This is a genomic window from Streptomyces sp. NBC_01471 (assembly GCF_041438865.1).
GTDB lineage: Bacteria > Actinomycetota > Actinomycetes > Streptomycetales > Streptomycetaceae > Streptomyces.
The window spans coordinates 2,577,120-3,038,492 of record NZ_CP109450.1 but is presented as its reverse complement, the minus strand read 5'-3'; the positions used below and the strand labels follow the sequence as shown (position 1 = coordinate 3,038,492).

Genomic DNA, 461,373 nt, shown 5'->3' with positions numbered 1-461,373 from the left:
AACAACCCGCTGTCGGGTCTCACCCACAAGCGCCGCCTGTCGGCTCTTGGCCCGGGTGGTCTCTCCCGTGAGCGGGCCGGCTTCGAGGTCCGTGACGTGCACCCGTCCCACTACGGACGCATGTGCCCGATCGAGACGCCCGAAGGCCCGAACATCGGTCTGATCGGTTCGCTCGCCTCGTACGGCCGGGTCAACGCGTTCGGCTTCGTCGAGACGCCGTACCGCAAGGTCGTCGAAGGTGTCGTCACCGACGACGTCGACTACCTGACGGCCGACGAGGAAGACCGCTTCGTCATCGCCCAGGCCAACGCGACGCTCTCCGAGGACATGCGGTTCACCGAACCGCGCGTCCTGGTCCGCCGCCGTGGTGGCGAGGTCGACTACATCCCCGGCGACGACGTCGACTACATGGATGTCTCGCCGCGCCAGATGGTGTCGGTCGCGACCGCCATGATCCCGTTCCTCGAGCACGACGACGCCAACCGTGCCCTCATGGGCGCGAACATGATGCGTCAGGCCGTGCCGCTGATCCAGTCCGAGGCGCCGCTGGTCGGCACCGGCATGGAGTACCGCTGCGCGGTCGACGCCGGTGACGTCCTCAAGGCGGAGAAGGACGGTGTGGTCCAGGAGGTATCCGCGGACTACATCACCATCGCCAACGACGACGGCACGTACTCCACGTACCGCATCGCCAAGTTCTCCCGCTCGAACCAGGGCACATCGGTCAACCAGAAGGTCGTCGTCAACGAGGGCGACCGCGTGATCGAGAGCCAGGTGCTGGCCGACGGTCCGGCGACCGAGAACGGCGAGATGGCGCTCGGCAAGAACCTCCTTGTCGCCTTCATGCCGTGGGAAGGTCACAACTACGAGGACGCGATCATCCTGTCGCAGCGCCTCGTGCAGGACGATGTCCTCTCCTCGATCCACATCGAGGAGCACGAGGTCGACGCCCGTGACACCAAGCTCGGCCCGGAGGAGATCACCCGGGACATCCCGAACGTCTCCGAAGAGGTCCTCGCCGACCTCGACGAGCGCGGCATCATCCGTATCGGTGCCGACGTCGTCGCCGGCGACATCCTGGTCGGCAAGGTCACGCCCAAGGGCGAGACCGAGCTCACCCCGGAGGAGCGCCTGCTCCGCGCGATCTTCGGCGAGAAGGCGCGCGAAGTGCGCGACACCTCGCTGAAGGTGCCGCACGGTGAGATCGGCAAGGTCATCGGCGTCCGCGTCTTCGACCGCGAAGAGGGCGACGAGCTGCCGCCGGGCGTGAACCAGCTGGTCCGCGTCTACGTCGCGCAGAAGCGCAAGATCACCGACGGTGACAAGCTCGCCGGCCGTCACGGCAACAAGGGCGTCATCTCGAAGATCCTGCCGATCGAGGACATGCCGTTCCTGGAGGACGGAACCCCGGTCGACATCATCCTCAACCCGCTGGGTGTCCCGTCCCGGATGAACCCGGGCCAGGTCCTGGAGATCCACCTCGGCTGGCTCGCCAGCCAGGGCTGGAAGGTCGAGGGCAACGAGGAGTGGATGGAGCGCCTCAAGTCCATCGGCGCCGACGACGTCGCCCCCGGCACCAACGTCGCCACCCCGGTCTTCGACGGTGCGCGCGAGGACGAGATCTCCGGTCTCTTCGAGTCCACCATCCCGAACCGCGACGGCGACCGCATGGTCCTCCCGTCCGGCAAGGCCCGGATGTTCGACGGCCGCTCCGGCGAGCCGTTCCCGGACCCGGTCTCGGTCGGGTACATGTACATCCTCAAGCTCCACCACCTGGTCGACGACAAGCTGCACGCGCGTTCGACCGGTCCGTACTCGATGATCACCCAGCAGCCGCTGGGTGGTAAGGCTCAGTTCGGTGGACAGCGCTTCGGAGAGATGGAGGTGTGGGCGCTGGAGGCTTATGGCGCCGCGTACGCCCTCCAGGAGCTGCTGACGATCAAGTCCGACGACGTGACCGGCCGCGTGAAGGTCTACGAGGCCATCGTCAAGGGCGAGAACATCCCCGAGCCCGGCATTCCCGAGTCCTTCAAGGTGCTCATCAAGGAGATGCAGTCGCTCTGCCTCAACGTGGAGGTGCTGTCCTCGGACGGCATGTCCATCGAGATGCGCGACACGGACGAGGACGTCTTCCGTGCAGCGGAGGAGCTCGGTATCGACCTGTCCCGGCGAGAGCCGAGCAGCGTCGAAGAGGTCTGACGGGTTGGCCGGCCGCCTCGCTCTGAGGCGGCCGGCTCTCCCCGGACCCGTTCAGACCATTGCTGAAGTGCCCATTTTTCTCGCTGACGCGAGGGGCTCGAACCCCCGAAAGAGGGATTGACGACAAGTGCTCGACGTCAACTTCTTCGACGAGCTGCGGATTGGCCTCGCCACCGCGGACGACATCCGGACCTGGTCCCACGGCGAAGTGAAGAAGCCGGAGACCATCAACTACCGCACCCTCAAGCCCGAGAAGGACGGACTCTTCTGCGAGAAGATCTTCGGCCCCACCCGGGACTGGGAGTGCTACTGCGGCAAGTACAAGCGTGTCCGCTTCAAGGGCATCATCTGCGAGCGCTGCGGCGTCGAGGTCACTCGCGCCAAGGTGCGTCGTGAGCGGATGGGCCACATTGAGCTGGCCGCTCCCGTCACCCACATCTGGTACTTCAAGGGTGTCCCGTCCCGTCTGGGCTACCTGCTCGACCTCGCGCCGAAGGACCTCGAAAAGGTCATCTACTTCGCCGCGTACATGATCACCTTTGTGGACGAGGAGCGCCGGACGCGCGACCTGCCCTCGCTGGAGGCACACGTCTCCGTCGAGCGCCAGCAGGTCGAGAACCGCCGCGACTCCGACCTGGAGGCCCGCGCCAAGAAGCTCGAGACCGACCTGGCCGAGCTGGAGGCCGAGGGCGCCAAGGCCGACGTCCGCCGCAAGGTGCGCGAAGGCGCCGAGCGCGAGATGAAGCAGCTGCGTGACCGTGCGCAGCGCGAGATCGACCGTCTCGACGAGGTGTGGAGCCGCTTCAAGAGCCTCAAGGTCCAGGACCTGGAGGGCGACGAGCTGCTCTACCGCGAGCTGCGTGACCGCTTCGGCACGTACTTCGACGGCTGCATGGGCGCCGCCGCCCTGCAGAAGCGCCTGGAGTCCTTCGACCTCGACGAGGAGGCCGAGCGCCTCCGCGAGATCATCCGTACCGGCAAGGGCCAGAAGAAGACCCGTGCGCTCAAGCGCCTCAAGGTCGTCTCCGCGTTCCTGCAGACCAGCAACAAGCCCAAGGGCATGGTGCTGGACTGCGTACCGGTCATCCCGCCGGACCTGCGTCCGATGGTGCAGCTGGACGGTGGCCGCTTCGCGACCTCCGACCTGAACGACCTGTACCGCCGTGTGATCAACCGCAACAACCGCCTCAAGCGTCTCCTTGACCTCGGTGCCCCCGAGATCATCGTGAACAACGAGAAGCGGATGCTGCAGGAGGCCGTCGACGCGCTGTTCGACAACGGCCGCCGCGGTCGCCCGGTCACCGGTCCCGGCAACCGTCCCCTGAAGTCCCTGAGCGACATGCTCAAGGGCAAGCAGGGCCGTTTCCGTCAGAACCTCCTCGGCAAGCGTGTGGACTACTCCGCGCGTTCCGTGATCGTCGTCGGCCCGCAGCTCAAGCTGCACCAGTGCGGTCTGCCGAAGGCCATGGCGCTGGAGCTCTTCAAGCCGTTCGTGATGAAGCGCCTGGTGGACCTGAACCACGCGCAGAACATCAAGTCGGCCAAGCGCATGGTCGAGCGCGGCCGCACCGTGGTGTACGACGTCCTCGAAGAGGTCATCGCCGAGCACCCGGTGCTGCTGAACCGTGCACCGACCCTGCACCGCCTGGGCATCCAGGCCTTCGAGCCGCAGCTGGTCGAGGGCAAGGCCATCCAGATCCACCCGCTCGTCTGCACCGCGTTCAACGCGGACTTCGACGGTGACCAGATGGCCGTCCACCTGCCGCTGTCGGCAGAGGCGCAGGCCGAGGCCCGCATCCTGATGCTGTCCTCGAACAACATCCTGAAGCCGGCCGACGGCCGTCCCGTCACCATGCCCACCCAGGACATGGTGCTCGGACTGTTCTTCCTCACGACCGACGAGGCGGAGCGCAAGGTCATCGGCGAGGGCCGGAGCTTCGGTTCCGCGGCCGAGGCGATCATGGCCTTCGACAACCGCGAGCTGTCGCTGCAGGCGAAGGTCGACATCCGCTTCCCGGTGGGCACCATCCCGCCGCGTGGCTGGGTGCCGCCGGTCAACGAGCCGGGCGAGCCCGAGTACCAGCCGGGCGACACCTTCCGGCTGCGTACGACCCTGGGCCGCGCGCTCTTCAACGAGCTGCTGCCCGAGGACTACCCGTTCGTCGACTACTCGGTGGGCAAGAAGCAGCTCTCCGAGATCGTCAACGACCTGGCCGAGCGCTACCCCAAGGTCATCGTGGCGGCGACGCTCGACAACCTGAAGGCGGCGGGCTTCCACTGGGCGACCCGTTCCGGCGTCACCGTCGCCGTTTCGGACATCGTCGTCCCGGAGGCCAAGAAGGCCATCGTCCAGGGCTACGAGGCCCAGGACGAGAAGGTCCAGAAGCAGTACGAGCGCGGTCTGATCACCAAGGACGAGCGCACGCAGGAGCTCATCGCGATCTGGACCAAGGCGACCAACGAGGTTGCCGAGGCGATGAACGCGAACTTCCCCAAGACGAACCCCATCTTCATGATGGTTGACTCGGGTGCCCGAGGAAACATGATGCAGATGCGTCAGATCGCCGGTATGCGTGGTCTGGTGTCGAACGCGAAGAACGAGACGATCCCGCGTCCCATCAAGGCGTCGTTCCGTGAGGGCCTTTCCGTCCTCGAGTACTTCATCTCCACCCACGGTGCCCGTAAGGGCCTCGCGGACACCGCCCTGCGTACCGCCGACTCGGGTTACCTGACCCGTCGTCTGGTGGACGTCTCGCAGGACGTGATCATCCGCGAGGAGGACTGCGGCACCGAGCGCGGCCTGAAGCTCAAGATCGCGGTCAAGGGCGAGGACGGTGTGCTCCGCAAGACGGAGGACGTCGAGACCTCGGTCTACGCCCGCATGCTCGCCGAGGACGTCGTCATCGACGGCAAGGTCATCGCGCCGGCCAACGTCGACCTGGGTGACGTCCTGATCGACGCCCTGGTGGGCGCCGGTGTCGAGGAGGTCAAGACCCGCTCGGTCCTGACCTGTGAGTCCGCGGTCGGCACCTGTGCCTTCTGCTACGGACGCTCGCTGGCCACCGGCAAGCTGGTCGACATCGGTGAGGCGGTCGGCATCATCGCCGCCCAGTCCATCGGCGAGCCCGGTACCCAGCTGACGATGCGTACCTTCCACACCGGTGGTGTGGCCGGTGACGACATCACGCAGGGTCTGCCGCGTGTCGTCGAGCTCTTCGAGGCCCGTACGCCCAAGGGTGTCGCGCCGATCTCCGAGGCCGCGGGCTCCGTCCGCATCGAGGAGACCGAGAAGACGAAGAAGCTCGTCGTCACCCCGGACGACGGCAGCGAGGAGACGCCCTTCCCGATCTCCAAGCGGGCCCGTCTGCTCGTGGGCGAGGGCGACCGCGTCGAGGTGGGCCAGAAGCTCACCGTGGGTGCCACCAACCCGCACGACGTGCTGCGCATCCTCGGCCAGCGTGCGGTCCAGGTCCACCTGGTCGGCGAAGTCCAGAAGGTCTACAACTCGCAGGGCGTGTCGATCCACGACAAGCACATCGAGATCATCATCCGGCAGATGCTGCGCCGTGTGACGATCATCGAGTCCGGCGACGCGGAACTGCTGCCGGGCGAGCTCGTCGAGCGCTCGAAGTTCGAGACCGAGAACCGTCGTGTGGTCACGGAAGGCGGCCACCCGGCCTCCGGCCGTCCGCAGCTGATGGGTATCACCAAGGCCTCGCTGGCCACCGAGTCGTGGCTGTCGGCGGCGTCCTTCCAGGAGACCACCAGGGTCCTGACCGACGCGGCGATCAACGCCAAGTCGGACTCCCTGATCGGCCTCAAGGAGAACGTCATCATCGGTAAGCTCATCCCGGCCGGTACGGGCCTCGCCCGCTACCGCAACATCCGGGTGGAGCCCACCGAGGAGGCCAAGGCCGCGATGTACTCGGCCGTCGGCTACGACGACATCGACTACTCGCCGTTCGGCACCGGCTCCGGCCAGGCCGTCCCGCTGGAGGACTACGACTACGGTCCGTACAACCAGTAAGCGAGTCGCTCGGCGCAGGGCGGTCATCCTCCGGGGTGGCCGCCCTGCGGCGTACCCGCTCCAGGGCGGCGCGGGGCCCGTACCGGCCCGCTCCGTGCCGGGCCAGGGCGGTCTGTCCGCCCGCGTGGGCATTTGTTTTGACCGCAGCCGATGCGGTAGGTACGCTCTGACCTTGTGCCTGGGGTGTGCCCTGGCTCCTGTGCGTGTCCTCAACCGCATGACGAGCTGTAAGCGACCACCGCAATCTGTGACCTTTCCGCCATCTCGGCGGAGGTCTGCAGTATTCGACACACCCGACCGCGTGGGTCGGAGTGGTTCCAGGTTAGTTCTACACGGCACACAGAAACCGGAGAAGTAGTGCCTACGATCCAGCAGCTGGTCCGGAAGGGCCGGCAGGACAAGGTCGAGAAGAACAAGACCCCCGCGCTCGAGGGCTCGCCCCAGCGTCGTGGTGTCTGCACCCGTGTCTTCACGACCACCCCGAAGAAGCCCAACTCGGCGCTCCGTAAGGTCGCGCGTGTCCGTCTGACCTCCGGCATTGAGGTCACGGCGTACATCCCGGGTGAGGGACACAACCTGCAGGAGCACTCGATCGTGCTCGTGCGTGGTGGCCGTGTGAAGGACCTGCCCGGTGTTCGCTACAAGATCATCCGCGGTTCGCTCGACACCCAGGGTGTCAAGAACCGCAAGCAGGCCCGCAGCCGCTACGGCGCCAAGAAGGAGAAGTAAGAATGCCTCGTAAGGGCCCCGCCCCGAAGCGCCCGGTCATCATTGACCCGGTCTATGGTTCTCCTCTTGTCACCTCGCTGATCAACAAGATCCTGCTGAACGGCAAGCGTTCCACCGCCGAGCGGATCGTGTACGGCGCCATGGAGGGCCTTCGCGAGAAGACCGGCGCCGACCCGGTCATCACGCTGAAGCGCGCTCTTGAGAACGTCAAGCCGTCTCTCGAGGTCAAGTCCCGCCGTGTCGGTGGCGCCACCTACCAGGTGCCGATCGAGGTCAAGCCCGGTCGCGCCGCCACCCTCGCGCTGCGCTGGGTCGTCGGCTACTCCCGCGCCCGTCGCGAGAAGACGATGACCGAGCGGCTCACCAACGAGCTGCTCGACGCCTCGAACGGTCTTGGCGCTGCTGTCAAGAAGCGTGAGGACACCCACAAGATGGCCGAGTCCAACAAGGCCTTCGCGCACTACCGCTGGTAGTCGCTACCCACATCGAGACCGAGAGAAGATTGAGCCTTATGGCCACCACTTCGCTTGACCTGGCCAAGGTCCGCAACATTGGGATCATGGCCCACATCGACGCGGGCAAGACGACCACCACTGAGCGGATCCTCTTCTACACCGGTGTGAGCTACAAGATCGGTGAAGTCCACGACGGCGCAGCCACGATGGACTGGATGGAGCAGGAGCAGGAGCGCGGCATCACGATCACGTCGGCCGCGACGACCTGCCACTGGCCGCTCAACGATGTCGATCACACGATCAACATCATCGACACCCCGGGTCACGTCGACTTCACCGTCGAGGTGGAGCGTTCGCTCCGCGTCCTCGACGGCGCTGTCACCGTGTTCGACGGTGTCGCGGGCGTCGAGCCGCAGTCCGAGACTGTCTGGCGTCAGGCGGACCGCTACGGCGTTCCGCGCATCTGCTTCGTCAACAAGCTGGACCGTACCGGTGCCGAGTTCCACCGCTGCGTCGACATGATCGTCGACCGCCTCGGTGCGGTGCCGCTGGTCATGCAGCTCCCGATCGGCGCCGAGGCCGACTTCAAGGGCGTCGTCGACCTCGTGACGATGAAGGCCTTTGTCTGGTCCGCCGAGGCGACCAAGGGCGAGATGTACGACGTCGTCGACATCCCGGAGACCCACACCGAGGCGGCCGACGAGTGGCGCGGCAAGCTGCTCGAAGCCGTCTCGGAGAACGACGACGAGATGATGGAGCTGTACCTCGAGGGCCAGGAGCCCACCGAGGAGCAGCTGTACGCGGCGATCCGCCGGATCACCCTTGCTTCCAAGGGCTCCGCGGACTCCGTCACCGTCACTCCCGTCTTCTGTGGCACGGCCTTCAAGAACAAGGGCGTCCAGCCCCTGCTCGACGCGGTCGTCCGCTACCTGCCTTCCCCCCTGGACGTCGAGGCCATCGAGGGCCACGACGTCAAGGACCCCGAGACCGTCGTCAGGCGCCAGCCGTCCGACGACGAGCCGTTCTCCGGTCTTGCGTTCAAGATCGCGAGCGACCCGCACCTCGGCAAGCTCACCTTCGTCCGGATTTATTCGGGCCGCCTTGAGGCCGGCACCGCGGTGCTGAACTCGGTCAAGGGCAAGAAGGAGCGCATCGGCAAGATCTACCGCATGCACGCGAACAAGCGTGAGGAGATCGCGTCGGTGGGCGCGGGCGACATCATCGCCGTCATGGGGCTCAAGCAGACCACGACCGGTGAGACGCTCTGCGACGACAAGCAGCCGGTGATCCTGGAGTCCATGGACTTCCCGGCGCCGGTCATCGAGGTCGCCATCGAGCCCAAGTCCAAGGGTGACCAGGAGAAGCTGGGTGTCGCCATCCAGCGGCTCTCGGAGGAGGACCCCTCCTTCCAGGTCCACTCCGAGGAGGAGACCGGCCAGACCATCATCGGTGGTATGGGCGAGCTTCACCTCGAGGTGCTCGTCGACCGCATGAAGCGCGAGTTCCGCGTCGAGGCGAACGTCGGCAAGCCCCAGGTCGCGTACCGCGAGACGATCCGCAAGACCGTCGACCGTATCGACTACACGCACAAGAAGCAGACTGGTGGTACCGGCCAGTTCGCGAAGGTGCAGATCGCGATGGAGCCCATCGAGGGCGGCGACGCGACCTACGAGTTCGTGAACAAGGTCACCGGTGGCCGCATCCCCCGTGAGTACATCCCCTCGGTGGACGCGGGCGCGCAGGAAGCCATGAAGTTCGGCATCCTCGCCGGTTACGAGATGGTGGGTGTCCGCATCACCCTTCTCGACGGTGGCTACCACGAGGTGGACTCCTCGGAGCTCGCCTTCAAGATCGCCGGTTCGCAGGCGTTCAAGGAGGGTGCCCGCAAGGCGTCCCCCGTGCTCCTCGAGCCGATGATGGCCGTCGAGGTCACCACGCCCGAGGACTACATGGGCGATGTCATCGGCGACCTCAACTCCCGCCGTGGCCAGATCCAGGCCATGGAGGAGCGCAGTGGCGCTCGCGTCGTGAAGGGCCTCGTGCCCCTCTCGGAGATGTTCGGCTACGTCGGAGACCTCCGCAGCAAGACCTCGGGTCGCGCAAGCTACTCGATGCAGTTCGACTCCTACGCCGAGGTTCCGCGGAACGTCGCCGAGGAGATCATCGCGAAGGCCAAGGGCGAGTAACTCTTCCGAGTCCACGCTTTAGGCTTATCACCGGAGCCACTGGGGCATTCGACGCAGAGCGCAAGCAATGCGGCGTATGCCCCGGGCCCCGGCATCCCAGCAAAGATCACCTGGCGCCGATGAAGCAAGGCGTACAGAACCACTCCGCAGGAGGACCCAGTGGCGAAGGCAAAGTTCGAGCGGACTAAGCCGCACGTCAACATCGGCACCATCGGTCACATCGACCACGGTAAGACGACCCTCACGGCCGCCATTACCAAGGTGCTGCACGACGCGTACCCGGACCTGAACGAGGCCTCGGCCTTCGACCAGATCGACAAGGCTCCCGAGGAGCGCCAGCGCGGTATCACGATCTCGATCGCGCACGTCGAGTACCAGACGGAGTCGCGTCACTACGCGCACGTCGACTGCCCGGGTCACGCCGACTACATCAAGAACATGATCACGGGTGCGGCGCAGATGGACGGCGCCATCCTCGTGGTCGCGGCCACCGACGGCCCGATGCCGCAGACCAAGGAGCACGTGCTCCTGGCCCGCCAGGTCGGCGTTCCGTACATCGTTGTCGCGCTGAACAAGGCCGACATGGTGGACGACGAGGAGATCCTGGAGCTCGTCGAGCTCGAGGTCCGTGAGCTCCTCTCCGAGTACGAGTTCCCGGGCGACGACCTTCCGGTCGTCAAGGTCTCGGCGCTCAAGGCCCTTGAGGGCGACAAGGAGTGGGGCCAGACCGTCCTCGACCTGATGAAGGCCGTCGACGAGTCGATCCCGCAGCCCGAGCGTGACGTCGAGAAGCCGTTCCTGATGCCGATCGAGGACGTCTTCACGATCACCGGTCGTGGCACCGTCGTCACCGGTCGTATCGAGCGTGGTGTCCTCAAGGTCAACGAGACCGTTGACATCGTGGGCATCAAGCAGGACAAGACCACCACCACGGTCACCGGCATCGAGATGTTCCGCAAGCTGCTCGACGAGGGCCAGGCCGGTGAGAACGTCGGTCTGCTCCTCCGTGGCATCAAGCGCGAGGACGTCGAGCGCGGCCAGGTCATCATCAAGCCCGGTTCGGTCACGCCGCACACCGAGTTCGAGGCCCAGGCCTACATCCTGTCGAAGGACGAGGGTGGCCGTCACACCCCCTTCTTCAACAACTACCGCCCGCAGTTCTACTTCCGTACCACGGACGTAACGGGCGTTGTGACCCTTCCCGAGGGCACCGAGATGGTCATGCCGGGCGACAACACCCTCATGAGCGTCTCGCTGATCCAGCCCGTCGCCATGGAAGAGGGCCTGAAGTTCGCCATCCGTGAGGGTGGCCGGACCGTGGGCGCCGGCCAGGTCACGAAGATCCTCAAGTAATCACTTGATGGTCTGACCTGGTCGCTCACACAGAGCACCTGGTAACAGCAGAGGGCCCCCGGCCCGCCGTTCGCGGCGGACCGGGGGCCCTTCTGTGTGGCCGGCCCGGTGGCGGGCCTCCGGCCGGTTGGTGGGTGGGCCGCGCGGTGCGCGGGTGCGGCTACACGGCCCGGACCGGCCGCCACAGCCAGGGGAGTGCTCCCGGGCCGAGGCCGGCCACGGTCGGGCCGGAGGAGTCCCCGGCGGTCCCGGTCCCCTCGGCCAGCAGGGCGGCCCCCGCGAGCGGTACGACGCCGTCGGTGCGCCGCAGTACCTTGCCGTCCAGCAGGAGCTGGATACGGCCCTGGTCGTCCTGGCCGAGCAGCGCGGGCCCCTGAGGGCGGGCGCCGGAGGGAGTGCCGGGGCGGGTGCCGGGTCGGTTGCCGCCCAGGTGCACGTGGGTCGTCGCGGCCGTCGCGGGCCCGCGGTAGTACACGTCCACGCCGCCGTCCTTGGCGGCGACAGCGGTGGGGAAGTCGCCCGGCAGCGGCAGGAGGGGGTCCGGGTACAGCACCACGGGGCCGCCCGCCGCGGTCTGGGTCCAGTGGTGCACGGTGTCCCGGCCCGAGGCGAAGACATGGACACGGCCCGCCGTGTCGACCGTGGCGGAGAGGCCGTCCTGGATCTGGCCGCCGCCCAGACTCCGCCAGGGGGACCAGCTCCCCCCGGTGGAGCGGACCCGGGTGCTGATGCCCTGGTCGGCGTCGCGTACGAAGAGGTGCACCTGCCCCGCACGGTCGGTGACCGCGACGGGGACGCCTATCCGGCGGCCCCGGTCCGGGTCGCCCTCAGGGTTGCCGAGCCCGGTCCACGCCGCGAACTTCCCGCCGGGCGTGCGCTGTTGGAGCAGCACTATTTCGCGCGTGTTGGTCGAGCCGTGCCCGGCTATCGAGGAGAACCGCAGCCCGAAGAGCAGCTGCCGGCCGTCCTTGAGCGCGGCCGCGCCGAGCGTCGGGGCCAGCGGCCCGCCGCCCAGGTCGTGCGGCGGCCCCCACTGGCCGTTGCCCGGAGCCGTCTCGCGCCAGCGCACCGCGCGCAGGCCGAGGACCCCGTACCCGGCGAGGCGTCCGTCCGGCTCGGTGGCCAGGACGGGTCGCGGGCCCGGATACCGGTAGTGGGTGGAGCGGACCCACCCCTTCTTGTTGGTCAGCGGCCGGCCGATGCCCACGTTGTAGTCGCCGCAGCCGCCCGGGTTTCCGCAGTTCCAGGCTTCGTCACCGCCGTAAGGGAGCAGGTTCGCGGCCTTCTGGGCGAGGACCTTCGGCGACAGGTTCTTCGGCCAGTGGCGGTTGTAGTAGCCCCGGTAGGAGGTGGCGACGAAGGCCGGCACCTCGCCCTTCCCCTGCGTGGCCTCGGCGACCCAGCGGATCATCGCCGCCCAGCTGAAGGAGGCGGTGGCGGTGTGGTCCGCGTGGTCGGAGTAGCCGACCTGCTCGCTGTCCTTGCGGCGGACCGCGTTCGGGCTGTGCTGGATGTCCGGGTCGGGGTCGAGGGTGTGGATGACGGTCGGGCGGTACTGCGCCATCAGCCCGGTGAGCACGTCGACCATCGCGTCGTACGTGTACGCGCCCGCCTCCTGGAGCGGGGAGCCCTCGGCGACCACGGTCCGCAGGCTGAGCCCCCGGTCGGTCCAGAGCGATGGCAGGCCCAGCCGCCCGTGTGCGGTGTGCATGGCCGTGTTGAGGAAGATCAGCTCGACCCTGCGGGCGCCCCGCACCAGCGTGTTGATCTCCGCACGGTGGCCGCCGCGCAGCGCGATGACGTCCTTCTGCCACTGGGTGAACGGCGGGAGGCCCAGCTGTACCGCGTACGCCTGGCGCAGGCCCTGGTGCCGGGCCGACGAGTAGGCGGGCTTGTCGGGGGCGGGGTGCGGCTGTCCTGCGACGACGTTGATACCGGTGGCCTCGCCTGCGGTGACGTACACGCAGATCAGGGGCGTCCCGGAGTCCAGCATCCGCTGGGTGTCCGGGTTCATGAAGTACATGTCGTCGTCGGGGTGGGCCAGTATCTGCATGAGCCGGTCGTGCCTGGCTATGGATATCGCCTTGCCCGGCATCGGGTCGGCGGTGGTGGTGGTACGGCGCGGCGACGCGGGTACGGAGCAGGCGCTGAGCGCGGCGGACGCGGCGGCCGTACCGAGCCCTGCGAGCAGGAACCTCCGGGAGGGGCCGGACCGGTGGGGTGCGGGGCCGGACTCGTGCGGTGCGTGACCGGACTCGTGGTGTGTGGGACCGGGCCCCTGGTGTGTGGGGCCGGGCCCCTGCGATATCCCCGATATCCCCATGTGAAGGTGCTCCGTCCGTTCCCCTGCACGGGTCCTCCCGTGCTCTCCCGGTCTGCTTGACGGGGTTCGCCGACCGGAGGTTGCTTCCGGGCCGGACGCTGTTACGGGAGGTGGGAGCGGTGGTACGGGGATTTCGTGGTACCCGGCGGCGGTACCCGGCCGTGGTGCCCGGCCGCGACGGAGGGCACCACGGACGAGAGCTGGGGAACACCCTTGAGACCCCCGGAGGATCTCCCCTCCCCAGCCCGGGAAAACCTCGTCGGCACCGCCGCCGCACCGGCCGTCCGGCGGGTCGCGGGCCCGCTCGCCGTCTCAGTAACCGGACGGTTGGGCACAGGTGTTCTCGCCGGGACGATCGTTGAGGGGAGACACTGGGTCCGACGGCCGCCCGCCGCACACGGGCGGCCGCCGTCTGCGCCCGACAGGAAGGGACACCTGTGACACCGCCAACCACGAGTTCTTCGAAGGACAAGCTCGCTGCGCTGCGCACCGAGATCGAGCACCGCAACCCGGCCCAGCCCGAGTTCCACCAGGCAGTTCACGAAGTTCTGGAGAGCCTGGCGCCGGTGCTGGCCGTGCGGGACGACTACGCCCAGGCGAGCCTGGTGGAACGCCTCTGCGAGCCGGAGCGGCAGATCATCTTCCGGGTGCCCTGGCAGGACGACCGGGGGAGGGTGCACGTCAACCGCGGCTTCCGGGTGGAGTTCAACAGCGCGCTCGGCCCGTACAAGGGCGGTCTGCGTTTCCACTCCTCGGTGAACCTCGGCATCGTGAAGTTCCTGGGCTTCGAGCAGGTCTTCAAGAACGCGCTGACCGGTCTCGGCATCGGCGGCGGCAAGGGCGGCAGCGACTTCGACCCGCACGGCCGCTCCGACTCCGAGGTCATGCGCTTCTGCCAGTCCTTCATGACGGAACTGCACCGCCACATCGGCGCGCACACCGACGTGCCCGCCGGTGACATCGGCGTCGGCGGCCGGGAGATCGGCTATCTCTTCGGCCAGTACCGGCGCATCACCAACCGCTGGGAGTCCGGCGTCCTCACCGGCAAGGGCCTCTCCTGGGGCGGCTCGTCCATCCGGCCCGAGGCGACCGGCTACGGCAACGTCTACTTCGCCGCCGAGATGCTGCGCCGCCGCGGCGAGGACCTCCAGGGCCAGACCGCGGTGGTCTCCGGCTCCGGCAACGTCGCCATCTACACCATCGAGAAGCTCAAGGCCCTCGGGGCCAACGCTCTGACCTGCTCGGACTCCGGTGGCTACGTCATCGACGACAAGGGCATCGACGTCGAACTCCTGAAGCAGATCAAGGAGGTCGAACGCGCGCGCATCAGCGAGTACGCCGCGCGCCGCGGCGGGTCCGCCCGGTACATCAGCGGCGGCAGCGTCTGGAACGTGCCCGCGGACATCGCACTGCCGTCCGCCACCCAGAACGAACTCGACGCCGACGCCGCCGCGACCCTCGTGCGCAACGGGGTCAAGGCCGTCTCCGAGGGCGCCAACATGCCCACCACCATGGAGGCCGTCGACGTCCTCCACGAGGCGGGAGTCGCCTTCGGCCCCGGCAAGGCGGCCAACGCGGGCGGTGTCGCGGTCAGCGCCCTGGAGATGCAGCAGAACGCGGCCCGTGACACCTGGGCGCCGGAGCGCGTCGAGGACGAACTGCTGCGGATCATGCGCGACATCCACCACACCTGCTACGAGACCGCCGAACGCTACGGCGCCCCCGGCAACTACGTGACCGGCGCCAACATCGCCGGTTTCGAACGGGTCGCGGACGCGATGCTGGCCCAGGGCCTCATCTAGCCGTCATCCAGCCGCCACATCCGGCGGCCCGCCGGAATGTCCGGTGCGACCGGCCCCGCTCCCTCGGTGGAGCGGGGCCGGTCTGCTTCGGCCGCGAGCTTTGCCCGCGGCCGCCGAGTCTTACGTGAAGATCGACCACGAGCTCGCCGACGCACTCCGGAGCACGGACAAGCAGCCCGGGAAGCCCGCGGGATGAGCACCGCCACCGGAGTCGTCGCCGGGGCCGAGGGGGCGTACGGCACCGTGACATCCCTCTGTGACAAGGTCACTGGTTGATGCCGCCACTCACCCCTGACCCGGGAAATCCAATGAACGTCGGCTCGCCCCGGACGACAGCCGCTCCCACGGAGCCCGCACTCAGGCCGGTGGCGATGCGGGGCCCCGGTCTTGAGCTGTGTCACCGGGCCCGACTCTTCCTGGACGGCGGCGAGTTGGTCCTGCGGCGGCGTTCCGGGGAACGCCGGTTCGCGGTCGGGGGTACGGGCGGGATCGCCCGCGCGGTCTTCATCGACACGGTCGGGCCGGACCTGGAGGGGCATATGGGGCCGCCGGTGCGTGGCTCCTGGGGCAGGATCCAGTTCCAGAACGGCGACGGCGGGCTGATCGGCTACCTCGATCTGGACGACTGGCTGCCCGAGTCGGGCGAGCTGCCGAAGGGCGCGGTCGGCGGCGAGCAGCTGCTGGCCCGTACCGGGATGTCCGCACTGCTGACCGCCGCCGGGATTCCGCTGCACACGGTGCGGGACAGGAGCGACCCCAAGGTGGCGGGTACCGATTCCTTCCGCCGGAGCCTTTTGCTGGGGCCCGGCAGCCCCTTCCCGTACTGGTACTGGGGTGTACGTCTGACCGCCGGTGCCGTCTGGCTCGCCGCCTTCACCGTCATCGTCCTCTCCGGTGCACGAACCCCCTGGCTGATCCTGGTCTCGGCCGTCGCGGCCGTGCTTGCGCCCGTGGCCCGGCTGGTGCTGCGTGTCTGGACACGCGTACGGATGCGCCGTTACGTGCCGGGGGCACCCTCCAGAATCGCCCCCCGGCCTTCTGCCGGAACGGGAGCTACGGTCCGGTTCTGCCGGGACACCGAACTGCGCATCCAGGACCGTGATCTCGTACTGCGTGATCTCTCCGGGCAGGAAATCTGGCTGCCGCGCGGCGGGCCGCACCGCGTGGCGTCACTGGTCCGGGTGCTCGACCACACCGGACACCCGCTGGGCGCCGAGCTGCGCGGACCCGACGGGCAGGTCCGCGCGGTACTGCCCTGGGAGCTGTGGTTCGGCGGTCCCGGGGGCGGCGCCGGTTGGTCCGAGCTCCGACGGGGGGCTCGGCTCCCGGCGTCCGACCACCGGCTGAGCCGCCGGGGCGGGTGGCCCAAGAAGTTCTTCGCCGCCGGGCTGGGAGTCCTTCCTGCGAAGGCCGCCGAAGCACGCGGGGCCTCCCGCTTCCCGGGCACCATCGCCGGTATGTCCTCAACCGCTGTGATGATCGTCAGCCCCTTGCTCTCCGTGGGGCAGGGCCTGCGGATCTCGGACACCCATGCTGCTGCGGGCGACACCGCGATCCTGCTCGGATTTGTCGGCTGGTTCCTGCAGGCAGCGCCCTATGCAGTGCATCAGCTGGAAAGCCGCTTGCGCCTCGACCGCCCCATACCGGAAAAGAAGAATGTGCCATGACCGATCCGGACCGGCAGCACCTCAACCTGGACGACGCACCGCCCTCCGCCGCCCCCGCCGACTACCGGCTACTGCTTCCCGACGGCTGGTTCCGTATCGCGCTGGAGCCCGATGAGCGCGACAGTTCGGTCGCGGCGCTCGTGGAGCGGCAGTTCGAGGGGGTCGACAACGCCCCGCACCTCAAGGCCGAACTGCGGAAGGATCTGCTGCGCCGGGCAGCCAAGGCGTACCGCAATGGCGGCATAGAGCTCTATCTGAGCCTTCAGCAGGCCGGCCCTTTCACCGTCCCGGCCTCGCTCCTGGTGACGCTCGCCCCTCTGAAGCACCGGGAACCGCTGCCCCTCGACGCCCTCGCGCGGTCCCTTGCCGAGAACGGCCCTGCCGGTCAGGAGGTCGGTATCGGTGAGCTGACCTCGGGCCCGGCGGTCCGGGTGCGGAAGCAGGTCGAACAGGCCGGTGACGGCTCCGGCGGCGCCGCCCACTTCTCCACATCCGTGGAGTACCACCTGCCCGTCCCGAGGGCGGCGGCGTTCCTGCTGCTGGACTTCTCGACTCCGCTGGAGCCGCTGGCCGACGCGATGGCCGGCCTGTTCGACGCCATTGCCGACTCACTGTGCTGGACGGAGTGACCACAGATGCCGAGCGATCTGACAAATGTCCACCTGGAGTGCTCGGAGGACTGGGTGCCGTTCCCGGTCACCGACAGCATGGACCTCGGCTACTGGGCCGAGCACGAGGCCCGGAACCTCGTCGAGCGCTTCAAGCGCGACGGCAAGCCGGGCGACACCGGGCGCCTGGCGCGGGACCTCCAGCGTGCCGCCGCCGACAGCCGTACCCGGACACCGCTGGGCGCCTTCGGCTGGTACATCAGCGGTCACCACGAGGTGGCCGCCATCCTGGAGATCGACGCGATCTTCCCGGACGACACCGTCCCGGAACTCACCCTCGGGTGGCTGGCCGGGATCATGCGGGCCGGTGACTTCGGTGAGCCGGACGTCACCGAGGTGCGGCTGCCCCTCGGTGAGGCTGTCCGTATCCGGGAGAACATGGCCGGCGAACGCAGGTGGCGCTTCGGTGCCCGTCCGGTGATCCGCGCACTCACCTACGGTGTGCGCCCGCCGGACACCGACGGGCTGCTCACCCTGCACGTCTCATGGACCGAACCGGTACTCGACGAACCGCTGGAGCAGATCGTCGACGCCATCGCCGGAACACTGTCACTCTGAGTGAGCGGCTGCGGGGCCCCGCAGGACCGTCCCGATCGGCTCGCCGGTGGCCCGCGTCCGGCCGGGGGAGTGCTGGGGTACAGTCTCCGGCCGCGATTGGCGTCCGTGGTGACCCGTATGGCAGACTATCGGGGTTGCTCGGTTGAGTGCCGATGCTGCGCGCCTCCCGTCGGGAGGACTGGAAGCAAGTCCCACAGTACTCGTCGCCCCAACTGCCGTAAGGCGGCGCTGAGGCGGACGTACGGGAATCTTCCGGGAAGCGTCAGCGGGGTGCCGACCAGGCGCCCGGTGGGTGTTCGCCCCCGGCTCGCGGTCACTGGCCCGCACCCCTTGGTTGGGAAATCCTTCGGGAGATCTTCGTAGAGGGAATGCGACACGCCCGACCGCGTGGGTCGGAGGCGGATGCAGGACCTGCCGGGTCCCAGAGCGTTACGAGAGACAGGACTACTGAGTAGCCATGGCGGGACAGAAGATCCGCATCCGGCTCAAGGCCTACGACCACGAGGTCATCGACTCTTCGGCAAAGAAGATCGTCGAGACGGTGACGCGAACTGGTGCGTCGGTCGCAGGCCCGGTGCCGCTGCCCACTGAGAAGAACGTGTACTGCGTCATCAAGTCGCCGCACAAGTACAAGGACTCGCGCGAGCACTTCGAGATGCGCACGCACAAGCGCCTCATCGACATTCTCGACCCCACGCCGAAGACGGTTGACTCGCTCATGCGCCTCGACCTGCCGGCGGGCGTCGACATCGAGATCAAGCTCTGAGGTGACGCGCGAGATGACTAAGAACATCAAGGGCGTCCTGGGCGAGAAGCTCGGCATGACCCAGGTCTGGGACGAGAACAACCGGGTTGTCCCGGTGACCGTCGTCAAGGCTGGGCCGTGCGTCGTGACGCAGGTCCGTACGAACGACATCGACGGCTACGAGTCGGTCCAGATCGCCTTCGGCGAGATCGACCCTCGCAAGGTGAACAAGCCCCTCAAGGGTCACTTCGCCAAGGCCGACGTGACTCCGCGCCGCCACCTGGTGGAGCTCCGCACCCCTGACGCCAGCGAGTACACGCTGGGCCAGGAGATCACCGCCCAGGTGTTCGAGTCCGGCATCAAGGTTGATGTCACGGGCAAGAGCAAGGGCAAGGGCTTCGCCGGTGTCATGAAGCGCCACAACTTCAAGGGTGGCAAGGCTTCCCACGGTGCCCACCGCGTGCACCGTAAGCCTGGCTCCATCGGTGGCTGTGCCACCCCGGGCCGTGTCTTCAAGGGCATGCGCATGGCGGGCCGCATGGGCAACGAGCGGGTCACCACCCAGAACCTGACCGTCCACGCCGTTGACGCGGAGAAGGGTCTGCTGCTCATCAAGGGCGCGGTCCCCGGTCCGAACGGCGGCCTCGTCCTGGTCCGTACCGCGGCCAAGGGGGCTTGAGGAACCGATGAGCACCATTGACATCCTTTCGCCGGCAGGCGACAAGGCCGGGACCGTCGAACTCCCCTCGGAGATCTTCGACGCCAAGATCAGCATTCCGCTGATCCACCAGGTCGTTGTCGCGCAGCTGGCCGCGGCCCGTCAGGGCACGCACAAGACCAAGCGTCGCGGCGAAGTCCGCGGTGGCGGTAAGAAGCCTTACCGCCAGAAGGGCACCGGCCGCGCGCGCCAGGGTTCGACCCGTGCGCCGCAGTTCGCCGGCGGTGGCGTCGTCCACGGCCCGCAGCCGCGTGACTACTCGCAGCGCACCCCGAAGAAGATGAAGGTCGCCGCCCTGCGCGGTGCCCTCACCGACCGGGCGCAGAACGCTCGCGTCCACGTCGTCTCCGGCGTGGTCGAGGGCGCTGCCTCCACGAAGGCCGCGAAGTCCCTGCTGGGCAAGGTCAGCGAGCGCAAGCACGTGCTCCTGGTCGCCGAGCGTTCGGACGAGGCCGCGTGGCTCTCCGCCCGCAACCTGCCCCAGGTGCACCTCCTGGAGCCGGGCCAGCTGAACACGTACGACGTGCTCGTATCCGATGACGTGGTCTTCACCAAGGCCGCCTTCGAGTCCTTCGTGTCTGGCCCCAAGGCCACCACTGAGACCGAAGGGAGCGACGTCTGATGGCTGAGGCGACCGTTACCAGCAAGACCTTCACGGACCCGCGCGACGTCCTCGTCAAGCCGGTTGTTTCCGAGAAGAGCTACGCGCTGCTCGACGAGAACAAGTACACGTTCATCGTCGCGCCGGGCTCCAACAAGACCCAGATCAAGCAGGCCGTGGAAGCGGTCTTCTCGGTCAAGGTCACCGGAGTCAACACGATCAACCGCCAGGGCAAGCGCAAGCGCACCCGCACCGGGTTCGGGAAGCGCGCTGACACCAAGCGCGCCATTGTGACCCTTGCCGAGGGCGACCGTATCGACATCTTCGGCGGCCCGGTCTCCTAACGGAGTCCGAGTCGTCCGGAATCGGACGAGGACTGAGAAATGGGTATCCGCAAGTACAAGCCGACGACCCCGGGCCGTCGTGGCTCCAGCGTCGCCGACTTTGTCGAGATCACGCGGTCCACGCCGGAGAAGTCGCTGGTTCGCCCTCTGCACAGCAAGGGCGGCCGTAACAACACCGGCCGGATCACCGTTCGCCACCAGGGTGGCGGACACAAGCGCGCCTTCCGTGTGATCGACTTCCGTCGTCACGACAAGGACGGCGTGCCGGCCAAGGTCGCGCACATCGAGTACGACCCGAACCGCACCGCGCGCATCGCGCTCCTGCACTACGCGGACGGCGAGAAGCGCTACATCCTTGCCCCGGCCAAGCTGGGCCAGGGCGACCGGGTGGAGAACGGCGCAGGTGCCGACATCAAGCCGGGCAACAACCTGCCGCTGCGCAACATCCCGGTCGGTACGACCATCCACGCCATCGAGATGCGTCCCGGTGGCGGAGCGAAGATCGCCCGTTCCGCGGGTGCTTCGGTCCAGCTGCTCGCGAAGGAAGGCGCCATGGCGCACCTTCGTATGCCGTCGGGCGAGGTCCGCCTGGTCGACATCCGCTGCCGCGCCACCATCGGCGAGGTCGGCAATGCCGAGCAGTCGAACATCAACTGGGGCAAGGCCGGCCGTATGCGCTGGAAGGGCGTCCGCCCGTCCGTCCGCGGTGTCGCGATGAACCCGGTCGACCACCCGCACGGTGGTGGTGAGGGCAAGACCTCCGGTGGTCGTCACCCGGTCAGCCCGTGGGGTCAGAAGGAGGGTCGTACTCGCTCGCCGAAGAAGGCTTCGAGCAAGTACATCGTCCGCCGCCGCAAGACGAACAAGAAGCGCTAGGAGCGGGTTTAGATGCCGCGCAGTCTCAAGAAGGGGCCTTTCGTCGACGGACACCTTGTCAAGAAGGTGGACGTACAGAACGAAGCAGGCACCAAGAACGTCATCAAGACCTGGTCCCGGCGCTCGATGATCATCCCGGACATGCTGGGACACACCATCGCGGTGCACAACGGCAAGATCCACGTCCCGGTGTTCGTCACCGAGTCGATGGTCGGCCACAAGCTCGGCGAGTTTGCGCCGACCCGCACCTTCCGCGGCCACGTCAAGGACGACCGCAAGTCGAAGCGCCGCTAAGGCGGGGTGCGAAGACTATGAACGACACCGAAGGGACAACCATGGAAGCCAGGGCCCAGGCGCGGTACATCCGCGTCACGCCCATGAAGGCCCGCCGCGTGGTGGACCTTATCCGTGGCATGGATGCCACGGAGGCTCAGGCGGTCCTGCGTTTCGCCCCGCAGGCCGCGAGCGTGCCGGTTGGCAAGGTGCTTGACAGCGCCATCGCCAACGCTGCACACAACTACGACCACACCGACGCCGGCAGCCTCGTCATCTCCGAGGCGTACGTCGACGAGGGCCCGACCCTGAAGCGGTTCCGTCCGCGCGCCCAGGGCCGTGCCTACCGGATCCGCAAGCGGACCAGCCACATCACCGTGGTCGTCAGCAGCAAGGAAGGAACCCGGTAATGGGCCAGAAGGTTAACCCGCACGGGTTCCGACTCGGCATTACCACGGACTTCAAGTCCCGTTGGTACGCCGACAAGCTGTACAAGGACTACGTCAAGGAAGACGTCGCCATTCGTCGCATGATGACGAAGGGCATGGAGCGCGCCGGCATCTCGAAGGTTGAGATCGAGCGCACCCGCGACCGCGTCCGCGTCGACATCCACACCGCTCGTCCGGGCATCGTCATCGGCCGCCGCGGCGCCGAGGCCGACCGCATCCGCGGCGAGCTGGAGAAGCTGACCGGCAAGCAGGTCCAGCTCAACATCCTTGAGGTCAAGAACCCCGAGGTGGACGCTCAGCTGGTGGCCCAGGCCGTCGCCGAGCAGCTCTCCTCGCGTGTCTCCTTCCGTCGCGCCATGCGTAAGAGCATGCAGTCGACGATGAAGGCCGGCGCCAAGGGCATCAAGATCCAGTGCGGTGGCCGTCTCGGCGGCGCCGAGATGTCCCGTTCGGAGTTCTACCGCGAGGGCCGTGTGCCGCTGCACACGCTCCGCGCGAACGTGGACTACGGCTTCTTCGAGGCCAAGACGACCTTCGGCCGCATCGGCGTGAAGGTCTGGATCTACAAGGGCAATGTCAAGAACATCGCCGAGGTCCGTGCCGAGAACGCCGCGGCCCGTGCGGGTAACCGCCCGGCCCGTGGTGGCGGCAGTGACCGTCCGGCAGCCGGCGGCCGTGGTGGCCGTGGCGGCGAGCGTGGCGGCCGCGGCCGCAAGCCGCAGCAGTCCGCGCCGGCAGCCGAGGCCCCCAAGGCCGACGCTCCCGCCGCCGCTGCTCCGGCTGAGAGCACTGGAACGGAGGCCTGACCGACATGCTGATCCCTCGTAGGGTCAAGCACCGCAAGCAGCACCACCCCAAGCGCAGTGGTATGGCGAAGGGTGGCACTGAGGTCGCATTCGGTGAGTACGGCATCCAGGCTCTGACGCCGGCGTACGTGACGAACCGCCAGATCGAGGCTGCTCGTATCGCGATGACCCGCCACATCAAGCGTGGCGGCAAGGTCTGGATCAACATCTACCCGGACCGTCCCCTCACCAAGAAGCCCGCTGAGACCCGCATGGGTTCCGGTAAGGGCTCCCCGGAGTGGTGGATCGCGAACGTCAAGCCCGGCCGGGTGATGTTCGAGCTGTCCTACCCGAACGAGAAGGTCGCTAAGGAGGCGCTGACCCGCGCCGCCCACAAGCTTCCGATGAAGTGCCGCATCGTGCGGCGCGAGGCAGGTGAGTCGTGATGGCGGCCGGTACCAAGGCGACCGAGCTGCGTGAGCTGAACGACGAGGACCTCGTCGCCAAGCTGCGTGAGGCCAAGGAAGAGCTGTTCAACCTCCGCTTCCAGGCGGCGACCGGACAGCTCGAGAACCACGGTCGGCTCAAGTCCGTCCGTAAGGACATCGCCCGGATCTACACCCTGATGCGTGAGCGCGAGCTGGGCATCGAGACGGTGGAGAGCGCCTGATGAGCGAGAAGAATGTGACTGAGACGACTGAGCAGCGCGGTTTCCGCAAGACCCGTGAGGGTCTCGTCGTCAGCGACAAGATGGACAAGACCGTCGTCGTCGCTGTCGAGGACCGCGTCAAGCACGCGCTGTACGGCAAGGTCATCCGCCGTACGAACAAGCTCAAGGCGCACGACGAGTCCAACGCCGCCGGTATCGGCGACCGCGTCGTCATCATGGAGACGCGGCCGCTCTCGGCGACGAAGCGCTGGCGCATCGTCGAGATCCTCGAGAAGGCCAAGTAAGAATCCCTGAGCTCATCGCTCAGGTCAGTTCCGCCAGGCTCGGTGGGGACCTTCGCAAGGCACTTGCGGAAGTCCCCGCCGGGAACCGGCAGACGATCAGGAGACAGACGTGATCCAGCAGGAGTCGCGACTTCGTGTCGCCGACAACACGGGTGCGAAGGAAATTCTCACCATTCGTGTTCTCGGTGGCTCGGGTCGCCGCTACGCGGGTATCGGTGACGTAATCGTCGCCACCGTCAAGGACGCGATCCCCGGTGGCAACGTGAAGAAGGGTGACGTCGTCAAGGCGGTCATCGTTCGCACCGTCAAGGAGCGTCGTCGTCAGGACGGCTCGTACATCCGCTTCGACGAGAACGCCGCCGTCATTCTCAAGAACGACGGCGACCCCCGCGGCACCCGTATCTTCGGCCCGGTGGGCCGTGAGCTGCGCGAGAAGAAGTTCATGAAGATCATCTCGCTCGCGCCGGAGGTGCTGTAAGCATGAAGATCAAGAAGGGCGACCTGGTTCAGGTCATCACCGGTAAGGACCGCGGCAAGCAGGGCAAGGTCATCGTTGCCTACCCCACGCAGAACCGTGTCCTCGTCGAGGGTGTCAACCGGGTCAAGAAGCACACCAAGGCCGGCCAGACCGCTCGTGGTTCGCAGACCGGTGGCATCGTGACGACCGAAGCCCCTGTTCACGTCAGCAACGTTCAGCTGGTCGTGGAGAAGGACGGCAAGAAGGTCGTCACCCGCGTCGGCTACCGCTTTGACGACGAGGGCAACAAGATCCGCGTTGCCAAGCGGACCGGTGAGGACATCTGATGACTGCCACCACTGCGCCGCGTCTCAAGACGCGCTACCGCGAGGAAATCGCCGGCAAGCTGCGTGAGGAGTTCTCCTACGAGAACGTCATGCAGATCCCCGGTCTCGTCAAGATCGTGGTCAACATGGGTGTGGGCGACGCCGCCCGCGACTCCAAGCTGATCGACGGTGCCATCAAGGACCTCACCACGATCACCGGTCAGAAGCCGGCCGTCACCAAGGCCCGCAAGTCGATCGCGCAGTTCAAGCTGCGCGAGGGGCAGCCGATCGGCTGCCACGTCACCCTCCGCGGTGACCGGATGTGGGAGTTCCTGGACCGTACGCTGTCGCTCGCGCTTCCGCGTATCCGTGACTTCCGTGGCCTGTCGCCGAAGCAGTTCGACGGCCGTGGCAACTACACCTTCGGTCTCACGGAGCAGGTCATGTTCCACGAGATCGACCAGGACAAGATCGACCGGGTCCGGGGCATGGACATCACCGTGGTCACCACGGCGACCAATGACGACGAGGGTCGTGCCCTCCTTCGTCACCTCGGCTTCCCGTTCAAGGAGAACTGACCGTGGCGAAGAAGTCCCTGATCGCTAAGGCCGCCCGCAAGCCGAAGTTCGGCGTCCGCGGGTACACCCGCTGCCAGCGCTGCGGCCGGCCCCACTCCGTCTACCGCAAGTTCGGCCTGTGCCGTGTGTGCCTTCGTGAGATGGCCCACCGCGGCGAGCTGCCGGGCGTGACCAAGAGCTCCTGGTAATTCCCTTTCCGGGAATTATCCGAGGCTCTCGGTAAGCATCAGGTCGGCAGAAGCCCTCCTCCGTATGCCGTAGGCTTGCGGGGTTGGGCCTCTGCCGCCCGACCGCCCGCGGGCGAAGCCCGCTGACAAAACGCTTACTACGCCGTAGGTCCCCGCACCGCACCCGTCCCGCCACTGAGCGGGGAGAGGGATGGCGCATACAGGAAACCCCGGCGAGAGAGGCCGAAGGCCAATTCATGACCATGACTGATCCCATCGCAGACATGCTCACGCGTCTGCGTAACGCAAACTCGGCGTACCACGACTCCGTCGTGATGCCGCACAGCAAGATCAAGTCGCACATCGCGGAGATCCTCCAGCAGGAGGGATTCATCACCGGCTGGAAGACCGAGGACGCCGAGGTCGGCAAGAACCTCGTTCTCGAGCTGAAGTTCGGCCCGAACCGCGAGCGCTCGATCGCCGGCATCAAGCGGATCTCGAAGCCGGGTCTGCGTGTTTACGCGAAGTCCACCAATCTGCCGAAGGTTCTCGGCGGCCTGGGCGTGGCGATCATCTCCACGTCCCACGGTCTCCTGACCGGCCAGCAGGCCAGCAAGAAGGGCGTAGGTGGGGAAGTCCTCGCCTACGTCTGGTAGTCGGGAACGGAGGAAAAGCTCATGTCGCGAATCGGCAAGCTCCCCATCCAGGTTCCCGCCGGTGTGGACGTCACCATCGATGGCCGCACGGTCGCGGTGAAGGGCCCCAAGGGGTCCCTCTCGCACACCGTCGCGTCGCCGATCGAGGTCACCAAGGGCGAGGACGGCGTGCTCAACGTCGTCCGTCCTAACGACGAGCGTCAGAACAAGGCCCTTCACGGCCTGTCCCGCACGCTGGTGGCGAACATGATCACCGGCGTGACCACGGGATACACCAAGGCGCTCGAAATCAGCGGTGTCGGTTACCGCGTCCAGGCGAAGGGCTCCAACCTGGAGTTCGCCCTGGGTTACAGCCACCCGATCGTCGTTGAGGCCCCTGAGGGCATCACCTTCAAGGTCGAGTCGCCCACGAAGCTCAGCGTCGAGGGCATCGACAAGCAGAAGGTCGGCGAGGTCGCCGCTAACATCCGCAAGCTGCGGAAGCCCGACCCGTACAAGGCCAAGGGCGTCAAGTACGCCGGCGAGGTTATCCGCCGCAAGGTCGGAAAGGCGGGTAAGTAAGCCATGGCATACGGTGTAAAGATCGCCAAGGGTGACGCGTACAAGCGCGCTGCCATCAAGCGCCGCCACGTCCGTGTCCGCAAGCACGTCTCCGGCACGCCGGAGCGTCCGCGCCTGGTCGTGACGCGCTCCAACCGCAACATCGTTGCGCAGGTCATCGACGACATCGCGGGCCACACGCTCGCTTCGGCGTCGACCCTGGACACCTCGATCCGCGGTGGCGAGGGCGACAAGAGCGCCCAGGCCCAGCAGGTCGGCGCGCTCGTCGCCGAGCGCGCCAAGGCCGCGGGTGTCGAGGCTGTCGTGTTCGACCGTGGTGGCAACAGGTACGCCGGGCGCATTGCCGCTCTGGCTGACGCCGCCCGCGAAGCCGGGCTGAAGTTCTAAGCCCCGGTTCCGGGACTAACGGACGTAACAGAGAGAGGTAAATCCAATGGCTGGACCCCAGCGCCGCGGAAGCGGTGCCGGTGGCGGCGAGCGGCGGGACCGGAAGGGTCGCGACGGTGGCGCTGCCGCCGAGAAGACCGCTTACGTTGAGCGCGTAGTCGCGATCAACCGCGTTGCCAAGGTTGTCAAGGGTGGTCGTCGCTTCAGCTTCACCGCGCTCGTCGTGGTCGGAGACGGTGACGGCACCGTAGGTGTCGGATACGGCAAGGCCAAGGAAGTTCCCGCGGCCATCGCCAAGGGCGTCGAAGAGGCCAAGAAGAGCTTCTTCAAGGTCCCGCGTATCCAGGGCACCATCCCTCACCCGATCACGGGCGAGAAGGCTGCGGGCGTCGTTCTGCTCAAGCCTGCTTCCCCCGGTACCGGTGTTATCGCCGGTGGCCCGGTGCGCGCCGTTCTGGAGTGCGCCGGCGTCCACGACATCCTGTCGAAGTCGCTCGGCTCCGACAACGCGATCAACATCGTGCACGCGACCGTGGCGGCCCTCCAGGGCCTGCAGCGTCCCGAGGAGATCGCGGCTCGCCGCGGTCTGCCCCTCGAGGACGTCGCCCCCGCGGCTCTGCTCCGTGCGCGTGCGGGAGCGGGTGCGTAATGGCTCGCCTCAAGATCACGCAGACGAAGTCGTACATCGGCAGCAAGCAGAACCACCGCGACACCCTGCGTTCGCTCGGGCTCAAGCGCCTGCACGACGTGGTTGTCAAGGAGGACCGCCCCGAGTTCCGCGGAATGGCTAACACCGTCCGCCACCTCGTGACGGTTGAGGAGGTCGACTGACATGGCGGAGAACAACCCGCTGAAGGTCCACAACCTCCGGCCCGCCCCGGGCGCCAAGACCGCCAAGACCCGTGTGGGTCGTGGTGAGGCGTCCAAGGGTAAGACCGCCGGTCGTGGTACCAAGGGCACCAAGGCCCGTTACCAGGTTCCGGAGCGCTTCGAGGGCGGGCAGATGCCCCTCCACATGCGCCTCCCGAAGCTGAAGGGCTTCAAGAACCCGTTCCGCACCGAGTTCCAGGTTGTCAACCTGGACAAGCTCGGTGAGCTCTACCCGCAGGGTGGGGACGTCACGGTGGCCGACCTGGTCGCCAAGGGCGCGGTACGCAAGAACAGCCTCGTCAAGGTCCTGGGCCAGGGCGAGATCTCGGTGGCGCTGACGGTTTCGGTTGACGCCGTTTCCGGCTCCGCCAAGGAGAAGATTGCCGCCGCGGGCGGCACCGTCACCGAGCTCGTCTGAGACGACTCGATGACCTGAACACCCAACCGGGGATGCCTTTTTGAAAGGGCATCCCCGGTTGGTCGTTCCTAGGGGGGCAGAGTCGCCGGTATGGTGGCGCTGCACTGTCTGCGCTCGGCGTGGTGTATCCGCGCGGGGTTATTGACCGTTACACGTACCGTCCATCGTCGAATTCTCAAGACCGTCACCTCTACGCAGACGCGCGGGGGTCGCAGGAGGCACCGTGCTCACCGCGTTCGCCCGAGCGTTCAAGACGCCCGACCTGCGCAAGAAGCTGCTGTTCACACTCGCCATCATCGTGATCTACCGGCTCGGAACGCACATCCCGATCCCCGGGGTCAGCTACTCGAACGTCCAGCAGTGTCTTGACCAGACGAAGACCAACCAGGGTCTCTTCGGTCTGGTCAACATGTTCAGTGGTGGCGCACTGTTGCAGATCACCATCTTCGCGCTCGGCATCATGCCGTACATCACGGCGAGCATCATCCTGCAGCTGCTGACCGTGGTGATCCCGCGGCTCGAAGCGCTGAAGAAGGAAGGGCAGTCCGGTCAGGCGAAGGTCACGCAGTACACGCGTTATCTGACCGTGGCGCTCGCCGTCCTCCAGGGCACCGGTCTGGTGGCGACCGCCCGGACCGGCGCGCTGTTCGGCAGCTGCCCCGTGGCCAACCAGATCGTGCCCGACCAGTCGATCTTCACCACCGTGACCATGGTGATCTGCATGGTCGCCGGTACCTGCGTGGTCATGTGGCTCGGCGAGCTCGTCACCGACCGCGGCATCGGCAACGGCATGTCGATCCTGATGTTCGTCTCCATCGCGGCCGGCTTCCCCGGCGCCCTGTGGGCCGTCAAGCAGCAGGGCAAGCTGGCGGGCGGCTGGATCGAGTTCGGTGCGGTGATCCTGGTGGGCCTGGCCATGGTCGGCCTCGTCGTCTTCGTGGAGCAGGCCCAGCGCCGCATCCCGGTCCAGTACGCGAAGCGCATGATCGGCCGGAAGTCCTACGGGGGCACGTCGACGTACATCCCGCTCAAGGTGAACCAGGCCGGTGTGATCCCGGTCATCTTCGCTTCGTCGCTGCTCTACATCCCTGGCCTCATCGTGCAGTTCAGCGGTTCGACCGCCGGCTGGGCGACCTGGGTCAAGGACAACCTGGTCAAGGGTGACCACCCGGCTTACATCGTCACGTACTTCCTGTTGATCGTGTTCTTCGCCTTCTTCTATGTGGCGATCTCGTTCAACCCCGAGGAAGTCGCCGACAACATGAAGAAGTATGGTGGCTTCATCCCGGGCATCCGGGCTGGCCGACCGACCGCTGAGTACCTGAGCTACGTGCTCAACCGGATCACCTGGCCGGGGTCGCTGTATCTGGGTGTGATCGCTCTTGTCCCAACGATGGCGTTGGTGGGCTTCGGCGCGAACCAGAACTTCCCGTTCGGCGGGACGAGCATCCTCATCATCGTGGGTGTGGGTCTGGAGACCGTGAAGCAGATCGAGAGCCAGCTCCAGCAGCGTAATTACGAAGGGTTCCTCCGCTGATGCGTATCGTCCTCGTCGGACCGCCCGGGGCGGGCAAGGGAACGCAGGCCGCGTACCTTGCCAAGGACCTGGTGATCCCGCACATCTCCACGGGCGACCTCTTCCGTGCCAACATCAGTGAGGGCACGGAGCTGGGCAAGCAGGCCAAGGCGCTGATGGACGCCGGCGAGCTGGTCCCGGACGAGGTCACCATCGGGATGGCGCAGGAGCGGATGTCCCAGCCCGACGCCGAGGGTGGTTTCCTCCTCGACGGTTTCCCGCGCAATGTCACCCAGGCCCAGGCACTCGACGAGTGGCTGAGCGCCGAGGGACGGAAGCTGGACGCGGTGCTGGACCTCGAGGTCCCCGAGGACGAGGTCGTGAAGCGGATCGCCGGGCGGCGCATCTGCCGCAACGATTCGAGTCACGTGTTCCACGTCGAGTACAGCCGGCCGAAGCACGAGGGCGTCTGCGACGTCTGCGGCGGCGAGCTCTACCAGCGCGGTGACGACACCGAGGCGACGGTGCGCACCCGGCTGGAGGTCTACCACACGCAGACCGAGCCGATCATCGACCACTACAAGGCCCAGGGCCTGGTGTCGACGATCTCCGCGCTCGGCAAGGTCACCGAGGTGACCAAGAGGGCCATGGAGGCCCTGCAGGCCGACAAGGTCTGACGAGCAGTACGTGTACGCACGGCCGCGGTGTCCCCAGGGCGCCGCGGCCGTACTGTTGAGCAGACAGATCCGGTTCGATGCGGAAGGCACATTTCGATGGTGGAGATCAAGACTCCCGAGCAGATCGCGAAGATGCGTGAGGCGGGGCTTGTCGTCGCCGCGATCCACGCCGCGACCCGTGAGGCCGCGGTCCCCGGGGCCACCACGAACGACCTGGACCAGGTGGCCCGCAAGGTGCTCGCCGACCACAACGCGAAGCCGAACTTCCTGGGCTACGGCGGTTTCCCCGCCACGATCTGCACATCGGTGAACGAGGTCGTCGTCCACGGCATCCCGGACGAGAAGACCGTCCTCAAGGACGGCGACATCATCTCGATCGACTGCGGCGCGATCATCGACGGCTGGCACGGGGACGCGGCCTACACCGCGTTCGTCGGCACCGGGCACGCCCCCGAGCTGGTCGAGCTCTCCCGGGTGACCGAGGAGTCGATGTGGGCCGGGATCGCCGCGATGAAGAAGGGCGGCAGGCTCGCCGAGGTGTCGAAGGCGATCGAGGGCTACATCCGCCGCCAGCCCCGCCCGTCGTCCGGCAAGTACGGGATCATCGAGGACTACGGCGGCCACGGCATCGGCTCCGAGATGCACATGGACCCGCATCTGCTGAACTACGTCGACAAGCGCCGCCTCATCGGCCGGCACAACCCGAAGCTGGTCCCCGGTTTCTGCCTGGCGATCGAGCCGATGGTCTCGCTGGGCACGCCCCGCACCCAGGTGCTGGAGGACGACTGGACGGTCATCACGACCGACGGGTCCTGGTCCTCGCACTGGGAGCACTCGGTCGCGCTGACCGACGAGGGGCTGATCGTGCTGACGGCGCCGGACGGCGGCAAGGCGAAGCTGGCGGAGCTGGGTGTGACGGTCGCCCCTGACCCGCTGGGCTGAGTGCCGGGCCCAGGTGCCGGTCGGCCCGAGTGCGGCCGAGTGGCTTAAGGATCTTGACAGCAGGGCATCCTTGCCGGATTCGTCTTTATGGATGCCCTGACGTAGACTGACTCGTCGGCTCGCGTATACCCGTATGTCTTCATGCATGTCATGTCGACATGCGTGCTGTACGGAGTCGATCAAGGTAGCCGATTCGAAGGGCGAAGCGTGGCCAAGAAGCAAGGTGCCATCGAAATCGAGGGCACCGTGATCGAGTCCCTCCCGAACGCAATGTTCAAGGTGGAACTTCAGAACGGTCACAAGGTCCTAGCGCACATCAGCGGCAAGATGCGGATGCACTACATCCGTATCCTCCCGGATGACCGGGTCGTCGTGGAGCTGTCTCCGTACGACCTGACGCGTGGTCGGATCGTCTACCGCTACAAGTAGATCTTGCCCGCACCCCGTCTCACGGCGTGGTGGTGGCACCGACCCGGAGAACCTGACATCCCATGAAGGTCAAGCCGAGCGTCAAGAAGATCTGCGACAAGTGCAAGGTGATCCGCCGTCACGGTCGGGTCATGGTCATCTGCGACAACCTGCGCCACAAGCAGCGCCAGGGCTGACGCACGACCTGCACCTCGCAGTTCTTCGCGCGACGCACGTAAATACGTACATACGCAGGGCCCGCCCAGCTGACACAGCGGGCGACACCTCCGGCGGGGGCCGGGGACCCGGAAGAGTGCCTACGCAACGGTAGGCACTTTCGTCTGGGAGAGGCTCTGCGGAAGACCCCCGATATCAACAGGAGCCATTGAATGGCACGCGTTTCAGGTGTTGACATCCCGCGCGAAAAGCGCGTGGAGGTTGCCCTCACCTACGTCTTCGGCATCGGGCGCACCCGGTCCAAGGAGGCCCTGGCCGCCACCGGTGTTGACCCCAACACCCGCGTTCGTGACCTGGCCGAAGAGGACCTGGTCAAGATCCGCGAGTACGTGGACGCCAACCTCCGCACCGAGGGTGACCTCCGCCGCGAGATCCAGGCCGACATCCGCCGCAAGGTCGAGATCGGCTGCTACCAGGGTCTGCGTCACCGTCGTGGGCTTCCGGTCCACGGCCAGCGCACCAGCACGAACGCTCGTACCCGCAAGGGCCCGCGTCGCGCGATCGCCGGTAAGAAGAAGCCGGGCAAGAAGTAGTCCTCAGCTAGGGACGCTGTTCAGCGGTCTTCGCTGTAGGACCGATCACCTCCACTCCACCGGGAGTAAGACATGCCTCCTAAGGGCCGTCAGGGTGCTACCAAGAAGGTGCGCCGCAAGGAAAAGAAGAACGTCGCTCACGGGCATGCCCACATCAAGAGCACGTTCAACAACACGATCGTCTCGATCACGGACCCCTCGGGCAACGTGATCTCCTGGGCCTCCGCCGGCCACGTCGGCTTCAAGGGCTCGCGCAAGTCCACCCCCTTCGCCGCGCAGATGGCCGCCGAGTCGGCCGCCCGTCGCGCGCAGGAGCACGGCATGCGCAAGGTCGACGTCTTCGTCAAGGGTCCCGGCTCCGGCCGTGAGACCGCGATCCGCTCCCTCCAGGCCACCGGCCTCGAGGTCGGCTCGATCCAGGACGTCACCCCGACCCCGCACAACGGCTGCCGCCCCCCGAAGCGGCGTCGCGTCTGACGCTCCGGCGTCGGACTGTTCCACAGGGTTGCGCGGGCGGTACGGCCTCTTTCCGGCGTACCGCCCGTACCCTTGTAGGACTCGTACTCTTGTAGTACGCGTTTGTGAAAATTGGGGGCGTCAAATAGTGGGCGCCCACGACTGAAGGATCACCGCATGCTTATCGCTCAGCGTCCGTCGCTGACCGAAGAGGTCGTCGACGAGTACCGCTCGCGGTTCGTGATCGAGCCGCTGGAGCCCGGCTTCGGCTACACCCTCGGCAACTCGCTCCGCCGCACGCTTCTCTCCTCGATCCCCGGCGCCGCTGTCACCAGCATCCGCGTCGACGGTGTCCTGCACGAGTTCACCACCGTGCCGGGCGTCAAGGAGGACGTGACCGACCTCATCCTCAACATCAAGCAGCTGGTCGTCTCCTCGGAGCACGACGAGCCGGTCGTGATGTACCTGCGCAAGCAGGGTCCCGGCCTGGTCACCGCTGCTGACATCGCCCCGCCGGCCGGTGTCGAGGTGCACAACCCCGACCTGGTCCTCGCCACGCTGAACGGCAAGGGCAAGCTGGAGATGGAGCTGACCGTCGAGCGCGGTCGCGGCTACGTCTCCGCCGTGCAGAACAAGCAGCTGGGCCAGGAGATCGGCCGGATCCCGGTCGACTCCATCTACTCCCCGGTGCTCAAGGTCACGTACAAGGTCGAGGCGACCCGTGTCGAGCAGCGCACCGACTTCGACAAGCTGATCGTCGACGTCGAGACCAAGCAGGCCATGCGTCCCCGTGACGCCATGGCGTCGGCCGGTAAGACCCTGGTCGAGCTGTTCGGTCTGGCCCGTGAGCTCAACATCGACGCCGAGGGCATCGACATGGGCCCGTCGCCGACGGACGCCGCGCTCGCCGCCGATCTCGCCCTGCCGATCGAGGAGCTCGAGCTCACGGTCCGCTCGTACAACTGCCTCAAGCGCGAGGGCATCCACTCCGTGGGTGAGCTCGTGGCGCGGTCCGAGGCCGACCTGCTCGACATCCGCAACTTCGGTGCGAAGTCGATCGACGAGGTCAAGGCGAAGCTGGCCGGCATGGGCCTCGCGCTCAAGGACAGCCCGCCCGGATTCGACCCGACCGCCGCCGCCGACGCCTTCGGCGCCGACGACGACGCGGACGCCGGGTTCGTGGAGACCGAGCAGTACTGATACGCCTCCGGCCGGGGCCCCGGGATTCCCGGGGGCCCCGGCCGAGGATTTCCGGCGGGCACCTGCCCGTCGGTAGCTGACACCGGTACCTGATACGGCCGGTGCAGATCACAAGGAGAAACACCATGCCGAAGCCCGCCAAGGGTGCCCGTCTGGGCGGCAGCGCCGCGCACGAGCGTCTGCTCCTCGCGAACCTCGCGAAGTCGCTGTTCGAGCACGGCCGCATCACCACGACCGAGGCCAAGGCCCGCCGCCTGCGTCCGGTCGCGGAGCGTTTCATCACCAAGGCGAAGAACGGCGACATCCACAACCGTCGCCTCGTGCTGAAGTCGATCACGGACAAGGGCGTCGTCCACACGCTCTTCACCGAGATCGCCCCCCGGTACGAGAACCGCCCCGGTGGTTACACCCGCATCACCAAGATCGGCAACCGTCGTGGCGACAACGCCCCGATGGCGGTCATCGAGCTGGTCGAGGCGCTGACCGTGGCCCAGGAGGCCACCGGTGAGGCCGAGGCCGCGACCAAGCGTTCCGCCAAGGACGCTGCCCCGAAGACCGAGGCCCCGGCCGAGGTCGTCGAGGACGCCAAGCCGGTCGAGGCGGAGTCGAAGGACGCCTGAGCTTCTTTGAAGCCGGCGTTCTGAGGACAGTCTTCTGAAGACAGCTGAACGGGTTCGTATCTCCCCTCGGGGCGGTGCGGGCCCGTTCTTCTTGTGCGGTGCGGTGTGGATCGGTGCGGTGTGGATCGTGCGGTGCTGATCATGCGGTGTGGTGGGTGGAGTGCGTGAGGCTGAGAGGATGCGCTGGTGAGTGACGAGGTGGAGCCCGGTTCGGTACGGGTGCGGCTGGACCTTGCGTACGACGGAAGGGACTTCTCCGGCTGGGCGAAGCAGAACGAACGCCGCACGGTGCAGGGCGAGTTGGAGTCGGCCATCCGTACGGTGACCCGCTCGGCCACGACGTACGACCTGACCGTCGCCGGCCGTACCGACGCCGGGGTGCACGCCCGCGGCCAGGTCGCGCAGGTCGACCTCCCCCGTGCGGTGTGGGAGGAGCACCGGGAGATGCTGCTGCGGCGGCTGTCCGGGCGGCTGCCCCAGGACGTCCGGGTGTGGCGGGTGGCCGAGGCGCCGCCGGGGTTCAACGCCCGGTTCTCGGCGATCTGGCGCCGGTACGCCTACCGGGTGAGCGACCGGCCCGGCGGGGTCGATCCGCTGCTGCGCGGGCACGTCCTCTGGCACGACCGTGAGCTCGACCTCCCGGCGATGAACGCCGCTTCGCAGGCCCTCATCGGGGAGCACGACTTCGCCGCGTACTGCAAGAAGCGCGAGGGAGCGACCACGATCCGCACCCTCCAGCAGCTGATCTGGGAGCGCGGCACCGACGGGATCGTCACCGGGACCGTGCGGGCCGACGCCTTCTGCCACAACATGGTCCGCTCGCTGGTGGGCGCGCTGCTCTCGGTCGGCGACGGGCACCGGCCGGTGGAGTGGCCCGGGAAGGTGCTCGCCGTCGCGGTGCGCGACTCCTCGGTGCGCGTGGTGCGCCCCCATGGGCTGACGCTGGAGGAAGTGGGCTACCCGGCCGACGAGTTGCTCGCGGCCAGAAGCCGTGAGGCACGTAATATGCGGACGCTGCCGGGGGCCGGCTGCTGCTGAGGCTGCGCGGCCCCCGCTGAGGCCGCGCGGCCCCCGGACGGGGGCGGCTCCGCGGGCCCGCAGGCAAGCCGCACATCGCCGACGTACGGAGATCCCATGCCCCAGCCCTCCGCGACCGGGCAGATCCCCCAGGAGTGGGGCGTACTGCCGCTGACCGTGGTGATGCCGACGTACAACGAGGCCGCCAGTCTGCCGCGCACCGCCGGGGCCGTCATGGCGCTGGGGCTGCCCGGCCTCCAGCTGAAGGTCGTGGACGACGCCAGCCCCGACGGCACCGGCCGGCTGGCGGACGAGCTGGCCGACGGGTACAACGCGGCAGGGGCCGCCTCCGGGGCGCGGCCGCGGATGACCGTGCTGCACCGCACGGAGAAGGACGGTCTGGGGCGCGCCTATGCCGCCGGGATGCTGGCCGCGCTGGACGAGGGCGCCGAGTACGTCGTACAGATGGACGCCGACGGCAGTCACCCCGCGCACGTCGTGCCGCAGCTGCTGGGGACCGCGCTGGCCACCGACGCGGGCTTCGTCGTCGGGAGCCGGTACGTCGACGGCGGCTCACTGGACGAGGACTGGGGCCTGCACCGCAAGATGCTCTCGCGCTTCGCCAACCAGTACGCGCGCACCATCCTGGACACCCGGATCCGCGACATCACCGCGGGCTTCAACCTGTGGCGGGCGCGGACGCTGCGCGCGGTGGACCTGACGACGCTGGGCAGCGCCGGATACAGCTTCCAGGTGGAGCTGAAGTTCCTGGCCGTGCGCCACGGCTACAACGGTGTGGAGATCCCGATCCGCTTCGAGGAGCGCACCGAAGGGGTGTCGAAGATGGACCTGGCGACGCAGATCGAGTCCGCGCTGCTGCCCTTGCGGCTGCGGCTGCGCCACCGGGGCGGCAGCGGCGACCGCTGAGCCCCTTGCGGGATCCCTGCCGGACAGCGCCTGTCCGGCAGGGACAGAACGGGGCCTGGTGCCGGGCTCAGCGCGCCGGTGCGGCGGCCGCCGCCGACGCCTGGGCCTGGCCGCGCGCCACGATCCGGCGGAAGGTGAACTCCGCCACGTCGTCACCCGCCGTGAAGACATTCGCGTCGGACTGCGTGACGTTCTTGCCGCTGGTGAAGCCGCCGACCGTGAAGTAGGCGTAGCGGCCGTAGGCGTTGGCGGTCCTGCGGCAGACCGAGCCGTTACGGCAGAAGGTGGGGACACCCGAGTTGAGCGAGGCGATGCCGCCGGCCGACTGCTTCATCGCCTTCCGGGCCTGCGCCTCGGTGTCGAAGACGGCGACACCGATGGTGACCGCGATGCCGCCCTTGCTGAACGTCGCCCGGATGACCTGACCGCAGCCGTTGTTGACCAGCACCGAGCCGAGCGCACCCTGGGTGACGGACGAGCAGGCCGTGGTGCGGTGCGTGCCCGCCTTCGCGTACGTGTGGTCGCCGACCGCGATCGTCGCGCCGGGGAAGAGGGTGGCAGCGCTGAGCGGCGCCGTGTCCTTCTTCGAGCTGGAGATGAAGTCCTTGGGGTTGGGCGGCGGAGCCGGGGCCTTCGGTGTGAAGGAGGGCAGGGCCTCGCCGCTCTTGCTGGGCAGCGTCTCGGGGGAGGGGAGGTTCTTGCCGGACGTGTCCGATCCGTGGCCCGCCGCCACGACCACGGCAGCGACGAGCGCCCCCACCACGGCGGTCGCCAGGACCCCGCCGCCGATCAGCAGCAGCTTCTTTCGCCGGCCGCGCGCGGCGCTCTCGTCGGCCAGCGCCGCCCAGTCAGGTGTTCCGCCGGGTGTTCCGCCGCCGGGTACCTGGCCGCCCGGAGCCTGCCACCGGCCGCTCGCGTTGTTGTCGTGGTCGCTGTTCCGCTGTGGATCCCCCGGCCCCCAGGAGGGCCCCCCTTGCCCGAAGCTCATGGCGCGCATACTAATCGGGCTTCTTGCGGCCGGAGCCCCCAGGGGCGCCGGAATCCAGTTGTCCTCCAGGGGTGGCCGTGGGCGACAATCCGGTGCATGGGACATCTTGAAGCGGGTCATCTCGAGTACTACTTGCCGGACGGGCGGGTGCTGCTCGGTGATGCCTCGTTCCGGGTGGGCGACGGCGCGGTCGTGGCCCTGGTCGGTGCCAACGGCGCCGGCAAGACCACCCTGCTGCGGCTGATCGCTGGAGAGATCCAGCCGCACGGCGGGACGGTCTCGGTGAGCGGCGGGCTCGGGGTGATGCGGCAGTTCGTCGGCTCGGTCCGCGACGACCGTACGGTCCGTGACCTGCTCGTCTCCGTCGCCCAGCCGCGGATCCGCGAAGCGGCCCGGGCCGTGGACGCCGCCGAGCACCTGATCCTGACCGTGGACGACGAGGCCGCGCAGATGACGTATGCGCAGGCCCTGAGCGACTGGGCCGAGGTGCAGGGGTACGAGGCCGAGACCGTCTGGGACATGTGCACCATGGCCGCGCTCGGCGTCCCGTACGACAAGGCGCAGTTCCGCGAGGTGCGGACGCTCTCCGGCGGCGAGCAGAAGCGGCTGGTCCTTGAGGCGCTGCTGCGGGGGCCCGACGAGGTGCTGCTCCTCGACGAGCCGGACAACTATCTCGACGTGCCGGGCAAGCGCTGGCTGGAGGAACGGCTGAAGGAGACCCGTAAGACGGTGCTCTTCGTCTCCCACGACCGGGAACTGCTGTCGCGGGCCGCCGAGAAGATCGTCAGTGTGGAGCCCGGCCCGGCCGGCTCGGACGTCTGGGTGCACGGCGCCGGGTTCGACACGTACCACGCGGCCCGCAAGGAGCGCTTCGCGAGGTTCGAGGAGCTCAAGCGGCGCTGGGACGAGGAGCACGCCCGGCTGAAGGCGCTGGTGCTGAGGCTGCGGAACCAGGCCGCGAGCAGCCCCGACATGGCCTCGCGCTACCGGGCCATGCAGACCCGCTTCCAGAAGTTCGAGGAGGCCGGTCCGCCGCCGGAGCCGCCGCGCGAGCAGGAGATCAGTATGCGGCTGCGCGGTGGCCGTACCGGCGTACGGGCCGTGACCTGCGAGAACCTTGAACTGACCGGGCTGATGAAGCCCTTCTCGCTGGAGATCTTCTACGGCGAGCGGGTGGCGGTGCTCGGCTCCAACGGGTCGGGCAAGTCCCACTTCCTGCGCCTGCTGGCCGGCGGCGACGTCGCCCACACCGGACAGTGGAAGACCGGCGCCCGTGTCGTGCCCGGCCACTTCGCCCAGACCCACGCACACCCGGAGCTGCTGGGCCGCACGCTCGTCGACATCCTGTGGACGGAGCACGCGAAGGACCGGGGGGCCGCCATGGGCGTGCTGCGCCGGTACGAGATGGAGCGCCAGGGCGACCAGCTCTTCGACCGGCTCTCCGGCGGCCAGCAGGCCCGCTTCCAGATCCTGCTCCTGGAGCTGGCCGGCACCACGGCGCTGCTCCTGGACGAGCCGACGGACAACCTGGACCTGGAGTCGGCCGAGGCGCTCCAGGAGGGTCTTGAGGCGTACGAGGGAACGGTGGTCGCGGTCACCCACGACCGCTGGTTCGCGAAGTCCTTCGACCGTTATCTGGTCTTCGGCTCGGACGGCGTCGTACGCGAGACGGCGGAGCCGGTGTGGGACGAGCGGCGCGTGGAGCGGGTGCGGTAGGCGGGGCGGATGATGCGGTGGTTGTGGCGGGAGCAGCGGCCGTTCCGGTCGCTGTACCCCCGTCCGGGGCCGGCTGTTTTGACCCATCCGGGGCGGCGCGGGTAGTCTCGGGGCTTGTTATACGTATTGGCTTCGTCGTTCTCACGCGAAGGGCCCTTACGTAGGTTCCCTGGAGCAGTTACCAGTGGCTCGCATACGGGCAGCGTCCCCGGCTTTGTGAGCCCCAGCTGCACGATCGCTTCAGCGGTGCCATGTGTCTGGACCCCATCCACTGAAGAAGCGAAGGCTACGACGTGCGTACGTACAGCCCCAAGCCCGGCGATGTCACTCGCCAGTGGCACATCATCGACGCGCAGGACATCGTCCTGGGCCGTCTGGCGACGACCGCCGCCACCCTCCTGCGGGGCAAGCACAAGGCGATCTACGCCCCCCACATGGACATGGGCGACTTCGTCATCATCATCAACGCCGAGAAGGTTCACCTCTCCGGCAACAAGAAGACCCAGAAGATGGCGTACCGCCACTCCGGTTACCCGGGTGGCCTGCGTTCCGTCCGCTACGACGAGCTGCTTGAGAAGAGCCCCGAGAAGGCCATCGAGAAGGCCATCAAGGGCATGATTCCCAAGAACACCCTGGGCCGCCAGGTGCTCTCGAAGCTGAAGATCTACGCGGGAGACCAGCACCCGCACGCTGCCCAGCAGCCGGTCCCGTTCGAGATCACCCAGGTCGCGCAGTAGTTCCGGCCACCCCCTAAGACGTAAAGAAAGATCTGAGGAGAATCGTGGCCGAGACCACTGCAGAGACCCCCACCGACGACGTGGCGGGCACCGAGGGCGAAGAGACCTTCGCCGAGGTGACCACCTTCGAGTCCGAGGTTCCCGTCGAGGGCGAGTACACCAGCGAGTCGCTCGCGGGCCGTTTCGGCGACCCGCAGCCGGCCGCCGGCCTGGGCCGTCGCAAGAACGCCATCGCCCGCGTCCGGATCGTCCCGGGCACCGGCAAGTGGAAGATCAACGGTCGCACCCTTGAGGACTACTTCCCCAACAAGGTGCACCAGCAGGAAGTCAACGAGCCCTTCAAGGTGCTCGAGCTCGACAACCGCTACGACGTCATCGCCCGCATCTCGGGTGGCGGCGTGTCCGGTCAGGCCGGCGCCCTGCGCCTCGGTGTGGCCCGCTCGCTGAACGAGGCGGACGTGGACAACAACCGCGCCACGCTGAAGAAGGCCGGCTTCCTCTCCCGCGACGACCGTGCGGTCGAGCGCAAGAAGGCCGGTCTCAAGAAGGCCCGTAAGGCCCCGCAGTACAGCAAGCGCTAGTCACGGCTTGCAGGGCTGCACGCACGACCCTGTTTGTACGTTCGCCCCGGCGGCACCTTCTGTGCTGCCGGGGCGTTCGTTTATCAGGTCCTCCGGCGTATAACGGATCAAGACGTTCATAGCGCTCAGAGACCTGCGTATTCGGAATTTCTCGGAGCATCTTTCGGAGGACAGCAAGTGGGACGACTCTTCGGCACGGACGGTGTGCGCGGTGTCGCCAACGTGGACCTGACGGCGGAGCTCGCGCTCGGCCTCTCGGTCGCGGCGGCGCACGTACTCGCGGAAGCGGGCACGTTCGAGGGCCATCGGCCGAAAGCGGTGGTGGGACGCGATCCGCGTGCGTCCGGAGAGTTCCTGGAGGCCGCCGTCGTGGCCGGCCTCGCGAGCGCGGGCGTGGACGTCCTGCGCGTCGGTGTGCTGCCCACCCCGGCGGTGGCGTATCTCACCGGTGCGCTGGGTGCCGACTTCGGCGTGATGCTCTCCGCCAGCCACAACGCCATGCCTGACAACGGCATCAAGTTCTTCGCCCGCGGCGGCCACAAACTCGCCGACGAGCTGGAGGACCGCGTCGAGACGGTCTACGACCAGCACCGCACCGGCGCGCCGTGGGAGCGCCCGACGGGCGCGGGCGTGGGCCGGGTCCGTACGTACGACCAGGGCTTCGACCAGTACGTCGCCCATCTCATCGGCGTCCTGCCCAACCGCCTCGACGGCCTGAAGGTTGTCCTCGACGAGGCGCACGGCGCGGCGTCCCGCGTCTCGCCCGAGGCGTTCACCCGGGCCGGTGCCGAGGTCGTCACCCTGGGAGCCGAGCCCGACGGGCTGAACATCAACGACGGCTGTGGCTCGACCCACCTGGCGCTGATCAAGGCCGCCGTGGTCGAACACGGCGCCGACTTCGGCATCGCGCACGACGGCGACGCCGACCGCTGCCTCGCCGTGGACGCGTCCGGCGAGGAGGTCGACGGCGACCAGATCCTCGCCGTCCTGGCCCTCGCCATGCGCGAGGCGGGCACGCTGCGGGGGAACACCGTGGTGGGCACCGTGATGTCCAACCTCGGCTTCAAGATGGCCATGGAGCGCGAGGGCATCGAGCTGGTCCAGACGGCGGTCGGTGACCGCTACGTCCTGGAGTCCATGAAGGAGCACGGGTACGCGCTGGGCGGCGAGCAGTCCGGCCACGTCATCGTGCTGGACCACGCGACGACCGGCGACGGCACCCTCACCGGGCTGATGCTGGCCGCCCGGGTCGCGGCCACCGGCCGCACCCTGGCCGAGCTGGCGGGCGTGATGGTGCGGCTGCCGCAGGTCCTGGTCAACGTGCCGGACGTGGACAGATCGCGGGTCGCCACATCGGCCGAGCTGCGGTCGGCGGTGACCGAGGCCGAGCGTGAACTGGGCTCGACCGGCCGCGTGTTGCTGCGCCCCTCGGGCACGGAGCCGCTGGTGCGGGTCATGGTCGAGGCCGCGGACATCGACCAGGCGAAGACGGTGGCGGCCCGGCTGGCCGACGTGGTGAAGTCGGCGCTGGGGTAGAGACCGCCCGCCCGCGCAGTGGTTCGACCCACACCGCCCGCCCCCTCCATCCCGGAGGCAGGCGGGCGGTGTGCGTGCGGCGTCAGTTCTCCAGCTGCGCCCGACGGCGGCGTACCGACAGCAGTCCCTTCTGGACCAGCAGGGTCAGCGTGCCCGCGAGCACGATCCCGCCGAGGTTCGCCAGCAGCTGGCCGACCGAACCCCACGTCTGGCTGTAGTCGCCGTAGTTGAACGCCACCGCCGCGTTGGCGGCGGCCGGTACGGTCGTCACCGAGATGGCCACACCGATCAACGCACCGGATTTCGCCGAGGTGAGCGAGAGCGTTCCCGCGATGCCGGCGAGGAACGCCACCACGAAGGACACCCGGTCCGGCTGCCAGATGAAGGACGTGTTGGGGCGGTTCGCCTCGATCATCTGCACCGTGAAGAGCCCGAAGGCGTTCATCATCCAGGCGAACCCGGCCGTCAGCACCATCGCGATGGCGAACCCGCCGATCAGCGCCCACAGCGACCGCCCCACGAGGCGCGGAGCCCGCTGCACGAGCGCCGTCGAGATCCCCGCCAGCGGCCCGAAATCGGGCCCGACCGCCATCGCGCCCACGATGAGGATCGCGTTGTCGAGCATCACACCGCAGGCGGCCAGCATCGTCGCCACGGCCATGAAGGCCACATAGCTGACGCTGAACGTGGACTCCTCGTCGGTCGCCCGGGTCAGCTCCTCCCACAGCACCGCGTCCGAGCCCTCACCGGGCGCCTCGGCCTCTGCCTTGTCCGCGTGCGCGGAGAGTGTCAGGTCCGTGTTCTCGACCGTGATCGACCCCGTCCGGTCGATGCCGAGCCGGCGCAGCGCGCCGATCAGATCGTCGCCCGCCTCGCGCGCCACATCGCACATCACCACGTCGCCCCGCGGATTGCGGGCCCGCACCGGGCAGCACCACGAGATGCGTGGTGCCCACGGTGTGCCCCACGAGGTGCAGCACCTCCTCCGTACGGTCGGCGGGCACGATCAGGCGCAGATGCAGCACGCGGGTACTCCCGGAAGGTCAGAGTTTGCGCAGCGAGAGACGCTGGACCGTGTGGTCGGGGCCCTTGCGCACGACGAGGGTGGCACGGCTGCGCGTCGGCGCCACATTCTCCACCAGATTCGGCTTGTTGATGGTCCGCCACATGGTGCGCGCGTACTCCAGCGCCTCCTCCTCGGAGACCTGGGTGTACTTCCTGAAGTACGAGGACGGGTCCTGGAACGCGGTCTCGCGCAGCTTCCTGAACCGGTTGAGGTACCAGCTCTCGATGTCCTCGGCGCGCGCGTCCACGTACACGGAGAAGTCGAAGTAGTCGGCGAGACCGACCCGGGTGCGGCCGTCGCTGCCGGGGAGCGCGGGCTGCAGTACGTTCAGCCCCTCCACGATGAGGATGTCCGGGCGGCGTACGGTCAGCCGCTCGCCCGGCACGATGTCGTAGATCAGGTGCGAGTAGACCGGGGCGGTGACCTCGTCCCTGCCGGACTTCACGTCCGCGACGAACCGGGTGAGCGCGCGGCGGTCGTACGACTCGGGGAAGCCCTTGCGGCCCATGAGCCCGCGCCGCTTCAACTCCTCCATCGGGTACAGGAACCCGTCGGTGGTGACCAGCTCGACGCGCGGGTGCTCCGGCCAGCGGGCGAGCAGCGCCTGCAGGAGACGGGCGACGGTGGACTTGCCCACCGCGACGCTCCCGGCGACCCCTATGACGAAGGGGGTGCCGTGCTGGGTGCCGTGGCCGTTGCCCGCGTCGCCCAGGAAGGTGTTGAGCACCCCGCGCAGCCCGTCCGACGCCTGGACGTAGAGATTGAGCAGCCGGGACAGCGGGAGGTAGATGTCCCGTACCTCGTCGAGGTCTATGACGTCCCCGAGCCCGCGGAGCCGTTCGACCTCCTCGGCGGTGAGCGGCAGCGGCGTCTTCTCCCGCAGCGCGCTCCATTCGGTACGGGTGAGGTCGACGTAGGGAGTCGCCTCCGGCCTGGGCCGGTGGGCGCTCCGCGGCGGCGGGGAGACCGGAGAGATCACCTGTTCATTGTGGCGGCTGTGTTGCGCCGGTGGCGGGTGGGGTGCGTCACTCGGGGTGCGCCGATCGGGGGTTGTGCCCCTCGGGGGAAGGGGGGGGCGGGGCACTGTGGGCTGTGCCACTCGGGTTCGCGGTGTCCCGGACAGGCGGCCACTGCGGACCGTGCGGGCTGCTCCGCCGTAGGCTGCCGGGATGTGCGGAATCGTGGGGTACGTCGGCGGGCAGTCGGCGCTGGATGTTGTCATCGCGGGTCTCAAGCGGCTGGAGTACCGGGGCTACGACTCGGCCGGCGTGGCCGTGCTCGCCGATGGTGGGCTGGCGGCCGCGAAGAAGGCCGGGAAGCTCGCCAATCTGGAGAAGGAGCTGGTCGAGAGGCCCTTGCCGGCCGGGGCGACCGGGATCGGACACACCCGCTGGGCCACGCACGGGGCGCCCAACGACGAGAACGCGCACCCGCATCTGGACAACGCGGGCCGGGTGGCCGTCGTCCACAACGGGATCATCGAGAACTTCGCCGCCCTGCGCGGCGAACTGGCCGACCGCGGACACGACTTGGCGTCGGAGACCGACACGGAGGTCACGGCGCATCTGCTGGCCGAGGCGTACTCCTCGTGCGGGGACCTGGCGGAGGCGATGCGGCAGGTGTGCCGCAGGCTGGACGGGGCGTTCACGCTGGTCGCGGTGCATGCCGACGAGCCGGATGTGGTGGTCGGCGCGCGGCGGAACTCACCGCTGGTGGTGGGCGTTGGAGAGGGTGAGGCCTTCCTCGCGTCGGACGTGGCCGCGTTCATCGCCCATACGCGGTCCGCGATCGAGCTGGGGCAGGACCAGGTGGTGGAGCTCCGCCGGGACGGCGTGCTCGTCACCGACTTCGAGGGGGCACCGGCCGACGTCCGTTCGTACCACGTCGACTGGGACGCCTCGGCGGCGGAAAAGGGGGGTTATGACTACTTCATGCTCAAGGAGATCGCCGAGCAGCCGAAGGCTGTCGCCGACACCCTGCTGGGGCGTATCGATACCGGCGGGCTGCTGACGCTCGACGAGGTACGGATTCCCGCCTCGGTGCTGCGCGAGGTCAACAAGGTCGTCATCGTCGCCTGCGGGACGGCGTTCCACGCGGGGATGATCGCCAAGTACGCCATCGAGCACTGGACCCGGATTCCCTGCGAGACCGAGCTCGCCAGTGAGTTCCGCTACCGGGATCCGATCCTCGACCAGCAGACGCTGGTGATCGCCATCTCGCAGTCCGGCGAGACCATGGACACCCTGATGGCGCTGCGCCATGCCCGCGAGCAGGGCGCGAAGGCGCTGGCCATCTGCAACACCAACGGTTCGACCATTCCACGGGAATCGGACGCGGTGCTCTATACGCACGCCGGGCCCGAGGTGGCCGTCGCGTCGACCAAGGCCTTTCTGACGCAGTTGGTGGCCTGCTATCTGGTCGCGCTCTATCTGGGCCAGGTGCGCGGGACGAAGTGGGCGGACGAGATCCGGGTCGTCATCCGCGAACTGTCCGAGATCTCCTGCCAGGTCGAGCGGGTGCTGGAAACCATGGAACCGGTGAGGGAGTTGGCGCGGTCGCTGGCAGGCAAGGACACCGTGCTGTTCCTCGGCAGGCATGTCGGGTATCCGGTCGCGCTGGAAGGCGCGCTCAAGCTGAAGGAACTCGCCTATATGCACGCGGAGGGATTCGCGGCGGGCGAGCTGAAGCACGGACCCATCGCGCTGATCGAGGAGGACCTCCCGGTGGTCGTCGTCGTGCCCTCGCCGCGCGGGCGGTCGGTGCTGCACGGGAAGATGGTGTCGAACATCCAGGAGATCCGGGCGCGCGGTGCGCGGACCATCGTCATCGCGGAGGAGGGGGACGAGGCCGTCGTGCCGTACGCCGACCACCTGATCCGCATCCCGGCCACGCCCACACTGCTGCAGCCCCTGGTCGCCGCCGTCCCGCTCCAGGTCTTCGCCTGCGAACTGGCGACCGCGCGGGGCAACGAGGTCGACCAGCCGCGCAACCTCGCGAAGTCGGTGACGGTCGAGTGATTGCCGGAGTGGGGACGGGCCTGACAGGGCCCGGAGGTTTCTTGAGGCTCCGGACAGGGCCTGGCGGTCTCTCGGAGCCGGGGGTGGCCGGGTGATTGTCGGAGTCGGGATCGATGTCGCGGAGATCGAAAGGTTCGCCGCGGCGCTGGAACGTACCCCCGAGATGGCCCAACGGCTCTTCCTGCCGGACGAGTTGCTACTGCCGGGCGGTGAGCGGCGGGGTATCGCCTCGCTGGCAGCCCGGTTCGCGGCCAAGGAAGCGCTGGCCAAGGCGCTCGGCGCACCCGGTGGGCTGCGCTGGACGGACGCCGAGGTCTTCGTGGAGGACGGCGGCCGCCCCCGGCTGCGGGTGACCGGCACGGTGGCGGCCCGCGCAGCCGAACTGGGCGTGCAGTCGTGGCATGTCTCACTCAGCCATGACGCGGGGGTGGCCTCGGCCGTCGTGATCGCCGAGGGGTGAGGGGCGAGCGGTGAGGGCTTGGGGCTGAGGGTCCGGGGGTGAGGGTCCAGGGGTGAGGGTTCGCGGCTGAGCGGCCGGGTGAGGTCGGCGTGGCGTGGGCCGCAGGCGGTTGAGAGCGGTGGGGCGACAGTGGAGGGTTGAGGCATGCGTACTGCTTACAGCGTGGAGACCGTACGGACCGCCGAGCGCGAACTGATGGCGAGGCTGCCGGAGGGCGCCCTCATGCAGCGGGCCGCCGCCGGGCTCGCCGCGGCCTGCGCGGATCTGCTGGGGAAGGTGTACGGCGCGCGGGTCGTGCTGCTCATCGGGAGCGGGGACAACGGAGGAGACGCCCTGTACGCGGGCGCTCGGCTGGCGCGGCGCGGTGCGGGGGTGGCGGCGGTCCTGCTGGCACCCGACCGGGCCCATCAGGGCGGCCTGCGGGCGCTGCTCGCGGCCGGCGGGCGGGTCGATGACGTATCGGTGGTCGGCCGGGCCGACCTGGTGGTCGACGGGATCACCGGTATCGGCGGCCGGGGCGGACTGCGGCCCGATGCGGTGGCCGCGCTGTGGGCGGTGTCCGACACGGTGCCGGTGGTGGCCGTGGACCTGCCGAGCGGGGTGTCCGCCGATACGGGCGAGGTCGTCGGCGAGGCCGTACGGGCGGACGCGACCGTGACGTTCGGCGCGTACAAGCCGGCGCTGCTCATCGACCCGGCCGCCGAGTACGCGGGTGCCCTGCGGCTCGTGGACATCGGGCTCGATCTGCCCGTCGTACCGGACCTGGAGTCGCTCCAGTACGCGGACGTGGCGGAGCTGCTTCCGATGCCCTCGGCGGAGAGCGACAAGTACCGGCGCGGCGTCGTCGGCATCGTCGCCGGATCCGCCCGTTATCCGGGAGCGGCGGTGCTGGCCGTGGCGGGTGCGCTGCGGGGCGGGGCCGGGGCAGTGCGGTACGTCGGGCCTGCCGCCGACGCGGTGATCGCACGGTTCCCGGAGACGCTGGTGCACGCCGGGCCCCCGGCGAAGGCGGGACGTGTCCAGGCGTGGGTCGTGGGTCCCGGTCTCGGGGACGACACGTCGGCGGTCGACGACGTACTGGCATCCGATGTTCCGGTGCTGGTGGACGCGGACGGGCTGCGGCTGCTGGACGCGTCGGCCGTACGGGCCCGGTCGGCGCCCACCCTGCTCACCCCGCACGCGGGCGAGGCGGCCGCGCTGCTCGACGTGTCACGGGAGGAGGTCGAGGGGGCTCGGCTCGCGTCGGTACGCGCGCTGGCTTCGCGTTACGGAGCGACCGTCCTGCTCAAGGGCTCGACCACCCTCGTCGCGGCCCCTTCGGGCGACACGCCGGTCCGGGTGAACCCGACCGGCACCCCCTGGCTGGCCACGGCCGGCAGCGGCGACGTGCTCTCGGGCCTGGCGGGCTCACTGTTGGCGGCCGGACTCGAGGCCCGGGACGCGGGCTCCGTCGCGGCCTATCTGCACGGCCTGGCGGCCCGTCGGGCTTCCGGCGGGGCCGCTGTGGTCGCCCAGGACGTGGCGGACGGGATCGCGGGGGCCTGGCGGGATGTCTGCGGGTGACCTGGCGGGATGTCCGAGGGTGACCCACGGGGGGCGTCTGCGGTGACTCGGCGGACGTCCGGTGACCTGGCGGACGTCTGCGGTGACCTGGCGGACGTCTACGGGTGAGGGAGCCGGGCTGTTCGTCCCGTCCCGTCCCGGCAGCTGTTCAGCCCTGGGCCCGGGGCTGGGGGGTGAGGCCTGTGTCCGAGGCGGGGGAGGAGCGGCAGTTCTGTGGGGAAGCGGCAGTTCTGTGAGGGAGTGGGAGTCCGCGCTCTGAGAGACTGGAGCGCGACTGGGGCGCGATGACGGGGACAGACAGATGACTGAGGCACGTAGATGACCGGTACGCGTAGTAACCGGGGCACAGAGGCGGCCGGCACAGAGGCGGCCGGCACGGAGGCGGCCGGCACGGAGGCGGCCGCGGTGGGTGGCGGCCGGGGCACGGGGATCACCGGGGCACCCATGCGAGCGCGCGCCGAGATCGATCTCGGCGCGCTGCGCGCCAATGTGCGGGCGCTGCGCGCCCGTGCGCCCCGTGCGCAGCTCATGGCAGTGGTCAAGGCGGACGCGTATGGCCACGGCATGCTCCCCTGCGCCCGGGCCGCACTCGCGGCCGGAGCCGACTGGCTCGGTACCGCGACCCCGCAAGAGGCTCTGGCGCTGCGCGCCGCGGGCATCCGGGCCCGGCTGCTCTGCTGGCTGTGGACGCCCGGCGGGCCGTGGCGGGAGGCCATCGAGGCCGACATCGACGTGTCCGTGGGCGGTATGTGGGCGCTCGACGAGGTACTGGACGCGGCGCGGGCCGGTGGCCGTACAGCCCGTATCCAGCTCAAGGCCGACACCGGTCTCGGGCGGGGCGGATGCCAGCCCGCCGACTGGCCCGAACTCGTCGGCGCCGCAGTCGCCGCCGAGGCCGAGGGCCTGGCCGACGTCACGGGGATCTGGTCGCACTTCGCATGCGCCGACGAGCCGGGCCATCCGTCCATCGCCGCACAGCAGGCCCGCTTCGACGAGGCCATCGCGTACGCGGAGAAGGCGGGGCTCAGCCCGGAGGTCCGGCACATCGCCAACTCGCCGGCCGTGCTGACGCTGCCCGAGGCGCAGTACGACCTGATCCGTCCGGGCGTCGCGCTCTACGGTATCTCGCCCGTACCGCAGCTCGGCAGCGCCGCCGACTTCGGCCTGCGCCCGGTCATGACACTCAGCGCCCGCCTGGGCCTGGTCAAACACGTACCGGCGGGGCACGGCGTCAGCTATGGCCACCACTACGTCACCCCGACCGAGACCACGCTCGGCCTGGTCCCCCTCGGGTACGCGGACGGGGTCCCGAGGCACGCTTCGGGTAAGGGCCCTGTGCTGGTCGGCGGCCGATTGCGGCGGGTCGCGGGCCGGGTCGCCATGGACCAGTTCGTCGTGGACCTGGAGGGGGACGAACTCCTTCCGGGGGCGGAGGCGGTTCTGTTCGGGCCGGGTGACCGGGGCGAACCGACCGCGGAGGACTGGGCCGGGGCCGCGGACACGATCGCGTACGAGATCGTCACCCGCATCGGGCCGCGCGTGGACCGTGTGTATGTGAATGAGGAACCGGACGATCAGCAACCGGACGATCAGCAGTCGGACGACCGGTAGCTGGACGGACCGGTAACCGGGCGGTCAGTATTCGGACGACCGGCAGCCGGCCGACCAGTAACGGGACGGCCGGCAGCCCGACGACCAGTAGGAGAGCGGCACGGTGAGCGAGAGCACCAGCGCGAATGTGGCCCAGGCCGCCGCGGCGGGCGCCAACTGGCGCAGAGCGGGTGGCTTCGCCGGCGCCGCGATCGGTGTACTCGCGGCCGGTGCGGCGGCGGGCGTGGCGGTCGAGCGGCTGACGGTCGGCCGCGGCATGCGCAAGAAGGCGCGGCTCGCCCTCGACGCGTCGGGCCCGTACGGCTCCCTGCGCGGCCTGCCGGGCCGGGCGATCGCCGATGACGGCACCGGGATCCACTACGAGGTCGACGCCTGCACACCGGGGTCGCACACGGGTGCACGGGACCGGGGCGACGGCGGGGAACCGCATGGAGCCAGGGCGGCCGGGGCAGCCAGAGACGGGGCGGCCGGGGCGCGTAAGCGGCGACTGTCCGGGCGTGGGGCGGCTCAGCCCGTCACGGTCGTCTTCTCGCACGGCTACTGCCTCAGCCAGGATTCCTGGCACTTCCAGCGCGCGGCGCTGCGCGGCATCGTCCGTACCGTCCACTGGGACCAGCGCAGCCACGGCCGCTCGGAGCGCGGAAGGGCACAGGCTGACGGCGTACCGGTCACCATCGACCAGCTCGGCCGCGATCTGAAGGCAGTCATCGACGCGGCAGCACCGGAGGGGCCTCTGGTGCTGGTGGGGCATTCGATGGGCGGTATGACGATGATGGCGCTCGGCGACCAGTTTCCCGAGCTGGTCAGAGACCGGGTCGTCGGCTCCGCGTTCGTCGGCACCTCCTGCGGGAGGCTCGGCGAGGTCAGTTTCGGGCTGCCGGTGGCAGGTGTGAACGCGGTGCGGCGTGTGCTTCCCGGCGTACTGAAGGCCCTCGGCTCCCAGACCGAGCTGGTGGAGCGGGGGCGGCGGGCCACTGCGGACCTGTTCGCCGGACTGATCAAGCGGTACTCGTTCGGTTCGAAGGATGTCGATCCCGGAGTGGCCCGGTTCGCGGAGCGGCTGATCGAGGGGACACCGATCGACGTCGTCGCGGAGTTCTATCCGGCCTTCACCGACCACGACAAGGCGGACGCGCTGGCCGCGGTCTTCGCCGAGGTGCCCGCGCTCGTCCTGGCCGGCGAGAACGATCTGGTGACGCCGAGCGCGCACAGCCAGTTCATTGCCGATCTGCTTCCTGCGGCCGAACTGGTCCTCGTTCCCGATGCCGGGCACCTGGTCATGCTCGAACATCCGGAGATCGTGACCGGTCGGCTGACCGAGCTGCTGGCGAGGGTGGGCGCGGTACCGGCAGACGCTAACGTTGGCCTGTATGGACGCCCCGCACAGCCCGGCAGCTGACACGGCCGCCGCATTCGCCATCCGACTGACCATCGATTCCCCCGACCGTATGCAGGAGTTGGGCCGTCGCCTCGCAGTGCTGCTGCGCCCAGGCGATCTGGTGATGCTCTCCGGCGAACTCGGCGCGGGCAAGACCACCCTCACCCGCGGCCTGGGCGAGGGCCTCGGCGTGCGCGGGGCGGTCACGTCCCCGACCTTCGTCATCGCCCGCGTCCATCCGCCGCTGGGCGCCGGTCCCGCGCTGGTGCATGTGGACGCGTACCGCCTGGGCGGCGGGCTCGATGAGATGGAGGACCTCGATCTGGATGTCTCGCTGCCCGACTCGGTGATCGTGGTCGAGTGGGGGGACGGGAAGGTCGAGGAGCTGTCGGACGACCGGCTCCGGGTGGTCATCGAGCGGGGTGTGGGCGACACGGACGACGACCGCCGCGTGGTGACGGTCAGCGGGGTCGGAACGCGCTGGGTGGAGGAGACGCAGCGGGCGGGCCTCGACGGGCTTCGCGCGCTCGGGGAGGCCTGAGAGAACTCGGCGGGGCCGGGGTTCCGGGGAGGACGCGGCGGAGATTTCCGGTCAGCCCTGGGACTTCGGGATGGCCTCGGGGAGTCCGGGAGTCCGGGAGGAGACCTGGATATTCCGTGGGGCTGGAAAGCCCGCGTACGTCGCGGGAAATTCACCCCGTACTTTCCGACAAGCCGTCGGCAAGGTGTTGCACAGATCCCACCGGGCGTGGTCACATGTATACCAAGACCTGGTTAGGTCTACCTAACCATGCCTGACCGAGGAGGCAGCCATGTCCGCATCGGAGACCGAAGCGCAGTCGCCGTCCCCCATGTCGATGCGCGATCTGCTCGCCTCCTGCGAGGCGGCGAATGCCGTGTCCACACCACCGCGCGCCCCCGCGCCGGAGCCCACCGCCGTCACCGGGGAGCCTGAGGAAGAGCGCGACGCCGCGTAATCCGTTCGGGTTACAGCTCGGGCGTCAGCCGTAGGTAGGCGGGGCCCGCGCGCGGCAGCGGGAAACCCATGAAGCACGGGGGCTCGCACACGGGGACAGGCGAGGCACCGGGGACTGACTGACGGGTGCCGGGAGCGAGTCGTAGGGGACCCCGCCGCGGGCCACCCGGCACCAGGCGTGAGCCATGCGGATTCCGAGCCGGCCGCCATACGTCTGGGGACCCGGCGCGAGTCACATGTGGCCGCGGGTGGTTGGTTACGGCACGACGATGATCTTCGTGCCGTACGTCGCGAGCGGCCACATCGCGTTGCCGTCCGCGCGCTTCATCCGGATGCCGCCGGTCTTCTGCTCCGGTTCGGGGCTCGACATGGAGTTGTCCGTGGCGGCACTGAACCCGACCGTCACCCCATTGACGCTCGCGAACCGCACCACATGCTCGATCGGCACCCCGTCGGAGCCCACCGTGCTGCCTGTGCGCGAAGTCACCTGGTACGTCCCCGGCCGCGGATTCACCGAGCTCGGCATGACCTCGAAGGTCCGCACGCCGGCCCCGGTGTCGCTCACCAGCCACACCCGCTTCGCCCTGAGCGAGTACACGACGCGGGAGCCCGCACCCGAGTGCGGCGGCACCGCGCGGCTGTTCTGCCTTCCCGGCTTCGTCGGGGTGCCCGACGGCTTGGCCGGGGAGGACGCCGAGGACGAGGGCTTGGGGGCCGCGAGGTTGGCGGGGGCGTTCGCCGACGCCTGGTAGGCGAGGAAGCCGACCACGGCAAGAGCTGCCCCGGTGAGCCCGGCCACGATTCCCGAGCTGCTCCTTGACACCTGAGGCTCCCCATTTCTCGTACGTACGAATTCTCGGTGACGTTAGCAGCAGCGGGCTGACGGGACGGGGCGCCGTGCCCCCGTCGCGGGAGCCGTAGGCTGTTTGTGTGCTCCTGCTCGCCGTTGATACCGCCACGCCCGCTGTCACTGCCGCCCTCCACGACGGAACATCCGTGGTCGCCGAGTCCAGTCGGACCGACGCCCGCCGTCATGGGGAACTGCTGCTGCCCGCCGTCGACCATGTCCTCGCCGAAGCCGGTCTGAAACTGGACGCCGTCACGGGCATCGTCGTCGGCGTCGGGCCGGGACCTTACACCGGGCTGCGCGTCGGGCTGGTGACGGCCGCCACGTTCGGCTCCGCGCTGGGCGTACCCGTGTACGGGCTGTGCACGCTGGACGGCCTCGCATACGCGTCGGGGCTTGACGGCCCCTTCGTCGTCGCGACGGACGCCCGGCGCAAGGAGGTCTACTGGGCGCGGTACGACGGATTCCGCACCCGGCTGGGTGAGCCCGCCGTGGACCGGCCCGCGGACATTGCCGCACAGGTCGCGGGGGTGCCTGCTGTGGGGGCCGGCGCCCTGCTCTATCCCGACACCTTCCACGACGCCCGAGCTCCCGAACACGTATCGGCCGGGGCCCTCGCGGCGCTGGCGGCCGAGAAACTGGCGAGGGCAAGCAGTGCCGGCGAGATTGGTGCTGATGGAACCGACGCTGCTGGAACCGGCGCTGACGGAACAGGTGCCGACAGATCCAGTGCCGGTGCCGTCGGGGTGGAGAGGGGCGACGCGGTTGTCGCCGAAGGGTTCCTTCCGGTCACGCCGCTCTATCTGCGGCGCCCCGACGCCCAGGTACCGAAGAACTACAAGGTGGTCACCCCGCAGTGACACCTGTGCTGCGTGAGATGCGCTGGTGGGACATCGCCCCCGTGCTGGAGCTCGAACACGAGCTGTTCCCCGACGACGCCTGGTCCGAGGGCATGTTCTGGTCCGAGCTGGCCCACGCACGTGGGCCGGCCGCGACCCGCCGGTATGTGGTCGCGGAGACCGCTGAGCGGATTGTCGGCTACGCGGGCCTCGCGGCGGTCGGCGGCACCGGCGACGTGCAGACCATTGCTTCGGCCCGGGACCAGTGGGGCACAGGGCTCGGCGCCGAGCTCCTGAGTGATCTCCTCAAACACGCCACCGACTTCGAGTGCGCCGAGATCCTTCTCGAAGTACGAGTCGACAACATCCGTGCCCAGAAACTCTACGAACGCTTCGGCTTCGAGCCCATCGGCTTCCGTCGCGGCTACTACCAGCCGGGCAATGTGGATGCGCTCGTCATGCGCCTCGAACTTCGCCCGGAAATGGGCCTCGCACAAGGAACAGAGATCCATGGCTGACGAACCTCTCGTACTCGGCATCGAGACCTCCTGCGACGAGACAGGGGTCGGCATCGTCCGCGGTACGACGCTGCTCGCGGACGCCGTCGCATCGAGTGTCGACACGCATGCCCGCTTCGGCGGAGTCGTTCCTGAGATCGCTTCGCGGGCGCACCTGGAAGCGATGGTTCCGACCATTGAACGTGCGCTGAAGGAAGCTGGGGTCGTCGCGACGGATCTCGACGGCATCGCAGTGACGGCGGGGCCCGGTCTCGCCGGAGCACTGCTGGTCGGCGTATCCGCGGCGAAGGCGTACGCGTACGCGCTGGGCAAACCGCTCTACGGCGTCAACCACCTGGCCTCCCACATCTGTGTGGACCAGCTGGAGCACGGGCCACTGCCCGAGCCGACCATGGCGTTGTTGGTGTCGGGCGGACACTCGTCGCTGTTGCTGGCACCCGACATCACTGCGGACGTCCGTCCCCTGGGCGCGACGATCGACGACGCGGCCGGCGAGGCCTTCGACAAGATCGCGCGGGTGTTGAACCTCGGCTTTCCAGGCGGTCCGGTCATCGACCGGCTGGCACGGGAGGGAAATCCGAAGGCCATCGCGTTCCCGCGCGGTCTGACCGGGTCGCGTGACGCGGCGTACGACTTCTCGTTTTCCGGGCTCAAGACATCAGTGGCGCGCTGGGTCGAGGCGAAGCGGGCGGCGGGCGAGGAAATCCCGGTGCGCGATGTGGCGGCGTCGTTCCAGGAGGCGGTTGTCGACGTGCTGACGCGTAAGGCCGTCCGTGCGTGTAAGGACGAAGGCGTCGACCACCTCATGATCGGCGGCGGCGTCGCCGCCAACACCCGGCTGCGCGCGCTCGCCCAGGAGCGGTGCGAACGGGCCGGTATCCGGCTGCGGGTGCCACGTCCCGGGCTGTGTACGGACAACGGCGCGATGGTCGCGGCGCTCGGTGCGGAAATGGTGGCGCGGAACAGGACGGCATCGGACTGGGATCTGTCTGCGGACTCGTCGCTGCCGGTGACGGACCCGCACGTGCCTGGGGTCGCGGGGGGCCACGGGGCGGGATCTGGGCACGTTCATCACGATCATGACCACGTGCACGAGATCAGTAAGGACAACCTCTACTCATGACCATCGCTCTGATGTGGGAGGCCCGCGCGGCCGACGGCCGGGGTGCTGAGTTGCTGGCGTGGGTACGACAGCAGGCAGAAGCAGAGGCTCCCAGGTTGGGGCTGGCGGGAACGACGAGCCCACTGCGCCGGGAGTTTCTGCGTGCTCCGGAGGACCGGGTGCTGGTCCTCACCTGGTGGGACGCTCCTTACGATGCAGACCTGCCCGAACTACCCGAACCTGACGCTGGCTTGATCACACGCGCGGTACACCGGTGGCGCTTTGAATCCGTCGGGGTGGAGTAGGCCTGGCTGTGGCTGTGGCTGTGGCTGTGGCTGTGGCTGTGGCTGTGCCGGAGTCCGGTGGATCGCTCGGCCACACCCGTTCCTGGTCATCTGCGCTGACTGTTTTGCCAACTCGCTGAGGCGGCGAGTTGCCTGCACCGAGCCGATTTCCCCTCTGCAGCGGGACCTGGAAGGTGCCAGGCGGGCCGGTGCTGGTGCCGGGTGTCGACGCTGTGCCGAATTGCTGATTCAACCGGCCCGGTTCCTGCCCCGGCTCGCCCCCGGCCCCCTGCGCTGCCACCAAAGGGTGACCGTTGGTCCTTGCTGGCCTATCGCCTTTGCTATTCCGCGTAGTTACGAGGCGTATTGAGATAGATGTGGCCGGTCGGGCTGACCCAAGTGGTGATTCCGGTGACTGAGTCCCGCGTGACCGTCCAGTTGCCGCGATGCTTCATGAGGTGGTGGCGACGGCAGATCGGGATGAGATTCTCCGGGACTGTCTGACCGCCGGACTCGGGATGGGCATGATCGAACTCCTTGACGTGGTCAAGGTCGCATCGCTGTGCCGGCATACGGCATGAAGGGAAGGCGCACTGCTGGTCCCGGGCGACGACATGTCGTTCGGCTTCGGCGCTGGGTCGGTAGGTGGTGGGGTCGGTCTTGATGAGCAGGCCTGTCTTCGGGTGAGTGATCAAGCGCCGCCAGATCGTTCCCTCGGCAAAGGCGATGGTGCGGGCCTGTGTGGCGGTGACGGGGCCATAGCCCTTCAGCTCTGCCGGATCCTCGCTCGCGCCGATCAGTACGTCTAGGGGCACCGTCACGTGCACGAGTGCGGTGGCGGGCGCCGGTCGTCCAGGGACGCTTTGGTGGGGTGTGGGTGCCTCGGGTGTCGCAGGTGTGTGGGAAGGGCCGCTGAGCAGCACAGGCCGGTTGAGAATGAGGTCGGCCAGAGCGTCCACTCGGCGCTGGCTGAGGGTGCGGTCGTCCACGACGAGGGTCGTGGCGTGGGCGTCTACTGCTTGGTCGAAGCGGGCGCCGAGCTCCGCCGGTACCGTGGCACCCCAGGTGACCATTCCGTCGTCCTGTGGGTAGCGGACGATCTCCCGTTCTTTTGTCCCCAGCTCCAGTCGGCGCTGGTAGCCCTCCGGGTCTGCCTTGATTACCTGGCGCCGCAGAGCTCGGGAACTCTGGCCGGTGGCCTGGGTGGGCATCTTCGTCGCCATGGCCGACTCGACTCGGGCGGCGGCCTTCGGTTCGAGGACTCGGCAGGCGTTGGCCAGGTTTCTGGCCTGCATGTAACAGATCTCTCCGCCTTCGAGCAGGCCGAGTGTGTTGGCGTACTGACCGGCCAGTTCCTTGGCGATCTGAAGGCGCTCGGTGGCGGTCGAGTTGCTGATGCGCAGGGCGCAGGCCACTTCTTCGGCCGCGTACTCCCCGTTGTTCAGGAGCTGGGTGTCGATATCGCGTTCGCTGGAGGGCGGCGCTGCCTCGGCATGTGCTGCGATGTCGGCCAGCAGATGGACTTGGCGGGCGGCGAACCATGCTGCGTGGCGCTCCAGGACAGCCAGAGCATCGATCCGTCCGCGTGGCGACAGTTGCTCTGACTCCAGGGCGCCGAGGAGCGCAGCAGTCTGGGCTGAGGGAGCTGCTTGCCGTAGGTGGGCGGCCCAGTCGTCAGGCGTCTGCGGGCCGGCTGGGCTCGGTGAAGCTGCTGGAGCCCCTGGAGTTGAGGGAGCTCCAGAAGTTGGGAATGCCGAAGGAGCGGGTGGGTCGGGCAGGGCAGGTGCGCCGGGCGGCCGACGCTCGGAGGCTCTGTCCTGCCCGCCCTGCCCGTCAGGATCGACCGGCCCCGGTCCGCCCTGCCCGTCAGGATCGACCGGCCCCGGTCCGCCCTGCCCGTCAGGATCGACCGGCCCCGGTCCGCCCTGCCCGTCAGGATCGACCGGCCCCGGTCCGTCCAGCCCCTCGGGACCGACCGGCCCGTAGGGTCCCACCGATGCGCCAAGTGGGTCGAGCGGGCTGAACGAAGCACGTGGTGCGGGCTCACTTCTGTCCAGCACCGCGGTCTGGGCTGCGTACGTCGGCCGGTCGGTCCCCGACCGGGTTGCCTGGATCGCCCGGGTCGCCCGGCCGACCCCTGCCGTTTGGCGCGTCTGATCAGTCTGGATGGTCATGGCCCACACCCCCGTGATTGGCCTCAACTCTCGCCATCCCCTTGGCGAGTCACACGCCCATCGTTCCTCACTCTCCGTAGTAATGCCAGGTCGTGATGGGCTTTCACTCGTATGAATGGCAGATCCGGAACGCGGAACTCAACATTTCGACTCGGCTGTGACCTTGCGCGAGAGGCTGTGGGGCTCCGTCGGCAGTGTGTCTTCCGGGGAGGCCAGGAGGGCCGGGGGGAAGGGCGTGGCGCCGCCGTTCAGGCCCGGCTCAGCAGCCCGTCGACAACCGCCTCCAGTTGCTCCGCGATGTCGTACGACTCCGTTACCTCGACCCAGTGGCCGGCCAGAGCCGTGAGGTGTGGCAGAGCGACCCCGTCCTGATCCGCCAGCAGTTCGGGGAAGGGGCGCCTGCGGTCCGGCTCTTGTTCGGCCGCACGTTTCGCCATGGTGTTACCGAAGACGAGATCGCCGTAGATGCAGTGCCAGATGGTGCGGTACGCGTGCACGGCCCGGGTTTCGCTGAGCCCGCAGGTGAGGCCGGCGCCGATGATCTCGTCGACCATCCACAGCGCGGCCCTGTCCGTCAGATCCCCGAGCGTGAGGATCTCGACGACCCAGGGAATCTGACGCAGTACGTCGTGTATGTGCACCGACACCGCGAGCATCCGCGCGCGTGGGTCCGCGGGAAGGTCGGGGCGGGGGAAGCCGTCCGCGATGCCGGACAGGGTGAGCATCAGCAGCTCGTCCTTGTCGCGAACATGGTGGTACAGCGCCATCGGGGTGACGCCGACCTCTTTCGCGACCCGGCGCATGGAAAGGGCTCCTGCGCCCTCCTTCTCGATGATGCGCCGCGCGGTTGCGACGATCGTCTCCGGCTCGATCCGCCGGGGCCGGCCCACGGCCCGCTTGCCTGCCCGCGCCCCGCCATCCGCAACTTCGTCGTCTGCCACCTGCCCATTCTCCATCGCACCTCGATGGCGTTCGTCCCACTCGCCCGCTCGCTGCCCTTCTCTCTCTTCCTCTGCCTTTTCTGTACGCGTATAGTAATGCCCTTCGGCGTGACTGTAACGAGGAACTCCCCGGAACAGCAAGGTCGTTGGCTGATGCCCGTGCTGCTCACCGTGCAGTTCATGGTGTCGTTGGACATGTCGGTGGTGAACGTCGCGCTGCCGGACATCGGAAGGGATCTCGGCTTCACGCCCGAAGGGCTGCCCTGGGTGATCAATGCCTACGCGCTCGCCTTCGGCGGCCTGCTGATGCTCGGCGGGCGTCTCGCCGATGTGGTCGGCAGACGGCGCGCCCTGCTGGGCGGGTTCGCGCTCTTCGGCGCCGCAAGCCTGGTCGGAGGGCTGGTCAGCAGCCCTGGCGCGCTGATAGCGGCACGGGCCGCTCAGGGGGCGGGCTCAGCGGTCCTCGCACCGGTCGCGCTCATCCTGATCACCGTCAACTACCGGCCAGGGAAACCACGCTCACGTGTGCTGGGCCTGTGGGGCATGGCGGGAGCGGTGGGTGGCGCGGTCGGAATGCTGGCGGGCGGGCTGCTCACCAGCTGGACCGGGTGGCGCTCGGTGATGCTGATCAATGTGCCGGTGGTGGTGCTGGCCCTCTTTGCTGCTCGTACTGCCGTCACCCCTCGTACTGCCGTCACCCCTCGTACTGCCGTCACTGCTCCTACTGCCGTCACCGTTCCTACTGCCGTCACTCCTCGCACTGCTGTCACCGCTCCTGCTGCCGGCACCAAGGGCCGTAGCGAAGGCCCGGTGCCGCGGCTCGATGCGGCGGGGGCGTTCCTCGTCACAGGCGGAACGGCGGCGCTGGTCCTCGCCCTCGTACGGACAGAGTCGTACGGCTGGACCTCCTCCACCACACTGCTCACGCTCGCCGTTGCCGTGGCGCTGCTGGCCACGTTCGTCGTGGTCGAGTTGCGGGTGCGTGGCCCTCTGCTCCGGCTCGGGCTCCTCGCGCACCGGCCGGTTCTCTCCGCGAACCTCTTCTCGTTGCTGATGTCCTCCGGGCAGTTCGCGACCTTCTACTTCACCTCGCTCTATCTGCAGCAGGTGCTGGGTTACGGCCCGACAGCCACGGGCCTCGCCTTCCTGCCGTTCTGCGTGGGCATCGTGGCCGGCTCGCTGGCCGCACCCCGCGCGGTGGCCAGGTTCGGTTCGAGCGCGACGCTGGTGGCCGGGGGCGTGCTGGGCGCGGCGGGCTTCGCCTGGTTCGCTCGGACGGTTGCTGTCGGATCCAGCTTCGTCGGCTCGGTACTCGGCCCGTCGCTCATGGCGAGTGTCGGTATCGGCATGTGTTTCGTCCCGTTGGGTACACAGGCCACGGCAGGGGGGGGCCGCACCGGAGATGGGCATGGCCTCAGGTCTGCTGAACAGCTCGCGCCAGATCGGCGGTTCGCTCGGACTCGCCGTACTCGTCACCATCGCGGCCCACGCGTCGGGCAGCGCGTCGGGCGGAACATCCGGAGAGGCACGGAACAGCGGCACCGGCGTCGCCCTTGACCGTACCGCTCTGGTCGATGGGCAGTCGGCCGCTTTCTGGGCCGCTTCGGCTCTGCTGGTGGTGGCGAGCCTGGCTGTGGCTGCGCTCGGCATGCGTAGCAGAGGGGCCGGACCGGACGGCACACGGACCACAACGGCTTCCCTGCCCACGGGGGCGATGGACGCAGGCGCAGATGCGACGGCAGTGCAGATTCAGGCACAGGCACAGGCACGGGCACGGGCACGCGATCTGGATCAGACATAAGACCCGGACTAGACGTGAGACCCGGACCATGACGTGGGAACCGGGCCAGATGAGTGGGGCCCGGACCAGATGTGGAGCCCGGACCAGACGTGGAACCTGGACCAGTCGCAGGACCTGGACCAGATGCGGTCAGGGCAGCGCAGGGCCGGTGAGGTCGCGGGCGTGACCAGTGAAGTCCTCCGGCCCGTTCCGGCCTGCCCTACGCTGTGGCGCCATGTCACCCACTCCGCCCGCCATGGACCTCGACCCCGTCCGCCGGACCGTCTTCGCTCAGGAACTGCGGATCGCGCTCGCGGCGCAGTGTCCCGGCTCGGTGGCGGTGTTGCGTGGTTCGCTTGCCCGCGGTACGGCGGATGCGTACAGCGACATCGACCTGGCCTGGACTGTCCCCGACGCGCAGTTCGAGGCCTGTGTGGCTGCTGTCGAAGCCTGTCTGGGCGCGGTGAGGCCGGTCGTCTCGCTGCGCAGTGACCCGGATTTTCAACGGTCGTGCAGTCGGCGGCTGTTGTTCCTTGCCTTCCGGGATATGCCGCTGTTCTGGCGGCTGGACCTGGAGGTCGCGGCAGTGTCCGACGAGCAGGCCGGTCCGACGGGTGCCGGCCCGGGTGGGGCCCCGCACCCGCCGGACGGCGGCAGCCCAGCAGTGGTGAGGGATCCCGAGTGGTCTCTCGCGGCCAGTGCACTCGCCAATGGCGTGGCTGTCGTCAAGGCGGTGTTGCGCGGGCAGCAGGAGGTGGCCGCGGGGCTGCTGGAGCGTGGTCTGCGGAGGGTCGGTGCCAGCGGGTCGGCGAGCGGCCGGTGGCGGGCGGACGTTGCACGGCTCGCGGACGCGGCCGCCCGGCACGAACCCGCTCAGCGTCCCCTCGCCGATCAGGTCAGACGTCTCGCGGCGGAACTGCTGGAGGGATGAACGCTCGGCCGGGCCTTCCGCCCCCCCCCGGGGTCCCCGCCCCCCCCGGGGTCCCCGCCCCTCCAAAGAAGCCAGCCCCCTCGGCCTCCCCGCTCCTCCCCCGGCCACCGGTCAGGTCAAGAGCAGCTGGTCCCGTACGCCGGCACCTTCCCGTCCAGCAGATACGCGTTCGCCGTGCCATCGATGCACGCGCTGCCGTCCCCGTACGAGCAGTGCCCCTCGCCGCCCTTCCAGGTGACCAGCACTCCGACTCCCTTTCCGAGCCGCCGCGCCATCGCCTTCGCTCCGCCGTACGGGGTGGCGGGGTCGCCCGTATTGCCGATGACCAGAATGGGCGGGGCCCCCTTTGCGCTGACCTCCATGTGTTTCATGGCCCCCTTGACGGGCCAGTACGTGCACTGGTTCAGCGCCCACGCGAACTGTGCGCCGAACAGCGGCGACGCCTTGCGGTAGGCGGGCAGCCGGCGCTCGATCTCGGCCCTCCCCACCGGTACGCCGGTGTCGGCACAACTGGTCGCCGAGAACACATTGCTGCTGTTCGAGTAGTGCCCCCTGGCATCGCGGCCCGTCATGCTGTCGGACATCGCGAGCAGCGCCGCGGGGTTGTGCGTACGGAGGTATCCGGCGACCGCGCTCGCCATTCGCGACCAGCCGGAGCTCGGTGAGTACAGCGCACCCTCGATCGCCGTCAGCGCGAGCGAGTCGTTGAGCGTGCGGCCCCCTGCTGCGGGCGCGGGATGCTTCTCCAGACCGGCCACGAGACCGGTCAGTACCTTCTCGACCCCTTCGGGAGTGGAGTGGTGCAGCGGACAGAGGTACGTGGCCGCGACACAGGAGCGTGCGAAGTGGTCCAGAGCCAGCTGAAACCCCTTCAGCTGGTAGAGGGCGCCTTGGGTGAAGTCCTTGTCGGGGTGCATGACACCGTCGAACACGGCACGGCCGACCTTCTCCGGGAAGAGGTGGGCGTAGGTCGCGCCCAGCTCCGTACCGTACGAGAAGCCGTAATAGTTCAGCTTCTTGTCGCCCACCGCCGCACGGATCCGGTCCAGGTCCCTGGCCACGTTGGTGGTCGTCAGATACGGCAGGAGAGGGCCGGACTTCTTCGCACACTGCGTGGCGAAGTTCCGGGTCGCGTCCATCCACCGCCGGACCTCGGTGGGGGTGTCCGGGGTGGAGTCGACGGCGTTGAGCGCATCGGTCTCCGGGCCGGTGAGACAGTTGACGGGTGCGCTGTTGCCTACCCCGCGCGGATCGAAACTCACCAGGTCGTAACGGGTGTTGAGCTTCGCGAACGTGGGTGTGAAAGCGGGCAGTGTGTCGACGCCCGAGCCGCCGGGGCCGCCGAAGTTGTAGATCAGTGAGCCGATCCGCCTGCCCGGACCTGTCGCCCGGTGCCGGATCAGCGCCAGCGGGATCGTCTTCCCTCCGGGCTTGGTGTAGTCGAGGGGGACGTTCAGCGTGGCGCAGGTCCAGCCGGTGCCGGGGGCCTTGCCTCCGCCCTCTGCCTGGGCCGGTGCGGGACACGTGGTCCACGTCGGCCGGTCCTGAGCCCGGGGTGCTGTGAGGGTGCCGGGGGCTGTCGACGGCAGGGCGTCGGATGGAGCCGGGGCGGAGGCGAACGCGGGCCCACCGAGCAGCAGCGAAGCGGCAGCGGCGCACCCCACGGCCCGAGCGGCGGCTGTACGGGCCGCGCCGGCGTGCGCCGTACGGGACGGCTCACTGGGGGGCGTACCGAGCGGCGTACGGACCGGTACAGGGACGGACGACCGGGAAGAGCGGGACGAGCGGAACGAGCGGAACGAGCGGGGCGGGTGGAACGGGTGGAGCGACAAACGCGCCGACGGGCGCGACGGCTTACGAGGCGTCATGTCGATCATCCTCTGACGACCCGTCGGATCCCGCCCGGCGCAAGGGCCGTACGGGGGACAGCTAGCCAGCCAGCCATCCGGCCAAGCCAGCCAGCCAGTCAAGCCAGCCAGTCAAGCCAAGCCAGCCGACCAGTCGGGCCCAGCCGACCAAGGCATCCACCCCACCTGCACCGCCGGGTAATCCTCGTCCGGATTACCGTCCGGCCCTACGGCTCCCGGTGCCCGTACGCGTAACCTTGAAGGCACAGGACGCATGGGCCAGGGGGAAGGGGCCGCAAGTGAGCTGGTTCTGGTGGGTATTCATCTTCTTCATGGTCGGTGGCTTCGGCTGGATCGCCGACACGGGGCGCACCGCGCTGCGCACGCGCCATGAGCGCCGGATGGAACGGCTGGAGACGGCCGAGCGGGAGCGCAGGGAGATCGAGGCGGCGCACAGACCGCCCGAGCCGATCTGCGGCTGTACGCATCACCTCGCCAAGCACGACCGGCAGGGCAAGTGCCACGAGACCGTCGAAGTGCCGACCTCCTGGGACGAGAACAAGAAACCGCTGAGCTTCGAGCCCGGGGTCTGCAACTGCCAGCAGTACGTGGGGCCGCAGCCGTTGTCCCAGGTGTACGCGGACGAGCTGACGGACCTGGCCTGAGCTACGGAAGAAGCGCTTGAGGCGAAGCGCCGCCTGTGGAAGTGGCACCTGTGGAAGTGGCGCCTGCGGGGACGAGGCGCCTGCGGGGACGAGGCACTTTCAGAGAAGCATCGATGCCTGTGGGACGAGGTATCCGAGCACGAGGCGGGGCGCAGCAGGCAAAGAGGGCGGCAGGAAGGCGAGGCGGGCGGGGCAGTAAAGCGAGGTGGAGAGCAGGTAAGGCGCGGAGCAGCGGAGCCCGGGCCCGTCAGGGGCTCGAAGGGGGGCTCGCGGGCTGCCCGATCAGCATCGTCGGCGCGCCTGCGACGCGGGTGAGGATCACGGTGGCCGCGTTCGGCCCCTGCGGCTTGACTCGGCGGCGTACCTCTTCCGGTTCGACTGCCGAGCCGCGCTTCTTGACCGTGAGGTTTCCGACCCCCCGCTCACGCAGCAGCGCCTTCAGTTTTTTCAGGCCGAAGGGGAGTTCGTCCGTGATCTCGTAGGCCGTCGCGTACGGGGTGCGGCGCAGTTCGTCCGCTGTGACGTAGGCGATGGTCTCGTCGATCAGCCCGCCGCCGAGCTCCTCAGCGACCTCGGCGACGAGATGGGCGCGGATGACGGCGCCGTCCGGTTCGTACAGATACCGGCCGACCGTGCGCACCGCGGGATCGGGGAGTCCGCGGCCCGTGAGGGTGGCCCCCGAAGGGAGCAGCGTGGCGCGGCGCAGCCCCGGTGCCGTGCCGAACCAGAGCACCGCTTCCTTGACGTCACCGCCGTCGGAGATCCACTCGGCCTCCGCCTCGCCGGGGATCATCTCGTGCGGGATACCGGGAGCGATTTTGATGGCTCCCGCTGTCCGGGGGGACGGACCGGAGGCCGGGCGGCCGGCCACCGCGCCGATGGCCCAGGACAGCGGCGGTGAGTACGCCTCTGGGTTGAAGATCCGGCCGCGACCGCCACGCCGTGCCGGGTCGACGAAGACCGCGTCGTACGGGTCCGTGGCGACCTCCGCCACATCGGTGCACCGCACCTCGATGAGGCTGCCCAGCCCGAGGGCGTCGGCATTGGCCCGTACGACTTCGGCCGTCAGCGGATCGCGGTCGACCGCCAGCACGGAGATCCCGGCGCGGGCGAGCGCCAGGGCGTCCCCGCCGATGCCGCAGCACAGGTCCGCGACGGTGCGTACGCCCAGTTCAGCGAAGCGGCGGGCGCGGTACTCGGCGACGGATTTACGGGTGGACTGCTCCACGCCATTGGGTGTGAAGAACATCCGGTACGCGTCGTCGGCGCCGAATTTCGGGACGGCCCGCTGTCGCAGCCGCGCCTGGGCGAGGGCAGCGGAGACCAGCTCGGTGGGGTAGGTGCGGCGCAACCGGGTGGCGACGGCCAGCTCCTGTGCGGGGTCGTACTCCCGCAGGGATGCGAGCAGGGCGGTGCCCTCATCGGTGAACAGCGCGGTGAAGGCGTCGAGGTCGGTCACCCGACCATTGTGGGCGATCGCCAGGGTGGGGTGACCGGCCGTCCGCCCATTGCCTGGAGGCAGGCGCCGGGAGGGCGGGTGCAGGGGAGGGCAACGCCCGGAAGAGGCCAAGTGCAGGGGGAGGGCAACCCCCGGAAGAGGCCAAGCGCCGGGAAAGGCGAGGCGCTGGGGGAGGCGAGGTGCGGGAGGCGGGCGAGGTGCAGAAGGGGTGGCGAGGTACGTGCCCGGCCGGGAGCAATCAGCAGTACGGCACCTCCGGTCCGGGAGCAGAAGGAAGGCGACATGGCCGGGGCACATTGGCACTCCGCTTGACCGAGTGCTAACTGCCGTCCTAGTCTCAGTTCTGGCACTCCCCACGGGAGAGTGCCAAATATGGCGACGGGCCGGTCCGGCACCCGCGACGACGGATCCATCCGGTCGCCACTCAAACAGTTCACCCCGTGAGATCTCCGAAGGGGGAGACCGGATCGTGTCGACAACCAGCTCCAAGGTTGCCATTAAGCCGCTCGAGGACCGCATTGTGGTCCAGCCGCTCGACGCCGAGCAGACCACGGCCTCCGGCCTGGTCATTCCGGACACCGCCAAGGAGAAGCCCCAGGAGGGCGTCGTCCTGGCCGTGGGCCCGGGCCGCTTCGAGAACGGCGAGCGTCTTCCGCTTGACGTCAAGGCCAACGATGTCGTGCTGTACAGCAAGTACGGCGGCACCGAGGTGAAGTACAACGGCGAGGAGTACCTCGTCCTTTCGGCTCGCGACGTTCTCGCGATCGTCGAGAAGTAATTCACCGACGTATTTCTTGATCTGCGCCCCTGGCCCCGCATCTGCTGTGTTCGCACACCGAGTGACGGGCACTGGGGGCGCAGTTCGTTTTTGAGAGGACTGAATCAGCTCCATGGCGAAGATCCTGAAGTTCGACGAGGACGCCCGTCGCGCCCTTGAGCGCGGCGTCAACAAGCTTGCCGACACGGTCAAGGTGACGATCGGCCCCAAGGGCCGCAACGTCGTCATCGACAAGAAGTTCGGCGCTCCCACCATCACCAACGACGGTGTCACGATCGCCCGTGAGGTCGAGCTCGACGACCCGTACGAGAACCTCGGCGCGCAGCTGGTGAAGGAGGTGGCGACCAAGACCAACGACATCGCGGGTGACGGCACCACCACCGCCACCGTGCTGGCCCAGGCGCTGGTCCGCGAGGGTCTGCGCAACGTCGCCGCCGGTGCTTCCCCCGCCTCCCTGAAGAAGGGCATCGACGCCGCGGTCAAGGCTGTGTCCGAGGAGCTCCTCGCGACCGCCCGCCCGATCGATGACAAGTCCGACATCGCCGCTGTCGCCGGTCTCTCCGCGCAGGACAAGCAGGTCGGTGAGCTCATCGCCGAGGCGATGGACAAGGTCGGCAAGGACGGTGTCATCACCGTCGAGGAGTCCAACACCTTCGGCCTGGACCTGGACTTCACCGAGGGCATGGCCTTCGACAAGGGGTACCTGTCGCCGTACATGGTGACCGACCAGGAGCGTATGGAGGCCGTCCTCGACGACCCGTACATCCTGATCCACCAGGGCAAGATCGGTTCGATCCAGGACCTGCTGCCGCTCCTTGAGAAGGTCATCCAGGCGGGTGGCTCCAAGCCGCTGCTGATCATTGCCGAGGACGTCGAGGGCGAGGCCCTGTCGACCCTGGTCGTGAACAAGATCCGCGGCACCTTCAACGCGGTCGCGGTCAAGGCCCCCGGCTTCGGCGACCGCCGCAAGGCGATGCTCGGCGACATGGCCACCCTCACCGGCGCCACGGTCATCGCCGAAGAGGTCGGCCTCAAGCTCGACCAGGCCGGTCTCGACGTGCTGGGCACCGCCCGCCGCGTGACCATCAGCAAGGACGACACCGTCATCGTCGACGGCGGTGGCAAGTCCGACGAGGTCCAGGGCCGCGTCAACCAGATCAAGGCCGAGATCGAGTCCACGGACTCCGACTGGGACCGTGAGAAGCTCCAGGAGCGCCTCGCGAAGCTGGCCGGCGGCGTGTGCGTGATCCGCGTCGGTGCCGCCACCGAGGTGGAGCTCAAGGAGAAGAAGCACCGTCTGGAGGACGCCATCTCCGCGACCCGCGCCGCGGTCGAGGAGGGCATCGTCTCCGGTGGTGGCTCCGCTCTGGTGCACGCCGTCAAGGTGCTCGACGGCAACCTGGGCAAGACCGGCGACGAGGCCACCGGTGTCGCGGTCGTCCGCCGCGCCGCCGTCGAGCCGCTGCGCTGGATCGCCGAGAACGCCGGCCTTGAGGGCTACGTCATCACCTCGAAGGTCGCCGAGCTCGACAAGGGCAACGGCTTCAACGCCGCGACCGGTGAGTACGGCGACCTGGTGAAGGCCGGCGTCATCGACCCGGTCAAGGTCACCCGCTCCGCGCTGGAGAACGCCGCTTCCATCGCTTCGCTGCTGCTCACGACCGAGACCCTGGTCGTCGAGAAGCCGGCGGAGGAGGAGCCCGAGGCGGGCCACGGCCACGGCCACTCGCACTGAGGCTGACACGCCGCACGCCTGAGGCCCGGTACCCCTTCGAAGCGAAGGGGTACCGGGCCTCGGTGGTTCCTCAGCGGTTCTTCAGTGGTTACTGGCCGAGGCGGGGCGCGGCGGCCCCGGCGCCCCCGGGCGCACTCGGGACTGTGCCGCCCGATGGCAACCGGTGCCTTCGGCTAGGCGGAGTGCGTCAGGTCCGACGGCAGCACCGGGTCCGCGAACTCCTGGCCCGACGCATACCGTTCGAGCTCATCCAGAGCCTGGTCAGCCATCCGGTGCAGCTCGCCGCCGAGCGACCCCGCGACATGCGGCGTGAGCAGGACGTTCGGCAGGTCGTAGAGCGGTGAATCCGCATACGGGGTCTCAGGATCCGTCACATCGAGCACCGCGTGCAGCCGTCCACCCGCCAGTTCCGGAATCAGTGCGTCCTCGTCGATCAGCGAGCCGCGGGCCGTGTTGATCAGCGTCGCCCCGTCCCGCATCGCGGTCAGCTGGCGGGCTCCGATCATGTGCCGGGTGGCAGGAAGCTGCGGGGCATGCACGCTGACGATGTCACTGTGGGCGCACAGGTCGTCCAGTCCTACCGGCTCCACGCCGAGCGCGGCGGCTTCGGCCGTGTCGACGTACGGGTCGTACAGGAGGACCCGCAGATCGAAGGGGCGCAGCAGTTCGATCACCCGTCGGCCGATCCGGGAGGCACCGATGATCCCGACGGTACGGCGGTAGTTGCCCGCGCCGTCCAACTCGTCCCGCCAGTCGTGGTCGCCCCGCATCGCGCGGTACCGGTACGCGGACTGCAGGACACGCTTGTTGGCGAGCAGGATCGTGGCGAGGGTGTACTCGGCGACGGGCAGCGCATTGGCCGCGGCGGCCGAAGCGACGGTGATGCCGCGCTCCCAGCATGCCTCGGTGATGTGGTGCTTGACCGAGCCGGCCGCGTGGACGACGGCGCGGAGCCGGGGGGCGGAGTCCAGGACCGGGGTGGTGAGCGGGGTCGCGCCCCAGCAGGTGAAGAGGACTTCGGCCTCGGCGAGAGCGGCGGCCACCTCGGCCGTGGGTCTCGCCAGGTCGTGAGCGACGAGTCGGCTGTCCGTACGGGCCAGAGCGGTGAGCCGGACGTGATGGCGCTCGGCGAACAGGCGCTCCATGATGCCCGGAGCCATCGCAAGCAGGACGCCCGGCCGATTGTCAGTGACGTGGTGCATGGTGGTCCCAGTGCTCCTTCTCGGTTGCTCGGGGCGAAGCGCGGTCGTCATTTGACGCTTCCGGCGGTCAGGCCGGCCTTCCAGTGCCGCTGGAGGGAGACGAAGGCGACGATCAGGGGGATGACAGCGAGGAGGGACCCGGTGACCACGAGCGGATAGAAGCTCGGCTCACCATGGGTGTTGGTGTTCCACGAGTACAGGCCGAGGCTCAAGGGGAAGAGATCGCGGTCGGAGAGCATGACCAGGGGGAGGAAGAAATTGTTCCAGATCGCGGTGAACTGGAAGAGGAAAATCGTCACGAACCCCGGCATCATCATGGGCATACCGATGGACCAGAAGGTCCGCAGTTCACCGGCCCCGTCGATACGGGCTGCCTCCAGGGCCTCGTTCGGGATGTAGCCGGCGCTGAAGACCCGGGCGAGGTAGACGCCGAAGGGGTTGACGAGGACCGGGATCAGCACCGACCAGTAGGTGTTGACGATGCCGATCTTGCTGGCCAGCAGATACATCGGCAGGGCGAGTGCGGTGGTGGGTACGAGCACGCCGAGCAGGACGAGCCCGAAGAGCTTCTCCTTGCCCCGGAACTCGTACTTGTCGAAGGCGTATCCGGCGGCGACGCAGATCAGCGAGCAGAGCACGGCGCCCACACCTGCGTACAGCAGGCTGTTCCCGTACCACCGGAAGTAGACGCCGCCACCGTAGGAGGCCAGGTCGGAGAGGTTCTGGCCGAGGTCGAAGCCCTTGAAGGAGAAGGCGTTGCCGGAGAGCAGCCCGCCGGTGTCCTTGGTGGAGGCGGTGACCAGCCAGATGAGCGGGAAGAGCATGTAGACGACGACGAGGACCAGTGCGCCGTTGACCGCGGTCTTCGAGAGCCAGCGGTTCTTCGGCGCCGGGCGGGGGCTCATGCGTTCTTCCCCTTGCGGCCGGTGAAGCGGGTGACGAGGAACGACAGCAGTGCGGCGGTGAGAGCCAGGAGCACGGAGGCGGACGCCGCGAGCCCGTAGTCGTTGCGCGAGAAGGCGGCGGTGTACGCGTACATGTTCGGTGTCCAGGTGGAGGAGACGGCCGACCCGGCGCCGCTGTTGAGGATCAGCGGCTCGGTGAACAGCTGGAGCGAGCCGATGACGGTGAACAGCGCGACCATCACGACGGAGGCGCGGATCAACGGGAGTTTGATGCTGATGGCGGTGCGCCAGCCGCCTGCGCCGTCCACCGTGGCCGCTTCGAGAACCGAGCGGTCGATGGCCTGCAGGGCGGCGTAGAAGATCACCATGTTGTAGCCGAGCCACTCCCACAGCGCGATGTTCACGATGGAGGGGAGAGCGCCCGACGAGGAGAAGAAGTCGAAGCCGATGCCGCCCGAGTGCATCGCGGAGACCACCGGGCTCAGACCGGGTGTGTAGAGGTAGACCCAGATCAGCGCCGCGATGATGCCGGGAACGGCGTGCGGCAGGAAGAGTGCGAGCTGGAAGAAGCGCTTGGCACGGGCCAGCGCGGAGTCCAGCAGCAGTGCGAGTGCGAGGGCGCCGCAGACCATCAGGGGGATGTAGACGACGCAGTATCCGAGCAGTACGCCGAAGCCCTCGCGGAAGGCCCGGTCACCCAGCGCCGCCGCGTAGTTGTCGAGACCCGAGAACACGGACTCGGAGCCGCCGAACCCCAGTCCCGACTGCTTCTCGGTGAAGAGGCTGAGCCAGACCGCGTATCCGATCGGCACCAGCATCACAGCGGTGAACAGGACGTAGAACGGGGTCAGCAGGATCGCGGCGGCGCGGGTGCGGGCCTTCATACCGGTCAGCCCTCGACCTTCAGTCCGCGCTTCTTCAGTTCCTGGACGGTCGCGTCATGGCCGGCCTTGACCGACCCGGTGATCGTGGAGCCACCGCTGGCGACCTTGCCGAACTGGTCCTTGATCGCGGTGTTCGTGGTGCCCGTCGCCGGACCCCAGGTCCAGCCCTGCTTGATCGAGGCGGCTGCGGTGCCGAACAGCTGGTAGATGTCCTGGCCGCCGTAGTACGACGCGTCGAAGGCCTTCTTGGCGGCGGGCAGCAGCTCGGTGGCGGCCGGGTAGGCGCTCGACGTGCCCGATGCGATACGGGCCTTGATGCCGTCCTGCGTGGTCGACATCCACTTGGCGAACTCGACTGCCGCGTCGGCGTGCTTGCTGTCCTTGGTCACGGCCCAGGTGGAGCCACCGAGCATGCCACTGGCGGCCTGCCCGTCCCAGGTCGGCATCGGGGCTATGGCCCACTTGCCCTTCTGCTCGGGCAGTGTGGACTTCAGGACCCCGGCGCCCCAGGCGGCCCCGAGGTAGCCGATGGTGCCGCTGTTCTTCAGGGAGTTGGTCCACTCCGGGCTGAAGGAGGCCTGAGACCGGATCAGATCATCCTTGATCAGCCCCTGCCAGTAGCCGGCGACCTTGTTGGTGGCGGAGTCCGTCGTGTTGATCTTCCAGGTGTCCCCGTCCGCCTTGAACCACTGGGCGCCGGCCTGCCAGGCCATCGCCTCGAAGGTGGTCGGGTCATCAGGGAAGAACGTGCCGATCCGGGCCTTCTTGTCGGCCTTCTTGATCTTCTCGGCGGCCTTGCGGAAGTCGTCCCAGGTCTTGGGCACCGCGACGCCGTACTTGCTGAACAGATCCTTGCGGTAGTAGAAGGCCTGCGGCGACGCGTCGAACGGGACGGCCCAGTTCTTGCCGCCCAGCGTCGTCTGCTCGACGGCCTGCGGCAGGAACTGCTTCTTGACGTCGTCGGTCATGTACTTGCTGATGTCCTGGAGCGCGCCCTGGCTGACGTACTCCGGCAGCTGGGGGTACTCGATGGAGACCAGGTCGGGGGCGTTGCCCGCCTTGACCGCGTTGGAGATCTTGGCGTAGCCGCCGGCGTTGCCGGACGGGATCTCCTCGTACTTCACGTGGATGTTCTTGTGCGAGGCGTTGAACGCGTCCACGGTCTCCTTGGACCCCTTGGCCCAGCCCCAGAACGTGATGGTCACGGGCTTGCCGTCCGTGCCCTTCGCGGAGTCGTCGCCGCTGCTGCCACAGGCCGTGAGGACGGCCAGGGCAGTGGCGGCGCCGGCTATGGAAAGGGTCGTTCTGCTCCAACTGCGGCTCACAGCGAGACTCCTGAGCTAGCGGCGACATTGACGTTGGCCGTGATCCTTGGCCCCGCAATGACCGAAGTCAAGAGCGAAAGATTGAATGATCGAAAAAAGATCAGAGTGTTATCGAAATCCGGGCGGAGCCGACGCCGTGCGCAATCTCGGGGGCGGCGTCCTGTGCGACCTACCAGGGCCTGGGCCTCTGTGGCCTGCCGCGGTCTGGTCTGTGTGACCTGCCGGGGCCGGTGCGTCTACCGGGGCGCCCCCGCCCCGCAGGAGGCCCGGACGTGCAGCCGGGGCAGCAGGGCCAGATGCCGGCCCGGCTCCTCCTGCTCCTGGTGCTCCGGTGCCCGGCCGTGCGGTCCCGCGCTCAGCCGCTCGACCAGCATCCGGGTCCCGTGCAGCCCGACCTGGCGTTTCGGCGGAGCCACCGCGGTGAGCGGAGTGTCCGCGAGGGCGGCCACCTCGTCGTCGTAGGCGACCAGTGCCAGGTCCTCCGGCACGCGTACGCCCAACTCGGCCAGGCGCTGCACCAGATGGATGGCGTCCACATCGTTGTGGACCAGGGCCGCCGTCACGCCCCCGGTGGCCACCGCGGCCTGCACGGTTCGTACGGCCTCCTCGAAGCGGCCCCGGTCGAGTTCGGCCGGCACCGAATCGATCACCGGGCGCGGCTGCTCCAGGCCCAGCGCGCCCAGTGCCTCGGCGTAGCCGGCCCGTACCGCGAGCGCGGTCGGGCTGTCCGCGCGCGCGACCAGCAACGGTGCGCCGTGGCCGAGCCGGATCAGATGGCGCACGGCCAGCAGCACCCCGTGCCGGTGGTCTGAACACACCCGGTCCATGTCGTCGAGAGGGCTGCCCAGTGCGGGCTGCCGCTCCAGGAGCACGGCAGGTACCGGCAGCTCCGACATCCAGTCCCCGTAAGCCGCCTGGTCGCCAGCGGCCTGCCAGCCCGGCGCGATCAGCAGCCCCTCGGCGCCCGCCGCCAGCAGCCCCTCGGCGCGGGCCTTGTCCTCCTTCGGGCGGTAGTCGGAGATCCGCAGGATCAGCCGCGCGCCGGCCTGTGCGGCCGCGTCGTGCGCACCTCTGATCACTTCGGCGAAGTAGTACGTCGCTGAGGGGGCCAGCAGCCCGAGCACCAGTCCGCCGCCCCCGGGTGATGCCGCAGTTCCGCCTGCGGCTGCGGCTGCGGCTGCGGCTGCGGCTGCCGCGGACCGGGGCCAGGAGACCGAGCCGTGCACCCGGTCGAGCAGTCCGCGTTCCGCCAGTGCCTCGACGTCCCGCCGGACCGTGACGGGAGAGACGCCGAGCTGCGCCGCGAGATCGGATACGCGGGCCGATCCCTGCTCCCGTACGAACTCAAGCAGTCGGTCATGGCGTTCGTCGGCACTCTCGCGCACGGCGGCGGTCCCCCTCGCGGTCTGGTGGCTGGCTGTGTGATGGCGTGCTGTGTGATGGCTGGTTGTGTGACGACGGGCTGTGTGGCGAAGGGTTTTGTGGTGACGGGTTCTTGGTGGTCGGCTGGGCAGGTCGGATGCCACGGCCAGACCTTAATGCAATCTGATCGAACGATGGCAGTTTCGATCATTCGTCACTCTTGCATTGACGTTCGATCATTCGCGGGTTCAAGATGCCGGGCGACGACGAAGTCCGCCTCCAGGGAGCATCATGCTGAGCCCGAACCTGTCGAGCCAGCCCGGTCCGCACGCTCAGCCCCATCCGCTTGGTCCGCAGGGTCCCGCCGGCCCGCAGGGTCCGCCCGGCCGGCTCAGCCCGTACACCGGCTGGACCCGTGCCGACTGGGAGGAGGCGGCTGATGAACTGCTGCTGGCCGTGCGCCCCTACGCCTCGCCCCGTCATGGTTTGATCAATCTCCCTGGAAACCGGCCCAGTTGGTCGGGCCGGCGCTCCGACGGCCTCGAAGGGTACGCCCGCACCTGGCTCCTTGCCTCCTTCCGGGTCGCGGGTGCAGAGGGCCACGATCCGCACGGCTTCCTCCCGCGATACGCCGAGGGTCTCGCTGCAGGCACGGCGCCGGTACCGGGAGGGGCGGGCCCCGGCGATGCGGACAGCTGGCCCCGGATGGCAGACACCTCGCAGGCCGTCGTGGAATCCGCGTCCGTCGCGCTCGGGCTGCGCCTCACGCGGCCCTGGCTCTGGGACACCCTCGACGACCGCACGCAGCAGCAGGCCGTCGACTGGCTGCTGCCCGCGCTCGGCCCGTCACCCGTGAACAACAACTGGTGGCTCTTCGGCCTCACGGTTGCCGGTTTCCTGCAGGACGCCGGAATCGAGACCGACCGGTCGCGGCAGACGATCGACCGTGCGCTGGAACGTATCGAGGAGTGGTGGCTCGGCGAGGGCTGGTACAGCGACGGCCCCAACCGTTCCTTCGACCACTACAACGCCTGGGCGATGCACTTCTACCCGGTCCTGCACGCCCATCTCGGCGGGGAAGCGGAACTGCTCGCCCGGTACGGGCCCCGGCTGCACGCCCACCTCGACGCGTACACGCGGATGTTCGGTGCGGACGGCGCACCGATGCCGTACGGCCGCTCGCTCAGTTACCGTTTCGCCGCTGCGGCTGCCCCCTGGCTCGGCGCCATGACCGGGCACACCCCACTGACGCCCGGCGCCACTCGCCGCCTGGCCTCCGGAACCCTGCGGTACTTCCTGGACGGGGACACGGACGAGCACAGGGGCACGGACGAGCACAGGGGCGGGGACGGGGGCCGGGACGGCGGGGCCCCGCAACTGAACTCGACGCCGACAGCCCCGTCGGCCCAGGTGAACCCGGCCGTACCCAACCGTCCTGCACACCGTCGCGCGACCGACGAACGTGGACTGCTCGCCCTGGGCTGGCATGGCCCGTACGAACCGATCATCCAGCGGTACTCGGGCCCCGCGTCGCCCTACTGGGCGTCCAAGGGGTTCCTCGGGCTGCTGATGCCCGCCGACCATCCGGTCTGGACGGCGGAGGAGGAACCGCTGCCCGCCGAGACGGCGGACGCGGTGACCGTACTGGGCCCGCCTGCCATGCTGATCCAGTCCACCACGGCGGACGGGCTCGTACGTCTGCACAATCACGGCAGTAACCATGTCGGTGAGGACGACGATCCGGGATATTCCCGCTACGCGTACTCCACTCGCACAGGATTCACGAGCACAGGATTCACGAGCGCCGGATTCACGAGCGCCGTCAGTACCGGGATCACGACGAGCAGTCGCGCGGGCTCCACAAGCTCCGGCATCCCCGTCACCGCCCAGGCTTCTTCGCGCGACAACCACTTCGCACTGGTCATCGACGGCGAGTCCACCCCCCGTGGCCCCGCTACGCCGCTCGCCTCCGGACCCGGTTGGGTGGCGTCCGTGACCACACCGCTTCCCGGGGTACGGATCGTCTCCGCGACGGTGGCCCACGGCCGTGCTGAGCTCCGCGCGCATCTGGTCTCCGGAGCAGCTCCCGGCACCCCCGTACGCCAGACCGGCTGGGCCATCGCCACGACGGCCAGAACCGGCGCTGTCCCCACCACGGCCATCACCCCAGCGACCACCCCGGCCACCACCGGAGCAGAAACCACCGGAACAGAGACCACCGGAGCAGAAACAACAACCGCCACACCGGACGTGTCCACAACGCAGACCGCGCCTGCCCCGCAGACCGCGCCCGCCGCACTCACCCCCGCCGAGCCAGTCACCTCCCGTCCTCCTGGCCACTTGACTGCCCAGCTCCACCCGGTCCACGGCTACACCGGAGCGACACGTCAACTCGACTCCGGGTCAACCCTGTTCGGTCCGAGCTCCCGGATTCTCTCCCTCGACGGGGTCACCACCGCACCCGATTCGCTCTTCGTCAGCCTCGCTTCGCTCACGGCGGAGCCGGCCCCGGTCCCCGCCGCATCCCTCGCGACCATCCACGCCAGCGATCCCCGCACGATTCACGTGACCTGGCAGGACGGCACCACCGCCGTACTGCGACTCCCGGAACTCCCGGAGGAACGATGAGACTTCGCCCTGCGCACACCCCTCTGACCTCCGCGCCCCTCAACGCGGGAGCCCTTACCTCAGCGCCCCTCACCTTCGGGTCCTCCCCCACCTCCGCGCCTCTCACCGCCCTCGCGATGAGAGGACTGGCCGTGACCGGGCTTGCCCTGGCCGGGCTGGTCGTGACGGGACTGACCACAACCGGACTGGCCACCCCCGCCCAGGCAGCTCCCCACTCCGGAGCCCCCAGAGCCCCCAGAGCCCCCGGAATCACCTTCCACGTCGACTGCGCGGCCGCACCCTCACCCGCCGCCGCCAGGGGTGACGGCTCGGCCCGCCGCCCCTGGACCACCCTCGATCAGGCCAACGCCCACACCTACGGCCCCGGCGACCGCCTCCTCTTCAAACGAGGCGCGACGTGCGCAGGTTCCCTCACCCCGAAGGGAGCCGGATCTCCCCGCGCCCCCTTCACCATCGCCGACTACGGCCCGGGCAACGGCCGCGCCGCGATCGACGGTGCGGGCGCACACGACGCCGTACTGCTCTCCAACACCCAGTACGTCCACCTGACCGGACTGGAGATCACCAACGCCGCCGACCCCGGCAGTGAGCGCAACGCCGTCCGGCTCCGCCTCACCGACTACGGCACCGCCCACGGTTTCGAGATCGACCACCTCTATATCCACGACGTGCGCGGCGGCGACGCCAAGACCCTCACGGGTTCCAGCGCCATCCACATCGATGTCGAGGGCACGGCGAAGGCGAGCAGCTACGACGGCCTGGACATCCACCACAACCGCATCGAGAACGTCGACCGCGAAGGGATCTACTTCAAGTCGACGTTCTCCAAGCGCGATCTGGTCGGCCAGCAGCAGGACCCGAACGTCTACCCGGGCGCCTGGACCCCGTCCACCGACGTCCGTGTCCACGACAACACCCTGAAGTCCATCGGCGGCGACGGGATGAAGCTGGACACCACCAGCGGCGCGGTCGTGGAGCGCAACCGGGTCGACGGATTCCAGTTGCGTTCGCCCTCCGCCAACGCCGGCATCTGGACGTTCAACACCGATGACACCCTGATCCAGCACAACGAGGTCTCGGGCGGCGGGAACAGCCACGACGGCATGTCCTTCGACGCGGACGGCGCCTCCCGTCACACGGTCTTCCAGTACAACTACAGCCACGACAACAAGGGCGGCTTCCTGCTGGTCTGCCCGTACAGCGGGGCGAAGACCATCGACACGGTCGCCCGGTACAACGTCAGCCACAACGACGGCACCCGGCTGCTCCAGAACTGCGCGGGTCCCATCCTCAACACCCAGATCTACAACAACTCCTTCTCCAACAAGGAGACGATCCCCGGATATCTGGTCCAGGACGACAACAGCAGCCCTGCCACCACCCAGCACGAGCAGCACATCCGCAACAACATCTTCGTGAGCGGCGGCACCGGCGGTTACGGCTTCTCCAACCCGACGGCCGGCCTGGCGCTCGACCACAACGCCTTCTACGGGATCGACATGAACCGCCCCAACCCGGGAGGCATCACCTCCGACCCGCTGCTGCGCGGCGACTTCCGCCTGTCGAAGGGCTCACCCGCCATCGGCGCGGGAACGGCCATCCCGGACAACGGCGGCGAGGACTACTTCGGTAACAAGCTGAAGCCGGGCACACCCAGCATCGGCGCCTACGCGGGGCCGGGCATCACCGGCTGATCCCGAAGGCCGGCACGGACGACCGGCACGGACGACCGGCGCGGAGGACCGGCACGGACGACCGGCCCGGAAGACCGGCCCGGAAGGCCGGCCCGGAAGGCCGGCCCGGAAGGCCGGCCCGGAAGGCCGGCCCGGAAGGCCGTTACTGAGGACCGTACTTGCGGCCTGTCTTGGAGGTGATTCCCCCGAGCAGGCCGCGCGGTGCCAGTTTCGCCGCGCCCATCAGTGCCTTGTACCGGGGGTCGGGAATCGACAGCGTCTTCCCGCGCGAGAGATCCGCGAGCGCCGCCGTCACCAGTTTGTCGGCGTCCAGCCACATCCATCCGGGAATGTTGTCCGTCCCCATGCCCGCGCGTTCATGGAACTCCGTACGGACGAAGCCGGGGCACAGCGCCATCAGCCGTACCCCCGAGCCGGTCAGGTCCCTGGCAGCGCCCTGGGTGAACTGCATGACCCAGGCCTTCGAAGCTCCGTACGTCCCGCGCGGCAGGAACGCTGCCACCGACGCCACGTTGACGACGCCACCACGGCCCCGCTCCCGCATCCCCGGCACCGCGGCGGAGGTCAGCCGCAGGACTGCCTCGCAGTGCACCTTGAGCATGGTCAGTTCGTCGGCCATCGGAACGTCGAGGAACTGGCCCTTGTTTCCGAACCCGGCATTGTTGACCAGCAGGTCGATCGCGTTCCGGGAGTCCGCGAGGCGCTTCTCGACGAGCGCGATGCCGTCGTCGGTGCCGAGATCCGCGGTCAGCACCTCGGCTTCGATGCCGTGCCGGTCGTGCAGCTCGGTCGCCTGCTCCTGCAACCGTTCGGTATTGCGCGCCACCAGAACGAGATTGTGCCCGTCCGTGGCCAGTCGCCGCGCGAAGGCGGCTCCGATTCCCGCTGTCGCGCCCGTGATCAGTGCTGTCGTCATGAGCGGAACGTTAGTGCCCCGCCCGACCCCTGCGGCGACCCCGTATCCGGCCGTCCGCACGTCGGCATCCAGGGCTGTTCACAGCCCATTCACACGTGCACGCGTCCGTCATGCACACGAACCCCGATCAACATCAACCGCGACCAACATCAGCCCCGACCAACACCAGCACGCAATCACGAGCCACCTCGCCCATCAGTCCGAACTCGCGTGCTTGTCCGTGTAGTCCCGCGCCACGCCCAGCAGCCCCGACTCCATCCACTCCGCCGCCACCAGCGTCCGCGGCAGCAGTTCGCGCTCGATCGTCGCCGCGCGGAAGAGCAGTGCCACCGTGATGTCGTGCTCCGGGCGGCGTACGACCTCGACGGGGTCGCCGGCGCGGAAAGCGCCCGCCCGGATCACCCGCAGCAGCGCTCCGGGCGCCCCGGCCAGAGTGAAGCGCCTGACCCACCCCGGCTCGCCCACGTGCCCCTGGAACGTACGGCAGGGAATGCGTCCGCCGGTGACCTCCAGCACGACATCGGGGCCTACGCGCCACTGTTCACCGATCAGCGCGCCGCTCACATCCACACCGCTGGTGGTGAGGTTCTCGGCGAACGAGCCGTCGGCCAGCGGGCGACCCAGTTCCTGCTCCCAGGTGTCCAGGTCCTCGCGGGCGAAGGCGTACACCGCGCGGTCGTCGCCGCCGTGGAAACGCAGGTCGCAGACCGAGTCACCCTCGACCCCACTGGCACCCACACCCTTGGGGCCCGGCTGGAAAACCCGTACGGGGCCGTCGACCGGCCGCTTGTCGACGCCGGTCCGTCCGCCCTCGGCGTCCGTGTACGCGGCGGTCCTGGCGCGCCCCACATTCACTGACAGAAGTCTCATGGAGAGAGGCTAGAGGCTTGTTGACACCGTGACTCCGTCCGGGACACCGCGGGACACCGTCCGGCGCCCAGTTCCGGTGTCTCTCCGGACTCTCCGGTGAGTCCGGTGCCCCGCCGCGGTACCGGCCCCGGCCCCTGCCGCAGCCCCGGCACCGCATCGCCCCTCGCCGTCATAGCCAGTACGCGATAATCCGCGGCTGCCCCAAGAGTCGCTTATGCTTGCATCATGATCGAGGCCCGCCATCTCCGCGTCCTGCGAGCCGTCGCCGCCACCGGCTCCTTCTCCGCGGCCGCCCGCGAACTGGGCTGCACCCAGCCCGCGGTAAGCCAGCAGATGAAGGCCCTTGAGGCGTCTTCGGGGACGACGCTGCTGATCCGCACGGGCCGCGAAATGCGCCTCACTCAGGCGGGCGAGGCCCTGGTCCGGCACGCGGGCGGCATCCTCGCCGGGCTCACGGCAGCCGAGGAGGAGGTCGCCGCCATCGCGGGGCTGCGTGCGGGCCGGGTGCGGCTGGTGTCCTTCCCCAGCGGCAGCTCGACGCTGGTACCCACCGCCCTGGCGGCGCTGCGGGCCGCCCATCCCGGCACCCGGGTCTCCCTGGTCGAGGGAGAGCCGCCGCGGTCCGTCGAGATGGTGCGCGACGGGGACTGCGATGTGGCGCTCGCCTTCCGCTACGGGCCTGCCACGGACGAGTGGGACGACCTGGTCGTACGGCCGCTGCTCACCGACCGCATGGTCGGACTGGTCCCGGCCGGGCACCGGCTGGCAGACGCGGACGCCATCACCGTGGGCGACCTGGCCGACGAGTCCTGGATCGCGGGCTGCCCGCGCTGCCGCCGACAGCTGGTCGAGGTCTGCGAGAGTGCGGGCTTCACCCCGCGGATCGACTTCGCGACCGACGACTATCCAGCGGTGATCGGCCTGGTCGGCGCGGGTCTCGGGGTGGCTGTGCTGCCGGAGTTGGCGATCGAGTCCGTACGGCCCATGGGTGCCAGGACGGTATCGGTGGAGCCGGCGGTTCAGCGCGAGATCGTCGCACTGACCCTGCCGGATCTGGCCCAGGTCCCCGCCATCGCGGCGACCCTGGACCGGCTCACCCGGGCCGCCGCGCGCTGAGTCGAACGCTGCATGACGGCCTGGCCGCCGCGCCGAATCGCCACCCGGCTGACTGTTGCCCAGCTGTCCGCTGCCCTGTGGGTGGTGCGGACATGGTGTTCAGGGGAGGGCGGGCAGACGTACGGACGCACAGATACCCGTGTTCACGAGGCGGGCGGGCAGGAGGCGGGCGCGCGGGAGGAGGGCATGGGCAAGGTGGGCATGGGTGTGCAGGAACGTTTCGCCGCAAGGTTCAGGTGCTGACCGGCTAAGCGGGGCCGGAACCGTTCGGTGTCGCTGCGGTGATCAGCCTGTTGCGGGCCCGCCCCATCAGCTCCTCGCGTTCGTCCTCGGTCAGGCCGCCCCACACTCCGTAGGGCTCCCGTACGGCGAGCGCGTGCGCCGCGCACTCGGCGCGGACCGGGCAGCGCATGCACACCTCTTTCGCCGAGGTCTCACGCGCGCTGCGCGCTGCGCCCCGTTCGCCCTCCGGATGGAAGAAGAGCGAGCTGTCCACCCCGCGGCAGGCCGCGAGGAGCTGCCAGTCCCATAGGTCGGCATTGGGTCCGGGAAGGCGGGAAAAATCTGCCATTGCTTGTCCCCTTGAAGCCGTTGCTGAGGCGGGGGCGGTGATGTCGACCGCACCCGCGACCGTACATCCACGATGTAAGTAGATGTAAATATGACTCATTACGAATCTAGTCATAGACACCAGCAAAATGGAAGAAAAGCAGCTGAACGGGTCATTACCTCTCAAACTAGACAATTGGTGCGTGGAACTCTCCTCCGCGACCGTCCCCTCACGTAGAGTGCCGAAGGCGGCCGTCCGGCCCGTAACTCTTTCGAGTGACCATCGTTGAGAGTGCGTGGGCGGTTGAAACAAGAAGCGCTCGGGCACATGTCCGAGAGGCGTCGACCGCACAGGTGACGATTTGTACCCAGCCTGGAGGCTCAAGGTGACGCGCATCAGCTGCGGAGGGCGGTCATGACATCCGTCCTCGTCTGCGACGATTCCCCGCTTGCCCGAGAAGCGCTCCGTCGCGCGGTCGCGACGGTGCCCGGCGTCGAGCGGGTGACGACGGCGGCCAACGGCGAGGAAGTCCTCCGCCGCTGGGGTGCCGACCGTTCGGACCTGATTCTGATGGACGTACGGATGCCCGGTCTGGGTGGTGTGGAGACGGTGCGCCGGCTCCTCTCGGCCGACCCCGGCGCCCGGATCATCATGCTGACGGTCGCTGAGGATCTGGACGGTGTCGCGCTGGCGGTCGCCGCCGGTGCCCGCGGCTATCTGCACAAGGACGCCTCACGCGCCGAGCTGCGTGCGACGGTCACGCAGGCGCTCGCCGATCCGACCTGGCGGCTCGCCCCACGGCGACTCCGTTCGGCCGAAATGGGCGCGGCTCCCACGCTCACCGCGCGTGAGATCCAGGTACTCGAAGGGATGAGTCACGGCCGGTCGAACGCGGAGATCGGCCGGGAGCTCTTCCTCTCCGAGGACACGGTGAAGACGCACGCCAGGCGGCTGTTCAAGAAGCTCGGCGCCTCCGACCGTGCGCACGCGGTGGCGCTCGGTTTCCGGTGGGGCCTGGTTCGTTAGAGGATGACCGGCAGGACCCCCGTCCGCTCGGTGGCGGACGGGGTGGCGGACGCCCCAACTCTGTTTCCCGCGCGATGCCGCATCCTTGAGGTGTGGAGTTCCTCGGGGACGAGTCGTTCGAGCGGGAGGGGAGGGCGCAGCGGATGAGTTCCGGCGCACCTGCTCATAACGCTTCAGTGCACAACTACGAGCGTGGTGAAGCGGATGGTTCGGTGCCGAGGCACCATGGACCGATGCGGGACGACGAGGCTGCGAATGCCCATGGGGCCATCGGCGCGCTCGTCCACCTGGCTGTAGACGGAGACCAGCAGGCCACGCACGACCTGCTGGCGCACGTCCATCCGCTGGCCCTGCGCTACTGCCGTACGCGGCTGAACCGGCTGCCCGGCGACGCCCGCCACTTCGTGGAGGACCTTGCCCAGGAAGTCTGCGTCGCGGTCCTGATGGCGCTGCCGCGTTACAAGGACACGGGCAGGCCCTTCGAGGCCTTCGTCTTCGCCATCGCCACCCACAAGGTCGCCGATCTTCAGCGGGCGGCCATGCGCCACCCCGGATCCACGGCCGTGCCGTCGGACGAGATGCCCGAGCGGCCGGACGACTCGCTCGGCCCCGAGGAGCGTGCGCTGCTCAGCAGCGATGCCGCCTGGGCCCGAAAGCTGCTGGCCAACCTTCCGGACAACCAGCGCGAACTGCTGGTGCTGCGAGTCGCCGTCGGGCTGACCGCCGAGGAGACCGGGCAGATGCTGGGGATGTCGCCGGGGGCCGTACGGGTCGCTCAGCACCGAGCTCTGAGCCGGCTGCGGGCACTGGCCGAGCAGTAGGCCCTGGTCGGCGTCAGGTCCTCCTCGGCACGAGACCTTCGTCAGCGCGAGAGTTCGTCGGCACGAGACTTTCGTCGCACCAGATGCCGCGCAGGGACCTTCGTCACAGTCGCAGCCACAGTCGCAGCCGCTGTCACTGGCAGGCGCAGCCACAGTCACCGGCACGCGCAGCGCGAGCCCGGGCGGCCCGGGCTCGGGCAGGCACATCCCGTCGCCGGCAGGCGCCGGGAGACGTTGCAGTTTCCCGCAGGGCGGGCACCCGGGACCGGTCCGGCGGTAGAAACCTCCAAGGATTCCCGATCGGGGCGATCGTGGAATGAGACGCCTCTCCGGCCCGTTAGCATGGACATCCGCACCGATCAAGGCCATTTGGGGAAGGTGTCATGACTGCAAACGTCGACGGAGTGCCCGAGAAATTCGCGACGCTCGGGCTGACATACGACGACGTGCTGCTGCTGCCGGGCGCATCTGAAGTGCTCCCGAACGCCGTCGACACCTCGTCCAGGATCTCGCGGAACGTCACCGTGAACATCCCGCTGCTGTCCGCCGCGATGGACAAGGTCACCGAGGCCCGGATGGCCATCGCGATGGCCCGGCAGGGCGGTGTCGGTGTACTGCACCGCAATCTGTCGATCGAGGACCAGGCCAACCAGGTCGATCTGGTCAAGCGTTCCGAGTCCGGCATGGTCACCGACCCGATCACGGTGCACCCCGACGCGACGCTGCGCGAGGCCGACGAGCTGTGCGCCAAGTTCCGTATCAGCGGTGTCCCGGTGACCGACCCCGCGGGCAAGCTGCTGGGCATCGTCACCAACCGTGACATGGCGTTCGAGTCCGACCGCAACCGCCAGGTGCGCGAGGTCATGACCCCGATGCCGCTGGTGACCGGCAAGGTCGGGATCTCCGGCGCCGACGCCATGCAGCTGCTGCGCCGCCACAAGATCGAGAAGCTTCCGCTGGTCAACGACGCGGGCATTCTCAAGGGCCTGATCACGGTCAAGGACTTCGTCAAGGCCGAGAAGTACCCGAACGCGGCGAAGGACGGCGAGGGCCGGCTGCTCGTCGGCGCGGCCGTCGGGGCGAGCCCGGAGGCGCTGGACCGCGCCCAGGCGCTCGCCGAGGCCGGAGCCGACTTCCTGATCGTCGACACCTCGCACGGCCACAACAGCAACGCCCTCAACTGGATGGCGAAGATCAAGTCGAGCGTCTCCGTGGACGTCATCGGCGGGAACGTCGCCACCCGTGACGGTGCCCAGGCGCTGGTCGACGCGGGTGTGGACGGCGTCAAGGTCGGCGTCGGCCCCGGCTCGATCTGCACCACCCGCGTGGTCGCCGGTATCGGAGTCCCGCAGGTCACGGCGATCTACGAGGCCGCGCTCGCCGCGCGTGCCGCGGGCGTCCCGGTGATCGGCGACGGTGGCCTCCAGTACTCCGGAGACATCGGCAAGGCGCTCGCCGCCGGTGCCGACAGCGTGATGCTGGGCAGTCTGCTCGCCGGCTGCGAGGAGTCGCCCGGTGAGCTGCTCTTCATCAACGGCAAGCAGTTCAAGTCGTACCGCGGCATGGGCTCGCTCGGCGCGATGCAGACGCGTGGCCAGGCCCGCTCGTACTCCAAGGACCGTTACTTCCAGGCAGACGTGTCGTCCGACGACAAGCTCGTGCCCGAGGGCATCGAGGGCCAGGTGCCCTACCGGGGCCCGCTGGGCAACGTCCTGCACCAGCTCGTCGGCGGTCTGCGCCAGACGATGGGCTATGTGGGCGCGGCCAGCGTCGACCAGATGGAGAGCAAGGGCCGGTTCGTCCGGATCACGTCGGCGGGGCTCAAGGAGAGCCACCCGCACGACATCCAGATGACCGTCGAGGCCCCGAACTACGCACGGCGCTGAGGCGTACGTACCACCGCGGAAGCCCGCGGGCCGGACGGCCCGCGGGCTTCCGCGTGCGCGTCGGGGATACTGGAACGGCAGACGTAGAGGGAAAGGCCACACATCGTGACTGAGATCGAGATCGGGCGCGGCAAGCGCGGCCGCAGGGCGTACGCGTTCGACGACATCGCCATCGTGCCGAGCCGGCGCACCCGGGACCCGAAGGAGGTCTCGATCGCCTGGCAGATCGATGCCTACCGGTTCGAGCTGCCGTTCCTGGCCGCTCCGATGGACTCGGTCGTGTCCCCGCAGACCGCCATCCGCATCGGTGAGATGGGCGGCCTCGGAGTCCTGAACCTCGAAGGTCTGTGGACGCGGTACGAGGACCCGCAGCCGCTGCTCGACGAGATCGCCGGGCTCGACGAGGAGACCGCGACGCGGCGTCTCCAGGAGATCTACGCGGCCCCGATCCAGGAGGACCTGATCGGCCTGCGGATCAAGGAGGTGCGCGACTCGGGTGTGGTCACCGCGGCCGCGCTCTCCCCGCAGCGCACCGCCCAGTTCTCCAAGGCGGTCGTGGACGCGGGCGTCGACATCTTCGTCATCCGCGGTACGACGGTCTCGGCCGAGCACGTCTCCGGTGCCGCCGAGCCGCTGAACCTGAAGCAGTTCATCTATGAGCTGGACGTCCCGGTCATCGTCGGCGGCTGTGCGACGTACACCGCGGCGCTGCACCTGATGCGTACCGGAGCGGCCGGCGTGCTCGTCGGCTTCGGCGGCGGCGCCGCGCACACCACGCGCAATGTGCTGGGCATTCAGGTCCCGATGGCGACCGCGGTCGCCGATGTGGCCGCGGCCCGCCGCGACTACATGGACGAGTCCGGCGGCCGTTATGTGCACGTCATCGCGGACGGCGGTGTCGGCTGGTCCGGCGACCTGCCGAAGGCCATCGCCTGCGGCGCGGACTCGGTCATGATCGGCTCGCCGCTGGCCCGCGCGTCGGACGCGCCCGGCAAGGGGCACCACTGGGGCATGGAGGCCGTCCACGAGGACGTGCCGCGCGGAAAGCTGGTCGACCTGGGGATGGTCGGCACGACCGAGCAGGTCCTCTCCGGTCCCTCGCACATCCCGGACGGTTCGATGAACTTCTTCGGGGCGCTGCGCCGTTCGATGGCGACCACGGGGTACAGCGAGCTCAAGGAGTTCCAGCGCGTCGAGGTGACGGTCGCGGACGCCCAGCACAAGCGCTGAGCCGACGCCGCGGCACTGGACCCCACCGGTCTCCGGTTCCCGCATGTGTGGCGCCGTGCACAGGCCCGGACCGCAGTCGCGGTCCGGGCTTCGTGCTGCCTGCGCCGGCCGGAGGGCGGGCGGTGCCCGGGGCGTGGCTGTGCCGTGGAGCGGGCGGTGTCCTGGAGCGGTGCGGACGGTGCCCGGAGCGGTGGCCCGTGCCCGGGGCGGCCCGTGTTGTCAGAGCGCCCGCTTCATGCCTGCGAAGGACGCGGCCACGGCGATGGCGATGAAGAGGTAGCTGATGAAGTCGGAGTCGGCCCGCCAGGCGTCGTTGAGCAGGCCGAAGTGCTGGAAGAACAGTTCCGGTACGGAGATCGGGAGCTGCTTGGCCGCGATGATCGCCTCTCCGAGCAGTTGTCCGAAGTAGACGGACACCAGTGACAGGACGGCGCCCGCGGCTGCCAGGCCCACGTGGTCACCGCCCACCTTGCCCGTGGCGAATCCGATGATGAAGCCCACGGCGACGGCCGCGTAACCGAACTCGTGCTTGGTGGCCCCGAGGATGCCCCCGTACGCCGCGCCCACCACCAGGGCGGTGATCACGGCGACCACGATGCCGCCCGCGATGTTGACCTTCGCCGGGGCGGCCTGCGGCGCCATCGGGAAGCCGAAGCCCGGCGGCTGGTACTGCGCCAGTCGGTCCGAGGACGGATCCGGTGTCTGGGGCGGTGGCGCGGGCTGGGTCATGACGGGGTCCCCCCTGGGACAGATGCGCACGGTTGTGCGAGTGACGAAGGCCGCACGCTAGCAGCCCGCACCGACATCCACACATGACATTCACATCCGGCGGCCGCGGGGACAGCGCGGTGTGCACCCGCCGACGGGCCTGCGGCCGGCGGTCACAGCCGGTGGGCGGCTCCCACCGGGGTGGCTCCCCGGGTGTCGAGCAGCAGCTGCGCCTTCACCGCGAGGCCCTGGAGGTCGTAGGTCCGGTGGTGCTGGAGCAGCACCGTCAGATCCGCGCCCGCAGCCGCTTCGTAGAGGGAGTCCGCGCGGGGGACCGGCACGTCGCGGATGCGCCAGTCCGGGACGTACGGGTCGTGGTAGCTCACCGACGCGCCCAGGTCCATCAGCCGACGGGCGATCTCGCCGGCCGGGGAGTTCTGCTGGTCGGCGAGGTCGGGCTTGTAGGTGACGCCCAGGAGCAGGACGCGGGCGCCGCGCGCCGACTTGCCGTGCTCGTTGAGGAGGGTGGCGCAGCGCTGGATGACGTACTGCGGCATCCGGTCGTTGACCTGCTGGGCGAGTTCGACCATGCGCAGCGGGCGGACGGTGTGCGGGGGGCCCGCGGTGTCGACGGGGACGCCGTGGCCGCCGACGCCGGGGCCCGGCCGGAAGGGCTGGAAGCCGAAGGGCTTCGTCTCGGCGCAGCGGATGACGTCCCAGAGGTCGACGCCCAGCTCGTGGCAGAGCACGGCCATCTCGTTGACCAGGGCGATGTTGACGTGCCGGTAGTTGGTTTCGAGCAGTTTGGTCATTTCGGCCTCGCGGGGGCCGCGCGCTCGTACGACCTTGTCACTCAACCGGCCGTAGAAGGCCGCGGCGGATTCGGTGCAGGCGGGGGTCAGACCGCCGATGACCTTGGGGGTCGCCGCGTAGGGGTGGGTCCGGTTTCCGGGGTCGAGGCGGCTGGGGGAGTACGCGAGGTGGAAGTCCCGCCCGGCCCGCAGCCCGGACCCCTCTTCCAGGAGGGGGCGCAGGATTTCTTCCGTGGTGCCCGGATAGACGGCCGATTCGACGATGACCGTGGTGTGCGGGCGCAGCCTGGCGGCGAGTGCGCGGGTCGCGTCGGTGACCGGTGCCAGGTCGAGTGCCCGGTCCTCGCCCAGTGGGGTGGGTGCGCAGATGACGGCGGTACGGACCCGGCCCAGTTCGGCCGGATCGGTGACGGGCCGGAAGCCCCCCGAGAGCATCCGGCGGATGTCGGCCGCGCTCAGGGAGCCGTCGACGGGGGTGTGGCCGGCGGCGAGTTGAAGCAGGCGGCGCGGGTCGGTGTCGTAGCCGATGGTTTCGAGGCCTGTGGCGACGGCGGCCTGGGCGAGCGGCAGGCCGAGGTGGCCGAGTCCGATCACGGCGAGATCTGCGGGCATGGGTGATCCGTCCTTCCCAATAGCCGGAGGGGGACGAGTGCGCAAGTCCTGTGGACAGCGCAATGTCAGGTTAGGAGTAAATATGACCGATTTGCGGTATTGGGCGGGCCGGGGTGTCCGTGTGTTGTCCACAGGCGGTGGCTGAAGTGGGAGATCGCGGACAGAATCGAGGGTGCACCGGACACCGCTTCGGCGGCCTGATCAACGGGAGGCAGCAGTGAGGACAGCGACACTGGGGCCCGAGGAGCGCGCACAGGCGCTCGCCGGGATGGCCGAGCGTGAACTGGACGTACTGGTCGTGGGGGGTGGTGTGGTCGGCGCGGGGACGGCGCTGGACGCCGCGACGCGCGGACTGGCGACCGGTCTGGTCGAAGCGAGGGACTGGGCCTCGGGCACGTCGAGCCGGTCGAGCAAGCTGATCCACGGAGGCCTGCGCTATCTGGAGATGCTCGACTTCGCGCTCGTACGGGAGGCGCTGAAGGAGCGCGGGCTGCTCCTGGAGCGGCTGGCACCCCACTTGGTGAAACCGGTGCCCTTCCTCTATCCGCTGCAGCACAAGGGCTGGGAGCGCTGGTACGCGGGCTCGGGCGTCGCGCTGTACGACGCCATGTCGGTCTCGTCGGGACACGGCCGCGGGCTGCCGCTGCACCGGCATCTGACCCGTAAGCACGCACTGCGGCTGGCCCCCGCGCTGAAGAAGGACGCGCTGGTCGGCGCCTTGCAGTACTACGACGCGCAGGTGGACGACGCGCGCCATGTGGCGACGCTGGTACGGACGGCCGCGAGCTACGGCGCACTGGTGGCGAACCGGGCCAAGGTGACCGGCTTCCTGCGGGAGGGCGAGCGGGTCGTCGGCGTACGGGTGAAGGACGAGGAGGGGGGCGGGGAGTACGAGATCCGCGCCAAGCAGGTCGTCAATTCGACCGGAGTGTGGACGGACGACACACAGGGGCTGATCGCCGAGCGCGGGCAGTTCCATGTGCGGGCGTCCAAGGGGATCCACCTGGTCGTGCCGAAGGACCGGATCCACTCGACGACCGGGCTCATCCTGCGGACCGAGAAGTCGGTGCTGTTCGTGATCCCGTGGGGCCGCCACTGGATCGTCGGGACCACCGACACGGACTGGGATCTCGACAAGGCGCATCCGGCCGCGTCCAGCGCCGACATCGACTACCTGCTCGAACACGTCAACTCGGTGCTCGCCGTGCCGCTGACGCGCGACGACGTGGAGGGCGTGTACGCCGGCCTGCGGCCGCTGCTGGCCGGGGAGTCCGACGCGACCAGCAAGCTCTCCCGGGAGCACACGGTGGCGCATCCGGTGCCGGGTCTCGTGGTCGTCGCGGGCGGGAAGTACACGACCTACCGTGTGATGGCGAAGGATGCGGTGGACGAGGCGGTACACGGGCTGGACCAGCGGGTCGCCGAGTGTGTCACGGAGAACGTGCCGCTGATCGGTGCCGAGGGGTACAACGCCCTGTGGAACGCGCGAGCGCGCATCGCCAAGCGGACCGGCCTGCATGTGGCCCGGGTGGAACACCTGCTGAACCGCTTCGGCGCCATGACCCAGGAGGTCCTGGACCTCATCGCGGAGGACCCGTCGCTGGGCGAACCGCTGGGCGGCGCGGACGACTACCTGCGGGCGGAGGTCGTCTACGCGGCCTCGCACGAAGGGGCCAGGCATCTGGATGACGTACTCACCCGGCGCACGCGCATCTCGATCGAGACGTTCGACCGGGGCACGCGCAGCGCACGGGAGGCGGCCGGTCTGATGGCCAGGGTGCTGGGCTGGGACAAGAGCCGCATCGAGGCGGAGATCGAACACTACGAGAAGCGGGTCGAGGCGGAACGGGAGTCGCAGCGCCAGCCGGACGACCTGACGGCGGACGCGGCGCGGCTGGGGGCGCCGGACATCGTGCCGCTTGAGTGAGTGAGTGAGTGGGTGGGTGAGTGAGTGAGTAAGTGAGTGAGTGAATGAATGGGATGCGGGTGCCGGACCTTGCGAGCCGGGCCTGATCCAGACGGCAGGCGTTGTGGGTGACGCTGTACGGAGCTGTGGTGGGCTCCGGCAGCGGTTGCCCGTCCGGCCGGGAACTGCTGCGGCAGAGTCCCGGCCGGGTCCGCAGGGTCCGCCGGGTCCGGCGGGTCCGGCGGAAGTCCTCGTCCGGGGGCGGGGGTGAGGGGCTGGGTCTGGGGGCTGAGTCGAGGGGTGGAGCGACGCATGGGTTCGGGATCGGGATGTGAGGGAGAGAACAGGGTCGGGAGCCGGCGGTGAGTTGGGCCGGGCCGGGGCGGTGAACTGGGCCGAGCCGGGGCCGTGTCCGGGTCGAGCCGTTCCGGGCCGGGGTGGTGCCGGGCCGATCCGGGGTGGTGCCAGGGGGGATGGCGGTGTCGGGTGAAAGAGCTGTGTGGGAGGGGCGGGACGCTGAAGTCTGCAGGGGCGGCAGGAGGCGGTCTGCGCGGAGCGGAAGCGTGCCGTACGCCTGCTCGACGCCTGCTTGACCTCGGGTTCTCCGGGCAGGGACTGGGTGGTACCGCCGAGCGGTACCGGGATCCGCCGCAGTGGCGAGCGGCAGATGCGACACCGGCGTGGCAGGAAAAGGCTCCCGCATGGCCCATGATGGTCGCCCACGGACCCGGCACCATCATCGGTGCCGGAGTGAGAGACAATGGACGCTCTGCCAGGGCGGGTTGAACGCAGAGGGGACGCATGTCGGAGGCGGAGCAGGCGAAGGACACCAAGGGGCGCCTCCTGGCTGGGCGGTACCGGCTTGGGGGTGTGCTCGGCAAGGGCGGCATGGGCACCGTCTGGCGGGCGGTGGACGAGACACTCGGCCGCACCGTCGCGGTGAAGGAGCTGCGTTTCCCCTCGGCCATCGACGAGGACGAGAAGCGCAGACTCGTGACGCGTACGCTGCGCGAGGCCAAGGCGATTGCCCGGATCCGTAACAACGGAGCGGTGACTGTCTACGACGTGGTCGACGAGGACGACCGGCCGTGGATCGTCATGGAGCTCGTCGAGGGCTGCTCGCTGGCCGAGTTGGTACGGGAGGAGGGCGTCCTCACACCCGTGCGCGCGGCCGAGGTGGGCCTCGCGATCCTCGACGTGCTGCGCCTCGCGCACCGTGAGGGAATCCTGCACCGCGATGTGAAGCCGTCCAACGTGCTGATCGCCGAGGACGGGCGGGTCGTGCTGACCGACTTCGGGATCGCACAGGTCGAGGGCGACCCGTCGGTGACGTCGACCGGAATGCTGGTCGGCGCCCCCTCGTACATCTCGCCCGAGCGGGCGCGCGGCCACAAGCCGGGGCCGCCGGCCGACCTGTGGTCGCTGGGCGGGCTGCTGTACGCGAGTGTCGAGGGCGTGCCGCCCTACGACAAGGGGTCGGCCATCGCGACCCTGACCGCGGTGATGACTGAATCGCTCGACCCGCCGAAGAACGCGGGAGCCCTGTCGGAGGTCATCTACGGTCTGCTCGCCAAGGATCCGGCCCAGCGCCTCGACGACGCGGGCGCCCGCCGCCTGCTGAACGCCGTGATCCACGCTCCGGACGCGCCGGAACCCGCTGCCGAGACGGTCGCGGCCGACGCGACGCGGGTCGTGCCGCTGCCGCCGGTTCCCGACGAGCCCATGGACGCGGGGGATTCCAGACCCGCGAAGCCCGCCAAGGCGGCCAAGGAGCCGAGGCCCGCCAAGGAAGTCAGGCCGGCCAAGGAGTCCAGGCTTCAGAAGGCCAGGGACACCGCTGCGGCCGACCGGGTGCGCGGCGCGCTGAACTCCGTACGGAACGCCAGGTCCGAGCCGGCTCCGGCCAAGCCCGCCGCCGCACCGGCCGGACCGCCCGCCCGGGTCAGGGCGCCGCTCACCGATGTCGTGCCGCGGCGCACCCTGGTGATAATCGCGGCCGTTGTCGCACTCGCGGTGCTCGGGACCGTCCTCGCCTTCACTCTCGGCGGCGACGACAAGGGCAATCAGAGCAAGTCCAAGAGTGACAAGAGCGCTTCGAGTGGTGCGACGGCCGGTGGCGACAGCAAGAACGACGGCAAGGACACGGGCAAGGGGAAGACAGGCGACCAGGGCAAGAACGGCGATCAGGGCAAGGGGCAGAGCAGCGGGAGCGCTTCGCCCACGCCCTCCGGGAAGCCGTCCGAGCCCTCCGCCGGTGACGCGCTGCCCAGTGGCTACAAGAAGGTGACGGACGGTCGGTTCCGCTTCACGATGGCCATGCCTGCCGGGTTCCACCGCACGGCCATAGCGGGGGTGAGCTCGGGCGGGATCTACAACAAGACCAGCGGCGGCTTCCCGCGCGTCCAGATCGACTTCAACGACTCGCCCAAGGACGACGCGGCCGCCGCCTGGCAGGCGGCGGTCGGTGGTCTGCGGGCCAGTGTCGGCGGCTACAAGCACCTCGGCATACACAAGGTCGAGTACAACGGCTATCCGACCGTCGCCGACTGGTCGTTCGAGCGTGACCAGAACGGCCAGCGGGTCCGGGTGCTGAACCGGGGATTCAAGGTGGACGCCAAGCGCGGCTACTCGATCATGGTCAGCTGCAAGGCGAGCGACTGGAACGACGACGAGTGCACCACGCTGCGTAATACGGCGTTCAAGACGTTCGCTCCCAAGAAGTGACCCAGGACACGTATTGTGAGAGGACGCGGACCGTACGCAGCCGCAATGGGCCTGTAATCGACCGTATTTGACGGATTGATACGGATCGGTGCGGATTAACGTGGCCCCTGAGACCAGGGAACAGCGCGCTCCGGGGAGGCGTCGTGGACGAGTACGCGGGAAGGGTCCTTGCCGACCGCTACCGCCTTCCGCTGCTGCCCGGCGACGAGTTCGAGCCTGCGGAGATCCGCGCGTTCGACACCTACAGCGGACAGGAAGTCCTCGTCCGGCAGGTGCCGCTGCCGGAGGTCGTGGACGCGGAAATGCTCGACGAGAGCGGAGCGGGGACGGGCTTCGGCGTCGGGCCCGATGCCGGGCCGGGCGCCGGGTTCGCCGAGGCACGGCACGCGTCGGCCCGTACCACCCGCAGGCCCGCTGACCCGGCGGTGCGGCGGGCGATGGAGGCGGCGCAGTCCGCAGCGCAGATCCCCGACCACCCCCGGCTCGACCAGGTCTTCGACGTCTTCGCGGAAGGCGGTTCGCTCTGGGTGGTGAGCGAACTGGTCGAGGCCACACCGCTGGCCGCGATGCTCGCCGAGCATCCCCTGAACCCGTACCGCGCGGCGGAGATCGCCTCCGATGTGCTCACCGCGCTGCGCGTCCTGCACGCCCATGGCTGGACCCACCGCAACATCACCGCCCGGACCGTGCTGGTCTGCGACGACGGCCGTGTGGTCCTGACCGGACTGGCGGCGGGAGCGGCGGAGGAGGCGCTCTGCGGTTACGACCCGGTGCCGGCCGCGGAGTTATCGCAGCCGGTTGTCGGGGCAGGCCCGGGCCCCGGGTCCGATTCCCCGGCCGTACCGGGAGCGGACGGGGCACAGCAACCGTATGCGTCGCCCGCGTCGCCCGAGGTGTACGAGTCGGATGTGCCGGATGTGCCGGATGGTCTGGGACGCCCGGTCGGTGAGGAGTTGCCTGCCGCTGAGCGGGGGCTCCCTGCTGAGCAGGGGCCGCCGCCGTCGGGTACGCGGGAGCTCCCGTCCGGGCCTGCGCTGCCGCCCGGATACGCCCAGGACGAGCGGCGCGGACAGCCGGGCGGCCGGATGTACGACCAGCTGCAGGACGCGCCGCCCGCCTCAGGCCAGGAGTCCGGGCTGTCCGCTGCCCCCGGGGTGCCTGATCGCGGGGTGCCTGATCCCGGGCTGCCCGCCACCCGGGGTGGTGGCGCCGTTTCGGCGGGGGACGTCCGTGCTGCCCGGGCCGGTGCCATAGCCGCCTACCGTGCGGGTGCACGGGCCGCGGCGCGGGTCAGCGGGGACGAGCAGGGGAGCGACACCGGGGGTTTCCCCGTTCAGCGTCCCGGGTCCGGTTCGTCGCATTCTTCGCAGCCCGCGCGGCATGAACCGACGGGCTTCTGGCACGGGGCACAGCCGCGTTCCGGCGCCGGGGACGGCATGCGCGCCGATGACCTGCGCGGCGCCCACGACCGGGAGGCGCAGCGCGGCCGGGAGGCGCGGGACCGGGAAGCGCAGGGCGGCAGGGAAGCACGCGGCCGGGAAGCACGCGGCCGGGAAGCCCAGGACCAGGGCACCCGCAACGCCCAGGACCGCAGCGCCCAGAGCCACAACACCTGGGACCGCAGCGCCCAGGACCGCAGCACGCAGAACCACAACACCCAGAACGACACTGCCCAGGACCGGCGCATCCCCAGCCCTCCTGCGGCTGTCGCCGTGCCGGACGGGTGGGACCGGGCTGCGGCGGGACCCGCGGTGACCGCGCGCCGAGGGCCCGGGACGCCGCTCGCGGCCGAGCGGGCCCGGCAGGCGCGTATCACCGTCGTGGGCGCCGTCACCGAACGGTGGGCGCCCGAGCAGGCGGGCCCCGTCCACGGCAACTGGCAGCTCGCCGCCCCGGTCGGGCCCGCCACCGATCTGTGGGCGCTGGGGGCGCTGCTCTTCCGGGCCGTCCAGGGCCACGCCCCGTACCCGGAGGAGAGCGCCGCCGAACTCGTCCAGCTGGTCTGCGCGGAGCCGCCCGCGTTCGCCGAGGAGTGCGGTCCGCTGCGGCCCGTCGTCGAGTCGCTGCTGCGTCAGGACCCCACGGAGCGGCCGGACATAGAGGAGCTGCGCGGCTGGTTGCGCTCGCTGGTGCGGTCGGCGCCCGAGCCCGACGCCGGGCAGGGGATCGTGCCGGTCCCGCCGGTCGACGCCACGCGGCTGCCGATCGTGCGGCGCAGGGGCGAACTCGTCCGCCGGCGCCGTCGCAACCCGGGCGGGGACGGCGTGCACGGCCGCCACCGCCAGCAGCGGAAGGGCGGCCGCCGGAGAGAGCAGGGCCCGGCCGGGTCCACGGGTCCGGCGCAGCCCGCGCAGCCGATGCAGTCGGTGGCGGCGGGCCCGTCCGAGCGGTCCGCACCTGCGGGCCGGCAGCCACGGCCGGACGCGAAGCCGCGCTCCCTCGGCCGGACACTGCTCGTCGTCGTCCTGGTCGTCCTGGTCGCCGCCCTCGTGTACGCGCTGAAGTTCATGCCGAAGGCCGACGACTCCCGGCAGGGCAGCACGGGCGCGCCCGCGCCGCTGCCGACCGCCTCCGCTTCGGGGCAGCGGAACTCCCCGGAGTCCGGCGGGCCCGGCGGGTCGCCGCAGTCGCGGTCGGCCGGGACACCGCAGTCCCCGCAGGGCACGGAGCCCGACAGCGGTGGACCGGCCGCGGGTTATGCGATCCGCAAGGATCCCGAAGGGTTCCAGGTGGCGGTGGCCAAGGACTGGGAGCGCCGTTCCGTCAACGACGCCGGACAGGTGCGCTACCTCGGCGGCGACTTCGAACTCGTCGTCGTCCCCGGCCGCGACAGCGTCAAGGACGAGGGCGCCGATCCCATGGCGTACCAGCGCGACAAAGAGCGAGAACTCAAACCGTTCCGTGACTCCACGTGGTCGTCCGCCGCGGGACTGCGCCGGATAGACGTCGGCAAGCAGGCCATGGCCGAAGGGCAGTTCACCTGGCAGGACAGCAGCGGACGCGAGGTGTTCGTCCGTAATGTGGCCATGATTATCGCAGGCCGTTACCACGTCGTGCAGGTCATCGGACCCGAAGCACAGAGGGACAAGGTCACCGAAATCTACGAACAGGCCGTTGCCACCTACCGCACCGAGAAGTGAGCGGACTGCGCGATTCCCGTCACAGTGCGGTATCACGGCGCGCCCCGAGGTTCCACGACCGAATATCCGTCCGTAACCTGGCAGTCGAGGGAACGGACAGGGGCACGTGGAACACACTCACAGCGCGGACTTGGTGCTCGCCGGCCGCTATCGGCTGGGCGAACTCATCGGTCGCGGCGGCATGGGCAAGGTCTGGCGGGCTCACGACGAGGTGCTGCACCGGACTGTCGCCGTCAAGGAACTGACGGCCGGTCTGTACGTATCGGAGGCCGACCGGGCCGTACTGCACGCCAGGACGCAGAAGGAGGCGCGGGCCGCCGCGCGCATCAACCATCCCGGGGTCGTCACCGTTCATGACGTCATCGAGTTCGACGACCGGCCGTGGATCGTCATGGAGTACATCGACGGTCCCTCACTTGCCGACGTGGTCAAGGAGTCGGGCGCGCTCGACCCCCGCGAGGCCGCCCGGGTGGGCCTGCACGTCCTGGGAGCGCTGCGCGCCGCGCACGCGGCGGGGGTGCTCCACCGGGACGTGAAGCCGGGCAACGTCCTGCTCGCCCACGACGGCCGGGTCCTCATCACCGACTTCGGCATCGCCGCCATCGAGGGCGACTCGGAGATCACCCGGACCGGCGAGATCGTCGGCTCCATCGACTACCTCGCGCCGGAGCGGGTCTACGGCGAGGCGCCGGGCCCCGCATCCGATCTGTGGTCGCTGGGCGCCACGCTCTTCACCGCTGTCGAGGAGCGCTCGCCCTTCCGCCGCACGTCGCCGATCTCCACGCTCCAGGCCGTAGTGAACGACGAGCCGCCGAAACTCACCAGGGCGGGGCCGCTCACTTCCGTCATCACCGGACTGCTGCGCAAGGATGCCGCCGAACGGCCCGGGCCCGCCGAGACGGAGCGCATGCTGCTCGACGCGATGGAGGGGCGCAGGCCCCGGCAGGCGGAGGCGTATGTCCCGACGCAGCTGGTGGCCGAGTCGATGCTCCAGGACGCGACGCCCACGAGCCGGATCAACTCCTCCGGTGCACCGGTGGCGTCGGGGGCGGCCCCGTCCCGGCCGGAACAGGCACCAGCGCCCGGACAGACGGCAGCACCGGCACAGACAGCAGTACCGGAACACACCGCAGCACCGGGGCCGGCAGCGGTTTCCGTGCCGGCACCGGGGCCAGTACCGCCATCAGTACCGGTACCGGTACCGGCTTCCGCGGATGGCGCCCCTCCGGTTGCGCCCGCCGGGCGGAAGCGCGGTCGTAGGCGGACCGGCGCACTGGTCCTGGCCCTCGCGGTGGTCGTCGGTGCCGCGGTCGGCTTCGGCGTCATGAAGTACGAGAACCGGCGGACGGATTCGGGCAGTGACTCGGTGTCGGGTTCCGGCGGACCGGACGCCGGCGCCGGGAAGAAGCCGCAGGGCGGAGGCATACCGGCGGGCTGGCACCGGGTCAATGAGCCCGAGGGGTTCAGCATGGTTCTGCCCAACGGCTGGAAGCGTCAGATGGACGGCTCCAACGAGATCGACTACACGCCGGACGACGGCAACCACTTCATCCGGATAAGCATCGACAACGATCCGGACTACTCCACCCCGTATCTGCATGAACTGGCCCTCGAACCGCAGCTCAAACGGCTCCCCGCCTACAAGCGGATCACACTGCACGTGAACAACTTCCGGGACCAGGACGCCGCGCTCTGGGAGTTCACCTGGACCGAGACCAAGGGGCAGCCGGGCCGGCGCCGTGCCATAGACCAGATCTACAACGTGGACCACGGGCGGGCCGAGTACGCGATCTACATGGGCGGACCGGCCAAGGACTGGGACCGCAGCCGGTTCGACACCGTCCTGCGCTACTGGCAGCCGCCGCACTGAGCCAGGGCGTAGAGAGCTGCCTCACCGGGCTGCCATGCCGGACGCCCTTGCCGGACCCCCGTGCTGACGGCAGCGCACATCCGTCACTCGCTCCCGCCCCGGCTGCCGTGCGGCATGATGGGCCCAGGGGGACGTAGGGGGAGCAGCAGTGGCACAGGATCCGCGTAACAGCCGTCTGATCGCCGGACGTTATCTGCTCGGGGACCGGGTCGGCCGGGGCGGCATGGGTACGGTCTGGCGGGCCTCCGACCAGCTGCTCGGGCGCGAGGTCGCCGTCAAGGAGCTGAACCCGGAGACCGGGGCCGCCACCGCGTCGGCGCTGCGTGAGGCGCGCGCGGTCGCCCAGATCAAGCACCCGCATGTGATCGTCGTCCACGATGTGGTCGTCGAGGACGACGAACGCCCCTACATCGTCATGGAGCTGGTGGTCGGCGGTTCCCTCGCGGGCCGCCTTTCCGAGCACGGGCCCGTGGGCACCCGGGAGGCCGCGCGTATCGGGGTGGCGCTGCTGGGCGCGCTCCGGGCAGCGCACGCCCGGGGCGTACTGCACCGGGACATCAAGCCGGCCAACGTTCTGCTGGAGGGCGACGGCCGGGTGGTTCTCACCGACTTCGGGATCGCGCGGCTCGCCGGGGCGACCACGATCAGTGAGACCGGGGCCTTCGTCGGTTCGCCCGAGTACACCTCACCGGAGCGGATACAGGGTGAGGAGGCCGGGCCCGCATCCGACCTGTGGTCGCTCGGCGCGCTGTTGTGTGCCGCGCTGAGCGGGGAGTCGCCCTTCCACCGGGATTCGCTGGGCGGGGTGCTGCACGCGGTGGTCGCCGGCGAGATCCGCCCGCCCGCCGAGGCCGAGCCGCTGCTTCCTGTCGTCCTGGGCCTGCTCGAACGGGACGCGGTGCGCAGGATGGGGGTGGACGAGGCGGAGCGGCTGCTGGGTGCGTACGCGGCTGAGTACGGACCGTACGGGACTGGGGGCGTCCGTCCGGAGCGCGGAGACGCCTCTTCTGCACCTGGCACCCTTCCCGCACCTGGCACCCTTGCTGCACCGGACACTTCTCCTGCACCGGACACTTCTCCTGCACCGGACATCTCTTCTGTACTTGACACCCCTTCTGCTTCTTCTCCCGCGGTCCGGCGGGCCGCACTTGTCGCGGGAGTGCTGGTCGCCGCGGCCGCTGGTGCCGGGATCGTCCTGCACGCGGTGGGTGACGCGGGATCGGGCCGTACGGACAGCGCAGCGCCGTCCCGGAGCGTGAGCTCCGCGCCGGCCGCTGGACCCGCGGCCACCCCGGATCGCGGTCCGCAGCAGAAGCCCCACCACGCTGCCGTACCCGGCCCGGACGTCAACCCCACAGTGACGCTGACCCATCGGGCGTCGCCGGCACCCTCCGGATACCGCGCAGTTGACGACCCCGCTGGCTTCTCCCTGGCCGTCCCGGTCGACGCCACCCGCTCCACCGACGACAAGCGCGTCTACTACATGACGCCGGGCGAGGTCTTCCGTATCGGTATTCGGATCCACAGCAGCCCCGGCGGCGGCCCGATGGCGACACAGCGCGCGTCGGACTCGGCGGGGCCCCGTACCAACCCCGGATACCGGGACGGCGTGGTCACCGCGACCAAGCACGACGGCCATGACGCGGCGCTCTGGGAGTTCACCTGGAACGGTTACTCCAAGGGCGAGGGCGCCCGGCATACCTACGACCTCTGCTGGGAGCAGGGCGGCCGCCTTTACGACGTCTGGGTGTCGGCCCCGGTCGGCGGCCTCGACACGGCGCAACGGCACTTCACCACGGCCATCGGCACCTTCTCGGCGTCGGCGCCAGCATCAGCATCGACGTCGGCATCAGGACCGGCATCGACGTCGGCATCAGCATCGACGTCGGCATCGCCGGCCTCGGCCGACACCGGAGACCGCCACTGAGCGGAACGGCCGGAACGGCGGAAACAGCCGGAACGCGCCTTCGCCGATCGCGGCAGAAATGGCGAGCAACACCGCTCAGGCAGCCAACCCGCCTGATCAGGGGTTATGTCGCCAGCGATCACTGGCGGTATATGTGGGGACGGTGAAAAGGCATTACTGATGGGTACCGAAACTCTCCGCCGGGGCATAACCTCCCCTCATGACGGACTCGCAGGCTCCCACCGCCACGGCCTCCCACGGCACGAACCCGATCGCCCCCACCCCCTCCGGTGTGCGTACCGCGGCCGATGTGGTCACCCCCGAAGTGGTCGCCCAGCTGACGCGCGGCGTGGTGGGTTCCGGACGGACGGCCAACCACAGCCCCTTCACCGGCGGGAAGCTGGCCGATCTGCCCGAGTCGACTCCCGAGGACGTCGCGACCGCCTTCGAGCGGGCCCGCGCGGCCCAGGGCGCGTGGGCCGCGACCCCCGTCCGGACCCGGGCCGCCGTCCTGCTGCGCTTCCACGACCTGGTGCTCTCCCGGCAGGCCGAGGTCCTGGACCTCATCCAGCTGGAGACCGGGAAGGCCAGGCTGCACGCCCACGAAGAGGTCCAGGCCGTCGCCGTCGCCGCGCGTCACTACGGCCGCAAGGCGCCCTCGTACCTCAAGCCCAAGGGGCACACGGGTGCGATCCCGACGCTCACCAAGGTCACCGAACTGCGCCAGCCGCGCGGGGTGGTGGGCCAGATCGCCCCCTGGAACTACCCCTTCGAGCTGTCCATCGGCGACGCGCTGCCCGCCCTCGTCTCCGGCAACGCCCTGGTGATGAAGCCCGACACCGAGACCGCACTGACCGCGCTCTGGGCCCGCGACCTGATCATTGAGGCCGGACTGCCCGCCGAGGTCTTCCAGATGGTCCTCGGGGAGGGCCCGGTCATCGGCCCCGAGCTGGTCAAGCACGCCGACTTCGTGTCCTTCACCGGCTCGACCCGCACCGGCCGCGAGGTCGCCCGGGGTGCGGCCGACCGGCTGGTCGGTGTCTCCCTCGAACTCGGCGGCAAGAACGCCATGCTGGTCCTGGAGGACGCGGACATCGAGAAGGCGGCCGCGGGCGCGGTCCGCGCCTGCTTCTCATCGGCCGGCCAGCTCTGCATCTCCATCGAGCGGCTGTACGTCCACGAGTCGATCGCCGACGCGTTCCTGGAGCGCTTCGCCGCGCGCACGAAGGCAATGCGCCTCGGCAACTCCCTCGCCTACGGCGCCGACATGGGCTCCCTCGCCGGTGAACGGCAACTGGAGGCCGTGCGGCGACACGTCGAGGAGGCCGTCTCCAAGGGCGCCACGCTGGTCGCGGGCGGTGTGCACCGTACGGACATCGGTCCGCTCTTCTACGAGCCGACCATCCTGGACGGCGTCGAGGCCCCGATGGCCGTCTGCACCGAGGAGACGTTCGGGCCAGTGGTCTCGGTCTACCGCTTCAAGGACGACGACGAGGCCGTCGCCACCGCCAACGCCACGCCCTACGGGCTCAATTCGAGTGTCTGGACCAGGAGCGGCAGCCGCGGCCACGCCGTCGCCGCCCGGCTGCGGACCGGCACGGTCAACATCAACGACGGGTACGCGCCCGCGTACGGCAGCGTGCAGTCGCCGATGGGCGGCATGAAGGACTCGGGCCTCGGCCGCAGGCACGGCTCGGAAGGCATTCTCAAGTACACCGAGGCGCAGACCGTCGCGCACCAGCGGATCATGCCGATGGCGCCGTCCTTCGGTATGGACGACGAGAAGTACGCCGCGTTCATGAGCCGCAGCCTCAAGGCGATGAAGACCCTCCGCTTCCGCTAATTCTCTGACGAGGAGAGTCAATGTCACAGGAGAACTCTGTCCGCGGTGAGGGCGCCGCCGCCGCCGGCGGTGACCCCGGCGCACCGTACGACTACGACGTCCTGGTGGTCGGCTCGGGCTTCGGCGGCTCGGTCACCGCGCTCCGGCTCACCGAGAAGGGGTACCGGGTCGGCGTCCTGGAGGCGGGCCGCCGCTTCACCCCGGGCACCCTCCCCAAGAACTCCTGGGACATCAAGAACTACCTCTGGGCCCCGGCGCTCGGCCTCTACGGCATCCAGCGCGTCCACCTCCTCGGCAATGTGATGGTTCTGGCGGGCGCCGGCGTCGGCGGGGGCTCCCTGAACTACGCCAACACGCTGTACGTCCCTCCGGCGCCGTTCTTCCAGGACCGGCAGTGGGCGTCCATCACCGACTGGCAGGCCGAGTTGGCGCCGTACTACGACCAGGCCCAGCGCATGCTCGGTGTCCGGATCAATCCGACGATGACGCCCTCGGATGTCCATCTGAAGGCGTCCGCCGAGGCGATGGGCGTCGGCGACTCCTTCCACATGGCGCCCGTCGGGGTCTTCTTCGGTGACGGGGAGGACTCGGACGGCACGTCCAGGGCGGAGCCGGGCAAGGCCGTCGACGACCCCTACTTCGGCGGGGCGGGCCCCTCCCGCAAGGCGTGCACCGAGTGCGGCGAGTGCATGACGGGCTGCCGCCACGGCGCGAAGAACACCCTCAACGAGAACTACCTGTACCTCGCCGAGAAGGCGGGCGCGGTCATCCACCCGCTGACCTCGGTGACCGCGGTGGCGGAGCACGGCGAGGGCGGCTACCGGGTCACCACCGTCACGACCGACGCCCGCAAGAAGGCGCCGCGGGTGCTGCGTGCCCGGCAGGTGGTGGTCGCCGCGGGGACGTACGGCACGCAGACCCTGCTGCACACCATGAAGGACCAGGGGCTGCTGCCGCGCATCTCGCCGAAGCTCGGGGAGCTGACGCGTACCAACTCCGAGGCGCTGGTGGGCTCGCAGACCACGGACCGCCGCTACCGCAGGAAGCACGGCACACCGAAGGCCGACTTCACCCAGGGTGTCGCGATCACCTCGTCCATCCACCCGGACGCGGATACCCACATCGAGCCGGTGCGGTACGGCAAGGGGTCCAACGCGATGGGCGCGATGTCCATCATCCAGGTGCCCTTCGGTTCCCGGCGGGTGCTCGGCTGGCTCGGCAACGTCGCCAAGCACCCCTGGCTGACAGCCCGTTCGCTCTCCAACCGGCGCTGGTCCGAGCGGACCATCATCGGTCTGGTGATGCAGTCGCTGGACAACTCCCTCACCACGTACCGCAAACCGGGCGGGATCGGCCGGGGTCTGCTCACGGCCAGGCAGGGCCACGGCGCGCCCAACCCGAAGCAGATCGCCGAGGGGACCCGGGCCGCGACGCTCATCGCCGAGGAGATCAACGGGTTCGCCGGCTCGAACATCGGTGAGCTGATGGGGACCCCCCTGACCGCCCACTTCCTGGGCGGCTGCCCGATCGGGGCGTCCGCCGGTGAGGGCGTGATCGACCCGTACCACCGGCTGTACGGGCATCCGGGCATCTCGGTGGTCGACGGCTCGGCGGTGTCGGCGAACCTCGGCGTCAACCCCTCGCTGACCATCACCGCGCAGGCGGAGCGCGCCATGTCGTACTGGCCCAACAAGGGCGACGCGGACCCGCGCCCCGAGCAGGGACAGCCGTACGAGCGTCTCGCCGCCGTCGAGCCGAGGTCGCCGGCCGTACCGGCGGCGGCGTTCGGCGCACTCAGGCTGCCGTTCCTGGGGATACCCGCGGTCCCGCCGAAGCGGACGGCGGGCCCGGAGCAGCCGAAGACGGCGGAGCAGCCGCGGGCATAGTCCCGCCAGTGGCCCTCATGCATGGCCTTGACGCACGGGCGGCCTTGACGCACGGCCTTCATGCACGGCCTCATGAACGGCCCCCGGACGTGGCCCTCGTGGGTGGCCGGCATACGCGGCGGGAGGGCTGCACCCCCCTCCGAGTGCAGCCCTCCCGAGTCCGTGCCGACCGGCCCTGCTGCGGTGCTGGTGCACACGGGTGGGGCCACTGGTGGGTACGCATGGATGACCGGCCGACGCGCTGAATGGTTGCTTCCGGTCTCGCGGATTCCTCCTGTGAGCTGCGTCACGCAGTGCAGCACGAAGACCAGGGGCCCGTGGAGGTGATTCCACGGGCCCCTGGTCTTCGGCACCGGCGTCAGGGCAGCACCGGTGCCGGGCGGCGGCGCCGGGGGGTGTGCGCCGCGGAGGGGTCGGAGCCGGGTGGCCGCCCGGCTCGCGAAGGGTGTGCGGTGGAGGAGGAAGCGGAGCGGAGCGGAGTGGGAGGGGGAAGTGCGGGATGCGGGCGTGGGACGTGCGGGCCTGGCCGGGATGGGACGGGACTGGTGGTTCGGGGGTGTCGGCTCAGGATCGTCGCTTCAGGGGCGTCGGCTCCGGGCTGTCGGCTCCGGGCTGTCGGCTCCGGGCGTCCCCGGAACCGACGGCCTTGGATGACCGGGCCGCTGTCCCCTGCCGCCCGGTCACACACGCTGAGATGTGGTCCCACGACGCACCTGCAGTACGTCACACGCCTCAGCGAAGCCACGCGTGGTTTTCTCTTTTCCAACAGGCCGCCCCTGGCTGACACGGACGCTTGGACCAACGAAGGGCTGCCGGGCCCGGTCACGCGCCGTACGGGTGAGAGCGGGCCCGAACTCAGATACGGGCTGTCCCCGGCGGGCACGGGGCCCCGGTGGCCTCAGGCCCGTCGGCGGCCTCAGATCCGTCGGACGACCTCAAATCCACCGGGCGGCCTCAGATCCGCCCCCGGCACAGTTCAAGGACGGTCATCGCGAGTCCCGTGCCCGGCTTGCCGAGCGCCTGGCTGTAGTGGCCCAGGACCTCCATCTCACGGGAGAGGTTCACCCGGCGCCCGCCGGATGTCATCCGGGCGTCCTGGATGACGGCGGACACCGCCATCCGCTCCTGGATCAGGCCGATGATCCGGTCGTCGAGGCTGTCGATGCGGTCGCGCGCGCCCGTGATCACGCCAGCCGCCTCACTGCTGTGCGCGCCGGTGCCGTGCAGTTCCATGCCGTGCAGGTCCGTGTGGTGCGTGTCGGTGCTCATGTGTCCGGGCCTCCTGAAGGGATACGGGCCCCGGAGCGGCACGGTCCGGAATGCACAGGCGCCCCGGACCTGGCCGGTCCGGGGCGCCTGGGGAAGTGCTTGTCAGCGGGTGATCAAGCAGCACGACCATGGCAGCCGGACGGGCCGGTGCCATAGGTAAAGACGAAGGTCAGCTGCTGATGCATGAGGCCAGTATGGACGGCCTTCGGAGGGAGAGACAAACCGGTTCCCCCGGCCCCGTTAGAATCGACATACAAGCCCCCCAGTGCCAGACCCCCGTACCGGACCCCAGTACAAGACCCAGTACCAGACCCCCTCCTTTCCCGCCGGAAGGCCGCCCCGTGCCAGCAGCACCCCCCGCCGCCCCCGAGGTCGTCCTCGTAGTCGACTTCGGCGCGCAGTACGCCCAGCTCATCGCCCGTCGCGTCCGTGAGGCGCGGGTCTACAGCGAGATCGTGCCGTCGACCATGCCGGTGGCCGAGATGCTGGCGAAGAACCCGAGGGCGATCATCCTCTCCGGTGGTCCGTCCTCCGTGTACGCGCCGGGCGCGCCCACCGTCGACCGGGCGCTGTTCGAGGCCGGGGTTCCTGTCTTCGGTATGTGCTACGGATTCCAGCTCATGGCGACCACTCTCGGCGGCACGGTCGACGACAACGGCGCCCGGGAGTACGGCCGGACCGCCCTCTCCGTCTCCAAGTCCGCCTCCACCCTCTTCGAGGGCACCCCGGCCGAGCAGCCGGTGTGGATGTCGCACGGCGACGCCTGCTCGGCCGCCCCCGAGGGGTTCACGGTCACGGCGTCCACCGGCGTCGTACCGGTGGCGGCCTTCGAGAACGACGAGAAGAAGCTGTACGGCGTCCAGTACCACCCCGAGGTGCTGCACTCCACCTACGGCCAGCAGGTGCTTGAGCACTTCCTCTACCGGGGCGCGGGCATCGACCCGTCGTGGACCACGACGAACGTCGTGGAGGAGCAGGTCGCCCTGATCCGCGAGCAGGTCGGCACCAAGCGCGCCATCTGCGGGCTCTCCGGCGGCGTCGACTCCGCCGTCGCGGCCGCCCTGGTGCAGAAGGCCATCGGCTCCCAGCTGACCTGCGTGTACGTCGACCACGGTCTGATGCGCAAGGGTGAGACGGAGCAGGTCGAGAAGGACTTCGTGGCCGCCACGGGTGTCCAGCTCAAGGTGGTCGACGCCGAGGAGCGCTTCCTGACCGCGCTCAAGGGTGTCTCCGACCCCGAGGAGAAGCGGAAGATCATCGGGCGGGAGTTCATCCGGGTCTTCGAGCAGGCGCAGGTCGAGATCATCGCCGACGCGGGCGAGGACGTCGCGTTCCTGGTGCAGGGCACGCTGTACCCGGACGTCGTCGAGTCCGGCGGCGGCACCGGCACCGCCAACATCAAGTCCCACCACAACGTGGGCGGGCTCCCCGACGACATCGAGTTCGAGCTGGTCGAGCCGTTGCGGCAGCTCTTCAAGGACGAGGTCCGGATGGTCGGCCAGGAGCTCGGCCTGCCGGAGGAGATCGTCCAGCGCCAGCCGTTCCCCGGCCCCGGCCTCGGTATCCGTATCGTCGGCGAGGTCACCAAGGAGCGGCTCGACCTGCTGCGCGAGGCCGACGCCATCGCGCGTGAGGAGCTCACGGCGGCCGGTCTGGACCGCGAGATCTGGCAGTGCCCGGTGGTGCTGCTCGCGGACGTCCGGTCGGTCGGCGTGCAGGGCGACGGCCGCACCTACGGCCACCCGATCGTGCTGCGGCCCGTCTCGTCCGAGGACGCCATGACGGCGGACTGGACGCGCCTGCCGTACGAGGTGCTGGGGAAGATCTCGACGCGCATCACCAACGAGGTCGCCGATGTGAACCGCGTGGTGCTCGATGTGACGAGCAAGCCCCCGGGCACCATCGAGTGGGAGTGACCCGCAGTTGACGAGCGCCGCCGCACCGGACGTCCGATGCGGCGGCGCTCTGCTGTCGTTCCATGGACGGTGCGAGACCGGCGGTGCGCGACGGGGCGGTGTACGGCCGACGTCGTACGAGCGGCCATGCGCGACTGGGCGGTGCACGACTCTGTTCACCTGCGGTAACGCGCGGTAGCTTCCGGCCATGACTGAGATGCCAGCCCCGATACCGGCCCCTGCCTCCGCCCCCGCGCCCGGCAACGTCCCGGCCGCCTCCGCGCCCGAGCCCGTACCGGTCGATCAGCTCCGGTTCGCGATGCCGCCGGTCCACGACACGCCGGCGGAGGAACGGCAGTACCGCAAGGAGAGGCTCGCGGGGGCGCTGCGGCTCTTCGCGCGGTACGGATACGAGGACGGCGTCTCGGGCCACATCACCGCCCGCGACCCGGGGTATCCCGACTGCTTCTGGGTGAACCCCTTCGGGGCGCCACTGGCGGGGCTGGGGGCGCGCGATCTGATCCTGGTCAACGGCGACGGGCAGGTCGTCGATGGCCGCCACCACGTCAACCAGGCCGCCTTCGCCGTACACGCCCAGGTGCACCGGGCCAGGCCCGCCGTCGTCGCGGTCGCACACGCCCACTCGCTGCACGGGCGGGCGCTGTCCGCGCTGGGCGAGCTGCTGGACCCCATCACCCAGGAGGCCTGTGCCTTCTACGAGGATCACGGGCTCTACGACACGTATACGGGCGTCGTCGTGGACGAGGAGGAGGGCCGCAGGATCGCCGCAGCACTCGGCGACCGCAAGGCGCTCATCCTCCGCAACCACGGGCTGCTGACCGTGGGCGACTCGGTCGACGCGGCGGCCTGGTGGTTCCTCACCATGGAACGCTCCTGTCAGGTCCAGCTCACCGCCCGGGCCGCGGGGAAGCCCGTACCGATCGACCACAGGAACGCGGTCGCCACCCGTGAGCAGCTGGGCAGCGACCTGGTGGCCTGGATCAACTACCAGCCGCTGTGGCGGCAGATCAGCGGAACCGGGCCCGACGCAGGGGCGTGAACGGCACCCGTACGAGCGCGTCCCCGCGGGTAGCCGTCAACTTGACGCGCTGTCAATCACCCTGTCTGACCTGACCTGCTGCCGGTACGGCTCCGCGGGTGCGGCACAATCCCCTTGAACTGCAAGGAAGTTCACGTGTGTGCAGGGAAGTTCACGGGGCGGGAAAAGGGCGGCGTTCTGCGTGGCGGTACAGGAAGCAAGACAGGGCGACGGTCCGCACGCCGGAGCGCACGGTGGCGGGTGCGCCTGCCCGGACTGTCCGCACGGCGCGCGCGAGGGGCACCGGCGCGCCGTTGCCGCGTTCCTCGCCCGGCGGGACGGGCTGGCGGCCGGTGAGGGACTGCCCGCCGGAGTGGCCCACTCGGCCGGAGCTTCGCGGCAGTGGGTCTCGGACGAACTGACGGAGTCGGCACGCGCGGTGGCCGAACGCGGCCGTGAGGCCGGTGAAGCCTGGTTCCAGCAGGTGTGGGTGCGCACGCTGCTGGTGGTGTGGGGGAGTGCGGTGGCTCTCGTGCTCGCCGAGGCGCTGACCGCGATCGGTGCGGGCTGGAGCACGGCGCGTACCGCCGGGCTGATCGCCGCGGTGCTCACCGCCGCACTGCTGACCGGCGCGGCCCGTACACACCGGGCGCGCGGTGGACTCCTGGCCCCCGTGATCGGCGAGGACAACCGGCTCTCCACCTCCCGTGCGGTCGCCGGGGCGTGGGTCCTGCTCGTCGTCTTCTCCGTCCTGGTGCTCTCGCTCCAGCTCGCCGGGGCGTCCGGCCACGGCAGGCGTGATGCGCTGATCGCCGGACTCGACCTGGCACGGGGCGCGGGCATGGTGACCGTGCTCGCGCTGGTCTGTGCCGTGGCGGTGGTGGTGCGGCGCGTGGTCGCGCTGCGGGTGCTGGCCCAGAAGCTCCAGAAGGTGCGCGCCGACCGCCCGCGCGCAGCCGATCTCCTCACCGACGACTCGGGGCGCGGCAGCTTCGCGGACGTGCAGTACGTCCTGGTCAGCTCTGCCGCGGTGCTGTTCGCCGGCGTACGCCTGGCCCGCCGCCCCGATCAGCTGCCCGACCTCCCGTGGGGGCTGGCGCTCCTGGTCGTGGTCTCGGCCGCGACGTACTTCGCGGGCAAGTACGCGGAGGGCGGCAGGCCCGTGGTGCTCTCGGTGGTCCGGTCACGGGAGGCCGGCGACCTGGACGCCCCGATCCGGACCGGCGACGACATCGAGATCCGCGGCGCGGGCTTCGTGCCGCCGGGGGCACGGACCCCGGACCGGCTGGCCCGGATGGTGGTCCGGATCGGCGCGGTGCACGTCCATGTGCCGCTGGTCCCGGTGCCGGGCGGTTTCGCCAACCCGTCGGACACGGTGCTGACCGTGCCCGTACCGGTGGAGGTCGAGCCGGGCCGGGTGGAGGTACGCGTGGTGACGGCCGCCGGGGTGGAGACGGCGGCGTGCGAGATCGACGTGACGGACTAGGTGTTCTGTCCACGGAGGTTGGGTGCGGTGTCAGCGGGCGAACTTCTCGACGGCGTCCGGGGTGACCGGGGTGAAGAAGTTGACGAGGGTGCCGTCGGGGTCGCGGAAGAGCAGCGACCGGTTGCCCCAGGGCATCGTGGTGGGCCCCTGGACGAAGTCGGTGACCAGGTCGGTCAGGTTGCCGTGCACACGGTCCACGTCATCGACGAGGAACTCGATGATCACGCTGTGGTTGTCCGCCGGGCGGGCCGAACCCGGGGCGAACAGCGGAACGGTGCGGGTGCTCGCGATCGCGAGGGTGGCGTGCGGGGTACGGAGCTCGGCGAAGTCCTCGGTGGACCACACCGCCTGTACCCCGGTGGCCTTCTCGTAGAACCCGACGAGGCGCGCGACGTCGCCGGTGATGATGCGGATCGAGACGAAGTCCATGGTGTTCTCCCTGGTTGACGAGCCGTGGTGCTCACTTCGCAGGCTAGGACTAATAGAGGACAGAATCGGCCCGGTATGAGCGTTAGGCTCTGGGCATGTCCCGACCTACCGCACGGGTGCTGACTCTCCTGGAGCTGCTGCAGTCCGGCGGCCTCCGGACCGTGGCCGAACTCGCCGACCGGCTCGGCGTCGACGGGCGGACCGTGCGGCGGTACGTGGACCAGCTGATCGACCTCGATCTGCCGGTGGAGGCGGTGCGGGGCCGCTACGGCGGGTACCGGCTCGCCTCCGGATACCGGCTTCCTCCGCTCATGCTCAGCGACGACGAGGCGCTCGCCGTGCTGCTCGGCCTGGTCGCCGGCCGCCGGGCGGGGCTCATGACGGCGGCGGACACGGCGAGCGAGACGGCAACGGCCAAGATCCGCAGGGTCCTCCCCGCGCACCTGGCCCGCAGGCTCGACACGGTCCTGGAATCCCTCGCGTTCACGGCGCCGCCCGGCGAGTTCGCCACCCCGGACGCCGACGTCCTGCTCACCGTCGCCGATGCGGTGCACCACCGGCGTCCGGTCTCGATCAGGTACACCGACCGCGACGGCCGGCGCAGTGACCGCCCGCTGCACCCGTACGGGATCGTCGCCCACTCGGGCCGGTGGTACGTCACGGGCTCGGACCCCGGGATCGGCGAGGACCGGACCTTCCGGCTGGATCGCATCGCGGCCGCGCGGACCCTGCCCGGTTCGTTCGAGGAGCCCGCCGGACCTGATCCGGCACAGCGCGTGCTGTCCGGGTTCGCCACGGCCGAGTACCGGTACGAGGTGGTCCTGCGGATCCACGCGACGGTCGCCCAGATCCGCGCCCGCCTTCCGGCCACCGTCGCGAGAGTGGCGGAGCTTGCGGAGATGGAGGGGACGGAGCCGACGGAGTCGACGGAGTGCTGGCGGCGCGTGGAGCTACGGGTGGAGCGGCTCGACTGGTTGCCGGCGGTACTCGCCTCGCTCGACCGGCCGTTCGTCATCGAGCGCCCCGACGAACTGCGCGACCTCGTCACCGCGCTCGCCGACCGCCTCGCGTCCTGCGCCCGGCAGACCTGACGCGTACGGACCCGGCGCGCGAGGCCCGAGTGTCCCGGAGAGGGACCCCGTCTGCGGGGCGTCCCGGCGCAGGACGCAAAATCGTAGCTGCGTCCGCCACACCGGCATGCGCCACGCGGCAATCGGAGAGGCAGGACCACACCATGGTTCAGGGATACCGGACGGGCACACCCATCGGACTCGGCGGGAGTATGGGGAGCCGGAAGCGTGGCTGGCAGGAGACCGCCCGTCGGTACTCGCTGCTTCCGCTGCGGATCTTCCTCGGTGTCACCTTCCTGTACGCCGGGATCGACAAGCTCACCGACTCCGCCTTCCTGCACGCGACAGGCACCGGTTCCCTCGGCGAGCTCATGCATTCCGTGCGGGGCTCCGCGGCCTTCCCGGCGCTCGTGGACCTGGCACTGAAGAGCCCGGCCGGCTTCGGCTACGCGATCGCCATCGGTGAACTCGCCGTCGGCATCGGCACCCTGCTGGGGCTGTACGGCCGGGTCGCGGCGCTCGGCGGCGCCCTGATCTCGCTGAGCCTCTGGCTGACGGTGAGCTGGCAGTCCACGCCGTACTACTACGGCAACGACCTCGTCTACCTCATGGCCTGGCTGCCGCTCCTGCTCGCCGGGTCGCCGCTGCTCTCGGTGGACGCCCTTCTGGCTGCCCGCCGCCGCATGCCGTAACCGACCGTGCTGGCGATCCCCGCCAGTACGAGGCCGGCGGCCAGCATCGGCAGTGCGGCTACCGGCGGCGTCCGCCAGAGGCCGCCCGCGTCGCCGAGGTAGACGGCCGCGATGCCCAGCAGCACAAGACCCGCGACCGCCTTTCCCGGCCGGAACTCATGGAGGAACTCCCGCCGCGGCCGGCCACGCTGCGCCCCGCCGGACCGCGTACCGCCGGGCTGCCCCGCACTTTCGGACCGCGCCCCGCCTGTCCGGGCTGGTCCGGCTCCGCCCGTTCCCGCTCCGTCACCGTCACCGTGCACGGGTCACCTCCACCTGTCCCACGCCGACCTTCAGATGGAGGTCGACCGTGCCTCCGGTCCTGCCGCCGCCCCGGGGAGCGAGCGTGATCGTCCTCTCCCGGGCCGGGGAGATGTCGATGTCCTGCTGGTTCTCACCGGGCAACTGGATGTCGCCCAGACCCACCTCGGCATGGAGCCGCACGGTCACGTTCTTCGGTACGACGACCGACACCCGGCCCGCGCCGACCTCCACATGCGTACGGACGGAGGCGCCCGGCGGCACGTTCAGACTCCGCAGGTTCAGCGTGCCGACCCCCGTGCCCACCTCGTACCGCGGGTGCACCGCCGACACCGAGGCGGGCCGCCACTCCGTACGCGTCCAGTGCGAGGTGACGGTCTTCGGCAGGGCGCTCGCGCCCGCCAGCAGTGCCGTCGTGAGGACCACCAGCACGATCGTGCCCGATCCCGTACGGCCGATGAACGAGCTGAGCAGCATCCCGAGGCCGAAGACGGCGAGTGCGCAGGCCAGTCCGATCTGCAGGCTCGGGCCGACCGGCCGGCTGTCCCAGGAGAGGCCCGTGCCGAGTCCGGCCGCGACCAGGGCGAGCAGGAACAGCCGGCCGCCGATCCCGCGCGGCCCCCGGCTCGCGGCGGGGGCGGACCGGGCCGACCTGCGGGACGGCGGCGGATCCGGGGTGGTGTCCGACGGGCCCCAGAGATAGCCGGAACCGACCGGTCCGGTGGTGCCGTCCTTGATGATCGGATCCCGCCACCAGGACGGGCCCCCGGGCGCCGGCGGGGCTTTCGTCTCCGGCGGTGCGTCCGCCACTTTCTGCCCGGCGGGTTTCTGCCCTGCCACCCGATGCCCGGCAGCCGGTTCCGGCGCCTCGGGGGTCGCGAGCCGGCGCCGCTCCGACCAGACCGCGGAGCCCGCGGTGGCCAGCGACAGCAGGGCCGCGAAGACCAGCACCGTCACGTAGTGCAGCATCGACAGGAACAGCCCGCAGCCGATCAGTGCGAAGAGCACCGCGGCCATGGACGCGCCCTCGACCCGGCCGGTCAGCAGTCTGCGCGCCTCGTTCTCGTCCTCACCCTCCAGCTGGATCAGCAGCCAGGCGAAACCGTAGAAGATCAGCCCGACCCCGCCGGTCACCGCCAGCACACCGAGAACGACGCGGAAGATCACCGGATCCAGGTCGAAGTGTCTGCCGAGCCCCCCGCAGACCCCGGCGACCACCTTGTTGCTCCGGTGGCGCCGCAGGTGCGGTCGCGGCTCGTTCTGCGGCGGCGGGGTTGTCATACCCCCATGGTGACGGTCGCCCCGCGCGGGCGGGGGCCGCGACGACCCTGGCCGATCCCTGATTTCGCACCCCGGAACCAGGGGGTTTTCCCTGATGCCCGCGGCGGTCCGTCCATGTGACGATCGAACCATGCCAGTCGCCCCGCCCCGCGCCGCAGGTGCCGCATCCGAAGCCCCGGACGAGCCCGCGCCGCGCAAGCTGTACCGCAGCGCCGAAGGGCGGATGCTGGGCGGCGTCGCGCGCGGGCTCGCCGGGCACCTCGGGGTGCCCGTCTCCTGGGTGCGGGCCGCGTTCATCGTGCTCTTCGCGCTGGAGGGGCTGGGGGCGCTGCTGTATGCCGCGTTCTGGTTCGTCGTGCCGCTCGGCGCGGGCGGGGTCCAGCGGCACGGTGTGCCGTCGCCGTTCGAGGAGTCCCCGGACGGCCGCCGCCGACTGCGCAAGCCCGACCGGGGCCAGATCGTCGCCCTCATCGCGCTGATCATCGGTGTGGCGGCCTTCATCGGGAACGTGGACATCGGCGGCGACGCCAGTCCGTACATCTGGCCCGTCCTGCTCATCGGCGCCGGTGTCGTCCTCGTCTGGCGCCAGGCGGACAACACACGCCGTGCGCACTGGGCGGAAGTCGGCCGCAGCAGCAGGCTGCTCCCGCTGGGCCGGGCGCTGGCGGGCGTCGCGCTGGTCGGCGCGGGGCTCGCCGCGTTCATCGTGATCCGCGGCTCGTCGGCGCAGCTCGGCAACGTCCTGACCGCCGCACTCGCCGTGGTCGCCGGGATCGTCCTGCTCGTGGGGCCCTGGCTCATCCGGATGACCCAGGACCTCTCCCAGGAGCGGCTGATGCGCATCCGTGCCCAGGAGCGCGCCGAGGTCGCGGCCCACGTCCACGACTCGGTGCTGCACACGCTCACCCTGATCCAGCGCAACGCCGAGCAGCCGGGCGAGGTCCGCAGACTGGCCCGCGCCCAGGAGCGCGAACTGCGCGCCTGGCTCTACCGGCCCGAGGGCACCGGCAAGGACAAGGACGACGAACCGGAGACCCTCGCCGAAGCCGTCAAGCAGTCCGCCGCCGAGGTCGAGGACAAGCACGGGGTGCCGCTCGAAGTGGTGGTCGTGGGCGACTGCCCGCTGGACGAGAAGCTGTCGGCCCAGATGCAGGCGGCACGCGAGGCCATGGTCAACGCGGCCAAGTACGGTGGCGAGGGCGGGGCGGTACAGGTGTACGCGGAAGTCGAAGGCCGTACGGTCTTCGTGTCGGTACGCGACCGGGGGCCCGGCTTCGATCTCGACGCGGTGCCCGGCGACCGGATGGGCGTACGAGAATCGATCATCGGCCGTATGCAGCGCAACGGCGGCACGGCAAGCCTGCGTTCCGCTCCCGACGGCGGCACCGTAGTGGAACTGGAGATGGAGCGAGCATGACCGAGCCCACCGACCGCACCGACCGGACCGGGGCCAACGAGCCGCAGGGGGACGCCGGAAGCGGACTGCCCGGGGAGAGCCGCAGGGTCCGCGTCGTCCTCGTGGACGACCACCGGATGTTCCGCACGGGGGTGCAGGCGGAGATCGGCCGCACCGAGTCGACCGGTGTCGAGGTCGTCGGTGAAGCGGCCGACGTCGACCAGGCCGTCACCGTCATCAAGGCCACCCGTCCCGAGGTGGTCCTCCTCGACGTCCACCTCCCGGGCGGCGGCGGTGTCGAAGTGCTGCGCCGCTCGGCCGCTCTGATGTCCGACACGGAGAACCCGGTCCGCTTCCTCGCCCTGTCCGTGTCGGACGCGGCGGAGGACGTGATCGGGGTCATCAGGGGCGGCGCCCGCGGTTACGTCACGAAGACGATCACCGGCACCGACCTGGTCGACTCGGTCTTCCGGGTCCAGGACGGCGACGCGGTCTTCTCGCCCCGCCTCGCGGGGTTCGTCCTCGACGCCTTCGCCTCCACGGACGCACCGCCGGTCGACGAGGACATGGACCGCCTCACGCAGCGCGAGCGGGAGGTCCTGCGCCTCATCGCCCGCGGATACGCGTACAAGGAGATCGCCAAACAGCTCTTCATCTCGGTGAAGACGGTCGAGTCGCACGTCTCCGCGGTGCTGCGCAAGCTCCAGTTGTCGAACCGCCACGAACTGACCCGGTGGGCGACGGCCCGCCGGCTGGTCTGACGGGCGGCCACCCGCCACCGGGGCGGCCACCCGCCTCCGCTACCCGGGCGGCCTCCCGGCCGGACCTGCCGGCCGGGAGGCGGGCCGCACGTACTGCGGCATTCCGTCGGCTGTCAGCCCGTTCCGTCGCCGCGGTCCGGTTTCGGGGGCCTGCCGCGGCGGGGGAGGGCGCCCGTGTCGCGCGGCAGCCGCCCGGCGTCGGAGAGGGCCTTGCGGAGCAGGAACTCGATCTGGGCGTTGGCGCTGCGGAGTCCGTCCGCCGCCCAGCGCGCCAGAGCGTCGTGCACGGACGGGTCCAGCCGCAGCAGCACCTGCTTGCGCGCCCTGGCCGCGCGCCGCGGCGCCGGGCCGGAGGGGTCCGGGGCGCCGGTGCTCTCCTCGCTCACCGGCCCCTCCTCGCCCACCGGCCCGTGCCCGCTCACCGGCTCTTCCCCGCTCACCGGCCCTTCCAGCGCTCACTGGTAGAGGGAACCGGTGTTCAGGACCGGTTGGACGGCGCGGTCGCCGCACAGCACCACCATCAAGTTGCTGACCATGGCGGCCTTCCGCTCCTCGTCCAGGTCCACGATGCCCTGTTCGCTGATCCGGACCAGGGCTTGCTCGACCATGCCGACCGCACCCTCGACGATCTGCTGACGGGCCGCGGCGACCGCCCCGGCCTGCTGGCGCTGGAGCATCGCGGAGGCGATCTCCGGCGCGTACGCGACCGGAACTCGATGATCCGGACGCCCGCGGCCCGGACGCGTGCGGTCAGCTCCAGCGAGAGCTTCTCGGTGATCTCGTCGGCGTTGCCGCGCAGGGACAGCGCGTCCTCGTCGTGTGCGTCGTACGGGTACTCGTTGGCGATGTGGCGGACCGCCGACTCGGCCTGGGTCGCCACGAACTTGCGGTAGTCGTCCACCTCGAACAGCGCCTGTGCGGTGTCCTCGACCTTCCACACCACGACCGCCGCGAGCTCGATCGGGTTGCCGTACGCGTCGTTGACCTTCATGACCGACGTCTCGTTGTTCCGCACCCGGGTGGAGATCTTCCGTGCACTCGTCAGCGGATTCACCCAGCGCAGCCCGTTCTGGCGGATCGTGCCCACGTACCGCCCGAACAGCTGGATGACGCGGGCCTCGCCCGGAGCGACCATCTTCACGCCGGTCATGCAGAACGGGGAGCCGACCAGCACGACGATGCCCACCACGACCAGCGTGGCGCCCAGGCTGCCGCTCGCGACACCCCCGCCGATGAGCAGCCCGAGCCCCACCACGGCGCCGAGCAGGGTCAGCAGCAGTGCGGCACCGCCCGCGATGCCGTGCGCCTGGGTCTCCTGCACATGCGGAGTGGGCATCTCCGGGGCGTCCGCCTCCAGCCCGGCCGCGGTGGTCGTGGTGGTGTGGGGCGTGGCGCGGGCAGTGGGGTCGGTTGTCGCGGGCCTGCCGGTGACTCCGGGTCCTGTCCGGGCGTTCCGGCCGGGCCGCCGACCGCGTACGGGTATGGGCAGGTACGGCCAGAGATGACCAGCGGCAGGCAAGGAAACGGACGTATACCGTATGTGTTGGGTCATCGCCGTACGTGACGACGTAAAAAGGGTGCAAAACAGGTAACCCCAGGCCCCAATAGGGCATCTTTCCCCACGTGATGAGCCTGACGGGAACCCCGTTCTTCCTCACCGCTATCGCCATGATGGGCGTCGCGGTGCTGCTGCCCCTGCTGCTGTGGGGGCGCGTCGCCGGACCCGCGGCCGTACGTGGTGCGGCCCGGCTGGTGATGGTGTTGTTCGCGCAGGCGACCGCGGTGCTGGTCGTCTTCGTCGCGGTGAACAACAGCAACGGCCTGTACGACAACTGGGCCGACCTGCTCGGCACCGGCAATCACGTGGTCGCCGCGCCGGACCTCGGTGCGGACGGGCTCGGCGGGCGGCAGCTCGCCTCCGAACCGCACCAGCGGGCCGTGTTCAAGCCGGTGGCCGACCCGCGCATGAGTGGTGTGCGCAGCACGGTGCTGACGGGGCAGGTGTCGGGGGTGCGCGGTGAGGTGTACGTCTGGCTGCCGCCGGAGTACAACGAACCCGCCTACCGTCACCACACCTTCCCGGTGGTCGAGCTGCTCTCCGGATTCCCCGGTACGGCGAAGGCCTGGTTCTCCAGCCTCGGCGCGGGGAAGCAGCTCGCGCCGATGATGAAGCGGGGGGAGATCGCACCGTTCATCCTGGTGTCGCCGCGCACCTCACTCCTGGGCAGTCAGGACACCGGCTGTGCCAACGTGTCCGGGGTCATCAACGCGGACACCTGGCTGAGCGTCGATGTGCCGACGATGGTGAAGGACACCTTCCGGGCGAAGCGCGGAGCGGCCGGGTGGGCGGTCGCCGGGTACTCGGCGGGGGCGCACTGCGCGGTGAAGCTGGCGCTGGCGCACCCCGACCGGTACCACGCGGCGGCCGGGCTCTCCGGGTACAACGATCCGGCGGCCGAGCACGCCTCCATCACCGCCAGGGACCCCGTGCTGCGGCGTACGAACAATCCGCTGTGGATCCTGCGCCACGCCAAGACCCCGCCGCGCGTCTCGCTGTTCCTCTCCGGCGCGCCCCGCGACGGTTACCGGGACGGCCTCGCCCTGCGCGCCGCGGCCAAGCCGCCGACATCGGTGCAGGTCATCCCGGTGACGGGCGGACACAGTCTGGCGGTCTGGCGCAAGCAGGTGCCTGATGTCTTCACCTGGCTGAGCGCGCAGTTTAGACCGAGGGTCCACACCGGCGCACCGCTCGGTCAGGCGCCCGCCACCGGCCGTGTCGCACCCGCGAAGGGCATCTGACCGATCGGCGCGAGCCTGACCGGGGCGCCGGGGTGCGGGGCGTGGATCATCTGGCCGTTGCCCACGTAGATGCCGACGTGGCTGATCCCGGAGAAGAAGAACACCAGATCGCCGGGGGCCAGTTCGGAACGGTTCACCCGCTGCCCGGAGTTGATCTGGGTGTACGTGGTGCGCGGGAGCGAAACCCCCGCTGAGCGGTACGCGGCCTGGGTCAGCCCCGAGCAGTCGAAGGACGAGGGCCCCGTGGCCCCCCAGGCGTACGGCTTGCCGAGCGCGCTGTAGGCGAAGGCGACCGCCCGCGCCGCCCGGGAGCCGGGGGCGGCGACCGGGCCCCGCACCGCCGACCGGTCGGCGGCCTGCGGGGCGGCGGACCTGCCGGCGCCCTGTGACTCGTACTGCGAGCGCTCGGGCGCCGACAGCCGGGAGAGCAGTGCCTCGGCCGCGCGGATCCTGCTCTGCACGGTGGTCTTCTGCTTCTTCAGGTCGGCCTGCTGGGTCCGCAGCCTGCTGAGGGTGGAGTCCGCCTCGGAGCGCAGCTGGGCGAGCTGCCCGAGCTGCCGGCGCACTCCGGTGACCTCGGCGGCCTGCTGGTCACCAGCGTGCTCCACATAGGCGGCCCGGTCCAGATAGTGCGACGGATCGGAGGAGAGGAACACCTGGAGTGACGGGTCGATGGCGCCGTTGCGGTACTGGGCCGACGCCGTCGAACCGAGCGCGGAGCGCGCGGTGTTGAGCTGCTCCGTGCGGCGGGCGGCCTGGTCGCGCAGGGAGCGCAGCGACTTCTCCGACGCCGCGGTCTTCTCCTTCGCCCCGTCGTACTTCTCGGTGGCGGTCTCCGCGTCCTGGTACAGCGTGTCGACCTGGGCCTTGACCTGCGCGGGGGTGAGACGCGGTGCCGCGTGGCCGACGCCCTGCAAGGCGGTGGCGGACGCGGCTCCCGCGAGGGTGAGCGTCGCGGCGGTCCGGGCCGCGGGGCCGGTGAGCGGGCGTTGCCTGGGCTTTCGGTGAGCGGCCACGAGGGCGTTCACGTCCTTCCGTACGTCCTTGCCGTATCCGCGGGGGGAGCGGAGCGGATACGTGTCCGGCGGCGGCCCGCACAGGGGGAGCGGGCCGCCGCCGGATCTCTCGGCGGTGATGACCGACGGCGGCCCGGTTACGGGACGGCGGTGGGGAGCCGGTCATCTGGGTAAGAACGCTAAACCTGGGGTTATGGGAACGAGACCTCATGGGACATAGTGGTCGAATCTGGCCACTGCTTTGCCTTATACGGTCGGCGATGACCGGATGGGACTGGTTCTGTGGGGCCACTGTGGGACTACCGGTGACGGTGGCCCGGAGGGCGATGGCTAAGGTCGAATCCCATGGACGTACTCATCAATGCCTTCGTCGGCCTGCACATCATCGGTATCGCCGCGCTGCTCGGCGGTTTCCTGACACAGATGAAGGCGATGCGCACGGGCGAGGCCCGGTTCGGCCCGGCGATGCTGCACGGCGCGCTGACGATGCTGGTGACCGGCGTGGCACTGGTCGGCCTGAACCAGGCCGACGGGAACACCATCAACACCATCAAGATCGGGATCAAGCTGGCGATCCTGGTGGTGATCCTGGGACTCGTCTATGTGAAGCGCGACGACGAGCGCATCGACAAGGGCCTCTTCGGGGCGGTCGGCGGACTCACGGTCGTCAACATCTTCATCGCGGTGCTGTGGACCTGACCTGACCTGACCTGGCCTGAGCGGATCTGGCCTGAGCGGGCCTGACCTGATCCGGCCGGATCCGGCCCCGCCCGGCCGGATCAGATCCGGTCCGGCTGACGGGCCGCGCCTGTCCCGGGTACGCCCTACCCCGCCACGGCTGACAGCTCGCGCACCGTCGCCATGTCGCTGAACGGGATCAGCCGGTCGCCCACGATCTGGTACGGCTCGCTGCCCTTCCCCGCGACCAGCACGATGTCGGCCGGACCGGCGGCGGACAGGGCGAAGGCGATGGCGTCACGGCGGTCGGCGATCCGCTCGAACGGGGTGCCGGTGGCCGTCAGCCCCGGCACGATCTGGTCCATGATCGCCTCGGGGTCCTCGTCACGGGGGTTGTCCGATGTGAGCACGCACAGATCGGAGTGGGCTCCGGCGATCTCGCCCATCCGGGCGCGCTTGGTGACGTCCCGGTCACCGCCGCAGCCGAAGACCGTGATGACCCGGGCGGCGGCGAAGTCCCTGATGGCGGCGAGCACCTTGTCCAGGGAGTCGGGCGAGTGCGCGTAGTCCACGATCACGGACGCGCCCTGCGGGGCCTCGAACCGTTCCAGCCGCCCTGGGACCGGGGGCATCCGGTCGAGCGCCGCCACCAGACCCGCCAGGTCATGACCCAGCAGGTGGCAGGCGGCCAGGGTGGCCAGTGCGTTGGCGACCGAGAACCTGCCGGGCACGGGGATCGCGGCCGGATACTTGCGCCCGTCGTGGTGGAGCGTGAACCGCGTACCGAAGGCGTCCATGTCCAGGTCGGTCGCCCGGTAGTCCGCGTCGGCGTCTAGGGCGTACGTACGGACCAGCCCCGGCATCATCGCCGGAATCAGCGCGCCCACCGGGTCGTCCGCGTTCACCACCGCGCGACGGCAGAGCCCTCCGAAGAGCCGGAGTTTGGCGTCCCGGTAGTGCTCCATCGTGCCGTGGTCGTCCAGGTGGTCCTGGGTGAGGTTGGTGAAGATGCCCACGTCGATGAAGGAATGGTCGATCCGGTGGTTCAGCAGGCCCATCGAGGTGGCCTCCAGGACCACGGTGCCCACTTCGTGGTCGCGCATGTGCCCCAGCAGATACTGGAAGTCCGGTGACTCCGGAGTGGTCAGTACCGAGCGCGGCATCGGGATCAGCTCGTCCCCGATCCGGTTCCCGCCCGTCCCGATCACGCCCACCTTCGCGCCCTCGGCGATCCGCAGCACGGACTCCACCATGTACGAGACGGACGTCTTCCCGTTGGTGCCGGTGACGGCCACCATGTCCATCGCCCGGCCGGGCTCCCCGTAGTAGCGCGAGGTGATCAGCGCGGCGGCCTGACGGGTATCGGCCACCCGTACGACGCAGGCGCCCTCCGCCGAGGGCCACACCGCTGCGGGCAGCCCGGGCGCGGGCCCCTCGACGAGCACCGCCACGGCGCCGCGCGCCAGCGCGGATCCGACCGCCCCGGGGCCGCCCTCGCGGTGCCCGGGCACCGCGATGAAGAGCGAACCCGGCGAGACGCGGTGGGCGTCGAAGCATGCTCCCGCGGTGACTCTCGTCTCCGGATCGCCCAGAAGTACTTCGTGGTCGTGCCCGGCCAGCAACTCGCTCAACTTCACAGGGGTCCTCTCGGGTGCGGCCGGCCCGCCGGGGTCGCCGGAAGCGACACCGGCGGTACGCGGGGGGCGTGGGCCGCAGGGAGTAGTGGGGGGAGTGCGGGGGTGTGCGGTGCGGGAGCCCATCGCAGTGGCTCAGGAGGGGGCAGGGGTGCGCGGGGCCCGCCGTGGAGCCACTTCCTGCGGGCGGGTCGGCCGGGCGGGAAGGGGGAGGCGGGTGGAGCGGACGCGTGGGCCCGTCGGGAAGGTTGCTAGCCGTGGCCGTGCAGCGCACGGCAGCGCGCCCGGGGGGCGACGGGACCCGGCGGGCGAGGGGCCCGGACCGGGCTCTCCGTCACCGCATGTGTATGTCCCATACGGAGAGTGTACGCGCCCGGAGTGCCCGGCCCTGCGGGGACGGACCGGAGCCGATCCGCTCCGGCCCCGCTGAACTGACCGCTGACCTGCTGTTATCCGGGCCGCACGCTGCCGTAGATCGGCATGTAGTAGATCGACTCCTCGCGCACATACGCGCCGGGCTTCGGGGCGTGGATCATCATCCCGTTGCCGATGTACATCCCCACGTGGCTGATGTCGTCGTAGAAGAACACCAGATCACCGGGGCGCAGATTCTTCGTCCCGACCCGGGTGCCGGTCTTCACCTGGTCCCAGGTGGTCCGCGGGAGGTTGACGCCCGCGGCTTTCCAGGCGGCCTGGGTGAGACCCGAACAGTCGTAGGAGCTGGGCCCGGTGGCACCCCAGACGTACGGCTTGCCGAGCTGGGCGCGGGCGAACGCGAGAGCCGCGGCGGCCTTGCTCGACGACTTACCGGAGCCGGAGCCCGTACCGGTGCCGCGGCCTGCACCGGTGCCGCCGCTGTCGCCGCCCTGTGCCTTCTCCGTCGCCTTGCGCTTCTTCTCCAGCGCGGCCTGCTCCCGCGCCAGCTTCCCCGCCTTGCGCCTGGCCTCGGCTTCCTTCTTCTTCTCCAGCGCGGCGAGCCGTGCCTTGTCCTCGGCCGTCAGCTTCGAGAGCAGGCCGCGCGCCTCGCCGAGCTTCGACTGGACGGACTGCTTGCTCGTCTTCAGCGCCGCCTGGGCCTCGGTCAGACCCTCCAGGCTGCGTGCCGCCTCGCCGCGCTTCCTGGCCGCCGACCGCTGCTGTGTCTCGTAGTCGGCGACGGCCTTCTCCTGCCGGTCGCCGAGCCGCTTCATCAGCTGGTCCTGGTCGAAGTACGACTGCGGGTTGTCGGCGAGGAGCAGGGCGGCGGTGGTGGAGAGGGTGCCTTCGCGGTACTGGGCCGCGGCGTAGTTGCCGAGGGTGCGGCGGGAGTCGTTCAGTTTCGCGGTGCGCTCGGCGACCTGGTCGAGGAGGGCGTCGACCGTCTTGCGCTGCGTGGTGGTGGCCTCTTCGGCCTGGTTGTACTGCTGGGTGGCGGTTCCGGCCTGGCGGTAGAGCCCGTCGACCTTCTTCTGCACCGCTTCGATGCTCTGCTTCGGCTTCGGCTTCACGGTGGGGGCCGGCGCGGCACCGGCGCTCTGGGCGAACAGCGAGACCGAAGCGAGGGCCGCGGTGGTGATGCCGATGGCGGGAGCGGTACTGCGTACGCGGGAACGCGGTTTGCGGTGCGTTGCCAAGACAGCAATTCCTTCCGTGGACCGCCTGCCGGGTCAGCCCTACGGTCCGTGGGGACATGCTGGGTGGTGCGGACCGATTCGCTCCGGTGGTGCTTGGTGTCCCCGGCTCCACCTGCCGCGCGTCGTACGTCACACGTCGCGTCGCACGTAGTACGGCAGAACGGACCCGGCGTACGGCAGAAAAGACTCGGCGCGGACCACTCGCTCCGGCGCGGTTCGCCGAGGGGGGTACGTGCGGTCCTGAGCGAGCAAGATAGCCAACTCCTGTGACGGGTGGGAAGACTGATGTTCGATATGCCCGATACATGTTCGTGACCTTGCCGGTGGCCGACCCGTGCCCGCCCCGGTTGCTCCGTGCCGCCCGGGTCGCTCTGTGCCTGCCTGGGCCGGTCCACGCCCGCCCCGGTCGCTCCGTACTCGCCCCGCCGATGGGCGGGACGGTCGGACGTCCGGCCCCGGGCTGTCACTGGCTCGGCCTAGACTCGGTAGACGATGAGCAGCCTCTTTGACGACAGCTTCCTGGCGAACCTCCAGCCCCCGGAGGAAGAGCCCCCGCCGCCCGCCGAGGACTCCGCCGGCGGCCACGCCGGAGGGGGGCACCCCCCGGAGGAGGTTTCGCACGACCTGTTCGCCGGTGCGTGGCCCGCGACGGAGGGGGAGCCGCCCAGGCGCGACGGGTACTACCGGGACGGCGCCCCGCGCCCCGCCGTGGACCCCGCCGCGCTGCTCGAAGGTCTGAACGCCGAGCAGCGCGCGGCTGTCGTGCACGCCGGTTCCCCGCTGCTCATCGTGGCCGGTGCCGGATCCGGCAAGACCCGGGTGCTGACCCACCGGATCGGGCATCTGCTCGGCTCGCGCGGGGTGCACCCCGGCCAGATCCTCGCGATCACCTTCACCAACAAGGCCGCGGGCGAGATGAAGGAGCGCGTCGAGGAGCTGGTCGGCCCGCGCGCCCAGGCGATGTGGGTCATGACCTTCCACAGCGCGTGCGTGCGGATCCTGCGCCGCGAGTCGAAGAAGCTCGGATTCACCTCGTCGTTCTCGATCTACGACGCCGCCGACTCCAAGCGCCTGATGGCCCTGGTCTGCCGTGATCTGGACCTCGACCCGAAGAAGTTCCCGCCGAAGTCCTTCAACGCCAAGATCTCGAACCTGAAGAACGAGCTGATCGACGAGGAGACCTTCGCCGGGCAGGCCGCTGACGGATTCGAGAAGACCCTCGCCGAGGCGTACGCGCTCTACCAGGCACGGCTGCGCGAGGCCAACGCGCTGGACTTCGACGACATCATCATGACGACGGTCCACCTGCTCCAGGCCTTCCCGGACGTCGCCGAGCACTACCGGATGCGCTTCCGGCACGTCCTGGTCGACGAGTACCAGGACACCAACCACGCCCAGTACACCCTGGTACGCGAACTGGTCGGCCCGTCGGGTGAGGGCAAGGCGCCGGGCGAACTGTGTGTCGTCGGTGACGCGGACCAGTCCATCTACGCGTTCCGCGGGGCCACGATCCGCAACATCCTCCAGTTCGAGGAGGACTACCCGGACGCGACCACGATCCTCCTGGAGCAGAACTACCGCTCCACCCAGACGATCCTCTCCGCGGCCAACGCGGTCATCGAGCGCAACGAGAATCGCCGCGCCAAGAACCTCTGGACCGAGGCCGGCGAGGGCGCGAAGATCATCGGCTATGTCGCGGACACCGAGCACGACGAGGCGCAGTTCATCGCCGAGGAGATCGACCGGCTGACCGACGCGGGCGATGCGAAGGCCGGTGACGTCGCCGTCTTCTACCGGACGAACGCGCAGTCCCGTGTCTTCGAGGAGATCTTCATCCGGGTCGGTCTTCCGTACAAGGTCGTCGGCGGGGTGCGGTTCTACGAGCGCAAGGAGGTCCGCGACGTGCTGGCCTATCTGCGCGTCCTGGCCAATCCCGAGGACACCGTTCCGCTCCGCCGCATCCTCAACGTGCCCAAGCGCGGTATCGGCGACCGTGCGGAGGCGATGATCGACGCACTCGCGCAGCGGGAGAAGGTCAGCTTCCCGCAGGCGCTGCGCCGGGTGGACGAGGCGTACGGCATGGCGGCGCGCTCGGCCAACGCCGTGAAGCGGTTCAACGTCCTGATGGAGGAGCTCCGCACCATCGTCGAGTCGGGCGCCGGGCCCGCCGTGGTGCTGGAGGCCGTCTTCGAACGGACCGGTTATCTGGCCGAGTTGCAGGCATCCACGGACCCGCAGGACGAGACCCGGATCGAGAACCTTCAGGAACTCGCCGCCGTCGCCCTGGAGTTCGAGCAGGAGCGTAGCGACGAGGAGGGTACGGGCACGCTCGCCGAGTTCCTGGAGAAGGTCGCCCTGGTCGCGGACTCGGACCAGATCCCCGACGAGGACGAGGACGGCTCAGGTGTCATCACTCTGATGACGCTCCATACGGCCAAGGGGCTCGAATTCCCCGTGGTGTTCCTGACCGGCATGGAGGACGGCGTCTTCCCGCACATGCGCGCGCTCGGGCAGGTCAAGGAACTGGAGGAGGAGCGGCGGCTGGCGTACGTGGGGATCACGCGCGCCCGCGAGCGGCTGTACCTGACGCGCTCGACGCTGCGCAGCGCGTGGGGCCAGCCTTCCTACAACCCGGCGTCGCGCTTCCTTGAGGAGATCCCCGCCCAGCATCTGGAGTGGAAGCGCCTGGGCGCGATGGCCGCCCCGGCGGGCCCGACGTCGGGGATCACCTCGTCGCTGTCGTCCTCGCTGTCCTCGTCGCGTTCGCGTGCGGGCTCCGGTGGGGCTTCGGGATTCGCGACGCGGCGGGCCGGTGACAAGCCGGTGATCACGCTGAATGTCGGGGACCGGGTCACGCACGACCAGTTCGGCCTGGGAACCGTCATGCAGGTGACGGGGTCGGGCGCGGACGCCCAGGTCACGGTGGACTTCGGCGACGAGCGCCCGAAGAAGCTGCTGCTGCGCTACGCACCGGTCGAGAAGCTCTAGGCGGTACGGCCGGGCCCGCCGGGGCGGTTCACGCGGGACGCCTCGCCGGGGCCCTCCGGCGGGGCGCCTCAGGTGAGGCCGGTTCAGTCGCGCCGGTCATGCCTGGCCGGCGCGTCTTACGTCGGGTCGAGGCCGTGGCTGCGGAGCCACGGCAGCGGGTCGATCGCCGCGCCGCTGTGGGGCCGTACCTCGAAGTGCATGTGCGGCCCGGTCGAGTTCCCGGAGTTCCCGGAGTAGGCGATGACGTCGCCCGCCTTGACGGGGCCCGAGCGGATCTTGGTGCTGCTGAGGTGGCAGTACCAGGTCTCGGTGCCGTCGGGCGACGTGACCATGGCCATGTTCCCGTAGGCGCTGTTCCACTGCGTACGGACAGTGCCGTCAGTCGCGGCCATGACGGGCGTTCCGTAGGAGACGGGAAAGTCGATACCGGTGTGCACGGACATCCAGTTGACCCCGGCCTGGCCGAAGTAGGCGCTGAGCCCCTTCTGTGTCACCGGCAGGACGAACTTCGGCCGGGCCGCCTCCTTGCGCGCGGCTTCCTCCTCGGCCTTCTTCTTCGCCGTGGCCTGCCGCTGCTTCAGATCGAGGCGTTCCTGCGTACGGCTGGCGCGGTCGGCGAAGTCGTCGGCCTCGTGACTGAGGTCGGCGAGCTGGCTGTCCAGCTTGCTGTTGGCGGCCACCGGCTTGACGGACGACGGGTCGGCGGCAGCCTGGGTGGCCGTGCCGCTGTCCTTGCCGCTCTCCCCGATTCCCCCGACGGTCGCAGCGGCGACTCCGGCCACGCCCATCACACAGACGGAGGGGACGGCGATGGTCAGCAGCGCGGAACGCTTGGCGGGCGTACGCCGACGGCCACCCCGGCCACCCGCTGCGCGGCGCGCGGCGGAGAGGGGGGCATCAAGGTGCGGTGCGGTGGGAACGGGGCCCTGACCGAACTCACCGGGTCCGCCGGATTCGCCCGGTCCGCCTGACTCGGTGAACGCCGCGAATTCGGCGGTGTGTTCCGTCCCCTTGACGTCCGCGTCGCCTGCCGCGAGGTTGCCCGGAAGATCGATGGCGGCGAACTGCTGCGTGGCGTGAGGAGTCGCCTCAGACGCCTCTCCGGTGGAGTTCCGGGCAGTGGCGTCGTGGTCGCCTGTGTCGGCGCCGTACGCACCGGTGTTGTAGGTCCCGGTGCTGTACGTATCGGTGCTGTACGCGCCGGTGTCGTATGCGCCGGTGTCGTACGGGGCGGCGTCATCGGACTGTGCGAGCCACTGCTGGGTGGCGTCGGCATTCTCGAACTGGCCCGCGCATGTCCCGGTGTTGGTGTTCGCGTTCCAGGCGCCGGCGTCCCACTGGCCCGTCGTGTCGTGCCCGGCCGTGTCATGACCAGCGGCGGTCTGAGCCGGGTAGCCGTAACTCTGTGCCTGTGCCTGTGCCTGTGCCTGCGGCTGAACCGGCCACTGGCCGGTGGGCTGGTAGGCCCCGTCATTTCCGAGAGTCTGGTGAGCGCCGGTGTCCCACTGAGTGGCGTCGTACTCCCCGCTGTGTCCTGCCTGGTGGGCCGCGTGCGGTCCGGACGGGTACCCGCCCGGCATATCGCCGAAGAGCGGGTCGACGGCAAAAGTACCGGTGGGGCTGCCGGAGGAGTAATCGTCGTATCCGACGTACCCGGCGTGGGTTTGCTGGTCGTTCACCAACGTCTCTCTCGCCTCGGCAGCAGGGCCCTGCGTCGGGGGCACCCCCGGTGGAAGCAGTGGCGCGACTGTACCCGGCGGTACGCGGCGGCGACAATCTTCGGCAGGTATCGGACGCGTGGGAAACGGGCATTCGGCGGTCTTTCGAGGGGCTATGTACGCAGCCTTGGCCCGGCGTTCGGGAAGCGTTCGACGTGCGGGCTCCTTTCGGGCGGTCTCACTTCCCTTTCTTCCGGTCGTTCATTCGCACGTTTTCCGGCCACGGATCAGGCGACCGAGAGGACACTTTCCCGGGAATCGGCGGACGCCGCCTCGCCGGAGGAGTCGAGTGCCTGCCTGATGGCGGCGGCCACGGCCGGATGGACCGGGAGAGCGAGGTGCCCGATGCCGCTGACTCTGACATTCGTCGTGATCAGGTCGGGATGGTCGATACGGCCGGCCTCGACCGGGATCATCAGATGGTCGAGTTCGCTCCAGAAACTCACGAACCGGGTGCGGCAGCCGGGTGCGGGCCTGCGCAATTCCTCGATCACGTCCGAACGGGGCAGCATCTGCCGTACGAGTGGATGGGCGCTCATCAATTGAGCGATCTGGGTTCCCTCGTGCGGAGTGCCGAGCGTGACGAGCGTGCGCACCCGTCTGTCACCGCCCAGTCGCTGTACGTAGTACCGGGCGATCAGGCCACCGAGGCTGTGTCCGACGATGTCGACGTCCTCGTGCCCCGTACGGGCGCAGATCTCCTCGATGTGGTGTCCCAGCAGCTCGGCCGCCGCGCGGATGTCGCAGGTCAGCAGCGAGTAGTTGAGCGACTCCGGATGCTGCCACCCGTGCCGCAGGAGGGAACGGCGCAGCAGGACGAAGACGGAGCGGTTGTCCACGAAGCCGTGGAGCAGCACGACGGGACGGTGCCCCGGGTCGGCAGGGTCGGGTGAGCCGGGCGACTCGGGCGAGGGAAGGTGCTCGACCGTGGGCTCTCCGGCGCGCGGGTGCCCGAGTGACCGCCCGCGCGGGTTCTGGAGGGGCGTGCCGAGGGTCCCGCCGACCGGCGGCCCCGAGGGGCCGGTCGACGTGTGTCCGGCGGTGCTTCGCCCGCCCACGAGCCCGCCGGGCGGTGCGTCCAGTGGTACGTCGATCCGACGCTCGTCCGCGATGCCGGACGGGTACAGGAGCATATGCCCGGCCAGGATCGCGAGGTCGAGGGCTGTGGCGCGCAGCGGCACGGAGGAGAGCTGGAGCTGGTGCAGCAGCCATTGGGGGGAGAGGAAATCCGGCAGCACCTTCATGGGGCGACCTCCCGAACGGCGTACGGGGGCGACTTTGTCCCCACACGCACTCATGGGTGCCACGGAAGAGTCCCTGGCCGACATCACCGACATGTCAGCTTCCGTGCCATCCACCGTGCAGCCGATGGTACGGGTGATGCGGCGCTCTCGCCTGCGGCTCCCGTCACGCGGCACCCTGGTACCCCTTGCGTGGAGCCGGCATCCGGATTTCCGGCCCGGCGCAGGGTATGACGCGTAGTGAATGTGTCCCATGTGTGATTTCCCCCTCCCCGGCCACCGCGAAACGGCTGGTTGCGGGATGCTGTGGATAACGTTCGTTCACGTTCGTTCGCATCGTGCATGGAGGCAGTGATGGGTGTGGTCGGTCCGATCCGCGTAGTGGTCGCCAAGCCGGGTCTCGACGGGCACGATCGCGGGGCGAAGGTCATCGCGCGTGCGCTGCGGGATGCTGGTATGGAGGTCATCTACACCGGCCTCCACCAGACGCCCGAACAGATCGTGGGTACGGCCATTCAGGAGGACGCCGACGCGATCGGCCTCTCCATCCTGTCCGGTGCCCACAACACGCTCTTCGCGAAGGTGCTTGAGCTGTTGAAGGAGCGCGACGCGGAGGACATCAAGGTCTTCGGCGGCGGGATCATCCCGGAGGCGGACATCGCACCGCTGAAGCAACTGGGCGTCGCTGAGATCTTCACCCCGGGTGCTACCACGACATCCATCGTGGACTGGGTCCACGCGAACGTACGCCAGCCCGCGGGCGCCTGACGGGCCTACGGCCGGCTCCCCGCTTCCCGGTCGCCCCGCCTCTTGTCCGCTCGCCTCGTGGTCATCCCACCTCACCGGCCTGCCTACTGGCTCTCCTCTCTACTGGCAGCCCGCCTGTTTACTGGCTCCGCAATGCCAACGGCCCCCCGTAGCCACAAGGCCTGCCCGGTGCACGGTGTTTGGCGGCTGCGCCGGGCTGGGGTTGCAGCCGTGCGCTTGTGCGCTGCGTTGTTGCTTGCCATGTCGTCGCGTGCTGCGCCATTGCGTGTTGTGCCGTTGCGTGTTGTGTCGTTGCTTGTTGCGGGGAGCGCGCAACAAGCAACGGCATATCCGGGCTGTACACCTGCGGGGCCGTTGGTGAACCGGTTGCTCCGCATCACGCCGGCTGTTCCACTGCCTCTCCCCAGTCCGACTCGTCCGCCAGTTCTGCGGCCATCGCCGCCCGTAGCCTCAACGTAGACACCAGCCGCTGGAATGCCTCCGCCCAGTAGCCTCCCGCCCCCGGCGACGCCCCCTCCGTTTCGTCCGGTATCGCGGTGAGGACCTCGATGCGTGGTGCTTCCGCGGGGTCCAGGCACCGTTCGGCCAGTCCCATGACGCCGCTGAAGCTCCAGGGGTAGCTGCCCGCATCCCGCGCGATCTCCAGAGCGTCCACCACGGCCCGGCCCAGTGGCTCTGCCCAGGGGACGTCGCATATGGCCAGCAGCTGGAACGCCTCCGACAAGCCATTCCCGGCGATGAACTCGGCTACCCAGCGGGCCCGTTCGTCCTCCGGCAGTGCGGCCAGCAACTTGGCGCGCTCGGCGAGGGACGTCGTGCCGGGGCCCGAGAGTAGTGCGCGCGACCATTCGGTGTCCTGCTGCCGCACCGCGGCCCGGCACCACGCGGAGTGCAGTTCCTCGCCCCAGCCGTCCGCCACCGGCAGCGCGACGATCCGGTCGGGCGTGCAGCCCCTCAGCCTGCCGGTCCAGACCCCGAGCGGAGCCGCTTCCACGAGCTGGCCCAGCCACCAGGACCGCTCGCCCCGTCCGGCCGGTGGCACCGCGGATACTCCGTCGCGCTGCATCGCCGCATCGCACTCGTGCGGCGCTTCGACCGATATCCGCACCTGGTCCTCGGACAGGTCCAGACTGACGCACGTCATCGCGCGGACGGCCATCCGCCCGGCCAGCGCGGACGTGGGCAGCGCGGAGAGCAGTTCGGCCGCGGTGGAGCGGACATTGCGGCTCCGGTCGGCCAGGGCCCGTTCCAGGAAGGGCTCGTCCCCATCGGTCAGTCCGGTGCGCAACGAGTCGAGGAACATCAGGCGGTCCTCGGCCCGCTCCGTCGACCACGTGGTGGCGAGCAGATCGATCCCGGTTGCCGGCGCAGCTGCCCGTACGGCGGTGAGGAGTGCCACGCGTTCGGCGAAGAGGCCTTCCTCCCAGAGGCTCTGGACGCCTTCCATGGAAGCGGGCAGTGCCGTACCGCCCGGCGTGCTCCGCAGTGCGAACTTCCACGCAGGGTTGAGCCGGGCGAGCCACAATCCGCGCGCCCCGGCGAACGCGAGTGCCTGCGGCCGCAGATCCGTACGCGCCCGCGCCGCGTCGAGCAGTGCGTCCAGCTGCGAGGCCGGCGCCCGGTAGCCATGCCGGAGAGCTGCCGCCAGCCACTGGGGCAGAAGTTCGGTGAGATCGGGTGCCGCGCCGCGCCGTCCGCCGGAGCCCGGAGGCCCGGACCGGTCGGCCAGCAATTGAGCCAGCCTTCGCCTGGCCGGCTCGGGCGGCTCGGGCCGGGGATCATCCGGAGCCGGAGAGGGTGGCACTGCTGCGGCAGCGGGAAGCAGCCCTGCCCTGCGCCGCACGGTGTGCAGGGCGGCCGCGTCCAGGAGTGGCAGGTCTCCGGCCGGCGCCGGCCTGCGGTCGGTACCGAGCAGAGCCGAGGTGACGAGCTCTTCCCAGGCAGTGGTGCGGGTGCTGGTCATAGGTTCCCTCCGTGAGCGAGAAATGCGTGAGCGTAAAGGTGGAGGTGAGCGTGGTGGGATTGCCTTGGGCAGCATCCCCGGGGCCAGCCAGGTCTGCTCAGGCCGGGCCAGGCCAGGTCTGCTCAGGCCAGGCCAGGCCAGATCTGCTCGGGCCGGGCCAGGTCTGACCTGGTCAGGTCAGCGGCACGGCTTCGGTCCCGCCCGGCGTCCAAGCCGTGAGCGGGGTGAACCCCCGGTGCCCGCACTCACCGAATACGGTGACCGGGCTCCCACCGGAGAGCGCGGTGAGCCTCCACAGTCCGGTCCTGGCCGACGCGTCCGGCGTGATGGGCAGGGCGGAACCTCCCTCGGCGTCGGCCAGTTGCCAGCCGCTGCCTCCGCCGGCACCGGGCACCGGTATGACGGAGGACAGGGTCGCCGGCCAGGAACCGAGCCACGGGTCGGCGCGCAGGGCCTGCCCGTACGCACTGAGGGCGGCGCCGGTTGATATCCCCTCCGGCGGGCCGTCCGATCGTTCCGGAGGGCCGAACCGCTCGCCCAGCGCGGCCCGTAGCTGACCGGACCCCGGATACGGCATCAGGTCCGCATCCAGCGTCCGCCCCACGGGCAGAGCCGTCTCCGGCGCTCGGCCCGCCGCGCCGAAGTCCAGCAGCTGTGCGGTGCGCCCCGATCTGCTCCCGTACAACCAGATGCGGCGGGTGGTGAGTTTCCCCTCTGCGGAGTCCTGCTGCGAGAGGACCAACCACCTGTCCCGGACCGGCGGGCCCTCGGCTGATACGGGCAGGCCCACACGGCTACGGACCGTTGTTGCCAGTGCCTCCGGCAACCGCTCACGGCCGAGCCAGGCCCTGTCCAGCAGGTGCAGCATCGCGCACTCCTCCAGCAGCCGGGCCGGCCATCCCTGGCCGGACGACGGTATGGCCCCCAACTCCCGCACCCGGGAAGCCAGTCCAGGAGCCTGTGCGTCGACCATGCGGGCAGCGGTCTCCTCCCACAGCGCGTACCCCGACTGCTCCGCCCCGGCCAGTCCACTCCGCAGCAGGTCATCGAGGCGCTGTTCCAGCTCCGTGGCGCCCGCGGTGACCCGCTCGGCCCGGCGTGCCGCCCGCCGTCCGGCCGCTTCCGGATCCGCCGTCTTCCCGGAGCCGGAACCCGGACCGGCCGGGGAACGGGCCTCGGGCCGAATGGCCCGGCGGCCTTCGAGCCACTCGGCGGCCCACTCCGGTGGCGCCGGTGTTTCCTTCACTGCCTCGTCCGCGGCCGCCCAGAGCAGCAGCAGACCCATCGCGTGCTTGCACGGGAACTTCCGGCTGGGACAACTGCACTTGTAGGCCACCCTCGCGGTGTCGACGACAGTCCGGTACGGCTTGCTGCCGCTTCCGCTGCACAGCCCCCACACGGCGCCGAACCCGCCCGACCACCCCCCTTCCGACCATGACCCGGACGAGCCCCCGAGCCTGCTCCCCGCCTTGCGTGACGCTGCGTCAGGGGCCAGTGCCAGCACCTGGTCCGCAGACCAGCGCACCCCCTGCTCGGCCCCCTGCCCAACCCCCTGCTGATTCATGGCTCCGAAGGTAGGTGCTGCCACTGACAATCGGCTCTGAGCTGCGAAGACGGTCGATTGTCAGTGGCATGGTGCACGGTGGGAACCACATCCGGCCGAGCGATCTGGAGGGGGATCCATGACCACGTCCGAGAACACCGGTGCAGAGGTTCTGAGGCCGCACGCCGAGGACGCATTCGCCCACGAGCTCACGGCACTTGCCGCTGCGGACGACCGTCCGCGCCCCGAGCGCTGGAAGCTCTCGCCGTGGGCCGTGGCCACCTACCTCCAGGGCGGCACGCTGCCCGACGGCACGGTGATCACCCCCAAATACGTCGGACCGCGCCGCATCGTCGAAGTCGCCGTCACCACCCTCGCGACCGACCGTGCGCTGCTTCTGCTCGGTGTTCCCGGCACCGCCAAGACCTGGGTCTCCGAACACCTCGCGGCGGCCGTGAGCGGCGACTCCACCCTGCTCGTCCAGGGCACGGCCGGGACACCCGAGGAAGCGATCAGATACGGCTGGAACTACGCACAGTTGCTGGCCCGCGGGCCCAGCCGTGACGCCCTGGTGCCCAGCCCCGTCATGCGGGCCATGGCGGACGGCATGACCGCGCGGGTGGAGGAACTGACCCGGATCCCCGCCGACGTGCAGGACACCCTGATCACGATCCTCTCCGAGAAGACGCTGCCCATTCCCGAGCTGGGCCAGGAGACGCAGGCGGTTCGCGGATTCAATCTGATCGCCACGGCCAACGACCGTGACCGCGGGGTCAATGAGCTGTCCAGTGCGCTGCGCCGGCGCTTCAACACTGTGGTTCTGCCACTGCCTTCCTCCGCCGATGCGGAGGTCGACATCGTCTCCCGGCGCGTCGATCAGATCGGCCGTTCGCTCGATCTCCCCGCCGCGCCCGAAGGCATGGACGAGATCCGCCGGGTGGTGACCGTCTTCCGTGAGTTGCGCGGCGGGGTCACCACCGACGGGCGGACCAAGGTCAAGTCCCCTTCGGGCACGCTCTCCACCGCCGAGGCGATCTCCGTCGTCACCAACGGGCTCGCCCTCGCAGCGCACTTCGGCGACGGGGTGCTCCGGTCGGCCGACGTCGCCGCCGGCCTGCTGGGCGCGGTCGTCCGCGATCCGGCGGCCGACCGGGTGATCTGGCAGGAGTATCTGGAGACCGTGGTGCGGGAACGGGACGGCTGGAAGGACTTCTACCGGGCCTGCCGGGAGGTTTCGGTATGACCGGATACACGGCCTGTTCCGTATCCGAGGTGTCCTCGGTGCGGCAGCCCGTCCCAGCCGGCCGGCCCGCCTCAGCCGGCCAGTTCGTCCGAACCGGTCAGTGCGTACCAACTGGCCGGCCCGCCCCCGCCGGGGAGGGCGTCACCCCGGCGCATGCCACACCGTCCGCACCGGCCACGCACTCTGCGTCGGCGGCCGACCCGCTGCTGCTCGGCGTCCGGCACCACGGTCCCGGCTCGGCCCGCGCGGTGCTGGCCGCGCTGGACGCCGTGGTGCCCGATGCGGTGCTGATCGAGGGGCCACCCGAGGGCGATGCCTTGCTACCGCTCGCAGCCGACGCGCAGATGAGGCCACCGGTCGCGCTGCTCGCCCATGTGGTGGGCGATCCGGGCCGGGCGGCATTCTGGCCACTCGCGGAGTTCTCTCCGGAGTGGGTGGCGATCCGCTGGGCGCAGCGCCATGGGGTGCCGGTCCGATTCATCGATCTGCCTGCGGCGCACTCTCTTGCCATGGCCGATGAGGACCCTGCGGAGCGATTCCCTGAGGTATCCGGGGAGGGAGCGGAGGGCGAGGCTGAATGCGGCGGTGACAGTGGGCCCGGCGGGGTTGAACAGGACGGCAGGGGGCCCGGCACCGGCGTCCCCGCTGAAAGCGAAGCCCGGGACGCCTCTGCTGCGGTGCGGATCGACCCGATCGGCGTCCTGGCCGAAACCGCCGGGTACGACGACGCCGAGCGCTGGTGGGAGGACGTCGTGGAGCACCGTGGCTCCGGCGGCTCCGGCGGCTCCGGCGTTCCCGGTGGTTCCGTCTCGGTGACGAACCCCCTCGCGCCATTCGCCGCACTCTCCGACGCCATGGCGGCTCTGCGCGAGACATACGGCGACGCAGGCTTTCCCCGGGACCGGGTCCGTGAGGCCTACATGCGGATCCAGCTTCGTTCGGCCCGGAAGGAGTTCGACGGCCCGGTGGCGGTTGTCTGCGGCGCCTGGCACGTCCCTGCCCTGGCCGTGAAGACCACCGTCGCGGCCGACCGCGCCCTGCTCAAGTCGCTGCCCAAGGTGAAGGCCGAGATGACCTGGGTGCCCTGGACACACCGGAGGCTCGCCCGGTACAGCGGATACGGCGCCGGTATCGAGTCCCCCGGCTGGTACGGGCACCTGTTCAGTGCCGAAGACCGCCCTGTCGAACGCTGGATGACCAAGGTCGCGCGGCTGCTGCGGGACGAGGACCGGATGGTCTCCTCCGCCCATGTCATCGAAGCAGTGAGGCTCGCGGCGACGCTGGCCGCCCTGCGCGGGCGCCCGCTGCCCGGGCTGACGGAGACGACCGATGCCGTGCGGGCGGTGATGTGCGAAGGCTCCGACGTACCGCTCATGCTCGTCCAGGACCGGCTTGTCGTCGGCGAGGTGCTCGGAGAGGTGCCGGACGCCGCCCCTGCCGTGCCGCTCCAGCGTGATCTGACCCGGGCCCAGCGCACGCTGCGGCTGCGGCCGGAAGCCGTGGAACGGGATCTGGACCTCGACCTGCGCAAGGAGACCGACGCCGCACGGTCGCGGCTGCTGCACCGGTTGCGGCTTCTCGGGGTCGGGTGGGGTGAGCCCGGTCGGGGCCGGGTGAGTACGGGCACCTTCCGGGAGAGCTGGCGGCTCAGCTGGGAGCCGGAGCTTGCCCTGCGGGTCGCGGAGGCCGGGATGTGGGGGACGACCGTGCTCTCCGCCGCCACCGCCAGAGCCGAGTCGGAGGCCGTGTCCGCCACCGCGCTCGCCTCCGTCACCGCACTCGCTGAGCAGTGCCTGCTGGCCGAACTGCCCGATGCGCTCCCCGTGGTGATGCGGGCTCTCGCCGATCGCGCCGCACTCGACACCGACGTCGGCCATCTCGCAGGCGCACTGCCCGCGCTGGCCCGTTCGCTGCGGTACGGCGATGTGCGCTCCACCGGCACGGCGGCGCTCGGCGAGGTCGCCGTGGGCCTGGCCGAGCGGATCTGTGTCGGCCTGCCGCCGGCCTGTACGGGACTGGACGCGGACGGCGCGCATGAGATGCGGGGCCATCTGGAGGGAGTGCACACCGCGGTGGCACTGCTGCCGGACACCGTAGGACTGCATGAGCGGTGGACCGAGGCGCTGCGCAGACTGTCCGGACGGGACTCCGTCGCCGGGCTGATACGTGGGCGGGCCGTCCGGCTCCTGCTCGATGACGGACGGCTCGCCGAGGGCGAGACAGCACGGCTCATGAGCCTCGCCCTGTCGCCGGGTGCACTGCCCGCCGACGCGGCCGCCTGGATCGAGGGCTTCGTCGGCGGGGCTTCCGGGGCGGGGACGCTCCTGGTGCACGACGAGCGGTTGCTCGGGCTGGTCGACGCGTGGCTGGCGGGTGTGGCGCCGGATGCGTTCACCGACGTGTTGCCGTTGCTGCGCCGTACGTTCTCGGCGTACGAACCAGGGGTACGCCGCACCCTCGGCGAGCTGGTCAGGCGCACAAGTGCGGCCGGTGAGGGCGGGGCGAGTGGTGTTGCCGGCGGGAGGCCAGGCCGGGCTGAGGAGCCTGCGCCTGGATTCGGGGCCGGGCTCGACGCAGAGGGTGCCGACGCGGTCCTGCCGGTGCTGAGGCTGCTCCTCGGGAGCGGCGGATCCGCTGACGGCCCGGCGGACGGGTGGGGCAGGGGCGATGGGAGCGATCGTGGGGGTGGCGGGCCCGGTGGTGATGCCGGGGACGGGCGCGGGTTCGGTGGGGTCGGCCTGCGCGGGCGTGAATCTGGTGCCGATGGCCTGGGCGAGTGCGGGCAGTCGGGGTCTGCTGGGCCGCCCCGTGCCGACGGGCCGGACGGCGGTGTCAGCGACGGCAGTTGTGGCGGCGGTGCAAGAGACGGCGTATGCGACGGCGGTTGCGGCCGGGGGAGTGGTTGCGGTTGCGGTGAGGTGGGGCTGGGGAACGGCGGGCGGGGCGTTGAGAGCGCGGACGTCGACGATCTGATGGGGGCAGGCGGATGAACGCGGTGGATGAACGGCTGCGGCGCTGGCGGCTCGTCCTCGGGGGCGATGCGGCAGAGAGCACCGGCGTCTCGCTCGGCGACCGGGACGCAGCGATGGACGGGACGCTCAGTGCGCTGTACGGCAGCGGGAAGAAAGGAGCCGGGCGCGGTGGTGACCGGTCGGCGGGGCTCGGGGCGTCCGCGCCGTCCGTCGCGCGCTGGCTGGGTGACATCCGTACGTACTTTCCGAGCTCCGTGGTCCAGGTGATGCAGCGCGACGCGATCGAACGGATCGGTCTGTCGGCGCTGTTGCTGGAGCCGGAAATGCTGGAGGCCGTCGAGGCGGACGTGCACCTGGTCGGGACACTGCTCTCGCTCAACAAGGCGATGCCCGACACGACCAGGGAGACGGCCCGGGCCGTGGTCCGCAAGGTGGTCGAGGAACTGGAGAAGCGGCTCGCGACGAGGACGCGGGCCACCGTCTCCGGGGCTCTGGACCGTTCCGCGAGGATCAGCAGGCCGCGTCACCGGGACATCGACTGGGACCGCACCATCCGGGCCAACCTGAAGAACTATCTGCCGGAATACGGCACGGTCGTTCCGGAGCGGCTCATCGGCTACGGTCACGCCGCTCAGTCGGTGAAGAAGGACGTCATACTCTGCATCGATCAGTCGGGTTCGATGGCCGCCTCGGTGGTCTACGCGTCGGTGTTCGGGGCGGTTCTCGCCTCGATGCGCTCCATCTCCACCCGCCTCATCGTCTTCGACACGGCCGTTGTCGATCTGACGGAACAGCTCGATGATCCGGTGGATGTCCTCTTCGGTACCCAACTCGGCGGCGGTACCGACATCAACCGGGCACTTGCCTACTGCCAGTCGCAGATCACCCGGCCGAACGACACGGTCGTCGTCCTGATCAGCGATCTCTACGAGGGAGGGATACGGGACGAAATGCTGAAGCGCGTCGCGGCGATGAAGGCGGCGGGCACCCAGTTCGTCACGCTGCTCGCCCTGTCCGACGAGGGAGCGCCCGCGTACGACCACGCCCACGCGGAGGCCCTGGCCGCGCTCGGAGCACCCGCGTTCGCCTGTACGCCCGATCTCTTCCCGGACGTCATGGCGGCGGCGATTGAGCGAAGTCCCTTGCCGATACCGGACATGGCGGTGCATCAGTAACAGGGGCCTGCGCCACCACCTGATGCTCGTGCAAACATCATTCCGTCCCCGTGGAGGGGGACGTTCCGGCTGTTCGGGCTGTCCCGGCTGTAAGGACGCGCCTGAACGAGAACGCACTGACACGTACGTCCACGCACGTCCGACACACGCACGTCCGACACACGCCCGTCTGCACAAGTGAAGGCCGTTCCTCATCCTGACTTCCGCCGCTGCTCCGCTTACTGCCACCCGCACGCTGTGCGCGGGGTGACGGGACGGCGCTCGGTCCAGATGCTGCTGTTTCTCGGCGGCCTGCTGGTACTTGTCCTCCTGCACGGGGGCCAGGCACACGCGGCCGACCTGCCAGGGGCGACCGCGCACCTGGTACCGGCCGGGGCAACTGTGTCTGGTGGTCGGGCCGGTGGTGTTCAGACCGGTAATCAGGCGCGCGCCGATGGGCATACTCGCGAGGCTCCGGTACAGGATCCGGGTCCCGGTCAAGGCCGCGGCTCCGGCTACGCGTACGGCTTCCTCCCGAGTGGCGGCGTCCGTGTCCGTGGCTGACGTGGGGCGGATCAGCAAGCCGGTTGTCCGGCCGGTCCGGCACTTGGCGCGGAACCTGGAGTCCGCCGTACCGGTGCGGAGGGGGGGAAGCGCCCACCGGTGTCCACTCTTCCGGAGCCGTCGGCCCACACGGCTTCTGGGCGGAAGGCTGCGGAGCGGGCCGGTGGCCACCACCGTGTGGTTGCCGTAGTTCAGCGGTCCGGGGCCGGGCAGTCCGTGGTGGGCCCGGAACCGGTGCGGAGCCGGGCGGCGGCGGGGTCCACGTACCGCGAGGTGAGGAAGGCTGATTCCGGAGCGCGTTGCGTGTACCTGACGGGACGGCAGCCATGCGGGCCCGAGACCCCCGATGGCATGACCGGCCCCGGCAGAAGGACCGCTGAGGGGTCCGGATCCGGCAGCGGTGTGCCCTGCGCGGCACCCGTCGACGGTGGCGGTGCACGGTTCGCGCTGCTGCGCGGGGGTGGTGCAGGTCTGCCCGCCAGCCGGAGACCGCCGGTTTCCGGACCGTCGAATCATCAGGTGGAGCACCAGGTCCGGCACCAGGTCGAGCAAGCGGCTCCGCACCGGGCCGAGCACTGGATTCAGCACCAGATTCCGGCGACGTCCGGTGTTCTCTCCACCTCCCCCCATCCCGTCCGCCGGCGGGATCGGCGGAGCCGACGCTGTTGACGTGATCGACTACCTCTTCGGTCCGATCGAGCAGCTTCCCGGCTACTCCCAGGCCGTCGGCCAGGCCACCGTTGCCATCGGAACAGCCCACGACGTCCTCCACGACGTCACCCTCTACGACGTCACAGCATGGGACGTGCGGTCCACGACCTCACGGCCCACGGCCTCATGATCCACGGCGCGGCGGCACCGATGGTGGTCGGCCAGGTCGCGGGCGATGTGGTCTCCGACGTCCAGCCGACCGCGCAGGGCGTGGACTCGCAGGTGCGACCGACCGCGCACGGTGTCGTCTCGGCGGCGGAGCCGTCCGTTCACGGAGTGACCGCCCAGGTGAAGCCCCTGGCCCAGGGGCTCGGCGCCACCGTGCGCCGGCACGCACGTCCGACCGTCGGACACGCTGTCTCCGCCGCCTCGTCCAGTGCCTCGTCCGCTGCTTCGGCCGATGCTTCGGCCGCTGTGGAATCGGTCACCTCCGGGGGTGTGGCGGGCACGCTCCTCACGGGCGCTTCGCCGCTCTCCTGACCGCTCCCTGAGCGCGTCGGTACAGCTCACCGGGCGGTTCCCCGGGCCAGAGGGGCCGCCCGGTCCGGACAGGTGAGTTGTGACCGTAATCACCGCGCAGGTGTGATCCGCGATTTAGGGACCCGGCGCCCACGGGGATAACCTGCGAGACGGACATGCCGCGTACTCGGACACCGTCTACGCCTCCCTAGTGACAGCGCAGTCACGTTGCCCTTCGCGGCACGCCCACGCAGACAAGTAACCGCGATCACTACTGCGACGACGATTTAAAGCAAAGGGAGACGGACGCGCGTGGACCTGTTCGAGTACCAGGCGAGGGACCTCTTCGCCAAGCACGGTGTACCGGTGCTGGCCGGTGAAGTCATCGACACGCCTGAGGCGGCGCGCAAGGCCACTGAGAGCATGGGCGGCAAGTCCGTCGTCAAGGCTCAGGTGAAGGTCGGCGGCCGTGGCAAGGCCGGCGGCGTGAAGCTGGCCGCGACCCCGGACGAGGCCGTCGCGCGCGCGACGGACATCCTCGGCATGGACATCAAGGGCCACACGGTCCACAAGGTGATGATCGCCGAGCTGTCCCCGGAGATCGAGGCGGAGTACTACGTCTCGTACCTCCTCGACCGCACCAACCGCACCTTCCTGGCCATGGCCTCGGTGCAGGGCGGCATGGAGATCGAGGAGGTCGCGGAGAAGACCCCCGAGGCTCTCGCGAAGGTCCCGGTCAACGCCGTCGACGGCGTCGACATCGTCAAGGCCCGCGAGATCGTGGCCCAGGCGAAGTTCCCGGCCGACGTGGCCGAGGGTGTCGCCGAGGCCATGGTGACCCTGTGGGACACCTTCGTCGCCGAGGATGCCCTCCTCGTCGAGGTCAACCCGCTGGTGAAGACCAAGGACGGCCGGATCCTGGCCCTTGACGGCAAGGTCTCGCTCGACGAGAACGCCGACTTCCGCCAGCCCGACCACGAGGCTCTCGAGGACAAGGCAGCAGCCAACCCGCTCGAGGCTGCTGCCAAGGCCAAGAACCTCAACTACGTCAAGCTCGACGGCGAGGTCGGCATCATCGGCAACGGCGCGGGGCTCGTCATGAGCACCCTCGACGTCGTCGCGTACGCCGGTGAGAAGCACAGCAACGTGAAGCCCGCCAACTTCCTCGACATCGGTGGCGGCGCCTCCGCCGAGGTCATGGCGAACGGCCTGGAGATCATCCTCGGCGACCCGGACGTCAAGTCCGTGTTCGTCAACGTCTTCGGTGGCATCACCGCGTGCGACGAGGTCGCCAACGGCATCGTCCAGGCACTTGAGCTCCTCAAGTCCAAGGGCGAAGCGGTCACCAAGCCGCTGGTCGTGCGCCTCGACGGCAACAACGCGGAGCTGGGTCGCAAGATCCTGTCGGACGCCAACCACCCGCTCGTGCAGCGTGTGGACACCATGGATGGCGCGGCCGACAAGGCCGCCGAGCTCGCGGCTGCGAAGTAAGGGACAGGTCACCAACACCATGGCTATTTTCCTGACCAAGGAAAGCAAGGTCATCGTCCAGGGGATGACCGGTGCCACCGGCATGAAGCACACCAAGCTCATGCTCGCTGACGGCACCAACATCGTCGGCGGCGTGAACCCCCGCAAGGCCGGCACCTCCGTCGACTTCGACGGCACCGAGGTCCCCGTGTTCGGCACGGTCGCCGAGGCCATCGAGAAGACCGGCGCCGACGTCTCGGTCCTCTTCGTGCCGCCGGCCTTCTCCAAGGCTGCCGTCGTCGAGGCGATCGACGCCGAGATCCCGCTCGCCGTCGTCATCACCGAGGGCATCGCCGTCCACGACTCGGCCGCGTTCTACGCGTACGCCAAGTCCAAGGGCGACAAGACCCGGATCATCGGCCCGAACTGCCCCGGCCTGATCACCCCCGGCCAGTCCAACGCCGGCATCATCCCGGGCGACATCACCAAGCCCGGCCGTATCGGTCTCGTGTCCAAGTCGGGCACGCTGACCTACCAGATGATGTACGAGCTGCGCGACATCGGCTTCTCGTCCGCGGTCGGCATCGGTGGCGACCCGGTCATCGGTACGACGCACATCGACGCCCTCGCGGCGTTCGAGGCGGACCCCGAGACCGACCTCATCGTGATGATCGGTGAGATCGGCGGCGACGCCGAGGAGCGTGCGGCCGACTACATCGCGAAGAACGTGACGAAGCCGGTCGTCGGCTACGTCGCGGGCTTCACGGCGCCCGAGGGCAAGACCATGGGCCACGCCGGCGCCATCGTCTCCGGCTCCTCCGGCACCGCCCAGGCGAAGAAGGAAGCGCTTGAGGCCGCGGGCGTCAAGGTCGGCAAGACGCCGACCGAGACGGCCAAGCTGGCCCGGGCGATCCTCGTCGACGCGTAACGGATCCGGCTCTTCCGGTAGTCCCAGCACTGCGGAGCGGGCCCGTTCCTCCTGGTTTTCAGGGGGAACGGGCCCGCTCACGTGTGGGACGCCAGGGCGGTTCGGGACCGTTCCGGACTGGACCAGACCGGACTGGGCCGGGCCGGGCCGGCTCCGCGCTAGCGCAGCTGCGGCACCAGGCGCTCCGGGCCGTTCGCCGGCTCCGTCTGAAGCTTCTGGCGCAGCTTCCTGTCCTCGGCGGTCAGCCGCTGCGGGCCTCCGCGCGGGGGGACACCCTCCACGCGTTGCGGGGGGCCGGTCGGCCGCGCGTAGTGGGTGGGGGCTGTGGCCAGTGTGAACGCCGTCAGGGCCGTCAGCAGTGCGACGCAACCGATGGTGAGCCGCGTCCAGAACCGGGTCCGGCGCTCGCTCCCCGTCCGTACGGTGCGGGGCTCCGGGAGGGTGGCTTCGGGGCCCGTCAGGGTGAGGACCCCCAGATGTTCGCGGAGCAGTCCGGGTTCCTCCAGATCGGGCAGGGCCCGGGCCACGGCAGCCCGCGCGTACAGCAGCCTGTTCGCGGCCGCGGGTGTGCTCGCCTCTGTTTCGGCCGCGGTCTCGGGGAGGTCGAGACCGAGCCCGTCGTAGAGCAGCAGCGTGCGCCGGTAGGCGGGCGGCAAGCGGAGCACGGCGTCCCGCAGCGGAATCTGTGCGGGATCCGTGGCCCGGCGGTCGGCCTGCCCGCGCCTGCGGCTCGTCCGGCGCCAGGGCGACATCGCGTACTCGTACGCCGCCGCCCGTACCCAGCCCGCCGGGTCGCGGTCCGTCGCGACCTCCGGCCACCTCTGCCAGGCCAGGTGGAACGCGCGCTCGACCGATTCCCTGGCGAGGCGGCGGCGCCCGGTGAGCAGATACGTCTGGTGTACGAGACCTGACGCGGCCCGCACGTAGAGCATGTCGAAGGCCTCGGCGGGCGTGACACCTGGCGGCTGCTCCGGGTCGGGAGCGTTCTGCGGGTCCCCAGAACCCTGAGGGTCCTGCGACTCCTGCGGGTCCTGTGTGTCCTCTGCTTCTGGTGTTGTTGGTTCTTCTCCTGTTTTCTGCGGGTCTGCTGGGTCCGCTGGTGCAGGCGGTGCAGGCGGTGCAGGCGGTGCTTCCGGAGACGCTGCTTCGCGCCGGTCTTCCGCTGTTTTGTCGGCGCCCGGCGACTTCGCCCCGCGTCCTCGGCGCCGCTTCTTCGGGGAGCGCAGTTCCGTCATGAGATGTCCCCAGCGCTGCTCACGGCGGGACGCCAGTCCGAAAAGTGCATAAACGTATATTGAGTGACACGACCGGTCTTTGCCTGTTACGCGGCGAAAGCGCGTGTCGTTGGCAGCATGGCCCGCGTGACCCAGATGACCGACCGCCGCCCGTCGCTCGCCCCCGTGCGGAGCCGATCCGCCGTGCTGGCCGACTGCGTGCTGCGAGGTGGGCTCGCGGCGGCGCTCGGACTCGGCTCGCTCACCGTGCTGGTGATGCTGCTGTGGATCAGCTCGCCCTATCCCGACAGCGGGCCGGGCGGCGCGCTGCATGTCACCGCCGCGCTGTGGCTGCTGGCCCACGGCGTGGAGCTGACCAGGCACGACACCGCGTCCGGCGTTCCTGCCCCACTGGGCATGGTGCCGATGCTGCTGGTCGTCCTGCCCGTCTGGCTGGTCCAGCGGGCCGCGCGGGAGGCGTTCGACCCCGCGAACGGCCGTCCGGGGCCGTCGGTGCCGGGTGCTCTCTGTGCGGTGACCGGTGGTTATCTGCTGGTGGCCGCCGCTGTCGCCGCGTACGCGTCGGGCGGGGCGCTGTCCGTCGAACCGCTGAGCGCGCTGTGGCATCTGCCGCTCGTCGCCGGTGCCGCGGCGGCGGTGGGAGTGTGGCGGGCGCGCGTCTTCCCGCGCGAGCCGTTCAGCGGCTGGGGGCGCATGCGGATTCCCGGCGGCCCGCGGCTTTCCGCCGGCGTACGGCGTGCCTACGCCCACCCCGGGGTGGGCACCGCGCTGAGGGCCGGTGCTGCCGGAGTCGCCGTGCTGACCGGTGGGGGTGCGCTGCTGGTCGGCGGTTCGCTGGTGTGGCACGGGGGCGCCGCGCAAGAGTCGTTTCTGCGGCTGACCGGCGCCTTGTCGGGGCGGTTCACGGTCCTGCTGCTGGCTGCCGCGCTCGTGCCGAACGCGGCGCTGTGGGGGGCTTCGTACGCGCTGGGTCCCGGTTTCAGCCTCGGTGCCGGTTCGGCGGTGACACCGCTCATGGTGACCGGCAACGCCGCGCTTCCCTACTTCCCGCTGCTGGCCGCTCTGCCGGGTCCCGGGAGTGGTTCGCCGCTGAACTGGGCCGTCGCGGGTGTGCCGCTGGCCGCGGGCGTTGTGCTCGGCTGGTTCGTGACGCGGGTACGGGACGTACGGGACGAGAGCCGTGCCGGGACTGTCGGCGTCACCGCGCTCACGGCGCTGGCGGCGGCTGTCGTCTGTGCGGCGGCGGTGGCCGTTCTGGCTGCTCTGTCCGGCGGTCCGCTCGGTACCGGAAGGCTGACGTCCTTCGGCCCGGTGTGGTGGCGGACCAGCGTGGCTGCCCTCGCCTGGACTGTGGGAACGGGACTTCCGGTGGCACTGGTGCGGCGCTGGTGGGCGCTGCGGAGCAGCAGGCGTGTTCACCGGGCCGGGCCCGCTGTGGACGCCGCAGCCGCACGCGTGGAGGTGCCGGTCCCGGTGGAGGTGCCTGCTCCGTTCGGAGTCCCGGCCCTGGCGGAACCGGAGGCGTACGACGACGGGGCGGAAGACGGGGCGGACAGCGGGAACGACCACGGAGTAGACGGGAGAGCAGCGGACGGGGGAGTGGGCGACGGAGCACGGGTGGGGCGGTGGGCCCGGCTGTGGGCGTTTTCCGGGAGGCTGCTGGCGAAGTTCCCTCTCACGGATGCGCAGGACAGGGGTGCTCAGGAGCGGGAGTCGTCCTCGCCGCCTGCCGATTCCTTCGTACCTGTCGCGGCTTCCTCCTCCCCGGGCTCCCCGGGCTCCCCGGGCTCCCCGGGCGGGAACGACACAGGGGGAGAAGCCGGAGAGGCAGCCGAGGCCGGGGACGCCGGGGGGAGCGCTGGGACCGCTGCGAGTGCCGCTGTCCTCCACCCCGTGGAGAAGGAGGACGTTCCGGCCCCTGCCACGCCCGCCGGGGATACCGTGCCGGGCGCGGACGCCGACAGCAAGAGCGGTCTTCCGTCGCGATCAGCCGGGTCGGGGGCCGGGGCAGGGTCCGGCCCCGATCCGTCCCCCGGTGCCGGCGCCGACCCGGACATCTGGCCGCCGATGCCCTACGCGGACGAGGACTGAGGCCGCCCGTCTGTCCCCGTGCCTACTTCTTCGTACCGAGAAGCGGAACCAGCGAGTTCGGCAGCTTCTTGTTGCAGGCGATCTGGCCCTGCTTCGTGAGCGCGTCGTTCACGCAGGTGTAGTAGTCGCGGTACACGAGCTGCGCCGAGAACGTCAGGATCACGATCAGCAGCGCGAGCCCCGCGGTCACCATGCCGCTCACCGCGGCGGTGATCTGCTGCTTCGAGGAGGCTGCCGTCGCACCGGCATACGGGCCCGTATAAGGGCCGGGAGCGGGCGGCGCCGTCGGTGCCGGGGGAACGTCCGGGCCCGGCGGTGGCCCGTCGGTCGGGGCGGCCGGGTGCTGCGGCGCCGCCGTCCGGGATGCCGCGCCCTTGCTGCCGCCGGAATCCGGCTGAGGCTTCGCGCGCAGGGCGCTGATGCCCCAGTACAGCGCGAGCGCGCCCAGGAGCAGGCCGATCTCCGGCAGAGCGAACAGGGCGAAGAAGAAGGCCCACATTCCGGCGAGCAGCGCGTAGCGCGCCCTGCGCTGAGCCGGGTCCTTCGGATCCCAGCGCAGGCCGGGACCGGGACCGCCCTGGCCGCCGTTCCGCCCGTTTCCGGGATCGTTCGGGCCGCCGGTCGGGCGCTGGGGGTCGCCGCCGAACCCGCCGTCGTGGCGGCCCGGCTGAACCGGGCTCCACTGGCTCCCCCGGCCGGGGGACGACGGCGAGGACGAGTCGTCGCCGTCGTTGCCGTCACCGCTCCCGTCACCGCTTCCTTCACCGGATTCGCCGCCGTTGTCCTCGCTGCCCGCCGCGTGCTGCGGCTGCCGCGGCCGCCACGGCTGCTCCGGCCGGTCCGGGGGCGGCGGCGCGAACGGGTTGTCGTCGTCGGGCTCCGTCGAAGAGGGCCGGCGTTCCCGAAGCAGCAGTGAACCCTGCCCGTGCGGCGGGGTGCGGAGAGTCGCGCGGTGGCGTCGGTCCTGCATCTGGTGAACGTCTTCCCCTCATTCGGTTCCTGCCCGGGAGACAGGTCCTGTCCCCAGACGCTACCTCTCGGCCGTGCCCCCGTCCCGTGGGGGCCGTTCGGTGTGCCGGTATCGTTGCCGACGGTCGGCGCGTTCGTAGAGTTCCCCGTATCGGGGGATGCGCGCTATTCGTACGACCGCACAAGTCGTATCCAGAAAGGGCCCCGCCGTGGCCTCCCCGTCCTCTCCCGCCCGCGTGGTCGTGCTGGTCTCCGGTTCCGGAACCAATCTGCAGGCCCTGCTCGACGCGATCGCCGACGACCCGGCCGGCTACGGAGCCGAGATCGTCGCGGTCGGTGCTGACCGCGACGGCATCGCCGGACTCGACCGTGCCCGCGACGCGGGACTGCCGACCTTCGTCTGCAAGGTGAAGGAGTACGCGGACCGCGACGCGTGGGACGCGGCGCTGGCCGAGGCCACCGCCGCCCACGCGCCCGACCTGGTCGTGTCGGCCGGATTCATGAAGATCGTGGGGAAGCAGTTCCTCGCGGCCTTCGGCGGTCGGCTCGTCAATACGCATCCGGCGCTGCTGCCCGCCTTCCCCGGCGCCCACGGAGTGCGCGACGCGCTCGCGTACGGGGCCAGGGTCACCGGCTGCACCGTCCACTTCGTCGACGACGGCGTCGACACCGGACCGATCATCGCCCAGGGTGTGGTCGAGATCCGGGAGCAGGACGACGAAAGCGCTCTGCACGAGCGCATCAAGGAAGTCGAGCGGAAGCTGCTCGTCGATGTCGTGGGGCGTCTGGCCCGTAACGGCTACCGCATTGAGGGACGAAAGGTTCAGGTCGGTGCACACCGAGAACACGGACACCGTTAAGCCCATCCGGCGCGCGCTCGTCAGCGTCTACGACAAGTCGGGTCTGGAGGAGCTGGCCCTCGGGCTGCACGAGGCGGGCGTCACGCTCGTCTCCACCGGATCCACCGCGGCGAAGATCGCCGCTGCCGGTGTGCCGGTCACCAAGGTCGAGGAGCTCACCGGTTTCCCGGAGTGCCTCGACGGCCGGGTCAAGACGCTGCACCCCCGGGTGCACGCCGGGATCCTCGCCGATCTGCGCCTGGCGGACCACCGCAGGCAGCTCGCCGAGCTGGAGGTGGAGCCCTTCGACCTGGTCGTGGTGAACCTCTACCCCTTCACCGAGACCGTCGCGTCCGGTGCCACTCCCGACGAGTGCGTCGAGCAGATCGACATCGGCGGCCCCTCGATGGTGCGGGCCGCCGCCAAGAACCACCCGTCGGTGGCCGTCGTCACCAGCCCCGGTCGGTACGCGGACGTCCTCACCGCCGTCAGGGGCGGCGGCTTCGACCTGACCGCGCGCAAGCGGCTCGCGGCCGAGGCGTTCCGGCACACCGCCGCGTACGACGTGGCGGTCGCCGGCTGGTTCGCCGATGACTACGCGGCGGCCGACGACAGCGGCTTCCCCGAGTTCCTCGGCGCCACGTACGAGCGCGGGAACGTCCTGCGCTACGGCGAGAACCCGCACCAGGGCGCCGCGCTGTACGTCTCGGGTACGGGCGGCCTCGCCCAGGCCGAGCAGCTGCACGGCAAGGAGATGTCGTACAACAACTACACGGACACCGACGCCGCGCGCCGGGCCGCGTACGACCACGCCGAGCCCTGCGTGGCGATCATCAAGCACGCCAATCCCTGTGGCATCGCGATCGGCGCGGACCTCGCCGAGGCCCACCGCAAGGCGCACGCCTGCGACCCGGTGTCCGCGTACGGCGGTGTGATCGCGGTCAACCGTCCGGTCACCGTGGCACTCGCCGAGCAGATCGCCCCGATCTTCACCGAGGTCGTCGTCGCTCCGGCGTACGAGGACGGCGCGGTCGACGTGCTGGCACGCAAGAAGAACATCCGGGTGCTGCGCTGCCCCGACGCCCCGTCGGCCGCGGCCGAGGTCAAGCAGATCGACGGCGGCGCGCTGCTCCAGGTCACCGACCGGCTCCAGGCCGAGGGCGACGACCCGGCGAACTGGACACTCGCGTCCGGTGACGCGCTCGACGCGGCCGGGCTGGCCGAGCTGTCGTTCGCCTGGAAGGCGTGCCGTGCGGTGAAGTCCAACGCGATTCTGCTGGCCAAGGACGGCGCGTCCGTCGGTGTGGGAATGGGCCAGGTCAACCGGGTGGACTCCGCGAAGCTCGCTGTCGAGCGCGCGGGAGAGGAGCGGGCGCGGGGGGCGTACGCCGCTTCGGACGCGTTCTTCCCGTTCCCCGACGGCTTCGAGATCCTGGCGAACGCAGGGGTCAGCGCCGTGGTGCAGCCGGGCGGCTCGGTCCGTGACGAGCTGGTCGTGGAGGCCGCCAGGAAGGCGGGCGTGACGATGTACTTCACGGGCACGCGGCACTTCTTCCACTGAGCGGACTTCCACCGGGCGGACTTCCGCCGGGCGGACACTGACACGGCCGAGGGCCGTAACTCCATGCGCTCTGCGCAGGGGTTACGGCCCTCGGGGCCCAGCAGGACGCGGGTCAGCCGACCTTGACGACCACGGTCGAGCAGATCTTGTCCGCGAACGTCTGCTTCTTGGAGTCCCACGCCGGCCACAGCCAGCCCAGGTAGCAGGCGATGCTGTCCACGAAGTGGGCCAGGTAGCGGACGAACGCCATGCCGAAGCCCAGCGTCTGGCCGTCGGCCTCGCGCAGCAGGCTGATACCGAGGGCCTTCTTGCCGACGAACTGGCCGGTGGTGCCCTCCTTGTAGAGCTTGAAGAGCCCAAGCCCGATGCCGAGGAGGACGCCGACCAGAACGAGGGCCGCGCCCACGCCGCCGCCGATGCCGCGGCCTATGGCGAGGACGATGCCGTACGGGATGCCGATGACCAGACCGTCGATCAGGAGCGCGCCGAACCGGCTCCACCAGCCCGCGAACTGGGGCTGGCCGCCGTAACCACCCTGCTCCGGGTAGCCGCCACCGCCGTAGGGCTGGACCGGCGGGGCCTGCGGGTAGCCGTAACCGGGCTGCTGCGGCACGCCCTGCGGGGCCTGCTGCGGGTATCCGTAACCCTGCTGCGGCGGCTGCTGGGGCTGGCCCTGCGGCTGTCCCGGCGGCGGGCCGTAGGGGTTGTTCGGGTTCGGGTCGCCAAAGCTCATGGCTGAATTCCTCCGTTGATTCATGCGGGGACGGCGCGGTTCGAGCGGAGGATTGGTGAAAGAAACGACAGAGCGGTCTGCCCCCCGACACTGGCCGCGGCACTGCGAACCACATGCTTCTCAATGGCGCGTAAGTTTGTCCAGTCGCAGTGCTCATGTGTTGTGCAAGTGCAACTTGGGCGATCATGCCGCCCCCTGAAAGAATGGCTCGTATGACAGCCCAGATTCTCGATGGCAAGGCCACCGCGGCCGCGATCAAGTCCGATCTGACCGTCCGCGTGGCGGCCCTCAAGGAGAAGGGTGTGGCCCCCGGTCTCGGCACCCTGCTCGTCGGCGACGACCCCGGCAGCCGGTGGTACGTGAACGGCAAGCACCGCGACTGCGCCGAGGTCGGTATCGGGTCCATCCAGCGCGAACTCCCCGACACCGCAACGCAGGAGGACATCGAGGCGGTCGTCCGGGAGCTCAACGAGAACCCCGAGTGCACGGGGTACATCGTGCAGTTGCCGCTCCCGAAGGGCATCGACACCAACCGGATCCTCGGGCTGATGGACCCGGCCAAGGACGCCGACGGGCTGCACCCGACCAGCCTCGGCAAGCTGGTGCTGAACGAGGAGGGGCCGCTGCCCTGCACCCCGTACGGCATCATCCAGCTGCTGCGCCACCACGGTGTGGAGATCAACGGGGCGCATGTCGTGGTCGTCGGCCGCGGTATCACCGTCGGGCGCTCGATCCCGCTGCTGCTGACCCGCAAGTCCGAGAACGCGACCGTCACCCAGTGCCACACCGGCACCCGTGACCTTCCCGCGCTGCTCAAGCAGGCGGACATCATCGTCTCCGCGGCCGGGGTCCGGCACATCATCAACCCCGAGGACGTCAAGCCGGGGGCCGCTGTCCTCGACGTCGGCGTCAGCCGGGACGAGAACGGCAAGATCGCCGGAGACGTGCACCCCGGCGTCGCGGAGGTGGCCGGCTGGGTCTCTCCGAACCCGGGTGGGGTGGGCCCGATGACCCGCGCGCAGCTGCTGGTGAACGTCGTGGAGGCGGCGGAGCGCAGTGTCGGCTGACGCGGCCGCACGGACGGGGCCCGAGGAGTCGGGCAGGCCCGGGGCGCGGCGCAAGGGCGCGAAGGCGGAGAAGCCGGCCAGGCCTGAGCCCGCCACGCCCGAGCCCGCCACGCCTGAGCCCGACGAGGCCGAGGGCGCTGATCGCGAGGGCGCTGATCGAGAGGGTGCTGATCGAGAGGGTGCTGGACCGGACGGGGATTCCGGGTCCGGGAACTCCGAACCCGTGGGTGATGAGTCCGGGAGCACCGAACCCGCGGGTGCCGAGTCCCAGGAGCCTGCCGCGCCCGATGGGGAGGACGCCGTCAGCGCTCCAGGCCCGGACGGCGAGCCGGTCCGGACGACGCGGCGCTTTCCCCGCGTGACGCGGGACACCGCGCGTCCCGAGGGCGGCGGCCGGGCGGCCCCCGGTGACGCGCCCGCGCCCGCCAGGCAGTGGCCGCTGCTCACGGTGCTCGTCACGATCGGCGTCGGTCTGTTGCTCGTTGCCTTCGACGTGACTCGGGTGGGGCTGCTGCTGGTCGGGGTCGCTCTGATCGGTGGCGCCGTGATGCGCTGGTGGGTGCGTTCCGTCGGGATGCTCGCGGTGCGCTCGCGCTTCACGGACATGGTGACGTACGGGGTGCTCGGCGTTGTGATCACGCTGCTCGCGCTCATGGTGCAGCCCGACCCGTGGCTGAAGCTGCCGTTCCTGGAAGGGCTGATGCGTTTCACCGTGCGGTGACGCGGAACTGCCCTGTGGCGGCGGGCCGATGACCGCTCGTACGGCTGTCGTCCGCCGGAAGACCGACCGGGAGACCGGCCGGAGGACCGGTGGAAGCCCGGCGAAAAATAAAAAAGAATCGGGGGGAGTGGTCCGCGATTCCCGGGGCATGCGGATGGCATCCCCCCACGGGTGCTTGCACCCGGCGGTGGCCGCCCGCGTCTCTCCCCCCCCCCCTGGCGCGGACGGCCACCGCCGCTGCAGGTGACAGCTCGGCCGGTGCGGACCGGCCGCACCGCACCGCCCTTGGGTGCCCGTGAGTGCCCGTGATGAGGGGTCCGCAGGGTCAACGCGCTTCCCCGCACGGGGTGTACGAGGCCGGTGTGCGGCGTGCCACACGGGGGCGGGAGCCGGGCACGCGCGGGGTCCGATAGCCTGACGTCGGAAGTCTCTTCACATCAAGATTCAGTTCATGGTGTGAGCATCCGGGATTTCCCGCACCAGGGGCAGGGACCCCCACCGCCAGCTGTCTTACGGAGAACGCCATGACCCGCACTCCTGTGAATGTCACCGTCACCGGCGCGGCCGGCCAGATCGGCTACGCGCTGCTCTTCCGCATCGCCTCGGGCCACCTGCTCGGCTCGGACGTGCCGGTCAAGCTGCGTCTCCTGGAGATCCCGCAGGGGCTGAAGGCCGCCGAGGGCACCGCGATGGAGCTCGACGACTGCGCCTTCCCGCTGCTCCGCGGCATCGAGATCACGGACGACCCGAACGTCGCCTTCGCCGGTGCCAACGTCGCGCTCCTGGTCGGCGCCCGCCCCCGCACCAAGGGCATGGAGCGCGGTGACCTGCTCGCGGCCAACGGTGGCATCTTCGGTCCGCAGGGCAAGGCCATCAACGACAACGCCGCGGACGACATCAAGGTCCTGGTCGTCGGCAACCCGGCCAACACCAACGCGCTCATCGCGCAGGCCTCGGCCCCGGACGTACCGGCCGACCGCTTCACCGCGATGACCCGCCTCGACCACAACCGGGCGATCTCGCAGCTCTCGCAGAAGACCGGCGTTCCGGTATCCGAGATCCGCCGTCTCACCATCTGGGGCAACCACTCCGCCACGCAGTACCCGGACATCTTCCACGCCGAGGTCGCGGGCAAGAACGCCGCCGAGACCGTCAACGACGAGAAGTGGCTGGCCGACACGTTCATCCCGACCGTCGCCAAGCGCGGCGCGGCGATCATCGAGGCGCGTGGCGCGTCCTCGGCCGCCTCGGCCGCGAACGCCGCCATCGACCACGTCCACACCTGGGTCAACGGCACGGCGGACGGCGACTGGACCTCGATGGGTATCCCGTCGGACGGCTCCTACGGTGTCCCCGAGGGCCTCATCTCGTCCTTCCCGGTCACCACGAAGGGCGGAAAGTACGAGATCGTCCAGGGCCTGGAGATCAATGACTTCTCGCGCGCCCGCATCGACGCGTCGGTGAAGGAGCTCTCCGAGGAGCGCGACGCGGTCCGCGAGCTCGGCCTGATCTGAGCCGGATTCCCGTACGTCCGCTCTGCGGACCTGCGGCTCTTCCGCTGTGTGGGAACGCCCCCGGTGACCTGTGGTCGCCGGGGGCGTTTTCGTTCGCTCGAACCGGTGCGCCGGTTCGTCGGCGCGTCCCGGTTCGTCAGCGCTCCGGTTCGTCAGCGTGGCAGCGCGTCAGCTCTTCAGGGCGTTCGCGTCCTGGCGCAGCCGTTCCATCGACTGCCGGTGCAGGCCGGGGCCGAACGTGATGCGGGTGGCGCCCAGCGCGCCCAGCTCCTGCGGTGACGGACCGTCCGGCCGGAAGAGTGCGTTGAGCGGCGCCCCGATCCCGGACGCCAGGCCGGGCAGCTGGTCCGGCGGCGCCATGATCGGGTAGACACCGTCGGCGCCCGCTGCCAGGTAACGGAGGGCGCGGTCGATGGCCTGCGCCGGATCGTGTACGCCACGGATGTACGTATCCACGCGGGCGTTGATGAACAGGTCGTCTCCCGCCGCCGCGCGGACCGCCGCGAGCCGGTCCGCGTTCTCCTGCGGGTCATTGAGGACTCCGCCCGACGAGTCCTCCAGATTGCAGCCGACGGCGCCGGTGTCGAGCAGCCGCTCGGCGAGTTCGTCCGGGGGCAGGCCGTACCCGGCCTCGATGTCCGCCGAGACGGCCACGCCGGAGCCCTCGACCGCCCGGACGATCCGGCCGATCGCGGCGAACATCTCGTCGGCCGGGACCTCCCCGTCCGCGTAACCGAGTGCGGCCGATACTCCGGCGCTCGGGGTGGCGAGCGCCGGAAACCCGGCTTCCGCGAAGACGCGGGCGCTCGCCGCGTCCCACGGGCCGGGAAGCACCAGCGGATCGCCGGGGGGCCGGCCCAGGTGGAGACTGCGGAAGTCCGTCATGGCGGGGTCCTTCAGTGGTGGTGGGCGGGGGAAGCCGGAGTGGGCAGGGTGACGGCGGCCGGTCGGTGGCGGCCGTCAGTGGCGGTGGGCGAGGGAGCCCGGCGTGTAGTGGCCCGGCACCAGGCGGGCGGAGACGCTGAGGCGGTTCCAGGAGTTGATCACGGTGATCGCCGCGATCAGCTGGGCCAGCTCGGTCTCGTCGAAGTGCTCGGCGGCGTGCGCGTACACCTCGTCCGGTACGAATCCGTCGGTGAGGACCGTGATGGCCTCGGTCAGCTCGATCGCCGCGATCTCCTTCGCGGTGTAGAAGTGCTTCGACTCCTCCCAGCCGCTCAGCTGCACGATCCGCTCGACCGACTCGCCCGCGGCGAGAGCGTCCTTGGAGTGCATGTCGATGCAGAAGGCACAGTGGTTGATCTGCGAGGCGCGGATCTTCACCAGTTCGACCAGGGTCGGATCGAGACCGCGCCGGGCTGCCGCATCCAGGTTGATCATGGCCTTGTAGACCTCGGGGGCGAGCTTCGCCAGGTGGAGGCGGGGGGTGTGCTCGGGAAGGTACTCCGGTGCCGGGGCCGAGGCGTTCGTGCTGTTCGCGGAGGAAGCGATGTCCGTCATGTCTCTTATGCCTCTCATGCCTGGTTCGTCGTGCATAGGCAACGCTACGGGAGATATGGCGCAGGGGTATGGTCCATTTCTGTGACGGATTCCTGGGCCACTTTCGGTGTAGACCTGCATCTGGACCTCACCGGACCCGGGCTGCGGGTCGGGCTCGCCGACGCGTTGCGGCAAGCCGTCCGTACGGGTCGGCTGGCGCCGGGGGCCCGGCTGCCCTCCTCGCGTACGCTCGCCGTCGATCTGGGCGTGGCCCGCAACACCGTCGCCGACGCCTACGCCGAACTGGTGGCCGAGGGCTGGCTGACCGCCCGGCAGGGTTCGGGGACGAGGGTGGCCCCGCGGAGCGTGCCGCGCGGAGTGCCGAAGCCGGCCGCTGTCCGGCGGCCGCGGCGGGGCGGGCCCGCGTACAACCTCAGGCCCGGATCGCCCGACCTTGCGTCCTTCCCGCGTACGGAGTGGCTCAGGGCGTCGCGGAAGGCGCTGACCGCGGCGCCCCACGACGCGTTCGGCTACGGCGACCCGCAGGGCCGCTCCGAGCTGCGCACCGCGCTGGCGGGCTATCTGGCGCGGGCGCGCGGTGTCCACGCCGACCCGGACCGCATCGTGGTCTGTGCCGGGTTCGCCCACGCGCTGATGCTGCTGGGGACGGTGCTGCGGGGGAGACGGGTGCGGGACGTGGCTGTCGAGTCGTACGGACTCGATCTGCACTGGAACCTGCTCGTCGACGCCGGGCTGCGCACGCGGGCCCTGCCGCTGGACGGATTCGGCTCACGCACGGACGAACTGGGGCGCGAGGGAGCGGTGCTGATGACGCCGGCGCACCAGTTCCCGATGGGCGTCCCCCTCCACCCGGACCGGCGAACCGCCGCCGTCGACTGGGCCAGGACCACGGACGGGGTGATTCTGGAGGACGACTACGACGGGGAGTTCCGCTACGACCGCCAGCCGGTCGGGGCGCTCCAGGGGCTGGATCCCGAGCGGGTCGTCTACTGCGGTACGGCCAGCAAGTCCATCGCACCCGGAGTGCGGCTCGGCTGGCTGGTGCTGCCCGAGTCGATGGTGGCGGAGGTCGTGGAGGCGAAGGGGAACAGCGACTGGATGTCCAGCTCGCTGGAGCAGCTGACGCTGGCGGAGTTCATCGGCTCCGGTGCGTACGACCGGCATGTCCGCTCGATGCGGCTGCGCTACCGGCGGCGGCGCGACCAGCTGGTGGCGGCCCTGGCCGAACGGGCGCCCGGCATCAGGGTGTCCGGGATCGCGGCCGGACTGCACGCCGTACTGGAACTGCCCCCGGGCACCGAGCAGTCGGTCGTCCAGGCGGCGGCCTGGCAGGGCCTCGCGCTGAACGGCGGTTCCCAGTTCCGGCACGCGGACGTACGGGATGGACGCGACATACTGGTCGTCGGATACGGAACGCCGTCGGACAGCGCGTGGGCGGGCGCGCTGGACGCGTTGTGCCGGGTGCTGCCGTAGGGGTGTGCCGGCCTCGGGCTTGCTGACGCGGCTGGGGCTTCAGGCGTCGGCCGGTGTCCGGGGCGATGCGGCGGGGGCCTCCCCGAACCGGGCCAGTGCGAGTGCTCCCGCGACGGCCACCGCGAAGCCCGCCACCGCAAGCGGGGCAAGGCCCTCCCTCGTACGGTCGCCGAGCCAGACCACGCCGACCAGGGCGGGTCCGATCGTCTCGCCGATGACCATGCCCGCGGTGGCCGTGGTCACCGAACCGCGCTGCAGCGCCGAGGTGAGCAGCAGGAAGGCCGAACCGCCGCCGACGAGCAGGGCGTACAGCGCCGGGTTGGTGAAATCGACGGAGTCGATGAGGCGCACCGCCACTTCGACCACTCCGAAGCCCACCCCGGAACCGAGGCCGAGCACCAGGGCCCGCGCCCTGCCCTTGAGGTGCCCGGCCATCGTGCCGACCAGGAGGACCGCGAGCGCGATCCCGAGCATCGACCAGCGCAGTGCCGACGACCCGGCCGTGTGGCCCTCGGCCCCGGAGGCGAGGCCGAGCATCCCGAGGCCCGCGCACACGACGGCCACCGCGCCCCATTCGGTACCGGAGAGCCGGACGCCGAGGATGCGGGACGCCACCACGGCGGTGACCGCGAGACTCGCGGCGAGTGCGGCACCGACCGCGTAGATGGGGAGCGTGCGCAGGGCGATGATCTGGAGGACGAAGCCGAGCCCGTCGAGACCGAGCCCCACGATGTAGCGCCACTGGCGCAGGGCGCGCAGGAGCAGCGCGGCGTCCACGCCCGAACCGGTTCCCGGTGCGGAGGCGCGGGCCGCGGCGGCCTGGAGCACGGAGGCCGTGCCGAAGCAGACCGCTGAACCGACGGCACAGATCATTCCAAGGAGCACGAAAGGACTCTAGTTGTGCGGGAGAAGGGCCCAGCACCGGCCATCGGCGGGGACGACATCTAGTCTGTACACCGACAGGCCCTACCGAAGGGCCTGTACGACGGGGGAGGTCGGCGGAGATGCGCAAGATGCGGTCGGGTGCTGTGGTGCTCGGGGGGATGGGGATTCTGGCGGCGACGCTCTCCGCCTGCGGTTCCGACGTGGACAAGCGGTGTGTCGATCCGGCTACGCACAAGCAGCTGCCGAAGTACGAGTGCACCGACAGCTCCGGACGCGGCACGTACTACTACGGCGGCTCGTCCAAGCACGGCAAGGTTTCGGGTGGCAGCTTCAGCAAGCCCTCGGTGCACCGCGGCGGCTTCGGCGGCGGGTCCCACGGCGGCGGCTCTCACTCCGGCGGCGGCTGAGCCGGGCACGCACCGGATCAGCGGAACGTACGGCCAGGGCACTGGAACAGCTGGAACAGGCGGACACCATGCAGCGCCACACCATAGAACCGCGCCCCGGCTGGCAGCAGATCGTCGAGGAGCAGGGTCTGGTCTATCCGCTGACCCGCTATCCCGACGACTCCCTGCGCCCGTACTGGGACGAGAGCGCGTACTACTCGTTCTCCCTCTCCGAGGTCGAGGCGCTGGAGGAGGTGGTCGAGGAGCTGCATGTGATGTGTCTCGCCGCTGCCGCCCACATCGTCGACCACGACCGCTTCGCCGAGCTGGGCATCACCGATCCCCGGCTGGCCCGGCTGGTCGGTGAATCCTGGCGCCGGCGGGACGAACTGCCGTCCGTCTACGCGCGGTTCGACCTCCGGTACGACGGCACCGGTCCGGCGAAAATGCTGGAGTACAACGCGGACACCCCGACCTCGCTGGTGGAGGCCGCCAGCCCCCAGTGGTTCTGGATGGAGGACCGCTTCCCGGGCGCGGACCAGTGGAACTCCCTGCACGAACGGCTCGTCGCCGCCTGGAAACGGCAGGCCCGGCTGCTGCCACCGGGACCCCTGCACTTCGTGCACTCCGAGGCCGACGAACTCGGCGAGGACCTGATGACGGCCGCCTATCTGCGGGAGACCGCCCAGCAGGCCGGGATCGACACCGAGGCGCTCTCGGTGGAACGGATCGGCTGGGACCCGCTGTCCGGCCGGTTCGTCGACGAGCGGATGCGTTTCATCCGCAGCTGCTTCAAGCTCTACCCGTGGGAGTGGCTGACGACGGACAGCTTCGGGCCGCACGTCCTGGACACGCTGGACAACGGCGGCTCCACCGGCTCCACCTGCTGGATAGAGCCCGCCTGGAAGATGCTGCTCTCCAACAAGGCACTGCTCGCCGTGGTCTGGGAGCTGTACCCCGGGCACCCGAATCTGCTGCCCGCCTACCTGGACGGACCGCGCGAACTCGCCCTGTCGAAGGGGTACGTCTCCAAGCCGCTGCTCGGCCGCGAGGGCGCGGGGGTCCTGCTCCACGAGCCGAGCACGGACACGGGGGCGGACGCGGGCCCGGCCCCGGGTGCGGGTTCAGGCGCAGGACCCGGTGCGGGTTCCGGCGCAGGACCCTTCGCAGGGTCCGGCGCGGGACCGGGCGCCGGTGGTGCCCGGGCCGACGAGGCCTGCTGCTACCAGGAGTTGGCTCCGCTGCCCGACTTCGACGGCAACCGGGTGGTGCTCGGCGCGTGGGTGGTCGAGGACGAGGCAGCGGGGCTCGGTATCAGGGAGTCGGCGGGGCCGGTGACGGACGAGTACGCCCGCTTCCTGCCCCACGTCATCCTGTGAACCGCACCGCCGGGTAGGCCTGCGCCACCGCCTCAGATGTTCAGCACGCTCCGGAGCTGGGCGAGCCCCCAGTCCAGATCCTCCTTACTGACCACCAGCGGCGGGGCGATCCGGATGGTGGATCCATGGGTGTCCTTGACCAGCACCCCGAGATCCATCAGCTTCTCCGAGATCTCCCGGCCGGTGCCGTGGGCCGGGGCGATGTCCACCCCGGCCCACAGCCCGCGTCCGCGTACGGCCTCCACCGCACCGCTTCCCACCAGTAGTCCCAGTTCACGGTGGAGATGATGGCCCAGTTCGGTCGCCCTCTGCTGGAACTCGCCGGTCCGCAGCATCGCCATGACCTCCAGGGCGACGGCACACGCCAGCGGGTTTCCGCCGAAGGTGGATCCGTGCTCGCCGGGCCGGAAGACCCCCAGCACCTCCGCCGACGAGACGACCGCCGACACCGGCACCACCCCGCCGCCGAGCGCCTTGCCCAGGATGTACATGTCCGGCACGACACCCTCGTGCTCGCAGGCGAAGGTCTTCCCGGTCCTGCCGAGACCGGACTGGATCTCGTCGGCGATGAACAGCACGTTCCTGGCGCGCGTCAGTTCCCGTACGCCCGACAGATAGCCGGCCGGTGGCACCAGCACTCCGGCCTCGCCCTGGATGGGTTCGAGCAGCACCGCCACGGTGTTGGCGTCGACGGCCGCTTCCAGGGCGGCCAGGTCTCCGTACGGCACGATCTCGAAGCCCGGCGTGTACGGGCCGAAGTCCGCTCTGGCCTCGGCGTCCGTCGAGAAGCTGACGATCGTGGTCGTCCGGCCGTGGAAGTTGTTCTCGGCGACGATGATCTTCGCCTGTCCGTCCGGTACGCCCTTGACCTTGTAGCCCCACTTGCGGGCGGTCTTCACCGCCGTCTCCACCGCCTCGGCCCCGGTGTTCATGGGCAGCACCATCTCCATGCCGCACAGCTCGGCGAGCTGAGTGGAGAAGTCGGCGAACCGGTCGTGGTGGAAGGCCCGGGAGGTGAGCGTGACCCGCTCCAGCTGGGCCTTGGCGGCGTCGATCAACCGGCGGTTGGCATGGCCGAAGTTGAGCGCCGAGTAACCGGCGAGCATGTCGAGGTAGCGGCGCCCCTCGACGTCGGTCATCCACGCACCGTCCGCGGACGCGACGACGACGGGCAGCGGGTGGTAGTTGTGTGCGCTGTGCGCTTCGGTGGAGGAGATCGATGTTTCCGTAACTGACACGGGTTCTCCGTTCTCAGGGCGTACGGCTTTTACGGCGTACGGGCCATACGGGCGCGGGTCCTACGGTGTTCGGGTCATCGTGTGCTCATTCCTATCGTCGGCTGCGGCGGGCAGGAAGAAACCTTGTGGACCGGCGCGCCGGGTGGGCGTGGGGCGCCGGGGCGTACCGCACGGCGATCCCGTCGGTGCCCGTCTCCGGCCCGCCCGGCCCCTCGAACCAGTCGAGGCGACTGCGTGCCCAGGCACGGGCCCGTTCGAACCGGCCCGGCTCCGGAGGCCGTGCGGGCTCCCCGGTGGGAGCCTGCACCCCCTCGGCCACGATCCGTGCCAGCACCCGCTCGGCCATCGACGGCCCCGGCACCGGCCCTCCCGGCCCTCCCGGACCTCCCGGTCCGCACTGTCCCCCTCTTGCGCTCTGCGCCCCGCCCGCGCTCTGCTCTCCGCCTGCTGCCCGGTCTTCGTCTGCTCGCTGGTCCCCGCCGGCACCGTGGTCTTCGCTCGTGCCCCGCCCGTCGAGCGCGCGGCCCAGGGCCCGCAGTTCCGCGGGGAGCCATGGATCCGGACCACGCCGTCCGCCCTCGCCCGTACCGCCCTCGCCCGTACGGGGCATGTCCCCACCCGGCATGTCCCTACCGCGCATGTCTCTCGGCTCCCTTCGTGTTTCTCGCGCTCGCGCTCGCGCTCCCGCTCCCGCTCCCGCTCCCGCTCCCGCTCGCGCCCTCGTCCGACGTCCGGTTGCCGTCCGGCGGGGGAAGCAGTTTGCTCAGCTTCTTCAAGGCGCGGTTCAACCGTGACTTCACCGTGCCGCGCGGCCAGCCCAGCGCCTCCGCCGTCTCCGCCTCGTCCATCTCCAGCAGATAGCGGTACGTCACGACGAGCCGCTGCTCGGTGCTCAACCGGTCCAGCGCCGCCAGCAGCAGCGCCCGGCGCTCCTGCAGCAGGGCCGCCACCGCGGGATCCGCCGACTCCGGTATCAGCGGCTCCGCCTCCGCCAGCGCTGCCTCACGTCCCGCCGCGGACCGCAGCCGGCCCGCCGAGCGCAGTGTGTTCCGCGTCTCGTTCATCACGATCCGCAGCAGCCAGGGGCGGAACGACGCGCCCGGCGTGAAGTGGTCCAGTGCCCGGTAGGCCTTGAAGAAGGCCGACTGCACCACATCCTCCGCGTCCGCACCGGCCCCGAACGCGGCCGCCGCGCGCAGTGCGATGCCGGTGTACGCACGCACCAGCACGGCGTACGCCTGTGCGTCACCCGCCCGCACGCGCGCAATCACTCCGGCCTCGTCCGCCGAAGCGTCCTCGGCCCCGCCCACCGCAACGGCTGTGGCTCGGCCTGCGTCTCTGCCTGCGTCTTTGCTTCTGTCTCTGCCTGCGACCGTGTCTCTGTCGTCTGTGACGGTGTCTCTGTCTGTGGCCCCGTCGGCAACGGCGACGTGGCTCCCCTCCCGCGTTCTCACATCTTTCATACACCGCGCGACGGAGATCGGTTCCGCACCTGAGAGAATGCTGTACATGGCCTCAGACCGTCCCCGGGTGCTCTCCGGGATCCAGCCCACGTCAGGCTCGTTCCACCTCGGCAACTACCTCGGCGCCGTGCGCCAGTGGGTAGCCCTGCAGGAGTCGCACGACGCGTACTACATGGTCGTAGACCTGCACGCGATCACCGTCCCGCAGGACCCCGCCGAGCTGCGCGCCAACACCCGGCTCGCGGCGGCTCAGCTCCTCGCGTCCGGCCTCGACCCCGAGCGCTGCACGCTCTTCGTGCAGAGCCATGTGCCCGAGCACGCCCAGCTCGGCTGGGTCATGAACTGCCTGGCCGGGTTCGGCGAGGCCAGCCGGATGACCCAGTTCAAGGACAAGTCGGCCAAGCAGGGCGCCGACCGTGCGACCGTCGGCCTCTTCACGTATCCGATCCTCCAGGTCGCCGACATCCTGCTCTACCAGGCCCATCAGGTCCCCGTCGGCGAGGACCAGCGCCAGCACGTCGAGCTGACCCGCGACCTCGCCGAGCGGTTCAACAGCCGGTTCGGCGCGACCTTCACGGTTCCGGAGCCGTACATCCTCAAGGAGACGGCGAAGATCTACGACCTCCAGGACCCCTCGGCCAAGATGAGCAAGTCGGCGGCCTCGCCCAAGGGCCTGATCAGCCTGCTCGACGAGCCGAAGGTCTCGGTGAAGAAGGTCAAGAGCGCGGTGACCGACACCGACACGGTGATCCGCTACGACCCGGTGGCGAAGCCCGGCGTGTCGAACCTGCTGACCATCAACTCGACGCTCACCGGCACGAGCATCGCCGACCTGGAGCAGCAGTACGAGGGCAAGATGTACGGCGCGCTCAAGACCGACCTCGCCGAGATCGTCGCCGACTTCGTCACACCCTTCAGGGCCCGGACCCAGGAGTACTTGGACGACCCGGAGACGCTGGACTCCCTGCTCGCCAAGGGTGCGGAGAAGGCCCGTACGGTCGCCGCCGAGACCCTGGCCCAGGCGTACGAGCGGCTGGGGTTCCTGCCGGCCAAGCACTGACCCGGAGCCTGTGACCTTGGACTCTGGCCAGGCGGACGGGGGGCCGCCACACTGCTCGCATAATGGTCGGGCAGGCATCCGGAAGCATCCGACAGCGGAGGAGAACGACGTGGGGACCGTAACGCTCGGCGTTTCGATCGCGGTCCCGGAGCCGTACGGCAGCCTGCTCCAGGAGCAGCGCGCGGGCTTCGGGGACTCTGCCGCGCACGGCATCCCGACCCACGTCACTCTCGTCCCGCCGACGGAGGCCGACTCCGCGTCGCTGCCCGCGATCGAGGCCCATCTCGCCTCGGTCGCGGCCGCGAACCGGGCCTTCCCGATGCGGCTGTACGGGACGGGAACGTTCCGGCCGCTCTCGCCGGTCGTCTTCGTCCAGGTGGTGACGGGCGGTTCGGCCTGTTCCTGGCTCCAGCAGCAGATCAGGGACCCCTCGGGGCCGCTGGTACGCGAGCTCCAGTTCCCGTACCACCCGCATGTGACGGTCGCACACGCCATCTCCGACGACGAGATGGACCGCGCCTTCGAGGCGCTCGCCACCTTCGAGGCGACGTGGACCTGTGGCTCCTTCGCGCTGTACGAGCAGGGGGCGGACGGCGTGTGGCGGAAGCTGCGCGAGTACGCGTTCGGCGGCGGGGGCGGCGTCGTCCCCGGGCCGAGCGTGTCCCGGGAAGCCCCCGCCTCGCCGTCCCTGCCGTCGCTCCCTTAGGACGTCGGACGCCGTCGCTCCCTTAGGACGTCGGGCGCCGTCGCTCCCGTAGGACCTCAGACCGGGAGCCGCCTGAACAGTGGCCTCGGGGCGTGCCGCAGTGCCGACATGACCACCCGCAGGGTGCCCGGCACCCAGACGGTCTCCGACCGGCGGCGCAGGCCCGTCTCGATGGCCAGGGCCACCGCCTCCGGCGTGGTGGCCAGGGGGGCCTCCTCCAGACCCGCCGTCATCTTCGAGCGGACGAAGCCGGGGCGCACCACCATCACATGGACCCCGGTGCCGTGCAGCGCGTCGCCGAGTCCCTGGGCGAAGGCGTCGAGGCCCGCCTTGCTCGACCCGTAGATGAAGTTGGCCCTGCGGGCGCGCTCGCCCGCCACCGACGAGAGCACCACCAGCGAGCCATGGCCCTGTCCCTGGAGCGCCTTGGCACAGATCAGGCCCGCGGAGACCGCCCCGGTGTAGTTGGTCTGCGCGACCCGGACCGCGGACAGCGGAGCGCTCTCGTCGCGGGCCTGGTCGCCCAGCACGCCGAAGGCCAGCAGCACCATGTCGATGTCGCCCTCCGCGAACACCTTGCCCAGCGTCTCCTCGTGGGAGTCCGGGTCCAGAGCGTCGAAGGCGGCTGTGCGGACCTCCGCGCCCAGGGAGCGGACATGGGCGGCGGCCGCGTCGAGCGCGGGGGACGGGCGCCCGGCCAGCCAGACCGTCCGGGTGCGTCGGGTCACCAGGCGGCGGGCCGTGGCGAGGGCGATCTCGGACGTACCGCCGAGGATCAGCAGGGACTGGGGGGCACCGAAAGCGTCTTTCATGGCTGCTTCCTCGGGGTCGGGGTCGGGGATGGGGCTGTGGGTGCGGGCTGTGGGCCGGCGGCCCGGACGGCGTGCGGTCAGAGGCCGAGACGGCGGGAGAGGTCCGACGTGAAGACCGCGCCCGGGTCCAGTTCGGCGCGCAGCGCCCGGAAGTCGGCGAGGCGGGGGTACATCGCGGCCAGCAGATCGGGGCGCAGCCGGGAGTCCTTCGCCAGGTAGACACGGCCGCCGGCCCCGGCCACCTCTTCGTCCAGCGTGTCGAGGAAGGCCCCGAGTCCGCCGAGGTTCGCCGGGATGTCCAGGGCGAGCGTCCACCCCGGCACCGGGAACGAGAGCCAGCCGGGGTCGGCCTCGCCGAAGCGCTTCAGCACCGCCAGGAACGAGGGGCAGCCGCGCCGGGAGATGCGCCGGACGATCCGGCGCAGGGTCTCCTCCTGCCCGTACCCGACGGCGAACTGGTACTGGACGAAGCCGCCGCGCCCGTAGATCCGGTTCCAGTGCGGGACCCCGTCGAGCGGGTGGAAGAAGGTGGCGAGCCGCTGGATCTGTCCGGTCCGCAGCCGGGGCGCCCTGCGGTACCAGAGTTCGTTGAAGAGGGAGACGGAGGTGCGGCCCAGCAGCCCCTCCGGGATGAAGGACGGGGGCGCGGGGAGTGTGGCGGGGCGGAAGGCCAGCGGTGCGCGCCGCAGGCGGGCGGGGAGCGCGTCCAGCGGCGCGTGGTCGCCGCGGGTGAGGACCGAGCGCCCGGTGGCGGCGCCCCGCGCCAGCAGGTCGATCCAGGCGACCGAGTAGCGGTAGCGGTGGTCGGTCGCCGTGAGACGGGCCATCAGGTCGTCGAGGTCCGTGGCCCGCTCGGTGTCCACCGACATCAGGGACGTCCGCACCGGCAGGAGCTGGATGGTCGCGCTGAGGATGGCGCCGGTCAGTCCCATGCCTCCGGCTGTCGCGTCGAAGAGCGCGGCGCCCGGGACGGTCGTGTGCACCGTGCCGTCCGCCGTCAGCAGGTCGAGGGAGCGCACGTGGCGGGAGAAGGAGCCCGACACATGGTGGTTCTTGCCGTGGATGTCGGCGCCGATCGCGCCGCCCACCGTGACGTATCTGGTGCCCGGTGTCACCGGTACGAACCAGCCCAGCGGCAGCAGCACCTCCATCAGCCGGTGCAGACTCACCCCCGCGTCGCAGACCACGACCCCGGCGTCCGCGTCGACGGAGTGGATCCGGTCGAGGCCGGTCATGTCGAGCACGGCGCCGCCCGCGTTCTGCGCGGCGTCACCGTACGCCCGGCCCAGCCCGCGGGGGATCGAGCCGCGCGCCCCGCAGCCGAGCACCGCTGCCGCCGCCTCCTCGTACGTGCGCGGGCGGACCAGCAGCGACGTCGACGGTGCGGTGCGGCCCCAGCCCGTCACCGAGCCCACGGAACTCATGGCGCGCAGGGAGCGCACCGGACTCGCTGAGCGCACCGGAATCACGGGGCTCGCCGCGCTCACGGGCGTGGTGCCGCGCACTGACGCGGTCGTTTCGGCAGACATGGAGTAGACCGTATCGCCCGAATACGCGGGGAAATGGGTGATTGAGGGAGTGTCAACCAGTATGGCCGTGATTATCGGGCAATGTCATATAAGAGCCTTCCCGCCGCGGAGGGCCGTGCGCACAGCAGTGGAGAGGGGTGAGGCAGTGCGGTCCATAGAAACCGATCGCCGGCTTCTGTCGGCGATGCGCGACTGCGGTACGGATCCACGGGTGGGCGGCGCCGCGCGCGCCCTCTCCCTCAGCGGTGAACACGCTGCGCTCTGGCTCGCCGCCGGGCTCACCGGCGCGGTCGCCGACCGCGAACGGCGCGCCGCGTGGCTGCGGGCCACCGCGCTGATCGGCACGGCCCATCTCGTGAGCATGGGCGTCAAACGGGTGGTGCGCCGCCCCCGCCCCCGGCTCACCGCCCGGCTGCCCCTCGTACACACCGCGGGCCGCCACTCCTTCCCCAGCTCCCACGCCTCGTCCGCGGCGGCCGCTGCCGTCGCCTTCGGCGCGCTGCGCCCGGCCGGCCGCCGTCTCGTCACGCCGCTCGCCGCCGCGATGTGTGTGTCCCGGCTGGTCGTCGGCGTCCACTACCCGACCGATGTCGCCGCAGGCGCCCTGCTCGGCGGGGTCACCGCCGGGCTCGGCGCGAAATGGATGCGAGGCGCCCATGTCCGATCTCTCTGACGTCACCCGGATCACCCAGCTCCCGCCGCTTCCCGAGCGCGGTGCCGTCGTCCAGGGGACGCCGGGGCCCGTGCCGCTCGCCGTTCCCGGCGGCGGACGCGGGGCGCTCGCGCTGCCGCGGGGCCTGCTCAGGACCGCCCGCCCGCGCCAGTGGGTCAAGAACGTCCTGGTCGCCGCCGCCCCCGCCGCAGCCGGTGAACCGCTGTCGCGAGGTGCGGTCGCCCAACTGGGCCTCATATTCGTGCTGTTCACGGCGGCCGCGTCCGCCGTGTACCTGGTCAACGACGCCCGGGACGCCGAGGCCGACCGGGCCCACCCGGTCAAGTGCCACCGCCCGGTGGCGGCGGGGCAGGTGCCCGTCCCCGTCGCGTACGCCGCGGGAGCGCTGCTCGCCGTGGCGACCACGACCGCCGCCGCCGTCCTCTGCAACGGCATGACGGCCGCGCTGCTCTTCGCGTACATCGCCATGCAACTCGCCTACTGCGTCAGCCTGAAGCACATCCTGGTCGTCGACCTGACCGTGGTGACCACCGGATTCCTGATGCGCGCGATGATCGGCGGGGTGGCACTCGGCATCCCGCTCTCGCGCTGGTTCCTGATCACCGCCGGATTCGGCGCGCTCTTCATGGTCGGCGCCAAGCGCTACTCCGAGGCCGTCCAGATGGAAGGCGACGGGCGGACCCGTGCGCTGCTCTCCGAGTACACCACCGGATACCTGCGCTTCGTCTGGCAGCTGGCCGCCGGTGTCGCCGTGCTCGCCTACTGCCTGTGGGCCATGGAGAGCAGCGGCCCGCCCGGTGCCGGTCTGCTGCCCTGGCGCCAGCTGTCCATGGTCCCCTTCATCCTTTCCATCCTGCGGTACGCCGTCTTCGCCGACCGCGGCACGGCGGGCGCCCCCGAGGACGTCATCCTGGGCGACCGCGCGCTCGCCGTGATCGGCGTCGTCTGGATCGCCATGTACGGACTCGCGGTCGCCCATCTGTGAGGGGCGACGGGGGACATGAGGGAGGCGGCACGGGTGTGAGGCGATGTGTGGGGGCCGAGCGGTGACCGTCAGCCGCCGCGAGATCGCGGGCTTCGCGCTTGCCGGGATCTGCGCGTACGCCGCCGACCTCGGCCTCTTCGTCTGGCTGCGGGGCGGCGCCGGATGGGACCCGATCACCGCCAAGTCGGTGTCCTTCCTGGCCGGCTGCACGGTCGCGTACCTCGGCAACGCCCTCGGCACGTACCGGGGGCGGCGGGTCGGCTGGCGCGAGTACACCGTCTTCTTCGGGGTGAACCTCGCGGGCGCGGCCGTCCAGCTGCTCTGCCTGGCCGTGTCGCACTACGGCCTCGGGCTCACGTCCCCGCGCGCGGACACCTTTTCCGGAGCGGTCGTCGGGATGGCCCTGGCCACCTGCCTGCGCTTCTGGGGGACACGGACGCTGGTATTCCGCGCTGAGGGTAGGCGTACCCCATGGACTGGCTGACGAAGCTCCCCGCAATCGGCCCCTGGGTGGCCCGATCGATGCGTACGCATGCCTGGCGCGCGTACGAGACCCTCGGCCGGGTGCACTGGACCAGGCTCGCGGCCGCGATCACCTTTACCAGCTTTCTGGCGCTCTTCCCGCTGATCACCGTCGGCGCCGCGATCGGCGCCGCCCTGCTCAGCCCCTCCCAGCTGCACTCCATGCAGAACGCGCTCGCCCGCCAGGTGCCCGGTATCTCGGACCAGCTGGACCTCAACACGCTGGTGCAGAACGCGGGCACGGTCGGGGTCGTCGCCGGAGCGGCGCTGCTCTTCACCGGTATCGGCTGGGTCGGCTCGATGCGGGACTGCCTGCGCGCGGTGTGGGAACTCGACAACGCGGACGAGGGCAACGCCATCGTGCGCAAGCTCAAGGACGGCGGGATCCTGCTCGGGACGGGCGGCGCCGTCCTCGTCTCGTTCGGCGCCTCCGCCGTCGGTTCGAGCGCGGTCAGCTGGACGGCCCAGCAGATCGGCATCGAGGACACCGGCTGGGGCAGCGCGCTCCTCCAGGCCGTGGCGTTCGCGCTGGCCGTACTCGCCGACTTCGTCGTGCTCCTGTACGTACTGACCCTGCTGCCCGGCGTCGAGCCTCCCCGCCGCAGGCTGATCACCGCCGGCCTGATCGGCGCCCTCGGCTTCGAACTGCTCAAACTCCTGCTCAGCGGCTATATGCGGGGCGTCGCGTCGAAGAGCATGTACGGCGCCTTCGGCGTCCCCGTCGCACTGCTGCTGTGGATCAGCTTCACCGTGAAGCTGCTCCTCTACTGCGCGGCCTGGACGGCGACGGGGCACTCCGACGAGGAACCGATCAGCGACGTGGAGAACGTCGTGCCAGACCCGGCAGCGGCCAGCGCCGATTCACCAGGAACACCGCGGCCGCCAACAGGAGCAACGCCCCTGCGCTGATCGCCAGGGCGGTGCCCATCCCGCTGGAGCCGCCCTTCTCCGACGCGGCGGCGGGCGCGGAGCTCTTGCCGTTCGCGGTGGCCCGGTCTCCGCCCTTGCCGTCCTGCGCGGTTCCGCCGCCCTTCGCCGTCCCGCCGGGCTGCCCGGCGGCGGAACTGCCGGGTGCGACCAGCTCGCCGACCGGGGTGACCTTGCCCTCCGAGGCGAAGCCCCAGTCGAGCAGCCGCGCCGCCTCCTTGTAGACCGCCTGGCTCTCGGTCGAACGGGGCTTCATGACGGTGACGAGGAGCACATGGCCGTCGCGCTCGGCGACCGCGGTGTAGGTGGCGCCGGCGTGCGTGGTGTTGCCGTTCTTCACGCCCGCTATCCCCTTGTACTGGGTGACGCCGTCGGCGCCGGTCAGCAGACGGTTGGTGTTCTGGATCCCGAACGTCTCGCGCTTCTTGCCCTTCTTCTCCATGCCGGGGAACTGCGCGGTCGCCGTCGAGCAGTAGGCGCGGAAGTCCTTCTTCTGCAGCCCGCTGCGCGCGAAGAGCGTCAGGTCGTACGCGCTGGAGACCTGGCCCGGGGCGTCGTACCCGTCCGGCGACACGACGTGGGTGTCGAGCGCCTGGAGGTCGTCGGCGTGCGCCTGCATGTCGCGGACGGTCTTCGGCACGCCCTTGTTCATCGCGGCCAGCACATGCACCGCGTCGTTCCCGGAGCGCAGGAAGACCCCGAGCCACAGGTCGTGGACCGTGTAGGTGAGGTTCTCCTTGATGCCGACCAGGCTGCTGCCCTCGCCCATGCCCGCGAGGTCGGACGGCAGCACCTTGTGGGTCTCGGCCGCCGGGAACTTCGGCAGGAGCGTGTCCGCCAGCAGCATCTTGAGAGTGGACGCCGGGGCCAGCCGCCGGTGCGCGTCGTGCGAGGCGAGGACATCACCGGACTCGGCGTCGGCCACGATCCAGGACTCCCCGGAGAGGTCCTTCGGCAGCACCGGCGCGCCGGGACCCAGCTGCACCTGGGTGCCGGTCCGGCCGAGACGTGCGCCGCCTATCTGTGACCGCGCGGTCTTCGCAGGTCCGGCGGTCTTCGGGGAATCGGACGATGCCGACGGTTTCGGGCCCGTCGTGGTCGCGGTCGCGGCCGACGCGGGCACGGCGCAGAGGGCGGGCAGCAACGCGGCGGCGGCGACCGTCAGGACGGTCCTTTTCGCGGTCTTATCAACGGCAGGCACGATGGTGAAATTACAGGCAGACCACGGTGGACCGACACCGCGGGGTGGCCCGCCGGACCGCTGCCGGTCCGAGGGGGCGGGAGGCAGCGGCCGGGTGCGGCGGTGTCCCTATTCGTTGGTAGCGGGGGCGGCGGCGACAGCGGCGCGGCGGTGGGCGCGGACGCCCCGGAGGCCGATCGCGCCGATGACCGTGCCCAGGATGAACGAGACGATGGCCAGCGTCAGGTGGATCCACAGATAGGCCGTGGGTTTGCCGTCGTCGAACGCGAGCCCGCTCGCGTCCTCGAAGAGGTTCTTCGCGAAGGTCACCCAGACCACCCACGACCACACGCCGAACGCTGCGAGGAACCAGGAGGCGGTGCGGTTGAGTTTCATGGGTCGTCGTCCTTCGAGGCCGGTGGGGGGGCGTTCCTGCCAGTATGTGACCCCGCCCCGGGCCACCCGCCGAGGGGGGTGCACCCCGCGGCACGGAGCACCTTTCCCGGGCGCGGACCTGCAGGCCGGAGGCGTGCGAGGGCCGCTCATGAAGGTTGCCTAACAACTTGGCCCGCGTGAAGATTTTCTCTTCCAGTTGTGAATTTCGTGTGGTTGGGTTGGCGCCGACTTGGGTCTGACGCGCGCCGGTCCGCGCGTCCACAAGGTGGGTTGAGGGGAACAGCACAATGCGGTCGATCCGAATGCGGATTCTGGCGATATGCGTCGTTCTGGCGTGTGCCGGTATCGGCGCTTGGCAGTTGCTGCCCGACGACGGCGGGAAGAAGACCCCGATCGTCATCGGAACCACCGACGTCGTCTCTTCCCTGGACCCGGCCCAGGCGTACGACGCCGGTTCCTGGGCCCTCTACAGCTCGCTCTACCAGTCGCTGATGTCGTTCAACGTCGGCTCCTCCACCCCGGTCCCGGACGCGGCGAGCAGCTGTGAATTCACCGACGACGCGCTGCGCACCTTCAGCTGCACCATGCGGGAAGGCCTGACCTTCTCGAACGGCCACAAGGTCACGGCGCAGGACGCGGCGTTCTCCTTCAACCGTGTTCTGCGGCTGAAGGGCAACGGGCCCGCCCCGCTGTACCCCACGCTCAAGAACGTCGATGCCTCGGGCGACAAGGTCGTCTTCCACCTGAAGTCCCGTGACGCCACCTTCGCCTCGAAGATCGCGACGGGCGGCGGTGCCATCGTCGACCACACCGCGTACCCGGCGGACAAGGGGCGCAAGGGCACTACGGTCGTGGGCTCCGGCCCGTACGTGCTGAAGTCCTACAAGCCCGGGGTCAGCGCCCTTCTGGAGCCGAACCCGACGTACAAGGGCCTGATCAAGAAGACCGGCGTACCGATCGAGATCCACTACTTCAAGCAGCCGGCCCAGCTCGACGCCGCCTGGAAGCACAAGGACGTCGACGTCGCGCACCGGGTGATGACGCCCGAGACGCTGGCGAAGCTGTCGCCCAGTGACCCGGACGCGCATGTCAACGAGGCGACCGGCAGCGAGATCCGCAACCTGGTCTTCAACGTCCGCAAGAACTCGGCGCTCGCGGACACCGAGGTCCGCCGGGCGGCGGCCGACCTGGTCGACCGCGCGCAGCTGTCCGAGAAGGTCTACAGCGGCACCGTCGAACCGCTCTACTCGCTGATCCCGCAGGGGTTCACCGGTCACACCACGGCCTTCTTCGACGCCTACCCGAAGGTCGACGTGGCGGCGGCCCGGCAGCTGCTCCAGCAGGCCGGTGTGCAGACCCCGGTGACCTTCACGTACGCGTACTCCAGCACGAGCGTCACCGACGACGAGGCCCGGACGCTGAAGCGGCAGCTGGAGAAGGGCGGTCTCTTCAAGGTCCAGCTCAAGGGGATGACGGACTGGACCAAGTTCCAGGACGACTACCGGCTCGGCAAGTTCGACGCGTACGCCGTCGGCTGGATCGCGGACTACCCGGACGCCGACAACTACGCGCAGCCGCTGGTCGGCACCGGCAACAGCCTCTTCAACGGCTACAGCAGCAAGGAGGTCGACAGGCTGATCGGCCGCACCCAGCAGTTCACCGACCGCGGCCGCACCGCCGACGACTTCAAGGCGCTGCAGGACGACGTCGCCCAGGACGTCCCGCTGATCCCGCTCTGGCAGCGCAAGGACTACGTGCTGTCCAGCGACGACGTGTCGGGCGGGCAGTATCTGTCCGACGGGACGGGCGTCTGGCGCATCTGGGAACTCGGCTGGCTGTAGCTGTGGCTGTGGCGGGCGGGGCGGCCCCGCCGGTCAGGACCGTTTGCGGGCCGTCGCCGTCTCGGCCATGCCCGGCAGGAAGTCCGTGAACAGCTCGTGCACCTCGTGGACCAGCGGGCGCAGCACCCGGAAGCGGGCCAGCGCGATGCCCCGCGTGGTGAGCCGCGCCCCGCGTGCGGCGAGCCGCCTGCTGCGCTCCCGCTCCGGCGACCGGTCGAAGACCCAGTACAGGACCAGTCCCATCTGCGACAGCCACATCAACTCCGGCAGTACGTCGGCCAGTTCGCCGGGGATCTTCGCCTTGGTACCCGTCAGCACCTCGCGGTGGATCGAGATGGCCGTCTCGCGGGCGGCCTCCGACTCCACCGAGAAGGGGCTGAGCGGGCTCTCCGGGTCGGCCGCGTTCTTGAAGAACTGAGCGGCGAACTCGTGGTACGGGGCCGCGACATCGAGCCAGGCCGTCAGGACCCCGGTGAGCCGCTTCTCCAGGTCGGTCTCGCGGTCGAGCACCTCGCGCACCGCCGCCCGGTGCTCCGCGCCGATGCGGTCGTAGAACCCCTGGATCAGGTGTTCCTTGCCGGAGAAGTAGTAGTACGCGTTCCCGACCGAGACACCGGCCTCCCGGGCGATGACCCGCATCGTCGTCTTGTCGTAACCGCGCTCCTGGAAGAGCCGGAGCGCGGTTTCGAGGATGAGCGTCCGGGTCTGCTCGCTCTTGGGAGGCTTCGCATCAGTCACGGTGCCCGAGCCTAACCGGGGACCGCGCACCGCTCGCCGCAGGGCGGTGCTGTGACATCGCGGTACTTGGCGGCCGTGAGCATCGCCGCCCTGACGAAGGGCGCGCCCGCCGGGGTGGCCAGCCAGTGGGACTTGGGCCGGTGGGCGGCGAGCGCCCACAGGCAGACGATCCAGGCGGCCGGCCCCCGGTAGATCTGGCCCCGGTCGCCGATCACCGTGATCTCCTCCAGGGTGGACCGGTGGTCGAGTCCGGGAAACCGCTCCACGGCGGCTGCGGACGCGGCCGGCACCAGGTCGAGCGGTACGAGCCGGCGCTGCCCGCGCAGCCAGTGCCCCAGATGGACACAGAGCGGGCACTGCGCGTCGTACAGGACGGTCAGCCCGCGGACCGAGGTGTCACTCATCGCGGTTCAGGCCCCGGCGGGCGGCGTGATCCACCCCTGCGGCGGCACCGGCGGCGTCTGCTCGCGCTCCATGATTCCGCGCCGGCGGAACTTGTTGAGTGCGTAGACGTTGCCGAGGTGCATCCCGCCGAGCACCAGCAGCACCACCCCGAGCTTCGTCGACAGCGCCTCGAAGATGCCCCTGGCGTCGGTGACGGTGCTTCCGTCCTGGAGATACAGGGCCACGAACCCCAGGTTGACCAGGTAGAACCCCACCACCAGCAGGTGGTTGACCGCCTCGGCGAGCTTCTCGTTCCCCTTGAGTACATCGGCGAGGAAGACCCGCCCGTGACGGCTGAGCGTCCGGGCGACCCAGACGGTCAGCGCGACGCTGATGACGAGGTAAAGGACGTACGCGACAACTGTGAGGTCCATGCCCCACCCTCCCTTGAACGCGTTCAAAAGCTGATGTCATGGACTGTAGACCTTCTTTTGAACATGTTCAACACAAGGGTGTCCTGATGAACTCCCGCCGCCGGAGGGGAACATGACGGAGGCCGCCCGGGCTGAACCGGGCGGCCTCCGGTGGTGCGGGGCGGTCGTCGGGCGGCGCGCGCGCTCGCCCCGTGCGCTACATGGCGCTCAGCGACCTCGCGTAGTTGAGCCGGCCCATCACGTGCGGGAACGTCTGCGGGCCGGTGGCCGGGACCATGGTGGCGTGGTGGCGGCCCCCGCTGGTCACGGTCACCTGGAAGCCCGTCGTCTTCTTCTCCTTCATCAGCAGGAAGAACAGGCCGACCAGGCAGAGCAGCGCGAAGACGATCGCCAGCACGACGGCGACCGGCGGGATCCGCTCCTCGGTGTGCGACATGTCCGTCGCGTTCCAGACCGCGCCCCGCAGCGGCAGGGTGCCCGCCGGGGTGATGATGCCGTCCTGGACGACAGTGATGTCACCGATCGACACCAGGGGCGCGCCGCCCGCCTGGACGGCGAAGCCGGGCTGCTGCGGGGGGTGGCCGTAGCCGGGGTCCGGCGCCGGGTAGCCGTACCCCGGGGCGGCGCCGGGATAGCCGTAGCCGGGCGGGGGAGGGCCGGGAGGCCGCGCCGGGCCCCACTCGTAGCCGCCCTCCGGCGACGCGTACGGATTCTGCTCGCTCATCCCGCTCCCCGTTCTCTCCCGGTACGACAGGGAGATCCTGGCACAGCGGAAAGCCCGAGGGCCCCGCCTCCCGGAAGCCGGGAGGCGGGGCCCTCGGAGGAGGAGACCGGAAGGGTCAGAAGCGGCGGGTGATGAGCGCGCGCTTCACTTCCTGGATCGCCTTCGTGACCTCGATACCGCGCGGGCAGGCGTCCGTGCAGTTGAACGTCGTGCGGCAACGCCACACGCCGTCCTTGTCGTTGAGGATCTCCAGGCGCTGTTCGCCGCCCTCGTCACGCGAGTCGAAGATGAAGCGGTGCGCGTTGACGATCGCGGCCGGTCCGAAGTACTGGCCGTCGTTCCAGAACACCGGGCAGGACGACGTGCACGCGGCGCAGAGGATGCACTTCGTGGTGTCGTCGAACCGCTCGCGGTCCTCGGCGGACTGCAGACGCTCGCGCGTCGGCTCGTTGCCGTTGGTGATGAGGAAGGGCATCACGTCGCGGTACGCCTGGAAGAACGGGTCCATGTCGACCACGAGGTCCTTGAGGACCGTGAGGCCCTTGATGGCCTCGATCATGATCGGCTTGTCCGGGTTGATGTCCTTGATCAGCGTCTTGCAGGCGAGCCTGTTCTTGCCGTTGATCCGCATCGCGTCCGAACCGCAGACCCCGTGCGCGCACGAGCGGCGGAAGGTGAGCGTGCCGTCGAGCTCCCACTTGATCTTGTGGAGGGCGTCGAGCACACGCTCCTTCGGGTCGATCTCGACCGCGAAGTCCTGCCACTGCGCCTCGTCCGAGACCTCCGGGTTGAACCGGCGGATCCGGAAGGTGGCCGTGATGAACGGGGTGTCGGCGAAGCCGGCCTCCGGCTTGCCGGCCCCGGCCTTCTCGGAGTCGTTGATGGTGGGGGTAGCCATTAGTACTTACGCTCCATCGGCTGGTAGCGGGTCTGGACGACCGGCTTGTAGTCGAGCCGGATCGACTCGGAGCCGTCGTCGCCCACCTCGCGGTACGCCATGGTGTGGCGCATGAAGTTGACGTCGTCGCGGTTCGGGAAGTCCTCGCGGTAGTGACCGCCGCGGGACTCCTTGCGCGCCAGGGCGGACGTCGCCATGACCTCGGCGAGGTCCAGCAGGTTGCCCAGCTCGATCGCTTCCAGGAGGTCGGTGTTGAACCGGCGGCCCTTGTCCTGGACCGACACGTTCAGGTACCGCTCCCGCAGTTCGGCGATCTTCTCGACGGCCGTCTTGATCGTCTGCTCGGTGCGGAACACCATCACGTTGGCGTCCATGCACTCCTGGAGCTCCAGGCGCAGCACGGAGACCCGCTCGGTGCCGGTGGAGTCGCGGAGCCGCTCGACCTGGGCCTCGACCTGCGCGGCCGGGTTCTCGGGAAGCTCGGCGTAGCCGTTCTTCGCCGCGTACTCGGCGGCCGCGATGCCCGACCTGCGCCCGAAGACGTTGATGTCGAGCAGCGAGTTGGTGCCGAGGCGGTTGGCGCCGTGCACCGAGACGCAGGCGACCTCGCCGGCCGCGTACAGGCCGGGCACGACCGTGGTGTTGTCCGCGAGGACCTCACCCTGGACGTTGGTGGGGATGCCACCCATGGCGTAGTGCGCGGTGGGCTGGATCGGGATCGGGTCGGTGTACGGCTCGATGCCCAGGTACGTCCGCGCGAACTCCGTGATGTCCGGGAGCTTGGCGTCCAGCTGCTCCGGCGGGAGGTGCGTCAGGTCGAGGTACACGTGGTCACCGGCGGGTCCGCAGCCGCGGCCCTCCCGGATCTCCGTGTAGATGGAGCGGGAGACGACGTCACGGGACGCGAGGTCCTTCATGACCGGCGCGTACTTCTCCATGAAGCGCTCGCCGTCCTTGTTGCGGAGGATGCCGCCCTCACCGCGGGCGCCCTCCGTCAGCAGGATGCCCATGCGCCAGATGCCCGTCGGGTGGAACTGGAAGAACTCCATGTCCTCCAGGGGCAGACCGCGGCGGTAGCAGGCGGCCTGGCCGTCACCGGTCAGGGTGTGCGCGTTCGACGTGACCTTGAAGAACTTGCCGGTGCCGCCGGACGCGTAGATCACGGACTTCGACTGGAAGACGTGGATCTCGCCGGTCGCCAGCTCGTAGGCCACGACGCCCGCGGAGGTCTTGACGCCGTCCACCTCGACCAGCAGCTGGTCCAGGACGTAGAACTCGTTGAAGAACTCCACGCCCTCCTTGACGCAGTTCTGGTACAGGGTCTGGAGGATCATGTGGCCGGTGCGGTCCGCGGCGTAGCACGCGCGGCGGACCGGGGCCTCACCGTGGTTGCGCGAGTGACCGCCGAAACGGCGCTGGTCGATCTCCCCGGCGGGCGTCCGGTTGAACGGCAGGCCCATCTTCTCCAGGTCGAGGACCGCGTCGATGGCCTCCTTCGCCAGGATCTCGGCGGCGTCCTGGTCGACCAGGTAGTCGCCGCCCTTGATCGTGTCGAAGGTGTGCCACTCCCAGTTGTCCTCCTCGACGTTGGCGAGGGCCGCGGCCATACCGCCCTGGGCGGCGCCGGTGTGGGAGCGGGTCGGGTAGAGCTTCGTCAGCACGGCGGTGCGGCTGCGCTTCGTCGACTCGATGGCCGCGCGCATGCCGGCCCCGCCGGCGCCGACGATGACGGTGTCGTACTTGTGGATCTTCATGATGAAAGCGCCTCGGTCCCGGGCTTCTAGGAGATGTTCGGGTCGAAGGTGAAGATCACCAGCGTGCCCAGCAGGATGGTGAACACCGTGGCGGTGTACAGCAGGCCCTTGAGCCACAGGCGCGTGCCGACGCGCTCCGCGTAGTCATTGATGACGGTACGGAGGCCGTTGGCGCCGTGAAGCATCGCCAGCCACAGCATCAGCAGGTCCCAGCCCTGCCAGAAAGGCGAGGCCCAGCGGCCCGCCACGAAGGCGAAGCCGATCTTGGTCACACCGCCGTCGAGCACCAGCTGGATCAGCAGGTGGCCGAGGACCAGGACGACCAGGACGATCCCGGAGAGGCGCATGAAGAGCCAGGCGTACATCTCGAAGTTGCCGCGTGTGGTCTTCGGCGTCTTCTTGGTGCGTGCGCGGGGGGCCTCGATGAGCGGCGCGGGGTGGTCGGCGTCGAAGAGGGAGACGCCCTCGACGGGGCCGACAGCGGAAGAGGTCTCAGCAGACATTCAGTCCTCAGCTCCCGAACAGTTCGCGTGCGGCGTGGCCGAGTACGGGGTAGATGGCCCCGATCATCAGCAGGACCCAGATGCCCACGACGGACCACAGCATCTGCTTCTGGTGGCGCGGGCCCTTGGACCAGAAGTCCACGGCGATGATGCGCAGGCCGTTCAGAGCGTGGAAGAGGATCGCTGCGACAAGGCCGTACTCAAGGACGCCCACGATCGGCGTCTTGTAAGTAGCGATGACCTTGTCGTAGTCCTCGGGAGAAATACGGACGAGAGCAGTGTCCAGGACGTGTACGAACAGGAAGAAGAAGATGAGGACGCCGGTGACTCGATGAGCCACCCAGGACCACATACCTTCCCGGCCGCGGTACAGCGTTCCAGCCGGCACGGAAAAACCCTCCGGGAGCGGGGGACGGGGGTCATGCCGCCAGCTTCTCCGGTGGGGAGGAGCTGTGTCGGTCTGGCCCGGCCGGGTACGGTCCACCGGCCCCGGCCATCGTAGCGACGACTTGTCGGTTCCTTCGCCCGGGGGGTTCCGGTGTGATCAAACTGGCAATCAAACAGCCACGGACGGGCTACCGGCATGCCCCCTATCCGCCACAAGGCGGACGATTCGCCCCCGGGCGAGTCGGCGCAGCTCGTCGGCGGCGACCGACCGCTCCTCGTCGGGCTCGTGCGAGAGCCGGGAACGGATGCTCGTGAGTACCTGGTCGAGGTGCTCCGACGGGCGGAAGCCGTCGAGGCAGATCACGAAGGCGTGGCCGAAGCGGGACTCGTACGCGGAGTGCGCCGCGCTCAGCGCGGTGTGGGCGACTCTTGGCGCCCGGCCGTGGAGCAGCCCGGACGCCGGTTCGCCCGCCAGGGCCCGGGAGAGCTCGGCCGGGGAGAGGTCGTAACTCGCCTCGTCACATGCGGCGAGCAGCGCCGTCAGGTCGGGGTAGGGGCGGTGTGCGGCCAGCCGCCCGGCCCACTGGGGGCTGCCGCAGCAGCCGAGCAGGGCGCTCTCGGCGGTGCCGGCGGGCGCGGAATTGAACCGGTGGAGGCCGGACGGGCCGCGGCTCTGCGCCGGTATGGCTGGGCGTGCCGGGCCGTCCGTTCTGTGGTGGAGTGACGGCGGTCGCATCGGAGGGCCGGCGTGGGACTCGCTGGACAGCGTGGGCTCCTCGAACACGACTGGAGGGTCGGATGACGGCGGTGAATGAGCCGCAACGCTATCGACGCGGTGAGTCACGTGTCCGACGGATGCACGATTTTCACCCGGACGGGAGAGTTTCAAGGCGCGTGATGGACGAATTGGCTGGCATTTCCCCCTTGTCCAGCCGTGCACGGGAGGTTTCGGACTGATGAAAAAACTCAACACACCGGTTCTTGCCGTGGGCCTGACCGTCACGGCCGCCGCCGTCGCGCTCGCCGTCACGGTCTGGCCGGACGACGACACGTACGGCGGAAGCGGTCCCGCGAGTCATGGCTCGGCGGTGACCCCCTCGTCCGACCCGTCGGCGAAGAACTATCCGCTCTCGGCGGCGCCCCGCGCGGTCCCGTCGGTACGCGAGCACGGCCCGGCGCGCGGTCCGGGCTGGCACCCGGGGAAGGGCTCCCGGGTCCTGGTGGACAAGGGGTGCAAGGGCCTCACCGACGAGGGCAGGCTGCTCGCGCACGAACTGAAGATCGGGTACGCGTACGGCGGCACCGCCCGCGCGGGCGACATCGAGCTCGCGCTGAAGCCGGACAAGAAGGCCCCGCGCGAGTCGTACACCCTCACCGCCCGGGACAGCCGGGTCCTGATCACCGGTCCCGACGAGGCCGGGGTCTTCTACGGCACCCGGACCCTCAAGCAGTCCGTGAAGGCCGACGGGAAGGTGCCCGAGGGCGTCGTGCACGACAAGCCGGCCGGCGCGCAGCGGCGGTTCAACCTGGACATCGCCCGCAAGCCGTTCGACGCCGCCTGGATCGAGGCCCGGCTGCCCGAGATGGCGGACCTCAAGCTGAACCAGCTGGGGCTGCACTTCTCGGACGACCAGGGCTTCCGTATCGCGTCCTCGTCGCACCCCGAGGTGGTCTCTCCCGACCACCTCACCACGGCGCAGGTCCACAAGATCGTCTCGCTCGCCGCCCGCCTGCACATCACCGTCGTCCCGGAGATCGACTCGCCAGGACACCTGGGTGCGGTGATCAAGGCGCACCCGGACCTCCAGCTGAAGACGGCCGACGGAACGCCCATCAAGGGCGCGGTCGACGTGTCGAACCCGAAGGCGGCGCAGATCGTCGACTCGCTGCTGGGCGAGTACCTGAAGCTCTTCCCCGGCCCGTACTGGAACGTCGGCGGTGACGAGTACCAGGCGCTGACGGTGAAGAGCCCGGAGGCGTCCTTCCCGCAACTGGCCGCCCTCGCCCGGAAGAAGTACGGCGCGAAGGGCACGGTCCAGGACCTGGCGGTGGCCTGGCTGAACGACCGGGCCAAGGTCATCAGCAAGGCCGGCCGGACGCCGCAGGCGTGGAACGACGGGTTCTTCCGCGGCGGAGTGGTGAAGGCCGACCCGGCCCTCCAGGTGGAGTACTGGACGGGCAAGGAGTTCGGGGCCCGGCCGCCCGAGGAGTACCTGGCCGCGGGGCGCCGGGTGGTGAACCTCAACGACGAGTATCTCTATTACGTGCTCGGCCAGCCCAACAACTTCACCTATCCGACGGGCAAGCGGATCTACCAGGAGTGGACTCCGCGGGTGGTGCGCGGCACCAAGGCGGTCCCCGCCAAGTACGCGCACCTCATCGAGGGCGGCGGCTTCGCGGTCTGGGGCGACTTCCCGAACGCCCAGACCCCGGCGCAGGTCGCCGCGGGTATCCGGATGCCGCTGGCGGCGACGGCCCAGAAGCTCTGGGACCCGGACAGGCCGAAGCTGACGTGGACGCAGTTCAGCGCGCTGGCGGCGAAGCTGGGCTGACCGGTTCATGACCGCGGCCCCCGGGACCGGCCCCGGGGGCCGCAGTCATGCTCCCGGCCGCTCTCCGGGGCCCGGACGCGCTCTCCCCCTAACGGATGCATCGGCCCGGCCCGGGGGCTGACGGGAGACGTGCAGGTCGGAGCGGTCCTGGGCAGGCGGTCAGGTGACTCCGGGTGACTCTGCGATTGCGCGGTGCGGTCGCCGTTCGCACGGTGGCGGTGAGTGCTTCCGCGCTCTCCGTGCTTCCCGCACGTCGCGCACCTCTCGCACTCTCCGTACCTTCCGCACTTTCCGCACTTTCCGCACTTCCGAAAGGAACGCTTTCCATGCGCATGTCCCCGAAGGCCGGTCTGCTCGTCTCGTCCGCCGTCTGCGGCGCCCTCGCTCTCGGCATAGCGGGCCCGGCGGCTTACGCGGCGGCCGGCGACGCTTCCGCGGCCCGCCCCGCGAGCGCCCCGGCGGCCCCGGTGCCGGGCGCCGACGAACTGGCGGGCCAGGCGAAACTGCTGGGTGACGCCGGCGGGGTCCTGACTCCGGTGGCGACCCTGGTCGACGCCGTACTGAAGGCCCCGGACGGCAAGCTCCCCGCCGCGGACGCCGCCAAGCTCGGCGACGCGGTCAAGGCCGCCCTCGCGAAGGTCACGGCAGGCGCCCCCGGTGCGCCCGCGGCCCCCGGTATCCCGGGCGGCGTGACCGGGGTGTCCGGTGCGCCCGCCGCACCCGACCCGGGCGCCGCGCTCAAGGCGAAGGCCGCTGCCGACCTCCAGACCAAGGTCGACACCCTCGTCAGGACCGCCACCACCGGCAGCCCCGCCAAGGTCGCGACGGCGGCCCAGGCCGTGCTCGCGTCCCAGGTGAACGTCGTCGCCGCCACGCTGCTCGGCGGCGGGCTCCCGGCCGCGAACCTGCCGGGCCTTCCGAAGCTTCCGACCGTGCCGGGCGTCGCCCAGGTGCCGGCCGCACCGGGCGCCTGACCGCCCCGGCCCGGACCGGGTCCGGGCAGGGGAGGCCCGTGTGAGAGAGGCCCGCGGCGTCCTGCGAAGGCGCCGCGGGCCTCTCCCGGCCGGCGCGTCCGGGCGGGGTCGCGGAGTGCGGGTCCGGGGTGGAGCCGGGCGGGTACGGGGTGGGGTCGGACCCTCCGCGGGCGGCGGCGTCCGGCGGGCCGTAGCGTCCAGGGATGGACTTCAACATCACCGCGCAGGAAGAGGCGCTGCTCCTCCGGATCCGCGAGCATCTGCACGCGGGCAGCACGCCCCGCGAGGACGACCTCGCGGCCGAGCTCGGCGACGAGGTGCGGGGGCAGGTGCGCAGCCTGGGCACGCGCGGCTGGCTCGTCGTACGGCCGGCGCCGGACGGCACGGTCTACGTCGAGGGCCTGTCGTCCCTCGCCGAGTCGGCCCTGTCGAACCGGCGGGACGTGGGCGACCAGTAGCGCCGGAGCGCCAGGTCCCTGTCCGGCCGGGGTCAGACGAGCAGCCGCAGCAGGTGCGCGCAGGCGTCCTGTTCCGTGTCGTACCGGCCGATGACCTCGGACAGGCCGCGTTCGTACGCACCGGTCTCCCACGCGCCGCCGTCCTCGGTCCGCTTCAGGTAGAGGAAGTCGGTGGGCGCGGGGGCCGGTTCGTGGACCCCCTCGATCCGGTAGTAGCCGTCGGGTACCCCGGCATCGCCCAGCGCGGCTCGCAGTTCGTGGCGGTCCATGGGGGCGCTACTCGCCGGCCGGGGCGGTCTGGGCGGGGTGGCGGTGGCCGAGCGGCCCATCGGCGTCCGGCCGCCGGTCCTCACCCGGGTGCGGGAACACCGGGCCGTACCTGGTCTGCTGCCCGTTGCCGGGCTGCTCGACGGTGTCGGTCGGCGCGGTGGGAGCGGTGCGTGTGCGGTTCACTCAAGGTCCCCTGGTGTCCTGAGTCCGGCTGGGGTGTATCTGGGGTGCATCTGGGATGTATCACGCAAGGTAGCGGATTGGTCACCGGGTGTGGAGCGGGGCGGCGGAGTTGTCCCACCGGTGAGCCCGCGCCGACGTCGACGGGCCGTCCGGGGGCGGTGCGGGACCCGTCTCCCGGTCGTCCACTCGCGGGAACGGCGCTCGTGCTGGCCGGTGTCCGTGGGGAGCGCGTCGTCCGGCGGGACGCGCGGGGGCGTATGCGCCGGATGATCTGACGGTGTGTGTTTTGTCCGCTTTCAGTAAAGTCGCGAAGGTTCTCCGGACATCGGAACCGCCGCGGTTCAGAGTGTGGATGTCCGGCGCAGAGCCGGAAGTTCATCTGCACCATGCGTGGGCCGACCGGCGCGCGCATGCCCTGATCTGGGGGTTCCATGTCGTCCTTGTCTTCGGGTTCCCGTCTCGCCGCAGCTGTGCTGGCCTCCGGGGCCCTGCTGGCCACCGCCTTCCCGGCGGCGGCCGCCGCCCACCACCCCGCCCCGCGCCCTGAGCGGTCGGCCGTGGTGGTCGGCGCCGTCCACCACGTCGACAGCCACGGCCGCGGGCACCACCGCGGCAACCGGGTGGACGCGGAGTGGATCACCGTCACCAACAACTCCCGCAGGGCGGTGGAGCTGCGCGGCTGGTCGCTGACCGACGCGCAGCACCACTCCTACCGCTTCCACGCGCTGCGGCTCGGCGCGCACAAGTCCGTCAAGGTCCACACCGGTCACGGCCGTGACACCTGGAACGACGTCTACCAGAACCGGCGCGCGCCGATCTGGGACCGCGTCGACACCGCGACCCTGCGCGACGCGCGCGGTCACGTCGTGGACGTCGAGCGCCTGGGGCACCGTCACCACTGACGGCTGAGGTGACATCAGGTGCGCCGCGAGTGGGCCCGCTCGCGGCGCACTGCTGTGTGCGCCCCGCGCCGCCCGCCTTCGGCCGGGGGGCTTGGCGGCACGGCTCGGTGACACGAACTCTCCGCACGTCACCAGCTGCGGGATCCCCACCCATGCCGAGAACGACGGAGGCACCGCACCGGACGCCGCGGGCTGATCCACGAAGACCGGCCGGACACGCCCTAGTGGAGCAGCGCCGGCATCGCGGCCGGCTCCTCCTCCGGCGGGAAGTACTCGGCCAGCTCAAGCCGCCCGCTGATCCGTAACTTCCGGTAGGAGTGGGTGAGATGGGACTCGACGTTCCGGAGGCTCACCTTGAGCAGATGGGCGATGTCACGGTTACTCATCCCGCGCGCCGCCAGCCCCGAGACCTGCCGTTCGGTCGGGGTGAGCAGTGACTCCGTGGAATCCTTGCGCGGATCGGGCCGCCCGCCCGCGCACCGCAGCTCCCGCTGTACCGCCTCCACCAAACCGTCGGCACCGAGCGAGATACCCACCTCGTTGGCGCGGTGCAGCAGTTCGCGGGTGCGCCGGACATTGCCGATCTGCCGGTGGGCCCGCCCCGCCTCGTACAGGGCGTGGGTGAACAGCATGGGCGTGGGGGCGGGTTCAAGTATCTCCAGAGCCTGGCCGGCGAGTTGCGCCGCCTCGCGCCCCGAGCTCGCCGAGGCCTCCGCGACCAAGGCCCGTCCCAGGGCGAACGGGGCGCCCCAGCGCCGGGCGAGGTCGGTCTCCTGCCGGGCGGCCCGGCGGGCCGCGGCTGCATTGTGCTGGGCCAGCAGGAGAGCGGAGCGGGTGGAACGCCAAGGCAGGATCGCCGGGTTGACGACGCCCCGGCGCGCCATCTCCTCCTCGCAGCGGGCGATCAGAGCGAGCCCGCGCTGGGCCTGGCCGAGCCGGCCCAGGGCGCGGCCGGCGCTGTCCAGGAGGTGCAGCCGCCACCAGGTGACGGGCCGGTCGCCGGGCAGCGGCGGGGACTCGTCGAGCAAGGCACCGGCCGCGGCGATGTCGTCCTTCTCCAGGGCCACATCGATGAGGACGCTCCGGGCCAGTGCCCCCGCGTGATAGGAGCCGGCGCCGATCCGGGTGAGCAGGTCGAGCGCCTGACGCGCGTCGTCACCGGCGTCCGCGAGCGGTCCGCGGTGCAGCTGCACCAGACCGCGTACAGCCAGAGCCTCGGCGATCCGGGTCACGGTGCCCTCGGCGCGGGCCAGCCGCACCTCCGTGTCCATGTGCCGCCGGGCCTCGTCCATGTCGCCCGCCCAGAGCAGTGCCAGCACCGCGTGGTACCAGGTGGGGGAGCCGTACGGCGCGTGGGGGACGGCCAGGAACCGGCCGGCGATCTTTCGTACCGTCTGGGCCGAGTCGCCCGCAGCGGTGCGCAGCAGCAGGACCTGCTCAAGACGGTCCTCGCCCTCTTCCCCCGGGCTGTAGGTGCCCTCGTGGAGCCGGATGTGGATGAGCCGCTCGCGCAGTCGGTCGGCCGCTGCGGCGTCCAGGACGCCGATCTCCGCACGAATATCCTCCAACACCTTCCGGGCGCAGGCGAGTTCGTCGAGCCGCAGCAGGATGTCGGAGAGTCGCAGCGCCTCCTGGAGCCGCTCATCGGGCCGCAGGAGGCCGGCGACGTGCAGGGTGAGTGCCCGGGCGGAGGTCGGCAGGTCCAGGGCGGTGAGTGCCTGGATCCACAACCCGTCCGCGCGGACCGTCAGTTCCTCGGGCACGCCATGCAGGGTGGTCTTCTCGATCAGCTGCCGGGCTCCCGCAGGGTCCCGGCCGACCATGCCCTGTGCGACGTCGAGCAGCAGCCGCGTCATCCACGGCTCGTCGAGCCGGTGGGATCGCATCAGGTGGGCGGCGACGTCCTCGCCCGGCGCACTGCGGCGCCACATGAACCGGCCTGCGAGCCGGTGGAGTTCGGCGCGCTCCGCGCACGGGATGTCCTGGTACAGCAGTCTGGCCAGGAGGGGGTGCCGGAATGTCATGTCGTGCGGGCACACCAGCCCCGACTCGGTGAGCCGCGACAGGCTGCGGCAGGCGTCCTTTATCGGCAAGCCGCACAAGTCGGCGAGGATGGCCGGGTCCAGCGGTGAGCCGAGGATGCTGGCGGCCCGGGCGACCTCCAGGCCGTGTGGATCGAGCCGCCGGAGCATGCACAGGATGCGCTCCTTGACCGCACGCAGCCGCATCAGCTCGTCCGGCGGATCCACCAGCATCCGGCCGGCGAGGGCGTCCGGGGCGTGCCCCGCCGCGCCGGGGAACGCAGGCGCGCTCCGTATCTGCTCGGTCAGCAGATAGGGGTTGCCGCCCGTGTCCGCGACCAGCGCATCCACGGACTCGTGGTCGAGGCCGCACAGTGCGGCGGCCAGGTCGAAGGCGGCGGCCGGGCTCAGGTCGTGCAGATGGATATGGCGGTCGGGCCGGATGCCTTCCTTGAACTCGACCAGCAGGTGCTGGTCGCTCACCGGCTCGCCGCAGCGCTTGGTGGCGATCAGTACGACGGGGAGGTCGTCGAGCCGGCGGCTGAGGAAGCCCAGCCACAGCAGGGACTCGAGGTCGGCGTGCTGGACGGAGTCGACCGTCAGGAGGATCGGGGTGCACCGCGCGGTCCGCCCCACGCCCGCGCACAGTTCCGCGAGCAGCGGGTAGTCGGGCTCGGCGGGGCCCCGGGCGCCCGCGCCCGCGCTCGCACCCGCCGCGAAGGTACGCGTCCATCCCTGTGCCGTCTCGGGCAGCGCGCCGAGCAGCTGGTGCACGACCCCCAAGGAGAAGGGCTGTTCGGTGGGGGACGCCGTGGCGGAGAGCACGACCATGCCCTGTTCGCGGGCGATTCCCTCGGCCCAGCGCAAGAGTGAGGTCTTGCCTGTCCCGATGATCCCCTCCACCAGCGCGCCCGCGCCCGATCCCGCTCTCGCGGACTCGAGCATCTGGATGATGATCTTGGATTCTTCGCCTCTGCCGAACAGTTCCTGGGGCACTTCCCTGAACCTCCTGCGAACCAGCGCTGTCAAGGACACGGTCTTGTGCTCAAGCCGTCGCCGCCCTGACGGGAAGGGTGTTCTGCAGACAGGTCAGAGGGAAAATCGAAGCCCCCGTCGATCCCCCGGCCGCCGGTTAACGGCGTACACCTCCGAATGTAGCCCGCCGCTAGCACGGCCCCTGTCGAATGACGCAAATGCTTCCTCCTGATGGATTTGACACGTGTTCATTCGGCCATTGTTTCGGTCCCACCGTATTGATGAGTGCGGGTACCGCACCGGTACGGTCTGCACAGCATCGCGGTGGTGACCGGTGGGCCACTCGGAAAGCCCTCCCCCGGAAACCTGACATATTCCCCCGGCGACCTAAATGGCGAAAATCTGATGGAAGGATCGGTGATCACATGAGGGCGCCACGTGAGGAGCTCCGCCCGATATGGGCCATCCACCCGGCCTTGCCGCTGCTGTCCGCCCCCGCCCCGCCCGGGGGTGGCCGCACCGAACAGTTCGTGCTGTCCCTGACCAGCCTCCTGCCGCTGGTGTACGAGCAGGCCTGGCAGGCCGTGCTCGGCTCCGGCTTCCGTCTCCAGGTCGTCGACTGGCGGGCCACCCGTACGGGGGTGCAGGACGCCTGCCTCGCCGAGCGGCTGGCCCGGGAGTCGGCCGCCGGACTGCCCCTCGGCCAGGGCTCGTCGACGTGCGCCACCCTCATCCGGCGCGACGACCGCACCTGGACCTTCGCCTGGCGGTACACGAGCGGGCTGAGGAGCCGGCGGGCGGGGCTCCGCCTCGTCCGCATGGCCAACGAGGCGTACGACATCCTGCTGCGCGGCGGCACCCCGAGGTACCGACCCGGCGCCGAAGACCTGCTCGTGGGGCCGGTGACCCGATGACCGGCGACAACTCGGTGCGGCTGTTCTGTCTTCCGTTCGAGGGCGTCTCGGCCGGCGTGTACCTGCCGTGGGCCGAGGCCATCGACCCTCTGGTGGTCGTCACCCCGGTGGAGCTGCCCGGCCGCGGCCGCCATCCGCGCACCCGCCCGTGCGGCAGCCTGGAGCCGCTGCTGGCTGAGATCATGCCGTACGTGGCCCGTATGTGTGACCGCCCCTTCGCGTTCTACGGGCACGGGTTCGGTGCCCTCCTCGCGTACGAGATGGCCGCCCGGCTCGAGTGGGAGCACGACGCGGTCGCCGAGCGGCTCTACGTTTCGGGCTCCGGTCTGCCGCACCGGACCGTGCCGGAGCACGCGATCGGCCACCTGCCGGACGCGGCGATGATCCGCAGGCTCCGTGACCGCGGCCGGATGCCCCCGGTCGACAGGGACCCGCGGCGCGCGGCCCGGGCGCTGCCCGCGCTGCGTGCGGACGTCGCTGTCATGGAGGCCTACCGGCGCGACCCGCGCCATGTCGTGCACTGCCCGGTCACCGCGATGCGGGGTCTTCAGGACCACAGCGTCACGGGGGCGGACCTGGCCGGCTGGCGCCGGTGCACCCGGCGCGCCCTGCGCATGGAGACGTTCCCCGGCGACCACTACTTCCCGCTCACCGCCCAGCGGAAGCTCCTGGACACCTGCGCACGGGACCTGATCCGCCCGGCGGCCGCGCGTCGCCTGCGGGCGGCGGCCGCCGCGTACTGAATCGCGCACCCGTTCCGGATTCGGCAACAAGAATTGCCCGGGACCCACGGCGTCCACATCCTGGACGCCGGAGGTGACCGTATGACATCTACACACCGCGCCCCGGGCCTCGACGACGAGGCCCCCGGCGCCGAGCCGGAGCACGAGACGGAACTGCACTCCGGCTTCCTGACGGACGCGGCGCACTGGCTGCGGGGCCTGCTCGGGCCCACCGACCGGGACACGTCGGCGGTCCGCCGAATCCTCGACATCGGCAGCGGGCCAGGAGTGGCCTCCTGCATCCTGGCCCACGTCTTCCCGCAGGCGTCCGTCGTCGCCGTGGACCGGTCCGCCGCGCCCCTGGCCCGGGCCGAGGTCCGCGCCGCGGAACGCGGGCTGACCGGGCGGATCGCCACCCGACGGGCCGAACGGCCCGAAGAGTTCGGCCTGCTCGGGCCGGCCGACCTGATCTGGACCGGCAACGTCTGCCGTCACCTGGGCGACCAGCAGGCGGCGCTGCGGAGCCTGGCCTCCGCGTTGCGGCCCGGCGGCGTGCTCGCCGTCGCCGAACGCGGGCTGCCGCCGCGCTTCCTGCCCCGCGACATCGGCATCGGCAGACCCGGCCTCCAGGCGCGCCTGGACGCGGCCCTGGAGGAGGGGTTCGCAGCCGGACGCGCCCGGCTGCCGGGCACCACGTCCGTGGTCGAGGACTGGCCGTGCCTGCTGGCATCCGCGGGGCTCGTCCCCACCGGCAGCCGCACCTTCCTGATCGACTTCCCGGCCCCGCTGGACCTGGCCGCGCGCCGGCATCTGCACACCCGGCTGCGTCTCCTGCTCGACGAACGCGGCGAGCACCTCGACCTCGTCGACCGGCTGACCGTGGAGCAACTCCTGGACGGGGACGACTGCACGGGCATCCTGTGGCGCCCCGATGCCTTCTACCTCACGGCGGTCACCGTGCACACGGCCCGCCTGTGCCGGCCGCGGGCCTGACTCCCGGCCGACCGAAGTGCCCGTGGCGGCGAGCACCGGAATACCCGGCGGAATAGACGGCCATTCAATTCCGATCGGCCCCTGAATCTTCCAGGATTCACACGTGGTCCGGCACTTCCGGGGGGTGTTCCTTCGGCCTGCCCGGATTCCGTTTGCCCTCCCGGGCGCCTTCTCCCCGCATTGTGATCCGCAGTTCGGACGGCGCGCGGCGCTGCCGCCGCAGGCCGCCCTCGCGCGTCCGCCCGACCGCAGGACGACCACGACCGCAGATTCTTCGGTCAGCCCTACGGTCCCACCGTATTGAGGGCCTCGGCCCCGCACTTCTATGTTCCTTCGCAGAGCGGTCGCCCCAGCGGAATCGGAAAACCGGACGGGGCACATGCGAGTTACGGAGGACGCGTGAAGATACGGATTCTCGGCCCGCTGGAGGCCGAGACGGACGGTGTCCCGGTCGTACCCACGGCGGCGAAGAAGCGGCAGATCCTCGCGCTCCTCGCGCTCCATTCGGGACAGCTCGTCCCGGTGTCGGCCCTGCGGGAGGAGCTGTGGGGGCCGGCGCCGCCGCCCAGCTCGCACACCACCTTCCAGACGTACATCCTGCGCCTGCGCCGCATCCTGGCCGCCGCCCTCGGCGGGCCCGACGGGCCGGCCCGTGCCCGGCAGCTCCTCGCCACCGGGCAGGGGGGCTATCTCCTGCGGGTCGCCGAGAAGGACGTGGACGCCTTCGCGTTCCAGCGAGCGACCCGCGACGGTCTCTCGGCCTTCGCGGACGGGGACAACGAGCTCGCGTCCCGGCTCCTGCGCCAGGCCCTGGCGCTGTGGCGCGGGCCGGCGCTCGTCGACGTACGGGCCGGGACGGCGCTGCGGATCCACGCGGCCGCCCTGGAGGAGAGCCGGCTGCTCGCCACCGAGCGGCGCATCGACGCCGAGCTGCGCCTCGGTATGCACACCGAACTCCTCGCGGAACTCATCGAACTGACGGGGAAGAACCCCTCCCACGAACGGCTGTACGCCCAGGCCATGGTCGCGTTCTACCGCTCCGGGCGGCAGTCCGCAGCCCTCGACCTCTACCGCGGGCTGCGCCGGCGGCTGATAGAGGAAATGGGTCTGGAGCCCGCTCCGCAACTTCAGCGACTGCACCAGGCGATGCTCGCCGTCGACCCCCGGCTCGCCGCGGGCGCCCAGGGCGGACCGCCGACCCCGACCTTCGACCTGTACGCGGCCTGAGCGCACCACACCACCACCGAGCACCACAGAAGAGGTGACACAGTGACGGACCAGACTCCCACCCTGTACGAATGGGCCGGTGGCGCCGAGGCGCTGGAAAGGCTCACGGAGGAGTTCTACCGGCGCGTCCGCAAGGACGAGCTCCTCGCTCCGCTCTTCAAGCACATGGACGACGACCACCCGCAGCACGTCGCGACCTTCCTCGGCGAAGTCCTCGGGGGCCCCGGGCGTTACACCGAGCACCACGGCGGATATCCGCGCATGGTCTCCCGGCACCGCGGCCGCTCCATCACGCCCGAGCAGCGTGCGCGGTGGGTGCAGCTGATGCTGGAGGCCATGGACGTCGTGGGCATCCCCGAGGACGCGGAGTTCCGCTCGGCGTTCGTCGGGTACATCGAGTTCGGCTCGCGCCGGGCGATGGCCAACTCGCAGCCGGACACCGGGCCCTCGGGCCGTACCACCATCAAGAAGTGGGGCTGGGGCGAGGCCGTCCCCGGTGATGACTGACCCGGTGGCCGGGCCATGGAACCGGGCCCGCCGGATGCCGTCCGCGCGTCCCGGTCTCGGCAACAAATATTGTCATTCCGCAACGCACGGTTCCAGCATGGGGACTGGCAGTGATCACCGTGATCAAGCGGATCGCCGGGACGCCCGCGCCCCGCGGGCGGCCGTCCCACGGGTCCGGCGGAGCCGTGCTCCGCACGCCCGTCAGACCGGCGGACACCCGCCCTGATCCGCCCGCCCGAACCATCCGGACAAGGAGTTCGCCCCATGCGTTCGATCACCCCCCTCACGCTCGGCGGTTGCCGATGAGCGTTCAGACCGAAGCCCACGAGGCTGCCGCGCGCAAGGCCCGAGACCGGCTGCCGTTCGCGGTCTACCTGCTCGCGTTCAGCCTGTTCGCCATGGGCAGCGCCGAGTTTCTGCTGGCCGGAGTCCTCCCGGACATCGCCGACGACCTGCACATCTCGCTCTCCTCCGCCGGTGCGCTGATCTCCGCGTTCGCCATCGGCGTGGTCATCGGCGGCCCACCGCTCGCTGTCCTGACACTGCGCTGGCCGCGACGCATCACCCTGGTGATCTCGCAGCTCACGTTCGCCGTCTTCGTGGCGGTCGGCCTGGTGACCGACAACTTCACCGTGCTGATCATCACCCGTTTCCTGTGCGGTCTGGCCTACGCCGGGTTCTGGGCGGTCGCCGCGGTCACCGCGATCGGACTCGTCACCCCCGAACGCACCGCACGGGCCTCCGGCGTGGTGGTCAGCGGACTCAGCATCGCCATGGTCGGCGGTGGCCCGGCCGGCGCGTTCCTCAGCCACTTCACCGAGTGGCAGGGCGGATTCTGGGCGGTGGTCGCCCTGACCGTCCTCGGCGCGGTCTCGACGGCGGTCGCCATCCCCGCGACCAGGGCGGCCCAGGAACCCAGCGTGAGCCGCGAGCTGCGCACCATGCGACAGCCGCAACTGTGGGTGGTGTACGCCGCGACGCTGCTGAGCACCGCCGCGTACATGATCTCGTACAACTACCTTGCGGCGTTCCTCACGGACGTCACCGGCGTCGACTCCGTGTGGGTGCCCCCGATCCTCGTCCTCTTCGGCGTCGGCGCGTTCTTCGGTCTGTTCATCGGCGGCCGGATCGCCGACGGGCGTCCCCACCACGCGTTCCTCATCGGCGCCGGCGGCATCCTCGTCACGTCGGTGCTGCTCGCCCTTCTCGCCGACTACGCCGTCGCGGTCATCGTCCTGGTGCTGCTCCTGGGTATCGCCGGATTCGTGCTCAACCCGGCCATCTACGGACGGGTGTTCACCGTGGCGGCCAACGCGCCGACGCTCGCCGGGGCCACCGCCGTCTCCATGTTCCAGCTCGGCATCAGCCTCGTCCCCGTCCTCGCGGGCGTCGCCCTCGGTGCCGGCGCCGGACTGACCTCCATTCCCTGGATAGGCGCAGGCCTTGCCGTACTCACCATCCCGGTCGTCCTGATCGACCGGACGATGGCCCGGAGCCGGGCACGGAGCCCGCAGACGAGCGAGGCCTGACCTCGTCGGTCCGCTCCCAGGTCCGCGCCGCACGCATCACCGTCCGGCGGACGTTCCCCGTCCGCCGGCAGCAACCCATCGCCGGGAGCCCCGGAGGAGGCCTTGACAGGATTTCTCCGGCGGCTCCCCTGAGTGGAGGACCCATGGACAACAAGCTCGGTTACGAACTGGGAAATTGGGTGGTGTCGCAGATACAGAGCCCGGACCGTCCGGCCCGGGCGACGTTCACGCTCCTTGACCAGGAGTGGGAACTGCTTCCCGAGGTGTTCCCGCCCTACACGGACCCGGGCCCGGAACTGTTCGCCTCCTGGGTGCCGTACGAAAAGGGCATCAGTTTCCTGGAGATGGGCTGCGGCGCGGGACTCTCCTCGGTGCTCGCCGCCCAGCGCGGCAGTGAGCGCGTGGTCGCCCTGGACATCAACCCGGCCGCGGCGGAGAACACCCACCGCAACGCCGCCCGGCACGGGGTGTCCGACCGGGTTACGGCACTGACCAGCGATCTGTTCGACGCACTGGATCCCGCCGAGCCGTTCGACCTGGTTTTCTGGAACACCCCATTCATCGAGGCTCCGGAGAACCGCTCGTACGCGGGCCAGATCGAGCGCGCGGTCTTCGACCCCGGCTACGAGATGGTGCGCCGGTTCTTCCGGGACGTCGTGCCCCACCTGGCCCCGGCCGGCCGGATCTACCTGGGCACCAGCGAGGCCATGGGCAACAAGGAAAAGATGCTGCGGGCGGCCGCCGACGCCGGCTTCGAGGGCCGGCGCTACCGCAGCGAATCCGTCGAACTGCCCGCAGCGGACTTCCCGGAATCTCCGGTGGTCGCGGCCCACACCAACGAACGCGGAATCGTGGACATGGACTTCACGATGTACGAGTTCCTGCGCCACTGACCCCGCGTCTCCGGCCCGGCCGGAAAGCCCCGCGCAGCAAGTCACGAGCATCAGTCCAGACAATGCGAATTCACAACAGGGCGACAGGACCCGCCCCTGAAGATTGGAATGCCATGAGCGCCAACGGGAACGCGGACGGTACTGGCTTCGACGTCGTCATCGCCGGCAACGGAGTCCTAGGGTTATCGCTCGCCTGGGTCCTGGCACAGCGGGGACAGCGTGTCGCCGTACTCGGCCAGCCACACCGACCCTGGGCCGGATCAGCCGCGGCCGGAGCCATGCTCGGCTGTTTCGCCGAGGTCACCACCTCGCTGCTCGCCACCGAGCACGGCCGGGCCAAACTCGAACTCGGCATCCAGGCGACCAAGCTGTGGCCGCAGTGGCTGGCCGAGCTGGAGGCGAGCACCGAGGGCGCCCCCCTCAAGACCGCCGACGGCACCACCGTCATCCTCAACACCATCGGCACGGCCGAGATCGACGACGCCAACTACAACGCCATCCGTACCGAGCTCACCCGCTACGACGAGCCCTTCGAGGACGTCGAGCCCGCCGACCTCGACTGGGTGGACGCCGAGCCGATCTCCCGGCCGCTGAAAGTCTTCCACATACCCGGTGAGCACGCCGTCAACGCTGCCGCCCTCCTGGAGCGGCTCGAACAGGCTGCCGTCCAGGCAGGCGCCACCCTCGTCCCTGAGTCCGCCGCCCGCGTCGTGCACCAGGGCGAGCGGGTGACCGGAGTGGTCACCGCATCCGGGCGGACGATCAGTGCAGACCAGGTGACGCTGGCCGCCGGCGCACGCAGCCAGGAGCTCCTGGACAGCCTGCCCATCGGCCCCCGCGTCCCCCGCCTCGTCAGCGGCTACGGCGTCTCCGCCCTGATCAAGACCGGGGACGGCACCAGCCCGGACAGCGTCGTCCGGACCCCGAACCGCTCCTTCGCCTGTGGTCTCCACGTCGTCCCACGCGGCGACGGGCACGTCTACCTCGGCGCCACCAACGTCATCTCCGTGGAGCCGCGTGACACCGCCGAGATGCGCGACCTGGTCTTCCTCCTGCAGTGCGCCCACCGCCAGGTCCGCCGCAACCTCTGGAACAGCGACGTCGCCAAGATCCAGGTGGGCAACCGCCCGGTGTCCATGGACGGCTTCCCGCTGCTCGGCCACGGCGGCATGCAGGGCCTGTGGATCATGACCGGTACCTACCGCGACGGCCTGCACCTCTCCCCTCTCCTGGCCCAGGACTTCGCCGCCCGGATCCTGGGCGAGGAGCCGCAGGCCGACCTCGACCGCTTCGCCCCGCTCCGGCAGCCCCTCAAGACGGGCACCCGCGAGGAGATCGTCGACGTCCTCATCGACCACCAGATGGGCATCGGCTACGAGCAGGACTGGACGATCCCCGTCGAGTGGCACCAGTGGATCGAGATGGACCTGCGCCCCGCCACCCTCGCCTGGGCGAACGAGCTGGACCCGGAGTTCACCCCGCCGGCCGAGCTGCTCTTCGCCTCCCGCTTCGATCCGGAGCTGGTCAGTCTGCTGCGCAAGTACTACGCGACCTGCCGCGAGAACAGCTGACCCACGCTCTCCCTCCGCACCGCACCACCGGCTTTCGGGGCAGGAGCAACCGCCCCTGCCCGAAAAGCACTTCGAGAAAGGACAGCGCAATGGCAGTCGAGGCGATCGACCCCCCCGACCTCCCCAAGCCCTACGGATGGCGGCAGCTGGCCGTCGGCACCGGCAGCCGAGTGGTGTTCATGAGCGGCCAGACACCGCGCACCGCCGACGGCGAGCCGGTGGGCATGGGTGACCTCGCGGCCCAGACCGAGCAGGTCTACCTCAACATCGCGACCGGCCTCAAGGCGGCCGGCGCCACCTTCGACGACGTACTGCGCCTGACGGTCTACGTCGTGGACTGGTCACTCGACAAGTGGGAGGCCATCACGGCAGGCGCCGAGCGCGCGGCGGCCAAGCTGGGCGCGGACGTCATCCGGCCCACCACCCTGGTCGGGGTTGCCACGCTCGCGGAGCCCGACTTCCTCATCGAGATCGAGGCAACCGCCATCGCGGCCTGAGCTCCCGTCAGTTCTCCAGGACGGCCGTTGGCCTCCGGGCCCGGCGCGGCCGTGTCCCCTTACGGGACTTGCCCCGCACAGGTGAGCCCCCGCCGAACCGGCGGGGGCTCACCTGCGCCGCTGGGTCAGCGTGCCTTGGCGAGGAGGTCCTCCACCACCGAGGCCACCGTCTCCGGCGATGGCAGCGCGGGGTGGTGGCTCGCGGTGCCCGCGGTCGGGTCGAACCCGTTGTGCCACTCCGGCTCGTTGACGAGCCCGCCGTCCTCGCGGATCCGCGCGATGTTCCGCTCGACGGCCGGCTTGTGCCACATCTTGGCGCCCATCACCGGGAAGTAGACGACCGGGTAGTCGACCGACAACGCCACCGTCATCAGCCGGTTGGGCGCGGCCCCGCCCGCCGCGGCGGCGAGCGTGTGCGCGGTGGCCGGCAGGACCGCGAGAATGTCGTGGTCGGCGGCGATCCGGGACGGCTTGTCGGTCGGCCAGTCCGCCGGGGACTCCCCGTACACCACACGCTCGGCGAACAGCGCGAGGCTCTCGGGCGATATGAACGACGCCGCGGTGTGGGTGAGCAGAACCGTGAACGTGCTGCCCACGATCTGTCGGCGCATCACCTCGATATATGACGGAAGCCGGGTCACCGCAATCGATCCGGTTCCCCCGATGAGTATGCGTTTCCCGGTCGACCCCGGGGATTTCTGAATTTCCATGCACGATGATGTCGCCGGGCTCCCGTCGCGGGTCAATGGTGAAGTCCATTCTGCGGCGGGGGAGTCCGCCGGGAGTCCAGCGATAGTCGAGCGCCGGTGAAACCCTACGGTCGCCCCTACGGTCGGACCGTATTGAAGACGTTTACCGCCCCTCCTAACCTCCGTTTTCGTATAGGAATTCGAAAGCCCACCGGGGCATCTGACAAAAAGGGGGCGGACCTCGATGGAGGATCTTTTCGCGGAGCTGCGCGGCGGGGCGGGCGGGGTCGGTCACGCCCGCCCGGACGACACCCGGCTGCCCGACCTCAAGCCACAGCCGGAGCGCCGTCACGAGCCGTTCCCGCTCACTGACATCCAGCAGGCCTACCTGATCGGCCGCCACAAGGGCCTGGAACTCGGCGGCATCTCCAGCCAGTACTACCTGGAGTTCGACTGCCCCGGTCTCGACGTGGACCGGCTGGCCGCGGCCCTGCGGAAGGTTGTCGACCGGCACGGCGCACTGCGCACGGTGGCCGGTCCCGGCCAGACTCAGCGGGTTCTCGCCGTGGACGAGGTGGAGCCGTACGTCATAGGCAGCACCGATCTGCGGGGCCGTGACGCCGGGGAACAGATCGCTGAAGTCGAGCGGATCCGCGCCGAGTTGACGGAGCAGGTGCTGCCGGTGGACCGGGCGCCGCTTTTCGACGTCCGCGCCTCACTGCTCGACGACGACCGGGTCCGGCTCCACCTGGCCGTGGATCTGCTCTTCCTCGACATGCGGGGCCTGCGCATGCTCCTCGGCGAGTGGCGCCGCTTCTACGACGAGCCCGGCTGGCACCCGGAGCCGCTGGAGCTGTCGTTCCGCGACTATGTGCTCGCGCAGGAGGAACTGCGCGGCGCGACCCTGGGCCAGGAGGCCGCCGCGTACTGGGCGGACCGCCTCGACACCCTGCCGCCCGCGCCCGAGCTGCCGCTCGCCGCGGCGCCCGAGCAGCTCGGCACCCCCCGCTTCGTACGGCACCGTGCAGCGCTCGCGCCGGAACGGTGGGAGGCGCTGCGGGCGACGGCCTCCCGGCACGGGCTGACCCCGTCGGGTGTCCTGCTCGCGGCCTACGCGGAGGTGGTGCGGACCTGGTCGCGGCGGCAGGAGTTCACCCTGACCGTCACCCAGTTCCACCGGCTCGGGCTGCACCCGCAGCTCGACGCCATCATGGGCGACTTCCTGGCGCCGGGCCTGCTCGCCGTCGGCGGCCGGGCCGATGAGACCTTCGAGCAGCGGGCGCGGGGCCTTCAGGCGCAGGCCTTGGAGGACTTGGCGCACTCCGCGCACGGCGGAATCCGGGTCCTGCGCGACCTGGCCCGCCGCAGGGACGACAGCCGGGCCTCGATGCCCGTGGTCTTCTCCAGCACGCTCGGCGCAGACGACGGCGTGGCGGACTCGGGACGCCTGGAGTCGTTCGGCGCGTTGGTCCACGATCACAGCCGAACTCCCCAGGTCTGGCTGGAGAACCAGATCCTTGAGCTGGACGGCCGGCTGTCCATCAACTGGAACGCGGTCGAGGGCCTGTTCCCGGAGAACACCCTCGAAGCCATGTTCGAAGCGTACGTGACGCTGCTCGGCCGTCTGGCGGACGACGCCTCCGTGTGGGACGCCACCCGCGGGATCGTGCCGCTGCCGGACCCGCAGACCGAGGAGCGGGAGCGAGCCAACGCCACGGCGGAGGACATCCCGCCGGCGCTGCTGCACGAGCTGGTCGCCGAGGCGGCCGCACGCCGCCCCGACGCCATCGCGGTCATCACGCCCGGCGCGGAGACCACATACCGCAGGCTCACCGAGGACGCGCACCGGATCGCGCACCGGCTCCTGAACGGCCCCGGTACCGAGCCGAACGAGATCGTCGCCGTGTCGATGCAGCCGGGTGCCGCCCAGTTCTCGGCGCTGCTCGGCGTGCTCCACTCCGGCGCCGCGTACGTGGCCATCGACCCGGAACTGCCCGAGGAGCGTCGCCTGAAATTGCTGGCTCGATGTTGCGTGCGGGCTGTGATCACCGAGCCGGACCTGCGGGACACACTGGCCTGGCCGGAGGGCGTGACGGTCCTGACCCCACAGGACCAGGCCACCCTGAAGTGCCCCACCGAGCGCCCCGAGCGCCGCCAGGGCCACGACGACCTGGCCTATGTCATCTTCACCTCGGGCTCCACCGGTGAACCCAAGGGTGTGATGATCACCCACCGCAGCGCCGCCAACACCGTGCAGGACATCAACCGGCGCTTCGACGTCGGCGAGGACGACCGGACGATGGCGCTCGCCCCGGCCGGCTTCGACCTGTCGGTGTACGACCTCTTCGGCGTCCTCGGCGCCGGTGGCACCGTCGTTGTGCCCGACCCGGCGCGCGGCAACGACATCGCCCACTGGTCGCAGCTCATCGGCCGCTACGGCGTCACCATCTGGAACAGCGTGCCCGCGCCGATGCGCATGTGGATCGACTCGCTCGGTGACGGAGGAGTCCCGCGCGGCTGCCGGCTGCGGCTCGCCCTGCTCAGTGGCGACTGGATCCCGGTCGACCTGCCGAACCGGATACGGGAGGCGATCCCCGCGATGCGGATGATCAGCCTCGGCGGCGCCACCGAGGGCTCGATCTGGTCGATCCACCACCCGATCGAGGCCGTCCGGCCCGAGTGGTCGAGCATCCCGTACGGCAAGCCGCTGGCCAACCAGACCATGCACGTTCTCAACCAGTGGATGGAGCCGTCCCCTGTCGGGGTCACCGGCGAGATCCACATCGGTGGCGTCGGCGTGGCCCTGGGGTATCTCGGCGACCCCGAGCGCACCGCCGAACGCTTCCTGGTCCACCCGGTCACCGGGGAGCGCCTCTACCGCACCGGCGACCTCGGACGCTACCTGGCCGGCGGCGACATCGAGATCCTGGGCCGCGAGGACTTCCAGGTGAAGATCAACGGCTACCGGGTCGAGCTGGGCGAGATCGAGGCCGCCCTGCTGCGCCAGCCCGGGGTGCGCAACGCGCTCGTCACCGCGCCCGCCCACGCCCGTACCGGACAGCGGCAGATCGCCGCGTACGTGGTGCCCGAGCCCGGGACGGACCCGGACCCGGCCGTGCTGCGTGAGGCGCTGACCGCTCTGCTGCCCGGCTACATGGTGCCCAGCCGTTTCCTGACTCTGGACATCCTGCCCCTGACGACGAACGGCAAGATCGACCACAAGGCGCTGCCGACGCCGTGGAACGACGACCCCGACGGCGCCTCCGCGCGGGTCGCGCCGCGCAGCCGGGTCGAGGAGCGGCTCTTCGAGCTCTGGACCCAGCAGCTCGGCCACGGCGACTTCGGCGTGGAGGAGGGCTTCTTCGACATCGGCGGCGACTCCCTGCATGCCGTCGGCCTCCTCGCGCTGCTGCGCACCGAGTTCGGCATCGAGGCCGACATGGAGCAGGAGATGGTCGAGGGGCTGTTCATGAACGCGTCGATCGCGTCCTTCACCGAACTCATCGCGACCGTTCAGGAGTCCGCGGCGTGACCGCCCACCACGATCCCGCCGCGCCGGTCCGCGAGTGGGAGTACGTGATCGTCGGAGCCGGCTCCGCCGGAGCCGTGACCGCCGCCCGGCTCGCCGCGCGGGACTCCGGGAACGTCCTGCTCATCGAGGCCGGCGCGGACCAGCCCCGGCCCCGGCCCCGGGCCCACCCGCTGGCCGACGCCGGACGCCTCGTCCTGGCCGGCCACAACTGGGACTACCGGGCCAACCTCCGTACCAGCAACCGCCTGGAGGAGCTGGTCCAGGGCAGTACCGGGATACCCGGGGCCGCGCCGGCCACCGGCGGCCGGGCGACGGCCCGTGCCCTCTGGGAACGCTTCCCCTACCAGCTCGGCAAGGTCGTCGGAGGCGGCTCCGCCGTCAACGGCGCCATAGCCCTGCGCGGGCTGCCCCGCGACTTCGCCGCCTGGGAGGCCGCCGGCAACCCGGACTGGTCGTGGGAGGGCGTGCTGCCCTTCTACAAGGACATCGAGAACGACGCCGACTTCCCCGGCCGGCTGCACGGCGACAGCGGCCCGCTGCCGATCCGGCGCACCCCTCGCGACCGGGTGCACCCGCTGGACGAGGCGTTCTGGGAGGAGTGCAACCGGCAGAGCGTCACCGACCTCATGGACCTCAATGCCGGTGTCGAGGCCGGCGTCGGCCCGATCCCCGGCAACGCCGTGGACGGTGAACGCATCGACGCCTCCACCGCCTTCCTCGCCGGGGTCCGCGACCTGCCCAACCTCTCTCTGCGCACCGGCCTCCGGGTCACCCGGGTGCTGTTCGAGAAGAACCGGGCGGTCGGCGTGGAGACCGAACTCGACGGCACGCTCACCACGGTCCGGGCGCGGCACGTCGTGCTCAGCGCCGGGGCAGTCGGCACCCCCGCAATCCTCCAGCGCTCGGGGGTGGGCGGTGCCGGACTGCTCAGGGCCCTCGGGATCACGCCCGTGGCGGACCTGCCCGGGGTGGGCCGCGACCTGGTGGACCACCCCTCGGTCGTCATGTGGTCCAAGCCGGCCGACGGGGTGTGCACCCCGGGCCTGCCCTGGCGACAGGTCGCGGCCAGGATGAGCAGCGGCTTCGACGACGACGTGGACATCCAGATGGGGTTGCTCAACAACGTGGAGAGTCACACCATCCCCGGCTTCGTCGACCGGCTCGGCTGGCCTCTGGTCGTCGGCATCTCGGTGATGCTGATGCGCCCGCGCTCCCGGGGCCGGGTCTTCCTCGACAGCGCCGACCCGTACGCGGCGCCTGTCATCGAACTGGGTATCGCCACCGACACCGAGGACGTGGAACGGCTGTGCCACGGCGTGCGCCGGGCCTGGAGCTTCCTGCGGTCGCCGGGCCTGTCGGGCCGGCTGACCAAGACACAGTTCTGGAGCGATCGGATGGTCGCCAACGACGGCGTGGTGCGCAGCGGTGTCCGCCATATCGCGAACCCCGGCTGGCACGCGGCCGGTTCGTGCCGGATGGGGCCGGAGACCGACCCATGGGCGGTCTCCGACCAGGAGGGCCGGGTGTACGGAACCGAGAACCTGCGGATCGCCGATGCGTCGCTCTTCCCGACCCTCCCCAGCGCGCCCACCAATCTGACCACCCTGATGCTGGCCGAGAAGCTGGCCCGGAGCACGAAGGAGTGACCGTGGAACCCGTATCAAGGCCTCCGGTACGGCTCTACTGCTTTCCCCACGCGGGGGCGACCTCGCTGGTCTACCGGAGCTGGCAGCCGCTCGGTGAGCCGCACCTGCTGGTCCGGGGGGTGGACGCCCCGGGCCGCGGGACCCGCCGTCAGGAGCGGAAGGCCGCCGGCTTCCACGCCCTCGTGCGATGTATGGCTGAGCAGGTGGTGGCCGATCTGCTGACGGAACGGGAGCGGACGCCCGGCCTGCGCTGGGCGACGTTCGGGCACAGTTTCGGCTCGACCATGAGCCTCGCGGTGGCGGCGGAGGTGACCCGGCAGGTCGGCGTGGCGCCGGAAAGAGCCGTGCTGTCCGGGGCGGTCCCGCCCGGGCTCCAGCGGCCCGGGCCGCTGCTCGACTCCGTACCCGACGAGGAACTGCTCGCCAGGACCGCCGCCGACGGAGGGACCCCGTCCGCCGTCCTCGCCGACCCGACGATGCGCCGCATCCTGCTGCGGATGCTCCGGGAGGACGACGCCGTCCGGGCCGAGTTCACCCAGGAGGCGGGCGGGCTGCGGGTGGACTTCCCGCTCACCCTGATCGCCGCCCGGGAGGACGTCCATGCTCCGCCGGAGAAGGTCTGGCAGTGGGCCGCGCACAGCGCGGTGCCCGTCCACCGGGTGGAGATCGACGGCGGCCACTTCGCGGCCGTCCGGCGTCCCAAGGACACCCTGACCACCATCGTCGACGACACCGACCCCGGAGAGGGGTGACGGCATGGCACGCAGCAGGTACGAGGCCGTCCACGAGCAGTTCCGGGTCACCTGCCGGGAGTTCCTCCACCGCGAGGTACTGCCGCACCACGCCCGGTGGGAGCGGGACGGCATCACCGACCGCGAGGTGTGGCGCAAGGCCGGGCAGGCGGGGCTCCTCGGCATCGGTGTGGACCCCGCGTACGGCGGGGGCGGCGAGCCGGACTACCGCTTCCCGGCGGTGTTCTCGCAGGAGATCATGTGGGCCCGGGCGACGGCGCCCGGCTTCGTGGCCCACAACGACGTGATCGCCACCTACCTCGCCAGGCAGACCACGGAGGAGCAGCGCAAGCGGTGGCTGCCCGGGCTCTGTTCGGGCGAGCTCATCGCGGCGATCGCGATGAGCGAGCCCGACGCCGGCTCCAACGCCGCCGACATCCGCACCACGGCGGTCCGCGACGGCGACTCCTACATCCTCAACGGCCAGAAGACGTTCATCACCAACGGCGAGAACGCCGATGTCGTCGTGGTCACCGTCAAGACCGACCCCGAGCGCGGCGCCCAGGGCATCAGCCTGCTGGTAGTGGAACGTGGCACACCCGGCTTCACCCGCGGGCGGCGCATGGAGAAGCTGGGCTGGCACGCCAGCGACACCTGCGAGCTGTTCTTCGACGACTGCCGGGTGCCGGCCGACAACCTGATCGGCAAGGAGAACGGCGGCCTCGCCTACATGATGGCCGGACTGCCCCGCGAGCGGCTGAGCATCGCCACCGTGGCGGTGGGCGCGATCGAGCGGATGCTGGCGGACACCCTGGAATACGCCAAGAACCGCGAGGTCTTCGGCCAGACCGTCGGAAGCTTCCAGCACAACCGCTTCCAACTCGCGACAATGGAAACCGAGCTGACGATCGCTCAGGTCTTCCTCGATCACTGCGTCGCCGCGCTCAACGCCGGACAGCTCTCGGTGACGGACGCGGCCAAGGTGAAATGGTGGACGACGGAACTCCAGGTGGACATCGCGAACCGTTGCCTTCAACTCCACGGCGGCTACGGCTATCTGAAGGAGAGCGCGATCTCCCGGGAGTGGACCAACAGCCGGGTGCAGACGATCTACGGCGGGACGACAGAGGTGATGAAGGAGCTGATCGGGAGGTCCCTCGGCCTCTGAACCACCCCGCGCCCCGCCCCGGTCGTCCGTACCGGAGGCGGGGCGCGTGTGTTCCCAAAACCGCACCGACAGTTGCCATTTTGGGAACAAGTCTGTCTAATGGCGGCATGGAGCAGTCACCGACGATCACCCGGGCCCTGTCCGCTGTCGGTCCCCGGCTCAAGCGGGTGCGCACCGCCCGTGGTGTCACCCTCGCCGCGCTGTCGGAGGCCACCGGCATCTCCAAGAGCACGTTGTCGCGTCTCGAAGCGGGACAGCGCCGCCCCAGCCTCGAACTGCTGCTGCCCATCGCCCAGGCCCACCAGGTCCCCCTCGACGAACTGGTCGGCGCCCCGGAGGTGGGCGACCCGCGCGTCCGGGTCAAGCCCCACACGGTGAACGGCAACACGGTGCTGCCGCTGACGCGTCAGCCCGGCCCGCTGCAGAGCTACAAGATGGTCCTGCCGGCGAGCCGCGACACCCCGGAGCTGTGCACCCACGAGGGGTACGAGTGGCTGTACGTGCTCTCCGGGCGGCTGCGGCTCATACTGGCCGACCACGACCTGGTCCTCGGCCCCGGCGAGGTGGCGGAGTTCGAGACCCGGCTGCCGCACTGGTTCGGAAGCACGGGGAAGGGGCCGGTGGAGGTACTCAGCGTCTTCGGCCGCCAGGGCGAGCGGATGCACGTACGCGCCCACCCGACACGGCGAACGCCCGCCTCCGGAACATGATCCGGAGGCGGGCGTTCGGGGGCGGAGGCGGCGCCATGGCCCTCGCTCGCCCGCTCAGCACATAGGGACGGATGCCTCGGAGAGGTCCGCGGCGGCGGCGCGGTGTGCCGCCAGATCACGCTCGATCTCCTCGTCCACCAGGTCGTGGTTGAGGGCGAAGGCGGCCGCGGCGCCCATGCCGGCCGCGGTGACGGCCTGGGCGCGCGAGTCCGTCACGTTGCCGACGGCCCACAGGCCGGGGCGGCTGGTGCGGCCGGACCGGTCGGTTACCAGCCAGCCCTGCTCGTTCTTCTCACAGCCGAGACCTTCGAAGGCCCCGTCGTTCGGCGTCATCGTCGGGAAGAGGAACACCCCGGCGCAGTCCACCGTCCGTCCGTCGGCGAGTTCCACCGTCTGGAGCCGGCCGTCCTTGCTCAGCAGGGTGGACACCGGCCCCTCCGCCACTCGGACCCCGCATGCGTCCATGCGTTCGCGCTCCTCGTCGGTGAGCGGGCGACTGTGCGGGACATACACGATGTGCGGCGACCACTGGCGCAGCAGCAGCGCCTGCCCGGGCGAGGCCGGGTGCACACCGAGTACGACGATCGGCTGGTCGCGGACCTCGTAGCCGTGGCAGTACGGGCAGAAGTGCACGTCCTCGCCCCACATCGCCCGCACACCCGGAATCTCGGGCAGTTCGTCGCGCAGGCCGGTGGCGAGCACGACGTGCCGGGCGTCCAGGGTCGCACCGCCCTCCAGGCGGACCACGTACCCTCCGGTCTCCCCGGCCTCGACCTGGTCCGCCCGGCCGTCGATCTGGACCACGCCGTAGCGCGCGATCTCCGCACGGCCGGCCGCGAGCACGGTGAGCGGGGGGACGCCGTCACGCGAGAGGAAGCTGTGCATGTGGGCAGAGGGGGCGTTGCGGGGCTCCCCGGAGTCGACGACGGCTACGGTGCGACGGGCCCGGGCGAGCACGAGCGCGGCGTTCAGCCCTCCTGCCCCGCCGCCTATCACGATGACGTCGTACGAGGTCTGTTTACTGGTGTCGTTGTTGGCGCCAGTCATGGCGATCACCTCCTCCGGAAGACTGCGGTGCGCGACGTGCCCGGGCAATCTTTGTTGCCGTTTCCGGGACCGAACCCCCGGCCCTTCGGACGGTGGTCGTGGCCGGGGGTCCTGGAGACGACCGGGGCTGGTTGCCATAATGGCAACTCAGGTTGTCGGTCCAGGTGCGGGAGCCGCAGCCTGGATTCCGGCCAAAGCCATCGATAACCGGAAGGCTGCACAATGACTGCCCACGAAGGTGCCGGGACCGCGCCGGCTGCTGGTGACAACGCGCGCGCACTGAACAACCGTGTCCACCATGTCCGATCCGGCGAGTTGGACGGTTACGCCGCCATCAGCGGCGGCACGGTCGATTCGAAGAAGCTCTGGATGGGCCTGGTGGAGAACCCGCCCCTGAGCGCAACGGACAACCATCATCACGGTGAATCCGAGGCAGGGATCTACGTGGTCAGCGGCCACCCCGTGTTCGTCTACCACGACGGCACGGAGGAGGTGCGGCTCGCCGCCGGCCCCGGCGACTTCTTCCTCGTTCCCCCGTTCGTCCCGCACCGCGAGGAGAACCCCGATCCGGACGAGCCCGCGGTCGTCGTGATCGCCCGGACCACTCAAGAGCCGATCAAGGTCTCCGTGCCTGAGCTGTACCACCTCGAAGAGACAGCCGCTGATCAAGAAGGTCAATGACGACCACGAGGCCATCGAGATTGTCTCCAAGCACGGCAACGCCGGATCAACAAGCTCATCGAGGACGTCAAGTGCGATCCCTTCACGGGGATCGGCAAGCCCGAGCCACTCAAGTACCACTTGCCCGGGGCGTGTTCGAGGCGGATCGACGACGGGCATCGCCTTGTCCACCTAGTCACGGACAAGGAGATCGTCATCCTCGCTGCCCGCTACCGCTACTGGACGCGGGGTGTCCAAGCTGTGGCCCTGCCATGCCCGGCCTTTCTCCGAGGACGGCCGGCCGGGTGTCCGTTGCCGCGGGAGTGCGACGACAGCCGGGCGGTTGGGTGCGGGCCTGACAGGCTCCTGACTGCCAGGCGCGATGGTGTCACCGGGAAGGGCCCCGGACGCGTTGGTCACGCGTTGGTCGTCCGGAGGCCCAGCGCCCTGGATATTGCCTGGTCAGGGCCGTGAAACGAGGGAGGACGACCGGGGCCGCCACCCCCCACAGGAGAGGCCCCGGTCGCCGTCCGCGGGAGCCGCGGTACGGTCCCGTACCTCTCTCAGCGCCGGGCGTGCGTTTTCTGTCACACCGCGCAGAGTCAGCGCGTTGTCGCAGGTCGTAGAAGTCGTGGACGCGGGCCGGGCGCAGGCCGTAGCGTGACGCATCGCGCACAGCGGCGCGGCAGTGGCGACCAGCTGCACGGCGGGGGAGCGGTGCGGCGGGACAGGTTGAGGAAGTGCTGGGGGACGACGCGGAGCTGACCACCGCGGTGCTCGCGGCGCAGGACGGGGACGAGGACGCCTTCCGGACTGTGTACCGCGCGGTGCACCCGCGACTGCTCGGGTATGTACGGACGCTGGTCGGTGATCCGGACGCCGAGGACGTGACGTCCGAGGCGTGGCTGCAGATCGCCCGCGACCTCCAGCGGTTCAGCGGCGACGCGGACCGCTTCCGCGGCTGGGCGGCCCGGATAGCCCGCAACCGCGCGCTCGACCACATACGGATGCGGGGCAGGCGCCCCGCGGGTGGCGGCGACGAGTCCGAACTGGCCGCGGAGCCGGGCGAATCGGACACCGCGGGAGAGGCCATCGAAGCCCTGGCCACCGGCCGCACGATGCGGCTCATCGCCCAGCTCCCGCAGGACCAGGCCGAAGCGGTGGTGCTGCGGGTCGTCGTCGGGCTCGACGCGAAGAGCGCGGCCAAAACGCTCGGCAAGCGGCCCGGTGCGGTACGGACCGCCGCGCACCGCGGGCTGAAGAAGCTCGCCGAACTGCTCGGCCCCGACGTGGGCCCGCACGGACTCGACGCCGTACCGACACAGCGCTCCGCACGCGAGGGGGCGGAAGCCGCGGTCGGTGTGACGCATTCGCGTCCGTGGACGCAGAAGGACATGTGATGGCCGACGAGCGGTGCGAATGGCTTGACAAGGACACGGCTGAGCGATTGCTGAGCGGTGGGCCTGTCGGTGCCGTCGACGATCACGCGAGGGCGCAGGCCGCCCGGCTGCACGCCGCGCTGGACGGTGCGGCCCGCTCGGCCGCCCGGTCCGAGATCGGTGAACTCCCCGGCGAGAAGGCGGCGTTGGAGGCATTCCGGCTGGCCAGGAGCGGCGGCGCGGACCCCCTCGAACCGGTACCGGGTACGGACCGGGCCCCGGCCGCCACGCGCTGGGGGCGACCGGTGCGGTTCAGCGTCGCCGCCCTGGTGGCGGCCTGTGCGCTGAGCGGGGTGGCGGTCGCCGCGGGAGCCGGCATGCTGCCTTCGCCCTTCGGCCGCAGCGAACCGATGCCCGCCTCGTCCGTGTCGTCCGCCGCGACACCGCGACCGCTCCTCTCCGAAACGCCCTCCGCCACGCCCACCGGCCCCTCGCCGGGGCCGGACACCAGCACCCCCGGCAGCCGGAAACCCGGCCCCGGACAGCACAGCCCGCGTGTCTCGCCCCCGGCGGGCGAGGCCGGTGGCGCGACAGGTGACGGGAACAGCGGCAGCGGAGAGGCCGGCCGGGACGGGGACCGGGCCGGGGGCGCGGAGCGGCAGCCCGGCGGCGGGACGCAGAACCGGCGGACACCGCCCCGGGGCGGTCACCCCTCGGGTGCCGATGTCTTCCGCAAGCTGGCCGCGGCCTGCCGCGACTACCGCGCGGGCCGGGTCGCCGGCGAGCGCAGGCGGAGTCTGGAGTCGAAGGCCGGCGGCGCGGCGAACGTCGAGAGGTTCTGCGGGCGGGTGCTGGGCACCGGTGGTTCCGACGGCCACCCCGTCTCGTACACGCCCTCGGCCCCGCTCACCCCCGCCGCCCCCGCCACATCCCCCACGCCCTCGCCCTCCGTGCCGGCCGGCCCCTCGCCCTCGCCGACGCGCGACTTCCCGGCGTCGCCCTCACCGGGCGACCGGACCGGCCCAGCGGCAAGCCGGAACGGCTGACGGGCCCGCCGGTACCGGCTGCGCGCAGTGGCCGAACCGCGGGTGTGACACTTTCCGGGGGCCCGGCGCAGTAGAGAGTGAGCCGACTGGTCATCGGCCGCGCGTGAGCCGGGGTTCCCCCCGTACCTTCGGCTCCGCGCAACCGGCGCGGGTGGGTTTCGTTCCCCCGGACCCACCCGCGCCCCCAATCCCTCCCGGGCCTCCCGCAATCACCGGTACACGACGACCTTGTCGCCGGTCCGTGCCTGGCCGAAGAGTGCGGCGATCTTCGCCTTGTCCCGTACGTTGACGCAGCCGTGCGAGGCGCCGCTGTAACCGCGGGCCGCGAAGTCCGACGAGTAGTGCACCGCCTGGCCCCCGCTGAAGAACATCGCGTACGGCATGGCCGTGTGGTAGATGGTCGACACGTGGTGGAGGCTCTTGAAGTCGATGTGGAAGGTCCCCTCGCGGGTCGGTGTGTACTGCGAGCCGAAGCGCACATCCATCGTCGAGAGCACCTTGCCGTCATTGACCCAGCGCAGTGTGCGGCTCGTCTTGCTGATGCAGAGCACCCGGCCGGTGAGGCAGCGCGGGTCGAGCTTGCCCGCGGAGTGCCCGCCCGCCGTTCCGTTCAGCTCGTCGCGGGTCGGGGTCCTCGTCATGGCGAGCAGTCGCCGCCAGGTGACGGTGTCCGTGGTGCCGGTGCGGGTCAGGCCGCGCTTGCCCTGGAACCCCTTGACTGCGGCGACGGTCACCGGGCCGTACGTCCCGGTGGGGGTGGCGCCGAACCAGGCGATCTGCCGCAGCCTGGCCTGGAGTTCGCGCACCTGCTTGCCCGTGGCGCCGCTCGCCATCAGGGTCGGGCCGGGCGGTACGGCCGAGGGCTTCGGTGCCGCGGGCCGCTTCGCGGGCCGCTTCGCGGGCGACGGTGCGCCGGAGGCCGTCGGCCGCCGCGCCGGGCCCGGGGTGGCGGTGCTGTCCTGCGCTCCGGCCGTCGGGCGATGGCTCGCACCGCCGCCCGCCTTCGCGTCGTCCGCCGTCCGCGTCCCCGTGGTCTGCACCGAACAGCCCGCCGCCACGGCGACCGCCGCGGCGGCGGCCAGCGCTCTGCCCATCAGGATCTTCCGCATGCTTCCCCCCTCTTCGTCTTTCTTTCGCTTTTTTCGCTTCCTTCTCGCTTCCGCGCTCTTCTCCCGCCTCGTCCCGGGTGATTCCCCCTCGGGGCGTCGCGAAAGCCCGGGCCGCCATGTTCCGTGCCGGGCCGCCATGTTCCGTCCGGGGTCGCTCCGGGTCCTGGGGTGGCGAAGGCCACTCCCGGAGTGTCGTACCCGCGTGCGAGACTCGGCCCATGCTCGGTGTCACGGATCTCCCGACCTACCTCGCCGGCCTGGTGCTGATCGTTCTGCTGCCGGGCCCCAATTCGCTGTACGTGCTCTCGGTCGCCGCCCGGCGCGGCGTCCGCACCGGATACACGGCGGCTGCCGGGGTGTTCTGCGGGGACACCGTGCTGATGACGCTCTCCGCCGCGGGAGTCGCCTCACTGCTCCAGGCCAACCCGCTGCTGTTCGGCCTGGTGAAGTACGCGGGCGCCGGTTATCTCACCTATCTGGCGTTCGGTATGGTCCGCACGGCCCGTGCGCTCTGGCGCGACCGGAGCGACCGGAGCGACCGGGGCGCGGGGACCACCGACGAGCAGTCGCCCACCCTGGAGCGGCCCTACCGCAGGGCCCTGGTGGTCAGCCTGTTCAACCCGAAGGCGATCCTGTTTTTCATTTCCTTCTTCGTGCAGTTCGTCGACCCGCACTACGCCTACCCGGCGCTCTCGTTCGTGGTCCTCGGCGCGCTGGCGCAGCTGGCGAGCTTCCTCTACCTCACCCTGCTGATATTCGGCGGCACCCGCCTCGCCGCCGCCTTCCGCCGCCGCAGGCGCCTCTCGGCCGGGGTGACGACGGCGGCGGGTGCGCTCTTCCTGGGCTTCGCGGTGAAGCTCTCGCTCAGCAGCGTGTGAGGTAGTCGGCCAGCCCGGTGGCGTCGTCGCCCGCCCAGCCGATGTATCCGTCGGGCCGGACGAGGAACAGCCCCTTGCCGTACGGCTCGTAGGCGTCGAGCCGGTGGACGTGCACCGCGTCGGGGTCCAGCGGTGGCAGCACGGTGTCGGTTCCCACCGAGAGCAGGGTGAAGTGCGGCCCGCGGAAGGCGTCGAAGAGCCGCCCACTGCCCGGCCGCCCGCCGTCCAGCGGTCCGTCGGGTGCGCGGTCGCCCGCCTCCAGGGCGCCCGCGGCCCCCTCGGAGAGCGGTCCGCCGCGGTAGCCGATGCCCAACTGCTGGGTGGCGGCCCCGCGCCGCTGCTCGCCGCGGTGGACGCGGGTGGAGAGGCCCAGCATCTCGGCCGCGTTGGGCCGCCGTTCCTCCTCGTACGAGTCGAGCAGTGCCGCGGGGGCTCCGTCGCGCAGCACCCGGCCGAGCTTCCACCCCAGGTTGTACGCGTCCTGGATGCTGGTGTTGAGCCCCTGGCCGCCGGCCGGTGAGTGGACATGGGCGGCGTCGCCCGCCAGGAAGATCCGGCCGTCGCGGAACCGGTCGGCGAGGGCCGCGCGCGGCCGGAAGTCCGAGGCCCAGAGCACCTCGGTGACGTCGGCCGCGCCGAGATGCGTACGGGCGGCGATCAGGGCGCGTACGCCGTCGGGCGAGAGGTCGGGGCGCTCCCCGTCCGGGAAGCGCGCGGCCAGCTGGAAGTCGTCGGTGCCGGGGAGCGGGCAGAGCGCCAGGAATCCGGCGTCGGCCGGGAAGACGTGCCAGTTCAGCCGGTCCAGGGCGGGGACACGTACATCGGCGACCAGCATGGACGACGGGTCGACGGACTCTCCGGCCATCGCGACGGCGAGCGCGGCGCGGACCGTGCTGCTGCCGCCGTCGGCCGCCACCGCGTACGCCGCGCGGACGGTGGCACCGGTGGAGAGCGTCGCCGTGACCCCGGCCGTGTCCTGCGTGATCGAGTCCAGGGCGCTGCCGAACGAGACCTCGCCGCCCAGCCCGGTCAGGCGCGCGTACAGGATCTCCTGGGTGCGCCACTGGGGCAGGATGCGCGGCGTTCCCGCGTACGGCGCCGCCGGGGTCGTCTCGACCGCGTCGAACATGTGGTGTTCGCCCTGTCGCCCGCCGTCCTTCCAGATCATCTGGACCGGGGCGGGCCCGCTCGCGGCCAGCACCTCGCCGATCACCCCGAGATCGTCGAAGACCTCCAGCGTGCGGGGCTGGAGGCCCTTGCCCCGGGAGCCCGGGAAGAGCCGCTCCGCCTTCTCGGCCACGGTCGTGCGCACTCCGCGCCGGGCCAGATCCACGGCCAGCGCGAGCCCGGTGGGCCCCGCGCCGACGATCAGCACATCGGTCTCCGCGCTTTCCTTGACGCTTTCCTTAACGCTGTTAAGTTCCATGGTTCCGAGCGTGCGCTTAACACTGTTAAATTGTCAAGGTGGGAACACCGAAGATCGACCGGGCGCGCGTCGCGGAGACCGCGCTGCGGCTGCTGAACGAGGTAGGGCTCGACGGGCTGTCGCTGCGCGCCATCGCCAGGGAACTGGACGTCAAGGCGCCCGCGCTCTACTGGCACTTCAAGGACAAGCAGTCCCTGCTGGACGAGATGGCGACGCTGATGTACCGGCGGATGATCGCCGAGGACCTGCCGGAGTCCTGGCGGCCGGAGACCGCGGCGCCGGAGGGGGGCCGGCAGCTCCCGCCGGAGACCGGCGGGAGCTGGCAGGACGGGCTGGTCGTCTACCACCGCGCCCTGCGCGCCATGCTGCTGCGCCACCGCGACGGTGCCAGGGTCTACAGCGGGGCCCGGTTCACCGGCACCGACCACGCGCAGTCGCTGGAGCGGCAGCTGGGCGAGATGACCTCACGCGGGTTCGGCCTGGCGCAGGCGGTCCAGGCCGGCACCACGGCGTACTCGTTCACGGTCGGCTTCGTCATCGAGGAGCAGGGCGTCCAGCCGATGCCGGACGAGCGCCGCGAGGGGTACGGGATCGAGGAGCGGGCCGAGCGGCTCGCCGACTACCCGCTCACCGCGGCGGCCGGCTGGGAGATCTTCACCGACTTCGACCGGCGCTTCGAGGAGGGGCTGCGGCTGGTCGTCGCGGGGATCGAGGCGGCGTACCGGCCACACGACGGGTGAACGAGCAGTCGCCGTTCCCCTCCTGACGTAGCGTCACCTGTCGCTTGATGTCGCGTCCCAGGTCACTGCCGGGACTTGTTCGCGAACACCCAGCGGTTGCCTTTCAGCGCGTCGTTCTGCTCGGGGAGCGGCCCGCGTCCGTGGCGGCGGGTGAATTCGAACGGGGTGTGGACCGATGTGGACCACCCCCTGCTCCCCAGGCGGCCCGCGGAGTCGGGCCGAGGCTCCCGGTCGAACAGGTTGAGCAGGTCGATGCCGATCTGCTGCTTCGTCGAGGTGTAGAGCGGGCTGTCGCGGTACTCCAGCAGGTCCTTGTCGAGCTTGACCTCGAACGCCATGGTGCTTCCCCCCGTACTCAACCGGTCGACCGTGTCGATGAGATGGGTCTCGGCTGCGACCGGCAGATAGAACAGCAGCCCTTCGGCCAGCCAGACGCTGGGTGCGGCCGGGTCGAAGCCCGCGTCGGTCAGTGCGGCGGCCCAGTCGGTACGCAGGTCGGCCGGGACCGGTACGCGCGCGGTCTTCGGGGTGGCCGCCAGTCCGCCGAGCACCTGGTGCTTGAACGCCAGCACGCCGGCCCGGTCGATCTCGAAGATCACGCAGCCGGGAGGCCAGTCGAGCCGGAAGGCCCGGGTGTCAAGGCCCGCCCCGAGCAGGACGACTTGGCGGGCACCCCCCGGGTGCACCGACCGCAGCAGGAAATCGTCCAGGACCCGCGTCCGCAGTCCGAAGTAACGCGCGAAACGTCCCCACAGCGGGTCCGCGTCCCCGTCCGGAACCTGCTGCAAGCGGACCGGCCAGCCCGCACACGCGGGTGCGGCGCGTACGAAGTGCTCCGCGTAGAAGTCCTGCGCCAGGCTGTCGTGGCGGTGGGTCTCGATCGCCCGTGCCGCGGCGACCAGGAGAGCGGTCAGACCGACGCCCCCTGCCACACCTTCCGTACTGGCGCTCCGATGCGCTGTGCCGGTCATGCGTCCTCCGTCGGTACGAGCAGGAACCACGAAAAGCGGGAAACATGGATCGGGCGGCGGCCGTTCAGGTGGCGCCCGGCCGGCCAGGCAGCGACGCGGTCATCGCCCCCTCCCCTCCGGAATCAGGACGGGTTTGACCACCCGGCCCGCTTCACAGTCGCGTTCGGCCTCGTTGATGTCGGCGAGCGGGTACGTACGGATCAGCTGGTCGAAGGGGAACAGCCCGGCCTGCCACAGCCCGGTCAGCCGCGGAATCAGCAGCCCCGGCACCGCGTCCCCCTCGCAGATGTGGGAGATCCTCCGGCCCCGGTCGAGTGCCCCCGGCTCCAGCGCCAGCGCGGTGTGGAGCCGTGCCACCAGGCCGAGGTGACCGGTCGGGCGCAGGGCCCTGAGCGCGTCGTTGATCAGCTGTACGGAGCCCGTGGTGTCCAGTGCGTACTGCGCACCGCCGTCGGTCAGTTGCCGGATGCGGGCGGGCAGGCCGGCCGGGGCGGCGCGCAGCGGGATCGCGCCCAGCCGCTCGGCCAGGGCCAGCCGTTCCGGGTGCCGGTCGACGGCCACGGTCACCGCCCCGGCGGCGGTGGCCGCCATCACAGCGGCCAGGCCCACCGCTCCCGCGCCGAAGACCGCGAGGGTGTCGCCCGGGCCGGTGCCGAAGGAGTTGAGGACCGCTCCGGCGCCGGTGAGGAAGCCGCAGCCGAGTGGTCCGAGCAGTTCGACGGGCAGCGAGGGATCGACCCGGACGGCGTTGCGGGCCGGGACCATCGCGTACTCGGCGAACGAGGACTGGCCGAACCACCGGGGGGCCAGTGCGCCCCCGGCCGCGTCGGTGAACCGTGCCGCGTGCTCCTCGCGTCCGCCGAAGAGGTTGAGCGAGGCGAAGGAGTCGCAGTAGGCGGGGGCCGCGCCCGTGCAGTTACGGCAGTGTCCGCAGGAGTCGAAGCTCAGCACGACATGGTCGCCGGTACTGAGACCGGTGGCCGGGCCGCCCGTGCCCACCACGACTCCGGCCCCCTCGTGGCCGAGCACGGCCGGCAGCGGCGAGCGGCCGGCCGAACGACGGACCGCGAGATCGGTCCGGCACATCCCGCAGCCCGCGATCCTCACCAGGATCTCGCCGTCGGCAGGCCCTGTGGTCAGGACCACCTCCTCAAGGTCGAAACGGCTCTCGTACCCGCGCAGTACCGCCGCACCGAACCTCGTCGTCACGCCTCCTCCGGACGGTGCACGACGAACGGCCTGAGGTTTCCGTAGAGTCCCCACGGCCCGCCCGCGACGCCGACACCGCTCTCCTTGATGCCCGCGAAGGGCTGGGCGAGGGAGAGTTCGGCGTGGTGGTTGATCCACGCCGTCCCGCACTCCAGCCGGCCGGCCACCGCCTCGGCCCGGTCGAGATCCGTCCCCCATACCGAGCCGCCCAGCCCGAAGCCGGTGTCGTTGGCCGCCTCGACGGCCTGGTCGAGGCTCCGGTACGGCAGCACCGGCAGGACCGGACCGAACTGTTCCTCCGTCACCACAGCCGCGGAGGGCGGGACATCGGCCAGGACGGTCGGGGCGAAGAAGTAGCCGGGCCGGTCGAGCCGGTGGCCACCGGCCGCGGCCCGGGCGCCCCCGGCCAGGGCCTGGGCCGTGCGGCTTTCGACCCTGGCCAGTTGGGAGGCGTTGTTGACCGGCCCCAGCTGCGAGCCCGGGTCGAGTCCAGCTCCGACGACGACGGCTCTGGCGCGCTCCGCGAGGGCCTCGACCACCTGGGAGCAGAGCCGGTCAGGGGCGTAGACCCGCTTGACCGCCATGCAGACCTGACCGCAGTTGCGGAACGCGGCCCAGAACAGCCGCTCCGTGATCCGCTCGACATCCACGTCGTCCAGCAGGATGGCGGCGTCGTTGCCGCCCAGCTCCAGGGTGACCCGGGCGAGGGACGCCGCCGCGCCCCGCGCGACGGCCCGTCCGGTGGGAATCGAACCGGTGAAGGTCACATGACGGATCCCCGGGTGGGACGCGAGGCGGGCGCCGAGAGGTTCGTGACCGGTGACGACCGTGAGCACACCCTCGGGGAGCGCGGTGGACAGGACGGACCCCAGCAGCCGGGTGGCCAGGGGTGTGTACGGGGAGGGTTTCAGCACCACCGTGTTACCGGCGGCGAGAGCGGGCGCGAACTTCGCCGACGCGAGCTGGAGAGGGAAGTTCCACGGGACGATCGCGGCGACGGGCCCGAGCGGCCGCCAGCGGACCTCGCTGCGGACCGGCCGGCCGTCCGTGATCTTCTGCGGCTCTGGAGCGGCCTCGGCGAACCAGCGCAGGCGGGCCGCCGTGCGGGCGACCTCCGCGTACGACTCGGCCAGGGGCTTGCCCTGTTCACGGGTGAGCAGCGGAGCGAGATCGGCCCCGGCCGCCTCCACGGCGCCGGCAGCCGCGAGCAGTGACTTGGAGCGGACGAGGGGATCGGACCGCCAGCTGAGCCAGGCCTCGTGGGCCCGCCCGACGACGGCGTCCAGCTCGTCCGGCTGCTGCGCGGGCGCCTCGGCGAATGCCTCACCCGTTGCCGGGTCGACGACGGCGAAGGTCTCACCGCGGGTCGCCGGTGTGCGACCGGTCCGGCCGGCCCGGCTGGTCGGCATGCCGGCGCTCAGTTCGCGGTGGCGGCGGCGGTGGCGGCGGTGGCCGCGTGTTCCCGGGCGTGCCGGTCCATCTCCGCCCGGAAGGCGGCCACCAGGTGCGGCTGGATCCGCCCCGTCCTGCGGTCGCCTCCCTCGCAGACCGCCCCGCGCACCCCCACGATGTCGGTGCCGATGCGGGTCAGCGCACCCAGGTCGGCCACCTTGACGCTGCCCGCGAGGGCGGCCAGCAGACCGGCCTCGTGGGCCAGCGCGACGAACTCCGCGCAGACGTCGGGCGGTACGTGGTCGAACAACCGGGTCCCGTCCTTGACCGCGGTGTCCAGCATGGCCGCGTCGGAGCCGGATCTGCGGGCGATGTCGGGCAGTGCGAGCGGGTTGACGCAGCCGATCCGGTGGGCGTCGGCGTAGCCCGACGCGACCACGAACGCGTCCGGCCGGTAGTCCTTGACCGCCCGGACGACGCCGCGCATGACCTCGATGGCCTGCTCGGGCGTCGTGCATCCGTAGAGGCCGACCTTGATGTACGTGGCTCCGGAGACGGCTGCGCCGAGTGCGGCCTGCGCCACCGTGCCGGGCTTGTACGGCGCGTCCCCCACCGTGGCGGACACCGGCTTGTCCGCCGGGACCGCGTCCCGGGTCTCCCTGATGACCCAGGGGAAGTTCGCACCGAGCGAGCCCTCTTCAGGCCTTTTGACGTCGACGATGTCGAGGTGTTCCGCCGCTTTCACGCAGTCGCGGGCCTCTTCGACACTGTCGGGGGAGATGAGAAGCAACACCGTGGATTCCTTCCACCGCACGGTCAGCTGCCCGGGGGCAGGTGTGCGGAGTCGTCTGGATCACGTGCGGTGTGCTCATCATTGCCGCGGCCCGTGCCGGCCGGGAGGGCGCGCGGGGTGCCGGACGGGTCATTGCCCGCACCTCCCCACGCCCCCCGGCGCGCCGAGGCGGCCGCGCTCCGGGCGGCGCTCCGGGCCGCGCTCCCGGTCAGGCGATCGACGGATGCGACTCCTCGCTCACCGTCCAGGAGGGCCCGTCCGGGAGGGACTGGCTCGCTGTGCCGGCCCCCTTCAGCGCGGACGCGCCGACCACCGCAGCGGCCAGGGCACAGAGGAACCAGACGACCACGCCCGGCAGATGCTGGGGGCCCCGGTAGAGGACGGGCGAGGCGATCAGCGCGCCCAGCAGCGCGCCGCCGAGGATCCGGCCGTGAACAGGCGCGGAGAACTTGGCGGTTCGCGGCAGCCGCCGCCCGGCCCGCCGGGGGCCGACCTGCTGGGTGCCGGTCAGATACCGGCGTGCCTCGTCCGGATCGGCGAGGCCCATGAACACCTCACCGCTGTCGGCGACGAACGCCGCCGGCAGTTCCCCCTCGATCAGCTTCCACCGCAGCGGCCAGCAGATCCAGCCCTCCTGGCCCCCGAACCGGACGGCGGCCCTGGCGACCTCCTCGCACGGACCGGAGAGCCTGATCTCGTGCCCGCCGTCCCGCAGGACGAGCCAGTGGTACTGCGTGACGTCCTGTTCGCCCGGCTTGTCGCCCCGCTCCAGGAAACGCATCCGGACGGGTTCGCCCACCACGACCCGGGCGGCGTGCAGTTCGCCCCCGCCGGCGTCGTCGGTCAGCACCCGGAACTTGCGGCGCGTATCGGCCTCGCTCGCCTGCTTGCGCGCGAACAGGAGCGCCTTCAGGGTCACCACGATGACCAGGAGGACCACGACCCCGGACAGCACACCGCCGACACCGGCGGACAGCCGGGCGAGCGACACCGGGGTCAGCAGGAGGACGACCGCACCGGCCGCACGGCCCGCGTCCCGGGCGGGCGCCGGAAGCCGTCCCGGCGGCGGGGGCACCGAGGACGGCCGCCCCGCCGCCGGGGGCACCGCGGTGAAGCGTGGTGCCGCACGGCAGGCGAGTACCCACCCCGCGGCGGCGACGGCGGCCGCCCCGAGGGCCGTCAGGATGTCCCAGCGCGGGGCAGGGGCGTCGAAATGTACGAAGACCAGCGCCAGCGCCGCGGCCGCGCAGGCCAGGGCCGCGCTGCCGAACACGCGGGTGATCAGGGTGGAGCGTCGCATGGGTGTCCTTCACCGGGGCGGGGGAGCCGGGGTGGGGGACCGTCTCGCGGAACGCGCGTACGTACGGACCGACGGCTTCCGCGGTGAGTCGTGGGGCGGCACGCGTGAGCCGGGCTGTACGAGGCGCATCAGTTTTACCCGTGATCCCGGATAAGTAAAGGCGCGCCCCGCCCCCTCATGGCGTGGCGTCGGCCCGCCCTCCGGCTGCCTACCGGGCCTTGCCCGCACCGGAGTTGACCGGACGTCCGGACAGTGCGCCGCGCAGCAGCGGCGTCAGCCTGTTCTCGACGCAGCGGTTGAGCAGCCAGGCCAGCCCCAGCATCAGCGCGACGGTCAGGACGAGCGTCCCGTACGAGGGGATCCCGAGCTTCCGGTGCAGCACGGCCACCACCACCCAGCCCAGATGTTCGTGGACCAGGTAGAAGGGGTACGTCAGTGCCCCGGCGACCGTCAGCCAGCGCCAGTCGGCCCACCGGAAGAGGCCCAGCGCCACCGCGCCGACCAGCACGAAGCCCAGCGTGACCACGGCGACGATCACCGAGGTGTGCCGGTACGAGAAGAAGGCCGGACCGGCCCGGTGCCACAGACCGGCGACCGCGTAGTGCTGGCCGATCGCCCAGCTGACCCCGACCACGCCCCAGGCGATGGCGTCCCGCCGGTCGCGGTGCAGGAGGTAGAGGCCGATCCCGCCGATGAAGAACGGCGCGTACTGCGGCATCAGCACCATGCTCAGCATCGGCTGGTGCACCGCGTCGGTGATCGCGGCGGCCAGGGTCCACACCCCGCAGAAGACCAGCACACGCTGCCGGTTCGCGCCCGGCAGCACCACGCAGAGGGCGAAGAGGGCGTAGAAGCGCAGTTCGGCCCAGAGGGTCCAGCACACGCCGAGGACCCGGTCGGCGCCGATCGGCTGCTGGAGCATGGTGAGGTTCACCAGCGCGTCGCTGGGTGAGACCGTCCGGTACGCGACCCAGGGGAGTGCGAACACCGCCGTGACGATCACGATCGCCGCCCAGTACGCCGGGTAGAGGCGGGAGACCCGGGAGGCGAAGAAGGAGCGCAGCGGCCTGCCCCAGCCGCTCATGCAGATCACGAAGCCGCTGATGACGAAGAAGATCTGCACGCCGAGGCAGCCGTAGGCGAACCACTCGGAGAGCGCCGGGAACTGGTGGCGGGGCGACCCTCCCCAGGCCCTGCTGATGTCCCCGCTCCGGCCGCCGTAGTGGTACGCGGCGACCATCAGGGCGGCGACCAGCCGCAGACCGTCGAGCGCGCGCAGCCGCCCGACCGCGCGTACGGGCCGTGCGGGGCCCGTACGCGCGGGGGATATCGGCAGCGGCCCGTCGGCGGCGCCGGACGCGGGTGCGGATGCGGACGCGGAGTCCTGGTCCGGCGCCACCGCGGCCACCGGCGCGGAGACGGCCGCGGGAAGGGGCGCGGAGGCCGGGGCGGGCGTCATCCCAGGGCCACTCTCTTGAGGGAGCGGGCCCGCCGGGCCACCCGCCGTACCGTCGCGTTGCGCGGGATGAAGGCGAGCTGGGCCGGCATCGCGCCCGGCAGCCCCAGCACGGTCAGCCGCCGGCGCTTGAAGTACCGCCAGGTGTGGGCATCCAGACGGCGGCTCAGATACGCCTCGGCCGCCGGACGCAGATCGGCCCGCAGCTGCGGCTGCATCGCGAAGCCGACGGCTGCGACCAGCCCCGGCAGATCATCGGCCGGGGCGGTCCCGGCGTTCTCCAGATCGGGCACCAGCGCGTCGACGACGGTCACCGGGACGCGGTTGCTGTTCTGGTACGGGGCGAGCCGGTCCAGCAGCAGCTCCGTGCCGGTGCGGGCGACCGGGATTCCGTAGAAGGCGCTCGCCGTGAGGAGCGCCGTGGAGAAGCAGCCGACCACCAGCGCAGGGCGCACCCGCTCGTACAGCGTCTCGGCGAGCAACGGCTCTTCCACGACCGTCAGTTCGGCGTCCAGCCGCTCAGCCTCCCGCTCCAGCAGCCGCGACCAGCGGGCCGGTGCCGTCGGGTGCGGCTTGAACACGACCGTGCGGTGGCCGAGGGCGACCGCCCCGCGCAGCATCCGCACGTGGAGGTCCTCCTCCTGCTGCGGGGTGAGGATCTCCAGAGCCGAGAGGTACTGCCCGAGCAGCAGCGCCGGAGGCTCCGCGAACGAGGGCAGTCCCGTGGCGCACGCGGCCACCTCACTCAGGACCCGGCGGAACGCCGCATCCGGCACGATCTCCGGCTCGGCCCCGAACTCGGCGAGCAGCAGAGGCTTGAGCCCCGGCACCAGATCGAGATGGAGCAGCCGCCGGATCCGGGTGCCGATCAGCGGATCGATCTTGTTGCGCGTCGGGCCGTACGACATCAGCCCGTCCGCGTACACCGTGACCGGCGCGTCCTGGAAGAGCAGAGCGAGCGCCTGCGCCGGGTTGACCTGGACGGACTCGACCGCCAGCTCGATCCGGTCGTCGCCGAGATCCCAGAGCAGCCTCAACTGCCGTTCCCACAACGGGATGTCGTCGGTACGCGGCGACCAGCCGCCCGGGTGCAGCGGGGCGATGGTGCTGTTCCAGGAGAGCACTCCGTCGAACCGCTCGCGCAGCCGCTCGAAGCCGGGCATCGCGTCCAGGGCGGGGGTGGTCTCCGGGATCGCCGCGTTGTTGCTGACCAGCAGCAGCCGGCGGTCGGCGGGGCCGAAGCAGCCGCTGTCGATCGCGGCGGCCAGCGTGGCGGCCCCGTACAGCGTGGAGGCGTAGAAGATCTGCGTCGTACGGGGAGAGCCGGGGGCACGGGTCCCGGGCGTGGGTGACGTCACGCTGCGGCCTCCGTCGTCAGCGGGGCCGGACGGCGGCGCAGCCGCCGCAGCCGCGAGGCGCGTGCGGTGTCCATCGAGTCGAGCGCGTCGCTCAGCAGATCCTGCGGCATCCGTTTCAGCGCGGCCGCGCTGAGCGTCCGCAATTTACGTGCCACGGTTGGTTCGAACCTTTCGATGGAACCCAAGTGGTGCGAAATGATCGCGCAATAGGTGCGCACGGCCTTGGGAAGAAGGAGAGCGGCTTCCGGGTCTTTCGACGTGTCGTCGATTACCTGGTCGAAAGCGCGGATGAAATCGAGCTGGCGTACATCGCCGATCTGCGTGAGGGACGAAGCGACGCCACGCCGGTAGAACATTCCCAGGAGTCCGAGTACGGCGAACGACTCCGCTTCCCTGTGCAGCCGCCAGATCCACGGGCGGTCCTCGGCGGTGCGCAGCCCGTGGGTGAAGTGCAGCAGCCCGCGGTCCAGCAGTCTGCGGTGGTACATACCGGCCCAGGCATACGCGTAGTCGACCGGGGTGGAGCGGTCGGCGGGCAGGATCACCTCGCGCGGACGGGTCACCTCGCCGCGCCTGCCGTACGGGACCCGGTGGACCGTACGCGTGCTGCCTGTGCACTGCACGTGGTCGGTGCGCACGAAGTCGCAGCCCAGCGCCTCCATGTCGGCCAGCAGCCGCGCGTAGTACCCGGGGGCGAGCCAGTCGTCGCCGTCCAGGAAGGTGATGTACGTGCCGCTCGCCGCGTCGAGCCCGGTGTTGCGGGCGGTGGCGAGTCCTCCGTTCTCCCGGTGTCTCAGCAGGACGGCCCCGGGAAGCTCGCGCTCCGCACGTTCGAGGATCTCCGGGGTCCCGTCCGTCGAACAGTCGTCGACGAGCAGGAACTCGAAGTCGTCGCGTGCGTTCGCGCGCAGGCTTCTGAGGGTGTCGGGGGCGTATGTCTGCACGTTGTAGAACGGCACGATGACGGAGAGCTTGACCACCTGCGTGACGCTAAGAGGCTCCCCGGCATTCGCCCTGAAGCCCGGTGGGATGGCAGGTGAACTGAATATGGCGGAACCGTGAACCGGCCCGTCCTGTTCGCCGTCTCTCCCGCTGTCGGTCCGCTGTTAACCCTTTGTTGCGGCTGAGTTGGGCCGCCGCACCGAATGCCTTTCTACCTTCATCGGTGTGCCAGCAAGTACCAGCGATGTTCTCCGCGTAGCCGTGATCGCCGATTCCGACACCCGTTGGAAATGGGGCGCGCTCACCGCACGCCGCCTCTCCGTCGGGGACGCACAGCTCAGCGGCTTCCTGCTGCGCGGCCGGGCCACGCCCACCCCGCGCCAGCTCGCCGAGGTCGGGGCCGGTGTGGACACGGCCGCGGTCCGGGAGGTGACGGGGGCGGAATTCCTCCGGGCCGTCGAGCAGGACGGCTACGACGTGGTCGTCCTCGCCCTGGTCGGCGGCGCCGTCCAGGCGATGCTGCACGGACTCGCCGCGCTCCCCGACCCGGCACGGCGGCCCGTCGTCGTCACCGGCTATGTCGGTGTGGTCTACGAGAAGCTGGCCGACGGACTGCTGCTGCGGCACGGCGCCGACGTGGTCCTCGCCAACTCCCTGCACGACGCGGAAAGGTTCCGCGCGGTGTACGAGGGGGTGGGCGCCGACGCGTCCGCCGTGACCGGGGCCGCGCTGCCCTTCCTCGGCGGCGCGCCGTACGCCGGGGGCGCGCTGAAGACCGTCGTCTTCGCCGCCCAGCCCTCGGTCCCCGCCTCCCGCGAGGGCCGTACGTATCTGCTGAGCCGCCTGGTCGGGCACGCCCGGCTGCACCCGGACCGCGAGGTGCTGCTCAAGCTCCGCTCCCAGCCGGGCGAGCACACCACACACATCGAGGAACTGCCCTACCAGAAGCTGGCCGAGAAGCTTCCCGGCGGCCTGCCCGCCAACTTCCGCCTGGTGTACGGCCACATGGGCGAGGTGCTGGACCGCACCGACCTGCTGGTCACGGTCTCCTCGACCGCGGCCCTGGAGTCCCTGCACCGGCGTATCCCCACCGCCGTCCTCACCGACCTCGGCATCCGCGAGGCACTCGGCAACCACCACTTCCTCGGCTCGGGCTGCTTCGCCTCCTGGGACCAGCTGGACGCCGGCGCGAGCCCGGAGGCCGACCCCGCGTGGCTGGCCCGGCAGGGGGTGGCCGCCGGGGGTTCCTCCGCCGGGGGAGCCTCGTACGACACGGCTTTCGACGCCGTACGCGAACGGGTCGCACGGCTGCTCCTGGAGCCCCGGCTCCCGCCGATCGAGCCCTACTACACCCACGCCACCGCGCCCGGATACCTCCCCGGCATCCTCGCCCGCTACCGCCTGGACGCCGCCCCGGCCGCCGACACCGGCGGCGTGCGGCGCGTGGTGCGCGACGCCGTACGGGACGCGGCGCGCGGGGCGTACCGCCACGGCGTCCAGCGCGTGGCCCCCGTCATCCGCCGCATGGGAGATCTGTGATGCCCACCGAAACCACTGAACCAGCCCGGCAGGACGGGCCGTTCAGGCCCGTGAAGACCGCAGCGCCCGCCCGGCGGCCCCGGGTCCTGGCCGTGATCCCCGCGCGTGGCGGATCCAAGGGTGTGCCCGCCAAGAACCTCGAAGCGGTCGGCGGTGTGCCGCTCGTGGCCCGCGCGGTCCGTGCCTGTCTGGGCGCCCGCCGGGTCACCGACGTCGCCGTGTCGACGGACGACGAGCGGATCGCGACGGCGGCGCGCGAGGCCGGCGCCGATGTGGTGCTGCGCCCCGCCGAGATCGCCGGTGACACGGCGACCAGCGAGGCCGCCGTGCTGCACGCGCTCGACGCGTACCCCGGAACGGATGCCGTGCTGCTCGTCCAGTGCACCAGCCCCTTCCTCACCGGCGAGGAGATCGACGGGGTCGCGGCCGCGGTCACCGAGGGGGGCGCGGACACCGCGCTCACCGTCGCCCCCACGCACGGGTTCGTCTGGCGCGAGGAGCAGCGCGCCGACGGCAGCGGCACGGACACCGCGGGCGTCAACCACGACAAGGCCTTCCGACCCCGCCGCCAGGACCGCCCGCAGGACTACCTGGAGACCGGCGCGGCCTACGCCATGAACGCCGAGGGCTTCCGCACCGCCCGGCACCGCTTCTTCGGTGAGACCGCCCTGGTCCGCACCGACCCGGCCCGCGTCCTGGAGATCGACGACCCGCACGACCTGGCACGCGCCCGCGCTCTCGCGCCGCTCCTGGACGTGCGTACGCTGCCGGGCCGCGACGACGTCGACGCCGTCGTCCTGGACTTCGACGGCACCCAGACCGACGACCGTGTCCTCATCGACTCCGACGGCCGCGAGATCGTCGCCGTCCACCGCGGCGACGGCCTCGGGATCGCGGCGCTCCGCGACACCACGGACCTCAAACTCCTGATCCTCTCCACCGAGCAGAACCCGGTCGTCGCCGCACGCGCCCGCAAGCTGCGGGTGCCCGTGCTGCACGGCATCGACCGCAAGGACCTCGCACTCAAGCAGTGGTGCGAAGAACAGGGTGTCGCGCCCGAGCGCGTGCTCTACGTCGGCAACGACGTGAACGACCTGCCGTGCTTCGGCCTCGTCGGGTGGCCCGTCGCGGTCGCCCAGGCCCACGACGCCGTACGCGGCGCCGCACGCGCGGTCACCACCACCCCCGGCGGCGAGGGCGCGATCCGCGAGATCGCCGCCTGGCTCCTGGGCCCCACCCTCAACAAGTAAGGAACCCCCTCATGAGCACCACCCGCCTCCGCACCCTCGGCGCCAAGACCGCGGGCCCCGGCAACCCCGTCTACATCACCGGCGAGATCGGCATCAACCACAACGGTGAGCTGGACAATGCCCTCGCCCTGATCGACATCGCCGCCGAAGCGGGCTGCGACGCGGTCAAGTTCCAGAAGCGCACCCCGGAGATCTGCACCCCGCGTGACCAGTGGGACATCGAGCGCGACACGCCCTGGGGCCGGATGACGTACATCGACTACCGGCACCGCGTCGAGTTCGGCGAGGACGAGTACCGCGCGATCAGCGAGCACTGCGCCGAGCGCGGCATCGACTGGTTCGCATCGCCGTGGGACACCGAGGCCGTCGCGTTCCTGGAGAAGTTCGACGTACCGGCGCACAAGGTCGCGTCCGCTTCGCTCACCGACGACGAGCTGCTGCGCTCGCTGCGTGCCACCGGCCGTACGGTGATCCTCTCCACCGGTATGTCGACCCCGAAGCAGATCCGGCACGCGGTCGAGGTGCTCGGCAGTGACAACATCCTTCTCTGCCACGCCACTTCGACGTACCCGGCCAAGGCCGAGGAGCTGAACCTCCGCGTCATCAACACCCTCCAGGGGGAGTACCCCAACGTCCCGATCGGCTACAGCGGCCACGAGACCGGCCTCCAGACCACCCTGGCCGCCGTCGCGCTCGGCGCGGCCTTCGTCGAGCGTCACATCACCCTGGACCGCGCCATGTGGGGCTCCGACCAGGCGGCATCGGTCGAGCCGCAGGGCCTGCAGCGGCTGGTGCGTGACATCCGCACCATCGAGGCGTCGCTCGGTGACGGCGTCAAGAAGGTCTACGAGTCGGAGCTCGCCCCGATGAAGAAGCTGCGCCGCGTCGCGGGCGTCGTCGCCGAGGGCGCGGACCGCGAGCCCGCGTCGGTCTGAGGCCGGAGAACCGGACCGGAGCCCCGGACCGGAGAAACGAGACCGGAGAACCGCCACTGTGAAGAGCGCCCCCGCCACGCTCGCCTTCGTGGAGAGCCCCGTCCAGCTGCTCAACCTGCTGGAGTGGGCCCACACGACGACCATGGACCTGACCGTGGTCGTCCTCTCACCGCTCGACCCCATGTCCCGGGGCCAGCTGCGCCGGATGGCCGAACTGGCCCGGGGCGAGGGGATCACGGTGCGCTGGGAGGAGGCGCGTGGCGGAGTGGCGGCGCCGTTCCAGACCATCGGCGGGCTGACACCCCTGCTGCGCGGGGCCGGCCGGATCGTGATCGGGGACCCGTTCTCGCGGTACGTGCAACTCCTCCTCGCCCTGACCGGCGCCCGGGACCTGACGGTGGTGGACGACGGCACGGCCACCATGGAGTTCATCGCCCAACTCGCCGCGAAGGAGCCCCTGGTCCGCTGGCACAGACGCGGCCGCCGCGGCCCCCGGGACCTGCTCTTCGCCCCCATGGCGTCGGCGGCCCGCCGCCGCCTCACCCCGTCCGGCCGGCGCGCGGTGGAGGTCTTCAGCTCGATGCCGGTGACGGACGCGCCCCCCGGCCTGACGGTCACCACCAATGACTTCGCCTGGACGCGCTCCCGGTTCGGCCCGCCGAGGATCACCCGCACCTCGGACCTGGTGGGCACCTCGCTCGTGGAGACGGGGGTGGTGGACCAGGACCGCTACATCGCGGCGGTGACCGGCCTGGCCCGTACGCACCGGGTGACGCGGTACTTCGCCCACCGACGCGAATCCACCGAGAAGCTGCACCGCCTGCACGCGGAGACGGGCCTGGAGATCGTCCGCCCCGATCTCCCGCTGGAACTGATCGCGCGCCGCGGCCCGATCGGCCGCACGATCGTGAGCTTCCCGTCCACGGTGGTCCACACCCTGCCGCTCGCGCTGGCGGGCACGGAGGTCCGGGTGGCGGTCTGCGACATCGACCCCACCTGGCTCACGGACACGGCGTCCCCCCGGGCACAGGGATTCCTGGCGGGGGTGACGGGCACGGCACGCGACGTGCAGCGGCTGGCGCCGGGGGTGTGAGGTTCCCGGGACGTGGAACTCCGGCTTCCCGGAGGCCCCGGCGGACCCGGAGGGCCCCCGGCTGGCGGTCAGCCTGCCGCCAGGGGCATGGCCCGGGCGACGGCGAGGGTGTCCTCGAACAGATGGAGGCGTTCGATCCGTCCGTCGCGGACCGTCAGCCGGAAGGCCACAGGCGTGGTGAAACTGCGCCCGGTGGACTTCACCGTGTGGGTGAACCGGCCGAACAGAGCGGCCTCGTGGCCGTCCACCAGGATCTCGTCGATCCGTGATTCGCTCGCGCCCTCCACGAAGACGGGCCACATCGTGCGGAAGTACGCGGACACCTCCTCGCGGCGGGTACGGGGGCCGGTCCAGGGCAGGCGGCTGTCGCCGGGGACGTACCAGTCGATCTGCTCGGAGAACAGGGCGGCGACGCCGTCCGCGTCCCCTGCCGCCAGCAGGCGGAGAAAGCTGTTGACGGTTTCGCGGAGATCGCTGACATCGGTGGGGCGGGCGGTCGCTGTCATGACTGCTCCTTGGGTGTGGTGGCGGGTGGAGGAGGTGCGGGGTTCGGAAACGGGGTTCAGACCTGGACCAGCCCACCGTCCACGAAGAACTCGGCTCCGGTGCTGAAGGAGCTCTCGTCGCCGGCCAGGAAGGCGGCCAGGGCCGCGACTTCCTCGGGCCGGCCCATGCGGTCCAGGGGGATCTGGGAGGCGAAGGCCGTCCTGGCCTGTTCGGCCTCGTGCCCCGCTCCCGTCGCGAGGCCGTCGAAGCCCGGGGTCCCGATGGGGCCCGGGGTGATCACGTTGACCCGGACCCCCAGCGCTGCCAGCTCGTTCGCCCAGGTGCGCGCCAGGCTCCGGACCGCGGCCTTGGATGCCGCGTAGATCCCGAGACCTTCGCCGCCCTGCCCGGCGCTGGAGGAGGACAGCAGGATGACGGAAGCCCCCGGCGCCAGCAGCGGCAAGGACTTCTGGACGGTCAGGAGGCTTCCCTTCACATTGATGTCGAAGGTCCGGGCGAACTGGTCCTCGGTCGCGTCCTCAAGACGGGCGTGCTCGCCCACTCCGGCGTTGGCCACTACGACGTCCAGCTGCCGGCCGTCCCGCCGGATGACGTCGAAGAGGCGATCGAGGTCGGCCGCCTTCGATACGTCGCACTGCACCGCCACCGCTTCGGGTCCGGCCTCGGCCGCGGCGGCCTCCAGGGCGGAGGCGCGCCTGCCGGTCAGGTACACACGGGCGCCGTCGTCGGCGAAGCGCTTGGCCACCGCCCGTCCGATACCGCTCGACGCGCCGGTCACCAGGGCGGTCCTGCCAGCCATCTGTCCCATGATTCCTCCTGTTTTCGGTGTAACTATTTTGGTTACATTGAGGGGATGAAAAAACCGCCGCGGCGGTCCTGGTGCGGTCAGTGGGCGGAGAGCGTGTCGCTCAGGACGTCGGCCACGGTGGTGCGGGCCAACTCCTCCCGGAGCGTCCGGTCGAGGCGTCCGTAGACATTGCCGAGCGCGGGCTGGATGCCGGCGCCCACGACGCAGTCCGGATTGGGGTCCGCGCGGTGCATGCCGAACAGCGGGCCGGACTCGATGGCGTCGTACACGTCCAGCAGGGTGATCCCGGAAAGTTTCCGGTTCAGCATCCAGCCCGCTCCGGAGCCGCGCTGGGAGCGCACGAGATCCGCTGTGCGGAGCTGGCCGAGCAGGCGCCGGATCACCACGGGGTTGGTGTTCGCGCTGTCCGCGATCTGCTCCGACGTGGCGACCTCGAACCCGCGGCTCTGGTAGAGCCCCACCCATGCGAGGGCGTGCACGGCGACGGTCAGCCTGCTGTTGGCGCTCATGTCGCCCCCTCTGTCGGTGGTCCGTGGTGCCGTTTCGCTGTAACCATAACTGTTACGACGGACTCGGGCAAGCGGGGCGGCCCGCCGCGGACCCACCAGCCCATGGACGCGCCCCGCCACCCGCCCGAGCGGCCCACGGCAATACCCACCAAAACCTCACCCCAAGCCCTCCGCGCCATGATTCTTTCGCCTAAGCGGCTGAACTTTTGTTGATCGGTGGTTAGTTGAGCAATGAAGGGGCCTAACCTTGAACGGGTGAACCAGTTGATGTCCCGCGAGTCCGATGCCGACCAGCCCGGTGGCGCCCACGGCGCCAGTGCAGCCAGTGGAACCGATGGTGTCGGCGGCCCCGGCCCCGGCCCCGGCCCCGCCGCCGGTGCCGCTGACGCGGCCCTGCCCGGTGCACTGCCCGCCGACCTCCGTGCCGAGCTGATCGCCTTCCGCCGGGATCTGCACCGGCACCCGGAGCCGGGGAACCAGGAGTACCGCACCACCGCCGCCCTCAAGGCGCGGCTGGAGCTGGCCGGGCTCGCGCCCCGCGTGCTCAACACCGGGACCGGCCTCATCTGCGACATCGGCACCGGCAGTACGGTCGGCACCGGCAGTACGGTCGGCACCGGCAGCGCGGACCGTACGACTGCGTCCACCGCCCCCCGCCCCATGCTCGCCCTGCGCGCCGACATCGACGCGCTGCCCATCCCGGACACCAAGGTCGACTGCGACTACCGCTCCACCGTGCCCGGCATGGCGCACGCCTGCGGGCACGACGTGCACACCACCGTCGTGCTCGGCGCCGGTCTGGTGCTCGCCCGGCTGCACCGGGCGGGCCGGCTGCCGCACCCGGTACGGCTGATCTTCCAGCCCGCCGAGGAAGTGCTGCCGGGCGGCGCCCCCGACGCCATCGAGTCGGGGGCGCTCGAAGGGGTCGGCCGGATCATCGCCGTGCACTGCGACCCCAAGGTCGACGCCGGACGGATCGGGCTGCGGACCGGGCCCATCACCTCTGCCTGCGACCGGCTCGAAGTCAGCCTGGACGGGCCCGGCGGGCACACCGCGCGCCCGCACCTCACCACCGATCTGGTGACCGCCGCCGCCAGGGTCGCCTCCGATGTGCCCGCACTGCTGGGCCGGCGGGTCGACGCCCGCGCGGGGCTCGCCGTGACCTGGGGGCGGATCGAGGCCGGCCACGCCTGCAACGTCATCCCGCAGCACGCCGAACTCTCCGGCACCGTGCGCTGCCTCGACCTGGACGCCTGGCGGGCCGCCCCCGATCTGGTGCACGCGGCCATCGCCGAGGTGGCCGACCTGCACCGGGCCAAGTCGGTGATCAATTACGTACGCGGGGTGCCGCCCGTCGTCAATGACGGTGCCATGACCGAGCTGCTGCGCGACGCCATGACCGCGCGCCGCGGGCCGTACGCGATCGAGGACACCGAACAGAGCCTGGGCGGCGAGGACTTCTCCTGGTATCTGGAGCAGGTGCCCGGTGCGATGGCCCGGCTCGGCGTGCGGACACCCGGCGACAGCCCCCGGGGCGACCTGCACCGGGGGGACTTCGACCCCGACGAGGCGTCGGTCGAGGTCGGCGTGGAACTGTTCACCGCCGCCGCGTTGCTCGATGGACGCCGACTGTAGGCGGACACGTAACCGGAGAGTCACGACCCCGTTCGCGTCGATCCGATAACAGGTTCCGAACGGGCCTTTACCTGACATCTACGCGCGTTACGATCCTCGCGAAAACCAGCGCCGGAAGAGGCGCTCCAGGTTTGGTTTGAAGGGACCTCCTCTTGCGCCGGGTAACCAAGATCGCTGCGTCTGGCATAGCCACCGCGGCCCTCGCTCTCTCCGTCTCCGCCTGCGGCAGCACGTCGACTCAGCAGGATGAGTCCAAGTCTTCGTCGTCCGGCTCCTCCAAGGGGGTCAAGGTCGGCGTCGCGTACGACGTCGGTGGCCGCGGCGACCACTCCTTCAACGACTCCGCTGCCCGCGGTATGGACAAGGCGAAGAAGGAGTTCGGCGGCAGCATCAAGGAACTGACGGCGAAGACCACCGACACCGAGGCCGACCGCGTTCAGCGGCTCACCGACCTCGCGGACGCGGGCTACAACCCGATCGTCGGCATCGGTTACGCCTACGCGAACTCGATGAAGCAGGTCGCTGCCAAGTACCCGAAGGTCACCTTCGGCATCGTGGACTCGGTCGTCGACGCCAAGAACGTCGACAACATCGTCTTCACCGAGGAGCAGGGCTCCTACCTCGCGGGAGTCGCCGCAGCGCTGAAGTCCAAGACCCACCACGTCGGTTTCATCGGTGGTGTGGACGTCCCGCTGATCAAGAAGTTCGAGGCGGGTTACGTCCAGGGCGTCAAGGACACCAATAGCAAGATCAAGATCGATCGGCAGTACCTCAGCCACGGCTCGGACACCTCCGGCTTCGCCAGCCCCGACAAGGGCAAGGAAGCCGCGCAGGGCATGCTCGACAAGGGCGCGGACGTCGTCTACTCGGCGGCAGGATCCTCCGGCAACGGCGCCATCGAGGCCGTCAACGGCAAGAAGGGCGCCTGGGCGATCGGCGTCGACTCGGACCAGTACAACATCGCCTCGCTGGCGAAGTACAAGTCCTCGATCCTGACCTCGGTCGTCAAGAACGTCGACATCGGCGTCTACGACCTGGTCAAGTCGGTCCGGGCCGGCAAGCCGATGACCGGTACGCACACCTACTCGCTCGCCGAGGGCGGTGTCTCGCTGGCCACCAGTGGCGGTTTCATCGGCGACATCAAGACCCAGCTCGACGCCGCGCAGAAGAAGATCGTGGACGGCAAGGTCAAGGTCAAGACGACCCCCTGACCCGGCCCGTCACCTGGGCCCGGTGTGAGGGTTGCCTGCCTCTCGCCGGGCCCATAACAATGTGTCAACTCTACGCGTGTAGCGCGTAGTTGACGCGTTAGCGTCACCGCATCCCGTCCCGCCTACGCCGGGGCTCCGCCGCCCCATCGCTCCTTCTCCGAGGAGAGTGCGCCATCAACGCGTCCAGCCCTCCCGCCGTCGAACTGCGCGGCATCACCAAACGATTCCCCGGTGTCGTCGCCAACCGCGACATCGACATCACCGTCCGCAAGGGCACCGTGCACGCGCTGTGCGGTGAGAACGGGGCCGGCAAGTCGACCCTGATGAAGATCCTCTACGGCATGCAGAAGCCGGACGAGGGCACCATCACCATCGACGGCGACCAGGCCGTGTTCGCCAGCCCCGCCGACGCCATCGCCCGTGGCATCGGCATGGTGCACCAGCACTTCATGCTCGCCGACAACCTCACGGTCCTGGAGAACGTGGTTCTCGGCGGCGAGAAGCTGTACGGGATCGGTACCAAGGCCCGTAACAAGATCCGGGAGATCTCGGACGCGTACGGTCTCGGCGTCCGCCCGGACGTCCTCGTCGAGAACCTCGGTGTCGCCGACCGCCAGCGCGTGGAGATCCTCAAGGTCCTCTACCGCGGCGCCCGCACGCTCATCCTCGACGAGCCGACCGCGGTCCTGGTCCCGCAGGAGGTCGACGCGCTCTTCGACAACCTCCGCGAGCTCAAGTCCGAAGGCCTGACGGTCATCTTCATCTCCCACAAGCTCGGTGAGGTGCTCTCCGTCGCCGACGAGATCACCGTCATCCGGCGCGGCACGACCGTGGGCACCGCCGACCCGGCGACCACCACGTCGAAGCAGCTGGCCGAGCTGATGGTCGGCAGCGAGCTGCCCTCGCCCGAGACGCGCGAGTCGACGGTCACCGACGCGCCGATGCTCACCCTCGACGGCCTGAGGCTCACCGCGGTCGACACCGACGGCGTCGTACGCGAGGTGCTCTCCGGGATCTCCTTCACCATCCACCAGGGCGAAGTCCTGGGCATCGCCGGTGTGGAGGGCAACGGCCAGGCCGAGCTCGTCGAGGCGATCATGGGGATGCGCGACCCCGACGGCGGTGTCATCACGCTCGGCACCACCGACATCTCGCACGCGCCCACCCGCGAGCGCCGCGAGAGCGGCATCGGCTACATCCCCGAGGACCGCCACCGGCACGGCCTGCTCCTGGAGGCCCCGCTCTGGGAGAACCGGATCCTCGGCCATGTCACCGAGCGGCCCAACTCCCGGCGCGGGCTGATCGACGCGAAGGCGGCCCGCGCCGACACCGAGCGGATCGTCGCCGACTACGACGTGCGGACGCCCGGTATCGACGTCACCGCGGCCTCCCTCTCCGGCGGCAACCAGCAGAAGCTGATCGTCGGCCGTGAGATGAGCCACCACCCCAAGCTGCTGATCGCCGCACACCCCACCCGGGGCGTGGACGTCGGCGCGCAGGCCCAGATCTGGGACCAGATCAAGGAGGCCCGCCGCGAAGGGCTGGCGGTCCTGCTGATCTCCGCCGACCTGGACGAGCTGATCGGCCTGTCCGACACCCTGCGCGTGATGTACCGCGGCCGGCTCGTCGCCGACGCGGACCCCGCCACGATCACCCCCGAGGAGCTCGGCTCCGCGATGACCGGAGCCGCGACCGGCCACCTGGAGCACGGCGAGAACGCCGGTCCGGACGGGAACTCAGGTCCGGAGGCTCCCGGCACCCAGAAGGCTCCGGGCACTCCGAAGACCCCGGCAGGCCGGAAGGCGCCGCGGATCCCGGAGCCCAGGACGACCCCGGAGCCCAGGACGACCCCGGAGACCCCGGACACCGCCGGCGGCGAAGCTGGGGGAGAGGACCGATGAAGAAGTACACCTCGCGCATCGACCGGGAGCGACTGCTCCTCGGCATAGCGGCGCCCCTGCTCGCGGTGGTGGCGGCCCTCGTCGTCACCGCGCTGGTCATCCTGGCCACCGGCAAGAACCCGCTGTCCGCGTTCAGCGACATGCTGACGTACGGCTCGGCCAGTGACAGCCAGATCTACATCCTCAACAAGGCGACGACGTACTACCTCGCCGGTATCGCGGTGGCCATCGGCTTCCGGATGAACCTCTTCAACATCGGGGTCGACGGCCAGTACCGGATGGCCGCCTTCTTCGCCGCGGTCGTCGGCGGCGCGCTGTCGCTGCCCGGCATCGTCCAGATCCCGCTGATGATCGTGACGGCCATGCTGGTCGGCGCGATGTGGGCCGGTATCGCCGGCGTGCTGAAGGTGACGCGGGGCGTCAGCGAAGTCATCTCGACGATCATGCTGAACTCGATCGCCACCGCGGTCATCGCCTATCTGATGCAGCCGGGCCGGCTCGGCCAGCTCGACGACGCCGGCACGCTCGTCTCCACCAAGCCGCTGCCGGAGTCCTCCTGGTTCTTCTCCATCAACACCGGTCCTGCCGGGATGCTCTGGGGCTTCATCTTCATCGCGGCGCTGGCCGGTGTGGCGTACTGGTTCGTGCTGGGCCGCACCCGCTTCGGCTTCGACCTGCGCGCCGTCGGCCAGTCCGAGTCCGCGGCCTCCGCGAGTGGTGTCAGCGTCAAGAAGATGGTCGCCACCAGCATGATCATCTCGGGTGCGATGGCCGGTCTGATCGGGATGCCGACGCTGCTCAACGACAGCCACATGTACAGCAACGACTTCCCGCTGGGCGTCGGCTTCACCGGGATCGCCATCGCGCTCCTGGGCCGCAACCACCCCATCGGCATCGCGCTCGGCGCGCTCCTCTGGGGCTTCCTGGAGCGCACCACCAACCACCTTGAGTTCATGGGGTACGACAAGGAGATCCTCGGCGTGATCCAGGGCGTCATCGTCCTGTGCGTGGTCATCGCCTACGAAGTCGTGCGCCGTTACGGGCTCAAGCGACAGCAGCGCAAGGTCGGCGCCGAACTCGCCGCGCAGGCCGCCGCCCACTCGAACCAGCAGGAGGTGACGGCATGACCGCGACCATGACCAAGACTCCGCCGCCGGCGGATTCCAAGGCGGCGAGCGCCACGTCCGGCCGTTCCGGCCTCTCGCTCCCGAAGATCCTGCTGATCGTCGCCTGTGCGCTGATCCTGCTCTCCCTGGTCCGGATCGTCACCGGCGCCGACCAGTTGACCTCCGAGGGCCAGATCGGCGCCTCGCTCGGGCTCGCCGTGCCGATCGGACTCGCCGGACTCGGCGGTCTCTGGTCCGAGCGGGCCGGTGTGGTGAACATCGGCCTCGAAGGCATGATGATCCTCGGCACCTTCGGGGCCGGCTGGATCGGCTGGCAGTCCAGCCCCTGGCTCGGACTGCTCGCGGGCATCACCTTCGGCATGCTCGGCGGACTGATCCACGGGATCGTCACCATCACCTTCGGCGTGGACCACATCGTCTCCGGTGTGGCGGTCAACCTGCTGGCGCTCGGCGCCACCCAGTACCTCGCCAAGATCTTCTTCAACCACGGCGCCGCCGAGGCCGCGGGCGGCAACCCGAAGCAGTCCCCGCCCGTCGACTCGATGCCCGACTTCACCGTGCCGGGTCTCTCGGACGGGCTGTCCTCCGTCGAGAAGCACCACTGGTTCTTCGTCTCCGACCTGGCCGGTGTCCTCGGCGGCCTGGTCACCGACGTGTCGGCACTGACGATCATCGCCGTGCTGCTCTTCATCGGCACCTGGTGGGTGCTGTGGAAGACCGCGTTCGGCCTCCGGCTGCGCTCCTGCGGAGAGAACCCGATCGCCGCCGAGTCGCTGGGCGTCAACGTCTACACGTACAAGTACGCGGCGGTCGCCATCTCCGGCGGTCTGGCCGGGCTCGGCGGTGCCTTCCTCGCGATGGTGCCCACGCACATCTACCTGGAGAACCAGACCGGCGGGCGCGGCTACATCGGTCTGGCCGCGATGATCTTCGGCAACTGGCGTCCCGGCGGACTCGCGATGGGCGCGGGCCTGTTCGGCTTCTCCGACGCGCTCCAGCTGCGCAACGGCGGCGAGACCGTGCACGCCCTGCTGCTGCTCATCGTGGTGCTGCTCGTGCTGCTCGCCGCGTGGAAGCTGTACCGCAAGGCGGTGGTCCAGGGCACGATCAGCGCGGTCGTCGCCGTGCTCATCCTGGTCTGGTACCTGTTGACGGACGATGTCCCGTCCGACTTCGTGGGCGCCACCCCGTACGTGGTGACCCTGCTGGTGCTCTCGCTCTCCGCGCAGCGGCTGCGGATGCCCAAGGCGGACGGCATGCGCTACCGGAAGGGCCAGGGCAAGTGACAGAGGTCGACTGGGACGTACTGCGGGAGGCCGCGCGCGGCGCGATGTCCCGTGCGTACGCGCCGTACTCGAAGTATCCCGTGGGTGTCGCGGCGCTGGTGGACGACGGGCGCACGGTCGTCGGCTGCAACGTCGAGAACGCCTCGTACGGCATCGGGCTGTGCGCCGAGTGCGGTCTGGTCTCCCAGCTCCAGGTCACCGGCGGTGGCCGGCTGACCCACTTCACCTGTGTCGACGGCGCGGGCGCGGTGCTCGTGCCGTGCGGGCGCTGCCGCCAGCTGCTGTACGAGTTCGGCGGGCCCGAGCTGCTGCTCGAAACCCCCGACGGGGTGCTGCCGCTCTCCGAGATGCTGCCGCAGGCGTTCGGCCCGCAGCATCTGAACTGACGCGTCGACGGCCCTTCCACCGGGGTGGAAGGGCCGTCGGCCTCCCCTCCCTCCAGACATCTCTATGCGCGTAGAGTCGTCGCGCGTCACGCGCACCGACACACACCCCCTGCCGGAAGGAACGCCAACTCCATGGACGTCATCTCTGTCATCCGCACCAAGCGGGACCGGGGCGAACTGAGCCCCGAGCAGATCGACTGGGTGATCGACGCGTACACCCGCGGCGCGGTCGCCGACGAGCAGATGTCGGCGCTGGCGATGGCGATCCTGCTCAACGGCATGAACCGCACCGAGATCGCCCGCTGGACCGCCGCGATGATCAACTCCGGTGAGCGGATGGACTTCTCGGCGCTGTCCCGGCCGACCGCCGACAAGCACTCCACCGGCGGTGTCGGTGACAAGATCACGCTGCCGCTCGCTCCGCTGGTCGCCGCGTGCGGGGCCGTCGTACCGCAGCTGTCCGGCCGCGGGCTCGGCCACACCGGTGGCACGCTCGACAAGCTGGAGTCCGTCCCCGGCTGGCGGGCGCTGCTCTCCAACGCCGAGATGATGGACGTCCTGGACTCGGTCGGCGCGGTCATCTGCGCGGCGGGCGACGGTCTGGCCCCCGCGGACAAGAAGCTGTACGCGCTGCGCGACGTCACCGGCACGGTCGAGGCGATTCCGCTGATCGCCTCCTCGATCATGTCCAAGAAGATCGCCGAGGGCACCGGGTCGCTCGTCCTGGACGTCAAGGTCGGCTCCGGCGCCTTCATGAAGAACCTGGACGACGCCCGCGAACTCGCGTCGACGATGGTCGGTCTCGGCACCGACCACGGTGTCCGCACGGTCGCGCTGCTCACCGACATGGCGACCCCGCTCGGCCTGACCGCGGGCAACGCCCTCGAAGTACGCGAGTCCGTCGAGGTCCTGGCGGGCGGCGGCCCCGCGGACGTCGTGGAGCTGACCCTCGCCCTGGCCCGCGAGATGCTGGACGCGGCCGGTCTGCGGGACGCAGACCCGGCGAAGGCGCTCGCCGACGGCTCCGCGATGGACCACTGGCGCCGGATGATCGCGGCGCAGGGCGGCGACCCGGACGCGGCGCTGCCGGTCGCCCGCGAGCAGCACGTCGTCACCGCCCCGTCGGGCGGGGTGCTGACCCGGCTGGACGCGTACGACATCGGGGTGGCCGCCTGGCGTCTCGGTGCGGGCCGCGCCCGCAAGGAGGACCCGGTGCAGGCGGGCGCGGGTGTCGAGCTGCACGCCAAGCCCGGTGACACGGTCACCGAGGGCCAGCCGCTGCTGACCCTGCACACGGACACCCCGGAGAAGTTCGCGTACGCGCTGGAGTCGCTGCCGTCCGCGTACGACATCGCCCCGGCGGGAACCGCGTTCACCGCGAACCCGATCGTGCTGGACCGCATCGCCTGACCGGTCCTGGACGGCACCTGCGGGCCACCGGTCACGGTGGGACCGGTGCGGCGATGAGTTCCGGGCGATGAGTTCCGGACGCCGCGCCGGTCTTCCTGGTGTGGATGTCACCGAGCCGCTCGTCCTTGTCATCATCGGCCCGGTCACCCGGGCCGATGTCCCGCGTCTGTGCGAGGAGCTGCGACTGCTGCTGCACGGCGCCGCGCGCGGGCGGGCGCCGGCTGCGGTCGACTGCGACGTGGGCGGCCTCGTCCGCCCCGGCCTGGCCGCCGTGGAGGCGGTCGCGGGGCTCCGGCTCACCGCCCTGCGGCACGGCAGCCGGATACAGCTCCGCAACGCGGCGCCCGCGCTGACCGAACTGCTGGCCCTGACCGGCCTCGCGGAGCCCCCGGAGCCGTAGCGCCCGCTTGCTACCCCTCCAGGTGCTTGGCCAGCCCGAAGAGCGGGAACCAGCGCTCGGTGTCCAGGAACGAGGTGATCCCGGCGACCCGGCCGTCGGTGATCTCGATGACCATGAGCGCCCAGGGGTCGAACCCCGTACCCGACTCGCTCGGGTGGTAGTGGGCGAAGGCCGGGGTGCCGTTGGCCACTGTCGGGACGAGCCGTGAGCCGCGGCAGACCGAGCCGACGCCCAGCATCCAGCCGACGATGTTCTCGTGGCCGCGCAGCCACAGGTCGTACGGCGGCATGGAGAGCGTGGCGTCCTCATGGAGGAGAGCGGTCAGCGCCTCCATGTCGTACCCCTCGAAGGCCGCGACATAGCGGGCCAGCAGCTTCTGCTGCTCCTCGTTCAGCGGATCGGCCGCGTCGGTCGCGGCGGGCGCGCACTCGGCGAGGGTCGAACGGGCCCGCTGCAGTGCGCTGTTGACCGATGCGACCGTGGTCTCCAGCAGCGCTGCGACCTCGCTCGCCTTCCAGGCGAGCACCTCGCGGAGGATCAGCACGGCCCGCTGCTTGGGCGGCAGATGCTGGAGAGCGGCGACGAAGGCGAGCCGGATCGTCTCCCGCTCGACCGCCTTCTCCGCCGGGTCCACCAGGGACGGCAGCACCCGGCCGTCCGGCACCGGCTCCAGCCAGGCCGCCTCGGGCTGTGCGTTGAGCACGGCCCTGGCCACCGGGGTGGCCTCCGACAGATCCATCGGGCGGGCCCGCTTGTTGCCCGCGTTCAGCATGTCCAGACAGACGTTGGTCGCGATCCGGTAGAGCCACGAGCGCAGCGAGGAGCGGCCCTCGAACCGGTCGAAACTCCGCCAGGCGCGGACCATCGTGTCCTGCACGGCGTCCTCCGCCTCGAAGGCCGAACCGAGCATCCGGTAGCAGTAACCGGCGAGCTCCGTCCTGTGTGCCTCCAGACGGGCGTCGAGGTCTGTTGTCGCGAGGTCGCTCATAGGGGTGCCCCCTGCTTGATTCCCGATCGCACCAGCGATACCGAAGCTACAGGGGGCCACTGACAACGGCATGCGGATCAGCTCACCGGCACCTTTTACGGGGAGCCGAGAGGGCTCTCAGGTGTGCGCCGGTGCACGCCGGGCGGTCCGCGCGCTGTACGACCCGTACAGCGTGACCGCCGCGACGCCGGCCACCGCGAGCAGCCCCAGCGCCACCGTGCCCGCCCAGCCCCCGGCGTGGAAGGCGGCCGCTCCGAGCGCGCCGCCCGCGCTGCTGCCCAGGTAGTACGCGGACTGGTACAGCGCCGACGCCTGGGCGCGGCCGGTCTTCGCCGTGCGGCTCACCGACGAGGACGCGACGGCGTGCCCGGCGAAGAACCCCGCGGTGATCAGGACGAGGCCCAGGAGCACCGCCGCGAGCGCGTCGGCCAGCGAGAGCAGCAGCCCCGCCGCGGTCGTCGACACCGCCAGGTAGAGCGCGCCCCGGCGGCCCAGCCGGCCGACGAGCCGGCCGGCCGTCGCGGAGGAGACCGTACCGACGAGATAGACCAGGAAGACCGAGCCGACCAGCCCCTGCGGCAGGCTGAACGGTGCGCCCACCAGCCGGTAGCCGATCACCGTGTAGACGGCGCCGAAGACCGTCATGAAGAGCGCGCCGATCGCGTACAGCCGGCGCAGCAGCGGGTCGCCGAGGTGGGTGGCGACGGTACGGGCCAGGGCGCGCGGGTCGAGCGGGGCCGCGGTGAAGTTCCGGGCCCGGGGGAGCATCAGCCGGAAGACGACCGCGCAGACGACCGACATCAGCCCGATCGCGCCGAGCGCCGCGCGCCAGCCCCAGGCCTGGGCGACCCAGCCGGCCAGGATGCGTCCGCTCATGCCGCCGATGGAGTTCCCGGCGACGAACAGCCCGATCGCTGCGACCAGCGCCTTGGGCCGCACCTCCTCGGCGAGGAAGGCCATGGCCGAGGCCGGGAGCCCGGCGATGGCCGCACCCTGCACCGCGCGCAGCACGATCAGCGAGGTCACGTTCGGCGCGAACGGCACCAGCAGGCCGATGGCCACGGCGACCGAGAGGGACGCCGTCATCATCGTCCGCCGCCCGAACCGCTCGGAGAGCGCGCTGAGCGGCAGTACGAACACGGCGAGCCCGGCGGTCGCCGCCGAGACCGTCCAGCTGGCCTGGCCGGCCGTGGCGCCGAGGCCGGAGCTGATGGCGGGCAGCAGGGCCTGGGTCGAGTAGAGGAGGGCGAAGGTCGCCATGCCCGCGGAGAAGAGCGCGAAGCTCATGCGGCGGTAGCCGGGGCGGCCGGGGGTGAGCTGCTCGGGCTGGGACGGCGCGGCGGAGGCACTCACGGTGGTGAGTGCCCCGGTACTGGCAGGAGGCATGCTCCGAACGTAGGTCCGGGTCTTTGATGCGTCCAATGCATGGACTGGCCATAATCGTTCCCATGGAGCATCAGCACAGCTCACAGCCGCGGCTGTCACCCAGGAGTTACGAAGAAGACATCAGGGAAGACATCCGGCTCCTGCTCGCGCCGCGCCTGGCGTACTTCGAGGCGGTCGCGCGCCACGAGCATGTCACCCGGGCCGCGCACGAGTTGTCGGTGCCGCAGTCCACGCTCTCGCGCGCCATGGTCAGGCTCGAAGCGGACCTGGGTGTCGCGCTGTTCGCCCGCAGGGGCCGCTCCGTCTCGCTGACGCCCGCGGGCCGCACCTTCCTGTCGACCGTGGAGCGGGCGCTCACCGAGGTCGGGCGGGCGGCCGATTCCGTACGGGCGGACGCCGACCCCGCGTCCGGCCGCATCACCTTCGGTTTCCTGCACACGCTGGGCCCCGAGACGGTCCCAGGACTGATCCGTGCCTTCCGGGCCGACCACCCGGGTGTGCGGTTCCAGCTCGTCCAGAACTACGGCGAGGCGATGATCAAACGGCTGCGTGCCGGGGAGCTCGACCTCTGTCTGACCTCCCCGGTGCCGGACGCGCCCGACCTGGTCGCCCGGCGCCTGGACGAGCAGCGGCTGCGGCTCGTGGTGCCGGACTACCACCGGCTCGCCGGCCGCAGACGGGTCAGGCTCGCCGAGGCCGCCGACGAGGCCTTCGTGACGCTGGAGCCGGGGTACGGGCTGCGCCGCATCACCGACGACCTGTGCGCCGAGGCCGGGTTCACCCCGCGGATCGCCTTCGAGGGCGAGGAGGCGGAAACGCTGCGCGGGCTGGTGGCCGCCGGGCTCGGGGTGGCACTGCTGCCACCGCCCGCGGTGGCCAGGCCCGGGGTGGCGGAGCTGGCGGTGACCGCGCCGCGGGCGGTGCGGGAGATCGGGGTGGCCTGGCTGGACGGGCATCCGGACACGGCTCCGGTGGCCGCGTTCAAGCAGTTCCTGCTGGCGCGGCGGGGGCGGCTGCTGCCGGAGTAGGGACGGGGGAACGCCGCCCCGCTCCGGCAGCAGCCGCCCCCTCACCCCGGCGGCACCGCCGGTCCGCTACTGGAGGGTCCTGCCGAACCCGGCGGCCAGCGGCATCCGCAGTCCCAGCGGCGGCGGCGCGGCGAACGCGTCCACCACCGGGCGCGCCCACGCGTGCGAGAACAGCGCCCCCCGTACGAAGTCCGTTGCCAGCGCCACCACTTCGGACCGGTGCTGGCGCAGGGAGTGGCCGTCGGAGTGGACCTCGAAGCGGCAGGTGTCGCGGTTGGTCTTCTTGGCGCGCTCCGCCAGCCGGAAGGAGAGTTCGGGGTCGGAGCGGGCGTCCGTGGTGCCGTGCACGATGAGGACCTGACGGCCCACCAGCTGCTTCACCGGTTCGGGCTCGGCGGCCACATCGTCGTCGGGCAGCCACGGCGCGACGGCCAGGACCGAGGTGACCGCGTCGTGGCCGGCCGCGTGCAGGGCGGCGCGGCCGCCCATGCCGTGGCCCGCCAGGCAGACCGGCACGTCGCCGTACCGCCGCAGCGCCTCGTCCACCGCCCAGGACGCGTCCTCGGCGAGGTGCGCGTCGGCGCCGTTCCAGCCGCGGAAGCGGTAGCGGACGACGTGGGCCGCGAGCCCGTCGTCCCGGCCCGCGCGGGCGAGCCTGCGGGCCGGCGGGCGCAGGGACGCGTACGGCAGGGGGGAGGAGCGGCGCCTGGAGACCGGGTCGCCGTCGGGGAGCAGCAGAACCACACCGCTGACCGCGGACTGTGTCCCGCCTGCCCCAACTGCCCGTCCCAGCCTGGCCTCCGGCAGGGCTGGTGCTTGCTGTGCCATAACGGAACAGTCTCAGAAGCAGAGGTGTACTCCACCCTTCCGAACGGTCACTGTTACATATCGACCGGGCGCGATCTACGCGCGTAGGGGCTAAAGTGCCCAGATGACGAGCCAGACCAAGCAATCGCCCACCACGGATCAGATCGGCCGAGCTCCGAAGGTGCTCCTCCACGATCACCTCGACGGGGGCCTGCGCCCCGGCACGATCATCGAACTCGCCCACGCGGCCGGGTACACGGCTCTCCCCGAGACCGACGCCGGCAAGCTCGGCATCTGGTTCCGCGAAGCGGCCGATTCCGGTTCGCTGGAGCGCTATCTGGAGACCTTCGCGCACACCTGCGCCGTCATGCAGACGCGCGAGGCGCTGGTGCGCGTCGCCGCCGAGTGCGCCGAGGACCTGGCCCAGGACGGCGTCGTGTACGCCGAGATCCGGTACGCCCCCGAGCAGCACCTGGAGGGCGGTCTCACCCTCGAAGAGGTCGTGGAGGCGGTCAACGAGGGGTTCCGTGAGGGCGAGCGGCGGGCCAGGGAGAACGGCGACCGGATCCGGGTCGGCGCCCTGCTCACCGCGATGCGGCACGCGGCCCGCGCGCTGGAGATCGCCGAACTGGCCAACAGCTACCGGGACCTGGGCGTCGTCGGCTTCGACATCGCGGGCGCCGAGGCCGGCTTCCCGCCCACCCGCCACCTGGACGCCTTCGAGTATCTGAAGCGGGAGAACAACCACTTCACCATCCACGCCGGTGAGGCCTTCGGCCTGCCGTCGATCTGGCAGGCGCTCCAGTGGTGCGGCGCGGACCGGCTCGGGCACGGGGTGCGGATCATCGACGACATCGAGGTCGCCGACGACGGCACCGTGAAGCTGGGGCGGCTCGCCTCGTACGTGCGGGACAAGCGGATCCCGCTGGAGATGTGCCCCACGTCGAACCTTCAGACCGGCGCCGCCGACTCGTACGCCGGGCACCCCATCGGCCTGCTGCGGAAGCTGCACTTCCGGACCACGGTCAACACGGACAACCGGCTGATGTCGGGCACCAGCATGACCCGTGAATTCGAGCACCTGGTCGACGCGTTCGGCTACACGCTCGACGACATGCAGTGGTTCACAGTCAATGCGATGAAATCCGCATTCATTCCTTTCGATGAACGCCTTGCCATGATCAACGACGTCATCAAGCCCGGATACGCGGAGCTCAAGGCCGAGTGGCTCTTCCGTCAGACCGCTGTGACCAGTGGTTCCGCGGCCGGAGCGCGCTGACCCCACCGTCGGACGGGCGGCCGGAAGAGACTTTTCCGGCCGCTTCGCCGTGTTTGCGGAGGGCGGGTTCGAGTGGCTACCTTGCGTAGCCGCTCAATTACCCTCCCTCTCCCCCCGCAAGGACGTTTTCCTCATGAAGCAGTCTGCTGCCAAGACCCTCGGTGCCGCCGTTCTCGGTGCCGCATTCGCCGCGGCCGCCGCCGGTTCCGCCTCCGCGGCCGTCGTCCCGGTCACCCCGGACGTGACGGGCACGCTGGGTACGGTCACCAGCACGCTCCCGCTGGACAGCGTCACGTCGAAGATCCCGGCCGGCAAGGGGAACTCCGTGCAGTCCGGGCAGCACGCGGTCGGCGGTGCGAAGCGGGCGCTCAAGGGCGGCAGTGGGGCCCAGGGCAACAAGGGCCTGCTCGGCGGTCTGCCGACCGGGACCGTGACGGACGCGGTGAGCGGTCTCGGCAACTGATCCCCGGCGACTGATCCCCGGCCGGCCACCGGCACGGCCGAAGACGGGGCGCACACCCATCCCCCGGGGTGTGCGCCCAGTCGTCGTGTACGGGTGTCGGCGCGGGTCTACCAGGCGGCCGACGGCGACTTCTCGCCGGGCAGCAGGATCCACAGCGCCAGATACAGCAGGAACTGCGGCCCCGGCAGCAGGCAGGAGACGACGAAGATCACGCGCATGGTGGTCGCGGAGGTGCCGAAGCGCCGAGCCAGCGCTGCGCACACTCCGCCGAGGACGCGGCCTTCACGGGGGCGGGCAAGTGCGGACATGAGGGGCTCCTTCGCGAAGCGTCGTGGGAGCGGCTCTGTCGCGCTCCCTGTACATCCATCATGACGCGCGGTGGCGGAACAAAGCATCGCTCTACGGGGCGATCCCGACCCTGGGAATCGTCGGGGTAACTCCCTGGGGGACCTCGTCCGGAAGAACGGCCGGCCGTTCCGCGCGCTCCACCCGCCTGCGCCGCAGCCGGTTCCGCGCGGCCGGCACCACGAGGACGTGCGCCACCGCGACGCCCGCCGTGTTGAGCAGCAGCGAGTCCACATCGACCACCTGCCCGGGCACTCCGGTCTGCAGCAGCTCGATGGCCAGCGAGATCAGCGCGCCCGCCGCGACCGTACGGGCCAGCGAGGCCCAGGGCGACACCCGCAGCCGGCCGCCGGCCATCGGCAGCAGCACACCCAGCGGGGCGAGCAGGAGCAGCGCCTCGCCGATCCGGCGGGTGGCCTCCAGGGCGCCCAGGGCCAGATCCGCCCTGATCCCGGCGAACGGCGTGAAGTTCGAGGCGGTCACCCACATCACATCCAGCGGGCGCAGGGTCAGCCAGCCGACAACCAGGAGATGCGCGGCGAGGAGGAGGACCCCCACGACGCGAAAACGGATGACGGAGCGACCGCCCGTACCTTGACCCACGCCCCCCAAGACGCCGGTAGCGGTGGGAACGGTTCCGCTGACTTTGTCACCGTGCCGTCACCGAATCCCCGCCGAACCCCCGCCGGGCCCGCACGCACCCTCACCCGCGTACGGGCCGGGCTCCGGGGCCTGCCTCAGTGGCGTACGTCGCCCAGCTCCGGGGCGGCGTCCGGCCGGGTCTTCAGCTGCTGGGTGCAGGAGTACGCGCGCGGCGGATCGCCGCCCGGGCCGCCGAGCACCACCGAACCGTCCGTCTGGGCCGCCGCGCTCTCCGCGTACGTACAGACGATCTGGGCCAGCCCGTTCGCCGGGAGGTCCGCCGGATCGCGGCTCAGCCGCAGCGCACCGGTGGGGTCGCTCCCGCGTCCGGCGCTCACGGAGAGCGAGTCCTGCACATCCGTGCTGAACCCGGCCTCCTTCTCGGACGCGGAGGGCTTCTCCCGCAGCTCGTCGAGGAGCTTCTCCGCGACCCGTACACCGTCGGAGAGCGTGCGGCCCTCCGCTATCTGCACCGTGCGGTCGACGGGGACCAGCCGGCTCCCGCAGACCAGATAGACCCGGACCGGGATGCCCTGCGGCGCCTGGGCCGTGCCACCGTCCGACGGGAGGTCGCACGGCACCCGCGACGGCGCGGCGCCCGCGTCCACCGGTACGGAGGTGTTCCGGATGCCGCAGCCGGCCGTCAGGGCGCAGAGCACGGCCAGCCCCGTCAGTATCGCTGCGCGTTTCGGTCGCCCGGCCCTCATGCGTCGCCGCCTTCCTGGCCGTCCCGGTCCGGATCCGCCGGGTCGCGCGGCAGCCTCAGCTCGAAGACCGCGCCGCCGTCCGCCGAGTTCGACGCGGTGATGTCGCCGCCGTGGATGTGGGCGTTCTCCATCGCGATGGAGAGGCCGAGCCCGCTGCCCTCGGAGCGGGGCCGGGACGCGCTCGCCTTGTAGAAGCGGTCGAAGACGTGCGGGAGCACCTCCTCGGGGATGCCGGGACCGTGGTCCCGCACCGCGACGACCAGCTCCTCGCCCTCGATCCGCACGGCGACCCGGACCGGCGAACCACCGTGCTTCAGCGCGTTCCCGATCAGGTTCGCCAGGATCACATCGAGGCGGCGCGGGTCGAGGCGGACCATGATGCCGCGGTCCGCGTCCAGCTCCACCGCGTCGAGCCAGGCCCGTGCGTCGATGCACGCGGTGATCTGGTCGGCGATGTCCACGTCGTCGAGCACCAGCCGGGCCGTTCCCGCGTCGAAGCGGGTGACCTCCATCAGATTCTCCACCAGGGTGTTGAGCCTGCGGGTCTCGCTCACCACCAGCTGCACGGCGGGCGCGATCATCGGATCGAGGCTGTCCGCCTCCTCCTCCAGGACCTCCGAGACCGCGGTGATCGCGGTCAGCGGCGTCCGCAGCTCGTGCGACATGTCGGCGACGAAGCGGCGGCTGGCCTCCTCCCGCTCGCTCATGTTGCTGACCTTCTTCTCCAGCGCCGCGGCCGTCTTGTTGAACGTCCTGGAGAGTTCGGCCAGCTCGTCCGTGCCCGAGACCCTGAGCCGGGTGTCGAGCTTGCCCTCGCCGAGCCGCCGCGCCGCCTCGCCGAGCCGCTGCACGGGCCGGAGCACCGTCGTCGCCGCGGCCTGGGCGAGCAGCGCCGAGCCGATCAGCGCCAGCGCGGTGGCGATGGCCAGCGACCAGGCGAGGGAGCTGAGGTCCTGCCGCTCCTGGTCGAGCGAGGTGAGCATGTAGCCGGTGGGCCCGCCGCCGGCGACCTTCGTACCGCCCACCAGGTACGGCTTCCCGCGCAGCGTGATGCGCTGCCAGAAGAGGTGGTACGTGGAGTGCTCGTCCGAGCCGACCTTCTGCTGCTTGGCCACCGCTCCCCGGAGCCGGTCCGGCACATCGTTGAATGTGAAGGTGTCCAGGTCGGAGTAGCCGATGACGGGCTTGCCCCTGGCCCGCTCGCCGACGAGCAGCACGCTGTACCCGGGGTTGCTGGACGCGGCCATCCGCGCCGCCGCCGTCTGCAGCTCGTTCTGCGTCGGCTGGAGCGGCAGTGAGGCCGCCCGGCTCTGCATCTCCTGCCGGAAGTCCTTGAGCGCGGAGTCCTGCGTACGGGTCAGCACCGCTTCGCGGTTGAGCCAGTACGCGATGCCGGAGGCGGAGACGGCGGCCGTGAGCGCGACCAGGGCGAAGACGACGACGAGGCGGAGCCGCAGGCTCGTCAGGCGCAGCCCGTGGAAGAACGGACGCGTCACTGAGGTGTGTCCAGCCGGTAGCCGACACCGCGGACCGTACGGATCAGGGTCGGCGAGGACGGCACGTCCTCCACCTTGGCGCGCAGCCGCTGCACACAGGCGTCGACCAGCCGGGAGTCACCGAGGTAGTCGTGCTCCCAGACCAGCCGCAGCAGCTGCTGGCGGGAGAGCGCCTGGCCGGGCCTGCGGCTCAGTTCGAGCAGCAGGCGGAGCTCGGTCGGGGTGAGCTGGAGGTCCTCGCCGTTCTTCGTCACGGTCATCGCCGAACGGTCGATGACGAGACTTCCGAAGGCGGCGGAGTCGGTGGACTCGCGCTCCCCGCGGCGCAGCACGGCCCGGATGCGGGCGTCGAGGACCCGCCCCTGCACCGGCTTGACCACATAGTCGTCGGCGCCGGATTCGAGGCCGACCACCACATCGATGTCGTCGTTGCGCGCGGTCAGCAGGATGATCGGCAACTGGTCGGTGCGTCTGATCCGCCGGCACACCTCGAAACCGTCGATCCCGGGCAGCATCACATCCAGCACGATCAGATCGGGCCGCTGTTCGCGCAGCAGCTGGAGACCGTCCTCGCCGGTGGCGGCTGTGGCCACCCGGTGCCCCTGGCGTGACAGAGACAGCTCAAGAGCCGTACGGATGGCGTCGTCGTCCTCGATCAGCAACAGGAAAGGCACGGGGGCCATTCTGGCCCATGGGACAGGGGAGTTCGACCTCCGGAGCGGGTTACGGGGCTCCCGTGACTCTGCGTGGAGGACTCCTGTACCGCCTGGCAGACCTCCCCGGCGCGGTGCCGGAAGGCGCCGCGAGCCCTCCACGGACCCCCGAAATGCCGCCTCTGTCACCTCTGCTGTCACTCAGGTCACCTCCTGCCACATCCCTTGTGACGCGCCTGTGACAGTCGACAGACACCCCGATGAAACTGCGAAGGCAAGCTCTTCAACAACAGACCGAAGCACGACTCCACGGCGGGGGGCGCGAGATGAACACACTGCACAGCAACAACTCCGGCGCAGTAATCACGCGGCTCCACGACGTGGTGTCCGCACGCAACACCGAGAAGTCCGGTGCCGCCGGAGGGCGGGGGTGCTCTCGTGGCACCGGGCGCCAGCACCCGTCGTACATGACGGTCGTTGACGCACCCGCGGCGGTCGCGATGGCGACGGTGCCGAGCCAGGCAGTGGCACACGGGGAGACCCCGGGGAAGCGGCCCTCGGCGTCGGAGGCGGAGTTCACCGCCTACGTACAGGAACGCCGCGCCTCCCTGTACGCCACCGCCTACCACCTGACCGGTGACCGTTTCGAGGCCGAGGACCTGCTCCAGAGCGCGCTCTTCTCGACGTACCGCGCCTGGGACCGGATCAGCGACAAGGCGGCGGTCGGCGGGTATCTGCGCCGCACCATGACCAACCTGCACATCAGCGCCTGGCGCCGGCGCAAGCTCAACGAGTACCCGACCGAGCAGCTCCCGGAGACGGTCGGCGACACGGACGCGATGCGCGGCACCGAGCTGCGCGCGGTGCTCTGGCAGGCGCTGGCCCGGCTGCCCGAGACGCAGCGCACGATGCTGGTGCTGCGGTACTACGAGGGCCGTACGGACCCGGAGATCGCGGAGATCCTCGACATCAGTGTCGGCACGGTGAAGTCCAGCATCTGGCGCTCCCTGCGCCGGCTGCGTGAGGACGACGTCCTCAGCTTCGGCCGTGACGAGCAGGAGTCCTTCGGCGAGCTCGTCGCCTGAGGGATCGGGGGAGGGGGGCCGCCGTTCCGGGGGAGACGGCGGGCGTCGCGGGGGCGGGGGCACGGGGGAAAGCGGAACAGGGTCGGACAAGCCGGGGGGGCCTGTCCGGCCCTGTTCCCTGTCCGGAGCCGCGTCCTGGTCCCTGAGTCCGGTCCCTGCGCCGGGTTCCTGTGCCGGGCCCCTGTGCCGGGTCCCTGTGTCCGGCCCCTATATCCGGTCGAGGAGCCGTTTGATGAAGGGGGCGGCGTCCTGCGGCGGGTCCGCCTCGGTGACCAGGCGGTCCATGATCAACGAGTACTGGTCGATCTCCTCCTGCTTGTCGAGGTAGACCGCGCCGGTCAGCTGCTCCAGATAGACCTTGTCCGGCAGGTCCGGTTCGCTGAACCGCAGGATGGTGATGGGGGTGCCTGCCGCCGCCATCGCGCCCACGCTGAACGGTGCGATCTGCAGCGTGACATTGGGCAGTTCGGCCGCTTCGAGGAGATATTCGAGCTGCCCGCGCACCACCTCGTCGCCGCCGAAGGGGCGGCGCAGGACGGCCTCGTCCACGACCGCCCACAGGGTGGGCGCGTCCGGCCGGGTGAGCAGCTTCTGCCGCTCCATGCGCAGGTCGACCAGGCGGTTCACCTTGGACTCGGGAGCGCTCGGGTATCCGAGGCGGGTGACGACCCGGGCGTATTCGGGTGTCTGTAGCAGGCCGGGGAGGAACTGGACCTCGTAGGTGCGGATGAGGGACGCGGCCTCCTCCAGGCCGACGTGCAGCTCGAACCAGCTCTCCAGCACGTCGTTGTACCGGTGCCACCACCCCGGCAGGTTCGCCTGCCGGGTCATCTCCAGGTAGTCGGCCCGGGATTCCTCGTCCAGTACGTGATAGGTGGTCAGCAGGTCGATGACATCGCGCTGCTTGAATCCGACCTGGCCCCGTTCGAGCCGGGTGATCTTGGCGTCCGACGCCCGGATCGCCCTGCCCGCGTCCACGCGCGAGACGCCGCGGTCCTGCCGGAGTCTGCGCAGCCGCGCGCCCAGCAGGATGCGCAGGGCGGTCGGGCCGATGTGCTGGTGGTCCAGGTACCGCCGTATCGAAAGCTGTTCACTGCTGGGCCGCTGTATGGCGGTCATGCCAACTCCCGTAAGGCGACTGGACGGACACGAAGAGTGCCCAGTGTTCCATCCGCCCCCGGGGCGCGTACAGCAGGATGGCGCCCGCCGCCACCGAGGGCCTCAGGTGGACAGTGTGTCGAACTCGCCGTCCTTGGCCCCGGCGATGAAGGCGGCGATCTCCGCACGCGTGTAGACCAGCGCGGGGCCCTGTGGATGACGGGAGTTGCGCAGGGCGACGCTCCCGTCGGGGAGCGCGGCGACCTCCACGCAGTTGCCTCCGGGGGCGCTGTGTCGACTCTTTGTCCAGATTGCGTTGTTGATCAGATCGGATTGTGTTCCGTTCTCAATCTGTCGCATGTTGATCGCTCCTCGTCGTGGTGCGCATGTCTGACCAGGCCTCATGCATATGCAATTGCATCTGCACTTGCCGTGGCAATTGCGTCAGCCGGAACTGTAATTGCAGATGCAGTTGCGGCACCATCCCTCGGCGAGGGATAGTGGGCGCCGATCAACCGCTCGTGACGTCTGGCTGCTCCTCGGAGATCGCGATGACTTCCCGCTCGACCGGACCATCAGGTGCCTTACCCGGGCCCACCGTCCACCGACTGCTGGGTCGTGCGTTGCGCGACGCCTTCCGGCAGGAGGAGACCGATGCCGCATCCGTCCGCTTCACGGCCTGCGCGCTGCCGGCCGGGGGCCAGGCGGTGGGCGAGGGACGCCGGTTCACCGGATCCCTGCTCCACGACTGGGCGTTGAGCCCCCTCGTCGACAACGCGGCGCTCATCGTCTCCGAACTCCTCAGCAACGCACTGCGGTACGGACTCGGGGCCCTTCCGGCCTGGTCCGGTCCCGGCCAGGCGGTCTGGCTGGGGATGCTGCGCAGGCGCGGGACCGTGCTGTTCGCGGTCTGCGACCCCAGCACCGCCGTCCCGCGGCTCAAGGAACCGGACTTCCTGGCCCAGTCGGGCCGCGGACTGCACATCATCGACTGCCTCAGCGAGACCTGGGGCTGGACCACTCCCGGCCCCGAGGGGAAGGCCGTCTGGGCCGCGGTCTCGTGCCCCGCCGGGACCGGCACCGGTGGCACAGACCTCCCGCCGGCCGGTGAACGGGCGGCCCTCCGGTGGCCGGTACCCGCCGTCCTGCCGTCCGCCGTGCGTCGAACGGGCTAGGGTCTGGCGGGAGTTGTCTCCGGAATCCGAAGGTGGGGACCCGATGGGCGGTACGCCTCAGTGGCCCGAGCGTGCGGGCCCGCGGGTGCCCCTCGACCTGCGGACCGACCGGCCGCACGCCGCGCGGGTCTACGACGTACTGCTGGGCGGGAAGACCAACTACTCCTCGGACAGGGCCATGGCCGAGCAGGTCGTCGCGAACATCCCGTCGGCGCGGCGGACCGCGCTGGCCAACCGGGCGTTCATCCACCGGGCGACCCGGTACCTGGCGGCCGAGGCCGGCATCCGGCAGTTCCTCGACATCGGCACCGGAATACCGACGTCGCCCAATCTGCACGAGATCGCACAGGACGTGGCCCCGGACAGCCGGGTCGTGTACGTGGACAACGACCCGATCGTGCTGGCGCATTCACGTGCGCTGCACATCGGCCACCCGTCGGGCCGGACCGCGTACATGGAGGCCGACGCGGCCGACCCGGACGCGATCCTCGCCGCCCCGGTGCTGCACGACACGCTGGACCTCGGCCGGCCGGTCGCGCTGAGCATGTGTCTGCTGCTGCACTGGCTGCCTGCGGAGTCCGACCCGTACGCGGTGGTACGGCGCCTGACCGGCGAACTGGCGCCGGGGAGCCACCTGGTGATCACCCACCTCGCGCGTGACCTCGACGAGTCCGGATCCGGCCGCCTGGAGGCGGACTTCGAGGCATCGGGCTCGCAGCTGAAGGCCCGCACCAAGGACGAGGTGGCCCGGTTCTTCGACGGTCTGAGCCTGGTCGAGCCGGGCATCGTCGTGCCGCACCGCTGGCGGCCGGGCCCGGTGCTGGAGGTCGTCGGCGCGAACGCGACGACCGCGACGACCGCGGGGACGGGGACGGACGAGGAGTATGCGGCCCCGGTCTGGGCGGGAGTCGCGGCCAAGGGCGGCTGACGGCCGGGGCGGGAAGGAGGCGGGACCGCGCGGCCCGCTCTCCTGTCCCGCCTTCGTCCGGCGCCGCCGCCGGACCCGTGTGCCGGTGGGTCAGCCGGCGGCGGAGGTGTCGCCGTCCTTCTCCGGCACCATGCCGTGCTGGTCGACGATGCCGTGCTGGAGGATGGCGGTGGAGCCGGCCGGGACGTTCGCCTTACCCGGCTTCCTGTCCGCGGTGGTGTAGAAGCGCGAGCCGATGAGGGCCAGGCTGTGCTTGTCGAAGATCCACATGTCGCGGGTCGATGACGAGTCGTCGTCGCGGGTGATACCGATGCCGTGGCGGCCGGCCGTGTCCACCGCGTCGGGAACCTCCCGCACACCGGGGATCTCGGCCATGGCGCGGTAGAAGGCCGCGGCGTTCTCGGCAGGCATGAGGTTGCCGCTCAGCATGTCCCCGATCATCTCGAAGACCGCCTGGTCCTTGGACTCGTGCTCGCCCGCTTCGCTGTGCGAGGTCAGCAGCTTCAGAAGCGCCTTTGGGTCGGTCGGCAGGGACGCCAGCCACCGGTAGGTGGGCCGGCGGAACCCGGGGGCCTCGGCGCCGCTGCTGTTCGAACCGTCGGGGACGGAGGTCTCGATCGGGATGTCCTCACCGGACATCTGGGCGTCCTTGCCGGTGTCGCGCATCCAGCCGACGACAGTGACGGGCGCCGGGTCCTGCGCCATCCACCGCTGGCTCCTGTAGGGCTTGCGCAGCTTCACGGGGGCGTTGCCGAGGAGCCCCGTGCTCTCCTGGACGAGACTGCGGACGTAGACGAACTGATCGCCCTTCACCGGTGTGACGTCGGTCTTCAGGGAGGCGTCGGCGATCCTGTGGAGCGCGGTGACGGCCTGCGGTGCGCTCTGCGACGGGGAGGCGGGGGTGCTTCCGGCTCCGCCGGTCAGGGTGAGGACCAGGGTTCCGGCCAGGGCCAGCGAGGCGGCCGGCACGAGCACCGCGGGCCGCAGCAGCCTGCGCCGGAGCGGCGGGGCGAGCGGCGCGGTGGCCTGCGGGGCGGTGGCGTCGCGGTCGTGGTCGATGTGCTGCATCAGGATGTCCTTGTGGTGGAGGTGACGCCCGGCGGGCAGGTCGAACTCCACGGGCCGCGGCAGCAGTCGGGCCAGTTCCTCCACGTCGTCCGGCTGGCGGCCGGGACGGGACGGTTCGGCGGCGTTCATGAGTTCTCCTCCCGTAGGGGCAGGGCCGCGAAAGCGGCTTCACTTCTTCCCTCTCCGCGGCCCTTCCGCGGTTCCCGCCGTTCCTGATGTTCTTCGCTGAGTCTGCCGAGACGGGCCCGGGCACGCGAGAGACGCGACCGCACGGTGCCCACCGGCACCCCGAGCGCCTCGGCGGCCTGCGCGTAGTCCAGCCCCGACCACACGCACAGGGCGAGTACTTCGCGTTCCTGGCGGCGCAGCCCGCTCAGAGCGGCGTGCACCGCCGCCAGCCGGCGGGAGTCGTCGAGGCGGCCGGCCGTCTCCTCCGCGAAGTCGGGCACCGGGGGCGGGGGCGGCCGGTGGGCCAGGAAGGCGAGACGCCGCCGCAGGCCTCGGTTGGCGTTGTACGCCTTGTGCGTCGCGATCCCCAGCAGCCAGGGCGCGAGCGAACCGCCCTCGGGTTCCAGCCGTTCCCGGTGCGACCAGGCGGTCAGGAAGGTCTCGGACATCACCTCCTCCGCGGTCGACCAGTTGCCGGTCAGCCGCAGGGCGTGGTTGTAGACCGGCCGCGCGTGCGCCTCGTAGAGATCGGCGAATGCCTGGCGGTCTCCCGCCCGGATGCGCGCGCGCATGCCGTCTCCGTCGTCTGTGTCCCTCATACCCGTTGTCTCTCCGCGAGCCGTCAGGGGTTCCTGTGGCATGTCTCACGTCATCCCGCCGGTGCGGTGGGGCGGTCCGGCCGCGCGGTGAAGGCGGTGTGGAAGCCCATCGGCGCGAGACTCCGCGTCTCTGTCGAAGTCACCGCTGAGAAACCGCCGGTGTCGCCGCGGCCGACTCAAAGGTCGCTCGTCAAAGTTCGCTGGTCAAAGGTCGCTCGTCAAAGGTCGCTCCGTCAAAGGCCGAAGAGGAGGCTCAGACCGGCCGGACCGACCTGACCGGCCGGCCGGGCTCCCGGGATCCGGCCGGCGCGCCGGCCGCCGCCAGGCGGTCCAGCGCCTCCTGCTTGTCGCACGGGGACGCCCCGAGGCCCGACTGCCGTGCCACGATCCCCTGTTCGGCCCGCATCAGCCGCCACCCCCGCCGCAGCAGGAACGGCACCGACTTCCGCCCCTCGCGCAGATCCCGCATCAGCCGCCGCCGGAACGTCGTCGAGGGCCGGCCGCGCAGACAGAGCGCGTCCGCCAGTACGCCCAGTTCCTCGCACCGCCGCACGATGTCCGCCGCGAAGATGCCTTCCCCGATGAACACGGGTGCCGGGCCGATGTCGAGCGCCTCGCGGCCGACGCGGGCGCTGGCGGCGATGTCGTACACGGGCACGTTCGTACGGCCCGTCCGGCACAGTTCCCGGATCGCGGCGACCGCCGCGTCCGCGTCCCACGACAGGGGGGAGTCCCAGTCGATGTCCGCGCTGCCGGGGACCTGCGGCAGCGTCGGGTCGCCGGCCTCCTTGTAGAAGTCGTCCAGGCGCAGCACGGGCAGGCCCGAACGCTCCGCGAGGTGCGACTTGCCGGATCCGGAGGGGCCCGCGAGCAGGACGACGCGGGTCGGTATGGGCTGGGAGGGACTCACGGAAGAACATTCTCCCGCATCGGGCGGTCCGGGCTACTCCCAGGAGTGAGGTTACCGCGGTCTTTGGAGCGGACACCGCTCAGCAACTACTCTTTGTGCACATCCGCTTACTCTGCGAGTCAGGAACCCCATGGCATCACATGCAGCGCCCTCACCCCGGCGGAACTCCCTGCTCCGCATCGGCCTCACCCTCTCCGTGGCCGGTGCGGCGCTCGGTATGGGCGGCGCCGCCGCGCAGGCCGCCACGCCCGCGTCCCCCGGCTCACCCACCGCGGCCCTCGGCCACCTCGGCCCCTCGCCGGTCCAGGTCCTGACCGGTGCGGTCGGCCATGCCACGGCGCCGGTGGCGAACCTCCAGCTCGACCCGCTGGCCAAGACCGGGGTCGACCCGCTGGACAACGCGGTCGGCACCCAGATCGCCGACTTCAAGCCCGTCTCGACGGCCCTCCTCACCTCCCCGCTGACCAGCGGCGGCGCGCTGAAGGACCTACTGCCCGGCGGCTGAACGGGCAGCGGTACGGGCTGAGGCCGCGTACCGGAGAGGCCCCCGCCGCCGCTGAACGGGAGAGTTCAGCGGCGGCGGGGGCCCCGGTACGGCAGGTGGTGTACGGGCTCAGTACGACGAGCCCGACACGCCCAGGGCGCCCGTCGGGTGCCAGACCGTCTTCGTCTCCAGGAACGCCGTCAGCCGCTCCGTGCCGGGGGCTGCCGTGAAGTCCACAGCCTGTGGACGCAGCACCCGCTTGAGGTTGTCCGCCGCCGCGATCTCCAGGTCGCGTGCCAGGTCCGCGTCCGCACCGGTCAGGTCGATGGCGTTGACGTCCTGGTGCGCGGCGAGCGGTGCGGCGATCTCCGCCGTCCGGCCGGACAGCACATTGACCACACCGCCCGGCAGGTCGGACGTCGCCAGCACCTCACCGAGCGAGAGCGCGGGCAGCGGTGACTTCTCGGAGGCGATGACGACTGCCGTGTTCCCGGTCGCGATGACCGGGGCGACGACCGAGACGAGGCCCAGGAACGACGAGTCCTGCGGGGCGAGGACCGTCACCACCCCGGTCGGCTCCGGGGTCGAGAGGTTGAAGAACGGGCCCGCGACCGGGTTCCCGCCGCCCACGATCTGGCCGATCTTGTCGGTCCAGCCCGCGTACCAGACCCAGCGGTCGACCGCCGCGTCCACCACGGCGCCCGCCTTCGCCCTGGAGATGCCGTCGGCGTCCGCGACTTCGCGTACGAACTGCTCCCGGCGGCCCTCCAGCATCTCGGCCACGCGGTAGAGGACCTGGCCCCTGTTGTACGCGGTCGCGCCCGACCAGCCGCCGAACGCCTTGCGCGCGGCGACGACCGCGTCCCGCGCGTCCTTGCGGGAGGACTGCGGGGCGTTGGCCAGCCAGTTGCCCTTGGAGTCGGTCACCTCGTACACGCGCCCGCTTTCGGAGCGGGGGAACTTGCCCCCGACGTACAGCTTGTAGGTCTTGAAGACGCTCAGCCGGTTCTGCTGCTCGGTGCTCATCAGCGCTTGCCCTCCGGGCTCGACGGGGCGAGGTACGCCTCCAGGCCGTGCCGGCCGCCCTCGCGGCCGTAGCCCGACTCCTTGTAGCCGCCGAAGGGCGAGGTCGGGTCGAACTTGTTGAACGTGTTGGCCCACACCACACCGGCCCGGAGCTTGTTCGCGACCGCGAGGATGCGCGAGCCCTTCTCCGTCCAGATGCCGGCCGACAGGCCGTACTGCGTGTTGTTGGCCTTGGCGACGGCCTCGTCGGGCGTACGGAACGACAGCACCGAGAGCACCGGGCCGAAGATCTCGTCGCGCGCGACGGTGTGCGCCTGGGTGACGCCGGTGAAGAGCGTCGGCGCGAACCAGTAGCCGGAGGTGGGGAGTTCACAGGCGGGCGACCAGCGCTCGGCGCCCTCCGCCTCGCCCGTCTCCACGAGCTTCTGGATACGGGCCAGCTGCTCGGCCGAGTTGATCGCGCCGATGTCGGTGTTCTTGTCGAGCGGGTCGCCCAGGCGCAGCGTGGAGAGCCGCCGCTTCAGCGCGTCCAGTACCTCGTCCTGCACCGACTCCTGGACCAGCAGCCGCGAGCCCGCGCAGCAGACCTGGCCCTGGTTGAAGAAGATGCCGGTCACGATGCCCTCGACGGCCTGGTCGATGGGCGCGTCGTCGAAGACGATGTTCGCGCCCTTGCCGCCCAGCTCCAGGGTGACCTTCTTCTCGGTCCCCGCGACGGAGCGGGCGATGGCCTTGCCGACGGCGGTGGAGCCGGTGAAGGCCACCTTGTTGACGTCCGGGTGCTCGACCAGTGCGGCGCCCGCGTCCCCGTACCCGGGAAGGATGTTGACGACGCCCTTCGGGAGACCGGCCTGGCGGCAGATGTCCGCGAAGAACAGTGCGCTCAGCGGGGTCGTCTCGGCGGGCTTGAGCACCACGGTGTTGCCGGTGGCGAGGGCCGGGGCGATCTTCCAGGCGAGCATCAGCAGCGGGAAGTTCCACGGGATGACCTGGCCCGCGACGCCCAGCGGCCTCGGGTTCGCGCCGAACCCGGCGTGGTCGAGCTTGTCCGCCCAGCCCGCGTAGTAGAAGAAGTGCGCGGCGACCAGCGGGAGGTCCGCGTCGCGGGTCTCCTTGATCGGCTTGCCGTTGTCCAGGGTCTCCAGGACGGCCAGCTCGCGCGAGCGCTCCTGGATGATCCTGGCGATACGGAAGAGGTACTTGGCGCGCTCGGAGCCGGGCAGCGCCGACCACGTGGCGAACGCCTTGCGGGCCGCCTGTACGGCGCGGTCCACATCGGCGGTGCCCGCGCGGGCGACCTCCGACAGGACCTCCTCGGTGGAGGGGCTGACGGTCTTGAAGACCTTGCCGTCCGCCGCCTCGGTGAACTCGCCGTCGATGAACAGCCCGTAGGACGGGGCGATGTCGACGACCGAACGCGACTCGGGGGCCGGTGCGTACTCGAATGCGGATGAGAGTGCCATGGTGATCAGTCCACCGTCACGTAGTCGGGACCGGAGTAGCGGCCGGTGCTGAGCTTCTGACGCTGCATCAGCAGGTCGTTCAGCAGGCTGGAGGCGCCGAAGCGGAACCAGTGGCTGTCCAGCCAGTCGGCTCCCGCGGTCTCGTTGACCAGCACCAGGAACTTGATCGCGTCCTTCGTGGAGCGGATCCCGCCCGCGGGCTTCACGCCGACCTGGACGCCGGTCTGCGCGCGGAAGTCGCGGACCGCCTCCAGCATCAGCAGGGTGTTGGCGGGGGTGGCGTTCACCGCGACCTTGCCGGTCGAGGTCTTGATGAAGTCCGCGCCCGCCATCATGCCGATCCAGGAGGCGCGGCGGATGTTGTCGTACGTCGACAGCTCACCGGTCTCGAAGATCACCTTCAGCCGGGCAGCCGTGCCGTCGGCCCTGACGCACTCCGCCCTGACGGCCTGGATCTCCTCGAACACCGAGAGGTAGCGGCCGGAGAGGAACGCGCCCCGGTCGATCACCATGTCGATCTCGTCGGCCCCCGCCGCGACCGCGTCCCGCACATCGGCGAGCTTCACCGGCAGCGCGGCCCGGCCCGCCGGGAAGGCGGTGGCGACGGACGCGACCTTCACGTCCGCGCCGTTCAGCGCGGCCTTCGCGGTGGCGGCCATGTCCGGGTACACGCAGACGGCGGCCGTCATCGGGGTCGTGCGGTCGGTGGGGTCGGGGTGGACGGCCTTGGCGGCGAGCGCCCGGACCTTGCCCGGGGTGTCGGCGCCTTCCAGCGTCGTCAGGTCGATCATCGAGATGGCCAGGTCGATGGCGTACGCCTTCGACGTGGTCTTGATCGAACGGGTGCCGAGGGCGGCGGCGCGCGCTTCGAGGCCGACGGCGTCGACGCCGGGCAGCCCGTGCAGGAAGCGGCGCAGCGCGCTGTCGGACGTGGTCACGTCGGCGAGACCGCCGGCGGAGGGAACGTCTCCCGGGCGGGAGGCGGGTCCTTCGCTGGGGGCGCCGGGGGAGGGGGCGGTGGTGGGCATGGTCACCAGATGAGCATATCTACGCGCGTAGCGACCTGTACAGGGGGACGTCCGTTCCCGGCTCGGGGTGGCCTCCTGCCGGGGCGGCGGGGCCGGAGTCTTCGGTGCGGTCGCCGGTTCAGCCCACGGCGAGGAGCACGGCGAGCAGGACGGCGCCCGCCGCACACGGGGCCATGAGCTCGTAGGCCCAGCGGATCTCGGGGGCGCCCTGTGCCGTCGGCCGGTCGCTGCCGCGCTCCGAGAGCTCGCGCAGTTCGATCACCGACTGGTCGGACGGTGCGCGGCCCTGATCCGCGTCCGCGCCCTGGGCGAACGGATTGCGGCTTTGTCGCTGCCCGGCGCCGGGCGTGGCGGCCCGCATCTGCTGGATGTTGGCCCGCTTGCGGCGGCGCAGCGAGACCGGCACGGCCCAGAGCTGGTACTTGCGGCCGCCCGCGAAGGCCTCGGTCGAGTACGCGGCGCGGATGTCGTCGACGCACGCCCAGGGAAGGGTGATCGAACGGAAGGGGTTACGGATCCTGAGCCGGTCGTCGTTGGCGTACACGGCGGGCCGCAGCGTGAAGGCGACCACCAGGGGGATGGCGAAGAGCAGTCCGGCGAGGGCCAGCCAGGGGGTGTTGCCGTGGCCGTTGACGAGGGCGTCGATGCCCAGCCAGAGGGCGAGGGCGAGCAGCAGCACGCCACCCGCGAGCCCGGCGAGTGACCGGTAGACACGGTCGGCGTAGACCGGGTCGGGGGGCTTCGGCGTGGAGTGCTCAGGGGTCATGCACCGATTCTGCCTGACGGGCCGGGCAGGGGCGGCAGGGCGGTCGGTGAAGCTGGAGGTGACAGCCCGGCCGGGGCTGGCCACGATGGTGGGGACACCGATCCGTGTCCATGCCCGTGCGCACTTCCAAGTCCACGTCTCTCGGCCTTCGGGAAGGACCACCATGACCAGCACCTCCGGCGCCGGCGTCGACGACGTACTCGGCGGCCTGGACGGCATCCGGGCCGATCTTGAGGACTTCTACCGGGACCTCCACGCCCATCCCGAGCTGGGTCTGGCCGAGCGGCGGACCGCGTCGCGGGTGGCCGAGCGGCTGCGGGACTGGGGATACGAGGTCACCGAGGGGATCGGCACCACCGGAGTGGTCGGTGTCCTGGCCAACGGCGACGGCCCCACCGTGCTGCTGCGCGCGGACATGGACGCGCTGCCGGTCAAGGAGGACACCGGGCTGCCGTACGCGTCGACGGTGACCACCACCGGCGCGGACGGGGTGGAACTGCCGGTGATGCACGCCTGCGGACACGACACCCATGTCACCTGCATGCTCGGCTTCGCCCGGCTGATGGCCGCTTCCCCGAAGGCGTGGCGGGGGACGCTGACCGTCCTGTTCCAGCCGTCGGAGGAGAACGGCGACGGCGCCGACGCGATGGTCGACGACGGCCTGGCCGACCGGATCCCCCGCCCGGACGTGGCTCTCGGCCAGCACGTCCTGCCGTATCCGGCGGGCTATGTGGGGGTGCGCCCCGGCTCGTTCCTGGCGGCGGCGGACAGTCTGCGCATCACGCTGTACGGGCGCGGCGGCCACGGTTCCATGCCGCAGTTCGCCGTCGACCCGGTGGTGCTCGCGGCGCTGTGCGTGGTGCGGCTCCAGACGGTCGTCTCCCGCGAGCTGGCCGCCACCACGCCCGCCGTGCTGACCGTCGGCAGCATCCAGGCGGGCGCGAGCCCGAACGTCATCCCCGACAGCGCTGTCATCCTGCTGAACGTCCGGACGTACGACGAGACGACCCGGCGCCAGGTGCTGGACGCGATCGGACGCTGCGTCCGGGCGGAGGCGGTCGCGTCGAACGCGCCGAAGGAGCCGCGGATCGAGCACATCACCTCGTTCCCGGCCACGGTGAACGACGCGGATGTCGCGGGGCGGCTCGCGAAGGCGTTCGCGGCGCACTTCGGCGACGACGCCGGTGAGATCGAACTCCAGACGGCCAGCGAGGACTTCAGTCAGATCCCGCGTGCCTTCGACGCGCCGTTCGCCTACTGGGGCTTCGGCGGCGCGGACCCGGAGAAGTTCGCCGACGCGGTGAAGAAGAACACGGTGGCCCAGGACATCCCGGTCAACCACAGCCCGCACTTCGCCCCGGTGATGCAGCCGACCCTGGACACGGGCGTCGCGGCGCTGACGGTCGCGGCACTGGAGTGGCTGGGCCAAGGGGGCAGTCCAGCCGGGCAGAAGGGCGGGTGACGCGGCGGCCACCGACGCTCCGGCACCGGTACCGGCACGGCCCGAGCGGCGGTCGACGGCCACGAACCGGCGCACAGAACCGATGTGAGACGAGGAATACCTTCCGCGAGGCCCGGGAGGCAGTCGATACTGTGAGGGAAGCAAGGCCCCTCCGGATGCCCCGACTTGCCCCGCACCCGGTGTCAGTACGAGCACGGAAGGATACCGGTGGGTAACACTGCTTTCGACAACCGGACGCGGCAGCCGGCCGTTCCACTGCCCCGGCCCCTCTCACGCGGCGCCGAGAAACTGGCGGGGGTGCCGCACCGTCAGGGCCTCGGACCGATGATGGGGTCGATACAGGCGCTCGCCGGAAACAGGGCCGCGTCCACCCTTGTCCAGCGTCTCGCGACGGACAGCGAGGCGAAGGCGACCGCCGACGAGGCGGCCAAGCCGGCGGCCAAGGCGCCCGGTGACGAGAAGGGCAAGCCGGCCGCGAAGACGTCCCGTACCGGGCTGAACATCCGGGAGCGGATCGCCAGTGCGCTGGAGCGGGCCAACAAGCACCTCGACGTCGTCGACACCCTCGTCCTGCGCGGTCTGGTCCCGGCCAACGCGGAGATGAACCTGCACGCGGCCCAGACCACCGACGCGAACCTTTCGCAGCATGTCGGCGCGTCCTCGGCCGCGGCCGGCGCCGAGATGGGCGTCACCGACGGGGTCACGGCGGTCAACAACGTCATCGACGCACGCAAGGCGTACAAGGAATCCAAGGAGAACCCGTCGGGTCTCTCCTCCCACGCCCCCCGCAAGAAGTTCCGCGGCAAGACGCTCGACGCGATCCAGAACCTGGCTACGTGGACCTCCGACGTCATCGGCGTCACCAAGAACTCTCTGGCCGCCGAGGCCGTCGTGACGGCAGCGGGTGTCGCTGAGGCCGGTGGCGGGGTGATCGGCGCCGTCGCGGGCGTCAAGAGCGTCCGTGCGACGCGTCGGTTCGGGATGACGACGCGCAAGTACCGGGCGGTCAAGAAGATCGACGTGCCCGCGAAGGTGGACGACCCCGAGCTCAACCGGCTCCGCGAGGCGCAGGTGGAGAGCCACTGGGCGCTCGCGCAGGCCTATGTCGCGCTGGAGCGCGCCCACGACGGCGACGGGGACGGCCTCTCGGACCGGCTGGGCGCCGCCCTGGACCGCGCCAGTGGCGCCTTCTCGACCATCGAGAAGGCCGCCGGGGACCTCAAGAAGGCGGAGGACACCAACGTCCTCAACTCCACGCGGGACTACGCCCTGAAGAAGCAACGCAACAAGCTCTGGAAGCAGGGGGTCGGCGCGGTCGGAGACGGCGCGAGGTCGGCCGGCGGTGCGGTGACGATCGCAGCGGCTGCCACGGGGGCGCTGGCGAGCAACCCGGCCGGCTGGGGCCTGGCCGCGACAGCGGCAGGGCTGCTGCTCTCGGTCACCGCGTACAAGGCCGGGCGGGCCGGCAAGAAGCGCTACGAGGGCGTCCGCCACCCCGACCGCTGGGCCCCGGCCACGGAGGAGGGTGGCCAGTCGGCCTCCGAGCCCAGCTCCCGCCCGGACGCGCTCAAGGAAGCGCTGAAGTTCTGGAAGAAGGCCGAACACAGCAAGCGCGATGCCATGGCGCGCACCCTCTACGGCCTCGCCGCGGGCCCCGAGACCCCGGCCGGCCGGGCGACCTCACCCGCGTTGCGCGCCTCGGCCCGGGAACTGCTCGTCGCGCTGAAGGCAGGCCCCGGAGACCAGCGGATGACGGAGGAGGCGTGGACGCGGTCCCTGAACGACCCCGCCGATGCCGAGAAGTGGCACAAGGAGATCGCCAACCAGCTCGCGTCGAGCTGAGGTTGCCCCGTGGGCGGTCTGCGGCGTGGTGGACGGCTCTCATCGTCCACCACGCACGTCGCCCCGGTGATGCGGCCGACCCCGGCAGCGGGCGCCGCGGCTTCACGGTCGCGGCGCCGGAGTGGCCGGAGGCGGAAGCAGGCCCGGCACGCGGGGCGAGCCGACCGTTAAATACGTGGCGTGTCGCCGACGGCCTCTGAATACTGCCCCGATGGCCCCTACCGAACTGCCTCAACTGCTTCGGCCTCGTGCCCTGAGGCCCGGAGATCTCGTCGTCATCGCCTCGCTGTCCGGGCCGCTCCATGCCGTGTACGAGCCCGATCTGGAGCAGGCGGTGGACGAGCTTGAGCGGATGGGATTCCGCGTGCGTCGGGCACCGCTGCTCGAAGCGGGGCGGCACCATTGGTGGAGCGCGGCCACGCCGGCCGAGACCGCCAGGGAATTCAATACTCTTCTGCGTGATCCCGAGGTGCGCGCCATCATCGCGCACGACGGCGGGCAGGCGGTGCTCGGCTACCTCGATCTGATCGACGTCGAGGCGATCAGGGCCGATCCCAAGCCGATTCTCGGGTACAGCGACATCTCGCTGCTGCATCTGGTGCTCCACGCGCGCACGGGTCTGGTCGGGTTCCACGCCGACCTGGCCACCCCCGGACTCGGCGGGTACTGGCAGGCCGCACCCGCGGCGCGCAGAGCGGAACTCCAGAAGCTCTACTCGGCGCTGCTGACCGGTACGGAGCCGATCGGTGCGCTGCCGGCCACCCCGTCGTGGGAGTGCTGGCGGGCCGGTCGCGCCGAAGGCCGGCTGATCGGCGGGGTGATCAACCGCATCGTGCTGGCGCAGGCGACGCGTTACGCGCTGCCGCTCGAACGGTTCGACGGGGCGGTGCTGTTCTGGGAGGAGGCGGGCGGCCAGGCAGCGCATGTGTGGAGCTATCTGCAGGTAATGCGGCACGGCGGCATCCTCGACCGGATCGGCGGCATGGTCGTGGGTGTCCCGCACGCGATCGACGGACTCGATTCGCCCGACGCGTCCCCGACCCTGCCCGAGATGGTCCTCGACGCCCTCGGCGACCGTGACATCCCGGTCCTGGGCAACGTCGAGTTCGGGCACGCCGGCCCGAATCTGCCGATGCCGGTCGGTGTCCGCGTCGCCCTCGACGCACGGCAGCGGACGCTGTCGCTGCTCGAACCGGCGGTACAACGAGGGCGCGGTCGTGGGTGACTTCACACATGACCGCCGCCTTCTGACCGGGCACCGCGGGGCTCGACGCACACCTGTTACGGAAGGTGCAGAAGCTCCGCGAGATTGCCGCCCAGCACCCGGTCCCGGATCTCGCCGGGCTGTCGACAGTTCCAGGTAGACATTGGGCGTGCTCCGGGCCAGCTCGACCGCTTCCATCCAGTGGTCTCCTGCCAACTGGCTGATCACCAGGGGCACGCTGGGGTAGCGGGCCGCCAGGCCGGCCAGAGTGCGCATGTCCGCTGCGGTGGTGCGGGGCGGGGTGAGTTCGCCGATGCCGTGCGGTCCGCGGCCAGCCACTTCGCGCGCCACCCGGGCGGCGGTCTCGGCTGCCGGGCGGCCCAGGGGTACGGAGCCGAATCCCAGGAGTCGGCTGTTGCGCCACTGCGAGCGGGCGGGACTGCTGCGGCCCGGACGACTGCCCAACGGCTATCGCTTCTACGCGGATTCCGGCATCGCCGCAGTGGGGCGGATCCGAGCCCTTCTTGCGGCCGGGCTGCCCACCCGCGTCATCTGATGGCGGCGCAGGCCGGGCAGGAGAAGCGGCAGTGCTCAGAGCGCGCGGCCCCCGGCCGCGGCCAGCACGGTCTCGATGAGGTCGGCGGCGCGCGGGGTGCCGCCCTCGCTCCGGGCGGCGGCCTGCAACTGCTGGGACCGGTCGGCACGTTCAGGGTCCGTGACCAGGTCGTGCAGCGCCGTGCGAAGGGTTTCGGGGGTGGCGTCGTCGGTGTCCACACGGCGGGCGACGCCGAGTTCCACGAGCCGGTCGGCGTTCATGAACTGCTCGGCTCCCTGCGGCACGGCGATCATGGGAACGCCGGCGAGGAGCCCCTCGCCGCAGCCGCCCATCCCGGCGTGAGTGATGAAGGCGTCGGCCTGTTCCAGGATCGCCCGCTGCGGGACCCAGGAGTGCACTTCGACGTTGGGCGGGACGGCGCCGAGTTCCCCGGGGTCGGTGTACTTGCCGATCTGGAGTACGACGTGCCAGCCGGGCAGGTCGCCGAAGGCCGCGATGCACTGGCGGTAGAACGCTGGCCGGTGCGTGTACGCCGAGCCGAGCGAGATCAGCAGCACGTTCTCCGCGGCCGCCGGGCGGATCCAGCCGTCCGTGTCCGTCCGGGGGGCGAAGCAGGGGCCGACGAAGGTCACCGTGCCGGTGTCGACCCGATCGGCGTGCGGCTGCATCGCTCTCGGGATCAGGGCGAGCGCGCGGGCGGGCGGACCGGAGAACGTGTCCACGTCCGTGGTGGTCGCACCGCAGTCGGCGAGCCACCGTGCGAACCTGTCCTGGTACGCGTCGGCGCCCGGCAGCTTCCGCAGCTGCGCCGCGACTTCCTCCTGGAAGCCGTCCCAGCCGACGAACGTCGGGGACAGCTGCACGAGGGGACGCCCCTGCGCTTCGGCGAGGGCGCGCGCGGCATAGGCGCCGATGTCGTAGAGGTACAGATCGGCCGGATCGTCGTCGTAGGCGGCGCGCAGTTGCGGGAGTGCCCGGACGGCGTCGTCGAGGAAGAGGCTCGCCGCGGCGATGGGATCGGCAGGCCAGTCGTTGTCCGCGACGGGCAACGTGGAGGTGCACGGCACCAGCTCCGCACCGGCGGACTCGATCCGGTCGGCCACGAACGGGTCGTTGGCGTAGGTGACCCGGTGCCCGCGGGCCACCAGCTCACGGATGAGCGCGAGGCTGGGCAGGACATGGCTGACGATGGGGACGCCGACCATCGCGATGTGGGCAGGGCGACGGGACATGGGCGATCGCTCGTTTCTGGCGCGGGACGGGTGCGGGCGGTGTGGCGAGGACGCGGTGTCAGGACCGGCCGGTCTGCGCGGCGGCCTCCTCCAGGTCGGCGACGGCGCCCGACATGATCGTCCGTACGTGCCGGGTGATGTGCTGCACGGGCCAGTCCCACCACGCCACGGCGAGGAGCCGGGCGATGTCCGCGGCGTCGTAGCGGGTGCGGATGAGCCGGGCGGGATTGCCGCCGACGATGCCGTAATCGGGGACGTCGCCGGTGACCACGGCGCCGGCGGCGATGATCGCGCCGTGACCGATGCGTACACCGGGCATGACCGTGGCGCCGTGGCCGAACCACACGTCGTTGCCGACGACCGTGTCGCCCCGGCCGGGCAGGTCGGTGATCAGGTCGAAGTGCTCCGCCCAGGAGCCCCCCATGGTGGGGAACGGGAAGGTGGAAGGGCCGTCCATGCGGTGGTTGGCGCCGTTCATGATGAACCGGGTGCCCGTCCCCAGCGCGCAGTACTTGCCGATGACAAGCCGCTCGGGACCGTAGTGGTACAGGACGTTGCGCGTCTCGAACGCGGTCGGATCGTCCGGATCGTCGTAGTAGGAGAAGTCACCGACCTCGATCAGCGGCGACTTCACCAGCGGTTTGAGCAGAACCACGCGCGGGTGCTCGGGCATCGGGTGGAGCACGGTGGGATCGGCGGGAACGGGCGGCATCGTGGGGGCGGTTCCTCTCCGGTGAACCTAGAGCGACAACCGTCGCGTTAAGATGCTGACACAGCCTTGCCCCCTGATCAACCGGATACTGATTGCCGATGACAGACCCACTGGACACCACGTCGGACCGCCGCCCGGGCGGTCGCACCGCCCGCATCCGCGCCCAGGTCCTCGACGCGGTGCGCGCCGAACTCGCTGAACGCGGTCACGAAGGACTCACGGTGGAGGGCGTCGCGACGCGGGCCGGAGTGCACCGCGCCACGGTCTACCGGCGTTGGCGCGATGTCGGCGGCCTGCTCGTCGACGTCATCGACGCCGCAGGCGAGATCGACTGGCAGCCGCCGGACACCGGCTCGCTGTGCGGCGATCTGACGGCCCTCAACCAGGAGATCCAGGAATCCCTGGTCGTGCGGCCGTCGTTCGCCGTCGCCCTGATGGCCGCCTCGTTCCACTCCGAACAGGCCGCGCAGGCCCAGACGCGGATGTGGACGGACCGGTACGCCCAGTGCGAGATCCTCGTCGAGCGCGCCGTCGGGCGCGGTGAACTCCCCGCACCGCACACGGACGCGCGGAGCCTGTTGATCGCCGCCACGGCGCCGCTCTACCACCAGCTCGTGCTCCTGCGTGCCGATCAGGACCCGCACCTCCCCGAACGGGCTGCGCAGACGGCAGTCCTGGCGGCTGGTGCGGGCGCCTTCTCCGTCCGTCGGGAAGAGAGCGTGTGACCGAGGAGACCTGGGCGGTCTCATCCCGAGCTGTCGGTCAAGCGGAACGTTCGCCGTTACCGGGAACGACCAGGTTCCGGAGGTGGTCGACTGCCGTTCGGAGGGCTTCCAGCTCTGCCAGGCGTTCGGCGTTCCGCTCGGCGAGCGCGGTGTTCAGCCCGGCGAAGAACCGCGTGCGGTACGCCAGGTCTGTCTCGATCCGTTGCAGTTCGGCGAACAGGGCTGGCAGCTCGGGCCGTTGTGGAGTCAGCGCGCGCAGGCGCGTGAGGCGGGGGAAGTACCGCCGCAGGAGGGCCTGCACGACCCCTGCGGCGAAGACCAGCCGGATCAGCGAGAGCGTCACGATTGCCCTCCGTGTTCGGCCTGTTGGTGACGCTTGCGCAGCACCCGGCAGTCGGTTTCCCTGCTCCCGTCGTGCTCGGCCCTGGCGACGGCTTCGGCGAGGTCGAACTCCTGGCACGTCAGGCAGGGTTCGGGCTCGGTCTGCCCGCCCGGAGGCGTCCCGTCGGGGGTCACCATGCGGGCCCCCTGCGGCTCCGGGTGTTGACCCGTGCGTTCTCGGCGGTCAGCCGCTCCGCCGGCGTCGGGGGCCGGACCTGTCCGGGGACGGCTTCCCATTCCGGGCCCCCGCTGACCGGCCGGAGCGACCAGTACGGACCGGAAAGCCCACGGAACTCTCCGGTGCGGTTTCCGTGCCCGGTATCGACCATGAGCGTGCCGAGAGCCGGGACGTATGAAGTCCCTTGCCTGGCGGGGGAGTTGTTATCTGTAGACATCACCACTCCTCTCCGTAGTCATTCGACTACCGAGGCGGCTCAGAGTGGCCTACAGTCGAGTCAGTCTTCAACGTTGCTTTAGCGGAGGGCACATTGGTAAACCGCAAGGAGTTGAATCCTGAAGCAGGCCCCGAGGCGGCTTTCGGGGCGCGGTTACGCAGATTACGCGAGGCTCGCGGCTGGATTCAGGACGAACTGGCCGCGCTGATCGGTTACACGGGCAGGCATATTTCGGCCATCGAAACTGGTCGCAAGCCGCCAACTCTGCGCTTCACACGCAGTGCTGATGCAGCGTTCGGGATAGCGGACACCGCTGACTCGTTGGAGCGCGAATGGCGTGAGATGCGGCACGGGTCGCTGCTGGAGGGCTTCCCGCAGTACGTGGGGCACGAGGGCCGGGCCGTGGAGATCCGTATCTTCAACCTTGGGATCGTTCCCGGTCTGCTTCAGACGCCCGAGTATGCACGGGTATTGGCGGACAGCGCCGTGCGTCGGGGCGCCATCACGCCCGACCAGGCGGATGAACGCGTCGCGTTCCTGGCCGAGCGACAGGCAGCACTCGTGCGGCCGCGGCCGCCCATGCTGTTTGTGACCCTGGATGAGAGCTGCATTCGTCGGCCCGTTGGCGGATCCGGCGTCATGAAAGCCCAGTTGGCGCATCTGGCCGAGTTCGCCGAGTTGCCCAACACTCTGCTGCAGGTGGCACCGTACGAGATAGGCGAGCGCCGCACGTTCGACCTACCCATGACCCTCCTGACGGCGCCGGATCGGTCCGTGATCAGCTACGCCGAGTCGCAGGCCCAGGGCTATGTGGACCGGGAGAACAGCTCCGTGATGCCCTCGTTGACGGCCTACCATCAACTCCAGGCCGTATCGCTGTCCCAAGAGGCGTCCGTGGCCATGATCAACCAGTTGCGAAAGGGCACCCCATGACGACCGAATCCCCCCGTTGGTTCACGTCCTCGTACAGCAACAACGGCGGCGACTGCATCGAGGTCGCCACCAACCTGGTTGCCTCGCGCGGCGTGGTCCCCGTCCGTGACTCCAAGAACCCGAGTGGCCCGGTTCTGGACGTCACCGCCGGTGTGTTCGCTTCCTTCGTGGCAGGTGTCAAGGGCGGAGAGCTCGGAGCCGTCTGACTGCCCGCCATGCAGGTCGGATTCGTAGCCATGATCAGTCAGGTGAGAAAGGGCATCCTGTGACAACCGATTCGCTCCGCTGGTTCAAGTCCTCGTACAGCAACAACGGCGGTAACTGCATCGAGGTCGCCGCCAACCTCATTGCATCGCACGGCGTGGTCCCCGTCCGTGACTCCAAGAACCCGAGTGGCCCGGTTCTGGACGTCACTGCCGGTGTGTTCGCTTCCTTCGTGACGGGTGTCAAGGGCGGAGAGTTCGGCGCCGTCTGATCAGACAGCCGACCGGTACCGGTTCACAGCGGCCCCACCGCGCACCGCCGCACGGTGGGGCCGTTCGCTGTCCGTCCCTCGCCGGGCCGGCCTCAGCCGGTCAGTGCCTGGGTGCCGAGGACCGCGAGGAGGGCCAGTTTCTCCGCGTCCGGGGAGTCCGGCTCGGTCGTGTAGATCATGATGCGCAGATCGCTGCCCGCGACGGCAAGCACGTCGCAGTCCAGTGCCACGGCCCCCACCTGCGGGTGATCGATGGTCTTGTGCGCCACCTCGTGCTGCTCCACGGACCCGGAATCCCACAGCTCCGCGAACCGGTCGCTGCCGTCGCGCAGTTCCGCGATCAGCCGCCGCACCCCCTGGTCCGCCGGATACCGGATCGACGTCGCCCGCAACCCGGCGACCTGCGAGGCCTCAAGGGTGCGCCGGGACTCCGCTGTATGGCGGGCCCGGGTGCCCGAGCCGAGGAAGTTGCGCCACACCGCGTTGCGGTCCTTGCCGTGCCACTCACCCATCAGGGCCGAGTACAGCGGGTTGGCCAGCAGCAGCGTCCACGCGGCGTCGAAGACCGCGACCGGTGTGCCGGTCAGCCGGTCCAGCATCCGCTGGACGCCGGGCGTGATGTAGCCGGGCACCGTGCCCCGGCCCGGTGGTACGAGCCCGGCGGCGCCGAACAGGTGCTCCCGTTCCGCTCCGGAGAGGCGCAGCGCCCGGCCCAGGGCCTCGACGACCTGCACCGACGGGTTGTCGGCCCGGCCCTGTTCGAGGCGGGTGACGTAGTCGACCGAGATTCCGGCCAGCAGGGCCAGCTCCTCGCGGCGCAGCCCGGCCGCACGCCGGTGGCCGCCGACGGGGAGCCCGGCCGCCTCCGGGGAGACCCGGTCGCGCCAGCGCCGCACCGCCCGTCCGAACTCCGTGGTCGCCATGCCACCACTGTGCCCCGGTCCGCGCGGATGTTCCTGGTACTGGCAGTCACAGGAAGACGGGACGCCTGGCTGACCGCGCGCTCCCGCCGCATCGTGGAGGCATGACGACAACACTGATCACCGGAGCGAACAAGGGGCTCGGCCACGAGACCGCCCGCCGTCTCATCGCCGCGGGCCACACCGTCTACCTGGGCAGCCGGGACGCCGGACGCGGGCGCCGGGCCGCCGACGAACTGGGCGCGCGGCTGGTCGTCATCGACACCACCGACGACGCCTCCGTCGCGGCGGCGGTCGAGGTCGTCGAGGCCGGGGGAGGGCTCGACGTACTGATCAACAACGCCGGTATCGAGGAGCGCGGCGAGAACAACACCGTGATCGGCGCCGCGGAGGTGACGGCCGACACGATGCGCGGCACGTTCGAGACGAACGTCTTCGGCACCGTCCGGGTCCTGCACGCCTTCCTTCCGCTGCTGCGGCGCTCCGCCGCCCCGGTGGTGGTCAACGTCAGCAGCGGTCTGGCCTCACTGACCGGGGTCAGCACCCCGGACACCCCGGGGTACGGCTACCCGGGCGTCGCCTACCCGGCGTCGAAGACCGCGGTCAACATGATCACCGTGCAGTACGCGAAGGCGTTTCCGGAGATGCGGATCAACGCGGTGGAGCCGGGCTTCACCAAGACCGATCTGAACGGGAACACGGGCATTCAGACCGTCGAGCAGGGCGCCGAGATCATCGTGCGCATGGCGCAGGCGGGCCCGGACGGCCCGACGGGCGGCTTCTTCGACGCCGAGGGCACCCTGCCCTGGTAGATCCGGTGAGCGGGCGGGCGCCGGGCCAGGTCCCTGGCCCGGTCCCCCGTTCCTACAGCCCCGCCGCCCGCGACAGGTCCGCCTTGATCGCCGTCAGGATCCGGTCCGCCCGGGTCCTGGCCGCCGGGACGCCGTCGATGGAGTCCACCGGGAGCACCACCTCCAGATAGCACTTGATCTTGGGCTCGGTGCCGCTCGGGCGGACGATCACCCGGGCGCCCTCCAGGTGGTAGCGCAGGCCGTCCGTGGGCGGGAGCTGCTCCGTGCCCGCGGACAGGTCCTCGGCGCTCGTGACCTTGAGGCCCGCCAGTTCCGTCGGCGGCTGTTCGCGCAGCCGGCGCATCGCGTCCGCGATCACCGACAGGTCCTCGACGCGCACCGACAGCTGGTCCGTCGCGTGCAGACCGTGCTGGACGGCCAGCTCGTCGAGCAGGTCGAGGAGCGTGCGGCCCTCGGCCTTCAGGGCCGAGGCCAGTTCGGCGACGAGCAGGGCCGCGGTGATGCCGTCCTTGTCGCGCACGCCGTCGGGGTCGACGCAGTACCCGAGCGCCTCCTCGTACCCGTACCGCAGGCCCTCGACGCGGGCGATCCACTTGAAGCCGGTCAGCGTCTCCTCGTACGGGAGTGACGCCGCCTCCGCGATCCGGCCGAGCAGCGACGACGACACGATCGACTCGGCGAACGTGCCGGTCACCCCGCGGCGGACCAGGTGCGCCGCGAGCAGCGCGCCCAGCTCGTCGCCGCGCAGCATCCGCCAGTCGCCCTCGTACGGGACGGCCACCGCGCAGCGGTCCGCGTCCGGGTCGTTGGCGATGACGATGTCGGGGGTGGCGCGGCGGGCGGTCGCGAAGGAGAGGTCCATCGCGCCCGGCTCCTCCGGGTTGGGGAAGGCGACCGTCGGAAAGGCCGGGTCGGGCTCGGCCTGTTCGGCGACGAGCACCGGCTCCGGGAAGCCCGCCCTGGCGAACGCGGCGAGCAGGGTCTCCGTGCCGACGCCGTGCATCGCCGTGTAGACGGTACGGGCGGTGCGGGGGGACCCGGAGGTCAGTACGGCGTCCGTACGGGCCAGATAGGCCTCCAGGACGTCCTCGCCGAGGATCTCCCAGCCGCTCTCGGGGCGCGGTACGTCGTGCAGGCTCCGCACCGCGTCGATCTGCGCGGCGATCCCGGTGTCCGCCGGGGGCACGATCTGCGAGCCGTCGCCGAGGTAGACCTTGTACCCGTTGTCGCGCGGCGGGTTGTGGCTCGCGGTGACCTCGACGCCGGCGACCGCGCCGAGATGGCGGATGGCGAAGGCGAGGACCGGGGTGGGCAGCGGGCGCGGCAGGACGGCCGCGCGCAGCCCGGCGCCGGTCATCACCGCCGCGGTGTCCCTGGCGAAGTCCGCGGACTTGTAGCGGGCGTCGTACCCGACGACGACCAGGCCGCCGGCCCGGCCCTGCGCCTTGAGGTACGCGGCGAGACCGGCCGCGGCGCGTATGACCACGGCCCGGTTCATCCGCATCGGGCCCGCGCCCAGCTCCCCGCGCAGGCCTGCGGTGCCGAACTGGAGGGTGCCGCTGAAGCGGGCGGCCAGCTCGGCCGTGGCGTCTGCGGCGTCCTCGGTACCGTCCGTCGCCGCCTCGATGAGCCGTGCCAGCTCTTCGCGGGTGTCGGTGTCGGGGTCCTCCGCCTGCCAGGTCTTGGCGCGGGTGATCAGGTCCTGCTGCACGGTGGTTCTGCCTTTCGTCCTCATGGGGCGGGGGGCGCCGCCCCCGGGCCCCCGCGCCTCGATCTCCCCCGGCTACCGCTGGGAGGGGCCCCAGGAGGGGCTGAAAGATGTCCTCGAACGCCGGAGGGGCTGATTCCGGGGCTGGTTCTCCCAGCCCGTCCGGCGGTCAGGGACACAGGGGCTCAGATCCGCTCCAGGACCTTCGAGAGCAGCGAACCCATCCGGGTGGCCGAGTCGCGTCCGGCCTGCAGTACCTCTTCGTGGTTGAGCGGCTCGCCGGTCAGTCCGGCCGCCAGGTTGGTGACCAGGGAGATGCCGAGCACCTCGGCGCCGGCCTCGCGCGCGGCGATGGCCTCCAGCACCGTGGACATGCCCACCAGGTCGCCACCGAGCACCCGGACCATGTTGATCTCGGCGGGCGTCTCGTAGTGCGGGCCGGGGAACTGGACGTACACGCCCTCTTCCAGCGTGTTGTCGACCTCCTTGCACAGCGCGCGCAGCCGCGGCGAGTACAGGTCGGTGAGGTCCACGAAGTTGGCGCCGATGATCGGCGAGGTGGCCGTCAGGTTGAGGTGGTCACTGATGAGGACCGGCTGGCCGGGCCGCATCCCGGGACGCAGGCCGCCGCAGCCGTTGGTCAGGACGACGGTCTTGCAGCCCGCCGCGACGGCGGTACGCACGCCGTGCGCGACGGCGGCGACACCGCGGCCCTCGTAGTAGTGGGTGCGGCCCAGGAAGACCAGCGCGCGCTTGTCCCCGACGGCGTACGAGCGGACACGGCCGCCGTGGCCCTCGACGGCGGGCGGCGGGAACCCGGGCAGTTCGGTCACGGCGAAATCGGACACGGGCGTACCCAGTGCGTCGACGGCCGGCGCCCAGCCGGAGCCCATCACGATGGCTACGTCGTGGGTCTCCGCACCGGTGAGTTCACGGAGGCGGGTGGCGGCGGCGTCGGCGGCGACAGTGGGGTTGTCGGCGGCGCCCTGGAGGTCCGGGTTAGCTGAAGCGTTCACGCCGAAGAGGGTAACCGTTCTGGGCCTACGCGCGTAGATGTTGTGGCCGACGGACTTCGGATCGTTGTGTTGTCGTTTCCGACGAACGGCCCGGAACGGCCCCCGGAGGACTGGCCCGCGGCCCTCAGCAGGGGCGCTTGCGGAGTTCCATCACATAGTCGTGAGGGGCGCCCGCGGACTCGGCCGCGTCGGCCAGCTCACCCAGGTACCGCGCCGAGGGCAGCCCGCCCTCGTACCCGTTCAGTACGTAGATCCAGGCGGGCTCCTCGCCCTCCAGGGTGTCCACCCGGACCCGCATCCGCCGGTATATGTCGAGGCCGACACCCTCCCAGCGGTCCATCGAGTCCTGGTCCATCGGGGCGATGTCGTACAGGGCGACGAAGACCTGTGAGCGCGGCGCCTCCACCAGGGTGGCGAGCGCTCCCTCCCAGCCCATCTGCTCCCCGCCGAAGGTCAGCCGCCAGCCGTTGAGCCAGCCGGTGCCGCGCAGCGGGGAGTGCGGGGCGCGGCGACTCATCAGCCGCGCGTCGAGGTTGCCGGCGTACGCGGCGTAGAGCGACATGGTGTCGAGGGTACGACAGTGGCATTTCGGGGCCGGGCCACTCGGCCGCGACAGCCGTCGGAACGAGGTCCCGGGCCGCCCTCCGGAAGCCGGGGGTGCCCCGGGGGTGAAGCATCTTGAAGAGTGCGGGACAATGAGGCACGTACTGCATTCCCCGGGGGCTCCCCCCGGACCCCCGGCCGGGGCGGCAGTGCGGCCGGGGTGACAACGCGAGGCGGATTTTTCGTGACCCGGATCGTGATCATCGGCGGCGGACCTGGCGGATATGAGGCCGCCCTGGTGGGCGCCCAGCTCGGCGCGGAGGTGACCGTCGTCGACTGCGACGGTCTCGGTGGGGCATCCGTGCTCACCGACTGCGTGCCGTCCAAGACTCTGATCGCCACGGCCGAGGTGATGACGACCTTCGACTCTTCGTACGAGGAGTTGGGCATCATCGTCGCCGACGACACCCCACCGCTGGAACAGGCGGCCCGGGTGGTCGGCGTGGACCTCGGCAAGGTGAACCGGCGGGTCAAGCGGCTCGCCCTGGCCCAGTCGCACGACATCACCGCGTCGGTCACGAGGGCCGGTGCCCGGGTGATGCGCGGGCGCGGCCGGCTCGCGGGACAGCAGGCGACGGACGGCTCCCGCAAGGTGATCGTCACGGCGGCCGACGGCACCGAGGAGACGCTGACGGCCGACGCGGTGCTGCTCGCGACCGGCGGTCACCCCCGGGAGATCCCGGACGCGCAGCCGGACGGCGAGCGCATCCTGAACTGGACGCAGGTGTACGACCTGGACGAGCTCCCCGAGGAGCTCATCGTGGTCGGCTCCGGTGTCACCGGCGCCGAGTTCGCGGGCGCCTACCAGGCGCTCGGCTCCCGCGTCACGCTGGTCTCCAGCCGGGACCGGGTGCTCCCCGGCGAGGACCCGGACGCCGCGGCCGTCCTGGAGGACGTGTTCCGCCGCCGGGGCATGAACGTGATGGCCCGCTCGCGCGCCGCCTCCGCCAAGAGGGTGGGCGACCGGGTCGAGGTCACTCTGGCCGACGGCCGGGTCATCTCCGGCACGCACTGCCTGATGGCGGTCGGTGCCATCCCCAACAGCGCGGGCATGGGCCTGGACGAGGCCGGGGTCCGGCTCAAGGAGTCGGGCCACATCTGGACCGACAAGGTCTCCCGTACCAGCGCCCCCGGCGTCTACGCGGCCGGTGACGTCACCGGGATCTTCGCCCTCGCCTCGGTCGCGGCCATGCAGGGCCGCATCGCGATGTACCACTTCCTGGGTGACGCGGTGCAGCCGCTCGACCTCAAGACGGTCTCCTCCAACGTCTTCACCGACCCGGAGATCGCGACCGTCGGCTACAGCCAGGCCGACGTGGACTCGGGCAGGATCGAGGCGCGCGCCGTCAAGCTGCCGCTGCTGCGCAACCCGCGCGCCAAGATGCAGGGCATCAGGGACGGCTTCGTCAAGATCTTCTGTCGTCCCGGTACCGGCATCGTGGTCGGGGGAGTGGTCGTGGCTCCCCGGGCCAGCGAGCTGATCCACCCGATCTCGATCGCCGTCGACAACAACCTGACGGTGGAGCAGATCGCGAACACCTTCACCGTGTATCCGTCGCTCTCCGGCTCGATCGCCGAGGTGGCGCGGCAGTTGCACACCCGGAAGACGGCCGGCGAGGCCTGACGGAGAGGCCCGCGGACCCGGTCCGCGGGCCTGGTCGGCGCACGACCTGACGGCAACTGTGCCCCCTATACCACTTGCTGACCCAATCTGTGCGCAACTTCTGCTTTTCGGCGCAAAGTGCTGAGAACTATCGGCCGGTCAGGTTACTGTCTGTTTCGTGTTCGCTGCTGAACGTCGCCAATTGATCCTTGAAATGGTGCGTGCGAACGGGGCCGTGTCGCTCCGTGAGCTCGCCCGTGTCGTCCAGACCTCCGAAGTGACCGTACGGCGGGACGTGCGGGCGCTGGAGGCAGAAGGACTCCTCGACCGCCGCCACGGCGGTGCGGTCCTGCCGGGTGGTTTTACGCGAGAGTCCGGCTTTCCGCAGAAATCCCATCTCGCGACCGCCGAGAAGACGGCCATCGCCGATCTCGCCGCAGGGCTCGTCGAAGAAGGCGAAGCCATCGTGGTGGGCGCGGGGACGACCACGCAGGAGCTGGCCCGCCGGCTCGCCCGCGTCCCCGGACTGACGGTGGTCACCAACTCCCTCCTGGTGGCTCAGGCGTTGGCCCATGCCAACCGGGTCGAGGTCGTGATGACCGGCGGCACGCTGCGCGGTTCCAACTACGCCCTGGTGGGCAGCGGTGCCGAGCAGTCCCTCCAGGGGCTGCGGGTCTCCCGCGCCTTCCTCTCCGGCAGCGGACTGACCGCCGAGCGCGGTCTGTCGACCTCCAACATGCTGTCGGCCAGCGTCGACCGGGCGCTGGTGCAGGCCGCCGCTGAGGTGGTGGTCCTCGCCGACCACACCAAGCTGGGTACCGACACCATGTTCCAGACCGTGCCGACGGATGTGATCACCCGGCTGGTCACCGATGAGCCGTCCGCCCAGGACGACCGCGCGGCAACGGAGTTGCAGGCGCTGGCCGACCAGGGCGTGCAGATCGCGGTGGCCGGGCAGGGCGGCGGCGCGGGCTCCGGACCGGGCGGTGAGACCGTACCGGCCGGGCGGCCGCCCCGCAGGGACATGCCGCTCCCCGGGCAGCGGCGTACGCACCCGGGCGGGCCGGGGCCGCAGCCGCTGCGCAGCGCGGTATCGCTCGCCGAGCAGCAGCAACAGGCGCGGGTCGCCGACATGCGCCGCCGCTAGGGGCTTTTCGGCCCCGTTCCGTCCGGCAGGCCCCGTTCCGTCCGGGCAGGCCTCGTCCTGTCCGGCAGGTCTCGTGCTGCCGGGCAGCCCCGTTCTTTCCGGCGGCCCCGTTTCACGGAGCGAGCCCCCGGCCGGTGTGTCCGGCCGGGGGCTCGACTGCGTAGCGGTGGGTGGCGGTCCCGTCAGTCCTTGATCTCGCAGATCATGGCGCCGGACGAGACGGAGGCGCCGACCTCGGCGGTGAGGCCCTTGACGGTGCCGGAGCGGTGCGCGTTGAGCGGCTGCTCCATCTTCATCGCCTCCAGGACGACGACCAGGTCGCCCTCCTTGACCTCCTGGCCCTCCTCGACCGCGACCTTGACGATCGTGCCCTGCATCGGGGACGCGAGCGAGTCACCCGATGCGGCGGAGCCGGCCTTCTTGGCCGCCCGGCGCTTGGGTTTGGCACCCCCGGCCAGACCGGTACGGGCCAGGGTCATCCCCAGCGAGGACGGCAGCGAGACCTCAAGACGCTTGCCGCCGACCTCGACGACGATCGTCTCGCGGCCGGACTCGTCCTCGTCCGCGTCGCCGCCGACCGGGGCGAACGGCGGGATCTCGTTGACGAACTCGGTCTCGATCCACCGGGTGTGAATCCGGAAGGGGTCGGCCGTGAAGGCCGGGTCGGCGACGACCGCGCGGTGGAACGGGATGGCGGTGGCCATGCCCTCCACGGTGAACTCGTCCAGTGCGCGGGCCGCGCGCTGAAGGGCCTGCTCGCGGGTGGCGCCGGTGACGATCAGCTTGGCGAGCAGCGAGTCCCAGGCGGGGCCGATGACCGAGCCCGACTCGACACCCGCGTCGAGGCGGACGCCGGGGCCGGTCGGCGGGGCGAAGGTGGTGACGGTGCCGGGTGCGGGCAGGAAGCCGCGGCCCGGGTCCTCGCCGTTGATGCGGAACTCGAAGGAGTGACCGCGCAGCTGGGGGTCGTCGTAGCCGAGCTCTTCACCGTCGGCGATGCGGAACATCTCGCGGACCAGGTCGATGCCCGAGACCTCTTCGGTGACGGGGTGCTCCACCTGGAGGCGGGTGTTGACCTCCAGGAAGGAGATCGTGCCGTCGACGCCCACCAGGAACTCGACGGTGCCCGCGCCGACGTAACCGGCCTCCTTGAGGATGGCCTTGGACGCGGCGTAGAGCTGGGCGTTCTGCTCCTCGCTCAGGAAGGGCGCGGGCGCCTCCTCGACCAGCTTCTGGTGGCGGCGCTGGAGGGAGCAGTCGCGGGTGGAGACGACGACGACGTTGCCGTGCTGGTCGGCCAGGCACTGGGTCTCGACGTGCCGGGGCTTGTCGAGGTAGCGCTCGACGAAGCACTCGCCGCGGCCGAAAGCGGCGACGGCCTCGCGGACCGCCGAGTCGTAGAGCTCGGGGATCTCTTCGAGGGTGCGGGCGACCTTCAGGCCGCGCCCGCCGCCGCCGAAGGCCGCCTTGATCGCGATCGGCAGGCCGTTCTGCTCGGCGAACGCCACGACTTCGGCGGAGCCCTCGACCGGGTCGGGGGTACCGGCGACCAGGGGGGCGCCCGCGCGCTGTGCGATGTGCCGGGCGGCGACCTTGTCACCGAGGTCGCGGATGGCGTGCGGCGGGGGGCCGATCCAGGTGAGCCCGGCGTCGAGGACGGCCTGGGCGAATTCGGCGTTCTCGGAGAGGAAGCCGTATCCGGGGTGGATGGCGTCGGCGCCCGAGTCCTTCGCGGCCTGGAGGACCTTGCCCATGTCCAGGTAGCTGGTGCCCGGGGTGTCACCGCCCAGGGCGAACGCCTCGTCGGCCGCGCGTACGTGCGGTGCGTCCCGGTCCGGCTCGGCGTAGACGGCTACGCTCGTGATCCCGGCGTCCCGGCAGGCCCGTGCGACGCGGACAGCGATCTCGCCACGGTTGGCGATGAGCACCTTGTGCACGATGGCTCCCTCCTTGCTGTGTTTTCCCCGCTCGCACCCCGAGCCGGGTTACTCGGCAGGTCATCGTGCCGAAGAGTTCGCTTGAAACAAGCTGAGTTTAGGGACTGCCGACACCATGTTTCGAGCTGTCCCCATGGGTGAGCTTCCCCACACACGGTGTGACGCGAGCGCCGGCTGCGCCGCGAAGTCCCTTGTCACACCACGGTACGGAGGGTTCCCAGAACCCACAGTAGCCCCGCCACATGGGTTAGGTCTCTGTCAGTCGGGACCGCTGCGGCTCGCGTTTCTTTGTGGAGTCCCTACGAAGGGACGGGTGATTCTTTGCCGCCCGTTCCGACCCCTTGTCCCGGGCGACTACCCGTTAGTAGCCTGCGCGGTATCGCACGTACTTGCGGTAACAAGCGGTATGTGACCGGAGATTCCGACTGGGGGTGGCTCATGGCACGCAGGCCGGTGGCCTTGGTGGCTGCGATTGTCCTCTTCCTTGAGGCGTTCGGGATCGCCTTCGTGAACCTGATACTCGGAAAGGTCGCCCACAACCAGAACATGTCGCTGGCGGGCCTGGACCCGAGCGCGATAAGCACCGGCTCCTGGGTGGCCGGGGGTGTCTTCGGCGCCTATCTGCTGCTCTGCGCGTTCTTTCCGCTGCGCGCCGGGATCACGGACCGCGCGCCCGGCCGCTTCGGCCGGATCCTGCTGATCACCTGCGCGGTGGTGCACGGCGTCCTGGGGGCACTCACCCTGGGGCTGGTCGGCTGGCCCGCCTTCGTCGCGATGATCGTGGTGCTCGGGCTGATCGTCCTGACCCTGGTGGCATACGAGAGGGACCGCCCGGAGCCGGAAGCGGCGCCGGGACCGGAGCCCGCCGACGGCGCACCTGCGGCCGCCTGATCCGGACGGAAGGCCCTAAGGTCGGCCGGGTGAAGATCCCCCGCCTGCTCGACGGCCGGCTGAAGTTCCGTCATCTGGTCCTCGTCGACGCGCTCTCCCGCCGGGGCAGCGTGGTCGGCGCCGCCGCCGAACTGCACGTGACACAGCCCGCCGCGACGCGCAGTCTGCACGAGCTGGAGGACATCCTCGGCGTACCGCTCTTCGAGCGCGGCCCCCGGGGCGTCACCGCGACCGTGTTCGGCGAGGCGTTCACCGCCCACGCACGCACCGTGCTGGCCGAGTTGACGCAGGCGGGCCGCCACGTGGTCGAGCTGGCCGACGCCGACCGCGGCACGGTGATCGTCGGCACTCACCTCGCCGGGTCGAACGTCCTGCTCCCGAGGGCCATCGCCGCGGTCAAGAAGGAACGCCCCTACCTCACGGTGATCGTCCGGGAGGCGTCGCCCGAGGCCCTGCTCCTGGAACTGGAGGCCGGACGCGTCGACTTCATCGTGGGGAGGCTGACCGTACCGTCCGACGAGCGCACCGTACGCCGCAAGCTGTACGACGAGTCGGTCGAGCTGGTCGTCAGGGCCTCGCACACGCTCGCCGGGCAGCGGGCGGTGGATCTCGCGGAGCTGGCGGACTACCCGTGGATCCTGCCGGGCGCCGAGACCGCGCTGCGCCGGGAGATCGAGGAGTTCTTCGCCCGGCACGGGATCGCCCTGCCGATGAACCGGGTGGAGACCACCTCGTTCCTGACCGTGCGCCAACTGCTCCTGGAGACCGACGTGGTGGCGGCGCTGCCCAGCCTGATCACCCGCGACGACCCCCGCATCGTCCGTCTCGGTGTCCCGCTGGAGCCGATCGGGCACAGCGTCGGACTGACCCTGCCCGCCGCCCGTACCCCCAGTCCCTCGGCACGGGCGCTGGTCCAGGGCCTGGAAGAGGTCGCCGCCGGCATGACCCCGCAGGGCGCCGACGGCGACGGTTCTCCGTGAGTGGAGCCCGCTCGCTCCTCCCCGGGCGCCGCCGCTTTCAGCGGGCCGTCCCGAGGAAGCGCTCCGCGTTGCCGTGGGTGATCAGCGCGCGGTCCGCGTCGCTGAGGAAGCCGCTCTTGCGGACGACGTCACCGACCGGGCGTTCGCCCAGCGGGTACGGGTAGTCGCTGCCCACCATCACCCGGTCCGCGCCGACCGTGTCGACCAGCAGCCGCAGGGCGCGGTCGTCGAAGACCACCGAGTCCACGGAGAACCGGCCGAGGTAGTGGGAAGGCGGGAACCGCGAAGTGCCGATGACGTCGTGGCGGCCGTGCCACGCGTTCTCCATCCGGCCCAGCCAGAAGGCGAACGAGCCGCCGCCGTGCGCGAAGCAGATCTTCAGCCGGTCGTCGATCCGGTCGAAGACCCCGCCCAGGATCAGCGCGAGGATCGACAGATGGGTCTCCGCGGGCATCGCGGTGAGCCACTGTGCCATCCAGCGGTCGAGCCGGGGCGAGCTGGCCATGTCCCAGGGGTGCACGAAGACCGGCACATCCAGCGAGGCGCAGTGCTGGAGGAAGGTGACGACGCCCTCGCTGTCCAGGTCGAGGTCCCCGACATGATTGCCGATCTCCACCCCCCGGTGGCCGTTGGCGACGCTGCGCTCCACCTCGCGGCAGGCCGCGTCGGTGTCCTGGAGCGGCACCTGGCAGAAGGGGATCAGCCGGCCGGGAGCCGGCGCGACGATCTCCAGGGCCAGATCGTTGAAGATCCGCGCGATCCTGGCGGCCTCCGCGCCGCTGCGGCCGTACTGGAAGAACGCCGGAGTGGGGGAGACCACCTGGGCCCGTACGCCGTCCGCGTCCATGTCGCGCAGCCGGGTTTCCGCGTCCCAGCAGTCCTGCTGGACCGGGCGGAACTCCCGGGTCCCCATCATGATCATGGCTTCGGACTCGGACTCGATCCGCAGCCACGGCGCGTCCGGCCCGGCGTCTGCCGTCAGGTCCGGCCAGCCGCGCGGCACGTAGTGGGTGTGGATGTCGATCGTACGGTCCACGGTCAGCCCTTCCCCGGGTGGAGGGCCCCGCACTGCGGGCAGCTCCGGGCCTTCTCGTTGTCGTAGAACTCCGCGAACACCGGCGGCAGATCGGCGACGATGTCCCGGACCTGGAGTTCGGTCTCATGGACGAGGGCCGCGCAGTCGGGGCAGTACCACTGGAAGCGTTCCAGTGTTCCCTCTTCGCGCACCCGCTCGATGACCAGACCGATCGAGCCGGGGTCGGGCCGCTGCGGGGAGTGCGGGAGGCTGCCGGGCAGCAGCCATGCCTCGCCCTCCTTGATGTGCACGGTCCGCGGGCCGTCCTCGCTCATGACGTTGACGTGCATATCGCCCTTGACCTGGTAGAACCACTCCTCGTACGGATCGAGGTGGTAGTCGGTCCGCTCGTTCGGGCCGCCGACGATCTGGACGATGAAGTCCTCGCCGAGTGACATCGTCCTGTTGTTCACCGGGGGCTTGAGCAGGTGCTCGTGCTCGGTGATCCAGCCCTGGAAATCGATGACCGGGGGGATGGCGGTCATGAGAGCACCTCCGTGCTGTGTGCGTTCGTGTTCGCTGTGCCGGGCGCCTCCGTGCCGCGCGGCAGATGGGCCACCGCCTGGATCTCTATCAGCAGGTGCGGGTGCGGCAGCTGGTGCACCGCGACCGTGGTCCGGGTCGGCCCCTGCTCGTCGAAGTACTCGCCGTAGACCTCGTTGTAGCCGCCGAAGTCGTTCATGGAGACCAGGTACGTGGTGAGCTGGGCGATGTCCGAGAGCTCAGCGCCGACCTCGGCGAGGATGGCCCGGATGTTCTCGATCACGGCACGGGTCTGCGCCCTGATGTCCAGCCGGGTGGTGCCCAGCTCGTCGGCCTCGGCGCCCACGAAGGTGTTGTCCGGCCTGCGCGAGCTGGTGCCCGACACATAGACGACGTCGCCGACGACCTTCACGTGCGGGAACCGGCCGCGCGGGGTGGCCCGCCCCCTGATCACCTGTGCGCCGCTCATCGGACCCCCCTCAGCGACACGGAGCCGAGCCCGGCGACGTCGCACGTGGTGACGCCCGCCGCCAGCGGGACCGCGGCCGTCGCCGCGCCCGCGAGCACGACGTGGCCGGCCCGCAGCGGGATGCTCCGGCGGCGGCACATGCCGAGCAGCGCGTGCAGCGCGTGCACGGGGTCGCCGAGAATGGCGGCCGTGGAGCCGGTCACCTCGGCCGTGCCGGTGCGCAGCAGGACCGCGCGGTTGGCCGTTTCGCCGAACGGGCGCCAGGGCCCGATCACATAGCCGGCCGCCGATGTGTTGTCCGCGACCACATCGCCGTAGGTGAACCGGAAGTCCTGGTACCGGGAGTCGATGATCTCGATCGCGGGCGCCATCGCGTCCACACAGGTCTCGATGTCCGTCAGCGGGTCGGCCAGGTCCACATCACGGCAGAGCCGGTACGCGACCTCGGGCTCGGCCTTCGGATGGATGAAGCGGGCCAGCGCCGCGTCGTCGCCGTCGGCGATCCGCATCGCGTCGGTCAGCCTGCCGACGATCACGTCCGACACGCCCATCTGGGCCATCTTGGCCTTGCTGGTGAAGCCCAGCTTCACCCCGGTGATGAGCTCGCCGCGCGCCTGCCTGCGGGCCAGCAGCGCCCCCTGGACCGCGTACGCGTCGTCGATGCCGAAGGTGTGGGTGTCGGCGAGGCTCGGTGTGCCGGTCCGGGACGTCTGCGCCGCGTCGAGCCGCGCCGCCAGCTCGTCCACGGTGGCGGTGCCGAGGGGCTCCGGGCCGGTGGTGGTCTCGTCCGCGGTCACTGGCCGCTCCCGTCCGTCAGGGACCCGCGCCGTGCGGCCAGGTCCAGTGCGATGTCCACGATCAGGTCCTCCTGGCCGCCGACCAGCTGGCGGCGGCCGGCCTCCAGGAGAATCTGCCGGGTGTCGAGTCCGTACCGCCCGGCCGCGCGTTCGGCGTGCAGCAGGAAGCTGGAGTAGACGCCCGCGTACCCGAGGGTCAGAGTCTCCCGGTCCACCTGCACCGGGCGGCTGCGCATCGGCCTGACGATGTCGTCGGCCGCGTCCTGCAGCGCGAACAGGTCGCAGCCGTGCTCCCAGCCCATCAGATCCGCGACCGCGACGAGCGACTCCGCGGGGCAGTTGCCCGCCCCCGCGCCCTGGCCCGCCAGCGCCACGTCCACCCGGCGGGCGCCGTGCTCCACCGCCGTGACGCTGTTGGCGACGGAGAGCGAGAGGTTCTCGTGGGCGTGGATGCCGATCTCGGTGGACGCGTCGAGCACCTCGCGGTACGCGTCGACCCGGTCGGCGACGTCGCGCATGGTCAGCCGGCCGCCGGAGTCCGTCACGTACACGCAGTGCGCGCCGTACGACTCCATGAGCGCGGCCTGCCCGGCCAGGCCCTCGGGGGAGTTGAGGTGGCTCATCATCAGGAAGCCCGATACGTCCATCCCGTTCTCACGCGCCCAGGCGATGTGCTGGGCCGCGACGTCGGCCTCGGTGCAGTGCGTGGCGATGCGCACGCTCCGTACGCCCAGCGCGTGCGCCCGGCGCAGATGCTCGATGGTGCCGATGCCGGGCAGCAGCAGGGTGGTGAGCTTCGCGTGGACCAGGACGTCGGCCGCGGCCTCGATCCACTCCTCGTCGGTGTGCGCGCCGAAGCCGTAGGTGGCGCTCGACCCGCCGAGCCCGTCGCCGTGCGCGACCTCGATGGCGGCGACCCCCGCCCGGTCGAGCGCGCCGACGATCCGGCGCACCTGGTCGACGGTGTACATGTGCCCCATCGCGTGCATGCCGTCGCGGAGGGTCACGTCCTGTACGTAGAGCTTCATGGGGCAACCCATCCTCGGAGTGCGGCGATCTTCTCGGCCGTGCGGACCGCGGCGGAGGTCATGATGTCGAGGTTCCCCGCGTAGTCGGGCAGGTAGTGGCCCGCGCCGACGACCTCAAGGAACACCGAGACGCGGACCCCGGTGACCCGGCGCCCGAGCGCCGGGACCAGGACGTCGGTGAGGTCCTCGAACTGCACGTCCTGCTTGAGCCGGTAGCCGGGCACGTACGCGCGTACCGCGTCGGCCATCTCCCGTACGGAGGCGGCGATCCGCTCCCGAACGCCGGCCGCCGCGGCGCCCTCGACCACGCAGTGCACGGTGTCGCGCATGGCGAGCGGCGGCTCGGCCGGGTTGAGCACGATGATCGCCTTGCCCACCGCGGCGCCGCCGACGACCCGGATGGCCTCGCTGGTGGTCTCGGTGAACTCGTCGATGTTGGCGCGGGTACCGGGGCCCGCCGAGCGGGACGCGATGGAGGCGACGATCTCGCCGTACGCGACCGGGACGATCCGGGAGACGGCGGCGACGACCGGGATGGTCGCCTGCCCGCCGCAGGTCACCATGTTGACGTCCGGCGCGTCCAGGTGCTCGTCGAGATTGACCGAGGGCACCACGAAGGGGCCGAGTGCGGCCGGGGTCAGGTCGACCATCAGCTTCCCGTGGGCACGGGCCAGTTCGGCGTTGCGGACATGGGCGCCGGCGGACGTCGCGTCGAAGATCACCTTGATGTCGGCGAACTCCGCCAGCTCCACCAGGCCGTCGACCCCCCGGTGGGTGGTGGCGACCTTGAGCCGTGCGGCGCGTGCGAGGCCGTCCGAAGCCGGGTCGATCCCCGCCATCGCGCCCATGCGCAGCGTCTTCGACAGCCGCAGCACCTTGATCATGAGGTCGGTCCCGATGTTGCCGGAACCGATGACGGCGACCGGGACGGAGCCGGATGCCGATGCGTTCGCCGATGCGTTCGCCGATGCGCTCGCCGGGTCGTTCGCTGGACCAGTCACTGGGTCTTCTCCTTGCCCGCGGTCTCCGCCGCCGCGTCGATGACGGCCTCGACCTCGCCGAGACCGTCCAGGGCGAGCCGGAACCGGCCGGGCCCGGTGACCGGGACCATCGGCCCGAGCGCGCCGGACATGACCACGTCGCCCTCACGCAACGGCCGCCCCCGGGCGATGAGTTCGCGCGCCAGCCAGGCCACGGCGACGACGGGCGAGCCGAGGCAGGCGTGTCCGGCCCCGAACGCGACCGGCTCGCCGTCCCGCTGGAGCGTCATCCCGACCCGGGCGAGATCGCGGCCGGTCAGTGCGTACGGGGTGGTGCCGAGGACGACCGCACCGCTGGACGCGTTGTCCGCCACGGTGTCGGTGATGGACAGGTCCCAGCCGGCGATCCGGGAGTCCACGATCTCGATGGCGGGCAGCACGAACTCGGTCGCCCGCAGGACGTCCGCGACCCCCGCGCCCGGCCGCACGATGTCCCGGCCGAGCACGAAGGCGATCTCGCCCTCGGCACGCGGCTGGAGGAACCGGCCGAGCGGCAGCGGCTGGGTGTGGGCGTACACCATGTCGTCGAAGAGCACCCCGAAGTCCGGCTGGAAGACGCCGAACTGCTGCTGCACGACGGGGGCGGTGAGCCCGATCTTGGCGCCGGCGACCCGGGCGCCGGTCGCGCTCCTGGCCTCGGCGAGCCGCCGCTGCACCTCATAGGCGGCGTCCAGATCGGTGCTGCCGATGAGCTCCCTGACGGGGGCGCACGGGGTTCCGGTGGCGGCGGCTCCGGCGAGCCGTGCGACCGCGGAGCTGATCGGGTCGGAGGGCGCCGCGGCGGGGGAGTGGTGATCGTTCACAGCTGTACGCACACATTCGTCGGCTCGGTGTAGAAGTGCATCGAGGACGCGCCGCCCTCCCGGCCGATGCCGGAGAGTCCGGTACCGCCGAAGGGGGAGCGCAGGTCGCGCAGGAACCAGGTGTTGACCCAGGCCATGCCGACGTCCATCGCCTGGGCCACCCGGTGGCCGCGGCGCAGGTCGTTGGTCCAGACGGACGCCGCGAGGCCGTACTCGGTGTCGTTGGCGAGCGCGACGGCCTCCTCCTCGGTGTCGAAGGGGATCAGCGCTGCCACCGGGCCGAAGATCTCCTCGCGTACGGGGCGGTCCTTGTTGGTCAGGCCGGTCCAGAGCGTCGGCTCGATCCAGGAACCGCCTGCCAGTTCCGGGCCCAGCTCCGGCACACCGCCACCGGTGAGCACCTTCGCCCCGGCCTGCTCGGCCAGGTCGAAGTAGCCCAGCACCTTGGAGCGGTGGGCCTGGGAGATGAGAGGCCCTGTGGTGGTCCGTTCGTCGCCGGGGGAGCCGAGGCGCAGGGCGCGGGCCCGTTCGGCCAGTCCGTCCGCGATGTCCGCGAACACCGAGCGCTGCACGTACACCCGCTCGGTGCAGAGGCAGACCTGGCCGGTGTTGGTGAAGACGGATTTCGCCAGGCCGGTGAGCGCCTCCTCGGTGTCGACGTCGTCGAAGACGATGGCCGCGTTCTTGCCGCCCAGTTCGAACGAGACCGGGCGCACGCGCGGTGCGACGGTCTTCATGACGTGCGAGCCGGTGGCGGACGACCCGGTGAAGGTCACTCCGTCGATCCCCGGATGGGACGTCAGGTACGCGCCCGCCGAGTCGGCGCCGAAGCCGTGGACCACGTTGTACACACCGGCCGGCAGACCGGCTTCGGCCAGTACCTCGGCCAGCAGGGTCGCCGTGGCAGGCGTCTCCTCGCTGGGCTTGACGACCACCGCGTTGCCGCAGGCGAGCGCCGGGGCGACCTTCCAGGTGAGCAGCAGGAGCGGCAGGTTCCACGGCACGATGACCGCGACGACCCCGAGCGGCTTGCGCACCGCGTAGTTGAGGGCCTGCCGGCCGCCCGGGAGGTCGGTGAGGAACGACTCCTGGCCCGCCGCCGCGATCACGTCCGCGAAGGTGCGGAAGTTCGCGACGGCCCGTGCGACGTCGAGCGACCGCGCCTGGGACACCGGCTTGCCGGTGTCGGCGACCTCGGCCGCCACGAACTCCTCGAAGCGTGCCTCGATCCGGTCGGCGGCCCGCCGCAGAAGAGCGGTCCGCTCCGCGACGGGCGTGCTCGCCCAGCCGTCGTGGAGGGCCCGCCTGGCCCCTCGTACGGCCCGGTCGACCAGCGGTCTGTCCGCCTCGTGCACCCGGGCGAACACCCGGCCGGTCGCCGGGTCGGCCTTGTCGAAGCCGCGGACCGTGCCCTTGGGGCCGTCCGGGTCCACGAACCGTCCGTCAACGAAGTTGCGGATCCACCGCCCTGCATCTGCCGTCATGCGTCCCACTGTGATCCGCTCAGCCATGCCGGACAAATGCACTTCCTGTGCTCCGGCATAACCAAATGGGCATACCAGGTCCCCGGCGGAGGCGGGACGGGGCGGGGCTGCGGCGGGCTTGCGGCTGGCTTGCGAAACGGTGGCTTCGGCGGCTCGTGCGGCAGTCTCGCGGTCTCGGGCTATACCGAAATGGCTATGGGGAAGCCCGGATTCAGTATTTGTGCGTCATGGCACACGGGGCCACGATCCACGGAACAAGCGAGAGGGCACCCCGTGAACGATTCCCCCGTGAACCCACCACCTCCGGTGAAGGCTCCGGAAGGCGCGGCCGCGCCCGCCAGGACCGCCGTGGCGACGCTCGTCGGCACGACCCTGGAGTGGTACGACTTCTTCCTCTACGGCACGGCCGCGGCACTGATCTTCAACAAGCAGTTCTTCCCGTCGCTCAGCCCCGCGGCCGGCACCCTCGCCGCCTTCAGCACGCTCGCCGTCGGCTTCGTCGCCCGGCCGCTCGGCGGCCTGGTCTTCGGCCACTTCGGCGACCGGATCGGACGCAAGGCGACCCTCGTGGTCTCCCTGGCCCTGATGGGGATCGGCTCCACCCTCATCGGCCTCATCCCGGGCTACGCCTCCATCGGCTTCTGGTCGCCGGTGCTGCTCGTCACGCTGCGGATCATCCAGGGCATCGGACTGGGCGGCGAGGGCGCGGGTGCCACCCTGATGTCGATGGAGCACGCGCCGGGGGCCAGGCGGAACCTCTACGCGGGTTTCCCGCAGATGGGGACCCCGGCCGGCCTGGTCCTCGCGAACGTCGTCTTCCTGGCCGCCAACTCGCTCCTCGGTGACCACGCGTTCACCTCGTGGGGCTGGCGGGTGCCCTTCCTGCTGAGCTTCGTCCTGGTCGCGGTGGGCCTGGTGATCAGGCTCCGGGTGACCGAGTCCCCGTCCTTCCACCGGGTGCTCGCCGAGGGCGAGGTGGTCAGGTTCCCGCTGGCGGAGTCCCTGAAGGTCGGCTTCCCCCGGCTGGTGCTGACCCTGCTCGCCGTGGTCGCCAACTCGGCCGTCGCGTACGTGTTCATGGTGTTCACGCTCTCGTACGGCAGCGAACACCTGCACTACGACAAGCAGTTCCTGATCCTGAGCGTGACCGCGGCCGCGGTGCTCTGGTTCGCGGCGATACCGGTGTGGTCGGCGTACGCCGACCGGCACGGCCGGCGCACGATGTTCATCGCGGGCTCCGCCGCCGTCCTGGTCTGGTGCGTGGTCTTCTTCCCGCTGCTGAACACCGGCAGCTCCGTGCTCGCCGTGGTCGCGCTCGCGGGGATGGGGCTCATCATCCCGGTGACCCACTGTGTGCAGGGCTCCATCATCGCGGACACCTTCCCGGCCCGGGTCCGGTACTCGGGGTCCTCGCTGATCCTGCAGAGCGGCGCCATCCTGGGCGGCGGGCTCGCCCCCGTGATCGCCACCGCGCTGCTGAACGCCGGCGGGACCTCCACCGGAGTGACCTGGTACCTCGCGGTGATCTGCGCGGTCAGCCTGGGCGGAGCCGTCGCGCTGTTCCGGCTGGTCCCGGAGGGCGCCTCCGCGGCCGCTGGGGAACCGGCGGACACTGTTGCCGCGGACTCCCTCACCGGCCGGCCGGTGACCGACACAGGAGGTACGAGATGACGCGCTCCGGCACGGGGCCGACCGGGACCGGGCCGACGGGCACGGAGCTGATCAGGACGGGGCCCATCCGCTACGCGACGGCCGAACGCTTCGGGCGGCCGCGTGCCGTGGCGGCGGGGGACACCCGCCCGTCGAGCGGCGAGATCTGCCCGCAGCCGCCGTCCAGGCTCGACGCGGTGATGGGCCCGCCGCGCGACAAGCGCCCCCAGGGCGAGGACTGCCTGAACCTGACGGTCACCACCCCGGCCAGGGACGGCGGGGCGCGCCCGGTGATGGTCTGGTTCCACGGCGGCGGGTTCAGCAGCGGCGCCGGGCTCATGGACTGGTACGACGGCGGCGCGCTCGCCGCGCAGGGCGACGTGGTGGTCGTGGGCGTCAACTACCGGGTGGGCGCGCTCGGTTACCTCTGCCTCGACGGCGTCGCCGAGGGGAACCTCGGCCTGTACGACCAGCTCGAAGCGCTCCGCTGGGTGCGGGCGCACATCGCGGAGTACGGCGGCGACCCCGACGGCGTCACCGTCTTCGGCCAGTCGGCGGGCGGGATCTCCATCCGGCTGCTGATGGAGCTGGACGAGGCCCGGGGGCTCTTCCGCCGGGCGATCCTGCAGAGCGCCCCTCTCGCGCTCACCGAGCGGTCCCGCGACGACGCAGGGGCGCTCGGCCGGATCTTCGCGGACCACCTCGCCGCCCGGGGCGAGTCCCCCCGGACCGCGGGGCACGCGGCGCTCCTCGACGCGCAGCGCGAGAGCGCGGTGGCTCATGTGCTCCGGTCGGGCAGCACCCTGGAGCCGCCGTTCAGCCCGGTCGACGGCGTGCTCGGCGGGGACGGCGCGGCCTTCGCGGAGAACGTCCGCGGCCTTGACGTCCTGTACGGCTGGAACGCCGACGACATGACCGCGTTCCCCGGCGAGGAGGGCGATCCGGGCGAGCTCACCGCGCGGATGTACGCCGCCCCGCTCGCGGAGCTCGGCGGCCGGCTCGTACGGGCCGGAGCCCGGGTGCACGCCTACCGCCTCGACTGGCGTCCGGCGGGCTCGGCCCTCGGCGCGACGCACTGCCTCGAACTGCCGCTGCTGCTGGGCGACAGGGCGGCCTGGGAGGGCGCCCCGATGCTGGGCGACACGTCGTGGGAGGAGGTCGAGGCGCTCGGCGCCGCACTGCGCGGCACCTGGCTCGGCTTCGTACGGACCGGGGTTCCCGGCGCGGCGCCCGGGCCGCTGCACTGCGCGGCGGGTCCGGTTCCCGGGCTCTGACGGCGGTCGGCGCCGCTCAGACCCAGAGGTCCGTGAGGGAGACGTCCAGCCCGGCCAGCAGCTTGCGCAGCAGTGGCAGCGAGAGGCCGATGACGTTGCCGTGGTCGCCCTCGATGGAGTCGATGAAGGGCGCCGAGCGGCCGTCGAGGGTGAAGGCCCCCGCGACATGGAGCGGTTCGCCGCTCGCCACGTACGCGGCGACCTCGGCGTCCGTCGGCTCGCCGAAGCGGACTGTGGTGGAGGCGGTGGCCGACGCGCTGCGGCCGGTCGCGGTGTCGATGACACAGTGGCCGGTCTGCAGGACGCCCGCCCGGCCGCGCATGGACATCCAGCGCGCGGTGGCCTCCTCGGCGTCGGCGGGCTTCCCGAGCGCCTCGCCGTCCAGCTCCAGTACGGAGTCGCAGCCGATGACGAGGGCGCCGGCCGCGGTGTCGCGGGCGGCGACGGACCGGGCCTTGGCCTCGGCCAGTACGAGGGCGAGTTCGGCGGGGGTGGGTGCGCTGATCGCGTCCTCGTCCACGCCGCTGACGATCACCTCGGGGTCCAGCCCGGCGTTGCGGAGCAGTCCGAGACGGGCGGGCGATGCGGAACCGAGAACGAGCCGGCGCTGAGCAGTCATGGGGCCCATCGTATGGCCGCTTCCCGGCCCCGTTCAGCGCAGGCTCAGGACCGCCATCACGAGAACCATCGCCGCGGCGAGGACGAGACCGGCGCGGCGCAGCATCGCCTGTGCGTCTCGCAGTTCCTTGGGCGGTTTGTTCTCCGGGTCGGACCACAGCATGCATTCGATGGTGCGGCCGGGGGAGGGCCCGGCGCCTGAGTACGGGTACTCAGGCTGCCCGGCGAGTCGGACTCCTCCGTTTTATGACAGGTCGTCAGTTGGCCGGAAGCCGCCTTGCCGCGCCGTGTTATTGACACGATATAAAAATGGAATGAACTTTCCGAAAATGAGCCGCCGCAGCGTTCTCGCAGGTCTGGGCAGTCTTCCCCTGGCGGCAGCCGCCGGATTACCTGCCACCGCCCGCGAGCGGCCGGGCGGCCACGGCGAACAGCCGGGGGAGCGGCGGACCACGGTGCTGCGCGGCGCCGACCTCGTCCTCACCATGGACCCCGCCGTCGGCAAGGGCGTGCTCGGCACGATGGAGGGCGGCACCGACGTCCTGCTGCGGGACGGGAAGATCGCCGCTGTCGGGAAAGGGCTGGACGTCCCGCACGGCGCGCGGGTGGTGGACGCCACCGGCAGGCTGGTCCTGCCCGGCTTCGTGGACATCCACAACCACCTGTGGCAGTCGAGCATCCGCGGCGGCTGCTCCGACCAGGACGTGACGGGCTGGCTGGCGGCCTGCAACCGGACCACGCTGCCGAAGATCGACGCCCAGGACATGTACGGCTTCGTCCACCTCGCGGCCCTCGACGCCCTTCAGACCGGTGTCACCACCGTCGTGGACTGGGTGCACCCGATTCCGTACGACACCAGCGAGCGCTACGTCCGGGCGCTGCACGACTCCGGACTGCGGTTCGTCTACGCGATGACGCAGAGCGGCGCCGACCGGCACCTGATCCCGCAGGTGAAGAAGGACTTCCTGGATCCGCTGCCGCTGGCCTCCGCACAGGTGGCGGTGCACGCGGGCATGTCCGGGATCAAGGACCTGCGGCTGCTGCACGAGGTCTCCCGCGATCTCGGCCTGATGATCAACTCCCATGTCCTGGAGAACAGGACCGACCGCAAGGACGAGCAGATCCGCGCGCTGCGCGAGGTCGGCGCGTTCGGCCCCGAGCTGCTGATGAACCACGCCATCCACCTCACCGACGAGGAGATCGCGCTGGCCGGTGACCACGATGTGCGGGTGGCGCACTGCCCGCTCAGCAACATGCGGCTGGCCTCGGGCATCATGCCGCTGCCGGCGATGCACCGGCACGGCGTACAGGCCGGGCTCGGGCACGACGGCGGCACCAACGACACCTCCGACATGTTCAACGTGATGAAGGCGGCCGTCGGGCTGCAGCGGGCGCTGCACCAGGACGCCGGGATCCACCCGACCATCCCGGCCGTGCTGCGGCTGGCGACGATGGGCGGCGCGGAGTGCATCGGGATGGCGGACCGGATCGGGTCGCTGACGCCGGGCAAGCGCGCCGATGTCCTGGTCCTGGACCCCGGGACCCTCAACTTCGCCCCGCGCTTCGACTGGATCAGCCAGATCGTGCTGAACGGCCAGCCCCCGAACGTCAGCGAGGTCTTCATCGACGGACACCTGCGCAAGTCCGGCGGCGCGCTGGTGGACGTGGACACCGAGCGGGTGGTGCGCGCCGCGGAGCGGGCGGCGGCGCACGTACGCGCCGCCTGACCCCCGCGGCGACCCCCGCCGGGACGCCGGGTTCCCGGCCCCTGTCAGGACACAGGTTCCCGAGCCCTGTCAGGCGACCGGGTTCTCGATCAGGGTGACCCGGTTTCCGTCGGGGTCGTGGAGGGCGGCGAACCGGGCGCGCTCCCCGCCCGGCTGGACCCCGCCCGCCGTCAGACCACGGCCGGCGAGCTCCGCCAGGACGGTGTCCAGGTCGTCGACCGCCAGGTTGAGCAGCGCCTTTCCGGCGTGCTCGGGCGAGACGAAGACCTGGATCCAGCCCGAGCCGGTGATGTGCCAGTCGGCCAGGGTCTCCATCGGCCGCGTGTCGGCGGGCCTGCCGAGCAGTCGTTCGTACCAGGCGGCCGACGTCTCGATGTCGGTCACCGGGGCGACCGCCAGTACGTGCGTGAAGGCCATGACGGGACTTCCTTTCGCGGCGGGCTCTCGCGGCGGGACACCTCCGTACGGCAGGGGTGTCCGGAGGGCGTACACGGGTGGTGACTCCCGCCGCGGCGGAGACTCATCGGCGGGCGCCGCCGATGAGTCTCCCCGTCACCCCGGCCAGTAGGTGCGCGCCCACGCCCGCGGCCCCGGCTGCTGTATCCGGTGGCGGGCGATGCGTGCCGGATCGGACCACTCCTCGGGTGGCAGCGGCGCTCCTGACGGCACGGAGACCGCCGCGGCGGCACGCGCCTGGACCACCGCCACGGCGGCGGCCAGCTCCTCCGGGGTCGGGTTTCCCCGTACGACCTTGATCATCGTCGAGCCCTTCGTGGGGATGAGGGGTAGAGGTCCGCTGTCCGGAGCCTAGAGCGGGATGTTGCCGTGCTTCTTGGGCGGCAGGGACTCCCGCTTCGTACGCAGCTGACGCAGCCCCCGCACGATGTGCCGGCGGGTCTCCGACGGCATGATCACCGCGTCGACGTAGCCGCGCTCGGCCGCGACGTAGGGGTTGAGCAGCGCGTCCTCGTACTCCGAGATCAGCTGGGCGCGCGTCGCTTCGGCGTCGTCCGCGGCCGCGATGGTGCGGCGGTGCAGGATGTTCACCGCGCCCTGGGCGCCCATCACCGCGATCTGCGCGGTGGGCCAGGCGACATTGAGGTCGGCGCCCAGATGCTTGGAGCCCATCACGTCGTACGCGCCGCCGAACGCCTTGCGGGTGATCACCGTGATCAGCGGGACCGTGGCCTCCGCGTACGCGTAGATCAGCTTGGCGCCGCGCCGGATGATGCCGCCGTACTCCTGGTCGACACCCGGCAGGAAGCCGGGCACGTCCACGAAGGTGATGACCGGGACGTTGAACGCGTCGCAGGTGCGGACGAACCGGGCGGCCTTCTCGGAGGCGTTGATGTCCAGACAGCCCGCGAACTGCATCGGCTGGTTGGCGACGATGCCGACCGGGTGGCCCTCGACCCGGCCGAAACCGGTCACGATGTTCGGCGCGAACAGGCCCTGCGTCTCCAGGAACTCACCGTCGTCCAGCACGTGCTCGATGGCCGTGTGCATGTCGTACGGCTGGTTCGCGGAGTCCGGGATGAGCGTGTCCAGCTCCCGGTCGGTGTCCGAGGTCTCCAGGTCCGCCTCCTCCGGGAAGGCGGGCGCCTCGGAGAGGTTGTTCGAAGGGAGGTAGGAGAGCAGCGACTTGACGTACTCGATCGCGTCCTTCTCGTCGCCCGCCATGTGGTGCGCCACACCGGATGTGGTGTTGTGCGTGCGGGCGCCGCCCAGCTCCTCGAAGCCGACGTCCTCACCGGTGACGGTCTTGATGACGTCGGGCCCGGTGATGAACATGTGCGAGGTCTGGTCGACCATCACCGTGAAGTCGGTGATCGCGGGCGAGTACACGGCGCCGCCCGCGCACGGTCCGACGATCAGGCTGATCTGCGGGATCACCCCCGACGCGTGGACGTTGCGGCGGAAGATCTCGGCGAACAGGCCGAGCGCGGCCACGCCCTCCTGGATACGGGCGCCGCCGCCGTCGTTGATCCCGATGACCGGGCACCCGGTCTTCATGGCGAAGTCCATGACCTTGACGATCTTCTCGCCGTACACCTCGCCGAGCGAGCCGCCGAAGATGGTGAAGTCCTGCGAGTAGACGCAGACCGGGCGGCCGTCGACCGTGCCGTAACCGGTCACCACGCCGTCGCCGTACGGGCGGTTCTTCTCGATGCCGAAGTTCGTGGACCGGTGCCGGGCGAACTCGTCCAGCTCCGTGAACGACCCCTCGTCGAGGAGCAGTTCCACCCGCTCACGGGCTGTCAGCTTCCCTTTGGCATGCTGCTTCTCGACCGCGCGGGCCGAACCGGCGTGTGTCGCCTCTTCGATGCGGTGCTGAAGATCCGCGAGCTTCCCCGCGGTGGTGTGGACGTTGTTCTCATCCGGCTCGGACATCGGGATGCGGCTCCCTGGGTGCTCAGGCGTCTGACAGGGCGTTTCGGCTACTGGCACGTAGCGTATCGGCGCTGGTGCGCCTCGGCAGTGCGTCGTTTGCCACACCTACTGTGGGTTGCATGACGTCATCCGATGTACCTGAGAACCGCTGGTCGGATCTGGAGCGCCCGCCGCTGAACGAGACGGCCCTGCGCCGCGCGCTGGTGCGGCCGGGGTCGCTGTGGACCTCGCTCGACGTGGTCGCGGCCACCGGGTCCACCAACTCGGACCTCACGGGGCGGGCCGCGGGTCTCGAAGAGGGCGCGGTGCTGGTCGCCGAGGAGCAGAGCGCGGGCCGCGGGCGGCTGGACCGCAGCTGGTCGGCGCCCGCGCGGTCCGGGCTCTTCTTCTCGGTACTCCTGCGGCCGGGCCCGCGGGTCCCGGCCGAGCGCTGGGGGTGGCTGCCGCTGCTCACCGGGGTCGCCGTGGCCGCCGGCCTCTCCCGGGCGGCGGGCGTCGACACCGCGCTGAAGTGGCCGAACGACCTGCTCGTCACGGTCCCCGAGGGCCCCAGGGACCCCAAGGACCTCAAGGACCTCAAGGACCCCAAGGAGTCAGACGGGCTCCGTCCGGGGGAGGCCCCCTCCGGCGCCGAGCGCAAAGCGGGCGGCATCCTCGCCGAACGCACCGCGGACGGCGCCGTCGTGGTCGGTGTCGGCCTCAACGTCTCGCTCCGCGCGGATGAGCTGCCCGTCCCCACCGCGGGCTCGCTGGCCCTCGCCGGCGCGGTCTCCACCGACCGGGATCCGCTGCTGCGCGCCGTGCTGCGCTCCCTGGAGCAGTGGTACGGGGAGTGGCGCGCCGAAGGCGGCGATCCGGCCGCCTCACGGCTCCAGGAGGCGTACGCGGCGGGCTGCTCGACCCTGGGCCGCACGGTCCGGGCCGAGCTGCCCGGCGGCACCTCGCTGACCGGGGAGGCCGTCGCCGTCGACGGTGACGGCCGGCTGGTGCTGGCCACCGAGGACGGGGTGCAGCCGGTCGGCGCGGGTGACATCGTGCACCTCCGGCCGGTCTGAAACCGGCCGGACTGCGCCGGGCACGTGAGCTACGGCACACCTGCCGTATGGTTGAGGCGATCCGCGGGCAGATCAGCACGGAGCGTCAGCCAGATCGGCAGGGCAGTGCGCAGGGAATGGGCAGGAGGCGGCAGGTGACCGTCGACGACATCTCGTCGGGCGCGGACGAGGAGCCCCCTTTCTCTCCGTACCGCACCCCCCACCATGAGGTCGATCACACCGCGGAGCCGACCAACGATCCGCTCGCGATCCGTCTCGAACAGCTGATCCTCGGCGCCGACCGCCGCTACACGCCCTTCCAGGCCGCGCGTACGGCCGGTGTCTCGATGGAGCTCGCCTCCCGCTTCTGGCGGGCGATGGGCTTCCCCGACATCGGCCAGGCCAAGGCGCTCACCGAGGCGGACGTCCTGGCGCTGCGGCGGCTGGCCGGACTCGTCGAGGCGGGGCTGCTGAGCGAGCCGATGGCCGTGCAGGTCGCGCGGTCCACCGGCCAGACCACCGCCCGGCTCGCCGAGTGGCAGATCGACTCCTTCCTGGCGGGCCTCACCGAGCCGCCCGAGCCGGGCATGACCCGCACCGAGGTCACGTACCCGCTGGTGGAGCTGCTGCTTCCGGAGCTGGAGGAGTTCCTGCGCTATGTGTGGCGGCGTCAGCTGGCGGCCGCCACCGGGCGGGTCGTGCAGGCCGCGGACGACGAGGAGATGGTCGACCGCAGGCTCGCGGTGGGCTTCGCCGACCTCGTCGGTTTCACCCGGCTGACCCGGCGGCTGGAGGAGGAGGAGCTCGGCGAGCTGGTCGAGGCCTTCGAGACGACCTGCGCCGACCTGGTCGCCGCGCACGGCGGCCGGCTCATCAAGACCCTCGGCGACGAGGTGCTGTACGCGGCGGACGACGCGGGTACGGCGGCCGAGATCGCCCTGCGGCTCATCGAGACCATGAGCAACGACGAGACCATGCCGGAACTGCGGGTCGGCATCGCCTTCGGCACGGTGACGACCCGGATGGGCGACGTGTTCGGCACGACGGTGAACCTGGCCTCGCGGCTCACCTCGATAGCGCCCAAGGACACGGTCCTGGTGGACGGCGCGCTCGCCGAGGAACTGGGGCGCCACGGCGACGCCCCGGTCTCCGAGTCGGAGGCGGCGGCGGAGACCGAGCGCGCCGCGAAGAGCGGCGAGGAGCCGCCCGCCTACCGCTTCGCCCTCCAGCCGATGTGGCAGCGGCCGGTGCGCGGGCTCGGTGTGGTCGAACCGTGGCTGCTCTCCCGCCGTACGACGTGACGACGCGCTCCGGCGTGCGAGGCCGGCCCCTTTCGGGGGCTGACGCCCGCGGTGTCCGCTGGCCTATCGTGCGCGGATGACCTCAGAGATCTCAGATACCGGAACGGGCACGGAGAGCGAGCGGCGGTTCGGCGAGTACGTCGTCGTGCGGCGGAACGGCCATGTCGCCGAGCTGGTCCTGGACCGGCCCAAGGCGATGAACGCCGTGTCGACGGAGATGGCGCGGTCCATCGCGGCGGCCTGCGACGCCCTGGCTGCGGACCCCTCGGCGCGGACCGTGGTGCTGACCTCCACCCACGACCGGGCCTTCTGCGTGGGCGCCGACCTCAAGGAGCGCAACTCCCTCACGGACGCCGAACTGGTGCGCCAGCGCCCCACGGCGCGCGCCGCGTACACCGGCGTACTGGAGCTGCCGATGCCCACCGTGGCCGCCGTGCACGGCTTCGCGCTGGGCGGCGGGTTCGAGCTGGCGCTCGCCTGCGATCTGATCGTCGCCGACGCGACGGCCGTGGTCGGGCTGCCCGAGGTGTCGGTCGGCGTGATCCCCGGCGGCGGCGGTACGCAGCTGCTGCCGCGCCGGGTCGGCGCCGCCCGCGCGGCCGAGCTGGTGTTCAGCGCCCGGCGGGTGGAGGCGGCCGAGGCGCGGGAGCTGGGGCTCGTCGACATCCTGGCCGATGACGCCCGTACCGGGGCGCTGGAGCTCGCGGGGCGCATCGCGGCGAACTCGCCGGTCGGGCTGCGGGCGGCCAAGCGGGCGCTGCGGCTGGGGCACGGGCTCGATCTGCGCGCCGGTCTCGAAGTCGAGGACGCGGCCTGGCGGTCGGTGGCCTTCTCCGGGGACCGGGCGGAGGGCGTGGCGGCGTTCAACGAGAAGCGGAAGCCGCAGTGGCCCGGCGAGTGAGGGCCTGCGGGGGCGCCCCGGTACGCCCGCTTGTCACCGTCTGTAACGCATAACTGCTCAAAAGCCGCACATCGTCCTTAAGCTGATGCAATGGGTGACGATGTGCGGCTGCGGGCCGTGGTGACGCTGGCGCAGGCCATGGCGTCGGCGCAGACCCCGCGTGCGTCCTGGCGGGCGGCCACGCTCGGTGCCTGCGAGGCGCTGGGCGGCAGTTTCGCCGCGCTCTCGGTCTGGGAACGGGAGCTGGGACGGCTCAAGGTGCTCGCCAATGTGGGGGAGCGGGTCGAGGACGAGGCCGAGTTCCCCGACGCCGAGACCTACCCGGTGAACCGCTTCCCGGAGATCGCCGAATTCCTGCACGAGCGGTGGGCGAGCGGCGGCGAGCCCAACGCCTGGGTCGAGACGGCCGACGGCCCTGCCGAGTCGTCGGAGGCGCCGGCCGGCTACTGCCACCAGCGGGTGGCCGCGCTGCGCCGGCGGGGACGCGGCAGCTGTGTGGTCGCGCCGATAGTGCTGCGCGGCCGGGCCTGGGGCGAGCTGTATGTCGCCAGGCCGGTGGGGACGCCGGTCTTTGACGGGGCCGACGCGGACTTCGCGACGGTGCTGGCCGCGGTGGTGGCGGCCGGGCTCGCGCAGACCGAACGCCTGGAGGAGGTCAGGAAGCTGGCCTTCACCGACCCGCTGACCGGGCTCGCCAACCGGCGCGCGGTCGACATCGGGCTCGACGCGGCGGTCGAGCGGTTCCTCGCCGACGGGACGGTCGTCAGCCTGATGGTCTGCGACCTCAACGGCCTGAAACAGGTCAACGACACCCACGGCCACGCGGTCGGCGACCGCCTCCTCGAACGCTTCGGCTCGGTCCTCTCGGTCTGCGGCGCGATGCTGCCCGGCGCGCTGGCGGCGCGGCTCGGCGGTGACGAGTTCTGCCTGCTCTCGGTGGGTCCTTCGGCGGACGCGGTGATCGCGGTCGCGGACGACCTCTGTGTGCGGGCGGGTGAGCTGGAGCTGGGGGACGGGGTGGCGTGCGGGGTCGCGTCGACGGGCGATCCGATCGGGCCGCTGAAGTCCGCCCGCCGGCTGTTCCGTCTCGCGGACGCCGCGCAGTACCGGGCGAAGGCCGCCCGGTCGGTGAAGCCGGTGGTGGCGGGGCGGGACGGGGCGGTGATGCGGCTGGCCGACACGCCTTCGCCGACCGGCGACCGGCGGCGCCTGCGGGGCAAGCGGCCCGACTCCGGTACGTAGGGCTGCTGCCTCGGGGACGCGGCGCCGGGCCCTGCCCGGGACGGGCCGCCGGCCCGTAAGGGGCCCACCCCTTCATCGGTAGTGACAGTTCGAGATTCAGTACGTACGCTGCTGAATATGGATATGCACACAGTCGTCGTGGGAACGTCCGGCACCAGCGCCGACGACGTCCTCGCCGTGGCCCGCGGCAACGCCCGTATCGAGCTCTCCGCCGAGGCCCTCGCCGCCCTGGCCGCCGCCCGCGAGATCGTGGACGCGCTGGCCGCCAAGCCCGAGCCGGTGTACGGCGTCTCGACCGGGTTCGGCGCGCTCGCCTCCCGGCACATCAGCCCCGGGCTGCGCGCCCAGCTCCAGCGCAACATCGTGCGCTCGCACGCCGCCGGCATGGGCCCGCAGGTGGAGCGCGAGGTCGTACGGGCGCTGATGTTCCTGCGGCTCAAGACCGTCTGCTCCGGGCACACCGGGGTGCGCCCCGAGGTCGCGCAGACCATGGCGGACATCCTGAACGCGGGCATCACCCCCGTCGTGCACGAGTACGGCTCGCTCGGCTGCTCCGGAGACCTGGCCCCGCTCTCGCACTGTGCGCTCACCCTGATCGGCGAGGGCGACGCGGAGGGTCCCGACGGCACCGTGCGCCCCGCCGCCGAGCTGCTCGCGGCCGCCGGGATCACCCCGGTCGAACTGCGCGAGAAGGAGGGCCTCGCCCTCCTGAACGGCACCGACGGGATGCTCGGCATGCTCGTCATGGCCCTCGCCGACCTCCAGAAGCTCTACACGTCGGCCGACATCACCGCGGCCCTGTCGCTGGAGGCGCTGCTCGGCACGGACAAGGTCCTCGCCGCCGAACTGCACGCCATCCGCCCGCACCCCGGCCAGGGAGCAGCGGCCGCCAACATGCTGAAGGTCCTTGCCGGTTCCGGCCTCACCGGGCACCACCAGGACGACGCCCCCCGCGTCCAGGACGCCTATTCGGTGCGCTGCGCCCCGCAGGTCGCGGGCGCGGGCCGGGACACCCTCGCGCACGCCCGTACGGTCGCCGGGCGCGAGCTGGCTTCGGCCGTCGACAACCCGGTGGTGCTCCCCGACGGCAGGGTGGAGTCCAACGGGAACTTCCACGGTGCCCCCGTCGCGTACGTCCTCGACTTCCTGGCCATCGCCGCCGCCGACCTGGGCTCCATCGCGGAGCGCCGCACCGACCGGCTGCTCGACAAGAACCGCTCGCACGGGCTGCCGCCCTTCCTCGCCGGCGACGCCGGTGTCGACTCGGGCCTGATGATCGCCCAGTACACCCAGGCCGCCCTGGTCAGCGAGATGAAGCGGCTCGCCGTCCCGGCGTCCACCGACTCGATCCCGTCCTCCGCGATGCAGGAGGACCACGTCTCGATGGGCTGGTCGGCCGCCCGCAAGCTGCGGACCGCCGTCGACAACCTCACCCGGATCGTCGCCATCGAGCTGTACGCGGCCACCCGCGCCATCGAACTGCGCGAGGGGCTCACGCCCGCGCCCGCCAGCAGCGCGGTGATCGAGGCCGTGCGCCGGGCGGGCGTCGAGGGTCCGGGCCCGGACCGGTTCCTCGCCCCCGACCTGGCCGCGGCCGACGCCTTCGTCCGGGACGGTGGCCTGGTCAGGGCCGCGGAGTCGGTGACGGGGACGCTGGACTGACGTGCGGGCCCGGGCCGGCCGCGCTGACGTGCGGGCCCGGGTCAGCCGGTGTGGGTCCGGCGCGCGTAGACGACCGAGGCCGCGCCGAGTCCCAGGAACAGGGATCCGCCGACCACGTACCCGGTGGTGTCCGCTCTCCCGGTCGCCGCCGGGAGAGCGGCGGCGTGCCGCTGCCCCGGGTGCGCGGGGGCAGCGGAGCGCTGATCACCGGTGGTGTGTGCGGACGGGACGAACCACAGGGCGCAGAGCAGGACCCCCGCCGATGCGGCGGTCAACAGCGGCCGGCGGGCTGACACAGACTCGATCTCCCTTACTGCAAACCTGAATTGGCGCTCTTGTGCGCCGATGCTAGTGAAAGCAGCGGGTCGCAGGAAAGCCGCGGACGTCAGGAGCCTTACGCTCCGTCGCATGACCAACGAAGAAACATCCCGCTATGTACGCCTCAAGGTCGAATTGGTGCTGGAGGTGCACGACGCCCCCGCGCTCTGTGAGGCCGCGCTCGAACGGATCGCGGACGACGCGGAAGGGGCACAGCCCGGCATGCTCGGAGAGGACCGCACGCATGCCGAGGCCGCTGTCCGGGAAGACGCTGCAGAAGCGGTCGCCCACCTGGTGGACCCGCTCGACCTGCTCGGCGAGGTGCCGGGGGTCGAGCTCGTCCAGGCCGGGTGGTCGAGCGAACAGATCGATTACGACCCCGATTCGCTTGAATGGGACCTGGACGAGGAGGATGGGCCGGGCGACGGGACGGACGTGACTCCGTAACTCCGTTGCACGGCAAGGCATCCACGGGGGAGCGGCGCGGGATCCCGGAGTGCGGACACCGCACTCCGGGGGCCGGTGGGCCTCCCCGGCCGGACGTGTTGTTTCACACATCTTCACCAGATGGGGAACCGACACATCGGTACAGATGTTCTTAAAGAGCAGTGCGGGCACACAGTCACGGCGCTCAAGGTGACCTGCTCGGGGATTTTCGGGGTATTCGGCAACGATGGAGAAGCGTGTGATGACGGAAAGTAGGCGGCGCAAGGGCCTGATGGCTGCGTCCGCTCTGCTCGGCGGCGTACTGGTGCTGTCGGCCTGCAGTGGTGGCGACAGCAAGGCCGGCGGCCCGGACGGTACGAACAAGTCCTCGCAGTCCGCGGTCGACGCGGCCGCGGCGAAGGACACCTCCGACGCCCGAATAGCGATCACGCCCAAGAGCGGTGCCGACAACGCGGGCATCAACAAGGACGCCAAGGTCGCCGTCACCTCGGGCAAGCTGACCCAGGTCGCGATGACCAGCTCCACGGGCACGGCGGTCAAGGGCACCATCTCGGCCGACGGCGCCAGCTGGAAGCCGGACGCCCCGCTCGAGCGCTCGACCACGTACAAGATCGCTGTCACGGCCAAGGACGCCAAGGGGCGCCAGGCGCACGAGAACTCGTCGTTCACGACGGTCTCTCCCGCGCACAGCTTCATCGGCAACTTCACGCCCGAGGACGGTTCGACCGTCGGCGTCGGCATGCCGGTCTCGATCAACTTCGACAAGCCGATCACCAACAAGAAGGCCGTCGAGGACGCCGTCAAGGTGACGTCGAGCAGCGGCCAGCAGGTCGTCGGCCACTGGTTCAGCTCCACGCGCCTTGACCTCCGTCCCGACCAGTACTGGAAGGAAGGGTCGACCGTCACCATGAAGCTGGCCCTGGACGGGGTCGAGGGCGCCAGCGGCGTCACCGGCGTCCAGGACAAGACCGTCAGCTTCAAGATCGGCCGCAACCAGGTCTCCGTCGTGGACGCAGCCGCGCACACGATGAAGGTCACGCAGGACGGCAAGACGGTCAAGACCATCCCGATCTCGGCCGGCTCCCCCGAGCACACCACGTACAACGGCCAGATGGTGATCTCGGAGAAGTACAAGCAGACCCGGATGGACGGCTCCACGGTCGGCTTCACCAACGCCGACGGCAAGGGCGAGTACGACATCAAGGACGTCCCGCACGCCATGCGGCTGTCCAGCTCCGGCACCTTCATCCACGGCAACTACTGGGGTGCCAAGTCCCTCTTCGGGAACTCGAACACCAGCCACGGCTGTGTCGGGCTCTCCGACACCAAGGGCGCCAACGACCCGAACACCTCGGCCGCGTGGTTCTACAACCACTCGCTCATCGGTGACGTGGTCGTGGTGAAGAACTCCCACGACAAGACGATCCAGCCGGACAACGGCCTCAACGGCTGGAACCTGAACTGGTCCGCGTGGAAGGCCGGTTCGGAAGCCTGACCGGACCGGGCGCGAGCCCGCCCCACCCCCGTACGACGGCGGCCCGTCCCTTGTGGACGGGCCGCCGTCGGCGTTCCGGCCCGCCCCGCGTCCTGCGGCGCCCTTCTCATCCGGCTCTCACGCCGGCCTTATCCCGCCATCACGGGCGGGTCCTAATTTCACCGCATGTTCTTCACCTATCTCCGGCGCGAGCTGCGCCGACGCAGAAAGGCGGCGCTCGTCGTCGCCTCCGGGCTGGCCCTCGGCATCGCGCTGGTCATCGTCGTCAGTTCGGTCTCCGCAGGGATGGGCCAGGCGCAGGACAAGGTCCTGCAGTCCCTGTACGGCCTCGGTACGGACATGACGGTCACGAAGGCCGAGGCGCCCGCCGGGACCACCGGGGGCAACGCACGACCCACGTTCCAGTTCGGCGCGAAGGGCAGCGGCGACGACTCGAAGCAGAGCAGCGACCGGGTGATGGTGCAGGGTTTCCAGACCCTGTCGTCGGCGACCGTCGGCAAGGTTGGCGAGCAGAGCGGTGTCTCCAGTGCCGTCGGCGGGCTGAGCCTCAACGTGCTGAAGGTCGACGGCCAGTTCAAGCGCGGCGAGTTCAAGCAGCGGGCGGGCGGCGCCGGTGCCACCGGCCGCAGGGGCGGCGGTGCCGGAGCCCCGCAGGGTGAGGTCCGGGGCGGCGGCGCCAACTTCGGCGTCGACTCGTACACCGTGTACGGGACGGACGTGGCCCACCTCGGCCTCGGCCCGCTGACCTCGTCGAAGATCACCGCGGGACGCACCTTCACCAGCACGGAGACCGACGCGAGGGTCGCCGTCGTCGACGCCTCGTACGCCAAGAAGAAGAAGCTCGCGGTCGGCTCCACCGTGACCATCTCCTCGGTCGCGTACAAGATCGTGGGGGTCGCCACCCCCGACAGCGGGGACGCGGCGGCCAACCTCTATCTGCCGCTGAAGCAGGCCCAGACGCTCGCCGGTGCCAAGGACAAGGTCACCACGGTGTACGTCAAGGCCACCGACTCCCAGCGGATCTCCGGCGTCAAGTCGGCCGTCCAGAAGAACGTTCCCGGCACCACGGTCACCACGTCCGCCGACCTGGCGGACACCGTCTCCGGCTCCCTCTCCACCGCGTCCGACCTCGCCACCAACGTCGGCAAGTGGCTGTCGATCGCGGTCCTGATCGCCGCCTTCCTGGTGGCCGGGCTGCTCACCTCCTCGGCCGTCAGCCGCCGGGTGCGGGAGTTCGGCACACTGAAGGCGCTCGGCTGGAAGAGCGGCCGTGTCACCCGCCAGGTCGTCGGCGAAGCGCTGGTCAACGGGCTGCTCGGCGGTGTCATCGGGATCGCGCTCGGACTGGCGGGCGCGTACATCGTGACCGCCATCAGCCCGACGCTGTCCGCGTCGGTCGGCTCGTCCGGCGGCGGAGCGCGCGGCGGCTTCGGGGGAGGCGGCTTCGGCGGCGGGATGCGGGGCGGCTTCGGCGGCGGCAGGCAGGCCGCGTCGAAGGCCCTCGACATCGCGCTCACCGCGCCCGTCTCGGTCTCCACCATCGGCGTCGCGGTCGCCCTGGCCGTGGCCGGCGGGCTCATCGCGGGCGGCTTCGGCGGCTGGCGCGCCTCGCGGCTGCGGCCCGCGGACGCCCTGCGCCGCGTCGAGTAGCGCCCCGCCCGTCCGTACCCCCACCTTTTCCGTACAGCAGGAGTTGAGACCGTTCCATGTACGAACTCAGCGGAGTCAGCAAGCGCTACCAGCGCGGCAAGAAGACCATCGACGCGCTCGCCGGGGTCGACCTGACCATCGAGGACGGCGGCCGGCTGGTCATCCAGGGTCCCACCGGTGGCGGCAAGTCCACCCTCCTCCAGATGCTCGGCGGCCTCGACCGGCCGACCGGGGGCAGCGTCGTGCTCGACGGGGTGGACCTCGGGAAGCTCAGCGAGGCCAAGCTCACCACGGTGCGCGCCCAGAACATCGGCTTCGTCTTCCAGTCCTTCAACCTGATACCGACGCTCACCGCCCAGGAGAACGTCGAGACCGCACTCGTCCCGCTCGGTCTCAGGCCGTCCGAACGGCGCGGAAGGGCTGCCGACGCCCTGGAATCCGTCGGCCTCGCCGAGCGCTTCGGGCACCTCCCGTCCGAGATGTCCGGCGGGCAGCAGCAGCGCGTCGCCATCGCCCGCGCGCTGGTCAAGAACCCCAAGGTGCTGCTCGCCGACGAGCCGACGGGCAACCTCGACGAGGGCATGCGCGACGAGATCATGGAGGTGCTCGAAGTGCTCTGGAAGGAGCACGGGCTGACCTTCGTCATGGTCACCCACGACACGGCGCTCGCCCGCCGGGCTCCCCGGCTCGCGACCATCCGCAAGGGCAAGGTCACCATCACCGAGAACGCGGCGGCGTAGGGCTTTCTCCCCGGACGGTGCAGGGCCTGTCTCCCGGGATCCGGGCCCACCCGGTGCGGCCGTACGGAGGGCGGTCGTACCGGGTCGCGGGGTGCGGCCGGGGCCGGTCCTCCCACCGGTCTACCGGCTGAGCCGCGGGGCCTCGTCCACGCCCCAGGACGCCAGCAGCCGCAAGGTCTCCACCGCGTCCGAGCCCGGCTCGGCGTGGTAGGTGATCAGGCTCTGGTCCTGGTCGCCCGGCAGATTCAGCGTCTCGTACGCCAGCGTCAGCGCACCCACCAGCGGATGGTGCAGCTGCTTGACGCAGTGGCCCTTGTCCCGCACGGTGTGCGCCGCCCACAGCACCCGGAACTCGTCGCTCTTCACCGACAGCTCGCCCACCAGCGCGGACAGCTGCGGATCGTCGGGGAAGCAGCCCGCGAACAACCGGAGCGCGCTGACCATCTCGGCCGCCACACACTCCCACTCGGTGTACAGATCACGCGAGTTGGGGTCGAGGAACACGATCCGCGCCATGTTGCGCCCATCGGCCGGAAGCGCCGTGAAGTCACCGAACAGCGCACGCGCCAGCCGGTTCGAGCCGAGGATGTCCATCCGCCGTCCCAGGACGTACGCGGGGACACCGTCCATCGCGTCCATCAGATGCTGGAGCGCGGGCCGCATCCGCTGCGGCCTGGCCGCAGCGGCCCGCTTCTTCTTCGGCTTCGGCCCCGCCAGGTGCGTCAGGTGCGCGCACTCCGCGTCCGAGAGCCGCAGCGCCCGCGCCACGGAGTCCAGGACGTCGCTGGAGACATTGCTGCCGTGGCCCTGTTCCAGCCGGGTGTAGTACGCCACGGACACCCCGGCGAGCTGTGCGAGCTCCTCACGCCGCAGCCCGGGCACCCTGCGGTGCCTGCCCAGATCGGGCAGCCCCACGTCCTGCGGCTGGAGGCGGGCCCGGCGGGAACGGAGGAATTCACTGAGTTCGGCACGCTGGTCCATACCTCCAGTATCCGCGCCCGTCCCCCTGGTCGTACGCGGACCATCCTGACCCTGCCAGTGGTACGCACAGTGGGCGTAGGCACAGCAGGGAGACGGCAGCCCATGTGTGAAAGCTGAACCATCCGGCAGGCTGGAGGGACCACCCCATTTCTGAGGAGATCGTTTCCGGATGACTGTCACCACCGTCGCCGCGTACGCCGCCCCCGCTCCCAAGGCCCCGCTGGAGCGCACCACCGTGCCGCGCCGGCCGGTCGGCGAGCACGACGTACTGATCGACATCAAGTTCGCCGGTATCTGCCACTCCGACATCCACCAGGCCCGGGAGGGCTGGGGCAAGGGCATCTTCCCGATGGTCCCCGGTCACGAGATAGCGGGGATCGTCGCCGAGGTCGGCCCCGGGGTCACCAAGTTCGCCGTCGGAGACCGGGTCGGTGTCGGCTGCATGGTCGACTCCTGCCGGGAGTGCGACAACTGCAGGGCCGGCCTTGAGCAGTACTGCTCCCGGGGCAACATCGGCACGTACAACGCCCGCGACAAGCAGGGCGAGCCCACTTACGGCGGCTACTCCACGCACATCGTCGTGGACGAGAACTACACCCTGCGCATCCCCGAGGGCATCGGGCTCGACGTGGCCGCGCCGCTGCTCTGCGCCGGGATCACCACCTACTCGCCGCTCGCCCACTGGAAGGCCGGGCCCGGCAAGAAGGTCGCCATCGTCGGCCTGGGCGGCCTCGGTCACATGGGTGTCAAGATCGCACACGCGATGGGCGCCGAGGTGACCGTGCTGAGCCAGTCGCTGCGAAAGCAGGAGGACGGGCTGAAGCTGGGCGCCGACCACTACTACGCCACCAGCGACCCGAAGACCTTCGAGGAGCTCCGGGGCACCCTGGACCTGATCGTCTCCACGGTCTCCGCGCCGCTCCCGCTCGACTCGTACCTGAGTCTGCTCAAGACGGACGGCGCCATGATCAACGTCGGCGCCCCCGAGGAGCCCGTCTCGCTCAACCTGTTCTCGGTGATCGGCGGCCGGAAGACCCTCGCGGGCTCCGGCATCGGCGGCATCCGCGAGACCCAGGAGATGCTGGACTTCTGCGCCGAGCACGGCTTCGGCGCGGAGATCGAGGTGATCGGCGCCGACCGGATCAACGAGGCGTACGAGCGCGTGGTCAGCAGCGATGTGCGCTACCGCTTCGTGATCGACACCGCGACGATCTGAGGCCTCGCCCGGCCGGACGGGCGGGGCCGTCCGGGCACCGCCGGCCGGCCCGCTCAGCCGACCAGTGCGCGGTACCCCGAGCCGAGCCGGTAGTCGCCCGCGTGCCGCACCGTCAGCCCGGTCCACTTCCCGCGCCGGTGCACCGATCCGCCGCCGCTCGCCCGCAGCCAGGGCGAGTACGCGATCCGTACCGTCACCGTCCCGGGCCGCGGCACACGCACCACCAGCCGTGCGTCGCCGCCGCTCACGACGCTCGCGGGTGCCTCCACCAGCGGGGTCGCACCGCGTACCCGGTAGATCCGCCAGTGGGCGTCGTGCCAGACCGGCTGGAGCCAGTGCGGCCCCGACCGTACGAGAGCGGCCTCGCCCTCGGCCGGGCCGTCGGGGCGGCCGTCGTGCAGCACGACGTACCCGACGGCGAACCGGTCCAGCCAGGCCCGGTACGTGGTGGCGGTCAGCGACCCGTCGTAGAAGAGCCGCCCGCGCTCCACGTCGAGCTGGCGGTTCCAGCCGCGGGCCATGTTCACGTGCGGGGCCAGCAGGGTGGCCTCGCGGTGGTTGCGGGCGGGCACCACCTCGACCCGGGTGCGGTCGGCGCGCAGTCCGCGCAGCGCGGTGACGACCCCCTTCGTGTCGGCGGCCCAGGCGGGCACGGTGGTCGAGATCCGCAGGTCGTCGGCGGTCTTGTCGGCGAGCCAGTAGCAGTTCAGGCAGAGCGCGGCGACCAGCAGGGCGCGCCGCGCCCGGGTGTCCTCACCGAGGGCCGCGACCAGCAGCACGACCGGCCCCACCAGACCGACGAGCCGCTCCACGTTCGTCCCGATGGGAGAGGGGATCAGGTAGGTCAGAACGACGCCCGCCCCGTACACCAGCGCGCTGTACCGGACGATCCGGTGCCGCGCGGCGAGCGCCAGCGCGGCGCACGCGGCCAGCGGCATCCAGAGCTTTCCGGCGGCCATCGGCTGCTCGCCCTGGAACGGGAAGACCAGCGTCGTCGCGGCGACCACCACGAACGGCGGCAGCGCGAGCCCCAGCCCCCTGCGCCACTGCCGGTCGAGTAGGAGGGCGCCCGCGAGCACCACCAGGAACAGCCCGGCGACCGGACTCGCCATCGTCGCGAGCGCGGCGCACACCGGCGCCGCGACCCGGCGCTCCAGCCACAGCACGGCGAGCAGTGCCATGGCCACCCCCACCGCGAAGGTGGTGCGCCCGGACGCGACATTGCACCAGAGCGCGAGCGCACCGAGCACGGCTGGCGCCAGCGGCCACCGCACGCCGGTGCGCACGACGAGGCGGGAGAGCACCCAGGTCCCGCCGGTCCCGGCCAGCACGGAGACGGTCGTGGTGCCGAACCAGGCCATCAGATACGGCGTCAGGAGGCTGTAGTTGGCGGTGTGGGTCCCGCCGTACCAGAACAGGTTGTACGCGGATGCCGGATGCCGTGACGCGAAACCGGCCCAGGCGAACTGGGCTGCCAGATCCCCGCCCCCGGTGGCCAGCACCGTCGCCCACACCGCGTACAGCGGAAGGACGCAGCCGGTGGCCACCAGCGGCACGAACCACCACCGGCCCGGACTCCGCCCGGAACTCGGGCTGCTGGGCCGTATGTTTCCCCCGGCGCGCAGCTGAACCTTCTCAGTCATCCCCACGGGGAAACCCTAGGCGGTGCGCCGGTCGGTGCCTCATCCTGCCCAGGTCACTTCAGCGCGCTCCCGGCCGTCCAGTCGGCCCAGGGGAGGTTCCATCCGTTGATGCCGTTGTCCGGGGTGACCTTGCCGCCCCCGGCCGAGTTCTTCACGATGACCACGTCACCGATCAGCGAGTTGGTGTAGAACCAGCCGGCCGGGGTGGAGGTGTCCGTACCGCCCTGCGCGTCCCGCATCCCGATGCAGCCGTGGCTGGTGGCCTGCGAGCCGAACGTGCTGGGCGCCGCCCAGTAGTTGCCGTGGATGAAGGTCCCCGACCGGGTCAGCCGCTGCGCGTGCGGCACGTCCGGGATGTTGTACTCGCTGCCGAGCCCGACCGTCGTGCTGTCCATCTTGGTCTGCTGGTACTTCTCCGAGATCACCATCGTGCCGTTGTACGTGCCGTGGGACGGGGAGCCGCTGGAGACCGGGATGGTCTTGAGCGGGCTGCCGTCGCGCACCACGGTCATCGACTGCTTCGCCGCGTCCACGGTGGAGATCTGGGACCGCCCGACGGTGAACGAGAACGTCTTGTCCTGCACGCCGTACACACCGGGGGAGACCTCGACACCGGCCAGCTTCAGCCGCACCTTCACCACCGACCCCGGCGTCCAGTACTCCTTCGGCCGGAAGTCGAGACGCTGCGGGTTGAACCAGTGGCCCACGGCCTGTTCGCCGCCGCTCGACGTGATGGTGACGGCCGATTCGACGGCCTTCTCGTCCTTCACCGGTTTGTCGAGGTTGAAGGAGACCTCCATACCGACACCGACCTTGGTGCTCGGTTCGGGGGTGAAGAACGCGATCACCGAATTGCTTTCGGCGACGGTGGTGAAGTGGGAGATCTTCGCCAGGGTCTTGCCGCCCGGGTCCTTGGCCTTCGCGGTGAGCACGTACGGCGTGCCGCGTTTCAGGCCCTTCCCCGGCCGCCAGGAGACCTTGGACGTGGCCATCGCACCGGGAATGGCCCGGCCGGTGTTCTGGTCCGTCAGGGTGACCGAGGTCAGGGTGCCGTTCTCCACGGCGGCCCGGATGTCCCCGGTGTTGATGCCGACGTTCTTGGCCCCGTCCCCCGGTGTGGTGGTGAGCCGGGCCCGGGGCGTACTCGTGCTGGTGGGCACCGGGGTCTTCGTACCGCCGCTGCCGCCGCCGGACCCTGCGGAGCAGGCGGCGAGCGCCAGCGCCCCGACGGTGAGCAGGGCCAGGAGGACGGCCCATCGGATCCGGGGACGGCTGATCGGTATCAAAGCTCTCGCCTCCACTGCGACGAGGAAGGGCCGGGTGGATCGCCCGGCCTTGGCGCGTTCTGTCAGCTTTCGTGTGCTTTTAGATCGGCTTTCTGTCTGCAGTCTGCGGCAGCGGATGCGGAGTGACACTTCTGGTTGCGCTTACCGGGGGGGTGCGGGGGCCGGCCGGGGGCCGTCGGTGACGGGAGAACGGTGGCCCCCGACCGGCTGATCGGGGCCACGCCCAGCTCCAGCCCTACGGCGTCGCCTTCGCCTCCGCCGGCTCCTCCTCGCACCGCGCCGTCCGCGGCCGCAGCATGGCAGCGGCCAGTACCGCGGTGGCCACGAGGACTGCCGCGGCCGCACCCGCGACCGTGGTGAAGCCCTGGTCGTAGGCGTGGCGTGCCGCTGCGGTGAGCCGGATCGCCGTTGCCGACGGGAGTTGTTTCAGGACTTCCTCCGCCGAGGCGAAGGATTCCTGCGCGGTGCTCTGCTGCTGTGCGCTCAGGCCGGCCACGTCCGGCAGCCCGGTGCGGTAGGTCGCGGTCAGTGCGGTGCCCAGAATGGCCACGCCGAGGCCGGCGCCGAGCTCGAAGGAGGTTTCCTGGATGGCGGCGGCCTCCCCGGAGCGTTCGGGCTGCGCCGCGGCCATGATGGAGTCCGCGCCCAGGGTCATGACGACTCCCGCGCCGAGCCCGGCGGCGATGAGGGGCGGGATGAGCTGGCCGTAGTGCCCGGTGTCGCCGGTCAGCGCAAGGGCGGCCGCCGCGGCGGCGAACAGGGTGAGCGATCCGGTCAGGGCCCAGCGATTGCCCCAACGCGCCGAGGCCCAGGGTGCGGTCGTGGCACCCACGGCATTCGCGGCGGCCATGGGCATCAGGGCGAGTCCTGCCCGGACCGGCGAGAACCCGCCGACCTGCTGGAACCACTGGGTGAGGAAGAACAGCAGGGCCACATAGCTGCCGAAGCAGCCGATCACACACACCGTCGCGGTGGAGAAGCGGCGGTCGCTGAAGAGCGAGAAGTCCAGCAGAGGTTCGGCCAGCCGGCGCTGCCGTCGTACGAACAGGTAGAGCAGCAGTGCACCGCCGAAGGCCGCAGCGAGGATGAGCGGGTCGACGCCCACGTGCTCTCCCGCCTGTTTGAGGGCGTACACGACCCCCGCGAGCCCGGTGATCGACATGGCGACGCTGGCCATGTCCCAGTGGCGCGGGGCGGGGTTGCGGGACTCCGGCACCACTCGGGCGCCCACGACGAGGATGACCAGCACGATGGGCACGTTGACCAGGAAGACCGCACCCCAGCCCCAGCGCTCGGTGATCAGGCCGCCGAGCAGCGGTCCGAGGGTGGCGCCGACGCTGTGGGCCGAGGTCCAGATGCCGATCGCGGTGGCCCGTTCCCGGGCGTCGGTGAACACGACACGGATGATGGCCACGGTCGACGCCATGATCATCGCGGCGCCGATGCCCAACGCGACCCGGGTGGCGATCAGTTGAGGCGTCGTGTTGGAGAAAGCGGCGGCCGCCGACGCCAGCCCGAACACGGCGAAACCGCTGAGCACCATGCGTTTGCGCCCGATCCGGTCCCCGAGGGTGCCGCAGGTGACCAGCAGCGAGGCGAGCGTCAGTGAGTAGATGTCGACGATCCAGAGCAGCTGCACTCCGCTGGGATGCAGGTCCAGTGCCATGCTCGGCACCGCCGCGTGCAGAACGGTCAGGTCGATTCCGCACAGGAGGAGGCTGGTGGAAACCACCGCGAGGACCATCCATTTGCGCCGCTGCGAGATGACATCCGGCTCGGCCGGATTATTTGCGGGGGCATCGCCATTCGTCATGCTCGCACTATCGTGGGATACGAATGGAAGGCACAAGTACGGTCTTTGATGTGACGTAGTATCAAGATGTATACCGTGGTGGAGGTGAAGCCGTGCGCGACAGTGCGGAAGAGACGCCGGAATACTGCGCGATCGAATGTGCCATGGAAGTTCTGGGCGGGCGATGGAAACTGGCCATTCTGAAGGAACTCCTGGCTGGGACAAGGCGGTTCAGTGAGCTGAGGCGTGCGATGCCTCGCATCACCCAGCGCATGCTGACGCGTCAGCTGCGCGAAATGGAGACCGACGGACTGGTGATGAGGACCGTTTACCGTCAGGTGCCGCCGAAGGTCGAGTATTCACTCACCGAGATCGGACGCAGCCTTGACGGCATCGCCGACCAGCTCGATACCTGGGGACGCTGGTACCGGGCGAGCCGGGCCGCGGTGACCGGCGCCGACGGGGAATTCCCGGTGGCCGATTCGCGAGATGAGGACACGGACCTGACCGCCGTTCGCGCCTGAGGGCCGTCCCGTCATCCCTGGCGGGTGCAGGACGGGTGCAGGACGGGTGCAGGACGGCGGCCACGGCGGAGGCGGAGCGCGTGCGGAAGCGCAGGCGGAGGGGTCCCGGCGCCTTGCCCGGCCTGCCGTGGCGGGCTGGGCAAGGCGCTCAGGGCGCGGAGACCCCGATGGTGGCGGCGAGGGCGCCGAGCACCTGACGCAGCTGTGCGACTGCTTCGGTGTCGTCGGCCGGGTGCGTCTCGGCGAAGCGGGCCACTGAGCCGGGTATCGCGAGTGTGGGGCCCTCCAGGACCGTGGCGCCGGCGATACGGGCCGACTTGCGGGCGTCGTCCTGGGCCCATGCACCGCCGTACCGGCCGAGGGCGGTGCCGATGACGGCAGTCGGCGAACCCGCCAGGATGCTGGAGCCGTACGGGCGGGACAGCCAGTCGATGGCGTTCTTCAGCACGGCGGGCATGGTGCCGTTGTACTCCGGGGTGACGAGCAGGAGCGCGTCGGCGCGCGTGGCACTCTCGCGCAGGCGGGCGACGGCGGCGGGTCGCTGCTCGTCGGTGTCGATGTCCTCGTTGTAGAAGGGGATCTCGGCCAGGCCCTCGTAGACGGTGACCTCGACGCCCTCGGGGGCGCGCTTGACGGCGGCCTCGGCCAGCTGGCGATTGTACGAGCCGGAGCGCAGGCTGCCGACGAGGGCGAGGATGTGGACGGACATGGATTCTCCGTGAGTTGTCAGATGGCCGGGGAGGGCCGGATGCGGCTCATGGTTCCCGCCGGCCCGTGGCCTGCCCGGAGCGGCCGTCCGGCTCTCCCGAGGACGCACCGCACCCGGGACAAGTCCCCTCGCGCCAGGTCGGATGCCCTCCTCGCGGTTTTGGCCGGAGGGCCGACACCGGCACTGGCGCAAGCCCGCGGCCGGCCCTGATCCGGCGCACTCCGGTTCCACGGCCGTGCTGCCGTTGTGGCCCATCGGGATCCGGCCCGTGGGCCACAACGGCAGCACATGGCCGCGGAACCGGACTCAGAACTCCAGCAGGTTCTGCCGGAGCGTGTTTCCCGGTGTGTACACGGAGCGGGTGAGCCCCCGGCGCTGGAGCGCGGGCACGAGCCCGTCGGTGACCTCCGCGATGTAGCGGCGGTTCAGCCGCAGCACCGGGGTCGTGATCATGAAGCCGTCGCCGCCGACTTCCTCCATCGCCTCGCCCATCCGCTCGGCCACCTGGTCCGGGGTCCCGATCAGCTCGATCGAGGAGACCAGACCGCCCGCGGCGTCGACGACCAGCTCGCGCAGCGTCTTGCCGCTGCCCCACTGCTGGAGCTGGTCGAGCGAGCCCTGCTCCCCATTGGTCTCCAGCCGGTACGGGAGCGGCTCGTCCAGATCGAACTGCGCGAAGTCGATCTCCGTGAGCGCGGATGTCTCGGCGAGGATGTCGTGGATGAACTCGGGTGAGTTGATCATCCGGGTGTGCTTGTCCCACGCGTCCTGTTCGGTCTCGCCGAGCACGGGCGTGACACAGAACAGGACCTTGATGTCGTCCGGGTCGCGCCCGTGGTCCTTGGCGTGGGTCCGCACCTCGTCGCGGAACTGCTTCATGCCCTCCACGCCGTTGGCGATGGCGATGATCGAGTCCGCGTTGCGGGCCGCGAACGCCCGGCCCCGCGGTGAGGCCCCGGCCTGGACGAAGGCGGGCCGGTGCTGCGGCGAGGGCACGGTGTTGAGCGGGCCGCGCACCTGGAAGTACTTGCCCTTGAAGTGGATGGGACGGACCTTGGTGTGGTCCGCGTACACGCCCTTCTCGCGGTCGAGTACGACAGCATCGGCGTCCCAGGAGGCGAAGAGCTGCCTGACGACATCGACGTACTCGTCCGCCATCTCGTAGCGGGCATCGCGCGACGGCAGCTTGTCGAGGCCGAAATTCTGTGCGGCCAGGTTCTCGGCGCTGGTGACGATGTTCCAGCCGAACCGGCCGCCCAGCATGCTGTCCAGGGTCGAAGAGAGCCGCGCGGTCATGAACGGCGGATACGCCAGCGTGGACAGGGTGGACACGATGCCCAGCTGTGAGGTCGACAGCCCCATGGCCACGGCCAGCGGCACGGGGTCGTGCTTGGGCACCACCATCGCCTGCTTGAGGGCTGCCTCGGAGGATCCGCCGTAGGACTCCGGGACCATCAGCTTGTCCTCGATGATGACGTAGTCGAAGCAGGCGCGCTCCAGTGCCTGGGCCACCTCGGTGTGGAACTTGCCGTCCCACGGCGACCCGCCGGTCCCGAACGGTCCCTGCCAGTCGTCCGGAGTGAAGTTGAAGATGAAGGCGAGATGGAACTTCCCCGCCGCCTGGTCGGATTCGCGCTGTGCGTTGCTGTTGGTCATGCGCCTCGTCCCTTCGTTGCAGCTGCGGGCGGTGTGGCCCGCCGCAGGCCCTCTTCATGGCCGTTGGGGGACGTACGGCCTCGTCGGTCCGGGCGGCTGCGTGCCAGCAGCAGCCCTTCGCCCTGCCGGATCATGGCCAGGGCCTCGTCGGTCACGTGCCGGAAGAGCTTCTCGCCGAGCTCCGCGCTGGAGCCCGAAGTGGACGACAGGATGCCGTTGTTGGTGGTCTGCTTCACGTCGATGGGGTGCAGGTAGACCCCGCTGCGCGGCGGGCTGTCGTGTTCGGGCCGCTCCTCGGTCACCAGCTCCGGGCGCAGGTGCAGCATCAGGCTGGTCTCGGTCAGGCCCGCGTGCTCCGCGTGCCAGCCCGGGAAGCCGGGCACCTCGGCGGCGATCCAGGATTCCCGCACCAGGCTCCACCAGCTGAACGCGTAGACCTCGGGGCCGTCCAGGAGCCCCCGGCCCCGTACCTGGTCGAGCGCTTCGAAGAGGAACGGCTCATTCTCGAAGTGGCCGTTCACGATGATCAGGCGTTCGAAGGGGAGCGCGACGAGCGACTCCAGTACTTCCCGCAGGTAACGGATCAGGGTGTCGCCGCCGACGTACAGCGTCCCGGGGAAGGAGAGCCCGCCGCCGCTCTGTGGGAGTGAGCGGGCGGCGATCTGGTGCACGGGCAGGGTGAATGCGTCGAGCCCGGCGGCGATCTCGGCCGCGAACGCCTCGGCGAGATCGGAGTCGACGCTGAGCGGGAGATGCGGGCCGTGCTGTTCGGTGGCGCCGATGGGCCAGACCAGGGTCCTGCCCTGGACGGACCGGTTCACTTCGGAGCTGGTCAGGGCGGAGAACGGCCGCTGGGTCACCGGGCCGCTCCCGCCGGCTGGTCGGCCTGGCGCCCCAGAACGGCATCGGTCTGGGTGACGATCCGGTCCAGCGTCTCGTACATGTCGGTGTGCAGCGCCGTGTAGACCTGGGCCACATTCGCACCCACGCTCAGGTAGTCGGCGACGTCCTGGCCGGAACTCACACCACCGCACCCCAGCACGGGCAGTTCGAATCCGCGTCGGCGCAGCCGCCAGATGGCTGCGAGTACGAGGGGTTTGATGGCGGGGCCCGAGTAGCCGAAGACACCGCCGAGTTCGAGTTCACCGCTTTCGGGCGAGACGGCGGCACCGGAGATCGTGTCGCTGACGGTGACGGCGTCCGCGCCGCCCGCGATGGCGGCGCGGACCCGGTCGTCCAGGCCCTCGCCGATGGCGAGTTTGACCGAGAGCGGCAGCGCCGTACGCGAGCGGGTGGCTGTGGTGTAGGCGTAGACCCGGTCGGGGTTGTCGTCCTCGCCGCCCGGCTCCTCGTTGATGCAGGAGATGCCGAGTTCCAGCGCCCGGCAGCCGGTGGCCTCCACCCGTGCGGCGAGCTCACCGAGCTCGGACGGACTGTCGGCGTGCAGCGAGGCGATGACCGGTAACTGCTCCTCCGCGAAGGAGGTCAGTACCGCCAGCCAGTGCTCGACGGACCTCTTGGAGTACGTGGTGCTGTTGAGCATGCCCGAAGGCAGTCGTAAGATCCGCTCGTCGAGATCCCGGGGCGGATTCGGGTGGATCGTTTTGGTGACGACAGCGCCTGCACCGGTCGCCAGCAGCTTGCGGATGTTGCGTTCCTGGTCGGTGAGCAGACCAGATCCGACAACGACCGCGTTTTTGAGGGTAAGTCCCAGAATGCGTACGCCGGACAAGAAAATCCTCCGTGGTGAAGCGGCTCGGGGATGCGCGGTCGACGGGCCGAGGGCCAGGGTCACCGGGCGCGTGGGAGCAGGTGGCCGCGAGGACCGTCAGACGCTGATGCCGGCGGCCGACCCGAGCGCCTCCCGCTGGACCTCGGTGGCGGCGAGAACGGCGTCGATCAACAGGCCGGGCTTCTCGTTGAACTCGTCGAAGTCGATGACCTGAACCGAGCCCACCCGGTGCAGCCCCTTCAGCAGGTGGCTGGCGGAGTCCACGAACGGCTGCTTGGTGACCAGCACGATGGGACGGCCCAGCGCGGTGGCCCAGCCGAGTTCGACGTGGGTGCCGTCGGTGCGGCGCAGGGTGAGGTCGGGCAGCACCGGCAGCACGGGGACGAACACGTCGCACTTGCGCATCCAGCGGAAGTCACGGACCGAGACCTGATCGGGAGTGAACTGTGCGGTGTCCTCACCGAACTTCTCCGCCACATGGGCGGAGAAGATGTTGCCGCCGTTGTCCCGGACGGTGCCGATGGCCCTGGTGATGGCGCTCTGGAGGTCGCCCGCGAAGCCCTCTGGCAGGATCGCGTGCTGGATCGGGCCGCCGACGAAGACGTCGAGACCAGCGAGCAGCCCGGACCGGTTGGGGGTGGTAGCCATGTGGAAAACTCCTGACAGACATTTAATGTCTATTTGACATGGGGAGGCATTGCCTGGAGTCGGCGCGAGGAGTAAATCGCGCCACCGTCAGGGAATGCCAGAGGGGTGGCCGGAAAGGATCAAGCTCTTTAGAGTGGCCGACTTTAGATGGCCTGGCGGGAAAGTGATGGTGTGCGTACGGGGTGTAGCGCGCTTTCCCTGCCTCGTTCTATACCTTTACGGTTACGTGGGACCGGCTGCACTTTCGGCCAACGATGCGTACCGGCCACGGTGATAGAGCAGGGGTTTTCTGTCCTCGACCGTGTCCAGCGCGAGAACACGGGCGGCAACGACAAAATGGTCGCCCGCATCGAACTCCGTCTCGGTCGCGCACTCCAGCCAGGAACACGCGCCGTCGAGTCTCGGGGACCCGCCGGGCGGACAGCTCCACTGCAAGCCGACATACTTGTTGCCGCCCGAGCGGGCGAAACGCCTGCTCAGGTCGGTCTGATCCGCGGCCAGGACGTTCACGCAGAACCTGCCCACACCCCTGATGACCGGCCAGGTGGTGGACGTACGGCCGGGACAGACCAGAATCCGCGGCGGATCGAGGGACAGGGAGGAGAATGCCTGGCAGGTGAATCCGACGGGCCCGTCAGGACCCATGGCGCTGATGACGGTGAGACCTGTACAGAAGCTTCCGACGGCCAGGCGAAATGAACCGGCGGTGACATTGTCCTGAACTGTGGTGGATGCGCTTTCGCCATGCAAGAGCGTTCCTCACGGTAGAACGTAGAACGGCGGAGCCCGAGCTGCACGTTGTTCTGTGAGCTTTCTCGGAGATTAAAAGTCTGCACTAAATGGCGACTCCAGACAAGACGCCTACCGATCATGGGCAAGAACTTGTAATGATCTAGCTATGGTGAATGATTCAGACACCCTGGAGTACGCCAACCGGCGCGTAGTGGCTGCCTTGCAGGTCAATCCACGAGCCGGCGTCGGTGAAATCGCGCGGATCCTCGGCGAGCACGAGCGCACCGTCGCCCGCAGGGTCCAACGGCTCGCCGACTCCCGGGCCATCCGCCCCACAGCGACGTACGATGTCATGCGCTGCGGGCTGGGGAACTCTGTCGGCCTGCGCCTCCAGGCCGCACCCGGCGCCCTGGAGAAGACCGCACAGGCACTCGCCGAACATCCCGAACTGCGCACGGTCCTCGCCCTGTGCGGACGCTCCAGCACCCTGTGGTGCGAAACGCTGCTGCCGTACGGATCCCGACTGCACACCCTGATGGCGGAAGGAATCCCCGGTCTCCCCGGTCTCCCCGACATCACACTCGTGGAGGCCCACTTCACCCTCAAGACCTTCACCACCGAGGCCAGTTGGCATGTTCCGCTCCTGGCTCCCGACGAGAGGCGACAGCTGCTGGCCAGCATGGTCCAGCCCTTGGCCGACCTCGCCGATCACTACGAACTGACCCCCACCGACCGACGTGTCGCCGACGCTCTGGCCGAAGACGCCCGCATCAGCCTCACCGATCTGTCACGACGGTTCGGCTTCTCCGTCGCCACGGCCGGCCGCCGCGTGTCCTCGCTGCTGGAACGCCGGATGATCCAGTTGCGTACGGAGATCGAACCCGCCCTGCTCGGGCACCCCTTCGAGGCACAACTGCACCTCAAAGTCGGCCCCGCCGGTCTGGACCACGTCGGTGCCGAACTCGCCGGCTGTCCGGAAGTGCGCTACTGCGCGGCCGTCACCGGAACCTCCAACCTGCTGGTGCAGGTGTGCGTGGAGAGCGAGGCACACCTCTACCGTTTCCTCGGCGAACGGCTCGGCGCCCTGCCCCAGATCACCGAGGTCGCCACCGAACTCGTCGTCCACGCCTTCAAACGTGGCTCCGTCCTCAAGGACGGCGTCCTCGCCGCACATCCCAACCAGCCCTGAACCGCCATCAGACGGGAGTTCACTGGTGCCCACGCATCTGTCCATACGGCCGACCAAGCACATCTTCGTCACCGGGGGTGTCGCCTCTTCCCTCGGCAAGGGTCTGACCGCCTCCAGTCTCGGTGCGCTCCTCAAGGCCCGCGGCCTGCGGGTCACGATGCAGAAGCTCGACCCGTACCTGAACGTCGACCCCGGCACGATGAACCCGTTCCAGCACGGTGAGGTCTTCGTCACCAACGACGGCGCCGAGACCGACCTGGACATCGGCCACTACGAGCGTTTCCTCGACGTGGACCTCGACGGCTCCGCCAACGTCACGACCGGTCAGGTCTACTCGACGGTCATCGCCAAGGAGCGGCGCGGCGAGTACCTCGGTGACACCGTGCAGGTCATCCCGCACATCACCAACGAGATCAAGCACCGTATCCGGCGGATGGCCACGGACGACGTCGATGTCGTCATCACCGAGGTCGGCGGCACGGTCGGTGACATCGAGTCGCTGCCGTTCCTGGAGACCGTCCGCCAGGTCCGCCACGAGGTCGGCCGGGACAACGTCTTCGTGGTCCACATCTCGCTGCTGCCCTACATCGGGCCCTCGGGCGAGCTGAAGACCAAGCCCACCCAGCACTCCGTCGCGGCCCTGCGCAACATCGGCATCCAGCCCGACGCGATCGTGCTGCGTGCCGACCGCGACGTGCCGACCGCCATCAAGCGCAAGATCTCGCTGATGTGCGATGTCGACGAGGACGCCGTGGTGGCCTGCGTCGACGCCAAGTCGATCTACGACATCCCGAAGGTGCTGCACACCGAGGGACTGGACGCCTACGTCGTGCGCAAGCTCGACCTGCCGTTCCGTGACGTCGACTGGTCCACCTGGGACGACCTGCTGGACCGCGTCCACAACCCCGACCACGAGGTCACCGTCGCCCTGGTCGGCAAGTACATCGACCTGCCCGACGCCTACCTCTCGGTCACCGAGGCCATCCGGGCCGGCGGCTTCGCCAACCGCGCCCGGGTCAAGGTCAAGTGGGTCACGTCCGACGACTGTCAGACGCAGGCCGCCGCGAAGAAGCAGCTCGGGGACGTCGACGCGATCTGCATCCCGGGCGGCTTCGGCGAGCGCGGAGTGGACGGGAAGGTCGGCGCGATCCAGTACGCCCGCGAGAACCGGATCCCGCTGCTCGGCCTCTGCCTGGGCCTCCAGTGCATCGTCATCGAGGCGGCGCGGAACGTCGCGGGCATCCCGGACGCCAACTCCACCGAGTTCGACGCGGCCACCGGCCATCCGGTGATCTCCACGATGGAGGAGCAGCTGGCCTACGTCGAGGGCGCCGGCGATCTGGGCGGCACCATGCGGCTCGGCCTCTACCCGGCGAAGCTCGCCGAGGGCTCGCTCATCCGGGAGGCGTACGAGGACCAGCCGTACGTCGAGGAGCGCCACCGCCACCGCTACGAGGTCAACAACACCTACCGCGCGGACCTGGAGAAGAAGGCCGGCCTGGTCTTCTCGGGCACGTCCCCCGACAACAAGCTCGTCGAGTACGTCGAGTACCCCCGCGAGGTGCACCCGTACCTCGTCGCCACCCAGGCCCACCCGGAGCTGCGCTCCCGGCCCACCCGCCCGCACCCGCTCTTCGCGGGCCTGGTCAAGGCAGCCGTCGAACGTCAGGGGCACCAGGGGTGAGCGAGGGAGAGGCCGGGGGCCCCGGTACCGGTACCGGCCCGGTCCTCACCCGTCCGAGGCCGGGGCCTTGGCCACCCCGATCGGGCAGCTCACCCCCGTGCCGCCGATTCCGCAGTAGCCCGCCGGGTTCTTGTCCAGGTACTGCTGGTGGTACGGCTCCGCCGGGTAGAACGGCCGGCCGTCGGACGGCTGGATCTCCGTGCTGATCGTGCCGTAGCCCGAGCCCGTCAGGACCTGCTGGTACGCCTCGCGGGACGCGGCCGCCGCGGCTGCCTGGGCCGGGGAGTGGGTGTAGACGGCCGAGCGGTACTGGGTGCCCACGTCGTTGCCCTGGCGGAAGCCCTGGGTCGGGTTGTGGGACTCCCAGAAGATCTTGAGCAGGGTCGTGTACGGGACGACCTCCGGGTCGAAGACCACCCTGACCGCCTCGGTGTGGCCGGTGAGGCCGGAGCAGACCTCCTCGTACGCCGGGTTGACCGTGGAACCCCCCTGGTAGCCGACGAGCGTCGTCCAGACGCCCTCCGTCTGCCAGAAGATGCGCTCGGCGCCCCAGAAGCAGCCGAGGGCGAAGTCGGCGGTCTCCAGCTGCGCGGGGTACGGGCCGGACAGCGGGTTGCCCAGGACCGTGTGGCGGGCGGGCAGCTCGAATTCCGGGGTGTCCCGGCCCCGCAGGGCCTGGTCGGGGGTGGGGAGCTGGGGGGTGCGGTTCAGGAACATCGGCTGCGGCTCCTCGGGGAGTTATGGGTGCACCCCGTGCAACGCCCGGGCTCCCGTCAGGATTCCTGCCGGTCCTCGGGGGAGGGGGAGGAAGAGGACGAGGAAGAGGAAGAGGACGAGGACGAGGGGGACGCCCGGTGCTCCAGCCATGCCGCCGTCCTCCTTCTGGACCGGAACCAGAAGTAGACGCCGAAGCCGATCAGGACCAGCGGTATGAGGCGTGTCATCGGGCTCACTCGTTCCTCGTCGGGGTCCCGTGTGCGGGAGGGCCGTGCGGTGTGCCGTCAGCCTACTCAGCGCGCTACTCGGCGGGGAGCGTGGCCGGGCTGCCGCCGTTCGCCTCGTACCCCGCGACCGCCAGCGCCCGGTACACCGCGTACACGGCGGCCGGATCCTGGTCGAGCGTCCACGGCAGCGCCCCCACGTGGCCGTCGATGCGGACCAGCTGGTTCATCGCCTCCCACCAGCGTTCGGACCTGACCAGGAACAGCACCAGCAGGTGTCGTACGTGCGCCAGCATCGGGTCGTCGGCGCGGGCCGTGTGCACCGCGTGCATCGCCCCCTCCACCGCCCTGGTGACGACCGCGCTCCGGTAGAAGCTCTGCACCAGCATGACCTCGGGCAGGTGCTCGTACACCGCGAAGAGGGGCAGCGCGGCCAGCAGCGAGCCGCGGGGTGCGCGGGCCGCCGCCGCGTGCGCGAACTCGTCGGCCCGGTCGCGGGAGCCGTGCCACTTCTCGCACCAGTAGTGCAGCGCGGCCAGATGCGCCCCCATGTGCTCCGGTGCGCGGTCGATCACCTTGGCCCACAACTGCTCGAACTGCGGTTCGGGGTAGGCGAGTCCACGGCCGACGGCCAGCTCCACGATGTACGGAATGGGATCGCCGGGAGCGAGCAGAGCCGCTTCGCCGCAGACCGTGCGCGCCTCCTCCAGAATGATCCGGAAGTCGTCCGTCCGCGCGTCCTCCGGCGACTCCGAGCGCCACGCCTGCTGCACCAGGAACTCGGCGTGCACCTGGGCCGCGCCCGCGTCCTTCGGGGACTCGGAGCGCCAGTTGCGCAGCCAGGCCCCGCCCACGCCCGGCCGCTGCGACAGCTCAAGCGAGGCCGCCCCGGCGAAGGCCTGCACCCGCTGCCAGCGCAGCTCGCCCGACGCGCCCGTGCCGGCGAGCAGCTGGGCGGCGGGCCGCCAGTTCTGCGTGTGCTGCACCACCTCCAGCACGTCCAGCAGATCCTGGTCCGGGCCCGGCAGCCGTATGTCCAGCTCCTCCTGGCGCAGGAACCCGTAGGCATCGGGGTCCGCGGCGTCCGGGGAACCGGGCAGCACCTGGTGGATGCCGCCGCGTCTGCGCAGCAGGTACGGGCCGAGCGCTGCCGCGAGCATGCACATCGCGAGCAGGAACCAGAGAATCTCCATGCGTCAAGCGAACCAGACACGACCGACATCTGACCACTACGCTCGGTGCTCATGAGCGACCAGGACAGCGTGCACCAGAGTTTCGAGACCCTCGCCATTCACGCCGGCAACACCGCTGACCCCCTGACGGGCGCGGTCGTACCCCCTATCTATCAGGTCTCCACGTTCAAGCAGGACGGCGTGGGCGGGCTGCGCGGCGGCTATGAGTACAGCCGCAGCGGCAACCCGACCCGAACCGCGCTCGAAGAGAACCTGGCGGCCCTGGAGGGCGGCCGGCGCGGGCTCGCCTTCGCCTCCGGCCTCGCCGCCGAGGACTGCCTGCTCCGTACGCTGCTGACGCCCGGGGACCACGTGGTCATCCCGAACGACGCGTACGGCGGCACCTTCCGGCTCTTCGCGAAGGTCGTGTCCCGGTGGGGCGTCGAGTGGTCGGTCGCCGACACCACGGACCCGGCCTCGGTACGGGCCGCCATGACCCCGCGTACCAAGGTGGTCTGGGTGGAGACCCCCTCCAACCCGCTGCTGGGGATCACGGACATCGCGGCGGTCGCCGACGTGGCGCGCACGGCGGGCGCGAAGCTCGTCGTCGACAACACCTTCGCCAGCCCCTACCTCCAGCAGCCCCTCGCGCTCGGCGCGGACGTCGTCGTGCACTCGATGACCAAGTACATGGGCGGCCACTCGGACGTGGTCGGCGGTGCGCTGGTCGTCAACTCCGATGACATCGGCGAGGAGTTGGCCTACCACCAGAACGCGATGGGTGCGGTCTGCGGGCCGTTCGACGCGTGGCTGGTGCTGCGCGGGATCAAGACGCTCGCCGTACGGATGGACCGGCACAGCGAGAACGCCACGCGGATCGCGGAGATGCTGACCCGGCACCCGAAGGTCACGAGCATCCTCTACCCGGGGCTGTCCGACCACCCCGGCCACGAGATCGCGGCCAAGCAGATGCGGTCGTACGGCGGGATGGTCTCGTTCCGGGTCCAGGGCGGCGAGGAGGCGGCGGTCGCGGTCTGCGACCGGGCGAAGCTGTTCACGCTGGGCGAGTCGCTCGGCGGGGTGGAGTCGCTGATCGAGCACCCGGGGCGGATGACGCACGCGTCGGTGGCCGGGTCGGCGCTGGAGGTTCCGGGGGACCTGGTCCGGCTCTCGGTGGGCATCGAGTCGGCCGACGACCTGCTCGCGGATCTGCAGCAGGCACTGGGCTGACCCGCTGACCCGCTGACCAGTACCCGCCCCGGATTCGGACGAGTCCGGGGCGGGCTGCTGCCCCCCGGGGCAGGCAGCAGCGGGGCGGTCCCCGCTCAGTAGCCCTCCACCGGCGGGGCAGTCCGGGCCGGGGGTGCTTCCCACGGCTGGGTCAGGGTCGCCCACACCACGAATCCCGTGAGCGCCGCGGCCAGCAGCAGCCACGCCACTCTCCGGCCCGCCGTGCGGCGGCGCCGTATCCGGGTGCCGCGTTCCGCCGCGCGGAGCGCCAGACCGGCGGGGACGGGCGGATGCGGCCCCTCCAGCATCCGGCGGACCATCTCCTCCTTGCGGTCCGGCAGGCTCATGGCGTCGCCACCTCGGGCCTCCGGGGCGCGGCCTCCTGCGGGACGCTGCGCAGGGTCGCCGTCGCGTGACCGCAGAGCGCGCGGACCCGCTCGGCCGGCAGACCGACCGCCGCGGCGACCTGTTCCTCGGCGATCCCCTCGTACAGCCGCAGCACCACGACGAGACGCTCCCGCGGGGTCAGCCGGTCCAGCACGCCACCGCCCGCCCGTCCCGACCGGCCCGGCAGCCGGGGCAGGCGGTGGCGCCAGGCGCTGTGGGCGAAGTGGGCGGCCAGTTCCTGACGGGTGTGCTCGTACGGATCGTCGCCGCGCAGCCTGTCCCAGTGCGCGTACGTACGGGAGAGCGCCGCCAGCAGCAGCCGCCGCGCCCGCGGGGTGTCGCCGGCGGGCTCGGCCGTCAGCAGGACGGCCACATGGAGGAGCCGTCCGGCCGCGCCCGCGACGAAGGACTCGAACTCCTCGTCGCGGCGGCGTTCCCGTGCTGCTGCCCGCTCCCGCACAGTGCCTCCCTGCTCTCATCTGAGAGCAGGTCGCCGCACCCGGTCAAGAGGTCGGCGCACCCGGCTCCTGCGGGGCTGCCGTGCGGCTGGAGAGCGCCGAGTTGAAGCGGGTCAGCAGGGCACAGAAGGATTCGCGGTCCTCCTGCGTCCAGCCGTCGGTGACCTGGACCATCAGCTCGCGCCGCGAGGCGCGCACCTCTTCCAGGCGGGCCTGGCCGCGCGGGGAGAGCTGAAGGACGACCGCACGGCCGTCCTCGGGGTGCGAGGTGCGCTTGACCAGACCGGTGTCGACGAGCGGGGCGACCTGCCGGGTCACTGTGGAGGAGTCGATGCCCATGCCCGCGGCCAGCGCCTTCACCCCCATCGGGCCTTCCCGGTCCAGCCGGTTGAGCAGCAGATAGGCGGCGCGGTCCATCGAGTTGCGCACCTGGCCGACGCCTCCCAGCCGGGTCTGCTCGGCGCGGCGGGCGAAGAGGGCCACCTGGTGCTGGAGGGCATCGAGGAAGCGCGGGTCGATATCAGAAGTCATGTCCTGAGAAAGGGGCATGGCCGGGGGCTCTCTTCGTGCGGTGGGCGGACAGTGGGGGACAGAGTACGCGGCCCGGCGCGACCCCGTACCTGCGCTGCTTCAACCGTTGCGAACATGACGGTCCGGCCGTTGCCCGGCCGCTGGACTCGGGCGGCCCGGCCGGCGCCGAGCTGCGAGACTTGACGCATGAGCTTCGGTACGTCACACCCCCTGCCGCCGCTGATCCTTGACGACGTCCTCGGAGCGCAGAAGATGCTCTCCGGAGTGTCACGGACGACACCGATCGAGGGCAGCAGGCATCTCTCGCGTCTCGTCGGGTCACCGGTCCGCTTCAAGTGCGAGAACCTCCAGCGGACCGGTTCGTTCAAGCTGCGCGGCGCCTATGTCCGGATCGCCGGGCTGACCCCCGAGGAGCGCGCCGCCGGTGTCGTCGCGGCCAGTGCGGGCAACCACGCGCAGGGCGTCGCCCTCGCCTCGTCCCTCCTCGGGGTGCGCTCCACGGTCTTCATGCCGCTGGGCGCCCCGCTGCCGAAGGTCGCCGCGACCCGTGAGTACGGAGCCGAGGTCCTGCTGCACGGGCAGGTCGTCGACGAGACGCTCGCCGCCGCCCAGGAGTACGCGCACCGGACGGGCGCCGTCTTCATCCACCCCTTCGACCACGCCGACATCATCGCCGGTCAGGGCACGGTGGGGCTGGAGATCCTGGAGCAGTGCCCCGAGGTCCGGACGATCGTCGTCGGGATCGGCGGCGGGGGACTGGCCGCCGGGATCGCGGTCGCGGTGAAGGCGCTGCGGCCCGATGTGAAGGTGATCGGTGTGCAGGCCGCGAGCGCGGCCGCGTACCCGCCCTCGCTCGCCGAGGGGCGCCCGGTGTCGGTCGAGGCGCGCCCGACGATGGCCGACGGCATCAAGGTGGGTCGCCCGGGAGACGTGCCGTTCGGGATCATCCGGGAGCTGGTCGACGAGGTCCGTACGGTCTCCGAGGACGAGCTCTCCAGCGCGCTGCTGCTCTGCCTGGAGCGGGCCAAGATGGTCGTGGAGCCGGCCGGTGCCAGCCCGGTCGCCGCGCTGCTGAGCGATCCCGGGGCGTTCGAGGGACCGGTGGTGGCGGTGCTGTCGGGCGGCAATGTGGACCCGCTGCTGATACAGCGCATCCTCACGCACGGGATGGCGGCCGCGGGCCGCTTCCTGTCGCTGCGGCTCCGGCTGACCGACCGTCCCGGTGCGCTCGCGACGCTGCTGGGCGTCCTCTCGGTGGCCGACGCCAACGTGCTCGATGTGAGCCATGTGCGGACCGATCCGCGGCTCGGTCTGACCGAGGCCGAGGTGGAGCTGCATCTGGAGACGAAGGGTCCCGAGCACTGCGCCGAGGTCGGCGTCGCGCTGCGGGACGCGGGGTACACCGTCATCGGGTGAGGCCCGTGGGGCCCGGCCGGGGGATTCAGCCGCGGGTGACGGGAAAACCCCGAAACCTCTGCGGAAACGCGATACATCGCGATAGCGTGTGGTGCGCGTCACTCGCCGGAGGGCGGTATGGCCGTGCCAAATTTACGATGTGTCCGTAAATGAACCACAAATGCATCATGGGGGAGCCCACATGCCTGGCGCCATTTATGCCGAAGGTCTGGTGAAGACCTTCGGTGACGTACGAGCACTGGACGGCGTGGATCTCGACGTGCCGGAAGGCACGGTCCTCGGCCTGCTCGGGCCCAACGGCGCCGGCAAGACGACGGCCGTCCGGGTCCTGACGACCCTGCTGCAGCCCGACAGCGGGCGCGCGGTCGTCGCGGGGATCGACGTGCTCAAGCACCCCACGGAGGTACGCAGGTCGATCGGCCTGTCCGGGCAGTTCGCCGCGGTCGACGAGTACCTCACCGGCCGCGAGAACCTCCAGATGGTCGGACAGCTCTACCAGATGTCCGCACGCGACGCGAAGCGCAGAGCGGTCGAGCTGCTCGACCGCTTCCACCTCGCCGACGCGGCCGACCGCCCCGCCAAGACGTACTCCGGCGGGATGCGCAGGCGGCTCGACCTCGCCGCCGCCCTCGTGGTGTCCCCGCCCGTGATGTTCATGGACGAGCCGACCACCGGGCTCGACCCCCGGAACCGGCAGCAGCTCTGGGAGGTCATCCAGGAGCTGGTGGCAGGAGGCACGACGCTGCTGCTCACCACCCAGTACCTCGAAGAGGCCGACCATCTGGCCCACGACATCTGCGTCATCGACCACGGCAAGGTCATCGCCCGCGGTACGTCGGACCAGCTCAAGGCCCGCACTGGTGGTGAGCGCGTCGAGGTCGTCGTCCACCAGCCCGGCCAGATCGGCCCGGCCCGCGAGGTGCTGACGGCTCTCGGCAAGGGGGAGGTCGCCGTCGCCGAACACACCCGGAAACTGACCGTTCCGGTGACGGGCGGCGCCAAGCTGCTCGCCGAGGTCATCAGGGACCTGGACGGGCGGGGCGTCGAGATCGACGACATCGGGCTGCGCCGCCCCACGCTGGACGACGTGTTCCTCTCGCTCACCGGCCATGTGGCCGAGGCGGAGGACGAGACCGAGCCCGACCCGGGCGCCGGCCCCACCGGCAGCAGCCCCGCGGGCAACGCAGCCACGAGCGCCAAGGAGGCCGGCGAATGAGCGCCGTCACGGATGCCGCACCCAATCCACTGGCCCCGCGGCCGCGCGGCGGGATCTTCCAGTCGGTCAACGACTCCCTGGTCATCGCCAAGCGCAATCTGATCCGGATGACCCGCATCCCCGAGATCGTGATCTTCGGACTGATCCAGCCGATCATGTTCGTGGTGCTCTTCAGCTACGTCTTCGGCGGGTCCCTGGTCGTCAACGGCTCGACCAGCGCCGTGGGTTACCGCAACTTCCTGATGGCGGGCATCTTCGCCCAGACCGTCACCTTCGCCACCGCCGGTGCCGGAGCGGGCATCGCCGACGACATGCACAAGGGCCTGATCGACCGGTTCCGCTCGCTGCCGATGGCCCGGGGCGCGGTGCTCACCGGACGTACGATCGCCGACCTGGTCCAGACGGCGCTCACCCTGGTGGTGCTGTCGATCGTGGCCCTGCTCGTCGGCTGGCGCACCCACGAGAACATCGGGAAGGTCCTCGGCGGCTTCGGACTGCTGCTTCTGCTGGGGTACGCCTTCTCGTGGATCGGCGCGCTGATCGGCCTCTCGGTCCGCACACCGGAAGCGGCCACCTCGGGCGGGCTCGTCTGGCTCTTCCCTGTGACCTTTGTCTCGAACGCGTTCGTGTCGACAGCCATGATGCCCGGCTGGCTCCAGCCGATCGCCGAGTGGAACCCCTTCAGCGCGACCGTTCAGGCCTGCCGGGTCCTCTTCGGCAACCCGGGCGTGTCGACGTCGGACGCCTGGCCCATGCACCACCCGGTGTGGGCCTCGCTGATCTGGTCGCTGGTCATCTTCGCGGTCTTCCGCACCCTGGCGGTCCGCAAGTACCGGTCGGCCGCGGCCTGACCCGGCCGGTCACCGACAGCCGCCGATTCCCCGGCCGCAGGACGCGGCCGGGGAATCGGCGGCTGTCGCACATCCGGTTTCAGCCCTTGAACGGCTCGGCCTTGAGGATCTTCACCGTGGCCGTCTTGCCGTTCGGCAGTTCGTAGTCGGCGTTCTCGCCGACCTTCTTGCCGATCACACCAGTGCCCAGCGGCGACTGGGGGGAGTACGTCTCGAAGTCCGAGCTCGCGTACTCGCGGGAGGCGAGCAGGAACGTCATCGTGTCGTCCTCGTCACCGTCGAAGGCGATCGTCACGACCATGCCGGGAGCCGCTTCGCCGGTGGCCGCGGGGGCCTCGCCGACCTTCGCGTGTTCGAGCAGCTGGGTCAGCTGGCGTACGCGCAGCTCCTGCTTGCCCTGCTCCTCCTTGGCCGCGTGGTACCCGCCGTTCTCGCGCAGGTCACCCTCCTCGCGGGCGGCCGCGATCTTGGTGACGATCTCCGAGCGTGCGGGACCCGACAGATACTCCAGCTCAGCCTTCAGCTGGTTGTACGCCTCCTGGGTCAGCCAGGTGACGTTTTCGCTGGTCTGGGTCACTGGTGCTCCTCGTAGGTACCGGAAATACAAAGCATCGCCCTACCCAGAAGGATGTGCCTCCAGGGGCGGGCGAAACCACGAGCCTAACAATTCACGAGCCGAAGGGGGAGGACCGCAGCGTAAGGGGGAGGACCGAAGCGTCAGGAGCCGGTCTGGCAGCCGACGAGCTCGACGCTGGTGGCCCTGGACGTGGTCCGCACGGTCACGACCTGGTCGATCCGCTTCTCGTCCTGGTCGAACCTGGCGTCCTTGCGGCCGACCTCGTCACCGTCGGTGGCCCGCAGGCGCAGGGTGCAGGTGCCGTGGAGCCCGGCGTCCTTGCGGACGGTCAGATGGACGTCGACCGCGTGGTTCGACGCGATGTCCCAGGCGATGACCTCACCGCTGATGGAATTGCCGCCGATGGACTGGTAGCCGAACCAGCCGACGATCCCGATCACCACGGCGCCGAGCACCGCTCCGATGATCTTCAGCTTGCGGTCCGCGCGCTCGTCCGCCGAGCGGCCGTACCGGCCCTCGGGAAGCTGTTCGCCAACCGCCGTCATGATCGTTCCTCCAGTGCAGGGGATCCCGGAATTTTCCGTCCCCTCAGTCGGTCACTATAGAAGCCGCCGATTGCGACGAATCACTGAGGATCCTGTCTTGACTGAGCAGCTTCGCCTGATGGCCGTCCACGCCCACCCCGACGACGAGTCGAGCAAGGGTGCGGCGACCATGGCCAAGTACGTGTCCGAGGGGGTGGACGTGCTGGTCGTGACCTGCACCGGAGGCGAGCGCGGCTCCATCCTCAATCCCAAACTCCAGGGTGACGCCTACATCGAGGAGAACATTCACGAAGTCCGCAAGCGGGAGATGGACGAGGCCCGCGAGATCCTCGGGGTCGACCAGGCCTGGCTGGGCTTCGTCGACTCGGGCCTGCCCGAGGGCGACCCGCTGCCTCCGCTGCCCGAGGGCTGCTTCGCGCTGGAGGACGTCGACGTGGCCGCGGGGCGGCTGGTGCGGCTGATCCGGGAATTCCGGCCGCAGGTCATCACGACGTACGACGAGAACGGCGGATACCCGCACCCCGACCACATCATGACCCACCAGGTCTCGATGGTGGCGTTCGAGGCGGCCGCGGACACCGGGAAGTACCCCGAGGCCGAATTCGGCCCGGCTTTCCAGCCGCAGAAGCTCTACTACAACCAGGGCTTCAACAAGCCGCGCACCGTGGCCCTGCACGAGGCGCTGCTGGCGCGCGGCCTCGAGTCGCCGTACGCGGAGTGGCTGGAGCGCTGGAAGCAGTTCGAGCGCGCCGAACGCACCCTGACCACGCACGTTCCCTGCGCGGACTTCTTCGAGATCCGGGACAAGGCGCTCATCGCGCACGCCACGCAGATCGATCCGGACGGTGGCTGGTTCCACGTCCCGATGGAGATCCAGCAGGAGATCTGGCCGACCGAGGAGTACGAGCTCGCGAAGTCCCTCGTGCCGACATCCCTCCCCGAGGACGACCTCTTTGCGGGCATCCGGGACAATGCCTAGTTATGAGCGCTAGCCAGGCATTGACGCACCTCGTCCCTCTGGCCGAGGTCGACGACAACAAGGTGACTCCCGGGCTTCTCGGCTTCCTCGTCTTCGCGGCCCTGGCCGTGGGGGTGTGGCTGCTGATGAAGTCCATGAGCCGGCACATGGGCCGGGTGGCCTTCAAGGAGGCCCCGGAGCCGCAGACCGAGCCGGCGCGGCCGGCCGGGACCGAGGGCAAGCAGGGCTGAGGCCTCCGGGGCCCCGCCCCGCCGGCCCCCGGGGACCCCGGTCCCCGACCGCCGGCCCCCCATCACCGGACGGGCTGCGACAGTGCCCGCCCGGTGATGGAGCGCGCGTACGGCCGGAGGGTGTGGTGCGCCGGAGCACGCGGCGGGCCGCCGCCGCTTCCGGGCCGCGCCGCCCGCCGTCGCCGCGGTCCGGCGGCGGCCCTTCCGGGCTGCCGCCGTGGCCGCGCTGCCCACCGGCGAAGGGCCGCTGTTTCCGGCGGCCCGCCGGCTACCGCCGCGCCACCGACAGCGGTACGCCCATGATCTCGCGGGCGTTCCGGCCCGGCACCATGCCGAGCAGCCAGGCCTGCCAGCCGTCGTCCAGTGACACACCGCGCTCCAGGACCAGGGCGTACGCCTCCGCGCAGTCGGCGAGACCGGGGTCACGGGCCGGGTGCTCCGCCCGGATCAGCTGGGCGAGCTCCTCAGCGGCCACCGCGGTGCCCACCTCCGAGCCGCCCGGCGACGCGTACGGCAGCAGCGTGCAGCGCAGGAAACGGGCCCAGTCGCCGCCCCTTCCGTCGTCGTACGTCGCGAACAGCGCCGCCGCCTCGTCGCAGAGCCCGAGCGCCTGGGCCGCGCGGCCGTTGCCCGCGTCGATCAGGGCCAGCTCCAGACAGGTCCACGCCTCACCGTGCGCCACCCCGATCCGGTGGAAGTCGGTCCGCGCGTCGACCAGCAGCTGGCGGGCGAAACCGCTGTTGCGGAGGTTGCCCGTCTGCGCCGCGCGCTGGTCACGGGTGACCCGCCCCGAGTGGTGGCGGGCGCAGGCCAGCCCGTACACGTCCCGCATCCGCGAGAACATCGTCCGGGCCCGCTCCAGCTCCCGTACCGCCTGGTCGCGGTCGCCGTGCTCCTCCAGGGCCTGCCCCAGGTAGTAGAGCGTCCAGGCCTCGCCCCGGGCGTCCTCGTTGTCCCGGTGGCGGGAGAGCGCCTGGCGCAGCTGGTCCACCGCGACCGACGCGTCACCGTCGACCAGTCTGGCGCGGGCCAGCTGGGTCATCGCCCAGGCCTCGCCGCGCCCGTCCCTGGTCTGCCCGTACGCGTCGAGGGCCGTGCGCAGTTCCTCGTCGGCCCGCACCACGTCGCCCAGGCGCAGACAGAGCTGGCCCAGCTGGAAGTGCGTCCACGCCTCGCCGTGCAGCGAGTCGCTCTCCTGGTGCAGGGTGAGCGCCGTCGAGAGCAGCGTCAGTGCCTCCGGCAGATGCGCCAGATCGCGCTCCACCGCCGCCAGCGCGTGCAGCGACCAGGCGCGGTCCGCCGCCAGCTCCGGCGCCGCCTGGAGTGCGAGGGCCTCCCGCAGCCGCGCCGCCGCCTCGGTCAGATTCCCCTGGTGGTGCAGGGTGATGCCGAGCGAGCAGAGCGCGAGCGCCTCGCCCGCCCCCTGCTGCGCCTCGTGGTAGAGGTCGACGACCGAGGTCAGGGTCGTACGCGCCGTGTCCAGCTCGCCGAGCTGACGGGCCGCGATCCCCGTACGCCACTGCACCGACCTGGCGAGGAGCCCCTGCCCGACGGACTGCGTCAGCTCGCTGATCTCGCCCAGCCGGTAGAGGTCGCCGCGCAGCAGGCAGTAGTCGCAGAGCGCGCCCAGCAGATGCAGCACCACGTCCTGGCCGACGCCCTCCGCCTGGCGCAGCGCGGAGGTGATGAAGCTCGACTCCTCGTCCAGCCAGCGCAGCGCCGCGTCCAGTGAGGCGAAGCCGTGCGGCCCGAACTGGCCCGCCCGGGTGGAGAGTTTGCCGTCCACCAGCCGGATGACCGCGTCTGCCAGTTCGGCGTAGCTCTGGATCAGCCGCTCCTGCGCGGCCGTGCGCTCCTCCGGCTGCTCCTCTTCCTCCAGCCTGGCCTGCGCGAACGTCCGTACCGAGTCGTGCAGCCGGTAACGGCTGCCGCGCACGTGGTCGATCAGGCCGGCCCGCGACAGCAGGGTCAGCAGCCGCCGGGCCTCCTGGTCGTCGGCGGCCAGCAGCGCCGCGGCGGCGGCCGCGCCCAGACTGGCGCGCCCGGCCAGCGCCAGCCGGCGCAGCAGCCGCCGCCCCTGCTCGGGCTGGTCGCTGTAGCGCAGGGCGAGCGCCCGCTCGACCGGGGCGAGGTGCCGGTACGCGCCGAGGTGCCCGGCGAGTTCGCGCGTCGACCGCCGGCCGAGCGAGGAGCCCGCCACCCGCAGCGCCAGGGGCAGCCCGCCGCACAACTCCGCGACGAGGTCGGTCGATTCGGCGTCGTACGGGCTCTCCGGCTCCTCCGCCGTCTCCCGCAGCAGCTCCTCCGAACCCGCCGCGTCCAGCGCCCCCACCGGCAGCTGGTGCACCCAGGCCCGGATGTCGCCGGGCAGTTCGAGCGGGGCGCCCGACGTCACCAGGATCAGGCTGTCCGAGCGCTCCGGCACCAGGGCACGCACCTGCGCCGGATCCGACGCGTCGTCCAGCACGACGGTGACGGCCAGCCCGGTCAGATGCTGGTGGTACAGCTCGCTCAGCCGCTTCAACTGCTGCTCGGGGGAAGAGCGTTCCCGGAAGAGCAGCTGCTCGCGCGGCGCGCCGAGCCGGTTGAGCAGATGGAGCAGCGCGTCCCTGGTCGACAGGGGCGGCTCGTCCCGGGTCGCGCCGCGCAGATCGACCACGCACGCCCCGCGGAACTGGTCCTTGAGCTGGTGCGCCGCGCGTACGGCCAGGGTGGTGCGCCCCGAGCCCGGGGCGCCGTGCAGCACCACGACGGTCGGCCGGGTCTCGGTGGAGGCGCGGGCCGCGTGCACCCACTGGGCGATCCGCGCCATCTCCGTGCGGCGCCCCGCGAACGGCCCGTCCGCCTCGGGCAGCTGGCCGAACGACTGGTCGAGCGTGGACCGCCTGCGCGCGGCGGCGCTCTTGTCGGTGCCGCGCAACTGCGGCGGCACCGTGCTCTTCGTCTTCTTCTGGGGCGCGGCGAGCATCCGCTGCTGGTCCAGGTACGGGCGGATGCCCCGCACTTCCAGCGCGGTCAGCCACTGGAGCCGCAGCTGCTCGGCGCCGCCGGGCTGCCCCTGGGCCCCGGCTCTGCGGTGGGCCGCGGGCCAGTGCGCCGCGGTCACCCTGGCCACGGTGGCGGCGGCCCCGGCGACGGCGACGACCACGCCCGAGCCGGCCGCGGTACCGCCGCCGGTCCCGAGGGCGAGGTCCGCACCGCACGCGGCGATGGCGGCAACCACGGTGACCAGCGCGGGGGTTGCGAGGGACGCGCGGTTGAAGTGCGCGGAGAGCGGATGCTGCTCGGCCTGCGCCGCGTCCAGTGCGCGGGTGTACGCGGCATACTCGTCGGCGGCGCTCCCGGCCAGCGCGTCGAGCGCACCACGCCCGCGCGCCAGCAGCGTCCCGCCGTCGGCCCGGCCACCCGCCCGCCGCACCTCTTCCTCCACGGCGCGCGCCAACAGCCGCTCTGCTTCAGCCCGATGGCCGTCCCGCATATGCATTCCCCCTCCGGGATACTCCGTTCGGAAGGCAAGTGTCCTGCGCGGGGCGCCGGAACGCGAGGGAACCGGGCCGGGGACCGGGAAGTGGTGCGGGTCCGGCGTGGTGGCGGGCGTGCGGCGGGGGCGGTCGCGCAGCGGCGCGCGCCCGGGCGCGCTGGACGCATGGCTTGTTGCGAGGTCAGGAAATCTTCCAGCCCGGTCAGACGGTTCCCAGATCGACCGTGACGGAGAAGGGCGCGGCAGCCTTGATCACACCGGTGAACACCTCGCCGTCCCGGTATGTCTTGCTGGCGAGGTCGAGAACGTAGGTGTAGACGAGTGGGACCCCGGTGGCGGCCTGTTCGATTCGCCAGTAGAAGGGGATGCCGGCCCTCGCGTACTGGTCCACCTTCACGACCCGGTCGGTGGTCTCCGAGCCCGGTGACACGACCTCGGCCACCAGCAGCACATGCTCCGGGCGGGTGGGCGTGAGGTCGAGCGTTTCAGCCCGGTACACGACGACATCCGGGCGCCGGTTGGTGAGCGGCACATCCTGCAGGCGGACGTCGAAGTCCGTGTCCGCGTTCCAGTCCTCGCCCGCCGCGGAGTCCAGGGCATTGGCCAGGATCCGGGCCGGCCGGTTGGGCCGCTTGGACGCACTCGGGCTCACGACGACCATCCCGTCCACGATCTCAATGCCGGCGCACTGCTCCTCGGACCAGGAGTCGTACTGCTCCGCGCTGATCTGCGCGTGCATCCATGCGGGCGCCACCGTCTCGGGGGTCATGGCGTACCTCCTTCGAGGATGCTCGACAATCCCGGTGCTCCTCGGCTCAGCGTAATGTCCCGTGCCGCCAGGGCGCCCGATTCGCATGTGAGCGGCTTCCCGGTCTCCGGGCCGGCCCACTGACCGCCAGGTCTGCGGGGCGGGGCGCTCTCTCTGCCCGGGGCCCGATTTGCCGGGCCGCCGGGAGCGACATGAGAGGGTGATCGCTGTGAACCGATTGGCTGGTACAAGCTCGCCGCTCCGGCTCCATCGCGGCCCACACGCACAAGTACGGCTCGGCCAAACGGCCCTTCAAACTGACCGACGGACGGGCCTGGACCGTTGACCTGGACAAGCTGCCCGAGCCCGAGTCGGACGCCTGCTGACTGTGCAGCGGAGTTCGGCTCGCACCCTGAGGCCGGGGGTGTCGTACGCGTGCCTGGTGCTACCGCTCCGTACGGCACAGGAACAGCCAGCCCAGTACAGCCAACGCGAGCGTCTGCACGAGAGAAGTGAGTACGAGCAGAAGCCGAGCGGTGGGAGAGCACCAGAACGCGATCGTGCAGACCATCGGCAGGATCAGGTACGTGAACAGGTCCACCGCGGTCTGAAGCCGCTTGCGCATGGTGCGGCCCGCAACGTTTCGGTGGTAGACCTCCCAGCCGAACACCGTTCCCTGGGCGGAGGAGAGTTCCCCCAGACGCGGCCCCAGTTGGTCGCGAACGTAGTAGCCGATCGCCGAGATCTTCTCGTCATTGACCAGGTAGGTCCAGCCCAGGATCAGGCAGATCGCGGGGGCGGAGAGCAACAGTCGGGACTGTCCGCTGTGGACGGTGACCGCCACGACCGCGGTGACCGCGGCGAGCGTGAAGTAGAGCAGGTTGTCGCGGAACCCTATGCGGGTCTTCTGTTCCTCCTTGAGGCGGTCGTACTCGGCCAGCAGGACTTTGCTCTCGGTGACATCGTCCATGGAGGTCACAGCCATTCCTGTGCTCGATTCCAGGATCAGCCGACGACCTGGAAGGGCGTCAGATTGTCGGGGTTGTGCCGTTCGATCCAGTCCTTCCCGTCCGCCGCGATCCCTTCCAAGAGGCGGAAAGTATGGGTGAAGCCGGCCGCGCTGAGACTGATCTCGGAAATCTCCCGGGCGCTCTCGTCCGGTGCCAGTTGATGGGCATCGGCGTCCTTGACACGGATCTTCCGGGCTGGTCCGTTGGTGAGGACGAGTTCCAGGTCGTAGCCGACATCCGCGTTCTCCGTCACCTGCACCGAGGACAGTGCGTCGAACCGGTAGTTGCTCCGCTGCTCGTTCCTGCGCGTCGAGTCGACGAACTTGAACTCGGAGCTGATCTCGCGGATGCCGTCCCGGGTGAACAGAAACAGGCGGATGACGTAGTGCGAGTACCGCCACGGGCCGCCCCGGACCCGGGCTCGTCTGTAGGAGGGCGCCGGGGCCACCAGGATGGTGTGCGTGATCAGGTCCCGCCAGGCGAGCCGGTGGTGCTGCAGCGCCTCATCCACGAACGAAGTCTTGTCGCAGGTGAGCCAGGTCTCCATCTCCCGCTCGCTGGGGCGGGTCTCGTCCAGGAATGCCTTCCAGCGCTGATGAGCCTTCTGCCGTGCGGCCAGCTCCTCCTGGTACTCCCGAGCATCCCGGGCCACTCGGTGTCTTTCACGCCGGAGCTCCAGCCACAGCTGAACGGCCGCGTGCCCCGACCAGGTCGCACCGAGCAATGCCAGAAACGCCCACAGTGGCCGCGGCTGGGCAGCACCCGACACCGCCGTGCCGAACGCTGACAGAGCCACGGCGCCGAGAACAACGAGGGCTGCCACGGTCAGGACCTTCGTCCTGGCCGGCGTCCGGTCCAGGCGGTGTCGATCGAAGAGGGTGCCGTAGCTCTGGCGGTTCCTGCTCTCCTCGGCGAGGTACCGGATCAGCCAGGTGACCCGGTCCACACTGATCCGACTCTCCCGGTAGAGGTCCGCGATCTCGGCGGCGAGGCCGCTGCGGACCTCAGCGGTGTGTGCGAGCCAGGCTTCCGGCGTGAATCCGTGGGGTGTGCGGACGCTGAAGTAGTGATCGAACTTGCTGTGGACGCGTTTGGTGAACCCGTCCTCGGCAGGTGCGGGACCGTGCGGCTGTGGGGCGCCGCCCCCGGTCGTGTGGTCCGGCCGGGGTTCCCGGCCCCGCCACTGGACGCCGTAGCGGGCCGCGGTGCGGCCCGCGCCGACTGCCACCAGTGACTCGAAGACCGCCTGGGCCGGGTGCGCGATCCATGCCAGGGCCCCGAGGACGGCACTGCTGACCACGAACAGGACCAGCCGGAGCGGGAGGGCCGCCCGGGTAGTGCCAGCGGCGTCAGTGCTCAGGCGGGGGAGTACGGCACGCGCCCCGATGGGGGAGGGCTCGAAATAGGCCCAGACCCGTCCGACCCGGTCGTTGCCGAAGCGCTCCGCCCCAGCCCCTTCGAGGGTTTCCGCCCACAGGTCGTCCTTCAGGCCTCCGGTGAGCATGAGGTCGAGGTGGCGAAGGATCGCATCATGCTGGCGGGACGGCAGGTCCTGCAGCTGCTTCAGTACAGGTCCGGTCGCTCCGCTCGCGGTGCCGAGCGCCGCCAGCAGGTCGAAAGTGACACGCATGGCGTCCTTCCACTGGTCCTCGGCGTAGGCCCCCACGAGCCCGGAGGCGTGGCGCAGCCGCTGGACCTCTTCGACGCTGAGGTCGTGGTAGGTGCGTGCGCTGAGCATGGCGAGCACCCAGTGGAAGCGAACCTCCGCGTTGTGGTAGCCGTGGGCGATCGCGTCCGTGATCATTTCTCGGGCACGACTGGGAATTCCGTCTTCCAGAAGCCGCACGCCCACCCTGTACTTCTCCTGCGGCGAAGCATCCGGGTGGACGAAGTAGACGTTGGAGTTGTGTACGGTCTCTGCCTGGATCCCGATGGTGGAGTCGTACGCGGCCGAGCCGTACGTGGCACCGTTGCTGTCGCTCATGCCCGGTCACCAACTGTCGCGACCAAGGGGGCCAGCTCGGCCATCAGTGCAGGGCACTCCACGACCAGTCCGCGCAGTCTCCTGAGCGTCATGGTCGCCCGCTTCGACGAATCGGGGGTGTTTTCGCCGGCCGACCGGAGGGCGGAGTCCAGGTCGGCCAGGGCCTCCCGGTACGTGTCCTCATCGAGGGCGTCTTCAGCATGGTGCCGCCTCAAACTTCCGCGGAAACGGTTGAGCGTCGCGATCAGGTTCACCGGGCCGGACTCCTGCGGAGCCGTGTTCATGTGAACGCTGCTGCCCGTGACCGAGCCAGCCATGATGCCGACGGTGCTGTTGTGAGTGGTGTTGCTGACGTGTCGGCCGAGCCGGTCGGCCGAAGGGGCCTTGCCGTCCCGAGGCACCGGGGCCTCCTCCTGTTCCGCTGTCAGTTCCACCGCCAGCCGGATGGCGAACGCCGCCGCGTTCGCTGCGGCCTGCGGCTGCCAGTTGCGGTCGTCCGTGCTGTTCTTCGTGCCGTCCGCCCGGTCGCTGATTCCCCGAATGATGGCCACCGGGGCCCCGTTGAGATGGCCGGCCTGCGCCACACCGGCCGCCTCCATCTCGATGGCGAGTGCGTCGTTGTAGTGCTGCCGGATCCACTTCGCTTCGGCCGAGATCCTTGAGTTCTGGACGATCTCGCCGGCGGCGACCGCCCCGAAGCGAACCTGTGGCGCGTCCTCGTGACCGGAGGCGGAATCCGCCCAGTCGTCCAAGCGGGCCAGGTGCGAGGCGAGCTGGCTGATGCCGTGCGGTGCTTCCCACACCCGCGGGCGTGCTTTGAGCCCGTCGTCCTCGCTGGTCCCACCGTGGTATGCGTACACGTGTGACGCCATGACGACGTCACCCAGCCTGGTGGCGTCCCATAAAGCGCCGGCGACCCCGACGAACAGCACGGCCACCGGCGAGAACTCCTGAATCGCGCGTTCGGCGATCACCGCGGCGGAATGGTTCCCCTTGCTCGTCAGGCCGAGCGCGACACGGCACGACGTACCCTGCACGGTTCCCACTTCGAACCGGGTACCACGCTCATGGCGGTGCATCTGCGGACTCGCCAGCTTCTGACGTACGGCCTGATACTCGAGATTGAGGGCGGTGAGAATCACCATCGGGCCTTTCGACATCTATTCCTCTTTCCCTCTCGTGTTCTCTTCCGTTGCGGGCGGCGCGGGGCGGATCAGCGGTGGGAACAGCACGGTCTTCGGACCGGCCCGGTACAGCTGTGCAGGCCGTCCGCCCGTGCTCTTGCGGTCCGTACCGACGGGGAGGATGAATCCCTTCGCGGCCTGGACCTTGCGGTAGAAATTGCGAGTGTCGAGTGCGGTGCCCCAGACGGCCTCGTACACCTGTTGTAGCTCTGCGATGGTGAATTCCGCCCCGCAGAAGGCCGTGGCCAGCGATGAGAACTCAAGCTTGGTACGCGCGTGTTCGATCCCGTCCGTTGCGATTCGGCGGTGGTCGAAGGCGAGTTCCACCCTTCCCGACAGCACGGCGTGCGCGGGAACCCACGCGGCATCGGTGGCATCCGTCCCCGCGACCGGGTCGGGCAGTCCCGGCGCGATCGCCAGGTGTGCCACGGAGACGACTCGGCCCCGGGGGTCGCGACCCGATTCCCCGTACACGCCCAGCTGTTCAAGGTGGACCCAGCGGGACGCCAGAGCCGTTTCCTCGCCCAGTTCGCGGTGAGCGGCATCCAGGATCTCCTCACCGTCGTGGTTCAGGAATCCTCCGGGCAGGGCGGACATACCGCAGAAGGGGTCTTCGCCCCGCTCCACCAGGAGGACGTGCAGGTGGCCCTCCCGCAGCGTCAGGATCACGAGATCGACCGTCAGTAAGACAGGGGGAGGTGACCACGCGTCATGTTGCATGTGTGGCACGGTACTTCAGTTACTGTCACTTGCACAAGAAGGGGGTCGGGACTTGCTGTCGCGTTCGATCCCACGGTCCCAGCGCGGGTGGCGGGAGTGTGCGGACGGGCCGGCGGGACCCCGCCGGTCCGCTGGGTTTCGGGGTTCCCACGGCCGGTGCTGCGATACTGCCCGCATGGTGAACCGCCTGGCCGATGCCATGTCCCCGTACCTGTTGCAGCACGCCGACAACCCGGTCGACTGGTGGCCGTGGTCGCCCGAAGCATTCGAGGAGGCAGGGCGGCGCGATGTGCCCGTTCTGCTGTCCGTCGGCTACTCCGCGTGCCACTGGTGCCACGTCATGGCCCACGAGTCCTTCGAGGACGGGCCGACCGCCGCCTACCTCAATGAGCACTTCGTCCCGGTCAAGGTCGACCGGGAGGAGCGCCCGGACATCGACGCCGTCTACATGGAGGCCGTCCAGGCCGCCACCGGCCAGGGCGGCTGGCCGATGACCGTGTTCCTCAACGCCGAGGCCCAGCCGTTCTACTTCGGTACGTACTTCCCGCCCGAGCCCCGGCACGGCATGCCGTCCTTCCAGCAGGTGCTCGAAGGTGTCACGGGCGCCTGGACCGACCGGCGCGGTGAGGTGGACGAGGTCGCCGCCAAGGTGGTGGAGGACCTGGCGGGGCGCTCCCTCGCACATGACGCGGCCGGGCCGCCCGGTGCGGACGACCTCGCGCGGGCGCTCCTCGCGCTGACCCGGGAGTACGACGCCAAGAACGCCGGGTTCGGCGGCGCGCCCAAGTTCCCGCCGTCGATGGCCGTCGAGTTCCTGCTGCGCCACCACGCCCGTACCGGCTCCGACGGGGCGCTCCAGATGGCCGCCGACACCTGCGAGGCGATGGCGCGCGGCGGGATGTACGACCAGCTCGGCGGCGGGTTCGCCCGGTACTCCGTCGACCGGGAGTGGCGGGTGCCGCACTTCGAGAAGATGCTCTACGACAACGCCCTCCTCTGCCGGGTGTACACGCACCTCTGGCGGACCACCGGATCGGATCTGTCGCGCCGGGTGGCCCTGGAGACCGCCGACTTCATCGTCACCGAACTGCGCACCCCTGAGGGCGGGTTCGCCTCGGCGCTGGACGCCGACAGCGAGGACGCGGACGGCCGGCACGTCGAGGGGGCCTACTACGTATGGACCCCGGCCCAGCTGCGCGAGGCGCTGGGCGAGCAGGACGGCGAGCGGGCCGCGCTGCTGTACGGGGTCACCGAGGAGGGCACGTTCGAGGAGGGCTCGTCCGTCCTCCAGCTGCCGGGCGACGACGCCCCCGCCGGGCTGCGCGAGCGGCTGCTCGCCGCGCGGAGTTCGCGGACCCGGCCCGGCCGGGACGACAAGGTCGTCGCGGCCTGGAACGGGCTGGCTGTCGCGGCCCTCGCCGAGGCCGGTGCCTGCTTCGACCGCCCCGATCTGGTCGAGCGCGCCACCGAGGCGGCCGACCTCCTGGTACGTCTGCACATGGACGACGGAGCCCGGCTCTCCCGTACGTCCAAGGACGGCCGGGCCGGCGCCAACTCCGGTGTCCTGGAGGACTACGCCGATGTCGCCGAGGGATTCCTCGCGCTGGCCGGGGTGACCGGGGAGGGGGTCTGGCTGGAGTTCGCCGGGTTCCTGCTCGATCTCGTACTCGACCAGTTCACGGGCGAGGACGGCTCGCTCTACGACACGGCACACGACGCGGAGCCGCTGATCCGCCGCCCCCAGGACCCGACGGACACCGCGACCCCCTCGGGCTGGACCGCCGCCGCCGGAGCGCTGCTCTCGTACGCCGCGCACACCGGCTCCGAGGCTCACCGCACCGCCGCCGAACGGGCGCTCGGGGTGGTCAAGGCGCTCGGCCCGCGTGCGCCGCGCTTCATCGGCTGGGGGCTCGCGGTGGCGGAAGCCGCCCTCGACGGGCCGCGCGAGGTGGCGGTCGTGGGGCCCGCCGGCGACCCGGGGACGTCGGCCCTGCACCGCACGGCCCTGCTCGCCACGGCGCCGGGCGCGGTGGTAGCGGTGGGGGAGAGCGGCAGCGACGAGTTCCCGCTGCTCGTGGACCGGCCGCTGGTCGACGGGCGCCCCGCCGCGTACGTCTGCCGGAACTTCACGTGCAGCGCGCCGACGCCCGATCCGGACGTACTGGCGGAGCAGTTGGGCGGGGGCCAGCAGGACGCGTAGCGCAGGCACGTAGCGGCAGCTGTGGCCGGGACCCGTCACCTTCGGAGCGAAGGGGCGTGGGTCCCGGCCACAGTTGTGCGCGGTGCCGGGCCGTCAGTAGGCGACCAGTGAGATCGCCACGTACTGCGCGATGAACGCGGCCAGCGTCAGCGAGTGGAACACCTCGTGGAAACCGAACCAGCGCGGCGACGGGTTCGGGCGCTTGAGCGCGTAGATCACGCCGCCCGCGCTGTAGAGCAGTCCGCCGACGACGACGCAGACGAGGACGGCCACCCCGCCCGCCCGCATGAAGTCGGGCAGGAAGAAGACCGCGGCCCACCCCATCGCGATGTAGCAGGGCGTGTACAGCCAGCGCGGCGCGCCGACCCAGAAGACCCGGAAGGCGATCCCGGCGAGTGCCGCTCCCCAGACCGCCCAGAGCAGCGGGGCCGCTGTCGACCCGGGCAGCAGGAGCAGCGTCAGCGGTGTGTAGGTGCCCGCGATGATCAGGAAGATGTTCGCGTGGTCGAGCCTGCGCAGTACGGCCTCGCCGGTGCGGCCCCAGGTGCCGCGGTGGTAGACCGCGCTCACCCCGAAGAGCATGCAGGCCGTGAGGATGTAGATCGCGCAGGCGACGCGTGCGCGGGTGGAGTCCGCGAGGGCCACGAGCGCCAGCCCCGCGACGATCACGGCCGGGAACATCCCTGCGTGCAGCCAGCCGCGCAGTCGGGGCTTCACCGGCTGCGCGCTCTGCGGGGCGAGCGCGGTCGGTTCTGGGACGGCGGAAGTCATATGCCGATGCTACCTACGTACCCGTAGGTTCCGCGGTGCCTGGTGGGCCTTACCCGTGCCGGCGGGGACGACGGCCGTTCCGTCCGAGTGGCGACGCTCACATGAGAGACCCCCTGGACAGATGGGCGGAAGGCGCGGATCATCAGATGAGTGCGAGCGGCACCGGATGAGCGGCTACGAAGCATCCGGGCCGTGGCCCCCAAGGGGCAAACCAACCCTCAGCCCTCACATACGTGCATTGGAGCAATCGTGGCGCGCGACATCGCGGCTCCCGCTGTCCTCCCGACCGAGCACCAGGAACTGATCTCGTGGGTGAACGAGATCGCCGAGCTGACGCAACCGGACAGTGTGGTCTGGTGTGACGGATCCGAAGCCGAGTACGAGCGCCTGTGCGGTGAACTCGTGGCCAAGGGGACCTTCCGGAAACTCGACCCGGTCAAGCGCCCGAACTCCTACTACGCCGCGTCCGACCCGTCGGACGTCGCTCGCGTCGAGGACCGTACGTTCATCTGCTCCGCCAAGGAGGAGGACGCCGGTCCGACGAACCGCTGGAAGGCCCCGGCGGAGATGCGCGAGATCTTCTCCGGCTCCGGCGGCCGGGGCGGTGTCTTCCGCGGCTCGATGCGCGGCCGCACGATGTACGTCGTCCCGTTCTGCATGGGCCCGGTCGGCTCGCCGCTGTCCGCGATCGGTGTGGAGATCACCGACTCCGCGTACGTCGCCGTCTCGATGCGCACGATGACGCGCATGGGCCAGGACGTCCTGGACGAGCTCGGCTCCGACGGCTTCTTCGTGAAGGCCGTCCACACCCTGGGCGCCCCGCTCGCCGACGGCGAGGCCGACGTCCCGTGGCCCTGCAACTCCACCAAGTACATCTCGCACTTCCCCGAGGACCGGGAGATCTGGTCGTACGGCTCCGGGTACGGCGGTAACGCCCTGCTCGGCAAGAAGTGCTACGCGCTGCGCATCGCCTCGGTGATGGCGCGGGACGAGGGCTGGCTGGCCGAGCACATGCTCGTACTGAAGCTGACCCCGCCGCGCGGTGAGTCGAAATACGTGGCGGCGGCGTTCCCCTCGGCCTGCGGCAAGACCAACCTCGCGATGCTGGAGCCGACCGTCTCCGGCTGGACCGTCGAGACCATCGGCGATGACATCGCCTGGATGCGCTTCGGTGAGGACGGTCAGCTGTACGCGATCAACCCGGAGGCCGGATTCTTCGGCGTCGCGCCCGGCACGGGTGAGCGGACCAACGCCAACGCCATGAAGACGCTGTGGGGCAACTCCGTCTTCACCAACGTCGCCCTGACCGACGACGGCGACGTCTGGTGGGAGGGGATGACCGAGGAGACGCCCGCGCACCTCACGGACTGGAAGGGCAACGACTGGACGCCCGAGTCCGGCACCCCCGCCGCCCACCCCAACGCCCGCTTCACCACCCCGGCCGGGCAGTGCCCGATCATCGCCCCCGAGTGGGAGGACCCGAAGGGCGTGCCGATCTCGGCGATCCTCTTCGGAGGCCGCCGCGCCTCGGCCGTACCGCTGGTCACCGAGTCCTTCGACTGGAACCACGGCGTCTTCCTCGGCGCGAACGTCGCGTCCGAGAAGACGGCCGCAGCCGAGGGCAAGGTCGGCGAGCTGCGCCGCGACCCGTTCGCCATGCTGCCCTTCTGCGGGTACAACATGGGCGACTACATGGGCCACTGGGTGAAGGTCGGTGCCGACAAGGACCCGGCGAAGCTCCCGAAGATCTACTACGTCAACTGGTTCCGCAAGAACGACGCGGGCAAGTTCGTCTGGCCCGGGTTCGGTGAGAACAGCCGCGTCCTGAAGTGGATCGTCGAGCGCCTGGAGGGCAAGGGCGAGGGCGTCGAGACTCCCATCGGTGTCCTGCCGGCCAAGGGCGCGCTCGACACCACGGGCCTGGACGTCTCGGAGGCCGACATGGACTTCCTGCTCACGGTGGACAAGGAGGTCTGGCGCGAGGAGGCGGCGCTGATCCCGGAGCACCTCAACACCTACGGCGACCACGCGCCGAAGGAGCTGTGGGACGAGTACCGGTCGCTGGTGAAGCGTCTGGGCTGACGCCCGGCGGCTCCCGTCCGGAGCCGCACCGAAGCCACGCGGCGGGTCCACCCGACATCCGCCCTGACCTGTGGGGTCATCCCGGCCCGCCGCGTACGGCCCGGCCCCCGGAACCAGATCTGGTTCCGGGGGCCGGTCTTTTCACGTCCGCTTCTTCGGGTCCGCTTCTTCGTGTCCGCGCGGTGCGGGGAGGTGAGTGGCACCCGGTCCGCGCGCCTCCGCGGCCCGCGAACCGGGGCCGATCAGTGGGCGCCGGCGAGGTGCCGTGCTGCCAGGTGGGCGTCCATCCGCTCCGCCGAGAGGATCGCCGCCGCGGTGTCCGCGCGGGAGGCCGCCACCAGAAGGGCGCGGCCCGCGAGGTGGTGGGCCCGGTCGTGCAGGTCGGCGGGGGTGGCGTTGCTGAGGCCCGCGTGCCGGGTCGGCGGGGTGCCGCGCAACCTGGCCACCTGCTCCGCGATGCGGTCGCCCTCGGCCGCCAGGCCCAGCTCGTCCGTCACGGCGAGGAGCGCGGCCAGATGGCCCGCGAGCTGGATGTCCAGCTCCTCGTCGCGGCTGCGGCGGGGGTAGCCGGCTGCTGCGGACTCCTCGGCCATCGTCTGGACCGACTTGGTGCGGATCGGTTCGTACATGGGATGGCCTCCTCCTCGCGGACAGGACTCCATCCTAGCGTCCTACATTAGATTCTGTCTAAAGTTGAGCCAGGTCGTGACTCGCCGCTGCTCCTGGATCACCTGCCGGTGACCCACCGCTGCTGCCCGTGACTCACTTCTGCCCGTGATCCACGCCCTCGCGGCTCACCGCTGTGAGTAGCCGTCCAGGAAGTTTCCGATCCGGATCACCGCGTCCCCCAGCTCCTTCGCCGCGGGCAGCGTCACGATGCGGAAGTGGTCCGGCTCCGGCCAGTTGAACCCCGTACCGTGCACCACCATGATCTTCTCGGCGCGCAGCAGGTCGAGGACCATCTGGCGGTCGTCCTTCACCTTGTAGACCTTCGGGTCCAGCCGCGGGAAGAGATACAGCGCCCCCTTGGGCTTGACGCACGTCACCCCGGGGATCTGCGTCAGCAACTCGTACGCCGTGTCGCGCTGCTCCAGGATGCGTCCGCCCGGCAGCACCAGGTCATTGATGGACTGCCGCCCGCCGAGTGCCGTTGCCACCGCGTGCTGCGAGGGCATGTTGGCGCAGAGCCGCATGTTCGCCAGGATCGTCAGGCCCTCGATGTACGAGGACGCGTGCGCCTTCGGGCCGCACACCGCCATCCAGCCGGAGCGGAACCCGGCCACCCGGTAGTTCTTGGAGAGGCCGTTGAAGGTGAGGACCATCAGATCGGGGGCGATGGCCGCCGTCGGTGTGTGCGTGGCGCCGTCGTAGAGGATCCGGTCGTAGATCTCGTCCGAGCAGATGGTCAGGGAGTGGCGGCGGGCGATCTCCGTGATGCCGCGCAGCATCTCGTCGTCGTACACCGCGCCCGTCGGGTTGTTCGGGTTGATGACCACGATCGCCTTGGTGCGGTCGGTGATCTTCCGCTCGATGTCGGCGAGGTCAGGCATCCAGTCGGACTGCTCGTCGCAGCGGTAGTGCACGGCCGTGCCGCCCGCCAGCGAGATCGAAGCGGTCCACAGCGGATAGTCCGGGGCGGGGACGAGCACCTCGTCGCCGTCGTCGAGCAGCGCCTGCATCGACATCTGGATCAGCTCGGAGACGCCGTTGCCGAGGTAGATGTCCTCGACGCCCAGCTCGATGCCCTTGGTCTGGTAGTGCTGCATCACCGCGCGGCGCGCGGACAGCAGCCCCTTGGCGTCGCCGTAGCCGTGCGCGTCGCCGAGGTTGCGGAGCACGTCCTCCAGGATTTCCGGCGGGCACTCGAAACCGAAGGCCGCCGGGTTGCCGGTGTTGAGCTTGAGGACGCGATGACCTGCCGCCTCCAGCCGCATGGCCTCCTCGAGCACCGGGCCCCGGATCTCGTAACAGACGTTCGCGAGCTTCGTTGACTGGATCACCTGCATGTCCGCAACCTTACGGTGACATGACCGCGACGGCCCGGTGTTTTCGCCCACAGGGGGGAGCCGGACGGAAGCGGCCCGTCCTGCCGGGGGAGAGGCAGGACGGGCCGCGGTCGGCGGGCGGGGACGGTGGCCGCCGGGCGGCCTCTCAGGCCCCGCCGGGTGTACGCCGGACCGAGCGGCCCGCGAGCACATCCGTGCGCCGGCCGTCCTCGATCACGAAGCGGCCGTCGATCAGGACGTGCGGGATGCCGGTCGGCAGGGTGCGCGGCACCTCGAACGTGGAGCCCGCCGCGACGGTCTCCGGATCGAAGAGGACCAGGTCGGCGCGGTAGCCCTCACGGACCAGGCCGCGGTCCGGCAGCCGCAGCCGGGCCGCCGGGCGCGAGGTGAGATGAGCCACGCACTCCTCCAGCGACAGCACGCCCAGCTCCCGTACGTACCGGCCCAGGTACTGGGGGAAGGTGCCGTACGCGCGGGGGTGCGGCTTGGTCCCCTGGAGGATCCCGTCGCTGCCGCCGGTGTGCACGCGGTGGCGCATGATCCGCCGGACGTTCTCCTCGTGGCCGACGTGCTGGAGGATCGTCGAACCGAGCCGGTCCTCGATCAGCAGCCGCCGCGCCGTCACCCACGGCTCCTCGCCGCGCTCGCGCGCACTGGCCGCGACGGTCCGGCCGACATAGCCGCTCAGCGCGGGGTCGGACACCCCGGAGATCTCGATGGCGTCCCACTCGATGGGCACCCCGTGGCAGCCGTCGGCCCCCTCGACCTCCATGACCTGGCGGATCTTCCGGGCCGTCTCCTCGTCCCGGAGCCGCCCCATGATCGCGTCCGGCCCGCCCTCGCTCGCCCAGCTGGGGAGCATGGCGACGAGCGTCGTGCAGCCCGGGGTGTACGGGTAGGTGTCGAGGGAGATGTCCGCGCCGCCGTCCAGGGCGTCGTCCAGGAGGGCGAGCAGTTCGGGCGCCTTCCCCTTGTTCACGCCGAAGTTCATGGTGGCGTGGGCGAGATGGAGCGCGCAGCCCGCGGCGCGGGTGAGGCCGACCATCTCCCGGTACGCCTGGAGCGCGCCCGCTCCGTAACTGCGGTGGTGCGGGCAGTAGTAGCCGCCGTAGGAGGCCACCACCCGGCACAGCTCGGTGAGTTCGGCGTCGTCCGCGTACATGCCCGGGGTGTAGGTGAGCCCCGACGACATGCCGACGGCGCCCTGCTCCATGCCCTCGGCGACCAGCTGCTTCATCCGCTCGGTCTCGGCCGGGGTGGCGGGCCGGTCGTCCCAGCCCATCGCGTACATCCGCAGGGTGCCCTGCGGGATCAGGTACGCCGCGTTCACCGCGATGCCCCGGTCGAGCCGGTCCAGATAGCCGCCGACGGTGTGCCAGTCGAAGTCGATGTCCGCGCCGTCGCCGTTCCACCCGGTGATGGCCCGGCGGACCTCGGCGCGGGTGCGGTCGTCGACCGGCGCGTACGACAGGCCGTCCTGGCCGAGGACTTCCAGCGTCACGCCCTGTGCGGCCTTCGCCTCGTGACCCGGGTCGCGCAGCAGCGCCAGGTCGGAGTGGGCGTGCATGTCGATGAAGCCGGGCGACAGGGCGAGCCCGTGCGCCTCCACCACCCTTGGTGCGCCGGGCCGTTGGCCGGACCCCTCGCGGACGATGGATGTGATGCGGCCGCCGTCGACGGCGACGTCGGCGCGGTACGAGTCGCCGCCGGTTCCGTCCACCACCCTCACGTCGCGGATGACGAGATCCATGGCTCCTGCTCCCTTGCCCTGTTGCTCTGCTGCCCGGCTCGCCGGCCGCTAGAAGTACGTGCGGATGTAGTCCGTCACCGTGCCGTCCGCCTCGACGAGCGGGATCAGCTGCCACTTGTCGAAGGAGGTGCAGGGGTGCGAGAGCCCGAGCCCCACCCAGTCGCCGACCTCAAGGCGTGCCTCGGCGGTGGTGCGCAGCCAGCCGTGCTGGTCGGAGAGGCCGGTGAGCGTGATGCCGGCGGCCGGGCGGACCTCGCCGGTGCGCCCGTCGCGGACGGCCTGCGCCTGCGGCAGGTCCAGGTCGTACGCCGCGTCCCGCTTGCCCGCGTTGACGAACGCCTGTTCCCCGGTGGGCCGCGAGACGACCTGCGCCCAGAGCCGGAAGGCCGGCTGGAGCGCGCCCTCGGACGGCACCCGGTTGAAGGGCGTCAGATGCTTGTAGTGGCCGTCGTCGTGCGAGACGTAGGCGCCCGAGCGCAGCAGCTTCAGTACGGGGACGGAGAGTGCGGGCACCTCGGCGAAGACGTCGGCCACCGCGTCGAACCAGGCGCTGCCGCCCGCGCTCAGCACGATCTCGTCGACGCCCGCGAAGCGGCCCGCCCGGTCGAAGTCGGCGGCGAGCGCGACGAGTCGGCGCAGCCAGGCGCTCACCCTCTCGGTGTCGGCGTCGGGCACTTCGCCCTCGTAGCCGGCGACGCCCACCAGCCGCAGCGTGTCCGTCGCGGCCACCGCGTCCGCCACGGCCGCGCACTCGGCGGGGGTCCGCACGCCGGTCCGCGCGCCGTCGCCCGCACCCAGCTCGACCACCACGTCGACCGGGCGGGCGGAGCCGCGCAGCGCCTCGTCCATCAGCTCCACACCGCGCACGGAGTCGACGTAGCAGAGGAAGCGGAAGCCGGGGTCGGCGGCCAGCTCGGCGGCGATCCACCGCAGCGCGGGCGCGTCCACGATCTCGTTGGCCACGAAGATCCGCTGCACCCCGAAGGCACGGGCGACCCGCACCTGGTGCGGTACGGCGAGGGTGATGCCCCAGGCGCCGTGCTCGGCCTGCCGGTCGAAGAGCTGCGGGGCCATCGAGGTCTTGCCGTGCGGGGCGAAGGCGAGGCCGTGCCGTGTGGAGTACGTCTCCATGAGGGCGAGGTTGTGCTCGACCGACTCGGCCGAGAGCGCGAGCACGGGGGTGGTGAACCCGCCGGTGAAGAGGTTCCGGCGCTCGGCGGCCAGGGCGGCGACGGTCAGCCCGTCGGCGCCGGGCGGCAGCCCCTTGAAGCGGTGGTCGACCACTTCCGCGCCGATGGTCTCGCGTGCGTCCGCCGCGTTCTCCGCGCCCGTCGTGCCTGCCGCGCCCGCCATGGAACCTCCCAGAGAGTTCACGTTGCATCATGTGCAACGCTCATTGCGCATATCGCTCACCGCTGTCTAACATCCGAGCCATCGCCGGGTCAACGGAGCCCCCGGCCGCCCACCACCGAGGAGCGAGACCCATCGTGACCGCCCAGCACACCCCAGTGCCCCCAGTGGACGTCGTCTGTCTCGGCGAGTCCATGGTCACGTTCCTGCCCTCCCGGCCCGGCCGCCTCGCCGACGTCCCCTCCTTCGACCGGGGCATCGGCGGCGCCGAGTCCAACGTGGCCTGTGCGCTGGCCGCCGCCGGGCACTCCGCGCGGTGGATCAGCCGGGTCGGCGCCGACGGCTTCGGCGACCACCTGACCGAGGCGGTCGCGGCGTACGGGGTCGACACCTCGGCCGTCCAGCGCGACCCGCACCGCCCCACCGGCGTCTACTTCCGCACCGCCGACGACCGTGACGCCGACCACCACGAGGTCGTCTACTACCGCGCCGGGTCCGCCGCGAGCGCGATGGCGCCCGGTGCGCCGCCCCGCACCGCGCTGTGGTCCGGGCAGGTGCTCCACCTCTCCGGGATCACGGCCGCGCTCTCGCCCGGCTGCCTGGCCCTGATGCGCGAACTGACCGCGCCGGCGCCGGGCCGTCCGCTGGTCTCCTTCGACGTGAACTTCCGCCCGGGGCTGTGGCGTGACGCCGACGGGGCGGGCCCCGCGGTGCTGCTGGAGCTGGCACGCGGGGCCGACGTGGTGTTCGTCGGCGAGGACGAGGCGGAGGCGGCCTGGGGCGTCCGGGGCGCTGCCGCGATCAGGGCCGCGCTGCCGGAGCCCGGAGTCCTGGTCGTGAAGCGGGGGTCCGCGGGCGCCGTGGTCTTCGCCGCGGACCCCGCCTCGCAGGACACCGTCACCACCGTCCCCGCCCTGCGCGTGGACGTCGTCGCCCCGGTCGGCGCGGGCGACGCCTTCGCCGCAGGGTTCCTCTCCGGCACCCTGCGCGGCCTCCCGGTCCGGGACCGCGCCCGGCACGGCCATCTGATGGCCGCCGCCGCCCTCACCGTCCACGGCGACCTGGCCGACCCGCCGTCCCGGGCCCTCGCCGACCGGCTCGTGGCTCTCGACGACACCGCCTGGGGCACACTTCGGATCGGCCCCGGCTGGACCGAGACCGTGTCCGACACGACCGGCGCCGACGAGGAGGTACGTACGCCATGAGCCAGACCGTAGACCGGGCGCTCTCCATCCTGCCGCTGCTCGCCCGGGGGCCCGCCGACCTCGGCCAGGTCTCGGAGAGCCTCGGCGTCCACAAGTCGACCGCGCTGCGGCTGCTCCGTACCCTCCACGAGCACGGCCTCGTCTACCGTCAGCAGGACCAGCGCTACCGCCTCGGCACCCGCCTCTTCGCGCTCGCCCAGGAAGCCGTCGAGAACCTCGACGTACGGGAGATCGCGCACCCCCATCTGGCCAGGCTGAACGAGGAGTGCGGGCACACCGTGCACCTCGCGGTGTACGAGGAGAACGAGGTCCTCTACATCGACAAGGTCGAGAGCCGCTACCCGGTCCGGATGTACTCGCGGATCGGCAGGCCCGTCGCGATCACCGTGGCGGCCGTCGCCAAACTGCTGCTCGCGGACCTCCCCGAGCCGGAGCGGCGCACCGTCGCCGAGCGGCTCGACTACCCCACCTACACGGCCCGTTCGACACCGAACGCCGGCGCCTTCCTCAAGGAGCTGGCCACGGTGCGCGAACAGGGCTGGGCCACCGACCTCGGTGGCCACGAGGAGTCCATCAACTGCGTCGGAGCCCCCATCCGGGGCGTGGACGGCCGGGTTGTCGCCGCCATGTCGATGTCGGCGCCCAATGTGGTCGTGACCGCAGAGGAACTCCTCACCCTGCTCCCGCTGGTGCGCCGCACGGCCGACGCCATCAGCGGCGAGTACGCGGGCACCGCACCGCAGCCGAAGACCGTCCCCCCGCACCACCCCCCGAAGGAAGCAAGGGCATGACCGAGAAGACCGCTCTCACCCCCGCCACCCACACGACGCCGCCCGCGAAGTTCTCGCACGGCGTCCGCAAGGGCAACATCCTCCAGGTCGCCGGCCAGGTCGGCTTCCTGCCGGCCGTCGAGGGCCAGGCGCCCACCCCGGCGGGCCCGACCCTGCGCGAGCAGACCCTCCAGACCTTCGCCAACGTCAAGGCGATCCTGGAGGAGGGCGGCGCCACCTGGGACGACGTGATGATGATGCGCGTCTACCTGACGGACGTCGCGCACTTCGCCGAGCTGAACGAGATCTACAACGCGTACTTCGAGGAGCAGGGTCTCACCCAGCCCGCCTCGGCCCGTACGACGGTCTACGTCGGCCTGCCGCCCGGCCTGCTCATCGAGATCGACGCGCTGGCCGTACTCGGCTGACACCGCCGCACCGCACCACGGCACGGCGCCCCTCCCCCCTTCCGGGGCGCCGTGCCGCGCTTCACCCTGCCCCGCCGCACCCCCGGGTGCTGACGTCCCCCGCCCTGAAGTTCCCGAGGTAACAACGGAGTTCCCCCATGTACTTCGCCGCTGAGACCCCCGCAGCGCCACCCCACACCGGCGGCCTGCTCGCCATCGTCGGGGGCACCACCGGTCTGCTGACCGTCGCCGTCCTCGGCATCGCGCTCCTCCTCTTCCTGATCATCAAGGTCAGGCTGCAGCCGTTCGTCGCGCTGCTCGGCGTCTCCATAGCCGTCGGCCTCGGTGCCGGACTCTCCGTCACCGAACTCTTCGGCACGGTCCAGAAGTCGTCGTCCGTCTCGATGATCGAGTCGGGCATGGGCGGCATCCTCGGGCACATCGCGATCATCATCGGCCTCGGTACGATGCTCGGCTCGATCCTTGAGGTCTCGGGCGGCGCGGAGGTGCTGAGCGCCCGGCTGCTCAACCTCTTCGGTGAGAAGCGCGCCCCGCTCGCGATGGGTCTCACCGGCCTCATCTTCGGCATCCCGATCTTCTTCGACGTCGGCATCTTCGTCCTCGCGCCGATCGTCTACGCGGCCGCCAAGCGGTCCGGCAAGTCCATCGTCCTGTACGCGATGCCGCTGCTCGCGGGCCTGTCGATGACCCACGCGTTCCTGCCGCCGCACCCGGGTCCGGTCGCCGCCGCCGCGCTCTTCCACGTCTCGCTCGGCTGGGTCATCCTGATCGGCGCCGCCTGCGGCATCCCCGCCGTGCTGGCCGCCTGGGTGTACGCGGCGTGGATCGGCAAGCGCCTCTTCGTCGCAGTGCCGCAGGACATGGTCGAGGCCGCCGAGGAGGCCAAGGCGGCGGTCGTCGCCGAGCAGCGGGCCCTCGGGGTCAAGCCGCAGGAGAAGCCGGTCCCGCTGGGCACGGTCCTCGCGATCATCGGGACCCCGCTGATCCTGATCCTGCTGGCGACGTTCTCCTCGATCGCGCTGGACCCCTCGACGCTCCGCTCGGTCCTGGAGTTCTTCGGCCACCCCTTCGTCGCCCTGACGATCGCGCTGTTCCTCTCGTACTACCTGCTGGGCATCCGCCGCGGCTGGTCGCGCAAGTCCCTCGAAGCGGTCTCGACCGCCTCGCTCAAGCCGGTCGGCAACATCCTGCTGGTGGTCGGCGCGGGCGGCATCTTCGGTGCGGTCCTCAGCGGCAGCGGCATCGCGGGCGCGCTGTCCAAGACCTTCAACGACGTGGGCCTGCCGGTCATCGTGCTCGCCTATCTGATCTCGCTGGTGCTGCGGGTGGCCCAGGGCAGCGCCACCGTGGCGATCGTGACCACGGCCGGCATCGTCCTGCCGCTGGTCGACGGCCAGCACCTCTCGCAGCCCCACCTCGCGCTGATCATCATGGCCATCTCGGCCGGCTCGATCTTCGCCTCGCACGTCAACGACGGCGGATTCTGGATGGTCGCCAAGTACTTCGGCATCTCGGAACGCGACACCCTGAAGTCCTGGACGGTCCTCGAATCGGTCCTGTCGGTGGCGGGCTTCGTGGTCGCCGCGCTGCTCAGTCTGGTGATCTAGGGCCAACGCCGTTCAGTTAGGGCGGGGCCTGGGGTGTCAAGGGCTGCTCGTGAGCATGTTGATGCTGATGGTGGCTTTGTAGGTGGTCCGGTCAATGGCGGGTCCGCGTGCGTTGTATTTGGAGATTGCTCGTTTGACGATGCGGTCTTTTGTGCGGACCCGCCGGGTGGGCAGGAGGTGGGCCAGGACGTGACGGCCTATGGTGCCGACGAGATCGATGTCGGTGCCGGTGATGATGCCGGCGGCCAGGACGAGCTGGTCCCGGGCGGTGGCGAGGGCGGTGAAGAAGCCGGCCCTGTCGGGGTCGGTGCCCGGGATGCTGTCGGTGGCGTCGGTCATCGCGGTCCGCAGTGCCTGGTAGGCGGTGAGCAGGGACCAGACCTCCTGCTCGATGCCGTCCGGGGTGCGGGCCCGCAGGACGCGTCCGCCCAGCATCGTGGACTTCAGCTCCGCGTAGGCGGTCTCGATCTCCCAGCGTTCGTGGTAGAGCCGGACGAGTTCACCGGCCGGGTGGGTGTCAGGGTCGGTGAGGGTGGTCAGCAGCCGGTAATGGCCCGTGCGTGTGCCCTGGGCGGTGCGGATACTGATCTCGGCCTCGATGACACGCACGGTCAGCGGACCGATCCGGGTCAGTGTCGAGCCGTCACGGCAGCGGACCAACGGTGGCAGCTTCCGGTTCGTCTTGCAGCGCACGAGCAGATCGGCGCCGGTGGCGGCCAGCTGGTTCAGCAATGCGGCGGAGGCGAAGTTCCGGTCGCCCAGCAGCAGCATCCCAGCCCGCAGGTCCACCGCCAGGCGGCGGGCGTACTCCAGTTCGCCGGTCGTGGCCGGACCGAACACGGCCCCGATCACCGACCGGGTCCCGCAGGCCACCAGCGCGGCCAGACGCAGTTGCGGGTAGCCCGAGATCCCGTTGCCGAGCCGCTGCCGGGTGAACACCGCAAGGTTGGCCGGGCAGTCCGGGACCGACAGAAGGGTGCCGTCGACTGCCACGACCCTCAGACCTCGCCATCGCCCGGCGGCAGCGGTCGTGGCCGCAGGCCCACTCACCAGGTCGAACAGGGCTTTCATCGGTGCCGGCCCCAGCCGTTGGCGGGCCTGGCGAAGAGCGCTGCCACTGGGCCGGACTGGTGCCAGGCTCGCCAGCCCGGCGCATAACCGGTCGAAAACCTGCTGATAGCCCAGCCCGTTGAAGAGTGCCGCGGCCAGCAGCAGGTAGACCGTGACCCGCGCCGGCACCAGCCGGACCCTGCGCTGCACCGCACCGGTCTGTTCCAGCACTTCATCGACCATCTCGAACGGAACGATCCGGGTCAGCTCACCGATATGCCCCGGTGCGAACACCCCTGCCGCTACCCCGACGGTCCTTGATATGGCAGCCTGTTCCAACAGCGGAGCTCCTGTGGTGAGGATGTCTTGGAGTGACATCCCTCTTCTACAGCAGCTCCGCTGCCTCGTTCACCAGCCTTGACGAACGACTTCCACGCCTAACTGAACGGCGTTGGATCTAGGGCCGCTGATCCAGGGCCGTTGATCCAGGGCTGCTGATCCGGGGCCTTCCGCCCGGACCGGACCGGGCGCCCCGGACGCGACGCCGCGTCCGGGGCGCTCTTCCGTCACCGGACACGTGACCGGCCCACCGACGCTCCGGGGGAGGGGATGGGGTGAACGCCCGAGCAGATGTTCCCGTACTGGTGAGGGCGTGTCCCGGCCTAGAGTTATGTGCTGACAGCGGACCCGTACGGCGGTTGCCGCCGGTTCGTGGGCCGCGTCCTCGCCGAGGGAGGCTGCTCGTGGCCAGTGCCTTTCAGGAGCGCAAGCTCAGGGAGATGTTCGCGGCGTTCGACGCGGACGGTGACGGTCTGCTGCGCGAGAACGATTTCCGGGCGCTCGTCGCCCGCTGGAGCCGGCTGCCCGCGGCCGGACCGGGGACGGAGCTCGGCGCGCGGATGGAGACGCTGCTGATGGGGTGGTGGGCGGCGCTGCTGGAAACCGGTGACGCCAATGGGGACGGGGCGATCGACATGGGTGAACTCCTGGCCCTGGTCGACCTGCTGCCCGCCATGGTCGCGGACGTGGAGGCGACGGCCGACACCATCTTCGACGCCGTGGACGCCAACGGCGACGGTGTGATCTCCCCGGAGGAGCACCGCAGTCTCGTCGAGACCTGGAACGGACGGTCCGCCGACATGACGGGCGTCTTCGAACTGCTCGACCTGAACGGCGACGGTCACCTCAGCCGTGACGAGTTCGCCCTGCTGTGGCGCCAGTTCTGGATCAGCGACGACCCGGCGGAGCCTGGCAACTGGCTCTGCGGCCGGTTCCCCGCCTCGTAGGGGACTCCGGACGGGCGACCGGGCCGGGCAGCCGGATCATTTACGGGACACGGCCTACGCCATCTGGCGCCGCACCAGTTCGTGCAGGCGGCCGCCCGTGTCCGCGAGGAGTTGATCCGGCGGGCCCTGCTGGACGATGCGCCCGTCCGCCATGACGACGACCCGGTCCGCGTCCATCACCGTCGACAGGCGGTGCGCGATGACGATCCGGGTCGCGTTCAGGGCGCGCGTGCTGTCGATGACGGTGCGCTGGGTCTCGTTGTCGAGCGCGCTCGTGGCCTCGTCGAAGAACAGGATGCGGGGGCGCCGGATCAGCGCCTGCGCGATCATGAGGCGCTGGCGCTGTCCGCCCGAGATCGCGCCGCCACCGACGATCATCGTGTGCAGCCCCATCGGCATCCGCTTGATGTCCTCGGCGAGACCCGCCATCGCCGCCGCCTCCCACGCCTCCTCCTGCGTGAACACCTCGGCGCCGCAGATGCAGTCCAGGATCGAACCGGTCAGCGGTTGCGCGTTCTGCAGCACGACCCCGCACTGCCGGCGCACCGCCGCCCGGTCGAGCGCCGTGAGGTCCTGGCCGTCGTACAGGACACCGCCCGCGACCGGCCGGTCGAAGCCGATGAGGAGCCGCAGGAGCGTCGACTTGCCGCAGCCGCTCGGGCCGACGACCGCCACGAACTCGCCCGGCCGGACGGACAGCGACACGTCGTCGAGGACGAGCGGGCCGTCGTCCGTGTACCGGAAGGACACCCCGCGCGCCTCGATCTCCCCCGTCAGGACACCCGGCTGGGTGCTGGCGGCGGGTACCTCGGGCGCCGCGTCGAGGACCGGCTTGATCTGCTCGAACATCGGAAGGACCGCGGCCGCCGAGAGCGTCGCGCCCGTGAGCTGCGTGACCGAGGTGAGCAGCATCGTCACCGCGGTGCTGAACGTGAGGAAGTCGCCCGCCGACATGCTGCCCCGGGCCGGGCCGGCGAGCAGCATGAACATCACCAGTGAACACAGCGGCAGATAGACGGAGTTGAGGACCGTGGTCAGGTTCTTGACGCGTCCCGCGCGGCGCTGGAGCTCCCTGCTGCGCGCGAACTCCCCGGCCCACGCGGCGTACGCGAAGCTCTCCGCGCCCGCGACACGCAGCTTGGGCAGGCCGCGCAGCGTCTGGAACGCCTGGTTGTTGAGCTTGTTGCCGAGCACCACGAGGCGCCGCTGCCAGCGCAGCTCCCACAGCCCGAGGGTGAGGAAGACGGCCGCGATCACCGCCAGCATGCCGAGGGCGGTCAGCGCGAGGGGCACGCTGTAGCAGAGCAGCAGGACGAGGTTCATCACGCCGACCGTGCCCGCCTGCACCACCAGGGGGCCCACACCCGACAGGAGCCGGCGGATCGCGCTGACGCCCATCGCCGCACTGGCCAGTTCGCCCGTGGAGCGCGAGGCGAAGAAGCGCGTCGGCAGCCGCAACAGCCGGTCCCACACGGCTGGTTGCAGGGCGCCCTCGATCCGGCCCTCCATCCGCAGCACCGTCAGGTTCTGCAACAGCATGAACGCCGCCGACACGATGCTCGTCACCATCACCGCGAGGGACACCTGGACGATCAGGTCCGACTCGGCGTTCGGCACGTACTCGCCGAGGACCCGCCCGGTCGCGACCGGCACCAGGGCGCCGATCGCGACGGTCACCAGGCCCGCGCCGAGCAGGTTCCGTACGTCGCCCCGGGTGCCGCGCGCACTGAACCGCAGCAGCCGCAGCGGGCCGAGCGGCCGGTCGGGCAGCGGCCGGTACAGCATCACGGCCCGCGGTTCGAACCCGTCCGCGTTGCCGTCGTCGATCCGGGTGGGCCGCCCGCTGGAGGGGTGCACCGCCTCGTACCCGCCGCGCCGCCACAGGAGCGCGACCGGGGTGCCGGACGCGGCCCGGTACCCCACCAGGGGGCCGGTGTTCTCGCGCCACCAGCGGCCGTCGAGACGGACGCCGCGGCTGCGGATCCGCGAGGCGACCGCGATCTGCTCCACCGGGTCGATCCGCTCGCTCACGGCCCCGCTCCGTGCGGGCTCGGTGAGCGCGATCCCGGCCGCGTCGGCGACCAGCTTGCACGCGCCGTACGTCGCGTCGTCACCGGCCCGGGAGGACGCGTGTCGTGAACTTCCCCTGCCCTGACGGCCGATGGACGCGATCAGTGTCCGGTCGGCGTTCTCGCGGACGGTCTCGCCCGCCTTGATCCCGGCTGCCGTACGGGTCTCGTGCGCACGCTCCAGGCGCTCGATCCACCGGTCGAGGGCGGCGAGCAGCCGGAACTGCTGATTGACCATGCGCTGCCACATCGCCCCGTCGACCAGCAGGTCGCCGGCCGCGTCCGCGCTGTACGAGGCCCCGTACTGCACGCTGCCCGGCATGACCGGCAGCCACAGGATGTCGTCGTCGCCCACGGAGTCGTCGCCCGCGGTCCTGCCGTCGAGCGGGGCCTCGAACAGCACCCGCTGGCTGCGGCCCGCGCCCAGCGCGAAGGCGTGCTCCAGCAGGCTCAGGGCCGAGTCCTGGGTGTCGTACTGGCTGAGGTACTGCTGGTCGTGCGCCCACGAGCCGTCGCCGTGGTCGGGGACCTGTAGTTCCCGCAGCGCGATCCGGCGCAGCACGCAGCCCCGGAGCGGCCGCCCCACCAGGGTGTGCTGCGGGCCCTCGACCGGCCCGAGGAGCAGTGTCCCCGCCTCCAGCCGGCCCAGGAAGTGCCAGTGCCCCTGCGCGGCGGCGTCCACCGCGAACAGGTCGAGCGCGCCCCCGACGACGAGCCACAGGACCTGGGGCCCCTCAAGTGGCAGGCTGCGCAGGCCGGTGCAGTCCACCGGCACGCCCAGCGCGCCGAAGGCGGCGGTCACCTGGTCGCCCGCCGCGTTCTCCTGGCCCGTGTACGTCATGTTCAGTGCTCCCTGACCAGTTCGGCGTACGGCCCTCCGGCGGCGACCAGTTCCTCGTGGCGGCCGCGCTCCACGACCTCGCCGTGGTCGAGGACCACGATCTCGTCGCTGTCGCGGACCGTGCTGAGGCGGTGCGCGATCACCACACAGGCGCAGCCGCGGCGCCGCAGATTGTCGATGATGACGTGCTCGGTCCCGGCGTCCAGGGCGCTGGTCACCTCGTCGAGCACGAGGACGCTCGGCCGCCGGACCAGGGCTCGCGCGATTTCGAGCCGCTGGCGCTGCCCGCCGGAGAAGTTCCGCCCGTCCTGCTCGACCCGGCCCCGGATGCCGCCGGGCCTGCGCGCCACGACGTCGTACAGCGCCGCGTCCCTGAGCGCGTCGACGACCGCCTCGTCCGGGATCGACGGATCCCACAGGGCGACGTTGTCGCGGACCGTGCCCTCGAAGAGGAACACGTCCTGGTCGACGAACGACACGGACGCGGTCAGGGCGCCCCGAGGGATGTCCTCAAGCCGCTGCCCGTCGATCCGGATCGTGCCCTCCCACGGGCTGTACAGACCGGAGATCAGCCGCGACACCGTCGACTTGCCGCTGCCCGAGCCGCCCACGAGGGCGACCTGCTGCCCCGGTCCGACGGCCAGCGAGAAGCCCGTCAGGAGCGGCTTGTCGAGCGGGCTGTAGCCGAACGTGACGTCGTCGAGCGTGACGTGCCCCTTCAGGCGGCGGGTGTCCGCGGCCGGGTCGGAGCGGGTGTACAGGGAGTCCGCGGGAAAGCTCTCGACGTCCTTCAGACGCGTCACGTCGGCGGCGAAGTCCTGGATACGGCCCGCGACGCCGTTGAGGCGGGTGATCGGCGCGGTGAAGCGCACCACGAGCGCCTGGAACGCCACGAGGAGCCCCACCGACAGATGCCCCTCGACCGCGCGCAGACCGCCGATCCACAGGATCAGCGCGCTGTTCAGCGTCGCCAGGGTCGGCGCCACGATGCCCAGCCACGCGCTCGGCACCCCGAGGCGCTGCTGCTCCTCCAGGGTGGTGGCGTGCTGCCCGGCCCAGCGCCGGAAGTAGCCGTTCTCGCCGCCGGTCGCCTTCATCGTCTCGATCAGCTGGAGGCCCGTGTACGCGGTGTTGGTGAGCCGGGCCGTGTCCGCGCGCAGCTTCTGCGTCCGCGTGGCGCGCAGCCGGATCACGATCCGCATCGCGACGACGTTGCCGAGCGCGACGCCCACGCCGACGAGCGTCAGCTGCGGGTCGTACGTCCACAGCAGCGCCGCGTACAGCAGCACCACCACGCCGTCGACCCCGGCGGCGGTCAGATCGCGGGCGAGGGTCTCGGCGACCGCGTCGTTCGACTGGAGGCGCTGCACCAGGTCGGCCGGGCTGCGCTGCGCGAAGAACGTCACGGGGAGCCGCAGCAGATGGCCCAGGAAGCGTGCGCTGCTCAGGGTCGACGCGATGATGCGCCCGCGCAGCAGGTTCGCCTGCTGGAGCCAGGTGAGAACGGCGGTGAGCCCCACCATCGTGGCCATCGAGGTGAACAGCGCGCCCAGCAGCGAGGTCCGGTCGCCGATCAGGAACATGTCGATGTAGGTACGGCTGAGCGCGGGCAGCGCCGCGCCGGCCGCGACCAGGAGCAGGCTGGCGAGGAGGGCCGCGAGCATCGTGCCCGTGGTGCCGCGGAGGCGCGCGGGCAGCGCCCGCAGGACGCCCGGTCTCCGGCCGCCCCCGCGGAAGCCGTCGCCCGGTTCGAGGACGAGGACGACGCCGGTGAAACTGGTGTCGAAGTCCTCGGCGGGCACGAACCTGCGCCCCTTGTCCGGGTCGTTGATGTGCACGCCGCGCCGTCCGAAGCGCCGGCCCGTGCCGTCGTAGACGACGTAGTGGTTGAACTCCCAGAAGAGGATCGCGGGCGCCTGGACCTCGGCGAGGGCGGCCGGTTCCATCTGCATGCCCCTGGCCGTCAGTCCGTAACTGCGGGCCGCCTTGAGGAGGTTGCTGGCCCGCGAGCCGTCGCGCGAGACGCCGCAGGCGATGCGGAGCTCTTCGAGGGGGACGTGGCGGCCGTGGTGGGCGAGGACCATGGCCAGGGCGGCGGCGCCGCACTCGACGGCCTCCATCTGGAGGACGGTGGGGGTCCGTACCGTCCGGTGGCGGCGCTGCGGCCTGGGCGCGGGGCGTGCCCGGCGGCGGCCGTGGCCGGCCGGCGGCAGCTGCCGCTGGGCGGCGGGGGAGGGGCTCACGGGAGCAGCCAATCGATCGGGCGCTGCTCGGCGAGGTGCACGGCGCCGGAGGCCGGGGTCATGGAGTCGAGTGCGTACGGCGGTCCGTTGGATGACGACCACGCGTAGCCCGACTTCGCGGCGGACGACGCGACCAGCTTCACGAGCACCGCGACCTTCGGGCCGCCCTTCGTGAACTGCGCGGCCAGTTCCTTGTCGCCGAGGAGGCCGGCTGTCTGCTGCCGGGTCTGCGCGCCGCGCCCCACCGCCTTGACGCGGCCCCGCAGCAGTCCGTACTGCTGGGCCGGGGCCGACTGGACGGTGAGATCGACGTCCGCGCCGACCGGTACGGTCCCCGCGCTGTCCGCCGGGACGTACACGAGGGCGAGCAGGGGATCCCGGGTGCTGCGGGTCTTCTCCACGGTGGCGACGTCGGCGCCGGTGGTGACGACCGCGCCGATCCCGGCGACGAGCGTGGTGACCCGGCCCGCGTCGATGGCGCGGACGAGCCGGTCGCCCCGCGCCGTACGGACCTTGAGGACCGGCGCGCCGGCGGCCAGGCGCTGCCCCTCCTTGGCGAGCACGCCCGTGACCTGACCGGTGACGGGGCTCTGGAGGACGTAACTGCCCTGCGCGTACGTGAGGATGCCGGGTGCGCGCAGCGTCGACGACACGGACCCGGTCACCGTCCACACGGCGGCGGCGGCCATCACGACGACCGTCACCACCAGGGCGAGCAGCCCCTGCGGCCGGGCGAGACGCACGGGAAGGTCGAGTTCCTCGGGCGACTGCAGCTTGGACAGGGCCTGTTGGCGGAACTGCACGGCGTTCTTCCCTTACGTCGCGGACGGCTCTTCGCGGACACGGCCCGGAGCGCCGTCGGGCCCCGGAACCCTGGGGAAGGTTCCGGGGCCCGAGTGGAGCCGTGGCTCAGGCGCCGGCGATGAGGCCGGTGACGGCGCCGGTGTTGACACCGGTCAGGCCCTCGACCGTGCCGGTGACACCGGCGACGACGCCGGAGACCGGGGCGACGGAGTCGGCCGTGCCGGTCACCGTGTTGACGAGGCCGCCGACGAGACCGCCGGAGACGTTGTCGAGGTCGGCGTCGGAGATTTCGAGGGTCTCAACCTGGGGAGTGGTGTTCATGATGTGAGCGGCCCTTCTTATGGGTAATTCGAGCGGACGGGAATCAGTGGTGCAACTCCCGCGGTGCGGAGGATCAAAGCACGATGGCGCCTCGCACATCCACCCGGAAGGTCCCCGGTCAGCGGCTGTGCGGGCAGGGAATTGCGGCCGGGTGCAGGTCCGTTCACCGGGCCGGGACAGCGCCTTCACGGGATCCACAGGTCCGTATTGGAAGGGGCGCTGTGAATTTCAGCAAAATGGACACGCCCGGATTTATGACCAAGGGCGATTATGCGGGTTGTGCCTCTTTCCGGGACACGGTGACCGGGCTGCGCATTCGGTGTGCAGGTTTACTGACGGTGCTCGTGGGGTGGCCGGATTTGTGTCTCGGGAGGCCGCGCGGTGGTCACCCCGTGCGCGCCGTCCCGTGCGCGCTGTGCGGGCGGAGCACCGGGGTGGTGCCGGCGTGGTGCGGCCTCCGGTGCCGCTGAGTGAGGGGCCCTTCCCCGTGAGCCCCCTGTGCGTTAAGAATGCGCATGTCAAACCGGAAGAACTTCGGTCACAGAGGGGACCCCCCACATGAAGAAGCCTCTCGTCGGCGCACTGCTCGCCCTTTTCCTCATGGGCGCGGCAGCGACACCCGCGGTGGCGGCCACCAGCCGTCCCACGGTCAAAGCGGCCGACTTCGCGGGAACGGTGGCGCTGAGCAACTGCTCGGGCTCCGTCGTCCGCGTGCCGGACTCCCAGCCGGGCGATCCCGCGCTGGTGCTCTCCAACGGCCACTGCCTGGAGACCGGCTTCCCGGCCGCCGGTGAGGTCATCACCGACCAGCCGTCCAGCCGCACCTTCTCGCTGCTCAACGCGGCCGGCAGTTCGGTCGCCACGCTCAAGGCGAGCAAGGTGGCGTACGCCACGATGACCGACACGGACATCTCGCTGTACCAGCTCACCTCCACGTACGCGCAGATACAGAGCAAGTACGGCATCTCCGCGCTGGAGCTCAACGCCGCGCACCCCGCGCAGGGGACGGCGATCAGTGTGGTCTCCGGGTACTGGAAGAAGATCTACAGCTGCAACGTGGACGGTTTCGTCTACCGCCTCAAGGAGGGCGACTGGACCTGGAAGGACTCGCTCCGCTACACCTCCTCGTGCGACACCATCGGTGGCACCTCGGGATCGCCGGTGGTCGACACCGCGACGGGCAAGGTCGTCGCCGTCAACAACACGGGCAATGAGGACGGCGAGCGCTGCACGGACAACAACCCGTGCGAGGTGGACGAGAACGGCAACGTCACCATCCACCAGGGCATCAACTACGCCGAGGAGACGTACGGGATCGTGCCGTGCGTCGGCACCGGCAACAAGATCGACCTGAGCCGCTCGGGCTGCACCCTGCCCAAGCCGTAAGGCTCCGGCCCGATCGGTGATGGCGCCCGCCGGGGGACCGGCGGGCGCCATCGCGTGCCCGGCCCGTCTGCACCGGCCCGTTCGCCCGGCCCCTTCCCCGCCCGGCGGGCCCCCGGAAGGCCCCGCAACGCACGGCGGCAGCGCCGCCGGGGGAGCGGCGGCGCTGCCGTGCTGGGTGCGGTGGCCGCTACAGGCTGTGGACGTGCGGTCCGACCGCGCCGGACCAGGCGTTGCCGGCCGTGGCGTCCCAGTTGGTGGACCAGGTCATCGCACCGCGCAGTCCGGGGTAGGTCTTCGAGGGCTTGAACGAGCCGCAGTTGCTGCCCTTGGTGAGGCAGTCGAGTGCGTTGTTCACGACGCCCGGCGAGACGTAGCCGCTGCCCGCCGCGCTCGACGACGCGGGGACACCGAGCCCGACCTGCGAGGGGGCGAGGCCGCCCTCCAGCTGGATGCAGGCGAGCGCGGTGAGGAAGTCCACCGTGCCCTGTGAGTAGACCTTGCCGTCGCAGCCGAGCATGGAACCGCTGTTGTAGTACTGCATGTTGACGACGGTCAGGATGTCCTTGATGGCGAGCGCCGTCTTGAAGTACTCGTTGGACGTCGACTGCATGTCGATGGTCTGCGGGGCCATGGTCACCACCAGGCCCGAGCCGGCCTTCGAGGCGAGTGACTTGAGCGCCTGCGACATGTAAGTGGAGTTGAGGCCGTTCTCCAGGTCGATGTCGACGCCGTTGAAGCCGTACTCCTGCATCAGCGCGTAGACCGAGTTGGCGAAGTTGGCGGCCGACGCCGAGTCGCTCACCGAGACGGTGCCGTTCTGGCCGCCGATGGAGATGACGACGGACTTGCCCGCCGCCTGCTTGGCCTTGATGTCGGCCTTGAACTGGTCGGCGGTGTAGCCGCCGAGCCCCGCGGAGTCGAGGTTGAAGGTGACGGCGCCCGGTGAGCTGCCGGTGTCGGCGAAGGCGACCGCGATGATGTCGTAGTCCGCCGGTACGGCGCTGAGCTTCTGGACGGTGGCGCCGTTGTTGAAGTTCTGCCAGTAGCCCGTGACCGCGTGGGCGGGCGGGGCGGCTGTGGCTGCCGTGCCGACGTGGGTCGTGTGGGCGGTGGTCTCGGCCGCCTGGGCCGTCGTCCCGGCGAAGGAGAGGGCCGCGGCCGCGAGGGCGGCCACGGTCGCGCCCAGCCAGGTACGGGTGGATCGTGCGGATTTCACGTACGGCCTCCAGGTGGGGGGGGGCTGAGATACGGAACGGTGGCCACCGCTGAATGCCACCAAGCTGGTCCAGACCAATTGCCGTGTCAAGGGATCTGTCCGGGCGGCGGCGTCTTCTCCACCGTTTCTCCGCCTTCCGGGGCCCGTTGCCCTGACGCCAAGATCCAATGAATCTTGGGCAGTTGTGGTTCTTCCGGCGTGTCCCCTGGATACAGTGCTGGTGCAGGAGCAACTCGCTGTGAACGGGGGACCACGACGTGCCGACCGCCGTAGCTGTCACCAGCGGCGATCTCGTGCTGCCGCCGTCCGACCGGCACACCCCGCTCGCCGCCGTGCTCCAGCCGCCCGCCGCGCAGTCGTTCGAAGCCTCCATCACGGAGCTCCACGCCCTGCTCGAACAGCACGGATACGTCATCGTGCTGTACGCCGCGGCGCTGCCCGCGCCGTACGTCCAGCGGCTGCACGCCGTCCGCTCGGTGCTGGAGAGCGACCGCATCGCGCTGCTGCCCGTCGACCTGCCGCCGCTCGGTGTCGCCGTGCTCGCCCGGCAGCTGCGCCAGCTCTCCGTCTGCGACTTCAGCCCCGGTGTCCTCGCCTCGGCGGCCCGGCTGCTCGCCCATTACATCTACGCGGGCGCGCTGCTCCCGACGGTCACCCGGCTCGACCACGTACCGGTCTCCCTGACCACGCACGCCAGGTCCTGGATGCCGGGATCCCAGTTCGCCGTACTGGCCTCGCCGGCACCGCAGCTGGCCAAGGTGACCGGCACCGAACCCGGCCTGCTCGACGGCCCGTCGTTCGGGACCCGGATGCTCGTCGCCAGGGGGCAGCTCCAGTCCGACTGGGTGACCACGGTGCTCGCCCCGGCCTGGCAGGTCCAGGGCCATCTGGAGACCGCCCTGCCCGCCGACTCGGCCGGCTGGTGGGCCACGCCCCGGCTCGTGGAGTTCGCCGCGGCCATCCCCGAGCTCTCCGTCCTGCACCAGCTGGTCAACTCCGTACGCCGTGAGCTGTGCCGCTGGTGCGGGCTCGAACTCATAGGAGACCGCTGCGGGTTCTGCTCCGCACCGTTCGCCGATCCGCACGCCCGGCTCGATCCGCACGCCCAGCTCGAGAGGTTGCCCGCCCAGTGAACTCCCGCCAGCGCCGCGGCGTCGTCCTGCTGATCCTGTCGGCCGTCTGTGCCGTCGCCGCGATCATCGGCGTGCTCTCGGTCATCCGCGACGTGAATGCGAAAGTCGGCCCCGAGGTCACGGCGTACCGCGTCAGAAGCGACATAGCCCCGTACAAGCAGCTCACCCCGGGCGACTTCGAGGAGACCCGGATGCCGCGGAAGTGGCTCTCCGGCAACGCGGTGACCGACCTGGCCCAGGTGCGCGGCAAGATCGCCGTCACCCAGCTGCGCAAGGGTTCGCTGCTGCAGAGCGACATGATCGTGGCGCAGCCCGAACTCACCGCGGGCGAGCAGGAGATCGCCATCATGATCGACGCGTCGACCGGAGTGGCGGGCAAGATCACCCCGGGCTCCAGCGTCAACATCTACGCGACCTTCAAGGGCGACGACAAGGGCGTCCCCGACACCTCCAAGGTCATCGTCTCGAACGCGCGCGTCGTGGACGTCGGCAAGCTCACCGCCCTCGATCCGGACCAGAACGAGACCGACCGCTCCCGGCAGGCCACCGACGCCGTCCCGATCACCTTCGCCCTCAAGACGCTCGACGCCCAGCGCGTGGCGTACGCGGAGTCGTTCGCGACCCATGTCCGGCTGGCGCTCGTCGCGGCCGGCGGCAGCGCGACCGTCCCGCAGCGCGACCGTACCTACACCCTCGACGGCGACAAGTGAGGGACAGATGACGACTCGCATCCTCCCCGTGGCCGGTGACCCGGACGCGGCGCGCGCGGTGATCACCCTGCTCAGCCAGCTCCCCGACGCGGAGCCCTTCCCGCCGGTCGCCGACTCGACCTCGCTGCTCGACCTGCTCGCCCGGCTGGCCGCCGAGTCGCTCGACGAGCTGCCCGAGGTCGTCCTGGTCCACGAACGGATCGGGCCGGTCCCCGCGCTCGAACTGATCCGGGAAGTCGCACTCCGCTTCCCGGCGGTCGGCGTCGTCCTCATCACCGCCGACATCAGCCCGCTCCTCTACACCTCGGCGATGGACGCGGGCGCCCGCGGTCTCATCGGACTGCCCCTCGGATACGAGGAGCTGGCGGCCCGGGTGCAGAACGCGGCCTCCTGGTCCACCGGGGTACGCCGCCATCTCGGCGGCGGGCCCGACCCGGCCGCAGGCCCCGGCGGCACGGTCGTCACGGTCACCGGGGCCAAGGGCGGGGTCGGCGCCACCGTCACCGCGGTCCAGCTGGCCCTGGCCGCCCAGGCGTCCGGCCGGTCCGTCGCCCTGGTCGACCTCGACCTCCAGTCCGGTGACGTCGCCTCCTACCTCGACGTACAGTTCCGCCGCTCCATCGCCGACCTGGCGGGCATCGCCGACATCTCACCGCGGGTCATCCAGGACGCGGTGTACGCGCACCCGAGCGGGATCGGGCTGCTGCTCGCGCCCGGCGACGGCGAGCGGGGCGAAGAGGTCACCGACCGGGTCGCCCGGCAGGCGATCGGCGCGCTGCGGGGCCGGTACGAGATCGTCGTCGTGGACTGTGGGACCCAGCTGACCGGCGCCAACGCGGCGGCGGTCGAAATGGCCGACCACGCACTGCTCCTGGTCACCCCTGACGTGGTGGCCGTCCGGGCGGCCAAGCGGATGGTGCGGATGTGGGACAGGCTCCAGGTCCGCAAGGCGGAGGAGACGGTCACCGTCGTCAACCGGGCCACCCGCACGGCCGAGATCCAGCCGCCGCTGGTCGAGCGCATCACCGGTACGAAGGCGGCCCGTACCGCGATCCCGGCCGGGTTCAAGGAACTCCAGGCGGCCGTGGACGCGGGCCGGATGCAGGACCTGGACAGCCGCTCCAGCGTCAAGCAGGCCATGTGGGGCCTGGCCGGGGAACTCGGCCTGGTGAAGGCGCCCGCCCCGGCGTCGCACGGCAGGGGCGGCCGGAGCGGGCGGCTGCGCGGGCGGGTCGGCCGCCTCGACAGCGACCGGGGCGCGGTACTGGTCGAGTTCGCCGGGATGGCCCCGCTGATCGCCTTCGTCCTGGTGGCGATGTGGCAGTGCGTGCTGTGGGGCTACACGTTCACCCTCGCGGGCAACGCGGCGGACGAGGCGGCGCGGGCGGCCACGGCCTCGTACGCGGTGGACGGTTCGACGGCGGGCTGCCGGGAGGCGGGCCTGAAGCGGCTGCCGGCCAACTGGCGCGGGGACGCGAGCGTCGACTGTGCTCCGTCCGGCGACCTGATGAAGGCCACGGTCCACCTGCGCACCCCGGTCCTCTTCCCGGGGGCCGGGAACTTCCCCTGGACGGTGGACGGCACCGCGGGGGCGGCACTGGAGGGGGACGGGGGGTGAGTGCCACGCGGCGTACCGTTCACGGGGCTCCGCCCCGGGCCCCCGGAGCCCGTACCCGCCGCTGCGACGACCGTGGCACCGCCATCCTCGAATTCACCGGCATGCTCCCGATCCTGCTCTTCATCGGCATGGCCGCCATCCAGCTCGGCATCGTCGGCTACACCGCCAACCAGGCAGGCACAGCCGCCCGCGCCGCCGCCCGTACGGAAGCGCTGGCGGCCGGTACCGGCGCCGCGGCCGGACACGACGCCGTCTCCGGCTGGCTCCAGGGCGACACCACCGTCTCGGTCGGCGGCGGCGACACCGTACGCGCGACCGCCACCATCACCGTCCCGTCCGTCCTGCCGGGCATCCATCTCTTCGGCCCGGTCCACCGCACCGTCGCCATGCCGAACGACACCACGGCCCGGGGCGCCACAGCCGGGAGCGCCCCAGCCGGGAGCGCCCCAGGCCCGAACGAGAGGGAGGCACCATGAGCCTGCGGGCCCGCATCGCCGCCCCCGAGGAACACGGCGGCGGCCGGGAGGACGGCCACCAGGTCGCCGTCTACCGGGCCAAGCTCCTGGAGGAGATCGACCTCGCGGAGATGTCCTCGCTGGCCGCCGCCGACCGGCGCGCCAGGCTGGAGCGCGTACTCGGCCACATCATCAGCCGCGAGGGCCCCGTGCTCTCCACCGCCGAGCGCTCCCAGCTGATCCGCCGGGTCGTGGACGAAGCGCTCGGTCTCGGCGTGCTGGAACCCCTCCTCGAAGACGCGTCCATCACCGAGATCATGGTCAACGGCCCCGACGCGATCTTCGTGGAGCGGGCCGGACGCGTCGAGCAGCTCCCGATGCGCTTCGCCTCGACCGAGCAGCTGATGCAGACCATCGAGCGCATCGTGTCGACCGTCAACCGCCGGGTCGACGAGTCCAACCCGATGGTCGACGCACGCCTGCCGTCCGGGGAACGCGTCAACGTCATCATCCCGCCGCTCTCCCTGACCGGCCCCACCCTCACGATCCGCCGCTTCCCCCGCGCGTACCGGCTCCAGGAACTGATCGCTCTCGGCACGCTGGACGAGCAGATGCTGCTGCTGCTCTCCGCGTTCGTCCGGGCCCGCTTCAATGTGATCGTCTCCGGCGGCACCGGCTCCGGGAAGACCACGCTCCTCAACGCGCTCTCCGGCCTCATCCCGGACCACGAGCGCATCATCACCGTCGAGGACGCGGCCGAACTCCAGCTCCAGCAGGCCCATGTCGTACGCCTGGAGACCCGGCCGGCCAACGTCGAGGGCAACGGCCGGATCACCATCCGCGACCTCGTCCGCAACTCGCTGCGCATGCGCCCCGACCGGATCATCGTCGGCGAGGTGCGCGGCGGCGAGACGCTCGACATGCTCCAGGCGATGTCGACAGGGCACGACGGCTCGCTCGCCACCGTGCACAGCAACAGCGCCGAGGACGCGCTGATGCGGCTCCAGACCCTGGGGTCCATGTCCGAGGTGGAGATCCCCTTCGAGGCGCTGCGCGACCAGATCAACAGCGCGGTCGACGTCGTCGTGCAGCTCACCCGGCACGCCGACGGTTCCCGCAAGGTCAGCGAGCTGGTGCTCCTCGTCAGCCACGGGCGCGAGCGCTTCCAGCTCTCCACGGTCTCCCGGTTCCGCGCGCAGCCGATGAACGCGGACCGGGTCGTGCACGGCCAGTTCGAACACCTGCCGCTGCCGCGCCGGATCGCGGAGCGGCTGTACCTCGCGAACGAGGCGCTGCCGCCCGCGTTCGGCGTGGTGGAAGACGTCGACCCGCTCCACACGAGAGAGGCGAGGTAGGGCAGCACCATGACCAACACCGCTCTGCTGGCGATCGGCGGCACGCTGCTCTGCGGTGTGCTCGCCGTCGCCGGTGTCCATGTGTACGCCACGGGGAAGGCCCAGCGCGAAGCCCTGGTCGACCGGCTGTCGCACAGCGGCCCGCGCCCCGAGGGGCTGCGCGTCCGCCACTTCGGCGGAGTCGACCGCAGACTCCGCGGGACCGCCTTCGGCAAGCGGCTCCAGCTGCGCCTGGCCGCGACCGGCCTGGATCTGACGGTGGGCGAGTTCACCGTGTACGTCCTCGGGGGAGTCGCCGCGCTCTGGCTGATCGCCTCGGCCGCGCTGGCGCCGTTCTTCGGCCCGGTCGCCGGACTCGTCGCCCTGTGGGCGGGCAACACCTTCCTCAACTGGCAGCGACAGAAGCGCATCGAGGCCTTCATCAACCAGCTCCCCGAGCTGTCCCGGATCCTGGCCAACGCCACCGCCGCCGGGCTCGCCCTCCGTACCGCTCTGGGCATGGCGGCTGAGGAGCTGGAGGCACCGGCGGGCGAGGAGCTGGCCACGGTCACCGCACAGCTGGCGCTCGGCAGGTCCATCGACGAGACCCTCGGCGAACTGGCGGAGCGGCTGCCCTCCCGGGAACTCGTCGTCCTCGTCACCACCCTGGTCCTCTCCAACCGCGCGGGCGGCACCGTCGTCGGCAGCCTGCGCAACCTCACCGAGACCCTGGAGGAGCGCAAGGAGACCCGGCGCGAGGTCGTCACGATGCTCTCCGAGGTCAACGCGACCGCGTACACCCTGCCGCTGCTCGGGCTGGGCGCCATGATCATGCTCAACTCGATGGACTCGGGCTCGCTGGCCCGGATGACCGGCCACCCGATCGGCCAGGCGGCCGTGCTCGTCGCACTCGCCCTGTACGCCGTCGGGTTCATCGGCATGCGGCGCCTCGGCAAGATCGAAGTCTGAGGGGACGGGACAACAGCCATGGTGGGACTGCTGCTCGCCCTCGCGCTCGGCGCGGCCGTCGCCGGGATCTTCCAGGGCGTCCGGATGTACCGCTCCGAGGTGAAGATCCCCAGCGACCTCGCCGTCGCACTCGAAGTGGGCTCGACCCGGGTGGGCGGCGCCGAGGCGGCGGTCGACCGCGCGGGGATGCGTTTCGCGCCCGCCGTGCTCAGGGCGATGGGCCCGCGGGCGGTCGAGAAGAAGCGCCGCAGGATCGACTCGGCGGGCAACCCGGGCGGCCTGACTGTCGACCGCTACGCGGCCCGCCGCGCGGTGTACGGCGTCTTCGGCGGCCTCGCGGGCCTCGCGCTGCTCACCAACGGCAGCTGGATCTTCGCCGTCTTCGCCTTCGCCTACGGGGCGTTCGCCGCCGACGCGACGATCTGGCAGGCCATCCGCAAGCGCAAGGACATCATCGAGCGGACCCTGCCGGACTTCCTCGACGTCCTCGCCGTGGTCGTCAGCGCGGGCCTCGGTTTCCGGCAGGCGCTGGAGCGGGTCGCCGAGAAGTACGAGGGCCCCTGGGCCGACGAACTGCGCATCACGCTGCGCCAGATGGACATGGGCGTGAGCCGCCGCCAGGCGTTCGACGAACTGCGCAGACGCAACGAGTCCGAGCAGGTCTCGCAGTTCGTCAGCGCGCTCCAGCAGGGCGAGGAGCTGGGTGCGCCGATCGCGGACACCCTCATACAGATCGCCAACGACATGCGCCGCACCGACGCCCAGAACTCCCGGCGCCGGGCCGCGAAGGCGATCCCGCAGGCCACGGTGGTCACGCTGATCACCATGGTTCCGGCGACCCTCATCCTGATCGTGACGAACATGTTCCTCGGCTCGACCACCGACTTCGGCTCGCTGTTCGGGAACTGAGCGATGACACCCGTGACGATGGCTCCCGTGACGAAGACGCTGATACGGAGGGTGGGATCCGGCCACTTTCTGTCAGCTGCTTCGAGGCCGCAACCCTTTGTGCCACTCTCTCCCCAGGGATATGACTTCGGGCCGAGTCCGAGGGAGGCGGAGACCATGCACCGCACCGCCTCAGGCATGGGCGCCGCCCCATCAGAACCAGCACCAACAGCCCTACCGCGCAGGCGATATGGCTGGGAACGTCCGCGCGGGAGCCCGGCCGCCATGGCTGGATCCTTACGCGGTGAGGGGAGGCGGGGTGCCGCGTACGGCGCCCCTGCCGCAGAGACGGAGTCGTACGTTCCCGAAGGGGCAGAGCATGGCGAAGGACATCACGCTCAAGGTGTATCTGGCACTCGGCACCTGGCGCGACACGGTGGTCTCCCGGATGCGGAGGCGCGCGGGCGACAGCGGAGCGAGCATCGTGGAGTACGGCGGGCTGCTGGTGATCGTGGCGCTGATCGTGGTGGCGGTGCGGGGGCTGGGGTTGCAGAACATCATCTCGAAGGCGATCGGTACCGCCGTCAACTCCATCACCGGCGGCTGAGGCCGTCCCGTACAGAGGGTGACCGTGGTCAGACCATCCTGATCTACGTCGTGGTGGTGGGCGGGCTTCTCTTCCTGGCGTTCGCCTATTTCGCCTTCGCCCAAGCGGCCGTGGCCCGCAACGGCGCCCAGTCCGCCGCGGACGCCGCCGCGCTCGCCGCTGCCCAGGACGTCCGGCAGCAGATGGCGGACGGGCTGACCGGCTCGCTCGGCCAGAAGGACGCCTGGGCGGGCTGGCTTCTCGGCGACCACTCCGTCGCCGGTACGGGAACTGCGGCAGCCGCCCGGCTCGCGGGCGACAACGACGCCACCCTCGACGGGCTCACGCCGACGACGGTCAAGGGGTACCCCGCCTTCGAGGCGAGCATCACCACCCGGTTCACCGTCGGCAAGTCCGTCATCCCCGGTACGGAGGGCAGGCACGCCAAGGCCCACGCCATCGCGATGATCGAGCCGCGCTGCTCGGTCACGCCGTCCGGTGACCCGGAACTCGTCGAATTCGACTGTGACGGCCGGCACTGGGAGATCGACCCCAAGAAGCCCGACACCATTGAACTGCCCCAGCCGAAGGACCTGTTCGATGTCCACCTGGCCGAGTGAGGATGAGTAGTAGATGAGCATGCGGCGCACCGTGAAGGCCCGCAGGGCGCTGGCCACTGTGGCAGTCACAGCGGGCCTGGTCCTCACCGTGGCGGGCTGTGGAGGCGACGGCGGAGGCAAGGGCCGGGGGAGCGCGTCCTCCCCCGCGGCCGGGGGGAAGGGGAGCGGCGACACGGCACGGAAGTCCCCGACCGCGTCGGCCGGCACCACCCTCGCGCAGGTCAAGGGCGGCGCCGACATCACCCTGACCATCACATCGGCGGTGCGCGACACCGGCGGCTTCCTCACCGTCAGCGGAACGGTGAAGAACGGAAGCGGCAAGTACTGGCTGGAACCCAGTTGGGCCGGGGACGAGAAGGAGCTGGCCGCCAACTCCACGTCGATGGCCGGGGCCGCGCTGGTCGACCAGGCAGGCAAGAAGAAATACCTCATCCTGCGGGACACCGACGGCCGGTGCCTCTGCACGAAGTTCAGCGGCGGGATCCAGGCGGACGAGGAGAAGCCGTTCTACGCCCAGTTCCCCGCCCCGCCCGCCAGTACCAAGTCGGTGGAGTTCCAGATCGCCGACATGCCTCCCGCCACCATCGACATCTCCGACGGGCAGTGACCGGCCGATGAGACGACCCCGCCGCTCCGCGGCCACCCTCGCCGCCACCCTCCTGCTCGCCGGGCTGTCCGTCACCGGCGCGCAGGCCGCAGGTCCCACCCCCAGCGCGCCCCCGGACAGTACGACGTCCTCGCCGCCGCCCACGATCGACCCGGCCGCCCCCGGGCTGCGGCTCGGCGACGGGGCGACGCTCGCGGCCTCCCACGTCCTGGACATCAAGTCCGTCGTCGAGGACCTCGGCGGTGAGGAGCGCCGGGAGGACACCAACGCCGACGTGACGTTCGCGCTCCAGGCCGAAGTCCTGTTCGCCAAGGACAGCCCCAAGCTGAACCCCGAGGCCAGGGCGCGCATCAAGGCCATCGCCGACGAAGCCATGGCCCAGCACGCCACCAAGGTCCGGGTCTTCGGATTCACCGACGACCTCGGCTCCTACCAGCACGGCAAGGTTCTGTCCAAGCGGCGCGCCGACTCCGTACAGGAGGAGCTGGCCAAGTCGCTCGGCTCCGACGTCACGTTCGACATCCGCGGATACAGCGAGGACTACCCGATCGCCTCGAACGCCACAGAGGAGGGGCGGACGAAGAACCGCCGCGTCGAGATCTCCTTCCCCCGCGGCGAGAAGCCCGGGGCCGGCGCCACTTCCTAGTGCCACGGCGATAGCACCGCCGGACCAGCCGGACCAGCCGGACCAGCACCGCCGCACCAGCACCGCCACACGGCCGTCACGGGATGAGCGTGTGGCCGAATTCGGTTGCCATCCGTGCCCGCGCCCGGGCGGTGGCGGCGTGGCCGGGCCAGGGAGATCCCCGTTTCGTCATCCCCGGCCTTCATCATGGACCGGTGATCAGTGTCCTCTTCGCCGTGCTCACCGCGCTCAGTAACGGCGCCGCATCCGTGTTCCAGCGCCGCGCCGCCGCGAAGGTGCCCGACACCGAGGCGATGCACGTGTCCCTCTTCGGGCATCTGATCCGCCAGCGGGTCTGGCTGGCCGGGGTCGGCCTGGTGATCGTCGCGGCTGTCTGCCAGGCCGTCGCGCTGGCCACCGGGCCGATCGCCGTGGTGCAGCCCATCTTCGTCATCGAACTGCCCGCGACGCTGCTGCTCGCGGGTCATCTCCTGCACGTACGGCTGCCCCGCACGGTCTGGTACGGCGTGGCCGCCGTCACCCTGGGCCTCGCCCTCGGGATGGCCACCGCGGCTCCGGGCGGCGGGGGCGAGACCGTGGACGGACTGCGGTGGATCCCGGCGCTGATCCTCACCGGGATCTTCGAGGTGGTCCTGATCGGCGCGGCCCTCAAGACCCGCGGCAACTCCCGCGGGGCCCTCCTCGGACTCGCCGCCGCCTGCGGCTACGCACTCACCGCCGCCCTCATGAAGGACGCCGTGGCGCGGCTCAGTGACGCCGACGGATGGGTAGAACTGCTCAAGGCCTGGCAGCTCTACGGCACGGCCGCAGCCGGCGTGGGCGCACTCTTCCTGTTGCAGAACGCCCTTCAGGCGGGCACCCTGGTCGCGGTCCAGCCCATGCTCACACTGGGCGACGCGCTCATCAGCATCCTGTACGGCGTGACCCTGTTCGGCGAGACCCTGCGCGTCGGCTGGTGGCTGGTGCCGGAGCTGGCCGCACTCGCCCTGGTCGCCCTGGGCTGCGTCGAGCTGGCCAGGTCCCCGCTGGCCTCCGGCAGCACCAGCTCGCCGTCCAGGGTGAAGTGAACGGCGGGCCGGCACGGTTGGGCGTTACGCCTTGCACTCCACCCGGACCGCCGACACCGCGTGGTGGGCGTTGTCCCGGGACGAGCTGCTCCAGTCGTCCCCGCGGTCGTGCAGCTTGACGGTCAGCAGGCCCCCGGTGATCTTGTACGTGGAGGCGCCGACCCACTGCCCGCGGTGGCTCACCTGCGTGATCGTGAAGCGCCCCAGCTGGGTGGCGTTCCCGTCCGTGCCGTTGTGGACGGTGTAGTACGAGGGCTGCCCGCCGACATGGCGGGCCACGCTGTCGTCCGGGATGTAGACGCTGACCTCGCAGCTGCCCGACGTCACCTTGCCGGTGCGGAAGACCCAGATCACGCTGTTGCCGGAATCCTTGGAACTGCTCCCGGACATCGGCATGGAGCGGTAGCGGCCCGTGCAGCCGCCTGACGCGTACGCGCCGTCGTGGGTCGTCCACCCTTCCTGGTCGTCGCTGTACGCACCGCGTTCGGCGTACGTGACGGAGCTGCTGGAGCAGTGCGGGCCGCCGACCGCGGAGAAGAGCGTGGCCGAATTGGCGGCGGTGCGCTGGGTGGTGGAGCCGCTGCCCTTTCCGCCACCGTCGCTGTCCCCGGAGGACGAGCCGGACTTCTTGCCGTCCTGACTCTCGTCCGACGCGGTGTCCTTGCCGCCGCCCTTCTTGCCGTCCTCCTTGCCGTCAACGGGCTTCTCACCGGGCCCGCTCGCGCTGTCGGCGGACGCGGCCTCGGTGATCGGGGGCGCGCCCGCACCGTTCTTCGATCCCGAGTGCTTCGAACCCCCGGGCGCCGCGGCCCCCTTGGTGGCGTCCGCGCCCGGAACGTAGCCGTCGGCGCCCTGGCCCGGATCGGCGTAACCGGCGGCCGTGTTGCGGGTGTTGTGCTTCGGGCCTCCGTCACCGGTGGCGGAGGCGACGACGAAGGGGAGGGACAACAGCACGACACCGCCTATGGCGGCCGCGGCGACCATCGGCCGCGAGACCTTTCCCGGCGCCCCGGGGCCGCCGCCGTCCACACCGCTGCCCTCCGGGCCGTTGCCCGCGCTGTCGCCGACGGCGGCCGCGGTCGCGGAGGACGTACGGGTACGGGTGAGACCTGCCAGCGCGGCGACGAGCGCGGGGCGCTTGCGCGGTGCGGTGGTGGCAGGCCCGGACAAGTCCGCCTGGGAGGCTGCCCCTTCCGCGGATTCCCCGGCGGGCTGCTCCGCAGTGGCCTGCTCCGCGGCGGCGGGCTGCTCCGCAGTGGTCTGTTCTGCGGGCTTCGTCCCGGACTCAGCGCCGGAACCCGCCTCGCCCTTCCCGACGGGCCCCGGCTCGCTCTCCGTCTCGGGCCCGCCCGCGGGGGTGACCCCCGGGGCCGCGCTCTCCGTGGCGGTCGCGGGGCTGCCGGCCTGGGATGCGGCGGGTATCTCGGCGCCTATCGCGCCGCCGATGGCGGAGGACGTGACGCGGCGCGGCGCGCCGGATCCGGACTCCGTGACCGGGGGCTTCGCCGCGCTCCGCACCGCGCCGCCCGCCGAGTCCTTCTCCGTGCCACCGGCCGGCTCCGGCGCGGTCTCCGTGCCCTCCTCCGACGTCTCCGCGGCAGCGGACACCTCGCTGTCCGACTCGGGTTCCGTGCTGGCCATGGCGCCTCGCCTTTCCTGCTTCCCGTACTGCTCGGGTGCATCGCTCGTGTGTGTTCGTCGGTGTGTGTCGCTCGTCGGTGTCAGTCGTTGCCGGACAGTGCGGCGAAGACCTGTGCGGACAGTGTCGCGGGCGGCCCGTCGTGCTGGAGCACTCCCCCCTCGTAGTCGATGTCCAGTATTGCCAGTTGGCTCTTGATGTGCCTCTCGCGTCTGGCCAGTTCCTCCGCGAGCTTCGGGGGGAGCGGCCCCGACAGCCTGGCGAGCTCCACCGCGAGGAGCAGATCGGCATGCCGCTTCCCGTCCTCGCGCAGGTCGAAGCTCGCAGGTACCTGATCGGTGCCGTCGTTCGTATGTCCGCGCCAGTGTCCCACCAGCTCGCGCAGGCGGTGATCCGTGAAGATGTCCAGGGGCAGGTGCGACACACCTGACCAGTTCATGAAGGAGCGGAACCGCTCCTCCACGAGGGTGGGTTCACTGCCCAGCAGTTCGTCGGCGACGGCGTTGAACCGTGCCTGCTCGCGGGCGAGGCGGGCCTGCTCCCGGATCTCGCGCTCGCTGACCAGGTAGTCGCGCGCCATGGCCTCGGGCGAAAGGGGCCGCTGCCAGTAGGACTTGTCCCTGCCCAGGTTGGTGACGTCTTCCGGGCGTACGTGGAGGGTGTCGGCCAGTCGTCCCAGATAGTCCGGGTGTACGCCCAGCGCGTACGCCTGGGCCGCCGTCTCGCGCGGGGCGAGCGGCAGGGCGCGCGAGTCGTTGAACAGCTTCTTGGCTCCGGCCGGGTCCATGCCGACCACGTCGGACAACCGGAGCTGCTTGGTGTGCAGGTACGACGAGAAGGGCCACCACTCGGAGAGCGGCGCGCCGATTTCCGTCATCCGGCGGACGAACGGGCCCGTGGGACCGGCCTCCAGCCGGGCGATCAGCAGGTCGAGTGCGTCGAGGCCCGGGCGCAGGGGGGTGGTGCCCTGCAGGACGGGCTCGATGCTGGTGAGGTCGGAGGGGCGCAACCCGAGAGCTTCGGCGGCCACGGCTGTGCGGCCGGTGCCTGCGCCGGTGCCCGCGTTCCCGTTCCCGCCCGTGTGCGTGTGCGTGTTCGTGAGTGGGCCGGACGGCTGCCGGCTTCGATGCTGCTCCAACAACCTCTGTACGCCCGGCTCTTCGAGCAGGCCTGCCAGGGTGCTGCGGTGCAGCGAAGTCGTCACGTCCGATGCCCAGACCCGGTCCTGCTCGTGGTGCGGCTGCCCCGGCGGGCCCTGCCAGCCGGCCGTTGTCTGCGGGACTGGAGGCAGTAGGTTGGCGACGCTGAGCAGGAGGTGGTCCATTCGCCGGTGGTCGGCGGGGTCGACTGTCATCAGGTCTGTCAGGGCGCTCGTGTCCAGGCCGGTCAGGACTCCGGACACTTCGGGGTGGTCCTGGAGCGTTGTCACGGGGTCGGCCATCGGTGACAGACCCATGTCGAAGGTGACCCAGCTCAGTTCGCGGCGCCGGAACGGGTCGGGCCGGCTGAAGGCGGCGGCCAGCTGCTCACGTATCTCCGGCAGCCGCTGGTCGACCAGCCGGCTGTGCTGCGCCGGGCTCAGCGCCGGATGCTCCAGAACCCGGGTGATACGCATCCCCAGCGTGCCGTCCCGGTGGATCACCCGGTGGACGTGGAACAGCGCCGGCGTGTGATCCGACTGGGGCAGGGTGAAATGCAGAGGAGCGGTGACCGCGAGTACCTCGGACATGCCAGGCGCGAACGGCGGTTGGTACGTCGAGGGACGGACCCACAGGAGCTCGCCGTCGCGGACGTGTCCGTGCATCCTTACGTCGTTGTACACGCCCTCCCAGAGATAGCCGCCCTCCGGGACCTCCACCCACGAACGGTTGCCGCGTGCGTTGCGGTGGGCCACGACGATCGCAGCCCAGAGGTCGTGCGTCGACCAGGTGTCGGGAAAGAGCAGCTGGCCGATGCTGGTCGTGCCGTCGGTGCCGAGTATGGCCCCGTTCTCCTGGTCGCCGAGCTGCCAGGGGGAAGGGGGCTGATCGCCGTTGGCGGCGGCCCGCTCCGCCCGCCCCCGCAGGTTCGGGTCCTGGAACCAGACCGTGGCCCACTTGGTGCCGTTCGGGTGCGCGGTCCACAGCGGGTGGATATGGACGCCCTGGTTGAGCTGGGCGAAGGCCCCTTCAGGACCGGGCAGCGCGTAGTGGACGCCGGTCCTGTTGTGGGTGGAGCCGTACGTCAGGAAGTGCAGTGCGGTCTCCCCGATCGCGGCGTCGTCGGTGAGTCCGGGCGGAGAGGCGAGGTACTGGAGTTCGTCGGGCAGTTCGGGGAGGACGGGCGGTTCGAGGTGGAGGGGCGTCTCCAGATCGGTCTGGTCGTGGTGGGGTGCGAAGTCGGTGATGGTGCCGGTGCCGTCGGCGGTGCCGGTGATCCGTACGCCCTGGTAGTCGCCGGTGAAGCGGTAGTTCCCCGACTTGATTCCACGGGCGCCCGTGGTGGGCACGAGACGGTCTGCGGCCTGCTCGCGCAGATACACCTGGCGCACGGCGTACAGCGCCTCTTCCATGGTCCAGTGGTCGGGGAACACCGTCCGGGGGCTGCCGTCGGGGTGGGTGCCCGCCCGGTAGGTGCCGTTCGGGTTGCGCTCGCTGCTGGCGACGGGGCGGGGCCGGTCGGCCGCGCCGTGCGGGGCGAGCAGGCCGATGGCTCCGGTGCGGGGGTTGCCGCGCAGGACGCGTTCCCGTACGTCGAGCGGGATGTCGACGGTGACCCGCGATGTGTCCCGGTGCGCCGCCCCGATCGAGGTGCCCAGCACCATGAGGTCGCGGGGCATGATCCGCAGGTACGGCGACTTGGTCGCTGGACGCTGGAAGCTGCTGTCGGACGTGATCCGGCCGAAGAGCGGGTCGGCGTAGTTGCCGCCCATCAGCGCGTGGTCGTCGTAGACCGGCCAGGGCTTGTGGCCCGGCAGGGGATCACGGTAGTAGTCCCACAGGCCCATGAGGTGACCGATCTCGTGGGGCGGCATGTGCGACTGGGCTTCGAGGGTGGCCATGGAGAGGTGCCAGTTCCCGCTGTTGCTCCGGCCGTTGCCGTCGCGGTCGAGGTGCAGCGCGACGGTGTGGTGCGCCTGCTTCGGGTCCTCGGTGAACTCGGCTTTCACCCGCAGCAGATCGCCGTTCGGCAGCCGGTGGTCCGGGTCGTCGTAGTACTTCTTGAGGCCGCGGTCCGTCATGTCCTTGGTGGCCTGGAGGAGCTCGGGGGTGACTCCGTCCTTGACGTCCAGGTGGATGCGTACGGTGATCTCCGCCTGGGTGTCACCGTTCGGCAGTACGGTGCGCTGCGCGCTGAACTGGCGTCGCGTGCCGGGCCCCGCGTGGCCCACGCTGTTCAAGAACTCGGCGGAGGGCCGGGAGATCTCGACGCCGCGGGGGACGGCAGCAGCAGCCGGCGGTGGTGGCGGGGGATCCGAAGGGAGCGGGGCTGTGGGCCGCTGCGGGGCGACGGTGACCGGTGCCGGGGCGGAATGCGACCGGGTTCGTGTGACGGGTGCCCGAGGCGGGAGAGGGCTCTGCGAGGGGCTCACGGGCCGCTGGGGGCGGGAGGCGTGCGGAGACTGCGGGTGCGGCGCCGCGGGCTGGTGGGGCGCGGGCGGGTCAGTGGGCGATGTCGCGGGCGGGCCGGCTTCCTGGGGCACGCCCCCCACGTACCGCTCGTCCAGACGCTTCAGACGGGCCTTGATGCGCTCCTCGTGGTGCTCCAGGGCCTGTTCCCTGGCCGGGTCCAGCAGCGGCGCCGACCTGTCGGCCAGATGGAGCAATTCGGCATACCGCTCCCGTTCCACGAACGGGTCGTAGTCCTCCGGCACCTGGTCGGTACCGTCATGCGTCTCCACCCGCCAGTGTTCCACCAGCTCGCGCAGCCGCTGGTCGGTGAAGATGTGCAGCCCCTCGCTCGCGACCTCGGACCAGTGCATGAAGGAGCGGTACCTCGCGTAGGTGAGGTCGGGGTCGCTGCCCAGCAGTTCGTCGGCGACCGTCTCGAACCGTGCCTGGCTGCGGGCGGAGCGAAAGTCCTCCAGCGTCTGATAGTTGTCGATCCAGTAGGTCCGCGCCAGGGCCTCAGGGGCGTGGGGTTGCTGCCGGAAGGTCTCGTACTCACCCAGGCCGAGGACATCTGCCGGAGCCACGTGGAGGGCGTCGGCCAACCGTGCCAGATAGCTCGGGTGCATACCCAGGGTGTAGGCGAAGAACCGCGTATCGTCCGGGACGAGCGGCACGGGTTGGGCGCGCGAGTCCTCGTACAGCTTCCTGGCCCTGGCCGGATCCATGACGGCCACCTTGGACATCGTGTGTCCCTTGGTGTGCAGATACGACGCGAAGTGCCACCAGTCCGCGAGCGGCGCACCGATCTCAGTCATCTGCTTCACCAGCACGCGCGTGGAGTTCCCGAAACCCAGCCGGCCGGACAGCAGGTCGAGTGAGTCGAGGACCGTGCGGACGGGAGCGGACCCCCGCAGGACGGTCTCGATGCTGGTGAGGTCGGAGGGCCGTAGCCCGAGGGCCCCGGCCGTCGCGGCCATGCGATGGGAGCTCACGGCCGTGTCCGTGCCGGTGTTCGTGAGCGGGCCGGATGTTTCCTGGCCCCGGTGCTGCGCCAGCAACTCCCGTACGCCGGGCTCGTCGAGTATTCCGGCGGGGGTGTTGCGGTGCACCGCAGTCGTCACGTCCGACTCCCAGAGCGACCTCAGGACCGGGTCCTGCTCGTGGTGCGGCTGCCCCTGCGGGCCCTGCCAGTCGGCCGGTCGCTCCGACAGCGGCGGCAGCTGGTCCTGGATGCCGCGCAGGAAGGTGTCCATGTCCGCTTCGTCGCCGGAGCCGACCGTCATCAGGTCCGGCACGAGGAGGCTCAGGTCGTCCTCGGACTGAGCGAGCTTGACAAGCTCCGAGTCGGGCCCGAGTTCCACCGTCTCGTCCTCGGTCAGTTCCATGTCGAAGGTGACCAGGCTCAGTTCGCGGTGTCCGTACGGGGAGAGCCGATCGAATGCGTCGGCCAACTGCTCACGTACGGCCGGCAGCAGGTTGTCGACCAGGTGGTCGCGGAAATCGTCGGCCAGCGGGGGGTGCGGCAGGACCCGGGTGATGTGGAGCCCCAGGGTGCTGTCGTGGTGGATCACCCGCTGGATGCGGAACGGCGCCGGCGTGCCGTCCGATGTGGTCAGTACGACATCGGTGGGAGCGGTGACCGCGAGCACCTCGGCGGACGTGTGGGAGAGCAGCGGTTGGTACGTCGAGGGCCGGGCCCACAGGTGTTCGCCGTCGCGGACGTGTCCGTGCATCCGTACGCCGTCGTGCACTCCCTCCCAGAGATAGCCGCCCTCAGGGACCTCCACCCACGAATCGGAGCTGCGCGCGGTGCGGTGGGCTCCGGCCATCGCGTCCCTGATGTCGGAAAGCGACCAGTGGTACGGGAAGAGGAGCTGACCGGGGGCCGTCATGCCGTCGGGGTTGAACACGGTCCCGATCTCGCGGTCGCCGAGCTGCCATTCGAGAGGCGGCGGGGCGCCGTTGGCGACGGCCTGCGCCTTCCGCCCCCGCAGGTTCGGGTCCCTGAACAGGACCGTGGCCCACTGGGTGCCGTTGGTGTGCGCGGGCCACAGCGGTTCGACGAAGACGCCGTGATCGCGCTGCGCGAAGGTCCCGGCCGCATCCGGCAGCCTGTGGTGGACGCCGGTTCTGCCGGAGGTGGAGCCGTATGTGAGGAAGCGCAGTGCGACGTCCCCGATGACGGGTTCGTCGGACGGTTCGCGGGGTGGGGGCGGTGTGAGGTGGGTGGGTGGTTGCAGGTCTGACTGGTCGGGGTGGGGTGCGAAGTCGAGGATGGTGCCGGTGGTGTCGGCGGTGCCTGTGATGCGGACGCCTTGGTAGACGCCGTCGAATGTCCTGCGTCCGGAGCGTTCGGTGTTGGTGGTCAGGCTGCCGGTCCTGACGTGGTCGAGGTAGACCTGGCGGGTGGCGTGGAGGACCTCGTCGGGGCTCCAGTGGTCGGGGAACATTGTCTGGTCGGTGCCGTCGGGGCGTTGGCCGGCCCGGTAGGTGCCGTTGGGGTTGAGTGGTCCGGTGGCTTCGGGGCGGGCCCGGCCGGAGGGGCCGCGCGGGGCGAGCAGGCCGGTGGTGCCGGTGTGGGGGTTGCCGCGCAGGACTCGTTCCCGTACGTCGCGCGGGATGTGTGCGGTGGCTTTGTCGTGCGGGCCCGTGCCTGCGCCGGGGGTGTGCGACCAGGCGGCGTCGATCGCGGTGGAGAGCAGCAGCAGGTCCCGCGGCATGATCCGCAGCGTCGGCGAGAGCCGGTCGCCGGAGAGTGCGTGGTTCATGTCGAACTGGACGAGCCCCGACTCGTCGATGGCGGTACCGGACATCAGCGAGTGGTCGTCGTACACCGGACGGAGCGGTACGCCCTCCTTGCTCTCGCGGTACTGGTCCTGGAAGCCGAGGAGATGGCCGGTCTCGTGCGCGATGACGTACGACTTGTCCTCCGTGCCCTCCCCGCTCTCGGAGACGTACCAGGTGGCGCTGTCGTCGCGGCTCGTCCCGTCCGGGTCCGGGTGCAGCTGCACCGTGTGGTGTGCCCGTGCGGGATCGTCGACGAACTCCAGCTCCACGTGCAGCAGATCACCGTTGGGGAGACGGTGTTTCGGGTCGTTGTAGTACGTGTCGATGCCGCGCTTCGCCATGTCCTTGGTGTTCGCGACGTGGTTGTCGGTCGTGCCGGGCTGGAGGTCCAGGTAGACGCGGACCGTGATGTCGGAGCGCACGCTGCCGTCGCTGAGCAGGGTGCGCTCGACGGAGAACGCGCGCTCCCAGACGGACGCGGCGGCCCCGCCCGCTTCCCTGGTCCGGTCGGAGGGCGGCCCGATCTCGGCGTTGCCCAGCGAACTGTCGTCGGTGACCGGCTCGGGGCCGGGAGCCGTGGTGGGTCCGGCGGCGTGGTCGGCGGTGGCAGCGGGCGTGGGGATGGCGGTGGGCGTGGGGGCGGCGATGGACACCGGGGCCCTGTGCGGACTGTTGTGCGGCTGGTTGGAGGACGGCTGGGCGGTGTGCGGTTCTGTGGGGGGTGCCACCGGCGGGTACCGCCCGTCCAGCTGCATGAGCTGGAACTGGACGAACGCCTGCCACTCGGCCAGTTCCTCCGCCAGCTTCGGGGGCAGGGGGCCCGACAACTCGGCGAGTTTCACCGTGAGGAACAGCTCGGCCTGGCGTTTCCCCTTCGCGCGCGGGTCGAAGTCCGCGGGGACCGGCCTGGCGCCGTCCTGCGTCTCCTCGCGCCAGTGTCCTGCCAGCTCTCGCAGGCGCTGATCCGTGAAGATGTCCAGGCCGAAGTGTTGCGCGTCCATGGACCAGTGCATGAACGAGCGGAATCGCTGTTCCGTGCGGGTGGGGTCGCTGCCCAGCAGTTCGTCGGCGGCGGTGTCGAACCGGCTGTGGTCGCGGGCGATGCGGATGTCTACTTGCTTCTCGCGTTCTCTGTCCCGGTAGTCCTGCTTCAGGGCCTCGGGTGAAAGGGGCTGCTGCCAGTAGGACTTGTCCTCGCCCAGGTTGGCGATGTCCTGCGGGCGCACGCCGAGGGCCTCGGCCAGCCGCGTCAGATAGCGCGGGTGCACACCCAGCTCGTGGGCCTGGAGCAGCGTCTCGCGCGGGACGGCCGGCAGTGGATGGGTGCGCGAGGCATGGAGCAGGTACTGGGCCCCGGCCAGTTCCATGCTGACCACGTCGGACATCAGGCCCATCTGGGTGTGCAGATGCGACGAGAAGTGCCACCACTCGGAGATCGGAGAACCGAGTTCCGACATCCGCCGGACGAGCGCCCCCGCGTCCCCTGCCTCCAGCCGGGCGGCCAGCTGGCCGAGTGCGTCGAGGGCCGGACGGAGAGGGGCAGAACCCTGCAGGACAAGTCGGATACTGGTGAGTTCGGTGGGGTCCAGTCCGAGGGCGGCGGCCGCCGCGGCCTCGCGGTCGGCATCGATGCCCGCGTTCTCGTTCCCCTCCGTGTTCGTGTCCGGCGCGGGCGGCTCCTGGTTCCGGTGCTGTGCCAGCAACCCCCGTACGCCCGGCTCGTCGAGCAGCGCGGTCCGGGCTCGGCGCACCGACGTCGTCACGTCCGAGGCCCAGACCCGGTCCTGCTCGTGGTGCGGCTGGCCCTGCGGGCCCCGCCAGTCGGCCACTGCCTCCGGTGCCGGCGGGAGTTGCTCGGCCATGCCGCGCAGGAGGTCCTTCAGGCCGCTCGCGTCGGCGGGGCCGACGGTCATCAGGTCCGTCAGGGTGTCCGTGTCCGAGTTGTCCATCATGATCTGGAACAGTTCGGAGCGGCGCTCCAGCTTCATCTTCGTGTTGGCCGCCGGTGACAGTTCCACGTCGAAGGTGACCCCGCTCAACTCGCGGCGCTGGAGCTGGTCAGGCAGGTGGAACTGGGCGGCCAGCTGCTTTTCCATCTCCGGGAGCTGGTGGTCGACCAGCCGGCTGAGTGTGTCCGCGGGCAGTTCCGGATGCTGCAGGACCCGGGTGACGCGTATCCCCAGGGTGCCGTCCTGGTGGATCACCCGCCGGATACGGAACAGTGCCGTCGAGCCATCCGGTTTGGGCGCACGGAATTCCACGGGAGCGGTGACCGCGACCACCCCGGGCGAGCTGTGCCGGAGCGTCGGCTGGTTCGAGGAGGGCCGCACCCAGAGCTGTTCGCCGTCGCGGACGTGTCCGTGCATCCGTACGCCGTCGTACACGCCCTCCCAGAGGTAGCCGCCCTCGGGGACTTCCACCCATGAACCGTTGCTGCGTGCGTTGCGGTGGGCCACGACGATCGCGTCCCAGAGGTCGTGTGTCGACCAGCGTTCGGGGAAGAGCAGCCGGCCGAGGGACGTCGAGCCGTCGGTGCCCAGCAAGGTCCCGTTCTCCCGCCCTCCGATCCGCCATGTGTGGGGTGGGGTGGTGCCGTTGGCGACGGCCTGTGCCCGGCGTGCCTCCCCGTTCGGGTCCTTGAACCAGACCTGTGCCCACCGGGTGCCGTTCGGGTGCCCGCTCCACAGCGGGTGGATCTGGACGCCCTGGTCGCGCTGTACGTCGGCCCCGTTCGTCCCGGGCAGCGCGTAGTGGACGCCGGTCATGCTGTGGGTGGAGCCGTACGTGATGAAGTGCAGCGTGCCCTCACCGATCGCGGCGTCGGTGACTCCGGGCTGCGGTGCGAGATGCCGCAAGGAGTCGGGCAGTTCGGGGAGGACGGGCGGTTCGAGGTGGAGGGGCGTCTCCAGATCGGTCTGGTCGTGGTGGGGTGCGAAGTCGGTGATGGTGCCGGTGCCGTCGGCGGTGCCGGTGATCCGTACGCCCTGGTAGTCGCCGGTGAAGTGGTAGTTCCCGGTTTCGATTCCGGGGGTGCTGGTGGTGGGTGTGAGTCTGTGGGTGGCCTGTTCGCGCAGGTATACCTGCCGGACGGCGTAGAGGGTCTCTTCGAGGGTCCAGTGGTCGGGGAACACGGTGCGTACGCTGCCGTCGGGGTGGGTGCCCGCTTGGTAGGTGCCGTTGGGGTTGCGGTCGCCGGTGGGCACCGGGCGGGGGCGGTCGGCGGCGCCGTGCGGGGCGAGCAGGCCGATGGCTCCGGTGCGGGGGTTGCCGCGCAGGACGCGTTCCCGTACGTCGAGCGGGATCTTGACGGTGGGCCTCGGGACGTCCCGCAGTGCCGCGCCGATCGAGGTGCCCAGTACCAGGAGGTCGCGGGGCATGACCCGCAGATACGGCGACCTGGTCCCGGGCTGCACGAAGTGGTTGTCGACCGAGATCCGGCCGAAGAGCGGGTCGGCGTAGTTGCCGCCCATCAGCGCGTGGTCGTCGTAGACCGGCCAGTGCTTCTCCCCCGGCGCGGGATCCCGGTAGTAGTCCCACAGGCCCATCAGGTGCCCGATCTCGTGGGGCGGCATGTGCGCATTGGCCTCCAGGGTCTCCATGGAGAGCTGCCAGTCCGCACTGTGGCTCCGGCCGTTGCCGTCGCGGTCGAGGTTCAGCGCGATGGTGTGGTGCGCCTGCTTGGCGTCGTCGGTGAACTCGGCTTTCACCCGGAGCAGATCGCCGTTCGGCAGTCGGTGGCCCGGGTCGTTGTAGTACTGATCGAGGCCGCGAGCCGTCAGGTCCTTGGTCGCCTGGAGGAGCTCGGCGGTGACTCCGTCCTTGACGTCCAGGTGGATGCGTACGGTGATCTCCGCCTGGGCACCACCGTTCGGCAGCACGGTGCGGTTCACGTGGAACTGGCGTTGCCAGATGGGCCCCGCGTGGCCCGCGGCGTTCCTCAAGGTGTCGGAGGGCCGGGGGATCTCGGTGCCGCGGGGCACGGGGACAGTCGTCGGCGGGGGATCCGTCGGGACAGGGGACTGCCCGGCGTCCGCGGGGCTCTGCGGAGCGTTGTTCTCGGGGCTCTGCGCGGGGACGGCGGGCTGGGACTGCGGATGCGGATCCGACGGCGCGAACAGATAGGGCGGTTGACCACCGGCGGAGGGTGTCGCGGGCAGGCCGCCGTACTGGGACACGCCCCCCACGAACCACAGGTCGAGCAGCTCCATCTGCTGCTCCGCGTCGTGCTTGTACCGCCGCAGCCTCTGCGCCAGTTCGTCGGGCATCTGCCCCGACCGCTCGGCGAGGTCCACCTCGTGGAGCAGGGCGGTGTGCCTTTCCCGTTCCGCGCGCGGGTCGAAGCTGTCGGGCACCTGGCCGTTGGTGGCTGCCGGGCCCATCAGCCAGTGCTCGACCAGCTCCCTCAGGCGGTGATCCGTGAAGGCGTGCAGTCCGTGGTCCGCGACCGTGGACCAGTGCATGAACGAGCGGAACCGCTGCCCTGCGGGGTGGGGCTCGGGGCCCAGCAGTTCGTCGGCGATGGTGTTGAAACGGCTGCGGTCGCGGGCGAAGCCGGTTTCCACCAGCCGGTGACGGTCACTGATCCGGTAGTCCAGCGCCACGCGCTCGGGCGGCAGGGCCTGCCGTGAGATGAACCTGTTCCTGGGCAGACTCGTGATGTCGTCCGGGTGCAGGCCGAGGGCGTTCGCCAGCCGTTCCAGATAGCGGGGGTGCACGCCGAGGGCGAAGGCACGGTCCGCCGTCTCCCGGGAGACGGGAGGCAGCCGGTGGGCGACCGAGAGGTTGTACAGCACCCTGGCCTCGGCGAGATCCATGTCGATCACGTCGGCCATGGTGAGCGTCCGGGTGCCGGTCGCGCCGGCCGCCGTGTCCGGCACCGTGTGCACGAACGACGAGAAGTGCCACCAGTCGGAGAGCGGAGCACCGATCTCCGACATGCGCCGCACGAGCGCGTCCGTGGGGTGCGGCCCGGCGCCCAGGCGCGGAGCCAGCGCGTGGAGCGCGCTGAGGGCCGGACCGAGGGGTGCGGAACCCCGCAGGACGACCTCGATGCTCGTCAGGTCGGCGGGGTCCAGCCCGAGAGCGTCGGCCGCCACGGTCGTGCGGTCGGCGCCTCCGCCAGTGAGCCCGCCGGTGTTCTCCTGCACGGCCGTGCTGGTGCCGGGGCCGGTGGAGCTCTCCCTTCGGTGTTGTGCCAACAGCCCTCGTACGCCCGGCTCTTCGAGCAGCCCGGCCGGGGTGTTGCGGTGCAGCGAAGCCGATACGTCCGACGTCCAGAGAGGGCTCTGCTCGGTGTGCGGATGCCCCGCCGGGCTCTCCCAGCCGGCCGGCAGTTCCGGTACCGGCGGCAGCTGGTCGGCGAGCTGGAGCAGGAGGCTGTCCGCGTCCTGATGGTGTTCGGGGAGGAGCCCCATCAGGCCCCACACCGTGTCCGGATTCCAGAAGTCCCGCTCGATGTTCGCCAGTTCTTCGCTGTACTCCGTCATCGTCGGGTCGTCCGTCGGCGACAGCTCCACGTCGAAGGTGACCAGGCTCAGCTCGCGGCGTCCGTAAGGGTCGGGCCGGTTGAGCTCGGCGGTCAGCTGCAGCCGTATCTCCGGCAGCAGCCCGGTCAGTGTGTTGCGCTGATTCGTGTCCAGCGCCGGATGCTCCAGGACCCGGGTGATGTGCATCCCCAGGGAGCCGTCCTGGTGGATCACCCGCTGGACACGGAACGGCGCCGGCGTGCCATCCGGTTTGTTCCGCACGACGTGTACGGGGGCGGTGGCCGCGAGTATCTGGGAGGGGCGTTCCGGCGGAGGGGGCTGGTGCGAGGAGGGCCGGACCCAGAGCTGTTCGCCGTCGCGGACGTGTCCGTGCATCCGTACGCCGTCGTACACGCCCTCCCAGAGGTAGCCGCCCTCGGGGACTTCCACCCATGAACCGTTGCTGCGTGCGTTGCGGTGGGCCACGACGATCGCGTTCCAGAGATGGTGCGGCGCCCAGCGTTCGGGGAAGAGCAGATGGGCGGTGGCCACCTCGCCGTCGGCGCCGATCATGGCCTCGGTCTCCCGGTCGCCGGGCTGCCATTCGAGAGGGGGCCGGGTGCCGTTGGCGGCGGCCTGTGCCGTCCGCCCCCGCAGGTTCGGGTCCTTGAACCAGACCTGTGCCCACCGGGTGCCGTTCGGGTGCTCGCTCCACAGCGGGTGCAGGGAGACGCCCTGGTCGTACTGCGCGTCCGCCCCGCCCGTCCCGGGCAGCGCGTAGTGGACGCCGGTCCTGCTGTGGGTGGAGCCGTAGGTCAGGAAACGAAGGGTGCCCTCCCCGATCGCGGGGTCCCCGGCGAGGACCGGCGGCGGTACGGGCGGGGCGGTCGGCATGAGCGGGGTGGGCGGACCGAACTGGCCGGGCGGCATGCTCTCGGTCTGGTCGTGGTGGGGTGCGAAGTCGGTGATGGTGCCGGTGCCGTCGGCGGTGCCGGTGATCCGTACGCCCTGGTAGTCGCCGGTGAAGTGGTAGTTCCCGGTTTCGATTCCGGGGGTGCTGGTGGTGGGGGTGAGGCGGTGGGTGGCCTGTTCGCGCAGGTATACCTGCTGGACGGCGTAGAGGGTCTCTTCGAGGGTCCAGTGGTCGGGGAACACCGTCCGGGGGCTGCCGTCGGGGTGGGTGCCCGCCTGGTAGGTGCCGTTGGGGTTGCGGTCGCCGGTGGGCACCGGGCGGGGGCGGTCGGCGGCGCCGTGCGGGGCGAGCAGGCCGATGGCTCCGGTGCGGGGGTTGCCGCGCAGGACGCGTTCCCGTACGTCGAGCGGGATCTTGACGGTGGGCCTCGGGACGTCCCGCAGTGCCGCGCCGATCGAGGTGCCCAGTACCAGGAGGTCGCGGGGCATGACCCGCAGATACGGCGAAAGCTGCGACGGAATCTGGAAGTTGCTGTCGGACGTGATCCGGCCGAAGAGCGGGTCGGCGTAGTTGCCGCCCATCAGCGCGTGGTCGTCGTAGACGGGCCAGTGGGCGAGCCCCGGGGTCTGGCGCCGGTAGTAGTCCCACAGGCCCATCAGGTGCCCGATCTCGTGGGCGGGCACGTGCGGCTTGGATGCGATGGTCGCTGCGGACAGGTACCAGTTGCCGGCGTTCGTGGGGCCGTTGCCCGTCGGGTCGGGGTGCAGGTTGACGGTGTGGTGCGCCTGCTTCGGGTCGTCGGTGAACTCGGCCCTCACCGTCAGCAGATCGCCGTTCGGCAGGCGGTGGCGCGGCTCGTTGAAGTACGTACCGAGGCTGCGGTCCGTCAGGGCCTTGACGGCCGTGACGTCCTCGGGCGTGACACCGTCCTTGACGTCCAGGTGGATGCGCACGGTGATCTCCGCCTCGGTGAAACCGTCCGGACCCGCGGTGCGCCGGGTGGCGAACTGGCGCATCCAGAGCGGCCCCGTGTAGCCCGCGCTGTGCAGGAACGCGTTCGAGGGCCGGGGGATCTCGGTGCTCGCGGGGGGTACTGCCGTCTGGCCCGCGGTGTTCGTGACGGGCGTGGGAGCGACAGGGGTGGCCGACGTGCCGTGGAGGGCCTGTGGCGCGGTGCGGGCCATGGGCTCGGTCTGGTCCGTGTGCTGGTTCTGGGGCTGGACGAAGGGCGGCTCCGTCGTCCCGTCGACGTGCGAACCGTTCTGCGCGGGGACGGTGGGCGGGGACTGATGGGGCCGGTGCGGGCTCGGGGTCATCACGATGTCCCCGTCCGAGTCCGCCGGGGCGTCCTCGCCCATCACGATGTCCTCGTCGAAGGCCGTGTGCGTCGGTGTGGCCTGGTGGAAGGGAGGGGTCTGCACGCCCGGGGTGGCGGGGGTCATGGGGTTCTCGGACCACAGCTGGGCGAGCCGCTGTTCCATCTCGGCTCGGTGCTCCGTGATGTCAGCGTCCAGCCCGGCCAGGCGGCCCCGCGCCTCGTCGTACGCCGCCTGGTCCTGAGCCCGGCTCGCCTTGAGGGCCGCGAACTCGGCGAGGTTGCGGAGGTGTTCCACCTCGTACACATGGCTCCGGAGATCGGCGAGGTCGAAGCCGGGCGGTGGCGGCACGATGTCCCTGATCGCCGACCAGTTGCCGACCAGGAAGTCCAGCTCGGCCGCGCTGAAGTGCCGCAGACCATCGAGGGACATCCTGGTCCAGTACACGAAGCCGTGGTAGTCGAGGTCGGGATCGCCGGTCTCGTGACGGTCCTCGCCGAGGAGTTCGTCGGCGATCTCGTCGAACCGTTCCCGGTCGATCTCGGCACGGAGGTCCTCGATCTCCGTGCGGTGCCCGGCCAGGTACTCCAGCGCCAGCTCCTCCGGGGTGGCGGCGCGCCGCCAGAAGTCGGCGTCCGCGTGCAGCCGGCTGACATCCGAAGGGGACTGCAGCCGAAGGGCGTCGGCGAGCCGGGTGAGGGCGAGCGGATGCACACCCAGCTCGTGCGCGGTGGCGTCGGTGACCGTGTCGGTGTCCACCACGTCGGTGGCCTGCCACTCCGCGATCCGCAGGCGGCTCTCCCGGATGTCCTGGTCGACCAGGCTCCGCATGCTCGCACCCTGGCTGTGCTGGAAGGTCGACAGGTCCCACCAGTCGTCCGCGGAGATCTGGAGTTCCGACATCCGCCGGACGAACTCGCCCACCTGCGGGCCCGCGCCGAGCCGCGCCGCCAGCGTCCGCAGGGTGTGGAGCGCTTCACTCGGCGTGGCGGACTGGTGCAGTACGGGCAGGGCGCTGCGCAGATCCCCGGGGGGCAGGTTCAACGCCCGTGAAACAGCGGCCAGATGGACCGGGTTGGCCGGGGTGACCTGGCTGTCGAGGTCGACCGGGGCATGGCTGTCCGGGCGCGGGGCCGGGGCCCCGGTGTGTCCGGCCGGGGCCGCCGGCTGCGGCACCCTGACGATCTCGGCGTTGAGGACGAGCAGCGAGGTGCTGTCGATGTGCGTGGTGAGCCTGACGCCCGGCTCCGGCGTGGTCACGATGGTGAGCGCGCCGGGCTGGTACGGGTCGGGGACGCGCGGCGCGCTGCTGCGTGCCGCCCGCAGCGCGGCCAGCCGCAGCCGGTCGGCGGTCCAGCCCTCCGGCAGCCGGTGGTCCGGGGTCCGGGTGTAGTCGGGCGTGAACTCGTCCTCGGTGAGGGCGGCCAGCGCCGCCTCCGTCGACTCCTTCGTGACGTGCGGGGCGTGGTCCTGGGACCGGCGGGCGGCGAGCAGTTCCAGCAGACCCGGCTCGTCGAACAGCCCGGCGTGCGTGGTGCGGCGCAGCGCGGCCTCGACGTCCGCCGCGAGCAGCGGATCCGGGGTCGTGCCCCGCCGCTCGTGCGGGGCGTGCCAGAGGTCGGTGGACTGCGGGACCGGGCGCCGGTGTTCCAGGACCTGGCGTACGAGATTCTCGCGGCCCGCGTCCGGGTCCAGGTCGAAGCCCAGCAGCTGGGCCGCCGCCTCCTCGGTGCTGCGCAGGGACAGCGCTCCGAGGTCCGCGCCGTTCCCCGACGGGCCGGTCCCCTTCGCCGGCCGGAGCTCCACGGTGAACCGGGTCTTGGGAAGGCGGCCGTTCTCCTTGCTCTCCTCCCCGGAGTTGTACGTGTCCTCGATGTGCTCCTGCACGGCGTCCAGCTTCTCGTGCAGTTCGGCGAGGGCCGACGGGTGCATGTTCGCCGGGTAGCGGACGATCCGGGTGAGGTTCAGGCCGCGGTCCCCGTTGGTGAACACGACGTGTGACACCCGGAAGTCGGCGAGTCCGCCGGACGCCCTGGAGTACGTCATCGGGGTCTCGGAGGTGACCGCCGCGATGTCGTGCGCGTCCCACTCCGGGTGCGGCTGGAAGCGGGTCGGCCGGAACCAGCGGTGCGCGCCGTCCTTCACGACCCCCTGCATCCGGACGCCGCCCGCCACGCCCTCCCACAGATAGCCGCCCTCGGGCAGCACCTCGAAGGTGCCGTTGGCCAGCGCGTTGTGGTGTGCGTCGCGCACGGCCTCGCGCAGTTCATCAGGGGTCCACTCCTCGGGGAACAGCATCCGCGGATTGGTGCCCACGCCGTCCTGGACGACTCCGTCGGGCGAGTCGCCGTCGCCGACCTTCAGGGTCGCCCTCCCCGGTCCCGTCGGCGGGTTCCGGAACCACACTTCGGCTCGGCGTACTCCGTTGACGTCGGGGTCCGTCAGCTTCTCGAAGGTGATTCCGCGGTCCGTCTGGGCCAGCTCGCGCTTCTCGTCACCGTGTGCGTACTGGACCCCGGTCAGCGTCGACGGGTCGCCGCGCAGCAGGAAGCGCATCGAGGCGTCACTGAAAGCCGGTTCGTCGGAGGGTTCGCGGGGTGGGGGCGGTGTGAGGTGGGTGGGTGGTTGCAGGCCTGACTGGTCGGGGTGGGGTGCGAAGTCGAGGATGGTGCCGGTGGTGTCGGCGGTGCCTGTGATGCGGACGCCTTGGTAGACGCCGTCGAATGTCCTGCGTCCGGAGCGTGTGGGGCGTGCGTGGCGTTCGGATCGTACGGTGTCGGTGCTGAGGCTGCCGGTCCTGACGTGGTCGAGGTAGACCTGGCGGGTGGCGTGGAGGACCTCGTCGGGGCTCCAGTGGTCGGGGAACATTGTCTGGTCGGTGCCGTCGGGGCGTTGGCCGGCCCGGTAGGTGCCGTTGGGGTTGAGTGGTCCGGTGGCTTCGGGGCGGGCCCGGCCGGAGGGGCCGCGCGGGGCGAGCAGACCGGTGGCGCCGGTGCGGGGGTTGCCGCGCAGGACTCGTTCCCGTACGTCGCGCGGGATGTGAGCGGTGGCTTTGTCGTGCGGGCCCGTGCCTGCGCCGGGGGTGTGCGACCAGGCGGCGTCGATCGCGGTGGAGAGCAGCAGCAGGTCCCGCGGCATGATCCGCAGCGTCGGCGAGAGGTGGTGATCGGAGATCATGTGGTCCATGTCGAACTGGATGAGCCCCGACTCGTCGATGCCGTAACCGGACATCAGCGAGTGGTCGTCGTACACCGGACGGAACGGGTCGCCCTCGGTGGCCTCGCGGTACTGGTCCTGGAAGCCGAGGAGATGGCCGGTCTCGTGCGCGATGACGTACGACTTGTCCTTCGCGCCCTCCCCGCTCTCGGAGACGTACCAGGTGGCGCTGTCGTCGCGGCCCCTCCCGTCCGGGTCCGGGTACAGCTTCACCCTTCGGTGCGCCTGTGCGGGGTCGAGGACGAACTCCAGCTTCACATGCAGCAGATCACCGTTGGGAAGACGGTGCTTCGGGTCGTTGTAGTACCTGTCGATGCCGCGCTTCGCCATGGCCTTGGCGTTCGCGACGTGGTTCTCGGTGGCCTTCCGCCGGCGATCCAGATGGATGCGGACCGTGATGTCGGAGCGCACGCTGCCGTCGCTGAGCAGGGTGCGCTCGACCGCGAACGCGCGCTCCCAGACGGACGCGGTGGCCCCGCCCGCTTCCCTGGTCCGGTCGGAGGGCGGCCCGATCTCGGCCTTGCCCAGCGATTCGACGTCGGTGACCGCCTTGGGGAGGGGAGCCGGAGGCATTTCGGCGACGGAGTAGTCGGCGGTGAGCGTGGGCGTGGGGGCGGGCATGTGAGGCGGGACGGGTGCCGGGGACTCGTGCGGGCTGGTGTGCCGTGTCTGAAGAGGGGCGTTCGGCGACGCGCCCGGGGCATGGGACGACTCGGTCCGCGGACGGGGGGCCGGCTCCGTCGTCCCGTCGAAGTGCGAGCCGTTCCGCTGGAGGTGTACGGAGAGCGGCGCACCGCCCCCGGGCGGCGGCTGGAACTGTTCCGTCCCGCCGGGATTTCCGCCGGACGACGGGGTGTGCACCTTCAGGTCCACGTTGAACGTCCCGGCCAGCAGGGGCAGGAAGCTCTTCGACCAGGGGGAGTCCCCCCTGTGTTCCCACTCCGCGACGGCCGACCTCACCTCCTTGAACAGGAGGTTCTGAGCCCGGTACACGGCGCGTGGGTTCCCCGGGGTGTGCGGCGGAACGAGATCGGGCAGCAGCTCGGCGAGCCCCTGCGGGCCCAGCTCCCGCACGTGGGCGTGCACGGCCTCCTTCATGCCGAGCGCCAGCGTGTGCAGCTCCTGGTGGGTCTCCACGTCGGACGCGGCCGAAGCGGTGGCGCGCAGCCGGTCCGGGTCGTCGACCAGGGCCCGCAGCTTCTGCCCGATGTGGGGGAGCTTCGGCCTGACGGCGGAGGGGGCGCTGACCAGCAGCGAAGTGAGCTGCGAGTAGCCGTCGTCCGGCACCTTGAGTACCGGGCGGTGCGTATCCGTGGGTTCGAGGTCGGACCCCTCGTCGGACCCCTCGTCGGACACCGAGTCGGTGTCGTCCTCGGACGTCAGATCCTGCGGCGGCCTCAGGTCCTTGGTCTGGTCCACGTGCCGGTAGTGGCCGTCCTTCAGCAGCAGCTCGACGCCGTCCGCGCCCTCGCCGCCCGTCGCCTCGCTCCCGTCGGGCATGAAGGTATGGCGCCTGCCGTCCACCAGGACCGTCACCGGCACGTGGAACAGCTGGGCGGCCAGCGGCGGATAGAGGTCACCCGCGCTGTCCTTGGCAGCGGACTCCTCGTTGGCGGGCCGCACCGTCTGCGACGCGGCGAGCGAGGTCCGCTGCTGCGGGGTCAGTACCGCACGGTGGTTGCTGCTCGGGGCGCCCGCCGAGTGCGGGATCCACTTGCCCTCCGTGTACTCCCGGCCCTGCGGAGTCGACCTGTCCAGCAGGTTTTCCAGTCCGGCCGCGCGGACCTCGGCGGGCTCGAACTTGTCGGTGAGGTCCGGGTGGGTGTACTCCGCCAGCGGGCCGTTCCCGCTCTCGCGGAGGGTCTCTCCGAACAGGGAGCGCAGCTCGTCCGCCACACCGGAGAGGTCGTGGTCGGCCGGGACGGTGATGCCCCGCTCCTCCAGCAGGTCCGGGTTGATCCGGACCAGGTGTTCCGCCAGGGAGTGGAAGAAGCCGTTGCCGTCGTGCGAGACCGGGCCGACCGGGTGGACCTTCCCGGTCGACGGGTCCTCCAGGCCGGTGACTTCGCCCTGCTCGTCCGTGGACTCGGTGTATTCGGCGGGGTGTTCCGGCTTCTCCACGCCGTGGTCGTGCTCCACGGACTCGTCGTAGGCCAGCACTCCGGGCTCCGTGGCGCCGCGCTCGTTCGCCGGGAGCCGGTACCAGGTGTTGAGGGCGTCGGCGGCCGACCGCAGCGCGTGGTACTGCTCGCCCGCGGCCTTCAGCTTCTGCCCCAGCGACTCCAGCTCCGGCCCGACCGTCTCCCGTGCCTTGGTCAGCTCGGCCCGCGCCGCGCCCAGCGCCTGTTCCGCCGTCCGCCGTGCCTCAGGAGTGGTCGCCATGTCCCGCCGGTGCCGCGCGTCCCGTACCGCGAACGCCAGGTCGGTGAGCGGGCGGTACGTGTTCCAGTACGCGTCGTGGTTGCCCTTCCACGCGTTCCACCCCTTGGCGACGTCGTCCCACTGCTTGGACAATTTCGCGGGGTGGTTCTGCGGGGTGATGAGCCCCAGGTCACGGGCCACGTCCTCGCGGATCCAGGCGAGCACCTTGGTGTCCGCCTCACCGGCCTGGACGCCCGGCGGGTCGTAGCCGTTCCAGGTCGTACCGCGGGTCACCAGCTGGCCGACCGAGCTGTCCTTGGCGTGGCGGTGCACCTCGGCGACGGCCAGCCACTTCGTGGGTACGGAGAAGAGGAAAGCCCGCCCGGTGCTCGGCTTCATATTGATCTTGGCGGCGGTCGCCTCGTTGAACTTGAACTCCTGGGACGAGCCGACGCCCGGCGCGATGACCGGGGTCACCTGGTAGGTCGTCTTGTGCGAGTCGGCCCCGATGGCGTCACCGCCCAGCCCGCCGTTCTTGCCGTGGACCTGTCCCATGCCCACGTCGACACTCTCGCCCGTGCCGGTGCCGAACTCCATCCGTACATCGGCCGTCGCGAGCAGCTCGGCCCCCGACAGGGCGAAGGCCGGGTGGAGCTGGAGGGAGCCGGTGGAGCCGCCGACGAGGGTGTCGTCGACCAGGCCGAGCGGCTGGTACCCGTTCTCGCCGAGCGCCGAACCGTCGATGAGTGAACCGGTCAGGGACAGTTCGTTGGTGCCGGCCGTCAGGGTGTCGCCGCCGCCCTTGCCGGGCGACAGCAGCTTGACGGTCGCGGCCTTGGCGCGGGCCCGGACCAGGTCGTCGCCGGTGAGCACCCCGTGGGTCTCCGGCCCCTTGCCCGCGTGGCCGCCGTTGAGGTGCGGGGTCTGGGCCTTCGCCAGGGTGATGTGGGCCAGAGCCTCGACGTTCTCCGAGCCGAGTACCCGTGTGAAGTGCACCCCGTTGCCGGGGACCAGCCCGGCGGGGCGGTTGTCGCCGGACACGTGCTGGGAGAGGTGCTGACTGATCCTGGCCGGCGTCGCGTTGTTCGACTGCCACACGTCCACGGCGGACGGCGGCGGTGTGTACGCATCGCCCCCGGCCTCGCCGCCCGGCTTGAGCAGCGCCAGCGGCTCCTGGCTCTTCGCGCTGCCCGCGGGCCAGGTGTGTTCCAGTACGACATTGTTCTTGTTGTCCCGGACCGTGACCACGACGTCGTACGAGGTGGAGACGGTGGCGAGCGGGCCGGGGATGACCGTCGTCTGCGCCACCGTGTCCGACTCCGAGCTGCTGTGGCCGCCGCTCGTTCCCTTCGAGGTGCTGGAGTTCCCCAGCGGGCCGCCCGCCGAACCGTTCGGCCCGGTGATGCGTTCGGTGATGTTCGCGGAAAGGCCGCGGGAGCGGGTGACGCCCCGCGAATCGGTGGTGCTGGTGGTGACGGAGTGACCGCTCTCCACATCGCCGAAGCCGAAGTCGTCGACCGTCCGCGCGCCGGGGACCTGCTTCACCGTCACCCGGTATTCCCTGCCCCCGAGAGGGAGGCTGTCGGTGAAGCCGCGCCAGGGCGCACGGCCCCGGTACTGCTGCGGGATACCCGACTCGACCATGGCCTGCCCGTGCCGTTCGGACAGCAGCGTCCTGATGGATTCCAGGCTGTTGCGGGTGAACCGCAGATTGCGCAGGCCCTGCATCAGCTGCGCACGGTTCGCGTGGTGATCGCTGGGCGCCGACACCGGGACGACCCCGAGCGGACTCTCCTTGAACCACGAGGGGTGCGACCAGGTTCCGGCCCCCTCGGAGAGGCTGGGTACCTGGGTGATGCCGGTGTTGAACAGGTTCAGCGCGTGCGCCGCCTGTTCGGAGACCAGCCCGCGCCAGGCGTTCGCCTTGTCCACCAGCTGCCCGGTCCACGCGGGCAGCTTCGAGCGGAACGGGGTGAGGGCGCCGAGCTTGTCGCCGGACATCTCGAAGCGGTACTGGGCGTCCGTGGTGACCGGGACCCACTGGCCGTTCTCCGGAACGATGTTGACGGACCGGCTGTTGGTCCTGCCGCCGCCCGTCGACGTCATGCTGGAGCGCGAGTACGGGGTGACACCGAAGCCGTAACGCGTCGTGGTGGGCACACTCGTGTGCTGCGCGGGGAAGTGCCCCGCGTTCAGGTCGAACGAGAGCACCCAGCCCTTGCCGTTCCCTCCCGACACTGCCAGGTCCAGGCTGTTGTTCAGCTCCGGCTTGAGGTCGACGGGGCCGCCCACGGCGGTCGGGTTCCCGCGCCGTCCGACGAGGCGGATGTCGCCCGTCGCGCCGTACAGGAATCCGGGGGCGCGTACGTCGTTGAGCTGTTTGCCCGTCGGGGAGAACACCTGGTCGGAGTCGGCGGTGAGCGCCATCGAGCCGAAGGCGTCCTTCATCCGCTGGTGCTGGCTGGTCCCCCCGCTGGTCAGCGACCACTCACCGCGGGTCGCCCGGCCCGCGACCAGCGGGCCCGCCTGCTGGAGGTGATGGTCCGTCGGCACGTTGAGGGTGACGACCGGGATGTTCTTGAGCGAGTCCTCGCGCTGCCAGGCCGACGGCGCCCACAGGTCCTCGGTCTCGGTCGGCTCCAGCTCCCGGGTGGTGGTCTCGCGGCCGGCGGCGTACGGGTTGATCGCGCCCTCCGCATGCGGGTCGATCTTCGGCATGAACTGCTCCGACAGATGGAGCATCACGCTGAAGTCCCCGAGCGTGGCGTCGGGACCGCCCACGGGGGCCGGCTCGTGGATCTTGCGCCCCGCCCGGCCGAGCGTGAGGGCCCGGTACGGCACGTGCCACTGGTGCACTCCCACCAGCTGGGCCTTGAAGCGTCCCGTCGCCAGGAAGGAGTGCATCCCGGCCGGGGTGGCCGTCACGTCCTCGTGGCCGGCGGTGAACACGGTGCCGTTGCTGCGGGTGTGCTGGCGGGTCGCGCCCGCCCTGGCCCCCAGCACACCGATGTGGTCCGGCGTACCGGCACGGAACGTCTCGTTCGAGCGCAGTTCGACGGTGCCGCCCGCCTGGGCCCCGAAGGTGTGCGTGGTGCTGTGGGCGTTGCCCACGCGCTCACCCGCGTTGGTGTTCTGGCGGGTCATCCAGTCCCTGTCGGTGCCCTGGTAGACCGGCCGGTCGAGCTCGGCCTTCAGATTCAGCGCGAAGAGGTTTTCCTTGGTGAGGTTGCGGCCGAACAGCTTGACGGACAGCCCGTCGTGGGCGAGTTCGTTGAGCGTCGTCGCCAGGTTCCGTTCGTCGAACTTGGCCATGATGATGCGGGTGTTGGCCTGGGCCCGGCTCCGCTCGCCGCTGATGGCCTGCAGGAACTTCGTCCGTTGGCTGCGCGGGTCGGCGCTGTTCCCGCCCGGGCGCGGGGCGACCAGCACCGAGTCGCCGTGCGTCCGGTTGATCCATTCGAGTACCCGGTCGACGAGCACGTTCGGGGACTGCGGGTCCGTGGCGTGCGTGTTGTCGATGACGAGGTCAGTGGCCCTGGTGTGCGTCAGGTCGTAGTCGCCGTGGCGCCAGTGCGCGGGCAGCGGGGGCTCGCTCCCCTCGGGACGGGTCAGGGTGTCCGGGTCCCAGCCCGCCCGCTCGCGCGCCTCGCGCACCGGCAGCCGTACGAGACTCCAGGTGTCGAGGACGTGCCTCTCGCCCTCGAAGGTGACGGGGACCTGGAGCTCCTGGAGGTAGAGGGCCGTGTCACTGCCCTTCACCCGCCCGGTGATCTTGCGGCCCACATTGCCGCCCTGGAGCGAGACCTCGCTGGAGTCGTGGCTGTAGTGCAGGGTCAGCCCGAGCTGCATGAAGATGCTCGGCGCCTGATCGGTCGGGATGGCGAAGCGCGAACCGCCGAAGAAGGCCACCACGTACCGCCGGTTGTCCTGGACCAGGACCTCGTTCTTCACGGTGATGGCGTCCGTGATGCGCATCTCGGCGTCGCTCGCGACCTCGATCAGATGGTGCTCGCCGGATATCGCCTTGCCCACCTGGAAGGTGCCAGCGGAATTGCCGTTGCGCCGGCGCACGTCGAGCGGTGCCAGCGGTCCACGGGCCATCTCGTCGGACCTGCTGTGGAAGTGGTCCGAGCTGAAGTAGTCGCTGAGCTGCTGGTGCTTGTACCCGCCCGGCCTGGCGTCGAGCTTCTGGACCGCCCAGTCGAAGACGGACTTCACCGGCCCGAAGCCCTCGGTGCTCGGCGAGCCGAGGCGCGCGCCGGGTGGTGGGGTGAAGGTGCGCGGGACGCGCACCTCCGTCTCCTTCGGCACGGCGGAGTCCTTGGACACCCGGGTCGTCATCCCGTTCTTGATGCCCGCGCCGAACGAGGGGATCCGCTCGTCCGGGTGGAACTCGACCTGGTAGTAGACGTCCTGGTGAAAGGACTCGCTGCTGCCCGTGGTACGCGTCTCACGCTGGAACGTACGCTGGTCGTGGCTGCCGACGACATGCTTCTGGTTGTGACTGGCACCCACGCGGAGGTCCAGCAGCATCCGGGCGTCGGAGGGCAGTGCCCCGGCGGCGAACCCCGCCTGAAGACCGGTGCCACGGGACGTGCCGGTGTTCGTACCGGTCTGCTGCTGGAGCTGCTGGGACGAGTCCAGCTTGTGCGGGTCGCGGGCGTTGGGGTCCGGATTGCCCGGGTCCTCGGTCTTCGTGTCCGGGTGGTGGGTCCACTGATCGGCGTACGGAACGGCCTTGACCGTCATCACGGTGCGCTTCGCCTTGGTGAGGCTGGTCCCGAAGCGGCTGGGGACGCTGTGCTTGACGACGAACCGGCGGCCGTCGCCGAGGAACGAGCCCGGTCGCCTGGCCAGTTCGTCGTCGATCTGCTTGATCACGGACTCATCGGCCCGGTCGCCGCTGCGTTTGAGGTCGAGCGCGGCGTTGAGCTTGTCGTGGAGCGTCCGGCCGATGCTCCTGCCCTGGCGCGGCTGGAGCAGCCGGGTGCTGCTGTGGCCTGCGGCGGACCCGGTGGGGAGCGGGCGCTCGGGGGGACGGGGGTTCGTGGCGTCCGGCTTGACGTACAGGCTCACGTCGTGCTGCCAGAGGGGAGGACGGGGGGAGCCCTCGGCGGTCTCTCCCGGGCCGTTCGTGGGGGGCGTCAGGGTGGCGTCGTGCTCGGGGGCGCCGCCCGGGTTCTCCTGGTTGGCCTGCTGGTTGGCCTGCTGGTTGGTCTGTGCGGTGACCTGGTCGCCGGCGTGGGTGGTGGCCTGGGTGTTGTTCTGCTGGTCGGTGTGCTGGTTGGCCTGCTGGTCGGTCTGCTGGGTGGTCTCCTGGTGGGACTGGTCGTTCTGGAGCTGGTCCGTGTCGAGGGCCGCGTTGTTCCGGTGCTCGGTGGAGACGGTGTTGTCGTGGGGCAGCGGCCTGGGAGGGGGCGTGTCCGAAACCGTCTCGCTGACGTCGGCCGTCTCGTTGACATCGACCGTCTCCGTGGCGTTGTCCACCGTCGGCTTCGGGGTCGTGACCGGTTCGTTGTTCGGCGCGAGCGACGAGTCGAAGTCGGTGGAAGTGGTCTGTGTCGACGTCGGGCGCCGCAGGGGCTTCAGTTCGATGCTGCTGCCTTCGCCACTGTTCGGCAGAAGGGGGGACTGGTTCGGACGGCGGGGCGGGGGAGCCGCATGGGGCGTGCTGGACGATGACGACTGGGTGGAGGACAGGTTCGGCGAGGTGGTCGGTGCCTGATGGGTCGGGGATCCGGACGCGTTCGGCGCGACCTGCGAGACGGGCGCGAGCGGCGTCACCGGGGCCTCGGACTGGTTCCGGCTGTCCGAAGCGTTCGTCTGCTGAACGTCGTTCGTGTGGTGGACCGTGGGGACCGTCGTGTCCGATGAGGCCGTCGTCACCGGCGTCGACGGCGTCACGGGGCCGTGGGACGTGTGGTCGGTGGTGGTGTCGCTTCCCGTGCCCTGCGGTGTGTCCGTCGTGAGGTCCGTATCGCCGTACAGCGTCTCGGTGTCGCTGTCGGTGTCGCTCACATCGAGGTAGTCGAGGTCATCGTCCGGGACCTTGTTCAGGTCCTTGTCCAGGTCCAGGTCCAGGTTCTTGTCCAGGCCCTTGCCGAGCCCGCCGTCGAGCCCCGACGTGTCGAAGTGGTGGGACATGGCGTGCACGACGGGGTGGACGAGATAGACGTGTCCGGCGTGGCTCAGTCCGCCGGTCAGCATGCCCGCGACGAAGGTGTCCCACGACGTCGAGAAGCCGTCCTGGTAGATCAGGTTGTAGAAGCCCTCGCCGAGGTTCTGGCCGATGGACTCGACGAGCAGCCCACTGCCCACCTCGCCCAGCCGGAAGCGCTTGTTGCCCTGGAACCCCATGTGCATCAGGGACTGGGGCATGTCATCGGCGAGCGCCTTCAGCACGGACTTGTCGACCTTGCCGCTCAGCTCCTTGGTGAGCTCCTTGCTGAGTGCTTCCGCCGCGCCCTTGGCCGGGCCCGACCAGTGCTTGGTGACGGTCTTGGCCCAGGTCTGCCCGATCTGACGGGCCTCCTCCTTCGTCAGCCCGTGGAAGGGGGACTTGGCGAACTCCTTGCCGACGTTCTTGATGAAGGTGTCGCCCGCGCCCTTGGCGCTCTCCTTGCCACTGGCCTTGTAGAAGCCCTTGGTGAGGTTGAGGTCGTGGTCGCTGAGTACCTTGGCCAGGTTCTTGGCCAGGTCGCCCGCCCCCTTGCCCCCGACCTTCTCCAGGGTCTTGAAGGCCGTGTTCAGCTCCTTGGTGAGGAGCTTCGACAGACCGGTGCCGAGCTTGTTGCCCAGCCACTTGCCGAGCCCCGGGGCGAGCAGGCTGAGCGGCCCGGTGACCAGGCCCTGGATCGCGCCGAACTTGACCGCGTCCAGCAGCAGCTTGTTGTCGAAGCTGTCCCGGTGACCCTCGCCGATCTGGACCATCTGGATGATGCGGTCCATCGCTATGCCCATGCCGACCCCGAGGGCGACGTGCTGGGCGATCCTCTTGAGCAGCTCCTTGATCAGGGCCTTGAGGAACAGCCGGGTGAAGAGCGTGCGCCAGCTCAGTTCCGACATCAGGGCCTCGCCGAGGCCGGGCACCCACGAGAACGCCATGGCGTACATGAACTCGGCCAGCAGCTCGATGAGCTGGGCGAGCATCATCCACTTCGTGTATTCGGCCTGGTTCGCGGTGTCCCGGGCGGCCTTCGCCATGGTCTTCGACTGCTCGGCCGCCGCGTCGAGGAACGAGTCGTCGCCGCCCGCGATGACCTGCCCCAGATTGAGGAACGCGTTGGCCGCGTCGCCCTCGAAGTTCTTCTGGATGCTCTGGAGCAACAGCACGAGCTGGTCGTCGAGCTGTTTGTAGTCGTCGGCCACGGAGTCGTAGAGCTCCGCCGCGTTCCTGAGCTCGTCCTCGTTGGCCTGGGGCCACTTCATGCCCGTGAGGGCATGCATGATCCACTCGACCGCAGGGGAGGGGGTCAGCATCGGCGGGCTCTCATCATGTGGCGTCGCTCGACCAACTGGTCGCGAGTGACTTGGCTTCGTCCTCGACGCGGTCGAACAGGCCCATCACGTCGGATCCCGTGTAACCGACCTGCTCGACCAGGGTCTTGAGCATGGTCAGCAGGTCGTGCAGGTGCTTCATGCCGGGGTCGATGGTCTCGTGGTACTGCTTGGCGATCTCGTCGTCCTTGCCGCCGCCATCGATGTTGATCTTGTCGATCTGGGCCAGGTAGTCGCCGATCTGCTTGATCAGCGACCCGATCTGCGGATACTGGGCGAACTGCTGCTTGAGCTGGTCGATGGTGGTGATCTTCTCAGCCATCCGAAGCACCGCCCTTGCCCGTGCCGTTCCGGCCGGTGCGCGGAGTACCGCCCGTCGCCTTGCCCGTGCCGTTCCGGCCGGCCCCCGGTGTGCCGCCCGGCCCCTCCGGCCCCGGCCACATCTCCCGCAACGGGCCCATCAGATCGTCCATCTCGTTGCCGCCCGTCATCGACTTGCGCAGGGCGGCGCCCGCCCCCTGGAACGGCGAGACGGTCTCACGGACCTTCTGTCCGGCCTGTTCCCTGGCCTGCCCGATGACCTCGACCAGCGCGGCACCCAGTTCGGCGGGGGCCATGTCGCGGTACGCGTCCGTATGGAACTTGACCTCCCGCACGTCGCCCTGGGCGCCCGCGACGACCGTCAGCATCCGGTCCTTCGACTGCACGGTGACCGTGTACTTGGCCAGCTCCCGCTGGGTCGCGAGGAGGGAATCGCGGTGCTCCGCGAGCTTTCCCATCATCTCGTCGAGCTGTTCCTGGAATCCGTTGCCCATCAGCCGATCACTCCCGGTGCTGCTTCCTGGGACGTACCCCAGGTCTCTTCGTCCTCCGCCAGCCAGGTGCGGCGCTCGCGGTCCCGCCCGCCGCCGCCCCCACCGCCGCCTCCGCCACCCATGGGGGGCATCATCGGCTGGCCGTTGGACGAGGTGCGATTCATCGCGGAGGACTCCCTGGCCGCGGTCTCGGCGGCCAGATCGGGCTCGTTTGCCGAGGTGCGGCGGACACGCTCGGAGACGGAGGTCTTGGGGTCGCCGAGGGCCCGGCTGTTGGTCAGCCGCTCATTGACCCGGGGCGGTGTCTCCTCCAGGTTCAGCCTGTTCTTGTCGCCGCCTCCGAACTTGTTCCCGTACCCGTTGCCACTGGTCTCGGTACGGGCCTGACCGCGGACGTGGGAGAGGGCCTGCTGGTACGCCTTCTCCTGCGCGACCTCCTGGGCCTCCTGCGCCTTCCGCTGCTTCAGCTGCTCTTCCTGGAGATCCTGCTGGACCTTCAGCTGCTTCTGCTGGTTGACCTTCTGCTGCTTGAGCTGCTGTTCCTGCAGCTCCTGCTGTTCCTTCAGCTGCTGCTTGCTGTTGCTGCTGCTGTTGCCGATCGTCGAGCTGGGGCCGATGTGGGAGTTCGGCGGAGCCTTGAGGGGCTTCTTGTCGGCACCCAGCAGCAGCTTGCCGTCGGGCCCGGTGATCGTGCCGTCCTTGTTGATGCGGGACCCGGGCGGGATCTGGGTCTCGTTGCCCTTCGAGTCCTTGATCGACTGGTTGTTCTTGTCGAGCAGCGTGTTCCCGCCGGTCTTGTCGCCGCCGATGTTCGGGGGGCCGTCCGTCTTCGACTGCGGCGGCGGGGGCGGGATGTTGGACTCGGTCTTCGGCGGCCCGTCGACCTTCGAGGTCGAGGGCGGCGGCGGAGCCTGGGTCTTGTCGTCCTGGCCGCCGGGAGGCGTGTCGGAGTCGCTGCCCGGCGGCTTGTCGCCCGTGTCGGTGTCGCCGCCCGGCGGTGGCGGGGTGTCGGTGTCGTCGCCCGGGGGCTTGTCGCCGGTGTTCGTGTCGTCACCCGGCGGCTTCGGCGCGTCCGGATCGCGGTACGGCGGCATGGTGAGCGCGGTCGGCGGGATCACGTCGATCGCGGCCTGGTAGGCGGTCTGCACGGAACCCAGCTGCGGCTTGGCGACGGTGTCCAGGTTGTCCGCCACCCCCTTCAGCCAGGCGTCCTTCGACTTCTGCTCCAGCGCGGCCCAGAAGTCCGGCTTCGTCGGATCCCCGAGACCCGGCACGTTGAGAAAGGCATCGCCCGACGCGTCGAACTGGAGTGTCGTGGTGGCGAGGGAATCGAAGAACGTCTTGCGGACGTGGGTGGCGGGCCAGGCCACGCCGCTCGCGGCGTTGCGGTAGGCGTCGGCCGCGTTGACCAGCGCGAGCATCGCGTCGTGCAGCTTGACCCGCGCACTGTCGATGAGGGTGGGGATGTCCCCGTAGTTCACCACCTCCTGGCGGAGGTACGCCACCTGCTGCTGCACGGCCACGAGGACCCGCTTGAAGGCCCCGGCCGCCGTGCCCTGCATCTCGGAGTCCGGCACATTGATGTCCTTGACCCACGACTTGATGTCGTTCTGCACGAACTCCATGTGGTTGAGCACGTTGCGCAGCATCATCGCGCCGTCGTCGAAACTGCCCACGCTGATGGAGGAGTTGCCGAGCAGGGTGTTCAACGGCGGACCGATGACGGCCCAGGGTTCGTGGATGAACTTGGAGAGCGCGGTGTCCGGGCCGTTGGCCCCTACTTCGGGCGTCAGCGAGAACCCGATCTGGTAGGTGCGGTTCCCGCCGCCATTGCTCTTGGTCCACTTCTGCGACCAGGCGAAGTCGTAGCCCGAGGGGTTGCCGTTGTCAGCCGAGCCGGCCTGGCCGGGCGTGGCCAGGTGATCGGTCTTGAACCAGGCGTCCTTGGTCACGTCCGTACGGTTGGTCACCTTGGCCAGGTCGCCGTCCTTGGGGGCGACGAACGCGAGTGCCTCCTCCCACTTCCGGTCGGGGTAGGTGACCGTCGTCGTTTCGGCCATGGCGGGTTCCTTACGGGTGCGATGCAGGCGGCTGAGCGGTTCGGAGGCTGAGTGGTTCGGAGGCTGAGTGGTGAAGGCACCGTGCGACGCCGGCGTCGCACGGTGCCGTTACGGCGTACCGGAGTTACGGTTTGGGAGGGGCGGTCGTGGGACTGCCGCCGAACTCCTTGAGGGCGTTCGCCAGCTCCAGGTTCATCTCCGCCGCCGTCAGGGCGGCGTCGTCCTCGCTGTGCTGGAGGATGGTGTCCACGGTCGCCATGTCGATCGAGAGGGTGTTGAGACCGTTCCCGAGGGTGTCCAGCTGAGCCTTCAGACTTGAGCAGAGCTGAGTGAACACCTTGTGCAGAGTCGCGTCGGGACCCAGGGTGCCCGAGCCCGCGAGTATTCCCTTGTGGATACCCGACTCGGTTCCGTAGTCGCCCAGCGTCGTGTAGTCGTCGCCTGTCTGGAGCCAGCCCCGGAGCCCGAGGACCCTGGTACGGGCCTCACCCTTGAGCCAGCCCTCGGTCACCTTGAAGGTGCCGGTGTCCCCGTCGTCGTCGCCATCGTCCTTGGCCATGGTCAGAACATCCCTGAGCCGCGCTTGTCACCCGCGACCTGGCCGTCGACCATTTCCTTGAGGGACTGCGCGCCCGTGCCGAACTGGGCGTTCATCGTCTGAATGGCGTTGTTGGCCTGGTTCTGGAAGTCCGTGTACACGGTCGCGGTCTGACCGGAGAAGGACGCCTTGAGGGGGCCGAGCTGGCTGAGCAGCTCGGTGAGCGCGTTCACCATGTCCGTGTTGGCCTTGACCATGTCGTCGATGGCCGCGTTGGCACGCTGGACTTCGAGTGTGACGTCCGCCATGTCCGGTCGTCCTTTCGGGAGGTGTGTGAGGGGGTGAAAAGGCAGTGCGAGGAGGCGGGCCGGCCGAGGATCAGCCGGAGAGTGCCTGGTAGTAGCCGCTGCCGCCGCCGTCCCACGCGCTCGCGTACTGGGAGGCGTCCATCTCGCTGCTGTTGTGGATGGTGTCGGCCGCCATCAGCGAGGAGTGCAGGGCGTCGACCTTGCCCTTGATGTCGTTGTACGACTGCATCCACTGCTGGAGCTTGCTGCTGAAGATGCTGGACGAGTCGGCGACGTACGACATCCGTACGTCGTCGTGGATCGCCGAGACCGTCGCGCCCGCGCGGGCCATAGTGGCCACGTGGTTCTCCAGGGCCGTGCGGGCCTTGTCGACGTCCGCTTGCTGCCGATTGAACAGTCCAGACGTGCTGTCACCCATGGTCGTTGCCTCATTCCCGTCAGGATTCGGACATGTGTCGCCACGATACTCATCAGATGGGCTCAACTGGCCCTGTGAGATCGATATTTGATGTTCACTTGAGCTTCGGATTCAATTGTTGCCGCATCGTTCATTGGATTGTTTCGGAGCGTCCGCAACTCCTTTGCTCCCGGCGTCTTCCGCAGCGGATAGGTCGGCACGTACGATTCCGCCCCGCGCCAGCGCCTGCGGGTCCAGACTCGGCCCGGCCGGCAGCAGATCGAGCAGCGGCGCAGGCAGCCTCACGGCCTCGCTCGCCGGGTAGCCGAGCTGCTTGAGGGCGTCGTCGTCGGGCACCGGGAAGGCCGCACCCGCGTCGGTGACCAGATAGCGGGTGGAGCCGGTCCCGGCCGTGGAGTGGGCCGTCACCAGGGCGCCGGCACCAGGACGCACCCAGACGCTGTCGGCCGCCAGACACCCGGCCCGCACGCCGGGTTCTGCGTCCGGCGCCCCGCCGGGCACCTGCGCCGCAGCGACCAGCGCCACCGTCGTGGTGTGCCCGGAGCCACGGGAAGCGACCCGCGCGCACACGTCCTGACCTGCGGCGGCCGACACCGGATGCGGTGCGGTGGGTGGCAGGTCGGCGGCGAGCGACGCACCGGCGGATGCCGGGACCTGGTGGGCGGCCAGGTCGGCCGCTCCCACCGGCCGTTCGCGTACCGCGCCGCCGCCGTACGCCTCCGCCTGGGTGCGCGGATCGCCGAGCAGCAGCCGGTGCAGGGTGTCGGTCAGCGGTACGAGTCCGTCCTTGCGCAGCAGGTAGTGCTGGCCGCCGTCGGCGGTGAACAGCTGACCGGTCCGGCTCGCCGCCCCGGCCAGTCGCGGGCCCGCTCCGCCCCGGCCCGGCACGGGAGGAGGCGCCAGGTCGGGTCCGGCGACGAGCGAGGCGAGGAAGGCGTCACCGACCGGGTACGGGGCGGTCCCCGCCCAGCCGAGCGCCGCGGCCCCACCGTGCTTGGTGTCGACCGCGAACCTCCGCCCCTGCCAGAGGATCTGGGCTCCGCCGTGGGGCGAGGACACCAGTACGCCGTCGCGCGCGCCCAGTCCGCTGCCGGCCGGCTCCGCGCCGATCACCACGGATGTGACCGTGCCGGTGGCGCCGGTTCCGGTGTCCTTGCGGCCCGCGCACACCGACCAGGTGCCCCGGTCGAGCGAGCCCTTCGGCAGCCCGTCGGGCGCGCCCACGATGCCGAGCGGCGTCCCGCGCGGGGTGTCCCCGAGGGAGGCCGCGGCGACCTGCTGGACGGTCATCTTGTCCCCGGCCAGCAGCCGCGCCGACGCCTCGTTCAGTACGGGATGCAGCGTGCCGCCGACATAGACGTAACGGGCCCCCGAGTCCTTCACCACCACCAGCGCGCCGTCGGTGCGCCAGGACGTCGCGCCGCCGGGCGAGATCAGCCCGTACAACGTCGTGACCAGCGCGGCGAGAGTGGCGGCCAGCAGCCCCCAGATGATGCCGCGCCAGGTGCGGGCAGTGGGGGTGTCCGGTGCGTCCGGCTCGGCGCGCTGCATGCCGGAGGAGAGCCGGCCCATGACGAACATATGGGCCTGGACCTGGTCACGCCTGGACTGCATGCACGTTCCTCACTGGGCTCACTACGGGTTTCACGGATCTCATTGCCGGTGGGCTGTCAGCCCCAGATGCCGCGCAGCGTGCCGAACACCCCGGCCAGCAGCAGCGCGAGCGGCAGCAGTACGAGTGCGGCCAGGCTGTGCAGGATGTCGGCCGCGCGCCCCCAGTACGGCACCAGTCTGCGGCCGGGCACGGTCCAGGCGGCGATCATCGCGACCGCCGCCGCGGCCGTCAGGACGCCCGTGACCTCCAGCCGTCCCGGCAGGCCGGTGCCGACCGCGTCCGTGCAGGCCGCGAGCGTCAGGGCGTACGCCCCTGGCACCGCCAGGAGCAGCCGCTGCCAGGCACCGCCGACGGTCCGGGTGTGCAGGAGCAGCAGTACGCCGAGCGCCAGCCCGAGGACCGGCGCGGGCCAGCCGTCCGACGCGGGACCGGTGAGCAGCGCCGTCACACAGCCGGCCAGGACCAGCCCGAGCGCGGCGGAGCAGCCGGTGGCATACGCGTCGGCCAGCCGGGCGCGCACCTTGACCCGCTCGGCCTCGAAGGGCTCGATGCCCTCCTGGAGTTCCTCGGCGCTGGACGGCAGCGGTGGCAACCGCAGCCCTGCCAGGCGGAAGGCGAGACCGGGTACGAAACTCCCGGTGGCGACCGCGCCCACCGCCAGATATCCGGCCGTGTGCGACAACGGAACACCGGCCGCGCAGACCATGCCGCCGACCGCCGCGAACAGGGCGACGGTGAGGGCACCGAGGAACAGCGGAGCGAACGCGCCGACCGCGGCCAGCGCGAGGACCGCGGCGCCCGCCGCCGCCGCGCCACCCGCGAGCAGCCGGGGCCCGAACACGTCCTCGCCGTGCGCCGCGGTGGGCAACAGCGCGCCGGCCAGAGCCAGATACGGCACGGACATCAGCCCGAGAGCGGCACCCGCCCCCGCGTCCCCGACGGCACGCGACGCGGCCGTGGCCCCGGCGAGCAGCAGTACGGCGAGCACGGCGGACGCGGCTGCCCGCCAGCCGACGGGGCCCGGCAGCGCGACGGTGAACAGAGCCGCGGTCAGCCCGGCCACGGCCAGACCGATCAGCAGCCGTCTGGTCAGCGCGGGACGCCAGGTGTCGGGCCGGGCCCGCAGCGTCTCGCCGATGCCGTCGACCAGATCGTCGAAGTCGACCTCGGGAAGGGTTTCGTGACGGGACCGCAGATACAGCGTCTCGCCGTCGCGCAGCTCCAGCGACTGCGGGGTCCCCTCCTCGTCCAGGGGCGCGGCGCCCAGCCGCTGGAGGGTCCAGCCGCCGTGGGCAGCGCCCTGCTCGTGCAGGTCTCCGCCCGCGTACTCGACGAGAACGGGGACGAGATCGGCGAGTGGTACGTCGACCGGGATGCCCAACTCATAGGAATTTTCGGGCGCTCTTACAGTTATTCGGCACAATCCGACGGTGGTGTCGCTCACGGCGTTTCGATTCTCTCCCGTCCGGGGGTGCGGGTCGACCCGGGAACGGGGCGAACACTATCGTGAGTTCGAACCGATCATCGGATCAACCATTCTGCCCGCAATGCTGGGTGGTTGATGAAATTGTTCTGCGGCACAACGGACAACCGTTTCTTTTCCGCCCGTTGACCCGCCGGTAATTCCCCTGTCCCCTTGAACCCTGTCTCCCTGAACCCTGTCTCCTTGAACGAGGAAGGCCCAGCCCTCTTGAGCACCGTCACGTTCCGGCGCCCGCCGCGCCGGCCGGGCCCGCAGCTGCCGCAGGGCGAGCTGACCCTCCAGGAACCACCCGCGCTCCCCGAGTCCCAGGGCGCCATGGGCGGCGTCGTCACGTATCTGCCCATGGCGCTCAGCTCGCTCGGCATGGTACTGATCTTCATCAGGCCCGGCGAGAGCAGCGGCATCCTGATGTGGGTCGCCATCGGGATGATGCTGCTGTCCGCAGTCGGCATGCTGGTCAGCCAGTTCATTCGCGCCGCGGGAGACCGCAAACGGCGGCTGCGCGGCGAACGGCGCGACTACCTGCGCTACCTCGCCACCAGCCGCCGCCGGATCCGCAAGGCCATCGACGAGCAGCGGCGCGCCGACGCCTGGCACCACCCCGAGCCCGGGTCGCTCGTCTCACTGGCGCGCGGCGGCCGGCTCTGGGAGCGCCGCACCACCCATGAGGACTTCGCCGAGGTCCGGGTCGCCACCGGCACCCGCCAGCTCGCCCTGACCCTCAACCCGCTCTCCACCAAGCCCGTCGAGGACCTCGAACCGCTCTGCGCCCACGCGCTGCGCCGCTTCATCCGGGCCTACTCGACGGTGCAGGGACAGCCGATCGCGGTCCGGCTGCGCTCCTTCGCCCGGGTGGTCCTGCTGTCCGGCGGCGCGGACGGGGAGAGCGGCACCGAGGGAGCCGCGGCGGCCGAACGGAATCTGGAGACGGCACGCGGCGCGGCCCGCGCCATGGTCGGCCAGCTCGCCGTCCTGCACGCCCCGGAGGATCTCGCCGTGGTGGTCGTCGCCGACGGCGGGGCGCTCCCCGGCTGGGAGTGGGTGAAGTGGCTGCCGCACGCCCAGCACCAGTCCGACACCGACGGTGCGGGCACCGCCCGGCTGGTCGCGGAAGCCGTCTCCGAGCTGGAGCCGCTGCTGGGCGAGGAGTTCGGCGGGCGCCCGCCCTTCGAACCGGGCGCCGAGCCGAGCCGTGACGAGCCGTACACCGTGATCGTCCTGGACACCGCCGCGGTCCCCGCCGATGCCCGCATCGCCGAGCACGGCTACCGCAACGCACTGGTCATCGATGTGCGTGGGGCCCTCGACGGCGCCCCCGCACGCGGCTCACTCCGCTTCCGGGTCACCCCCGGCGACCTCGCGATGGTCACCACAGGCCCGGACGGCAAGGCCACCGAGACCTCCGTCGGGCGCCCCGAGACCCTCGGCCCGCACGCCGCCCGCGCGCTGGCCTCCGCCGTGGCCCCCTACCGGCTGGGCGCCACCGCCCGCTCCGAGCAGCCGCTCCAGGAGGACCAGGAGCTGACCGGCCTGCTCGGCATCCACGATCTGCACTCCGCCGACCTCGTCCGGCTGCACGAGCGGCGCGCGCCCGGCGACCGGCTGCGCGTCCCCATCGGCCTGGCCGCCGACGGCAGCCACGTCACCCTGGACATCAAGGAGTCGGCGCAGGGCGGCATGGGTCCGCACGGCATGCTCATCGGCGCGACCGGCTCCGGAAAGTCCGAGCTGCTGCGCACCCTGGTGCTCGGCCTGGCGCTCACCCACTCGTCCGAGACCCTCAACTTCGTCCTCGTCGACTTCAAGGGCGGCGCGACCTTCCTCGGCCTCGACCGGCTGCCGCACACCTCGGCGGTCATCACCAACCTCGCCGACGAGACGGCGCTCGTGGAGCGCATGCGGGACGCTCTGCACGGCGAACTGATGCGACGCCAGGAGCTGCTGCGCAAGGCGGGCAACTACGCGTCCCTGCTGGAGTACGAGAAGGCCCGCGAGACCGGCACCGACCTCGCGCCACTGCCCACCCTCTTCGTGGTCGTGGACGAGTTCAGTGAACTCCTCGCCGCGCACCGGGACTTCCTCGACCTGTTCGTGATGATCGGACGGCTCGGCCGCAGCCTCGGTGTCCATCTGCTCCTCGCCTCGCAGCGCCTGGACGAGGGCCGCATCCACCAGCTGGAGTCGCACCTCTCCTACCGGGTCGGGCTGCGTACCTTCTCCGCGATGGAGAGCCGGGGTGTGCTGGGTGTCCCTGACGCGTACGAGCTGCCGCCCCAGCCGGGCAGCGGTCTGCTGAAGAACGACGTCGGCACGCTCACCCGGTTCAAGGCCGCCTTCGTCTCGGGCCCCTACCGGGTCGTCCGCCCCGCCGTACGCCAGGCGGTCGTGGCGGGGCAGGTCGTGCCGTTCCACGCGGGCTGGGTCGCGCCACGGCAACTGCCCCGCAGCGAGCCAGAAGTGGCCGTACCGGATGCCGGCCCGGCCGAGGAGGCGGCTGCCGCCAGTCTGCTCACCATCGCCGTCGAACGGCTTGAGGAGTCGGGCCCGCACGCCCACCAGGTGTGGCTGCCCCCGCTCACCGAACCTCCCACGCTCGACCTGCTGCTGCCCCCGCCCGGCTCGGCCGGCCCGCGCCGCACGCTCACCGTGCCGGTCGGCATCGTGGACCGCCCCTTCGACCAGCGGCGCGACGAGCTGACCGCCGATCTGTCGGGGGCGGGCGGCCACGTCGGCATCGCGGGCGGCCCGCAGAGCGGCAAGAGCACCCTGGTCCGTACGCTGATGACCGCCATCGCCCGCACCCACACCCCGCGCGAGGTGCAGTTCTACTGCCTGGACCTGGGCGGTGGCGGACTCACCGGGCTCTCCGGGCTCCCGCACGTCGGCGGCGTCACCGGCCGTCTCGACCCGGACCGGCTGCTCCGTACGGTCGCCGAGGTCACCGCGCTGATCGCCCGCCGCGAGCGGCAGTTCGCGGACCACGGTCTGGCCTCCATGGCCGACTTCCGGCGCAGGCGCGCGGCCGGTGAGTTCGCCGACGACGGGTACGGCGATGTCTTCCTCGTCGTCGACGGCTGGAGCACGATCCGCCAGGACTTCATGGACCTGGTGCCGACCTTCACGCTCATCGCGTCCCGCGGACTCAACTTCGGTGTCCACCTGATCATCGCCGCCACCCGCTGGGGCGAGATCGGCAGCGCCCTGCGCGACCAGCTCGGCACCCGCTTCGAGCTGCGGCTCGGCGACCCCGTCGACTCCGCGATCAACATGCGGGCCGCGGCGACCGTACCCAAGACCCCCGGCCGCGGGCTCACCGACGAGCGGCTGCACTTCCTGGCCGCGCTGCCCCGGATCGACGGCGACCCGTCCGTCGACACCCTCTCGGACGGTGTCGCCGCACTGGTCCGCGAGACGGCCGCCGAGTGGGACGGCCCAGCCGCCCCGCCCGTACGGATGCTGCCGCTCACGCTGCCCGCGTCCGAACTGCCCGAACCCGACGGAGACCTGCGCGTCCCGGTCGGCCTGCGGGACGTCCAGCTGGACGTCTTCCGCCACGACTTCGAGGAGCACCCCCACCTGGTCGTGGTCGGGGACGCCGAATCGGGCAAGACCAACCTGCTCGCGATGGTCTGCGACGCCGTCACCCGGCGCTACGGACCCACCGAGGCCCGTGTCATGGTCACCGACTACCGCCGCCGCCTCGCGGGGGCCGTACCGGAGGCGCACCGCCTCGGGTACGCGGTCGGCCCGACGCAGCTGCAGGAGATGGTCGCCGGCTCGGCCCGCGCCATGGCCGACCGGGTGCCGGGCCCGGACATCACACCGGAGCGGCTGGCGAAGCGCGACTGGTGGAAGGGCCCGCGGCTGTTCGTCGTCATCGACGACTACGAGCTGATCGGCAGCGGCGGACCTGACCCGTTCGCCCCGCTGCTGCCGTATCTCGCGCAGGGCACCGAGGTGGGGCTGCACGTCATCGTGGCCCGCAGCGCCAACGGCGCGTCCCGCTCGATGATGACGGACCAGTTGCTGCGGCGGCTCGTCGAGGCCAACACCCCGGTCCTGCAACTGTCCTGCCCGCCCGCCGAGGGGCAGATCGTCGCCGGTACGAAGCCCCGCCTGCTCCCGCCCGGACGCGGTCTGTACATCACGCGCCGCAACACGGTGCAGGTGCAGACGGCGCTGCGCGACGAGCGGACGGAGCAGGAGGCGGGGGAGTAGGGGAGTAGCGGGCGGAACCGTCCACCGTCAGCTTTCGGGGAGCTGCGGCGGCGCGGGTTTCAGCCCGTCCAGCAGGAGGTCGAGGAGGCGTTCGGCCTGGTCCCGTTGCTCGGGTTTCGCCGAAGTGAGGGCGATGCCGGCGAGGGCGGCGACCAGGTCGGCCCGATGTCGGAGCGGTACCGGTTTCCATGAGCGTGGTGATGGCGGCCCCGATCATGTCCCGGCTGTGGCCGTACGGGTCGCCTTGAGGCCCTCGGCCCTCATCTCCGGCGTCATGGAGTCCGAGAACTCCGTGCGCGTGCACCCGGGCGAGGCGACGGTGCAGAACCAGCGCCGGATCAACTATCGGACACCGGACACTTCGTCACGCCACCGTCGACAACAGCACCCGCATGCCCATCACGAAGATCACGGCCCCGAAGACGCAGAAGGCGACCATGCCGCCTCCGCCGGAGTAGCCGTCGATGGCCATCCGCTGCGGCTTGGCCGGGTCGTAGTGGACGGTGACGGGCGTGCCTGCGCTGAGGCTGCTCCGCCGGCTTCTCCCTTGCGAGGACCTGACCTCCATCGTCTGGCCGTTTCCGGTCCGGTACTGCACCACCGGGTGGTAGGACGTCCCGCCCTCACCGGAAGTCCTGGCCAGCCGGACGACGGTGCCGTGTGCCCGCGCCCCGTGGCGCCGCAGCCAACGCGCCTTGAACAGGCTCACCCCGCCCACGACCGCGAAGAGCAGGCCGAACGCCATGACGGATATCGACCCCTGCTCTGGACCCATGAACTCTCATCTCCCTCTCAGCTGCGCCGCGCGGATCGGCCCGGGACCGTTTCGTCCCCGCACCAAGGACAGACGCAGGACCGGAATGCGTGGTTCTCCGCAACTCCATGCTGCTGCCGGGCCCTGAGGCACTCCCCGGGGCGTCAACCGGCCATCGCCTGGCCCGAGGGACACCGGAGTCGGGCAGTCCCGGCGTCAGACCCCGGGGCGCCAGCCCCGGCGCCGGGCGCGCGGGAGTACCACCGCGAGGAATGCCGTCAGCGCGACGAGCCCCGCCGCGCCACCGGCCACCGCGACCGCACCCGCGTGGGCGCTGTGCCCGGTACTGGCCGCGAGTTGCGGGGCGGGCTCGGGGCGCGTGGGGCGGGGCGCGGACGTGGGCAGTACGGCCGTCACCGCGCCCGCCGGATCGACCGTTCCGGCGCCCGTCAGCGACTGGTCGCCCGCCGCCGGGTACGCCGTCGAGATCAGCCGGTCCGTGAGCTGCTGGGCGGTCAGACCGGGACGGTAACTGTCCACCAGAGCGGCCGTACCCGCCACGAAACCGGTAGCCAGGTCGGCGCCGCTGCCGCTGAAGTTCCCGCTTCCGCCGGGGCCGATGCTCATGAGGCTGGTGCCGGGAGCCGCGATGTCGGGAGCCGTCGCGGGCGCGGCCTTCTGGTCGGGGCCGCCCCCGGGGGCGAGACCGGCGACGGCCAGCACGCCGGGCAGCGCTGCCGGATAGGCGGCCGGGGCCGCGTCCTGGGACAGGTTGCTGCTCCCGTACGCCGGGGCCACGACCAGCACGTTGTGCCGCGCCGCGTCCCGTACGGCCGAGGTGAGCGAGGCGCTGCCGCGGTTCAGCGCGAGCGGCACATCCACCACTCGTGCCCCGCCCGTTACCGCCGCCCGGATACCGGCAGCCACCTTGTCGGCGGTCGCCGACCCGTCCGCGCCGGTCACCCGGACCGCCAGGATCCGCGCGTCGGGAGCGACCCCTGCGAACCCGACGCCGGACTTCTGCCCGGCCGCGACGATCCCCGCGACGAACGTGCCGTGCCCGATGCAGTCCTTCCCCGCGGTCCCGCCCGACACGACATCGGGCCCGGCCTTCACCCGCCCGGCCAGCGCGGGCGCCCCGCCGGTGTCGACCCCGGTGTCGACCACGGCGACGGTCACCCCCGCGCCGCGCGCGGACGGCCAGGCCCGGGAGGGCGCGATGTACCGCTGCGGCCACGGAGTCAGGTCGGAGTGCTTCTTCGACGGCCGGACACAGCCGCCCGCCGAGGGCGGGGCGGAGGACACGGCGGGCAGCGTCGGGGAGTCGTCGGCGGCGGCGGGAGCTGCCGCTCCCGCGACGGTGGCCGCGCCCGCGAGGAGCGCGACGAGGGCGGCTGCGGCCGGGAGTTGTACGGGACGGGGCGGCATGTGCATGATCCTATCCAGCCGACGGGGCGGGCCGGTCCTGCGTCCCCCGGCCCCGCGTTCTCCGGTCCGCCCGCGGGTGCCCCGGGCGGCGCACGGTCTCACACCACCAAGTCCTCCGGCAGCAGCATCCGCAGCGCGGCGGCTCCCGCGCCGGGATCCCGGCTCAGCCGTCCCGCCTGCCGCGTCATCATCGACTCCAGCACCTTGCGCGCGAACCGCGCGTTCCCGAAGTTCTCGTCGCGCGGCACCTCTTCGAAGAGCTGCCTCAGCCGCACCACCGTCTCCGGCGCGCAGTCGTACCCGTCGCGTTCGCACTGGCGCCGCACGATCTCCACCAGATGTTCCGCCGAGTACGCGCCGAAGGTCACCCGGCGTGAGAAACGGGAGCCCAGGCCGGGGTTGGAGCCGAGGAAGCGGTCCATTTCGCGCTCGTACCCCGCGACCACCACCGCGGTGTCGTCCCGGTGGTCCTCCATCAGCTTCACCAGGGTGTCGACCGCCTCCTGGCCGAAGTCCGAGCCCGAGCCGCCCGCCGGGGTCAGTGCGTACGCCTCGTCGACGAAGAGCACACCGCCGCGCGCCCGCGCGAAGACCTCCTGGGTGAGCTGGGCGGTGTGCCCCACGTAGCGGCCCACCAGGTCCGCCCGTGCCACCTCGACCAGCTGGCCGCGCGGCAGCACCCCGAGGGCGCCGAGGAGTTCCCCGTACAGCCGCGCCACCGATGTCTTGCCGGTGCCGGGCGGGCCGGTGAAGACCAGGTGGTGGCCGACCGAGGGGGCGGGCAGTCCGGCCGCCCGCCGCCTGCGGGCCGTCGCCAGCAGATTGACCAGGTCCTGCACCTGCGACTTGGCGTCGTCGAGGCCCACCAGCGACGACAGTTCCGCCATGATCGCGTCGAGCCTGGCCGTGTCGCCCGGTCCGCTCTCACCGGCGCCGATCGCCGCCGCTGCCTGGTCGCCCACGTCCGACGGGTGCAGCGTCGTGAGGTCCTCCTCGGAGACCTCCGGCATGGCGGCGAGCCGCAGCGCCTGCCGGTCGATCAGCTCCTCGAAGACCTTGCGGGCCGCGCGCGCGTTGCCGAACGAGGCGTCCTTGTGCATCCGCTCGAAGCGCACGGCCAGCGCCCGCTCGGTCTCCTCGCCCAGCGAGTAGCGGTTCTGCTCGCACAGCAGCCGGACGATGGTGATCAGCTCGGGGACCGTGTAGTTCTCGAACTCGACCGTGCGGTTGAAGCGCGACGCCAGCCCCGGGTTGGAGGCCAGGAAGGTGTGCATCTCGGAGGAGTAGCCGGCCGCGATGACCACCACGTCGTCCCGGTGGTCCTCCATCAGTTTCACCAGCGTGTCGACCGCCTCCCGCCCGAAGTCCGCCCCGCCGCCCGAGGAGCCGCCCTGGGTCAGCGCGTACGCCTCGTCGATGAACAGCACACCGCCCAGAGCCTGTTCGAAGACCTCGGTGGTCTTGATCGCGGTGCCGCCGACGACCTTCGCCACCAGGTCGGCGCGGGCCACCTCGACCAGATGGCCGGACCGCAGGACCCCCAGCGCCGCGAGGATGCTCCCGTACAGCCGGGCCACCGATGTCTTGCCGGTGCCGGGCGGGCCCGCGAACACCAGATGGCGTGCGGTGGCCGGGACGGGCAGCCCCGCCTCACGGCGCCGTTCGGCCAGCCGGTTGAGATTGACCAGGGTGGCCACCTGCTCCTTCACGGCGCGCAGGCCCACCAGTTCGTCCAGCCGGGCCAGCGGGCCCCGCGGGTCGCCGGGGGCGCCCTCCGGCCCGTCGGCTCCGCCCGTGATGTCGGGCTCGCCGTTCTCCTCGCTGGTCAGCCGGTCCAGTACCAGCTCGCCCGCGGTGGACCCGCGGCGTACGCCCGCGCCCTTGTTCCCGGTGACCGTGCACCCGGCGGCGCGCACCCGCAGCCCGCTCACCGTCCGCAGTCCGTCCCCGCCGCCCGCGGCGAAGACGCACTCCGTCAGCTCGGCGGTCGCCTCCGCCCCGACGTTCACCCCGTGCCGCCCCGCACCGCGCACCCGCACCCGGACCGCCGTCAGCTCCGCCCCGGCGCCGTCCGCTTCGAGCCCGTCCGTGCCGGGCCCCTCGATCTCGCAGTCGACCAGCGAGACGGCGCCGCCTGCCAGGACCGACAGACCGGCCCGTGCCGCGGACCGTACGACCGTGCCCTGGAACGAGGGCCGGGCCTCCCCGGCGCGGATGCCGCAGCCGCCCGCCGACGTCACCGTGCACGCCTCGGCCCTGCCGCGGGCCCCGTCCCGTACGTCGATGCCGTGCCCGCCGGTGTCCGACACCTCGACCCGGCGCAGCACCGGGTCCGCGCCGCCCGCTACGACGATCCCGTGCCCGGCCGCGCCCGTCACCGCGACCCGGTCCAGCCGGGCGGTGCAGGCACCGGTGAGCAGGACGCCGTCCGCCGCGCCTCCGGCCACCCCGGTGCGGATCAGCACGGTGGACGAGCCGTCCTGGACGAGCACGCCGGCCGAACGGGCGCCGCTGATCCGGGCGTCGGTGATCGTGCCGCGTGAGCGCCCGGTGACCGCGATGCCGTGACCGCCGGGCCGGTCGACCCGCAGCCCGGTGATCTCGGGGTCGGTGGCGCCCGACAGGGTGACGCCGTGCGTGGTGGCCCCGGTGGCCGCGCAGTCGGTCAGTACGGTCTGCGCGGCCGTCGATATGTGGAAGCCGGTCACGCAGTCGTCGGCCCGTACCCGGGTGAACCGCGTCGTGGCGTTCTCCTCCACGGCGACACCGGGTTTCACGGTCCGCTCCACGGTGACATCGGTGAAGGTGCCGCGCGCCCGGCCGTTGGCCAGGACCCCGTTGCCCCCGGCGTCCCGGACCGTGCAGCCGCGCACCTCGGTGGCCGCGTCCTCGCCCAGCACGATCCCCGAACTGCCGAGCCGTTCCAGCACACAGTGCTCGACGACGCTCGTACGCGGAGACAGGTCGACGATCCCCGCGCCCGCCGGATTGCTCACGGTGGTGTCACGGATGGCGAGCGAGCCCTCGTCCCTGGAGAGCAGCGCGGTCCAGGAGTTGCCGAACACCTCGCACTCCTCCAGGGCCGCCTGACCTCGCGGCACATCGACCACCGGCTCGTCCTCGTCGCCGCCCCCGCCCGCGACCAGCCGCAGGCCGGAGAGCTTCACGGCCTCCGCGAGCACCTGTACGGCGCTGCCGCTGCGCGGTGCGATCTCGACGGCGCCGCCCGGCTCGTGGGCCACGACGGTGACCAGCTTGGTGACGACCAGGTTCTCTTCGTAGCGCCCGGCCCTGACGCTGATCACCGAGCCGCCGCGCGCCGCGTTCAGCGCCTCACCGATGGTGCGGTGGTCGCCCGCGCCTGCCGGGTCCACGACGATCAGATGGCGCGCCACAGGGGCTCCCTCGTGCTCGGTACTCCGGTCGGCCGACGGCCGCCCGACCCGGGACCATCATGCCAAGCGAGCGAACGGCGTGATCTCCGGCCCGCGCCCCGCCGGATGTACGGCGCGGGTCACCGGGGGCAGGTACCGGGCGGACTTCGCAAGAGCCCCGAATCTCCCCGGACACAGCCCTGATCGGCGACCTGCCGCACAACTACTCTGCTGGTGAACCGCTTTCACGGCCCCGGAGTCGGCAGACGCAAGGAGCGCCATGGCCACCGCCCAGGACATCCCGGACATCCTCTCGCCCGAGTTCGCGGCGAATCCGTACCCCGTCTACCGCGCCCTGCGCGAGTCCGTGCCGCTGCTCTGGCACGAGGCCATGCAGAGCTATGTCGTCTCGCGTTACGAGGACGTCGAGCGGGTCTTCAAGGACCGTGAGGCCGCCTTCACCACCGACAACTACGACTGGCAGATCGAACCGGTGCACGGCCGGACGATCCTTCAGCTCAGCGGGCGCGAACACGCGGTCCGCCGGGCCCTGGTCGCCCCGGCCTTCCGGGGCAGCGACCTGGAGCGGAAGTTCCTGCCGGTGATCGAGCGCAACGCCCGCGAGCTGATCGACACGCTGCTCGACGGGGCCGCTCCGGGGACGACGTCGGGGACCGTGGACCTCGTGGCGGGATTCGCCACCCGCTTCCCCGTCCATGTCATCGCCGACATGCTGGGCCTGGACAAGGCCGACCACGCCAGGTTCCACGGCTGGTACACCTCGGTGATCGCGTTCCTCGGGAACCTGAGCGGCGACCCGGAGGTCGCCGCGGCGGGCGAGCGTACCCGCCAGGAGTTCGCCGCGTACATGATCCCGGTCATCCGGCACCGCAGGGAGCACCCGGGCGACGACCTGCTCTCCGCGCTCTGTGCGGCCGAGGTCGACGGGGTGCGGATGAGCGACGAGGACATCAAGGCCTTCTGCAGCCTGCTCCTCGCGGCCGGCGGTGAGACCACCGACAAGGCCATCGCGAGCATCTTCGCCAATCTGCTGGCCCACCCGGAGCAGCTCGCCGCCGTACGGGCCGACCGCGCCCTGATCGACCGGGCCTTCGCCGAGACCCTGCGCTTCACCCCGCCCGTCCACATGATCATGCGGCAGACCGCCAAGGAGGTCACGCTCAGCGGTGGTACGGTCCCGGCCGGCGCGACGGTGACCTGTCTGATCGGCTCGGCCAACCGCGACGGGGAGCGGTACGCCGCCCCGGACACGTTCGACATCTTCCGTACCGACCTGACGTCGGCCACCGCCTTCTCGGCGGCGGCCGACCATCTGGCCTTCGCGCTGGGCCGGCACTTCTGTGTGGGCGCCCTGCTGGCCAGGGCCGAGGTGTCGACCGGGGTCGGCCAACTCCTCGACGCCATGCCGGACATGCGGCCCGCCGACGGGGTCCTGCCCTTCGAGCAGGGGGTGTTCACCCGGGGGCCGAGGGAGGTACGGGTGCGGTTCGGCAGCTGACCGGCACCGGCACCCGCAGCGGAATCAGGTCACCGGCCCTGTCCGGCCCTGTCCGGCCTTGCCCCGCCGGTCGCCGTGGACCGGACCGGGCTGGATCGAACCGGACCGCGATGTGGCGGTCCGGCTCAGCCCGCGTTGCCGTACGGCTGGGTGATCACTTCCATGGCATGCCCCGACGGATCCATGAAGTAGACGCCCCGGCCGCCGTGCAGGTGGTTGATCGCGCCGGGCTCCTTCTTGTGCGGGTCGGCGTAGTAGTCCGTACCGGTGGCCCGCATTCTGGCGAAGATCCCGTCGAAGGCCTCCTCGGGGACGAGGAAGGCGTAGTGCTGCAGGGGGAGCGGCGCCCCGGTCGGTACGGACGCGAAGTCCAGGGTCACGCCGTTGCTCAGCTCCACCGGGACGAAGGGGCCCCACGTCTCCCCGGCCCGCAGACCGAGCACGGTTGCCAGGAACTCGGCGGACTCCCGGTTGTCCCGGGCCGGGACGATGGTGTGGTTCAGCTCGACGGGGAAGGGCCGGGATGCCGAATCGGCCCCGGGCTGTGATGCTGGTCCGGGCACTGCCGTCGCTTTTTTCGTTGCTGCTTCTTCTGTTGCTGCTGCTTCTGATTCCGACACGGTGGAATGCCTCCATCGGGCACCTCACGGGCCACCTCCACGCCTCACCCGGCCCGTGACCGACGCGCGATGCCGTAGGGACCACCCTAGGCCGTGCCCGGCCTCCGCGCACGGGTGCACAGGCCACCCCACTGGAACAACTCGCCTCCCGGGGGCTGCGGTTCACCGGATCACCGGCTGCTTCACCCGGCCAGGTGAATCACGGCAAGCATGCACGTTTCTGCACCGCGGCCTTTCCTAAGGTGTGTCACGTCGCCACGGCCTCGCCGACCGGCCCGTTGCCGCCGACCGACCGATGTCACAGCGACCGAGCGGGGATCTCTCATGGATGCGAAGGACGAGCACACGGATCAGGCAGAGCACGCAGAGCGCGCAGAACATGCGGGGCACGCAGAACACGCAGAACATGCGGGGCACCACCCAGAGCGCGCAGAACCTCCGGAGAACGTTGAGCCGCCGGGCCGGTGCGGCCCCGGACCGGCCGTCCGCAGTTACACCGCCGGACGTTTCACCGTGGTCGAGCTGTACGGCGAGATCGACCTCCTCGCGGCCGGCCACATCCGTGAGTGCACCGACGCCGCCACCGCACCCCAGGGCGCGCGGGTGATCGTCGATCTCCGCCCCGCGACCTTCATCGACTGCGCCGCCCTGGGGCTGCTCTGCCGCGCCAGGCGCCGGGCGCTCGACCGGGGCGGCTCCATCGACCTGGTCTGCACCCGCGCCCTGCACCTGCGGATGCTGCGGGTGACCGGTCTGGACGGTTACTTCCCGAGCAGCTCCACCGTCGCCGAGATCTCGGCCTGAGGAATCCCGGGATCTCCGTGACAGCTACACCCGGCTGCGCGTAAATGCGCTGGCAGGACCGCCTGCGGGCCTGTCAGACTCGGTACCCATGTCCAGGAACTTTGAAGAGCTGGTGGCCGAGGCCGCCTCCGTGTCCGTCGACGGCTGGGACTTCTCCTGGCTCGAAGGCCGCGCCACGGAGGAGCGCCCGTCGTGGGGGTACTCCCGCGCGATGGGGGAGCGAATGGGCCGGGCATCGGCCGCCCTCGACATCCAGACCGGCGGTGGGGAAGTGCTGGCCGGGGTGGCGAAGCTGCCACGGCTGACGGTGGCCACCGAGGCCTGGCCGCCGAACGTGGCCAAGGCCACCGCCCTGCTGCACCCGCTGGGCGCGGTGGTGGTGGCCGACCCGGACGAGCCGCCGCTGCCCTTCGCCGACGGTGCCTTCGACCTGGTCGTCAGCCGCCACCCGGTGAAGGCGCACTGGCAGGAGATCGCCCGGGTGCTGGCACCCGGTGGTACGTACTTCTCCCAGGAGGTCGGCCCGGCCAGCGTCTTCGAGCTCGTCGAGTACTTCCTCGGTCCGCAGCCCGAAGCGCGCAAGGGGCGCGACCCGGAGGCGGCGCGCACCGCGGCGCGGGCGGCGGGCCTTGAGGTGGTCGATCTGCGACTGGAGAGCCTGCGCACCGAGTTCTTCGACATCGGTGCCGTCATCTACTTCCTGCGCAAGGTGGTCTGGATGGTGCCCGGCTTCACCACCGAGGCCTATCTGCCGCAGCTCCGTGCCCTTCACGAGCGGATCGAGGCCGAGGGACCGTTCCTCGCGCACACGACACGCTTCCTGATCGAGGCCCGTAAGCCGCAGTGATCGCCCTGCCGGGGCCTGAGGCCGGGTGACGCCCCCGTTCTCCCGCCCCCCCCATTGCCGCCGGTCTAAACTCGGCCGGGTGTCTGCCGCGCTGATCGTCGTACTCGCCGCCTGCTTCGGCGCCGCCGCGGGGACCCTGCTGCCGCGCCCCGCCTACCGGCTCGCGGTGGCCCCGGGGACCCCCTGGCACGACACCACCCCGTCGGGACAGCCCATCGCGGGCTGGCTCGGCCCGGCGCGCGGGACCGGCGGCTGGTACGGGCCCAGCACACCGGTGACCGCCGTGCTCACCGCCCTGTGCTGTGCCGCGCTCGCCGCAGCGGCGGGCCCCGTCCCCGAGGCGGCCGTCTGGGTGCTGATCGCGCCCGCCCTCGTCCTGCTGGGCCTGGTGGACCGAGCCGTGCAGCGGCTGCCCGACGTCCTCACGCTGCCCATCGCGGCGGCGACCGCGGCCCTGCTGGGAGCGGCTGCGCTGCTGCCCGGCGCGCGGGGATCCTGGACGGGTGCGCTGCTCGGCGGACTCGCCCTGGGCGGCGGCTACTTCGTGCTCTTCCTCATCAACCCGAACGGCATGGGCTTCGGCGACGTCAAACTGGCGGCCGGTCTCGGGGTGGCCCTCGGCTGGTACGGCTGGGGGGTCCTGCTGCTCGGCACCTTCGCCGGGTTCGTCTACGGCGCGCTGTACGGCGTCGGCCTGATCCTCCGGGGCCGCGCGGGACGCAAGAGCGCGATGCCGTTCGGCCCCTTCATGGTGGCGGGCGCGCTCACCGGTCTGCTGCTCGGCGGTTTCGGAGCGTAATCCCGGAGAACTCGGGGGCACGGCGTGGCAGCCGCACGACTTATGAAGGGTTATGGTGGAAACCCCCCCTCGGGCCGGTCCGTATCCCCCCCCACGGACCGGCCCGTTTTTTTGTGCCCCGCGCCTGCCCCGCGCCGCGCGCGGTGGTCAGCTCCGGCCGGCCCAGATGTTGGTGCCCGCGGTGTCGACGGCGAACGAGTCGATCTCGGTCAGCTCGTCGGCGGAGAGCGGGGCCGCCGCCAGCGCCGCCACGTTCTCGTCCAGCTGCTTCACACTGGAGGCGCCGATGAGCGCGGACGTCATCCGCGGATCGCGCAGCACCCAGTTGAGCGCCAGCTGCGCCAGGGACTGCCCGCGCCGCTTCGCGATCTCGTTGAGCCCGTTGAGCCGGCGTACCACCTCGTCGGAGAGCAGCTGCGGGTCGAGCGACTTGCCCTGAGTGGCGCGCGAACCCTCCGGGATGCCCTTGAGGTACTTGCCGGTGAGCAGGCCCTGCGCGAGCGGCACGAAGGAGATGCAGCCCATTCCGGCCGTCTCCAGGGTGTCGAGCAGCTTGTCGGCCTCGGTCCAGCGGTTGATCATGGAGTACGACGGCTGGTGGATCAGGGCGGGAACGCCCATCTCCTTGAGGATGCGGGCCGCCTCCGCGGTCTGCTCGCTGTTGTACGAGGAGACGCCGACGTACAGCGCCTTGCCCTGCTGCACGGCGGAGGCCAGCGCGCCCATCGTCTCCTCCAGGGGAGTCTCCGGGTCGAAGCGGTGGGAGTAGAAGATGTCGACGTAGTCGAGACCCATCCGCCCGAGCGAGGCGTCCAGCGAGGACAGCAGGTACTTGCGCGATCCCCACTCGCCGTACGGGCCGGGGTGCATCAGATAGCCGGCCTTGGTCGAAATGACCAGTTCATCCCGGTAAGGGGCGAAGTCCTGGGCGAAGAGCTTGCCGAAGTTGAGCTCGGCGGAGCCGGCCGGCGGGCCGTAGTTGTTCGCCAGGTCGAAGTGGGTCACGCCGGTGTCGAAGGCGCGGCGGAGGATCGCGCGCTGCGAGTCGAGCGCGCGGTCGTCGCCGAAGTTGTGCCACAGGCCGAGCGAGACAGCGGGGAGTTTCAGCCCACTGCGGCCGCTGCGCCGGTACTCCATGGAGTCGTATCGGTCATCAGTGGCGGAATAACGAAGAGAATCAGTCACAGACCCTTCCTTATCACGGACTTGTGACAGGCCGGGTTGGGCTGTCATGACCCCTGCGCAGTACTGTGGCGGCTCGGGCGACTGCCACCGCACGGAGGTCTGGACTCAGTGCTGTGCCATCCCGGGGGACGCCTCCGGGACCCCCAGCCGGAAAAGCACGTCGGGCAGGGCGTCCGGCACGACATCGCGAGGTGAATCGCAGTGAACTTGCGCGACCTGGTGTACGGGCTCTACGCACGTCGGGTGGAAGGCCGCCTCGACCACGACCAGGTGCCCAAGCACATCGGACTCATTCTGGACGGCAACCGGCGCTGGGCCAAGGCGTCCGGCGGCACTGCCGCACAGGGCCACAAGGCCGGGGCCGACAAGATCACCGAGTTCCTCGGCTGGTGCGCGGAGACCGAGGTCGAGGTCGCCACACTCTGGCTGCTTTCCACGGACAACTTCGACCGCCCCCAGGAGGAGCTCACCGCGCTCTTCGGCATCATCGAGGACACGGTCAGGGGCCTCGCGGCGGACGGCCGCTGGAGGGTCCACCACGTCGGTGCGCTCGATCTGCTCCCCGGCCACACCCAGGCCGTCCTCAAGGAAGCGGAAGAGGCGACCACGGGCAACACCGGGATACTCGTCAACGTCGCGGTCGGCTACGGCGGACGCCAGGAGATCGCCGACGCGGTCCGCTCGCTGCTGCTGGAGCACGCCGAGAAGGGCACGTCCTTCGAGGAGCTAGCCGAGACCGTCGACGTCGAGCGCATCTCGGAGCACCTCTACACGCGCGGCCAGCCCGACCCGGATCTGGTGATCCGCACCAGCGGGGAGCAGCGGCTCTCCGGGTTCATGCTCTGGCAGAGCGCACACTCCGAGTATTACTTCTGCGAAGTCTTCTGGCCCGCCTTCCGCAAGGTCGACTTCCTGCGCGCGCTGCGCGACTACGCGGCCCGCCACCGGCGCTACGGCGCCTGAGCCTTCCCGCCCCGTGCCCGCCACGCCCCAGCGCGGGGGCGCTGTGCACCCTTTCGGGTGATGGCCTGAACTGTTCGCTTTTCCGGTGTGCACACCCGGTGACGCGCGGACGTCGCGCCGGTCAGCCACGGGTGACGGGCAGGTGAAAACCTCCCCGTCCGGACCGCCACTGGCAGGAACCGGTCGTACGCCGTGGCATGGCGGCGTGCGTTCGCGGGAATACCCCTTCCAGGTCGACGTCCGGTCCACGGATGTCGTATCTCAGTGAGCGGCCCGGTCCGCTCGCCCGGGAGGCCCTTTGCACCAGGACGACCGTGCGGTGAGCACGGGCGACGACGTGGAGGGCCGGGTCCGGCTTCCGCGCTGGTGGAGGCCCGCCCCGGTCCCAGCAGCCCGCGACGCCGTCGCTCCCCGATCTCAGGCTTGTGTCCAAAGGGGGTACGTCCTTCCGTGGTGACCAGCACTAAGCGCCGCATGCCCGACAGGCGCACTTACGTTCTTGACACCAGCGTCCTGCTGGCCGATCCCAACGCCATGACCCGGTTCGACGAGCACGAGGTCGTGCTCCCGATCGTCGTGGTCACGGAACTGGAGGCCAAGAGGCACCATCCTGAGCTCGGTTACTTCGCCCGGCAGGCCCTGCGCCTGCTGGACGACTTCCGGGTGAGGTACGGACGTCTCGACGCCCCTCTTCCCATGGGCGAACTCGGCGGGACCCTCCGTGTCGAACTCAACCACTCGGATCCCAGCGTGCTCCCGGCCGGCTACCGGCTCGGGGACAACGACTCCCGCATCCTCGCGGTCGCGCGCAACCTCCAGGCCGAGGGCTTCGACGTCACCGTCGTCTCCAAGGACCTGCCGCTGCGCATCAAGGCCTCGTCCGTGGGGCTCCTCGCCGAGGAGTACCGCGCCGAACTGGCGATCACGGACTCGGGCCACACGGGGATGAGCGAACTGACCCTCTCTCCCGACCAGGTGGACCTGCTGTTCGCCGAGGACACCCTCTACGTACCGGAGGCCGCCGATCTGCCCGTGCACACCGGCCTGGTGCTCCAGTCCGAGCGCGGCAAGGCGCTGGGCCGGATCACGGCCGAGGGCAATGTGAAGCTCGTACGGGGCGACCGCGAGGCCTTCGGGCTGCACGGCCGCAGCGCCGAGCAGCGCATCGCGCTCGATCTGCTCCTCGATCCGGACATCGGCATCATCTCGATGGGAGGCCGGGCCGGCACCGGCAAGTCCGCGCTCGCGCTCTGTGCGGGTCTTGAGGCCGTCATGGAGCGCAGGCAGCACCAGAAGGTGATGGTCTTCCGTCCGCTGTACGCGGTCGGCGGGCAGGAACTCGGCTATCTGCCGGGCTCGGAGTCCGAGAAGATGGGTCCCTGGGCGCAGGCGGTCTTCGACACCCTCTCCTCGGTGACGAGCCGGGACGTGATCGAGGAAGTGGTCGGACGGGGCATGCTCGAAGTCCTGCCGCTCACTCATATCCGGGGCCGCTCACTGCACGACGCGTTCGTCATCGTGGACGAGGCCCAGTCCCTGGAGCGGAACGTCCTGCTGACGGTGCTCTCCAGGATCGGCTCGAACTCGCGGGTCGTGCTGACCCACGACGTCGCCCAGCGGGACAACCTACGGGTGGGCCGGTACGACGGAGTGGTCGCCGTCGTCGAGAAACTGAAGGGGCATCCGCTCTTCGCCCACGTCACCCTCACCCGGTCCGAGCGCTCGCAGATCGCCGCACTGGTGACCGAAATGCTGGAGGACGGACAGCTCTAGAAGAGAACCCCGGGGGTATTGCCAGACACCCACCGGTACGGTAGGGCCAGTTGAAGCCGCCCGGCAAGGCGCAGGAGCCTAGCCGGGCGGCTCTCTGTTGCGCAGCAATCTCCAGAAAACTCGTGCGCCAAACGGGGTGTGAGCTTTAACACTCGGCCGACGTTTGCCTTGAAGCGTGGGCGTCGGGCAGAGTCTTGCTTCCGTCAGGCCCCGCATGCGGCACACGTACACCCTCAGGGGTGCAGCACCACACAACTCAACACTTGCCGCCGCATGCCGCCCGAGTACCACGCGGCACTTCCGTAAGGGAGTTGCCCACCGGGTCAGCGCCTCCCGTGACCTGTACGCCAGGGAGGACCGAGCCAGGGGCACGATTGCGTCCGCGAGGTCACGAGCGGTCGCTGCTGGAAGGAAAACCGTGTGAGCCGGATTTCGGTCCGGGGATTCGCGGTGGCGTCAGCCACTGCGGTCACCACCGTAGGAGCAGTTGTCGGCGTCGCATCGGGCAGCACGCTGCCCGCAGGCGACAACATCGATGCAGCCTCCGCAGCGGACACGACTACCCTCGCGGACATTCCTGACGGCCAGCAGGCCCAGGTAGCGTCGCTGACGGAGCAGGCAGACACCCAGGCGGTGCAGGCCGACGCGGCAGCGAAGAAGTCCGCGGAGGAATCGGCCCGCATCCAGGCCGCCAAGGACGCGAAGACCAAGAAGGAAGCTGCCGACGAGGCGGTCGCCAAGGCGAAGGAAGCCGCGAAGAAGCGTGCCGAGGAGAAGAAGCAGGCCGCCAGCCGCTCTTCTGTTCGTGACGCGAGCAGCTTCTCCTCGCAGGGCTCCTACTCGGCCGCGCAGGTCCAGGCCATGGCGCGGCAGATGATGCCGTCCGACCAGTTCCAGTGCTTCAGCAACATCGTGAGCCATGAGTCCGGCTGGAACTACAAGGCGGTCAACGCCGGTTCCGGTGCGTACGGTCTCGTGCAGGCTCTCCCCGGCTCGAAGATGTCGTCCGCGGGTGCCGACTGGCAGACCAATCCGGCCACGCAGATAAAGTGGGGCCTGAACTACATGAACAGCCGCTACCAGAGCCCCTGTGGTGCGTGGTCGTTCTGGCAGGCCAACAGCTGGTATTAAGAGCGGCTTGTCCGCTCAGCTCCAGGGAGCCCCCCGCCGTCCTTCGGTGGGGGGCTCCCTGCGTGTACGGTCGGCTCCGGATGAGGCGCGCGGTCGGGGGAAGAGGAACAGCATGTCGAAACTGCCGGACTGGCTGGAACGTGTGGGCTCCGAACTCACTCACCTGGGTGAAAAGTTGGAAGAACGCCGTTCAGCGGAGGAAGCGGACGGCGGCGCCGGCGCAACAACGCCGCACCCCGACGGGGCCGACGGCCACGCCGTACCGGGCCAGGTGCCACCGCCCCCGGACTACGCGCCGGCCGTCGCGGCCCGCCCCGACCCGGTGGCCGCCGTGCCGTGGGGCATGCGGGTGGCCGCGGAGGCGGGCTGGCGCCTCCTGGTCCTGGCGGGGGCCCTCTGGGTGCTGATGCGGGCCATCAGCGCCATCCAGCTCGTCGTCCTCGCGTTCGTCGGCGCGCTGCTCGTCACCGCGCTCCTCCAGCCGACGGTCGCCAGGCTCCGGCGGGCGGGTCTGCCGCGGGGGCTGGCCACCGCGCTGACCGCGATCCTCGGCTTCGTCATCATGGGACTGGTCGGCTGGTTCGTGGTCTGGCAGGTGATGGAGAATCTGGACACGGTCTCCAGCCGGGTCCAGGAGGGCATCCAGGAGCTGCGGCGCTGGCTGCTGCACAGCCCCTTCCATGTGACGGACAAGCAGATCAATGAGATCGCCAAGAACCTGAGCGACACCGTCGGCACCAACACCAACGAGATCACGTCGGCAGGCCTCCAGGGCGTCACGGTCATGGTGGAGTTCCTGACCGGGATGCTGCTGGCGATGTTCTCGACGCTCTTCCTGCTGTACGACGGGGCGCGCATCTGGCAGTGGACGCTCAAGCTCGTCCCGGCGCAGGCCCGTCCGGGAGTGTCGGGCGCCGGGCCGCGTGCCTGGCGGACGCTGACCGCGTATGTGCGCGGCACGGTGATAGTGGCGCTCATCGACGCGATCTTCATCGGGCTCGGGCTCTTCTTCCTGGATGTTCCGCTGGCCGTTCCGCTGGCCGTCTTCATCTTCCTGTTCGCGTTCATCCCGCTGGTGGGCGCCGTGATGTCCGGCGCGCTCGCGGTGGTCGTCGCGCTGGTGACCCAGGGGCCGTTCACCGCGCTGATGGTGCTGATCCTGGTCCTCGCCGTACAGCAGATCGAGGGCCATGTGCTCCAGCCGTTCATCCTCGGCCGGGCGGTGCGGGTCCACCCGCTGGCGGTGGTCCTCTCCGTGGCGGCGGGCGGCATGATCGCCGGGATCGGCGGAGCGGTGGTGGCGGTTCCGCTGGTGGCGGTGACCAACACGGTGGTCGGCTACCTCCGCGCGTACAGCACGGAGAGCGCCATGCGGGCGGCACCCCGTCAGCAGGAGGAGAGCCCGGCGGCCACGGCTCCGGCGCCGCGGGAGCCGGCTGCGGAGCCGGAGCCGGCGGCGGATGTCACGGCCCCGGCGCCCGGGACCGAGCTCCCCGAGTGAGGTTCGGGCAGCAGCACAGCGCAGAAAGCCCCGGTGGTGCGTTTCCGCACATCACCGGGGCTTTCGCGTACGCCGTTACTACGGGTGCTACGGGTGCTACGGGTGCTACTGGGCCATGACGGCCTCGGCGTCGAGTGTCACGCCGACCGCCTGCAGGACGGCCGCGATCTTGAAGGCCTCCTGGATGGTCTCGCGGTCCACGCCCGCCTTGCGGAGCACCTGCTCGTGCGAGTCGAGGCACTGGCCGCAGCCGTTGATCGCGGAGACAGCGAGCGACCACAGCTCGAAGTCGGCCTTCTCCACACCGGGGTTGCCGATCACGTTCATCCGCAGACCGGCGCGGAGCGTCCCGTACTCCGGGTCCGACAGCAGGTGCCGGGTCCGGTAGAAGACGTTGTTCATCGCCATGACGGCCGCCGCGGACCGGGCCGCGGTGTACGCCTCGGGGGAGAGGTTGGCCTTGGCCTCCGGCTCCAGCTCGCGCAGCACCAGCGGCGAGCGCGACGCGATGGCGCAGGCGAGGACGGTGCCCCACAGCTGCTGCTTCGGCAGGTCGCTGTTGCCGATCACCGAACCGAGGTTCAGCTTCAGGTCCTTGGCGTAGTCCGGTATGGCGGACTTCAGTTCGTCGAGTGACATCGTGGAATCAGCTCACTCGCCCGAGAGGAGCGCGACCGGGTCCAGGGTGTTCTCGCCCTTGGTCCAGTTGCAGGGGCACAGCTCGTCGGTCTGCAGGGCGTCGAGGACCCGCAGGACCTCCTTGGGGTTACGGCCCACGGAACCGGCGGTCACCATCGTGAACTGGATCTCGTTGTTCTGGTCGACGATGAAGACGGCGCGCTGCGCGAAGCCGTCCTCGCCCTCGATGCCGAGGTCACGCATGAGCTCGTGCTTCGAGTCGGCCATCATCGGGAAGGGCAGGTCGGTGAGGTCCGGGTGGTCCTTGCGCCAGGCGTGGTGCACGAACTCGGAGTCACCGGAGAAGCCGAGGACCTGCGCGTCGCGGTCGGCGAACTCCTCGTTGAGCTTGCCGAAGGCGGCGATCTCGGTCGGGCACACGAAGGTGAAGTCCTTGGGCCACGCGAAGACGATCTTCCACTTGCCTTCGTAGGTCTTGTGGTCGATCTGCGCGAACTCCTTGCCGCTCTCCAGCGACACACAGGAAGTCAGGTCGAACTGGGGGAACTGGTCACCGACAGTGAGCACGTACTCTCCTTGCAGCTTCGGAATTCCCTTTTTGGGGGGTTCCTGGGGCTTGGACGGGTTACAGAGTGACACAGGATCCATTGATCACAGAAATAGCTAGACTCGGGTGCCGTGATCGGAGGTACCTATCAGTGATCCAGGTATATACGGGCGGAACCGCCCACAAGGGGAAGCAGCCCACCGTGGCGCAGCTGCGTGCCTTCGCGGCTGTGGCGGAGCACCTGCACTTCCGGGACGCGGCCGCCGCGATCGGCATGAGCCAGCCCGCCCTGTCGGGTGCCGTCTCGGCGCTCGAGGACGCCCTCGGCGTCCAGCTTCTGGAACGGACCACCCGCAAGGTGTTGCTGTCACCCGCCGGGGAGCGGCTCGCCGTGCGGGCCGGGGCGGTGCTCGACGCGGTCGGTGAGCTGATGGACGAGGCCGACGCGGTACGGGCGCCCTTCACCGGAGTGCTCAGGCTCGGGGTCATTCCCACCGTCGCCCCGTATCTGCTGCCGACCGTGCTGCGGCTCGTCCACCGTGAGTACCCGGATCTGGACTTCCAGGTGCACGAGGAGCAGACGTCCTCGCTGATCGACGGGCTGACCGCGGGGCGGCTCGACCTGCTGCTGCTCGCGGTGCCGCTCGGGGTGCCGGGGGTTGTGGAACTGCCCTTGTTCGACGAGGAGTTCGTCCTCGTCACGCCGCGCGAGCACTGGCTGGCGGGGCGCGCGGACATTCCGCGGGACGCCCTGCGCGAGCTGGACCTGCTGCTGCTCGACGAGGGCCACTGCCTGCGGGACCAGACGCTGGACATCTGCCGGGAGGCCGGGCGCGCCGACGGTGTGCCGGTGACGACGACGGCCGCCGGGCTCTCCACGCTGGTCCAGCTGGTGGCCGGCGGGCTCGGGGTGACGCTGCTGCCGCGTACGGCGGTACGGGTGGAGACCGGGCGCAACGACCAGCTGGCCACGGCGTACTTCGCCGAGCCCGCGCCGATGCGGCGCATCGCCCTGGCGATGCGGGCCGGGGCGGCGCGCCAGGAGGAGTTCACCGCGTTCGCCGCGGCCCTGCGGGAAGGGGTGCGGCCGTTGCCGGTCTGGCTGGCGTGACGTGCGGGGGTCCGCCGGACGCACCAGTGCGTCCGGCGGGCCTCCGCGGGCGGAACCGTCCCCACGGTTCACGGCTACTCCGTACGCAGCCCCTCCGGCCGCATCAGCCGCCACAGGGAAGGCAGGCTGAGCAGTGTCACCAGGACGACGACGCCGCCTCCGATACCGGCCATCGCCGCGACCGCGGTCCAGTCGACCGAGACCGAGTGGCCGACCATGTCGAGCAGGACCGACCCGAGCCCCAGACCCACCCCGGTGGCGAGCAGCAGGCCCAGGGCGACCGGGACGGCCGTCTGCCACAGCACCGACCAGCTCATCGTGGAGCGCCGGGTGCCGAAGGCGGTGAGCGCCGCCAGCAGCTTCCGGCGGTCACGCAACTGCTCCAGGACCGAGACCAGCAGGCTCGCGCCGATCAGCAGGAGCACCGCGGTTGCGCCGATGTACAGACCCTTGCGGACGCTCGCGAAGCGGTTGTCCTCGCGTACCTCGTGCAGGGCGTCGACCGAGGTCAGCGGGTTGACCTTCGCCGCGCTGTTACGGACCAGGTCGATGGCGTCCGGCTCCGACGGGTCGAGCGTGATGTAGTCCGTGTTGACCAGGGGAAGGTGCCGCAGCGCGGGCAGTGCCCCCGGTGTGAGCAGCATGCCTCCCGAGACGGGGCCGCCGGCCGGGTCGGTCGTGACGTGCACCGTGCGGGTCGTGGCCGGGATGGTCCAGGTGAGGGTGCGGTCATGGCCGCCGGAGAAGGCCGGGCTGATGAACAGCCGCTTGCCGGGCTTGGCGATCTTCGTGAGATTGTCGTCCCAGCCGCCGACGGTGATGAACGCGTCGCCGTTTTTGCAGGACGGGAGGGTGGCCAGGGCCCGCAGCGACGGGCAGTCGCCGGTGTACACATTGCTGGTCTCCTCGGCGCCCTTCGCCCCCCCGGCGGACGAGCGGCCGACCGTGAGTACCTTCCGTACGCCGTGCGTGGAGCGCAGCGCGTCGGCCATCCGGGTCTTCGTGAAGTCGCTCTGGACGACCATCTGGGCACGTGAGGTGTCGGCCCCGGTCTCCTTGCTGTAGTCGCCGTCGATCCCAGCGAACAGCATCTGGAGCGCGATGGCCCCGGCGACCGCGACGGCGATGCCATTGACGAGCCGGGCCGCGGTGCCGCTCGTCATCTGGAGCCTGCGGACGGCCAGTTGCCAGGCTGTGCTGCCGCCGCCCAGGCGGTTCACCACGGCCTCGATCAGCCAGGGCAGCAACGCCGTCACGCCGATCAGCAGCAGCACGCTGCCGCCGATCACCAGCGTGCTGTTGAAGCGGCCCGAGTCGCGGCCCTTGCCCAGCATCGGTACCAGCAGGGCGAGTCCGGCGACCGGCGGGAGCACCCGCCACCAGACCCGGCGGCGGCGCGGGACCGAGGTGCGGACGACACCGAGCGGTTCGATGACCACACCGCGCAGTGCGAGCAGGGTGACCGCGACGGCCGCCGCGGGCACCGCGAGTACGACCAGTACGGCCAGCCCCGCACTCGGATCCAGGTCCGCGGGGAAGAGGTTGATCCCCGCCACGTCGATGTCGCCGACGAACGCCCGGCCGATCAGGAAGAACCCGGCGCCGAAGAGGACCCCGAGCAGGGAACCCGCCAGTGCCTCGCCGGCCGCGATACGGCGGGTCATCCGGGAGTCCGTACCGACCAGCCGCAGTGCGGCGAGCCTGCGGTCCCTGCTGTCGCTGCCGAAGCGGACGGCCGCCGCGATGAAGACGCCCACCGGCATCAGCAGCACCACGAAGATGATCACGACGAGCAGGCGCAGCACCGGGTCCATGGCCTCACGGGGCGGCAGATGCGCGAAGGAGGTGATCCGCCGCACCACGCCGGTCTCATCCAGGGTGAGATGGCCGTCGCCCGCGTAGTAGGCCAGTTCGTTCGGGCCGGTCAGACCGGCGTCGCCGAGCGTGCCGGTGATCCGGTACGGGAGGCGCTCACGCAGCAGTGCGCCCTTGTCCGACGTGAGCAGTTTGTGCAGCGCGGGCGACACCAGCATCTCGCCGTCGCCGGGCAGTGCGTCCGTGCCGGGTGGCAGCGGTGCGTCGGGGCCCTCGGCGCGCACCAGGCGGCCGCGGACGTCGGCACCCTTGTACACCGTGTCCGCCACCCCCAGCAGCATGGTGTTGCCGGCCGCCTTGTCGATCATGATCGCGCCGAAGTCGTTGCGGTTGTCCTCCCGCGCGTCCCGGGCGGCGAGCGCGCTCGGTATGGCCGTGGTGAACAGCAGCAGCGCCACCCCGAGGCCCACACCGACCGCGGTCAGCAGGGTCCGGGTCCAGCCCTCGCGGCCCCCGCCGACAGCGAACTTCATGCCCATCGTGAGGTCTTGGGTCCAGCTCATACCAGGTGCTCCAGATCGCGGGACTTGCCGTCACGTACGACGACTTCACGGTCCGAGTAGGCGGCGACGCGTGCTTCGTGGGTGACGAGGACGACGGCGGCGTTGGTCGAGCGGGCCGCCTGGGTCAGGAGTTGCATCACGCGTTCGCCGTTGAGGGAGTCGAGGGCGCCGGTCGGTTCGTCGGCGAAGAGCACGCGCGGCCCGGTCACCAGCGACCGTGCCACGGCGACGCGCTGGCCCTGTCCGCCGGAGACCTCGCCGGGGCGCTTGTGCCCGAGGTCGGCGACCTCCAGGCGGTCCATCCACTCCAGCGCCGTGCGCTCGGCGGCCTTGCGTTTCGTCCCGTTCAGCCGCAGTGGCAGCGCGACGTTCTCCGTGCAGGTCAGCTCGGGGACGAGCTGGCCGAACTGGAAGACGAAGCCGAAGTCGCTGCGGCGCAGGGCGCTGCGCTCGGCGTCCGACATCGCGGACAGTTCCTGCCCCTGGTACGTGATGGTCCCCGAGTCCGGGCGGACGATACCGGCGAGGCAGTGCAGCAGCGTCGACTTGCCGGAGCCCGAAGGACCCATGATCGCGACCACCTCGCCCGCGTGGACGGAGAACGCGGCGCCGTCGAGCGCGGCGGTGGGGCCGTACGCCTTGTGCAGGCCGTCGGCGTACAGCAGTGAACCGGCGGGGGTCACGGGCTTACCTCCCTGGCGAGCTGGTCGAGGCGCGCCGCGGTCAGTTCGAGCCAGCGCAGATCGGCTTCGAGGTGGAACAGGGCGTGGTCGCAGATCAGTTGGTCGGCGAGGTCCCCCCGGCGCTTGCGGTCGGTGAGGATACGCATCAGCCGCAGATGCTCCGCGCGCTGGGTGTCCAGCAGATCCGCCGCGGGACGGCCGGTGAGCAGCGCGAGGACGACCTTGGTGTACAGCGTCGACTGGAGGTACGGCTCGGGCTTCTCGGGTGTGGCGAGCCACTGCTCGACGTCGCTGATACCGGCGTCGGTGATCGCGTACCGCTTGCGCTCGGGACCGCCTCCGGCCTCCATCGCGTCGACCTCGACGAGACCGTTCTTCAGGAGCCGGGACATGGTTGAGTAGACCTGCCCGTAGTGCAGCGGCCGGTCATGGCCGAACTTCTCGTCGAAGGCGCGCTTGAGGTCGTAGCCGTGGCGCGGCCCCGACTCCAGGATGCCGAGCAGAGTGTGGCCGATGGACATGGGGGAGGCCCTTTCTTGTGCGGTACGGAGGCCGTTGGGTGCTTGTGCCGTAGGGAGGCGGACGGGTCTTGTTCGGTACGGCGGGTCCTATTCGGTACGGAGTCCGTCGGGGCGCATCATGCGCCACAGCGGAGGCAGACTCAGCAGGGTGACGAGCAGGATCAGACCGCCCCCGGCCCCGGCGAGCGGGACGAAGGCCCACCAGTCCGTCACGGACTTGCCGACCAGCCACAGCAGCGCGACGCCGAGCGCGAGGCCGCCCGCGACGGCGAGCGCCAGGCCGAGGACCACGGGGACCGCGGTCTGCCAGAGCACCGACCAGCCCAGGGTGGGACGGCGGGTGCCGAAGGCCACCAGGACCGACAGCAGCTTCCTGCGCTCGCGCAACTGCTCCAGCTGTGAGACGAGCATGGAGGCGGCGATCAGCACCATGGTCGCGACCGCGCCCGCGAGCAGCCCGTTCTCGATGCTCGCGTACTGCTTGTCGCGGTCGGCCACCGTCAGGTCCCACACGCGCATGACCGGGTCGATGCGCGCCGCGGTGTTCCGTACGTACTCCGAGGCGTCCGGCACCGAGTGGTCGACCTTGACCAGGGCGCGCGTCTGGGCCTCCGGGAGCTGTTCCGTACGGATCGCGGACGGTGTGACGAGGATGCCGTCGCGCTTCTCGCCCATCGGGTCGGGGCGGGCCATGACCGTGGGGGAGTCCTTCGGGAGCGTCCACAGCACGGGCTTGCTGTCCCGGCCGACATTGAGCCTGCCGCCCGGCCGTACGGTCTTGTCCACCCAGGCGTTCGCCTCCTTCTCCCCCTCGACGTGGGCGACGAAGGTGTCGCCGTCCGTGCAGGACGGAAGTCGGGCCAGCTCGCGCAGGGTCGGGCAGTCGCCGACGGTGATGATGGTGGTGGGCCAGGGGCCCGTCGCGTTCGGGTCGGGGTCGCCGCCGGGCTTGTCGGCGTAGGACTCGATGGTGCCGATGACCGCCCGGACGCCCTTGGTGTCCTGGAAGGCGTGGATCATCTGCCGGGCCCGTGCGGCGCTGGGATAGCTCGCGTCGATGTGCATCTGGGCGCGGGCCGGGTCCTGGTCCGTTTTTTTGGTGAAGTCGTCGTGCAGCCCGGCGAAGTACATCTGGAGCGCGACCGCACCGGCGACGGCGACCGTGATGCCGCTGACCGCGCGGGCCGCGGATCCGCTGCTCAGCTGGAGCCTGCGGGTGGCCAGCTGGAACGGGACGGGGCCGCCCCTCAGCCGGGCGACGACCGCCTCGACGACCCAGGGCAGCAGGGTGGCCAGCCCGGCCAGCACCAGGACCGCACCGGCCGCGATCGGGTACGGATCGACCGAACCGGTCATGCCGGTGACCCGGTCCGTGTTCAGCAGCAGGGCGAGTCCGGCGAGCGGCATCACCGGGCGCCACCAGAAACGGCGGCGCCCGGTGGCTCCCTGCCGGGCGACGCCGAGCGGTTCGACCGTGACCGACCGCATCGCGACCAGCGTGACCAGCACCGCCGAGACCGGGACGGCCAGCGAGACCAGCACCCCGAGCGCGGGCAGCGGCGCCAGGTCGGACGGGAAGGCGGACATCTTCCAGAGCCGGACGCCGCCGCTGAACCGCCGGCCCACCAGGAACAGCACCCACCCGAGCAGCACCCCCAGGACAGCCCCCGCGAACGCCTCGCCCGCCGCGATCCGCCGGGTCATCCGGACGTCCGCGCCGACCAGCCGCAGCGCGGCGAGCCGGCGGTCACGGCGGTCGCCGCCGAAGCGGACCGCGGTGGCGATGAAGATGGCCACCGGGGTGAGCAGGACGACGCAGCCCAGGATGGTGAGGACGACGAGCGGGGAGGAGAGCGGCGGGCTCAGCGGTCCGCCGCCGAAGTGCGCGATCCGCTGGGCGCCGGTGCGCGGGCTGAGAGTCGAGCTGCCCGCGTAGTAGTACAGCTCGCCCGGATCGCTCAGCCCGGACTGGCCGATGGTCCCGGTGACGCGGTACGGGAGGCGCTCGCGCAGCAGCTTGCCGCCGGCCGAGCCCAGCAGGTCCTTGAGGGCGGGTGAGACCACCATCGTGCCGGGGGAGGGGATCGCGCCGATGCCGGGCGGGGTGATCGGGTGGGCACCGTCCGGGCGGAGCAGATATCCGTTCAGGGTGACGCCGCGGTACTCGCTCTCGGCATGTCCGTACAGCAGGGTCGTGTCACCGCGCGGGACCGGATTCTCCGGTGCGGAGAGGGTGCGGGCGTCCTCGCGCGCCGACTGGGTGCTCACCGCGTGGGGCAGCGAGGACGCGGCGAGCAGCAGGGCGACACCGAGCGCGACGCCGACGGTGGTGAGTGTGGTGCGCATCCAGGTCTCCCGGCCGCCGGTCACCGCGAACCGGACGCCCAGGGCGAGGTCGTCGAGCCGGCTCATGCCGTGTACTGCGCGAAGCGGTCGTGGGATTTGCCGTCGCGTACGACGACTTCACGGTCCGAGTAGGCGGCGACGCGTGCTTCGTGGGTGACGAGGACGACGGCGGTGTCGGTGGAGCGGGCCGCCCGGGTGAAGAGTTCCATCACGCGTTCGCCGTTGAGGGAGTCGAGGGCGCCGGTCGGTTCGTCGGCGAAGAGTACGCGCGGGGTGGTCACCAGGGAGCGGGCGATGGCGACGCGCTGGCCCTGTCCGCCGGAGACCTCGCCGGGGCGCTTGTGCCCGAGGTCGGCGACCTCCAGGCGGTCCATCCACTCCAGCGCCGTGCGCTCGGCCTCCTTGCGCTTCGTCCCGTTCAGCCGCAGCGGCAGCGCGACGTTCTGGACGCAGGACAGTTCGGGGACGAGCTGGCCGAACTGGAAGACGAAGCCGAAGTCCGTACGGCGCAGTGCGCTGCGGCCCACGTCGTTCATCGCGGTGAGGTCGTGGTCCGCGTACCGGACGGTGCCGGAGTCGGGGCTCACTATCCCGGCCAGGCAGTGCAGCAGCGTCGACTTGCCGGACCCGGAGGGGCCCATCACCGCGACGATCTCGCCAGGCGAGACGGAGAAGTCGGCGCCGTCCAGGGCGGGGGTCGGACCGTAGGCCTTGTGGAGGTCTGTTGCGCTGAGCAACGAGGGCTGGGATGGCATGCCGAGGACTATACGCACTACGTATACCTGCTGTGTATACCCGGGGTGAATAGTGCCCAAGAACCATGACAATCCAGGATGATCCGGTCGACTTGTGGGGGAGATCGTCCGGGAGTGGCAACCTTGTGGGCTTCCTGCTCGTCGGTTCCCTATGACACAGGTGCTGATTGTCACGTGCGGAAAGGGCCCCTTGGGGCGGTCCCTGTCCCTGGGTGCTCAGGAAGCGGTGTTAGCTTTCGACAGCTGGTCTGGGTGAGAAGAAGGCGGAGTCACAGAGCGATGGGCCGTGCGGACGATCGACGAGCCCGGCAGCGCGGGGCGCGCCGGGGCAAATCCACGAAGAGCGGGATACGCCGGCTCTTCACCTGGAAGAAGCTCCTGGGCAGCTTCTTCGTGTTCTGCCTGCTGCTGATGGGCGCGTTCGTCGCGTTCTATCTGTACGTGCCGGTCCCGTCGGCGAACGCCGACGCGGACCTCCAGAGCAATGTCTACAAGCTCAGCAACGGCAAGGTGATCGCCCGCACGGGCAAGGTCAACCGGGAGAAGGTCGACCTCTCCCAGGTACCCCTGGAGGTCCAGCACACCTTCGTCGCCGCCGAGAACAAGACCTTCTACCAGGACCACGGAGTCGACTTCAAGGGCACCGCCCGAGGGCTCTACAACACGCTCCAGGGCCGGAAGCAGGGTGGCTCGACGATCACCCAGCAGTACGTCAAGAACTACTACCTGAGCTCCGACCAGACGGTCACCCGCAAGCTCAAGGAGCTGGTGGTCTCCCTCAAGATCGACCGGAAGTTTTCCAAGGAGACGATCCTCACCGGGTACATCAACACCAGCTACTACGGCCGGGGCGCGTTCGGCATCCAGGCCGCGGCCCAGGCGTACTACGGGATCGACGCCAAGAACCTGAATGTGAGCCAGGGCGCGTACCTCGCCTCACTGCTCCAGGCGCCGAGTCAGTACGACTGGTCGTCCGCGACCGCCGAGGGCAAGAAGCTGGTCAAGGCCCGCTGGGCGTACACGCTGGACAACATGGTCGAGAAGAAGTGGATCGACCCGTCGAAGCGTGCCGAGCAGAAGTTCCCGATCCCGCAGAAGCCCAAGCCCGAGAGCGGGCTGAAGGGCCAGACCGGCTATCTGGTCAAGGCCGCCAACCAGGAGCTTGAGGCGCAGGGCATCTCCGAGGCGGAGATCGACGCCGGCGGCTGGACGGTCACGCTCAACATCGACCCGAAGAAGCAGGCCCAGCTGCAGAAGACGCTCAGGGAGCAGCTGACGAGCAAGCTGCACCCCAAGAGCAGTACGGTCGACGCGGACACCCAGGCGGGTGCGGTCTCGGTCAACCCGCACACCGGCGCCGTCGAGGCGCTCTACGGCGGCGAGGACTACCTCAAGCACGAGTACAGCAACGCCAAGCGCGTCGACTACCAGCCCGCCTCCACCTTCAAGCCGCTGATCCTGGCGGCCGCCCTGGAGTCCGGCGCGAAGACGCAGGAGGGCCAGCCGATCAAGGCCAACACCATCTACGACGGTGACAGCCGCCGTCCGGTGGTCGACAGCAACGGCAACAAGGTCGGCTTCGCACCGCCCAACGAGGACAACCAGAGCTACGGCCAGATCAACGTCCAGACCGCCATGAACAACTCGGTCAACTCGGTGTTCGCCCAGATGGGCGTGGACGTGGGCCTCGACAAGGTCAGGCAGCTCGGCGTCGACCTCGGTATGAGCTCCCTGAAGAACGCGCAGGCGGTGCCCGCGATGACCCTCGGTTCCTACGGCGCGAGCCCGATGGAGATGGCCGGGATCTACGCGACCTTCGACAACCACGGCAAGAAGGTCACCCCGACCATCGTGAAGTCGGCCACCCACCCGGCGCGGGAGCCGTTCAAGCCGCAGAAGGCGATCGGCAGCCAGGTGATCAGCCCGCAGACGGCGGACGCGGTCACCTCGGTCCTGACCGGCGTGGTCGACCAGGGCACCGGTACCGTCGTCAAGAACAAGGCACAGCAGGTCGCGGGCAAGACCGGTACCTCGGACAACAACAAGTCCGCCTGGTTCACCGGCTACACCCCGAATCTGGTGACCTCGGTCGGCATGTTCGGTGAGGCGGCCAAGGCACACGTGGAGGACGGCAAGAAGGTCCAGGCAGGCGCCCAGGTCACCATCAGCGGCGCCGCCGGCAGCGGCACCCGGGTCAACGGTGGTGGCTTCCCCGCCGAGATCTGGGCGGCGTACACCTTCGGTCTCGACATGAAGCCGAGCAAGTTCAGCCTGGACACCGATCAGGGCGCCGCGGTCACACCGACCGCGCCGCCGTCCTCGCCGGCCTCGCCGCCCCCCTCGACTCCGCCGCCCCCCTCGACTCCGCCGCCGTCGACGTCGTCCGCGCCGCCGCCTTCGCACAGCCCTGATCCGACCCACAGCGGACCGGGTGGAGGCGACACCAGCGCCGGGAACAGCACGTCGACCGGGTCCAACGGAGACCAGGGAACCTCGGAGGGGACGTCTTCGAACGGTGGCACCAACTCCAACGGCGGGAATGCCTCCAGCACCGGCGGCGAACCCACCGGAGGGGGTGCGTCGAGCACCGGCGGCGGCAATCCCACCGGCGGTGGCAACGGAAACACCACCAACGGGCCGCTGAGCGGCTGGCAGGACTGACCCGCGCCGGCGGGCAGCGCCGGGTGCATGACGGAGGGCCCCGCGGCCACGGCTGCGGGGCCCTCCGTTGTTTCTCTCCTGCACCGCGATCCCAAAGCGGAATTTCCGGAAGCAATGTCCACGATCCGGTTCTCGCCCGTACGCATGCCGGTTGCGATCGGCCAACCCGGTGGCGAAACGCGCCCAACTCCCCCCTAGGGTGGCAGCTGTTGGTGACGGCAGTATCGCCGCAGAGTGATGCGGCGGTGCGGAGCAACGAGGAACGGGGGCGGACGTGACGCGAGGCATGATGCGTACCGGTGCGTTTGCGACTGCGGGAATTTTTCTGCTGGCGGGTTGCGGCGGGGGCGGCGGAGGCGACAGCTCGGACAAGATCAAGGGTGCGGACGCCGCTACGCACTCCCCGTCGCCGAGCGCTTCGGCGTCGGCTGGGGTGCAGCGGCCGAAGATCAAGTTTCCGAACTCTGCGAAGAATGTCTTCGAGGGGCAGCACACAGGCGATCCGAAGAAGGACGCAGTGTTGGCGGACAACGCGCAGCGGGTCAACTCCATCGATGACGCGATTTTCCGTGGGAAGACGGATACGCCGACTCTGGACTTCTATAGCACTGGTCCGGCCATCGGATCTGCGATGGCGTTCATCAAGGGATGGGTGACGCCCGGCGACACCTGGGTCGGCATCACTCGCTATTTCAACCGCAAGGTGAGCTTTCGTGATGACGGGGCAGCTGTGGTCATCTACTGCTCGGACGAAAGCAAGGCGTACGTCAAGGACGGCAAGACCAGGAAGGTCGACCGTTCGCCTGCGACGAGTGACGCATATGTCTTGTACAACACGCGACTTGTCAAGTCGCGACAGGGCGTATGGCGGACGGTGGACGTGACCTCGAAGAGGGGGGCGTCGCAATGCCAGCCGTAGGGGGCCCGTTGAGGAAGCTGGTTCTTGTATCGGTCGCCTTAGTGATGACTCTCGTGCCAGGTGTCGCGTACGCGGCAAAGGGAAAAATGGGCAATGAGTCCAAAGTTACAGGGCAGGTGGACACCGGGAGCGGGAAGGCCTCCGCGACCGCCGGTGGTGAGTTCATCCACTTCGATCGCAGCAAGAACCCCAGCAAAGGCGGCGCCGGGCCGCTGACGCCGATCGGTGACTGGACGCCGCCGGCGTGCTGGTACGCGCCGAAGTGGACGGCGGAGAGTGCCGCCCGGACACGCCTGGGGGGCAGTGTCGATTTCAGCCCGAATCACGACGAGCTGACGGCGAAGGCGAACCGGGAGAAGTACCTCGACGGGAAGTACGGGAACTTCAACGTCAAGAAACAGGGCAAGGGCTACTGGTGGGGTGCGTACAAGTCCGACCACTCCGACGACGCCGGCATTTCCGACTGCACCAAATCTCCCTTCTGGGTGGACTCGGGTGACCAGCCGCCGGCCGACGTGCCCGACGCTGTCAGCCCGGAGATTCTGGCGCAGCTGGCCTACGCGGAGGTCCGTATCCCGCAGGGCAAGGCCAGCATGGCCCCCTCCGACGGCAATCAGGTCGTGAATCTGCCGACCTGGGTGTGGTTGAACAGCGCGGACTTCCACCCGGTCTCCGTGACGGCCAGCCTCGGCGCACTGAACATCCAGGCCACCACGACGGCCACGCCGGTGAGCATGCACATCGATGCCGGTACCGCGGACGCCCAGGTGTACCCGGCCAGTGGTGACTGCCCGATCCACAACGGCAGGATCGGCACGGAACGGACCGCGGGCGAGAAAGGTGATCCCCCCTGCGGGGTGGAGTATCTGCGCTCGACCGCGAACTCCGGGCCGTACCGGTTCAAGGCCACCATCACGTGGGACATCAGCTGGGTGGGCACCGGCCATCCCGACCCCACCAAGTTGCCGGCCGGCAGTTACGGAACCCCGCAGGACGTCACCGTCAAGGAAGTCCAGAGCGTCGTCCGCTGACGGAAGCGAACCGCAGCGAACCGTTGCGAAGTGAATCGAAGCGAAACGAAGCGATGGTCCCGCACGAAGACCTCCGTGCGGTGAGCGTTCTCACGAACTGACTCATCGCACGGAGGTCTTCGCTCTCTCCGGTACTGCCTGCGGGCGGCGCCTACTGCGGTTTGGCCTTCGCCGCGATCCGGTCGCCGGTCGCCTTGTCGATGTTGCGCCAGTACTGCAGTGCCCGGTCGAGGACCGGCGCGGAGACCCCCTGCGCCAGATGGCCGACGACGTTGTCGACGAGCCGTGCGCGCTGCTCGTCGTTGAGGACCTGGCGCACCATGGTGCCCGGCTGGCCCCAGTCGTCGTCGTCCCGGCGCAGCTTGTACGCCTCACGGACCATCTCGCCCGCGCTCTCCCAGCCCGCGGGCTCGCCGTAGCGGGCGGTGTCCGCCGCCGGGCCACCGTACGAGTTGGGGGCGTACGGGGCGGACGCCGCGGACGGCTCGTACCGCATGGGCCCGTCCTTGGCGTACGAGTTGACGGGCGAGCGCGGCCTGTTGGGCGGCAGCTGCATGTAGTTCGGCCCGATCCGGTAGCGGTGCGTGTCCGGATACGAGAACAGCCGGCCCAGCAGCATCTTGTCCGGCGACGGACCGATGCCGGGCACCAGGTTCGACGGCTCGAACGACGCCTGCTCGATGTGGACGAAGTGGTCGTCCGGGTTCTTGTTCAGCGTCATCCGGCCGACGTCGATCAGCGGGTAGTCGCTGTGCGGCCACACCTTGGTGAGGTCGAACGGGTTGAAGCGGTAGTCCGGGGCGTCCTCGAACGGCATGACCTGGACCTTGAGCGTCCACGAAGGGGCGTTCCCCGACTTGATGGACTCGAAGAGGTCCCGGCGGTGGTAGTCCGTGTCGCACCCGGCCATCGCGTCGGCGTCGGCCTGGCTGAGGAAGTCGATGCCCTGGTCGGTCTTGAAGTGGTACTTCACCCAGAACTTCTCGCCCGCGGCGTTCACCCACATATAGGTGTGCGAGCTGTAGCCGTTCATGTGGCGCCAGGTCTTGGGGATGCCCCGGTCGCCCATCAGCCACGTCACCTGGTGCGCGGACTCGGGAGAGAGCGTCCAGAAGTCCCACTGCATGTCGTTGTCGCGCAGCCCGCTGTCCGGGCGGCGCTTCTGGCTGCGGATGAAGTCCTGGAATTTGATCGGGTCACGGACGAAGAAGACCGGCGTGTTGTTGCCGACCATGTCGTAATTGCCGTGCTCCGTATAGAACTTGAGCGCGAAACCGCGCGGGTCGCGCCAGGTGTCGGGGGAACCCATCTCGCCGGCGACCGTCGAGAAGCGGGCCAGCATCTCGGTGCGCCTGCCCGGCTGGAAGACATCGGCCTTGGTGAACTGGCTGACGTCGTTGGTCACTTCGAAGGTTCCGTACGCGCCGGAGCCCTTGGCGTGCACCACCCGCTCGGGGACCCGTTCCCGGTTGAACTGCGCCATCTTCTCGATCAGATAGGCGTCCTGCAGCAGGATCGGACCGTCGGAACTGACGGTGAGCGAGTGTTCGTCGCTCTCCACCGGAATTCCCGCGTTGTTGGTGGTGTAGGTGGCCTTCTGGGATGCCTCGCTCACGAGCGTCCTCCCATCGTATGAGGGGGTTGAGGTCGCTTCGTCCGCGTGCCCCAGTGAACCTCCCCGACACCTGGTCGGCAACATTTGGTTTCCGTTGGGGGTACGGGCCGGGACAGCACTGGATCAGGTGGGCCTCCGCAGCCTCCGGAGGCCCACCTGGTTCGCCGGCCTGGTTCGCCGGTCCGGTTCGCCGGCCGGGCCGGGACCGGTCTACTCGGACGGCGTGGCCGGTACCTGGATCTCGAACCAGACGACCTTGCCGGTGGAGAGCCGGGTGGCCCCCCACCGCCGGGTCAGCCGGTTCACCAGGAACAGGCCACGGCCGCCCTCGTCGGTGTCCCGGGCCCGGCGCTGGCGCGGCAGCTGCGGGGAGTCGTCGCCGACCTCGCAGCGCAGTACGTCGGTGCGCAGCAGCCGCAGCGTCACCGGCCGCTCCGCGTACCGCACGGCATTGGTCACGACCTCACTGACCAGCAGCTCCACCGAGTCCGACATCTCCTCCAGGCCCCAGCGCTCCAGCGCCCTGCGCACCAGCCGCCGGGCGCGGCGCGGGGCCTGCTCCTCCGGGTCGAGGAACCAGTACGCGACATCGCTCGGCGCGATCCCGTCGAAGCGGGCGGCGAGGAGCGCGATGTCGTCGTCCCGGTCACCCGGCCCCAGCATGTCCAGTACGTCGTCGCAGAGGGCCTCCAGCGGCGGCGAGTGGTCCGGACCCGTCAGCTCGGCGGTGGCGGCCAGCCGCTCCCGCAGCTGCTCGATCCCGGTCCAGACGTCCCGCAGCCGCGACTCGACCAGGCCGTCCGTGTAGAGCAGCAGGGTGGCCCCCGCGGGCGCGTCCAGTTCGACGGCCTCGAAGTCCACACCGCCCACCCCGATCGGGGCGCCCGGCGGGACCCGCAGGACCTCCGCACGGCCGCCCAGGTGCAGCAGGACGGGCGGCGGGTGACCCGCGTTGGCGATGGTGATCCGGTGCGCCACCGGGTCGTACACGGCGTACAGGCAGGTCGCCATCCGGTCCGAGCCGAGCCGCTGGGCCTGCTCGTCCAGGTGGTGCAGCACCTCGGCCGGGGGCAGGTCCAGCTGCGCCAGCGTCTGGGCCGTCGTCCGGAGCTGGCCCATGATCGCTGCCGAGGTCATGGAGTGCCCCATCACATCGCCCACGACCAGGGCGACCCGGCTGCCGGGCAGCGGGATCGCGTCGTACCAGTCGCCGCCCACCCGTGCGGTCTCGGCCGCCGGCAGATAGCGGGACGCCAGCTTGACGCCCGTCGGCTGGGGCAGCGAGTCCGGCAGCATGGTGCGCTGGAGTTCGTCGGCGATGTACGCCTCGCGCCCGTACAGCACGGCCTTGTCGATGCCCAGCGCGGTGTGGGTGGCCAGCTGGGCGGCGACCAGCAGGTCGTTGGGCTCGAAGGCGGGCCGGTCGGGGCGGCGGACGAACACGGCGGCGCCGATCACCCGGCGCCTGCCCCGCAGCGGGGCGAGGATCGTGCGGTGCCCGTTCGGGACGGTCCGGTCGGGGCCGAGCAGCTCGGGCAGCGCGGCGCGGGCCGCGGCGGAGTCCCCGAAGACCGGGCGCACACCCCGGAGCACTTCGGCGAGTGCGCCCCCGGATGCCACCTCGCACAGCTGGGCCGCGAGCGGTTCCGGTTGCTCGTCGGAGTCTTCCTCGTCCACTAAACGCAGCCGGTCGGTACGGCGCAGCCGCAGCACGAAGGGGACCACCGGCCGTTCGTCGCCCACCGGCAGCGGATCGCGGAGGAAGACGAGTATCGCGTCGGAGAACGTCGGCACGGTCGCTCTGCACAGGCCGAGGACGATCTCGTCCAGGTCTATGCCCCGGGCAATACGCCGGGTGGCAGCTCCCACGAACCGGAGTCTGTCGCCCTCGCTGCGTCCGGGGGAGACCGCCGGCGCGGGCGGGGGCGCGGGGATGGCCCCCGCGGCCGCCATGTCGGCGTCCTGCTGCCGGGGGCGAGTGGGTTCGTACGGCCGGGCAGCAGTGGGCTGCCGGCCTTCGTGGGAGGTGGTGTGCTCCGTCACGCGAGGGATTCCGTCCGTCCGAGGCAGGTGTGCGATGCAACCGCTTCGAGGGGTCGTATACCCGCTGTCATGGCTGCACCCCCCTGTAGTGACATTCGGTCAGTTCATCTGCTGCACAGATTCGTTGTCATGGGATCGTTTGTAGGGCGCAGCCTTGCGGAGGACGATCCTACGTTTGATCCCCGGGGGCGCATCAAGGGTCTCACGACGGCACGTACGCGGGCGTGCGGTCCCAGTCGTCCGGCAGGACGGGCACCGTCCACCCCGGATCGGGCCGCCAGTCCTCCCAGCCGTCCGTGAAGGGCGAACCCCAGGACTCGATCAGCCCGACCGCTTCCCGGCCCGCCTGACGCACCCGCGCCACCTGCCCCGCGTCCATCAGGCCGACCTGCTGGGCCTGGGCGAACTCGTCCTCGTCCAGCCACTGCCAACTCCGGTCGGGCAGCACCGAGATGTCGAGGAAGTGGTCCTCGGAGTCGATGCCGCCGGCCCACCGGAGGTGTGGCTCCTCCAGATTCACGTACCAGCTCTTGAAGCGCCATCCCCGGTCCCACCACAGCCACACGGACCAGGGCTCGCGGGGCCGGACCAGTTTCAGCACCCCCATGCCCCACCAGCGGTCGCGCACGACGGTGCGGGGCTTGGTGTACCGGGTGGCCAGCGGCTCCCGGTGCACGGGGGTCCCGTCGGCGAGCGCGGGCTTCATGCACTCGGTGCCGGGTGCCAGCCAGACCGCGAGCAGCTCGTCCGTGTCCTGCACGACGGTCACCGGGCGACAGATGTGCAGGTGCTCGGACGCGTTGCTGCGGTAGCGCCAGAGGATGTGGTCCCCGGGCGTCCAGTGTTGTGTTCCTCCTGCACCTGTCATGCGGAGATCTTAGGAGTACGAGGGGCGCGGCGCAGCGATCCGGGTCACCCGGATATCCGGGTGACCCGGATATCGGGACCCAGCCCCGGAACCCGCCGCCCGGTCCGGACGGAAGGCCCCGGGGGCCGCCCCGGTCACGGCCGGGTGGCCGCCCCCGTCACGGCCGGGTCATGCTCAGGACGTCCAGCGCCGCGTCCAGCTGCGCCGCCGTCAGATCGCCCCGCTCCACGTACCCCTCGTCCAGCACGACGTCCCGGATCGTCCTGCGCTCGGCCACCGCCCGCTTGGCGACCTTCGCGGCCTCCTCGTACCCGATGTACTTGTTCAGCGGCGTGACGACCGACGGCGAGGACTCCGCGTACTCCCGGGCCCGTTCCCGGTGTGCGGTGATCCCGTCGACCGTACGGTCCGCGAGCAGCCGTGCGACGTTGGCCAGCAGCCGCACCGACTCCAGGACGTTCTTGGCGATGACCGGCAGCATCACGTTCAGCTCGAAGTTGCCGGCCGCCCCGGCCGCGGCGACCGTCGCGTCGTTGCCCGTGACCTGCGCCGCCACCATCAGCACCGCCTCCGGGATCACCGGGTTGACCTTGCCCGGCATGATGGACGAACCGGGCTGGAGGTCGGGCAGCGAGATCTCGGCGAGACCGGTGCGCGGGCCCGAAGCCATCCAGCGCAGATCGTTGGAGATCTTCGTCAGCCCGGCCCCGATCGTCCGCAGCTGGCCGGACGTCTCGACGATCCCGTCCCGCGCGCTCTGCGCCTCGAAGTGGTTGCGGGCCTCGGTCAGCGGCAGCCCCGTCGCCCCGGCCACCTCGGCGATGACGGCGGCCGAGAAGCCGGGCGGGGTGTTGATGCCGGTGCCCACCGCCGTACCGCCCAGGGGAAGCTCGGCGAGGCGGGGCAGCGAGGAGTTGAGCCGCTCGACGCCGTACCGGATCTGCGCCGCGTACCCGCCGAACTCCTGGCCCAGCGTCACCGGTGTCGCGTCCATCAGGTGCGTACGACCGGACTTGACCACGTCCGCGAACTCGCCGGCCTTGCGCTCCAGCGCCTCGGCGAGGTGGTCGAGCGCCGGGATCAGATCACGGGTGACGGCCGCCGTCGCCGCGATGTGGATGGACGACGGGAAGACGTCGTTGGACGACTGCGAGGCGTTCACATGGTCGTTGGGGTGCACCGGGCGCCCCAGCCGCTCGGTGGCGAGCGTGGCCAGCACCTCGTTCATGTTCATGTTGGAGGACGTGCCGGACCCGGTCTGGAAGACGTCCACCGGGAACTCGCCGTCCCACCGCCCGTCGGCGACCTCGGCCGCCGCCTCCTGGACCGCCTGCGCGAGATCCCCTTCGATGACCCCGAGCCCGGCGTTGACCTTGGCGGCCGCGGCCTTGATCCGGGCCAGGGCCTCGATGTGGGCCCGTTCCAGGGTCTGCCCGGAGACCGGGAAGTTCTCCACCGCCCGCTGCGTCTGGGCGCGCCACTTGGCTTCGGCGGGGACCCGTACCTCGCCCATGGAATCGTGCTCGATCCGGTACTGCTCAGTCATCGTCGTACCTCCACATCCGACAGCAACGCCTGACGGAGAGGTGTTCCCGGCCCGGAGAGAAGATCACCCCCCACCGCCGGACGGCGGTGGGGGGTGATCCGGAACCAGCGGTGCCGCTACGCCTGGCCGGGGGCGCGGACCGGGATGCTGAGGATGGTGGGGGACTCGGCGGGCGCCCGGAAGAAGTCGTTGCCCTTGTCGTCGACCACGATGAACGCGGGGAAGTCCTCGACCTCGATCTTCCACACGGCCTCCATGCCCAGCTCCTCGTACTCCAGGACCTCGACCTTCTTGATGCAGTCCTGGGCGAGCCGGGCCGCCGGGCCGCCGATCGAGCCGAGGTAGAAGCCGCCGTGGCTGCCGCACGCGTCGGTGACCTGCTGCGAGCGGTTGCCCTTGGCGAGCATCACCTTCGAGCCGCCCGCGGCCTGGAACTGCTCCACGTAGGAGTCCATCCGGCCGGCCGTGGTCGGGCCGAACGAGCCGGACGCGTATCCCTCGGGGGTCTTGGCGGGTCCCGCGTAGTAGACCGGGTGGTCCTTCAGGTACTGCGGCATCTCCTCGCCCGCGTCCAGCCGCTCCTTGATCTTGGCGTGCGCGATGTCGCGCGCCACGACCAGCGGCCCGGTCAGCGAGAGCCGGGTCTTGACCGGGAACCTGGTCAGCTCGGCGAGGATGTCGTCCATCGGCCGGTTCAGGTCGACCTCGACGACGCCTGCGTCCTCCAGGTGCTCGTCCGTGGTGTCGGGCAGGAAGCGCGCCGGGTCGGTCTCCAGCTGCTCCAGGAAGACGCCTTCGGCGGTGATCTTCGCGACGGCCTGCCGGTCGGCCGAGCAGGAGACGGCGATGGCGACGGGCAGCGAGGCGCCGTGCCGGGGCAGCCGGACGACGCGGACGTCGTGGCAGAAGTACTTCCCGCCGAACTGCGCACCGATACCGATCTTCTGCGTCAGCTCGAAGACCTTCTGCTCCAGCTCCGTGTCGCGGAAGCCGTGCCCGGTCGGGGAGCCCTCGGTGGGCAGCTCGTCGAGGTAGTGCGCGGAGGCGTACTTGGCGGTCTTCAGCGCGAACTCGGCCGACGTACCGCCCACGGTGATGGCCAAGTGGTACGGCGGGCACGCGGCCGTCCCCAGCGAACGGATCTTCTCCTCCAGGAACTTCATCATGGACGCCTCGTTGAGGACGGCCTTGGTCTCCTGGTAGAGGAACGACTTGTTGGCGGAGCCGCCGCCCTTGGCCATGAAGAGGAACTTGTACGCGCCGCCGTCGGTCGCGTACAGCTCGATCTGCGCGGGCAGGTTCGAGCCGGTGTTCTTCTCCTCCCACATGGTGAGCGGGGCCATCTGCGAGTACCGCAGGTTGAGCTTGGTGTACGCGTCGAAGATGCCGCGGGACAGGGCTTCCTCGTCGCCGCCCTCCGTCAGCACGTTCTGGCCACGCTTGCCCATGACGATCGCGGTGCCGGTGTCCTGGCACATCGGGAGGACACCCGCGGCCGCGATGTTGGCGTTCTTCAGCAGGTCCAGCGCGACGAACTTGTCGTTGGAGGAGGCCTCGGGGTCGTCGACGATCTTGCGCAGCTGGGTGAGGTGGGCCGGGCGCAGATAGTGCGAGATGTCATGCATGGCCGCGGCGGCGAGCGTGCGCAGTGCCTCGGGCTCGACCTTGAGGAAGGTACGCCCGTCGGCTTCGAAGGTGGAGACGCCCTCGGCGGTCACCAGCCGGTACGGCGTGGTGTCCGCTCCCACGGGGAGCAGATCGGAGTACGCAAACTCTGGCATGACGGCCATTCCTCACTCGGCAGACGCGGGCTGGCCTCCATCGGCACAGCATTCACCAGCGTAGAACCACGGGAGGGGCCCGCGGTGGTGAGGTAGGACTCACCTCCCGCGAGCGGCCCGTACCCGGCTCTCGCGCAGAGCCGCGCGGGCCTGGGGGGTGCGGCCGGTGCGGAGTCGGGCTGCCGTTGCACCCGGACAGGGCCTAGTCGCGATCTATCGCGTTTGGGTACGCTGGGCCGGTGGACCTCGAAAAGCACCCCCAGCAGCCGCGGCCCGTCGGCATCCGCGCGTCCGACGCCGACCGCGACCGGATCGCAGACATCCTCAGGGACGCCTTGGCCGAGGGGCGCCTCGACGCCGAGGAGCACTCCGAGCGCATCGAGTCGGTCTACCGCGCGAAGACCCTCGCCGAGCTGGAGCCGCTGGTGCAGGACCTGCCCGCCGCCACCGCCGGCCGTTCCGGCCCCGGCGCCGCCGCGTATGCCGTAGCCGACGACCCGGACGCCCCGGTCACCGCGGAGAACCTGGTCGCGGTCTTCTCCAGCTCGACCCGGAAGGGCCGTTGGCGCATCGGCCGCAGGACGAACGCCTTCTCGCTCTTCGGCAATGTCGAGATCGACCTCACCGAGGCGCTGTTCGAGCAGCGGCTGACCGTCATCAATGCCACGGCGATCCTCGGCAACGTCGAGGTCAGGGTCCCGGAGAACGTCACGCTGCGCGGCAGCGGCACCGGCATCTTCGGAAACTTCGAGGTGGACACGCTCGAATCGGAGAACCCGGAGGCGCCGGTCGTGGTGGTGAACGGGTACTCGGTCTTCGGCAACATCGAGGCCAAGCCCAAGCGGGGCAAGCTGGTGGCGGACCTGCGCACCATGGTCGACAAGAAGCTGCGCAAGCACCTCGGGTAGACGGCGGGCCCGCGAGGACCGGAGGGGCGGGTCCTTGGACGGGGACGGCTCTGGCGGGCCGGCTCTGCGCGGGCGGGCTCCGGGTGGGGCCCGATCTGTGGGCTCGCGCTGGCCGGAACTCAGTGCATAGGCGTGCGCACAGCGGGTAGGGACTGGAGCATCGTCTCTCGCTCGCGAAGCCGTCGTCAGGAGTAGACCGTGCTGCATCCGCCGCATCAGTCCTTGCAGGTCGCTGCCGTGCCACCGCAGCGCGCTCCGGCACGGGAGGATCAGGCAGGACCCTGGCATTCGGAGGCGGTGTGCCGCCGGGACGAGGCGGGGCTCTTCTTCGCGCCGTCCAAGGAACCGACCGCCGCCAGGCTGGCCCGCGAAGAGGCGGCGAAGCGGGTCTGCGCCCGCTGTCCGGTGCTCGTGGAGTGCCGTGAGCACGCGCTGGTGCAGCCCGAGCCGTACGGAGTCTGGGGCGGGCTGACGGCGGCCGAGCGCAGGGTGGTCCTCGCCCGGCGCAGGCGGCGCGAAGTGGAACTCAGGAGCACGGTCCAGGACCCGATGGCACAGGCGGGCTGACGGCGCGCCGGGGCCGCCCGGAGCGCCGCGTACGTACGCGGTCGGGTACGCGCCAGTCGCGCGGGGATCGCGTGCACGGGCATCGCGTACACACAGGCACACGGAAGGGGCGCCCCCAGCCGCACACGGGGGGCGCCCCTTCCTGCTTGGTGTTCTCGCGGATCCAGTGGTGGATCCGGCCGGTCCTACTTGGCCCGGTCGAAGTCCACCGTGCTGTACGCGCGCAGCTTCGACAGCCGGTGCGTCGAGTCGATCTGACGGATCGTGCCCGACTTGGAGCGCATGACCAGCGACTGGGTCGTCGCGGTCTCGGCCCGGTAGCGCACCCCGCGCAGCAGTTCGCCGTCGGTGATGCCGGTGGCCACGAAGAACACGTTGTCGCCGCTGACCAGGTCGGTCGTGGAGAGCACCCGGTCCAGGTCGTGGCCCGCGTCGATGGCGCGCTGCCGCTCGGCGTCGTCCTTGGGCCACAGCTTGCCCTGGATCGTGCCGCCGAGGCACTTGATCGCGCAGGCGCTGATGATGCCCTCGGGCGTACCGCCGATGCCCATCAGCAGGTCGACGCCGGTCCCTTCCCGTACGGCCATGATCGAGCCGGCGACGTCGCCGTCCGAGATGAACTTGATCCGGGCGCCGGTCTCCCGGATCTCCTTGACGATGCCCTCGTGGCGGGGGCGGTCGAGGATGACCACCGTCACGTCCTCGGGCGAGGAGTGCTTCGCCTTGGCGACCCGGCGGATGTTGACCGAGACGGGGGCGTTGATGTCGACGAAGTCGGCGGCCTCGGGGCCGGTGACCAGTTTGTCCATGTAGAAGACCGCGGACGGGTCGAACATGGAGCCGCGGTCGGCGGCGGCCAGCACGGCGATGGCGTTCGGCATGCCCTTGGCGTTGAGCGTGGTGCCGTCGATCGGGTCGACGGCGATGTCGACCTCCGGGCCGGTGCCGTCGCCGATGTGCTCCCCGTTGAAGAGCATCGGGGCTTCGTCCTTCTCGCCCTCGCCGATGACGACGACGCCGTTCATCGAGACGGTGGAGACGAGCGTGCGCATCGCGTTGACCGCGGCACCGTCCGCGCCGATCTTGTCACCGCGCCCGACCCAACGGCCGGCGGCCATGGCGGCGGCCTCGGTGACCCGGACGAGCTCCAGGGCGAGGTTGCGGTCGGGGGCCTCCGGGGAGACCTCCAGCTGGGAAGGGAGATGATGCTCGGTCATCGGCACGCACCTTTCTGATACGACGACGGCCGTATGTAGAGGGTTCGTTCGATTCTATCGTCCGGTCGATAAAATGAGCACCGGGGCCGACGCATGAGCAGCACGGCCACCTGAGACCATGGGTCCGTGGCAGGTACGCGAAGCAAGCAGACAGTGCGCGGAATGATCCAGTCGATGGTGGTCATCCTGGCCGCCGTCGCCGTCATCTACGTGTTCGTTCCGCACGGTGGCACTTCGGAGCCGGTGAAGACGGTCGACTACCGCGTGGAACAGCTCACGGCGCAGCGCGCGGCGCCGTATCCGGTGCAGGCGCCGGTCGGGCTCCCGAAGGGGTGGAAGGCGACCTCGGTCTCGTACGCCCAGGGCAGCGGCCATGCGTGGCACCTGGGGTTCCTGGACCCGGAGGAGCAGTACGTCGCGGTGGAGCAGGGCACCGGGCCCTCGGACAGGTTCGTCGCGACGGTGAGCAAGGACGCGTCGAAGACCTCGCAGACGCAGCAGGTGGGCGGCGAGACCTGGCAGCGCTGGAAGGGCTCCAAGTACAACGCGCTCGTACGCCGTGAACACGGCTCGACGACGGCGGTGACGGGGACGGCGCCGTACGGACAGCTGGCACAGATGGCGGCAGCACTGAAGGCCGAGAAGCCGGAGAGTTCCGCGAGTTCCGCGAGTTCCGCGAAGTAGATCCGATGCCGTCGGCCGCTCGCTCACGGGGCGGGACGGCCGGACGGCAGGAAAAGGCCGCCGCACCCCAGGGGTGCGGCGGCCTCTTCCTGCGCCGTGCGTGCCGTGCGTGCCGTGAGCGAGCGCGGCTCAGACGGTGGTGATGACCTCGTCGAGCGAGAGGCGCGGGGAGCGCGGGAACCAGGCGTCCTCGCCCGGCTTGCCGATGTTGACGATCATCAGCGGGGTGTGGTCGTCGTCCAGGAACTCCTTCTGGACACCGGCGAAGTCGAAGCCCGTCATCGGGCCCGCGGCCAGGCCGGCGGCGCGCACGCCGACGATGAAGTAACCGGCCTGGAGGGTGCCGTTGAGGAGGGCGGCCTGCTCGCGGGCCGGGCGCTCGGAGAAGAACGCGTCCTTGGCCTGCGGGAAGTGCGGGAACAGCTGCGGGAGCTCCTCGTGGAACTCGTTGTCCGCGGAGAGGATCGCGACCAGCGGGGCGGCGGCGGTCTTCGGGCGGTTGCCCTCGGCCATGTGCTGCACCAGGCGCTCACGGGCCTCGGGGGAGCGGACCAGGGTGATGCGCAGCGGCGACTGGTTGAAGGCGGTCGGACCGTACTTGACCAGGTCGTAGATCGCCTGAACCTGCTCCTCGGTCACCGGCTCGTCGGTGAAGGTGTTCGCGGTGCGGGCCTCGCGGAAGAGGAGGTCCTGGGCGGCGGGGTCGAGAACGAGCGACATCTTTCGTACCTTCCGGACATGCGGTGGATCAAGGGATGCTCCGACTGTACGGCGAAGATGTATTAAGTTTCAACTAAATCCGCAGGGACGTGATCGGCCTCACAGGGTGCGGGCCGACGGGGGCCGCGACCGCCACCGCCTCGGTGACAGGGCTCGGGGGTCAGGGCGGGACCAAGGCCGAACAGGGCCTGTCGTTCGTACGGATCGCGCCGGGCGCTCTCACTCCTCGCCCGGTTCCGTACCTTCCGCCAGCGCCGCGTCCAGCCGGGCCCGCGCGCCCTCCAGCCAGCCGCGGCACACCTTGGCCAGCTCCTCCCCACGCTCCCACAGCGCCAGGGACTCCTCCAGGGTCGTCCCCCCGGTCTCCAGCCGCCGCACGACGTCGATCAGCTCGTCGCGCGCCTGCTCGTACCCGAGGGCCGTTCCATCCGTCTTCGCCTCTGCCATCTCATCCACCCTGATCTCATCCACCGTGAAACTTCAATCCTGGAGCTACTGAGCTACTGAGCTACTGAGCTGCCGAGCTACTGAGCTGCCGAGCTACTGAGCTCCGGGAACTACCGGAGTTGCTGGAGCTCCTGGTGCTAGTGGGGCTCCTCTGGCCCGTCCGGCTCCCCGGGTTCTCCGGGCTCCCGGGGCCCGCGGGGCTGCGGGGCCACCGTCACGCCCAGCTCGCCGCCCGCGACCCTCGCCCGCAGCGG

The 461,373-nt window shown here is 70.5% G+C and carries 396 protein-coding genes and 6 pseudogenes (2 of these 402 running past the window's edge); 225 read left to right on the top strand and 177 right to left on the bottom strand.

Annotated elements, in window-relative coordinates:
* From rpoB to tuf, 6 genes are all read left to right on the top strand, one after another.
* Positions 1-2,199, top strand: the 3' portion of a protein-coding gene (rpoB, locus tag OG285_RS13110; RefSeq protein ID WP_266854288.1) for a DNA-directed RNA polymerase subunit beta. It extends 1,284 nt beyond the left edge of the window; only the last 2,199 of its 3,483 coding nucleotides appear in the window; the start codon falls outside the window, past its left edge; the stop codon is at positions 2,197-2,199.
* Positions 2,200-2,326: 127 nt separating this feature from the next.
* A complete protein-coding gene (locus OG285_RS13105; RefSeq protein ID WP_356828852.1) occupies positions 2,327-6,226 on the top strand; it encodes a DNA-directed RNA polymerase subunit beta' in 3,900 nt (1,299 codons plus the stop codon).
* Positions 6,227-6,583: 357 nt separating this feature from the next.
* Positions 6,584-6,955, top strand: a complete 372-nt coding sequence (gene rpsL, locus OG285_RS13100; protein ID WP_003948652.1) for a 30S ribosomal protein S12 — start codon at positions 6,584-6,586, stop codon at positions 6,953-6,955.
* 2 nt (positions 6,956-6,957) lie between these two features.
* Positions 6,958-7,428 (top strand): 30S ribosomal protein S7, encoded by a 471-nt coding sequence (gene rpsG / locus OG285_RS13095; protein WP_164264073.1) that lies wholly within the window; start codon positions 6,958-6,960, stop codon positions 7,426-7,428.
* A 38-nt stretch (positions 7,429-7,466) separates the two neighbouring features.
* Complete coding sequence (fusA, locus tag OG285_RS13090) at positions 7,467-9,596, top strand: elongation factor G (RefSeq protein WP_356828850.1); 2,130 nt, start codon at positions 7,467-7,469, stop codon at positions 9,594-9,596.
* A 159-nt stretch (positions 9,597-9,755) separates the two neighbouring features.
* The gene (tuf, locus tag OG285_RS13085) at positions 9,756-10,949 is read left to right on the top strand and encodes an elongation factor Tu (protein ID WP_356828848.1); all 1,194 of its coding nucleotides are present in this window, start codon (positions 9,756-9,758) and stop codon (positions 10,947-10,949) included.
* Between the two features lie 160 nt (positions 10,950-11,109).
* On the opposite strand, the gene OG285_RS13080 is transcribed toward tuf, so the two are convergent.
* Complete coding sequence (locus tag OG285_RS13080) at positions 11,110-13,272, bottom strand: PIG-L family deacetylase (protein ID WP_371791029.1); 2,163 nt, start codon at positions 13,270-13,272, stop codon at positions 11,110-11,112.
* 437 nt (positions 13,273-13,709) lie between these two features.
* Here OG285_RS13080 and gdhA point away from each other — a divergent pair, with 437 nt between their 5' ends.
* The 36 genes from gdhA (at position 13,710) to OG285_RS12900 (ending at position 36,665) form a co-directional block, all read left to right on the top strand.
* Complete coding sequence (gdhA, locus tag OG285_RS13075) at positions 13,710-15,074, top strand: NADP-specific glutamate dehydrogenase (RefSeq protein ID WP_371791028.1); 1,365 nt, start codon at positions 13,710-13,712, stop codon at positions 15,072-15,074.
* A 308-nt stretch (positions 15,075-15,382) separates the two neighbouring features.
* Entirely contained in the window at positions 15,383-16,741 is a 1,359-nt protein-coding gene (locus tag OG285_RS13070) for a hypothetical protein (protein WP_371791027.1), read from the top strand.
* Positions 16,738-17,370, top strand: coding sequence for a hypothetical protein (locus OG285_RS13065; RefSeq protein WP_371791026.1), 633 nt, complete (start codon positions 16,738-16,740; stop codon positions 17,368-17,370). The genes OG285_RS13070 and OG285_RS13065 overlap by 4 nt, the downstream gene beginning before the upstream one ends.
* 6 nt (positions 17,371-17,376) lie before the next feature.
* Positions 17,377-17,967 (top strand): hypothetical protein, encoded by a 591-nt coding sequence (locus OG285_RS13060; protein ID WP_371791025.1) that lies wholly within the window; start codon positions 17,377-17,379, stop codon positions 17,965-17,967.
* A gap of 457 nt (positions 17,968-18,424) precedes the next feature.
* Positions 18,425-18,733 (top strand): 30S ribosomal protein S10, encoded by a 309-nt coding sequence (rpsJ, locus tag OG285_RS13055; protein WP_003948644.1) that lies wholly within the window; start codon positions 18,425-18,427, stop codon positions 18,731-18,733.
* Positions 18,734-18,746: 13 nt separating this feature from the next.
* Positions 18,747-19,391, top strand: coding sequence for a 50S ribosomal protein L3 (gene rplC, locus OG285_RS13050; RefSeq protein WP_250299280.1), 645 nt, complete (start codon positions 18,747-18,749; stop codon positions 19,389-19,391).
* Between the two features lie 7 nt (positions 19,392-19,398).
* Positions 19,399-20,052 (top strand): 50S ribosomal protein L4, encoded by a 654-nt coding sequence (gene rplD, locus OG285_RS13045; protein ID WP_164264443.1) that lies wholly within the window; start codon positions 19,399-19,401, stop codon positions 20,050-20,052.
* Positions 20,052-20,375 (top strand): 50S ribosomal protein L23, encoded by a 324-nt coding sequence (rplW, locus tag OG285_RS13040; RefSeq protein WP_327295858.1) that lies wholly within the window; start codon positions 20,052-20,054, stop codon positions 20,373-20,375. Before rplD ends, rplW begins: the two co-directional genes overlap by 1 nt.
* Before the next feature lie 39 nt (positions 20,376-20,414).
* The gene (gene rplB / locus OG285_RS13035) at positions 20,415-21,251 is read left to right on the top strand and encodes a 50S ribosomal protein L2 (RefSeq protein ID WP_164264445.1); all 837 of its coding nucleotides are present in this window, start codon (positions 20,415-20,417) and stop codon (positions 21,249-21,251) included.
* 12 nt (positions 21,252-21,263) lie between these two features.
* A complete protein-coding gene (gene rpsS, locus OG285_RS13030; protein ID WP_164264446.1) occupies positions 21,264-21,545 on the top strand; it encodes a 30S ribosomal protein S19 in 282 nt (93 codons plus the stop codon).
* A 41-nt stretch (positions 21,546-21,586) separates the two neighbouring features.
* Positions 21,587-21,934 carry a 50S ribosomal protein L22 gene (rplV, locus tag OG285_RS13025; RefSeq protein WP_006604878.1) on the top strand — a complete coding sequence of 116 codons (348 nt, stop codon included), beginning with the start codon at positions 21,587-21,589 and terminating at the stop codon, positions 21,932-21,934.
* On the top strand, positions 21,934-22,779 hold the full coding sequence (gene rpsC, locus OG285_RS13020; protein ID WP_266854264.1) for a 30S ribosomal protein S3: 846 nt from the start codon (positions 21,934-21,936) through the stop codon (positions 22,777-22,779). The genes rplV and rpsC overlap by 1 nt, the downstream gene beginning before the upstream one ends.
* 5 nt (positions 22,780-22,784) lie before the next feature.
* A complete protein-coding gene (gene rplP, locus OG285_RS13015; RefSeq protein ID WP_164264448.1) occupies positions 22,785-23,204 on the top strand; it encodes a 50S ribosomal protein L16 in 420 nt (139 codons plus the stop codon).
* Entirely contained in the window at positions 23,204-23,428 is a 225-nt protein-coding gene (gene rpmC / locus OG285_RS13010; protein ID WP_028812369.1) for a 50S ribosomal protein L29, read from the top strand. The genes rplP and rpmC overlap by 1 nt, the downstream gene beginning before the upstream one ends.
* Positions 23,428-23,712, top strand: coding sequence for a 30S ribosomal protein S17 (gene rpsQ, locus OG285_RS13005; RefSeq protein WP_356828832.1), 285 nt, complete (start codon positions 23,428-23,430; stop codon positions 23,710-23,712). The genes rpmC and rpsQ overlap by 1 nt, the downstream gene beginning before the upstream one ends.
* Before the next feature lie 109 nt (positions 23,713-23,821).
* Positions 23,822-24,190, top strand: a complete 369-nt coding sequence (rplN, locus tag OG285_RS13000; protein ID WP_003966950.1) for a 50S ribosomal protein L14 — start codon at positions 23,822-23,824, stop codon at positions 24,188-24,190.
* 2 nt (positions 24,191-24,192) lie between these two features.
* Complete coding sequence (gene rplX, locus OG285_RS12995) at positions 24,193-24,516, top strand: 50S ribosomal protein L24 (RefSeq protein ID WP_164264450.1); 324 nt, start codon at positions 24,193-24,195, stop codon at positions 24,514-24,516.
* Positions 24,516-25,073 (top strand): 50S ribosomal protein L5, encoded by a 558-nt coding sequence (rplE, locus tag OG285_RS12990; RefSeq protein ID WP_164264451.1) that lies wholly within the window; start codon positions 24,516-24,518, stop codon positions 25,071-25,073. The genes rplX and rplE overlap by 1 nt, the downstream gene beginning before the upstream one ends.
* Positions 25,074-25,075: 2 nt before the next feature.
* Positions 25,076-25,261: a type Z 30S ribosomal protein S14 gene (locus OG285_RS12985; protein ID WP_024491590.1), complete on the top strand. Its 186-nt coding sequence runs from the start codon at positions 25,076-25,078 to the stop codon at positions 25,259-25,261.
* Positions 25,262-25,497: 236 nt separating this feature from the next.
* Positions 25,498-25,896 (top strand): 30S ribosomal protein S8, encoded by a 399-nt coding sequence (gene rpsH / locus OG285_RS12980; RefSeq protein ID WP_164264452.1) that lies wholly within the window; start codon positions 25,498-25,500, stop codon positions 25,894-25,896.
* 21 nt (positions 25,897-25,917) lie between these two features.
* Positions 25,918-26,457, top strand: coding sequence for a 50S ribosomal protein L6 (gene rplF, locus OG285_RS12975; RefSeq protein WP_164264453.1), 540 nt, complete (start codon positions 25,918-25,920; stop codon positions 26,455-26,457).
* Positions 26,458-26,460: 3 nt separating this feature from the next.
* Positions 26,461-26,844: a 50S ribosomal protein L18 gene (rplR, locus tag OG285_RS12970; protein ID WP_164264454.1), complete on the top strand. Its 384-nt coding sequence runs from the start codon at positions 26,461-26,463 to the stop codon at positions 26,842-26,844.
* A gap of 46 nt (positions 26,845-26,890) precedes the next feature.
* Positions 26,891-27,493 carry a 30S ribosomal protein S5 gene (rpsE, locus tag OG285_RS12965; protein WP_164264455.1) on the top strand — a complete coding sequence of 201 codons (603 nt, stop codon included), beginning with the start codon at positions 26,891-26,893 and terminating at the stop codon, positions 27,491-27,493.
* Positions 27,493-27,675 (top strand): 50S ribosomal protein L30, encoded by a 183-nt coding sequence (gene rpmD, locus OG285_RS12960; protein WP_024491595.1) that lies wholly within the window; start codon positions 27,493-27,495, stop codon positions 27,673-27,675. The genes rpsE and rpmD overlap by 1 nt, the downstream gene beginning before the upstream one ends.
* A gap of 1 nt (position 27,676) precedes the next feature.
* Positions 27,677-28,132 carry a 50S ribosomal protein L15 gene (rplO, locus tag OG285_RS12955; RefSeq protein WP_164264456.1) on the top strand — a complete coding sequence of 152 codons (456 nt, stop codon included), beginning with the start codon at positions 27,677-27,679 and terminating at the stop codon, positions 28,130-28,132.
* A 223-nt stretch (positions 28,133-28,355) separates the two neighbouring features.
* A complete protein-coding gene (gene secY, locus OG285_RS12950) occupies positions 28,356-29,669 on the top strand; it encodes a preprotein translocase subunit SecY (protein WP_356828828.1) in 1,314 nt (437 codons plus the stop codon).
* Positions 29,669-30,325 carry an adenylate kinase gene (locus OG285_RS12945; RefSeq protein WP_356828826.1) on the top strand — a complete coding sequence of 219 codons (657 nt, stop codon included), beginning with the start codon at positions 29,669-29,671 and terminating at the stop codon, positions 30,323-30,325. The genes secY and OG285_RS12945 overlap by 1 nt, the downstream gene beginning before the upstream one ends.
* 96 nt (positions 30,326-30,421) lie before the next feature.
* Positions 30,422-31,267, top strand: coding sequence for a type I methionyl aminopeptidase (gene map, locus OG285_RS12940; protein WP_356828824.1), 846 nt, complete (start codon positions 30,422-30,424; stop codon positions 31,265-31,267).
* Positions 31,268-31,474: 207 nt separating this feature from the next.
* Positions 31,475-31,696, top strand: a complete 222-nt coding sequence (infA, locus tag OG285_RS12935) for a translation initiation factor IF-1 (protein ID WP_003956442.1) — start codon at positions 31,475-31,477, stop codon at positions 31,694-31,696.
* Between the two features lie 62 nt (positions 31,697-31,758).
* Positions 31,759-31,872: a 50S ribosomal protein L36 gene (rpmJ, locus tag OG285_RS12930; protein WP_003956441.1), complete on the top strand. Its 114-nt coding sequence runs from the start codon at positions 31,759-31,761 to the stop codon at positions 31,870-31,872.
* Positions 31,873-32,064: 192 nt separating this feature from the next.
* A complete protein-coding gene (rpsM, locus tag OG285_RS12925; RefSeq protein WP_164264459.1) occupies positions 32,065-32,445 on the top strand; it encodes a 30S ribosomal protein S13 in 381 nt (126 codons plus the stop codon).
* 72 nt (positions 32,446-32,517) lie between these two features.
* Positions 32,518-32,922, top strand: a complete 405-nt coding sequence (gene rpsK / locus OG285_RS12920) for a 30S ribosomal protein S11 (RefSeq protein WP_125496499.1) — start codon at positions 32,518-32,520, stop codon at positions 32,920-32,922.
* A gap of 156 nt (positions 32,923-33,078) precedes the next feature.
* Entirely contained in the window at positions 33,079-34,101 is a 1,023-nt protein-coding gene (locus tag OG285_RS12915) for a DNA-directed RNA polymerase subunit alpha (RefSeq protein WP_164264460.1), read from the top strand.
* A 125-nt stretch (positions 34,102-34,226) separates the two neighbouring features.
* Positions 34,227-34,721 (top strand): 50S ribosomal protein L17, encoded by a 495-nt coding sequence (gene rplQ, locus OG285_RS12910; protein ID WP_356828821.1) that lies wholly within the window; start codon positions 34,227-34,229, stop codon positions 34,719-34,721.
* Positions 34,722-34,907: 186 nt separating this feature from the next.
* Positions 34,908-35,759: a tRNA pseudouridine(38-40) synthase TruA gene (gene truA, locus OG285_RS12905; RefSeq protein WP_356828819.1), complete on the top strand. Its 852-nt coding sequence runs from the start codon at positions 34,908-34,910 to the stop codon at positions 35,757-35,759.
* Between the two features lie 96 nt (positions 35,760-35,855).
* Positions 35,856-36,665 carry a polyprenol monophosphomannose synthase gene (locus tag OG285_RS12900; protein ID WP_356828817.1) on the top strand — a complete coding sequence of 270 codons (810 nt, stop codon included), beginning with the start codon at positions 35,856-35,858 and terminating at the stop codon, positions 36,663-36,665.
* A gap of 67 nt (positions 36,666-36,732) precedes the next feature.
* Here OG285_RS12900 and OG285_RS12895 read toward each other — a convergent pair whose 3' ends face one another.
* Positions 36,733-37,653 carry a hypothetical protein gene (locus OG285_RS12895; RefSeq protein ID WP_356828815.1) on the bottom strand — a complete coding sequence of 307 codons (921 nt, stop codon included), beginning with the start codon at positions 37,651-37,653 and terminating at the stop codon, positions 36,733-36,735.
* Between the two features lie 96 nt (positions 37,654-37,749).
* Between OG285_RS12895 and OG285_RS12890 the strand changes: the two genes are divergently transcribed.
* From OG285_RS12890 to glmM, 4 genes are all read left to right on the top strand, one after another.
* Positions 37,750-39,369 (top strand): ABC-F family ATP-binding cassette domain-containing protein, encoded by a 1,620-nt coding sequence (locus tag OG285_RS12890; protein ID WP_371791024.1) that lies wholly within the window; start codon positions 37,750-37,752, stop codon positions 39,367-39,369.
* A 293-nt stretch (positions 39,370-39,662) separates the two neighbouring features.
* Positions 39,663-40,106, top strand: a complete 444-nt coding sequence (rplM, locus tag OG285_RS12885) for a 50S ribosomal protein L13 (RefSeq protein ID WP_250299329.1) — start codon at positions 39,663-39,665, stop codon at positions 40,104-40,106.
* Positions 40,107-40,150: 44 nt separating this feature from the next.
* Positions 40,151-40,687, top strand: coding sequence for a 30S ribosomal protein S9 (gene rpsI / locus OG285_RS12880; protein ID WP_371535952.1), 537 nt, complete (start codon positions 40,151-40,153; stop codon positions 40,685-40,687).
* A gap of 177 nt (positions 40,688-40,864) precedes the next feature.
* Positions 40,865-42,223 carry a phosphoglucosamine mutase gene (glmM, locus tag OG285_RS12875; protein ID WP_356828811.1) on the top strand — a complete coding sequence of 453 codons (1,359 nt, stop codon included), beginning with the start codon at positions 40,865-40,867 and terminating at the stop codon, positions 42,221-42,223.
* An 82-nt stretch (positions 42,224-42,305) separates the two neighbouring features.
* Here the strand turns inward: glmM and OG285_RS12870 are convergent.
* Together OG285_RS12870 and coaA are read right to left on the bottom strand one after the other, a co-directional pair.
* A pseudogene (locus tag OG285_RS12870) lies at positions 42,306-43,248 on the bottom strand (DUF389 domain-containing protein).
* 18 nt (positions 43,249-43,266) lie between these two features.
* Positions 43,267-44,268, bottom strand: a complete 1,002-nt coding sequence (gene coaA, locus OG285_RS12865; RefSeq protein WP_371791023.1) for a type I pantothenate kinase — start codon at positions 44,266-44,268, stop codon at positions 43,267-43,269.
* Positions 44,269-44,458: 190 nt separating this feature from the next.
* Between coaA and glmS the strand changes: the two genes are divergently transcribed.
* The 7 genes from glmS (at position 44,459) to OG285_RS12830 (ending at position 52,295) form a co-directional block, all read left to right on the top strand.
* Positions 44,459-46,306, top strand: a complete 1,848-nt coding sequence (gene glmS, locus OG285_RS12860; RefSeq protein ID WP_371791022.1) for a glutamine--fructose-6-phosphate transaminase (isomerizing) — start codon at positions 44,459-44,461, stop codon at positions 46,304-46,306.
* A gap of 91 nt (positions 46,307-46,397) precedes the next feature.
* Positions 46,398-46,766 (top strand): holo-ACP synthase, encoded by a 369-nt coding sequence (locus OG285_RS12855; RefSeq protein ID WP_356828803.1) that lies wholly within the window; start codon positions 46,398-46,400, stop codon positions 46,764-46,766.
* A gap of 144 nt (positions 46,767-46,910) precedes the next feature.
* Positions 46,911-48,329 (top strand): NAD(P)H-hydrate dehydratase, encoded by a 1,419-nt coding sequence (locus OG285_RS12850; protein ID WP_356828801.1) that lies wholly within the window; start codon positions 46,911-46,913, stop codon positions 48,327-48,329.
* Positions 48,330-48,773: 444 nt separating this feature from the next.
* Positions 48,774-49,940: an alanine racemase gene (gene alr / locus OG285_RS12845; protein WP_356829097.1), complete on the top strand. Its 1,167-nt coding sequence runs from the start codon at positions 48,774-48,776 to the stop codon at positions 49,938-49,940.
* Between the two features lie 103 nt (positions 49,941-50,043).
* Positions 50,044-51,339, top strand: coding sequence for an alpha/beta fold hydrolase (locus OG285_RS12840; protein ID WP_371791021.1), 1,296 nt, complete (start codon positions 50,044-50,046; stop codon positions 51,337-51,339).
* Positions 51,311-51,859 (top strand): tRNA (adenosine(37)-N6)-threonylcarbamoyltransferase complex ATPase subunit type 1 TsaE, encoded by a 549-nt coding sequence (gene tsaE / locus OG285_RS12835; protein ID WP_356828797.1) that lies wholly within the window; start codon positions 51,311-51,313, stop codon positions 51,857-51,859. The genes OG285_RS12840 and tsaE overlap by 29 nt, the downstream gene beginning before the upstream one ends.
* A gap of 271 nt (positions 51,860-52,130) precedes the next feature.
* Positions 52,131-52,295, top strand: a complete 165-nt coding sequence (locus OG285_RS12830; protein WP_266854223.1) for a hypothetical protein — start codon at positions 52,131-52,133, stop codon at positions 52,293-52,295.
* Between the two features lie 255 nt (positions 52,296-52,550).
* Here OG285_RS12830 and OG285_RS12825 read toward each other — a convergent pair whose 3' ends face one another.
* Positions 52,551-53,117 carry a hypothetical protein gene (locus OG285_RS12825; protein ID WP_356828795.1) on the bottom strand — a complete coding sequence of 189 codons (567 nt, stop codon included), beginning with the start codon at positions 53,115-53,117 and terminating at the stop codon, positions 52,551-52,553.
* A gap of 107 nt (positions 53,118-53,224) precedes the next feature.
* On the opposite strand from OG285_RS12825, the gene tsaB reads away from it, so the two are divergent.
* The 4 genes from tsaB to OG285_RS12805 are packed head-to-tail and all read left to right on the top strand — an operon-like array spanning position 53,225 to position 55,905.
* Positions 53,225-54,001 carry a tRNA (adenosine(37)-N6)-threonylcarbamoyltransferase complex dimerization subunit type 1 TsaB gene (tsaB, locus tag OG285_RS12820; RefSeq protein ID WP_371791020.1) on the top strand — a complete coding sequence of 259 codons (777 nt, stop codon included), beginning with the start codon at positions 53,225-53,227 and terminating at the stop codon, positions 53,999-54,001.
* Positions 54,002-54,018: 17 nt separating this feature from the next.
* Positions 54,019-54,498, top strand: coding sequence for a ribosomal protein S18-alanine N-acetyltransferase (gene rimI / locus OG285_RS12815; protein ID WP_356829095.1), 480 nt, complete (start codon positions 54,019-54,021; stop codon positions 54,496-54,498).
* Positions 54,491-55,621, top strand: coding sequence for a tRNA (adenosine(37)-N6)-threonylcarbamoyltransferase complex transferase subunit TsaD (gene tsaD / locus OG285_RS12810; RefSeq protein ID WP_371791019.1), 1,131 nt, complete (start codon positions 54,491-54,493; stop codon positions 55,619-55,621). The genes rimI and tsaD overlap by 8 nt, the downstream gene beginning before the upstream one ends.
* On the top strand, positions 55,618-55,905 hold the full coding sequence (locus tag OG285_RS12805; protein ID WP_356828789.1) for a hypothetical protein: 288 nt from the start codon (positions 55,618-55,620) through the stop codon (positions 55,903-55,905). The genes tsaD and OG285_RS12805 overlap by 4 nt, the downstream gene beginning before the upstream one ends.
* Positions 55,906-56,225: 320 nt before the next feature.
* Here OG285_RS12805 and OG285_RS12800 read toward each other — a convergent pair whose 3' ends face one another.
* Entirely contained in the window at positions 56,226-58,058 is a 1,833-nt protein-coding gene (locus OG285_RS12800) for a DUF222 domain-containing protein (protein WP_371791018.1), read from the bottom strand.
* 248 nt (positions 58,059-58,306) lie between these two features.
* A complete protein-coding gene (locus OG285_RS12795; RefSeq protein ID WP_371791017.1) occupies positions 58,307-59,014 on the bottom strand; it encodes a TetR/AcrR family transcriptional regulator in 708 nt (235 codons plus the stop codon).
* Positions 59,015-59,095: 81 nt separating this feature from the next.
* Here OG285_RS12795 and OG285_RS12790 point away from each other — a divergent pair.
* Together OG285_RS12790 and OG285_RS12785 are read left to right on the top strand one after the other, a co-directional pair.
* Positions 59,096-60,800 (top strand): annotated as a pseudogene (locus OG285_RS12790) (MFS transporter).
* A gap of 214 nt (positions 60,801-61,014) precedes the next feature.
* Positions 61,015-61,710, top strand: a complete 696-nt coding sequence (locus tag OG285_RS12785) for a hypothetical protein (RefSeq protein ID WP_371791016.1) — start codon at positions 61,015-61,017, stop codon at positions 61,708-61,710.
* 116 nt (positions 61,711-61,826) lie between these two features.
* Here OG285_RS12785 and OG285_RS12780 read toward each other — a convergent pair whose 3' ends face one another.
* Positions 61,827-63,578: an alpha/beta hydrolase gene (locus OG285_RS12780; RefSeq protein WP_371791015.1), complete on the bottom strand. Its 1,752-nt coding sequence runs from the start codon at positions 63,576-63,578 to the stop codon at positions 61,827-61,829.
* Positions 63,579-63,856: 278 nt separating this feature from the next.
* On the opposite strand from OG285_RS12780, the gene OG285_RS12775 reads away from it, so the two are divergent.
* Complete coding sequence (locus tag OG285_RS12775) at positions 63,857-64,222, top strand: hypothetical protein (protein ID WP_356828777.1); 366 nt, start codon at positions 63,857-63,859, stop codon at positions 64,220-64,222.
* Between the two features lie 247 nt (positions 64,223-64,469).
* On the opposite strand, the gene OG285_RS12770 is transcribed toward OG285_RS12775, so the two are convergent.
* A complete protein-coding gene (locus OG285_RS12770; protein WP_371791014.1) occupies positions 64,470-65,681 on the bottom strand; it encodes a methyltransferase domain-containing protein in 1,212 nt (403 codons plus the stop codon).
* A 469-nt stretch (positions 65,682-66,150) separates the two neighbouring features.
* Here OG285_RS12770 and groES point away from each other — a divergent pair, with 469 nt between their 5' ends.
* Both groES and groL read left to right on the top strand, forming a co-directional pair.
* Positions 66,151-66,459, top strand: a complete 309-nt coding sequence (gene groES / locus OG285_RS12765; RefSeq protein ID WP_356828775.1) for a co-chaperone GroES — start codon at positions 66,151-66,153, stop codon at positions 66,457-66,459.
* A gap of 112 nt (positions 66,460-66,571) precedes the next feature.
* Positions 66,572-68,194 (top strand): chaperonin GroEL, encoded by a 1,623-nt coding sequence (gene groL / locus OG285_RS12760; RefSeq protein WP_356828773.1) that lies wholly within the window; start codon positions 66,572-66,574, stop codon positions 68,192-68,194.
* A gap of 173 nt (positions 68,195-68,367) precedes the next feature.
* Here groL and OG285_RS12755 read toward each other — a convergent pair whose 3' ends face one another.
* From OG285_RS12755 to OG285_RS12735, 5 genes are all read right to left on the bottom strand, one after another.
* Positions 68,368-69,396: a hydroxyacid dehydrogenase gene (locus tag OG285_RS12755; RefSeq protein WP_371791013.1), complete on the bottom strand. Its 1,029-nt coding sequence runs from the start codon at positions 69,394-69,396 to the stop codon at positions 68,368-68,370.
* Positions 69,397-69,443: 47 nt separating this feature from the next.
* Entirely contained in the window at positions 69,444-70,301 is an 858-nt protein-coding gene (locus OG285_RS12750; RefSeq protein WP_371791012.1) for a carbohydrate ABC transporter permease, read from the bottom strand.
* Positions 70,298-71,185, bottom strand: a complete 888-nt coding sequence (locus OG285_RS12745; protein WP_356828767.1) for a sugar ABC transporter permease — start codon at positions 71,183-71,185, stop codon at positions 70,298-70,300. The genes OG285_RS12750 and OG285_RS12745 overlap by 4 nt, the downstream gene beginning before the upstream one ends.
* Positions 71,186-71,190: 5 nt before the next feature.
* Entirely contained in the window at positions 71,191-72,510 is a 1,320-nt protein-coding gene (locus OG285_RS12740; RefSeq protein WP_356828765.1) for a sugar ABC transporter substrate-binding protein, read from the bottom strand.
* A gap of 236 nt (positions 72,511-72,746) precedes the next feature.
* Positions 72,747-73,895, bottom strand: coding sequence for a substrate-binding domain-containing protein (locus tag OG285_RS12735; RefSeq protein ID WP_371791011.1), 1,149 nt, complete (start codon positions 73,893-73,895; stop codon positions 72,747-72,749).
* 268 nt (positions 73,896-74,163) lie between these two features.
* Between OG285_RS12735 and OG285_RS12730 the strand changes: the two genes are divergently transcribed.
* Entirely contained in the window at positions 74,164-76,500 is a 2,337-nt protein-coding gene (locus OG285_RS12730) for a DUF2264 domain-containing protein (protein WP_371791010.1), read from the top strand.
* 131 nt (positions 76,501-76,631) lie between these two features.
* Positions 76,632-78,194: a right-handed parallel beta-helix repeat-containing protein gene (locus tag OG285_RS12725; RefSeq protein WP_371791009.1), complete on the top strand. Its 1,563-nt coding sequence runs from the start codon at positions 76,632-76,634 to the stop codon at positions 78,192-78,194.
* Between the two features lie 142 nt (positions 78,195-78,336).
* Here the strand turns inward: OG285_RS12725 and OG285_RS12720 are convergent, their stop codons facing one another.
* Together OG285_RS12720 and OG285_RS12715 are read right to left on the bottom strand one after the other, a co-directional pair.
* Positions 78,337-79,110: an SDR family NAD(P)-dependent oxidoreductase gene (locus OG285_RS12720; protein WP_371791008.1), complete on the bottom strand. Its 774-nt coding sequence runs from the start codon at positions 79,108-79,110 to the stop codon at positions 78,337-78,339.
* 195 nt (positions 79,111-79,305) lie between these two features.
* Positions 79,306-79,980, bottom strand: a complete 675-nt coding sequence (locus OG285_RS12715; RefSeq protein WP_371791007.1) for an MOSC domain-containing protein — start codon at positions 79,978-79,980, stop codon at positions 79,306-79,308.
* Between the two features lie 225 nt (positions 79,981-80,205).
* On the opposite strand from OG285_RS12715, the gene OG285_RS12710 reads away from it, so the two are divergent.
* Positions 80,206-81,096 (top strand): LysR family transcriptional regulator, encoded by an 891-nt coding sequence (locus OG285_RS12710; protein ID WP_356828753.1) that lies wholly within the window; start codon positions 80,206-80,208, stop codon positions 81,094-81,096.
* 247 nt (positions 81,097-81,343) lie between these two features.
* Here the strand turns inward: OG285_RS12710 and OG285_RS12705 are convergent, their stop codons facing one another.
* Positions 81,344-81,667: a WhiB family transcriptional regulator gene (locus OG285_RS12705; protein WP_164262592.1), complete on the bottom strand. Its 324-nt coding sequence runs from the start codon at positions 81,665-81,667 to the stop codon at positions 81,344-81,346.
* A 393-nt stretch (positions 81,668-82,060) separates the two neighbouring features.
* On the opposite strand from OG285_RS12705, the gene OG285_RS12700 reads away from it, so the two are divergent.
* The 4 genes from OG285_RS12700 to OG285_RS12685 all read left to right on the top strand — a co-directional run bounded on the left by OG285_RS12700 (position 82,061) and on the right by OG285_RS12685 (position 86,609).
* Positions 82,061-82,672, top strand: coding sequence for a response regulator transcription factor (locus OG285_RS12700; protein ID WP_003948568.1), 612 nt, complete (start codon positions 82,061-82,063; stop codon positions 82,670-82,672).
* 233 nt (positions 82,673-82,905) lie between these two features.
* Positions 82,906-83,493, top strand: coding sequence for a sigma-70 family RNA polymerase sigma factor (locus OG285_RS12695; protein ID WP_371791006.1), 588 nt, complete (start codon positions 82,906-82,908; stop codon positions 83,491-83,493).
* A gap of 383 nt (positions 83,494-83,876) precedes the next feature.
* The gene (gene guaB / locus OG285_RS12690) at positions 83,877-85,379 is read left to right on the top strand and encodes an IMP dehydrogenase (RefSeq protein ID WP_356828749.1); all 1,503 of its coding nucleotides are present in this window, start codon (positions 83,877-83,879) and stop codon (positions 85,377-85,379) included.
* A gap of 105 nt (positions 85,380-85,484) precedes the next feature.
* On the top strand, positions 85,485-86,609 hold the full coding sequence (locus OG285_RS12685) for a GuaB3 family IMP dehydrogenase-related protein (protein ID WP_356828747.1): 1,125 nt from the start codon (positions 85,485-85,487) through the stop codon (positions 86,607-86,609).
* Between the two features lie 219 nt (positions 86,610-86,828).
* On the opposite strand, the gene OG285_RS12680 is transcribed toward OG285_RS12685, so the two are convergent.
* The gene (locus OG285_RS12680; RefSeq protein ID WP_371791005.1) at positions 86,829-87,338 is read right to left on the bottom strand and encodes a hypothetical protein; all 510 of its coding nucleotides are present in this window, start codon (positions 87,336-87,338) and stop codon (positions 86,829-86,831) included.
* Between the two features lie 152 nt (positions 87,339-87,490).
* Positions 87,491-88,741, bottom strand: a complete 1,251-nt coding sequence (locus OG285_RS12675) for a nucleotide sugar dehydrogenase (RefSeq protein ID WP_356828744.1) — start codon at positions 88,739-88,741, stop codon at positions 87,491-87,493.
* Between the two features lie 217 nt (positions 88,742-88,958).
* Here OG285_RS12675 and OG285_RS12670 point away from each other — a divergent pair, with 217 nt between their 5' ends.
* From OG285_RS12670 to OG285_RS12640, 7 genes are all read left to right on the top strand, one after another.
* Complete coding sequence (locus tag OG285_RS12670; protein ID WP_356828742.1) at positions 88,959-90,668, top strand: glycerol-3-phosphate dehydrogenase/oxidase; 1,710 nt, start codon at positions 88,959-88,961, stop codon at positions 90,666-90,668.
* Between the two features lie 780 nt (positions 90,669-91,448).
* On the top strand, positions 91,449-93,371 hold the full coding sequence (locus OG285_RS12665) for a protein kinase (protein WP_371791004.1): 1,923 nt from the start codon (positions 91,449-91,451) through the stop codon (positions 93,369-93,371).
* Between the two features lie 143 nt (positions 93,372-93,514).
* Complete coding sequence (locus tag OG285_RS12660; RefSeq protein WP_371791003.1) at positions 93,515-96,511, top strand: protein kinase; 2,997 nt, start codon at positions 93,515-93,517, stop codon at positions 96,509-96,511.
* Between the two features lie 181 nt (positions 96,512-96,692).
* A complete protein-coding gene (locus OG285_RS12655) occupies positions 96,693-98,381 on the top strand; it encodes a protein kinase (RefSeq protein ID WP_371793521.1) in 1,689 nt (562 codons plus the stop codon).
* A 148-nt stretch (positions 98,382-98,529) separates the two neighbouring features.
* On the top strand, positions 98,530-100,308 hold the full coding sequence (locus OG285_RS12650) for a protein kinase (RefSeq protein ID WP_371791002.1): 1,779 nt from the start codon (positions 98,530-98,532) through the stop codon (positions 100,306-100,308).
* A 199-nt stretch (positions 100,309-100,507) separates the two neighbouring features.
* On the top strand, positions 100,508-102,130 hold the full coding sequence (locus OG285_RS12645) for a succinic semialdehyde dehydrogenase (RefSeq protein WP_371791001.1): 1,623 nt from the start codon (positions 100,508-100,510) through the stop codon (positions 102,128-102,130).
* A 20-nt stretch (positions 102,131-102,150) separates the two neighbouring features.
* The gene (locus OG285_RS12640; RefSeq protein ID WP_356828732.1) at positions 102,151-104,016 is read left to right on the top strand and encodes a GMC family oxidoreductase; all 1,866 of its coding nucleotides are present in this window, start codon (positions 102,151-102,153) and stop codon (positions 104,014-104,016) included.
* Between the two features lie 954 nt (positions 104,017-104,970).
* Here the strand turns inward: OG285_RS12640 and OG285_RS12635 are convergent.
* Positions 104,971-105,285 (bottom strand): chorismate mutase, encoded by a 315-nt coding sequence (locus OG285_RS12635; protein WP_371791000.1) that lies wholly within the window; start codon positions 105,283-105,285, stop codon positions 104,971-104,973.
* Between the two features lie 341 nt (positions 105,286-105,626).
* Between OG285_RS12635 and guaA the strand changes: the two genes are divergently transcribed.
* The 3 genes from guaA to OG285_RS12620 all read left to right on the top strand — a co-directional run bounded on the left by guaA (position 105,627) and on the right by OG285_RS12620 (position 109,705).
* Entirely contained in the window at positions 105,627-107,201 is a 1,575-nt protein-coding gene (gene guaA, locus OG285_RS12630; RefSeq protein ID WP_356828728.1) for a glutamine-hydrolyzing GMP synthase, read from the top strand.
* A 187-nt stretch (positions 107,202-107,388) separates the two neighbouring features.
* Positions 107,389-108,240 carry a class II aldolase/adducin family protein gene (locus OG285_RS12625; RefSeq protein ID WP_371790999.1) on the top strand — a complete coding sequence of 284 codons (852 nt, stop codon included), beginning with the start codon at positions 107,389-107,391 and terminating at the stop codon, positions 108,238-108,240.
* Between the two features lie 181 nt (positions 108,241-108,421).
* Positions 108,422-109,705: a hypothetical protein gene (locus tag OG285_RS12620; protein WP_371790998.1), complete on the top strand. Its 1,284-nt coding sequence runs from the start codon at positions 108,422-108,424 to the stop codon at positions 109,703-109,705.
* A gap of 30 nt (positions 109,706-109,735) precedes the next feature.
* Here the strand turns inward: OG285_RS12620 and OG285_RS12615 are convergent, their stop codons facing one another.
* A complete protein-coding gene (locus OG285_RS12615) occupies positions 109,736-110,134 on the bottom strand; it encodes a VOC family protein (protein ID WP_356828724.1) in 399 nt (132 codons plus the stop codon).
* A 95-nt stretch (positions 110,135-110,229) separates the two neighbouring features.
* Between OG285_RS12615 and OG285_RS12610 the strand changes: the two genes are divergently transcribed.
* Together OG285_RS12610 and OG285_RS12605 are read left to right on the top strand one after the other, a co-directional pair.
* Positions 110,230-111,225 (top strand): helix-turn-helix transcriptional regulator, encoded by a 996-nt coding sequence (locus OG285_RS12610; protein WP_371790997.1) that lies wholly within the window; start codon positions 110,230-110,232, stop codon positions 111,223-111,225.
* Positions 111,226-111,368: 143 nt separating this feature from the next.
* Entirely contained in the window at positions 111,369-111,896 is a 528-nt protein-coding gene (locus OG285_RS12605) for a DoxX family protein (RefSeq protein WP_371790996.1), read from the top strand.
* A gap of 291 nt (positions 111,897-112,187) precedes the next feature.
* Here OG285_RS12605 and OG285_RS12600 read toward each other — a convergent pair whose 3' ends face one another.
* Positions 112,188-113,477: a PspC domain-containing protein gene (locus OG285_RS12600; RefSeq protein ID WP_371790995.1), complete on the bottom strand. Its 1,290-nt coding sequence runs from the start codon at positions 113,475-113,477 to the stop codon at positions 112,188-112,190.
* Between the two features lie 130 nt (positions 113,478-113,607).
* On the opposite strand from OG285_RS12600, the gene OG285_RS12595 reads away from it, so the two are divergent.
* Together OG285_RS12595 and OG285_RS12590 are read left to right on the top strand one after the other, a co-directional pair.
* A complete protein-coding gene (locus tag OG285_RS12595) occupies positions 113,608-114,894 on the top strand; it encodes a PspC domain-containing protein (RefSeq protein WP_356828717.1) in 1,287 nt (428 codons plus the stop codon).
* Entirely contained in the window at positions 114,891-115,634 is a 744-nt protein-coding gene (locus OG285_RS12590) for a LuxR C-terminal-related transcriptional regulator (RefSeq protein ID WP_371790994.1), read from the top strand. Before OG285_RS12595 ends, OG285_RS12590 begins: the two co-directional genes overlap by 4 nt.
* Before the next feature lie 113 nt (positions 115,635-115,747).
* Here OG285_RS12590 and OG285_RS12585 read toward each other — a convergent pair whose 3' ends face one another.
* Both OG285_RS12585 and OG285_RS12580 read right to left on the bottom strand, forming a co-directional pair.
* Positions 115,748-116,020: a hypothetical protein gene (locus tag OG285_RS12585; RefSeq protein WP_371790993.1), complete on the bottom strand. Its 273-nt coding sequence runs from the start codon at positions 116,018-116,020 to the stop codon at positions 115,748-115,750.
* Between the two features lie 69 nt (positions 116,021-116,089).
* Positions 116,090-116,970, bottom strand: a pseudogene (locus tag OG285_RS12580) (SPFH domain-containing protein).
* A 290-nt stretch (positions 116,971-117,260) separates the two neighbouring features.
* Between OG285_RS12580 and OG285_RS12575 the strand changes: the two are divergent.
* Entirely contained in the window at positions 117,261-118,433 is a 1,173-nt protein-coding gene (locus tag OG285_RS12575) for an alpha/beta hydrolase (protein ID WP_371793520.1), read from the top strand.
* On the opposite strand, the gene OG285_RS12570 is transcribed toward OG285_RS12575, so the two are convergent.
* Entirely contained in the window at positions 118,388-119,449 is a 1,062-nt protein-coding gene (locus OG285_RS12570) for an NlpC/P60 family protein (protein WP_371793519.1), read from the bottom strand. The two genes, OG285_RS12575 and OG285_RS12570, sit on opposite strands and share 46 nt — an antisense overlap.
* A 345-nt stretch (positions 119,450-119,794) precedes the next feature.
* On the opposite strand from OG285_RS12570, the gene OG285_RS12565 reads away from it, so the two are divergent.
* Positions 119,795-120,148 carry a hypothetical protein gene (locus tag OG285_RS12565; RefSeq protein WP_356828711.1) on the top strand — a complete coding sequence of 118 codons (354 nt, stop codon included), beginning with the start codon at positions 119,795-119,797 and terminating at the stop codon, positions 120,146-120,148.
* A 125-nt stretch (positions 120,149-120,273) separates the two neighbouring features.
* On the opposite strand, the gene OG285_RS12560 is transcribed toward OG285_RS12565, so the two are convergent.
* Together OG285_RS12560 and OG285_RS12555 are read right to left on the bottom strand one after the other, a co-directional pair.
* On the bottom strand, positions 120,274-121,764 hold the full coding sequence (locus OG285_RS12560; RefSeq protein WP_371790992.1) for a UDP-N-acetylmuramoyl-L-alanyl-D-glutamate--2,6-diaminopimelate ligase: 1,491 nt from the start codon (positions 121,762-121,764) through the stop codon (positions 120,274-120,276).
* A 446-nt stretch (positions 121,765-122,210) separates the two neighbouring features.
* Positions 122,211-123,374, bottom strand: a complete 1,164-nt coding sequence (locus OG285_RS12555) for an NlpC/P60 family protein (protein ID WP_371790991.1) — start codon at positions 123,372-123,374, stop codon at positions 122,211-122,213.
* 492 nt (positions 123,375-123,866) lie between these two features.
* Here OG285_RS12555 and pcrA point away from each other — a divergent pair, with 492 nt between their 5' ends.
* The gene (pcrA, locus tag OG285_RS12550; RefSeq protein WP_371790990.1) at positions 123,867-126,362 is read left to right on the top strand and encodes a DNA helicase PcrA; all 2,496 of its coding nucleotides are present in this window, start codon (positions 123,867-123,869) and stop codon (positions 126,360-126,362) included.
* 116 nt (positions 126,363-126,478) lie between these two features.
* Here pcrA and OG285_RS12545 read toward each other — a convergent pair whose 3' ends face one another.
* Both OG285_RS12545 and OG285_RS12540 read right to left on the bottom strand, forming a co-directional pair.
* Positions 126,479-128,041: a peptidoglycan DD-metalloendopeptidase family protein gene (locus tag OG285_RS12545; protein ID WP_371790989.1), complete on the bottom strand. Its 1,563-nt coding sequence runs from the start codon at positions 128,039-128,041 to the stop codon at positions 126,479-126,481.
* Positions 128,042-128,307: 266 nt separating this feature from the next.
* Complete coding sequence (locus tag OG285_RS12540) at positions 128,308-129,324, bottom strand: alpha/beta fold hydrolase (protein WP_356828701.1); 1,017 nt, start codon at positions 129,322-129,324, stop codon at positions 128,308-128,310.
* Between the two features lie 351 nt (positions 129,325-129,675).
* Here OG285_RS12540 and OG285_RS12535 point away from each other — a divergent pair, with 351 nt between their 5' ends.
* Positions 129,676-130,089, top strand: coding sequence for a cobalamin B12-binding domain-containing protein (locus OG285_RS12535; RefSeq protein WP_266854138.1), 414 nt, complete (start codon positions 129,676-129,678; stop codon positions 130,087-130,089).
* 376 nt (positions 130,090-130,465) lie between these two features.
* On the opposite strand, the gene OG285_RS12530 is transcribed toward OG285_RS12535, so the two are convergent.
* Both OG285_RS12530 and OG285_RS12525 read right to left on the bottom strand, forming a co-directional pair.
* Positions 130,466-132,052 (bottom strand): DUF5691 domain-containing protein, encoded by a 1,587-nt coding sequence (locus OG285_RS12530; RefSeq protein WP_371790988.1) that lies wholly within the window; start codon positions 132,050-132,052, stop codon positions 130,466-130,468.
* A gap of 172 nt (positions 132,053-132,224) precedes the next feature.
* Positions 132,225-133,616: an SWIM zinc finger family protein gene (locus OG285_RS12525; protein WP_371790987.1), complete on the bottom strand. Its 1,392-nt coding sequence runs from the start codon at positions 133,614-133,616 to the stop codon at positions 132,225-132,227.
* A 118-nt stretch (positions 133,617-133,734) separates the two neighbouring features.
* On the opposite strand from OG285_RS12525, the gene OG285_RS12520 reads away from it, so the two are divergent.
* The 7 genes from OG285_RS12520 to sucD all read left to right on the top strand — a co-directional run bounded on the left by OG285_RS12520 (position 133,735) and on the right by sucD (position 143,096).
* On the top strand, positions 133,735-134,838 hold the full coding sequence (locus OG285_RS12520) for an AAA family ATPase (RefSeq protein ID WP_371790986.1): 1,104 nt from the start codon (positions 133,735-133,737) through the stop codon (positions 134,836-134,838).
* A gap of 203 nt (positions 134,839-135,041) precedes the next feature.
* Positions 135,042-137,828: a DUF5682 family protein gene (locus tag OG285_RS12515; protein WP_371793518.1), complete on the top strand. Its 2,787-nt coding sequence runs from the start codon at positions 135,042-135,044 to the stop codon at positions 137,826-137,828.
* A complete protein-coding gene (locus OG285_RS12510) occupies positions 137,825-138,985 on the top strand; it encodes a VWA domain-containing protein (RefSeq protein ID WP_371790985.1) in 1,161 nt (386 codons plus the stop codon). The genes OG285_RS12515 and OG285_RS12510 overlap by 4 nt, the downstream gene beginning before the upstream one ends.
* Before the next feature lie 1,213 nt (positions 138,986-140,198).
* Positions 140,199-140,369, top strand: a complete 171-nt coding sequence (locus tag OG285_RS12505) for a hypothetical protein (protein ID WP_371790984.1) — start codon at positions 140,199-140,201, stop codon at positions 140,367-140,369.
* Complete coding sequence (locus OG285_RS12500) at positions 140,327-140,719, top strand: hypothetical protein (protein WP_371790983.1); 393 nt, start codon at positions 140,327-140,329, stop codon at positions 140,717-140,719. The genes OG285_RS12505 and OG285_RS12500 overlap by 43 nt, the downstream gene beginning before the upstream one ends.
* 291 nt (positions 140,720-141,010) lie before the next feature.
* Positions 141,011-142,189 carry an ADP-forming succinate--CoA ligase subunit beta gene (gene sucC, locus OG285_RS12495; protein WP_266854128.1) on the top strand — a complete coding sequence of 393 codons (1,179 nt, stop codon included), beginning with the start codon at positions 141,011-141,013 and terminating at the stop codon, positions 142,187-142,189.
* Between the two features lie 19 nt (positions 142,190-142,208).
* Positions 142,209-143,096 carry a succinate--CoA ligase subunit alpha gene (gene sucD / locus OG285_RS12490; RefSeq protein ID WP_356828684.1) on the top strand — a complete coding sequence of 296 codons (888 nt, stop codon included), beginning with the start codon at positions 142,209-142,211 and terminating at the stop codon, positions 143,094-143,096.
* 158 nt (positions 143,097-143,254) lie between these two features.
* Here sucD and OG285_RS12485 read toward each other — a convergent pair whose 3' ends face one another.
* Positions 143,255-144,028 carry a hypothetical protein gene (locus tag OG285_RS12485; RefSeq protein WP_356828682.1) on the bottom strand — a complete coding sequence of 258 codons (774 nt, stop codon included), beginning with the start codon at positions 144,026-144,028 and terminating at the stop codon, positions 143,255-143,257.
* Between the two features lie 438 nt (positions 144,029-144,466).
* Between OG285_RS12485 and OG285_RS12480 the strand changes: the two genes are divergently transcribed.
* Positions 144,467-146,422 carry a DUF6350 family protein gene (locus OG285_RS12480; protein WP_371793517.1) on the top strand — a complete coding sequence of 652 codons (1,956 nt, stop codon included), beginning with the start codon at positions 144,467-144,469 and terminating at the stop codon, positions 146,420-146,422.
* Positions 146,423-146,444: 22 nt separating this feature from the next.
* Here the strand turns inward: OG285_RS12480 and OG285_RS12475 are convergent, their stop codons facing one another.
* Positions 146,445-147,392 (bottom strand): hypothetical protein, encoded by a 948-nt coding sequence (locus OG285_RS12475; RefSeq protein ID WP_371790982.1) that lies wholly within the window; start codon positions 147,390-147,392, stop codon positions 146,445-146,447.
* Positions 147,393-147,549: 157 nt separating this feature from the next.
* Here OG285_RS12475 and purN point away from each other — a divergent pair, with 157 nt between their 5' ends.
* Positions 147,550-148,251 (top strand): phosphoribosylglycinamide formyltransferase, encoded by a 702-nt coding sequence (gene purN, locus OG285_RS12470; protein ID WP_371790981.1) that lies wholly within the window; start codon positions 147,550-147,552, stop codon positions 148,249-148,251.
* Entirely contained in the window at positions 148,163-149,791 is a 1,629-nt protein-coding gene (gene purH / locus OG285_RS12465) for a bifunctional phosphoribosylaminoimidazolecarboxamide formyltransferase/IMP cyclohydrolase (protein WP_371790980.1), read from the top strand. The genes purN and purH overlap by 89 nt, the downstream gene beginning before the upstream one ends.
* A gap of 112 nt (positions 149,792-149,903) precedes the next feature.
* Here purH and OG285_RS12460 read toward each other — a convergent pair whose 3' ends face one another.
* The gene (locus OG285_RS12460) at positions 149,904-150,524 is read right to left on the bottom strand and encodes an RDD family protein (protein ID WP_356828674.1); all 621 of its coding nucleotides are present in this window, start codon (positions 150,522-150,524) and stop codon (positions 149,904-149,906) included.
* Between the two features lie 212 nt (positions 150,525-150,736).
* On the opposite strand from OG285_RS12460, the gene OG285_RS12455 reads away from it, so the two are divergent.
* From OG285_RS12455 to OG285_RS12445, 3 genes are all read left to right on the top strand, one after another.
* Positions 150,737-151,591, top strand: a complete 855-nt coding sequence (locus tag OG285_RS12455) for a bifunctional methylenetetrahydrofolate dehydrogenase/methenyltetrahydrofolate cyclohydrolase (protein ID WP_356828672.1) — start codon at positions 150,737-150,739, stop codon at positions 151,589-151,591.
* A gap of 223 nt (positions 151,592-151,814) precedes the next feature.
* Positions 151,815-152,312 (top strand): DUF3017 domain-containing protein, encoded by a 498-nt coding sequence (locus OG285_RS12450; RefSeq protein WP_356828670.1) that lies wholly within the window; start codon positions 151,815-151,817, stop codon positions 152,310-152,312.
* A 524-nt stretch (positions 152,313-152,836) separates the two neighbouring features.
* On the top strand, positions 152,837-153,826 hold the full coding sequence (locus OG285_RS12445) for a malate dehydrogenase (RefSeq protein WP_371790979.1): 990 nt from the start codon (positions 152,837-152,839) through the stop codon (positions 153,824-153,826).
* Between the two features lie 168 nt (positions 153,827-153,994).
* Here the strand turns inward: OG285_RS12445 and OG285_RS12440 are convergent, their stop codons facing one another.
* Together OG285_RS12440 and OG285_RS12435 are read right to left on the bottom strand one after the other, a co-directional pair.
* Positions 153,995-154,711, bottom strand: a complete 717-nt coding sequence (locus OG285_RS12440) for an isocitrate lyase/phosphoenolpyruvate mutase family protein (RefSeq protein WP_371790978.1) — start codon at positions 154,709-154,711, stop codon at positions 153,995-153,997.
* Between the two features lie 75 nt (positions 154,712-154,786).
* Positions 154,787-155,326, bottom strand: a complete 540-nt coding sequence (locus tag OG285_RS12435; protein ID WP_356828664.1) for a carboxymuconolactone decarboxylase family protein — start codon at positions 155,324-155,326, stop codon at positions 154,787-154,789.
* 81 nt (positions 155,327-155,407) lie between these two features.
* Between OG285_RS12435 and OG285_RS12430 the strand changes: the two genes are divergently transcribed.
* On the top strand, positions 155,408-156,799 hold the full coding sequence (locus tag OG285_RS12430; protein ID WP_371790977.1) for a PLP-dependent aminotransferase family protein: 1,392 nt from the start codon (positions 155,408-155,410) through the stop codon (positions 156,797-156,799).
* A gap of 39 nt (positions 156,800-156,838) precedes the next feature.
* On the opposite strand, the gene OG285_RS12425 is transcribed toward OG285_RS12430, so the two are convergent.
* A complete protein-coding gene (locus OG285_RS12425; protein WP_371793516.1) occupies positions 156,839-157,672 on the bottom strand; it encodes a hypothetical protein in 834 nt (277 codons plus the stop codon).
* A 131-nt stretch (positions 157,673-157,803) separates the two neighbouring features.
* Between OG285_RS12425 and OG285_RS12420 the strand changes: the two genes are divergently transcribed.
* Together OG285_RS12420 and OG285_RS12415 are read left to right on the top strand one after the other, a co-directional pair.
* Complete coding sequence (locus OG285_RS12420; protein WP_356828660.1) at positions 157,804-158,091, top strand: hypothetical protein; 288 nt, start codon at positions 157,804-157,806, stop codon at positions 158,089-158,091.
* 68 nt (positions 158,092-158,159) lie between these two features.
* Positions 158,160-159,449, top strand: coding sequence for a glutathionylspermidine synthase family protein (locus OG285_RS12415; protein ID WP_371790976.1), 1,290 nt, complete (start codon positions 158,160-158,162; stop codon positions 159,447-159,449).
* A gap of 32 nt (positions 159,450-159,481) precedes the next feature.
* Here the strand turns inward: OG285_RS12415 and rocD are convergent, their stop codons facing one another.
* On the bottom strand, positions 159,482-160,687 hold the full coding sequence (gene rocD, locus OG285_RS12410; RefSeq protein ID WP_371790975.1) for an ornithine--oxo-acid transaminase: 1,206 nt from the start codon (positions 160,685-160,687) through the stop codon (positions 159,482-159,484).
* 629 nt (positions 160,688-161,316) lie between these two features.
* Positions 161,317-161,958 carry an RNA polymerase sigma factor gene (locus OG285_RS12405; protein WP_371793515.1) on the bottom strand — a complete coding sequence of 214 codons (642 nt, stop codon included), beginning with the start codon at positions 161,956-161,958 and terminating at the stop codon, positions 161,317-161,319.
* 238 nt (positions 161,959-162,196) lie between these two features.
* Here OG285_RS12405 and trpS point away from each other — a divergent pair, with 238 nt between their 5' ends.
* On the top strand, positions 162,197-163,210 hold the full coding sequence (trpS, locus tag OG285_RS12400) for a tryptophan--tRNA ligase (protein ID WP_356828654.1): 1,014 nt from the start codon (positions 162,197-162,199) through the stop codon (positions 163,208-163,210).
* Positions 163,211-163,319: 109 nt separating this feature from the next.
* Positions 163,320-163,916 (top strand): 2'-5' RNA ligase family protein, encoded by a 597-nt coding sequence (locus tag OG285_RS12395; protein ID WP_356828652.1) that lies wholly within the window; start codon positions 163,320-163,322, stop codon positions 163,914-163,916.
* Between the two features lie 56 nt (positions 163,917-163,972).
* Here the strand turns inward: OG285_RS12395 and OG285_RS12390 are convergent, their stop codons facing one another.
* Positions 163,973-164,728 (bottom strand): decaprenylphospho-beta-D-erythro-pentofuranosid-2-ulose 2-reductase, encoded by a 756-nt coding sequence (locus OG285_RS12390; RefSeq protein ID WP_356828650.1) that lies wholly within the window; start codon positions 164,726-164,728, stop codon positions 163,973-163,975.
* A 77-nt stretch (positions 164,729-164,805) separates the two neighbouring features.
* Positions 164,806-166,152 carry an FAD-binding protein gene (locus OG285_RS12385; protein ID WP_371793514.1) on the bottom strand — a complete coding sequence of 449 codons (1,347 nt, stop codon included), beginning with the start codon at positions 166,150-166,152 and terminating at the stop codon, positions 164,806-164,808.
* A 289-nt stretch (positions 166,153-166,441) separates the two neighbouring features.
* Here OG285_RS12385 and OG285_RS12380 point away from each other — a divergent pair, with 289 nt between their 5' ends.
* From OG285_RS12380 to OG285_RS12365, 4 genes are read left to right on the top strand one after another with little or no spacing between them, the layout of a single operon-like run.
* Positions 166,442-166,930, top strand: coding sequence for a phosphatase PAP2 family protein (locus OG285_RS12380; protein WP_371793513.1), 489 nt, complete (start codon positions 166,442-166,444; stop codon positions 166,928-166,930).
* Entirely contained in the window at positions 166,914-167,915 is a 1,002-nt protein-coding gene (locus tag OG285_RS12375; protein WP_356828646.1) for a decaprenyl-phosphate phosphoribosyltransferase, read from the top strand. The genes OG285_RS12380 and OG285_RS12375 overlap by 17 nt, the downstream gene beginning before the upstream one ends.
* A gap of 43 nt (positions 167,916-167,958) precedes the next feature.
* Positions 167,959-168,399 carry a GtrA family protein gene (locus OG285_RS12370; protein ID WP_371790974.1) on the top strand — a complete coding sequence of 147 codons (441 nt, stop codon included), beginning with the start codon at positions 167,959-167,961 and terminating at the stop codon, positions 168,397-168,399.
* Complete coding sequence (locus OG285_RS12365) at positions 168,387-169,346, top strand: YihY/virulence factor BrkB family protein (protein WP_356828642.1); 960 nt, start codon at positions 168,387-168,389, stop codon at positions 169,344-169,346. The genes OG285_RS12370 and OG285_RS12365 overlap by 13 nt, the downstream gene beginning before the upstream one ends.
* Here OG285_RS12365 and OG285_RS12360 read toward each other — a convergent pair.
* Both OG285_RS12360 and OG285_RS12355 read right to left on the bottom strand, forming a co-directional pair.
* Complete coding sequence (locus tag OG285_RS12360) at positions 169,249-170,565, bottom strand: D-alanyl-D-alanine carboxypeptidase family protein (protein WP_371790973.1); 1,317 nt, start codon at positions 170,563-170,565, stop codon at positions 169,249-169,251. The genes OG285_RS12365 and OG285_RS12360 overlap by 98 nt on opposite strands.
* Before the next feature lie 108 nt (positions 170,566-170,673).
* Complete coding sequence (locus OG285_RS12355) at positions 170,674-170,940, bottom strand: SCO4848 family membrane protein (RefSeq protein ID WP_356828638.1); 267 nt, start codon at positions 170,938-170,940, stop codon at positions 170,674-170,676.
* 287 nt (positions 170,941-171,227) lie between these two features.
* On the opposite strand from OG285_RS12355, the gene OG285_RS12350 reads away from it, so the two are divergent.
* Positions 171,228-172,781, top strand: a complete 1,554-nt coding sequence (locus OG285_RS12350; protein ID WP_356828636.1) for an ABC transporter substrate-binding protein — start codon at positions 171,228-171,230, stop codon at positions 172,779-172,781.
* A 33-nt stretch (positions 172,782-172,814) separates the two neighbouring features.
* On the opposite strand, the gene OG285_RS12345 is transcribed toward OG285_RS12350, so the two are convergent.
* The 9 genes from OG285_RS12345 to OG285_RS12305 all read right to left on the bottom strand — a co-directional run bounded on the left by OG285_RS12345 (position 172,815) and on the right by OG285_RS12305 (position 179,339).
* A complete protein-coding gene (locus OG285_RS12345) occupies positions 172,815-173,519 on the bottom strand; it encodes a TetR family transcriptional regulator (protein WP_356828634.1) in 705 nt (234 codons plus the stop codon).
* A gap of 11 nt (positions 173,520-173,530) precedes the next feature.
* Entirely contained in the window at positions 173,531-173,923 is a 393-nt protein-coding gene (locus tag OG285_RS12340) for a thiol-disulfide oxidoreductase DCC family protein (protein ID WP_371790972.1), read from the bottom strand.
* 6 nt (positions 173,924-173,929) lie between these two features.
* Positions 173,930-174,337 carry a hypothetical protein gene (locus tag OG285_RS12335; protein ID WP_356828629.1) on the bottom strand — a complete coding sequence of 136 codons (408 nt, stop codon included), beginning with the start codon at positions 174,335-174,337 and terminating at the stop codon, positions 173,930-173,932.
* Positions 174,338-174,533: 196 nt separating this feature from the next.
* Complete coding sequence (locus tag OG285_RS12330) at positions 174,534-175,061, bottom strand: hypothetical protein (RefSeq protein WP_371790971.1); 528 nt, start codon at positions 175,059-175,061, stop codon at positions 174,534-174,536.
* Positions 175,062-175,176: 115 nt separating this feature from the next.
* Positions 175,177-175,959 (bottom strand): succinate dehydrogenase iron-sulfur subunit, encoded by a 783-nt coding sequence (locus tag OG285_RS12325; protein WP_356828625.1) that lies wholly within the window; start codon positions 175,957-175,959, stop codon positions 175,177-175,179.
* Positions 175,959-177,713: a succinate dehydrogenase flavoprotein subunit gene (gene sdhA, locus OG285_RS12320; RefSeq protein ID WP_356828623.1), complete on the bottom strand. Its 1,755-nt coding sequence runs from the start codon at positions 177,711-177,713 to the stop codon at positions 175,959-175,961. The genes OG285_RS12325 and sdhA overlap by 1 nt, the downstream gene beginning before the upstream one ends.
* 26 nt (positions 177,714-177,739) lie before the next feature.
* Positions 177,740-178,216 carry a succinate dehydrogenase hydrophobic membrane anchor subunit gene (locus OG285_RS12315; RefSeq protein WP_164258561.1) on the bottom strand — a complete coding sequence of 159 codons (477 nt, stop codon included), beginning with the start codon at positions 178,214-178,216 and terminating at the stop codon, positions 177,740-177,742.
* 7 nt (positions 178,217-178,223) lie between these two features.
* Entirely contained in the window at positions 178,224-178,604 is a 381-nt protein-coding gene (gene sdhC / locus OG285_RS12310; protein ID WP_164258559.1) for a succinate dehydrogenase, cytochrome b556 subunit, read from the bottom strand.
* 168 nt (positions 178,605-178,772) lie between these two features.
* Entirely contained in the window at positions 178,773-179,339 is a 567-nt protein-coding gene (locus OG285_RS12305; protein WP_371793512.1) for a 2-oxo-4-hydroxy-4-carboxy-5-ureidoimidazoline decarboxylase, read from the bottom strand.
* 220 nt (positions 179,340-179,559) lie between these two features.
* Between OG285_RS12305 and OG285_RS12300 the strand changes: the two genes are divergently transcribed.
* The 3 genes from OG285_RS12300 (at position 179,560) to OG285_RS12290 (ending at position 182,587) form a co-directional block, all read left to right on the top strand.
* A complete protein-coding gene (locus OG285_RS12300; RefSeq protein WP_371790970.1) occupies positions 179,560-181,155 on the top strand; it encodes a glycoside hydrolase family 20 protein in 1,596 nt (531 codons plus the stop codon).
* 326 nt (positions 181,156-181,481) lie between these two features.
* Positions 181,482-182,129, top strand: a complete 648-nt coding sequence (locus OG285_RS12295) for a hypothetical protein (RefSeq protein WP_371790969.1) — start codon at positions 181,482-181,484, stop codon at positions 182,127-182,129.
* A 203-nt stretch (positions 182,130-182,332) separates the two neighbouring features.
* Positions 182,333-182,587, top strand: a complete 255-nt coding sequence (locus OG285_RS12290; protein WP_371790968.1) for a hypothetical protein — start codon at positions 182,333-182,335, stop codon at positions 182,585-182,587.
* A 32-nt stretch (positions 182,588-182,619) separates the two neighbouring features.
* Here the strand turns inward: OG285_RS12290 and OG285_RS12285 are convergent, their stop codons facing one another.
* Complete coding sequence (locus OG285_RS12285) at positions 182,620-182,856, bottom strand: hypothetical protein (protein ID WP_356828612.1); 237 nt, start codon at positions 182,854-182,856, stop codon at positions 182,620-182,622.
* Positions 182,857-182,863: 7 nt separating this feature from the next.
* Positions 182,864-183,040: a hypothetical protein gene (locus tag OG285_RS12280; protein WP_356828610.1), complete on the bottom strand. Its 177-nt coding sequence runs from the start codon at positions 183,038-183,040 to the stop codon at positions 182,864-182,866.
* A gap of 431 nt (positions 183,041-183,471) precedes the next feature.
* On the opposite strand from OG285_RS12280, the gene OG285_RS12275 reads away from it, so the two are divergent.
* Positions 183,472-183,942 (top strand): lamin tail domain-containing protein, encoded by a 471-nt coding sequence (locus tag OG285_RS12275; protein WP_356828608.1) that lies wholly within the window; start codon positions 183,472-183,474, stop codon positions 183,940-183,942.
* A 221-nt stretch (positions 183,943-184,163) separates the two neighbouring features.
* Here OG285_RS12275 and OG285_RS12270 read toward each other — a convergent pair whose 3' ends face one another.
* Positions 184,164-186,959 (bottom strand): BREX system ATP-binding domain-containing protein, encoded by a 2,796-nt coding sequence (locus tag OG285_RS12270; RefSeq protein WP_371790967.1) that lies wholly within the window; start codon positions 186,957-186,959, stop codon positions 184,164-184,166.
* A gap of 404 nt (positions 186,960-187,363) precedes the next feature.
* Here OG285_RS12270 and OG285_RS12265 point away from each other — a divergent pair, with 404 nt between their 5' ends.
* From OG285_RS12265 to OG285_RS12225, 9 genes are all read left to right on the top strand, one after another.
* Positions 187,364-187,852 carry a hypothetical protein gene (locus OG285_RS12265; protein WP_371790966.1) on the top strand — a complete coding sequence of 163 codons (489 nt, stop codon included), beginning with the start codon at positions 187,364-187,366 and terminating at the stop codon, positions 187,850-187,852.
* Positions 187,849-188,595 carry a thioesterase domain-containing protein gene (locus OG285_RS12260; protein ID WP_356828602.1) on the top strand — a complete coding sequence of 249 codons (747 nt, stop codon included), beginning with the start codon at positions 187,849-187,851 and terminating at the stop codon, positions 188,593-188,595. Before OG285_RS12265 ends, OG285_RS12260 begins: the two co-directional genes overlap by 4 nt.
* Before the next feature lie 81 nt (positions 188,596-188,676).
* On the top strand, positions 188,677-189,567 hold the full coding sequence (locus OG285_RS12255; protein WP_356828599.1) for a class I SAM-dependent methyltransferase: 891 nt from the start codon (positions 188,677-188,679) through the stop codon (positions 189,565-189,567).
* A gap of 399 nt (positions 189,568-189,966) precedes the next feature.
* The gene (locus OG285_RS12250) at positions 189,967-190,794 is read left to right on the top strand and encodes an AfsR/SARP family transcriptional regulator (RefSeq protein WP_356828597.1); all 828 of its coding nucleotides are present in this window, start codon (positions 189,967-189,969) and stop codon (positions 190,792-190,794) included.
* A 42-nt stretch (positions 190,795-190,836) separates the two neighbouring features.
* Positions 190,837-191,301, top strand: a complete 465-nt coding sequence (locus tag OG285_RS12245) for a group II truncated hemoglobin (protein ID WP_356828595.1) — start codon at positions 190,837-190,839, stop codon at positions 191,299-191,301.
* Positions 191,302-191,603: 302 nt separating this feature from the next.
* Positions 191,604-192,830: an MFS transporter gene (locus OG285_RS12240; protein WP_371790965.1), complete on the top strand. Its 1,227-nt coding sequence runs from the start codon at positions 191,604-191,606 to the stop codon at positions 192,828-192,830.
* Between the two features lie 143 nt (positions 192,831-192,973).
* Positions 192,974-193,723, top strand: a complete 750-nt coding sequence (locus tag OG285_RS12235; RefSeq protein ID WP_356828591.1) for a methyltransferase — start codon at positions 192,974-192,976, stop codon at positions 193,721-193,723.
* Positions 193,724-193,836: 113 nt separating this feature from the next.
* Positions 193,837-195,294, top strand: a complete 1,458-nt coding sequence (locus tag OG285_RS12230) for an NAD(P)/FAD-dependent oxidoreductase (protein WP_371790964.1) — start codon at positions 193,837-193,839, stop codon at positions 195,292-195,294.
* Between the two features lie 89 nt (positions 195,295-195,383).
* On the top strand, positions 195,384-195,791 hold the full coding sequence (locus OG285_RS12225; RefSeq protein WP_371790963.1) for a RidA family protein: 408 nt from the start codon (positions 195,384-195,386) through the stop codon (positions 195,789-195,791).
* A gap of 125 nt (positions 195,792-195,916) precedes the next feature.
* Here OG285_RS12225 and OG285_RS12220 read toward each other — a convergent pair whose 3' ends face one another.
* A complete protein-coding gene (locus OG285_RS12220; protein ID WP_356828585.1) occupies positions 195,917-196,501 on the bottom strand; it encodes a flavoprotein in 585 nt (194 codons plus the stop codon).
* 223 nt (positions 196,502-196,724) lie between these two features.
* Here OG285_RS12220 and OG285_RS12215 point away from each other — a divergent pair, with 223 nt between their 5' ends.
* The 5 genes from OG285_RS12215 (at position 196,725) to OG285_RS12195 (ending at position 204,267) form a co-directional block, all read left to right on the top strand.
* Positions 196,725-200,012, top strand: coding sequence for an amino acid adenylation domain-containing protein (locus tag OG285_RS12215; RefSeq protein WP_371790962.1), 3,288 nt, complete (start codon positions 196,725-196,727; stop codon positions 200,010-200,012).
* The gene (locus OG285_RS12210; protein WP_371790961.1) at positions 200,009-201,658 is read left to right on the top strand and encodes a GMC family oxidoreductase; all 1,650 of its coding nucleotides are present in this window, start codon (positions 200,009-200,011) and stop codon (positions 201,656-201,658) included. The genes OG285_RS12215 and OG285_RS12210 overlap by 4 nt, the downstream gene beginning before the upstream one ends.
* A 2-nt stretch (positions 201,659-201,660) precedes the next feature.
* Entirely contained in the window at positions 201,661-202,410 is a 750-nt protein-coding gene (locus tag OG285_RS12205) for a thioesterase domain-containing protein (RefSeq protein ID WP_356828579.1), read from the top strand.
* A 4-nt stretch (positions 202,411-202,414) separates the two neighbouring features.
* Positions 202,415-203,557 carry an acyl-CoA dehydrogenase family protein gene (locus tag OG285_RS12200; protein WP_356828577.1) on the top strand — a complete coding sequence of 381 codons (1,143 nt, stop codon included), beginning with the start codon at positions 202,415-202,417 and terminating at the stop codon, positions 203,555-203,557.
* 107 nt (positions 203,558-203,664) lie between these two features.
* The gene (locus OG285_RS12195; protein WP_356828575.1) at positions 203,665-204,267 is read left to right on the top strand and encodes an XRE family transcriptional regulator; all 603 of its coding nucleotides are present in this window, start codon (positions 203,665-203,667) and stop codon (positions 204,265-204,267) included.
* Between the two features lie 54 nt (positions 204,268-204,321).
* Here OG285_RS12195 and OG285_RS12190 read toward each other — a convergent pair whose 3' ends face one another.
* A complete protein-coding gene (locus OG285_RS12190) occupies positions 204,322-205,314 on the bottom strand; it encodes an NAD(P)/FAD-dependent oxidoreductase (protein ID WP_356828573.1) in 993 nt (330 codons plus the stop codon).
* A 222-nt stretch (positions 205,315-205,536) separates the two neighbouring features.
* Between OG285_RS12190 and OG285_RS12185 the strand changes: the two genes are divergently transcribed.
* The 5 genes and pseudogenes from OG285_RS12185 to OG285_RS12165 all read left to right on the top strand — a co-directional run bounded on the left by OG285_RS12185 (position 205,537) and on the right by OG285_RS12165 (position 208,399).
* Positions 205,537-205,995 carry a cupin domain-containing protein gene (locus OG285_RS12185; protein WP_356828571.1) on the top strand — a complete coding sequence of 153 codons (459 nt, stop codon included), beginning with the start codon at positions 205,537-205,539 and terminating at the stop codon, positions 205,993-205,995.
* Positions 205,976-206,038, top strand: a pseudogene (locus OG285_RS12180) (type II toxin-antitoxin system prevent-host-death family antitoxin); the annotation flags it as partial. The gene OG285_RS12185 and the pseudogene OG285_RS12180, both read left to right, overlap by 20 nt.
* Positions 206,038-206,214, top strand: a pseudogene (locus OG285_RS12175) (Txe/YoeB family addiction module toxin); the annotation flags it as partial. The pseudogenes OG285_RS12180 and OG285_RS12175, both read left to right, overlap by 1 nt.
* Before the next feature lie 500 nt (positions 206,215-206,714).
* The gene (locus OG285_RS12170; RefSeq protein WP_356828569.1) at positions 206,715-207,374 is read left to right on the top strand and encodes an RNA polymerase sigma factor; all 660 of its coding nucleotides are present in this window, start codon (positions 206,715-206,717) and stop codon (positions 207,372-207,374) included.
* A complete protein-coding gene (locus OG285_RS12165) occupies positions 207,374-208,399 on the top strand; it encodes a hypothetical protein (RefSeq protein WP_371790960.1) in 1,026 nt (341 codons plus the stop codon). The genes OG285_RS12170 and OG285_RS12165 overlap by 1 nt, the downstream gene beginning before the upstream one ends.
* A 209-nt stretch (positions 208,400-208,608) precedes the next feature.
* On the opposite strand, the gene OG285_RS12160 is transcribed toward OG285_RS12165, so the two are convergent.
* Positions 208,609-209,508: a L,D-transpeptidase family protein gene (locus tag OG285_RS12160; RefSeq protein WP_371790959.1), complete on the bottom strand. Its 900-nt coding sequence runs from the start codon at positions 209,506-209,508 to the stop codon at positions 208,609-208,611.
* Positions 209,509-209,726: 218 nt separating this feature from the next.
* Between OG285_RS12160 and leuE the strand changes: the two genes are divergently transcribed.
* Complete coding sequence (leuE, locus tag OG285_RS12155) at positions 209,727-210,386, top strand: leucine efflux protein LeuE (RefSeq protein WP_371790958.1); 660 nt, start codon at positions 209,727-209,729, stop codon at positions 210,384-210,386.
* Here the strand turns inward: leuE and OG285_RS12150 are convergent.
* A complete protein-coding gene (locus OG285_RS12150; protein ID WP_371790957.1) occupies positions 210,373-211,812 on the bottom strand; it encodes an FAD-dependent oxidoreductase in 1,440 nt (479 codons plus the stop codon). The genes leuE and OG285_RS12150 overlap by 14 nt on opposite strands.
* Positions 211,813-211,850: 38 nt before the next feature.
* Here OG285_RS12150 and OG285_RS12145 point away from each other — a divergent pair, with 38 nt between their 5' ends.
* Positions 211,851-212,552, top strand: a complete 702-nt coding sequence (locus OG285_RS12145) for a TetR/AcrR family transcriptional regulator (RefSeq protein WP_371790956.1) — start codon at positions 211,851-211,853, stop codon at positions 212,550-212,552.
* Positions 212,553-212,614: 62 nt separating this feature from the next.
* Here OG285_RS12145 and OG285_RS12140 read toward each other — a convergent pair whose 3' ends face one another.
* The 8 genes from OG285_RS12140 to OG285_RS12105 form a co-directional block, all read right to left on the bottom strand.
* Positions 212,615-213,523, bottom strand: a complete 909-nt coding sequence (locus tag OG285_RS12140; RefSeq protein WP_371790955.1) for a class I SAM-dependent methyltransferase — start codon at positions 213,521-213,523, stop codon at positions 212,615-212,617.
* A gap of 99 nt (positions 213,524-213,622) precedes the next feature.
* Positions 213,623-214,732: an NAD(P)-dependent alcohol dehydrogenase gene (locus OG285_RS12135; protein WP_371790954.1), complete on the bottom strand. Its 1,110-nt coding sequence runs from the start codon at positions 214,730-214,732 to the stop codon at positions 213,623-213,625.
* Complete coding sequence (locus OG285_RS12130; RefSeq protein WP_371790953.1) at positions 214,729-216,141, bottom strand: aldehyde dehydrogenase family protein; 1,413 nt, start codon at positions 216,139-216,141, stop codon at positions 214,729-214,731. Before OG285_RS12130 ends, OG285_RS12135 begins: the two co-directional genes overlap by 4 nt.
* 8 nt (positions 216,142-216,149) lie before the next feature.
* The gene (locus OG285_RS12125) at positions 216,150-216,917 is read right to left on the bottom strand and encodes a (5-formylfuran-3-yl)methyl phosphate synthase (protein ID WP_371790952.1); all 768 of its coding nucleotides are present in this window, start codon (positions 216,915-216,917) and stop codon (positions 216,150-216,152) included.
* A 208-nt stretch (positions 216,918-217,125) separates the two neighbouring features.
* Entirely contained in the window at positions 217,126-218,217 is a 1,092-nt protein-coding gene (locus tag OG285_RS12120) for a hypothetical protein (RefSeq protein WP_371790951.1), read from the bottom strand.
* Between the two features lie 208 nt (positions 218,218-218,425).
* Positions 218,426-219,676: an acyltransferase gene (locus tag OG285_RS12115; protein WP_356828548.1), complete on the bottom strand. Its 1,251-nt coding sequence runs from the start codon at positions 219,674-219,676 to the stop codon at positions 218,426-218,428.
* A complete protein-coding gene (locus tag OG285_RS12110; RefSeq protein ID WP_371790950.1) occupies positions 219,673-221,031 on the bottom strand; it encodes an alpha-2,8-polysialyltransferase family protein in 1,359 nt (452 codons plus the stop codon). The genes OG285_RS12115 and OG285_RS12110 overlap by 4 nt, the downstream gene beginning before the upstream one ends.
* Positions 221,028-222,011: a glycosyltransferase family 2 protein gene (locus tag OG285_RS12105; RefSeq protein ID WP_356828544.1), complete on the bottom strand. Its 984-nt coding sequence runs from the start codon at positions 222,009-222,011 to the stop codon at positions 221,028-221,030. Before OG285_RS12105 ends, OG285_RS12110 begins: the two co-directional genes overlap by 4 nt.
* A 187-nt stretch (positions 222,012-222,198) precedes the next feature.
* Between OG285_RS12105 and OG285_RS12100 the strand changes: the two genes are divergently transcribed.
* From OG285_RS12100 to OG285_RS12085, 4 genes are read left to right on the top strand one after another with little or no spacing between them, the layout of a single operon-like run.
* A complete protein-coding gene (locus tag OG285_RS12100; RefSeq protein WP_371790949.1) occupies positions 222,199-223,512 on the top strand; it encodes a DUF6716 putative glycosyltransferase in 1,314 nt (437 codons plus the stop codon).
* Positions 223,512-224,762, top strand: coding sequence for a cytidylyltransferase domain-containing protein (locus OG285_RS12095; RefSeq protein ID WP_371790948.1), 1,251 nt, complete (start codon positions 223,512-223,514; stop codon positions 224,760-224,762). Before OG285_RS12100 ends, OG285_RS12095 begins: the two co-directional genes overlap by 1 nt.
* 11 nt (positions 224,763-224,773) lie before the next feature.
* Entirely contained in the window at positions 224,774-225,697 is a 924-nt protein-coding gene (locus OG285_RS12090; protein ID WP_356828538.1) for an N-acetylneuraminate synthase family protein, read from the top strand.
* Positions 225,698-225,755: 58 nt separating this feature from the next.
* Positions 225,756-226,790 carry a hypothetical protein gene (locus tag OG285_RS12085; RefSeq protein WP_371790947.1) on the top strand — a complete coding sequence of 345 codons (1,035 nt, stop codon included), beginning with the start codon at positions 225,756-225,758 and terminating at the stop codon, positions 226,788-226,790.
* A gap of 68 nt (positions 226,791-226,858) precedes the next feature.
* Here OG285_RS12085 and OG285_RS12080 read toward each other — a convergent pair whose 3' ends face one another.
* The 3 genes from OG285_RS12080 to OG285_RS12070 form a co-directional block, all read right to left on the bottom strand.
* Positions 226,859-227,296: a nuclear transport factor 2 family protein gene (locus tag OG285_RS12080; protein ID WP_371790946.1), complete on the bottom strand. Its 438-nt coding sequence runs from the start codon at positions 227,294-227,296 to the stop codon at positions 226,859-226,861.
* Positions 227,297-227,352: 56 nt separating this feature from the next.
* Positions 227,353-228,105: an SDR family NAD(P)-dependent oxidoreductase gene (locus OG285_RS12075; protein WP_371790945.1), complete on the bottom strand. Its 753-nt coding sequence runs from the start codon at positions 228,103-228,105 to the stop codon at positions 227,353-227,355.
* Positions 228,106-228,182: 77 nt separating this feature from the next.
* Positions 228,183-228,614, bottom strand: a complete 432-nt coding sequence (locus OG285_RS12070) for an Rrf2 family transcriptional regulator (protein WP_371790944.1) — start codon at positions 228,612-228,614, stop codon at positions 228,183-228,185.
* Between the two features lie 267 nt (positions 228,615-228,881).
* On the opposite strand from OG285_RS12070, the gene OG285_RS12065 reads away from it, so the two are divergent.
* The 8 genes from OG285_RS12065 to OG285_RS12030 all read left to right on the top strand — a co-directional run bounded on the left by OG285_RS12065 (position 228,882) and on the right by OG285_RS12030 (position 237,970).
* Positions 228,882-230,249 (top strand): amidohydrolase, encoded by a 1,368-nt coding sequence (locus OG285_RS12065; protein ID WP_371793511.1) that lies wholly within the window; start codon positions 228,882-228,884, stop codon positions 230,247-230,249.
* Between the two features lie 152 nt (positions 230,250-230,401).
* Positions 230,402-231,460, top strand: coding sequence for a BMP family protein (locus OG285_RS12060; protein WP_371790943.1), 1,059 nt, complete (start codon positions 230,402-230,404; stop codon positions 231,458-231,460).
* A 173-nt stretch (positions 231,461-231,633) separates the two neighbouring features.
* A complete protein-coding gene (locus OG285_RS12055) occupies positions 231,634-233,361 on the top strand; it encodes an ATP-binding cassette domain-containing protein (protein WP_371793510.1) in 1,728 nt (575 codons plus the stop codon).
* Positions 233,358-234,488 (top strand): ABC transporter permease, encoded by a 1,131-nt coding sequence (locus OG285_RS12050; protein WP_356828526.1) that lies wholly within the window; start codon positions 233,358-233,360, stop codon positions 234,486-234,488. The genes OG285_RS12055 and OG285_RS12050 overlap by 4 nt, the downstream gene beginning before the upstream one ends.
* On the top strand, positions 234,485-235,774 hold the full coding sequence (locus OG285_RS12045) for an ABC transporter permease (protein ID WP_356828524.1): 1,290 nt from the start codon (positions 234,485-234,487) through the stop codon (positions 235,772-235,774). Before OG285_RS12050 ends, OG285_RS12045 begins: the two co-directional genes overlap by 4 nt.
* Positions 235,771-236,160, top strand: a complete 390-nt coding sequence (locus tag OG285_RS12040; protein ID WP_356828522.1) for a cytidine deaminase — start codon at positions 235,771-235,773, stop codon at positions 236,158-236,160. The genes OG285_RS12045 and OG285_RS12040 overlap by 4 nt, the downstream gene beginning before the upstream one ends.
* 132 nt (positions 236,161-236,292) lie before the next feature.
* Positions 236,293-237,570: a thymidine phosphorylase gene (locus OG285_RS12035; RefSeq protein ID WP_356828520.1), complete on the top strand. Its 1,278-nt coding sequence runs from the start codon at positions 236,293-236,295 to the stop codon at positions 237,568-237,570.
* Between the two features lie 67 nt (positions 237,571-237,637).
* Positions 237,638-237,970: an STAS domain-containing protein gene (locus tag OG285_RS12030; RefSeq protein ID WP_356828518.1), complete on the top strand. Its 333-nt coding sequence runs from the start codon at positions 237,638-237,640 to the stop codon at positions 237,968-237,970.
* A 10-nt stretch (positions 237,971-237,980) separates the two neighbouring features.
* Here the strand turns inward: OG285_RS12030 and OG285_RS12025 are convergent, their stop codons facing one another.
* The gene (locus OG285_RS12025; RefSeq protein WP_356828516.1) at positions 237,981-238,958 is read right to left on the bottom strand and encodes a sigma-70 family RNA polymerase sigma factor; all 978 of its coding nucleotides are present in this window, start codon (positions 238,956-238,958) and stop codon (positions 237,981-237,983) included.
* A gap of 117 nt (positions 238,959-239,075) precedes the next feature.
* The gene (locus tag OG285_RS12020) at positions 239,076-240,344 is read right to left on the bottom strand and encodes an MFS transporter (RefSeq protein WP_356828514.1); all 1,269 of its coding nucleotides are present in this window, start codon (positions 240,342-240,344) and stop codon (positions 239,076-239,078) included.
* Between the two features lie 62 nt (positions 240,345-240,406).
* Between OG285_RS12020 and OG285_RS12015 the strand changes: the two genes are divergently transcribed.
* Entirely contained in the window at positions 240,407-241,372 is a 966-nt protein-coding gene (locus OG285_RS12015) for a LysR substrate-binding domain-containing protein (protein WP_371790942.1), read from the top strand.
* A 66-nt stretch (positions 241,373-241,438) separates the two neighbouring features.
* Here OG285_RS12015 and OG285_RS12010 read toward each other — a convergent pair whose 3' ends face one another.
* A complete protein-coding gene (locus OG285_RS12010) occupies positions 241,439-242,200 on the bottom strand; it encodes an alpha/beta hydrolase (protein WP_356828511.1) in 762 nt (253 codons plus the stop codon).
* A gap of 103 nt (positions 242,201-242,303) precedes the next feature.
* On the opposite strand from OG285_RS12010, the gene OG285_RS12005 reads away from it, so the two are divergent.
* Together OG285_RS12005 and OG285_RS12000 are read left to right on the top strand one after the other, a co-directional pair.
* A complete protein-coding gene (locus OG285_RS12005; protein ID WP_356828509.1) occupies positions 242,304-243,458 on the top strand; it encodes an adenosine deaminase in 1,155 nt (384 codons plus the stop codon).
* Between the two features lie 133 nt (positions 243,459-243,591).
* On the top strand, positions 243,592-243,921 hold the full coding sequence (locus OG285_RS12000) for an ATP-binding protein (protein ID WP_356828507.1): 330 nt from the start codon (positions 243,592-243,594) through the stop codon (positions 243,919-243,921).
* 107 nt (positions 243,922-244,028) lie between these two features.
* Here OG285_RS12000 and OG285_RS11995 read toward each other — a convergent pair whose 3' ends face one another.
* The 5 genes from OG285_RS11995 to afsQ1 all read right to left on the bottom strand — a co-directional run bounded on the left by OG285_RS11995 (position 244,029) and on the right by afsQ1 (position 247,785).
* The gene (locus OG285_RS11995) at positions 244,029-244,229 is read right to left on the bottom strand and encodes a PspC domain-containing protein (RefSeq protein ID WP_164258416.1); all 201 of its coding nucleotides are present in this window, start codon (positions 244,227-244,229) and stop codon (positions 244,029-244,031) included.
* Between the two features lie 91 nt (positions 244,230-244,320).
* Positions 244,321-244,869: a VanZ family protein gene (locus OG285_RS11990; RefSeq protein ID WP_356828505.1), complete on the bottom strand. Its 549-nt coding sequence runs from the start codon at positions 244,867-244,869 to the stop codon at positions 244,321-244,323.
* Between the two features lie 134 nt (positions 244,870-245,003).
* On the bottom strand, positions 245,004-245,615 hold the full coding sequence (locus tag OG285_RS11985; RefSeq protein ID WP_371790941.1) for a hypothetical protein: 612 nt from the start codon (positions 245,613-245,615) through the stop codon (positions 245,004-245,006).
* On the bottom strand, positions 245,612-247,111 hold the full coding sequence (locus OG285_RS11980) for a HAMP domain-containing sensor histidine kinase (RefSeq protein ID WP_356828501.1): 1,500 nt from the start codon (positions 247,109-247,111) through the stop codon (positions 245,612-245,614). Before OG285_RS11980 ends, OG285_RS11985 begins: the two co-directional genes overlap by 4 nt.
* Complete coding sequence (gene afsQ1 / locus OG285_RS11975; RefSeq protein WP_266853934.1) at positions 247,108-247,785, bottom strand: two-component system response regulator AfsQ1; 678 nt, start codon at positions 247,783-247,785, stop codon at positions 247,108-247,110. The genes OG285_RS11980 and afsQ1 overlap by 4 nt, the downstream gene beginning before the upstream one ends.
* A gap of 305 nt (positions 247,786-248,090) precedes the next feature.
* Here afsQ1 and OG285_RS11970 point away from each other — a divergent pair, with 305 nt between their 5' ends.
* A complete protein-coding gene (locus OG285_RS11970; protein WP_356828498.1) occupies positions 248,091-248,849 on the top strand; it encodes a SigE family RNA polymerase sigma factor in 759 nt (252 codons plus the stop codon).
* 207 nt (positions 248,850-249,056) lie between these two features.
* On the opposite strand, the gene OG285_RS11965 is transcribed toward OG285_RS11970, so the two are convergent.
* Entirely contained in the window at positions 249,057-249,968 is a 912-nt protein-coding gene (locus tag OG285_RS11965) for a helix-turn-helix transcriptional regulator (RefSeq protein WP_356828496.1), read from the bottom strand.
* Positions 249,969-250,070: 102 nt separating this feature from the next.
* Complete coding sequence (locus OG285_RS11960) at positions 250,071-250,307, bottom strand: DUF397 domain-containing protein (RefSeq protein WP_371790940.1); 237 nt, start codon at positions 250,305-250,307, stop codon at positions 250,071-250,073.
* Between the two features lie 263 nt (positions 250,308-250,570).
* On the opposite strand from OG285_RS11960, the gene OG285_RS11955 reads away from it, so the two are divergent.
* Positions 250,571-251,122, top strand: a complete 552-nt coding sequence (locus OG285_RS11955; RefSeq protein ID WP_371790939.1) for an ATP-binding protein — start codon at positions 250,571-250,573, stop codon at positions 251,120-251,122.
* A gap of 43 nt (positions 251,123-251,165) precedes the next feature.
* The gene (locus OG285_RS11950) at positions 251,166-252,050 is read left to right on the top strand and encodes an SAM-dependent methyltransferase (RefSeq protein WP_371790938.1); all 885 of its coding nucleotides are present in this window, start codon (positions 251,166-251,168) and stop codon (positions 252,048-252,050) included.
* Between the two features lie 90 nt (positions 252,051-252,140).
* Here the strand turns inward: OG285_RS11950 and OG285_RS11945 are convergent, their stop codons facing one another.
* From OG285_RS11945 to OG285_RS11935, 3 genes are all read right to left on the bottom strand, one after another.
* Positions 252,141-253,247 carry a CU044_5270 family protein gene (locus OG285_RS11945; protein WP_356828488.1) on the bottom strand — a complete coding sequence of 369 codons (1,107 nt, stop codon included), beginning with the start codon at positions 253,245-253,247 and terminating at the stop codon, positions 252,141-252,143.
* A complete protein-coding gene (locus OG285_RS11940) occupies positions 253,244-253,858 on the bottom strand; it encodes an RNA polymerase sigma factor (RefSeq protein WP_356828486.1) in 615 nt (204 codons plus the stop codon). Before OG285_RS11940 ends, OG285_RS11945 begins: the two co-directional genes overlap by 4 nt.
* Positions 253,859-254,138: 280 nt before the next feature.
* The gene (locus tag OG285_RS11935) at positions 254,139-254,795 is read right to left on the bottom strand and encodes a uridine kinase (protein ID WP_371790937.1); all 657 of its coding nucleotides are present in this window, start codon (positions 254,793-254,795) and stop codon (positions 254,139-254,141) included.
* 130 nt (positions 254,796-254,925) lie between these two features.
* Between OG285_RS11935 and OG285_RS11930 the strand changes: the two genes are divergently transcribed.
* A complete protein-coding gene (locus tag OG285_RS11930; protein ID WP_356828482.1) occupies positions 254,926-255,300 on the top strand; it encodes a hypothetical protein in 375 nt (124 codons plus the stop codon).
* Positions 255,301-255,408: 108 nt separating this feature from the next.
* Here the strand turns inward: OG285_RS11930 and OG285_RS11925 are convergent, their stop codons facing one another.
* The 4 genes from OG285_RS11925 to OG285_RS11910 form a co-directional block, all read right to left on the bottom strand.
* On the bottom strand, positions 255,409-256,305 hold the full coding sequence (locus OG285_RS11925; protein ID WP_356828480.1) for an aldehyde dehydrogenase family protein: 897 nt from the start codon (positions 256,303-256,305) through the stop codon (positions 255,409-255,411).
* The gene (locus tag OG285_RS11920; protein ID WP_356828478.1) at positions 256,305-257,768 is read right to left on the bottom strand and encodes an aldehyde dehydrogenase family protein; all 1,464 of its coding nucleotides are present in this window, start codon (positions 257,766-257,768) and stop codon (positions 256,305-256,307) included. Before OG285_RS11920 ends, OG285_RS11925 begins: the two co-directional genes overlap by 1 nt.
* A 5-nt stretch (positions 257,769-257,773) precedes the next feature.
* Positions 257,774-258,796 carry a deoxyribose-phosphate aldolase gene (deoC, locus tag OG285_RS11915; RefSeq protein ID WP_356829071.1) on the bottom strand — a complete coding sequence of 341 codons (1,023 nt, stop codon included), beginning with the start codon at positions 258,794-258,796 and terminating at the stop codon, positions 257,774-257,776.
* Between the two features lie 118 nt (positions 258,797-258,914).
* The gene (locus OG285_RS11910) at positions 258,915-259,562 is read right to left on the bottom strand and encodes a PH domain-containing protein (protein WP_356828474.1); all 648 of its coding nucleotides are present in this window, start codon (positions 259,560-259,562) and stop codon (positions 258,915-258,917) included.
* A gap of 163 nt (positions 259,563-259,725) precedes the next feature.
* On the opposite strand from OG285_RS11910, the gene OG285_RS11905 reads away from it, so the two are divergent.
* The 4 genes from OG285_RS11905 to OG285_RS11890 all read left to right on the top strand — a co-directional run bounded on the left by OG285_RS11905 (position 259,726) and on the right by OG285_RS11890 (position 264,626).
* Entirely contained in the window at positions 259,726-261,024 is a 1,299-nt protein-coding gene (locus OG285_RS11905) for a M20 family metallopeptidase (RefSeq protein ID WP_356828472.1), read from the top strand.
* Between the two features lie 207 nt (positions 261,025-261,231).
* Positions 261,232-262,866: a hypothetical protein gene (locus OG285_RS11900; protein ID WP_356828470.1), complete on the top strand. Its 1,635-nt coding sequence runs from the start codon at positions 261,232-261,234 to the stop codon at positions 262,864-262,866.
* A 211-nt stretch (positions 262,867-263,077) separates the two neighbouring features.
* Positions 263,078-264,091 (top strand): LD-carboxypeptidase, encoded by a 1,014-nt coding sequence (locus OG285_RS11895; RefSeq protein ID WP_371790936.1) that lies wholly within the window; start codon positions 263,078-263,080, stop codon positions 264,089-264,091.
* Between the two features lie 394 nt (positions 264,092-264,485).
* The gene (locus OG285_RS11890) at positions 264,486-264,626 is read left to right on the top strand and encodes a MerR family transcriptional regulator (protein ID WP_371790935.1); all 141 of its coding nucleotides are present in this window, start codon (positions 264,486-264,488) and stop codon (positions 264,624-264,626) included.
* A gap of 35 nt (positions 264,627-264,661) precedes the next feature.
* On the opposite strand, the gene OG285_RS11885 is transcribed toward OG285_RS11890, so the two are convergent.
* The gene (locus OG285_RS11885) at positions 264,662-265,858 is read right to left on the bottom strand and encodes a macrolide family glycosyltransferase (protein ID WP_371790934.1); all 1,197 of its coding nucleotides are present in this window, start codon (positions 265,856-265,858) and stop codon (positions 264,662-264,664) included.
* 58 nt (positions 265,859-265,916) lie between these two features.
* Positions 265,917-266,570, bottom strand: coding sequence for a CatB-related O-acetyltransferase (locus OG285_RS11880; protein ID WP_356828464.1), 654 nt, complete (start codon positions 266,568-266,570; stop codon positions 265,917-265,919).
* Between the two features lie 98 nt (positions 266,571-266,668).
* On the opposite strand from OG285_RS11880, the gene OG285_RS11875 reads away from it, so the two are divergent.
* Positions 266,669-267,295 carry a TetR/AcrR family transcriptional regulator gene (locus OG285_RS11875; RefSeq protein ID WP_371790933.1) on the top strand — a complete coding sequence of 209 codons (627 nt, stop codon included), beginning with the start codon at positions 266,669-266,671 and terminating at the stop codon, positions 267,293-267,295.
* Between the two features lie 37 nt (positions 267,296-267,332).
* Here the strand turns inward: OG285_RS11875 and OG285_RS11870 are convergent, their stop codons facing one another.
* From OG285_RS11870 to OG285_RS11860, 3 genes are read right to left on the bottom strand one after another with little or no spacing between them, the layout of a single operon-like run.
* Positions 267,333-267,638 (bottom strand): hypothetical protein, encoded by a 306-nt coding sequence (locus OG285_RS11870; protein ID WP_371790932.1) that lies wholly within the window; start codon positions 267,636-267,638, stop codon positions 267,333-267,335.
* A complete protein-coding gene (locus tag OG285_RS11865) occupies positions 267,635-267,814 on the bottom strand; it encodes a hypothetical protein (protein WP_371790931.1) in 180 nt (59 codons plus the stop codon). Before OG285_RS11865 ends, OG285_RS11870 begins: the two co-directional genes overlap by 4 nt.
* Positions 267,808-268,071: a hypothetical protein gene (locus OG285_RS11860; protein ID WP_371790930.1), complete on the bottom strand. Its 264-nt coding sequence runs from the start codon at positions 268,069-268,071 to the stop codon at positions 267,808-267,810. Before OG285_RS11860 ends, OG285_RS11865 begins: the two co-directional genes overlap by 7 nt.
* Positions 268,072-268,164: 93 nt before the next feature.
* Here OG285_RS11860 and OG285_RS11855 point away from each other — a divergent pair, with 93 nt between their 5' ends.
* Genes OG285_RS11855 through OG285_RS11845 form a run of 3 tightly spaced genes read left to right on the top strand, consistent with a single transcriptional unit; the run spans position 268,165 to position 269,479 of the window.
* On the top strand, positions 268,165-269,004 hold the full coding sequence (locus OG285_RS11855; protein ID WP_371790929.1) for a helix-turn-helix transcriptional regulator: 840 nt from the start codon (positions 268,165-268,167) through the stop codon (positions 269,002-269,004).
* The gene (locus tag OG285_RS11850) at positions 269,001-269,210 is read left to right on the top strand and encodes a DUF397 domain-containing protein (protein WP_371790928.1); all 210 of its coding nucleotides are present in this window, start codon (positions 269,001-269,003) and stop codon (positions 269,208-269,210) included. Before OG285_RS11855 ends, OG285_RS11850 begins: the two co-directional genes overlap by 4 nt.
* Before the next feature lie 59 nt (positions 269,211-269,269).
* A complete protein-coding gene (locus OG285_RS11845) occupies positions 269,270-269,479 on the top strand; it encodes a DUF397 domain-containing protein (protein WP_371790927.1) in 210 nt (69 codons plus the stop codon).
* Positions 269,480-269,571: 92 nt separating this feature from the next.
* Here the strand turns inward: OG285_RS11845 and OG285_RS11840 are convergent, their stop codons facing one another.
* Positions 269,572-270,402, bottom strand: a complete 831-nt coding sequence (locus OG285_RS11840) for a helix-turn-helix transcriptional regulator (protein ID WP_371790926.1) — start codon at positions 270,400-270,402, stop codon at positions 269,572-269,574.
* 101 nt (positions 270,403-270,503) lie between these two features.
* Here OG285_RS11840 and OG285_RS11835 point away from each other — a divergent pair, with 101 nt between their 5' ends.
* Positions 270,504-271,211 (top strand): SDR family NAD(P)-dependent oxidoreductase, encoded by a 708-nt coding sequence (locus OG285_RS11835; RefSeq protein ID WP_356828448.1) that lies wholly within the window; start codon positions 270,504-270,506, stop codon positions 271,209-271,211.
* Between the two features lie 52 nt (positions 271,212-271,263).
* Here the strand turns inward: OG285_RS11835 and OG285_RS11830 are convergent, their stop codons facing one another.
* From OG285_RS11830 to OG285_RS11820, 3 genes are all read right to left on the bottom strand, one after another.
* Positions 271,264-272,946, bottom strand: a complete 1,683-nt coding sequence (locus OG285_RS11830; RefSeq protein WP_371790925.1) for a phospho-sugar mutase — start codon at positions 272,944-272,946, stop codon at positions 271,264-271,266.
* 158 nt (positions 272,947-273,104) lie between these two features.
* On the bottom strand, positions 273,105-273,935 hold the full coding sequence (locus OG285_RS11825) for a purine-nucleoside phosphorylase (RefSeq protein WP_356828442.1): 831 nt from the start codon (positions 273,933-273,935) through the stop codon (positions 273,105-273,107).
* Between the two features lie 124 nt (positions 273,936-274,059).
* On the bottom strand, positions 274,060-274,497 hold the full coding sequence (locus tag OG285_RS11820; RefSeq protein ID WP_164266553.1) for a gamma-glutamylcyclotransferase: 438 nt from the start codon (positions 274,495-274,497) through the stop codon (positions 274,060-274,062).
* Between the two features lie 225 nt (positions 274,498-274,722).
* On the opposite strand from OG285_RS11820, the gene OG285_RS11815 reads away from it, so the two are divergent.
* Both OG285_RS11815 and OG285_RS11810 read left to right on the top strand, forming a co-directional pair.
* Positions 274,723-276,162 carry an NAD(P)H-quinone dehydrogenase gene (locus tag OG285_RS11815; RefSeq protein WP_356828440.1) on the top strand — a complete coding sequence of 480 codons (1,440 nt, stop codon included), beginning with the start codon at positions 274,723-274,725 and terminating at the stop codon, positions 276,160-276,162.
* Between the two features lie 157 nt (positions 276,163-276,319).
* Complete coding sequence (locus OG285_RS11810) at positions 276,320-277,288, top strand: DeoR/GlpR family DNA-binding transcription regulator (RefSeq protein WP_356828438.1); 969 nt, start codon at positions 276,320-276,322, stop codon at positions 277,286-277,288.
* A gap of 182 nt (positions 277,289-277,470) precedes the next feature.
* Here the strand turns inward: OG285_RS11810 and OG285_RS11805 are convergent, their stop codons facing one another.
* The gene (locus OG285_RS11805) at positions 277,471-279,225 is read right to left on the bottom strand and encodes a biotin carboxylase N-terminal domain-containing protein (RefSeq protein WP_371790924.1); all 1,755 of its coding nucleotides are present in this window, start codon (positions 279,223-279,225) and stop codon (positions 277,471-277,473) included.
* 438 nt (positions 279,226-279,663) lie between these two features.
* Between OG285_RS11805 and OG285_RS11800 the strand changes: the two genes are divergently transcribed.
* The gene (locus OG285_RS11800) at positions 279,664-280,116 is read left to right on the top strand and encodes a hypothetical protein (RefSeq protein ID WP_371793509.1); all 453 of its coding nucleotides are present in this window, start codon (positions 279,664-279,666) and stop codon (positions 280,114-280,116) included.
* Between the two features lie 29 nt (positions 280,117-280,145).
* Complete coding sequence (locus OG285_RS11795; protein ID WP_356828432.1) at positions 280,146-281,096, top strand: LysR substrate-binding domain-containing protein; 951 nt, start codon at positions 280,146-280,148, stop codon at positions 281,094-281,096.
* A 37-nt stretch (positions 281,097-281,133) separates the two neighbouring features.
* Here the strand turns inward: OG285_RS11795 and OG285_RS11790 are convergent, their stop codons facing one another.
* The 8 genes from OG285_RS11790 to OG285_RS11755 form a co-directional block, all read right to left on the bottom strand.
* Positions 281,134-282,132 carry an amidohydrolase family protein gene (locus OG285_RS11790; protein ID WP_371790923.1) on the bottom strand — a complete coding sequence of 333 codons (999 nt, stop codon included), beginning with the start codon at positions 282,130-282,132 and terminating at the stop codon, positions 281,134-281,136.
* A gap of 2 nt (positions 282,133-282,134) precedes the next feature.
* On the bottom strand, positions 282,135-282,656 hold the full coding sequence (locus OG285_RS11785) for a 3-hydroxyanthranilate 3,4-dioxygenase (RefSeq protein WP_356828428.1): 522 nt from the start codon (positions 282,654-282,656) through the stop codon (positions 282,135-282,137).
* On the bottom strand, positions 282,653-283,123 hold the full coding sequence (locus tag OG285_RS11780; RefSeq protein WP_356828426.1) for a RidA family protein: 471 nt from the start codon (positions 283,121-283,123) through the stop codon (positions 282,653-282,655). Before OG285_RS11780 ends, OG285_RS11785 begins: the two co-directional genes overlap by 4 nt.
* Complete coding sequence (locus tag OG285_RS11775) at positions 283,120-283,920, bottom strand: 2-keto-4-pentenoate hydratase (protein ID WP_371790922.1); 801 nt, start codon at positions 283,918-283,920, stop codon at positions 283,120-283,122. The genes OG285_RS11780 and OG285_RS11775 overlap by 4 nt, the downstream gene beginning before the upstream one ends.
* Positions 283,917-284,948 (bottom strand): 4-hydroxy-2-oxovalerate aldolase, encoded by a 1,032-nt coding sequence (dmpG, locus tag OG285_RS11770; protein ID WP_356828422.1) that lies wholly within the window; start codon positions 284,946-284,948, stop codon positions 283,917-283,919. Before dmpG ends, OG285_RS11775 begins: the two co-directional genes overlap by 4 nt.
* Positions 284,945-285,832: an acetaldehyde dehydrogenase (acetylating) gene (locus OG285_RS11765; RefSeq protein WP_371793508.1), complete on the bottom strand. Its 888-nt coding sequence runs from the start codon at positions 285,830-285,832 to the stop codon at positions 284,945-284,947. Before OG285_RS11765 ends, dmpG begins: the two co-directional genes overlap by 4 nt.
* Positions 285,833-285,945: 113 nt before the next feature.
* Positions 285,946-286,791, bottom strand: a complete 846-nt coding sequence (locus OG285_RS11760) for a 2-keto-4-pentenoate hydratase (protein ID WP_371790921.1) — start codon at positions 286,789-286,791, stop codon at positions 285,946-285,948.
* Complete coding sequence (locus OG285_RS11755; RefSeq protein WP_371790920.1) at positions 286,788-288,275, bottom strand: 2-hydroxymuconic semialdehyde dehydrogenase; 1,488 nt, start codon at positions 288,273-288,275, stop codon at positions 286,788-286,790. Before OG285_RS11755 ends, OG285_RS11760 begins: the two co-directional genes overlap by 4 nt.
* Before the next feature lie 348 nt (positions 288,276-288,623).
* Between OG285_RS11755 and OG285_RS11750 the strand changes: the two genes are divergently transcribed.
* On the top strand, positions 288,624-289,946 hold the full coding sequence (locus OG285_RS11750) for an MFS transporter (RefSeq protein ID WP_356829069.1): 1,323 nt from the start codon (positions 288,624-288,626) through the stop codon (positions 289,944-289,946).
* A complete protein-coding gene (locus OG285_RS11745) occupies positions 289,943-291,199 on the top strand; it encodes a carboxylesterase family protein (protein WP_356828414.1) in 1,257 nt (418 codons plus the stop codon). Before OG285_RS11750 ends, OG285_RS11745 begins: the two co-directional genes overlap by 4 nt.
* 16 nt (positions 291,200-291,215) lie before the next feature.
* Here the strand turns inward: OG285_RS11745 and OG285_RS11740 are convergent, their stop codons facing one another.
* Positions 291,216-291,827 carry a nucleoside triphosphate pyrophosphatase gene (locus tag OG285_RS11740; RefSeq protein ID WP_371790919.1) on the bottom strand — a complete coding sequence of 204 codons (612 nt, stop codon included), beginning with the start codon at positions 291,825-291,827 and terminating at the stop codon, positions 291,216-291,218.
* A gap of 24 nt (positions 291,828-291,851) precedes the next feature.
* A complete protein-coding gene (gene mmpB, locus OG285_RS11735) occupies positions 291,852-291,980 on the bottom strand; it encodes a morphogenic membrane protein MmpB (RefSeq protein ID WP_356828410.1) in 129 nt (42 codons plus the stop codon).
* A gap of 151 nt (positions 291,981-292,131) precedes the next feature.
* Here mmpB and OG285_RS11730 point away from each other — a divergent pair, with 151 nt between their 5' ends.
* Entirely contained in the window at positions 292,132-293,544 is a 1,413-nt protein-coding gene (locus tag OG285_RS11730) for an amidohydrolase family protein (RefSeq protein WP_356828408.1), read from the top strand.
* 69 nt (positions 293,545-293,613) lie between these two features.
* Here the strand turns inward: OG285_RS11730 and OG285_RS11725 are convergent, their stop codons facing one another.
* The 3 genes from OG285_RS11725 to OG285_RS11715 all read right to left on the bottom strand — a co-directional run bounded on the left by OG285_RS11725 (position 293,614) and on the right by OG285_RS11715 (position 295,935).
* Positions 293,614-293,961 (bottom strand): VOC family protein, encoded by a 348-nt coding sequence (locus OG285_RS11725; protein ID WP_356828406.1) that lies wholly within the window; start codon positions 293,959-293,961, stop codon positions 293,614-293,616.
* A 135-nt stretch (positions 293,962-294,096) separates the two neighbouring features.
* A complete protein-coding gene (locus OG285_RS11720) occupies positions 294,097-294,303 on the bottom strand; it encodes an acyl-CoA carboxylase epsilon subunit (RefSeq protein WP_356828404.1) in 207 nt (68 codons plus the stop codon).
* A 48-nt stretch (positions 294,304-294,351) separates the two neighbouring features.
* Positions 294,352-295,935 (bottom strand): acyl-CoA carboxylase subunit beta, encoded by a 1,584-nt coding sequence (locus tag OG285_RS11715; protein ID WP_356828402.1) that lies wholly within the window; start codon positions 295,933-295,935, stop codon positions 294,352-294,354.
* Between the two features lie 119 nt (positions 295,936-296,054).
* Between OG285_RS11715 and OG285_RS11710 the strand changes: the two genes are divergently transcribed.
* The 5 genes from OG285_RS11710 to hutH all read left to right on the top strand — a co-directional run bounded on the left by OG285_RS11710 (position 296,055) and on the right by hutH (position 302,075).
* Positions 296,055-296,990: a biotin--[acetyl-CoA-carboxylase] ligase gene (locus tag OG285_RS11710; protein ID WP_371790918.1), complete on the top strand. Its 936-nt coding sequence runs from the start codon at positions 296,055-296,057 to the stop codon at positions 296,988-296,990.
* 134 nt (positions 296,991-297,124) lie between these two features.
* On the top strand, positions 297,125-298,270 hold the full coding sequence (locus OG285_RS11705) for an adenylate/guanylate cyclase domain-containing protein (protein ID WP_356828398.1): 1,146 nt from the start codon (positions 297,125-297,127) through the stop codon (positions 298,268-298,270).
* Positions 298,271-298,346: 76 nt separating this feature from the next.
* Positions 298,347-299,171 carry an enoyl-CoA hydratase/isomerase family protein gene (locus tag OG285_RS11700; protein ID WP_371790917.1) on the top strand — a complete coding sequence of 275 codons (825 nt, stop codon included), beginning with the start codon at positions 298,347-298,349 and terminating at the stop codon, positions 299,169-299,171.
* Positions 299,172-299,261: 90 nt separating this feature from the next.
* Positions 299,262-300,413: a diguanylate cyclase domain-containing protein gene (locus tag OG285_RS11695; RefSeq protein ID WP_371790916.1), complete on the top strand. Its 1,152-nt coding sequence runs from the start codon at positions 299,262-299,264 to the stop codon at positions 300,411-300,413.
* A gap of 123 nt (positions 300,414-300,536) precedes the next feature.
* On the top strand, positions 300,537-302,075 hold the full coding sequence (gene hutH / locus OG285_RS11690; RefSeq protein ID WP_371793507.1) for a histidine ammonia-lyase: 1,539 nt from the start codon (positions 300,537-300,539) through the stop codon (positions 302,073-302,075).
* Positions 302,076-302,116: 41 nt separating this feature from the next.
* On the opposite strand, the gene OG285_RS11685 is transcribed toward hutH, so the two are convergent.
* On the bottom strand, positions 302,117-302,371 hold the full coding sequence (locus tag OG285_RS11685; protein WP_356828392.1) for a hypothetical protein: 255 nt from the start codon (positions 302,369-302,371) through the stop codon (positions 302,117-302,119).
* 112 nt (positions 302,372-302,483) lie between these two features.
* On the opposite strand from OG285_RS11685, the gene OG285_RS11680 reads away from it, so the two are divergent.
* The 4 genes from OG285_RS11680 to OG285_RS11665 all read left to right on the top strand — a co-directional run bounded on the left by OG285_RS11680 (position 302,484) and on the right by OG285_RS11665 (position 306,725).
* The gene (locus OG285_RS11680; RefSeq protein WP_356828390.1) at positions 302,484-302,840 is read left to right on the top strand and encodes a hypothetical protein; all 357 of its coding nucleotides are present in this window, start codon (positions 302,484-302,486) and stop codon (positions 302,838-302,840) included.
* Between the two features lie 226 nt (positions 302,841-303,066).
* The gene (locus tag OG285_RS11675) at positions 303,067-304,335 is read left to right on the top strand and encodes an Ig-like domain-containing protein (protein ID WP_356828388.1); all 1,269 of its coding nucleotides are present in this window, start codon (positions 303,067-303,069) and stop codon (positions 304,333-304,335) included.
* A gap of 165 nt (positions 304,336-304,500) precedes the next feature.
* The gene (locus OG285_RS11670) at positions 304,501-305,985 is read left to right on the top strand and encodes an ABC transporter permease (protein ID WP_356828386.1); all 1,485 of its coding nucleotides are present in this window, start codon (positions 304,501-304,503) and stop codon (positions 305,983-305,985) included.
* 56 nt (positions 305,986-306,041) lie between these two features.
* Complete coding sequence (locus tag OG285_RS11665; RefSeq protein ID WP_356828384.1) at positions 306,042-306,725, top strand: ABC transporter ATP-binding protein; 684 nt, start codon at positions 306,042-306,044, stop codon at positions 306,723-306,725.
* Between the two features lie 120 nt (positions 306,726-306,845).
* Here OG285_RS11665 and OG285_RS11660 read toward each other — a convergent pair whose 3' ends face one another.
* Positions 306,846-307,706, bottom strand: coding sequence for a helix-turn-helix domain-containing protein (locus tag OG285_RS11660; RefSeq protein WP_371790915.1), 861 nt, complete (start codon positions 307,704-307,706; stop codon positions 306,846-306,848).
* A 169-nt stretch (positions 307,707-307,875) separates the two neighbouring features.
* Here OG285_RS11660 and OG285_RS11655 point away from each other — a divergent pair, with 169 nt between their 5' ends.
* Entirely contained in the window at positions 307,876-308,922 is a 1,047-nt protein-coding gene (locus tag OG285_RS11655; RefSeq protein ID WP_356828380.1) for an NAD(P)-dependent alcohol dehydrogenase, read from the top strand.
* A gap of 53 nt (positions 308,923-308,975) precedes the next feature.
* On the opposite strand, the gene OG285_RS11650 is transcribed toward OG285_RS11655, so the two are convergent.
* From OG285_RS11650 to OG285_RS11640, 3 genes are all read right to left on the bottom strand, one after another.
* The gene (locus tag OG285_RS11650; protein ID WP_371793506.1) at positions 308,976-310,478 is read right to left on the bottom strand and encodes a hypothetical protein; all 1,503 of its coding nucleotides are present in this window, start codon (positions 310,476-310,478) and stop codon (positions 308,976-308,978) included.
* Between the two features lie 140 nt (positions 310,479-310,618).
* Entirely contained in the window at positions 310,619-311,851 is a 1,233-nt protein-coding gene (locus OG285_RS11645; RefSeq protein ID WP_371790914.1) for an Ig-like domain-containing protein, read from the bottom strand.
* A 235-nt stretch (positions 311,852-312,086) separates the two neighbouring features.
* Complete coding sequence (locus OG285_RS11640) at positions 312,087-313,664, bottom strand: MFS transporter (RefSeq protein WP_371790913.1); 1,578 nt, start codon at positions 313,662-313,664, stop codon at positions 312,087-312,089.
* 92 nt (positions 313,665-313,756) lie between these two features.
* On the opposite strand from OG285_RS11640, the gene OG285_RS11635 reads away from it, so the two are divergent.
* Positions 313,757-314,167: a helix-turn-helix domain-containing protein gene (locus tag OG285_RS11635; protein ID WP_356828376.1), complete on the top strand. Its 411-nt coding sequence runs from the start codon at positions 313,757-313,759 to the stop codon at positions 314,165-314,167.
* Positions 314,168-314,315: 148 nt separating this feature from the next.
* Here OG285_RS11635 and OG285_RS11630 read toward each other — a convergent pair whose 3' ends face one another.
* From OG285_RS11630 to OG285_RS11605, 6 genes are all read right to left on the bottom strand, one after another.
* Entirely contained in the window at positions 314,316-314,876 is a 561-nt protein-coding gene (locus tag OG285_RS11630; protein ID WP_371790912.1) for an NAD(P)H-dependent oxidoreductase, read from the bottom strand.
* Positions 314,877-315,182: 306 nt separating this feature from the next.
* Complete coding sequence (locus OG285_RS11625; RefSeq protein WP_356828372.1) at positions 315,183-316,532, bottom strand: NtaA/DmoA family FMN-dependent monooxygenase; 1,350 nt, start codon at positions 316,530-316,532, stop codon at positions 315,183-315,185.
* A complete protein-coding gene (locus tag OG285_RS11620; protein WP_371790911.1) occupies positions 316,529-317,392 on the bottom strand; it encodes a creatininase family protein in 864 nt (287 codons plus the stop codon). Before OG285_RS11620 ends, OG285_RS11625 begins: the two co-directional genes overlap by 4 nt.
* Complete coding sequence (locus OG285_RS11615; protein ID WP_356828368.1) at positions 317,389-318,264, bottom strand: dihydroorotate dehydrogenase; 876 nt, start codon at positions 318,262-318,264, stop codon at positions 317,389-317,391. Before OG285_RS11615 ends, OG285_RS11620 begins: the two co-directional genes overlap by 4 nt.
* 96 nt (positions 318,265-318,360) lie before the next feature.
* Positions 318,361-318,912, bottom strand: a complete 552-nt coding sequence (locus tag OG285_RS11610) for a nucleoside 2-deoxyribosyltransferase (RefSeq protein WP_356828366.1) — start codon at positions 318,910-318,912, stop codon at positions 318,361-318,363.
* A gap of 222 nt (positions 318,913-319,134) precedes the next feature.
* Positions 319,135-319,662 carry a flavin reductase family protein gene (locus OG285_RS11605; RefSeq protein ID WP_356828364.1) on the bottom strand — a complete coding sequence of 176 codons (528 nt, stop codon included), beginning with the start codon at positions 319,660-319,662 and terminating at the stop codon, positions 319,135-319,137.
* Positions 319,663-319,810: 148 nt separating this feature from the next.
* Here OG285_RS11605 and OG285_RS11600 point away from each other — a divergent pair, with 148 nt between their 5' ends.
* Both OG285_RS11600 and OG285_RS11595 read left to right on the top strand, forming a co-directional pair.
* Positions 319,811-320,833, top strand: a complete 1,023-nt coding sequence (locus OG285_RS11600) for an Lrp/AsnC family transcriptional regulator (RefSeq protein WP_371790910.1) — start codon at positions 319,811-319,813, stop codon at positions 320,831-320,833.
* Between the two features lie 37 nt (positions 320,834-320,870).
* Entirely contained in the window at positions 320,871-322,517 is a 1,647-nt protein-coding gene (locus OG285_RS11595; protein WP_371793505.1) for a CTP synthase, read from the top strand.
* A gap of 45 nt (positions 322,518-322,562) precedes the next feature.
* Here OG285_RS11595 and msrA read toward each other — a convergent pair whose 3' ends face one another.
* The 3 genes from msrA to OG285_RS11580 form a co-directional block, all read right to left on the bottom strand.
* A complete protein-coding gene (gene msrA / locus OG285_RS11590; RefSeq protein ID WP_356837135.1) occupies positions 322,563-323,234 on the bottom strand; it encodes a peptide-methionine (S)-S-oxide reductase MsrA in 672 nt (223 codons plus the stop codon).
* 56 nt (positions 323,235-323,290) lie between these two features.
* A complete protein-coding gene (locus OG285_RS11585; RefSeq protein ID WP_371790909.1) occupies positions 323,291-323,461 on the bottom strand; it encodes a hypothetical protein in 171 nt (56 codons plus the stop codon).
* A 74-nt stretch (positions 323,462-323,535) separates the two neighbouring features.
* Positions 323,536-324,651 (bottom strand): hypothetical protein, encoded by a 1,116-nt coding sequence (locus OG285_RS11580; RefSeq protein WP_371790908.1) that lies wholly within the window; start codon positions 324,649-324,651, stop codon positions 323,536-323,538.
* 51 nt (positions 324,652-324,702) lie between these two features.
* Here OG285_RS11580 and OG285_RS11575 point away from each other — a divergent pair, with 51 nt between their 5' ends.
* On the top strand, positions 324,703-325,860 hold the full coding sequence (locus tag OG285_RS11575; protein WP_371790907.1) for a cystathionine gamma-synthase: 1,158 nt from the start codon (positions 324,703-324,705) through the stop codon (positions 325,858-325,860).
* Between the two features lie 95 nt (positions 325,861-325,955).
* Here the strand turns inward: OG285_RS11575 and OG285_RS11570 are convergent, their stop codons facing one another.
* The 3 genes from OG285_RS11570 to OG285_RS11560 are packed head-to-tail and all read right to left on the bottom strand — an operon-like array spanning position 325,956 to position 327,254.
* Positions 325,956-326,207, bottom strand: a complete 252-nt coding sequence (locus OG285_RS11570; protein WP_356837127.1) for a hypothetical protein — start codon at positions 326,205-326,207, stop codon at positions 325,956-325,958.
* Positions 326,204-326,707 (bottom strand): sigma factor-like helix-turn-helix DNA-binding protein, encoded by a 504-nt coding sequence (locus tag OG285_RS11565; protein ID WP_356837125.1) that lies wholly within the window; start codon positions 326,705-326,707, stop codon positions 326,204-326,206. The genes OG285_RS11570 and OG285_RS11565 overlap by 4 nt, the downstream gene beginning before the upstream one ends.
* 43 nt (positions 326,708-326,750) lie before the next feature.
* Positions 326,751-327,254, bottom strand: a complete 504-nt coding sequence (locus tag OG285_RS11560; RefSeq protein ID WP_356837123.1) for a MarR family transcriptional regulator — start codon at positions 327,252-327,254, stop codon at positions 326,751-326,753.
* 168 nt (positions 327,255-327,422) lie between these two features.
* Here OG285_RS11560 and ilvA point away from each other — a divergent pair, with 168 nt between their 5' ends.
* The 3 genes from ilvA (at position 327,423) to OG285_RS11545 (ending at position 330,719) form a co-directional block, all read left to right on the top strand.
* Entirely contained in the window at positions 327,423-328,652 is a 1,230-nt protein-coding gene (gene ilvA / locus OG285_RS11555; protein WP_356837121.1) for a threonine ammonia-lyase, read from the top strand.
* A gap of 181 nt (positions 328,653-328,833) precedes the next feature.
* Positions 328,834-329,868, top strand: a complete 1,035-nt coding sequence (locus tag OG285_RS11550; protein ID WP_371790906.1) for an ATP-binding cassette domain-containing protein — start codon at positions 328,834-328,836, stop codon at positions 329,866-329,868.
* Positions 329,865-330,719, top strand: a complete 855-nt coding sequence (locus OG285_RS11545; RefSeq protein ID WP_356837117.1) for an ABC transporter permease — start codon at positions 329,865-329,867, stop codon at positions 330,717-330,719. Before OG285_RS11550 ends, OG285_RS11545 begins: the two co-directional genes overlap by 4 nt.
* Positions 330,720-330,798: 79 nt before the next feature.
* On the opposite strand, the gene greA is transcribed toward OG285_RS11545, so the two are convergent.
* Positions 330,799-331,296 carry a transcription elongation factor GreA gene (gene greA, locus OG285_RS11540; protein WP_356836154.1) on the bottom strand — a complete coding sequence of 166 codons (498 nt, stop codon included), beginning with the start codon at positions 331,294-331,296 and terminating at the stop codon, positions 330,799-330,801.
* Between the two features lie 140 nt (positions 331,297-331,436).
* Positions 331,437-331,841: a DUF4307 domain-containing protein gene (locus tag OG285_RS11535; protein WP_371790905.1), complete on the bottom strand. Its 405-nt coding sequence runs from the start codon at positions 331,839-331,841 to the stop codon at positions 331,437-331,439.
* A gap of 97 nt (positions 331,842-331,938) precedes the next feature.
* On the opposite strand from OG285_RS11535, the gene mca reads away from it, so the two are divergent.
* Both mca and OG285_RS11525 read left to right on the top strand, forming a co-directional pair.
* Positions 331,939-332,820, top strand: coding sequence for a mycothiol conjugate amidase Mca (gene mca / locus OG285_RS11530; RefSeq protein WP_356836150.1), 882 nt, complete (start codon positions 331,939-331,941; stop codon positions 332,818-332,820).
* A 2-nt stretch (positions 332,821-332,822) separates the two neighbouring features.
* Positions 332,823-333,050, top strand: a complete 228-nt coding sequence (locus OG285_RS11525) for a hypothetical protein (RefSeq protein ID WP_356836148.1) — start codon at positions 332,823-332,825, stop codon at positions 333,048-333,050.
* Between the two features lie 268 nt (positions 333,051-333,318).
* On the opposite strand, the gene OG285_RS11520 is transcribed toward OG285_RS11525, so the two are convergent.
* The 6 genes from OG285_RS11520 to OG285_RS11495 form a co-directional block, all read right to left on the bottom strand.
* On the bottom strand, positions 333,319-336,528 hold the full coding sequence (locus OG285_RS11520) for a tetratricopeptide repeat protein (protein WP_371790904.1): 3,210 nt from the start codon (positions 336,526-336,528) through the stop codon (positions 333,319-333,321).
* Positions 336,529-336,733: 205 nt separating this feature from the next.
* On the bottom strand, positions 336,734-337,300 hold the full coding sequence (locus OG285_RS11515) for a Uma2 family endonuclease (protein WP_371790903.1): 567 nt from the start codon (positions 337,298-337,300) through the stop codon (positions 336,734-336,736).
* Positions 337,301-337,724: 424 nt separating this feature from the next.
* On the bottom strand, positions 337,725-338,264 hold the full coding sequence (locus OG285_RS11510) for a hypothetical protein (protein ID WP_371790902.1): 540 nt from the start codon (positions 338,262-338,264) through the stop codon (positions 337,725-337,727).
* Between the two features lie 20 nt (positions 338,265-338,284).
* Positions 338,285-340,273 (bottom strand): hypothetical protein, encoded by a 1,989-nt coding sequence (locus OG285_RS11505; protein WP_371790901.1) that lies wholly within the window; start codon positions 340,271-340,273, stop codon positions 338,285-338,287.
* Positions 340,270-341,433, bottom strand: a complete 1,164-nt coding sequence (locus OG285_RS11500; RefSeq protein WP_371790900.1) for a purine phosphorylase — start codon at positions 341,431-341,433, stop codon at positions 340,270-340,272. Before OG285_RS11500 ends, OG285_RS11505 begins: the two co-directional genes overlap by 4 nt.
* Positions 341,434-342,177, bottom strand: coding sequence for an NUDIX domain-containing protein (locus OG285_RS11495; RefSeq protein WP_371790899.1), 744 nt, complete (start codon positions 342,175-342,177; stop codon positions 341,434-341,436).
* Between the two features lie 175 nt (positions 342,178-342,352).
* On the opposite strand from OG285_RS11495, the gene OG285_RS11490 reads away from it, so the two are divergent.
* Entirely contained in the window at positions 342,353-344,377 is a 2,025-nt protein-coding gene (locus tag OG285_RS11490) for a thioredoxin domain-containing protein (protein WP_371790898.1), read from the top strand.
* Between the two features lie 93 nt (positions 344,378-344,470).
* Here OG285_RS11490 and OG285_RS11485 read toward each other — a convergent pair whose 3' ends face one another.
* Entirely contained in the window at positions 344,471-345,148 is a 678-nt protein-coding gene (locus OG285_RS11485) for a hemolysin III family protein (protein ID WP_356836142.1), read from the bottom strand.
* A 249-nt stretch (positions 345,149-345,397) separates the two neighbouring features.
* On the opposite strand from OG285_RS11485, the gene OG285_RS11480 reads away from it, so the two are divergent.
* Positions 345,398-347,230, top strand: coding sequence for a phosphoenolpyruvate carboxykinase (GTP) (locus tag OG285_RS11480; protein WP_371790897.1), 1,833 nt, complete (start codon positions 345,398-345,400; stop codon positions 347,228-347,230).
* 242 nt (positions 347,231-347,472) lie between these two features.
* Here OG285_RS11480 and OG285_RS11475 read toward each other — a convergent pair whose 3' ends face one another.
* From OG285_RS11475 to OG285_RS11460, 4 genes are all read right to left on the bottom strand, one after another.
* Complete coding sequence (locus tag OG285_RS11475; protein WP_356836138.1) at positions 347,473-347,859, bottom strand: hypothetical protein; 387 nt, start codon at positions 347,857-347,859, stop codon at positions 347,473-347,475.
* A gap of 165 nt (positions 347,860-348,024) precedes the next feature.
* Positions 348,025-349,236 (bottom strand): pyridoxal phosphate-dependent aminotransferase, encoded by a 1,212-nt coding sequence (locus OG285_RS11470; protein WP_356836136.1) that lies wholly within the window; start codon positions 349,234-349,236, stop codon positions 348,025-348,027.
* Positions 349,237-349,381: 145 nt separating this feature from the next.
* Positions 349,382-350,986 (bottom strand): amidohydrolase family protein, encoded by a 1,605-nt coding sequence (locus tag OG285_RS11465; protein WP_371790896.1) that lies wholly within the window; start codon positions 350,984-350,986, stop codon positions 349,382-349,384.
* 48 nt (positions 350,987-351,034) lie between these two features.
* Entirely contained in the window at positions 351,035-352,339 is a 1,305-nt protein-coding gene (locus OG285_RS11460; RefSeq protein ID WP_371790895.1) for an amino acid deaminase, read from the bottom strand.
* A gap of 134 nt (positions 352,340-352,473) precedes the next feature.
* Here OG285_RS11460 and OG285_RS11455 point away from each other — a divergent pair, with 134 nt between their 5' ends.
* The 4 genes from OG285_RS11455 (at position 352,474) to OG285_RS11440 (ending at position 356,346) form a co-directional block, all read left to right on the top strand.
* Positions 352,474-353,541 carry a sugar kinase gene (locus OG285_RS11455; RefSeq protein ID WP_371790894.1) on the top strand — a complete coding sequence of 356 codons (1,068 nt, stop codon included), beginning with the start codon at positions 352,474-352,476 and terminating at the stop codon, positions 353,539-353,541.
* Positions 353,538-354,332, top strand: a complete 795-nt coding sequence (locus tag OG285_RS11450; protein ID WP_356836128.1) for an IclR family transcriptional regulator — start codon at positions 353,538-353,540, stop codon at positions 354,330-354,332. The genes OG285_RS11455 and OG285_RS11450 overlap by 4 nt, the downstream gene beginning before the upstream one ends.
* Positions 354,329-354,739: a RidA family protein gene (locus OG285_RS11445; protein WP_266853723.1), complete on the top strand. Its 411-nt coding sequence runs from the start codon at positions 354,329-354,331 to the stop codon at positions 354,737-354,739. The genes OG285_RS11450 and OG285_RS11445 overlap by 4 nt, the downstream gene beginning before the upstream one ends.
* A 137-nt stretch (positions 354,740-354,876) precedes the next feature.
* Entirely contained in the window at positions 354,877-356,346 is a 1,470-nt protein-coding gene (locus OG285_RS11440) for a gluconate:H+ symporter (protein WP_356836126.1), read from the top strand.
* Between the two features lie 36 nt (positions 356,347-356,382).
* On the opposite strand, the gene OG285_RS11435 is transcribed toward OG285_RS11440, so the two are convergent.
* A complete protein-coding gene (locus OG285_RS11435) occupies positions 356,383-357,774 on the bottom strand; it encodes an IS4 family transposase (RefSeq protein WP_371789814.1) in 1,392 nt (463 codons plus the stop codon).
* A gap of 365 nt (positions 357,775-358,139) precedes the next feature.
* On the opposite strand from OG285_RS11435, the gene OG285_RS11430 reads away from it, so the two are divergent.
* Positions 358,140-358,682, top strand: a complete 543-nt coding sequence (locus OG285_RS11430; RefSeq protein ID WP_356836124.1) for an EF-hand domain-containing protein — start codon at positions 358,140-358,142, stop codon at positions 358,680-358,682.
* A gap of 54 nt (positions 358,683-358,736) precedes the next feature.
* On the opposite strand, the gene OG285_RS11425 is transcribed toward OG285_RS11430, so the two are convergent.
* From OG285_RS11425 to OG285_RS11410, 4 genes are all read right to left on the bottom strand, one after another.
* Positions 358,737-361,592, bottom strand: a complete 2,856-nt coding sequence (locus OG285_RS11425; protein WP_371790893.1) for an NHLP bacteriocin export ABC transporter permease/ATPase subunit — start codon at positions 361,590-361,592, stop codon at positions 358,737-358,739.
* Positions 361,593-361,594: 2 nt separating this feature from the next.
* Positions 361,595-363,847 carry an NHLP family bacteriocin export ABC transporter peptidase/permease/ATPase subunit gene (locus OG285_RS11420; protein WP_371790892.1) on the bottom strand — a complete coding sequence of 751 codons (2,253 nt, stop codon included), beginning with the start codon at positions 363,845-363,847 and terminating at the stop codon, positions 361,595-361,597.
* Complete coding sequence (locus OG285_RS11415) at positions 363,832-364,638, bottom strand: HlyD family efflux transporter periplasmic adaptor subunit (protein ID WP_371790891.1); 807 nt, start codon at positions 364,636-364,638, stop codon at positions 363,832-363,834. The genes OG285_RS11420 and OG285_RS11415 overlap by 16 nt, the downstream gene beginning before the upstream one ends.
* 106 nt (positions 364,639-364,744) lie before the next feature.
* Complete coding sequence (locus OG285_RS11410; protein ID WP_356836116.1) at positions 364,745-364,960, bottom strand: type A2 lantipeptide; 216 nt, start codon at positions 364,958-364,960, stop codon at positions 364,745-364,747.
* A gap of 558 nt (positions 364,961-365,518) precedes the next feature.
* On the opposite strand from OG285_RS11410, the gene OG285_RS11405 reads away from it, so the two are divergent.
* Positions 365,519-366,346 carry a serine protease gene (locus OG285_RS11405; protein ID WP_356836114.1) on the top strand — a complete coding sequence of 276 codons (828 nt, stop codon included), beginning with the start codon at positions 365,519-365,521 and terminating at the stop codon, positions 366,344-366,346.
* 187 nt (positions 366,347-366,533) lie between these two features.
* Here the strand turns inward: OG285_RS11405 and OG285_RS11400 are convergent.
* Positions 366,534-367,418, bottom strand: a pseudogene (locus OG285_RS11400) (chitinase); the annotation flags it as partial.
* A gap of 401 nt (positions 367,419-367,819) precedes the next feature.
* On the opposite strand from OG285_RS11400, the gene OG285_RS11395 reads away from it, so the two are divergent.
* The 12 genes from OG285_RS11395 (at position 367,820) to OG285_RS11340 (ending at position 378,195) form a co-directional block, all read left to right on the top strand.
* Positions 367,820-368,695, top strand: coding sequence for a hypothetical protein (locus OG285_RS11395; RefSeq protein WP_356836112.1), 876 nt, complete (start codon positions 367,820-367,822; stop codon positions 368,693-368,695).
* Positions 368,692-369,405 (top strand): Flp pilus assembly protein CpaB, encoded by a 714-nt coding sequence (gene cpaB / locus OG285_RS11390; RefSeq protein ID WP_356836110.1) that lies wholly within the window; start codon positions 368,692-368,694, stop codon positions 369,403-369,405. Before OG285_RS11395 ends, cpaB begins: the two co-directional genes overlap by 4 nt.
* A gap of 7 nt (positions 369,406-369,412) precedes the next feature.
* Positions 369,413-371,023 (top strand): AAA family ATPase, encoded by a 1,611-nt coding sequence (locus OG285_RS11385; protein ID WP_356836108.1) that lies wholly within the window; start codon positions 369,413-369,415, stop codon positions 371,021-371,023.
* The gene (locus OG285_RS11380; protein WP_371790890.1) at positions 371,020-371,499 is read left to right on the top strand and encodes a TadE/TadG family type IV pilus assembly protein; all 480 of its coding nucleotides are present in this window, start codon (positions 371,020-371,022) and stop codon (positions 371,497-371,499) included. The genes OG285_RS11385 and OG285_RS11380 overlap by 4 nt, the downstream gene beginning before the upstream one ends.
* Entirely contained in the window at positions 371,496-372,833 is a 1,338-nt protein-coding gene (locus OG285_RS11375) for a CpaF family protein (RefSeq protein WP_356836104.1), read from the top strand. Before OG285_RS11380 ends, OG285_RS11375 begins: the two co-directional genes overlap by 4 nt.
* Before the next feature lie 9 nt (positions 372,834-372,842).
* Complete coding sequence (locus tag OG285_RS11370) at positions 372,843-373,781, top strand: type II secretion system F family protein (protein ID WP_371790889.1); 939 nt, start codon at positions 372,843-372,845, stop codon at positions 373,779-373,781.
* A gap of 18 nt (positions 373,782-373,799) precedes the next feature.
* The gene (locus tag OG285_RS11365) at positions 373,800-374,690 is read left to right on the top strand and encodes a DUF5936 domain-containing protein (RefSeq protein WP_356836100.1); all 891 of its coding nucleotides are present in this window, start codon (positions 373,800-373,802) and stop codon (positions 374,688-374,690) included.
* Positions 374,691-375,048: 358 nt separating this feature from the next.
* Positions 375,049-375,276, top strand: coding sequence for a hypothetical protein (locus OG285_RS11360; RefSeq protein WP_371793504.1), 228 nt, complete (start codon positions 375,049-375,051; stop codon positions 375,274-375,276).
* On the top strand, positions 375,273-375,875 hold the full coding sequence (locus OG285_RS11355) for a pilus assembly protein TadG-related protein (RefSeq protein ID WP_371793503.1): 603 nt from the start codon (positions 375,273-375,275) through the stop codon (positions 375,873-375,875). Before OG285_RS11360 ends, OG285_RS11355 begins: the two co-directional genes overlap by 4 nt.
* A 13-nt stretch (positions 375,876-375,888) precedes the next feature.
* The gene (locus tag OG285_RS11350; RefSeq protein WP_371790888.1) at positions 375,889-376,482 is read left to right on the top strand and encodes a hypothetical protein; all 594 of its coding nucleotides are present in this window, start codon (positions 375,889-375,891) and stop codon (positions 376,480-376,482) included.
* 7 nt (positions 376,483-376,489) lie between these two features.
* Positions 376,490-377,128, top strand: a complete 639-nt coding sequence (locus tag OG285_RS11345) for an OmpA family protein (protein ID WP_371790887.1) — start codon at positions 376,490-376,492, stop codon at positions 377,126-377,128.
* 194 nt (positions 377,129-377,322) lie between these two features.
* A complete protein-coding gene (locus OG285_RS11340) occupies positions 377,323-378,195 on the top strand; it encodes a DMT family transporter (protein ID WP_356836090.1) in 873 nt (290 codons plus the stop codon).
* A 24-nt stretch (positions 378,196-378,219) separates the two neighbouring features.
* Here OG285_RS11340 and OG285_RS11335 read toward each other — a convergent pair whose 3' ends face one another.
* The 10 genes from OG285_RS11335 to eccD all read right to left on the bottom strand — a co-directional run bounded on the left by OG285_RS11335 (position 378,220) and on the right by eccD (position 414,177).
* Positions 378,220-379,836: a hypothetical protein gene (locus OG285_RS11335; RefSeq protein ID WP_371790886.1), complete on the bottom strand. Its 1,617-nt coding sequence runs from the start codon at positions 379,834-379,836 to the stop codon at positions 378,220-378,222.
* 80 nt (positions 379,837-379,916) lie between these two features.
* The gene (locus OG285_RS11330; RefSeq protein ID WP_371790885.1) at positions 379,917-406,961 is read right to left on the bottom strand and encodes an EndoU domain-containing protein; all 27,045 of its coding nucleotides are present in this window, start codon (positions 406,959-406,961) and stop codon (positions 379,917-379,919) included.
* Between the two features lie 13 nt (positions 406,962-406,974).
* The gene (locus OG285_RS11325) at positions 406,975-407,301 is read right to left on the bottom strand and encodes a hypothetical protein (protein WP_356836473.1); all 327 of its coding nucleotides are present in this window, start codon (positions 407,299-407,301) and stop codon (positions 406,975-406,977) included.
* Positions 407,294-407,794 (bottom strand): YbaB/EbfC family nucleoid-associated protein, encoded by a 501-nt coding sequence (locus OG285_RS11320; RefSeq protein WP_356836475.1) that lies wholly within the window; start codon positions 407,792-407,794, stop codon positions 407,294-407,296. The genes OG285_RS11325 and OG285_RS11320 overlap by 8 nt, the downstream gene beginning before the upstream one ends.
* The gene (locus OG285_RS11315; RefSeq protein ID WP_356836477.1) at positions 407,794-409,854 is read right to left on the bottom strand and encodes a hypothetical protein; all 2,061 of its coding nucleotides are present in this window, start codon (positions 409,852-409,854) and stop codon (positions 407,794-407,796) included. Before OG285_RS11315 ends, OG285_RS11320 begins: the two co-directional genes overlap by 1 nt.
* A 124-nt stretch (positions 409,855-409,978) precedes the next feature.
* Positions 409,979-410,413, bottom strand: coding sequence for a hypothetical protein (locus tag OG285_RS11310; RefSeq protein ID WP_371790884.1), 435 nt, complete (start codon positions 410,411-410,413; stop codon positions 409,979-409,981).
* Positions 410,414-410,415: 2 nt separating this feature from the next.
* Complete coding sequence (locus tag OG285_RS11305; protein ID WP_356836481.1) at positions 410,416-410,700, bottom strand: WXG100 family type VII secretion target; 285 nt, start codon at positions 410,698-410,700, stop codon at positions 410,416-410,418.
* 70 nt (positions 410,701-410,770) lie between these two features.
* A complete protein-coding gene (locus tag OG285_RS11300) occupies positions 410,771-411,118 on the bottom strand; it encodes a hypothetical protein (RefSeq protein WP_356836483.1) in 348 nt (115 codons plus the stop codon).
* Positions 411,119-411,229: 111 nt separating this feature from the next.
* On the bottom strand, positions 411,230-412,732 hold the full coding sequence (gene eccB / locus OG285_RS11295) for a type VII secretion protein EccB (RefSeq protein ID WP_371790883.1): 1,503 nt from the start codon (positions 412,730-412,732) through the stop codon (positions 411,230-411,232).
* A 56-nt stretch (positions 412,733-412,788) separates the two neighbouring features.
* Positions 412,789-414,177, bottom strand: a complete 1,389-nt coding sequence (eccD, locus tag OG285_RS11290; RefSeq protein ID WP_356836487.1) for a type VII secretion integral membrane protein EccD — start codon at positions 414,175-414,177, stop codon at positions 412,789-412,791.
* 246 nt (positions 414,178-414,423) lie between these two features.
* Between eccD and eccCa the strand changes: the two genes are divergently transcribed.
* A complete protein-coding gene (gene eccCa / locus OG285_RS11285) occupies positions 414,424-418,434 on the top strand; it encodes a type VII secretion protein EccCa (protein ID WP_371790882.1) in 4,011 nt (1,336 codons plus the stop codon).
* 364 nt (positions 418,435-418,798) lie between these two features.
* Here the strand turns inward: eccCa and OG285_RS11280 are convergent, their stop codons facing one another.
* The 3 genes from OG285_RS11280 to OG285_RS11270 all read right to left on the bottom strand — a co-directional run bounded on the left by OG285_RS11280 (position 418,799) and on the right by OG285_RS11270 (position 424,011).
* Complete coding sequence (locus OG285_RS11280) at positions 418,799-419,209, bottom strand: DUF3592 domain-containing protein (RefSeq protein ID WP_356836491.1); 411 nt, start codon at positions 419,207-419,209, stop codon at positions 418,799-418,801.
* 195 nt (positions 419,210-419,404) lie between these two features.
* Positions 419,405-420,616, bottom strand: coding sequence for a S8 family serine peptidase (locus tag OG285_RS11275; protein WP_356836493.1), 1,212 nt, complete (start codon positions 420,614-420,616; stop codon positions 419,405-419,407).
* A gap of 98 nt (positions 420,617-420,714) precedes the next feature.
* Positions 420,715-424,011: a right-handed parallel beta-helix repeat-containing protein gene (locus tag OG285_RS11270; RefSeq protein WP_356836495.1), complete on the bottom strand. Its 3,297-nt coding sequence runs from the start codon at positions 424,009-424,011 to the stop codon at positions 420,715-420,717.
* Between the two features lie 259 nt (positions 424,012-424,270).
* Here OG285_RS11270 and OG285_RS11265 point away from each other — a divergent pair, with 259 nt between their 5' ends.
* Positions 424,271-425,509 carry a cytochrome P450 gene (locus OG285_RS11265; protein WP_356836497.1) on the top strand — a complete coding sequence of 413 codons (1,239 nt, stop codon included), beginning with the start codon at positions 424,271-424,273 and terminating at the stop codon, positions 425,507-425,509.
* Positions 425,510-425,634: 125 nt separating this feature from the next.
* Here OG285_RS11265 and OG285_RS11260 read toward each other — a convergent pair whose 3' ends face one another.
* Positions 425,635-426,072, bottom strand: coding sequence for a VOC family protein (locus OG285_RS11260; protein WP_356836499.1), 438 nt, complete (start codon positions 426,070-426,072; stop codon positions 425,635-425,637).
* Between the two features lie 267 nt (positions 426,073-426,339).
* Between OG285_RS11260 and OG285_RS11255 the strand changes: the two genes are divergently transcribed.
* From OG285_RS11255 to OG285_RS11245, 3 genes are all read left to right on the top strand, one after another.
* Entirely contained in the window at positions 426,340-426,933 is a 594-nt protein-coding gene (locus OG285_RS11255; RefSeq protein WP_371790881.1) for an STAS domain-containing protein, read from the top strand.
* Between the two features lie 88 nt (positions 426,934-427,021).
* The gene (locus OG285_RS11250; RefSeq protein WP_356836503.1) at positions 427,022-427,780 is read left to right on the top strand and encodes a class I SAM-dependent methyltransferase; all 759 of its coding nucleotides are present in this window, start codon (positions 427,022-427,024) and stop codon (positions 427,778-427,780) included.
* Positions 427,781-427,859: 79 nt separating this feature from the next.
* Positions 427,860-428,579: a prepilin peptidase gene (locus OG285_RS11245; RefSeq protein WP_371790880.1), complete on the top strand. Its 720-nt coding sequence runs from the start codon at positions 427,860-427,862 to the stop codon at positions 428,577-428,579.
* Positions 428,580-428,726: 147 nt separating this feature from the next.
* On the opposite strand, the gene mgrA is transcribed toward OG285_RS11245, so the two are convergent.
* Positions 428,727-429,764 carry an L-glyceraldehyde 3-phosphate reductase gene (gene mgrA, locus OG285_RS11240; protein ID WP_371790879.1) on the bottom strand — a complete coding sequence of 346 codons (1,038 nt, stop codon included), beginning with the start codon at positions 429,762-429,764 and terminating at the stop codon, positions 428,727-428,729.
* 201 nt (positions 429,765-429,965) lie between these two features.
* Between mgrA and OG285_RS11235 the strand changes: the two genes are divergently transcribed.
* The 4 genes from OG285_RS11235 (at position 429,966) to OG285_RS11220 (ending at position 435,132) form a co-directional block, all read left to right on the top strand.
* Positions 429,966-430,727 carry an isoprenyl transferase gene (locus OG285_RS11235; RefSeq protein ID WP_327295574.1) on the top strand — a complete coding sequence of 254 codons (762 nt, stop codon included), beginning with the start codon at positions 429,966-429,968 and terminating at the stop codon, positions 430,725-430,727.
* A 450-nt stretch (positions 430,728-431,177) separates the two neighbouring features.
* Positions 431,178-432,500 (top strand): PhoH family protein, encoded by a 1,323-nt coding sequence (locus OG285_RS11230; protein ID WP_356836510.1) that lies wholly within the window; start codon positions 431,178-431,180, stop codon positions 432,498-432,500.
* 420 nt (positions 432,501-432,920) lie between these two features.
* Entirely contained in the window at positions 432,921-433,631 is a 711-nt protein-coding gene (locus OG285_RS11225; RefSeq protein ID WP_356836512.1) for a transglycosylase SLT domain-containing protein, read from the top strand.
* Positions 433,632-433,743: 112 nt separating this feature from the next.
* The gene (locus OG285_RS11220; RefSeq protein WP_371790878.1) at positions 433,744-435,132 is read left to right on the top strand and encodes an AI-2E family transporter; all 1,389 of its coding nucleotides are present in this window, start codon (positions 433,744-433,746) and stop codon (positions 435,130-435,132) included.
* A 105-nt stretch (positions 435,133-435,237) separates the two neighbouring features.
* Here the strand turns inward: OG285_RS11220 and OG285_RS11215 are convergent, their stop codons facing one another.
* Positions 435,238-435,771 (bottom strand): alkyl hydroperoxide reductase, encoded by a 534-nt coding sequence (locus OG285_RS11215; RefSeq protein ID WP_356836516.1) that lies wholly within the window; start codon positions 435,769-435,771, stop codon positions 435,238-435,240.
* 12 nt (positions 435,772-435,783) lie between these two features.
* Positions 435,784-436,338, bottom strand: coding sequence for a peroxiredoxin (locus OG285_RS11210; RefSeq protein WP_356836518.1), 555 nt, complete (start codon positions 436,336-436,338; stop codon positions 435,784-435,786).
* Positions 436,339-436,469: 131 nt separating this feature from the next.
* Between OG285_RS11210 and OG285_RS11205 the strand changes: the two genes are divergently transcribed.
* On the top strand, positions 436,470-437,429 hold the full coding sequence (locus OG285_RS11205; RefSeq protein WP_356836520.1) for a hydrogen peroxide-inducible genes activator: 960 nt from the start codon (positions 436,470-436,472) through the stop codon (positions 437,427-437,429).
* Between the two features lie 74 nt (positions 437,430-437,503).
* On the opposite strand, the gene OG285_RS11200 is transcribed toward OG285_RS11205, so the two are convergent.
* The 5 genes from OG285_RS11200 to OG285_RS11180 all read right to left on the bottom strand — a co-directional run bounded on the left by OG285_RS11200 (position 437,504) and on the right by OG285_RS11180 (position 444,112).
* On the bottom strand, positions 437,504-439,807 hold the full coding sequence (locus OG285_RS11200) for an ABC transporter permease (protein ID WP_371790877.1): 2,304 nt from the start codon (positions 439,805-439,807) through the stop codon (positions 437,504-437,506).
* Positions 439,804-440,490: an ABC transporter ATP-binding protein gene (locus tag OG285_RS11195; protein WP_356827399.1), complete on the bottom strand. Its 687-nt coding sequence runs from the start codon at positions 440,488-440,490 to the stop codon at positions 439,804-439,806. The genes OG285_RS11200 and OG285_RS11195 overlap by 4 nt, the downstream gene beginning before the upstream one ends.
* Positions 440,487-441,011, bottom strand: coding sequence for a PadR family transcriptional regulator (locus OG285_RS11190; RefSeq protein WP_356827398.1), 525 nt, complete (start codon positions 441,009-441,011; stop codon positions 440,487-440,489). The genes OG285_RS11195 and OG285_RS11190 overlap by 4 nt, the downstream gene beginning before the upstream one ends.
* An 87-nt stretch (positions 441,012-441,098) precedes the next feature.
* Complete coding sequence (locus OG285_RS11185) at positions 441,099-443,423, bottom strand: FtsX-like permease family protein (RefSeq protein ID WP_356827397.1); 2,325 nt, start codon at positions 443,421-443,423, stop codon at positions 441,099-441,101.
* Positions 443,420-444,112, bottom strand: coding sequence for an ABC transporter ATP-binding protein (locus tag OG285_RS11180; RefSeq protein ID WP_371790876.1), 693 nt, complete (start codon positions 444,110-444,112; stop codon positions 443,420-443,422). The genes OG285_RS11185 and OG285_RS11180 overlap by 4 nt, the downstream gene beginning before the upstream one ends.
* Before the next feature lie 279 nt (positions 444,113-444,391).
* On the opposite strand from OG285_RS11180, the gene OG285_RS11175 reads away from it, so the two are divergent.
* From OG285_RS11175 to OG285_RS11165, 3 genes are all read left to right on the top strand, one after another.
* Entirely contained in the window at positions 444,392-446,773 is a 2,382-nt protein-coding gene (locus OG285_RS11175) for a transglycosylase domain-containing protein (protein ID WP_356827395.1), read from the top strand.
* 274 nt (positions 446,774-447,047) lie between these two features.
* Complete coding sequence (locus tag OG285_RS11170; protein WP_371790875.1) at positions 447,048-447,692, top strand: hypothetical protein; 645 nt, start codon at positions 447,048-447,050, stop codon at positions 447,690-447,692.
* Positions 447,693-447,778: 86 nt separating this feature from the next.
* Positions 447,779-448,723, top strand: coding sequence for a hypothetical protein (locus OG285_RS11165; RefSeq protein WP_371790874.1), 945 nt, complete (start codon positions 447,779-447,781; stop codon positions 448,721-448,723).
* A gap of 151 nt (positions 448,724-448,874) precedes the next feature.
* On the opposite strand, the gene OG285_RS11160 is transcribed toward OG285_RS11165, so the two are convergent.
* The 5 genes from OG285_RS11160 to OG285_RS11140 all read right to left on the bottom strand — a co-directional run bounded on the left by OG285_RS11160 (position 448,875) and on the right by OG285_RS11140 (position 456,585).
* The gene (locus tag OG285_RS11160) at positions 448,875-450,338 is read right to left on the bottom strand and encodes a catalase (RefSeq protein WP_356827392.1); all 1,464 of its coding nucleotides are present in this window, start codon (positions 450,336-450,338) and stop codon (positions 448,875-448,877) included.
* A 210-nt stretch (positions 450,339-450,548) separates the two neighbouring features.
* Entirely contained in the window at positions 450,549-452,381 is a 1,833-nt protein-coding gene (locus tag OG285_RS11155) for a SpoIIE family protein phosphatase (protein WP_356827391.1), read from the bottom strand.
* 202 nt (positions 452,382-452,583) lie between these two features.
* Complete coding sequence (locus OG285_RS11150) at positions 452,584-453,249, bottom strand: DUF402 domain-containing protein (protein ID WP_371790873.1); 666 nt, start codon at positions 453,247-453,249, stop codon at positions 452,584-452,586.
* Between the two features lie 157 nt (positions 453,250-453,406).
* Complete coding sequence (locus OG285_RS11145) at positions 453,407-454,795, bottom strand: class II fumarate hydratase (RefSeq protein ID WP_356827389.1); 1,389 nt, start codon at positions 454,793-454,795, stop codon at positions 453,407-453,409.
* Between the two features lie 116 nt (positions 454,796-454,911).
* The gene (locus OG285_RS11140; protein WP_356827388.1) at positions 454,912-456,585 is read right to left on the bottom strand and encodes a fumarate hydratase; all 1,674 of its coding nucleotides are present in this window, start codon (positions 456,583-456,585) and stop codon (positions 454,912-454,914) included.
* Positions 456,586-456,815: 230 nt separating this feature from the next.
* On the opposite strand from OG285_RS11140, the gene OG285_RS11135 reads away from it, so the two are divergent.
* Together OG285_RS11135 and OG285_RS11130 are read left to right on the top strand one after the other, a co-directional pair.
* Positions 456,816-457,484 carry a DUF1707 domain-containing protein gene (locus OG285_RS11135; RefSeq protein WP_356827387.1) on the top strand — a complete coding sequence of 223 codons (669 nt, stop codon included), beginning with the start codon at positions 456,816-456,818 and terminating at the stop codon, positions 457,482-457,484.
* A 198-nt stretch (positions 457,485-457,682) separates the two neighbouring features.
* Complete coding sequence (locus OG285_RS11130; protein ID WP_164265645.1) at positions 457,683-458,051, top strand: WhiB family transcriptional regulator; 369 nt, start codon at positions 457,683-457,685, stop codon at positions 458,049-458,051.
* A gap of 185 nt (positions 458,052-458,236) precedes the next feature.
* Here the strand turns inward: OG285_RS11130 and glpX are convergent, their stop codons facing one another.
* Complete coding sequence (glpX, locus tag OG285_RS11125; RefSeq protein ID WP_266853617.1) at positions 458,237-459,268, bottom strand: class II fructose-bisphosphatase; 1,032 nt, start codon at positions 459,266-459,268, stop codon at positions 458,237-458,239.
* A gap of 126 nt (positions 459,269-459,394) precedes the next feature.
* Between glpX and OG285_RS11120 the strand changes: the two genes are divergently transcribed.
* Positions 459,395-459,952: a DUF4245 domain-containing protein gene (locus OG285_RS11120; protein ID WP_371790872.1), complete on the top strand. Its 558-nt coding sequence runs from the start codon at positions 459,395-459,397 to the stop codon at positions 459,950-459,952.
* 129 nt (positions 459,953-460,081) lie between these two features.
* Here the strand turns inward: OG285_RS11120 and OG285_RS11115 are convergent, their stop codons facing one another.
* From OG285_RS11115 to xseA, 3 genes are all read right to left on the bottom strand, one after another.
* A complete protein-coding gene (locus OG285_RS11115) occupies positions 460,082-460,672 on the bottom strand; it encodes a malonic semialdehyde reductase (RefSeq protein WP_328319403.1) in 591 nt (196 codons plus the stop codon).
* Positions 460,673-460,891: 219 nt separating this feature from the next.
* Positions 460,892-461,119, bottom strand: a complete 228-nt coding sequence (locus OG285_RS11110) for an exodeoxyribonuclease VII small subunit (protein WP_356827385.1) — start codon at positions 461,117-461,119, stop codon at positions 460,892-460,894.
* A gap of 137 nt (positions 461,120-461,256) precedes the next feature.
* On the bottom strand, positions 461,257-461,373 hold the final stretch of the coding sequence (xseA, locus tag OG285_RS11105; RefSeq protein ID WP_356827384.1) for an exodeoxyribonuclease VII large subunit. It continues 1,155 nt past the right edge of the window; 117 of the gene's 1,272 nt are visible here — the last part of the coding sequence; its start codon lies off the right edge, out of view; it ends in the stop codon at positions 461,257-461,259.

What these genes read in the sequence shown, in the direction of transcription:
- OG285_RS11755 (WP_371790920.1), bottom strand. Translation starts at nt 288,275, where the DNA reads ATGACGGCAGATGCAGGGCGGTGGATCCGCAACTTCGTTGACGGACGG.
- OG285_RS12230 (WP_371790964.1), top strand. Translation starts at nt 193,837, where the DNA reads ATGAGCGCCAACGGGAACGCGGACGGTACTGGCTTCGACGTCGTCATC.
- OG285_RS11365 (WP_356836100.1), top strand. Translation starts at nt 373,800, where the DNA reads ATGGTGGGACTGCTGCTCGCCCTCGCGCTCGGCGCGGCCGTCGCCGGG.
- OG285_RS11335 (WP_371790886.1), bottom strand. Translation starts at nt 379,836, where the DNA reads ATGGCCAGCACGGAACCCGAGTCGGACAGCGAGGTGTCCGCTGCCGCG.
- OG285_RS11255 (WP_371790881.1), top strand. Translation starts at nt 426,340, where the DNA reads ATGCACGTTTCTGCACCGCGGCCTTTCCTAAGGTGTGTCACGTCGCCA.
- OG285_RS11905 (WP_356828472.1), top strand. Translation starts at nt 259,726, where the DNA reads ATGACCAGCACCTCCGGCGCCGGCGTCGACGACGTACTCGGCGGCCTG.
- OG285_RS12640 (WP_356828732.1), top strand. Translation starts at nt 102,151, where the DNA reads ATGTCACAGGAGAACTCTGTCCGCGGTGAGGGCGCCGCCGCCGCCGGC.
- OG285_RS11495 (WP_371790899.1), bottom strand. Translation starts at nt 342,177, where the DNA reads ATGCAACATGACGCGTGGTCACCTCCCCCTGTCTTACTGACGGTCGAT.
- OG285_RS12130 (WP_371790953.1), bottom strand. Translation starts at nt 216,141, where the DNA reads ATGCCGACCAGCCGGGCCGGCCGGACCGGTCGCACACCGGCGACCCGC.
- OG285_RS11835 (WP_356828448.1), top strand. Translation starts at nt 270,504, where the DNA reads ATGACGACAACACTGATCACCGGAGCGAACAAGGGGCTCGGCCACGAG.
- OG285_RS12385 (WP_371793514.1), bottom strand. Translation starts at nt 166,152, where the DNA reads ATGAGTTCCGTGGGCTCGGTGACGGGCTGGGGCCGCACCGCACCGTCG.
- OG285_RS12075 (WP_371790945.1), bottom strand. Translation starts at nt 228,105, where the DNA reads ATGGGACAGATGGCTGGCAGGACCGCCCTGGTGACCGGCGCGTCGAGC.
- OG285_RS12460 (WP_356828674.1), bottom strand. Translation starts at nt 150,524, where the DNA reads ATGAGCTTTGGCGACCCGAACCCGAACAACCCCTACGGCCCGCCGCCG.
- OG285_RS12745 (WP_356828767.1), bottom strand. Translation starts at nt 71,185, where the DNA reads ATGAAGGCCCGCACCCGCGCCGCCGCGATCCTGCTGACCCCGTTCTAC.
- OG285_RS11550 (WP_371790906.1), top strand. Translation starts at nt 328,834, where the DNA reads ATGCCTGGCGCCATTTATGCCGAAGGTCTGGTGAAGACCTTCGGTGAC.
- OG285_RS12140 (WP_371790955.1), bottom strand. Translation starts at nt 213,523, where the DNA reads ATGACCGGCACAGCGCATCGGAGCGCCAGTACGGAAGGTGTGGCAGGG.
- OG285_RS12850 (WP_356828801.1), top strand. Translation starts at nt 46,911, where the DNA reads ATGCGTACTGCTTACAGCGTGGAGACCGTACGGACCGCCGAGCGCGAA.
- OG285_RS12695 (WP_371791006.1), top strand. Translation starts at nt 82,906, where the DNA reads ATGCGGGACGACGAGGCTGCGAATGCCCATGGGGCCATCGGCGCGCTC.
- OG285_RS12190 (WP_356828573.1), bottom strand. Translation starts at nt 205,314, where the DNA reads ATGACTGGCGCCAACAACGACACCAGTAAACAGACCTCGTACGACGTC.
- rplW (WP_327295858.1), top strand. Translation starts at nt 20,052, where the DNA reads ATGGCTGAGGCGACCGTTACCAGCAAGACCTTCACGGACCCGCGCGAC.
- OG285_RS11320 (WP_356836475.1), bottom strand. Translation starts at nt 407,794, where the DNA reads ATGGGCAACGGATTCCAGGAACAGCTCGACGAGATGATGGGAAAGCTC.
- OG285_RS12240 (WP_371790965.1), top strand. Translation starts at nt 191,604, where the DNA reads ATGAGCGTTCAGACCGAAGCCCACGAGGCTGCCGCGCGCAAGGCCCGA.
- rpsJ (WP_003948644.1), top strand. Translation starts at nt 18,425, where the DNA reads ATGGCGGGACAGAAGATCCGCATCCGGCTCAAGGCCTACGACCACGAG.
- OG285_RS12590 (WP_371790994.1), top strand. Translation starts at nt 114,891, where the DNA reads ATGACCGAGCCCACCGACCGCACCGACCGGACCGGGGCCAACGAGCCG.
- OG285_RS12700 (WP_003948568.1), top strand. Translation starts at nt 82,061, where the DNA reads ATGACATCCGTCCTCGTCTGCGACGATTCCCCGCTTGCCCGAGAAGCG.
- rplO (WP_164264456.1), top strand. Translation starts at nt 27,677, where the DNA reads ATGGCGGAGAACAACCCGCTGAAGGTCCACAACCTCCGGCCCGCCCCG.
- mmpB (WP_356828410.1), bottom strand. Translation starts at nt 291,980, where the DNA reads ATGCTGTGGTCCGACCCGGAGAACAAACCGCCCAAGGAACTGCGAGAC.
- OG285_RS11945 (WP_356828488.1), bottom strand. Translation starts at nt 253,247, where the DNA reads ATGAACGCCGCCGAACCGTCCCGTCCCGGCCGCCAGCCGGACGACGTG.
- ilvA (WP_356837121.1), top strand. Translation starts at nt 327,423, where the DNA reads ATGAGCTTCGGTACGTCACACCCCCTGCCGCCGCTGATCCTTGACGAC.
- OG285_RS11535 (WP_371790905.1), bottom strand. Translation starts at nt 331,841, where the DNA reads ATGACGGCGGTTGGCGAACAGCTTCCCGAGGGCCGGTACGGCCGCTCG.
- OG285_RS12715 (WP_371791007.1), bottom strand. Translation starts at nt 79,980, where the DNA reads ATGAGACTTCTGTCAGTGAATGTGGGGCGCGCCAGGACCGCCGCGTAC.
- OG285_RS12720 (WP_371791008.1), bottom strand. Translation starts at nt 79,110, where the DNA reads ATGACGACAGCACTGATCACGGGCGCGACAGCGGGAATCGGAGCCGCC.
- OG285_RS11510 (WP_371790902.1), bottom strand. Translation starts at nt 338,264, where the DNA reads ATGGCTGTGACCTCCATGGACGATGTCACCGAGAGCAAAGTCCTGCTG.
- sucD (WP_356828684.1), top strand. Translation starts at nt 142,209, where the DNA reads ATGGCTATTTTCCTGACCAAGGAAAGCAAGGTCATCGTCCAGGGGATG.
- deoC (WP_356829071.1), bottom strand. Translation starts at nt 258,796, where the DNA reads ATGCCCACCACCGCCCCCTCCCCCGGCGCCCCCAGCGAAGGACCCGCC.
- OG285_RS11150 (WP_371790873.1), bottom strand. Translation starts at nt 453,249, where the DNA reads ATGACAGGTGCAGGAGGAACACAACACTGGACGCCCGGGGACCACATC.
- OG285_RS12795 (WP_371791017.1), bottom strand. Translation starts at nt 59,014, where the DNA reads ATGGAGAATGGGCAGGTGGCAGACGACGAAGTTGCGGATGGCGGGGCG.
- OG285_RS12025 (WP_356828516.1), bottom strand. Translation starts at nt 238,958, where the DNA reads ATGAGCGACCTCGCGACAACAGACCTCGACGCCCGTCTGGAGGCACAC.
- OG285_RS12595 (WP_356828717.1), top strand. Translation starts at nt 113,608, where the DNA reads ATGCCAGTCGCCCCGCCCCGCGCCGCAGGTGCCGCATCCGAAGCCCCG.
- OG285_RS12680 (WP_371791005.1), bottom strand. Translation starts at nt 87,338, where the DNA reads ATGACCCAGCCCGCGCCACCGCCCCAGACACCGGATCCGTCCTCGGAC.
- OG285_RS12035 (WP_356828520.1), top strand. Translation starts at nt 236,293, where the DNA reads ATGGACGTCATCTCTGTCATCCGCACCAAGCGGGACCGGGGCGAACTG.
- OG285_RS12890 (WP_371791024.1), top strand. Translation starts at nt 37,750, where the DNA reads ATGGGACATCTTGAAGCGGGTCATCTCGAGTACTACTTGCCGGACGGG.
- OG285_RS11765 (WP_371793508.1), bottom strand. Translation starts at nt 285,832, where the DNA reads ATGATCAAGGTGCTGCGGCTGTCGAAGACGCTGCGCATGGGCGCGATG.
- rplV (WP_006604878.1), top strand. Translation starts at nt 21,587, where the DNA reads ATGGAAGCCAGGGCCCAGGCGCGGTACATCCGCGTCACGCCCATGAAG.
- OG285_RS11970 (WP_356828498.1), top strand. Translation starts at nt 248,091, where the DNA reads ATGAACACACTGCACAGCAACAACTCCGGCGCAGTAATCACGCGGCTC.
- OG285_RS12625 (WP_371790999.1), top strand. Translation starts at nt 107,389, where the DNA reads ATGACTGAGATGCCAGCCCCGATACCGGCCCCTGCCTCCGCCCCCGCG.
- OG285_RS11515 (WP_371790903.1), bottom strand. Translation starts at nt 337,300, where the DNA reads ATGACCCCCGAGACGGTGGCGCCCGCATGGATGCACGCGCAGATCAGC.
- OG285_RS11300 (WP_356836483.1), bottom strand. Translation starts at nt 411,118, where the DNA reads ATGGGTGACAGCACGTCTGGACTGTTCAATCGGCAGCAAGCGGACGTC.
- OG285_RS12015 (WP_371790942.1), top strand. Translation starts at nt 240,407, where the DNA reads ATGGAGCATCAGCACAGCTCACAGCCGCGGCTGTCACCCAGGAGTTAC.
- groL (WP_356828773.1), top strand. Translation starts at nt 66,572, where the DNA reads ATGGCGAAGATCCTGAAGTTCGACGAGGACGCCCGTCGCGCCCTTGAG.
- OG285_RS12485 (WP_356828682.1), bottom strand. Translation starts at nt 144,028, where the DNA reads ATGCTCTACGTGCGGGCCGCGTCAGGTCTCGTACACCAGACGTATCTG.
- OG285_RS11655 (WP_356828380.1), top strand. Translation starts at nt 307,876, where the DNA reads ATGACTGTCACCACCGTCGCCGCGTACGCCGCCCCCGCTCCCAAGGCC.
- OG285_RS12325 (WP_356828625.1), bottom strand. Translation starts at nt 175,959, where the DNA reads ATGGCTACCCCCACCATCAACGACTCCGAGAAGGCCGGGGCCGGCAAG.
- OG285_RS12350 (WP_356828636.1), top strand. Translation starts at nt 171,228, where the DNA reads ATGCGGTCGATCCGAATGCGGATTCTGGCGATATGCGTCGTTCTGGCG.
- OG285_RS12070 (WP_371790944.1), bottom strand. Translation starts at nt 228,614, where the DNA reads ATGAGCGCCAACAGCAGGCTGACCGTCGCCGTGCACGCCCTCGCATGG.
- OG285_RS13080 (WP_371791029.1), bottom strand. Translation starts at nt 13,272, where the DNA reads ATGGGGATATCGGGGATATCGCAGGGGCCCGGCCCCACACACCAGGGG.
- OG285_RS12425 (WP_371793516.1), bottom strand. Translation starts at nt 157,672, where the DNA reads ATGATCTGTGCCGTCGGTTCAGCGGTCTGCTTCGGCACGGCCTCCGTG.
- OG285_RS11185 (WP_356827397.1), bottom strand. Translation starts at nt 443,423, where the DNA reads ATGAGCCGGCTCGACGACCTCGCCCTGGGCGTCCGGTTCGCGGTGACC.
- OG285_RS12615 (WP_356828724.1), bottom strand. Translation starts at nt 110,134, where the DNA reads ATGGACTTCGTCTCGATCCGCATCATCACCGGCGACGTCGCGCGCCTC.
- OG285_RS11435 (WP_371789814.1), bottom strand. Translation starts at nt 357,774, where the DNA reads ATGTCACTCCAAGACATCCTCACCACAGGAGCTCCGCTGTTGGAACAG.
- OG285_RS11850 (WP_371790928.1), top strand. Translation starts at nt 269,001, where the DNA reads ATGACGACCGAATCCCCCCGTTGGTTCACGTCCTCGTACAGCAACAAC.
- OG285_RS12165 (WP_371790960.1), top strand. Translation starts at nt 207,374, where the DNA reads ATGGCCGACGAGCGGTGCGAATGGCTTGACAAGGACACGGCTGAGCGA.
- OG285_RS11180 (WP_371790876.1), bottom strand. Translation starts at nt 444,112, where the DNA reads ATGCCATCCCAGCCCTCGTTGCTCAGCGCAACAGACCTCCACAAGGCC.
- rplC (WP_250299280.1), top strand. Translation starts at nt 18,747, where the DNA reads ATGACTAAGAACATCAAGGGCGTCCTGGGCGAGAAGCTCGGCATGACC.
- OG285_RS12295 (WP_371790969.1), top strand. Translation starts at nt 181,482, where the DNA reads ATGCGCATGTCCCCGAAGGCCGGTCTGCTCGTCTCGTCCGCCGTCTGC.
- rplP (WP_164264448.1), top strand. Translation starts at nt 22,785, where the DNA reads ATGCTGATCCCTCGTAGGGTCAAGCACCGCAAGCAGCACCACCCCAAG.
- OG285_RS11250 (WP_356836503.1), top strand. Translation starts at nt 427,022, where the DNA reads ATGTCCAGGAACTTTGAAGAGCTGGTGGCCGAGGCCGCCTCCGTGTCC.
- OG285_RS12315 (WP_164258561.1), bottom strand. Translation starts at nt 178,216, where the DNA reads ATGTCTGCTGAGACCTCTTCCGCTGTCGGCCCCGTCGAGGGCGTCTCC.
- OG285_RS11670 (WP_356828386.1), top strand. Translation starts at nt 304,501, where the DNA reads ATGTTCTTCACCTATCTCCGGCGCGAGCTGCGCCGACGCAGAAAGGCG.
- OG285_RS12915 (WP_164264460.1), top strand. Translation starts at nt 33,079, where the DNA reads ATGCTTATCGCTCAGCGTCCGTCGCTGACCGAAGAGGTCGTCGACGAG.
- OG285_RS12605 (WP_371790996.1), top strand. Translation starts at nt 111,369, where the DNA reads ATGGTTCAGGGATACCGGACGGGCACACCCATCGGACTCGGCGGGAGT.
- OG285_RS11490 (WP_371790898.1), top strand. Translation starts at nt 342,353, where the DNA reads ATGGTGAACCGCCTGGCCGATGCCATGTCCCCGTACCTGTTGCAGCAC.
- OG285_RS12005 (WP_356828509.1), top strand. Translation starts at nt 242,304, where the DNA reads ATGACGAGCCAGACCAAGCAATCGCCCACCACGGATCAGATCGGCCGA.
- OG285_RS12010 (WP_356828511.1), bottom strand. Translation starts at nt 242,200, where the DNA reads ATGGCACAGCAAGCACCAGCCCTGCCGGAGGCCAGGCTGGGACGGGCA.
- OG285_RS11330 (WP_371790885.1), bottom strand. Translation starts at nt 406,961, where the DNA reads ATGCTGACCCCCTCCCCTGCGGTCGAGTGGATCATGCATGCCCTCACG.
- OG285_RS12265 (WP_371790966.1), top strand. Translation starts at nt 187,364, where the DNA reads ATGAGGGCGCCACGTGAGGAGCTCCGCCCGATATGGGCCATCCACCCG.
- OG285_RS11405 (WP_356836114.1), top strand. Translation starts at nt 365,519, where the DNA reads ATGAAGAAGCCTCTCGTCGGCGCACTGCTCGCCCTTTTCCTCATGGGC.
- tsaD (WP_371791019.1), top strand. Translation starts at nt 54,491, where the DNA reads ATGGCTGACGAACCTCTCGTACTCGGCATCGAGACCTCCTGCGACGAG.
- OG285_RS11600 (WP_371790910.1), top strand. Translation starts at nt 319,811, where the DNA reads ATGGTGAATGATTCAGACACCCTGGAGTACGCCAACCGGCGCGTAGTG.
- OG285_RS11640 (WP_371790913.1), bottom strand. Translation starts at nt 313,664, where the DNA reads ATGACGAATGGCGATGCCCCCGCAAATAATCCGGCCGAGCCGGATGTC.
- OG285_RS12945 (WP_356828826.1), top strand. Translation starts at nt 29,669, where the DNA reads ATGCGTATCGTCCTCGTCGGACCGCCCGGGGCGGGCAAGGGAACGCAG.
- OG285_RS11875 (WP_371790933.1), top strand. Translation starts at nt 266,669, where the DNA reads ATGACAGACCCACTGGACACCACGTCGGACCGCCGCCCGGGCGGTCGC.
- OG285_RS13065 (WP_371791026.1), top strand. Translation starts at nt 16,738, where the DNA reads ATGACCGATCCGGACCGGCAGCACCTCAACCTGGACGACGCACCGCCC.
- OG285_RS11840 (WP_371790926.1), bottom strand. Translation starts at nt 270,402, where the DNA reads ATGGCGACCACGGAGTTCGGACGGGCGGTGCGGCGCTGGCGCGACCGG.
- OG285_RS11275 (WP_356836493.1), bottom strand. Translation starts at nt 420,616, where the DNA reads ATGCCGCCCCGTCCCGTACAACTCCCGGCCGCAGCCGCCCTCGTCGCG.
- OG285_RS11545 (WP_356837117.1), top strand. Translation starts at nt 329,865, where the DNA reads ATGAGCGCCGTCACGGATGCCGCACCCAATCCACTGGCCCCGCGGCCG.
- tsaE (WP_356828797.1), top strand. Translation starts at nt 51,311, where the DNA reads ATGGACGCCCCGCACAGCCCGGCAGCTGACACGGCCGCCGCATTCGCC.
- rpsE (WP_164264455.1), top strand. Translation starts at nt 26,891, where the DNA reads ATGGCTGGACCCCAGCGCCGCGGAAGCGGTGCCGGTGGCGGCGAGCGG.
- OG285_RS12260 (WP_356828602.1), top strand. Translation starts at nt 187,849, where the DNA reads ATGACCGGCGACAACTCGGTGCGGCTGTTCTGTCTTCCGTTCGAGGGC.
- OG285_RS11385 (WP_356836108.1), top strand. Translation starts at nt 369,413, where the DNA reads ATGACGACTCGCATCCTCCCCGTGGCCGGTGACCCGGACGCGGCGCGC.
- OG285_RS12750 (WP_371791012.1), bottom strand. Translation starts at nt 70,301, where the DNA reads ATGAGCCCCCGCCCGGCGCCGAAGAACCGCTGGCTCTCGAAGACCGCG.
- OG285_RS12675 (WP_356828744.1), bottom strand. Translation starts at nt 88,741, where the DNA reads ATGCCCGCAGATCTCGCCGTGATCGGACTCGGCCACCTCGGCCTGCCG.
- OG285_RS12600 (WP_371790995.1), bottom strand. Translation starts at nt 113,477, where the DNA reads ATGACAACCCCGCCGCCGCAGAACGAGCCGCGACCGCACCTGCGGCGC.
- OG285_RS12565 (WP_356828711.1), top strand. Translation starts at nt 119,795, where the DNA reads ATGGACGTACTCATCAATGCCTTCGTCGGCCTGCACATCATCGGTATC.
- hutH (WP_371793507.1), top strand. Translation starts at nt 300,537, where the DNA reads ATGCACACAGTCGTCGTGGGAACGTCCGGCACCAGCGCCGACGACGTC.
- OG285_RS11460 (WP_371790895.1), bottom strand. Translation starts at nt 352,339, where the DNA reads ATGGCGGGCGCGGCAGGCACGACGGGCGCGGAGAACGCGGCGGACGCA.
- OG285_RS12755 (WP_371791013.1), bottom strand. Translation starts at nt 69,396, where the DNA reads ATGCACCACGTCACTGACAATCGGCCGGGCGTCCTGCTTGCGATGGCT.
- trpS (WP_356828654.1), top strand. Translation starts at nt 162,197, where the DNA reads ATGGCCTCAGACCGTCCCCGGGTGCTCTCCGGGATCCAGCCCACGTCA.
- OG285_RS12445 (WP_371790979.1), top strand. Translation starts at nt 152,837, where the DNA reads ATGACCCGCACTCCTGTGAATGTCACCGTCACCGGCGCGGCCGGCCAG.
- rpmJ (WP_003956441.1), top strand. Translation starts at nt 31,759, where the DNA reads ATGAAGGTCAAGCCGAGCGTCAAGAAGATCTGCGACAAGTGCAAGGTG.
- OG285_RS12525 (WP_371790987.1), bottom strand. Translation starts at nt 133,616, where the DNA reads ATGAATCAGCAGGGGGTTGGGCAGGGGGCCGAGCAGGGGGTGCGCTGG.
- OG285_RS12540 (WP_356828701.1), bottom strand. Translation starts at nt 129,324, where the DNA reads ATGAAGGTGCTGCCGGATTTCCTCTCCCCCCAATGGCTGCTGCACCAG.
- OG285_RS12215 (WP_371790962.1), top strand. Translation starts at nt 196,725, where the DNA reads ATGGAGGATCTTTTCGCGGAGCTGCGCGGCGGGGCGGGCGGGGTCGGT.
- rplR (WP_164264454.1), top strand. Translation starts at nt 26,461, where the DNA reads ATGGCATACGGTGTAAAGATCGCCAAGGGTGACGCGTACAAGCGCGCT.
- OG285_RS12710 (WP_356828753.1), top strand. Translation starts at nt 80,206, where the DNA reads ATGATCGAGGCCCGCCATCTCCGCGTCCTGCGAGCCGTCGCCGCCACC.
- OG285_RS11715 (WP_356828402.1), bottom strand. Translation starts at nt 295,935, where the DNA reads ATGTCCGAGCCGGATGAGAACAACGTCCACACCACCGCGGGGAAGCTC.
- OG285_RS12730 (WP_371791010.1), top strand. Translation starts at nt 74,164, where the DNA reads ATGCTGAGCCCGAACCTGTCGAGCCAGCCCGGTCCGCACGCTCAGCCC.
- OG285_RS11375 (WP_356836104.1), top strand. Translation starts at nt 371,496, where the DNA reads ATGAGCCTGCGGGCCCGCATCGCCGCCCCCGAGGAACACGGCGGCGGC.
- OG285_RS11960 (WP_371790940.1), bottom strand. Translation starts at nt 250,307, where the DNA reads ATGCGACAGATTGAGAACGGAACACAATCCGATCTGATCAACAACGCA.
- OG285_RS11325 (WP_356836473.1), bottom strand. Translation starts at nt 407,301, where the DNA reads ATGGCTGAGAAGATCACCACCATCGACCAGCTCAAGCAGCAGTTCGCC.
- OG285_RS12355 (WP_356828638.1), bottom strand. Translation starts at nt 170,940, where the DNA reads ATGAAACTCAACCGCACCGCCTCCTGGTTCCTCGCAGCGTTCGGCGTG.
- OG285_RS12225 (WP_371790963.1), top strand. Translation starts at nt 195,384, where the DNA reads ATGGCAGTCGAGGCGATCGACCCCCCCGACCTCCCCAAGCCCTACGGA.
- OG285_RS11445 (WP_266853723.1), top strand. Translation starts at nt 354,329, where the DNA reads ATGACCGAGAAGACCGCTCTCACCCCCGCCACCCACACGACGCCGCCC.
- OG285_RS11745 (WP_356828414.1), top strand. Translation starts at nt 289,943, where the DNA reads ATGACGCGCTCCGGCACGGGGCCGACCGGGACCGGGCCGACGGGCACG.
- OG285_RS12830 (WP_266854223.1), top strand. Translation starts at nt 52,131, where the DNA reads ATGTCCGCATCGGAGACCGAAGCGCAGTCGCCGTCCCCCATGTCGATG.
- OG285_RS11930 (WP_356828482.1), top strand. Translation starts at nt 254,926, where the DNA reads ATGGCATCACATGCAGCGCCCTCACCCCGGCGGAACTCCCTGCTCCGC.
- OG285_RS11885 (WP_371790934.1), bottom strand. Translation starts at nt 265,858, where the DNA reads ATGTCCCGTCGCCCTGCCCACATCGCGATGGTCGGCGTCCCCATCGTC.
- OG285_RS12090 (WP_356828538.1), top strand. Translation starts at nt 224,774, where the DNA reads ATGAGCACCACCCGCCTCCGCACCCTCGGCGCCAAGACCGCGGGCCCC.
- OG285_RS12335 (WP_356828629.1), bottom strand. Translation starts at nt 174,337, where the DNA reads ATGGACCTCACAGTTGTCGCGTACGTCCTTTACCTCGTCATCAGCGTC.
- OG285_RS11630 (WP_371790912.1), bottom strand. Translation starts at nt 314,876, where the DNA reads ATGTCCGTCCACATCCTCGCCCTCGTCGGCAGCCTGCGCTCCGGCTCG.
- OG285_RS11895 (WP_371790936.1), top strand. Translation starts at nt 263,078, where the DNA reads ATGGCCCCTACCGAACTGCCTCAACTGCTTCGGCCTCGTGCCCTGAGG.
- OG285_RS12455 (WP_356828672.1), top strand. Translation starts at nt 150,737, where the DNA reads ATGACAGCCCAGATTCTCGATGGCAAGGCCACCGCGGCCGCGATCAAG.
- glmS (WP_371791022.1), top strand. Translation starts at nt 44,459, where the DNA reads ATGTGCGGAATCGTGGGGTACGTCGGCGGGCAGTCGGCGCTGGATGTT.
- eccB (WP_371790883.1), bottom strand. Translation starts at nt 412,732, where the DNA reads ATGCAGTCCAGGCGTGACCAGGTCCAGGCCCATATGTTCGTCATGGGC.
- rpmD (WP_024491595.1), top strand. Translation starts at nt 27,493, where the DNA reads ATGGCTCGCCTCAAGATCACGCAGACGAAGTCGTACATCGGCAGCAAG.
- OG285_RS11585 (WP_371790909.1), bottom strand. Translation starts at nt 323,461, where the DNA reads ATGACACGCCTCATACCGCTGGTCCTGATCGGCTTCGGCGTCTACTTC.
- OG285_RS11580 (WP_371790908.1), bottom strand. Translation starts at nt 324,651, where the DNA reads ATGGAGATTCTCTGGTTCCTGCTCGCGATGTGCATGCTCGCGGCAGCG.
- OG285_RS11700 (WP_371790917.1), top strand. Translation starts at nt 298,347, where the DNA reads ATGACCTCAGAGATCTCAGATACCGGAACGGGCACGGAGAGCGAGCGG.
- OG285_RS12050 (WP_356828526.1), top strand. Translation starts at nt 233,358, where the DNA reads ATGAAGAAGTACACCTCGCGCATCGACCGGGAGCGACTGCTCCTCGGC.
- OG285_RS12655 (WP_371793521.1), top strand. Translation starts at nt 96,693, where the DNA reads ATGGGCAAGGTCTGGCGGGCTCACGACGAGGTGCTGCACCGGACTGTC.
- OG285_RS12045 (WP_356828524.1), top strand. Translation starts at nt 234,485, where the DNA reads ATGACCGCGACCATGACCAAGACTCCGCCGCCGGCGGATTCCAAGGCG.
- OG285_RS12900 (WP_356828817.1), top strand. Translation starts at nt 35,856, where the DNA reads ATGCCCCAGCCCTCCGCGACCGGGCAGATCCCCCAGGAGTGGGGCGTA.
- leuE (WP_371790958.1), top strand. Translation starts at nt 209,727, where the DNA reads ATGCTCGGTGTCACGGATCTCCCGACCTACCTCGCCGGCCTGGTGCTG.
- OG285_RS12120 (WP_371790951.1), bottom strand. Translation starts at nt 218,217, where the DNA reads ATGCGACGCTCCACCCTGATCACCCGCGTGTTCGGCAGCGCGGCCCTG.
- OG285_RS12340 (WP_371790972.1), bottom strand. Translation starts at nt 173,923, where the DNA reads ATGAGTGACACCTCGGTCCGCGGGCTGACCGTCCTGTACGACGCGCAG.
- OG285_RS11200 (WP_371790877.1), bottom strand. Translation starts at nt 439,807, where the DNA reads ATGAGCTGGACCCAAGACCTCACGATGGGCATGAAGTTCGCTGTCGGC.
- rplB (WP_164264445.1), top strand. Translation starts at nt 20,415, where the DNA reads ATGGGTATCCGCAAGTACAAGCCGACGACCCCGGGCCGTCGTGGCTCC.
- OG285_RS12150 (WP_371790957.1), bottom strand. Translation starts at nt 211,812, where the DNA reads ATGGAACTTAACAGCGTTAAGGAAAGCGTCAAGGAAAGCGCGGAGACC.
- OG285_RS12235 (WP_356828591.1), top strand. Translation starts at nt 192,974, where the DNA reads ATGGACAACAAGCTCGGTTACGAACTGGGAAATTGGGTGGTGTCGCAG.
- OG285_RS12065 (WP_371793511.1), top strand. Translation starts at nt 228,882, where the DNA reads ATGTCCCGCGAGTCCGATGCCGACCAGCCCGGTGGCGCCCACGGCGCC.
- OG285_RS11560 (WP_356837123.1), bottom strand. Translation starts at nt 327,254, where the DNA reads ATGCCCCTTTCTCAGGACATGACTTCTGATATCGACCCGCGCTTCCTC.
- OG285_RS11940 (WP_356828486.1), bottom strand. Translation starts at nt 253,858, where the DNA reads ATGCGCGCGCGCATCCGGGCGGGAGACCGCCAGGCATTCGCCGATCTC.
- OG285_RS12020 (WP_356828514.1), bottom strand. Translation starts at nt 240,344, where the DNA reads ATGCCTCCTGCCAGTACCGGGGCACTCACCACCGTGAGTGCCTCCGCC.
- rplQ (WP_356828821.1), top strand. Translation starts at nt 34,227, where the DNA reads ATGCCGAAGCCCGCCAAGGGTGCCCGTCTGGGCGGCAGCGCCGCGCAC.
- OG285_RS11310 (WP_371790884.1), bottom strand. Translation starts at nt 410,413, where the DNA reads ATGGCCAAGGACGATGGCGACGACGACGGGGACACCGGCACCTTCAAG.
- rpmC (WP_028812369.1), top strand. Translation starts at nt 23,204, where the DNA reads ATGGCGGCCGGTACCAAGGCGACCGAGCTGCGTGAGCTGAACGACGAG.
- fusA (WP_356828850.1), top strand. Translation starts at nt 7,467, where the DNA reads ATGGCCACCACTTCGCTTGACCTGGCCAAGGTCCGCAACATTGGGATC.
- OG285_RS11680 (WP_356828390.1), top strand. Translation starts at nt 302,484, where the DNA reads ATGACCAACGAAGAAACATCCCGCTATGTACGCCTCAAGGTCGAATTG.
- OG285_RS11500 (WP_371790900.1), bottom strand. Translation starts at nt 341,433, where the DNA reads ATGTCGAAAGGCCCGATGGTGATTCTCACCGCCCTCAATCTCGAGTAT.
- OG285_RS11345 (WP_371790887.1), top strand. Translation starts at nt 376,490, where the DNA reads ATGAGACGACCCCGCCGCTCCGCGGCCACCCTCGCCGCCACCCTCCTG.
- OG285_RS11820 (WP_164266553.1), bottom strand. Translation starts at nt 274,497, where the DNA reads ATGTCGCTCTACGCCGCGTACGCCGGCAACCTCGACGCGCGGCTGATG.
- OG285_RS11830 (WP_371790925.1), bottom strand. Translation starts at nt 272,946, where the DNA reads ATGAGGACGAAAGGCAGAACCACCGTGCAGCAGGACCTGATCACCCGC.
- OG285_RS11165 (WP_371790874.1), top strand. Translation starts at nt 447,779, where the DNA reads ATGGGCAATGAGTCCAAAGTTACAGGGCAGGTGGACACCGGGAGCGGG.
- dmpG (WP_356828422.1), bottom strand. Translation starts at nt 284,948, where the DNA reads ATGAAGCTCTACGTACAGGACGTGACCCTCCGCGACGGCATGCACGCG.
- OG285_RS11220 (WP_371790878.1), top strand. Translation starts at nt 433,744, where the DNA reads ATGTCGAAACTGCCGGACTGGCTGGAACGTGTGGGCTCCGAACTCACT.
- OG285_RS12705 (WP_164262592.1), bottom strand. Translation starts at nt 81,667, where the DNA reads ATGGCAGATTTTTCCCGCCTTCCCGGACCCAATGCCGACCTATGGGAC.
- OG285_RS12780 (WP_371791015.1), bottom strand. Translation starts at nt 63,578, where the DNA reads ATGACGCCTCGTAAGCCGTCGCGCCCGTCGGCGCGTTTGTCGCTCCAC.
- OG285_RS11215 (WP_356836516.1), bottom strand. Translation starts at nt 435,771, where the DNA reads ATGTCACTCGACGAACTGAAGTCCGCCATACCGGACTACGCCAAGGAC.
- OG285_RS12375 (WP_356828646.1), top strand. Translation starts at nt 166,914, where the DNA reads ATGTCCGATCTCTCTGACGTCACCCGGATCACCCAGCTCCCGCCGCTT.
- OG285_RS11780 (WP_356828426.1), bottom strand. Translation starts at nt 283,123, where the DNA reads ATGAGCGGCGCACAGGTGATCAGGGGGCGGGCCACCCCGCGCGGCCGG.
- OG285_RS11570 (WP_356837127.1), bottom strand. Translation starts at nt 326,207, where the DNA reads ATGAGCCTGCCGGACCGCAAGGAGGAGATGGTCCGCCGGATGCTGGAG.
- OG285_RS12800 (WP_371791018.1), bottom strand. Translation starts at nt 58,058, where the DNA reads ATGACCATCCAGACTGATCAGACGCGCCAAACGGCAGGGGTCGGCCGG.
- pcrA (WP_371790990.1), top strand. Translation starts at nt 123,867, where the DNA reads ATGAGCAGCCTCTTTGACGACAGCTTCCTGGCGAACCTCCAGCCCCCG.
- OG285_RS12160 (WP_371790959.1), bottom strand. Translation starts at nt 209,508, where the DNA reads ATGCGGAAGATCCTGATGGGCAGAGCGCTGGCCGCCGCCGCGGCGGTC.
- OG285_RS12510 (WP_371790985.1), top strand. Translation starts at nt 137,825, where the DNA reads ATGAACGCGGTGGATGAACGGCTGCGGCGCTGGCGGCTCGTCCTCGGG.
- OG285_RS12645 (WP_371791001.1), top strand. Translation starts at nt 100,508, where the DNA reads ATGACGGACTCGCAGGCTCCCACCGCCACGGCCTCCCACGGCACGAAC.
- OG285_RS12290 (WP_371790968.1), top strand. Translation starts at nt 182,333, where the DNA reads ATGGACTTCAACATCACCGCGCAGGAAGAGGCGCTGCTCCTCCGGATC.
- rpsQ (WP_356828832.1), top strand. Translation starts at nt 23,428, where the DNA reads ATGAGCGAGAAGAATGTGACTGAGACGACTGAGCAGCGCGGTTTCCGC.
- OG285_RS11920 (WP_356828478.1), bottom strand. Translation starts at nt 257,768, where the DNA reads ATGGCACTCTCATCCGCATTCGAGTACGCACCGGCCCCCGAGTCGCGT.
- OG285_RS11470 (WP_356836136.1), bottom strand. Translation starts at nt 349,236, where the DNA reads ATGCAGGTGATCCAGTCAACGAAGCTCGCGAACGTCTGTTACGAGATC.
- OG285_RS12435 (WP_356828664.1), bottom strand. Translation starts at nt 155,326, where the DNA reads ATGACGGACATCGCTTCCTCCGCGAACAGCACGAACGCCTCGGCCCCG.
- glpX (WP_266853617.1), bottom strand. Translation starts at nt 459,268, where the DNA reads ATGACCGAGCATCATCTCCCTTCCCAGCTGGAGGTCTCCCCGGAGGCC.
- OG285_RS11720 (WP_356828404.1), bottom strand. Translation starts at nt 294,303, where the DNA reads ATGATCAAGGTCGTACGGGGAAACCCGACCCCGGAGGAGCTGGCCGCC.
- OG285_RS11950 (WP_371790938.1), top strand. Translation starts at nt 251,166, where the DNA reads ATGGGCGGTACGCCTCAGTGGCCCGAGCGTGCGGGCCCGCGGGTGCCC.
- rplD (WP_164264443.1), top strand. Translation starts at nt 19,399, where the DNA reads ATGAGCACCATTGACATCCTTTCGCCGGCAGGCGACAAGGCCGGGACC.
- OG285_RS11525 (WP_356836148.1), top strand. Translation starts at nt 332,823, where the DNA reads ATGAGCGCTAGCCAGGCATTGACGCACCTCGTCCCTCTGGCCGAGGTC.
- OG285_RS11410 (WP_356836116.1), bottom strand. Translation starts at nt 364,960, where the DNA reads ATGAACACCACTCCCCAGGTTGAGACCCTCGAAATCTCCGACGCCGAC.
- OG285_RS12300 (WP_371790970.1), top strand. Translation starts at nt 179,560, where the DNA reads ATGAAAAAACTCAACACACCGGTTCTTGCCGTGGGCCTGACCGTCACG.
- OG285_RS11360 (WP_371793504.1), top strand. Translation starts at nt 375,049, where the DNA reads ATGGCGAAGGACATCACGCTCAAGGTGTATCTGGCACTCGGCACCTGG.
- OG285_RS12195 (WP_356828575.1), top strand. Translation starts at nt 203,665, where the DNA reads ATGGAGCAGTCACCGACGATCACCCGGGCCCTGTCCGCTGTCGGTCCC.
- OG285_RS11140 (WP_356827388.1), bottom strand. Translation starts at nt 456,585, where the DNA reads ATGGCCGTCATGCCAGAGTTTGCGTACTCCGATCTGCTCCCCGTGGGA.
- OG285_RS11115 (WP_328319403.1), bottom strand. Translation starts at nt 460,672, where the DNA reads ATGTCGCTCGTTCTCGACCCCGCCGCCCAGGACCTCCTCTTCCGCGAG.
- map (WP_356828824.1), top strand. Translation starts at nt 30,422, where the DNA reads ATGGTGGAGATCAAGACTCCCGAGCAGATCGCGAAGATGCGTGAGGCG.
- OG285_RS11860 (WP_371790930.1), bottom strand. Translation starts at nt 268,071, where the DNA reads ATGTCTACAGATAACAACTCCCCCGCCAGGCAAGGGACTTCATACGTC.
- OG285_RS11710 (WP_371790918.1), top strand. Translation starts at nt 296,055, where the DNA reads ATGACGTCATCCGATGTACCTGAGAACCGCTGGTCGGATCTGGAGCGC.
- OG285_RS11575 (WP_371790907.1), top strand. Translation starts at nt 324,703, where the DNA reads ATGAGCGACCAGGACAGCGTGCACCAGAGTTTCGAGACCCTCGCCATT.
- OG285_RS11725 (WP_356828406.1), bottom strand. Translation starts at nt 293,961, where the DNA reads ATGGCCTTCACGCACGTACTGGCGGTCGCCCCGGTGACCGACATCGAG.
- OG285_RS12635 (WP_371791000.1), bottom strand. Translation starts at nt 105,285, where the DNA reads ATGAGCACCGACACGCACCACACGGACCTGCACGGCATGGAACTGCAC.
- OG285_RS12785 (WP_371791016.1), top strand. Translation starts at nt 61,015, where the DNA reads ATGTCACCCACTCCGCCCGCCATGGACCTCGACCCCGTCCGCCGGACC.
- OG285_RS11465 (WP_371790896.1), bottom strand. Translation starts at nt 350,986, where the DNA reads ATGGATCTCGTCATCCGCGACGTGAGGGTGGTGGACGGAACCGGCGGC.
- OG285_RS11880 (WP_356828464.1), bottom strand. Translation starts at nt 266,570, where the DNA reads ATGCCGCCCGTTCCCGCCGATCCCACCGTGCTCCACCCGATGCCCGAG.
- OG285_RS11505 (WP_371790901.1), bottom strand. Translation starts at nt 340,273, where the DNA reads ATGAGCGACAGCAACGGTGCCACGTACGGCTCGGCCGCGTACGACTCC.
- rpsC (WP_266854264.1), top strand. Translation starts at nt 21,934, where the DNA reads ATGGGCCAGAAGGTTAACCCGCACGGGTTCCGACTCGGCATTACCACG.
- OG285_RS12475 (WP_371790982.1), bottom strand. Translation starts at nt 147,392, where the DNA reads ATGCAGGACCGACGCCACCGCGCGACTCTCCGCACCCCGCCGCACGGG.
- OG285_RS11610 (WP_356828366.1), bottom strand. Translation starts at nt 318,912, where the DNA reads ATGGCTACCACCCCCAACCGGTCCGGGCTGCTCGCTGGTCTCGACGTC.
- OG285_RS12365 (WP_356828642.1), top strand. Translation starts at nt 168,387, where the DNA reads ATGGACTGGCTGACGAAGCTCCCCGCAATCGGCCCCTGGGTGGCCCGA.
- OG285_RS11475 (WP_356836138.1), bottom strand. Translation starts at nt 347,859, where the DNA reads ATGTACGAACCGATCCGCACCAAGTCGGTCCAGACGATGGCCGAGGAG.
- OG285_RS12095 (WP_371790948.1), top strand. Translation starts at nt 223,512, where the DNA reads ATGCCCACCGAAACCACTGAACCAGCCCGGCAGGACGGGCCGTTCAGG.
- OG285_RS12420 (WP_356828660.1), top strand. Translation starts at nt 157,804, where the DNA reads ATGCGCAAGATGCGGTCGGGTGCTGTGGTGCTCGGGGGGATGGGGATT.
- OG285_RS12220 (WP_356828585.1), bottom strand. Translation starts at nt 196,501, where the DNA reads ATGGAAATTCAGAAATCCCCGGGGTCGACCGGGAAACGCATACTCATC.
- rimI (WP_356829095.1), top strand. Translation starts at nt 54,019, where the DNA reads ATGCGCTGGTGGGACATCGCCCCCGTGCTGGAGCTCGAACACGAGCTG.
- OG285_RS13070 (WP_371791027.1), top strand. Translation starts at nt 15,383, where the DNA reads ATGAACGTCGGCTCGCCCCGGACGACAGCCGCTCCCACGGAGCCCGCA.
- OG285_RS11450 (WP_356836128.1), top strand. Translation starts at nt 353,538, where the DNA reads ATGAGCCAGACCGTAGACCGGGCGCTCTCCATCCTGCCGCTGCTCGCC.
- OG285_RS12115 (WP_356828548.1), bottom strand. Translation starts at nt 219,676, where the DNA reads ATGACGCCCGCCCCGGCCTCCGCGCCCCTTCCCGCGGCCGTCTCCGCG.
- OG285_RS12665 (WP_371791004.1), top strand. Translation starts at nt 91,449, where the DNA reads ATGTCGGAGGCGGAGCAGGCGAAGGACACCAAGGGGCGCCTCCTGGCT.
- purN (WP_371790981.1), top strand. Translation starts at nt 147,550, where the DNA reads ATGCGCGCTATTCGTACGACCGCACAAGTCGTATCCAGAAAGGGCCCC.
- OG285_RS12330 (WP_371790971.1), bottom strand. Translation starts at nt 175,061, where the DNA reads ATGAGCGAGCAGAATCCGTACGCGTCGCCGGAGGGCGGCTACGAGTGG.
- OG285_RS11350 (WP_371790888.1), top strand. Translation starts at nt 375,889, where the DNA reads ATGAGCATGCGGCGCACCGTGAAGGCCCGCAGGGCGCTGGCCACTGTG.
- OG285_RS11265 (WP_356836497.1), top strand. Translation starts at nt 424,271, where the DNA reads ATGGCCACCGCCCAGGACATCCCGGACATCCTCTCGCCCGAGTTCGCG.
- OG285_RS12805 (WP_356828789.1), top strand. Translation starts at nt 55,618, where the DNA reads ATGACCATCGCTCTGATGTGGGAGGCCCGCGCGGCCGACGGCCGGGGT.
- OG285_RS12000 (WP_356828507.1), top strand. Translation starts at nt 243,592, where the DNA reads ATGAAGCAGTCTGCTGCCAAGACCCTCGGTGCCGCCGTTCTCGGTGCC.
- rpsG (WP_164264073.1), top strand. Translation starts at nt 6,958, where the DNA reads ATGCCTCGTAAGGGCCCCGCCCCGAAGCGCCCGGTCATCATTGACCCG.
- OG285_RS12380 (WP_371793513.1), top strand. Translation starts at nt 166,442, where the DNA reads ATGCGCGACTGCGGTACGGATCCACGGGTGGGCGGCGCCGCGCGCGCC.
- OG285_RS12575 (WP_371793520.1), top strand. Translation starts at nt 117,261, where the DNA reads ATGAGCCTGACGGGAACCCCGTTCTTCCTCACCGCTATCGCCATGATG.
- OG285_RS11730 (WP_356828408.1), top strand. Translation starts at nt 292,132, where the DNA reads ATGAACTTTCCGAAAATGAGCCGCCGCAGCGTTCTCGCAGGTCTGGGC.
- rplX (WP_164264450.1), top strand. Translation starts at nt 24,193, where the DNA reads ATGAAGATCAAGAAGGGCGACCTGGTTCAGGTCATCACCGGTAAGGAC.
- OG285_RS12080 (WP_371790946.1), bottom strand. Translation starts at nt 227,296, where the DNA reads ATGACAGCGACCGCCCGCCCCACCGATGTCAGCGATCTCCGCGAAACC.
- rpsM (WP_164264459.1), top strand. Translation starts at nt 32,065, where the DNA reads ATGGCACGCGTTTCAGGTGTTGACATCCCGCGCGAAAAGCGCGTGGAG.
- OG285_RS11370 (WP_371790889.1), top strand. Translation starts at nt 372,843, where the DNA reads ATGACCAACACCGCTCTGCTGGCGATCGGCGGCACGCTGCTCTGCGGT.
- rpsH (WP_164264452.1), top strand. Translation starts at nt 25,498, where the DNA reads ATGACCATGACTGATCCCATCGCAGACATGCTCACGCGTCTGCGTAAC.
- OG285_RS12370 (WP_371790974.1), top strand. Translation starts at nt 167,959, where the DNA reads ATGTGTGGGGGCCGAGCGGTGACCGTCAGCCGCCGCGAGATCGCGGGC.
- OG285_RS12895 (WP_356828815.1), bottom strand. Translation starts at nt 37,653, where the DNA reads ATGAGCTTCGGGCAAGGGGGGCCCTCCTGGGGGCCGGGGGATCCACAG.
- OG285_RS11695 (WP_371790916.1), top strand. Translation starts at nt 299,262, where the DNA reads ATGGGTGACGATGTGCGGCTGCGGGCCGTGGTGACGCTGGCGCAGGCC.
- OG285_RS11280 (WP_356836491.1), bottom strand. Translation starts at nt 419,209, where the DNA reads ATGGGTCCAGAGCAGGGGTCGATATCCGTCATGGCGTTCGGCCTGCTC.
- OG285_RS12535 (WP_266854138.1), top strand. Translation starts at nt 129,676, where the DNA reads ATGGGTGTGGTCGGTCCGATCCGCGTAGTGGTCGCCAAGCCGGGTCTC.
- OG285_RS11865 (WP_371790931.1), bottom strand. Translation starts at nt 267,814, where the DNA reads ATGGTGACCCCCGACGGGACGCCTCCGGGCGGGCAGACCGAGCCCGAA.
- OG285_RS11315 (WP_356836477.1), bottom strand. Translation starts at nt 409,854, where the DNA reads ATGGCCGAAACGACGACGGTCACCTACCCCGACCGGAAGTGGGAGGAG.
- guaB (WP_356828749.1), top strand. Translation starts at nt 83,877, where the DNA reads ATGACTGCAAACGTCGACGGAGTGCCCGAGAAATTCGCGACGCTCGGG.
- OG285_RS11925 (WP_356828480.1), bottom strand. Translation starts at nt 256,305, where the DNA reads ATGAGCACCGAGCAGCAGAACCGGCTGAGCGTCTTCAAGACCTACAAG.
- alr (WP_356829097.1), top strand. Translation starts at nt 48,774, where the DNA reads ATGCGAGCGCGCGCCGAGATCGATCTCGGCGCGCTGCGCGCCAATGTG.
- OG285_RS11995 (WP_164258416.1), bottom strand. Translation starts at nt 244,229, where the DNA reads ATGTCCGCACTTGCCCGCCCCCGTGAAGGCCGCGTCCTCGGCGGAGTG.
- OG285_RS12030 (WP_356828518.1), top strand. Translation starts at nt 237,638, where the DNA reads ATGAGTTCCGGACGCCGCGCCGGTCTTCCTGGTGTGGATGTCACCGAG.
- OG285_RS13060 (WP_371791025.1), top strand. Translation starts at nt 17,377, where the DNA reads ATGCCGAGCGATCTGACAAATGTCCACCTGGAGTGCTCGGAGGACTGG.
- OG285_RS11675 (WP_356828388.1), top strand. Translation starts at nt 303,067, where the DNA reads ATGGAGAAGCGTGTGATGACGGAAAGTAGGCGGCGCAAGGGCCTGATG.
- OG285_RS12305 (WP_371793512.1), bottom strand. Translation starts at nt 179,339, where the DNA reads ATGCGACCGCCGTCACTCCACCACAGAACGGACGGCCCGGCACGCCCA.
- msrA (WP_356837135.1), bottom strand. Translation starts at nt 323,234, where the DNA reads ATGTTCCTGAACCGCACCCCCCAGCTCCCCACCCCCGACCAGGCCCTG.
- OG285_RS12500 (WP_371790983.1), top strand. Translation starts at nt 140,327, where the DNA reads ATGGGACGTGCGGTCCACGACCTCACGGCCCACGGCCTCATGATCCAC.
- OG285_RS11785 (WP_356828428.1), bottom strand. Translation starts at nt 282,656, where the DNA reads ATGACCGCCATCCCCCCGGTCATCGATTTCCAGGGCTGGATCACCGAG.
- OG285_RS12200 (WP_356828577.1), top strand. Translation starts at nt 202,415, where the DNA reads ATGGCACGCAGCAGGTACGAGGCCGTCCACGAGCAGTTCCGGGTCACC.
- OG285_RS11665 (WP_356828384.1), top strand. Translation starts at nt 306,042, where the DNA reads ATGTACGAACTCAGCGGAGTCAGCAAGCGCTACCAGCGCGGCAAGAAG.
- OG285_RS12480 (WP_371793517.1), top strand. Translation starts at nt 144,467, where the DNA reads ATGACCGACCGCCGCCCGTCGCTCGCCCCCGTGCGGAGCCGATCCGCC.
- OG285_RS12530 (WP_371790988.1), bottom strand. Translation starts at nt 132,052, where the DNA reads ATGACCAGCACCCGCACCACTGCCTGGGAAGAGCTCGTCACCTCGGCT.
- rplF (WP_164264453.1), top strand. Translation starts at nt 25,918, where the DNA reads ATGTCGCGAATCGGCAAGCTCCCCATCCAGGTTCCCGCCGGTGTGGAC.
- OG285_RS12610 (WP_371790997.1), top strand. Translation starts at nt 110,230, where the DNA reads ATGTCCCGACCTACCGCACGGGTGCTGACTCTCCTGGAGCTGCTGCAG.
- OG285_RS11985 (WP_371790941.1), bottom strand. Translation starts at nt 245,615, where the DNA reads ATGAGGGCCGGGCGACCGAAACGCGCAGCGATACTGACGGGGCTGGCC.
- OG285_RS11145 (WP_356827389.1), bottom strand. Translation starts at nt 454,795, where the DNA reads ATGACTGAGCAGTACCGGATCGAGCACGATTCCATGGGCGAGGTACGG.
- OG285_RS12520 (WP_371790986.1), top strand. Translation starts at nt 133,735, where the DNA reads ATGACCACGTCCGAGAACACCGGTGCAGAGGTTCTGAGGCCGCACGCC.
- OG285_RS12185 (WP_356828571.1), top strand. Translation starts at nt 205,537, where the DNA reads ATGACTGCCCACGAAGGTGCCGGGACCGCGCCGGCTGCTGGTGACAAC.
- rpsS (WP_164264446.1), top strand. Translation starts at nt 21,264, where the DNA reads ATGCCGCGCAGTCTCAAGAAGGGGCCTTTCGTCGACGGACACCTTGTC.
- OG285_RS11440 (WP_356836126.1), top strand. Translation starts at nt 354,877, where the DNA reads ATGTACTTCGCCGCTGAGACCCCCGCAGCGCCACCCCACACCGGCGGC.
- OG285_RS12255 (WP_356828599.1), top strand. Translation starts at nt 188,677, where the DNA reads ATGACATCTACACACCGCGCCCCGGGCCTCGACGACGAGGCCCCCGGC.
- OG285_RS12390 (WP_356828650.1), bottom strand. Translation starts at nt 164,728, where the DNA reads ATGAAAGACGCTTTCGGTGCCCCCCAGTCCCTGCTGATCCTCGGCGGT.
- OG285_RS11425 (WP_371790893.1), bottom strand. Translation starts at nt 361,592, where the DNA reads ATGACGTACACGGGCCAGGAGAACGCGGCGGGCGACCAGGTGACCGCC.
- sdhA (WP_356828623.1), bottom strand. Translation starts at nt 177,713, where the DNA reads ATGAAGATCCACAAGTACGACACCGTCATCGTCGGCGCCGGCGGGGCC.
- OG285_RS11740 (WP_371790919.1), bottom strand. Translation starts at nt 291,827, where the DNA reads ATGGGCCCCATGACTGCTCAGCGCCGGCTCGTTCTCGGTTCCGCATCG.
- OG285_RS11910 (WP_356828474.1), bottom strand. Translation starts at nt 259,562, where the DNA reads ATGACCCCTGAGCACTCCACGCCGAAGCCCCCCGACCCGGTCTACGCC.
- OG285_RS11800 (WP_371793509.1), top strand. Translation starts at nt 279,664, where the DNA reads ATGGCACGCAGGCCGGTGGCCTTGGTGGCTGCGATTGTCCTCTTCCTT.
- OG285_RS11965 (WP_356828496.1), bottom strand. Translation starts at nt 249,968, where the DNA reads ATGACCGCCATACAGCGGCCCAGCAGTGAACAGCTTTCGATACGGCGG.
- rpsK (WP_125496499.1), top strand. Translation starts at nt 32,518, where the DNA reads ATGCCTCCTAAGGGCCGTCAGGGTGCTACCAAGAAGGTGCGCCGCAAG.
- OG285_RS12275 (WP_356828608.1), top strand. Translation starts at nt 183,472, where the DNA reads ATGTCGTCCTTGTCTTCGGGTTCCCGTCTCGCCGCAGCTGTGCTGGCC.
- OG285_RS11110 (WP_356827385.1), bottom strand. Translation starts at nt 461,119, where the DNA reads ATGGCAGAGGCGAAGACGGATGGAACGGCCCTCGGGTACGAGCAGGCG.
- OG285_RS11625 (WP_356828372.1), bottom strand. Translation starts at nt 316,532, where the DNA reads ATGACCAACAGCAACGCACAGCGCGAATCCGACCAGGCGGCGGGGAAG.
- OG285_RS12440 (WP_371790978.1), bottom strand. Translation starts at nt 154,711, where the DNA reads ATGACGGACTTCCGCAGTCTCCACCTGGGCCGGCCCCCCGGCGATCCG.
- OG285_RS11485 (WP_356836142.1), bottom strand. Translation starts at nt 345,148, where the DNA reads ATGACTTCCGCCGTCCCAGAACCGACCGCGCTCGCCCCGCAGAGCGCG.
- purH (WP_371790980.1), top strand. Translation starts at nt 148,163, where the DNA reads ATGTCGTGGGGCGTCTGGCCCGTAACGGCTACCGCATTGAGGGACGAA.
- OG285_RS12415 (WP_371790976.1), top strand. Translation starts at nt 158,160, where the DNA reads ATGCAGCGCCACACCATAGAACCGCGCCCCGGCTGGCAGCAGATCGTC.
- OG285_RS11660 (WP_371790915.1), bottom strand. Translation starts at nt 307,706, where the DNA reads ATGGACCAGCGTGCCGAACTCAGTGAATTCCTCCGTTCCCGCCGGGCC.
- OG285_RS11190 (WP_356827398.1), bottom strand. Translation starts at nt 441,011, where the DNA reads ATGTCCATCGGCCACACTCTGCTCGGCATCCTGGAGTCGGGGCCGCGC.
- OG285_RS11305 (WP_356836481.1), bottom strand. Translation starts at nt 410,700, where the DNA reads ATGGCGGACGTCACACTCGAAGTCCAGCGTGCCAACGCGGCCATCGAC.
- OG285_RS11520 (WP_371790904.1), bottom strand. Translation starts at nt 336,528, where the DNA reads ATGCGGGACGGCCATCGGGCTGAAGCAGAGCGGCTGTTGGCGCGCGCC.
- OG285_RS12285 (WP_356828612.1), bottom strand. Translation starts at nt 182,856, where the DNA reads ATGGACCGCCACGAACTGCGAGCCGCGCTGGGCGATGCCGGGGTACCC.
- OG285_RS11175 (WP_356827395.1), top strand. Translation starts at nt 444,392, where the DNA reads ATGGGCCGTGCGGACGATCGACGAGCCCGGCAGCGCGGGGCGCGCCGG.
- rplE (WP_164264451.1), top strand. Translation starts at nt 24,516, where the DNA reads ATGACTGCCACCACTGCGCCGCGTCTCAAGACGCGCTACCGCGAGGAA.